The 460,321-nt window shown below is 65.8% G+C and carries 391 protein-coding genes, 5 tRNA genes, 10 pseudogenes and 1 riboswitch (2 of these 407 cut by a window edge); of the genes and pseudogenes, 198 read left to right on the top strand and 208 right to left on the bottom strand.

Annotation, left to right across the window (positions count from 1 at the left end):
- Positions 1 to 519, top strand: partial view of an IS21-like element helper ATPase IstB gene (gene istB / locus BVH73_RS09215; RefSeq protein WP_079415568.1) — the 3' portion only. It extends 273 nt beyond the left edge of the window; 519 of the gene's 792 nt are visible here — the last part of the coding sequence; its start codon lies off the left edge, out of view; its stop codon occupies positions 517 to 519.
- A gap of 51 nt (positions 520 to 570) precedes the next feature.
- Here istB (BVH73_RS09215) and BVH73_RS09210 read toward each other — a convergent pair whose 3' ends face one another.
- The 20 genes from BVH73_RS09210 to glnE form a co-directional block, all read right to left on the bottom strand.
- On the bottom strand, positions 571 to 786 hold the full coding sequence (locus tag BVH73_RS09210; RefSeq protein WP_079418026.1) for a hypothetical protein: 216 nt from the start codon (positions 784 to 786) through the stop codon (positions 571 to 573).
- A gap of 63 nt (positions 787 to 849) precedes the next feature.
- Entirely contained in the window at positions 850 to 1,767 is a 918-nt protein-coding gene (locus tag BVH73_RS09205) for a CbbQ/NirQ/NorQ/GpvN family protein (protein ID WP_079418024.1), read from the bottom strand.
- A gap of 92 nt (positions 1,768 to 1,859) precedes the next feature.
- Complete coding sequence (locus BVH73_RS09200) at positions 1,860 to 2,099, bottom strand: hypothetical protein (RefSeq protein WP_079418022.1); 240 nt, start codon at positions 2,097 to 2,099, stop codon at positions 1,860 to 1,862.
- Complete coding sequence (gene parA / locus BVH73_RS09195; protein ID WP_079418021.1) at positions 2,096 to 2,734, bottom strand: ParA family partition ATPase; 639 nt, start codon at positions 2,732 to 2,734, stop codon at positions 2,096 to 2,098. Before parA ends, BVH73_RS09200 begins: the two co-directional genes overlap by 4 nt.
- Positions 2,735 to 2,737: 3 nt before the next feature.
- The gene (locus tag BVH73_RS09190; protein ID WP_079418019.1) at positions 2,738 to 3,004 is read right to left on the bottom strand and encodes a 4a-hydroxytetrahydrobiopterin dehydratase; all 267 of its coding nucleotides are present in this window, start codon (positions 3,002 to 3,004) and stop codon (positions 2,738 to 2,740) included.
- Positions 2,997 to 3,428 carry a ferritin-like domain-containing protein gene (locus tag BVH73_RS09185; protein WP_079418018.1) on the bottom strand — a complete coding sequence of 144 codons (432 nt, stop codon included), beginning with the start codon at positions 3,426 to 3,428 and terminating at the stop codon, positions 2,997 to 2,999. Before BVH73_RS09185 ends, BVH73_RS09190 begins: the two co-directional genes overlap by 8 nt.
- Before the next feature lie 14 nt (positions 3,429 to 3,442).
- On the bottom strand, positions 3,443 to 3,781 hold the full coding sequence (gene csoS1 / locus BVH73_RS09180) for an alpha-carboxysome major shell protein CsoS1 (protein ID WP_079418017.1): 339 nt from the start codon (positions 3,779 to 3,781) through the stop codon (positions 3,443 to 3,445).
- An 87-nt stretch (positions 3,782 to 3,868) separates the two neighbouring features.
- A complete protein-coding gene (gene csoS1, locus BVH73_RS09175; RefSeq protein ID WP_079418015.1) occupies positions 3,869 to 4,165 on the bottom strand; it encodes an alpha-carboxysome major shell protein CsoS1 in 297 nt (98 codons plus the stop codon).
- Between the two features lie 69 nt (positions 4,166 to 4,234).
- Positions 4,235 to 4,531, bottom strand: coding sequence for an alpha-carboxysome major shell protein CsoS1 (gene csoS1, locus BVH73_RS09170; RefSeq protein ID WP_079418014.1), 297 nt, complete (start codon positions 4,529 to 4,531; stop codon positions 4,235 to 4,237).
- Positions 4,532 to 4,633: 102 nt separating this feature from the next.
- The gene (locus BVH73_RS09165; protein WP_079418012.1) at positions 4,634 to 4,879 is read right to left on the bottom strand and encodes a carboxysome peptide B; all 246 of its coding nucleotides are present in this window, start codon (positions 4,877 to 4,879) and stop codon (positions 4,634 to 4,636) included.
- A complete protein-coding gene (gene csoS4 / locus BVH73_RS09160) occupies positions 4,879 to 5,133 on the bottom strand; it encodes an alpha-carboxysome shell vertex protein CsoS4 (protein WP_079418011.1) in 255 nt (84 codons plus the stop codon). The genes BVH73_RS09165 and csoS4 overlap by 1 nt, the downstream gene beginning before the upstream one ends.
- 10 nt (positions 5,134 to 5,143) lie before the next feature.
- Positions 5,144 to 6,706, bottom strand: coding sequence for a carboxysome shell carbonic anhydrase (locus tag BVH73_RS09155; RefSeq protein ID WP_079418010.1), 1,563 nt, complete (start codon positions 6,704 to 6,706; stop codon positions 5,144 to 5,146).
- A gap of 16 nt (positions 6,707 to 6,722) precedes the next feature.
- A complete protein-coding gene (locus BVH73_RS09150; protein ID WP_079418008.1) occupies positions 6,723 to 9,452 on the bottom strand; it encodes an alpha-carboxysome scaffolding protein CsoS2 in 2,730 nt (909 codons plus the stop codon).
- Between the two features lie 115 nt (positions 9,453 to 9,567).
- Positions 9,568 to 9,897 carry a ribulose bisphosphate carboxylase small subunit gene (locus BVH73_RS09145; protein WP_079418007.1) on the bottom strand — a complete coding sequence of 110 codons (330 nt, stop codon included), beginning with the start codon at positions 9,895 to 9,897 and terminating at the stop codon, positions 9,568 to 9,570.
- A gap of 71 nt (positions 9,898 to 9,968) precedes the next feature.
- A complete protein-coding gene (locus BVH73_RS09140) occupies positions 9,969 to 11,390 on the bottom strand; it encodes a form I ribulose bisphosphate carboxylase large subunit (protein ID WP_079418005.1) in 1,422 nt (473 codons plus the stop codon).
- Between the two features lie 305 nt (positions 11,391 to 11,695).
- Positions 11,696 to 12,022 carry a P-II family nitrogen regulator gene (locus tag BVH73_RS09135; protein ID WP_079418004.1) on the bottom strand — a complete coding sequence of 109 codons (327 nt, stop codon included), beginning with the start codon at positions 12,020 to 12,022 and terminating at the stop codon, positions 11,696 to 11,698.
- Positions 12,019 to 15,132 carry a DUF2309 domain-containing protein gene (locus BVH73_RS09130; RefSeq protein ID WP_079418002.1) on the bottom strand — a complete coding sequence of 1,038 codons (3,114 nt, stop codon included), beginning with the start codon at positions 15,130 to 15,132 and terminating at the stop codon, positions 12,019 to 12,021. The genes BVH73_RS09135 and BVH73_RS09130 overlap by 4 nt, the downstream gene beginning before the upstream one ends.
- Positions 15,117 to 15,881 (bottom strand): hypothetical protein, encoded by a 765-nt coding sequence (locus tag BVH73_RS09125; RefSeq protein ID WP_079420486.1) that lies wholly within the window; start codon positions 15,879 to 15,881, stop codon positions 15,117 to 15,119. Before BVH73_RS09125 ends, BVH73_RS09130 begins: the two co-directional genes overlap by 16 nt.
- Positions 15,882 to 15,891: 10 nt before the next feature.
- On the bottom strand, positions 15,892 to 17,586 hold the full coding sequence (locus tag BVH73_RS09120; protein ID WP_079418001.1) for a proton-conducting transporter transmembrane domain-containing protein: 1,695 nt from the start codon (positions 17,584 to 17,586) through the stop codon (positions 15,892 to 15,894).
- Positions 17,587 to 18,319: 733 nt separating this feature from the next.
- Entirely contained in the window at positions 18,320 to 21,043 is a 2,724-nt protein-coding gene (glnE, locus tag BVH73_RS09110; RefSeq protein ID WP_079417998.1) for a bifunctional [glutamate--ammonia ligase]-adenylyl-L-tyrosine phosphorylase/[glutamate--ammonia-ligase] adenylyltransferase, read from the bottom strand.
- A 204-nt stretch (positions 21,044 to 21,247) separates the two neighbouring features.
- On the opposite strand from glnE, the gene BVH73_RS09105 reads away from it, so the two are divergent.
- Positions 21,248 to 25,546, top strand: coding sequence for a YhdP family protein (locus BVH73_RS09105; protein WP_079417996.1), 4,299 nt, complete (start codon positions 21,248 to 21,250; stop codon positions 25,544 to 25,546).
- A 39-nt stretch (positions 25,547 to 25,585) separates the two neighbouring features.
- Positions 25,586 to 26,389 carry a carbon-nitrogen hydrolase family protein gene (locus BVH73_RS09100; RefSeq protein ID WP_079417995.1) on the top strand — a complete coding sequence of 268 codons (804 nt, stop codon included), beginning with the start codon at positions 25,586 to 25,588 and terminating at the stop codon, positions 26,387 to 26,389.
- Positions 26,390 to 26,429: 40 nt separating this feature from the next.
- Here BVH73_RS09100 and BVH73_RS09095 read toward each other — a convergent pair whose 3' ends face one another.
- Both BVH73_RS09095 and BVH73_RS15775 read right to left on the bottom strand, forming a co-directional pair.
- Positions 26,430 to 28,442: a right-handed parallel beta-helix repeat-containing protein gene (locus BVH73_RS09095; RefSeq protein WP_169836769.1), complete on the bottom strand. Its 2,013-nt coding sequence runs from the start codon at positions 28,440 to 28,442 to the stop codon at positions 26,430 to 26,432.
- Between the two features lie 461 nt (positions 28,443 to 28,903).
- Positions 28,904 to 29,935, bottom strand: a complete 1,032-nt coding sequence (locus BVH73_RS15775; RefSeq protein ID WP_154048461.1) for a hypothetical protein — start codon at positions 29,933 to 29,935, stop codon at positions 28,904 to 28,906.
- Positions 29,936 to 30,152: 217 nt separating this feature from the next.
- Between BVH73_RS15775 and tam the strand changes: the two genes are divergently transcribed.
- Positions 30,153 to 30,917, top strand: coding sequence for a trans-aconitate 2-methyltransferase (tam, locus tag BVH73_RS09085; protein WP_079417991.1), 765 nt, complete (start codon positions 30,153 to 30,155; stop codon positions 30,915 to 30,917).
- A gap of 8 nt (positions 30,918 to 30,925) precedes the next feature.
- Here the strand turns inward: tam and BVH73_RS09080 are convergent, their stop codons facing one another.
- The 5 genes from BVH73_RS09080 to BVH73_RS09060 form a co-directional block, all read right to left on the bottom strand.
- Complete coding sequence (locus BVH73_RS09080; RefSeq protein WP_079417989.1) at positions 30,926 to 31,132, bottom strand: hypothetical protein; 207 nt, start codon at positions 31,130 to 31,132, stop codon at positions 30,926 to 30,928.
- 2 nt (positions 31,133 to 31,134) lie between these two features.
- The gene (locus BVH73_RS09075; protein WP_079417988.1) at positions 31,135 to 31,449 is read right to left on the bottom strand and encodes a plasmid mobilization protein; all 315 of its coding nucleotides are present in this window, start codon (positions 31,447 to 31,449) and stop codon (positions 31,135 to 31,137) included.
- Between the two features lie 93 nt (positions 31,450 to 31,542).
- Positions 31,543 to 32,946, bottom strand: coding sequence for an aminopeptidase P N-terminal domain-containing protein (locus BVH73_RS09070; RefSeq protein WP_079417986.1), 1,404 nt, complete (start codon positions 32,944 to 32,946; stop codon positions 31,543 to 31,545).
- 76 nt (positions 32,947 to 33,022) lie between these two features.
- The gene (murU, locus tag BVH73_RS09065) at positions 33,023 to 33,763 is read right to left on the bottom strand and encodes an N-acetylmuramate alpha-1-phosphate uridylyltransferase MurU (protein ID WP_281250809.1); all 741 of its coding nucleotides are present in this window, start codon (positions 33,761 to 33,763) and stop codon (positions 33,023 to 33,025) included.
- A gap of 1 nt (position 33,764) precedes the next feature.
- Positions 33,765 to 34,793: an aminoglycoside phosphotransferase family protein gene (locus BVH73_RS09060; RefSeq protein WP_079417985.1), complete on the bottom strand. Its 1,029-nt coding sequence runs from the start codon at positions 34,791 to 34,793 to the stop codon at positions 33,765 to 33,767.
- 196 nt (positions 34,794 to 34,989) lie between these two features.
- On the opposite strand from BVH73_RS09060, the gene BVH73_RS09055 reads away from it, so the two are divergent.
- The 3 genes from BVH73_RS09055 to rsmA are packed head-to-tail and all read left to right on the top strand — an operon-like array spanning position 34,990 to position 39,499.
- The gene (locus BVH73_RS09055; RefSeq protein ID WP_245800306.1) at positions 34,990 to 37,248 is read left to right on the top strand and encodes an LPS-assembly protein LptD; all 2,259 of its coding nucleotides are present in this window, start codon (positions 34,990 to 34,992) and stop codon (positions 37,246 to 37,248) included.
- Positions 37,241 to 38,656 carry a peptidylprolyl isomerase gene (locus tag BVH73_RS09050; protein WP_079417982.1) on the top strand — a complete coding sequence of 472 codons (1,416 nt, stop codon included), beginning with the start codon at positions 37,241 to 37,243 and terminating at the stop codon, positions 38,654 to 38,656. Before BVH73_RS09055 ends, BVH73_RS09050 begins: the two co-directional genes overlap by 8 nt.
- 36 nt (positions 38,657 to 38,692) lie before the next feature.
- Complete coding sequence (gene rsmA, locus BVH73_RS09045; RefSeq protein ID WP_079417981.1) at positions 38,693 to 39,499, top strand: 16S rRNA (adenine(1518)-N(6)/adenine(1519)-N(6))-dimethyltransferase RsmA; 807 nt, start codon at positions 38,693 to 38,695, stop codon at positions 39,497 to 39,499.
- A 263-nt stretch (positions 39,500 to 39,762) separates the two neighbouring features.
- On the opposite strand, the pseudogene BVH73_RS09040 reads toward rsmA, so the two are convergent.
- From BVH73_RS09040 to BVH73_RS09030, 3 genes and pseudogenes are all read right to left on the bottom strand, one after another.
- Positions 39,763 to 40,155: pseudogene (locus BVH73_RS09040) on the bottom strand (barstar family protein); the annotation flags it as partial.
- Between the two features lie 16 nt (positions 40,156 to 40,171).
- Entirely contained in the window at positions 40,172 to 40,609 is a 438-nt protein-coding gene (locus BVH73_RS09035; protein WP_079417979.1) for a guanyl-specific ribonuclease, read from the bottom strand.
- Between the two features lie 225 nt (positions 40,610 to 40,834).
- Positions 40,835 to 43,123 carry an NADP-dependent malic enzyme gene (locus tag BVH73_RS09030; protein WP_079417977.1) on the bottom strand — a complete coding sequence of 763 codons (2,289 nt, stop codon included), beginning with the start codon at positions 43,121 to 43,123 and terminating at the stop codon, positions 40,835 to 40,837.
- 129 nt (positions 43,124 to 43,252) lie between these two features.
- Here BVH73_RS09030 and thiL point away from each other — a divergent pair, with 129 nt between their 5' ends.
- The 3 genes from thiL to BVH73_RS09015 are packed head-to-tail and all read left to right on the top strand — an operon-like array spanning position 43,253 to position 45,270.
- Positions 43,253 to 44,236, top strand: coding sequence for a thiamine-phosphate kinase (gene thiL / locus BVH73_RS09025; RefSeq protein ID WP_079417976.1), 984 nt, complete (start codon positions 43,253 to 43,255; stop codon positions 44,234 to 44,236).
- Positions 44,233 to 44,754: a phosphatidylglycerophosphatase A family protein gene (locus BVH73_RS09020; protein WP_079417975.1), complete on the top strand. Its 522-nt coding sequence runs from the start codon at positions 44,233 to 44,235 to the stop codon at positions 44,752 to 44,754. Before thiL ends, BVH73_RS09020 begins: the two co-directional genes overlap by 4 nt.
- A gap of 3 nt (positions 44,755 to 44,757) precedes the next feature.
- Positions 44,758 to 45,270 (top strand): CinA family protein, encoded by a 513-nt coding sequence (locus tag BVH73_RS09015; protein ID WP_079417974.1) that lies wholly within the window; start codon positions 44,758 to 44,760, stop codon positions 45,268 to 45,270.
- Here BVH73_RS09015 and BVH73_RS09010 read toward each other — a convergent pair whose 3' ends face one another.
- A complete protein-coding gene (locus tag BVH73_RS09010) occupies positions 45,271 to 45,891 on the bottom strand; it encodes a glutathione S-transferase N-terminal domain-containing protein (RefSeq protein ID WP_079417972.1) in 621 nt (206 codons plus the stop codon).
- Positions 45,892 to 46,018: 127 nt separating this feature from the next.
- Here BVH73_RS09010 and purB point away from each other — a divergent pair, with 127 nt between their 5' ends.
- Together purB and BVH73_RS09000 are read left to right on the top strand one after the other, a co-directional pair.
- Positions 46,019 to 47,422 (top strand): adenylosuccinate lyase, encoded by a 1,404-nt coding sequence (gene purB / locus BVH73_RS09005; RefSeq protein WP_079417971.1) that lies wholly within the window; start codon positions 46,019 to 46,021, stop codon positions 47,420 to 47,422.
- A 17-nt stretch (positions 47,423 to 47,439) separates the two neighbouring features.
- The gene (locus tag BVH73_RS09000; protein WP_079417970.1) at positions 47,440 to 47,802 is read left to right on the top strand and encodes a phage holin family protein; all 363 of its coding nucleotides are present in this window, start codon (positions 47,440 to 47,442) and stop codon (positions 47,800 to 47,802) included.
- Positions 47,803 to 47,871: 69 nt separating this feature from the next.
- On the opposite strand, the gene htpX is transcribed toward BVH73_RS09000, so the two are convergent.
- The 3 genes from htpX to def all read right to left on the bottom strand — a co-directional run bounded on the left by htpX (position 47,872) and on the right by def (position 50,331).
- The gene (gene htpX, locus BVH73_RS08995; protein WP_079417969.1) at positions 47,872 to 48,741 is read right to left on the bottom strand and encodes a zinc metalloprotease HtpX; all 870 of its coding nucleotides are present in this window, start codon (positions 48,739 to 48,741) and stop codon (positions 47,872 to 47,874) included.
- An 88-nt stretch (positions 48,742 to 48,829) separates the two neighbouring features.
- Positions 48,830 to 49,789, bottom strand: coding sequence for a methionyl-tRNA formyltransferase (fmt, locus tag BVH73_RS08990; protein ID WP_079420482.1), 960 nt, complete (start codon positions 49,787 to 49,789; stop codon positions 48,830 to 48,832).
- A gap of 35 nt (positions 49,790 to 49,824) precedes the next feature.
- Positions 49,825 to 50,331 (bottom strand): peptide deformylase, encoded by a 507-nt coding sequence (gene def, locus BVH73_RS08985; RefSeq protein ID WP_218919027.1) that lies wholly within the window; start codon positions 50,329 to 50,331, stop codon positions 49,825 to 49,827.
- A 294-nt stretch (positions 50,332 to 50,625) separates the two neighbouring features.
- On the opposite strand from def, the gene BVH73_RS08980 reads away from it, so the two are divergent.
- From BVH73_RS08980 to BVH73_RS08965, 4 genes are all read left to right on the top strand, one after another.
- On the top strand, positions 50,626 to 51,834 hold the full coding sequence (locus BVH73_RS08980; protein WP_245800304.1) for a LysM peptidoglycan-binding domain-containing protein: 1,209 nt from the start codon (positions 50,626 to 50,628) through the stop codon (positions 51,832 to 51,834).
- Between the two features lie 30 nt (positions 51,835 to 51,864).
- A complete protein-coding gene (gene dprA, locus BVH73_RS08975; RefSeq protein WP_079417966.1) occupies positions 51,865 to 53,004 on the top strand; it encodes a DNA-processing protein DprA in 1,140 nt (379 codons plus the stop codon).
- Between the two features lie 78 nt (positions 53,005 to 53,082).
- Positions 53,083 to 53,541: a Smg family protein gene (locus BVH73_RS08970; RefSeq protein WP_079417965.1), complete on the top strand. Its 459-nt coding sequence runs from the start codon at positions 53,083 to 53,085 to the stop codon at positions 53,539 to 53,541.
- Positions 53,542 to 53,624: 83 nt separating this feature from the next.
- Entirely contained in the window at positions 53,625 to 54,452 is an 828-nt protein-coding gene (locus tag BVH73_RS08965) for a hypothetical protein (RefSeq protein WP_079417963.1), read from the top strand.
- 61 nt (positions 54,453 to 54,513) lie between these two features.
- On the opposite strand, the gene secF is transcribed toward BVH73_RS08965, so the two are convergent.
- The 3 genes from secF to yajC form a co-directional block, all read right to left on the bottom strand.
- The gene (secF, locus tag BVH73_RS08960; protein ID WP_079417961.1) at positions 54,514 to 55,467 is read right to left on the bottom strand and encodes a protein translocase subunit SecF; all 954 of its coding nucleotides are present in this window, start codon (positions 55,465 to 55,467) and stop codon (positions 54,514 to 54,516) included.
- Positions 55,468 to 55,506: 39 nt separating this feature from the next.
- On the bottom strand, positions 55,507 to 57,477 hold the full coding sequence (gene secD / locus BVH73_RS08955; protein ID WP_079417960.1) for a protein translocase subunit SecD: 1,971 nt from the start codon (positions 57,475 to 57,477) through the stop codon (positions 55,507 to 55,509).
- 109 nt (positions 57,478 to 57,586) lie between these two features.
- The gene (yajC, locus tag BVH73_RS08950) at positions 57,587 to 57,922 is read right to left on the bottom strand and encodes a preprotein translocase subunit YajC (RefSeq protein ID WP_079417959.1); all 336 of its coding nucleotides are present in this window, start codon (positions 57,920 to 57,922) and stop codon (positions 57,587 to 57,589) included.
- A 180-nt stretch (positions 57,923 to 58,102) separates the two neighbouring features.
- On the opposite strand from yajC, the gene argC reads away from it, so the two are divergent.
- Complete coding sequence (gene argC / locus BVH73_RS08945) at positions 58,103 to 59,161, top strand: N-acetyl-gamma-glutamyl-phosphate reductase (RefSeq protein ID WP_079417957.1); 1,059 nt, start codon at positions 58,103 to 58,105, stop codon at positions 59,159 to 59,161.
- A gap of 73 nt (positions 59,162 to 59,234) precedes the next feature.
- On the top strand, positions 59,235 to 59,612 hold the full coding sequence (gene erpA, locus BVH73_RS08940; protein ID WP_079417956.1) for an iron-sulfur cluster insertion protein ErpA: 378 nt from the start codon (positions 59,235 to 59,237) through the stop codon (positions 59,610 to 59,612).
- Positions 59,613 to 59,668: 56 nt separating this feature from the next.
- Here the strand turns inward: erpA and BVH73_RS08935 are convergent, their stop codons facing one another.
- From BVH73_RS08935 to BVH73_RS08925, 3 genes are read right to left on the bottom strand one after another with little or no spacing between them, the layout of a single operon-like run.
- Positions 59,669 to 60,748 carry an anhydro-N-acetylmuramic acid kinase gene (locus tag BVH73_RS08935; protein WP_245800491.1) on the bottom strand — a complete coding sequence of 360 codons (1,080 nt, stop codon included), beginning with the start codon at positions 60,746 to 60,748 and terminating at the stop codon, positions 59,669 to 59,671.
- 22 nt (positions 60,749 to 60,770) lie between these two features.
- Positions 60,771 to 62,171 (bottom strand): M23 family metallopeptidase, encoded by a 1,401-nt coding sequence (locus tag BVH73_RS08930; protein ID WP_079417953.1) that lies wholly within the window; start codon positions 62,169 to 62,171, stop codon positions 60,771 to 60,773.
- Complete coding sequence (locus tag BVH73_RS08925) at positions 62,164 to 63,594, bottom strand: M23 family metallopeptidase (RefSeq protein ID WP_079417952.1); 1,431 nt, start codon at positions 63,592 to 63,594, stop codon at positions 62,164 to 62,166. Before BVH73_RS08925 ends, BVH73_RS08930 begins: the two co-directional genes overlap by 8 nt.
- A gap of 290 nt (positions 63,595 to 63,884) precedes the next feature.
- On the opposite strand from BVH73_RS08925, the gene tyrS reads away from it, so the two are divergent.
- The gene (gene tyrS, locus BVH73_RS08920; RefSeq protein WP_079417950.1) at positions 63,885 to 65,120 is read left to right on the top strand and encodes a tyrosine--tRNA ligase; all 1,236 of its coding nucleotides are present in this window, start codon (positions 63,885 to 63,887) and stop codon (positions 65,118 to 65,120) included.
- 78 nt (positions 65,121 to 65,198) lie between these two features.
- Here the strand turns inward: tyrS and BVH73_RS08915 are convergent, their stop codons facing one another.
- Together BVH73_RS08915 and uvrA are read right to left on the bottom strand one after the other, a co-directional pair.
- The gene (locus tag BVH73_RS08915) at positions 65,199 to 65,444 is read right to left on the bottom strand and encodes a GlsB/YeaQ/YmgE family stress response membrane protein (RefSeq protein WP_079417949.1); all 246 of its coding nucleotides are present in this window, start codon (positions 65,442 to 65,444) and stop codon (positions 65,199 to 65,201) included.
- Between the two features lie 61 nt (positions 65,445 to 65,505).
- Positions 65,506 to 68,391: an excinuclease ABC subunit UvrA gene (uvrA, locus tag BVH73_RS08910; protein ID WP_079417948.1), complete on the bottom strand. Its 2,886-nt coding sequence runs from the start codon at positions 68,389 to 68,391 to the stop codon at positions 65,506 to 65,508.
- Between the two features lie 439 nt (positions 68,392 to 68,830).
- Between uvrA and BVH73_RS08905 the strand changes: the two genes are divergently transcribed.
- From BVH73_RS08905 to BVH73_RS08870, 8 genes are all read left to right on the top strand, one after another.
- Positions 68,831 to 70,093 carry an MFS transporter gene (locus BVH73_RS08905; protein WP_245800303.1) on the top strand — a complete coding sequence of 421 codons (1,263 nt, stop codon included), beginning with the start codon at positions 68,831 to 68,833 and terminating at the stop codon, positions 70,091 to 70,093.
- A 98-nt stretch (positions 70,094 to 70,191) separates the two neighbouring features.
- Positions 70,192 to 70,692 (top strand): single-stranded DNA-binding protein, encoded by a 501-nt coding sequence (ssb, locus tag BVH73_RS08900; protein WP_079420478.1) that lies wholly within the window; start codon positions 70,192 to 70,194, stop codon positions 70,690 to 70,692.
- A 38-nt stretch (positions 70,693 to 70,730) separates the two neighbouring features.
- Entirely contained in the window at positions 70,731 to 73,538 is a 2,808-nt protein-coding gene (locus BVH73_RS08895) for a type I restriction endonuclease subunit R (RefSeq protein ID WP_079417945.1), read from the top strand.
- Entirely contained in the window at positions 73,535 to 74,905 is a 1,371-nt protein-coding gene (locus BVH73_RS08890) for a restriction endonuclease subunit S (protein WP_079417944.1), read from the top strand. Before BVH73_RS08895 ends, BVH73_RS08890 begins: the two co-directional genes overlap by 4 nt.
- Before the next feature lie 119 nt (positions 74,906 to 75,024).
- Entirely contained in the window at positions 75,025 to 75,561 is a 537-nt protein-coding gene (locus tag BVH73_RS08885; RefSeq protein ID WP_079417942.1) for a hypothetical protein, read from the top strand.
- The gene (locus BVH73_RS08880; RefSeq protein ID WP_079417941.1) at positions 75,558 to 76,262 is read left to right on the top strand and encodes a hypothetical protein; all 705 of its coding nucleotides are present in this window, start codon (positions 75,558 to 75,560) and stop codon (positions 76,260 to 76,262) included. The genes BVH73_RS08885 and BVH73_RS08880 overlap by 4 nt, the downstream gene beginning before the upstream one ends.
- On the top strand, positions 76,252 to 76,488 hold the full coding sequence (locus BVH73_RS08875) for a hypothetical protein (protein WP_218919026.1): 237 nt from the start codon (positions 76,252 to 76,254) through the stop codon (positions 76,486 to 76,488). Before BVH73_RS08880 ends, BVH73_RS08875 begins: the two co-directional genes overlap by 11 nt.
- Positions 76,489 to 76,578: 90 nt before the next feature.
- Complete coding sequence (locus BVH73_RS08870) at positions 76,579 to 78,105, top strand: class I SAM-dependent DNA methyltransferase (protein WP_079417940.1); 1,527 nt, start codon at positions 76,579 to 76,581, stop codon at positions 78,103 to 78,105.
- A 137-nt stretch (positions 78,106 to 78,242) separates the two neighbouring features.
- Here the strand turns inward: BVH73_RS08870 and BVH73_RS08865 are convergent, their stop codons facing one another.
- The 8 genes from BVH73_RS08865 to BVH73_RS08820 form a co-directional block, all read right to left on the bottom strand.
- Positions 78,243 to 78,938 carry a response regulator gene (locus BVH73_RS08865; RefSeq protein ID WP_079417938.1) on the bottom strand — a complete coding sequence of 232 codons (696 nt, stop codon included), beginning with the start codon at positions 78,936 to 78,938 and terminating at the stop codon, positions 78,243 to 78,245.
- Between the two features lie 10 nt (positions 78,939 to 78,948).
- Positions 78,949 to 81,765, bottom strand: a complete 2,817-nt coding sequence (locus BVH73_RS08860; RefSeq protein ID WP_079417936.1) for a DUF4118 domain-containing protein — start codon at positions 81,763 to 81,765, stop codon at positions 78,949 to 78,951.
- A gap of 10 nt (positions 81,766 to 81,775) precedes the next feature.
- Entirely contained in the window at positions 81,776 to 82,363 is a 588-nt protein-coding gene (gene kdpC / locus BVH73_RS08855; RefSeq protein WP_079420476.1) for a potassium-transporting ATPase subunit KdpC, read from the bottom strand.
- 40 nt (positions 82,364 to 82,403) lie between these two features.
- Positions 82,404 to 84,491 (bottom strand): potassium-transporting ATPase subunit KdpB, encoded by a 2,088-nt coding sequence (gene kdpB / locus BVH73_RS08850; protein WP_079417934.1) that lies wholly within the window; start codon positions 84,489 to 84,491, stop codon positions 82,404 to 82,406.
- Positions 84,492 to 84,498: 7 nt separating this feature from the next.
- Positions 84,499 to 86,292 (bottom strand): potassium-transporting ATPase subunit KdpA, encoded by a 1,794-nt coding sequence (kdpA, locus tag BVH73_RS08845; RefSeq protein ID WP_079417933.1) that lies wholly within the window; start codon positions 86,290 to 86,292, stop codon positions 84,499 to 84,501.
- On the bottom strand, positions 86,292 to 86,381 hold the full coding sequence (gene kdpF / locus BVH73_RS08840; RefSeq protein WP_154048460.1) for a K(+)-transporting ATPase subunit F: 90 nt from the start codon (positions 86,379 to 86,381) through the stop codon (positions 86,292 to 86,294). Before kdpF ends, kdpA begins: the two co-directional genes overlap by 1 nt.
- 257 nt (positions 86,382 to 86,638) lie before the next feature.
- Complete coding sequence (locus BVH73_RS08835) at positions 86,639 to 86,941, bottom strand: hypothetical protein (RefSeq protein WP_245800505.1); 303 nt, start codon at positions 86,939 to 86,941, stop codon at positions 86,639 to 86,641.
- 939 nt (positions 86,942 to 87,880) lie between these two features.
- The gene (locus tag BVH73_RS08820; RefSeq protein WP_079417930.1) at positions 87,881 to 88,330 is read right to left on the bottom strand and encodes an OsmC family protein; all 450 of its coding nucleotides are present in this window, start codon (positions 88,328 to 88,330) and stop codon (positions 87,881 to 87,883) included.
- A gap of 153 nt (positions 88,331 to 88,483) precedes the next feature.
- On the opposite strand from BVH73_RS08820, the gene cydD reads away from it, so the two are divergent.
- Entirely contained in the window at positions 88,484 to 90,238 is a 1,755-nt protein-coding gene (cydD, locus tag BVH73_RS08815) for a thiol reductant ABC exporter subunit CydD (protein ID WP_079417928.1), read from the top strand.
- Positions 90,239 to 90,246: 8 nt separating this feature from the next.
- On the top strand, positions 90,247 to 92,034 hold the full coding sequence (cydC, locus tag BVH73_RS08810) for a thiol reductant ABC exporter subunit CydC (protein WP_079417926.1): 1,788 nt from the start codon (positions 90,247 to 90,249) through the stop codon (positions 92,032 to 92,034).
- Positions 92,035 to 92,087: 53 nt separating this feature from the next.
- Here cydC and ubiM read toward each other — a convergent pair whose 3' ends face one another.
- From ubiM to BVH73_RS08790, 4 genes are all read right to left on the bottom strand, one after another.
- Positions 92,088 to 93,344 (bottom strand): 5-demethoxyubiquinol-8 5-hydroxylase UbiM, encoded by a 1,257-nt coding sequence (gene ubiM, locus BVH73_RS08805; RefSeq protein WP_079417924.1) that lies wholly within the window; start codon positions 93,342 to 93,344, stop codon positions 92,088 to 92,090.
- Positions 93,345 to 93,390: 46 nt separating this feature from the next.
- Complete coding sequence (locus BVH73_RS08800; protein ID WP_079417922.1) at positions 93,391 to 94,794, bottom strand: dihydrolipoyl dehydrogenase; 1,404 nt, start codon at positions 94,792 to 94,794, stop codon at positions 93,391 to 93,393.
- 118 nt (positions 94,795 to 94,912) lie between these two features.
- Positions 94,913 to 95,245, bottom strand: coding sequence for a YegP family protein (locus BVH73_RS08795; protein ID WP_079417920.1), 333 nt, complete (start codon positions 95,243 to 95,245; stop codon positions 94,913 to 94,915).
- Between the two features lie 197 nt (positions 95,246 to 95,442).
- Positions 95,443 to 96,288 (bottom strand): 23S rRNA (adenine(2030)-N(6))-methyltransferase RlmJ, encoded by an 846-nt coding sequence (locus BVH73_RS08790; RefSeq protein WP_079417918.1) that lies wholly within the window; start codon positions 96,286 to 96,288, stop codon positions 95,443 to 95,445.
- Between the two features lie 327 nt (positions 96,289 to 96,615).
- Between BVH73_RS08790 and pyrE the strand changes: the two genes are divergently transcribed.
- From pyrE to BVH73_RS08755, 7 genes are all read left to right on the top strand, one after another.
- Positions 96,616 to 97,302, top strand: coding sequence for an orotate phosphoribosyltransferase (gene pyrE, locus BVH73_RS08785; RefSeq protein ID WP_079420474.1), 687 nt, complete (start codon positions 96,616 to 96,618; stop codon positions 97,300 to 97,302).
- Between the two features lie 17 nt (positions 97,303 to 97,319).
- Positions 97,320 to 98,846, top strand: coding sequence for a sensor histidine kinase (locus BVH73_RS08780; protein ID WP_245800302.1), 1,527 nt, complete (start codon positions 97,320 to 97,322; stop codon positions 98,844 to 98,846).
- A gap of 2 nt (positions 98,847 to 98,848) precedes the next feature.
- The gene (locus tag BVH73_RS08775; RefSeq protein ID WP_245800301.1) at positions 98,849 to 99,370 is read left to right on the top strand and encodes a hypothetical protein; all 522 of its coding nucleotides are present in this window, start codon (positions 98,849 to 98,851) and stop codon (positions 99,368 to 99,370) included.
- Positions 99,371 to 99,379: 9 nt separating this feature from the next.
- Positions 99,380 to 100,744, top strand: a complete 1,365-nt coding sequence (locus BVH73_RS08770; protein WP_079417914.1) for a sigma 54-interacting transcriptional regulator — start codon at positions 99,380 to 99,382, stop codon at positions 100,742 to 100,744.
- A gap of 225 nt (positions 100,745 to 100,969) precedes the next feature.
- Positions 100,970 to 101,179 carry a hypothetical protein gene (locus BVH73_RS08765; RefSeq protein WP_079417912.1) on the top strand — a complete coding sequence of 70 codons (210 nt, stop codon included), beginning with the start codon at positions 100,970 to 100,972 and terminating at the stop codon, positions 101,177 to 101,179.
- 18 nt (positions 101,180 to 101,197) lie between these two features.
- Complete coding sequence (locus BVH73_RS08760) at positions 101,198 to 101,395, top strand: hypothetical protein (protein ID WP_079417910.1); 198 nt, start codon at positions 101,198 to 101,200, stop codon at positions 101,393 to 101,395.
- A 59-nt stretch (positions 101,396 to 101,454) separates the two neighbouring features.
- Complete coding sequence (locus BVH73_RS08755; protein WP_245800300.1) at positions 101,455 to 101,766, top strand: BON domain-containing protein; 312 nt, start codon at positions 101,455 to 101,457, stop codon at positions 101,764 to 101,766.
- Between the two features lie 120 nt (positions 101,767 to 101,886).
- On the opposite strand, the gene BVH73_RS08750 is transcribed toward BVH73_RS08755, so the two are convergent.
- Positions 101,887 to 102,525 carry an MBL fold metallo-hydrolase gene (locus tag BVH73_RS08750; RefSeq protein ID WP_079417906.1) on the bottom strand — a complete coding sequence of 213 codons (639 nt, stop codon included), beginning with the start codon at positions 102,523 to 102,525 and terminating at the stop codon, positions 101,887 to 101,889.
- A 265-nt stretch (positions 102,526 to 102,790) separates the two neighbouring features.
- Positions 102,791 to 103,492 (bottom strand): hypothetical protein, encoded by a 702-nt coding sequence (locus BVH73_RS08745; protein ID WP_154048459.1) that lies wholly within the window; start codon positions 103,490 to 103,492, stop codon positions 102,791 to 102,793.
- A 1,178-nt stretch (positions 103,493 to 104,670) separates the two neighbouring features.
- Here BVH73_RS08745 and BVH73_RS08740 point away from each other — a divergent pair.
- The 3 genes from BVH73_RS08740 to BVH73_RS08730 are packed head-to-tail and all read left to right on the top strand — an operon-like array spanning position 104,671 to position 107,791.
- Positions 104,671 to 105,630: a ketopantoate reductase family protein gene (locus BVH73_RS08740; protein WP_245800299.1), complete on the top strand. Its 960-nt coding sequence runs from the start codon at positions 104,671 to 104,673 to the stop codon at positions 105,628 to 105,630.
- Complete coding sequence (locus tag BVH73_RS08735; RefSeq protein ID WP_079417902.1) at positions 105,627 to 107,219, top strand: MFS transporter; 1,593 nt, start codon at positions 105,627 to 105,629, stop codon at positions 107,217 to 107,219. Before BVH73_RS08740 ends, BVH73_RS08735 begins: the two co-directional genes overlap by 4 nt.
- Entirely contained in the window at positions 107,216 to 107,791 is a 576-nt protein-coding gene (locus BVH73_RS08730) for a TetR/AcrR family transcriptional regulator (RefSeq protein WP_079417900.1), read from the top strand. The genes BVH73_RS08735 and BVH73_RS08730 overlap by 4 nt, the downstream gene beginning before the upstream one ends.
- Here the strand turns inward: BVH73_RS08730 and BVH73_RS08725 are convergent.
- Positions 107,771 to 108,418: a TniQ family protein gene (locus BVH73_RS08725; protein WP_079417898.1), complete on the bottom strand. Its 648-nt coding sequence runs from the start codon at positions 108,416 to 108,418 to the stop codon at positions 107,771 to 107,773. The genes BVH73_RS08730 and BVH73_RS08725 overlap by 21 nt on opposite strands.
- A gap of 71 nt (positions 108,419 to 108,489) precedes the next feature.
- Positions 108,490 to 108,714 (bottom strand): hypothetical protein, encoded by a 225-nt coding sequence (locus tag BVH73_RS08720; protein WP_079417896.1) that lies wholly within the window; start codon positions 108,712 to 108,714, stop codon positions 108,490 to 108,492.
- Between the two features lie 856 nt (positions 108,715 to 109,570).
- On the opposite strand from BVH73_RS08720, the gene BVH73_RS08715 reads away from it, so the two are divergent.
- The 3 genes from BVH73_RS08715 to BVH73_RS08705 all read left to right on the top strand — a co-directional run bounded on the left by BVH73_RS08715 (position 109,571) and on the right by BVH73_RS08705 (position 114,758).
- Positions 109,571 to 112,366 carry a putative bifunctional diguanylate cyclase/phosphodiesterase gene (locus BVH73_RS08715; RefSeq protein ID WP_169836768.1) on the top strand — a complete coding sequence of 932 codons (2,796 nt, stop codon included), beginning with the start codon at positions 109,571 to 109,573 and terminating at the stop codon, positions 112,364 to 112,366.
- Positions 112,367 to 112,488: 122 nt separating this feature from the next.
- A complete protein-coding gene (locus BVH73_RS08710) occupies positions 112,489 to 114,294 on the top strand; it encodes a diguanylate cyclase (RefSeq protein ID WP_245800298.1) in 1,806 nt (601 codons plus the stop codon).
- A 95-nt stretch (positions 114,295 to 114,389) separates the two neighbouring features.
- A complete protein-coding gene (locus BVH73_RS08705; protein ID WP_079417891.1) occupies positions 114,390 to 114,758 on the top strand; it encodes a c-type cytochrome in 369 nt (122 codons plus the stop codon).
- An 8-nt stretch (positions 114,759 to 114,766) separates the two neighbouring features.
- On the opposite strand, the gene BVH73_RS08700 is transcribed toward BVH73_RS08705, so the two are convergent.
- From BVH73_RS08700 to BVH73_RS08685, 4 genes are all read right to left on the bottom strand, one after another.
- Positions 114,767 to 115,207, bottom strand: coding sequence for an ExbD/TolR family protein (locus BVH73_RS08700; protein ID WP_079417889.1), 441 nt, complete (start codon positions 115,205 to 115,207; stop codon positions 114,767 to 114,769).
- Positions 115,208 to 115,219: 12 nt separating this feature from the next.
- Entirely contained in the window at positions 115,220 to 115,873 is a 654-nt protein-coding gene (locus BVH73_RS08695; protein ID WP_079417888.1) for a MotA/TolQ/ExbB proton channel family protein, read from the bottom strand.
- 160 nt (positions 115,874 to 116,033) lie between these two features.
- Positions 116,034 to 116,867 (bottom strand): 4-hydroxy-tetrahydrodipicolinate reductase, encoded by an 834-nt coding sequence (dapB, locus tag BVH73_RS08690; RefSeq protein ID WP_079417887.1) that lies wholly within the window; start codon positions 116,865 to 116,867, stop codon positions 116,034 to 116,036.
- Between the two features lie 16 nt (positions 116,868 to 116,883).
- Positions 116,884 to 117,576: an outer membrane protein assembly factor BamE gene (locus BVH73_RS08685; protein WP_079417885.1), complete on the bottom strand. Its 693-nt coding sequence runs from the start codon at positions 117,574 to 117,576 to the stop codon at positions 116,884 to 116,886.
- Positions 117,577 to 117,651: 75 nt separating this feature from the next.
- Between BVH73_RS08685 and fur the strand changes: the two genes are divergently transcribed.
- Positions 117,652 to 118,125, top strand: a complete 474-nt coding sequence (fur, locus tag BVH73_RS08680) for a ferric iron uptake transcriptional regulator (RefSeq protein WP_079417884.1) — start codon at positions 117,652 to 117,654, stop codon at positions 118,123 to 118,125.
- Between the two features lie 52 nt (positions 118,126 to 118,177).
- Here the strand turns inward: fur and hprK are convergent, their stop codons facing one another.
- From hprK to BVH73_RS08600, 16 genes are all read right to left on the bottom strand, one after another.
- Entirely contained in the window at positions 118,178 to 119,131 is a 954-nt protein-coding gene (hprK, locus tag BVH73_RS08675) for an HPr(Ser) kinase/phosphatase (RefSeq protein WP_079417883.1), read from the bottom strand.
- Positions 119,132 to 119,198: 67 nt separating this feature from the next.
- Positions 119,199 to 119,669: a PTS sugar transporter subunit IIA gene (locus tag BVH73_RS08670; protein ID WP_079417882.1), complete on the bottom strand. Its 471-nt coding sequence runs from the start codon at positions 119,667 to 119,669 to the stop codon at positions 119,199 to 119,201.
- 128 nt (positions 119,670 to 119,797) lie between these two features.
- Positions 119,798 to 120,130 carry a ribosome hibernation-promoting factor, HPF/YfiA family gene (gene hpf / locus BVH73_RS08665; RefSeq protein WP_079417880.1) on the bottom strand — a complete coding sequence of 111 codons (333 nt, stop codon included), beginning with the start codon at positions 120,128 to 120,130 and terminating at the stop codon, positions 119,798 to 119,800.
- 341 nt (positions 120,131 to 120,471) lie between these two features.
- Complete coding sequence (locus BVH73_RS08660; protein ID WP_079417878.1) at positions 120,472 to 121,494, bottom strand: substrate-binding domain-containing protein; 1,023 nt, start codon at positions 121,492 to 121,494, stop codon at positions 120,472 to 120,474.
- Between the two features lie 34 nt (positions 121,495 to 121,528).
- Positions 121,529 to 122,317 carry a thiosulfate dehydrogenase gene (gene tetH / locus BVH73_RS08655; protein WP_079417876.1) on the bottom strand — a complete coding sequence of 263 codons (789 nt, stop codon included), beginning with the start codon at positions 122,315 to 122,317 and terminating at the stop codon, positions 121,529 to 121,531.
- Between the two features lie 132 nt (positions 122,318 to 122,449).
- Complete coding sequence (locus BVH73_RS08650; RefSeq protein WP_079417874.1) at positions 122,450 to 122,782, bottom strand: DMT family transporter; 333 nt, start codon at positions 122,780 to 122,782, stop codon at positions 122,450 to 122,452.
- Positions 122,783 to 122,832: 50 nt separating this feature from the next.
- On the bottom strand, positions 122,833 to 123,222 hold the full coding sequence (gene gloA / locus BVH73_RS08645; protein ID WP_079420468.1) for a lactoylglutathione lyase: 390 nt from the start codon (positions 123,220 to 123,222) through the stop codon (positions 122,833 to 122,835).
- Between the two features lie 120 nt (positions 123,223 to 123,342).
- Entirely contained in the window at positions 123,343 to 124,767 is a 1,425-nt protein-coding gene (gene cls / locus BVH73_RS08640; RefSeq protein WP_079417872.1) for a cardiolipin synthase, read from the bottom strand.
- A gap of 21 nt (positions 124,768 to 124,788) precedes the next feature.
- Positions 124,789 to 125,667: a M48 family metallopeptidase gene (locus tag BVH73_RS08635; protein WP_079417870.1), complete on the bottom strand. Its 879-nt coding sequence runs from the start codon at positions 125,665 to 125,667 to the stop codon at positions 124,789 to 124,791.
- Positions 125,654 to 126,391, bottom strand: a complete 738-nt coding sequence (locus BVH73_RS08630; protein WP_079417868.1) for a lysophospholipid acyltransferase family protein — start codon at positions 126,389 to 126,391, stop codon at positions 125,654 to 125,656. The genes BVH73_RS08635 and BVH73_RS08630 overlap by 14 nt, the downstream gene beginning before the upstream one ends.
- A gap of 10 nt (positions 126,392 to 126,401) precedes the next feature.
- Positions 126,402 to 126,962: a D-glycero-beta-D-manno-heptose 1,7-bisphosphate 7-phosphatase gene (gmhB, locus tag BVH73_RS08625; protein ID WP_079417866.1), complete on the bottom strand. Its 561-nt coding sequence runs from the start codon at positions 126,960 to 126,962 to the stop codon at positions 126,402 to 126,404.
- 22 nt (positions 126,963 to 126,984) lie between these two features.
- Entirely contained in the window at positions 126,985 to 129,102 is a 2,118-nt protein-coding gene (gene glyS / locus BVH73_RS08620; RefSeq protein ID WP_079417864.1) for a glycine--tRNA ligase subunit beta, read from the bottom strand.
- Between the two features lie 62 nt (positions 129,103 to 129,164).
- Positions 129,165 to 130,109 carry a glycine--tRNA ligase subunit alpha gene (gene glyQ, locus BVH73_RS08615; RefSeq protein WP_079420466.1) on the bottom strand — a complete coding sequence of 315 codons (945 nt, stop codon included), beginning with the start codon at positions 130,107 to 130,109 and terminating at the stop codon, positions 129,165 to 129,167.
- Between the two features lie 69 nt (positions 130,110 to 130,178).
- Positions 130,179 to 132,746 carry a penicillin-binding protein 1A gene (locus BVH73_RS08610; protein ID WP_079417862.1) on the bottom strand — a complete coding sequence of 856 codons (2,568 nt, stop codon included), beginning with the start codon at positions 132,744 to 132,746 and terminating at the stop codon, positions 130,179 to 130,181.
- Positions 132,747 to 132,856: 110 nt separating this feature from the next.
- A complete protein-coding gene (locus tag BVH73_RS08605; protein ID WP_079417860.1) occupies positions 132,857 to 133,399 on the bottom strand; it encodes a hypothetical protein in 543 nt (180 codons plus the stop codon).
- 49 nt (positions 133,400 to 133,448) lie between these two features.
- Positions 133,449 to 133,802 carry a hypothetical protein gene (locus BVH73_RS08600; RefSeq protein WP_245800297.1) on the bottom strand — a complete coding sequence of 118 codons (354 nt, stop codon included), beginning with the start codon at positions 133,800 to 133,802 and terminating at the stop codon, positions 133,449 to 133,451.
- A gap of 288 nt (positions 133,803 to 134,090) precedes the next feature.
- Between BVH73_RS08600 and BVH73_RS08595 the strand changes: the two genes are divergently transcribed.
- Both BVH73_RS08595 and BVH73_RS08590 read left to right on the top strand, forming a co-directional pair.
- A complete protein-coding gene (locus BVH73_RS08595; protein WP_079417856.1) occupies positions 134,091 to 135,140 on the top strand; it encodes a YncE family protein in 1,050 nt (349 codons plus the stop codon).
- A 19-nt stretch (positions 135,141 to 135,159) separates the two neighbouring features.
- On the top strand, positions 135,160 to 136,209 hold the full coding sequence (locus BVH73_RS08590) for a sterol desaturase family protein (RefSeq protein ID WP_079417854.1): 1,050 nt from the start codon (positions 135,160 to 135,162) through the stop codon (positions 136,207 to 136,209).
- On the opposite strand, the gene BVH73_RS08585 is transcribed toward BVH73_RS08590, so the two are convergent.
- The gene (locus BVH73_RS08585; protein WP_079417852.1) at positions 136,197 to 137,135 is read right to left on the bottom strand and encodes a cation diffusion facilitator family transporter; all 939 of its coding nucleotides are present in this window, start codon (positions 137,133 to 137,135) and stop codon (positions 136,197 to 136,199) included. The genes BVH73_RS08590 and BVH73_RS08585 overlap by 13 nt on opposite strands.
- Positions 137,136 to 137,142: 7 nt before the next feature.
- On the bottom strand, positions 137,143 to 137,499 hold the full coding sequence (locus tag BVH73_RS08580; RefSeq protein WP_342746327.1) for a DUF1840 domain-containing protein: 357 nt from the start codon (positions 137,497 to 137,499) through the stop codon (positions 137,143 to 137,145).
- Between the two features lie 338 nt (positions 137,500 to 137,837).
- Here BVH73_RS08580 and BVH73_RS08575 point away from each other — a divergent pair, with 338 nt between their 5' ends.
- From BVH73_RS08575 to BVH73_RS08560, 4 genes are all read left to right on the top strand, one after another.
- Positions 137,838 to 139,466 carry a cytochrome ubiquinol oxidase subunit I gene (locus BVH73_RS08575; RefSeq protein WP_079417850.1) on the top strand — a complete coding sequence of 543 codons (1,629 nt, stop codon included), beginning with the start codon at positions 137,838 to 137,840 and terminating at the stop codon, positions 139,464 to 139,466.
- A gap of 6 nt (positions 139,467 to 139,472) precedes the next feature.
- Positions 139,473 to 140,606, top strand: a complete 1,134-nt coding sequence (gene cydB / locus BVH73_RS08570) for a cytochrome d ubiquinol oxidase subunit II (protein ID WP_079417848.1) — start codon at positions 139,473 to 139,475, stop codon at positions 140,604 to 140,606.
- Between the two features lie 89 nt (positions 140,607 to 140,695).
- Positions 140,696 to 140,905, top strand: coding sequence for a hypothetical protein (locus BVH73_RS08565; protein ID WP_079417846.1), 210 nt, complete (start codon positions 140,696 to 140,698; stop codon positions 140,903 to 140,905).
- An 87-nt stretch (positions 140,906 to 140,992) separates the two neighbouring features.
- On the top strand, positions 140,993 to 141,196 hold the full coding sequence (locus BVH73_RS08560; RefSeq protein WP_079420462.1) for a hypothetical protein: 204 nt from the start codon (positions 140,993 to 140,995) through the stop codon (positions 141,194 to 141,196).
- A 12-nt stretch (positions 141,197 to 141,208) separates the two neighbouring features.
- Here BVH73_RS08560 and BVH73_RS16085 read toward each other — a convergent pair whose 3' ends face one another.
- The 11 genes and pseudogenes from BVH73_RS16085 to edd form a co-directional block, all read right to left on the bottom strand.
- Positions 141,209 to 141,511: a Dabb family protein gene (locus tag BVH73_RS16085; protein ID WP_245800490.1), complete on the bottom strand. Its 303-nt coding sequence runs from the start codon at positions 141,509 to 141,511 to the stop codon at positions 141,209 to 141,211.
- 24 nt (positions 141,512 to 141,535) lie between these two features.
- Positions 141,536 to 142,774, bottom strand: a pseudogene (locus BVH73_RS08555) (AGE family epimerase/isomerase); the annotation flags it as partial.
- Positions 142,771 to 143,778, bottom strand: a complete 1,008-nt coding sequence (locus BVH73_RS08550) for a Gfo/Idh/MocA family protein (RefSeq protein ID WP_079417844.1) — start codon at positions 143,776 to 143,778, stop codon at positions 142,771 to 142,773. The pseudogene BVH73_RS08555 and the gene BVH73_RS08550, both read right to left, overlap by 4 nt.
- Before the next feature lie 43 nt (positions 143,779 to 143,821).
- A complete protein-coding gene (locus tag BVH73_RS08545; protein ID WP_079417842.1) occupies positions 143,822 to 144,940 on the bottom strand; it encodes an ABC transporter ATP-binding protein in 1,119 nt (372 codons plus the stop codon).
- Positions 144,941 to 144,946: 6 nt separating this feature from the next.
- On the bottom strand, positions 144,947 to 145,840 hold the full coding sequence (locus BVH73_RS08540; RefSeq protein ID WP_079417840.1) for a carbohydrate ABC transporter permease: 894 nt from the start codon (positions 145,838 to 145,840) through the stop codon (positions 144,947 to 144,949).
- Positions 145,833 to 146,699 (bottom strand): carbohydrate ABC transporter permease, encoded by an 867-nt coding sequence (locus BVH73_RS08535; protein ID WP_079417838.1) that lies wholly within the window; start codon positions 146,697 to 146,699, stop codon positions 145,833 to 145,835. The genes BVH73_RS08540 and BVH73_RS08535 overlap by 8 nt, the downstream gene beginning before the upstream one ends.
- 71 nt (positions 146,700 to 146,770) lie before the next feature.
- On the bottom strand, positions 146,771 to 148,024 hold the full coding sequence (locus tag BVH73_RS08530) for an ABC transporter substrate-binding protein (RefSeq protein ID WP_079417836.1): 1,254 nt from the start codon (positions 148,022 to 148,024) through the stop codon (positions 146,771 to 146,773).
- Positions 148,025 to 148,298: 274 nt separating this feature from the next.
- Positions 148,299 to 149,270, bottom strand: coding sequence for a carbohydrate kinase family protein (locus tag BVH73_RS08525; RefSeq protein WP_079417834.1), 972 nt, complete (start codon positions 149,268 to 149,270; stop codon positions 148,299 to 148,301).
- A gap of 29 nt (positions 149,271 to 149,299) precedes the next feature.
- Positions 149,300 to 149,992: an HAD family hydrolase gene (locus tag BVH73_RS08520; protein WP_079417832.1), complete on the bottom strand. Its 693-nt coding sequence runs from the start codon at positions 149,990 to 149,992 to the stop codon at positions 149,300 to 149,302.
- A 24-nt stretch (positions 149,993 to 150,016) separates the two neighbouring features.
- Positions 150,017 to 150,640, bottom strand: a complete 624-nt coding sequence (locus BVH73_RS08515; protein WP_079417830.1) for a bifunctional 4-hydroxy-2-oxoglutarate aldolase/2-dehydro-3-deoxy-phosphogluconate aldolase — start codon at positions 150,638 to 150,640, stop codon at positions 150,017 to 150,019.
- Positions 150,637 to 152,520, bottom strand: coding sequence for a phosphogluconate dehydratase (gene edd / locus BVH73_RS08510; protein WP_079417828.1), 1,884 nt, complete (start codon positions 152,518 to 152,520; stop codon positions 150,637 to 150,639). Before edd ends, BVH73_RS08515 begins: the two co-directional genes overlap by 4 nt.
- A 276-nt stretch (positions 152,521 to 152,796) precedes the next feature.
- Between edd and zwf the strand changes: the two genes are divergently transcribed.
- Genes zwf through pgi form a run of 4 tightly spaced genes read left to right on the top strand, consistent with a single transcriptional unit; the run spans position 152,797 to position 157,802 of the window.
- Positions 152,797 to 154,257 carry a glucose-6-phosphate dehydrogenase gene (gene zwf, locus BVH73_RS08505; RefSeq protein WP_079417826.1) on the top strand — a complete coding sequence of 487 codons (1,461 nt, stop codon included), beginning with the start codon at positions 152,797 to 152,799 and terminating at the stop codon, positions 154,255 to 154,257.
- 3 nt (positions 154,258 to 154,260) lie between these two features.
- On the top strand, positions 154,261 to 155,265 hold the full coding sequence (locus tag BVH73_RS08500; protein ID WP_079417824.1) for a glucokinase: 1,005 nt from the start codon (positions 154,261 to 154,263) through the stop codon (positions 155,263 to 155,265).
- Positions 155,252 to 156,100, top strand: a complete 849-nt coding sequence (locus BVH73_RS08495; RefSeq protein WP_342746326.1) for an SIS domain-containing protein — start codon at positions 155,252 to 155,254, stop codon at positions 156,098 to 156,100. The genes BVH73_RS08500 and BVH73_RS08495 overlap by 14 nt, the downstream gene beginning before the upstream one ends.
- Positions 156,101 to 156,122: 22 nt before the next feature.
- Positions 156,123 to 157,802: a glucose-6-phosphate isomerase gene (gene pgi / locus BVH73_RS08490; protein WP_079417822.1), complete on the top strand. Its 1,680-nt coding sequence runs from the start codon at positions 156,123 to 156,125 to the stop codon at positions 157,800 to 157,802.
- Between the two features lie 31 nt (positions 157,803 to 157,833).
- On the opposite strand, the gene BVH73_RS08485 is transcribed toward pgi, so the two are convergent.
- The 12 genes from BVH73_RS08485 to BVH73_RS08435 form a co-directional block, all read right to left on the bottom strand.
- Positions 157,834 to 158,061 carry a formate dehydrogenase subunit delta gene (locus BVH73_RS08485; RefSeq protein WP_079417820.1) on the bottom strand — a complete coding sequence of 76 codons (228 nt, stop codon included), beginning with the start codon at positions 158,059 to 158,061 and terminating at the stop codon, positions 157,834 to 157,836.
- A 53-nt stretch (positions 158,062 to 158,114) separates the two neighbouring features.
- Positions 158,115 to 158,969 carry a formate dehydrogenase accessory sulfurtransferase FdhD gene (gene fdhD, locus BVH73_RS08480; protein WP_079417818.1) on the bottom strand — a complete coding sequence of 285 codons (855 nt, stop codon included), beginning with the start codon at positions 158,967 to 158,969 and terminating at the stop codon, positions 158,115 to 158,117.
- Positions 158,970 to 159,150: 181 nt separating this feature from the next.
- Entirely contained in the window at positions 159,151 to 162,018 is a 2,868-nt protein-coding gene (gene fdhF, locus BVH73_RS08475; RefSeq protein ID WP_079417816.1) for a formate dehydrogenase subunit alpha, read from the bottom strand.
- 9 nt (positions 162,019 to 162,027) lie between these two features.
- Positions 162,028 to 163,593, bottom strand: coding sequence for a formate dehydrogenase beta subunit (locus tag BVH73_RS08470; RefSeq protein ID WP_079417814.1), 1,566 nt, complete (start codon positions 163,591 to 163,593; stop codon positions 162,028 to 162,030).
- Positions 163,590 to 164,114 (bottom strand): formate dehydrogenase subunit gamma, encoded by a 525-nt coding sequence (locus tag BVH73_RS08465; protein WP_079417812.1) that lies wholly within the window; start codon positions 164,112 to 164,114, stop codon positions 163,590 to 163,592. Before BVH73_RS08465 ends, BVH73_RS08470 begins: the two co-directional genes overlap by 4 nt.
- Before the next feature lie 162 nt (positions 164,115 to 164,276).
- Positions 164,277 to 165,173: a LysR family transcriptional regulator gene (locus BVH73_RS08460; RefSeq protein ID WP_079417810.1), complete on the bottom strand. Its 897-nt coding sequence runs from the start codon at positions 165,171 to 165,173 to the stop codon at positions 164,277 to 164,279.
- A 41-nt stretch (positions 165,174 to 165,214) separates the two neighbouring features.
- Entirely contained in the window at positions 165,215 to 165,940 is a 726-nt protein-coding gene (locus BVH73_RS08455) for a GntR family transcriptional regulator (RefSeq protein WP_079417808.1), read from the bottom strand.
- Between the two features lie 11 nt (positions 165,941 to 165,951).
- A complete protein-coding gene (locus BVH73_RS15770) occupies positions 165,952 to 166,128 on the bottom strand; it encodes a hypothetical protein (protein ID WP_154048458.1) in 177 nt (58 codons plus the stop codon).
- Between the two features lie 410 nt (positions 166,129 to 166,538).
- The gene (oxlT, locus tag BVH73_RS08450; protein ID WP_079417806.1) at positions 166,539 to 167,876 is read right to left on the bottom strand and encodes an oxalate/formate MFS antiporter; all 1,338 of its coding nucleotides are present in this window, start codon (positions 167,874 to 167,876) and stop codon (positions 166,539 to 166,541) included.
- A gap of 178 nt (positions 167,877 to 168,054) precedes the next feature.
- Positions 168,055 to 169,053: an NAD(P)H-quinone oxidoreductase gene (locus BVH73_RS08445; protein ID WP_079420458.1), complete on the bottom strand. Its 999-nt coding sequence runs from the start codon at positions 169,051 to 169,053 to the stop codon at positions 168,055 to 168,057.
- A gap of 186 nt (positions 169,054 to 169,239) precedes the next feature.
- Complete coding sequence (frc, locus tag BVH73_RS08440) at positions 169,240 to 170,487, bottom strand: formyl-CoA transferase (protein WP_079417804.1); 1,248 nt, start codon at positions 170,485 to 170,487, stop codon at positions 169,240 to 169,242.
- Complete coding sequence (locus tag BVH73_RS08435; RefSeq protein WP_079417802.1) at positions 170,484 to 170,957, bottom strand: PAS domain-containing protein; 474 nt, start codon at positions 170,955 to 170,957, stop codon at positions 170,484 to 170,486. Before BVH73_RS08435 ends, frc (BVH73_RS08440) begins: the two co-directional genes overlap by 4 nt.
- A gap of 47 nt (positions 170,958 to 171,004) precedes the next feature.
- Here BVH73_RS08435 and BVH73_RS08430 point away from each other — a divergent pair, with 47 nt between their 5' ends.
- Positions 171,005 to 172,360 carry an IS1182 family transposase gene (locus BVH73_RS08430; RefSeq protein ID WP_031403876.1) on the top strand — a complete coding sequence of 452 codons (1,356 nt, stop codon included), beginning with the start codon at positions 171,005 to 171,007 and terminating at the stop codon, positions 172,358 to 172,360.
- A 251-nt stretch (positions 172,361 to 172,611) separates the two neighbouring features.
- Here BVH73_RS08430 and frc (BVH73_RS08425) read toward each other — a convergent pair whose 3' ends face one another.
- On the bottom strand, positions 172,612 to 173,886 hold the full coding sequence (gene frc / locus BVH73_RS08425; RefSeq protein WP_079417800.1) for a formyl-CoA transferase: 1,275 nt from the start codon (positions 173,884 to 173,886) through the stop codon (positions 172,612 to 172,614).
- Positions 173,887 to 173,940: 54 nt separating this feature from the next.
- On the bottom strand, positions 173,941 to 175,617 hold the full coding sequence (gene oxc / locus BVH73_RS08420; RefSeq protein ID WP_245800487.1) for an oxalyl-CoA decarboxylase: 1,677 nt from the start codon (positions 175,615 to 175,617) through the stop codon (positions 173,941 to 173,943).
- A 698-nt stretch (positions 175,618 to 176,315) separates the two neighbouring features.
- On the opposite strand from oxc, the gene BVH73_RS08415 reads away from it, so the two are divergent.
- From BVH73_RS08415 to cynS, 9 genes are all read left to right on the top strand, one after another.
- Complete coding sequence (locus BVH73_RS08415; RefSeq protein ID WP_425444120.1) at positions 176,316 to 176,798, top strand: nitroreductase family protein; 483 nt, start codon at positions 176,316 to 176,318, stop codon at positions 176,796 to 176,798.
- A 195-nt stretch (positions 176,799 to 176,993) separates the two neighbouring features.
- Positions 176,994 to 177,097: riboswitch (guanidine-I (ykkC/yxkD leader) on the top strand.
- Positions 177,098 to 177,146: 49 nt separating this feature from the next.
- The gene (locus BVH73_RS08410) at positions 177,147 to 178,136 is read left to right on the top strand and encodes an ABC transporter substrate-binding protein (RefSeq protein ID WP_079417794.1); all 990 of its coding nucleotides are present in this window, start codon (positions 177,147 to 177,149) and stop codon (positions 178,134 to 178,136) included.
- 47 nt (positions 178,137 to 178,183) lie between these two features.
- On the top strand, positions 178,184 to 179,038 hold the full coding sequence (locus BVH73_RS08405; RefSeq protein ID WP_079417792.1) for an ABC transporter permease: 855 nt from the start codon (positions 178,184 to 178,186) through the stop codon (positions 179,036 to 179,038).
- Positions 179,039 to 179,050: 12 nt separating this feature from the next.
- Positions 179,051 to 179,932 carry an ABC transporter ATP-binding protein gene (locus BVH73_RS08400; protein ID WP_079417790.1) on the top strand — a complete coding sequence of 294 codons (882 nt, stop codon included), beginning with the start codon at positions 179,051 to 179,053 and terminating at the stop codon, positions 179,930 to 179,932.
- Entirely contained in the window at positions 179,929 to 180,666 is a 738-nt protein-coding gene (locus BVH73_RS08395; RefSeq protein ID WP_079417788.1) for an urea amidolyase associated protein UAAP1, read from the top strand. The genes BVH73_RS08400 and BVH73_RS08395 overlap by 4 nt, the downstream gene beginning before the upstream one ends.
- Positions 180,667 to 180,671: 5 nt before the next feature.
- The gene (locus tag BVH73_RS08390) at positions 180,672 to 181,346 is read left to right on the top strand and encodes an urea amidolyase associated protein UAAP2 (RefSeq protein WP_079417786.1); all 675 of its coding nucleotides are present in this window, start codon (positions 180,672 to 180,674) and stop codon (positions 181,344 to 181,346) included.
- 70 nt (positions 181,347 to 181,416) lie between these two features.
- Entirely contained in the window at positions 181,417 to 185,097 is a 3,681-nt protein-coding gene (gene uca / locus BVH73_RS08385; RefSeq protein WP_079417784.1) for an urea carboxylase, read from the top strand.
- Positions 185,098 to 186,897 carry an allophanate hydrolase gene (atzF, locus tag BVH73_RS08380; RefSeq protein WP_079417782.1) on the top strand — a complete coding sequence of 600 codons (1,800 nt, stop codon included), beginning with the start codon at positions 185,098 to 185,100 and terminating at the stop codon, positions 186,895 to 186,897.
- 44 nt (positions 186,898 to 186,941) lie between these two features.
- Positions 186,942 to 187,385, top strand: coding sequence for a cyanase (gene cynS, locus BVH73_RS08375; protein ID WP_079417780.1), 444 nt, complete (start codon positions 186,942 to 186,944; stop codon positions 187,383 to 187,385).
- A 94-nt stretch (positions 187,386 to 187,479) separates the two neighbouring features.
- On the opposite strand, the gene BVH73_RS08370 is transcribed toward cynS, so the two are convergent.
- The 7 genes from BVH73_RS08370 to BVH73_RS08340 form a co-directional block, all read right to left on the bottom strand.
- Positions 187,480 to 188,322, bottom strand: coding sequence for an ABC transporter ATP-binding protein (locus BVH73_RS08370; protein WP_079417778.1), 843 nt, complete (start codon positions 188,320 to 188,322; stop codon positions 187,480 to 187,482).
- Positions 188,319 to 189,077, bottom strand: a complete 759-nt coding sequence (locus BVH73_RS08365) for an ABC transporter permease (RefSeq protein WP_079417776.1) — start codon at positions 189,075 to 189,077, stop codon at positions 188,319 to 188,321. The genes BVH73_RS08370 and BVH73_RS08365 overlap by 4 nt, the downstream gene beginning before the upstream one ends.
- A complete protein-coding gene (locus BVH73_RS08360; protein ID WP_079417770.1) occupies positions 189,074 to 190,075 on the bottom strand; it encodes an ABC transporter substrate-binding protein in 1,002 nt (333 codons plus the stop codon). Before BVH73_RS08360 ends, BVH73_RS08365 begins: the two co-directional genes overlap by 4 nt.
- A 160-nt stretch (positions 190,076 to 190,235) precedes the next feature.
- Positions 190,236 to 190,982, bottom strand: coding sequence for a GntR family transcriptional regulator (locus tag BVH73_RS08355; RefSeq protein ID WP_079417763.1), 747 nt, complete (start codon positions 190,980 to 190,982; stop codon positions 190,236 to 190,238).
- Positions 190,979 to 191,374: an oxalurate catabolism protein HpxZ gene (gene hpxZ / locus BVH73_RS08350; protein ID WP_079417761.1), complete on the bottom strand. Its 396-nt coding sequence runs from the start codon at positions 191,372 to 191,374 to the stop codon at positions 190,979 to 190,981. The genes BVH73_RS08355 and hpxZ overlap by 4 nt, the downstream gene beginning before the upstream one ends.
- Before the next feature lie 79 nt (positions 191,375 to 191,453).
- Positions 191,454 to 192,848: an AtzE family amidohydrolase gene (locus BVH73_RS08345; RefSeq protein ID WP_079417759.1), complete on the bottom strand. Its 1,395-nt coding sequence runs from the start codon at positions 192,846 to 192,848 to the stop codon at positions 191,454 to 191,456.
- Positions 192,845 to 193,069, bottom strand: a complete 225-nt coding sequence (locus BVH73_RS08340; RefSeq protein ID WP_079417757.1) for an AtzG-like protein — start codon at positions 193,067 to 193,069, stop codon at positions 192,845 to 192,847. The genes BVH73_RS08345 and BVH73_RS08340 overlap by 4 nt, the downstream gene beginning before the upstream one ends.
- 337 nt (positions 193,070 to 193,406) lie before the next feature.
- Between BVH73_RS08340 and BVH73_RS08335 the strand changes: the two genes are divergently transcribed.
- Genes BVH73_RS08335 through BVH73_RS08310 form a run of 6 tightly spaced genes read left to right on the top strand, consistent with a single transcriptional unit; the run spans position 193,407 to position 199,361 of the window.
- A complete protein-coding gene (locus tag BVH73_RS08335) occupies positions 193,407 to 194,891 on the top strand; it encodes an ABC transporter ATP-binding protein (RefSeq protein WP_079417755.1) in 1,485 nt (494 codons plus the stop codon).
- Positions 194,888 to 195,937 (top strand): ABC transporter permease, encoded by a 1,050-nt coding sequence (locus BVH73_RS08330; protein ID WP_079417753.1) that lies wholly within the window; start codon positions 194,888 to 194,890, stop codon positions 195,935 to 195,937. Before BVH73_RS08335 ends, BVH73_RS08330 begins: the two co-directional genes overlap by 4 nt.
- A complete protein-coding gene (locus tag BVH73_RS08325) occupies positions 195,934 to 196,857 on the top strand; it encodes an ABC transporter permease (RefSeq protein WP_079417751.1) in 924 nt (307 codons plus the stop codon). Before BVH73_RS08330 ends, BVH73_RS08325 begins: the two co-directional genes overlap by 4 nt.
- Before the next feature lie 31 nt (positions 196,858 to 196,888).
- Positions 196,889 to 197,959: a BMP family ABC transporter substrate-binding protein gene (locus BVH73_RS08320; protein WP_079417749.1), complete on the top strand. Its 1,071-nt coding sequence runs from the start codon at positions 196,889 to 196,891 to the stop codon at positions 197,957 to 197,959.
- An 11-nt stretch (positions 197,960 to 197,970) separates the two neighbouring features.
- On the top strand, positions 197,971 to 198,684 hold the full coding sequence (biuH, locus tag BVH73_RS08315) for a biuret amidohydrolase (RefSeq protein ID WP_079417747.1): 714 nt from the start codon (positions 197,971 to 197,973) through the stop codon (positions 198,682 to 198,684).
- Entirely contained in the window at positions 198,681 to 199,361 is a 681-nt protein-coding gene (locus tag BVH73_RS08310) for a cysteine hydrolase family protein (RefSeq protein ID WP_079417745.1), read from the top strand. The genes biuH and BVH73_RS08310 overlap by 4 nt, the downstream gene beginning before the upstream one ends.
- Before the next feature lie 85 nt (positions 199,362 to 199,446).
- Here BVH73_RS08310 and BVH73_RS08305 read toward each other — a convergent pair whose 3' ends face one another.
- Both BVH73_RS08305 and BVH73_RS08300 read right to left on the bottom strand, forming a co-directional pair.
- Positions 199,447 to 202,602, bottom strand: a complete 3,156-nt coding sequence (locus tag BVH73_RS08305) for a type I restriction endonuclease subunit R (protein ID WP_079417743.1) — start codon at positions 202,600 to 202,602, stop codon at positions 199,447 to 199,449.
- A 96-nt stretch (positions 202,603 to 202,698) separates the two neighbouring features.
- Entirely contained in the window at positions 202,699 to 204,345 is a 1,647-nt protein-coding gene (locus BVH73_RS08300; RefSeq protein WP_154048456.1) for an ATP-binding protein, read from the bottom strand.
- A gap of 99 nt (positions 204,346 to 204,444) precedes the next feature.
- Between BVH73_RS08300 and BVH73_RS08295 the strand changes: the two genes are divergently transcribed.
- The 3 genes from BVH73_RS08295 to BVH73_RS15765 are packed head-to-tail and all read left to right on the top strand — an operon-like array spanning position 204,445 to position 206,258.
- Entirely contained in the window at positions 204,445 to 205,584 is a 1,140-nt protein-coding gene (locus BVH73_RS08295; protein WP_013105975.1) for an IS630-like element ISThsp15 family transposase, read from the top strand.
- Positions 205,550 to 205,846: a hypothetical protein gene (locus BVH73_RS08290; protein WP_013105976.1), complete on the top strand. Its 297-nt coding sequence runs from the start codon at positions 205,550 to 205,552 to the stop codon at positions 205,844 to 205,846. Before BVH73_RS08295 ends, BVH73_RS08290 begins: the two co-directional genes overlap by 35 nt.
- A 58-nt stretch (positions 205,847 to 205,904) precedes the next feature.
- Positions 205,905 to 206,258, top strand: a complete 354-nt coding sequence (locus BVH73_RS15765; RefSeq protein ID WP_154048455.1) for a hypothetical protein — start codon at positions 205,905 to 205,907, stop codon at positions 206,256 to 206,258.
- On the opposite strand, the gene BVH73_RS08280 is transcribed toward BVH73_RS15765, so the two are convergent.
- The 5 genes from BVH73_RS08280 to dnaA all read right to left on the bottom strand — a co-directional run bounded on the left by BVH73_RS08280 (position 206,222) and on the right by dnaA (position 214,762).
- On the bottom strand, positions 206,222 to 207,532 hold the full coding sequence (locus BVH73_RS08280; protein ID WP_079417739.1) for a restriction endonuclease subunit S: 1,311 nt from the start codon (positions 207,530 to 207,532) through the stop codon (positions 206,222 to 206,224). The two genes, BVH73_RS15765 and BVH73_RS08280, sit on opposite strands and share 37 nt — an antisense overlap.
- Entirely contained in the window at positions 207,522 to 209,273 is a 1,752-nt protein-coding gene (locus BVH73_RS08275; RefSeq protein ID WP_079417737.1) for a class I SAM-dependent DNA methyltransferase, read from the bottom strand. Before BVH73_RS08275 ends, BVH73_RS08280 begins: the two co-directional genes overlap by 11 nt.
- Before the next feature lie 101 nt (positions 209,274 to 209,374).
- Entirely contained in the window at positions 209,375 to 211,858 is a 2,484-nt protein-coding gene (gene gyrB, locus BVH73_RS08270; protein WP_079417735.1) for a DNA topoisomerase (ATP-hydrolyzing) subunit B, read from the bottom strand.
- Positions 211,859 to 211,942: 84 nt separating this feature from the next.
- Entirely contained in the window at positions 211,943 to 213,058 is a 1,116-nt protein-coding gene (gene dnaN, locus BVH73_RS08265; protein ID WP_079417733.1) for a DNA polymerase III subunit beta, read from the bottom strand.
- 255 nt (positions 213,059 to 213,313) lie between these two features.
- Complete coding sequence (dnaA, locus tag BVH73_RS08260) at positions 213,314 to 214,762, bottom strand: chromosomal replication initiator protein DnaA (RefSeq protein WP_079417731.1); 1,449 nt, start codon at positions 214,760 to 214,762, stop codon at positions 213,314 to 213,316.
- A 419-nt stretch (positions 214,763 to 215,181) separates the two neighbouring features.
- Between dnaA and rpmH the strand changes: the two genes are divergently transcribed.
- The 5 genes and pseudogenes from rpmH (at position 215,182) to mnmE (ending at position 219,458) form a co-directional block, all read left to right on the top strand.
- Positions 215,182 to 215,316, top strand: a complete 135-nt coding sequence (gene rpmH / locus BVH73_RS08255) for a 50S ribosomal protein L34 (protein WP_055451706.1) — start codon at positions 215,182 to 215,184, stop codon at positions 215,314 to 215,316.
- A 118-nt stretch (positions 215,317 to 215,434) separates the two neighbouring features.
- Positions 215,435 to 215,854, top strand: a complete 420-nt coding sequence (locus tag BVH73_RS08250) for a ribonuclease P protein component (protein ID WP_079417729.1) — start codon at positions 215,435 to 215,437, stop codon at positions 215,852 to 215,854.
- Positions 215,851 to 216,057, top strand: a pseudogene (yidD, locus tag BVH73_RS16080) (membrane protein insertion efficiency factor YidD); the annotation flags it as partial. The gene BVH73_RS08250 and the pseudogene yidD, both read left to right, overlap by 4 nt.
- Positions 216,058 to 216,305: 248 nt before the next feature.
- On the top strand, positions 216,306 to 218,009 hold the full coding sequence (gene yidC / locus BVH73_RS08240) for a membrane protein insertase YidC (RefSeq protein ID WP_079417725.1): 1,704 nt from the start codon (positions 216,306 to 216,308) through the stop codon (positions 218,007 to 218,009).
- Between the two features lie 30 nt (positions 218,010 to 218,039).
- Positions 218,040 to 219,458, top strand: a complete 1,419-nt coding sequence (gene mnmE, locus BVH73_RS08235) for a tRNA uridine-5-carboxymethylaminomethyl(34) synthesis GTPase MnmE (protein ID WP_079417723.1) — start codon at positions 218,040 to 218,042, stop codon at positions 219,456 to 219,458.
- 15 nt (positions 219,459 to 219,473) lie between these two features.
- Here mnmE and BVH73_RS08230 read toward each other — a convergent pair whose 3' ends face one another.
- Positions 219,474 to 220,484: a D-2-hydroxyacid dehydrogenase family protein gene (locus tag BVH73_RS08230; protein WP_079417721.1), complete on the bottom strand. Its 1,011-nt coding sequence runs from the start codon at positions 220,482 to 220,484 to the stop codon at positions 219,474 to 219,476.
- 234 nt (positions 220,485 to 220,718) lie between these two features.
- On the opposite strand from BVH73_RS08230, the gene BVH73_RS08225 reads away from it, so the two are divergent.
- Positions 220,719 to 221,288, top strand: coding sequence for an SRPBCC family protein (locus BVH73_RS08225; RefSeq protein ID WP_079417719.1), 570 nt, complete (start codon positions 220,719 to 220,721; stop codon positions 221,286 to 221,288).
- Positions 221,289 to 221,345: 57 nt separating this feature from the next.
- Here BVH73_RS08225 and BVH73_RS08220 read toward each other — a convergent pair whose 3' ends face one another.
- On the bottom strand, positions 221,346 to 221,696 hold the full coding sequence (locus BVH73_RS08220; RefSeq protein WP_079417717.1) for an ArsR/SmtB family transcription factor: 351 nt from the start codon (positions 221,694 to 221,696) through the stop codon (positions 221,346 to 221,348).
- A 177-nt stretch (positions 221,697 to 221,873) separates the two neighbouring features.
- Here BVH73_RS08220 and BVH73_RS08215 point away from each other — a divergent pair, with 177 nt between their 5' ends.
- Complete coding sequence (locus tag BVH73_RS08215; protein WP_079417715.1) at positions 221,874 to 223,166, top strand: MFS transporter; 1,293 nt, start codon at positions 221,874 to 221,876, stop codon at positions 223,164 to 223,166.
- Between the two features lie 21 nt (positions 223,167 to 223,187).
- On the opposite strand, the gene BVH73_RS08210 is transcribed toward BVH73_RS08215, so the two are convergent.
- Positions 223,188 to 223,469, bottom strand: coding sequence for a BTH_I0359 family protein (locus tag BVH73_RS08210; protein ID WP_079417713.1), 282 nt, complete (start codon positions 223,467 to 223,469; stop codon positions 223,188 to 223,190).
- A 373-nt stretch (positions 223,470 to 223,842) separates the two neighbouring features.
- Here BVH73_RS08210 and BVH73_RS08205 point away from each other — a divergent pair, with 373 nt between their 5' ends.
- Positions 223,843 to 225,450: an L-lactate permease gene (locus BVH73_RS08205; protein WP_079417711.1), complete on the top strand. Its 1,608-nt coding sequence runs from the start codon at positions 223,843 to 223,845 to the stop codon at positions 225,448 to 225,450.
- Between the two features lie 47 nt (positions 225,451 to 225,497).
- Here BVH73_RS08205 and BVH73_RS08200 read toward each other — a convergent pair whose 3' ends face one another.
- Positions 225,498 to 226,760, bottom strand: coding sequence for a DUF3108 domain-containing protein (locus tag BVH73_RS08200; protein WP_079417709.1), 1,263 nt, complete (start codon positions 226,758 to 226,760; stop codon positions 225,498 to 225,500).
- 114 nt (positions 226,761 to 226,874) lie between these two features.
- Here BVH73_RS08200 and BVH73_RS08195 point away from each other — a divergent pair, with 114 nt between their 5' ends.
- A complete protein-coding gene (locus tag BVH73_RS08195; RefSeq protein ID WP_079417706.1) occupies positions 226,875 to 227,528 on the top strand; it encodes a PhaM family polyhydroxyalkanoate granule multifunctional regulatory protein in 654 nt (217 codons plus the stop codon).
- Positions 227,529 to 227,717: 189 nt separating this feature from the next.
- Here the strand turns inward: BVH73_RS08195 and trxC are convergent, their stop codons facing one another.
- Positions 227,718 to 228,134, bottom strand: coding sequence for a thioredoxin TrxC (gene trxC, locus BVH73_RS08190; RefSeq protein ID WP_079417704.1), 417 nt, complete (start codon positions 228,132 to 228,134; stop codon positions 227,718 to 227,720).
- Positions 228,135 to 228,173: 39 nt separating this feature from the next.
- Here trxC and BVH73_RS08185 point away from each other — a divergent pair, with 39 nt between their 5' ends.
- Both BVH73_RS08185 and BVH73_RS08180 read left to right on the top strand, forming a co-directional pair.
- Positions 228,174 to 228,833, top strand: coding sequence for a carboxymuconolactone decarboxylase family protein (locus BVH73_RS08185; protein WP_245800295.1), 660 nt, complete (start codon positions 228,174 to 228,176; stop codon positions 228,831 to 228,833).
- Between the two features lie 37 nt (positions 228,834 to 228,870).
- Positions 228,871 to 229,350: a DUF6790 family protein gene (locus BVH73_RS08180; RefSeq protein WP_079417702.1), complete on the top strand. Its 480-nt coding sequence runs from the start codon at positions 228,871 to 228,873 to the stop codon at positions 229,348 to 229,350.
- A 29-nt stretch (positions 229,351 to 229,379) separates the two neighbouring features.
- Here the strand turns inward: BVH73_RS08180 and BVH73_RS08175 are convergent, their stop codons facing one another.
- Both BVH73_RS08175 and BVH73_RS08170 read right to left on the bottom strand, forming a co-directional pair.
- On the bottom strand, positions 229,380 to 230,222 hold the full coding sequence (locus BVH73_RS08175; RefSeq protein ID WP_079420453.1) for a helical backbone metal receptor: 843 nt from the start codon (positions 230,220 to 230,222) through the stop codon (positions 229,380 to 229,382).
- Between the two features lie 13 nt (positions 230,223 to 230,235).
- The gene (locus BVH73_RS08170; protein WP_245800294.1) at positions 230,236 to 236,541 is read right to left on the bottom strand and encodes a non-ribosomal peptide synthetase; all 6,306 of its coding nucleotides are present in this window, start codon (positions 236,539 to 236,541) and stop codon (positions 230,236 to 230,238) included.
- A 300-nt stretch (positions 236,542 to 236,841) separates the two neighbouring features.
- On the opposite strand from BVH73_RS08170, the gene BVH73_RS08165 reads away from it, so the two are divergent.
- Both BVH73_RS08165 and hemP read left to right on the top strand, forming a co-directional pair.
- Positions 236,842 to 238,413 carry a sensor domain-containing diguanylate cyclase gene (locus BVH73_RS08165; protein ID WP_079417700.1) on the top strand — a complete coding sequence of 524 codons (1,572 nt, stop codon included), beginning with the start codon at positions 236,842 to 236,844 and terminating at the stop codon, positions 238,411 to 238,413.
- Positions 238,414 to 238,632: 219 nt separating this feature from the next.
- A complete protein-coding gene (gene hemP / locus BVH73_RS08160) occupies positions 238,633 to 238,827 on the top strand; it encodes a hemin uptake protein HemP (protein WP_079417698.1) in 195 nt (64 codons plus the stop codon).
- Between the two features lie 169 nt (positions 238,828 to 238,996).
- On the opposite strand, the gene BVH73_RS08155 is transcribed toward hemP, so the two are convergent.
- From BVH73_RS08155 to mnmG, 5 genes are all read right to left on the bottom strand, one after another.
- The gene (locus BVH73_RS08155) at positions 238,997 to 239,896 is read right to left on the bottom strand and encodes a ParB/RepB/Spo0J family partition protein (protein WP_079417696.1); all 900 of its coding nucleotides are present in this window, start codon (positions 239,894 to 239,896) and stop codon (positions 238,997 to 238,999) included.
- A 25-nt stretch (positions 239,897 to 239,921) separates the two neighbouring features.
- Positions 239,922 to 240,494, bottom strand: coding sequence for an RBBP9/YdeN family alpha/beta hydrolase (locus BVH73_RS08150; RefSeq protein WP_079420449.1), 573 nt, complete (start codon positions 240,492 to 240,494; stop codon positions 239,922 to 239,924).
- A gap of 11 nt (positions 240,495 to 240,505) precedes the next feature.
- Positions 240,506 to 241,279 (bottom strand): ParA family protein, encoded by a 774-nt coding sequence (locus BVH73_RS08145; RefSeq protein WP_079417694.1) that lies wholly within the window; start codon positions 241,277 to 241,279, stop codon positions 240,506 to 240,508.
- Between the two features lie 91 nt (positions 241,280 to 241,370).
- Complete coding sequence (rsmG, locus tag BVH73_RS08140; protein ID WP_079417692.1) at positions 241,371 to 242,039, bottom strand: 16S rRNA (guanine(527)-N(7))-methyltransferase RsmG; 669 nt, start codon at positions 242,037 to 242,039, stop codon at positions 241,371 to 241,373.
- Complete coding sequence (mnmG, locus tag BVH73_RS08135; protein ID WP_079417690.1) at positions 242,036 to 243,970, bottom strand: tRNA uridine-5-carboxymethylaminomethyl(34) synthesis enzyme MnmG; 1,935 nt, start codon at positions 243,968 to 243,970, stop codon at positions 242,036 to 242,038. The genes rsmG and mnmG overlap by 4 nt, the downstream gene beginning before the upstream one ends.
- A gap of 123 nt (positions 243,971 to 244,093) precedes the next feature.
- Between mnmG and BVH73_RS08130 the strand changes: the two genes are divergently transcribed.
- A complete protein-coding gene (locus tag BVH73_RS08130) occupies positions 244,094 to 244,765 on the top strand; it encodes a Crp/Fnr family transcriptional regulator (protein ID WP_079417688.1) in 672 nt (223 codons plus the stop codon).
- A 95-nt stretch (positions 244,766 to 244,860) separates the two neighbouring features.
- Positions 244,861 to 245,052, top strand: a complete 192-nt coding sequence (locus BVH73_RS08125) for a YgaP family membrane protein (protein WP_079420447.1) — start codon at positions 244,861 to 244,863, stop codon at positions 245,050 to 245,052.
- Between the two features lie 103 nt (positions 245,053 to 245,155).
- On the opposite strand, the gene BVH73_RS08120 is transcribed toward BVH73_RS08125, so the two are convergent.
- The 3 genes from BVH73_RS08120 to hemN all read right to left on the bottom strand — a co-directional run bounded on the left by BVH73_RS08120 (position 245,156) and on the right by hemN (position 248,298).
- Positions 245,156 to 245,911, bottom strand: coding sequence for a sulfite exporter TauE/SafE family protein (locus BVH73_RS08120; protein WP_079417686.1), 756 nt, complete (start codon positions 245,909 to 245,911; stop codon positions 245,156 to 245,158).
- Positions 245,912 to 246,177: 266 nt separating this feature from the next.
- Entirely contained in the window at positions 246,178 to 246,801 is a 624-nt protein-coding gene (locus BVH73_RS08115) for a MarC family protein (RefSeq protein WP_079417684.1), read from the bottom strand.
- Between the two features lie 93 nt (positions 246,802 to 246,894).
- A complete protein-coding gene (gene hemN, locus BVH73_RS08110) occupies positions 246,895 to 248,298 on the bottom strand; it encodes an oxygen-independent coproporphyrinogen III oxidase (RefSeq protein ID WP_079417682.1) in 1,404 nt (467 codons plus the stop codon).
- Positions 248,299 to 248,498: 200 nt separating this feature from the next.
- On the opposite strand from hemN, the gene BVH73_RS08105 reads away from it, so the two are divergent.
- Positions 248,499 to 250,394: a potassium transporter Kup gene (locus tag BVH73_RS08105; protein ID WP_169836767.1), complete on the top strand. Its 1,896-nt coding sequence runs from the start codon at positions 248,499 to 248,501 to the stop codon at positions 250,392 to 250,394.
- Between the two features lie 181 nt (positions 250,395 to 250,575).
- The gene (locus tag BVH73_RS08100; protein WP_079417680.1) at positions 250,576 to 251,535 is read left to right on the top strand and encodes an AAA family ATPase; all 960 of its coding nucleotides are present in this window, start codon (positions 250,576 to 250,578) and stop codon (positions 251,533 to 251,535) included.
- Positions 251,536 to 251,612: 77 nt separating this feature from the next.
- On the opposite strand, the gene BVH73_RS08095 is transcribed toward BVH73_RS08100, so the two are convergent.
- From BVH73_RS08095 to BVH73_RS08080, 4 genes are all read right to left on the bottom strand, one after another.
- On the bottom strand, positions 251,613 to 252,125 hold the full coding sequence (locus tag BVH73_RS08095; RefSeq protein WP_079417678.1) for a copper chaperone PCu(A)C: 513 nt from the start codon (positions 252,123 to 252,125) through the stop codon (positions 251,613 to 251,615).
- Positions 252,126 to 252,140: 15 nt separating this feature from the next.
- Positions 252,141 to 253,991 carry an HvfB family MNIO-type RiPP peptide maturase gene (locus BVH73_RS15930; protein WP_169836766.1) on the bottom strand — a complete coding sequence of 617 codons (1,851 nt, stop codon included), beginning with the start codon at positions 253,989 to 253,991 and terminating at the stop codon, positions 252,141 to 252,143.
- A gap of 11 nt (positions 253,992 to 254,002) precedes the next feature.
- Complete coding sequence (locus tag BVH73_RS08085) at positions 254,003 to 254,302, bottom strand: hypothetical protein (RefSeq protein WP_154048454.1); 300 nt, start codon at positions 254,300 to 254,302, stop codon at positions 254,003 to 254,005.
- A 73-nt stretch (positions 254,303 to 254,375) separates the two neighbouring features.
- Complete coding sequence (locus BVH73_RS08080; RefSeq protein WP_079417674.1) at positions 254,376 to 254,783, bottom strand: hypothetical protein; 408 nt, start codon at positions 254,781 to 254,783, stop codon at positions 254,376 to 254,378.
- Between the two features lie 92 nt (positions 254,784 to 254,875).
- On the opposite strand from BVH73_RS08080, the gene BVH73_RS08075 reads away from it, so the two are divergent.
- Entirely contained in the window at positions 254,876 to 255,940 is a 1,065-nt protein-coding gene (locus tag BVH73_RS08075) for a homocysteine S-methyltransferase family protein (protein WP_079417672.1), read from the top strand.
- A 98-nt stretch (positions 255,941 to 256,038) separates the two neighbouring features.
- Positions 256,039 to 256,620: a hypothetical protein gene (locus BVH73_RS08070; protein ID WP_079417670.1), complete on the top strand. Its 582-nt coding sequence runs from the start codon at positions 256,039 to 256,041 to the stop codon at positions 256,618 to 256,620.
- Here BVH73_RS08070 and BVH73_RS08065 read toward each other — a convergent pair.
- The gene (locus BVH73_RS08065) at positions 256,601 to 257,386 is read right to left on the bottom strand and encodes a phytanoyl-CoA dioxygenase family protein (RefSeq protein WP_169836765.1); all 786 of its coding nucleotides are present in this window, start codon (positions 257,384 to 257,386) and stop codon (positions 256,601 to 256,603) included. The genes BVH73_RS08070 and BVH73_RS08065 overlap by 20 nt on opposite strands.
- 452 nt (positions 257,387 to 257,838) lie before the next feature.
- Here BVH73_RS08065 and BVH73_RS08060 point away from each other — a divergent pair, with 452 nt between their 5' ends.
- The 19 genes from BVH73_RS08060 (at position 257,839) to BVH73_RS15760 (ending at position 279,108) form a co-directional block, all read left to right on the top strand.
- Positions 257,839 to 259,233 carry an undecaprenyl-phosphate glucose phosphotransferase gene (locus BVH73_RS08060; protein WP_079417666.1) on the top strand — a complete coding sequence of 465 codons (1,395 nt, stop codon included), beginning with the start codon at positions 257,839 to 257,841 and terminating at the stop codon, positions 259,231 to 259,233.
- A 12-nt stretch (positions 259,234 to 259,245) separates the two neighbouring features.
- On the top strand, positions 259,246 to 260,319 hold the full coding sequence (locus BVH73_RS08055) for a glycosyltransferase family 2 protein (RefSeq protein WP_079417664.1): 1,074 nt from the start codon (positions 259,246 to 259,248) through the stop codon (positions 260,317 to 260,319).
- Positions 260,320 to 260,355: 36 nt separating this feature from the next.
- A complete protein-coding gene (locus tag BVH73_RS08050; protein WP_079417662.1) occupies positions 260,356 to 261,321 on the top strand; it encodes a beta-1,6-N-acetylglucosaminyltransferase in 966 nt (321 codons plus the stop codon).
- A gap of 26 nt (positions 261,322 to 261,347) precedes the next feature.
- On the top strand, positions 261,348 to 262,250 hold the full coding sequence (locus tag BVH73_RS08045) for a glycosyltransferase family protein (protein WP_079417660.1): 903 nt from the start codon (positions 261,348 to 261,350) through the stop codon (positions 262,248 to 262,250).
- A 39-nt stretch (positions 262,251 to 262,289) separates the two neighbouring features.
- Positions 262,290 to 263,228 (top strand): glycosyltransferase family 2 protein, encoded by a 939-nt coding sequence (locus BVH73_RS08040; RefSeq protein ID WP_079417658.1) that lies wholly within the window; start codon positions 262,290 to 262,292, stop codon positions 263,226 to 263,228.
- Complete coding sequence (locus tag BVH73_RS08035) at positions 263,225 to 264,703, top strand: MOP flippase family protein (protein ID WP_079417656.1); 1,479 nt, start codon at positions 263,225 to 263,227, stop codon at positions 264,701 to 264,703. Before BVH73_RS08040 ends, BVH73_RS08035 begins: the two co-directional genes overlap by 4 nt.
- Entirely contained in the window at positions 264,700 to 265,953 is a 1,254-nt protein-coding gene (locus tag BVH73_RS08030) for an outer membrane beta-barrel protein (protein ID WP_079417654.1), read from the top strand. The genes BVH73_RS08035 and BVH73_RS08030 overlap by 4 nt, the downstream gene beginning before the upstream one ends.
- Positions 265,954 to 265,976: 23 nt before the next feature.
- A complete protein-coding gene (locus tag BVH73_RS08025; RefSeq protein WP_079417652.1) occupies positions 265,977 to 266,792 on the top strand; it encodes an SLBB domain-containing protein in 816 nt (271 codons plus the stop codon).
- A gap of 8 nt (positions 266,793 to 266,800) precedes the next feature.
- Positions 266,801 to 268,159, top strand: coding sequence for a Wzz/FepE/Etk N-terminal domain-containing protein (locus tag BVH73_RS08020; RefSeq protein ID WP_079417650.1), 1,359 nt, complete (start codon positions 266,801 to 266,803; stop codon positions 268,157 to 268,159).
- Positions 268,160 to 268,170: 11 nt separating this feature from the next.
- A complete protein-coding gene (locus BVH73_RS08015) occupies positions 268,171 to 269,127 on the top strand; it encodes a cyclic di-GMP-binding domain-containing protein, MshE-related (protein WP_245800292.1) in 957 nt (318 codons plus the stop codon).
- Between the two features lie 16 nt (positions 269,128 to 269,143).
- Positions 269,144 to 270,616 carry an O-antigen ligase family protein gene (locus BVH73_RS08010; RefSeq protein WP_079417646.1) on the top strand — a complete coding sequence of 491 codons (1,473 nt, stop codon included), beginning with the start codon at positions 269,144 to 269,146 and terminating at the stop codon, positions 270,614 to 270,616.
- A complete protein-coding gene (locus tag BVH73_RS08005; protein ID WP_079417644.1) occupies positions 270,613 to 271,638 on the top strand; it encodes an acyltransferase family protein in 1,026 nt (341 codons plus the stop codon). Before BVH73_RS08010 ends, BVH73_RS08005 begins: the two co-directional genes overlap by 4 nt.
- Before the next feature lie 15 nt (positions 271,639 to 271,653).
- A complete protein-coding gene (locus BVH73_RS08000; RefSeq protein ID WP_079417642.1) occupies positions 271,654 to 272,196 on the top strand; it encodes a serine acetyltransferase in 543 nt (180 codons plus the stop codon).
- A 20-nt stretch (positions 272,197 to 272,216) separates the two neighbouring features.
- Positions 272,217 to 273,434 (top strand): glycosyltransferase, encoded by a 1,218-nt coding sequence (locus BVH73_RS07995; protein WP_079417640.1) that lies wholly within the window; start codon positions 272,217 to 272,219, stop codon positions 273,432 to 273,434.
- The gene (locus BVH73_RS07990; protein WP_079417638.1) at positions 273,431 to 274,627 is read left to right on the top strand and encodes a glycosyltransferase family 2 protein; all 1,197 of its coding nucleotides are present in this window, start codon (positions 273,431 to 273,433) and stop codon (positions 274,625 to 274,627) included. The genes BVH73_RS07995 and BVH73_RS07990 overlap by 4 nt, the downstream gene beginning before the upstream one ends.
- Before the next feature lie 12 nt (positions 274,628 to 274,639).
- Positions 274,640 to 275,455, top strand: a complete 816-nt coding sequence (locus tag BVH73_RS07985; RefSeq protein ID WP_079417636.1) for a WecB/TagA/CpsF family glycosyltransferase — start codon at positions 274,640 to 274,642, stop codon at positions 275,453 to 275,455.
- Positions 275,452 to 276,918, top strand: a complete 1,467-nt coding sequence (locus BVH73_RS07980) for a mannose-1-phosphate guanylyltransferase/mannose-6-phosphate isomerase (protein ID WP_079417634.1) — start codon at positions 275,452 to 275,454, stop codon at positions 276,916 to 276,918. The genes BVH73_RS07985 and BVH73_RS07980 overlap by 4 nt, the downstream gene beginning before the upstream one ends.
- Positions 276,919 to 277,229: 311 nt before the next feature.
- Complete coding sequence (locus tag BVH73_RS07975) at positions 277,230 to 278,387, top strand: DUF4124 domain-containing protein (RefSeq protein ID WP_079420443.1); 1,158 nt, start codon at positions 277,230 to 277,232, stop codon at positions 278,385 to 278,387.
- A gap of 94 nt (positions 278,388 to 278,481) precedes the next feature.
- Positions 278,482 to 279,108 (top strand): phosphatase PAP2 family protein, encoded by a 627-nt coding sequence (locus BVH73_RS15760; RefSeq protein WP_154048453.1) that lies wholly within the window; start codon positions 278,482 to 278,484, stop codon positions 279,106 to 279,108.
- On the opposite strand, the gene BVH73_RS07965 is transcribed toward BVH73_RS15760, so the two are convergent.
- The 6 genes from BVH73_RS07965 to BVH73_RS07940 all read right to left on the bottom strand — a co-directional run bounded on the left by BVH73_RS07965 (position 279,109) and on the right by BVH73_RS07940 (position 291,326).
- Positions 279,109 to 280,041 carry a transglutaminase family protein gene (locus tag BVH73_RS07965; RefSeq protein WP_079417630.1) on the bottom strand — a complete coding sequence of 311 codons (933 nt, stop codon included), beginning with the start codon at positions 280,039 to 280,041 and terminating at the stop codon, positions 279,109 to 279,111.
- Positions 280,042 to 280,052: 11 nt separating this feature from the next.
- Positions 280,053 to 282,692, bottom strand: coding sequence for a circularly permuted type 2 ATP-grasp protein (locus tag BVH73_RS07960; RefSeq protein ID WP_079417628.1), 2,640 nt, complete (start codon positions 282,690 to 282,692; stop codon positions 280,053 to 280,055).
- A gap of 60 nt (positions 282,693 to 282,752) precedes the next feature.
- Positions 282,753 to 286,208: a transglutaminase family protein gene (locus BVH73_RS07955; protein WP_079417626.1), complete on the bottom strand. Its 3,456-nt coding sequence runs from the start codon at positions 286,206 to 286,208 to the stop codon at positions 282,753 to 282,755.
- 85 nt (positions 286,209 to 286,293) lie between these two features.
- On the bottom strand, positions 286,294 to 287,244 hold the full coding sequence (locus tag BVH73_RS07950; RefSeq protein WP_079417624.1) for an alpha-E domain-containing protein: 951 nt from the start codon (positions 287,242 to 287,244) through the stop codon (positions 286,294 to 286,296).
- A gap of 39 nt (positions 287,245 to 287,283) precedes the next feature.
- Entirely contained in the window at positions 287,284 to 288,705 is a 1,422-nt protein-coding gene (locus BVH73_RS07945) for a circularly permuted type 2 ATP-grasp protein (RefSeq protein WP_079417622.1), read from the bottom strand.
- A gap of 80 nt (positions 288,706 to 288,785) precedes the next feature.
- The gene (locus BVH73_RS07940) at positions 288,786 to 291,326 is read right to left on the bottom strand and encodes a DNA internalization-related competence protein ComEC/Rec2 (protein ID WP_245800291.1); all 2,541 of its coding nucleotides are present in this window, start codon (positions 291,324 to 291,326) and stop codon (positions 288,786 to 288,788) included.
- Between the two features lie 226 nt (positions 291,327 to 291,552).
- Between BVH73_RS07940 and BVH73_RS07935 the strand changes: the two genes are divergently transcribed.
- From BVH73_RS07935 to BVH73_RS07900, 8 genes are all read left to right on the top strand, one after another.
- Complete coding sequence (locus BVH73_RS07935; protein WP_079417618.1) at positions 291,553 to 292,155, top strand: MliC family protein; 603 nt, start codon at positions 291,553 to 291,555, stop codon at positions 292,153 to 292,155.
- Between the two features lie 283 nt (positions 292,156 to 292,438).
- Positions 292,439 to 293,998: a hypothetical protein gene (locus BVH73_RS07930; protein ID WP_154048452.1), complete on the top strand. Its 1,560-nt coding sequence runs from the start codon at positions 292,439 to 292,441 to the stop codon at positions 293,996 to 293,998.
- A gap of 214 nt (positions 293,999 to 294,212) precedes the next feature.
- The gene (locus tag BVH73_RS07925; RefSeq protein ID WP_079417614.1) at positions 294,213 to 297,839 is read left to right on the top strand and encodes an indolepyruvate ferredoxin oxidoreductase family protein; all 3,627 of its coding nucleotides are present in this window, start codon (positions 294,213 to 294,215) and stop codon (positions 297,837 to 297,839) included.
- Positions 297,840 to 297,882: 43 nt separating this feature from the next.
- A complete protein-coding gene (locus BVH73_RS07920) occupies positions 297,883 to 298,224 on the top strand; it encodes a GlpM family protein (RefSeq protein ID WP_079417612.1) in 342 nt (113 codons plus the stop codon).
- Between the two features lie 163 nt (positions 298,225 to 298,387).
- Entirely contained in the window at positions 298,388 to 299,257 is an 870-nt protein-coding gene (gene ypfJ / locus BVH73_RS07915) for a KPN_02809 family neutral zinc metallopeptidase (RefSeq protein WP_079417610.1), read from the top strand.
- Positions 299,258 to 299,260: 3 nt separating this feature from the next.
- Positions 299,261 to 299,593 (top strand): chemotaxis protein, encoded by a 333-nt coding sequence (locus tag BVH73_RS07910; protein ID WP_079417608.1) that lies wholly within the window; start codon positions 299,261 to 299,263, stop codon positions 299,591 to 299,593.
- Between the two features lie 180 nt (positions 299,594 to 299,773).
- Positions 299,774 to 301,021 (top strand): c-type cytochrome, encoded by a 1,248-nt coding sequence (locus tag BVH73_RS07905; RefSeq protein WP_079417606.1) that lies wholly within the window; start codon positions 299,774 to 299,776, stop codon positions 301,019 to 301,021.
- Between the two features lie 351 nt (positions 301,022 to 301,372).
- Complete coding sequence (locus BVH73_RS07900; RefSeq protein ID WP_079417604.1) at positions 301,373 to 302,557, top strand: multidrug effflux MFS transporter; 1,185 nt, start codon at positions 301,373 to 301,375, stop codon at positions 302,555 to 302,557.
- Here the strand turns inward: BVH73_RS07900 and BVH73_RS07895 are convergent, their stop codons facing one another.
- The 5 genes from BVH73_RS07895 to BVH73_RS07875 form a co-directional block, all read right to left on the bottom strand.
- Positions 302,558 to 303,145, bottom strand: a complete 588-nt coding sequence (locus tag BVH73_RS07895) for a CBS domain-containing protein (RefSeq protein ID WP_079417602.1) — start codon at positions 303,143 to 303,145, stop codon at positions 302,558 to 302,560.
- Between the two features lie 167 nt (positions 303,146 to 303,312).
- A complete protein-coding gene (locus BVH73_RS07890; protein ID WP_079417600.1) occupies positions 303,313 to 305,571 on the bottom strand; it encodes a primosomal protein N' in 2,259 nt (752 codons plus the stop codon).
- A 383-nt stretch (positions 305,572 to 305,954) separates the two neighbouring features.
- A complete protein-coding gene (gene hemE / locus BVH73_RS07885) occupies positions 305,955 to 307,049 on the bottom strand; it encodes a uroporphyrinogen decarboxylase (RefSeq protein WP_079417598.1) in 1,095 nt (364 codons plus the stop codon).
- Between the two features lie 55 nt (positions 307,050 to 307,104).
- A complete protein-coding gene (locus BVH73_RS07880) occupies positions 307,105 to 308,373 on the bottom strand; it encodes an ABC transporter substrate-binding protein (protein WP_079417596.1) in 1,269 nt (422 codons plus the stop codon).
- 150 nt (positions 308,374 to 308,523) lie between these two features.
- On the bottom strand, positions 308,524 to 308,910 hold the full coding sequence (locus BVH73_RS07875) for a CZB domain-containing protein (protein ID WP_079417594.1): 387 nt from the start codon (positions 308,908 to 308,910) through the stop codon (positions 308,524 to 308,526).
- Between the two features lie 72 nt (positions 308,911 to 308,982).
- Between BVH73_RS07875 and BVH73_RS07870 the strand changes: the two genes are divergently transcribed.
- Positions 308,983 to 309,225, top strand: a complete 243-nt coding sequence (locus BVH73_RS07870; protein WP_245800290.1) for a hypothetical protein — start codon at positions 308,983 to 308,985, stop codon at positions 309,223 to 309,225.
- 36 nt (positions 309,226 to 309,261) lie between these two features.
- Here BVH73_RS07870 and BVH73_RS07865 read toward each other — a convergent pair whose 3' ends face one another.
- Complete coding sequence (locus BVH73_RS07865) at positions 309,262 to 310,017, bottom strand: sulfite exporter TauE/SafE family protein (RefSeq protein ID WP_079417592.1); 756 nt, start codon at positions 310,015 to 310,017, stop codon at positions 309,262 to 309,264.
- Between the two features lie 113 nt (positions 310,018 to 310,130).
- Here BVH73_RS07865 and BVH73_RS07860 point away from each other — a divergent pair, with 113 nt between their 5' ends.
- Positions 310,131 to 311,045, top strand: a complete 915-nt coding sequence (locus tag BVH73_RS07860) for a DUF808 domain-containing protein (RefSeq protein WP_079420439.1) — start codon at positions 310,131 to 310,133, stop codon at positions 311,043 to 311,045.
- Positions 311,046 to 311,050: 5 nt separating this feature from the next.
- Here the strand turns inward: BVH73_RS07860 and BVH73_RS07855 are convergent, their stop codons facing one another.
- The 4 genes from BVH73_RS07855 to apaG all read right to left on the bottom strand — a co-directional run bounded on the left by BVH73_RS07855 (position 311,051) and on the right by apaG (position 315,124).
- A complete protein-coding gene (locus tag BVH73_RS07855) occupies positions 311,051 to 311,287 on the bottom strand; it encodes an HP1242/YdcH family protein (RefSeq protein ID WP_079417590.1) in 237 nt (78 codons plus the stop codon).
- 86 nt (positions 311,288 to 311,373) lie between these two features.
- Positions 311,374 to 312,621 (bottom strand): murein transglycosylase A, encoded by a 1,248-nt coding sequence (gene mltA, locus BVH73_RS07850; RefSeq protein WP_079417588.1) that lies wholly within the window; start codon positions 312,619 to 312,621, stop codon positions 311,374 to 311,376.
- Positions 312,618 to 314,750: a site-specific recombinase gene (locus tag BVH73_RS07845; RefSeq protein ID WP_079417586.1), complete on the bottom strand. Its 2,133-nt coding sequence runs from the start codon at positions 314,748 to 314,750 to the stop codon at positions 312,618 to 312,620. Before BVH73_RS07845 ends, mltA begins: the two co-directional genes overlap by 4 nt.
- Positions 314,750 to 315,124, bottom strand: a complete 375-nt coding sequence (gene apaG / locus BVH73_RS07840; RefSeq protein ID WP_079417584.1) for a Co2+/Mg2+ efflux protein ApaG — start codon at positions 315,122 to 315,124, stop codon at positions 314,750 to 314,752. Before apaG ends, BVH73_RS07845 begins: the two co-directional genes overlap by 1 nt.
- A 174-nt stretch (positions 315,125 to 315,298) precedes the next feature.
- On the opposite strand from apaG, the gene rpe reads away from it, so the two are divergent.
- Positions 315,299 to 315,997 carry a ribulose-phosphate 3-epimerase gene (rpe, locus tag BVH73_RS07835; protein WP_079417582.1) on the top strand — a complete coding sequence of 233 codons (699 nt, stop codon included), beginning with the start codon at positions 315,299 to 315,301 and terminating at the stop codon, positions 315,995 to 315,997.
- On the top strand, positions 315,997 to 316,698 hold the full coding sequence (gph, locus tag BVH73_RS07830; RefSeq protein ID WP_079417580.1) for a phosphoglycolate phosphatase: 702 nt from the start codon (positions 315,997 to 315,999) through the stop codon (positions 316,696 to 316,698). The genes rpe and gph overlap by 1 nt, the downstream gene beginning before the upstream one ends.
- 65 nt (positions 316,699 to 316,763) lie before the next feature.
- Here gph and BVH73_RS07825 read toward each other — a convergent pair whose 3' ends face one another.
- Together BVH73_RS07825 and BVH73_RS07820 are read right to left on the bottom strand one after the other, a co-directional pair.
- Positions 316,764 to 317,336: a chalcone isomerase family protein gene (locus tag BVH73_RS07825; protein ID WP_079417578.1), complete on the bottom strand. Its 573-nt coding sequence runs from the start codon at positions 317,334 to 317,336 to the stop codon at positions 316,764 to 316,766.
- A gap of 139 nt (positions 317,337 to 317,475) precedes the next feature.
- Complete coding sequence (locus tag BVH73_RS07820; RefSeq protein ID WP_079417576.1) at positions 317,476 to 318,099, bottom strand: chalcone isomerase family protein; 624 nt, start codon at positions 318,097 to 318,099, stop codon at positions 317,476 to 317,478.
- Between the two features lie 116 nt (positions 318,100 to 318,215).
- Between BVH73_RS07820 and BVH73_RS07815 the strand changes: the two genes are divergently transcribed.
- The 19 genes from BVH73_RS07815 (at position 318,216) to BVH73_RS07720 (ending at position 337,096) form a co-directional block, all read left to right on the top strand.
- Positions 318,216 to 318,680: a PaaI family thioesterase gene (locus tag BVH73_RS07815; protein WP_079417574.1), complete on the top strand. Its 465-nt coding sequence runs from the start codon at positions 318,216 to 318,218 to the stop codon at positions 318,678 to 318,680.
- A 290-nt stretch (positions 318,681 to 318,970) separates the two neighbouring features.
- The gene (gene trpE, locus BVH73_RS07810) at positions 318,971 to 320,470 is read left to right on the top strand and encodes an anthranilate synthase component I (RefSeq protein ID WP_079420437.1); all 1,500 of its coding nucleotides are present in this window, start codon (positions 318,971 to 318,973) and stop codon (positions 320,468 to 320,470) included.
- 41 nt (positions 320,471 to 320,511) lie between these two features.
- Positions 320,512 to 321,102, top strand: coding sequence for an anthranilate synthase component II (locus tag BVH73_RS07805; protein ID WP_079417572.1), 591 nt, complete (start codon positions 320,512 to 320,514; stop codon positions 321,100 to 321,102).
- On the top strand, positions 321,089 to 322,132 hold the full coding sequence (gene trpD / locus BVH73_RS07800; RefSeq protein ID WP_079417570.1) for an anthranilate phosphoribosyltransferase: 1,044 nt from the start codon (positions 321,089 to 321,091) through the stop codon (positions 322,130 to 322,132). Before BVH73_RS07805 ends, trpD begins: the two co-directional genes overlap by 14 nt.
- Positions 322,129 to 322,917, top strand: a complete 789-nt coding sequence (trpC, locus tag BVH73_RS07795) for an indole-3-glycerol phosphate synthase TrpC (protein ID WP_079417568.1) — start codon at positions 322,129 to 322,131, stop codon at positions 322,915 to 322,917. Before trpD ends, trpC begins: the two co-directional genes overlap by 4 nt.
- 64 nt (positions 322,918 to 322,981) lie before the next feature.
- Positions 322,982 to 323,067: transfer RNA gene (locus BVH73_RS07790), tRNA-Tyr, on the top strand.
- Between the two features lie 107 nt (positions 323,068 to 323,174).
- Positions 323,175 to 323,248: transfer RNA gene (locus tag BVH73_RS07785), tRNA-Gly, on the top strand.
- Positions 323,249 to 323,303: 55 nt separating this feature from the next.
- A tRNA-Thr gene (locus tag BVH73_RS07780) sits at positions 323,304 to 323,378 on the top strand.
- Positions 323,379 to 323,427: 49 nt separating this feature from the next.
- Positions 323,428 to 324,618: an elongation factor Tu gene (tuf, locus tag BVH73_RS07775; protein WP_079417354.1), complete on the top strand. Its 1,191-nt coding sequence runs from the start codon at positions 323,428 to 323,430 to the stop codon at positions 324,616 to 324,618.
- Between the two features lie 145 nt (positions 324,619 to 324,763).
- Positions 324,764 to 324,839 (top strand) — tRNA-Trp (locus tag BVH73_RS07770).
- 38 nt (positions 324,840 to 324,877) lie between these two features.
- Positions 324,878 to 325,261, top strand: a complete 384-nt coding sequence (secE, locus tag BVH73_RS07765; protein WP_079417566.1) for a preprotein translocase subunit SecE — start codon at positions 324,878 to 324,880, stop codon at positions 325,259 to 325,261.
- Positions 325,262 to 325,271: 10 nt separating this feature from the next.
- Positions 325,272 to 325,835 carry a transcription termination/antitermination protein NusG gene (gene nusG, locus BVH73_RS07760; protein WP_079417564.1) on the top strand — a complete coding sequence of 188 codons (564 nt, stop codon included), beginning with the start codon at positions 325,272 to 325,274 and terminating at the stop codon, positions 325,833 to 325,835.
- A 164-nt stretch (positions 325,836 to 325,999) separates the two neighbouring features.
- Positions 326,000 to 326,431, top strand: a complete 432-nt coding sequence (gene rplK, locus BVH73_RS07755; protein ID WP_013107509.1) for a 50S ribosomal protein L11 — start codon at positions 326,000 to 326,002, stop codon at positions 326,429 to 326,431.
- Complete coding sequence (rplA, locus tag BVH73_RS07750; RefSeq protein ID WP_079417562.1) at positions 326,432 to 327,142, top strand: 50S ribosomal protein L1; 711 nt, start codon at positions 326,432 to 326,434, stop codon at positions 327,140 to 327,142.
- Between the two features lie 286 nt (positions 327,143 to 327,428).
- Positions 327,429 to 327,926, top strand: a complete 498-nt coding sequence (gene rplJ, locus BVH73_RS07740; RefSeq protein WP_079417558.1) for a 50S ribosomal protein L10 — start codon at positions 327,429 to 327,431, stop codon at positions 327,924 to 327,926.
- 54 nt (positions 327,927 to 327,980) lie between these two features.
- On the top strand, positions 327,981 to 328,358 hold the full coding sequence (gene rplL, locus BVH73_RS07735; RefSeq protein WP_079417556.1) for a 50S ribosomal protein L7/L12: 378 nt from the start codon (positions 327,981 to 327,983) through the stop codon (positions 328,356 to 328,358).
- 176 nt (positions 328,359 to 328,534) lie between these two features.
- Positions 328,535 to 332,638 (top strand): DNA-directed RNA polymerase subunit beta, encoded by a 4,104-nt coding sequence (rpoB, locus tag BVH73_RS07730; protein ID WP_079417554.1) that lies wholly within the window; start codon positions 328,535 to 328,537, stop codon positions 332,636 to 332,638.
- Between the two features lie 62 nt (positions 332,639 to 332,700).
- The gene (rpoC, locus tag BVH73_RS07725; protein ID WP_079417552.1) at positions 332,701 to 336,921 is read left to right on the top strand and encodes a DNA-directed RNA polymerase subunit beta'; all 4,221 of its coding nucleotides are present in this window, start codon (positions 332,701 to 332,703) and stop codon (positions 336,919 to 336,921) included.
- Positions 336,922 to 337,019: 98 nt separating this feature from the next.
- Positions 337,020 to 337,096 (top strand) — tRNA-Met (locus tag BVH73_RS07720).
- 129 nt (positions 337,097 to 337,225) lie between these two features.
- Here the strand turns inward: BVH73_RS07720 and BVH73_RS07715 are convergent.
- Positions 337,226 to 337,426 carry a ribbon-helix-helix domain-containing protein gene (locus tag BVH73_RS07715; protein ID WP_079417550.1) on the bottom strand — a complete coding sequence of 67 codons (201 nt, stop codon included), beginning with the start codon at positions 337,424 to 337,426 and terminating at the stop codon, positions 337,226 to 337,228.
- 124 nt (positions 337,427 to 337,550) lie between these two features.
- Between BVH73_RS07715 and BVH73_RS07710 the strand changes: the two genes are divergently transcribed.
- The 6 genes from BVH73_RS07710 (at position 337,551) to BVH73_RS07690 (ending at position 343,086) form a co-directional block, all read left to right on the top strand.
- A complete protein-coding gene (locus tag BVH73_RS07710) occupies positions 337,551 to 337,778 on the top strand; it encodes a hypothetical protein (protein WP_031407420.1) in 228 nt (75 codons plus the stop codon).
- Positions 337,756 to 339,033: a site-specific integrase gene (locus BVH73_RS07705; protein WP_245800466.1), complete on the top strand. Its 1,278-nt coding sequence runs from the start codon at positions 337,756 to 337,758 to the stop codon at positions 339,031 to 339,033. The genes BVH73_RS07710 and BVH73_RS07705 overlap by 23 nt, the downstream gene beginning before the upstream one ends.
- Entirely contained in the window at positions 339,026 to 339,994 is a 969-nt protein-coding gene (locus tag BVH73_RS07700) for an HD domain-containing protein (RefSeq protein WP_031407424.1), read from the top strand. Before BVH73_RS07705 ends, BVH73_RS07700 begins: the two co-directional genes overlap by 8 nt.
- A gap of 60 nt (positions 339,995 to 340,054) precedes the next feature.
- On the top strand, positions 340,055 to 340,213 hold the full coding sequence (locus tag BVH73_RS15755; protein WP_154048451.1) for a hypothetical protein: 159 nt from the start codon (positions 340,055 to 340,057) through the stop codon (positions 340,211 to 340,213).
- Positions 340,214 to 340,304: 91 nt separating this feature from the next.
- On the top strand, positions 340,305 to 341,660 hold the full coding sequence (locus tag BVH73_RS07695; protein ID WP_031403876.1) for an IS1182 family transposase: 1,356 nt from the start codon (positions 340,305 to 340,307) through the stop codon (positions 341,658 to 341,660).
- A 475-nt stretch (positions 341,661 to 342,135) separates the two neighbouring features.
- On the top strand, positions 342,136 to 343,086 hold the full coding sequence (locus BVH73_RS07690) for an IS110 family RNA-guided transposase (RefSeq protein WP_425444139.1): 951 nt from the start codon (positions 342,136 to 342,138) through the stop codon (positions 343,084 to 343,086).
- 73 nt (positions 343,087 to 343,159) lie between these two features.
- Here the strand turns inward: BVH73_RS07690 and BVH73_RS16075 are convergent.
- Positions 343,160 to 343,428, bottom strand: a pseudogene (locus BVH73_RS16075) (IS1380 family transposase); the annotation flags it as partial.
- Between BVH73_RS16075 and BVH73_RS15750 the strand changes: the two are divergent.
- Positions 343,381 to 343,536 carry a hypothetical protein gene (locus BVH73_RS15750; RefSeq protein ID WP_154048450.1) on the top strand — a complete coding sequence of 52 codons (156 nt, stop codon included), beginning with the start codon at positions 343,381 to 343,383 and terminating at the stop codon, positions 343,534 to 343,536. The pseudogene BVH73_RS16075 and the gene BVH73_RS15750 overlap by 48 nt on opposite strands.
- A gap of 26 nt (positions 343,537 to 343,562) precedes the next feature.
- Here the strand turns inward: BVH73_RS15750 and BVH73_RS07680 are convergent, their stop codons facing one another.
- Both BVH73_RS07680 and BVH73_RS07675 read right to left on the bottom strand, forming a co-directional pair.
- Entirely contained in the window at positions 343,563 to 345,071 is a 1,509-nt protein-coding gene (locus BVH73_RS07680; RefSeq protein ID WP_245800465.1) for a heavy metal sensor histidine kinase, read from the bottom strand.
- A 118-nt stretch (positions 345,072 to 345,189) separates the two neighbouring features.
- Positions 345,190 to 345,867: a heavy metal response regulator transcription factor gene (locus BVH73_RS07675; protein ID WP_031407516.1), complete on the bottom strand. Its 678-nt coding sequence runs from the start codon at positions 345,865 to 345,867 to the stop codon at positions 345,190 to 345,192.
- A gap of 110 nt (positions 345,868 to 345,977) precedes the next feature.
- Here BVH73_RS07675 and BVH73_RS07670 point away from each other — a divergent pair, with 110 nt between their 5' ends.
- The 7 genes from BVH73_RS07670 (at position 345,978) to BVH73_RS07645 (ending at position 354,543) form a co-directional block, all read left to right on the top strand.
- A complete protein-coding gene (locus BVH73_RS07670) occupies positions 345,978 to 347,492 on the top strand; it encodes a TolC family protein (RefSeq protein WP_245800464.1) in 1,515 nt (504 codons plus the stop codon).
- A 73-nt stretch (positions 347,493 to 347,565) separates the two neighbouring features.
- Positions 347,566 to 348,600 carry an efflux RND transporter periplasmic adaptor subunit gene (locus tag BVH73_RS07665; protein ID WP_079417538.1) on the top strand — a complete coding sequence of 345 codons (1,035 nt, stop codon included), beginning with the start codon at positions 347,566 to 347,568 and terminating at the stop codon, positions 348,598 to 348,600.
- Positions 348,600 to 351,848, top strand: coding sequence for an efflux RND transporter permease subunit (locus tag BVH73_RS07660; protein ID WP_079417536.1), 3,249 nt, complete (start codon positions 348,600 to 348,602; stop codon positions 351,846 to 351,848). Before BVH73_RS07665 ends, BVH73_RS07660 begins: the two co-directional genes overlap by 1 nt.
- A 167-nt stretch (positions 351,849 to 352,015) precedes the next feature.
- Positions 352,016 to 352,165 carry a hypothetical protein gene (locus tag BVH73_RS15745; RefSeq protein WP_154048449.1) on the top strand — a complete coding sequence of 50 codons (150 nt, stop codon included), beginning with the start codon at positions 352,016 to 352,018 and terminating at the stop codon, positions 352,163 to 352,165.
- A 188-nt stretch (positions 352,166 to 352,353) separates the two neighbouring features.
- Positions 352,354 to 352,854, top strand: coding sequence for a TlpA family protein disulfide reductase (locus BVH73_RS07655; RefSeq protein ID WP_031407528.1), 501 nt, complete (start codon positions 352,354 to 352,356; stop codon positions 352,852 to 352,854).
- Between the two features lie 14 nt (positions 352,855 to 352,868).
- Positions 352,869 to 354,041 carry a protein-disulfide reductase DsbD family protein gene (locus BVH73_RS07650; protein WP_079417534.1) on the top strand — a complete coding sequence of 391 codons (1,173 nt, stop codon included), beginning with the start codon at positions 352,869 to 352,871 and terminating at the stop codon, positions 354,039 to 354,041.
- 7 nt (positions 354,042 to 354,048) lie between these two features.
- On the top strand, positions 354,049 to 354,543 hold the full coding sequence (locus BVH73_RS07645) for a protein-disulfide reductase DsbD domain-containing protein (protein WP_031407532.1): 495 nt from the start codon (positions 354,049 to 354,051) through the stop codon (positions 354,541 to 354,543).
- A 150-nt stretch (positions 354,544 to 354,693) separates the two neighbouring features.
- Here the strand turns inward: BVH73_RS07645 and BVH73_RS07640 are convergent, their stop codons facing one another.
- The 5 genes from BVH73_RS07640 to BVH73_RS07620 all read right to left on the bottom strand — a co-directional run bounded on the left by BVH73_RS07640 (position 354,694) and on the right by BVH73_RS07620 (position 359,068).
- Positions 354,694 to 355,284 carry a hypothetical protein gene (locus BVH73_RS07640; protein ID WP_031407535.1) on the bottom strand — a complete coding sequence of 197 codons (591 nt, stop codon included), beginning with the start codon at positions 355,282 to 355,284 and terminating at the stop codon, positions 354,694 to 354,696.
- A gap of 10 nt (positions 355,285 to 355,294) precedes the next feature.
- On the bottom strand, positions 355,295 to 355,546 hold the full coding sequence (locus BVH73_RS07635; protein ID WP_031407537.1) for an SHOCT domain-containing protein: 252 nt from the start codon (positions 355,544 to 355,546) through the stop codon (positions 355,295 to 355,297).
- A 90-nt stretch (positions 355,547 to 355,636) separates the two neighbouring features.
- Positions 355,637 to 356,032 (bottom strand): DUF302 domain-containing protein, encoded by a 396-nt coding sequence (locus tag BVH73_RS07630; protein WP_031407539.1) that lies wholly within the window; start codon positions 356,030 to 356,032, stop codon positions 355,637 to 355,639.
- A gap of 99 nt (positions 356,033 to 356,131) precedes the next feature.
- Positions 356,132 to 358,432, bottom strand: a complete 2,301-nt coding sequence (locus BVH73_RS07625) for a heavy metal translocating P-type ATPase (protein WP_079417532.1) — start codon at positions 358,430 to 358,432, stop codon at positions 356,132 to 356,134.
- A gap of 165 nt (positions 358,433 to 358,597) precedes the next feature.
- Positions 358,598 to 359,068 carry a Cd(II)/Pb(II)-responsive transcriptional regulator gene (locus BVH73_RS07620; protein WP_038167813.1) on the bottom strand — a complete coding sequence of 157 codons (471 nt, stop codon included), beginning with the start codon at positions 359,066 to 359,068 and terminating at the stop codon, positions 358,598 to 358,600.
- A gap of 88 nt (positions 359,069 to 359,156) precedes the next feature.
- Here BVH73_RS07620 and BVH73_RS07615 point away from each other — a divergent pair, with 88 nt between their 5' ends.
- Entirely contained in the window at positions 359,157 to 361,442 is a 2,286-nt protein-coding gene (locus BVH73_RS07615) for a heavy metal translocating P-type ATPase (RefSeq protein ID WP_038167815.1), read from the top strand.
- Between the two features lie 94 nt (positions 361,443 to 361,536).
- Here BVH73_RS07615 and BVH73_RS15740 read toward each other — a convergent pair.
- A protein-coding gene (locus BVH73_RS15740) for an IS5 family transposase (protein WP_154048448.1) occupies positions 361,537 to 362,299 on the bottom strand; the annotation gives its coding sequence in 2 pieces (ribosomal slippage) (positions 361,537 to 361,981 and positions 361,980 to 362,299; 765 coding nt in all).
- A gap of 643 nt (positions 362,300 to 362,942) precedes the next feature.
- On the opposite strand from BVH73_RS15740, the gene BVH73_RS07600 reads away from it, so the two are divergent.
- Genes BVH73_RS07600 through BVH73_RS07590 form a run of 3 tightly spaced genes read left to right on the top strand, consistent with a single transcriptional unit; the run spans position 362,943 to position 369,000 of the window.
- Positions 362,943 to 364,250 carry a TolC family protein gene (locus tag BVH73_RS07600; protein WP_031407551.1) on the top strand — a complete coding sequence of 436 codons (1,308 nt, stop codon included), beginning with the start codon at positions 362,943 to 362,945 and terminating at the stop codon, positions 364,248 to 364,250.
- Positions 364,247 to 365,866, top strand: a complete 1,620-nt coding sequence (locus tag BVH73_RS07595; RefSeq protein ID WP_031407553.1) for an efflux RND transporter periplasmic adaptor subunit — start codon at positions 364,247 to 364,249, stop codon at positions 365,864 to 365,866. The genes BVH73_RS07600 and BVH73_RS07595 overlap by 4 nt, the downstream gene beginning before the upstream one ends.
- A complete protein-coding gene (locus BVH73_RS07590; protein WP_031407555.1) occupies positions 365,863 to 369,000 on the top strand; it encodes an efflux RND transporter permease subunit in 3,138 nt (1,045 codons plus the stop codon). Before BVH73_RS07595 ends, BVH73_RS07590 begins: the two co-directional genes overlap by 4 nt.
- 183 nt (positions 369,001 to 369,183) lie before the next feature.
- Here the strand turns inward: BVH73_RS07590 and BVH73_RS16115 are convergent, their stop codons facing one another.
- Positions 369,184 to 369,315: a hypothetical protein gene (locus BVH73_RS16115; RefSeq protein ID WP_255333622.1), complete on the bottom strand. Its 132-nt coding sequence runs from the start codon at positions 369,313 to 369,315 to the stop codon at positions 369,184 to 369,186.
- A 104-nt stretch (positions 369,316 to 369,419) separates the two neighbouring features.
- On the opposite strand from BVH73_RS16115, the gene BVH73_RS07585 reads away from it, so the two are divergent.
- The 3 genes from BVH73_RS07585 to BVH73_RS07575 all read left to right on the top strand — a co-directional run bounded on the left by BVH73_RS07585 (position 369,420) and on the right by BVH73_RS07575 (position 371,239).
- Positions 369,420 to 369,911, top strand: coding sequence for a hypothetical protein (locus tag BVH73_RS07585; protein WP_038168338.1), 492 nt, complete (start codon positions 369,420 to 369,422; stop codon positions 369,909 to 369,911).
- 214 nt (positions 369,912 to 370,125) lie between these two features.
- Positions 370,126 to 370,695 (top strand): hypothetical protein, encoded by a 570-nt coding sequence (locus BVH73_RS07580; protein WP_079417530.1) that lies wholly within the window; start codon positions 370,126 to 370,128, stop codon positions 370,693 to 370,695.
- Entirely contained in the window at positions 370,634 to 371,239 is a 606-nt protein-coding gene (locus tag BVH73_RS07575) for a TlpA family protein disulfide reductase (protein ID WP_245800463.1), read from the top strand. The genes BVH73_RS07580 and BVH73_RS07575 overlap by 62 nt, the downstream gene beginning before the upstream one ends.
- Before the next feature lie 246 nt (positions 371,240 to 371,485).
- Here the strand turns inward: BVH73_RS07575 and BVH73_RS15735 are convergent, their stop codons facing one another.
- Positions 371,486 to 371,650 (bottom strand): cupredoxin domain-containing protein, encoded by a 165-nt coding sequence (locus BVH73_RS15735; protein ID WP_154048447.1) that lies wholly within the window; start codon positions 371,648 to 371,650, stop codon positions 371,486 to 371,488.
- Here BVH73_RS15735 and BVH73_RS07570 point away from each other — a divergent pair.
- Both BVH73_RS07570 and BVH73_RS16070 read left to right on the top strand, forming a co-directional pair.
- Complete coding sequence (locus BVH73_RS07570; RefSeq protein WP_031407563.1) at positions 371,649 to 372,701, top strand: IS630 family transposase; 1,053 nt, start codon at positions 371,649 to 371,651, stop codon at positions 372,699 to 372,701. The genes BVH73_RS15735 and BVH73_RS07570 overlap by 2 nt on opposite strands.
- A gap of 358 nt (positions 372,702 to 373,059) precedes the next feature.
- Positions 373,060 to 373,530 (top strand): chorismate--pyruvate lyase family protein, encoded by a 471-nt coding sequence (locus tag BVH73_RS16070; protein WP_245800462.1) that lies wholly within the window; start codon positions 373,060 to 373,062, stop codon positions 373,528 to 373,530.
- 103 nt (positions 373,531 to 373,633) lie between these two features.
- Here the strand turns inward: BVH73_RS16070 and BVH73_RS16160 are convergent.
- A pseudogene (locus BVH73_RS16160) lies at positions 373,634 to 373,747 on the bottom strand (helix-turn-helix domain-containing protein); the annotation flags it as partial.
- 455 nt (positions 373,748 to 374,202) lie between these two features.
- Between BVH73_RS16160 and istA the strand changes: the two are divergent.
- The 4 genes and pseudogenes from istA to BVH73_RS07540 form a co-directional block, all read left to right on the top strand.
- The gene (gene istA, locus BVH73_RS07555) at positions 374,203 to 375,747 is read left to right on the top strand and encodes an IS21 family transposase (protein ID WP_079420231.1); all 1,545 of its coding nucleotides are present in this window, start codon (positions 374,203 to 374,205) and stop codon (positions 375,745 to 375,747) included.
- A 22-nt stretch (positions 375,748 to 375,769) separates the two neighbouring features.
- Complete coding sequence (gene istB / locus BVH73_RS07550) at positions 375,770 to 376,561, top strand: IS21-like element helper ATPase IstB (RefSeq protein WP_079415568.1); 792 nt, start codon at positions 375,770 to 375,772, stop codon at positions 376,559 to 376,561.
- A 97-nt stretch (positions 376,562 to 376,658) separates the two neighbouring features.
- Positions 376,659 to 377,003 (top strand): annotated as a pseudogene (locus BVH73_RS07545) (IS1634 family transposase); the annotation flags it as partial.
- A gap of 66 nt (positions 377,004 to 377,069) precedes the next feature.
- A pseudogene (locus BVH73_RS07540) lies at positions 377,070 to 377,549 on the top strand (transposase); the annotation flags it as partial.
- Positions 377,550 to 377,834: 285 nt separating this feature from the next.
- Here BVH73_RS07540 and BVH73_RS07535 read toward each other — a convergent pair.
- The 7 genes from BVH73_RS07535 to BVH73_RS07505 form a co-directional block, all read right to left on the bottom strand.
- Complete coding sequence (locus BVH73_RS07535; RefSeq protein ID WP_154048446.1) at positions 377,835 to 381,029, bottom strand: DNA breaking-rejoining enzyme, catalytic core; 3,195 nt, start codon at positions 381,027 to 381,029, stop codon at positions 377,835 to 377,837.
- Positions 381,026 to 383,542 carry a site-specific integrase gene (locus tag BVH73_RS07530; RefSeq protein ID WP_079417520.1) on the bottom strand — a complete coding sequence of 839 codons (2,517 nt, stop codon included), beginning with the start codon at positions 383,540 to 383,542 and terminating at the stop codon, positions 381,026 to 381,028. Before BVH73_RS07530 ends, BVH73_RS07535 begins: the two co-directional genes overlap by 4 nt.
- Positions 383,526 to 384,242, bottom strand: a complete 717-nt coding sequence (locus BVH73_RS07525) for a hypothetical protein (protein ID WP_051849179.1) — start codon at positions 384,240 to 384,242, stop codon at positions 383,526 to 383,528. The genes BVH73_RS07530 and BVH73_RS07525 overlap by 17 nt, the downstream gene beginning before the upstream one ends.
- Before the next feature lie 27 nt (positions 384,243 to 384,269).
- Positions 384,270 to 384,566, bottom strand: a complete 297-nt coding sequence (locus tag BVH73_RS07520) for a hypothetical protein (RefSeq protein WP_013105976.1) — start codon at positions 384,564 to 384,566, stop codon at positions 384,270 to 384,272.
- On the bottom strand, positions 384,532 to 385,671 hold the full coding sequence (locus BVH73_RS07515; RefSeq protein ID WP_013105975.1) for an IS630-like element ISThsp15 family transposase: 1,140 nt from the start codon (positions 385,669 to 385,671) through the stop codon (positions 384,532 to 384,534). Before BVH73_RS07515 ends, BVH73_RS07520 begins: the two co-directional genes overlap by 35 nt.
- A 105-nt stretch (positions 385,672 to 385,776) precedes the next feature.
- A complete protein-coding gene (locus tag BVH73_RS07510) occupies positions 385,777 to 386,940 on the bottom strand; it encodes a Fic family protein (RefSeq protein WP_079417518.1) in 1,164 nt (387 codons plus the stop codon).
- 376 nt (positions 386,941 to 387,316) lie between these two features.
- A complete protein-coding gene (locus tag BVH73_RS07505) occupies positions 387,317 to 388,906 on the bottom strand; it encodes a recombinase family protein (RefSeq protein ID WP_079417516.1) in 1,590 nt (529 codons plus the stop codon).
- A gap of 1,024 nt (positions 388,907 to 389,930) precedes the next feature.
- On the opposite strand from BVH73_RS07505, the pseudogene BVH73_RS07500 reads away from it, so the two are divergent.
- From BVH73_RS07500 to BVH73_RS07470, 7 genes and pseudogenes are all read left to right on the top strand, one after another.
- A pseudogene (locus BVH73_RS07500) lies at positions 389,931 to 390,422 on the top strand (OB-fold nucleic acid binding domain-containing protein); the annotation flags it as partial.
- 300 nt (positions 390,423 to 390,722) lie between these two features.
- Positions 390,723 to 393,179 carry a type I restriction-modification system subunit M gene (locus BVH73_RS07495; RefSeq protein WP_079417514.1) on the top strand — a complete coding sequence of 819 codons (2,457 nt, stop codon included), beginning with the start codon at positions 390,723 to 390,725 and terminating at the stop codon, positions 393,177 to 393,179.
- Entirely contained in the window at positions 393,170 to 394,438 is a 1,269-nt protein-coding gene (locus BVH73_RS07490; RefSeq protein WP_079417512.1) for a restriction endonuclease subunit S, read from the top strand. Before BVH73_RS07495 ends, BVH73_RS07490 begins: the two co-directional genes overlap by 10 nt.
- Positions 394,439 to 394,454: 16 nt before the next feature.
- Positions 394,455 to 395,792, top strand: coding sequence for an AAA family ATPase (locus BVH73_RS07485; RefSeq protein ID WP_079417510.1), 1,338 nt, complete (start codon positions 394,455 to 394,457; stop codon positions 395,790 to 395,792).
- Positions 395,793 to 395,917: 125 nt separating this feature from the next.
- The gene (locus BVH73_RS07480; RefSeq protein WP_218919055.1) at positions 395,918 to 396,460 is read left to right on the top strand and encodes an HNH endonuclease; all 543 of its coding nucleotides are present in this window, start codon (positions 395,918 to 395,920) and stop codon (positions 396,458 to 396,460) included.
- 229 nt (positions 396,461 to 396,689) lie between these two features.
- The gene (locus BVH73_RS07475; protein WP_079417506.1) at positions 396,690 to 399,809 is read left to right on the top strand and encodes a type I restriction endonuclease subunit R; all 3,120 of its coding nucleotides are present in this window, start codon (positions 396,690 to 396,692) and stop codon (positions 399,807 to 399,809) included.
- Positions 399,809 to 400,525 carry a M48 family metallopeptidase gene (locus tag BVH73_RS07470; RefSeq protein WP_079417503.1) on the top strand — a complete coding sequence of 239 codons (717 nt, stop codon included), beginning with the start codon at positions 399,809 to 399,811 and terminating at the stop codon, positions 400,523 to 400,525. Before BVH73_RS07475 ends, BVH73_RS07470 begins: the two co-directional genes overlap by 1 nt.
- Before the next feature lie 711 nt (positions 400,526 to 401,236).
- Here the strand turns inward: BVH73_RS07470 and BVH73_RS07465 are convergent.
- The 15 genes and pseudogenes from BVH73_RS07465 to urtA all read right to left on the bottom strand — a co-directional run bounded on the left by BVH73_RS07465 (position 401,237) and on the right by urtA (position 417,328).
- Positions 401,237 to 402,154, bottom strand: a complete 918-nt coding sequence (locus BVH73_RS07465; protein WP_079417501.1) for a response regulator transcription factor — start codon at positions 402,152 to 402,154, stop codon at positions 401,237 to 401,239.
- Positions 402,147 to 404,228, bottom strand: coding sequence for an ATP-binding protein (locus BVH73_RS07460; RefSeq protein ID WP_245800461.1), 2,082 nt, complete (start codon positions 404,226 to 404,228; stop codon positions 402,147 to 402,149). Before BVH73_RS07460 ends, BVH73_RS07465 begins: the two co-directional genes overlap by 8 nt.
- A gap of 114 nt (positions 404,229 to 404,342) precedes the next feature.
- Positions 404,343 to 404,639 (bottom strand): hypothetical protein, encoded by a 297-nt coding sequence (locus BVH73_RS07455; protein ID WP_013105976.1) that lies wholly within the window; start codon positions 404,637 to 404,639, stop codon positions 404,343 to 404,345.
- Positions 404,605 to 405,744, bottom strand: a complete 1,140-nt coding sequence (locus tag BVH73_RS07450; RefSeq protein WP_013105975.1) for an IS630-like element ISThsp15 family transposase — start codon at positions 405,742 to 405,744, stop codon at positions 404,605 to 404,607. The genes BVH73_RS07455 and BVH73_RS07450 overlap by 35 nt, the downstream gene beginning before the upstream one ends.
- A 55-nt stretch (positions 405,745 to 405,799) precedes the next feature.
- Positions 405,800 to 406,945, bottom strand: a pseudogene (locus BVH73_RS07445) (purine-cytosine permease family protein); the annotation flags it as partial.
- A 210-nt stretch (positions 406,946 to 407,155) separates the two neighbouring features.
- Positions 407,156 to 408,607, bottom strand: a complete 1,452-nt coding sequence (locus tag BVH73_RS07440) for a nitric oxide reductase activation protein NorD (RefSeq protein ID WP_169836764.1) — start codon at positions 408,605 to 408,607, stop codon at positions 407,156 to 407,158.
- 176 nt (positions 408,608 to 408,783) lie between these two features.
- Positions 408,784 to 409,587: a CbbQ/NirQ/NorQ/GpvN family protein gene (locus BVH73_RS07435; protein ID WP_079417495.1), complete on the bottom strand. Its 804-nt coding sequence runs from the start codon at positions 409,585 to 409,587 to the stop codon at positions 408,784 to 408,786.
- A 43-nt stretch (positions 409,588 to 409,630) separates the two neighbouring features.
- Positions 409,631 to 410,671 carry an aliphatic amidase gene (locus BVH73_RS07430; protein WP_079417493.1) on the bottom strand — a complete coding sequence of 347 codons (1,041 nt, stop codon included), beginning with the start codon at positions 410,669 to 410,671 and terminating at the stop codon, positions 409,631 to 409,633.
- Positions 410,672 to 410,701: 30 nt separating this feature from the next.
- The gene (locus BVH73_RS07425; protein ID WP_079417491.1) at positions 410,702 to 411,043 is read right to left on the bottom strand and encodes an FmdB family zinc ribbon protein; all 342 of its coding nucleotides are present in this window, start codon (positions 411,041 to 411,043) and stop codon (positions 410,702 to 410,704) included.
- Positions 411,044 to 411,096: 53 nt separating this feature from the next.
- On the bottom strand, positions 411,097 to 412,323 hold the full coding sequence (gene fmdA, locus BVH73_RS07420; protein WP_079417489.1) for a formamidase: 1,227 nt from the start codon (positions 412,321 to 412,323) through the stop codon (positions 411,097 to 411,099).
- Positions 412,324 to 412,397: 74 nt separating this feature from the next.
- Positions 412,398 to 413,087 (bottom strand): urea ABC transporter ATP-binding subunit UrtE, encoded by a 690-nt coding sequence (urtE, locus tag BVH73_RS07415; protein ID WP_079417487.1) that lies wholly within the window; start codon positions 413,085 to 413,087, stop codon positions 412,398 to 412,400.
- A 23-nt stretch (positions 413,088 to 413,110) separates the two neighbouring features.
- The gene (gene urtD, locus BVH73_RS07410) at positions 413,111 to 413,857 is read right to left on the bottom strand and encodes an urea ABC transporter ATP-binding protein UrtD (protein WP_079417485.1); all 747 of its coding nucleotides are present in this window, start codon (positions 413,855 to 413,857) and stop codon (positions 413,111 to 413,113) included.
- A 29-nt stretch (positions 413,858 to 413,886) separates the two neighbouring features.
- On the bottom strand, positions 413,887 to 415,008 hold the full coding sequence (gene urtC, locus BVH73_RS07405; RefSeq protein ID WP_079417483.1) for an urea ABC transporter permease subunit UrtC: 1,122 nt from the start codon (positions 415,006 to 415,008) through the stop codon (positions 413,887 to 413,889).
- Between the two features lie 16 nt (positions 415,009 to 415,024).
- Positions 415,025 to 415,948, bottom strand: a complete 924-nt coding sequence (gene urtB / locus BVH73_RS07400; protein ID WP_079417481.1) for an urea ABC transporter permease subunit UrtB — start codon at positions 415,946 to 415,948, stop codon at positions 415,025 to 415,027.
- Positions 415,949 to 416,038: 90 nt separating this feature from the next.
- Positions 416,039 to 417,328, bottom strand: coding sequence for an urea ABC transporter substrate-binding protein (gene urtA, locus BVH73_RS07395; protein WP_218919054.1), 1,290 nt, complete (start codon positions 417,326 to 417,328; stop codon positions 416,039 to 416,041).
- Positions 417,329 to 417,678: 350 nt separating this feature from the next.
- On the opposite strand from urtA, the gene BVH73_RS07390 reads away from it, so the two are divergent.
- Complete coding sequence (locus tag BVH73_RS07390) at positions 417,679 to 418,647, top strand: IS481 family transposase (RefSeq protein WP_079417477.1); 969 nt, start codon at positions 417,679 to 417,681, stop codon at positions 418,645 to 418,647.
- 367 nt (positions 418,648 to 419,014) lie between these two features.
- On the opposite strand, the gene BVH73_RS07385 is transcribed toward BVH73_RS07390, so the two are convergent.
- The 4 genes from BVH73_RS07385 to BVH73_RS07370 are packed head-to-tail and all read right to left on the bottom strand — an operon-like array spanning position 419,015 to position 424,059.
- Entirely contained in the window at positions 419,015 to 420,658 is a 1,644-nt protein-coding gene (locus BVH73_RS07385) for an ABC transporter permease (protein WP_079417475.1), read from the bottom strand.
- Positions 420,659 to 421,645, bottom strand: coding sequence for an ABC transporter substrate-binding protein (locus BVH73_RS07380; RefSeq protein WP_079417473.1), 987 nt, complete (start codon positions 421,643 to 421,645; stop codon positions 420,659 to 420,661).
- Positions 421,646 to 421,668: 23 nt separating this feature from the next.
- Complete coding sequence (locus BVH73_RS07375) at positions 421,669 to 422,727, bottom strand: ABC transporter ATP-binding protein (RefSeq protein ID WP_079417471.1); 1,059 nt, start codon at positions 422,725 to 422,727, stop codon at positions 421,669 to 421,671.
- 12 nt (positions 422,728 to 422,739) lie between these two features.
- The gene (locus BVH73_RS07370; protein WP_169836763.1) at positions 422,740 to 424,059 is read right to left on the bottom strand and encodes an OprD family outer membrane porin; all 1,320 of its coding nucleotides are present in this window, start codon (positions 424,057 to 424,059) and stop codon (positions 422,740 to 422,742) included.
- 504 nt (positions 424,060 to 424,563) lie between these two features.
- On the opposite strand from BVH73_RS07370, the gene BVH73_RS07360 reads away from it, so the two are divergent.
- The 5 genes and pseudogenes from BVH73_RS07360 to BVH73_RS07340 all read left to right on the top strand — a co-directional run bounded on the left by BVH73_RS07360 (position 424,564) and on the right by BVH73_RS07340 (position 426,483).
- A complete protein-coding gene (locus BVH73_RS07360) occupies positions 424,564 to 424,824 on the top strand; it encodes an AbrB/MazE/SpoVT family DNA-binding domain-containing protein (RefSeq protein ID WP_245800460.1) in 261 nt (86 codons plus the stop codon).
- The gene (locus BVH73_RS07355; RefSeq protein WP_218919053.1) at positions 424,811 to 425,185 is read left to right on the top strand and encodes a type II toxin-antitoxin system PemK/MazF family toxin; all 375 of its coding nucleotides are present in this window, start codon (positions 424,811 to 424,813) and stop codon (positions 425,183 to 425,185) included. Before BVH73_RS07360 ends, BVH73_RS07355 begins: the two co-directional genes overlap by 14 nt.
- A 2-nt stretch (positions 425,186 to 425,187) precedes the next feature.
- Positions 425,188 to 425,368, top strand: a pseudogene (locus tag BVH73_RS16060) (ATP-binding protein); the annotation flags it as partial.
- A 327-nt stretch (positions 425,369 to 425,695) separates the two neighbouring features.
- Positions 425,696 to 425,983, top strand: a complete 288-nt coding sequence (locus tag BVH73_RS07345; RefSeq protein ID WP_079417465.1) for a type II toxin-antitoxin system TacA family antitoxin — start codon at positions 425,696 to 425,698, stop codon at positions 425,981 to 425,983.
- Complete coding sequence (locus tag BVH73_RS07340) at positions 425,980 to 426,483, top strand: GNAT family N-acetyltransferase (RefSeq protein ID WP_079417463.1); 504 nt, start codon at positions 425,980 to 425,982, stop codon at positions 426,481 to 426,483. Before BVH73_RS07345 ends, BVH73_RS07340 begins: the two co-directional genes overlap by 4 nt.
- Before the next feature lie 408 nt (positions 426,484 to 426,891).
- On the opposite strand, the gene BVH73_RS07335 is transcribed toward BVH73_RS07340, so the two are convergent.
- From BVH73_RS07335 to BVH73_RS07325, 3 genes are all read right to left on the bottom strand, one after another.
- Positions 426,892 to 427,263, bottom strand: coding sequence for a hypothetical protein (locus BVH73_RS07335; RefSeq protein WP_218919052.1), 372 nt, complete (start codon positions 427,261 to 427,263; stop codon positions 426,892 to 426,894).
- A 186-nt stretch (positions 427,264 to 427,449) separates the two neighbouring features.
- Positions 427,450 to 427,740, bottom strand: a complete 291-nt coding sequence (locus BVH73_RS07330; RefSeq protein ID WP_079417459.1) for an antibiotic biosynthesis monooxygenase family protein — start codon at positions 427,738 to 427,740, stop codon at positions 427,450 to 427,452.
- 31 nt (positions 427,741 to 427,771) lie between these two features.
- Positions 427,772 to 428,536 (bottom strand): SDR family oxidoreductase, encoded by a 765-nt coding sequence (locus BVH73_RS07325; RefSeq protein WP_079417457.1) that lies wholly within the window; start codon positions 428,534 to 428,536, stop codon positions 427,772 to 427,774.
- A gap of 151 nt (positions 428,537 to 428,687) precedes the next feature.
- On the opposite strand from BVH73_RS07325, the gene BVH73_RS07320 reads away from it, so the two are divergent.
- The 7 genes from BVH73_RS07320 (at position 428,688) to gstA (ending at position 435,930) form a co-directional block, all read left to right on the top strand.
- The gene (locus tag BVH73_RS07320) at positions 428,688 to 430,148 is read left to right on the top strand and encodes a tetratricopeptide repeat protein (protein ID WP_245800459.1); all 1,461 of its coding nucleotides are present in this window, start codon (positions 428,688 to 428,690) and stop codon (positions 430,146 to 430,148) included.
- Positions 430,149 to 430,161: 13 nt separating this feature from the next.
- A complete protein-coding gene (locus tag BVH73_RS07315; protein WP_079420429.1) occupies positions 430,162 to 431,562 on the top strand; it encodes an MBL fold metallo-hydrolase in 1,401 nt (466 codons plus the stop codon).
- Between the two features lie 83 nt (positions 431,563 to 431,645).
- Entirely contained in the window at positions 431,646 to 432,626 is a 981-nt protein-coding gene (locus BVH73_RS07310; RefSeq protein WP_079417453.1) for an aldo/keto reductase, read from the top strand.
- A complete protein-coding gene (locus tag BVH73_RS07305; RefSeq protein WP_079417451.1) occupies positions 432,626 to 432,946 on the top strand; it encodes an ATPase with chaperone activity in 321 nt (106 codons plus the stop codon). Before BVH73_RS07310 ends, BVH73_RS07305 begins: the two co-directional genes overlap by 1 nt.
- 150 nt (positions 432,947 to 433,096) lie before the next feature.
- Positions 433,097 to 434,446, top strand: coding sequence for an MFS transporter (locus BVH73_RS07300; protein WP_079417449.1), 1,350 nt, complete (start codon positions 433,097 to 433,099; stop codon positions 434,444 to 434,446).
- A gap of 48 nt (positions 434,447 to 434,494) precedes the next feature.
- Positions 434,495 to 435,226 carry a HugZ family pyridoxamine 5'-phosphate oxidase gene (locus BVH73_RS07295; RefSeq protein ID WP_079417447.1) on the top strand — a complete coding sequence of 244 codons (732 nt, stop codon included), beginning with the start codon at positions 434,495 to 434,497 and terminating at the stop codon, positions 435,224 to 435,226.
- A gap of 89 nt (positions 435,227 to 435,315) precedes the next feature.
- Positions 435,316 to 435,930, top strand: a complete 615-nt coding sequence (gstA, locus tag BVH73_RS07290) for a glutathione transferase GstA (RefSeq protein ID WP_079417445.1) — start codon at positions 435,316 to 435,318, stop codon at positions 435,928 to 435,930.
- Between the two features lie 19 nt (positions 435,931 to 435,949).
- Here gstA and BVH73_RS07285 read toward each other — a convergent pair whose 3' ends face one another.
- On the bottom strand, positions 435,950 to 436,423 hold the full coding sequence (locus tag BVH73_RS07285; protein ID WP_079417443.1) for a hypothetical protein: 474 nt from the start codon (positions 436,421 to 436,423) through the stop codon (positions 435,950 to 435,952).
- 153 nt (positions 436,424 to 436,576) lie between these two features.
- Here BVH73_RS07285 and BVH73_RS07280 point away from each other — a divergent pair, with 153 nt between their 5' ends.
- The gene (locus tag BVH73_RS07280) at positions 436,577 to 437,356 is read left to right on the top strand and encodes a hypothetical protein (protein ID WP_245800458.1); all 780 of its coding nucleotides are present in this window, start codon (positions 436,577 to 436,579) and stop codon (positions 437,354 to 437,356) included.
- On the opposite strand, the gene BVH73_RS07275 is transcribed toward BVH73_RS07280, so the two are convergent.
- Positions 437,288 to 437,731, bottom strand: a complete 444-nt coding sequence (locus BVH73_RS07275; protein ID WP_079417441.1) for a methyltransferase family protein — start codon at positions 437,729 to 437,731, stop codon at positions 437,288 to 437,290. The two genes, BVH73_RS07280 and BVH73_RS07275, sit on opposite strands and share 69 nt — an antisense overlap.
- Before the next feature lie 303 nt (positions 437,732 to 438,034).
- On the opposite strand from BVH73_RS07275, the gene BVH73_RS07270 reads away from it, so the two are divergent.
- Complete coding sequence (locus BVH73_RS07270; protein WP_079417439.1) at positions 438,035 to 439,048, top strand: cytochrome-c peroxidase; 1,014 nt, start codon at positions 438,035 to 438,037, stop codon at positions 439,046 to 439,048.
- A 39-nt stretch (positions 439,049 to 439,087) separates the two neighbouring features.
- Here BVH73_RS07270 and BVH73_RS07265 read toward each other — a convergent pair whose 3' ends face one another.
- Positions 439,088 to 440,464, bottom strand: a complete 1,377-nt coding sequence (locus BVH73_RS07265) for a sensor histidine kinase (RefSeq protein WP_079417437.1) — start codon at positions 440,462 to 440,464, stop codon at positions 439,088 to 439,090.
- Complete coding sequence (locus BVH73_RS07260) at positions 440,461 to 441,135, bottom strand: response regulator (protein WP_079417435.1); 675 nt, start codon at positions 441,133 to 441,135, stop codon at positions 440,461 to 440,463. The genes BVH73_RS07265 and BVH73_RS07260 overlap by 4 nt, the downstream gene beginning before the upstream one ends.
- 186 nt (positions 441,136 to 441,321) lie before the next feature.
- Between BVH73_RS07260 and BVH73_RS07255 the strand changes: the two genes are divergently transcribed.
- The 3 genes from BVH73_RS07255 to BVH73_RS07245 all read left to right on the top strand — a co-directional run bounded on the left by BVH73_RS07255 (position 441,322) and on the right by BVH73_RS07245 (position 444,118).
- Positions 441,322 to 442,332 carry an ABC transporter substrate-binding protein gene (locus tag BVH73_RS07255; protein ID WP_079417433.1) on the top strand — a complete coding sequence of 337 codons (1,011 nt, stop codon included), beginning with the start codon at positions 441,322 to 441,324 and terminating at the stop codon, positions 442,330 to 442,332.
- Positions 442,333 to 442,414: 82 nt separating this feature from the next.
- Positions 442,415 to 443,206, top strand: coding sequence for an ABC transporter ATP-binding protein (locus tag BVH73_RS07250; protein ID WP_079417431.1), 792 nt, complete (start codon positions 442,415 to 442,417; stop codon positions 443,204 to 443,206).
- A 129-nt stretch (positions 443,207 to 443,335) separates the two neighbouring features.
- On the top strand, positions 443,336 to 444,118 hold the full coding sequence (locus BVH73_RS07245; protein ID WP_245800485.1) for an ABC transporter permease: 783 nt from the start codon (positions 443,336 to 443,338) through the stop codon (positions 444,116 to 444,118).
- 183 nt (positions 444,119 to 444,301) lie between these two features.
- On the opposite strand, the gene BVH73_RS07240 is transcribed toward BVH73_RS07245, so the two are convergent.
- The 3 genes from BVH73_RS07240 to BVH73_RS07230 all read right to left on the bottom strand — a co-directional run bounded on the left by BVH73_RS07240 (position 444,302) and on the right by BVH73_RS07230 (position 450,979).
- A complete protein-coding gene (locus tag BVH73_RS07240; RefSeq protein ID WP_079417427.1) occupies positions 444,302 to 445,093 on the bottom strand; it encodes a gamma-glutamyl-gamma-aminobutyrate hydrolase family protein in 792 nt (263 codons plus the stop codon).
- A gap of 85 nt (positions 445,094 to 445,178) precedes the next feature.
- Positions 445,179 to 449,378 carry a translocation/assembly module TamB domain-containing protein gene (locus BVH73_RS07235; protein ID WP_079417426.1) on the bottom strand — a complete coding sequence of 1,400 codons (4,200 nt, stop codon included), beginning with the start codon at positions 449,376 to 449,378 and terminating at the stop codon, positions 445,179 to 445,181.
- Entirely contained in the window at positions 449,378 to 450,979 is a 1,602-nt protein-coding gene (locus tag BVH73_RS07230) for an autotransporter assembly complex protein TamA (RefSeq protein ID WP_245800457.1), read from the bottom strand. Before BVH73_RS07230 ends, BVH73_RS07235 begins: the two co-directional genes overlap by 1 nt.
- Positions 450,980 to 451,526: 547 nt before the next feature.
- Between BVH73_RS07230 and BVH73_RS07225 the strand changes: the two genes are divergently transcribed.
- The 3 genes from BVH73_RS07225 (at position 451,527) to BVH73_RS07215 (ending at position 456,093) form a co-directional block, all read left to right on the top strand.
- Positions 451,527 to 452,276 (top strand): response regulator transcription factor, encoded by a 750-nt coding sequence (locus BVH73_RS07225; protein WP_245800456.1) that lies wholly within the window; start codon positions 451,527 to 451,529, stop codon positions 452,274 to 452,276.
- An 88-nt stretch (positions 452,277 to 452,364) separates the two neighbouring features.
- The gene (locus BVH73_RS07220) at positions 452,365 to 454,038 is read left to right on the top strand and encodes a FecR domain-containing protein (RefSeq protein ID WP_245800455.1); all 1,674 of its coding nucleotides are present in this window, start codon (positions 452,365 to 452,367) and stop codon (positions 454,036 to 454,038) included.
- Between the two features lie 12 nt (positions 454,039 to 454,050).
- The gene (locus tag BVH73_RS07215; RefSeq protein WP_245800454.1) at positions 454,051 to 456,093 is read left to right on the top strand and encodes a CHASE2 and HATPase_c domain-containing protein; all 2,043 of its coding nucleotides are present in this window, start codon (positions 454,051 to 454,053) and stop codon (positions 456,091 to 456,093) included.
- Positions 456,094 to 456,142: 49 nt separating this feature from the next.
- On the opposite strand, the gene mscL is transcribed toward BVH73_RS07215, so the two are convergent.
- On the bottom strand, positions 456,143 to 456,565 hold the full coding sequence (mscL, locus tag BVH73_RS07210) for a large conductance mechanosensitive channel protein MscL (RefSeq protein WP_079417416.1): 423 nt from the start codon (positions 456,563 to 456,565) through the stop codon (positions 456,143 to 456,145).
- 584 nt (positions 456,566 to 457,149) lie between these two features.
- On the opposite strand from mscL, the gene BVH73_RS07205 reads away from it, so the two are divergent.
- Both BVH73_RS07205 and BVH73_RS07200 read left to right on the top strand, forming a co-directional pair.
- Positions 457,150 to 458,121, top strand: coding sequence for a sulfurtransferase (locus BVH73_RS07205; RefSeq protein WP_079417414.1), 972 nt, complete (start codon positions 457,150 to 457,152; stop codon positions 458,119 to 458,121).
- 351 nt (positions 458,122 to 458,472) lie between these two features.
- On the top strand, positions 458,473 to 460,134 hold the full coding sequence (locus BVH73_RS07200; protein ID WP_079417412.1) for an MFS transporter: 1,662 nt from the start codon (positions 458,473 to 458,475) through the stop codon (positions 460,132 to 460,134).
- Between the two features lie 159 nt (positions 460,135 to 460,293).
- Here BVH73_RS07200 and BVH73_RS07195 read toward each other — a convergent pair whose 3' ends face one another.
- Positions 460,294 to 460,321 carry the end of a chloride channel protein gene (locus BVH73_RS07195; protein ID WP_245800453.1) on the bottom strand. The gene runs 1,955 nt beyond the window's last position, so only the last 28 of its 1,983 coding nucleotides appear in the window; its start codon lies off the right edge, out of view; it ends in the stop codon at positions 460,294 to 460,296.

Raw genomic sequence — 460,321 nt, 5'->3', positions numbered from 1 at the left:
GCCACCGGACGCTATTTGCGGGAATGCTCACCTGTGTTGATCGTCGGACCCAGTGGAACTGGCAAAAGCCACCTGGCACAGGCCTTGGGCCACTGCGCCATCCGCCAAGGCGTTGATGTGCTCTTCACCAGTTGCTCGGCCCTCACGCAGTCCCTGCACGCCGCGCGTGCGACCAATGCCTACGAACGCAAACTGCAGGCGCTCAGCCGTATTCCCCTGCTCATCATCGATGACTTCGGACTCAAGCCCCTGCGCGCACCGGCCGACGAGGATCTGCATGAACTCATCGCCGAGCGCTACGAACGAACGACCACCATCGTCACCAGCAATTTGGACTTCACCGAGTGGGATCAGGCCTTCCCAGGCAACCCCTTGTTGGCCTCCGCCACGCTCGACCGCCTGCGCCACAACGCCTATTGCCTCGTGCTCGATGGCCAGTCTTACCGCACGCCACGCCAGATGCCCAACGCAATGCCAACCAAAACCCAGAGATCCAATCAACCAAAAGACATCAAATAAAGGCAAAATCCACAACCGAATGATGCCCGTTTGAGACCCTCCGGCTGGTCTCTATGTGCCGAAAATGGCTGGCTCCTTTATGCCGAAAAGTGACAGCTCCTCGCCACGGCCGAGCTGATGCAGTGCCACCGCGCCCTTGAGGAAGTTGTCCAGCCCGCGCGAGGAGAACGCCCGCGCGGCCTCGTTCCAGGAGGCGCGCAGCACGTCCTGCGCGCCGCTGGGCAGCTCGTCGACGAGTTCCTGGAATTCTTCGAGGTGGATGGCCATGTTGGGCTCACTGCGCGCAGCCCGCCGCCCGAGGCGACCTGGCGGCTGCGGTGCCAGCGGACGTCAGAAGTAGGTGGTCACCGCCGCGTCCAGCGCATCGCGCATGTCCGGGTCGTCGGTGATGGGTCGCACCAGCGCCATCTGGCAGGCGCCCAGAGGCGCCACGCCCTGGGCGATGAGCGAGCCCGCGTAGATCAGCATCCGGGTGGACAGGCCTTCGTCGAGGCCGTGGCCCTTGAGGTTGCGCGAACGCTCGGCAATGTGCACCAGATTCTTCGCCACATCCAGCCCGACGCCCGATTCGTGCGCCACGATCTCGGCTTCGATCTCGTGCTGGGGATAGTTGAAATCGAGCGCGGCGAAACGCTGCTTGGTGGACTGCTTCAGATCCTTCATCAGGCTTTGATAGCCCGGGTTGTAGGAAATGACGAGCTGGAAATCGGGATGCGCCTGGAGGATCTCGCCCTTTTTCTCAAGCGGCAGGATGCGCCGGGCGTCGGTGAGCGGGTGGATCGCGACGGTGGTGTCTTGCCGGGCCTCGACCACTTCGTCGAGATAGCAGATCGCGCCCAGCCGCGCGGCCATGGCCAGCGGGCCGTCCTGCCAGCGGGTGCCGTTGGCATCGAGCAGGTAACGGCCCACCAGGTCGGAGGCGGTCATGTCCTCGTTGCAGGCCACGGTGATCAGGGGCCTACCCAGCCTCCAGGCCATGTATTCGACGAAGCGGGTCTTGCCGCATCCCGTCGGGCCTTTGAGCATCACCGGCAGGCGCACGGAGTAGGCGGCCTCGTAGAGGTCGACCTCGTCGCCGACCGCGCGGTAATAGGGCTCGCTGGGCACACGATAGGCCTCCAGGCCACCAGCCGGGGTCGCGCTGAGATCGGCCGCAGGCCGATGGCTGGCCGGCATGACGGAGCCGACCCGCGCCGGGCGTGCATCCTGGCGCGGCGCATAAGTGCGAACAAATTCGTCGTGACGCATGGCAATCTTTCTCAACTAGACGCTGCGGGGCTCCACGGCCATACAGCGCAAACGAGCGCAAACAGCGTTCAATCGGGCGTTCAGCCGGGCACTCAATCAGGCCAGACGCGCTGGGGGAAGAGCGTGGTGGCCGACGAGGCGGGCTCTGACGCCAGACGGGAGGCCGCAGCCTTGGGGGCCGGCCGCGTCGCGGCTTTGGGCGCCGGTGCAGACTTGACGGCCGGTGCAGACTTTTCTGCGGTCTTGCGCGCCGCAGTACCGGCGGTCTTGACGGGCTGCGAGGAACGGGCCTGACGCACGCTCTGGGTCAACTTGTCCTTGATGCTGCTCATGATGGGTAAACCTCCTTGAGTATGGCCTCGATCTCGTCCGCTGCGCCCTGACCGCGGGCGCCCATCTGATAGACCGACAGGCCGTCCAGCGCCGCGGCGCGGTAAATGGCTCGGCGTCGCAGGGCCGCGCGCAGCACGGGCAGGCCGAATTCAGCGAGCGCGTCCTGCATCGCAGCCGACAGCGCGCTGCGTTGTTCAATCTGGTTGAGTACCAGGAAGGCCCGCAGGCCAGGATTCTGGAGACGCGCCGCTTCGACTTCCTGCGGCAGGCGCAGACTGGCCCACAGATCCACGGGCGACGGCAGCACGGGGATGAGCGCGACATCGCTCGAACGCAGCGCCTGGCTGGACGCATGGCTGTCCAGCGAGGGCGGGCAGTCGAGCACGATGTGCTGATAGGCCTTGTAGGTCTGGCGCAGCGCGGCGCCGTCCCAGCGCCCCGAAATCTGTTTGACCGTCGCCGGATAGGGTTGGGCTCCCGCGCCGCCCCACTGCAGGGCGGAACCTTGCGGATCCAGATCGACGACCACCGTCGAGCCGCGTTTGGCCAGGCCCGCGGCGAGATTCATGGCCAGCGTGGTCTTGCCTGCGCCGCCCTTCTGGTTGATGACGGCCAGCACCTTGGCGGCAGCCATGGCTCAGCCCTGGCCTGCCGCCAGGGCGTCGATGCGCGCGGCGAAGGCGTGCTCGGCCGCCCCCATCGTCTTGCCATCCTCGGCATCGAGGGTGATGTTGACGTAAGTGGTGCCGAAATTGATGTTTTGCGGATGCTGACCGGCTTCCTCGGCCAGCGCGGCCAGGGCGTCGAGAAAATCGCGCGTCTGTCCATAGCTGCCGAAAGCAAAACGCTTGAACAGCGTCGGCGGTTTGCCTTGCTCGCGCCAGCCGGTCTGGGTTTCAGCCATGCGTGGCTCCTTCGGTTTGCTGCACCCGCTGCAGATGCTGCGATTCTTCGTCGAGCAGACGCGCGAAGAGCGCGGCCGACTCGCCATCACGAACCCGCTGCGCATGGCGCAGGGCGTCCGCGTAGAGATGCACGGCCGAGGCCTCGAGCTGGGCGTCGTGCGCCTGCAGCTCGGCCGCGCCACGTCCGAGACGTGCGGGCGGCAGGCTGCCGGCCGAGGGCGCGACGCCGTGCAGAATGAGTTGCTCCATCAGCAGGGCCGCATGGTCGAGTTCCTCCAGGGCCTCCTGGCGCAGTTCTGCGGCCAAGGCCGCATCGCCCCAAAGCCGGGCCAGCACGCTCTGGGCAAGATACTGCTGCACCGCGGTCATTTCATGACCGAGCGCGCGCGTCATCCAGCCCAGGGTGCGGGAGTCGACTGCCATGCAGAACCTCTCAATCAGCTGCGGGTCGAGGTGATTTCGGCGTCGCGGCCGCCACCATCGGCATCGGGCTCGGTCGGCAGAATGCCTTCGACTTCACCATGCACGCGGGCGATGATGTGCGCGGCCACCAGGCCGTCACCCACACGCTCGCAGGCGTCGGCGCCCGCACGAACCGCCGCGTTCACCGCGCCGGTCTCGCCGCGCACCAGCACGGTCACGTAGCCGCCACCCACAAACTGGCGACCGATCAGTCGCACTTCCGCCGCCTTGCACATCGCGTCGGCCGCTTCGATTGCAGGCACCAAACCGCGCGTCTCGATCATGCCCAGGGCAATGCCCGTCACACTTGCCATTGCTCAATCTCCATCAGGTTTCACCATGTCCGCCGAGAGGCCCACGGGCCGTGTCGGCAGATCCGGTGCGTTCATGCCGATCGCCGTTCAGGCGCTCGGTGCGGAAGGCAGAATGCCTTCGACTTCACCATGCACGCGGGCGATGATGTGCGCAGCCACCAGGCCGTCACCCACACGCTCGCACGCGTCGGCGCCCGCACGAACCGCCGCGTTCACCGCGCCGGTCTCGCCGCGCACCAGCACGGTCACGTAGCCGCCACCCACAAACTGGCGACCGATCAGTCGCACTTCCGCCGCCTTGCACATCGCGTCGGCCGCTTCGATTGCAGGCACCAAACCGCGCGTCTCGATCATGCCCAGGGCAATTCCATTCACATTCGCCATTTTTCGCTCCTCAAAGGGTTGCAATTACGCCAAGATCAAACCAATACCAAACCGAGGCTCGCCGCCGGCTCAAGCCGTCGGCGCTTCGGGCAGAATGCCCTCGACCTCACCATGCACGCGGGCGATGATGTGCGCAGCCACCAGGCCGTCACCCACACGCTCGCAGGCGTCGGCGCCCGCACGAACCGCCGCGTTCACCGCGCCGGTCTCGCCGCGCACCAGCACGGTCACGTAGCCGCCACCCACAAACTGGCGACCGATCAGTCGCACTTCCGCCGCCTTGCACATCGCGTCGGCCGCTTCGATTGCAGGCACCAAACCGCGCGTCTCGATCATGCCCAGGGCAATGCCCATACGTTCAGCCATTTGTCACTCCTTGTCTAAAAGTCGACTGCTCACCAAATTGCACCGAGCCGGCGCCCGACGTGCTCCCTTGCTCACGACTGCGTGGAAAACCCGCTGACGGGTTCATTCCTCCCAGCCCTCGATGATTCCGCAGATGGTCAGATCCGTGGTCACGGTCGGATCGGGCATGGCCAGCCTTGCCGCACTGCCCAGGCTGGTGAACACCCATTTGCCCACCGGCGCGCCCACCGGATCGGTGGCCACCTCGATATTGCCCTTCAAACCCTGCAACACGCGCAACGACGCCGCCTGCAGCCCGGGCGCTCGCCGGGAGCAGACCAGTTCGTCCTTGACGCGCCAGATCTCCATCAGCCCTCCGCCCCCCAGTGGTCGATGATGCCGACGATCGTGAGATCGGAGGGAAAATCCTTGCTGCCCGCAGCTTCGCGCGCCGCCGATGAACCGACGCAGATCACCCAGTCTCCGGGCACGCAGCCCACGGCGTCGACCGCCACGCTGCGCGTGCCGCCCTGCTTGTCCTGGACGACGAGCAGCGGACGGTGGCCGAACGAATCGATCCGATTCGTCGATACCAGCGTCTTTTCCACTCGCATGATGCGCATCTGTCTGTCCTCAATGTCCTGCGTCCGCGACCGCTTCGTCGACGAACACGCAGCGTTCGGTGTCGAAACGATCGGACAATGCCATACGGCAGATCAGCAGATCCCGCGCAACCAGCGCCGGATACCTTGACTCGATCGCCGCCTTGACCCGTTTGGCGCGCTTGAGCGCGCGTTCGCGCGAACCGGGCACGCGCGACGAGTAGTAGAAGTGCACCAGCACCGGAACCGGCAGCCCATGGCGCACGTTCAAACCCGTGAAAATCTTGATGCCGACGTCCATGTCGGCCGCGCCTTCCTCGACCGTGTCGAGGTGGGCGTAGTAATACTTGTTGCGCATCTGCACATAGTGCGTCGCTTCACCGGCGCAGATGAATTCTTCGTCGTGGCCCAGCACCGAGTAACGACCCTGGTGATGGTGAATCACGAACTCGATCTGCGACAGATTGGCCTCGGCCAGCGCCAGCACCAGGCTGCGCATACCGGCATCCATGACGCCCCGGCCCTGAGCCCAGCCGTCCATGTGCTGCGTCTCGTCCACCCGTTGTGCGATGTGGGCACGCGCGGTTTCGGCCGCCAGTCCGACGGTCTCGCGGTACAGCTCGGCAGTATCGACGTAGCGATAGGGATTCACGTCGCCATCGGCGTCCGGCAGGTGGATGCGCAGGGCATCGAGATCGGTATCGAGGCCGACCAGCAGCACGGCGGGCGCGGCGCCCACGCCATAGGTGCGCTCAATGGCCACGCGCAGTTCGTCGAGACGCTGCTTGGCCGATTCCACGGCCTGCTTGTCGTTGCTGGCATGGAAGGCGCAGCCCTGATCGTGCGAATGAGAACTGCTGAAGTGATAGACGGCGATCTTCAGATAATTCTGCGACTCGCCCCCGGGAATGCCACCGGTCAGGCGCTCGAGTTCGCGGTGCGCCCAGTCGGCCATGTCGGCTTCGACGTCGAACATCGCCCCGGCGTAGGCCTTGACGTAGACGTTGCGGTTGGGCGCCATACGGAACACGAACGGCACCAGGCCTTGCAGCCGACCGTCGGCGCAGGGTGTGATGTCCACCGTGTGAAAGCCACAAGCCGCGAGAAACTCGGGCGTGAGCGCCATGCGGGTCAGCCATGGCGCCTGATCGGCATCGGTGTGGTCGATGCAGCTTTTGAAACTCTGGAAGATGCAATGGGTGTGCAGCGCCTTCATGTCCAGGCCGGACACCCAGGCGTCGTCGAGCAGTTCCTGCGGCAGCGCATAGCCCAGACGGGTCTGCGCCAGGCCTTGGGCGCGCTGGGCGAAATCTGTCTCGTGCTGCAGCGCTGAGATGTCTTTGAGCGTATCGACGATGCCGCTGAAACGTCCGCGCACGCTGCGCTCGTAGTCGGACAGGCGCCGATTGAGCTCCGGGTCGACCAGACCATGCTCGCAGCGCTGACCCGGCCCGATGACACAGGCCGGATTGTCGCTATCGGCCTGGGCATGAAACGCCGGCCGCACGGCATGCAGGTGCGCAGCGGGAGCGTCCTGCGAAGGCAGGTAAGCGCCGCTGGCCCTCAAGGCCGCCATGCGTTTGTGCGTATTCATGCCTGGACGCTCCGGTTCAGCCGCGCGCGCCGCCTGAGACGGTCACGGCAGCGCCGCGCTCGGTGTTGCCGGAAGAACCGGTCACACGAGACGACGGAATCTCGGGACGCTCCACTTCACGGAACGTGGCGGCATTCGATCCCATGCCGCGCGGCTGACCGCGCATCGATGGGTTGCGAGCGAGGCTGGATGCACCTTCGGTTCCGGTCACGCGAGACTGCTCCAGCCAGACGTCGCCCGAAATCCGGGTGCCTTGCTGGCTGCCTTCGCCAGTCAGGCGCTGTGCCGCACGCTGCACGGTTTCCTGCTGGTCCTGCTGCTGCGACTGGAAGCGCTGCATGTCCTGCTTGCGGAACTCGGGCGTGCCGGTGATCAGGCCTTCGGCCTTGTTGATCGAGCCGGTGAGGCGGTCGGTACCCAGACCATTGCCCGTCACATCCATGCCACGCTCGCGGCCGAGCGAAGCATGGCCGGGCGTGAGGATGCTGAAAATGAAGGGCGCAGCGTCGCGAGCCGGCGCTTCGGCAGGACGCGCACGCGACACGAAGCGGCCGCTGGTGGCGCATTGCCCCGGCATGGTGTCCAGGCCGAGATAGGGCGTTCCGGTGACAGAGCCGCAGGCCCCGCGTTCATCGCCCGTCATCACCGAGCCACCGGCACCCGGACGGTCGCCGCTGATGGCCCGCAGCGACACGGTGGCGCTGTCGCGCTGCACATTGCGTTGCTGCTGCAGCGCAGGCGCCTCGCAGAACGTCTGGAACTGACCTTGGCCGATGTAGCTGTTGCCACTGATGGGCGCGCAGGCGCCCGCCTCGTTGCCGGTGACCCGCGAAGCGCGGCCAGGGTTGCTGCCGGTGATTCTCTGACCATTCCAGGTCTGATCGACCGCGACCTTGGTGATCGGGGCAATCGCTTCAGGTGCTTCACATACGGCGCCGAGCTGCTGGGCGCCGATGTAATCGATACCGGTGACGGGTTTGCACCCGAACGACTCGTCACCGGACAATTTTGGGCTGGGCGCGACCTCGGAACCGGTCACGGAACGTCCACCCAGCGTCTGCATGACGCTGACCTTGGCCGGGGCCGACGCGGTGGCGCCACCGAAATCCTTGGCGTTGAAATACTGGTTGCCCGAGACCGCGCGGGACGAGCCGGTCTCGTTGCCGGTGACGTGTGTGCTGCGACCCACATCGGTGCCGGTCACGCTCTGGCCGTCGCGGCTCGACATCACGCTGATCTTGCGTGGCTGTGTCGGGGCGCTGGTCTGGCAGAGCTGGCTGAACTGCTCGGAGGACAGGTACTGAGTGCCGGTCACGGGACGGCAGGCACCGGCCTCATCGCCGGTCATGCTCTTGCGCGCACCCACGCCGGTACCGGTCACGGTCTTGCCGCTGGCCGTCGTGGAAACCTCGACCTTGTTCGGGGCCGTATCGGCACTGGCGGTGCTGTAACGGGTGCCGGTGAGGGCGCGGTCCGCCCCCTGCTCGCCACCCGTCACCTTGACCTGGCGGTCGACCAGCGTCCCCGTGAAACGCTGACCCATCTCGGTAGTGCCGCGGCCGACCTTCTCGGCGCTGGCCTGGGGACGGGTTTCGCAGAACTCCTGATAGCGCTCGGCGCTGAGGTAGTCGGAGCCGGTGATGGCGCGGCAGGCGCCGGGCTCATCGCCTGTGACCTTGGTGGACCGACCGACCTCGGTGCCCGTCACACGCTGTTCGCGCAGGGTGGTGCTCACGCCGACTTTGGGCGCATTGGGCGCCGGGCGGGTCTTGCACAGCGCATCGAACTGTTCGGTGCCGATGTATTCGGTTCCGGTAATGGCGCGACAGGAGCCGGGCTCGTTGCCGCTGACCCGCTGGCTGCGCTCGACCTGGGTGCCGGTCACGCGCTGGCCCGAAAGGGTATGACCCTCCTCGACCTTCACGGGCACGGCAGCCCGGGTATCGCGAGCCTTCATGCGTCCGCTGTGGCGCGAGGCATCGGCAGTCGCACCGGCGCGCCCGACGAGGGACTGCACATGGCGGCGCTGCATGGCTACCTGACGGGCGGTAGCGCCTTTGCTCATGGCGGTCTGCCAATCCTGTCCCGGCAACGCTGCGGCAATCTTGGTGGCCTGGGCCACGCGGCGCAGGCCGGCTTTGCCATCCTGAGCCAGCGCGGCGCGGCGTGCCTGCGCCAGGGCGCGACCACCGGCCATGGGCACGGCGCGAACCGCCGCGCTCACGTCAGCGGCCGGAGCGGTCATCGCACTCTGGGTGGACAGCGCCGGGGAGGACGCGGTGTCGGCGCAACCGCAGCCGCAGGACTTCTCCGCGACGCAACCGCAGGAGGCAGACGCCTCGCGGACGGACGCGGCGGGCACTGCAGCCGTAGGACGCAGATGGGCGCTTGGGCGACTCGGGCCGCCGTTGACAGCCTGCTTGACCGCGGGCTTGCCCTGCTGCGACATCGCCTGACGGCGCGCACGGGCAGGGCTGAGCTGCGCCTGAGGCGGACTCAGCGACGCGGATGCCGAGGTCGCACGCACCACGGGTGCTGCCGACGTAGCGGAGGCAGGACGCGACTGCGGCGACTGCGAAGAGGCAGCAGTCAGCGCGGCCGCCATCTCCGGCCTTTGACGCACGGAGGCGGCGGCAGGCTTGGCCGAACCGGCCTTGCCATGCAGCGCCATGGCCTGGCGCCGCTTGAGTGCCAGCTCGCGACCCGAGAGGGTCGCCTGCGCATGGCGATCGGCAGGGTATGTCATGGTGGACCTCGATGCAGAGAAGTCGTGAATTCAGAAAACTCGTTGTCTGGGCCCAGGGCACGCAGCCCCGGACACCCGGCGCGACGGCAACCTGGCCGTCACGCCCGAACTGCGATCAGCGGTAGACGACGAACGCGAGACCCTGGCTCTGGGCGTAGTTGTCATAAGCGACGAAACGCACCATGTGGTCAGGGAATTCGCGGTGGCAGGCTTCGAGTTCGCCCAGCACCGCGTCGACGGACTGCTCGCCGAACAACGGCAGCTTCCACATGTACCAGAAGCTCACGCGGGCCGAGGTGCCCTTTTCGGTGTGTTCCACCGCGGGGTTCCAGCCCTGGGCGATGGCGTAGGCGATCTGGCGACGCACCTGATCGGGCGTCATTTGCGGCAGGTAGGAAAAGGTCTCAAACTTCTTGGTGGCTTTATAGGCTTGCACGGTGGCCATGATGAATTCCTTTTAGAGCAAACGGTGTCAGACAGCGGCGGCGCGCTTCGCGCCAGCCGCACCGGGAACGATCACTTGTTGGCGACGTCCAGCTTGTCGACGGTGTCGAACTCGAACTTGATTTCCTTCCAGGTTTCCATGGCGATCTTCAGTTCGGGCGAGTTCGCGGCCGCGGCGGTGAGAATCTCGCGGCCTTCCTTTTCGACCTGACGGCCTTCGTTACGGGCCTGCACGCAAGCCTCAAGCGCCACGCGGTTGGCCGCGGCACCAGCCGCGTTGCCCCAGGGGTGGCCCAGGGTGCCGCCGCCGAACTGCAGCACGGAGTCGTCTCCGAAGATGTTGACCAGCGCGGGCATGTGCCACACGTGAATGCCGCCAGAGGCCACGGCGAAGGCGCCGGGCATGGAGCCCCAGTCCTGATCGAAGAACAGGCCGCGGCTGCGGTCTTCCGGCACATACGATTCACGCAGCAGGTCGATCCAGCCCAGCGTGGAGGCGCGGTCGCCTTCGAGCTTGCCCACCACGGTGCCGGTGTGCAGGTGATCGCCGCCCGACAGGCGCAGGATCTTGGTCAGCACGCGGAAGTGGATGCCGTGGTGCGGGTTGCGGTCGAGCACCGCGTGCATGGCGCGGTGGATGTGCAGCAGCATGCCGTTGTCCTGACACCATTGGGCCAGGCCGGTGTTGGCGCAGAAGCCGCCGGTGATGTAGTCGTGCATGATGATGGGTGCGCCGATTTCCTTGGCGTACTCCGCACGCTTGAACATTTCGTCCGGGGTCGGCGCGGTCACGTTCAGATAGTGACCCTTGCGCTCACCCGTTTCCTGCTCGGCCTTGAGCGTGGCTTCCTGCACGAAGTCGAAACGCTGCTTCCAGCGCATGAACGGCTGGGAGTTGATGTTTTCGTCGTCCTTGGTGAAGTCGAGGCCGCCGCGCAGGCACTCGTACACGGCGCGGCCGTAGTTCTTGCCCGACAGGCCCAGTTTCGGCTTGATGGTGCAACCCAGCAGCGGGCGGCCATACTTGTTCATCACGTCGCGCTCGACCTGGATGCCGTTGGGCGGCCCGTTGCAGGTCTTGACGTAGGCGATCGGGAAGCGGATGTCTTCCAGCCGCAGGGCGCGAATCGCCTTGAAGCCGAACACGTTGCCCACCAGCGAGGTGAACACGTTGACGACCGAACCCTCTTCGAACAGGTCGATGGGGTAGGCGATGAAGGCGTAGAAGCAGGTGTCGTCGCCCGGCACGTCTTCGATGCGATAGGCACGGCCCTTGTAGTAGTCCATGTCGGTCAACAGATCGGTCCAGACGGTCGTCCAGGTTCCGGTCGAAGACTCGGCGGCCACGGCGGCAGCTGCTTCCTCACGATCGACGCCCGCCTGCGGGGTGATCTTGAAGCAGGCCAGAAGGTCGGTGTCCAGAGGGGTGTACTCCGGCATCCAATAGGTTTGCCGGTACTCCTTAACGCCGGCCTGATAGGTCTTAACTGCCATATCGATCACTCCTTAGCGATGAAACGCGACAAAAACTGCGATAAAAATTCAATGTTCTGGCCAACAGGCTCATGCGGCCAACCAATCACTGCTTAACCGCAGCTCCGCACAAGCCGCCGGAGCGGTCTGCCTTGCTGCGCTGCCTGGGATTTAACGCGGCCGAGCAGGCCAGAAAGCCCGGACACAAGCCACACATCCTTGAAAGCGGACTGAAGGATACTGCCCCGCACTCATAAGAATCAATTTATATCGGCAACACATTCGTTAAATTTATCTGAACAGAAAGCACCCTTCGGCACCGCTGCTCAGTTCCTGAACTTGACCGGCCGCCCCACCTGAATGTCGGAGACGAAAACCACGCCCGAATGCGCTTCGAAGAACGGTTGAAAGCCTTCGAGCAGCGGGCCGACCAGCTCCTCGGGAACGGCAGCGATGATCATAATCAGCGCATCGTCCTCATTGAACATGAGGTGGCCTTCGTACATGCCGTGACTGCCTTTGCCCGACAGGTTGCCGACGATGGTGTAACCCTTCACACCGGCACGGTCGAGCAGGTCGGTGGCGAATTCCTTGTGCGCCCCTTCCAGAATGATTTCCAGCTTTTTCAGCGGATGCAGCTTGATGGCGTTCATGCGACGAGATCCTCCTGAGTCTGGGGCACGAGCGGCGCGCGCTCTTCCCATTGCCCATGGTTGTAGACGAAAGGCTTGTAGCCCTGGGTGGGGTCGATGACGATGGCGCGAATCCAGCCGCCGAGCACCAGGTTCTTCACCTTGACCACGCTTTGCAGCGCGCGCCCGGCAAAGTCGAGCGGCGCCTCGATGAGGGCGATCAGCCGCATCGGCTCGTGGTAGGGCTGTCCCTCGCGCATCACGGTCTGCATCGGCAGGCCGGTGCGCAGATCGCTCAGATTGCCGGTCATCACGCCAAAGCGCCCAGCGACGTTGTGATAGGCCTTGCTGCCGCTGCCCAGGTGGGCATTGTCCACGGTGGAAAAGAAATGCTCCAGATTGATCCATTCCCCCACCACCACCGGCGCGGCGAGCAGGTTTTCGAGCAGTCGGCCCTTGGGATCGCAGCGCCAGTCATACGACAGCAGGAAGGGACGTCCCTCGAGATCCGCCGCCTGGGTGAGGCTGCGACGCCCGACGATGCCGTAGACGTTCTTCGACAGCCCCCATTCGGGCCGCGTCTGCGCCCAGTCGACCGACAGACGCTGCGCCGTGCGATAGGCCTGCGCGGGATCGAGCTCGCGCTTGTGCGGCAGCAGTTTGGGCATGCGCTCGGCCGCCGCCAGCCGCGAGGCCGCCCGCAGACCGTTGCGCAGACGCTCCAGATACACCAGATGTCGCGGCGGCAGCAGGTCGAGGTCGAGCAGCTCGATGGCGTCGGTCGTGGTGGTGTGCAGCGCCGGCAGGAACCAGCTGTCTTCGGGAATGGTGATGCCCATGGTCGCCAGACGCTCGCGCACGGCGGTCTTGTTGGCCATCTGCGCCAGCACGCGGGCGTTGACCAGGCCGCTGCCGCCGCCGCAGGCGCCACAGTCCAGCGCCGACTCGTAGGGGTTATTCTCGGTCTTCCCGGCGTGGCCGACGATGAGCACGAAGCGCGAGAAGTTGCCCGTCAGCCCGATCATGGTCAGGGCGGTGTGAACGTAGTTGACCTGTTCGTCGAGCGAATAGCCGATGCGGCCCAGGCGCACGAGCTGATAGTTGGCGTAGTCGGCGTCGACGCGGTAGTCCTCGCGCAGCTTGTCGATGAAATCGGCCTCCTGCTTGTCGGGCACGCCGAAGGCCGTGCGCAGTCGCGTCGGGCCGTCGCGGTGGCGCAGCGCGGTTTCGCGCAGTTCGCGGATCATGTCGTCGTCCACGCGCTCGCGCTCGATGTGCAGTTCGGCGTGCAAGGCCTTGACGATCATCGCGCGCTGCAGGGTGCGGATGATGGAATCGGCCTGTTCGCGGGTGAGCTTGTCGACCAGCAGGCGGGTGACCGGCTTCTCCGCGTCGATGCGGCTGCGCCAGTGGCTGTAGCCCAGCGGCGCGAGGGTCTTGCCGAACAGATCCAGTCCGAACAGCATGCCCACCGCCTCCACGGTGACGTAGGGCGAGAGCACCGAACTCTTGAGGTCGTGCAGCACATGGCCGAGGGTGCTGACGAAGTCTTCGTCGTTGGGGTCGAGCGCGGCCGGCAGTTCCAGCACGAGGTTCTTGGGCGTGACCACCGCCGGACAGAAATGACTCTCGCTGCCCTTGCCGTAGCCGAGAAAGCCCACGGGCACGCCGAAGAAGCCGGCGATGCCGAAGGTCTGGTAATCGCCCACACGTTCGAGATGGCGCCGGATGGGCTCGGACCGCACATCGATGCAGAACCAGGCCTGGGCGAACGGCCGCTTGCCCGCGGGCAGATCCTGCGGCACCTGAACCCGGGCGAGCAGATGGTCGATGGACTGTGCCTCCATCCCCAGCGTCCACACCATGCCTTCCTGCGGGGCGAAGGCCTGCAGGCCCTCCAGCAGTCCTGCAATGCCCTCGGGCGTCAGCGCCTCGAGCGCCGCCGTGGCCTGCGCGGCGGCGGCCAGTTCGCGGAGTTCGGCCGCCTGTTCATGCCCGAGCTGGGCCTGCCAGAGCGGCCAGTAGCGCTGCAGCAGATCGTCACATCGGGCGCAGTTGCCGCGCGACAGCGCGTCGTCGATGCGCTGGGCCCAGCCCGGCAGCACCTGGCCGCCATGAAAGGCTTCGCGCAGCAGACATTCGGCGCTGCGTTCGCGCAACAGGGCATCCAACTGATCGCGGCGTACCGGGGTGCGGCGCTGGCGCGAGCTTTCCTGCAGCAGCGCCAACCCCACCACGAGACGAATGGCCAGCAGATCGACGACGTCGGCGGGGTAGCGTTGCGCCCAGTAGTAATGCTTGGCGGACGAACGCCAGCGCACGAAGCCCGTCCAGCCGTGCAGCCGGGTGAGCTCGTGGGTGAAATAGGCCGGCCATTCGTCGGTATCGATGCCCATTTCTTCCATGACGTGCACCACGGCATTCTCGGCATCCTGCACCTGATCGAGGATGCGCCGCACATGCAGCCCCCGCAGGAACAGGCGCGCATTGCGCCGCGCGATCTCGCTCCAGGCGGCAAACAGGCCGCGCTCGCGCCCAGGCATGCGCCAGGACGACTGGTCTTCGTCGAAGAAATCGAGACAGCTCTTGATCACCAGCTCGTCGAGCTCGTCGGCCATCCGGGTACCCCACAGCGCATCCACCGCCGCAGGCAGGGTGCGGTCGTGCAGACGCTGCCGCAGACCGGGAAGCAGGCCGGTCACATCCACCGCCTGGGGCGAAGCCTGCTGGCCATGCAGCGCGGCGTGAACGTCCTGCGCCTGCACCCCAGGCACCACGCCATCGCGGTCATGCGCCGACTGCATCAGGCCCATCAGCCAGCGGGGCCAGTCGATGCCCGGCACCGCGGGCAGGGCCTGCGAGCGCCGCGCAATTTCGTCGACCAGCGTGGCCTGCCGGACCTTGCCTTCACCCTGCCAGTGCCGATAGTTGCTGCGCGGCAGGAACATGCGCGCATGAAACAGCTCAGCGCCACGGCGCACCGCCTGCTCGAACGGCATGTCCTCCAGACCGTAGAGCGGGTTGTGATGAATGAAGGTGCGCATCGGCCAGAAAAACGGAACCGGCTCCCCCGCCACGTAGGCGGTCGAGCGCACGCGCAGGCGCTTGCCCAGATTCAGCGCATCCACCATGCCCAACTCCCCATGAGACCCAGAGACACCGCGATCAGCGCCAGCAGCACCCAGACCGCGCCCGCGGAAACCGACAGATCCGATGTCCCCACGGGCCGCGGCCAGGGGTCACCGAACAAACCATGCTGCCACAACAATGCCGCCGCCCAGCTCCAGAGAATCCAGACGCCCAGCACCGTGAACACGCAGACCGCGGGCATTGCGAATAGCACCGCCAGAAGGGCGAAGAAGCCAGGAAACGGCGGCGCCGCCAGGGCGGCCAGCAGGGCCACCACCAAGGCGCCGGTCAGTCGCGGATAGGCCGGCCCCAGTCGCCCGCGCAGACCCAGATACGCGCCCCCCAGACGGCGGCGCAGCGCGCAGGCCAGCAGGGTGAGCACCGCGGCAGGCAGGCTCAAGCCCAGCGCCACGGCGATGAGGCGATCATCCGGCATGCCGTACAGCCAGGCCAGCCAGACCAAGGGCCAGGACGAGCTGGCCTGCAACCGCGCCCAGACAAAGAGTTCGCGCACCGCCAACAGCCGCCACGCGTAGAGCAGGGCCGTGACTGCGGCGAGCACCTGAATGACCCGGGCCAGCGGCCCCACAGGCACGGCCACGCCGCCCAGGACATAGGCGCCGGCCACGGGAAGAGCGACCAGCAGCAGGGCGCGCAGCCAGGCCGGCAAGGCCTGCAGCACCGCGTTGACGCCCAGGCTGAACGGCAGCAGAGGCAGCAGCACGACGGCACACACGAGCAGTTCGATCATCATGCGCTCCTCAGACCCAACGCAGCCAGACATTCACCCGCTTGGCCGCGGCCACCGCGCCGCGCGACATCTGGGTGTAGACATCAGAGACGTAGAACTCGCGCGAGATCAGGGTGTAGAGATTGAGATAGATGGCGTTCCAAAGCGTGCCCGGCCGCCCCTCGAGATCGAGCGACTGGGCATAGAACGTCACCAGCCAGGCCCCCACCAGCGCCAGGGTGAGGAAAATGATCATCAGGTCGAAGGCCAGCAGATTGATGCCCGCCGCGGCATAGGTCGCATCGCGCAGCACCGGATCGGGATAGAGGAAGGCCTCGAACACATGCGCGATCAGCGTGTAACCCACCACCACGATCAGGAACGACAGGAAGATCATGGTCAGCGAGCGCCACGGGTTCTCGCTCGGCAGCTTGTGGATCGAGAAGAACACCTGCGCGCCCGTCACCCAGCCGAAGAACAGCAGCACCACCGCGCCCTGCTTGTGGAAAAAGTCCGCCGCCACCAGCCAGTGCGACAACCCCAGCACCACCGCAGGCACCAGCACGGTGATCAGCGCGGCCAGCAGCCAGGGCACCTTCACCGCGCGCAGCGGCCGACGTTCGACCACGAAGGTGTAGATGTCGTCGGCGGGTACGCCGTCGTCGCGCCGGGTGTCGCCGATCACATTGCCCGAACTGAGGAACAGCGTGGCCTTGAACAGTCCGTGGGCGATGAGGTGATAGACCGCCAGCGAGAACGCTCCCAGCCCGCACTCCATGATCATGAAGCCCATCTGCCCCATGGTCGAATAGCCCAGCGATTTCTTGATGTCGTTCTGGGTGAGCATCAGCGCCGAACCGAGCAGCGCCGTCACCAGGCCCACGACGAAGGCCAGGTGCAGCACATCCGGCGCGTGAATGAGCAGCGGCGCGAAACGGTTGAACAGAAAGCCACCGGCATTGACGATGCCTGCGTGCATCAGCGCCGACACCGGCGTGGGGCCATCCATGGTGTAAGGCAGCCAGATGTGCAGCGGAAACTGAGCCGAGCGGGCGAACGCCGCCAGGGCCACCAGCAGCCCGGCCAGCGGCACCACCGCCACGCCACCGAGCTGCACATGCGGATCGGCCGCCACACGGGCGAACAGGCTGGGCAGATCCCACACGCCATAGGCCTTGACCAGCAACAGCGCCGCGCCGACCAGGGGCAGATCGCCCAGGCGGTAGGTGATGAAGGTCCAGAAGGCGTAGCGGCCCGCCGCCTCGCGTTCGGTGTTGTGGCCCAACAGGAAATAGAGCAGCTGCCCCACCGCAAACCAGGCGGCCAGCAGTGTGAGCAGATCCCCGGCGCTCACCATCAGCAGAATGGACGCCGTCATCAGATCGAGCAGGGAGAAGAAGCGCACATAGCCCGGCTCATCGGCCATGTAGTTCAGCGAATACACATGCACGATCAGGCTGATGCCCGCCACGAGGACCGACATGGCCAGGCTGAGCGGGTCGAGCAGCAGACCGATCTGGGCCACACCGACGAACAAGGGCTCCCCTTCCGCACTGCGCAGGTGGTGAACCAACAGCACCAGCGCCAGCAGGACCGTCAGGGTCGTGAACAGAATGCTCCAGCGGGCGGCACGCCGACGTCTCTGCCCACATAACAAGGGCAGCAGCGCGGCGGACAACAAGGGCAGGGCCGGAAGGGCCAGCACAGCGACATCGATCCAGTTCATCGGGCTTGGGGCTCTGTGAGCGAAAGTCTGCAGAACAGATTGAACGGAACAGGCGGCTTGAAAACGTCTCGAACCGCCCCGGCAGCATGGCCATCAGCCCCGAGGCCGATGACAGGGGCACATCCTATTCGCCCCCCTAGGTAAGGAAAATTTATAAATTCTGTCTCTCAGTTCATCAAATCTAAACTTATGGATCGCCTCCACCGTGTTGCCTCGGGAGGCTGTCCGGCCGACGGCCCGTGACGAAAAACGAGAAGAGAAATCGGCAGGGCTCCCCGAGGGCCAGGCTCCGGCCAATAGCGGTCACCATGGGGGCCTGGAAACCCGGCCGGCCCAGCGCGCCTTGAACGACGCCTATATCTATATTGATCCGGACTGGAACAGGATGAAGGGTTCATGGGCCATGCCGTACAACGCACTCCCCCTCCCAACCTCCCCCACAAGGTGGGGGAGGCGTAAAAGGCGCTGCGCGTGATCTGCGTAAGCCCCTCCCAACCTCCCCGCGAGATGGGAGAGGCGTAAAAGGCGCTGCGCGTGGTCTGCGTAAGCCCCTCCCAACCTCCCCTCGAGATGGAAGAGGCGTAAAAGGCGCTGCGCGTGGTCTGCGTAAACCCCTCCCAATCTCCCCGCAAGGCGAGGGAGGCGTGTTTGCTCCGTCTCCACTTGCGGGGAGGACAGGGTGAGGAGGCGCCGTCTCAAACTGCAATGTGGCGCATCAAGAGGTCGGCAGGGCCTACGGCTGCGAGCCTTCCGCGCCAAACACGGCACGGGTGAGCGCATGGACGGCGGCGCGTTCGGGCTGCAGGCTGTCGGCTGCCACGCGGGCTGCATCGGCGCCGGCCAGCCGCTCCCGGTGCTGGATGCGTCGCAGCTCGCGGTAGGCGTCGGCCGAAGGTCGGCCCACGCCGGCGGGCAGCAGGCCCAGGGTCTCGGCCATGCCGAGCAGGGCGATGTTGCCCAGATCGGCGGTGAGCTGCGGATAGTCGGCAGCGTGGGCCAGCACCAGGAACTGGACCGCGAATTCCACATCGACCATGCCTCCGGGATCGTGCTTCACATCGAACTGCGCGCTGCGATTGGGATGGCCGTCGGCCACTTTCTGCCGCATGGCCAGGATTTCGGTGCGCAGGGCCTGCACCTCACGCGGGGTCGTGAGCACCGCGGTGCGGATGGCCTCGAAGCGCACGCCGATGGCCAGGTCGCCCGCGCAGCACCGCGCCCGGGTAAGGGCCTGATGCTCCCAGGTCCAGGCCGTATTGCTGCCGCGCCCGCGCTGGTAGGCATCGAAGGCCTCCAGGCTGGTCACCAGCAAACCCGCGTTGCCATTGGGGCGCAGCCGGGTGTCGATCTCGAACAGGCGGCCCGCCGCGGTATGCGCGGTCAGCCACCACACCAGCTTGCGGGCGAAGGCGGCGTAGATGTCCTGGGCTTCGTCGGCCTTGTCGTCGTATAGAAAGACAATGTCGAGATCGCTGCCGTAGCCCAACTCCTTGCCACCGAGCTTGCCGTAGGCGATGACGGCGAATGCCGGCTGTTCGCGGTGTTTTTGCGGCAATTCCCTCCAGCACCACTCCAGCGCCAGTTGCACGGTGGCATCGGCCAGGGCGGAGAGTTCATCGGCCACCTGCTCGACCTTGATGAGCCCGGCCAGATCTCGCGACAGGGTACGGAACATCTCGGCGTGAAAGCCTTGCCGCAGCAGATCCATGCCCTCGCCGGCATCCCAGCGGGCCGATTCGAGCGCGCGAACCTGCTGCTGCAACAGGCCCTGCCGATACTCCTGGGCGTTGAAGCGCTCGCTGGGCGGCGCGATGAGCTCGTCGACCACGGCCGGATGGCGCTTGATGTAATCGGTGGCCCAGGCCGAGGTTTCCAGCACCGCGCACAGCCGGGCGAGCGCGGCGGGCTGCTCGGCAAAAAAGGCCAGATAGGTTTCGCGCCGCCCGATGGCTTCGAGCAGGTCGATGACCCGGCTCAGGCAGATCTCCGCACTGGGGCGCTCGGCCGCCATGCCGATGGCGCGATCGAGCACGCGCAGCAGCCGCAGCCGTCCCATATCGCTCAGCGCGGTGTAGCGTGGCGAGGTCTCGAGCGCCTTCAGCCGCGCCACGATGGCGTCCTGCGCCAACCCTGCCTTGGCCAGCCGGTGCCGCACCGCGTCCAGGTTTTCCGGCGGTTTGCTGCAGCCGGTGCATTGCGGGCCGTTGTGCAGCAGCGCGTCGAACTCGCTGGCCACGAACTCGCGCACGCTGTCGAGCTCGCGCAGCAGCTTGCAGCCCTTGGGACAGGCGCCGCGGCGCTGCGCGTCGTCGTCCACAAAACCCATGGCCCAGGCCAGGGCGTGCAGGTCGGCATCGTCGGCGGGCAGGCTGTGCGTCTGGGCATCGTCGAGATACTGGATGCGGTGCTCCAGCCGACGCAAAAACCGATAGCTCGACGCCAGCCGCTCGGCCGCGTCGGCCTGCAGCAATCCCTGCGCCACCAGCAGCTGCAGGGCCGGCAGGGTGGCACGCTCGCGGATCTGCGGCATGCGCCCGCCACGCACCACCTGCAAGAGCTGCACCGTGAATTCGATCTCGCGGATGCCGCCACGCCCCAGCTTCACATCATTGGCCTTGTCGGGGCGGGCCGCGGCGCGCTTGGTGGCCTCGGCGCGGATCTGCCGGTGCAGGGCGCGCAGGGCTTCAAGCATGCCGAAGTCGAGATAGCGGCGCCAGACGAAAGGTTCGACCACCGCCGCCAGACTCTGCGCGGCCTGCAGGGCCGCCGGGGTCTGCAGCGGCGACACCACGCGCGACTTGAGCCAGGCAAACCGCTCCCATTCGCGCCCCTGCACCAGGAAATACTCTTCCAGCATCGCCAGGCTGACGACGGGCGGGCCGCTGTCGCCGTTGGGACGCAGCCGGGTGTCGACCCGGAACACGAAGCCGTCGCCGGTGACGTCGGACAGCAGCGGCACGAAGGCGCGCACCACGCGACCGAAATACTCTTGATTGCTCAGGCTGACGGCGCCGTCGGTCTCGCCATCGTCGTCGTACACGAAGACCAGATCGATGTCGGACGAGACATTGAGCTCGCGTCCGCCGAGCTTGCCCATGCCCACCACCAGAAACTGCGCCTCGTCGCCTGTGGCGGTACGCGGCACGCCGAAGCGCGCCTGCAGCTCGGCATGCGCCGCACCCAGCCCCGCCGCCACCACGCTTTCGGCCAGGTCGCTGATGCCGATGCAGACCGCCTCCAGCGGCGCCCCGGCCAGATCGGCCTCGATCAGCCGCAGCATCAAGGCATTGCGCACCCGGCGCAGCGCGGCGGGCAGCGCAGCGCCTTGCCGCATCAGCGTGGCGATCGACGCATCGAGTTCCCGCCGTGTCGGAATGTCGGGCGGCCAGCAGGCCAGCACATCGTCGAACCGGCCGACATGGCGACGATAAAAGCGGGAAAACTGCGACAACTCCATCGGGCGGGTCCGGCAACTTCAATGAGGGCGGAGCATATTCCAGCCACCGCAATGCTGCACCGGGCCTGAGGAACGCCCCACCGAGGGAGTCAAGGAAACGACTGGAGGGCTCAACCCGCCCAGGCGGCGGGCTATTCAGGGCTTTGCGAAGGCGCCGATTCACTACCATCGACCCGTCGATCGACCCGCCTGACGCCGCATCCCTTGTCTCTGCTCCATCTCTCGCTGCGCGCCGCCACCCGGATCTGGGAAGCGGCTGTTCTGCTCGTGCTCACGGTGTATTTCGTGCTGGGCGCGGGTCTGCTGACGCTGCGCTACGCCGTGCTGCCGAATGCGCAGCAGTTCCGCCCCTGGGTCGAGCAGGCCAGCAGCCGGGCCCTGGGGCTGCCCGTGCACATCGGCGCGATCCAGACCCAGTGGCACGGCCTGATGCCGCAGTTTGCCCTGCACGATGTGCGCATCGACGGCCCGCAGGGCCAGCCCGCGCTGCAGTTCGCCGAGGTGGACGCCGCGCCCTCGTGGAAAAGCCTCTCCCGCCTCGCCCTCACGTTCGACCAGTTGGTGATCCGCGGCGCCAATCTCACGGTGACGCGAACCGACGCCGACCATCTGGAGGTCGGCGGCATCCGTTTCGCGGTCTCCGGGTCGGGCAAGAACGAGGCTGCGCAGCAGTTCGCCGACTGGCTGTTCAGCCAGAACGAAATCCTGATTCTCGACAGCCGCCTCACCTGGGTGAACGCCGCGCAGCACGCACCGCCCCTGCCGCTCACGCAGGTCAACCTCCTGCTGCGCAACGCCCTGGTGACGCACCGCGCCGCGCTCACCGCGATGCCGCCCGCGGGTTTCGGCGGCCGCATCGATCTGCGCGCCAGTTTCCGCCAGCCGTTCTTCCTGCGTCACACCGCCGACTTCGCGCGCTGGAAGGGCACGCTGTACGGCGAGGTTGCCGACGTCGATCTGGCGGCCCTGCAACCCCAGCTCCCCCTGACCCTGCCCGCCCAGACCCAGACCGGCCGCGGCTCGGTGCGCGCCTGGACGCAGTTCGACCAGGGCGCCCCGACCGCCTTCACCGCCGATCTGGCGCTGCGCGGCATCGCCGTTCAACTCCCCCCCCACGACGCCCCCGACGCGCTGAGCACGCCCCCGGGGCTGCCCCCCATCGCGCTCGACACCCTCTCCACCCGCATGACCTGGGCTCCGCTGCCCGGCGGCGAGAAGGCCAGCGTGCAGCATCTGCAATTCCGCACGGCCCAGGGCCAGTCTCTGGCCCCCGTCAGCGTGGACTGGCAATGGCAGCACCCCCCGGGTGAGGCCGCCCAGGGCCGACTGCAGACCGGCGCGCTCGATCTCGGCGCCCTGGCCGCCGTGGCGCAACGCCTGCCGCTGCCCGCGCTCTGGCAGGCTCGCCTGGCCGCGCTGCAGCCGCAGGGCCGCATCGACCGCTTCGAGGCGCAGGCCCGCTGGCCCCAGGGCGTGGCGCTCAGCAGCCCGCCGCCGACTTATGACGTCCAGGCCGATTTCACCGCGTTGCGCTGGAACAGCCCCGCCGGTGCGGGCGAGGGCACGCCGCCCGCCGATACCCGTCCCCTGATCGAGCGCGGCAAGGCCGCGGCCCTGGCCCTGCATCTACCGGCCGACCTGCCGGGCGTCGACGGCCTGTCGGGCACGCTCAAGGCCTCGCAGGACGGCGGCCAGGCGCAGCTCCGGCTGACCCGAGGCGGGCTGGACCTGCCCTTGATCTACGCCCCGGCCAGGCTGGGTTTCGACAGCCTGCGCGCCGATCTCGACTGGACCCGCGACACCGCCGGGCAGTGGCAGGTCAGCACCCGCCGCTTCGACTTCGCCAATGCCGACGCGGCCGGCCGCGCCACGCTGACCTGGCGCGCCGCGGCGCACGGCCTGGGCAGCATGGATCTGCAGGGCCAGCTCACCCGCGCCGACGCCCGGGCGGTATGGCGCTATCTGCCCATCGACATACCCCTGCACACCCGCGACTATCTGCGCAGCGCCGTTGCGGCAGGCAGCGCGCGCAAGGTCGACTTCTCGGTTCGTGGCCAGCTCGAAGACTTCCCCTTCGACACCCCCGCCCGGGGCGGCACCTTCGAGGTGAATGCGCAGATCGAGAACGGGGTGTTCAACTACGCCCCGCGAAACCTGCTGCCGCCCGGGCAGACCGCCCGCGCCGACAGCGTGCACGCCAACGCCGAGTGGCCCGAGTTCACCCAGGTCAACGGCGATCTGCGGGTGACCTCGCACAGCCTGGAGGTGCGCAACGCCTCGGCGCGGGCGTTGGGTGCGCGCATCAGCGGGGTCAACGGCAGCCTGCCGAGCTTCGACCAGGGCGTGCTCAGCATCAGCGGCAAGGCCCAGGCGCCCGCGAGCGACGCCTTGCGCTACCTCGTCGACAGCCCGATCAACCGGCAGCTCGGCGGCGTGTTCGACGACGTGCAGGCCCAGGGCCCGGTGGCGCTCGACCTCGCCCTCACCCTGCCCCTCGACCATCTCGACGGCACCACCCTCAAAGGGCTGGCCACTCTGCAGGGCGTGGACGTGTCGTGGAGCCGCGATCTGCCGCGCTTCACCAAGGTGCGCGGCACGGTGGCGTTCAACCACGGCGGGTTCAACCTCGCGCTCAACGCGCCTGACGTGCTCGGCGGCCCCCTCACCCTGCGCGGCGGCCAGCAGGCGGGCGGGCCGCTGCAGTTGCAGGCCAGCGGCAGTTTCAGCAGCAGCGGACTGCGCGGCGCTCAGGCCGAATGGATGCAGACCCTCGGCAAGGTGCTGCAGGGGCAGGCGCCCTACACCCTGGGCATCACCCAAGCGCGCGGCAGCGACGACGCGACGCTGGAGCTGCGCAGCAATCTGGTGGGCGCCGCCATCGATCTGCCGCCGCCGCTGGGCAAGCCGGCCAGCGCGCCCGAATCGCTGCTCTACACCCGCGCCCCACTGCCCGCGGCCGCTGACGGCAGCCGCCGCCACGCGGTGCAGATCGATCTGGGCGGTCTGGCACGCGCGCGATACGTGCTGGAAGATTCCCCGGCCACGACCGGTACCGGCGCCGATTTTCGCGTCGTCAGCGGTGGGCTGGCCATCGGCCCCCAGGCCGCGCTGCCGCAGCCCGAACACTCGGTGCAGGCGAACGTCAAGCTGCCGGTGCTCGATCTCGACGCCTGGGACGCCGCCCTCAAGCCCCTGCTCGGCAGCGAGACGACAGTCCCCCCGGCGCCCCCCGTTCTGGCCGCCGCTGCGGAGACCCGCGGACTGGCCGCCCTTCTGCCCACCACCGCCGCGTTCGACATCGGCCGCCTCACGCTGATGAGCCGCGTGATCAATCAGGTCGTGGTCGGCGGCCATCGCAGCGGCGATCTGCTGCAGGCCAACGTGAACTCGCGCCAGATGTCGGGCTACATCGGCTGGCAGATCGGCCAGGGCAACAGCCCTGGCACGCTCAGCGCGCGTCTGGCCCGGCTGGAGCTGCCCAAGTCGAGCGATTCAGACGTCGAGCACCTCCTCAACGAGCAGCCCAGAAGCATTCCGGCCCTGGACATCGTGGCCGACAACGTCGATCTGCAAGGACACCGCTTCACGCATCTGGAGGTGCAGGCGGTCAACCGCGGGCGCGTGGACGGCAGCAAGCAGTGGCAGCTCACCCATTTCGAGCTCGCCACCCCCGACAACGTGCTCACGGGCAGCGGCACCTGGTCCACCCTGGGCACGCAGCTCGCCGTGCCCGGCAGCGCCGACGCCGCAACGCCGGCCCGCCGCACGACCATGCAGTTCAAGCTTGCCGTCGGCGATGCCGGCGGCCTGCTCGCCACCCTGGGCAAGCCCGGCCTGCTCAAGGGGGGCAAAGGCGAGATCACCGGCAATCTGGCGTGGCTGGGTTCGCCCCTCAATCTCGATTTCCCCAGCCTGAACGGGCAGTTCAAGCTGCAGCTCGGCAGCGGCCAGTTCCTCAAGGCCGATCCCGGCATCGCCAAGCTGCTGGGCGTGCTCAGCCTGCAAAGCCTGCCGCGCCGCCTGACCCTGGATTTCCGCGACCTGTTCTCGTCGGGATTCGCCTTCGACAAGGTCGATGCCGACGTCGGCGTGGACAGCGGCATCGCCAGCACGCGCGACTTCCGCATGAGCGGCGTCTCGGCCACGGTGCGCATCGAAGGCCAGACCAACCTCTCCACCGAGACCCAGAACCTGCGCGTGGTCGTAGTGCCCAACATCAACGCGGGCGCCGCATCGCTCGCCTACGCCCTGGTGAACCCCGTCGTCGGCCTGGGCACTTTCCTGGCGCAATACATCGCCCGCGAACCCCTCGCGCGGGCCTTCACCCATGTGTACGACATCACCGGCACCTGGGTCACCCCCATCGTCAACGAGGTTTCGCTCGGCAGCCCTGGCCCCGGCGCAGGGCCGCCCCAAGGCGGGGGCAGCCCCCTGGGTGGGGCAGCGAGCGCAAGCGAGCGTGGGGGCCATTCAGCCGCAGACGCCACGCCCGCGGCGCCCTGACGTAAGCTGAATGAACCGACAGCCTCACCGCACGCCACCATGAAAATCGCAGCCCTCCAGATGGTCTCCGGCACGTCCGCCGCCGCCAACCTGCAACGCGCCGAGGGTCTGCTCGCCCAGGCCGCAGCCCAAGGCGTGCGGCTGGCCGTGCTGCCCGAATACTTCTGCCTCATGGGTCGGTCCGACACCGACAAAGTCCGCCTGCGCGAAAAGCCCGGCAGCGGCCCCATTCAAGACTTTCTGGCCGATGCGGCCCGCCGCCACGGACTGTGGATCGTCGGCGGCACCCTGCCGCTGGAAAGCCCCGACCCCGACCGCGTGCTCAACACCACGCTGGTGTTCAACCCCGCGGGCGAACAGGCGGCCCGCTACGACAAGATGCACCTGTTCGCCTTCCAGCGCGGCACCGAGCGCTACGCCGAAGCCGACAGCATCACGCCCGGCACCCAGGCCGTGGCCTTCGACTGCGAAGGTCTGCGCATCGGCCTGACCATCTGCTACGACCTGCGCTTTCCCGAGCTGTTCCGGGCGCTGTCCAACCCCGCGCCCTGCGACCTCTACCTCCTGCCCGCCGCTTTCACCCACACCACCGGCGAGAAACATTGGGAAGTGCTGCTGCGCGCCCGCGCCATCGAGAACTTGGCCTATGTGCTCGGCAGCGCGCAGGGCGGCGTGCACGAAAACGGCCGCCGCACCTGGGGGCACAGCATGATCGTCGACCCCTGGGGCGAGGTGCTCGCGATGCAGGCCGAGGGCGAAGCCGTGGTCACCGCAACCCTCGATCGCGACCGCATCGCCAGACACCGCGAAAGCCTGCCCGCCCTGCGGCACCGGGTGGTGTGACCTCGCCGCCGCCCGCGCGGCGAAACGCTGAGTCTGATGACTATCTTGGCCCCGCGCGCTGCACGATGGCGATCACATCGGGCACCGACATCGATGTGATGGCGATGTTCTGCATGACCAGGTTCGGCGTCGAGGTCGGCACGTAAGGAGCGTTCTGGCAGATGTCGAAGAAGGTCGAGGGATTGGCCAGATAGTTGTTGGTGAAGCGCAGATTGCCCGCAGGCAGGCAGCCCCCCATGTCGGCCCCATAGGGCACGATCGCGGTGAGCAGGCAGAGATCCTGCGAGAGCGCGGCGCCCTCGAACGAGGTCGGATAGCCGCAGGGACCGAAATCGATCGTTCCGACCGGATCGTTGAACGCCACGTTCTGATTGATCGTGATGAACTGCGAGCCTCCATCGGTGTAAAAGATGTTGCCCCCGGCGCTGGACCGCTTGCCTTCGGCAACATTGCCCTGGATCAGCAAGCCGTTGGCGAAACTCGTGCCCTGGGCCCCATTGGTGTAGATGGCCCCGCCGTCCCACAGTTTTTCGAGGAAGTTGCTGATCACGTTGTTGGTGATCTGGTTGTCGCTCGACACCGTGGGCGTGTCGAAGCTGCCCCACATGGCTGGCGTCGCGCCTGGCAGTCCCGGAAAGCCCGAAGGATCGAGCAAGCCCCAGCCCCAGCCGATCGCGATTCCGCTCCAGGGCACGTTGTCGATCGAATTGTGGGAAATCTGGGTGCCCCGGGTGAAGCCCACATAGATCGCCGCCGTGTCGTAATAGTCCTGGCCGGTGGCTTCGATCACGTTGTCGAGAATCTGATTGCCGCTGTTGGCCGACGAAGCATCGGGGCGCATGTCCTGCGGGCTGATGCCTCCCACGATCAGCGCCGAAGATGCGATGTCGACGAAGTGATTCTGTTGAATCAGGTTGTTCTGGCATCCCGTTCCCAGCGACAGCGCCGCCCCGCCCAAATGCTTGAAGGTGTTGCCGACGAAAGCCACGTCGCGCGCATACGTCAGGGCGATATGGCCCGGGGTCGGATAGGTCGTTTGCTGATGCCCGATGAGGTTCGTCGCGTAATTGCTCCCGATCAGCAGGTTGCCGCTCTGGTCGGAGACATAGCCATTGGCCGAGTTGGGCAGAAGCCAGGTCGCGTATTCAAACTGAAGATTGCGGAACTGCAGCCCCGTCACCGGTGCCGACGGCCGCCCCTGAATCTGCAGCAAAGACTCCAGAATCGGCAGATAGGCGCTTTGCGGCGGCGTGGATGCGCCCATGAGATAGGTGACCGTCTTCGCATACGGATCGAGGTACCACATATGGGGGTCCGTCAGAAACTCCGGCGCGTTCTCCAGCCAGCTAAGCTGGTAAAAACTCCACTCCTTCGGAAAGGTATTGGCGTTGTTCCAGCACGGATTCACCATGCTCAGAACGCCTCCCGCGTTGGCGCCCACCGGGCAACGCATCATCTTCCATTGCGTGGTCGTGACGGCCTCGACCAGCTCCGGGTGCGTCAAGGCCAGCGGCGTGCCCACGGCCTGATAACCGTTGCTCACCCATCGGTAATCCGGGTTGATCGGCGTGGCCGTATTCGACCGTGCCCGAAGGGCACGCTGATCATCCACATAGAACTGACGCGGCATCACGCCCGAGGGAAGATCAGGCACCGGCGCCACGCAGCGGCCGCCGTTGCACTGAAACCCGCTCACCGGCAGCCCGCCGGAAAGAACGACCGGCTGGTTGTTGCCGGGCGCCGCCTGGTAGACCACTTCGCGCCCCGGCGCGCCCGAGTCCTGCGGATCGAAAACGAGGGGCGCCTTCAAGGCATACACCCCGCCCATGATGTTCACGTCGATCTTGCAGACGCCCCGCCTGGGATCGCCGCGCACGGCCAGCCTGGCCCGATCGACCGTGGCGAACGGCTGCCCCATGCCGCCGTCGCCCGTGGCATCGTTGCCCGCGGTCGACACCCAGTAGGTGGCGCAGGCATCGCCCGGGGCGCTCGGCCCGGACCCGCCACCACAGCCCTGGAGGCCCAGAGCCGTGCCGATCAGGAGGCAACCCATGGCCCCTTGCACCGCCCAACGCGGCATGCATCGCAACATGGTCTTTCTTTCAATCGGCAGAGGGAAAGGCTGGCGTGCGCGCCGATGCTGGAGATGGCGGGATTAAGGGGTCCGCCTGCCGCACCGCGGCGTCCATCGGCTTGCATGCCAGGAATGAGATATTTCCTCATTCTGCCCGACTCCTCCGGCTGTCATCGCGAACTATGATCGCCAGAAGGGTCGCCCCGTCCACATGCATGAAAACGATGGTTGAGCCGGGTCGCGACTTGGTCATCGATCCTTGGGCAAAGTCTGTCCATGAGCAAAGCGAATGCCTAGTCAGCCTGTCCAGCAGAAGGTTTTGACGAGACATGCCGCGATACCTTCGAGCCCTTGACATCGGCCGTGCGTGAAGGCGCGCTTGGGGTCGGACACCTTGTACGGGCCAACCCCATCGCAACAGCGCCGCGGATCAAGCCGGATCAATTCAAGCAGATGAGCGCAAAGACAGAACTACTTGGCACGGTCTGTGAGGCGTCAACAGCGTTGTCACCATTCGCGTCGATCTGCAATTGCGTCTGATTGCCCGACATCGCCGTCACCACTTCGCTTGACTTGCTGCCGGTAATGGTTGCTGATCCGCTCGAAGGGTATGCGCACCCCGCGCCCGCAAATTTCTGGGTCGTTTGAACACTGAACACCTGTCCGTTGTTGTTCACGGCTTCATCCTGAGAGAACCACCAGGTTCCATTGGTGAGGTTGTTGAACAGGGTGTAGTTCAGACCCAGGATCGACAGCGATCCGTAATTGGAACTCGTGAGCGTCATCTGAGGACTTGTGAGATTCACCTGCTCGGACTGTGCGACGTTGTTGCTCGCCACGATCTGGACCGATATCGACAGGGAGCCATTCAAAGACGCGCCGGAGTTAGCAGTGGCCACACTGAAATTACTGGCGTTCATGGTCATGCTGGCGCTGCCGCCGGTACCGTCCGAGCTCTGATTCAGGCCGGTGAGCGTGAGTGCGAACGAGCCGTTGATCGTTTCAGTGCCGTCGTTGCAGTTGCTGAAAGTTGCCGTGAGGGTATTGCCTACGGCTGCCTGCCCGCTGTCCGACACATTTCCGGTCACCACATAGGAGCCTCCTCCCGAACAGGTGGTCGTCTCATTCACCGCCTTGGCAGCGATTGGTGCGACAACACTTGACCTCGCCCCGATCGTCGACTGGGCTTGCTGAGCGGCGAAGTTGGCCAAATAACCAAGAACACTGCTCTGACCCGTCATCGTGGCGCCAGTCGCCTTCAGGCTGGCGGCGGCGGCGGCGCCTTGTGAAAGGGTTCCAGTTCCAGAGAACGCCTGAGCCGCGACCTGTTGTCCGTTGTCTGCCGTGATTGCCATGGTCGGCGTTGCCGACTGCGCGGTTGAAGCCCCGCCACCGCCGCCACCACACCCCGCAAGACTACCGCCCAGCGCGATCATGGCCACGGCGAGACCCAGACGTGAAATATTTTGCATATAACCTCCAAATTTTCGACTTATTGAATGAAACTTATTGAATGTCAGCAATAAATGACAGACTAGTAACATATTTCTTCAAACAACTTTGCATGTCAAGGTGCCCACGCCCGCGCACATAACGACACTTGCCTCCTTTTCGTTCGACCTGCTGAGCAATGATTTCTTCGGGCCAACATGATCTTTCCAATTCAAAATCCAAAAGAAAGGAACACCGATGTCTTGGTCAGCGCAGCAATACACCTTGTTCGAACGAGAGCGCACACGGCCCGTACGCGACCTGGTCGCCGCGATTCCGAACGAGGCGGCGCGACGGGCGGTCGATCTGGGTTGCGGCCCCGGCAACTCGACGGAGGTGCTGCTGCAGCGGTTCCCGCTTGCGCACATCAGCGGCACCGACAACGCCGAGGACATGCTGGAGGCGGCCCGGCGTAGGCTTCCGGCCGTGACGTTCGAGCGATCCGATATTGCCACCTGGAACCCGGACTCTCGCTATGACGTGATCCTCGCCAATGCCTCGCTGCAGTGGCTGCCCGACCATGCCAGTCTCTACCCGCATCTGGTCAGCAAGCTGACCGAGGGCGGCACGCTGGCCGTGCAGACTCCGGACAATCTGGAGGAGCCGGCGCACCGGCTTGCGCGCGACGTGGCGGCCCGTGGCCCGTGGCAGGCCAAGATCGGCGCGGTTCAACATCCGCAACGGCACGATGCCCGTTTCTATTTCTCGCTGCTGCAGCCGCTCTGCCGCCAGGTGGATCTGTGGCGCACGACCTATTTTCATGTGCTCCAGGGCGGCCCCTCGGCCATCGTGGCGTGGTTCAAGAGCACGGCGCTGCGGCCCTTCCTCGGACCGCTCAGCGAGGACGAGCAGAGCGCCTTTCTTCGGGTCTACACGGAGGCTATCGCGCAGGCCTATCCGGCCGAGGCCGACGGCACCGTGCTTCTGCCCTTTCCGCGTCTGTTCCTGGTGGCGACGCGGTAGGGCCGCCTTCACTCACGGGTTTTGTGCTCGATGCGCCGCGGGCCGCTGCGTGTGGCCAGGGCGATTTCGAGCGCGGTTTCCAGGCGGATGACGCGCTCGGTGAGCTGTTCGATCTTTTGCTGTTGGCTGACCACGGTGCCGGCGAGGCGTTCGATCTTGTCGTTCATCTTGATCACGGTGGTGAGCGCGTCCCAGAGCTTTTCGGTCACGCCCATGATCAGGCTCCTGCGGCGCGGCGCTTGCGCGCGGAGGCCGCCGCCGGATGCGACGGATCGAGCCGGGCCAGACGCTGCTCGGAGGCGGCGACGGCCTGCAGCGCGGCGTCGAGGGCGCGGCTGGCGCGTTCGGCGCTGAGCCGGATCTGCTCGGCCACCGCGTCGAACGCGTCAGCGTCCTGCGTGGGGTCATAGGCGGCTGCGGCACGGCGCAGGTACTCGCCCATGGACAGCCCCGCGGCTTCGGCGGCGCGGGCGATCCGTGCCTTCTGCTCTGCGGTCACGAGGATGGGGATGCGTTCGGTGACGATGGCCATGATGCTCCTTGCGCCGCACCTCGCGGGCGGCCTGAAGGCATCATAGGCCGCCGTGACTTCGGCCAACGCTGAACAAGTCCTTCGCGCGTCGCCTCAGCGCATCACCGCTTCGATGTCGGCGACGGTCTTGGGGGCCGCGGCGGTGAGCACCTCGCAAGGCTGGCCACCGCCGCGCACGGCGATGTCGTCTTCGATGCGGATGCCGATGCCGTGGAACGCCGCGGGCAGGTCGTCGGCCGCGCGCACATACAGCCCGGGCTCGATGGTGAGCACCATGGCCTCGCGCAGGATGCGCGCGGGGCGCTTGCGGCTGCCGTCGGGCTGGATGTCGAGCGCGGCGCCGGGCTCGGCGTAGTCGCCGCAATCGTGAACGTCCATGCCCATCCAGTGGCTGGTGCGGTGCATGTAAAAGCGCTTGTAGGCGCCGGTGGCGATGACGGCGTCTGCATCGGGCGCGGCGTCGCGCGGGATCAGGCCGTGATCGAGCAGGCCCTGCGCCAGAATGCGCAGGGCCGCGTCGTGCGGATCGGTGAAGCGCGCGCCTTCGACGCTGGCCTCGAGCGCCGCCGCTTGCGCAGCCAGCACCACGTCGTAGAGCGCGCGTTGCGGGCCGGTGAAGCGGCCGTCGGCCGGGAAGGTGCGGGTGATGTCGCTGGCGTAGCCGTCGAGCTCGCAGGCGGCGTCGATCAGCACCAGGTCGCCCGCACGCACGGGGGCGTCGCTGGCGCGATAGTGCAGCACGCAGGCATTGGCGCCAGCGGCCACGATGGAGCCATAAGCCGGGGCTTGCGATCCGCCCTGGCGAAAGGTGTGGAGCAGCTCGGCTTCGAGGTGATATTCGCGCAGCCCCTGCTGGGGCGGCTGCCGCAGACCGCGGCTGCTGGCCTGCATGGCGCGAATGTGGCCCTGCGCGGAAATGGCCGAGGCGCGGCGGATCACGTCGAGCTCGTACGCGTCTTTGAACAGCCGCATCTCATCGAGGATGGCGCACAGATCGTGCTGGGTGCGCGGCGCGGTGACCCCGGCGCGAACCTGGGCGCGCACGGCCGCCAGCCAGCGCTCCACCTGGGTCTCCAGCCCCGCCTGCAGGGCAAAGGGCCACCACACGGCGGGCTGGTCGGCCAGCAGCCTGGGCAGTTCGGCATCGAGGCTGTTGATGGACAGGGCTGCGTCGAAGCCGAAGGCCTCGCGCGCGGCCTCGGGCCCCCAGCGGAAGCCGTCCCAGATCTCGCGTTCCACGTCCTTGTCGCGGCAGAACAGCACGCTGCGGCTGCTGCCGTCGGCCCCCACCTGCAGCGCCAGCAGGCTGTGGGGCTCGGCAAAGCCGGTGAGGTAGTAGAAATAGCTGTCGTGACGATAGGGATAGTCGGCGTCGCGGTTGCGCATGGCCTCCGGCGCGGTGGGCAGCAGGGCCACACCGCCGCCTGCGGCAGCGAGTTGGCGCACGACTTCAGCGCGGCGCGTGGCGCAGCGGACAAGCAGATTGGAATCGGGCATGGGAAGGTGCAGGAAGGATGTGTGGGCGAAAGTCTAGGGCCTGTTCACGCGGTTTGTGCACCCGCGCTAACTGGCCCTAATCCACCGCGCGCGATTGCGCATCCAGCGCGGCCAGTTGCTCGGGGGTGCCGACGTTGTGCCAGAGGCCGCTGAACACTTCCCCGCTCACCCGCCCGGCCTCGACCGCGCCATAAAGCCAGGGAAAGAGCTTCCACGCCCGCGCCCGGGGCTGCCCCGCGAACAGGGCGGGATGGAACACGCCGATATTGCCGTAGTTCAGCCGATCGCCCTCGCGCCGGATGCGGCCCTGGGCGTCCAGAGCCATGTCGCCGCCCAAGTTGTGCTCGGGGTTGGGCGTGAGCACGAGATGCGCCGCGGTGTGCTGCGGATCGGCAGCGATGGCCCGCGCCACCGCTTGCAGCCGGGCGTAGTCGAAGGTGGTGTAGATGTCGCCGCTGACCACCAGAAAAGGGGCCTGCTCCAGAAGGGGCTGGGCGGTGGCAATGCCGCCGCCCGTCTCATAGGCCTGCGCCGGCTCCATGGAGTAGCGCAGACGCACGCCCCAGCGCGCGCCATCGCCCAGCGCGGCGGGAATCTGCTCGCCCAGCCAGCCGGTGTTGATGACGATGTCGCGCCAGCCGCCCGCGGCCAGCCGTTCGATCTGCCAAACGATCAGCGGTTTGCCGCCCACGGGCAGAAGGGGCTTGGGGCAAGCGTCGGTGAGGGGGCGCATGCGCTCACCTCGACCGGCTGCAAGAATCATGGCCCGCATGGTTTGGTCGCGCACGTCCGGGTTCGACTCGCCGGAGCGTTTCATCCTAGAAGGTGTAGCCGACCAGCGGACTGCGCTGCTCGATCTGGTCGAGCAGTTGCAGCAGCGGCTTGAAGGCGCCGTAACGCGCCGCCACCAGCCGGGTGTGCTGAAGCACCAAGGGCAGATCGCCCAGGTACTGCGCCTTGCCGTCGCGGTGGTGCAGCCGGGCGAAGATGCCCAGCACCTTGAGCGCGCGCTGCAGCCCCATCCAGTCGAGGTCGCGATAGAAGTCGGCGGCGTCGGCCGCCACCGGCAGCCCGGCCTTGCGGGCTCGCTCCCAGTAACGGATAGCCCAGTCGAGCTGCTGCTCTTCGGGCCAGGCGATGTAGGCGTCGCGCAGCAGCGAGACCAGGTCGTAGGTGATGGGGCCGATCACCGCATCCTGAAAGTCGAGCACGCCGGGATTGCGCTGGGGCGTCACCATCAGATTGCGGCTATGCCAGTCGCGGTGGACCAGCACCTGCGGCTGCGCCAGGTTGTTGGCGATCAGCGCCGCGAAGAGGCCCTGGAGCGCGGCGCTTTGCGCGTCGGTGAGGGCATGGCCGTGGTGTTTCAGCACGAACCATTCCGGAAAAAGATCGAGCTCACGCCGCAGCAGCGCCGCGTCATAGGCCGGCACCACACCGGCGCCGTCGATGCCCTGGAGCGTGACCAGCGCGCCCAGCGCGTCGCGCATCAGGCCGTCGGCGCGATCGGGCCGGGCGGTGAGCGCCTGCAGATACGTGGTCTGGCCCAGGTCGGTGAGCAAGAGAAAACCCTGCGCCACGTCCTGTTCCAGCACCTGGGGCACCTGCACCCCGCCGGCGGCGAGCAGACTGGCGATGCGCACGAAGGGCCGCACGTTTTCCATCGGCGGCGGCGCATCCATGACGATCAGAGAACCCTGGTCGGCCTGGACGCGGAAGTAACGGCGGAAGCTGGCGTCGCTCGATGCGGGCTGCAGCGTTTCGGGCTGCAGATGGTGCGCCGGGGCGACGCCCTGCAGCCAATGTTGCAGAGCCTGGGCGCGGTCGTTGGGATCGTGGGCGGACATGGAGTGGGCGAGCGGGAAGGGAAGGAAGGGCTCCCTATAATCCGCAGGCATTTTAGGCACCGCAGCACACGCAGCACGAAGCGCTGCGATGCGCCCGCCATCCGAATGGAGCCCCTTGGTGTCCTGTGTTGGGGCGGCCCTGCGTTTTCTTGAGAGTCCCGTGCCTTTGCCCTTGCCGTTTCGCCCTCCGCCTCGCTTGAACCCGCTCGTGTTGGCGCTGGCGCTCGCACTGGGATGGAACGCCACAGCGCACGCGCAGGACGCCACCTCCGTCACCTCCGCGCCGTTGCAGCTCACACCCAGCCTGGACCTGCTGCCACATCTCCCGGCCGAGGCGCAGGCGTTCGAACCGGTGTTCGTCATCGCCGACAAGATCACGGGCCAGAACAATGTCTACGTGCATGCCACGGGCGGCGTGCAATTGCGCAAGCACAGCGTGGTGATCAAGTCCGACCGCCTGCGCTATTACTTTGTCGAGAACGAAGCCGTGGCCAACGGCGACGTGCGGGTGCTGCGCGACGGCAATCTGTTCACCGGACCGGCGATGCGCATGCAGCTCGACACCTACCGCGGCCAGATGCCCGACGCCGACTACTACTTCCGCGTCACCCAGGGGCACGGTCACGCCGACAACATCGACTTTCTCGGACGCGATCACCTCCAGGCCGACAACGCCACCTACACCACCTGCACCGCCAGCCCGGTGGACTGGTTCGTCAAGGCCACCCATCTCGACCTCGACCTCGCGGACAACACCGGCGTGGCGCGCGATGCGCGGGTGGTGTTCAAGGGCGCCACCATCCTGCCGCTGCCCTACGCCAGCTTTCCGCTGAGCGATGCGCGCAAGTCCGGCTGGCTGCCGCCCACGCTCGGCGTGGACAGCCGCAACGGCATCGACCTCGCGGTGCCGTACTACTGGAACATTGCGCCCAATTACGACGCCACCCTCACGCCCCGGGTCATTCTGCGTCGCGGCTTCATGGGCAGCGTCGCGACGCGCTGGCTGCAACCGTCCTATTCGGGCAGCAGCCAGTTCGACCTGCTGCCCTCCGACAGCAGCGACGACGGCAGCAGCCGCTGGGCTGGGTATGTGCAGCAGAACGGCGGGCTGGGTCACGGGCTGAGCTATGCCTTGAACTACCAGCAGGTGTCCGACGACAACTGGTGGCAGGACTTCGGCGGCGTCAACCCGGTCATCGGCTCCAACCGCACCTTGCCTCAGCAAGGCAGCCTCACCTACAGCCTGCCGCTGGGCTATATGCAGCTCAGTGTGAACCGCTGGCAGACCCTGCAAAACGCCGATGCGCCCATCGGCGTGCCGTACAACCAGCAGCCGCAGCTCTACACCCATCTTCAAAGCGCGAATTACAGCGGCCTGATCTGGCAGTTCGACTCGGCGCTGACGCGCTTCACCAACCCCACGGCGATTTCGGGCGACCGGTTCTATCTCAATCCGCAGCTCAGCTATCCGCTGGTGCGTCCCGGCGGGTTCGTGACGCCCAAGCTGTCTTTCAACGTCAGCCGTTACGTCACCGACACCCCGATGACGGGCGGCGCCACCACCGCCGACCGCGCCGTGCCGACCTTCAGCCTCGACAGCGGCCTGGTGTTCGAGCGTCCCACTTCGCTGTTCGGCCGCGCGCTCACGCAGACGCTGGAGCCGCGGCTTTATTACGTCTACACGCCTTATCGCAACCAGCAGAACCTGCCGAACTTCGACAGCGCCGACCTCGACCTGAACCTGTCGACCATCTACACCGACAACGTCTTCTCGGGCAACGACCGCATCGCCGACGCCAACAACCTGACCGGCGGCGTCACCTCGCGCCTGCTCGATCCGCAGACCGGCGTCGAACTCGGACGGCTCACACTGGCGCAACGCGTGCTCTTCACCCCACAGCGCGTCACGCTCAGCGGCGGACCGATTCCCGCTGGACTGAACGACACCTTCGCGCTGGCCAGCGCCAACCTCACCAAGCACTGGAGCGCCAATGCCGCGCTGCAATACAACATGCGTCTGCGCCAAAGCCAGCAAATCGCTGCAGGCGCGCGCTGGTCTGCCGCGCCTTACAAAACGGTCAGCACGAGCTATCTGTATCAAAGCGCCGCGTCGGGCCAGATTCCGCTGCGCTACATCAACACGGCCTGGCAGTGGCAGCTCAGCCCACGTTGGTATTCGGTCGGACAGGCGAACTACAGCATTCTCGACAAGCGCCTGAACGACGGCCTGCTGGGTTTCGAGTACGACGGCGGCTGCTGGATCGGCCGCATCGTGCTGCAACGCAATTCGCTTACCCAGGCCTCGGCCTATACCCGCATCCTTTTCCAGCTCGAACTCGTCGGTTTTTCCAGACTGGGCAACAATCCGCTGTCGGCGCTCAAGCAGAATATCCCCGGCTACCAGATCCTCAAGCAATCCAACGGCCCCCCAAGCCGCTTCTCGAACTATGAATAAGACCCTTCTGGTCATGATGCTGGCCTCCCTGTCCGTCTGTGCGCAGGCGCAGGGTTTGCGTTTGCCTCCCGGCGGGGGAGCTGGGGACGGTTTGGCGGCCCCGGCTCCCATAACGAGCACCGTCACCGTACCGCCGATCGCCGTGCCGACCACGCCCTCCGCCACTTTCGGCAGCGCACGCACCCACGACGGCATTGCCGCCATCGTCGGCAATCAGGTCATCACCGACTACGACCTTCAACTGCGGGTCGACGCCACGCGGCAGCAGGCCCAGGCGGCGGGTGCCACGCTGCCGCCGCAAGCCCAGTTCCGCAGCCAGGTGCTCAATCAGATGATCGACGAGATCGCGCTGGCGCAGTACGCCGAGCAGACGGGCATGGGCGTGAACGCCGACACGATCGATCGGGCCCTGGCCCAGGTCGCGAGCAACAACAAGATGACCGTGCCTGAATTGCGCAGCGCCATCGAGAAGGAGGGCATGGGCTGGACCACCTATCGCGATCAGCTCAAACGCGAAATTCTCATCAGCCGGGTGCGCGAGCGCTCCATGGCACAGCTGCCCACGATTTCCGAGAGCCAGATCGACGAATTCCTATCCAAACAGGATGCCGCGTCGGCCAACCCGCAGGCCGCCTATGAGATCGCGCAGATCTTCCTGCCCGTGGCGCAGGATGCGAGCGCCGAGCAGGTGGCCGCGGTCAAGCAGAAAATGGAGGCCATCGAAACCCAGCTCAAAGACGGGGCCGATTTCGCCAAGCTCGCCACGCAGGATTCGCAGGGCGAGGGCGCCAAGCAGGGCGGCAATCTGGGCATGCGCCCGGCAGACCGTCTGCCCGCCCTGTTCGTCGACACCGTACGCTCTCTGCAGCCTGGGCAGATCAGCCCCGTCATCCGCAGTGCCGCGGGGTTTCACATCCTCAAGCTGCTCCAGGCCAGCGGCGAAGGCGCCGCACCCGCCACGGCGATGCAGAGCGAAGTGCGCGAGATCGTGCTGAGCGCGCCCACCGACGCGCAGCGTCTGCGAGCCAAGGCCGAGCTGGGCAATATCGCGCAGGCCGTGCAGGCGGGCAAGGTGCAGTTCAGCGAGAAGGCCAGAGAGCTGTCGCAGGATCCGGCCACCGCATCGAAGGGCGGCGATCTGGGGTGGGTGCTGGCCGGCCAGCTCGACCCGGTGCTCGACGCAGCCCTGCAACACCTCAACCCTGGCGACGTCTCCGAGCCCATCGTCATGGGCAACAAGGTCGTGCTGCTGCAATTGGTCGACCGCGCGGTGCGCCCGCTCGCGCAGTCGCAAAAGCGTGCGCTGGCGCGCGAAATTCTGCAACGCCAGAAGGCCACCCAGGACTTCGACGAACTGGTGCGCGACGTCCGGGCCCGCACCTATGTGCACATTCCCGAGAATGACTGAAGACGTGGTCCGGCCCGGCATCCCAGGCGGGTCGATATGAAACGGCCTTCAGCCCGGCCGCGCGGTGCGGCCCAGACCACCCATGTCGCACGCAAGCGATTCGGCCAGCATTTTCTGATCGACCCGCAGATCATCCACGGCATCGTCGGCTGCATCGACCCGCAGCCCGCCGATCGGCTGGTGGAGATCGGGCCGGGTCTGGGCGCCTTGACCTGGGCGCTGCTGGAGCGCCTTCCCCGCCTGGCCGCCGTGGAGATCGACCGCGACCTTGCTGCGCGCTGGCGCCAGCAAGCGCCCGACCGCGTGGAGCTGATCGAGGCCGACGCGCTCGCCTTCGACTTTGCCAGCCTGGGTAGCGAGCTGCGCCTGGTCGGCAATCTGCCCTACAACATCTCCACGCCGCTGCTGTTTCATCTGATGGACGTGGCCGAACGGGTGCGCGATCAGCACTTCATGCTGCAAAAGGAAGTGATCGATCGCATGGTGGCCTCACCCGGCGGGCGCGATTTCGGGCGTCTGTCGGTCATGCTGCAGTGGCGCTACGACATGGTCAATCTGCTCGACGTGCCGCCGGAATCCTTCGATCCGCCACCTAAGGTCGATTCCGCCGTGGTTCGCATGACGCCGCGCCCGGCGTCGGCGCTGGATGAGGTCGATCGTGGCAGGCTGTCCGCCCTGGTGACCGCCGCCTTTTCCCAGCGCCGCAAGCTGCTGCGGCACAGCCTGGGGCCCTGGCTCGACTCCCAGGGATACGGCGGCCATTTCGACCTGCAGCGCCGCGCCGAGGAAGTCGGCACGGCTGAGTATGTGGCTTTGGCCCAGACGCTTCCGCAAAGGCCATGAAAAACGGCGCAGGGCCGCTGGGTCTTGCGCCGCGTTGGGTCTTGCGCCGTTTTGGGCGTCTTCAGGAAGACCTGGCACAACGACGCGACAGGCCTGGAACGATCGTCTCTATCAGACCACCGAGTCAGGCCAGGGAGTCAGGCCACCAATTCACACCACCAATTGCGCCCACGCCCCTTCCCATGGCGTGCAGACCTTCACGGTCTTGACTCTGGGCTCCGGTACCGCTTCGCCCCGCATCTCCTCCCGGCCAGGAGAGCGGGTCACAGAAAAGAATAGAAGACCCTGAAGGCAATGCCACGCTCCGCCCAGAAATCAGCGGCGTCGCGGAATACGTCGAGCAGGGTTTCGCGCGCCTCCTTGTCGAAGCGCTGGGTCGCCGGGAGCTGCTCCAGCACGACGACAAACCCCGGTTGCGGCCCACCGCCATGCACCACGTCGGTCAGGCAATCGTGCAGTGCGTCGAGGTTTTTGCCGAAATGCTTCGGAAACAGAAAGGAGCGCGCAATCGTCTCCAACACTTCCTGCTTGGTCGTCGCTTCGGAGAGGTTGGCATAAAGGAAATGCTGGCCGGTCGTCTCGGCTGCATCCTGCAACTGCGCGACACGGTAAGCCCGGATCGACTGCACGATATTCGGCCGTACCGACTTGAGCAGCACGGCGGGATCGGCATCATGGAGCGATGCGTCGGAAACTGGCATAGTGATCATGGGTGTAGTAACAAACTTCCGGATGGTGCTTGGCCCCACCGCAAACGATGCGGCGCGCCCCCCGGTTGTGGGCGCCTGGAGTCGGAACGGTGTATTCGCGATAAAAACCACGACGATTTGAGGGCAAAAGCCGCTCATAGTTTCCAAAAATGACCCCGTCCTTGTATCCCTCGAACGGGCCGCCTTGTTCAATCCGCTTCAAGAGATCGCGCGCCTGCACAGGCAGATCGGCCACTGCGATGACCGGGATGGCCGAGGCCGCCGCCTGGTGCGGCGTTTCGCGGGCCTGCGCACTGGGCCATGCCCCCACCCCGCCCGGCGCCGCGAACGAGCAAGCGACGAGCAGGAGTCCGGTCAGGACCAGGGAGCGCAGCGTTGAGCGAATGCACCGGCGATTCATGCTGCAGCGCGTATTTCCGCGCGATTAGAGGCAAATGGACGCAAATGCGTTAAAAATGCAAGCAATTACCGTGCGACTGGCGCGCTGAAGGCTTGCTGCTGGCTTATTCAATAAGGCAGCAATCGTAGCGAAAGCGCCACGAAAACACAAGGATTCGCCCAATTTTTAGGCAGGTTTTGCCGCGCGCCCGGCTTGCCCGCCGACTCGGGCGGGCAAGCCCCACTCTCAGAGGTTGGCTTCGGCGACCGTCAGCGCGGTCATGTTGACGATGCGACGCACCGTGCTGGAAGCGGTCAGGATGTGCACTGGCTTGGCCGCCCCCAGCAGAATGGGGCCGATGGCGATGTTGTTCCCTGCGGTGGCTTTGAGCAGGTTGTAGGCAATATTGGCGGCGTCCAGATCCGGAAATACCAGCAGATTGGCCTCGCCGCTCAGGGTCGACTCGGCCAGCAGGCTGGCGCGAAGGACGGGGTCGACGGCGGTATCTCCCTGCATTTCCCCATCAACCTCCAGACCGGGCTCGCGCTGGTGCAACAGCGCGAGTGCTTCGCGCATCTTCACCGCACTGGGTGCCGTGGACGAACCGAAGTTGGAATGCGAGAGCAGCGCCGCCTTGGGAACGATGCCAAAGCGGCGCAGCTCCTGAGCCGCCATGCTGGTGATCTCGGCGACTTCGGCGGCGGTGGGGTCGATGTTGACGTGCGTATCGACCAGGGCCACCTGGCGCCCGGGCAGCACCAGCACATTCATCGCCGCATAGACATTGGCGCTGGAGCGACGGCCGATCACCTGATCGATGTAGTGCAGGTGGATGTGCGTCTGCCCCCAGGTGCCGCAGAGCATGCCATCGGCCTCGCCCTTGTGCAGCATCATGGCGCTGATGAGGGTGAGGCGGCGGCGCATTTCGATCTTGGCCATCGCGGGCGTGACACCTTTTCGTCCCGCGAGCTGGTGGTAGCTCTGCCAGAAATCGCGATAGCGTTCGTCGTTGTCGGTGTTGACCACATCGAAGTCGCGCCCTTGCTCCAGCCTGAGCCCGAAGCGCTCGATGCGCTTGGCGATGACCGCGGGACGACCGACCAGGATGGGCCGCGCCAGATGCTCGTCGACCACCACACGCACCGCTCGCAGCACCCGTTCGTCCTCGCCCTCGGCGTAGACGATGCGCTTCTTTGCGGCCTTCTTGGCCACGCTGAACATCGGACGCATCAACGCACCCGACTGGTAGACGAACTGCTGCAGGCTGTCGCGGTAGGCGTCCATGTCGGCGATGGGCCGACGCGCCACGCCGCTCTTCGCCGCCGCCTCGGCGACCGCCGGCGCAATCTTGATCATCAGCCGCGGGTCGAAGGGCTTGGGAATGAGATAGTCGGGACCGAAACGCAGCGGTTCACCGACATAGGTGGCTGCCACCACGTCGCTCTGTTCGGCCTGCGCCAGTTCGGCAATGGCATGCACCGCAGCCACCTCCATTTCCGCCGTGATGGTGGTGGCGCCGCTGTCGAGCGCGCCACGGAAAATGTAGGGGAAGCACAGGACGTTGTTGACCTGGTTGGGATAGTCCGATCGGCCCGTGGCAATGATGGCGTCGGGACGCACCGCACGGGCGGTTTCCGGCAGGATTTCCGGATTGGGATTGGCCAGCGCCAGGATGATGGGCTTGTCCGCCATGCGCTGGGCGTACTCCGGTTTGAGCACGCCACCGGCCGACAACCCGAGAAACACGTCGGCACCCTCAATGATCTCGGCCAGGGTGCGGGCCGTGGTTTCCTGGGCGAAGCGACATTTGTCGTCGTCCATCAGTTCGGTCCGGCCCGCGTACACCACGCCGGCCAGATCGCTGACCCAGATGTTTTCGCGCGGCATACCCAGATCGACCAGCAGGCTCAGGCAGGCCAGTGCCGCCGCGCCCGCACCGGAGCACACCAGCTTGACCTGGGCGATATCTTTGCCCACCACCTTCAGGCCATTGAGAATGGCCGCGCCGACGATGATGGCGGTGCCATGCTGGTCGTCGTGGAACACCGGGATGCCCATGCGGGTGCGCAGCTTGCGCTCAACCTCGAAACACTCCGGGGCCTTGATGTCTTCGAGATTGATCCCGCCGAACGTGGGCTCCAGCGCGGCGATGATTTCAACCAGCTTCGCCGGGTCTTTTTCGTTCACTTCGATGTCGAATACATCGATGCCCGCGAACTTCTTGAACAGCACCGCCTTGCCTTCCATCACGGGCTTGGCCGCCAGCGGACCGATATCGCCCAGACCCAGCACCGCCGTGCCGTTGGTGATGACCGCCACGAGGTTGCCGCGCCCGGTGTAGCGGAACGCATCGTCGGGGTGGGCGTGGATTTCCTCGCAGGCCGACGCCACGCCGGGCGAATACGCCAGCGCAAGGTCGCGCTGGTTGGACAACTGCTTGGTGGCGACGACGGCCAGTTTGCCGGGGCGTGGAAACTCGTGATACTCGAGCGCGGCCTGGCGGAGCTTGGCCTTGGTGTCTTCTGAGCTGGACATGACTGTCTCCTCCTCACGCGGCCGTCGTGAACGTTTCGCATCTTGTCGCCGCGCGGGAAAACGTCATTGTAGGAGCCTGTCGGCGCGCCGATATGCGAACATGGCACGCCCCATCCAGCTTGACCCACCATGACCGCGCCCCTCGGCGAATTCGATCTCATCGCCCGCTACTTCACCCGTCCTCCGCGCCGCGCCGTGCTCGGTGTGGGCGACGATTGCGCCTTGCTGGCCGCACCGGCCCCGAATGAACGATTGGCCATTTCCAGCGACATGCTGGTCGAGGGGCGACACTTCTTCGCCGACGCCGACCCCGAAGCGCTGGGGCACAAGACCCTTGCCGTCAACCTGTCCGATCTGGCCGCCATCGGCGCCAAGCCGCTGGCCTTCACCCTGGCCATGGCTTTGCCCGAGGCCGATGCCCGGTGGCTGGCAGGGTTTTCGCGCGGCCTTCTAGACCTGGCCGACCGCCACGACATCGAGCTGATCGGAGGCGACACCACCCGCGGCCCGCGCAACCTCTGCGTCACCGTGCTGGGCACCGTACCCCAGGGCCTGGCTCTGCTGCGCAGTGGCGCCAGGCCAGGCGACGATCTCTGGGTGTCGGGAACCGTGGGCGACGCCCGCCTGGCGCTCGGTCATCGCCTTGGCGAATGGGCGCTGGATGCGCATGACCAGACCGCGACCCTGAGGCGCATGGACCGCCCCGAACCCCGCATCGCGCTCGGACTGGCGCTGCGCGGCCTGGCCCATGCCGCGCTCGACGTGTCCGACGGCCTGCTGGCCGACCTCGGCCACATCCTGCGCGCCAGCGCCGTGGGCGCCACGGTCGAGGCCGATGCCCTCCCGGCCAGCGAAGCCCTGCGTGCGCTGACGCCCTCACGGCGGCGTCTGTGCCAACTCGCAGGCGGCGACGATTACGAGCTCCTGTTCACCGCACCGGCGACCGCGTGCCGCGCGGTCGAGGCTGCCGCGGCGCGAGCCGCCACGCCGATCACCCGCATCGGCCACATCGATGTCGAGCCGGGGCTGCGGCTCATCGACGCCCAGGGACGGGTGTTGGACAATGCCTACGCGGGATTCGATCATTTCCGCCCTTCTTCCTCGCCTCCATGACCGCATCCACCCCCATCCCAGCCGCAGCCCAAGGCGCCTCCTGGCGCTTCATGTGGCGCAACCCCCTGCATGTCCTGGCGCTGGGTTTTGGCAGCGGCCTCTCCCCGATTGCGCCCGGCACGGCGGGCACCCTGTTCGCCTGGGCCAGCTACGACCTGCTCGCCCTATGGCTGGGACCGCTGGACTGGGCGGTGGTCATCGGCGTGGGCACACTGATCGGCGTCTGGGCCTGCGGCCACACCTCACGGGCCCTCGGCCTCGAAGACGCCTCGCCGGTGGTGTGGGACGAAATCATTGCCTTCTGGCTCATTCTGCTGCTCGTCACCCCGGCGGGCTGGGCCGAGCAGCTCGCGGCCTTTCTGCTGTTTCGCGCCTTCGATGCCGGCAAGTGGCTGGCGGTCGGCTGGGCGGATCGGCATGTGAAAGGTGGCTTCGGCATCATGCTCGACGACCTGATCGCTGCCGCGTTCACGCTGCTGGTGATGGCTTTGGGCATCCGCCTTTACGCCTGGATCTGAACCTTGCCTTCCCCGGACTTCGCAGACCTCTGTACCCTCGCGGCCGAGTTGGGCCCGGCGCTGGAGCGACGGCGCCTGCATCTGGCCACGGCCGAATCCTGCACCGGGGGATTGATCGCCGCCGCAGTCACCAGCGCGGCCGGATCGAGCGCCTGGTTCGAGCGCGGCGTCGTGACCTACGCCAACACCGCGAAGACCGATCTGCTCGGGGTGGACGCAGACTTGTTCGAGCAGGTCGGCGCGGTCAGCCCCGAAGTCGCGCGGGCCATGGCCCGCGGCGCGCTCCTGAGCGCCCGCGCCGATCTGGCCGTGGCCGTCACCGGCATTGCCGGCCCCAGCGGTGGCAGTGAGGCAAAACCGGTCGGCACGGTTTGGTTCGGCCTCGCCACGGGACAGGGGCTTGCGGCGAGCCTGGAAGCACGCCACGCCCTGTTCGCGGGTGATCGCAGCGCGGTCCGTCTGCAGGCGGCACGGTTCGCCCTGCTGTGGGCGCTTGAAGCCGCGCGGAATCTTTGATCAGCCTTGCGGCGGCGCCGTGTCGCGGAACGACGGGCGCTGCATCAGCTTGTCGTAGAGCTTGGCCAGATTGGGGTACTGCTGCTGCCAGCCCATGTCGGGGAAACGAAACACCACATAGCCCAGCGAGGCGCCGACGGCGATGTCGGCCAGCGACAAGTGGTTGCCGCAGCAAAACGGCTTGTCGCCCAGGCCGTGCGACATGGCCTTGACCCCGGCCTCCACCTTGTCCATCTGCCGCTCGATCCACGCCGGGCTGCGCTGGGCTTCGGCGCGCCCCGGCCACGTCTGCTCCAGTCGCGCGGTGGCGGCCGCGTCCATCACGCCGTCAGCCAGAGCCTCCCAGGTGCGCACTTCGGCGCGTTCGCGCCCACCTGCTGGAATGAGCTTGCCCACGGGCGTGAGGGTATCGAGATACTCCACGATGACCCGCGAGTCGAAAATCGCCTCGCCGTCGTCGAGCACCAGGCACGGCACTTTGCCCAGGGGGTTGGAGCGACCGATCTGGGTCGCCTCCGACCAGACGTTCTCTTCCTCCCATTTGGCGTCGATTTTTTTCTCGGCCAGTGTGATGCGCACCTTGCGCACGTAAGGACTGGTCAGGGAGCCGATGAGTTTCATGTTCTGTGCAGCGAAAAGAGGTCGATTCAGTATATCAACGGCCCCTCGGGACGACGCGGCCCCACCCGGGTTCCCGTATCGCACTGCCGGAGCTCTCGGGCGGCGCGCGCCTTTCTACAATGGCGGCATGAGCACGAACCCCTCCCCGCATTCCGCAGCGTGGTCCACTCTGGACGCGCTTTCTCCCCTGGATGGGCGCTATGCCGCCAAGGTCGACGCCCTGCGCGCGCATCTGTCCGAGGCCGGATTGATGCGCAGCCGCGTCCAGGTCGAAGTGGCCTGGTTCATCGGCCTGTCCGACCTGGGCCTTGCCGAGTTTCCCGCCTTGCCGCCATCGGCCCGCGACGCACTCAACCGCCTGGTGGCCGGGTTCGGCAGCGCCCAGGCCGCCGAAATCAAGGCCATCGAGCGCACCACCAACCACGACGTCAAGGCCGTGGAGTACTGGCTCAAGGCGCAGACGGCCGAACGCGCCGACATTCAGGGCCATGCCGAGTTCTTCCACTTCGCCTGCACCTCGGAAGACATCAACAACACCGCGCACGGTCTGATGCTTGCCGGCGCACGCCGCGAAGTCGTCATGCCCTTGCTGCAGCGCGTGCTGCGGCGGCTGCTCGACCTCACCGCCGATCTGGCCGAACAGCCCATGCTGTCGCGCACCCACGGCCAGACGGCCAGCCCCACCACACTGGGCAAGGAGTTTGCCAACGTCGCGCATCGCCTGAAGCGCGCCATGGCGGCCATCGAGTCGGTCGAGCTGACCGCCAAGATGAATGGCGCGGTCGGCAACTACAACGCGCACCTGGCGGCCTACCCCGACGTGGACTGGGAGGCCTTCTCGCGCAAGGTGGTCGAGTCGCTGGGGCTGAGCTTCAACCCCTACACCATCCAGATCGAGCCGCACGATGCCATGGCCGAGCTGTTCGATGCCGTGGCCCGCACGAACACCCTGCTCATCGATCTCAGCCGCGACATCTGGGGCTATATCTCCTGGGGCTATTTCAAGCAGAAGACCAAGGCGGGAGAGATCGGCTCGTCCACCATGCCGCACAAGGTCAACCCGATCGACTTCGAGAACGCCGAGGGCAATCTGGGCATCGCCAACGCACTGCTGCGCCACCTGAGCGACAAGCTGCCCATTTCGCGTTTCCAGCGCGATCTGACCGACTCGACCGTCTTGCGCAATATGGGCGTGGCGCTGGGTCACAGCGTGCTCGCCTGGGATGCCTTGCTGCGCGGGCTCGACAAGCTGCTGGTCCATCCTCAGCGCCTCGATGAAGATCTCGACAACGCCTGGGAAGTGTTGGCCGAACCAGTACAGACCGTCATGCGGCGGCACGGCCTGCCCAACCCCTACGAGCAACTTAAGGAGCTGACCCGCGGCAAGGCCATCACCGAAGACTCGATGCGCGCCTTCATCGCCGGGCTGAATCTGCCCGAGGACGACCGCCAGCGCCTGCTCGCCATGACGCCGACCAGCTACACCGGGCTTGCCGTCGAACTGGCAAAACGTCTGGCCGCAGACCGCTGAACCCTGGGAGACCCGCGATGCTCAAACTCTTGCTGAAGTGGCTTCTATCCGCCTGCGCCCTGCTGGCCGTGGCCTACCTCTACAGCGGCGTGCAGGTCTCGGGCTTCGGGGCCGCCATGTGGGCCGCGTTTTTCATCGGCCTGCTCAACGCGCTGGTCCGGCCCATTCTGTTCATCCTCACTCTGCCGATCACCATTCTGACCCTCGGGCTGTTTTTCTTTGTGCTCAACGCGGCCATGTTCTACGCCGCATCGGGCGTGATCGAGGGCTTTGCAGTGCGCAGCTTCGGCGCGGCGCTGCTCGGATCGATTCTGTACAGCATCGCCGGCGTCATCATCGACAGCGCCCTGGAAGGGGTGCAGTTCGGAAGGCGTCGGTAATCAGCTTCCAGCAAAAAGCCCGGCGGGCCGAGAGGCCCGCCGGGCTTTGCTTTGTGATGACGCCGCGGTTCAGCCTTGCCAGGCCTGCGCTGGTCCGGTCTGCGCCATCTGCATCAGCCGGGCCACGCGCTCCTCGGTGGCCGGGTGCGTGCTGAACAGCTTGGCGATGCCGCCCCCATGCAAAGGGTTGAGAATCATCATCTGCGCCGTGGCCGGATGCGCCTCGGCGGCCTGAAACGGCACGCCGCGCGCGTAAGCCTCGATCTTCTGCAAGGCCGCGGCCAGCGCTGCGGGATCACCCGAAATCTCGGCGCCGCCCCGGTCCGCCTCGAATTCGCGGGCGCGGGAGATCGCCATCTGGATCAAGCTCGCGGCCAGGGGTGCCAGGATTGCCACGGCAATGCTGGCGATCGGGTTCGCCGGGCGCCCTTCGGAATCGCGTCCGCCAAAGAACATCGCGAAATTGGCCAGCGCCGAAATGGCACCGGCCATCGTGGCCGAAATGGTGGAAATCAGAATGTCGCGGTGCTTCACATGCGCGAGCTCGTGGGCCATCACGCCGCGCAGTTCGCGGGCGCTGAGCACGCGTAGGATGCCCGTGGTGGCCGCGACCGCCGCGTGCTCCGGATTGCGCCCAGTGGCAAAAGCATTGGGCGCGTCTTCCTGGATGAGATAGACCCGCGGCATGGGCAGCCCGGCGCGCTGGGCGAGTTCCTGCACCATCGCATAGAACTGCGGCGCGCTGCTGGCGTCGACCTCTTGCGCGTTGTACATCTTCAGCACCATCTTGTCGCTGAACCAGTAGCTGAAGAAATTCATGCCCAAAGCGAACAACAGCGCCAGCATCATGCCCTGCTTGCCACCCAGCAGCGAGCCGATCACCACGAAGAGCGCGGTGATCGCAGCCATCAGGATGGCGGTTTTCATGACGTTGAACATGCTTTACTCCGATACGTTTGGATACAACACCGCTAGATTGTGCAGCGAAACCAAAGTTCAAGCCTGCAATGGGGTCAAGTTGTGCGACTCAAGACAGCATCAGCCCCGTGAGATCGGGCCCGGGCTGCCGCCATTGCGCCGCATGCTGCATGGTGCCGCCGGGTCTTTGCAGCCGGGTGATGCGCAGCACCCCTTCGCCGCAGCACACATCCAGCCCCTCGGCGCTCGACTGCAGAACCTGACCGGGCAGACCGGCGGGCGAGGTCGCCTGCAAGGCCTCGGCCGCGCCAACCTTGACCAGGGCCCCGTCGGGAAGATGGAACTGCGTCCCCGGCCAGGGCGTGAACGCCCGCACTTTTCGCGCGAGCTGATCGGCGGACAGCGTCCACTGCATCCGGGCTTCGTCTTTCGCAATCTTTGCGGCATACGTCACCCCGACTTCGGGCTGACGGCGAGGATGCAAGTCGCCGCGCTCCAGGGCGTCCAGGCCCTGAACCACCAGGGCCGCCCCGAGGTCGGCCAATTTATCGTGCAGTGTGGCGGCCGTGTCGGCAGGGTCGATCGCAAGCGCCTGCTCCAACAACATGTCGCCAGTGTCGAGTCCGGCATCCATCTGCATCAGGGTGATGCCCGTCTGCGCATCCCCCGCCTCGATGGCACGCTGGATCGGCGCCGCACCGCGCCAGCGCGGCAGCAGGGAGCCGTGAATATTCAGACAACCGTATCGCGGCAGGGTCAGCACCGACGTGGGCAGAATCAAACCGTAGGCGGCCACGACCAGCACGTCCGCCTGGGCGGCGCGCAGCGCCGCGTGGGCTTGCGCGGCCTGGTCGCCGTACCGCCCGTCCAGCCGCAGGCCTTGAGGCTGCAGGACGGCCAGTTGCGCATCGGCGGCAATCAGCTTGACCGGACTGGCCTGCAGCTTCATACCCCGGCCAGCCGGCCGGTCGGGCTGGGTCAGGACCAGCGGCACCGCATAGCCCGCGTCCAGAAGGGCGCGCAGCGCCTGCGCGGCAAATTCGGGCGTACCGGCAAAGGCGACACGCAGGCGTCGCGCGGCCAGGGGCGTGGACAGGGCCTCGATCAAGCGGCCTGCCTCTGACGCTTGATCATCTTGGTCTTGATGCGATTGCGCTTGAGCACCGAGAGGTAATCGACGAACACCTTGCCCAGCAGATGGTCCATCTCATGCTGGATGCAGACCGCGGTCAGGCCGTCGGCGTCCATCTCGAAAGACTGGCCTTGCGCGTCCAGCGCGCGGACCCGGACCGTGGCCGGCCGCGTGACCTTGTCGTAGATACCGGGAACGGACAGGCAGCCCTCCTCCCATTCCTTCTCCTCCGCGCTGTGCCGGACGATTTCCGGATTGATCAGCACGACCGGGCGGTTGCGCTCTTCCGAGGTGTCCATCACGATGATGCGCTCATGCACATCCACCTGAGTGGCGGCCAGCCCGACGCCGTTGGAGGCGTACATGGTTTCCAGCATGGCGGAGGTCAGCGCCCGCACCCTGTCGTCGACGACCGCAACCGGTTTGGCCACGGTGTAGAGACGCGGATCGGGATATTGAAGAATGGTCAAAGTGTCCATGGATTCGATTTTAGTTATTTCCGATGAAATGGGCCTTTCCCATTGCCAAAACAGGGCGGCTCATTCCGACCGCACCGCCACGTGGCACAGGGCTCGCAACATTCTTGCAACTGCGAACCCTCCCAAACGGCGCCCGCGCCGTGATTTGATTGCCGCATCAAGGTGTTGCGTGCACAATGTGCTCAACAATCTTGAGATATGGGCCCTGGAATCGCAAATTTCCACGGGGGGCAGATTCACAATAAACCACACCGCGCAGGATGTGGTCGTCGTTTTGATCTGGGGACTTGCGCCATGCTGAAACCGGCTTTCCACCACCCGTTGTTCAACCGGGTTTCACACCGCGGCTTGCGACACCACGCACTGGCGGCCGTCTTGTTGCTGGCGGGCTCCGCGCCGTGGGCGGCCTACGCGGCCGACCCCGCCACACCCGCGCCCTCGCTGCACGGCCTGCCCAACTATCCCGTCGCGCCGACACAGCGCGCGCAGGCCGAGCTGACCGCCCAGACCGGCGTCCCGGTCAGCGAGCTGGCCGCCAATGCTCCCTCTTCCTATACCGTCAAGCGTGGCGACACCCTTTGGGCGATTGCCGGCATGTATCTGCGCAAACCCTGGAACTGGCCCAAGCTGTGGGGCATGAATCTGCAGCAGATCCGTAATCCGCACTGGATTTTTCCGGGCCAGACGCTCTATCTCGACATCTCCAACGGACGCGCCCGCCTCAGTATGGGCAGTGGCGATCAGGGCATGCCTACGGTGAAGCTCAACCCGCAGGTGGAATCGAGCCTGCTGCCTCCCGAAGGCATTCCCACCATCTCGCCGGAACTCATCGCACCCTTCCTCACCCAGCCCCTCATCGTCGAGCCCGACACCCTGGAAGCCTCGCCGCGCATCGTGGCGCTGCCCAAGGGGCACACCATGGCCTCGCCGGGCACGCAGGTCTATGTGCGCGGCGATGTGAGCAAGGCCACGCGCTATCAGATTTACCGGCCCGCCAAGCCGCTGGTCGATCCGGCCACCAAGAAGGTCATCGCCTACCAGGCCGAGTACCTTGGCACCACCAGCCTTGCAGAGGCGCCGTCGGGGCCGGATGCGGTGTCGGTGTTCCGGGTCGATGGCATCGAGCGCGAAGTCGGCGTGGGTGACCGCCTGGTCATCGCGCCGCCGCGCGAATACATGAATTACACCCCGCATGCCCCGGCCAAGCCGATCAGCGGCGACATCGTCTCCATCTACGGCGATCTGAGCATGGCGGCCAAGAACAGCGTGGTCGCGCTCAACCGCGGCGCAGCCGACGGCCTGGAGCGCGGTGACGTGCTGGCGCTGTGGCACAACAGCCGCATGGTCAAAGACACCACGACCCCCGGCAAGCCCGAGATCGAGCTGCCCGACCGTCGCGTCGGCGTCATGATGGTGTTCCGCACCTTCAAGCACGTGGCCTACGCGCTCATTCTGTCGGCCGACGAACCGGTTGAAGTCGCCGACCGCTTCACCCAGCCCTGATCGCCACCACGGTCTTCGGCACGGCCTGGCATGACAGCGCCTGAAGACCTCGCCGACTGGGTGCAGCTCATGCAGACGCCGGGCGTCGGCGCGCTCACCGCGCGCCAACTGCTGTCCGCATTCGGCCCGCCGCAACAGGTTTTCCAGGCCCCCCACGCTGCGCTCACCCGGGTGGTGAGCAGCACGGTGGCGGCGGCACTGCTGAGCGAGCCCGACGGCCCGACACGCGACCTGATCGAGCGCACCCTGCACTGGGCCGCCCAGCCTGGGCAAACTTGCCTCACCCTGGACGACCCTGCCTATCCGCAGAGCCTGCTCGACACCGCCGATCCACCTCCCTTGCTCTACGCCCTGGGCAACGCCGCACTGCTCGATGCCCCGCGGCGACTGGCGATGGTCGGTGCCCGCACCCCCACCGCGCAGGGCGAACGCGACGCCCATGCTTTCGCCCTGGCGTTCAGCGAAGCCGGAGTCACCATCGTGTCGGGCTTCGCCCTGGGCATCGACGCCGCCGCGCATCGCGGCGCGCTGGCCGCGACAGGCGAACAGACTGGCTCGACCATCGCCGTCCTCGGCACCGGCTGTGACCGCGTCTATCCGCCGCGCCACAAAGAGCTGGCGCATCTCGTGGCGCATCACGGGCTGCTGCTGTCCGAATTTGCCCTGGGCACCTCGCCGTCGAAGGGCAATTTTCCGCGCCGCAACCGGCTCATCAGCGGTCTGTCGCGCGGGGTGCTGGTGGTGGAAGCCGCCACGCACTCCGGCTCCCTCATCACTGCCCGCCTGGCAGGCGAGCAGGGCCGCGAAGTCTTCGCCATGCCCGGCTCGATTCACAACCCTTTGGCGCACGGTTGCCACCGTCTGATCCGCGAGGGTGCCAAGCTCGTCGAAACCGCCCAAGACGTGCTTGAGGAATTTGGCTGGGACGCCCCACGGGCCGCGCGGCCCGCCGAGACGAGCGCGGCGAAAGACGCATCGCCCGCAGCGGACGATCCGCCCGAGTGCGACATCCTGCACGCCCTCGGCTTTGAGATCCGCGATTTCGACGATCTGTCGGCCCGCACCGGCTGGCCTTCCGACCGGCTTGCCGCGCGTCTGCTCGACCTTGAGCTGCAAGGCCGTGTCGCGCGCCTGCCCGGCGGCCGTTTCCAGCGCATCGCGCGCGGCTGAGTTCCGTCGCTGCGTCGGCCATCGGAAGCCGAAAGTCCGAGAAACAATCCGTCATTGCGCCGTGCATAGAATGGGCTCATGTTCGACATCCTCATGTATCTCTACGAGTCCTACTGGCACCCGGAAGCCTGCCCCGAGTTCGGTCAGCTCACGCGCAAACTCAGTGCCGCCGGGTTCGAGAACGACGAAATCCATGAAGCCCTGGACTGGCTTCGCGGCCTCGACAGCGCCGTCGGCGGTCTGAAGACGCAGCAGGCGCAGAGCCCTCACGCCATCCGTCTGTACGCCCAGCAGGAGCTCGATTGCCTGGGGATTGAAGCCATCGGCTACCTCAATTTTCTTGAAAGCGCCGGCGTGCTCAAGCCGCATCTGCGCGAGCTCACCATCGAGCGAGCGCTGGCCACGGGCATGCAGCCGCTCCCGCTGGAGCACCTCAAAACCATCGTGCTGATGATTTTCTGGCGCCTCGACGAAGAGCCCGACGCGCTCATCCTCGACGAGCTTTTCGTCGAAGCCGACGACCGCGTGGTGCACTGAACAGACTTCTGCAGGTCGGCTCCAGCCCAACCCGCCTCGCCATCTGCCACAACTCGATTTTCTCAATCCCTGAAAGAATTCCGATGCAACTCTCCCGACTCCGCATCAGCCTGGGCACCGCCCTGCTCGGCAGCCTGGTCCTCGCTGGCTGTGGCGGCGGCTCGACGAACACCAACTATTCCGGTTCGACTGTCGTCGGGCAGGTGCTCATGGGCGCCAACAGCCCGGTCAACGGCAATGGCACGCTCAACGTGTGTGCGTATGCCGTCGTCAACGGACAGGGCAATCCACTGATCACGACCGTGCTCCCCTACACCAATACCGGCACCCTGCTCAGTTGCGTTCCGTCGGGTTCGGATGGCAGCTTCAGTATGGACCTCACCAGTTTCTATGGCCCGGTCCTGCTGCAAGTCGTGGGAGGCACCTACACTTACAAGAGTGCGTCGCCGGCGCTCAACAGTCTGACCTCGACAGCACTGAATCTGGCTGCCAGCGATGCCAACGCGGCGCTTGCGACCAATGCCAGCCTGCAGGCCATGGTCAATGTGGGTGGTGGCAACACCGTCACCGCCAATATCACGCCGCTCACCACCGTGGCCGTTGCCCGCCTCACACCAAGCAGCGGCCTGACTCTCGCGAACTACTCTGCCTCGCTGCAGAACATCGCAGGACAGTTCGGCCTTGGCAGTCTCGCGCTGGCGACAGCAGTTCCCGCGAGTGGCGACGCCTACGACAAGGCGCTGATGGGAGTGGAGCAGTATTTGGCGACCATGACGCCCAATGGCAGCAACACGGACGATCCCTACGGGGCCCATTTCCTGAACTGGACCAACCTTGCCACGGTGTCGGCCGACTACTCTTCGGCCTACAGCACCGCCAACGGCACGAGCCAGACCTTCAACTTCAACTGAGATTCTGCTCCGCCCACAAAAAAGCCAGCTCACGCTGGCTTTTTTGTGGCTTGGTTGCGCCTCAGACCACCGCGCCCGCATTCGGATCGTTGCTGTTACTGGGCTTGTTGCCGCCCGGCTTGATCAGGTCTTCGCGCTTCACGCCGAACCACATGGCCAGGGCCGCCGCGACGAATACCGAGCTGTAAATGCTCATCGAAATACCGATGATCAGCGCCAGCGCGAAGTAATGCAGCGCCGGGCCGCCGAAGAAGAACATGGAGAACGCCATGGCCAGCGTGGAGCCGTGGGTGATGACGGTGCGGCTGATGGTGTTGGTGATGGCGCTGTCGATCACCTGCACGGTACTGTACTTGCGGTAGCGGCGGAAGTTTTCGCGCACCCGGTCGAAGATCACCACGGATTCGTTCACCGAATAGCCCAGCACCGCGAGCACGGCCGCCAGCACCGGCAGAGAGAATTCCCACTGGAACAGGGCAAAGAAACCGAGCACGATGATGACATCGTGCAGGTTGGCGAGAATGGCCGCCACCGAGAACTTCCACTCGAAACGCACGGCCAGATAGGCGACGATACCGAAGATCACCAGGGCCAACGCCTTGAGTCCATCGGTGGCCAGCTCAGACCCGACCTGCGGCCCGACGAACTCCGTGCGCCGCTGCTGCGCCTGCGGGTCGGCGGCCAGCAGCCCCGCCATGACCTTGGTGCTCTGCTCGGCGCTGGTCTCGCCCTTGTGCAGCGGCAGGCGGATGACCACGTCGTTGGCGTTGCCGTAGGCCTGCACCTGGGCATCGGCATAGCCGAGCTTGTTGAGGGTGGAGCGGATGCCGTCGATATTGGCGCCCTGGCTGTAGCCGACTTCCATGACCGTGCCACCGGTGAATTCGATCGACAGATTGAGCCCGCGGGTGAAAAGGAAGAACACCGCGGCGGCGAACAGCAGAACCGAGATGATGTTGAAGGTCAGCGCCGACCGCATGAACGGAATGTCGCGCTTGATTCTGAAAAATTCCATGGTCTGGCCTTGAAGAAAGGGAAGGAAGCCGTCGCCGGATCAATGCACCTTGCGGCGCGGTTTGGTGGTGCGAGGCGTCGGCGCATCCAGCGATTTGCCCGATTTGACGGCCCCGGCCGCCGCCTCGGACGACAGCGCGCCTGCCGTGGCGGCGGCCGCTTCCGGCTTCCAGATCTGGCCGATGGAGATGCTGTGTAGACGGCGCTTGCGGCCGTACCAGAGGTTGATCAGCCCGCGCGAGAAGAACACGGCCGAGAACATCGACGTGAGAATGCCGAGCACGTGCACCACGGCGAACCCGCGCACGGCGCCGGAGCCGAAGATGAGCAGCGCCACACCGGCAATCAAGGTGGTGACGTTGGAATCGAAAATCGTGGCCCACGCGCGCTCGTAGCCGTGGAAGATGGCGTTCTGCGGGCTGGCGCCATTGCGCAGTTCTTCGCGCACGCGCTCGTTGATCAGCACGTTGGAGTCGATGGCCATGCCCAGCGCCAGGGCCATGGCCGCGATGCCGGGGAGGGTGAGCGTGGCCTGCAGCATGGAGAGCACCGCCACCAGCAGCAACAGGTTGACGGCCAGCGCGATGGAGGACACCACGCCGAAGAACATGTAGTAGATCGACATGAAGATGACGATGGCCACGAAGCCCCAGGTCACCGAATGGAAGCCCTGGCTGATGTTCTGCTGACCCAGGCTGGGGCCGACGGTGCGCTCCTCGATGATGGTCATCGGTGCAGCCAGGGCCCCAGCGCGCAGCAGCAGCGCGGTGTCGTTGGCTTCCTGCACGGTCATGTGGCCGGAAATCTGCACCCGCCCCCCGGCGATCTCGCTGCGGATCACTGGCGCGGTGATGATCTCGCCACGGCCGCGGTCGAACAGAATCATGGCGGTGCGCTTGCCGACGTTGTCGCGCGTCACCTGCTGGAAGATGCGCGCGCCCTTGGAGTCGAGGGTGAGGAACACGGCCGGCTCGTTGGTCTGCTGGTCGAAGCCAGGCTGGGCGTCGGTGAGGTTGTCACCGGTCAGCAGCACGTCGCGCTTGACCGCCAGTTTGCCGCCGTCGCGGTCGGGGAAAATCTGATCTCCCGCGGGCAGCGGGCCCTGGCCGAGCACGGCGGCCTGGCCGGCGGCGCTGTCGTCCACCATGCGCACTTCGAGACTGGCGGTACGGCCGAGGATGTCCTTGGCGCGAGCCACGTCCTGAATGCCCGGCAACTCGACCACCACGCGGTCGCGGCCCTGCTGCTGAATGATGGGCTCGGCCACGCCGAGTTCGTTGATGCGGTTGTGCAGCGTCTGGATGTTCTGCTTGAGGGCGTAGTCTTCTTCCTGCGTCACCGCGGCAGGCGTCAGACTGGCGCTGAAGCTGTTGGGCCCCGCAGGAGCCTGGGCCGACAGTTGCAGGTCAGGATGCTGCCGGGCGATGAGTTCCTTGGCGGCACCCAGCGCACGGGCGTCGACGAACACGCCCTGGACCGTGTCTCCCACGCGCTCCAGCTTGGTGTAGCGAGCGTCCTTGTCGCGCAGGCTGCTGCGCAGCTCGCCGGCGATCGAATCGAGCTTTTTCTGCACTGCCGCCTGCATGTCGACCTGCAGCAGAAAGTGCACGCCGCCGCGCAGATCCAGGCCGAGATACATCGGGTTGGCGTTGAGCGCCGTCAGCCAGGCGGGCGAGCGCGACAGCAGGTTGACCGCGACCACAAACTGCGGGTTGTCGGCATCGGGATTGAGCGCCTTGGCCAGCACATCGCGCGCCTTGAGCTGCACATTGGTATTGCTGAAGCGGTAGTTCGCCGTGGCACCGTTGAAATCGGCTGAGTCGGGCTTCAGGCCCGCAGCGTCGAGAATCTGCTCGCCCTTGACCAGCAAGGCGTTGTCCACCTTGCCGCCGTTGGTGCTGGAGATCTGCACGGATGGCGATTCGCCATACAGATTGGGCAGCGCGTACACCGCGCCCACCACCAGGACGACGACCATGATGAGGTATTTCCACCAGGGATAGCGATTCATGACGACAACCTCGATTCACCCGCACATCCACGCGGGTTCAAACAATGAGACCGCGCAAGCTCTTGGCTCGCGCGGCGGGGCCGCATGTCTGCGGACCGAAAATTGGCGATCAGACGCCGCTCTTGATCGTGCCCTTGGGCAGCACCATGGTCACGGCGCTGCGTTGCACCTGCAACTCGACATTCGCCGCGATCTCCAGGCCGATGTAGGTTTCGCTGACCTTGGTGATCTTGCCTACGACACCGCCTGAGGTGACGACTTCGTCCCCCTTGGCGAGGGCGGCGAGCATGGCGCGCAGTTCCTTCTGCTTCTTCATCTGCGGACGCAGCATGACGAAGTACAGGATGACGAACATCACGATGATGGGCAACAGGCTCATCAACGTGGAACCGGCGCTGGGCGCAGGGGCTGCAGCTTGGGCGTGGGCGACAGAAATGAAGTTCATGGGGGTTTCAAAACGGTGGAAATCATCGGCATCCTGGCAGACGGCCAGGGTCGGTCAACCGCCTATTGTCGCAAAGCTGGGGGCGGGTGCCCGCATTTTCCCCGAATCCCTCACGCGCGGGGCCACGCCCGTGTCGCGCAAAGCCCATAAGATGTCCGCTTTCATAGAAGGCATCGCACCATGAAACGTCTGCGCATCGGCATTGTTGGAGGCACTGGCTACACCGGCGTTGAGCTGCTGCGTCTGCTGGCGCGCCACCCTCAGGCCGACATCGCCGCCATCACCTCCCGCAAAGAGGCCGGCACGGCCGTGTCCGAGATGTTCCCCAGCTTGCGCGGCCAGGTCGATCTGGCCTTTTCCACGCCGGAGGACGCTCCTCTGCACACCTGCGACATCGTGTTCTTCGCCACCCCGCACGGTGTCGCGATGGCCCAGGCGCGGCGTCTGCTCGACGCCGGGGTGCGCCTCATCGATCTGGCGGCCGACTTCCGGCTGCAGAGTCTGGCCGAGTTCACCCAGTGGTACGGCATGGATCACGCCTGCCCGGACCTGCTGAAAGAAGCCGTTTACGGCCTGCCCGAACTGCACCGCCAAGCCATCGCCAAGGCGCGCATCGTGGCCAACCCGGGCTGCTATCCCACCACGGTGCAATTGGGCTTCGCGCCGCTGCTGCGCACGCCAGGCCTGGTCGATGCCAGCCACCTCATGGCCAACTGCGCCTCGGGGGTTTCGGGGGCGGGCCGCAAGGCAGAGATCGGCCTGCTGTTCAGCGAAGCCTCCGACAATTTCAAGGCTTACGGCGTCAAGGGTCATCGGCACGGCCCGGAGATCAACGAACAACTGCGCCGCATTGCCGGAGCCGCCCCCGGCAGCGACGCGGTCGACTGCCTGTTCGTGCCCCACCTCACCCCCATGATCCGAGGCATGCACGCCACGCTCCACGCCCGGCTCACGCCAGCGGGACAGGCCCTCGACCTGCAGAACCTTTACGAAGACTTTTATGCCCAGGAGCCCTTCGTCGATGTGCTGCCCGCCGCAAGTGCCCCCGAAACCCGTTCGGTGCGAGGCGCCAACACCCTGCGGCTCGCCGTACACAAGCCGCGGCCGGACACCGCCATGATCCTGGTCGTGCAGGACAACCTCACCAAGGGCGCCTCGGGCCAGGCGGTGCAGAACATGAATGTCATGTTCGGCCTGCCCGAAGCCATGGGACTCGACGGACTGGCCGTCCTGCCCTGAGCCCCGCAAATCCGCTATCTGACGTAAGGTCTTGCACGGCCCTAAAATGGGCACAACTTCAAGGAGTCCCCCCATGAGCGCCCAGCTTGCTACCGCCCCCACCGCCGACATGGCCGCCCCTCCCGCGCCCCTGCTGTTCACCGACAGCGCGGCGGCCAAGGTCAAGGAGCTGATCGACGAGGAGGGCAACACCGATCTGAAACTGCGCGTGTTCGTGCAGGGCGGCGGCTGCTCAGGCTTTCAGTACGGCTTCACTTTCGACGAAGCGGTGAACGAAGACGACACCCAGATGGTGAAGAACGGCGTCACGCTCCTGATCGACGCCATGAGCCTGCAATACCTCACCGGTGCCGAGATCGACTACAAGGACGGCCTCGAAGGCGCCCAGTTCGTCATCAAGAACCCGAACGCCACCACGACCTGCGGTTGTGGTTCGTCGTTCTCGACCTGACGCGGCCGACGCGCCATCAAACCGCACGATGCCGTGCGGTTTTTTTTCGCCCGTGCTCAGGCAGGGTAGATCGCGCCGAGCACTCTTGGCCCTGTCGCGCCGGTGACGGCGGGCAGGTTGCCGGGAAGGCCCAATAGCGTCTGCTGCGCCAGCCAGGCGAAGGCTGCGGCTTCGACCTGCTCGGCGGGAATGCCGCGGTCATCGCTGAGCCCGACCGAGACGCTGGGCAGCGCCTGTTGCAGACGGCGGAGCAGGTCGGTGTTGCGCGCACCGCCGCCGCATACGATCAAAGCCGAGACGCCGGGCATGGCACGCCACAACGCCTCGGCCACGCTTTGCGCGGTGAGCGCGGCCAGGGTCGCTTGCACGTCCCGGGGCGCGAGGCGCCCGCCGTGCGACGACAACTGGCGATCAAGCCACGCCGGATGGAAGTCATCGCGTCCGGTGCTCTTGGGCGCGGCGCGGGAGAAGTAGGGATCGGCGAGCAGGCACGCGAGCAGATCGGTCTGCACCGCCCCTGCGGCGGCCCATTGGCCCCCGGCGTCGTAAGCCTGTCCGATGTGGCGCTGCGCCCAATGGTCGAGCAAGGCGTTGCCGGGACCGGTGTCGAAGCCGAGGGTGCGGCCATTGGCAAACAGCAGGCTGAGATTGGCAAACCCGCCGAGATTGAGTACGGCCACATCGGCCCCAGGCACGGCGAACACGGCGCGATGAAAGGCGGGCACCAGCGGCGCGCCCTGTCCGCCGGCCGCCACATCGCGGCTGCGAAAATCGGCCACCACGGTGATGCCGCAACGCTCGGCCAGGAGCGCAGGGGCGTTGAGCTGCACGGTGTAGCCGAAGTCGGGACGATGGCGTACCGTCTGCCCGTGCGCACCGACCGCGCGCACCGCTGAGGCTTTCAGGCCGAGTTCACGCAACAGGCCGGCAACCACATCAGCGTAGAGCTCGGCCAGTTGCCTGGAGGCCATCGCACCACGATGCAGTTCGTCTTCGCCCGCTGCGTTCAGGGCGAGAAACGCGGCCCGCAATGCGGCGGGAAAGGCGCGGGCCGCATGGGCCCGCACCGTGGGACGCGTGTCAGGCGAGGACGCCAGCACCACGCCGTCCACGCCGTCGAGCGAGGTGCCCGACATCAAGCCAATGAACAGGGTCTGCTCAGTCGACACGCGCCAACCGAACGGCGTCGTCGCCGCCCGCCGCCTGCGCGAGCTGGGTGCGCATCACCGCCGTGGCGGCAAAAAAGGCCGCCTTCTCGCCGAGGGGCAAGGGCTTGCCCTGGGGCACATAGCTCGCCATGCGCACCGGATCGACCAGACGCCCGGCCGCGTGAAACTCGAAATGCAGATGCGGTCCGGTCGACAGGCCGGAATTGCCGGTCTTGCCGATGCGCTGGCCTTCGCTGACGCTCTGCCCCGGTTTGACGGCGATGCTGCTCAGGTGGGCATACACCGTCTCGAAACCGCCGGGATGGCCGATCTTGATGACCTGACCGTAGCCCGTTTGCGTGCCGGCGAACTTCACCCGGCCCTCGGCCACGCTGGGAACCGGCGTGCCGATGGGCGCGGCAAAGTCCACGCCTTCGTGCATTTCGCGGGAGCCCTTCAGCGGATGCCGCCGCATGCCGAAGGGCGAGGTGATCTTGGCGCCAGGCAGCGGCGAAGCGGCCCAGGTTTTTTCCAGACCCTGACCCGCCGGGGTGTAATAGCCGCCCTGGGCATCACCCCGCGCTGCGAACCACACCGCCTGGCGCACCACGCCGCGGCTGCGGATTTCCGCCGCCAGCAGCCGCCCCGGCCGCAACTCACGGCCGTCGAGCACCTGCATGTCGTAGACCAACGCCACCTGGTCGCCCCTGCGCAGACTGCGACGCAGATCCAGCTGCGGGGCGAACACCTTGACCAATTGCGCCCCGACGGCCGCGGGCACACCCGCCTGGCCCAGCGCCGTGGTCAAGGCCCCGCGCACCGGGACACTGGCGAGGCGCGTACGGGTTTCGAGCCGTCGCTCGCTCGTCGAAACCTCGAGCGCCCCGGCGGGCCCCGGACGCACCTGCAGCTCGCGCCACGTCGGAGTGTCATACGGATTCGTCCCGCTGGGCAGGGGCAAGACAGCGGCCAGCTGCAACAGTTCGCCCTGGGCATTCACCTGGGCGCGCACAGGCTCCGGCCCGGCGCCAGCCGCGACCAGGGCCCGAAAGCGCGGCTCCTGGCCGAGCTGGGTGATGGCGGCAGGATCGGTCACCCCCAGGCGCCGCAGCAACTGCTGCACCGTGTCCTGGCGTCGCACCGAGGTGCTGGAGGCGTAGGCCATGTCGGCTGCGGCAAGGGCGTCGCTCTGGCTCCGCACCCCATTGTCGAGTGCGGTGGCGATCGTCGAGCGAGGCGGCAAAGGCGGCTGTGCCTCGACCAGCGCATAGGCTCCGGCGCTGCTCAGCAGCAGCGCCCCGCCCACGCCCGCCGCGAGACGCCGGGGATGCGCGCGCAGCGCGCTCGCTGTGCTCAGCGCCTGGTGCGACACCCAACGCACCGCGCGCTGACCCGGAAACGGCTTAACCATGCCGCGCGTCCTTGGGGGCGGCAGCGGCAGCGTCCACCACCGGGCTGTTGCCGTCGATCACCGCGAGCAGGCGGCGCGGCGCGGCCGTCTGCGCCAGAAATTCCGACCGCAGCCCTGTCGGCACCGGCGTGCCCTTGGGCGCGTAATGCGCCAGGTCGAGCGGATTGACCGGCGTACCGTGCACGAAGAACTGGAAGTACAGGTGCGGCCCGGTGGACCAGCCGGTATTGCCCGACAGCGCCACCACCTCGCCCTGCTTGACCTGCTCGCCCACATGCACCTTGAACGCGCTCAGGTGCGAATAAATCGTGGCAAAGCCGCCGGGATGCTCGACCTTGACGTACTTGCCGTAGCCCGTGCCCCAGCCGGCGTACACCACGCGGCCATCGGCGATGGTCTTGACCGGCGTGCCCACGGGAATGGCCAGGTCGATGCCTTTGTGGAACTCATGGAAGTGCATCACCGGGTTTTCGCGCCAGCCCCAGCCCGAGGTGATGCGGTCGTAGGGCAGCGGCGACAGCAGGAAGGCCCGGCTCAGACTATCGCCGTTCGGTGCGTAATAGCCCGAAGCCTTGGCGTCGCCCTTGGCATCGAACCAGACGGCCTTGTAATCGTGGCCCTGATTGACGAACTCCGCCGACACCAGGCGGCCGTCGGCCAGCGTCTGGCCCTGTGCCTGGTACACCCGATACACCACGTTGAAGCGGTCGCCCGGACGCAGATTGCGGCGGAAATTGATCTGGGTGTCGAACACGTCAATCAGCTGCGAGGCGACGCTGTGCGGCATCCCGGCCTCGTCGGCTGCGGCGAAAAAGGTGGATTTCACCGTGCCGCTGGCCACGCGCAAGGCCGCCTGCACAGTGCGCGACTCCGTCTGCACGTCCCAGCCCTGTGGCGTGGCCTTCACGCTGAGCTCGCGCCACTGGCGCGCGTCCTTCGGCCCCTCGGCCACTGGCTTGAGGCCGGGCAGACGGCCCTGCAGGGCCTGAAGCTCGCCCAGATTGCTCACCTGGGCGCTCACCACGCGGCCAGGATCGCCGGTCACCAGCGACCGCAGATCGGCCTGGGCGCTGAGCTGGCGCAACTGCTGAGGATCGGTCACCTGCAGACGGCGCAGCAACGATTCGACCGTATCGCTCGCCCGCACATGCGCGGTGGTGTAGACCACCTGATCGGCGTTGGAGAGCTGGTCGGCCTGCTGTGGCGCGGTGCTCGCCACCGCCACGGTGACCCAGGTCGGGGCCGGCGGGTGCGCCTGCGGCCCTTCGTAAGCCAGCGCGAAGGCGGCGGCACTGGTCAGCAGCAAACCGCCCCCCACGCCCGCCAGCACCCGCTTGTGATGTTGATGCAACCAGACCGTCAGATCACGGCCCCAAGCCTGCGCGCCCTGCGCCGCGGCTTGTCTGAATTCGACCAAAGACATTCCCACTCCTCACACCTCAGGCCAGAGCGCGAACGCCGATCCCGACAATGGAAAGTGGCGCCGGAAGACCAACTTCCGACACCGTGGTGGTGCCACCGACTACGGGCTGCGAGGCGAACCAGGCACCTTCGAGCACACCCTGGGCGCGGCTGGAACCCTCTCGGCTGCGCGCCGGGCTCCAACAATCACGCTGTGGCACCGAATACACTGCACCCTTTGTTGAAGCCGGGTGCAGCACGGATAAAGGCGCGAGTCTAGCAGCCCGTTTCGCCCTCTTTTTGATTACCCCCATGATGGACTCAAACTCCCCCGCAGACCTGCCGGACGGCGTGCGCCAGGCACTCGACATCACCAAGCGCGGCTGCGCCGAATTGCTGGTGGAGGCCGACTGGATCACCAAACTGACCCGCAGCGCCCGAACCGGCCAGCCCCTGCGCATCAAACTCGGCCTCGACCCCACCGCCCCCGACATTCATATCGGCCACACGGTGGTGCTCAACAAGCTTCGACAGTTGCAAGATCTGGGCCATACGGTGATTTTTCTGATTGGCGACTTCACCTCGCGCATCGGCGACCCGTCCGGGCGCAACGCCACCCGCCCGCCGCTGACGATCGAGCAGATCAAGACCAACGCGCAAACCTATTACGCCCAGGCCAGTCTGGTGCTCGATCCGCAGAAGACCGAGATTCGCTACAACTCCGAATGGAGCGAGCCGCTGGGCGCCGACGGCATGATCCGCCTGGCCGCCAAATACACCCTGGCCCGGCTGCTGGAGCGCGACGATTTCACCAAGCGCTTCAAGGAAGGCGTGCCCATCGCCATGCACGAGCTGCTCTACCCGCTGATGCAGGGCTACGACTCGGTGGCGCTCAAGAGCGACCTCGAACTCGGCGGCACCGATCAGAAATTCAACCTGCTGGTCGGGCGCGAGCTGCAGCGCGAATACGGCCAGGAGCCGCAGTGCATTCTCACCATGCCGCTGCTCGAAGGGCTGGACGGCGTGGAAAAAATGTCCAAGTCCAAGGGCAATTACATCGGCATCCAGGAAGCACCGGCGACCATGTTCGCCAAGCTGCTCTCCATCAGCGACACTCTGATGTGGCGCTACTTCGAGCTGCTGTCGTTTCGCCCGATGAGCGAAATCGCCGAGTTGAAGGCGCAAATCGAGGGTGGCCGCAACCCGAAAGACGCCAAGGTGATGCTGGCGCGCGAAATCGTCACCCGCTTCCACTCGGCCGCAGCGGCCGACGCGGCCGAGGCTGACTTCGCCCTGCGCGCCAGCGGCGGCATTCCCGACGACATTCCCGAAGTGCGGCTCGCGCTGCCCGAAGGCGGGCTAGCCCTGCCGCAGGCGCTCAAGCAGGCCGGGCTGGTGCCCTCCACCGCCGAAGGCGTGCGCATGATCGAACAGCGCGGCGTGCGCATCGACGGCACGGTGGCCGAAGACCGCGCCCTCAAGCTGGCTGCGGGCACCGTGGTGCTGCAGGTGGGCAAACGCAAGTTCGCCCGGGTGACGCTGGGCTGAACGCGGCGCAAGCCCCGGCGCCGCGCGTCAATGCACGGCGCTGGCTGACGTTTTTCGTCGCCGAACCTGCAAAAGTTGTCAGGCTCTTTTCACCAGCCGGATCAGGAACAGCAGGATGATGGCGCCGATCGTAGCCACGATCAGGCTGGGCAGAATGCCCGCGCCGGGAAACAGCCCCAGCGCGTTGAACACGAAGCCGCCGATGAAGGCGCCCACCACCCCCACGACCATATCGCCCAGCAGGCCGAAGCCGCCGCCGCGCATGATCTTGCCCGCCAGCCAACCGGCGATCAGGCCGATGATCAGAAATCCGATGAGTCCCATCTCGCGCTCCTTGCGGCTGTTGACGAGGGTTCGAAGGTAGCAGGAATGCGTCGGAATCGTCCTACACGCCGTGCGCTCCACGCAGCACCCGTCCCAGATACGGTCCGGTGACGCTGTCGGGATGCGCGGCGAGCGCTTCGGGCGTGCCTTCAGCGATCAGGCGCCCGCCTCCTGCGCCCCCCTGGGGGCCGAGTTCGACGATCCAGTCGGCGCTGGCGATCACGTCGAGGTTGTGTTCGATGATGACGATGGTGTTCCCGGCCTCGCGCAGCTGGAACAGCACGCCCAGCAGCAGCTCGATGTCGGCGAAGTGCAGCCCGGTCGTGGGCTCATCGAGGATGTAGAGCGTGCGTCCGGTGTCGCGCTTGGAGAGTTCGAGCGCCAGCTTCACCCGCTGCGCCTCGCCGCCCGACAGGGTGATGGCCGACTGGCCGAGGCGGATGTAGCCCAGCCCCACATCCTTGAGCGTCTGCAGCTTGCGGGCGATGGCGGGCACGGCCGAGAAGGTCTCCAGCGCCTGCTCCACCGTCAGCTCCAGCGCCTGCGCGATGCTCAGGCCGCGGTAGGTGACTTCGAGGGTTTCGCGGTTGTAACGCTGGCCGCCGCACACATCGCAGGGCACGTAGAGGTCGGGCATGAAGTGCATTTCCACCTTCACCGCGCCGTCGCCCTGGCAGGCCTCGCAGCGGCCGCCCTTCACATTGAAGGAGAAGCGTCCGGCGTCGTAGCCGCGCTCGCGCGCCACCGGGGTCTGCGCGTAAAGCTCGCGGATGGGGGTGAACAGCCCGGTGTAGGTGGCCGGATTGCTGCGCGGCGTGCGGCCGATGGGCGACTGATCGACCGCGATCACCTTATCGAGCTGATCGAGTCCGTCGAGGGCCGCATAGGGCGCGGCCTCCAGCCCGGCGCGGTTGAGCTCGCGCGCGCAGGCCGCGTAGAGCGTGTCGTTGATCAGGGTCGATTTGCCCGACCCCGAAACCCCCGCCACACAGGTGATGCGCCCCAGCGGGAAGCGTGCGGTGACGTCGTGCAGATTGTTGCCGCAGGCGCCCCTCAGCGTGAGCCACTGCTCGGGGGCGGCGCTCTGCCGCGGCTTGCCGCGAAACACGCTGCGCTGGCCGCTCAGAAAAGCACCGGTGATCGAGTTCGGATCGACCATGACCTGCTGCGGCGTGCCCTGGGCAATGACCTGCCCGCCGTGCTCGCCCGCGCCGGGCCCCATGTCCACCACATAGTCGGCGCAGAGAATGGCGTCGCTGTCGTGCTCCACCACCAGCACGCTGTTGCCCAGATCGCGCAGCCTCTTGAGGGTGGCGATCAGCCGGTCGTTGTCGCGCTGGTGCAGGCCGATGGACGGCTCGTCGAGCACGTACATCACCCCGGTCAGGCCCGAGCCGATCTGGCTGGCCAGGCGAATGCGCTGCGCCTCGCCGCCCGACAGGGTATCGGCGCTGCGGTCGAGGGTGAGATAGTCGAGCCCGACGTCGATGAGAAAGCGCAGGCGGCTGCCGATCTCGATCACCAGGCGCGCCGCCACTTCGGCGCGCTGGCCTTCGTGCTGCAGCGTGGCGAACCAATCGTGCAGCTCGCGCAAGGGGCGATGCGCCAGCGCCTGCAGACGCTCGCCGCCCACGGTGACATGGCGCGCCACCGGCCCGAGCCGCGCGCCCAGACAGTCGGGACAGGTCTGCACGGTGCGCATGCGCGCCAGCTCTTCGCGCACCGCCGGGCTGTCGGTTTCGACCCAGCGACGTTCGAGATTGGGCACGATGCCCTCGAACGGATGGGTCTTGATCGTGGGCTTGTTGCGGTCGTTCAGATAGGTGAAGGCGATGGCCTCCGCCCCGCTGCCGTGCAGCAGCACCTGACGCACCGCCTGCGGCAACTGCTCGTAGGGCGTGTCGAGATCGAAGCCGTAATGCGCGCCCAGCGCCTGCAACATCTGGAAATAGAAGGCGTTGCGCCGGTCCCAGCCGCGAATCGCGCCGCTCGCCAGGCTGAGCTCGGGGTGGGCCACCACACGCACCGGATCGAAACGTTCGACCTGCCCCAGGCCGTCGCAGGTGGGGCAGGCCCCCGCCGGATTGTTGAAGGAGAACAGCTTGGGTTCGAGCAACGGCGCCGTCGTGCCGCAGATCGGACAGGTGGGGCGGCTATGAAACGTGGTCAGCTCGCCGCTGTCGGCGTCGAGCGCGCCCACCGCGCCTTCGGAGAGGCGCAGCGCCGTCTCCAGGCTCTCGGCCAGGCGCTGCCGCAGATCGGGGCCGGTCTTGATGCGGTCCACCACCACCTCGATGCGCTGCGGCGGCGGCGCGTCCGCGTCGGGCAGGCTCTGCGCATCGACCACCACGCCGTCGAGCCGGAAGCGCACGAAGCCCTGCGCCCGCAGCGCCGCCAGCCGTCCACCGGCCGAAGCCCCGGCCTGGCCCTCGGGCAAGGGCGCGAGAATGAGCAGACGGCGCCCCTCGGGCCAGGCGACGAGGGCATCGACCATCTGCGAAATCGTCTGCGCCTGCAAGGGCTCGTCGGGATGATTCGGGCAATGCGGCGTGCCCGCGCGGGCGTACAGCAGCCGCAGGTAATCGTGAATCTCGGTGACCGTGCCCACGGTGGAGCGCGGGTTGTGGCTGGTTGCCTTCTGCTCGATGGCAATGGCCGGGGCCAGCCCTTCGATCAGATCGACATCGGGCTTTTCCATCAACTGCAGAAACTGCCGCGCATAGGCCGACAGACTCTCCACATAGCGCCGCTGACCCTCCGCGTACAGCGTGTCGAACGCCAGCGACGACTTGCCCGAACCCGACAGCCCGGTGATGACCACCAGCTTGTTGCGCGGCAGATCGAGCGAGATGTTCTTCAGATTGTGCGTGCGCGCCCCGCGCACGCGAATCAACGCCTCGGCCTGGGTGCTGGCCAGCGGTTCAAACGAGGATGAGGCGTCATTCATGGGCGGCGATGAAAAAAAGCGAACCCGACACTATAAAGCGCACGCCTCCATCGAGCATGCCCGATTTGTTCAAGAGGCGTGGCGGGCGAGGCGCCCGTCCCTCCCCACCCCAGCCCTCCCCACGCGTGGGGAGGGAGAAAACACGCCTTCCTCGACGCGAGGAAGGTTGGGAGCTTGAGATGCCCACCCCGGCTCCCCGCGCGTGGGCAGGAGGTGACTTTCACCTCCCCCACACCGTGGGGGAGGCCGGGAGGGGGAGTCCCATGATGAAACGGCATGTAATCACGGGCACTTCCTGTCCGATTTGGTGACGAAACCAGATCTCATTTGGGCGAAAATGCGATTTTTCGCCGATAGCCCAACCGCCCAGGTTCGCCCTCGACCGACATCCAGCTCCCCGTTTTCAGGCCCACCGCGCGGCCCCACCGAGTTCTTCACCATGGCCTCCAAATCCTCCCGACGACCGCCCTCCACCGCCGAAAACGCCATGACCCCGGCCGAGCGCCGCGCCAGCAGCACCCTGGCCTCGATCTACGGCCTGCGCATGCTCGGGCTGTTTTTCATCCTGCCGGTGTTCTCGGTCTACGCGCAGCACCTGCCGCACGGCCAGGACAAGTTTCTCGTCGGCCTCGCGCTGGGCATCTACGGCCTCACCCAGGCCATCATGCAAATTCCCTTCGGCCTCGCCAGCGACCGGCTGGGGCGCAAGCCGGTGATGGTGTTCGGGCTGGTGCTGTTCGCCATCGGCTCCTTCGTCGCCGGGGCGAGCGACAACCTCTACCTCATCATCATCGGCCGCGCCATTCAGGGCTCGGGCGCCATTTCGGCCGCGATCTCCGCCATGATCGCCGACTCCACCCGCGAGCAGCACCGCACCCGGGCCATGGCCACGGTGGGCATGACCATCGGCTTTGCCTTCATCCTCTCGCTCGTGGCCGGCCCGCCCATCTATCACGCCATCTCGGTGCCCGGCATGTTCGACCTCACCGGCATCCTCGCCGTACTGGCCATCGTCGTGGTCATCTGGGTCGTGCCGCCCGCACCCCTGACCACGCATTCCGAGGAGGTCGAAGGCCATTGGGCCGGCGCCGTGTTCACCCCCGCGCTGCTCAAGCTCGACTTCTCGATCTTCGTCGTCAACTTCCTGCAGGTGAGCATGTTCGTGGTCGTGCCCGTGGCGCTGGTGCAGTACGCCGGCATTCCCCTGCTGCACCACTGGATGGTCTATCTGCCCGTCACGCTGATCTCGTTCGCCCTGGCCATCCCCGGCATCATCTGGGCCGAGAAGTACGGCTATATGAAGCCCGTCTTCGTCGGCAGCGTGGCCCTGCTGGTGCTCACCATGCTGGGCTTCGCCGCGGGTTACAAACACCCGGTGGCGCTCGTCGCCGCGCTGTTCTTCTTCTTCCTCGCATTCAATGTGATGGAGGCGCTGCTGCCTTCGCTGGTGTCGCGCACCGCGCCGCCCAACCGCAAGGGTCTCGCGCTGGGCATCTACAACACCGGGCAGTCGCTCGGCCTGTTCGCCGGGGGCGCCGTGGGCGGCCTGCTGGCCCAATACACCACCAAGGAAGGCGTGTTCCTGGTCGCCGCCGCGCTGGCGGCGCTGTGGCTCATCGTGGCCGCGACCATTCAGCCGCCGCCCAAACGGCACAAACCCGCCGACGCCGACGCCTCCGCCGCGCAGGCCCAGAACGCCTGACCTGGCCGGGCGCCGGGGTGCGCGTCGGCGCCGTGGCTGGCGCTATGCTTGCCGCCATCGTGCCGCAGCCCGCGGGACGCCGCAATCCAGGACACCTCATGGCCTCCGTCAACAAAGTCATTCTCGTCGGCAATCTCGGCCGCGACCCCGAAACCCGCTTCGCCCCCAGCGGCGCCGCCATCTGCAACATCACCATCGCCACATCGCGCAACTGGAAAGACAAGGCCAGCGGCGAAAAGCGCGAGGAAACCGAGTGGCACCGCGTGGTGTTCTACGACAAGCTCGCCGAAATCGCCGGGGAATACCTCAAGAAAGGCCGCCCCGTGTATGTGGAAGGCCGCCTGAAAACCCGCAAGTGGACCGACAAGGACGGCATCGAGAAATACACCACCGAGATCATCGCCGAAGAGATGCAACTGCTCGGCGGCCGTGAAGGCGGTGGCGGTGGTGGCGGCGCAGACGACGACGGCTACAGCCGCAGCCGCGAGGCCGAATCAGGCCGCGCGCCCAGCCGCCCCGCCCCCAGCCGCGCCCCCGCCCCGGCCGCCAGCAAACCGGCGAGCGACTTCAGCGACATGGACGACGACATTCCGTTCTGAGGCTGACGGCCCGCCACGAATCCACCTCCCCGCCGCGCATGGATGCCCCCGAGCAGCAGGCCCGCCGTGCCATCGATGACCTCCTCACCACTGCGGGCTGGGCGGTGCAGGATGTGGCCGCGGCCGACATCCGCGCGGCGCGCGGGGTGGCGATCCGCGAGTTTCCGCTGAAAGCCGGCCACGGCTTTGCCGATTACCTGCTGTACGTGGACGGCAAGGCGGCGGGCGTCATCGAAGCCAAGAAGGAAGGCTTCGCGCTCACCGGCGTCGAAACCCAATCCTCCAAATACACCCAGGGCCTGCCCGACGGCCTGCCGCGCTGGCGCAACCCGCTACCGTTTGCCTTTCAATCCACTGGCGTCGAAACCCGTTTCACCAACGGGCTGGACCCCGAACCGCGCTCCCGCCCGGTGTTCGCCTTTCACAAGCCGGACATGTTGGCCGATTGGCTCAAGCTCCTTCCAGCGGGTTCGACTCTCCACACCGGCACCGGAACGCCGGCCCACGCCGTTGAACAACCCGCCGAAACTTTCTTGCAACGGCTACGCCACATGCCGCCGCTGCAGGACGACCGCCTTTGGCCCGCTCAGCGCCAGGCCGTGCAGAGCCTGGAGCACTCGCTGCGCGACAACCGCCCGCGTGCGCTCATTCAAATGGCCACCGGCAGCGGCAAAACCTTCACCGCCATCAGCTTCCTCTACCGGCTCATCAAGCACGCTGGCGCGCGGCGCGTGCTGTTCCTCGTGGACCGCGGCAACCTCGCCGACCAGACGCTGAAGGAATTCCAGCAATACCAGTCGCCGGACAACAACTTCAAGTTCACCGAAGAGTTCATCGTCCAGCGCCTGGCCGGCAACACGCTCGACACCACCGCACGCGTCTGCATCGCCACCATCCAGCGCGTTTACGCCATGCTCCGGGGCCGCGAGCTGCCCGAGGACCTGGAGGAAGAATCGCTCGATCAGGTGGGCGGCCTGTTCAAGCAGCCCGACCCCATCGACTACAACCCCGCCTTCCCGATCGAGACGTTCGACATCATCGTCACCGATGAATGCCACCGCTCCATCTACAACCTCTGGGCGCAGGTGCTGGAGTACTTCGACGCCTACCTCGTCGGCCTCACCGCCACGCCCGGCAAGCAGACCTTCGGCTTCTTTCACCAGAATCTGGTGATGGAATACAACCACGAAATGGCCGTGGCCGACGGCGTCAACGTCAACTACGACGTCTACCGCATCCGCACCGCCATTACCGAGCAAGGCAGCAAGGTCGAGGCCGGCTACAGCGTGCAGATTCAGGAGCGCGAAACCCGCAAGAAGCGTTGGGAACAACTCGACGACGACTTCGCCTACGACCCCGCGCAGCTTGACCGCGCCGTGGTCGCGCCTGATCAGATCCGCACCGTCATCCGAGCCTTCAAAGACAAGCTGTTCACCGACATCTTTCCCGGCCGCACCTGGGTGCCCAAGACGCTGATCTTCGCCAAGGACGACGCCCACGCCGAGAACATCGTCGAGATCGTGCGCGAGGAATTCGGCAAGGGCAACGACTTCGCCCAGAAGATCACCTACCGCACCACAGGCGCCAAGCCGAAAGACCTCATCAACGCCTTCCGCACCAGCCCCATGCCCCGCGTGGCGGTCACGGTGGACATGATCGCCACCGGCACCGACATCAAATCGGTGGAAATCGTCATGTTCATGCGCGCGGTGAAATCCCGCGCCTTCTTCGAGCAGATGAAAGGCCGCGGCGTGCGCGTCATCAACGCCGACGATCTGCAAAGCGTCACCCCCGATGCCAAGGCCAAGGACCACTTCGTCATCGTCGACGCCGTGGGCGTGTGCGAGCAGGACAAGACCGACTCGCGCCCCATGGAAAGCAAGCCCACCGTCGGCTTCGAGAAGCTCATGCAGGCCGTCGCCTTCGGCAACACCGAGGACGACGTGCTCACCTCACTTGCCGGGCGGCTGGCGCGCATGGAACACCGCATTCAACCGGCCGACGACGAACGCGTGCGCGAGGCCACGGGCGGCTACGGTCTGCGCGAACTGGCCCACGGCATCATCGCCGCCCTCAACCCCGACGCCCACCCCTCGCCGGACGCACACCGCCAGGCCATCGAAACCGCGGTGCGCCCGCTGCACGACCCCAAGGTGCGCGAGTTGCTGGCTGATCTCAAGCGCCGCGACGACTTGGTCATCGACACCGTCAGCGCCGACGAAGTGCTCGAAGCCGGCTTCAGCGCCGACGCGCTCGACCGTGCCCGCGGCATGGTGCAGAACTTCGAGCAATTCATCGCCGACAACAAAGACGAAATCACCGCCCTGCAAGTGCTCTACAGCAAACCCTACAAACACCGCCTCACCTTCGAGGCCGTGAAAGAACTCGCCGACGCCATCGAAAAGCCGCCCTACCTGTGGAACGAGTCCCAACTGTGGAACGCCTACGCCGCGCTGGAAAAGAGCAAGGTCAAAGGCGCCTCTGGCCGCCGCATCCTCACCGACCTCGTCTCGCTCGTGCGCTTCGCCATCCACCAGGACAACGAACTCATTCCCTTCCCCGAGCGCGTCAACGCCAACTTCAGGGCGTGGCTGGCGAGCCAACAAAAAACCCCCTCTCCCCTCGCGGGAGAGGGCAGGGGTGAGGGGGCAAGCCGCTTCACCACCGAACAAATGAAATGGCTCGAAATGATCCGCGACCACATCGCCGCGAACCTGGGCATTGAGCCGGACGATTTCGAGTACGCACCGTTCTCGCAGCACGGCGGCCTCGGGAAGGTGCATCAACTGTTTGGCGACAAGCTGAATGCAATGATTGAAGAATTGAACGAGACGTTGGCGGCATGAAGAGCGAATACATGGAGCTTCCACCAGGTTGGGAGTGGACGACGATGGGCGAAATCGCCAACGTTTTGGGAGGCGGCACGCCAAAAACCAATGACCCCAGCAATTACGAGAGCGGCACGATTCCTTGGTTGACCCCTGCCGATCTCTCCGGCTACACGGCGAAAACCATTGGTCATGGCGGCAGACACATAACGCAGAAGGGACTCGACACTTCCTCAGCCAAGATGATGCCTGCTGGTGCGGTTCTGTTTACCTCCCGCGCACCGATTGGCTATGTCGCCATCGCGACAAATCCGGTCTGCACAAATCAAGGCTTCAAGAGCTTCGTACTTAAGGACGGGGTTTTCCCGGACTACGTGTACTGGTGGCTAAAGGGGAGCAAGGACTTAGCCGAGAGCATGGCAAGTGGCACAACGTTTCTTGAGCTATCCGGGGCCAAGGCCAAACAATTGCCGATACCGCTTGCACCCCTCGACCAACAAAAACGCATCGTCGCGGAAATCGAAAAACAATTCTCCCGCCTCGACGAAGCCGTCGCCAACCTCAAGCGCGTCAAGGCCAACCTCAAGCGCTACAAAGCCGCCGTCCTCAAAGCCGCCGTAGAAGGCCGCCTCGTCGAAACCGAAGCCGAACTCGCCCGCCGCGAAGGCCGCAGCATTGAGACCGGCGAACAACTCCTGCAACGCATCCTCGAAACCCGCCGCAGCCAGTGGCAAGGCAAGGGCAAATACAAAGAACCCGCCGCCCCCGATACCGCCGCCCTGCCCGAATTGCCGGAGGGGTGGGTGTGGGCGTCTACCGAGCAGGTTTGTGGGAGTGTTCGAGATGGAACACATGACACTCCAGCTTATGTTGATGGCGGCGTGCCACTAATCACATCGAAGAATCTTACGGAGCGCGGCATCGACTTCGAGAACATTAAATTTATCTCCGAGCAGGATCACGCTGAGATTTCACGCCGATCAGGAGTTGAAAATGGGGATGTGCTATTTGCGATGATTGGAACGGTAGGCAACCCTTGTGAGATCAAGACAGATGCCAGATTCAGCATCAAGAATGTCGGCTTGTTGAAGCGCAATCCAGACCATCTCAATTCTGCATATCTGTGCTCCTGGCTAGATTCGCCCCTGCTGAATAAGTGGTTAGAGCCACGTCTTAAAGGCACGACGCAAAAGTTTGCGCCGCTCGGATTGTTGCGAGAAATGCCTGTCCCTTACATGGCACTAGCCGAACAACACCGCATCGTCGCCGAAGTCGACCGCCGCTTTTCCCTCCTGCGCGAAACCGGGGCCCAGGTGGACGCCAACCTCCAGCGGGCCGAGCGCCTGCGCCAGTCCATCCTGAGCCGGGCCTTTGTCGGCAGGTGAGGCGGGCCCCAGTCCGGCGGCGCGCCTTTTTTCTCATTTCTTGAAATGAGAATATTGCCTCTATCACATGCATGGCGCTAGTATTCAGGCATTTTTTTCTCATTTCTTGAAACAGGAAAATGGCTAAGATCAGTCATCGGCAGCCGGTTTTCAAACCGCAGGATTTGTTCGTGCTGCTGGCCTTGCTCAGCCGGGGCGACGAGGCGGCGGGCTATGCGGAGCTGGCGGCGCAGACCGGGTTGGCCATTTCCGCCGTGCATGCGTCGCTGAAACGGGCGGTGGCGGCACGGCTGTTGGTGTTTCAGGAACGTCGCCCGGTGGTGCTGAAAACCCAGTTGCTCGAATTTCTGCTGCACGGCGCCAAGTACGCCTTCCCGCCGGTTTGGGGTTCGCTGACGCGGGGTGTGCCAACGGGTTACGCCACCGCGCCGCTCAACAGTGTCATCGCGCCTTCCAGCGACCCCGCGCCGGTGTGGGCGTATGCGCTGGGTAGCGCGCGGGGGCTGAGTCTGACGCCGTTGTATCCCACGGTGCCCGAGGCGGCGCTCCGCAATGAGCAGCTGTATGCCTTGCTGTCGTTGTTCGATGCCATCCGGGCAGGGCAGGCGCGGGAGAGGAACGAGGCCGCGCGCTTCCTGGAGGAAGCTCTGAAATGATTCGCACGGATCCGAATATGGCCATGGTGGAGTTGATCGCGCAGGCTTTGGGTCCTCTGCGCGAGCAACTGGTCTTCGTCGGCGGTTGCGCGGCGGGCTTGCTGCTGACCGACCCGGCCGCCGGGCTGACCCGGGTGACCTATGACGTGGACCTGTTGGCCGAGGTGACGGCCTTGCCCGGCTACCACCGCCTGGAATCGGAGTTTTCCCGGCTCGGCTTCAAGCGCGATATGGCCAAGGATGCGCCGATTTGCCGCTGGCGTTTCGGCGAGGTCGAGGTGGATTTGATGCCCACCGAGGACAGCGTGCTGGGGTTTGCCAATCGCTGGTATCCGCTGGTTGCGCGGACGTGCGGGGAAAGGGTCTTGCCCAGCGGCATGACGATCAGGTTGATCTCGGCGCCGGCTTTCGTGGCGACCAAATTCGAGGCGTTTTCCGATCGCGGGCAGAACGATTTTTTGTCCAGCCATGATCTGGAGGACATCATCAATGTTCTGGATGGCCGACCCGAGTTGGTGGATGAAGTAGGGCACGCGCCTGATGACCTGCGCGGTTATCTTGCGGATCGATGCGGGGCTTTGCTGGCGCAATCCGCTTTTCATGATGCGTTGCCCGGATTGATTTTCCCCGACGAGTCGCATGCCTCCCGCACGAAGATTCTGATTGAGCGCCTGAGGCGCTTAACTACACATGAAATTTGAAACCTTCAAGGCGGGTGCGTGGAAGCAGCGCTACCAGTACAAGAGCTTCGAGCCGGTGCCGGTAAACCACGAATGGGTTTGGGAAGAGGCCACCATCAACGCTTTGCTGGAATCCGCCAACCGGGCGCTGGGCGAGCTCAACGCGTTTTCGCTGATCGTGCCTGATATCGACGCGCTTATGCGTTTGATCGTTACCTCCGGTTGTTTGTTAGTTAATGGAAATTAATTTCCGTTAACTAACAGGATGGGCAAGTTAAGGGGGACAGCAACGACTTACGACTGTCCCGCCCGCGAAAAAATAAAAGAAGGTCATGCCATGAACACCGCCACCATCGTCCAGAAGCTCTGGAATTACTGCAACGTCCTGCGCGACGACGGCATGTCGTACGGCGACTACGTTGAGCAGCTCACCTATCTGCTGTTCCTCAAAATGGCCGACGAGCGCAGCCGCCCGCCCTATAGCCAACCCAGCCCGGTGCCCGATTTCTACGCCTGGCCCAGCCTGCTGGAAAAGGACGGCGACGTGCTGTTCGATCATTACCGCCACGCGCTGGAAAACCTGGGCAGCCGCCCGGGCCTGCTCGGGCTGATCTTCGGCAAGGCGCAGAACAAATTCCAGGACCCGGCCAAGCTGCGGCGGCTGGTGGTCGATCTCATCGGCAAGGAACAGTGGGTGTCGATGAGCGCCGACGTGAAAGGCGATGCCTACGAGGGCCTGCTGGAAAAGAACGCCCAGGACACCAAGTCCGGCGCGGGCCAATACTTCACCCCGCGCCCGCTGATCCAGGCGATCGTGGATGTGATGGCGCCGAAGCCGGGCGAGACCGTGAGCGACCCGGCGTGCGGCACCGGCGGCTTTCTGCTCGCGGCGCACGACTATGTGGTGAAGCACAACCCCAGCCTCACCAAGCCGCAAAAGACCAAACTCAAGGAGGAGACCTTCAAGGGCTGGGAGCTGGTGCAGGCCACGGCGCGGCTGTGCGCCATGAACATGCTGCTGCACGGCATCGGCAGCCAGGAGTTCGAGCCCATCGTGGTGAATGACTCGCTGGCGGCCGACCCAGGCGACCGCTTCGATGTGATTCTGACCAATCCGCCCTTCGGCAAGAAGAGCAGCACCACCATCGTGGGCGAGGAGGGCAAGGTCAGCAAGGAGCGCGACGTGGTGGAGCGCGGCGACTTCTGGACCACCACCTCGAACAAACAGCTCAACTTCGTGCAGCACGTCAAAACGCTGCTCAAACAGAACGGACGCGCAGCGGTGGTGGTGCCGGACAACGTGCTGTTCGAGGGTGGTGCGGGTGAGACCATCCGCCGCAAGCTATTGGCCGAATGCGATGTCCACACCCTGCTGCGTCTGCCGACCGGATTGTTTTATGCGCAGGGCGTGAAGGCGAACGTGCTGTTCTTCGACAAGAAGCCCGCCGCCGAAACGCCGTGGACCCGAAAGCTGTGGATCTACGACCTGCGCACCAATATGCACTTCACGCTCAAGACCAACCCGCTGCAGCGGGAGGACTTGGATGAGTTTGTGCAGGGCTACAACCCGGCGAATCGGCATGACCGCAAGGCGACGTGGTTTGATGAAAACCTCCCTCACCCTAGCCCTCTCCCAGAGGGAGAGGGGATGGGTCGTACTGGCCGCTGGCGGGCCTATGCCTACGAAGAACTCATCGCCCGCGACAAGGCCAGCCTGGACATCTTCTGGCTCAAGGACGACTCGCTTTCCGATTCCGACAACCTGCCCGCGCCGGAAGTGATCGCCGCCGAGATCGTGGACGATCTGGAAGCGGCGCTGGAGCAGTTCCGCCTGATTGCCGCCGAAGCCGAAGCTCGGCTTTGACCGAGTTGAGGCGACGGAACGGGTGCTTCAACCCAGATTGCCGGTAGGCAGCACGGCGCACCTTGTCGCGTGCTGACGGGCGGTTTGGGGGCCAGGCCGCCGCTCCATCGCGCAGCACCCCTTGAAACCCCCGGGTTTCAATCCGCCATGAAGCGATAACCCACGCCCAGCTCGGTGATCAGGTGTTGCGGGCGGGCGGGGTCGTCTTCGAGTTTGTGGCGCAGGCGGCCCATGTAGATGCGCAGGTAGTGGCCGTGCTCCACGGCGCCGGGGCCCCAGACTTCGCGCAACAGTTGCCGGTGGGTGAGCACCTGGCCGGGGCGGCTGGCCAGGGCGCAGAGCAGGCGGTATTCGACGGCGGTGAGGCGCAGGTCTTCGCCGTCACGCCGCACGAGGCGGCGCACGCGGTCGAGTTCGACGCGGCCGAAGCGCAGCGGCGCCGCGGGCGCGGCGTCGCTCACGGGCGGGCGGCGCAGCGCGGCGCGCACCCGCGCCAGCAGTTCGGCCACGCCGAAGGGCTTGCCGAGAAAGTCGTCGGCGCCCTGGTCGAGGGCGCTGACCTTGACGGCCTCGGCCGAACGGGCCGAGAGCACGAGCAGCGGCGCCCCGCTCCAGCCGCGGAACTGGCGGATGAAATCGAGCCCGTCGCCGTCGGGCAGGCCCAGATCGAGGATGACGAGGTCGGGCTTGCGCGAGGCGGCGTCGATCAGTCCGCGCGCCATGCTGTCGGCCTCGCACACGCGCCAGCCCTCGGCTTCGAGCGCCGCGCGCACGACATGGCGGATCTCCGCCTCGTCTTCGATCACCAGAATGAGGCTGGCGGGTGTGGTCATGGGACGGCCCTCAGCCTCCTGTGGCTGCCCCTGCGGAGTCGGCGCCCGGCTCGGTGCCGAGTTCGGCGGCGACATCGAGGGGCGGCATGTCGTGCAGGGGCAGGCGCACGCTGAACGCCGCCCCGCCCTCGGGGGCGTTGGCCGCCGCGATGTGGCCGCCGTGCGCCTCGACGATGGCGCGGCAGATGGCCAGGCCCAGCCCCACCCCCGGGATGGGCGACTCGGGATCGCCGCGGGTGAAGGTCGCGAACACGGCCTGCTCGCGGCCCGGCGGCAGGCCCGGCCCGCGGTCCCAGACGGTGAGCTCGACCTCGGCTCCATGCACGCGGGCGCGCACGCCCAGAGGGGTGCCGGGCGGGGTGAACTTCAGCGCGTTGTCGAGCAGGTTGACCAGCACGCGTTCGAGCAGCACGGCGTCGGCGCGCACCAGCGGAAAGTCGGCCGGCAGGTCGATGTGCAGCGGATGCTGCGCCAGCGCTGCCGCATCGACGGCGCGCAGCGCGCTGCCCACCAGCTCTTCGACCGATTGCCAGTCTTGCCGCAGCGTGACCTGGCCGGACTGCAGGCGGGCCATGTCGAGCAGATCGTCCACCATGCGGGCCAGCCGCCGCGACTGCTGCAGCAGGCTGAGGGCCTGGCCGTGCATCGCACCCGCCTCAACCGCCAACCCGCCTGCCGCGAGGCTTGGGGACTCCGGGGGCGCCCCGGCGTTGGCCTGGGCCAGCCCCGCCAGCCGGGTGGACAGCACCTCGGCCATGCCCACCAGGGCGGTCAGCGGGGTGCGCAGATCGTGCGACAGCGCCGACAGCAGCGAGTTGCGCAGGCGCTCGGCCTGCATGGCCAGCAGGGTGTCCTGCGCCACGCTGACGAAGTGGATGCGTTCGAGCGCAATGGCAATCTGCGTGGCGCAGGTTTCCAGCAGGCGGCGCAGCTCGGGAATGGTGGACAGCCGGGTGTCGCCGGGATCGACGACGAGCACGCCGCGCACCCGCATCGGCGCCTTCAGCGGCAGGTAGAACAGCGGCGCGCCGGGCAGGGTGTCGGTGCCCTGGCCGGCGGGCGCGCCGCGCTGCAGGCACCAGCGCGCCAGCTCGGCGTCGAAAGGCAGGAGGGCCTCGGCGGCAACGTCGGCCGCGGGCAGCAGGCGTTCGTCCAGGCCGAGCACCAGCAGGGTGGCGCGGCAGCGGAAGCTGGCCTGCACCACGCGGGCGCCGATCTCGGCCACCTGATCGACGGTGAGCGCGCCCGAAAGCTCGCGCGAGAGTTCGTAGAGATCGTGGGTGCGGCGCTCGCGCTGGCCCGCAACCCTGGCCTGGACATGCAGGTGCGAGGTCAGGTGACCGATGAGCAGGCCCACGCCCAGCATCACGCTGAAGGTGAAGACGTATTGCACGTCGCTCACGGCGAACGAAAAGCGCGGCGGCACATAAAAGAAATCGAAGGCCAGCACGTTGACCACGGCCGCCAGCGCCGCGGGCCCGCGGCCAAAGCGCAGCGCCACGGCAACCACGCCGAGCATGAACAGCATGACGGTGTTCGACAGGTCGAAATAGCTGCGCAAGGGGCTGGCCAGCAGGGTGATGGCGCCGGAGATCAGCAGCGCGGGCAGGTAGCGGCGCACCAGCGCCCCGGCCGAGGGCCAAACGGGGTGCAGCCCGGCCAGGGCCGGGCGCGGCGCGCGTGCGTCGCGGGTGATGAGGATGAGGTCGAGTTCGGGCGCCTGCCGCGCCAGCACCGCCGTGGTCGAGCGCCCCAGCACGCGGCGCCACCAGGGCCAGCGCGGGGCGCGGCCGAGCATGACGCGGTTGAGGTTGTGGGTTCGGGCATAGGCCAGCGCGGCCTCGGCGGCGTTGGGGCCGGCGAGCATGGCGGTCTGCGCGCCCAGGTCGCGGGCGCGCTGCAGCAGGGCGATGACCGCGTCGCGCTGCGCGTCGTGCGCGCCCTGCAGCGTGGGCGTCTCCACGGTGATGACGTGCCAGCGCGCATGCAGCGCGTCGGCCAGGCGGGCGGCGGCGCGTATCAGGCCGATGTCGTCGCGCGGGCCCGCGCACACCAGCAGGGCCTCGGCGGCGTCCCACACGGCGCCGCCCACGCGGGTGCTGCGGTAGTCGCGCATCTCGCCTTCGACCTGCTCGGCGGTGAGCCGCAGCGCGAGCTGGCGCAGCGCCAGCAGATTGCCCTTGCGAAAGAAGTTGCGCACGGCGCGCGCGGCCTGTTCGGGGAGATAGACCTTGCCGTCCTTGAGGCGCTGCAGCAGGTCGTCGGGCGGCAGATCGACCAGCACCACTTCGCCGGCCCGCTCGAAGATGCGGTCGGGCAGCGTCTCGCGCACCTGCACCCCGGTGATGCCGCCGACGATGTCGCTCACGCTCTCAAGGTGCTGGACGTTCAGCGTGGTGTAGACGTCGATGCCGGCGTCCAGCAGTTCCTCCACGTCCTGCCAGCGTTTGGGGTGGCGGCTGCCCGGGGCATTGCTGTGCGCCAGTTCGTCGACCAGCAGCACGGCGGGGCGACGCGCCAGCGCCGCGGCCGGATCGAACTCGCGCAGCAGATGCGCGCCGTGACGCACTTCGCGCAGCGCAATCTGTTCCAGCCCTTCGAGCAACCGGGCCGTTTCGGCGCGGCCGTGGGTTTCGACCAGGCCGACGCAGACGTCCACGCCCTCGTCGCGCAGGCGGCGCGCGGCCATGAGCATGGCGTAGGTCTTGCCGACGCCGGGCGAGGCGCCGAAAAAGAGCTTGAGCCGACCGCGCTGCGCCTGATCGGCGTCCTGCTGGACCTGGGCCAGCAGCGCATCGGGGGAGGGGCGGAGGTCGGGGTCGGTCAAGGTGTCGGGGTCACTCGACGCGTGGCGGCGCGGTGCCGTCGAGGGCCAGGTTCAATTCCAGCACATTCACCCGCGGCGCGCCAAACAGACCGAGCCAGCGGTGGCGCGCCTGCGCGTCGATCAGGGCCTGCACCCGGGCCAGCGGCAGATGCCGCGCCCGCGCCACGCGGGGCGCCTGGTAGCGGGCCGCGGCCAGCGAGATGTCGGGGTCGAGTCCGCTGGCCGACGCGGTGACCAGATCGACCGGCACCGGCGCGGTGTTGCCCGGATCGGCGGCGCGCAGCGCGGCGATGCGGGCCTTCACCGCGTCGAGCAGCGCCGGGTTGGTCGGACCGAGGTTGGAGCCGCCGGACGCCAGACCGTTGTAGGGGTAGGTCGCCGTGGCCGAGGGGCGGCCCCAGAAGTCACACGGGGCGGTGAAGTTCTGCCCGATCAGCGCCGAGCCGACGGCATGGCCGTCCCGCGTCAGCACCGAGCCGTTGGCCTGCCAGGGAAAGAAGAGCTGGGCCAGGCCGGTGACGGCCAGCGGATAGAGCAGGCCGGTGACCAGGGTGAGCAGGATCAGCAGGCTGAGTGCGGGGCGCAGGAGAGATTTCATGGCGGTCATGGCAAGGAAACGAGAGCGGGCGCGGCGGCCGTCAGACCCAGCCCATCAGGCGCAGCAGCATGTCGATGAGCTTGATGCCGACAAAGGGCGCGACGATGCCGCCGAGGCCGTAGATCAGCAGATTGCGGCGCAGCAGCACGGCCGCGCCCAGGGCGCGGTAGCGCACGCCCTTGAGCGCCAGCGGAATGAGGGCGACGATGATCAGCGCGTTGAAGATCACCGCCGAGAGGATGGCCGAATCCGGCGAGGCCAGATGCATGAGGTTGAGCGCGCCGAGCTGCGGATAGGTGGTGACGAACGCCGCCGGAAGGATGGCGAAGTATTTGGCGATGTCGTTGGCGATGCTGAAGGTGGTGAGCGCGCCGCGGGTCATCAGCATCTGCTTGCCGATCTCGACCACCTCGATCAGCTTGGTCGGGTTGGAGTCGAGATCCACCATATTGCCGGCCTCCTTGGCGGCCTGCGTGCCGCTGTGCATGGCCACGGCCACGTCGGCCTGGGCCAGCGCCGGGGCGTCGTTGGTGCCGTCGCCGGTCATGGCCACCAGACGGCCCTCGGCCTGGGTCTTGCGGATGAGGGCGAGCTTGTTCTCCGGCGTGGCCTCGGCGAGGAAATCGTCCACCCCGGCCTCGGCGGCGATGGCCGCCGCGGTGAGCCGGTTGTCGCCAGTGATCATCACCGTGCGGATGCCCATGCGACGCAGCTGGGCGAAGCGTTCCTTGATGCCGCTCTTGACGATGTCCTTGAGCTCCACGACGCCGAGCACTCGGGCGGGCGCCCCCTCGTCGCCGGAGGCGCGCTCGGCCACGACCAGCGGCGTGCTGCCGCGCCGCGCCACCGCCTCGACATGGCGCACGACCGCCTCGGGCCAGGGGCTGCCGCGCTCGTCGACCCAGCGCTTGAGCGCGTCGGCGGCGCCCTTGCGGATGATGCGGCCCGGCAGATCCACCCCGCTCATGCGGGTCTGGGCCGAGAAGGCGACGAAGCTGGCGGCCGGATCGGCGGCGGGTTCAAGGGCCGTGCCATCCTGCCGCGCCAGGGTCACGATGCTGCGGCCTTCGGGCGTCTCGTCGGCCAGCGAGGCCAGGCGCGCGGCGTCGGCCAGTTCGGCCACGCTCACGCCGGGCGCGGGCAGGAACGCGCTGGCCTGGCGGTTGCCAAGGGTGATGGTGCCGGTCTTGTCGAGCAGCAGCACGTCGACATCGCCCGCCGCTTCGATGGCGCGCCCCGAGGTGGCCACGACATTGGCCAGCAACATGCGCCCCATGCCGGCCACGCCGATGGCCGACAGCAGGCCGCCGATGGTGGTCGGGATGAGGCAGACCAGCAGCGCGATCAGCACCGTGAGGGTGACCGACGTGCCGGCGTGGCGGGCCTGCACCGCATAGACGGAGAACGGCAGCAGCGTGACGGTGACCAGCAGGAACACCAGGGTCAGGGCCACCAGCAGAATGGTCAGCGCGATCTCGTTGGGCGTCTTGCGCCGCTTGGCGCCTTCGACCAGGCCGATCATGCGGTCGAGGAAGGACTCGCCCGGATCGGCCGTGCAGCGCACCACGATCCAGTCCGACAGCACCTTGGTGCCGCCGGTCACCGCCGAGAAATCGCCGCCCGACTCGCGGATCACCGGGGCGGATTCGCCGGTGATGGCGCTCTCGTCCACCGCCGCCACGCCTTCGATCACCTCGCCGTCGCAAGGCAGCAGATCACCGGCCTCCACCAGCACGACGTCGCCGCGGCGCAGGCTCTCGCCGGGCACCTGCGTCCAGGCGGCGTCCTGGCGTGGCTCGGACAACTTCTTGGCGACCACGGTCTTTTTCATGCCGCGCAGCGAAGCCGCCTGCGCCCGGGCGCGCCCTTCGGCCAGGGCCTCGGCCAAGTTGGCGAACAGCACCGTGAACCACAGCCACAGCGTGACCGCGCCGATGAACCAGGCCGGGGCCTCGCCCTGCCCGGCCAGCGCCTGCACCCACAGCGCGCTGGTGAACAGGCTGCCCACATACACCACGGCCATCACCGGGTTGCGCCATTGCACGCGGGGGTCGAGCTTGGTGAACGCATCCACCAGGGCCAGACGCAGCAGGGCGGCATCGACCAAAGGACGGGATTTGCGGGTCATGCGGATCTCACTTCCAGAGCTGCAACTGCTCGACGATGGGGCCCAGGCCCCAGGCCGGGAAGAAGTTCAGCGCGCCCACCAGCAGCAGCACGCCGATGAGCAGGCTGATGAACAGCGGCCCCTGCGTGGGCAGGGTGCCGCCGCTGGCGGGAATGCGCTTTTTCGCCGCCAGCGAACCGGCCAGCGCCAGGGTGGGCACGATGACGGCGAAGCGGCCCAGCAACATCGCCACGCCGAGCCAGCCGTTGTAGAACGGCGTGTTCGCCGACAGCCCGGCAAAGGCGCTGCCGTTGTTGTTCGCGGCCGAGGTGAAGGCGTAGAAAATTTCGGAGAAGCCGTGTGTGCCCGGGTTGGCCAGGCCCGCCAGTCCGGCCGGCACCACGACGGCCAGCGCCGTGCCGAGCAGCACCAGCGCGGGCATGAGCAGCACGGCGATGGACACCATCTTCATGTCGAAGGCCTCGACCTTCTTGCCGACGTATTCGGGTGTGCGGCCGATCATCAGCCCGCCGACGAACACCGCCACCAGCGCGAAGACCAGCATGCCCGTCAGCCCCGTGCCGACGCCGCCGAACACCACTTCGCCGAGCTGGATGAGCGCCATCGGCACCAGCCCGCCCAGCGGCGTGAACGAGTCGATCATGGCATTCACCGCGCCGCAGGAGGTGGTGGTGGTCACGGCATCGAACAGGGCCGAGGCGGCGATGCCGAAGCGCGTCTCCTTGCCTTCCATATTGCCGCCGGACTGCAGCGCGCCGTGCGCCTGATCGACGCCGAGCGCGGCGATGGCGGGGTTGCCCTGCTGTTCGGCCGCGGCCAGGCCGGTGACGGCCACCGCGAACACCAGCGTCATCGCGGCCAGCAGGGCCCAGCCCTGGCGGGTGTCGCCCACGGCCAGACCGAAGGTGTAGACCAGCGCGGCGGGAATCAGCAGCACCGCGATCATCTCGAGGAAGTTGCTCAGCGCGTTCGGGTTTTCATACGGGTGGGCGGAATTGGCGTTGAAGAAGCCGCCGCCATTGGTGCCCAGCTCCTTGATCGCCTCCTGCGACGCCACCGGGCCCATGGGCAGGGTCTGCTGGGTGACGGTCACGGTCTGCTGCACCGCCTGCCCGGCGGCATCGCGCAGCGGCTGGCCCGCGGCGTCCAGCCTGGGCGCGGTGTAGGGGGTGGCCTGCAGCGTGGCGACCGGGGTGTTGGCCGAGAAGGTCTGGATGACGCCCTGGCTGACCAGCGCCACCGCCAGCAGCAGCGACAGCGGCAGCAGGCCGTACATCGTGATGCGGTAGAGATCGACCCAGAAGTTGCCGATCCCCTGCGCGCTGTGCCGCGCGAATCCGCGGATCAGGGCGAAGGCCACGGCGATGCCCGAAGCCGCCGAGACGAAGTTCTGCACCGCCAGCCCCAGCATCTGCGTGAGGTTGCTCATCGTGGATTCGCCCGCATAGCCCTGCCAGTTGGTGTTGGTGACAAAGCTGATGGCGGTGTTGAAGCTGGAGTCGGGGCTGACCGCGCCGAACTGCTGCGGATTGAGCGGCAGCAGCCCTTGCAGACGCTGCAGCGCGTACACCAGCAGCGTGCCCAGCAGGCTGAACACCAGCAAGGCCACGGCATAGCGTGTCCAGCGCATCTCGGCGGCATCGACGCCGCACAGCCGCAACAGCGCCGTCTCCAGCCGGGCCAGCGGCCGCCAGGCGGGGCGGCCGTCCATGATCCAGGCGAAGTAACGCCCCAGGGGCCGCGCCGCGCCGAGCACCGCCAGAAGCAGAACCGCCAGCAGGGCGAAGAATTCGGGCGTCATCAGAAGTCCTCCGCGCGAAACAGCGCCACCAGCAGGTAAATCAGGAGCGCCAGCGCGGCGACCGCGCCGATCCAGATGAATGGACTCACCTCAGCTCCTTTGCAGCAGGCGGTCACAGAACGCCACCAGGGCGAAGACCGCGGCGAACAGCGCCAGCGTCAGAGCAATCCAGAACAGATCCATGCGGTTCGACGCTGCCGCGCCGCCTCGTGCCATTGATGATTCGAAAGCGTAGGCAGACGCGCGTAAACCGCGCGTAAAAAATGCGGCGCGCGGGCAGAGTCGGCCGGCCCGGCTGAGATCTGTTGCGGCTGGAGCCGTGCCCGGGTGCGCCCGGGCCGGGCGATCAGCGCGGCTTGCGCGCCACGGCGTCGATCAGCGCCGAGCGTCCGGCGTGACCGGCGCCTTCCTGCAGCGTGGCCTCGTGCTCGCGCAGCACCAGCCATTCGGCCTCGGGCAGCAGCGAACGCAGCAGCTCCGGGGTGTAGAGATGATCGAGCCGCCCGGGGCCGCCGGTGCGGTAGTCGAGCTGCTTGGGGGTGTAGCCCTGCACGCAGAGCAGGCCGCCGGGCTGCAGGGTGCGCCACATGCCGTCGAACAGACGCTGGCGCAGCGCGGGGTCGGCGAATTGCACGAAGATGGCGACCACGGCATCGAACCGGTCGGGCGCCCAATCCCAGTCGTCGACGCCTGCAACGTGAAACGCGACTGAGAGCCCCCTGGGCCGGCTCGCCGACCCGCCCCCCCGTGGGGGATGAGGCCCGCGGCTCCAAGCTGCCCTGCGGCAGCTTGGACGGAGCTGAATCCGAGCGGCTTGCAAGGCGCGAGGTGGACAAGGAAACTTGGGGCGGCCCGGCGTTTCCTTGAGAGGCGACGCGCTCGGCAGCCCAGCGCCGGGCCTTGTCCACCGCGATGGGCGAGAGGTCGAACGCGGTGACGGCGTGGCCCTGCTCGGCCAGCCACAGGCTGTTGCGGCCCTCGCCGTCGGCCACGCTGAGCACCCGGCTGGCCGGGGCGAGGCGCGCGGCCTCGCGCACGAGAAAGGCGTTCGGCTCAGCGCCGAAGAGCAGGCCGGGCTGGGCGAAGCGTGCGTCCCAGGTGGCGCGGGCGTCGGTGAATCCGGGCGCGGAGGGCGGGGTCGTGGCAGAAGAAGTCATGGCGCGAGCGGCAAACGCAAAGCGCCATTGTGCGGAGTTATGGCGACGCTGAACAAGTTTTCGTGAGAGCGCGCGCCTGGCCGCGGGAGGGGATGCAAGGCGCAACCCACGGCCCTGGCCCAATCGATTGATCTGGTCTGGAGAAGTAGGAATGGGTGATGGGCCTCGCCATGCAGGCGTCTCCCCCTCCCAACCTCCCCCACGTCGTGGGGGAGGAGAAAACTGCGCTGCGCGTGATCTGCGTAAGCCCCTCCCATCCTCCCCTACGCCGCGGGGGAGGCGTGTTGGCCCCCTCTCCACTTGTGGGGAGGGTTGGGGTGGGGTGCCGTTTCAGACGTCAACGCACCGGATCAACAGGGCAAGGACTGGCAACGCCGCAGACCGCCCTCGGACAAGATGCGCGACGCGCGACGGACTTGTTCAGCGTTGCCTTATTTGAGTTTCTGCCCGGTGCCGTCGAACACCGAAACCGTCACCGGAATGCCCTGGCGCACGCTCTCGCCCACGGTGCAGAACTGCTCGAACTGCATCAGCACGCGGTCGAGCCGTTCCATGCCCTGGGCGGCGGCGCCCATGCGGATGTCCACGGCGATGGCCAGCACGCGCAGGCGGCCGGCCTCGTTGCGACCGATCTCGCCCGACGCGGTGGTGGTCAGGCCCTTGGGGTCGAGCTTGAACTTGGTCAGCGCGAAGTACAGGCTGGAACTCATGCAGTTGCCCACGGCGGCGAGCAGGAGGTGCGCGGGCGACGGCCCCGCGCCTTCGCCCAGGGGCGGCGGCTCGTCGGACAGCAGCGCGGGCCGGTCCGGCGCGTAATGGATGTCGAACTGATAGTCCTTGATCTGCGTGAGGGTGACGCTGGGGGGCTGCTTGTCGTCCATGGGGGCTCCTGAAGGCTTGCTGCGATGCTGCATTGTCGGCCGCGGCGCGCGGCCTCACCGGGATTCCGGTCAATGTCGGCGCGCCGTGCGCCCCAATAAGATGTTGGTCTGGTCGCTACGTCGCGGCCGAGTGCACCCCCTCCCACCCCGATCTTGGCAACTCCCGAAGAACTCTGGCTGAAGGCCCGCAAGAAGGACATCCGCCCCGCGCTGAACCGCGCCGTGGGGCTGGGGCTGTTCGCGGGCTGGCTGATCATCGTGCAGGCCTGGCTGCTGGCGCGGGTGGTCTCGGGGGTCATCATCGAACACCAGACTCTGGGAGCGTTGTGGGGCTATCTGGCGGCGATGCTGCCCATCTTCGCGCTGCGCTTCGTGCTGATGCGCGCCTCGGAGAACGTGGCCTTCGAGGCGGCGGCGCAAGTGCGCCGCGATCTGCGCGAGCGTCTATACGGCCATCTGCAGGCGCTGGGTCCGCTGTGGCTGACGCGCCAGTCGAGCGGCGAACTCGCCAACTCCGTGGTGAGCGGCATCGACGCGCTGGAGGCGTATTACGCCCGCTACCTGCCCAATATGTCGCTGACGGCGCTGGTGCCGCTGTCCATCCTCGTGTTCGTGCTGCCGCAGGACTGGATCAGCGGCCTGGTGCTGCTGGGCACGGCGCCGCTGATCCCGATCTTCATGATGCTGATCGGCAAGGGCACGGAGTCGCTCAATCAGCAGCAGTGGCAATTGCTGGCCCGCATGAGTGCGCGCTTTCTCGATTCGCTGCAGGGGCTGACCACGCTCAAGCTGTTTGGCGTGAGCCGCAACGAGGCCGAGGTCGTTGCCGCGCTGACCGAGGACTATCGCATCGGCACGATGAAGGTGCTGCGGATGGCGTTCCTGTCGTCGGTGGTGCTGGAGTTTCTCTCGACCCTGAGCATCGCCATGGTGGCGGTGTTCATCGGCTTTCGGCTGTTCTACGGCGAGATGGCGTTCTTCAACGGCTTTTTCGTGCTGCTGCTCGCCCCGGAGTTCTACCTGCCGCTGCGCAATATGGGCACCTACTACCACGCCCGCATGGAGGCCATCGGCGCGGCGCAGAACCTGCTGCGCCTGCTCGACACCCCGGTGCCGCCGCACGCCCGCGCCACCGGCGGCACGCGGTGCCTCGACGGCGACGCGGTGCAGATCCGGTTCGATGCGGTGACCGTGCGCCACGCCGACGACCTGCCGCCGGCCCTGGACGGCGTGAGCTTCGCCACCCCGCCGCGCGGTCTCACCGCGCTGGTCGGCGCCAGCGGCGCGGGCAAGAGCACCGCGCTGCACGCGCTGATGGCCCTGGTGCAGCCGCAGGCCGGGCAGATTCTGGTCAACGACGTCCCGCTGGACACGCTGGATCTGGCCGACTGGCTGCGGCAGGTGGCCTGGGTGCCGCAGCGGCCGCATGTATTTGAAGGCACGGTGCGCGACAACATCGCCCTCGGCCAGCCGCAGACGCCGCAAGACGCGGTGGAGCGTGCCGCGCGCGCGGCCCAGGCGCATGACTTCATCGCCGCCTTGCCGCAGGGCTACGACACGCCGCTGGGCGAACGCGGCCTCGGGCTGTCGGGCGGGCAGGTGCAGCGATTGGCGCTGGCGCGGGCGCTGCTCAAACCCGCCAGGCTGGTGCTGCTCGACGAAGCCACCGCGCAGCTCGACGCCACCACCCAGGCCGCGGTGAGCGAGGCCATTCTGGCGCTGGCGCGCGAGCGCTGCGTGCTCCTGGCCGCGCACCGGCTGAGCACGGTGCTGCGCGCCGACCACGTCGTCGTGCTCGACGCCGGACGGGTGGTGGAACAGGGCGCCCCCGCCGCGCTGCTGGCCCGCGGCGGCGCCTTCGCGGCACTGGTGTGCGCGCACGAACCTGCAGCCGCCGAAGCGGTGTGAGAGTGGCGATGAACTGGAATCCGCTGCCGCCCGACTTCGATCTGCCCCAGGCCAGGGCCGATCTGCGGCGTCTCGTCGCCCTGTTCCGGCCGTATCGCGCCTGGATGCTGGGGGGCGCCCTCGCCGCGCTGCTCACCCTGCTGGCCAATGTGGCGCTGATGGCGACTTCGGGCTGGTTCATCGCCCAGATGGCGCTGGTCGGGCTGGTGGGCGCGGCCATGGATTACTTCACCCCGGCCGCCTTCATCCGCGGCATGGCCATCGCCCGCACCGCCGGGCGCTACATCGAGCGCCTGGTCACCCACGAGGCCACCTTCCGGCTGCTGCAGGCGCTGCGCGTGTGGTTCTACCGGCGGCTCGAACCGCTGGCGCCAGCCCGGCTGCAGGAGCTGCGCAGCGCCGATCTGAGCAGCCGCATCCTCAACGACATCGACGCGCTCAACCACCTCTACCTGCGGGTGCTGGTGCCGGTGGGCGTGGCGCTGATCGGCGGCGGGCTCATTCTGGCGATGATGGCGCTTTTCAGCCCGCGGGTGGCCGCGTCCACGCTGATCTTCCTGCTGCTGGCCGGCGTCGCGGTGCCGCTGCTCACCTTCCGCCTGGGACATGGCCCGGGCCGACGGCTGGTGGAGCAGCGCGCCGAGCTGCGCAGCGCCGTGGTCGACGGCCTGCAGGGCCTGGGCGAGCTGCGGCTGTATGGCGGCACGGCGCAACAGGCGCAGCGCATCGGCGCGGTGACCGACGCCATGATCGCCGAACAGCGCCAGCTCAGCCGCGCCACCGGCCTGTCGCAGGGGCTGCTCGGCCTGGCGGCGAATCTGGCGATGTTGTGCACCCTGCTGCTGGCCATTCCGCTGGTGAGCGCCAGCCACCTCGCCCCGGCGCAGCTGCCCATGCTGGCGCTGTTCGTCCTCGCCAGCTTCGAGGCGGTGATGCCGCTGCCGCTGGCGCTGCAGATGCTGGGCGAGACGCTGGCCGCCGCGCGGCGGGTGTTCGTCGTTCTCGACGCCAGACCGCAGATCGAGGAGCCTGCCGATCTGACCGCCCCGTCCTGGGCCGGCGCCGATCTCGAAGTCGACGGCCTGCGCCTTCGCTATCCCGGCGCCGCGTCCGATGCGGCCTGGGCGCTCGACGGCCTGAGCCTGCGGCTGCGGCCGGGCGAGCGCGTCGCCCTGGTCGGCCCCAGCGGCGCGGGCAAGAGCACGCTGGTGCAGGCGCTGCTGCGCTTCTGGGACTATCAGGAAGGCCGCGTGAGCATCGGCGGTCATGATCTGCGCGCATGGCCCGGCGACGCGCTGCGCGCCCACATCGCCGTGGTGTCGCAGGACACCTATCTGTTCAACACCACCCTGCGCGACAACCTCATGCTGGCCAGGCCCGACGCCACGCCCGACGAGATCATCGCCGCCTGCAAGGCCGCGCAACTGCACGACTTCATCACCGCGCTGCCCGAGGGCTACGAGACCTGGGTGGGCGAGGCCGGCATGCGCCTGTCGGGCGGACAGGCCCGGCGCGTGGCCATTGCTCGCGCGCTGCTGCGCAACGCGCCGCTGCTCATCCTCGACGAGCCGACCGAAGGCCTGGACGCGCTGACCGAACGCGATCTGCTGCGCGACATCGCCTCCTTGATGGCGGGGCGCACCGTGCTGCTCATCACCCATCGCCTCGCCGCGCTGCCCGCGGCCGTCGACCGGGTGCTGGTGATGGAGGCAGGGCGCGTGGTCGAAGCGGGCACCCCGGCCGAACTGCTGGCGCAGCCCCGGGGCGCTTTCCGCGCCCTGCACGACGCGCTGTAGGCGGCGGATTTGCAGCGGCGCGCGCGGCGCCGTCCGGGCTCAGGTTTTGAGGATCAACCCAGCCGGGGCAGCAGACCGCGCAGGCTGAGCCCGTCTTCGCTCAGGGCCGTGGCGATGGCCAGGCGCAAGGGGCCGATGCGGCTGGAGGCATCGAGCACCAGTCGGCGCACCAGACGGGCGGGGCCGCGATCGTCGGTGTAGAGCGTGGCGATGGCCTGGGTGGCCAGGTAGAGCGGGCGCGTGGCACGCCGGTGCGCGGCCTCGAATCGGTGCAGGCGCTCGGGCGCGGCGATGTCGGTGCCCGCGCGCGTGGCCGCCAGAATCTCCCGCGACAGCAGATCGACGCCGTGCAGGCCGAAGTTGAAACCGTGCGCGGTGACCGGGTGCATGCCCACCGCGGCGTCGCCGATCAGGGCGAAACGCGGGGCGACGAAGCGCTGCGCATAGACCCCGATCAGCGGATAGGCGTGACGGCTGCCCGCGCGCGTCATCGTGCCCAGCCGCCCCTGATAGCGGCGGGTAATGTCGTGCTCGAAATCGGCATCCGACAAGGCCAGCAAGGCCTGCATCTCGTGCGGCGGCAGCGTCAGCACCACCGACGAAAGGTGTTCGGACAAGGGCAGCAGCGCCACGGTCTGGCCGAAGCCGAACCATTCCCATGCGGTGTGATGATGCGGCTGCTCATGGTGCATGCGGCACACCAGCATGGTCTTGCCGAAGTCGTGCGAGTCGGCGCCGATGCCCATCTTGCGGCGGGTTTCGGAGAACCGGCTGTCGGCGGCGATCAGCATGCGGGCGCGCAGCGACAGCGGCGCGATGTCGGCGCCGCCGCCCGCGGGCTGCCCCGGCGTCGCGGCATCGGCCACCGGCAGCAGCTCGACCTCCACGCCCTGGGCATCGGTCTGGATGGCCCCCACGCGGTTGCGGTCGAACAGCGTCAGCCCCTGCTGCCCCTGCACCGCGTCCCACAGGGCACGGCGGATCTGCTGGTTGGGCACCAGTGCGCCCAGCGCCTGCTTGCCGCGCAGCGGCGAGACGCGCATGGGCCGCGGATCGTTGCCGTTGAGCACCACGGCGTGTTCGAGCGGGAAGACCTGATCCGTCGGCACGTGGTCGAACACCCCCGAGGCGCGCAAGGTGCTCAGGGTGCGCAGGCTCAGCGCGATTTCCCGCCCGTCGAAGGGTGGATCGGCCAGCGCGGCCGCGCCTTGCTGCTCGATGAGGGCGATGCGCAGGCCGCTGCCGGCCAGCGCCCGGGCCATGGACAGACCGGCCGGGCCGGCACCGATGATGGCGAGATCGAACGTCATGTCTGGGTTCCGTACACATTGAACAAACCGGGGAAGGGCCCGCTCATCACAGCCGGGCCATTTCCAGCGGAGCCTCACCATACACCGCGCGCGCCAGCACCCGCAGCGCGGCGCGCAAACCCTCTTCGAGCACCGGGTGGTAGAAGGGCAGGGTGAGCAGTTCGGCCACGGTCATGCCGCGTTGCAGGGCCAGCGCCAGCAGATGCCCCAGATGCTCGGCACCGGGCACGCACATCTCCGCGCCGAGCAGACGCCCGCTGCCGGGCTCGGCATACACATGCAGTTGGCCCGCCGCCCGCAGCATGGCCATGGCCCGGGCCTGCTGCGCGAAGTTGAACCCCCCGGTGGCGAACGATCTGCCCTGCAAGGCTTGCCAGGATTGCCCGACCACGGCGATCTGCGGATCGGTGAAGGCGATGGCCAGCGGCACACGGCGCTGAAAGCGCGCGGGGCCGTGCAGGGCGTTGAAGGCCGCGATGAAGCCTTCGTCGGAGGCTTCGTGCAGCACCTGCAATTCGCCGTTCACATCGCCGGTGAAATAGACCGGCAGGTCGCCGATCTGCAGGGTGTTGCGATCGAAGGCGGGCAGGCCGCGCGGGTCGAGCGGCACGCCCAGGGTGTCCAGCCCGAGACCGTCGGTGTTGGGGCGCCGTCCCATGGCCGCCAGCACCGCGTCGACCTCGATTTGCGTGCCGCCATGGTCGACTGTCAGCGCACCTCCCGGGCCTTCGCGCAGTTCGACGGCGCGCCCCAGGTGCAGCGGCAATTCGGCGCCGATGCGGCGCTGCGCCTCGGCCTGCACCGCGGGATCGGTCAAGGGGCCGAGGCTTTCGCGCAGCTCGAAGCCCTGGACCTCGAGCCCCAGCCGCGCCAGCGCCTGCCCCAGTTCGAGACCGATGACGCCCAGCCCGACCACGGCGATGCGGCGCGGCAGATCGGCGCGCTCGAACAAGTCGTCCGTGGTGAGGATGCGATCACCGAACGCCCGCCACGCCGCGGGCACGACCGGCCGCGTGCCCGTGGCGATGAGGACGCGGTCGGCCGTGACGACCTCCTCGCGGCCGTCGGCATGGGTGACGATCACGCGGCCCGGCCCCTCCAGCCGGGCGCGGCCAGCGATGTTCTGCGCGGGCTGCAGGCTGCTGGTGGAGCCGAGCACCCCGGCCACCCGGGCATCGCGATAGTCGCGCACCCGCTGCAGCACGGCGGGCAGATCGACCCGCAGGCCCTCGCCGCCCCGGATGCCCAGGGTGGCGAGCTGGCTGCCGCGGTGAAAGTCGTCGGCCGCCTGGATCAGCGCCTTGGACGGCATGCAGCCCACGCGCGCGCAGGTCGTGCCGTAGGGGCCGTGGTTGATGATGACGAAATCGTCGGTGTGCTTGCGCACCTGCGACAGCGCGGTCAGGCCGGCTGTGCCTGCGCCCAGAATGGCAATACGAACATGACGCACGGAAGAACTCCGGTGAAGGACAACTCGTGCAAGTCTATCGACGGCCCTCCACGCCGGGTTTGGGCAGGGTCAAGCCCGGCTCTTTCGACCGGACGGAGCGGCCCGGCCCTCGCGGGACTCAGGTGTGGTCGTGCACCACCGCATGCTCGGCTTCCGCATGGACCAGGCCGAGCGCGGCGTCGCGCTTGTCGGCGGTTCCGAACATGGGGCTGGTGCCCACGATCTGATGATTGGCCGCCTTCAGCGTGAAGTACGCCCGCCCATCGCTGGCGACCTGCTTGTCGAAGCGCTCGGGCAGCACGCTGTTCTTCTTCACCGAGGCGATGCCGTTCTCGGCGGACGCCTTGCTCTCGTACTGCTCGCTGCCGAGCAAGGTGGAACCGTCTGCATTCTTGAGCGAGAAGTGGAACTGGCCTTTTTCGCTTTTGCGCAATTCGAAGCTGACTGCCATGGAAGACTCCTGAAGAAGGTCGAACGATGCGGAGCGATGTTCCGCACGCCAAAGAGGGACAGGTGAAAGCGAAGATGCCCACACGCTCCGAATGGTCGGCGGGTTCTGGGGCAAATGCAAGATTCCCCGGCCTGCTTTTGACAATAGTTGACAGATCGGGGCCCCGTTCGCCCCCCCATTGGGGGGCTGAGCGGGGCTTATGCGGCCTGTTGCTCCAGGGAGAAATGCGCGCCCTTGAACTGGCCGAGCATCCCGGTGAGCCAGGGCAGCACCTCGCGCAGGGTGTCGTGCAGCGTCCAGGGCGGGTTGACGAGAAACATGCCACTGCCCAGCAGACCGAAGCCGCTGGCGTCGGGTTCGCACACCTGCATGCGCACGTCGAGCCAGTCGGCCTGGCCCGCGATGCGGCGCAGCTGCTGCGGCAGCAGATGCGACTCGCGCCGCTGCAGCACCGGGTACCACACCGCATAGGTGCCCACGGCGAAGCGCTGCAGCGCATCGCTCAGGGTGTTGCGCAGCGCGGCGTAGTCGGTCTTCAGCTCGTAGGACGGGTCGAGCAGCACGACGGCGCGACGATCCTGGGGCGGCAGCAGACTCTTGAGCGCGACAAAGCCATCGGCGCACCGCACCTGCACGCCCGGCTGGCTGCCGAACGTGGCGTCGAGCACGCGATGATCGCTGGGGTGCAGCTCGAACAGGCGCAGCTTGTCCTGTTCGCGCATGAGCTGGTGGGCGATGGCCGGGGAGCCGGGGTAATAGAGCAGAGCACCGCTGGTATTGAAGGCGCGGATCTGCGCCAGGTAGTCGGCAACCGCTTCTGGAGGATTTTCGCAGCGCCACAATCGCTCGATGCCGTTGGCATATTCGGCATTTTTCTGCGCCGCCACCTCGTGCAGGGCATAGCCGCCGGCGCCGGCGTGGGTGTCGATCACCCAATAGGGCTTGTCTTTGCGGTTCATGTGCCGAAGCACCTGCACCAGCACCAGATGTTTGAGCACGTCGGCATGGTTGCCGGCATGAAAGGCGTGTCGGTAGGCGAGCATGGCTGCACTGTAGCCGCTGCCGCGCCCTGGGAGTCGGTCGGGCGCCAATCGCCGATCGATCCGCCATGGAGAAGGAGGAACGGGGCATGGGCCGCGCTGCATGCCTGCGCCCCCTCCCAACCTCCCCCACGCCGTGGGGGAGGAGAAAACTGCGCTGCGCGCGATCTGCGTAAGCCCCTCGCAGCCCCCCACGCCGTGGAGGAGGCTCTGTTTTGCACCCTCCCCACGCGTGGGGAGGGCTGGGGTGGGGAGGGCCTGCGGCACAATGCCGACCTGAAACGGCAGCGCCCCGTGCCACGCCGCCCCACCTTGTGCCGCCATCCCATCATGTCCTCCAGCACCCCCTCCTCAGCCGCCGCGCAGAACGCGCTCGACTTCATCCGCTTCGCCGTTGACAGCGGCGTGATCGCCTTCGGCGACTTCACCACCAAGGCGGGGCGGCAATCGCCCTATTTCTTCAACGCCGGGCTGTTCAACGATGGCGCCATGCTGGCGCGGCTGGCGCAGTTCTACGCCCGCGCCCTGCTCGACAGCGGCGTGGCGTTCGACATACTGTTCGGCCCGGCCTACAAGGGCATTCCGCTGGGCGCCGTGGTCGCGGTGGAGCTGGCGCGGCTGGGGCGCAGTGTGGGCTTCGCCTATAACCGCAAGGAGGCCAAAGATCACGGCGAAGGCGGCACCACCGTGGGCGCGCCCATCCGCGGGCGGGTGGTCATCGTCGATGACGTGATTTCCGCAGGCACCGCCACGGGCGAATCGGTCCGGCTGATCCGCGCGGCCGGGGCCGAACCCGCCGCCGTGCTCATCGCGCTCGACCGCCAGGAGAAGGCCGCGATTCAGGGCCGCACGCTCGACGTCTCCGCCGTGCAGCATGTCAGCCAGGCGTACGGCCTGCCGGTCATTTCCATCGCCAATCTCGACAGTCTGCTCGCCTATCTGGCCGACAGCGGCCACGCCGAACTGGCGCGCTGGCGGCCTGCGGTGCAGCAGTACCGCGACACCTACGGGGTCTGAACCCGACGGGTCCGGTCATGGCCCTTGAGCGCCCCCAGGGTCGACTCGCCGACCCGCCCCGCAGCGGCAGGTCCGTGGGCATGTTCAACCTGCGCGCGCGGTTCGGCATCTCCTTTTCGGCGCTGCTGCTATGGAGCTTCGCGCTGGTGGGGCTGCCGCTGGTGATCGGGCTGTCGGTCACGGCCTATCTGTTCGACCATGTGGCCACGCAGGCGCGTCATTCGGTGGCGGTGGCGGTGCAGCTCACGCGCAATTCGCGCCAGCTCGCGCAGGACATCGACAATCTGCAACGGGCCAGCGGCCAGTGTCTGGTGCTGCAGGACGCTGCGCTGTGCCGCGGCGTGGAGCAGGCGCACGAAGCCTTTGCGCACGATGCCGAGCAGTTGCAGGCCATGCCCCTGCCGCCCGAGCAGCTGCACACGCTGCAGATCCTGGGCCGGCTGGAAGCGTCGCTGTATGCCGGTGTGATGGCGCCGGGCCGGGGCCAGGACGGCACCAAGGTGTTCAACGCGCTGAACCCGCAGTTCGACGCCATGCGCCACGCCGCCGACAGCCTGATCGGACACAGCAACGATCTGGTCGATCAGCAGGAAGAGCGTCTGCGGCAGGTCTCCGGCCGCTTGTGGTCGGTGCTCGGGTGGCTGACGCTCGCCAGCGTGAGTCTGTCGGTGTGCCTGGCGCTGCTGTTTTCGTGGCTGCTCGGTCGTCCGCTGCGACAGATCAAGTACGCCATTCAACGCCTGGGCGAAGGCCAGCTCGGCCCGGCGCCGGGCGTCTCGGGGCCGCGCGACCTGGTCGATCTGGGCGTGCAGCTCGACTGGCTGCGCCGCAGGCTGGCCGATCTGGAGGCGCAGAAAGCCCAGTTGCTGCGGCATGTCTCGCACGAGCTCAAGACCCCGCTGGCCTCGATGAAGGAGGGCGTGGATCTGCTGGCCGAAGGCGTGTGCGGACCGCTCAACGCCGAGCAGCAGTCGATCGCCCGCATCATGCGCGGCAATGTGCGCGACCTGCACCAGCGCATCGACAGCCTCATCCATTACGACAGTGCCCTGCATCACCCCGAGCCGCTGCAGATCACCACGGTGAAGCTGCGCCGACTGCTCGCCGGGCTGCTCCGCCGCAATCACCTGGCCCTGCGGGCGCGCGCCGTGCAGGTGAGCTGCGGCGGCTCGACGCTGCAGCTTCAGGGCGACCGTGCCAAACTGGAGAGTCTGTTCGAGAATCTGCTCATCAACGCCATCCGTTTCAGTCCGCAGGGCGGCCAGATCGGGTTTGAGGCGGCGCCTGTGCCCGGCGGCATCGAGATCCGCGTCTGCGACCAGGGGCCCGGCGTGGCGCCGGAAGATCACGCCCGCTTGTTTCAGCCGTTCTTTCAGGGCCGCAACCAGCCGGCCAGCGCGCTGCGCGGCACCGGGCTGGGCCTGGCCCTGGCCCGGCAGTACGCGCAGATGCATGGCGGCACCCTCGAACTTCAGCCCCGATCGGGCCCTGGCGCGGTTTTCCGCGTCTTTCTACCCGACCGACCCACCTCTTTTTCCACATGATCGTGTCTCGCCTCATCCTGTCCCGCCATGTCCGCCTCGTTCCGGCGGTGCTGTGTCTCGCGCTGCCGCTGGCGCTGTCGTCGTGCGCCGACCTGCCGCCTATCGCCTCGCCGCCCGCAGTGCCCGCTGCCCCGGCCAGCGCGCCGCAGACCGACCGTCTCGACGAGGCCGCCGTGAATCGGCTGTTGCGCGACACCCCGCAGACCGCGGGCCCGGCGCTCCAGAGCCAGGCCGCGCGCTTGCTCGCGCTGGGCAAACGCCGCGCACCGACCGAGCAGGTTCAGCTCGCCATGCTGCTGCTGGCGCGCGGCGAGGCGGGCGACGCCGAACTTGCACAGAATTTGCTTGAAGGTCTGCAGGCGCGCGCCTCCGATGTCCAGGCGCGCCACTTCATCGCCCTGCTGCAACGCAGCTGCGCCCAGCAGCTCGCCTTGCAGCAGGCGCAGAAGAGCGCCCAGACGCTGCAAAAGCAGATCGATCAGATCAAATCGCTGGAGACCCAGCTGCAGAACCGCACCCGCTAGCGCGACCCCATGCCCGCCACCATTCTTCTGGTCGATGACGACCCCGATCTGCGCCAGCTTCTGGCCATCCGCCTGCGGTCGGCCGGCTACACGCCGCTGCTGGCCGCCAGCGGCGCCGAGGCGCTGGGCGCGCTGGCGGCCAGCCGCCCCGCCGCCGTCATCACCGATCTGCGCATGGACGGCATGGACGGTCTGTCGCTGTTCGAGCACATCCGCGCGAAAGACCCCGCGCTGCCCGTCATCATCCTCACCGCGCACGGCACCATTCCCGACGCGGTGGACGCGACGCAGCGCGGCGTGTTCGGCTTTCTCACCAAGCCCTTCGAGGCGCGCGAGCTGCTTGACCTGCTGGCGCGCGCCGTCGCGCTGCAGCCGTCGCAGACCGCCAAACCCTCGCCCAAGGACGAAGCCTGGCGGGCCGACATCCTCACCGCCAGCCCGCGCATGCACGCGCTGCTGTCCGAGGCGGGGCTGGTGGCTCGCAGCGAGGCCAGCGTGCTCATCCGCGGCGAATCGGGCACCGGCAAGGAAATGCTGGCCCGTGCCGTGCACCGCGCCAGCCCCAGGCAGGGCGGGCCGTTCGTCGCCATCAACTGCGCGGCCATCCCCGAGACCCTGCTCGAATCGGAGCTGTTCGGCCACGCCAAGGGCTCCTTCACCGGCGCCAGCCAGGCGCAGACCGGTCTGTTCCAGCAGGCCCACGGCGGCTCGCTGTTTCTCGACGAGATCGGCGATATGCCGCTGCCCTTGCAGGTCAAGCTGCTGCGCGTGCTGCAGGAGCGCCAGGTCCGCCCGCTCGGCGCGGCGCAGGCCGTGGACGTGGACGTGCGCGTCATTTCCGCAACCCACCGCGATCTGGATGCCGCCATCGTCGAGGGGCAATTCCGCGACGATCTGTACTACCGCCTCAACGTCGTCAGCCTGCACCTGCCGCCCCTGCGCGAACGCCGCGAAGACATCGCCATGTTGGCGCGGCACGCGCTGCAGACGCTCACGCCGCGACTGCACCGCCGCATCACCGGCTTCACGCCCGACGCGCTCGACCTGCTGCAACAACAAGACTGGCCCGGCAATGTGCGCCAGCTCATGAACGTGGTCGAACAATGCTGCGCCCTGAGCACCACCAGCCGCATACCGGCCAGTTCGGTGGCCCGGGCGCTGCGCCTCAAACCCACCACCCTGCTGCCCTTCGCCGAAGCGCGGGAGCAGTTCGAGCGAGACTATCTGGCCCAGTTGCTCAAGATGAGCCAGGGCAATGTGGCGCAGGCCGCGCGGCTGGCGCAGCGCAACCGCACCGAGTTCTACCGCCTGCTCGGCAAACACCATCTCGACCCAGCCGTCTTCAAGGCCGCCGCCGAAGACACGCCACCTTAAGGGCGTCGCCGCGCGGCGACAAAAAAGCGCCGTGAAATCAGGCGTCCGCGATGCGTCGGCAGAATCCGTCGCCAGGGCCCGACAGTTTTGCCCCGAACCGAAGCTCTGGATCGCCGTCGAAGCTGCTTCTGCGCTCGTTCTCCGTGGGCGCGGACGGCGTGGCACGCGCATTGCAATGGATGACGGGCCGATGGCCGTCGCGGTCGGCACCGACTGGAGAACCCCATGCCCCCTACGCCGCCTACCGCCGCCTTCCACCCCGAGCAACGCATGGCGCAGCTTCTGGCCATGCAGCATCAACTGCACGTTCTCGCCGCGCAACTGCGGCCGCCGGAGCCGCCATCACCGCAGCGCCGCGCGGGCGAAGGCACGGGGCAGCCGTTCGATGACCAGGCGGCGCTGCCGCTGACGCTACCGCGCCTGACCGCACACTGAAATCCGCAGGCGTCCGAGATGTTTCGCGTCGACTGGCCCGCCATGCTCTGCGCATGCTCTGTGGACCGCTGCCTACCGATCATCGCAGCAAGCTGCGCACGGGCCTGGACCGGCCGCAAGCGGGTGCAGACCAGCCGCCCGGGCGGCCGCGCCCTCGGCGATGCGTTCGCCACCGGCCTTCTGACCGCGGTAACCCTGCACACCCTGCTGCATTGAGCCGAACGCCTCGCCAGAGGCCGCCTTTTCCCCATGCCCAGCACAACACGATCATGCCGATGCCTTCATCCCCACCCGACACGACGCCCCGCGCTGCCGCCCCAAACCCGCAGGAGGCCGACCGGCGGCTGCACGCCCAGGTCATGGAGCGCCTGAGCCAGACCTCGCTGCGCTGGCTGGACATCCAGATTCATGTGCAGCACGGCCTGGTCCGCCTCTGTGGCTCGCTGCGCGATGCGCGGCTGCGGGCGCACGCGGAATGGCTGGTATTCACCACCGACGGCGTACACGCGGTGTGCAGCGACTGGCGCAGTTGCCATGCGCAAAGGGCGGCAACGCCCTCGCACACCTCGCAGGCAAGGCCTCACTGATACAGCCGTCCCCTCGCGCCGATCCGCGCTCCTCGCACTCCCAGCCTTGTCCCCCGATGGGTTCGGGAGGGTGTTTCGCCGCAGCCCTCGGGCTGCGGCGCTTTTCTTCGGCGGGTTCGGTCAGGTGCCGCCCACGAAGGGATTGGTGCGCCGCTCTTCGCCGAAGGTCGACTCCGGGCCGTGACCGGGTATGAACACCGTGTCGTCTCCCATGGGCCATAACTTGCCGGTGATGCTGTCAATGAGCTGCTGATGATTGCCGCCGGGAAAGTCGGTGCGGCCGATGGACCCGGCAAAGAGCACGTCCCCCACCCAGCAACGCCTCGCCTCAGGCTGGTGAAACACCACATGGCCCGGCGTGTGGCCGGGACAGTGGCGCACGGTGAAGGCCAGCGAGCCGAGCTGCAAGGTGTCGCCATCGGCCAGCCAGCGGTCAGGGGTGAACGACCGCGCGGGCGGAAAGCCGAACCTCTGTGCCTGTTGCGGCAAGGCGTCAATCCAATACTGATCGGCCGGATGCGGCCCGACGATGGGCACGCCCGCGCTCTGGGCCAACTCGGCCGCGGCCCCGGCGTGATCGATATGGGCGTGGGTGAGCCAGATCTCGCGCAGCGTCACCCCTGCGTCGCGTACCGCCTGCATCAACCGATCGGGCTCGCCGCCCGGATCGGTCAAGACCGCCTCATGGGTGGCGTCATCCCACAACAGGCAAGCGTTTTGCGCAAAGGCGGTGACCGGGAGGATGCGGTAGTGGAGCATGAGGAACTCGAGAGGGACTGGAAAACAAAGTCTCAAAAGACTAAACAAACTTTCAAAATTCAGAGCGAGACGATATCGAAACTGGGAAACATAGTCTCAAAATGCAGTCAATCGCTCAATAAAAAAATCAAAGCACTTGAAGGACTTTTGCTCGAGCGTTCCATCCGTTATCCATACCGAGCCCGGCGTCAGCATTTCGGCCAAAGCGCGGTTAGCTGCCCCCTAGCGGCGGCCGCAATGCTCAAGGCAGAGGTCGTCAAGCTCATCAGTGCCCGGATGCGTGGCTCTGAGCACCCTCGATTTGCTGTTCCCAGTTAAGATAGACTTGAGCGCCCGCCCAGAGGGCTTGGCGCCATTCCGAGTCTTTCCCGGGCAAGGGCTTCACCAGATCTTCCGGGTACCACTTGCCTTGAGCGTGTTTCGCGACGTCGGGAATGAACATCTTGCCGGCCTCCAGCTGCTGGAGCTGGGTCAGCGGTATATCGATGCCAAAAACCGACACGCCCAATGAACCGTCGACCGCAATCACCGCAAGCAGGTTTTCAAGGCAGGGTGTGTGCTCAAGAATCCAGTGATCGGACAACAACCAGTAGCGGGAGAACTCCGCACCGTCCAGGCCGTCCGCAACCTCCTCGTAGATCACACAGAACGGCCCGTGGCCACTTGGGATGTCCTGCCCCCAAGTTTTCCAGACATTGAGATGGCGAGACACATCGGGCGCCGCTTCAAGCCGTTTGGCGAGCCAGTCGCGGTAGCGCGCGGGAGCCTTGTAGTGGTTTGCCATCAGGTGGGGCATGTCATCCACACCGTCGAGCCACGACCGGCTGATCGCCAGATAATCTGCGGCCCAGTCCAACAGCTCGGGCGTGACCTTGTCTTTCAGCTTGTCGGGCGTCGAGAACGTAGCGTTGGGCAGCTTAAGCTCGGGCGGTAGAAGGCGGGGAATCTGCTGGCGGGCAGCTGTCACGCGCCATCTCGGCATCGCATCTGTTGAGCTTCAGCACAGGCAAGAGTCCGGTGAAGCCGGGCTTGGCGCGGTTGGTATCGAACTCGGTAGGTCAAGGCCAATGTCGCGTGCCAACGCGGCGCTGCTAGGTTGCGTAAACAAGCAACTGTGGTGTTGACGCCGACCGAAAACTGACCAGGGTGTATCGCGCGACTGCTGAATGTTTTGGCAGGGACAAACGAGATGATCACTATGGACATGATTGGCAAGGTCAGGCGCATGAAGATGCGCGATAGGGCCTCGATCAGCGAGATCTCGAGAATGCGGGTTTGTCGAGGAACACCGTCAAGAAGTGGCTGAAGGCGCTGGCGGCGGTTGATCTGCGGTATGAGCGGGCATAGCAGGTGGGCAAGCTCTCGGCGCTCGAGGAGACGCTGGTGGCGACGCTCAAGACGGATGCCTGGAGATGCAGTTAAAGGCTGTCCCGCCCGAGGACTCGTGGGACGCGGGGGTCCGCAGATCTGGAAGTTCAAGGGGGGACTGCGTGAGAAGTCTCGGGGGCTGCTCTTCCAGACGTGGTCCCCAACCGTTGGCAACCGCGCCAGGACAGACAGGGCCACTTCCCCTCGCGGGGGGAGCTAGCGGCCCAGAAGCGCCGAAGGACGGTTGGCGTCAGCTCGTCGGCCAGAACAGCCAATGGGCATGGTTTGCGGCCACGACCGCTCCGCTGCCGCCAGCGGTCGCACGCGGCCTCAACGTCCCGGGCGTCAGCTTTCTGCGTCCGCGAACAGGCGCTCTCGACGCACTGCAGCCGCTCGGTTTCGCGAAGGTCCGATGACTGATGTGTGGGTAAACCAGTCGCTCAATGCCGACCCCGGACACCGACAACTCGGACAAAGCGGACATCGAGCGCCGTCTGCCAGCAAGGACCTGAATCCTGGCGGGGACGCGGTCCCCTACGTCAATGCCCTTCGGCGCACGGGCCTTGTGATCATTCGCAAGGCCGTGCACACGATCCGTGACGGCTACACCCACTAGCGGATTTGGGCCTGGCGTTGACTCCACAAGCTGGTCGACTGCCTGTTTGGTGCTGCCAGCAAAAACCTTCAAACACGAAGTTTCGATCTTTTATATGATGTTAATAATATAACAAGCCACGCCTTGCACTTGATGCAAGCGTGGATCTCACAAAGGCAAACATGGACACGATGCGACTTCTGGTGGTGGGCGCGGGATCCACGGGCGGTTACGTGGGGGCGCGCCTGGTCGGGATCGGACGCGACGTCAGCTTCCTGGTGCGGCCCGGGCGTGCCGGGCAACTCCGGCAGCGCGGCTTGCGCATCGTCAGCCCGCATGGCGACACCGTGATCGAGCCCAGACTGGTCGGGCCGGACACACTGGCCGGGCCCTTCGACGCAGTGTTGCTAGCCATCAAAGGCTACCAACTCGAGGCTGCGCTCGACGACATGGCGCCAGCCGTCGGACCTGACACGATGATCCTGCCGGTGCTCAATGGCATGCAGCACGTTGAGCGCATCGGCGTGCGCTTCGGCGCCGACAAGGTTGTGGGCTGCACCCTCAGGGTGGCGACCATGCTGAGCGACGAGGGAGACATCGTCCAGTTGACCCCTCTGCAGGAAATGGCCTATGGCGAACTCGAAGGTGGCGAATCGCAGCGCATTCGCCAACTGCATGCCTTCCTCCAGGGAACCGGTATCGTGTCTCGCGTGGCCACGGACATTCGCCGCGAGATGTGGGAGAAATGGATACTTCTGGCCAGCCTCGGCGGGGTCACCTGCCTGATGCGTGGACCGATCGGCGAGGTCGTCGCCTGCCCGGGCGGCAAGGACTTCGCCGAAGGACTATTCGATGAAGTCACCGCGGTGGTCCGCGCGGTTGGCGATGCTCCCTCCGAGTCGTTCCTGCAGGCCACGCGTGAAGTACTGACAGCCGCAGGATCGGCACTGACCTCATCGATGTACCGAGACCTGCAGCAGGAGCGCCCAGTGGAGGTCGAGAACATCCTCGGCGACCTGCATCGTCATGCACAGCGCGCCGGCCTGGTCGCCCCTCTGCTGCGCGCCGCGTACGTGCATCTGCGGCGCTACCAGAACGCGCTGGACGCAGCGCCGCAGGCTCAGACGGAGACGACGCCATGAACGAAGAGACGAAAGCTCCCGCGGCGAGGGCGTTAGCGGACCAGCGCTGGGTGGGCGGACGTGCGGCGCGGGTACTGCTGTGCGTGTCGGGCGTCTCCTTCATGATCATGCTGGACGCCAACGTTGTCGCCGTGTCTCTGCCGGCGATCGCGCGTGGCCTGGGCAGTTCCTTCGCCGACATCGAGTGGGTGGTCAGCTCCTACCTCCTGGCCTTCGCGGCGTGCTTGATGCCCATGGGCGCGCTGGCTGATCGCTTCGGAAGGCGCCGGTTGCTGCTGCTCGGGCTCGCGCTGTTCACGTTCGCGTCCCTACTGTGCGGCATGGCTCCGAACGCCGATGCGTTGAACGCGGCACGCGCGTTGCAAGGCGTCGGCGCGGCGCTGCAGCTCAGCGCCGCGCTGGCGGTGCTTGGCCACGAATTCCGCGGCGCCAACCGCGCGAGGGCCTTCGCCTTCTGGGGAACGGTGATCGGCGTGGCAGTGGCCGTCGGTCCGCTGGTGGGCGGTGCCATCACCGCGAGCGCGGGCTGGCGCTGGGTGTTTTTCATCAACGTTCCGATCGGCGCGGGCCTGCTGGCGCTCGGCGTGTCGGCGGTCGAGGAGTCGAGCGACCCCGACGCCCAGCGCATGGACCTGGCCGGAATGGTGCTGTTCGGCAGCGGCCTGTTCTCGCTGATCTGGGGCATGATCGACGCAAACGTCGACGGCTGGGGCGGGCATGCGACCCTTTCGCGCCTCGCCCTTGGCGCCGCGCTGCTCGTCGCCTACGTGGTGGCGGAACTCGTCCAGGTCCGCCCCATGGTCGACTTCGCGCTGTTCCGCCAGCGCACCTTCCTGGGCAGCAGCATCGCCATGCTGGGCTTCGCGGCTTCTGCGCAGGTCATGCTGACCTACCTCCCGCTGTACTTGCAGAATGCCTTCGGCTTCGGCGCCGCCGCGGCCGGGCTGCGCATGATGCCCTTCGCGCTACCGCTGTTCATCTTCCCTCGCGTGGCCGCCGCGCTGGCCACGCGCGTTTCCGGGCGCGGGCTGCTCACGGCCGGGCTGCTAGTGACGGCCGCCGGCAATGCCGTCACGGCCTGGCTGGTCCTCGACCACGCGGGATACCTCGCGGTGGCCGCCGGCATGGCGCTGACCGGCTGCGGCGCGGGCCTGCTCAACGGCGAGACCGCGAAGGTGTCGATGAGCGTGATTCCGCCCGAGCGCGCAGGCATGGCGTCTGGCATCGGCGCAACGCTTCGCTTCACCGGGCTTGTCACCGGGATCACCGCGCTGGGTGCCGTGCTGATCGACCAGACGCGGCAGCAATTCGCCGCCGGAATCGCCGCTGCGGGCACGGGCGTGCCGCGCCCGCACGCGATGGTGTCGCACATTGTCGCCGGCGATATGGCCCCCATGTTGACTGGGCTGGCACCGTCGGCGGCGCAGACCCTGCAGCGCATCGCCCGCGACAGCTTCGCAGGCGGCTTCTCCACGGTGCTGGCCGGCGCCGCCGGCATCGCCCTGGTCGCGGCGTTGGCCAGTTGGGCCTTGATCAGCGCGGTGGACACGTCGCCCCACACCCATCACCACCCCGGGAGCAACTCATGAAAGTCAGCAGGGAACAGGCCGAGCGCAACCGGTGCGCGGTGGTCGCCAGTGCAGCGCGTCTGTTTCGCGAGCGCGGGTTCGACGGCGTCGGGCTTGGCGAGGTCATGCGCGCCGCCGGGCTTACCCACGGAGGCTTCTACAAGCAATTCGGCTCCAAGGAGGACCTGGTACGCGAATCCATGGCCAGCGCGCTGGCGCGGGGTCAGTCGAAGTGGCGCGAGCGTGTGACCGCAACCGACGCAGACCCGCTGGCGACCTTCGTCAACGGCTATCTCGCGCCCGACCACCGCGACCATCCGGCCGACGGTTGCGCCTTCGTCGCCGTCGGTGCCGAGGCCGCACGCCGCGACGATCCGGATCTGCGGCGCATTTTCGAGACGGAGGCGCGCGGCTACCTGGAACTCATCGAGGGCATGCTGAGCGACGCTCCCGGCAGAGCCGGTCGCGACCAAGCGCTCGCGACCTTGTCCACCCTTGTCGGCGCACTGCTCATGTCGCGCGTGGTGCGCGACCCCGAGCTTTCGGCCGACTTTCTTCGAGCCGCGGGCGAGTCAGTGCGGCGTTCGAGCTGAACCCCGACTAGCACAAGGGGCCTGCGCGCGGGCGCCGGGGCTATCTTTCACTTTGCGCATTGCGGCGGACTGTGTTCCACCGCAATGCGTGCAGGCCATCGACGGCAATTGACCTTGCCCACCAGATGGATAGGTGCTTGCGCATTCGACGCAGTGATCATGCAAGACGTTGCCGTGGCCATTGCACACGAGGACCGAAGGCAACTGGTGCTGGACTCGCCAGTAGGCGATGCCGAACGCCTCGCGGTCCGCCTCAACGCAGGCTGGGCAACAGCGCGGAGCACCCGCGAACACGTCGTCGTGAACGATGGCCGGAAAGTAACGCGCCCATGCGCCCGGTCGGCCCTCCAACTGCGCGGCTTTCCATAGATGCTTAGATTCATCTGCGAGCAGGCTCGCGTAGATCGGAAACGCCGTATGGCATTCGATCAGATCCGAGCCCGTTACCGCCCCATCCAAGGCGTTCTGCGCAAACAACTCCGCCAGGAGGCCAAACTTGTTCTCCGGGACGACCCGGATCCCGTAAATCGTGGCGCGAGAGCTGTCGAGCGATTTGAAGCGCCCCAGAGCCACCAACGCGGTCTGGATGGATGCGATGGTCGCACCATCGGGAAAACTAGGAATCATGACTGTTACGCCTTCTCGCCTGCTTCTGTGTGTCGACAGCGTAATCAGCCCCCTGGTGAAGCGTCCGGGTATCAGGTGTTGACGATGGTCATCGAGCCCAGGCTGTAGCGGTCGGTGAGCATGCCGAAACAGGGGGCGAAGAAGGTCTTGCCCAGCGGCATCGCCGGCGGCTCGGGGCTTTCGCGGTAGCGCAGCAGCATGCCGGGCACGGCATCGAAGGCGTGCGGGTATAGCGGGTATAGCGCGAAGGCCTCGGCGCAGCGGCCGTTGAAGAAAACATAGGACTGGACTTTCATGGAGGGCTCCAGATCAGCGCCAGCATGGCGTCGTCGAGCGCGGCGTCCACCGCTTCGGCGAAGTCAGCCTCGTGGATGGCATGCTGCAGATCGGCCTCGGCGCATAGCCGCGCCCGCAGCGGCGTGGCGGTGGCCGTGTGGCGCAGGCGGTCCAGCGTCTGGCTGCGCGCAGTCTTCAGCCAGCGCCACGTCGCGGGTGAGGCGCAACCTGCGCGACGATCTTTGCCGACTCGATAGGCGCGTCAACGCCTGGGATTGTGCCGCGCCCTGCTCTGGCTGCATATCGGCTCATGCCAGCTCCTGGCAGCGAGCCGTCCTGCGGGCCTGCTGCATACCATACCCAGGTCGGCATCGCCGCGACCCGTCTTCGCAGGCACAGCAAAGAAGCATGGACAAATTTCTCAACGCCGACGCAGTCATTTGAAACCTTGTTTCCCGACGAAATTCAGCGTGCCGTACCCCTTTGAGGGAGTTTTTGAGACTTTGGCGGACGACTTGATCGCGTGTTGACTGCGACTTCTCCTCTGGGGCATTTTTGAGACTTTGTTCCCCGCTCCCTCTCGGCAGATGAGGCGGCACGGGAACACTTGCGCCGCGCGCCAATTGAAGCACGGCGCGGGGTTGACTGAACCCTTTGTGTCTTTACATTTACCATGCTCTCAATGTGGCGTACAAAGGATCGTCGTGACACCAGACCGACGTTTGTCATGTCGCTTGTTTTGCGATGGCTCCAGGAGGCAGGATGACGTTTCGCCCCAATGGCTTCTCCCGCGTGCGGTGCGCGCAGCCGGGCCCAGGCCCCCGCAGCGCCGCGCGCGCCTGAGGCGGCTGAGCCGTCCGCACGACCTCCATGACCTTGGAAACGCTCCCTCCCCTTCTGGCCCAGGCGCTCGAGACGGACAACAGCCAGTCCGAGCGCACCCATCTGCAAAGGCTGCAGCGGCTGTTCTCGATCAGCTATGCGGTGGTCATTCTCGTCACGCTGGCGCTGTTCGGCCTGTACGCCCTCCAGCACTGGCGCAATGAGCGGCAGAAGCTGAACCACCGCCTGGCTTTCAACGCGCAGCTGCTGGCGGGCGCCACGGACGGACGGCTGCAGCAATACGCAGTCCTGTCGGACAGTCTGGCGATGAGCATCCGGCGCAACCCGCGCTTGCTGAATGATGCGTCGGCCCTGCAACTCCGCCTGCGTCAGGCCCAGGCGGCGCTTGAGGGCATCACGGTCATCCGCGTGGTCGACGCCGACGGGCAGATCCTGGGATCGACGGCCCCGCTCGGCCCCAGCTTCGAGCTGCGCAACAACCCGCTGATCTGGACCCAGCTGCTCAACGCGCAACAAAGCGGCCACATGGTGGTGGGGCCGCTCGTGCGTCTGCCCACGATGAACCGGCGGGTCTTGCCCCAGCTTCAGTTCTACCCGGCAAGCGGCGAAACCCCGGCCTTCTGGATCGGCATCGGCATCGAGCGCATGGCGTTCAACCGTCTCTGGGTCAGTCTGGCCCGCCAGAATCAGCGGGACGATGCCTTGCGCGAAGCCGAGGGATTTCTGCTGGTGCGGCAGGATGGCTATGTGCTGGCGCGCTGGCCGGACGTGCCGCGCGACCGCATCGACGCGTTCTACGGGCACCCGCAGACCGGCGCGCTGGTGCGCTCGCTGCAGGATCATCCGGACAAGGCGGAGATGTCCTTCGCCGGCGTGGTGCACTCGGTAAACCAGAGGCGCGTGGGCTATTGGATCCGCATCCAGCCGAACGCGCCCGATCTGGCCGTGGCGGTTTCGCTGCCCTACGCGACCCTGGTCGCAGCCTACTGGACGTCGTTGATCCCCACCCTGGTGGCAGCCCTCGCGCTGCTGACCATCCTGGCCCTGACCTATCTATTCCTGCTCGGACGGATGCGGGCCGAGTCGCTGGCCATCGACGAGCGCCACGAAACCCTGCTGTCCTACAACGAACACCTGCGGCAGCTGGCCGAGCGCGACTATCTCACCAAGCTGCCCAACCGCCGCTACCTGATGGCCCAGCTGGGCCGCCTGAGCGACGCCGCCCAGCGTGAACGCGGCCAGCGGTTTGCGGTGGGCATTCTCGACCTCGACGATTTCAAGCGGGTGAATGACACCTACGGCCACCATGAGGGCGACCAGTTTCTCAAGATCCTGGCCTCCAAGCTGCAGAACGTGCTGCGCGACGACGACACCCTGGTCCGCCTGGGGGGCGACGAGTTCGCCGTCATCCTGCACCACATCGCCCAGGAGCGCGACGCCCTGAACGCCTGCCAGCGTCTGCTCGACAGCGCGCGCACCCTGATCGAACTCAGCAACCAGAACGCCATTCAGGTCACCGCCAGTCTGGGCCTGGCCATCTGGCCCGACGACGGCATGGCGCCCGATGCCCTGCTACGCCACGCCGATCAGGCGATGTATGCCGCCAAGCAGGCGGGCAAGAATGTGCTGCAGCGCTACCAGCCCGACATGGAAGCCCAGGCCCAGGCCCGACAAAATGCCTACGACCTGCTGGAACAGGCGCTGAGCCAGCAGTGGCTCAGCCTGCACTACCAGCCCATTCTGTGCATCAGCGGCGCCGAGGCCGGGCGCATCACCGGGGTGGAGGCGCTGCTGCGCATCCGCCACCCCGAACAAGGCGTGCTCGCGGCGCAGACCTTCATCAGCGCGCTCGATGCGCCGCATCTGGCCCGCCCCGTCGGCCGCTGGGTGCTGCAGCAGGCCATGGGCCAGGCGCAATACTGGAATGCGCAGGGCCTCAACCTGGGCATGATGGTCAATATCAGCGCGGTGCATTTTCTTTCGCCAGACTGGCTGAGCGACCTCAGCGAAGCGCTTACCGCCCATCCCGGCCTGCAACCCGCGCAGGTCAAGATCGAGATCACCGAATCCGGCGCCCTGCGCGATCTCGATGTGGCCGCACGGGTGATGATGAACAGCACCCATGCCGGGGTGCGCATCGCGCTCGACGATTTCGGCCAGGGCGAAACCACGCTGCGCTATCTGCAGCGCCTGCCCGCGCACACCATCAAGATCGACCAGAGTTTCGTGCGCGACATGATCGACGATCCGCACGACTACGCCATCGTCGTCGGCCTGCTCGACATGGCCTCCCTCATGGGCCTGATCACGGTAGCCGAGGGCGTCGAAGGCGATGGCGCCATGCAGCTTCTGGCTTCGCTGGGCTGCACCCATGCGCAGGGCTACGGCATCGCCCGCCCCATGCCCGCCGAGGCGTTGCCCGGCTGGATTGCACAGTGGCAGCCCCCCACCTTTCCCAAGCCCATCATGCGGGTCATGCCCAATCTGCCCGAAATCCAGCGGCAGCGGTTCTTGCGACTGCGCGCCGCAGCACAGGGCGATGGCGAGTTCCCGCAGAACGTGATGATGCGCGATGCCGAGCGCTACTGCCACCTCGGCCAATGGCTGAACGGATCGGGGCAGTTCTTCTATGGCGCCGACCCGCGCTATGCCGATTTCCACCGCCGCCATGCCTTGATCCACGAGCTGGCGCGCCGCGCCCGCGCGGCGGCCGACGCGGGCGATCACAAGCTGGCCCTGCAGCTCGTCCTCAACGCGCAGGCGATCAACGACGCGCTTCTGCAGGATCTTCAAACCTTGGCCACCACGACACCGCCGAGCGGGGCCTGAAGACTTGTGCCGCCCTGACGGCGACCCCATCCCCCTGCTGAGAGGGATTGAAGCGCCCGGATCCGCCCCATAGACTGGCCCGGATCCGTTTCGTCCGTCGGCCCCGTTCGTCCATGCCCGCCATGTCCCGCCTGTCACAGCGCCCCGATCGACGCGAGACAAGCCGCGCTATGGTGCTGCTGCTCGGCGCGATGCTCATGCTGTGGCTGAGCGCGTGCACCCGGGCCGCCGCCGTGGGCGACGATGAGCCGCTGGTCGTTCTGGTGCCGTCCGACCTCACGCACCAGGATCTGCGGGCAGCCTTGCTGGCTTACCCCGAATCCGGACGGCGGCTGGAACCGGGCGCCGTCGCCGCCGTGCCCGATGCCCAGTTCCAGGTGGTCAACGGCAGCAATCTGGGCATCAGCGAAAACGCACTCTGGGTGCGGGTGCGGCTGTTCCGCAGCGCCCAGGCGCCAGACCAACTGGTGCTGCAGCTCGGACGCCCGGTCTGGCGCGAGGCCGACGCCTATCTGCTGCCGACCGATCTGGCCAACGCCAGCGGCGAACGTCCGCCCGGCATCGGGCAGCTCCGCGCCTTGCATTCGCGTTACACCGCCTATGCCTTCGAACTGCCCGAAGGGTCGAGCACCCTGTTGATCCGCGTGGCGCAATACGGCGCGCTCACGCCGGAATTTCAGCTCTGGGACGCAACGACCTTCCGCCACCATGCGGTGGACGACGCGCTGCTTCAGGGCCTGTTCTACGGCATGGTGGTGGCGCTGCTGATCTACAACGCCTTTCTGTTTCTCAGCACCCGTGACCGGGCCTACTTCGCCTACATCCTGTGGCAGTCGGCCACCCTGTTCTACATGCTGGCGATTTCCGGCGTGGGCCAGCACCAGCTCTGGCCGGGCACGCCCGTCTGGAACGGCATCGGGCTGGTGGGCGGACTGTCGCTGATGTGCGCCGGAGGCCTGTATTTCATCCGCGCCTACCTGCTGCTGCCGCGCTACGCACCGCGAACCGATCTGGCCCTGCAGATCGTGCAGTGGCTGGCCATCACCCTCGCGGTGGCGGTGCTGCTGCCCAACAGCGGCTGGATGCTCATTCCCGCGCAGGCCGTCGCCGCAGCCGCCCTCGTCTTGATCGCGTGGGCGGCGGTCGTGCGCTGGAAGCAACGCTTCATGCCCGCCATCATCCTGCTGGTCAGCCTGCTGCCCCTGTTGATCGTCGGCTTCGCCAACATCGGCCGCACCCTGGGCTGGCTGCCCGAGACCTTTCTCACGTCCGACGCGCTGCAATGGGTCTCGGTCCTGCTGGCGCTGGTGTTGACCTACGGCCTTTCGGTGCGCGTGGCGCAATTGCGCGAGCGCGCCACCAAGCTGCAGGACCTGCTGCTCAAAGATCCGCTCACCGGCCTGCTCAACCGCAACGGCCTGTTCGACAGCGGCCAGCGCCAGCTCGACCGCACACACGACAGCCAGGCTTTTGCCGCGGTGCTGTGGATCGATCTCGACGGCCTCAAACGCATCAACGATCAGTTCGGTCATGCCGCAGGCGACGCCTTGATCCAGGCGACCTCGGCCCGGTTGCGCGAGGCCTTCGGCCCGGACGCGGTGTGCGCGCGACTGGGGGGCGACGAGTTCGCCATCGTGCTGCCCAACCTGCCCTCGCCGCGACTGGCCGAGGAGCTTGCGGCGCACGCACTCGAAAGGCTGCGCGCGCCCTACGCCCTGTCGGGCAAGGAGTTCCGCGCCTCGGGCAGCATCGGCGTGGCGCTGTACCCCACGCACGCCCTGACCCTGGAGGATCTGCTGCGCCAGGCCGACGTGGCCATGTATCACGCCAAGGGCCGCGGACGCGATACCTATGTGGTGTGGGCCTCGGAGATGGAGGCAGACGTGCAGACCTCGCTGTTCCAGTTCACCCGCCCCGGCCGACCTTGAGCCGGCAGCGCCGAACCCCTTCACCCCGCAGGGCTGTTATGGACAAGCGCCGCGGCGCCCCGCACACTGCCTGCAAACAACCCAGGGAGACCACGATGTTCCGATCGATCTGCCTCGCACCGCGAACCCTCGGCCTGTGCGGCGTCTTCGCGTTCGCTGTGTGGCATCCGGCACAGGCCGCCGACGCCGCCGCGCCGCATGCCGTGCCCCCGATCTTCGTCGGCGCCAATGTGGCGCAGGGACAGAAGTACTACACCGACCTCAAGTGCGCCGCCTGTCACGCCGAGCGCATGATGGGCTCGACCTCGGCGATGTACACCCGCCCGGACCGCAAGGTGCACAACCCCAAACAACTGATGGCGTTCACCCAGATGTGCGTCACCCAGCTCAACCACGACCTGTTTCCGGAAGAGGTGAAGGACATCGCCGCCTACCTCAACCAGACGTATTACAAGTTCAAGTAGCCGGGGCCTCAGCGCGCGACGGCAGAGGCCGTGCCCGCGGGCTGCTGGGTAATGAGACCGATGCGGCTCAGGCCCGCGTTCTGCGCCGCACCCATCACCTGCGCCACGTCGCCGTAGGGCACGGCGGCATCGGCACTGAGGTGAACCTCGGTCTTGGGCGACTGCTTTGCCGCGGCGGCAAAGCGCGCCTTGAGCCGATCGAACGTGATCGCCTTGTCGGCGAGATAGAGCTGACCGTCCTTGCGCAGCCCGACATTGAGCATCGTGGGCACCTGCTGCGCCGCCGGGGCCTCGACCTTGGGCAGATCGAGCTTCAGGCTGCCGGTGAGCAAGGGTGCGGTGATGATGAAGATCACCAACAACACGAGCATGACGTCGATCAGCGGCGTCATGTTGATGTCGCTCATCGCCTCGGCCTCATCACCCTGATCAAAACGGCCGAAGCTCATGACGCGCGGCCCTCAGAGAACGGGGCTGGCCGCAAGAAGCCGCTGCAGATCGTGGGCAAAGCCCTCGAGCGCACCCTGCACGCGACGGGCGCGCTTGCTCAGGGCGTTGTAGGCCAGCACGGCGGGAATGGCCACGGCCAGACCGGCCGCGGTCATGATGAGCGTTTCCCCCACGGGCCCCGCCACCTTGTCGACGCTGATCTGCCCGCTCGCGGCGATCGCCGTCAGCGCGTGGTAGATCCCCCAGACCGTACCGAACAGGCCGACGAAGGGCGCCGTGCTGCCCACGCTGGCCAGCAGCACATGGCCTGCCTGCAGGCGTCGCTGCGCCGCCTGCAGGGCATCGCGCAATTCACGGGTGACGCGATCTTCGTGCGATTGCCAGCGATGCGCGGTATCGGGCCGCGCCAGCCGCGACGCAGTCTCGGCCATAAGGCTGGACAGGCCCTCGGGGTCGGCCGCCTGCGTGGCCCCCACCCCCTGCAGCGCGGAGGGCGCGCCCCAGTAGGCAGCAATGCCGGCCGGTACCCGCCGCACGGCACGCCCGAGCAGCGCCGCCTTCCACAGAATGACAAACCAACTCGCCACCGACATGGCGAGCAAGAGTAGCGCCACGAGGTGACTGAGCGCGTCGCCCTGCTGCCAGAATTGTGCAAGCCCTCCCATGCGCGGCGTCAGACGGCGTGAACAGATTCGGCGTGGCCGAGCAGCGCATGCTGCGGGTTCCAGACAAGGCGCAAAGCACAGCCGTGCCCGTTGGCACAGCGCACCTTTGCAACGCCGAATGAGGCTCGCAGGGCGCGATGAGCGGTCGCGGCGGATCTGTTCACGCCTTCTCGCCCTTGAAGCCCAGCACGTCCTGCATGTCGAACAGGCCGTGGGTTTGGGTGGAGAGATAGCGCACAGCGCGCAGACTGCCCTGCGCATAGGTGGCGCGGCTGCTCGAGCGGTGGGTGATTTCGATGCGCTCGCCGGTGCCCGCGAACAGCACGGTGTGATCGCCCACGATGTCGCCGCCGCGCACGGTGGCGAAACCGATGGTGGACGGATCGCGCTCGCCGGTCACCCCTTCGCGGCCATAGACGGCGCATTGCTTGAGATCACGTCCCAGCGCGCCCGCCACGACTTCGCCCATTTTCAGCGCGGTGCCCGAAGGTGCATCGACCTTGTGGCGGTGATGGGCTTCGATGATCTCAATGTCATAGCCCTGCGCCAACGCACGCGCCGCCTGCTCCAGCAGCTTGAACACCACGTTCACGCCGATGCTCATATTGGGCGCCATGACGATGGCGATGCGCTGCGACGCGGCGCGGATGCGGGCGAGCTGCGCATCGTCGAATCCTGTGGTGCCGATGACCATGGCCACGCCCGCCGCCTCGCATGCGGCCAGGTGGGCCATGGTGCCTTCGGGCCGGGTGAAGTCGATGAAGTAGCGCGCATGCTGCAACGCTGCATGCAGATCGGAACGGATGGCCACGCCCGTGTGCACCCCGGCGAAGGCCCCGGCGTCCTGCCCCAAGGCCGGACTGCCGGGCATGTCGAGCGCCGCGCTGACGCTGCAATCGGGCGCGGCCAGCACGGCCTCGATGAGCGTGCGGCCCATGCGCCCACTGGCGCCGGCAATGGCGATGCGATGCGGTGCGGTGAGAGGCGTACTCATACGGCGGCGCCTAGGCTCACTGAGCGCCCGGCGCGGATGCGGCCGCGCTCGCGGCCGGCGCCACCAGGGGCGCGGCGTTCTGCAGCGCGGCGATTTCGGACTGCGGCGCATACACGGTCAGGTTGCCAGGCTGCGATGCCGTGGCCTGCGGCCGCTTGGTTTGCGCGAACTTCTTGTCGGCCGCGGCGATCTCGGCCTGCAATTGCGCTTCGGTCAGCGATTTGGGTTTGCGACCCCCATCGCGAAGCGCATTGATCTGGGCGACAAACTCTTCCTCGGAAGGCAGCGGATCGCCATCGGCGCGAACCATCTTGCCGTCCTTGTCGAAAGAGACCGTGAACCGTCGCACGACCGGCTCCTGATACCCCTGTCGCAGGCTGAACACATACTCCCATCGATTCTGATTGAAGATGGTGCCCAACAGCGGTGTGCCCATGATGGCCTGCACCTGCGCCTTGGTCATGCCGGGTTTGAGTTCCTCGGCCATTTCGCGCGAGACGAAGTTGCCCTGAATGACATCGGCGCGATAGGGTTTGAACATCGAGGTCATGTCGCGCTGGGTGGCCGTGCTGCCGCAGCCGCCCAGCAAGGCCGTTGCGCTCACCGCCAAAGCCAGGGCCGCAAACGCCGCGCCCCGCCGACCACCAGACGGCTGGCGCCGGTTCGGATCATGGGGTTCGGGGGTACGAAAAAGGGAATGAAACCGCATCGGGACTCTCGCGTGGTCAACGCGGCCGGGGTCGTTTAACATCGGCGCATTCTACTGAATACGGTCTCGTTTCCCATGGCTCAGAGCAATGCACAGGGTTTGCGCAACACCGGCCTGAAAGTGACTCAGCCGCGCCTGCGCATCCTGGAAATCTTCCAGAAGGGCACGCAGCGCCACATGACGGCGGAGGACGTGTACCGTGTGCTGCTCGACGAGCAGCAGGACATCGGCCTGGCCACGGTTTACCGCGTGCTGACCCAGTTCGAGCAGGCCGGCATCTTGCTGCGCAGCAACTTCGAGTCGGGCAAGTCGGTGTTCGAAATCAACGAAGGCAAACACCACGATCATCTGGTCTGCCTGGACTGCGGCCGGGTGGTGGAGTTCTTCGATCCCGAGATCGAGCGGCGGCAGAAAAAGATCGCCAGCGAACAGGGCTTCGAGCTGCAGGAGCACTCGCTGTCGCTCTACGCCAGCTGCGCCAAGAAGCCCGAATGTCCGCATTACAGCAAGGCGGATCACGCCCCGCTGGCTGCGCGCCCGCACGAGTAAGTGCCCGGGTGGGCAAAACCCGCGGCGGCATCCCCGCCTCAGCCGCTACCGCTCAATCATCGCCGTCCTGCATGGCCTGGCGCTGGCGCTCCTGAAACTCGCGCAGCGTGTCGATGCCCCGCAGCTGCAGGATGGTGTTGCGCACCGCCGACTCGACCAACACGCCGAGATTGCGCCCGGCTTCCACCGGAATCATCACCTTGCGGATCGGCACGCCCAGCACGTCCTCATCCAGATTGCCCGCGGGCAAGCGGTCGAAGGTGCGATCGAGCACCTCGCGGCGGATCAGGTGGCAGATGAGCTTGAGCCGCATCTTGCGGCGCACCGCCGTCTCGCCGAAGATCGTCTTGATGTCGAGCAGGCCGATGCCCCGCACTTCCAGCAGGTTCTGCAGCAGCGGCGGACAACGGCCCTCGATGGTGTTCTGCGCCACGCGCAGCAGATCGACGCAGTCGTCGGCCACCAGGCCGTGACCGCGGGTGATGAGGTCCAGCCCCAGCTCGCTCTTGCCCAGGCCGGACTCGCCGGTGATGAGCACGCCCAGGCCGAGAATGTCCATGAACACGCCGTGCTGGGTGATGCGGTTGGCGAAATGCTTGGACAGATAGGCGCGCAGCACGTCGATGGTGAAGGCCGCCGTCTCGGCGGTGCGAAACAACGGCACCTGCGCCGCATTGCACTCGTCGATCAGGCAGGGCGGCGGCTCCTTGCCGTCTGCCAGCACCAGCGCGGGCGGCTCCAGCCCGATGATGCGGCGGATGCGGCGCAGCCGGTCTTCCTGATGGGAGTTGTTGAGGTAGTCGACCTCGCGCCAGTCCAGGATCTGCACCCGAAACGGGTGGATGTAATTCAGATAGCCGACCAGGTCCGCTCCCGACGTGGCGCCCTCGACGGCGGCCATGTCGAAGCGGCGCTCGGGATTACTCTGCCCCGCGATCCACTGCCACATGAGTTGTGCTGCATTGGCCTCGAACAGGCGTTCGGCGGCGAGGGTGGAGGCTTTCAACTCAGAGGATCAGATTCAGAGGCTGGCCAACGCGGCACGCCGGACGGCAACAGGCCCGACATGGCGCTCAGGCCGCCGTCTGCAAGGGTGCCCAGACGCTGATGCGATGATGCAGCGCGGCAGCGTCGGCTTCGCTCAGAAGCTGTTCGCGCAGATCGGTATCGGAGAGCATTTCGGCAATGGTGGAGAGCAATTCCAGATGCTTGGCGTTGGCGCTCTCAGGCACCAGCAACACGACGAGCAAGGCCACCGGCAGATTGTCCGGCGCCTCGAAGGCGATGGGCTGATGCAGGCGGATGACGGCCGCGCTCGGCTGTTTGAGCCCCTTGATCCGCCCATGGGGAATCGCCACGCCCTGGCCCAGCCCGGTGGAGCCCAGCCGCTCGCGGGCGAACAGATTGTCGGTGATCAGCGCCCGGTTGAGGCCAAGACTGTTTTCGAACAACAGGCCGGCATACTCGAACGCGCGCTTCTTGCTGCTGACATCCACATCGAGTTGAACGTGGGTCGGCGGCAGAATCTGGGCAAGACGGTTCATGGGATCGTGCTTGTGCCAATGAGGACAGCGAGTGTAAACGTGTTTTGAGGCAGTCCGTCACCACCCCGAAGCCGGTCGGCGCAGGGCGCCTCCCGGTTTCGGGGCCAGCTCAGAAAGGCTGGGCAGGATCAACTCGCGAGGTGTTTGCCCGCCGTGGCCTGATGGTCACGCAGACGGTTCTTGTGCTCCACCACCTGTCGGTCGAGTTTGTCGACCAGGGTGTCAATGGCTGCGTAGAGGTCTTCATGCTGACTTTCGCAAAAAATCGATTTGCCCTTGACCATCAGATTGCATTCGGCATGCTGGCGCTTTTCCTTCTCCTTGAGTTTTTCCACGCTGAGTAGCACGTTCACATTCACCACTTGATCGAAGTGTCGCACCACGCGATCGAGCTTGGTCTCGACATACGTGCGCAGCGAGGGGGTGACATCCAAATGGTGGCCGCTGATGGTCAGATTCATAGTGAGGCTCCTGATTTCGGAAAGGAAAAAACGGCAGGGCAAAAAACCTTGCCAGGACGCTGTCTGTGGTGGAAGGACCTCCTCTTTGGTGCACGCCGGGACATGCCGAACGCGCGTTATGTGGTGGATCTGTTGGTTTCAGTGTGCTACCGCCCCCCGCCAAAATCAAGCCCCGACCCGGCGCCGTCAACGGGTTTTTGATGACAGGCTCCAAAACGTGCAAAGGTTCACACTTTGCCCCGCGCCAAGGCGTCGCAACGGATGAAAAAAAGGACAAAAAAATCGCTCCGGCCTCACGGCGGGAGCGAAGGAAGAACCAAACTGCGTGTAATCGCTACAAATCAAGCCGGTTTCGGGGGGGACACCGGTTTGAATCCGTAGCCTTCGAAGATCTTCAACGCAGCAGGCGAACGCAGGAACTCGGCCCACATCAGACCGGCCTGGGGATGGGCCGCACCCTTGACCACGGCCGCGGCATAGATTGCGGTGGTGTTCTGATCGGCAGGAATCGGCACATGGCTGATGGCATGACCCACCTTCTCCTGGAAAATCGCTTCGGACTTCCAGGTCACACCCGCCTGCGCCACGCCCTGCATCAGAAAGAGCGGCGTCTGCCGATGGTGGATATGGGTGAGCACCGTCTCGCCATTCTTCACCTTGGTGTCGTAAACCATCTGCTCCAGCGCATCGCCACCGGCCTTTTTGAGCGACGCCTCGATCTGGCGCGCCACCCCTTCCCAGGCCGGATTGGGCATGGACAGCGTGACCCCCGGCTTGCCCAGATCGGCCAGACCGGTGATGTGCGCCGGATTGTCCTTGGGCACCATGATCGTGAGATCGTTGCTCACATAGGGAATGGCCTCGCCGGTGAGCATGCCATCCTGAATGCCCGCCTTGACCTTCTTCAACCCTGCGGCATACACATCGGGCTTGACCGTCCAGGTCATATTGCCCACGGTCACCGTGCCGCCGGCCTTCATCTGCTTGAGCAGGATGCCAGGGGGCAGGGTTTCGTAGAACACGCGCCCCTTGAGCTCCGGATGCTCCTTCTCAAAAGCCTGGACCAGCGGCGCCATCGCAAAGTAATAGTTGCCCGCCACGAAAATCACCAGCTTGGGATGATCGAGATTGCCGTGAAAGTCGGGCAGGTCGTTGATCTCGGGAACGGTGAATTCCAGACCCTTGTTCAGCGCCGGATTGTTGGCACCATGCTGCCAGGGCGGAAAGACCGTTTCCTTGTACTGCGGGGCATGCACCTTGCCGTGCCAGAGCGGGTCGGCCTGCTGCGCGTGGGCGAACACCGGCAAGGCCAGCAAGAGTGCGGCCAGAAGTGGCTTGCGTGAAGGGGAAGGGGTGAGGCGCATCTTGGTCTCCTTTGTGTGTTTTTGGGATCGGACCTCAGGCGTAGCGATAGCCTGCGTCCTCAAGCTCCACCAGGGTGGCTACGATCCCTGGCGTGAGCACCACGCCCGGAGCCAGGTGGTTGGTGAACTCGGCCGCCATCTGTTCGTGCGAAACCTTGTCGGGATTGTTGCCGGTGGCCTGCAGATGGCCGGTGAATTCCCAGATGGCGTTGTGGCAGGCCAGGAACACGGCGCCGCGTTGCTGCAGCACGGTGATGCTGTTGTCGGCCGGCGAATACACGCCTTTGGGGTCTTCGATGGCCCCCGGATCGGCGACGGCCGCGAGCGGTGTCTTGAGCCAGGTATTGGTCTTGTCCTTGCCTTTGGTCATGGCACCCAGCTGGTACTTTTCCCAGATCGCATCGTCGAACAGAGCGATGTGCGCGGCGCCGTGCGTGGCCGACACCGCGAGAAAATCGGGATGCTTGAACGACCAGACCTGAGCGTTCATCGCATTGCGCATCAGGTTCAGCCAGGGGCCTTCGAGCTGGGTGTTGTTCCAGACCTGCTTGGGCCGGCCGGCGTAGGCGAGCACCAGATCCAGCGCCTCGCTGTCCCATTCGTCGCGGTTCTGCAGAATCATCTGCGTGGTCTTGAAATCGCGGCGGCGCGGCGCGGCCGCGAGCTTCTTGCCCAGCTCGGCCAAGGTGGAGGCGCCTTTCGGCATGAAACGCTCCTGAGCCGCTGCGGCCTGGGCCGTTTTCGAGCCAAGCGTGGCCAGTCCAAGGCCGGTGACAAACGTGGATTGCAGCGCCAGGCGGCGCGAAGTGGGGGAGGATGCCATGGGAAGTGCTCCAGAAAGATGGCGCGTCAGCTGCGCGCTTCAACAGCCCGACAAGATAGGGCCATGCCTTCCTCAAGACCAACGGATATTTATGCTGACATCAACCTGCGGGATCGATGAATCCGACGTGGCTCAGTGCGCGACAGACTTGGAAAACAGATGGATCACCAGCACGCCGGCCAGAATCAGCCCCAGGCCGATGAGCGCCGCCAGATCGAGCGACTGACGGTAGACCACATAGCCGATCAGGGTGATGAGCACGATGCCCACGCCCGACCACACCGCATACGAAATGCTCATGGGGATGGTCTGCATGGTGCGCGACAGCAGATAGAAGGCCAGCGCATAGGCCACTACGACCACGAGCGACGGCGCCAGCCGCGTGAAGCCGTGGGTTGCCTTGAGCGCGGTGGTGCCGATGACCTCGGCCGCAATGGCGCCGAACAGAAAGAACCAGGATTGCATGACGGCAGCATACCCCGCCGCGGCAGGCGGGGGTCTCGGTCAGCCTGTCCTTAAAGCGTGCCGTGCTGGATCAGTTCGATCTTGTAGCCGTCGGGGTCTTGCACGAAGGCGATGATGGTGCTGCCGCCGGCCACGGGCCCGGCCTCGCGCGTGACCTTGCCGCCCGCCGCCTTGATGCGCGCGCAGGCCGCGGCGGCATCGTCCACGCCCAGGGCGACGTGGCCGTAGGCCGTGCCGAGGTCGTAGTGATCAACGCCGTAGTTGTAGGTCAGCTCCAGCTCGGCCTGCGCCGGGTTGGGTTCGAAGCCCAGAAAGGCCAGGCTGTATTTCTGCTCGGGGCGGTCGGTGGTGCGCAGCAGCTTCATGCCGATCACCTCGGTGTAGAAATCGACGGAGCGCTGCAGGTCGCCGACGCGCAGCATGGTGTGCAACAGACGCATGATGAATCCTGTGAGTTCGGGAATGGGTCGCAAGCGTAGCGCGCCGTTGGTCTTGGCGTTGGGCGCGGGGCGAATGGACATACACCGTTCGGATTCGCCGCGAATCGACCCTGCAGGGCCCTACAGAATGGGGCCGACGATGGCCAGGGCGTTCTGCCACAGCCGCCTTCCAGCCCGCCAGGCAAGCACGTCATCCAGGGTGATGCGACGGCTGCTGGCGAGGTAATGCGCCTGGCGCGCGTGCAGCGCCGCCGTGAGCGCCTCGTCGCGCACGAGGAGGTTGTTCTCGTAGTTCAGATCGAAGCTGCGCCGGTCCATATTGGCCGAGCCGATGAGGGTGAGACGTCCGTCGATGGTGAGGGTCTTGGCATGCAGCAGCCCGGGGCCGAACTCGTGCAGCTGCACGCCGGCCTCGAGCAGCGCTCGGTAATGGCTGCGGGAGGTCGCGCCCACGGCGAAATCGTCGTTGCGGGCCGGCAGGATCAGCGTGGTGGACACGCCGCGATTGGCCGCGGCGCACAGCGCGGCCTGCAGGGCGGGCCCGGGCACGTAATAGGGTGTGGTGATGACCAGCTCGCGCCGCGCGGCAAAGATCAGCGACTCGAACAGCTCGGGCATGGCTGCGGCCCGGTCGGTCGGTCCGGTGGCAATGACCTGCGCGGCAAAGCCTCGGCTTGCGGGCGGCATCGGCTCGGTCAGCATGGCCGTCAGATCGTCTCCGCCATGCCCCATCCAGTCGGTGGCGAAGAGGTGCTGGTTCTGCCGCGCCACAGGACCTTCGAACCGCAGGAACACGTCCACCCAGGGACCGTACTTCGCCTTCGGCAGGAAGGCCGGATCGGCGCAGTTCTGGCTGCCGCAGTAGGTCAGTCGGTTGTCGATCACCACGAGCTTGCGGTGGTTGCGCAGATCGATGCGTCCCCGCAGCGCCCGCAACAGCGGATTGCCCACGGGCAACGCCCGCCGCACGCGCACGCCCGCGTCCGCCAGAGCAGGCCACTGCGCGCTGCGGATGAAGCTCCGCGAGCCGAGATCGTCCACCAGCGCGCGGCAGGCCACACCGCGCCCGGCCGCGCGGCGCAGGGCCTCGGCCACGCGGCGGCCATTGCGATCGTCCAGCCAGATGTAGAAGATGAGATGCACGCTGTGCCTGGCCGCGTCGATGTCGGCCACGAGGTGGTCGATCGCCGCGTCCGAATCGGCCATCAGCTCGGCGCGGTTGCCGCCGACGGCCGGGTAGCCGCTGATCGACATGCCCAGGCGGAACAGCGGCGCGTCGTCGGCATCCGCCAGCGCCTCCCCCATCGGCCAGCCAGGCGCCGTCTCGGGCCGAGGCAGGGCGCGGGCGATGGCGCTCAGCCGCGCCGCGCGCCGACGACCGATATTGGTGGTGCCCAGCAGCAGATAGGCCAGCACGCCCAGGTAGGGAAAGGCCACCAGCATCAACAGCCAGGCAGCGCGTGATTCGGGTTGGCGATGCGGCCGCAGCAGCACATGCGCAGCGCAGGTCAACGTCAGCACCAGATGCGACAGAAAGAAGAGCATGGCTAAAAGAGGCTCAACCTCTTAGTCCCAGGGCGGCAAGGTGGTCTGCCGCAAGTGCTGACGCGCCTCGCGAAACTCGGGATAGAGCCATCCCACATGGGCCCAGAATCGCGGGCTGTGGTTCATCTCGCGCAGGTGCGCCACCTCGTGCGCCACGACATAGTCCACCAGTCGCGGGCTGAAGTGCAGCAGACGCCAATGCAGGCGGATGCTGCCGTCACTGGTGGCGCTGCCCCAGCGGGTGGTGGCCTGGCTGAGCCCGACCCGGCGCACCTGCACGCCCAGCTGCTGGGCAAAGTGCGCGGTGCGGGCGGTGAACAGCGCCAGCGCTTGCCGCTGCATCCAGGCCGCCACGCTGTCGCGCACACGGTCGGCCGCGCTGCCGTGCGGCAGCGGCAGATGCAGCTCGCCGGTGTCGGGCGTGTGGCGCAGCACCGTATCGCCGCGCACGCGCAGCAGCAGCGTGCCGCCGAGGTAGGGCAGGCGCCCGCCGTCGGACCAGTCGATGCGCGCAGCCCCGAGGGCCTGCAGGCGGGCGGCGCGCTGCTGCAGCTTGCGGACCACCCACGCCGCATGGCCGGCGACGAAGGCTTTGACAACCGTCAGCGTGGCGCTGCGCGGCGCCATCACCCGCACGCCGCGGTCGTCCACGCGCAGCGCCAGCGTGCGGCGGGCCGCCCGGTGCAGCGACCAGTCGAAGCGATGGATGCCGTCGTCATGGCGCTGCAACGGCGCCGTCTGGACGGGCTGCTGGGGCGGCGGCGTGGGCACCGGGGGCGGAGGGACGGCCACGGGGAGGGCCGCCGCCATCGGCACAGGCTCGGGCTCGGCCCAATCGAACAGGCCGAGCTGCGCCGCGCCCGCCACGGGCGCATGGCCGGGGCTTTCAGTGCGAGGCATGCGCGTAGGCCTGCGGGTCGAGACGGCGCATCTCGGCCTCGATCCATTGCTCGACTTCGGCCATCAGCTCGGCCGGCTGACGACCTTCGGGCGATAAGGGCTTGCCGATGGAGACATCGACTACGCCCGGCGTCTTGATGAACGCCTGCCGTGGCCAGCACCGCGCCGACGTCACGGCGATGGGCACCACCCACGCACCGGTGGCGATAGCCAGCCGCGCACCGCCCGATCTGTATTCACCCTTCATGCCGCGCGCGGTCCGGGTGCCTTCCGGGAACATGATGATCCAGTTGCCCTGTTCGAGAATGCGCTTGCCCTGGCGCTCCACGCGGCGGAAAGCTTCGGCACGCTTGCTGCGATCGATATGCACCATGTCCAGACGGCCCAAGGCCCAGCCGAAGAAGGGCACGTAGAGCAGCTCGCGCTTGAACACATAGGCCAGCGGACGCGGCATGATCAGCGGGAAAGCCAGGGTCTCCCAGGCCGACTGGTGCTTGGCCAGCAGGATGACCGGGCCGTCGGGCAGATTCTCCATGCCCGTGATGCGGCTGCGAATGCCGCAGAGATGGCGCGCACCCCACACCGACAGATGCACCCATCCCAGCGTGAAGCGGTACAGCCGCGTGCCGCGCAGCACCAGCGACAGCGTCACCACCAGCACCGCGTAAGGCACCACGGTGACGATCAGCCAGATCATGTAGAGCAGGGAGCGGAGGAAGCGCATGGCGGCTCGATCAGGCCTTCTCGGACGTCCGGGTCTGCAGCATCAGCCCGTCGGCGAACGCGGCCAGATCGTCGTGCACCCGCGTGCCCGCAGGCAGATTGCCCAGGTCGGCGATGCGCTCGCCCTTGCCGGTGCGCACCAGATTCAGGCCGCAGCCCAGCGGCTGCGCGGCCTGAAGGTCGCGCACACTGTCGCCCACAGACGGCACGCCGTCGAGGTTTTCGAGTTCAAAGCGCCGGGCAATGTCGTGGAACAGACCGGGCTTGGGTTTGCGGCAGCTGCAATGATCTTCCGGCGCATGCGGGCAGAAAAACACGGCATCGATGCGCCCCCCCACAGCGGCCAGCGCCTTGTGCATCTTGCGGTGGATGGCGTTGAGCGTGGTCATGTCGAACAGGCCCCGGCCGATGCCCGACTGATTGCTCGCCACCACCACATGCCAGCCCTCGTGGTTCAGCCGTGCGATCGCCTCCAGGCTGCCGGGAATGGGCACCCACTCGTCGGGCGACTTGATGAAGTCGTCGCTGTCTTCGTTGATGACGCCGTCGCGGTCGAGGATGAGCAGTTTCATGCCGTGATTGTCCAGCAGTTCATCAAGTCGCGAGACGCGACAGATCGGCGACCTGGTTCATCGCGCGCTGCAGCCGCGCCAGCAGGGCCAGGCGGTTGGCGCGCAGCGCGGGGTCTTCGGCGTTGACCATCACCTGCTCGAAGAAGGTATCCACCGGGATTTTCAGCGCGGCCAGCGCCTTGAGCGCGGCGGTGTAGTCGCCTGCGGCATAGAGCTGCTGCGCCTGAGGCGCCACGGCGTCCAAGGCTTGCGACAAGGCGATTTCGGCGGGCTCGACCAGCAGCTCTGCGTCGAAACCGCTGCCGTCCTTCACACCCTCGGATTTGCGCAGAATATTGCCCACCCGCTTGTTGGCCGCGGCCAGTGCGGTGGCTTCGGGCAAGGCGTCGAAGGCTCGCACCGCCTCCAGGCGGCGCGGCACCTCGGCCAGGATCTCGGGCCCCTGCGCCAGCACCGCATCGACTTCCTGCGCCGTCCAGCCCTGCTCGCGCATCAGGTTGGCGAGACGGTCGTAGAGAAAGGTCTGCACATCGGCGCTGGGGTCGGCGAACCCGGCCACTGGTCCGAACACCGGCACCGCATCGCGCAGAAAGCGCGACAGCTCGATGCCCGTGCCGCGCTCCATCAACATGCGGAGGATGCCCAGCGCATGGCGGCGCAGCGCGAACGGGTCCTTGTCGCCTGTCGGGCGTTCGCCGATGCCGAACAGGCCCACCAGGGTTTCGGTCTTGTCGGCCAGCGCCAACGCGAAACCCACGTCGCTGCGCGGCAGTTCGTCGCCGGAGAAACGCGGCTTGTAATGGTCTTCGATGGCCTCGGCCACCAACGGATCTTCGCCATCGTGCACGGCGTAGTAACGCCCCATGATGCCCTGCAGTTCGGGAAACTCGCCGACCATGTCGGTCAGCAGATCGGTCTTGGCCAGCAGCGCAGCACGCTCGGCGAGGCCGACCGGAAACGACGGTGGAATCTGCGCGGCGATGATGCTCGCCATCGTCTGCACCCGCCGCATGCGCTCGCCCAGCGAGCCCAGCCTGGCGTGGTAGACGACCTTGTCGAGTCCCGGCACGCGGTCTTCCAGACGCTTCTTGCGGTCCTGCTCGAAGAAGAACTGCGCGTCGGCCAGGCGCGGACGCACCACGCGCTCGTTGCCTTGGACGACCGCGCTGGGGTCGGCCGGCGAGATATTGCTGACCACCAGGAACCGGTGAGTCAGCTTGCCCGCCGCGTCGAGCAGGGGAAAGTATTTCTGGTTGGCCTTCATCGTGAGAATGAGGCATTCCTGCGGCACGGCGAGGAAGGCGGGATCGAACTCGCACAGCAGCACGTTCGGGCGTTCGACCAGGGCGGTGACTTCGTCGAGCAGCGCGGCGGCGTCGATGGGGCGCAGTCCATCTCCCGCAGTCGCGGCAGCCGCCTGCAGCTGCGCGGCAATCTCGGCGCGCCGCGCGTCGAAACTGGCGATCACGGCGCCTTGCTCGCGCAGGGTGTCGGCATAGGCATCGGCGTGCGACACGTGAATGGGGTCGTACTGAGCCTCGAAGCGATGGCCGTGGGTCTGCCGTCCTGCGGCGAGCCCCAGCGCCTGCACCGGCACGAGGTCGGCGCCATGCAGGGCCACCAGACCATGCGCGGGCCGCACGAACTTCACCGTGGTCCAGCCGTCGGCCAGTTGGTAGGCCATGACCTTCGGAATGGGCAGCTTGGCGATGGCCTCGGCCAGCGCCCTCTGCAGGCCCTCGGCCAGCGAGGCGCCGGGCGCCACGGTGTCGATGAACAGGGTTTCGGCCTTGCCCTCGCCTTCGCGTCGCAGGCGAGGGGCGGCGTCGGCATCCAGCCCCAGGGCGCCGAGCTTCTTCAGCAAGGCCGGGGTGGGCTTGCCGTCGGCATCCAGCCCCACGGCCACGGGCATGAGCTTCTGCGCCACGGCCTTGTCGGCCGCCCTGGCGGCGACGGCGGTCAGATGAGCCGCCAATCGGCGCGGACTGGCATAGGGCGTGACCGCGCCATCGGCTGCGGCTAGGCCCTGGGCCTGCAGGCTCGCGGCCAGGGTGCGGGCAAAGGACTCGCCCAGCACGGGCAGGGCCTTGGGCGGCAGTTCTTCGACGAAGAGTTCGACAAGCAGATTCTGTGTGTTCATGTGCGGACTTTGCGGGCCGCCGTCGGCCCGCGACAGGGCGCGGGCACGGCGTGCGGCTGACGTCAGGCGGCTTTCTTCTGGGCGAGTTGGGCAGAGACTTCGTCGGCCCAGTCTTTCGGTGCCAGCGGGAAGCCCAGGCGGGCGCGGCTGTCGAGGTATTCCTGCGCCACCCCGCGCGCGAGATTGCGGATGCGACCGATGTAGGCGGCGCGCTCGGTGACGGAGATCGCCCCCCGGGCGTCGAGCAGGTTGAAGCTGTGGGCGCACTTGAGCACCTGCTCGTAGGCGGGCAGCGCGAGTTGCGCGGCCATCAAATGCTTGGCCTGCTTTTCGTGCGCGGCAAAGGCTGTGAGCAGAAAGTCCACATCGCTGTGCTCGAAGTTGTAGGTGCTCTGCTCGACTTCATTCTGGTGGAACACGTCGCCGTATTTGAGCCGCATTTTTTGTTGGGCGACCTCGGTGTCGGTCCACACCAGGTCGTACACGCTCTGCACGCCCTGCAGGTACATGGCCAGGCGCTCCAGACCGTAGGTGATCTCGCCGGTGAGCGGCTTGCAGTCGATGCCGCCGACCTGCTGGAAATAGGTGAACTGGGTGACTTCCATGCCGTTGAGCCAGACTTCCCAGCCCAGGCCCCAGGCGCCGAGCGTGGGGTTCTCCCAGTCGTCCTCGACAAAGCGGATGTCGTTGGTCTTCAGGTCGAAACCCAGCGCTTCCAGACTGCCCAGATAAAGATCGAGGATGTTCCCGGGCGCGGGTTTGAGCACGACCTGGAACTGGTAGTAATGCTGGAGCCGGTTGGGGTTGTCACCGTAGCGGCCGTCCTTCGGGCGGCGGCTGGGCTGGACATAAGCGGCCTTCCACGGCTCGGGGCCGAGGGCGCGCAGAAAGGTGGCGGTGTGGCTGGTGCCGGCGCCGACTTCCATGTCGTAGGGCTGAAGAAGGGCGCAGCCCTGACGGGCCCAATAGGTTTGCAGCGTGAGAATGAGGTCTTGAAAGGAGCGCATGGAATCGGCCTTGAACAAGCCGCCATTGTAGAAACCGGCGGGCCTTCGCCCCGGCACACGGCCCAAGGCTCAGTGATTGCCGCCCAGCGAGGGCAGGATGGCGCCCGGCTGCAAGGACGGCGGGTTCTGCACCGGTTGCGCGACGGCGGCCGGATGGGTGCCCGGCCCCTGACCGCGCACACTGACGGTGGAGGTCCCCACCGGCACCCCGCCCGGCCCGACCAGCGCACCGCCGCTGCCGGTGCTCACGGCCCCTGCGGGCGCCGACGCCGTGGCCGACAGCGGGATCTGCGCGTCGATGGCCTGCGGCGGGAAGTTCTGCAGGAAATAGCCGCTCACCGCACTGGGAGAGCCCGAGGCGAAGCCCGTGGCCGGGTTGACCTGCGCCATGATGACGCCCTGCGGCACTGGCCAGGGCGCATCGGGCTTGCCCTGCAGCGCGGTACGCATGTAGTCCATCCAGATCGGCAGGGCCGCCTTGGCGCCCTGTTCGCCGCGGTACAGGTCGCGCTGGTTGTTGTAGCCCATCCAGGTGACGGCCACGAGGTCGGGGTTGAAGCCATCGAACCAGGCGTCGTGGAAGTTCTGCGAGGTGCCGGTCTTGCCCGCCAGATCGACACGGCCGAGCGACAGCGCCGCGCCTCCGGTGCCATGCTGGATCACCGCCTGCATCATCTGGGTCGTCAGGAAGGCGTTGGCCGCGCTGATGATGCGTGGCGCGTTCTGCCCCGCGATCTCCGGCTTGTGGGCATAGACCTCGGCGCCGTGGGCGTCGATGACGCGCTTGATCAGATAGGGCTGCACCAGCGAGCCGCCGTTAGCGAACACGGCGTAGGCCGTGGCCATCTGCAGGGGCGTGAAGCTGCCAGCGCCCAGCACCATGGTGGGATAGGGCGGAATCTGGTCGAGCGGCAGACCGAAGCGCGAGGCGAACTGGCGCGCGTAGGGGATGCCCACAGCCAGCAGCACCTTGACCGCGCACACATTGTCGGAATGCGCCAGCGCCAGCGAGGCGGAGACGGCGCCGAGCTGCTCGTTGTCGTAGTTGTGCGGGGTCCACAGCGGTTGTCCCGGACCGGGATTGATGGTGATCGGGGAGTCGTCGATGAGGGTCGTGGGCGCCAGGCCCTCATCGACCGCGGCCGAATAGATGAAAGGCTTGAAGCTCGAACCCGGCTGTCGGAAGGCCTGATTCACATGGTCGAACTTCTCATGGTCGTAGTCGAAGCCGCCCACCCAGGCGCGCACCGCGCCGTCCTTCGGATCGACCGACACCAGGGCCGACTGCACATCGGGCATCTGGGCCAGGCGCCAGCCCTTGGCCAGCTTCTGCAGCCAGACCACGGCGCCGCGATCGATGCGCTGTTTGTCGGTGGCCTTCGGCGACAGGCCCGCCGCTGCGAAGCGCAGGGCGTCGCCGCTGAGTTCCACCGTATTGCCCGAGGCCAGCACCGCCTCGACCAGCTTGGAACTGGCATGCAGCACCACGGCCGGATGCAGGCTGCCGGCCGCGTCATAGGTCTTGAGCGCCTGGGCCGCCACCGACAGGGCATCGGCATCGTGGGCCGGCAGCGCGATCTGCGCCTGCGGACCGCGCCACCCGTGGCGCTGATCGTAGGCCAGCACCCCGGCACGCACGGCGTCCACGCCAGCAACCTGATCGCGGTCGTGCAAGGTGGTGTAGACCTTGTAGCCGTCGGTGTAGGCCGATTCGCCGAACCGCGCCACCATGACCTCGCGCACCTGTTCGGCGGCGTAGTCGGCATCCACCTTGTAGCGCAGCAGCCCCTGTCCGGCCACCACGTCGAGCGGCGCCTGCATGGCGGCGTCGTAGTCGGCGCGGGTGATGTCGCCCAGCGCCAGCATGCGGCCGAGCACGTAATGCTGGCGTATCAGCGCCGCCTTGATATTGGTCTGGGGGTTGAAGGCCGAAGGCGCCTTGGGCAATCCCGCGAGCACGGCCATCTGCGCCAGGCTGAGCTGGTCGAGCGGCTTGCCGTAATACACCTGCGAGGCGGCGGCCACACCATAGGCGCGCTGGCCGAGATAGACCTGATTCAGATAGCGTTCGAGGATCTGGTCCTTGCTCAGCTCATGCTCGATCTTGTAAGCCATCAGCGCTTCGGTGAACTTGCGCAGCGGGGTCTTTTGCGGGCTGAGATAGAAGTCGCGCGCCACCTGCATGGTAATGGTCGAGGCGCCCTGCACGGCGGCACCGTGCATCAGATCGGCCAGCGCGGCCCGGAACACGCCGGACCAGTCGACCGCGCCGTGCTCGTAGAACTGCGAGTCTTCCGCGGCGAGAAAGGCCTCGCGCACCTGCAGGGGAATCTTGTCGAAAGGCACGACGGTGCGGCGCTGCACGCCGAACTCGCCAATCAGCGTGCCCTCGCTGGAATACACCCGAAGCGGCAGATCTGGACGGTAGTCGGTGAGTTCGCTCAACGCGGGCAAGCGCGGATAGAGCATGACCACCGCAAACACCAGCGCCAGCAATGCGGCCGCCCCCAGCAGCACAGCCCCCAGCAGAAGTTGCAGCCAGAGAGGGCGGGAAGAAGATGCGCGCTTGGGCCGCTTGCCGCGGCCCGAGGACGGTGGGGTCGAGCCCGCGGGCGTGGTGTCAGCAGTGGTACTCATGGTCGCGGGGCATGATAGCCGCCGCATCCGTCAAAACACCCGCCATCCTGTGACCAGTTGTGACTCTGGGTAACGGTCTGCGCCGCGCCGCCCTGCTTTGCCACGGTGCATCACTGCGCCGCGGGATAGGCCGGCTGGTAGCTGGGCTGCTGAGGCGCAGGCTGGTAGGACGGTTGCGCCGGATAGGCCGGCGGGGGCGGCGGCGCCACATAGTGCGGCGCGGCATAGCCCGGCACCTGGGCGCCCCGCGAGTACATGCACTGTTGATACGCAATGTTGTAAGCGCGCTGGGCGCTGCCCTGGGTATCGCCATAAGACCCGGCGCCGCCCGCGCTGCCCGCGAGCAGCCCGATGCCAGCCCCCACACCAGCGCCCGTACTGTTGCCGCCGATCAGCGCGCCGGCCGCGGCGCCGATGCCGGTGGCCAAAGCCGCCGAGGTGACGCCGGAATTGCTTGCCCCGGTCTGATACTGGGCCGATTGCTGCTGCGCGAACTGGCGGCAGCTGGCGTCGATCGCCTGGAACTGTTCAAAGGGCATGCCGGGCGCGGGCATGACGGCCACCGTCGGGCCGAGAGGGGCCGTGGCGCAGCCCCCGAGCAGCAGGGCGCCCATGGCGGCGGGAAGGAGAAAAAACGGGCGGGAGAGTCGCATGATGCGTCCTGAAAAAGGGTCCGTAGATTGTTTGAGGAAAACCAAGGTCTTATCTGTCGGGCGGCGGCGGCGCGGGTGTGGCGGGAACGGGCGTCCACCCTCCCGGGCAGGCCGAAACATAAGGGTAGTAGCCCGCTGGGTTCTGGCAGTAATACCAGAGCGATTGCGGCGCCGGGCCCGGCGGCAGCGATTGCACCACCACGGGTTGCCGCTCCACCACGACTGGCGGGCTCCAGGTGGACCAGCCGCCATAGACCGGATACGGCGCATACCAGCCGCCGCCCCAGCCCGGTCCCCAGCCGGGACCGTAATAACCCGGCACGCCAATGCCGATGCTCCAGTGCACGCGGGCCTCGGCCAGTCCGGGCATGGCCATCGCCACCGACGCGACGGCGATCAACATCAGGCTCTTGATTCGGGATAGCGCTCGCATAACAGTCCTTTGACATTTGGAACCGGCCCGCCGGGCCAAGTTCCGTGAAGGGCCTGCGGCCCTGCCTCCATGAACTGTAACGAGAACCCGGCCGAAAGAGGTGACACGCTCGCCCGCGTCGATGTGCAAAATTTTGTGTTCAATCCATGAACTGCCCTCGGTCAACAGATCGACCTTGGCGCGCGTTACAGTGGCGGCCGCAGCGCTGACATCCGCTGCGCGCAATCGGGCCTCGTGGTGCTTTTTCCTGGTGAATTGATGCGTAAATTCCTGTTTATTTTCATGGCTCTGCTGGCGCAGACCGGTCTGGCGCAGGCCAAGGACGACGTGGTGGTCGTGCTCGATTCGGGCGATGCGCGCGTCACCTTGATCAATCAGGATACGCGCCAGCCCATCGGCAGCTTCGCCACAGGCAAGGAGCCGCACCACCTCATGGCCACGCCGGACAACCGCGACCTGATCGTCGCCAATGCGGTGGGCAATGACCTCATGTTGCTCGATCCGCAGACGGGCAGGCCCATCGGCAGCGTGCCCAACATCCCCGACCCCTATCAGATCGGGTTTTCGCCGGATCACCGCTGGTTCGTGGTGAACTGCCTGCGGCTGAACCGCACCGACATCTACAGCTACGACCAGGGCCGGTTTCAGCTCGCCAAACGCATTCCCCTCAAGGCCCTGCCCAGCCACATGGCCTTCACCGCCGACAGCAAGACGGTGTACATCAGCCTGCAGGAAACCAATTCAGTGGCCGCGATCGATCTGCCCACGCAGACCGTGATGTGGACGATGAGGGTGGGCGAAACCCCGGCCGGCCTGTGGCTCACGCCGGGCGACAAGACCCTGCTGGTCGCCCTCACGGGCAGCGATGCCGTGGTGGCGGTCGATCCGGCCACGCGCACCATCATCAAGCGCATCGTCACGGGCGAGGCGGCGCACAACTTCCGCTCCATGGCCGATGGGCGTCATGTGCTGGTGAGCAACCGCGTCTCCAACACCATCAGCATTCTCGACATGGATACGCTCACCAAAGTGGGCGACATCACCGGCCTGCGGCCCGGGCCCGACGACATGGAACTCTCCGCCGACCGCCGCTGGCTTTGGGTGACCTTCCGCTTTGCCCGCTCGGTCGGGGTGATCGACATGCAGACCCGCAAGCTGGTGGATGTGATCCGTGTGGGCAAGTCGCCGCACGGCATCTATTTCTACAACCGCGCGCCGTTCTACGACAACCTGCCGCCGCTCTCCCGTCTGGCGCGCCCGCAGGCCGTGTCGCTGCGCCTGGCCCCCGCCATGCCCGCCGCGCGCTGAAACGGGCGCTGCCCACGCCATGCTCCATCTCCTCGACTGGATCAGCCACACCACCAGCCTTTGGGTGGGCGAGGTGCAGACCTGGGTCTTCGTCACCCTGGTGCAGCCCGTGCTCTACCACTTCCATCTGATGGTGGATGACGACTTCGCCTATGACGGCGTGCTGTGGTTTCTGGCGGGGCTGCTGCAGATCGCGGTCGTCTATGCGGTGTTGCGACCGCTCGAAGCGCTGCGGCCGCTGGAAATCTGGCCCGATCGCCGCGCCTTGCGGGTGGACGTGCTCTATACCTTGATCAATCGCCTGGGGCTGATCAACCTGGTGCTGTTTTTCACCCTGCAACCCGCTTTCGACAACCTGCAGGAATGGTTCCGGCTGCGCGGCATCGACAACCTCAATCTCGACGCGCTGTGGCCCGGCATCACCGACCGGCCGCTGGTGAGCTTCCTGATCTATTTCATCGTGCTCGATTTCGCCGGCTACGGGTATCACCGCGCGCAGCACCAGATCCAGTGGTGGTGGGAGCTGCACGCCGTGCACCACAGCCAGCGCCAGCTCAGCCTGTGGGCCGACGACCGCAATCATGTGCTCGACAACGTGCTGATGGCGGCCTTCTTCGCCGCGCTGGCGCTGATCATCGGCGTGCCGCCGTCGCAGTTCGTCGCGCTTTCGCTGGTCTCGGGTGCGCTGCAGAGCCTGCAGCATGCCAACACCCGCCTGTCCTTTGGCTGGCTGGGCGAACGTCTGCTGGTCAGCCCGCGGTTTCACCGGCTGCACCACGCCGTGGGCTACGGCCACGAACTCGGTCACCAGAACAACGCTCGGCTTTACGGCTGCAATTTCGGCGTGCTGCTCCCATGGTGGGATGTGCTGTTCCGCTCGGCCGACTTCACCACCGCGCTACAGCCCACCGGCGTACGCGCCCAGCTACCACCGCCTGCGGGGCAGGGCGAAGATTACGGCCGGGGATTCTGGGCGCAGCAGTGGCGCGGGCTGGTCCGCATGGCACGGCATCTGCCTGGCATGCGTCGGCCACCGCCCCCGAACCAGACCCCGGCTCAGACCGTCTGACAGGGGGCGTGCCCGGCGCTCACACAGGCGCCGGATTCCATCTGCACCGTGGCGTGTTCCACGCCCAGGCCGTCATGCAACTGACGGTGAATGGCCTGCAAGGTCGCCTCCGCCGCAGCGCCCGATTCGAGGCGCGCGTGCAAGGTCACCATGGGCTGCGCACCGTCAAGCGACCACACATGCACATGATGAACCTCGGCCACACCGGCGACCGTGCCCAGACATTGCCTGACCTGCGCCGGCCCCACGGCTGACGGCGCCCCTTCGAGCAGCACCTGCGCGCTGTCGCGGGTGAGCCGCCAGCCCGATCGCAGAATCAGCACGCACACCAGCAACGACAGCAGCGGATCAGCGATCCACCAATCGCGCCAAAGAATGAGCAAAGCCGCCACGACCGCCGCCACGGAGCCCAGGAGATCCGACAGCACATGCAGCCGCGCGCCGCGTTCGTTCAAGCCACTGGCCCCTTCGAGGGCGAAAAGCGCGCCGACATTGGCCAGACCGCCGATGACGGCGATGACCAGCATCCAGCCTCCTTCCACGACCTCGGGGTGCAGCAGACGGCGCCATGACTCCACCATCAGCGCGGCGGTCAGCGCCAGCAGCAACAGACCGTTGACGAAGGCGGCCAGCGTCGGCCAGCGGCCGTGGCCGTAGGTGAGCGCGGCGCTGGGCGGGCGCTGGCTCAGACGCGCCGCCACCAGGGCGAAGGCCAAGGCCGCACTGTCGGTCAGCATGTGGGCAGCGTCGGACAACAGCGCCAGCGAATTCACCCACCAGCCCCCAGCGGCTTCGACGATGGTGAACACGCCCAGAATGAGCAGCGCGAGACTCAGTCGGCGCACGCTGGCGTCGGCCCCATGGTGCGCGTGGCCGTGGCCGTGGTCGTGCGCACCCGGCCCGTGATGATGATGCGACGCTCCCATGCCCGCCTCAGACGCCCCAGACGACGGGCACATCCGCCTGCTGGCAACGCTTGAGCATCTGGATGAAGGGCCAGGCGCGCTGCTTGAGACCGATGGGCTGTGCGGACGGGACCACCTGCCCGTCGGCCGCCGCCGATTCGAGCGACCCCTCGCGCGCCTGCTCCTCCTCATTCACCGCAGCTTCGAGCGCGGCGATGGCCGCCGGTATTTCTGCGGGCTCGATGATGCCCTTGGGCCCCGCGTCCTTGCCGATGATGGACAGAATGCGCTCTGCCGGCCCCACGTTCATGAACAGATCGCTATCGGCCTTGGATTGGAATTTGTAGATCATGGGATGCGTCCTCTTGAGGGGAGACGCCGACATGCCGTCTCTCCTGCGCATTGTGCCCGCCGCCTGGGGGGCTGTCATGGCGGCGATGCACCCTCTTCGATGGCCCGCCTGCCACGCGACGCCCGGCCCGACCCATGCATCACACCCCAGCCATGTCGGCCAAGTCCCTGTGCGTGCGACGTTTTGTCGCAAATTGGCATGACACCCGAGCCGTCACCGACTAGGGAATTCCCTGACCTTGCGCCAAATCAAAAAATTGAGATACATCGACGCCTATCCTTGCACAGCGTTCTTCGCGGCATGGGCCATATGGCGGGTTTCACACCCGATGACGCGAAAGACCAACGGATCGACACAACAGGAGCGCCAAAATGATCGACACCCTCGTCGTGGACTTATCGCGGTGGCAATTCGCCGCCACCGCGCTATACCACTTCCTCTTCGTCCCCCTCACCCTGGGCATCAGCTTCATGATCGCCGCCATGGAGACGGTCTATGTCACCACCGGCAAGACGATCTACCGCGACATGACCCAGTTCTGGGGCAAGCTGTTTCTCATCAACTTCGCACTGGGCGTGGCCACCGGCCTGACCATGGAGTTCGAGTTCGGCACCAACTGGTCGTTCTACTCCAGTTTCGTCGGTGACATCTTTGGCGCTCCGCTGGCCATCGAGGGTCTGATGGCGTTCTTCATGGAATCCACCTTCATCGGCATGATGATTTTCGGCTGGAAGCGCCTCTCCAAGGGCCAGCACCTGCTGGTGACCTATCTGGTGGCGATCGGCTCCAACCTGTCGGCGCTCTGGATTCTGGTGGCCAACGGCTTCATGCAAGACCCGCAGGGCGCGGCGTTCAACCCCGTGACCATGCGCATGGAGCTGACCGACTTTGGCGCCCTGATCTTCAGTCATGACGCCCAGGCCAAGTTCGTGCACACCAGCATTGCCGGCTACGTCACCGCGGCGGTGTTCGTTGCCGGCGTGAGCGCCTGGTACATGCTGCGCAACCGCCATCTCGAAATCGCCCGCCGCTCCTTCCGCATGGCGGCGCTGTTCGGCGTACTGTCCACCGCGGGCGTCATCACCCTGGGCGATGCGCTGGGTTTCGTCGGGGCACACGCCCAGCCGACCAAGCTGGCCGCCATGGAAGCCATGTGGCAGACCGAGGAAGCCCCGGCGCCGTTCAACATCGTGGCCTGGCCTTCGCAAAACGAGCAGCGCAACGTCTGGTCGATTCAGGTGCCTTACGTGCTCACCCCGCTGTTGACACACACCCTGACCAAGGTTGTCCCCGGGGTCGATCAGCTCGAAGCCAGTGCGGTGGAACGCATCAAGAACGGCATTCCCGCCGTGGAAGCACTCAAGGCCTTGAGCAAGAACCCGAACGACGCGGCCGCCATGGCGCAGTTCCGGGCTCACGAGAAGGATCTGGGTTACGGCTTCCTGGTCACGCGCTACGCCCCGGATCAGGATGTCTCCAAGGCCACCGAGGCCGATATCGCCCGCGCCGCCAAGGACACCATCCCCCAGGTATCGGCCATTTTCTGGACCTTCCGCATCATGGTCGGACTGGGTCTGCTGATGCTGGCCTACTTCGTTTACGCGGCCATGCTGACCATCAGCGGCAAGCTCGAAGCGCCGCAGAACCGCTGGTTCCTGAAGCTGGCGCCGTGGATGATTCCCGTTCCGTTCATCGCCTGCGAAATGGGCTGGCTCGTGGCCGAGATCGGCCGTCAACCGTGGACGGTGTTCGGCGTGCTGCCGACCTGGATGTCCGCATCCAGCCACAGCGTGGGCTACATGATCTTCTCGCTGGTGGGCTTCGTCTCGCTCTACTCCATCTTCATCGCTGTCGAGATGTATCTGATGGTCAAGGCGATCAAACAAGGCCCGGAGGAGCACGGCACGCCGTCCACCCCCGCCAGCCACAAACCGCAACCGTCGTTCGGCGGTGGCTTCGCCCCCAACCCGGCCGCTCCCATGAGCGCGCATAAGGAGTAAACAGTCATGGACTTGTATCTCATCCTTCAAGTCTTGTGGTGGGCCCTGCTCGGCGTGCTCTTCGTCGGTCTGGGCACCATGGTCGGCATGGACATGGGCGTGGGCACGCTGCTGCGCTTCATCGGCAAGACGGACCTCGAGCGTCGCGTGATGCTCAACGCCATCGGCCCGCACTGGGACGGCAATCAGGTCTGGTTCATTCTCGGCGGTGGCGCGATCTTCGCGGCGTTCCCGCTGATCTACGCCACGTCCTTCTCGGGCCTGTACGTGGTCATCCTGCTGCTGTTGTGGAGCATGATCGTGCGGCCACTGGGCTTCGAGTACCGCAGCAAGATCGCCTCCCCTGCCTGGCGCAACGCCTGGGACTGGACGCTGCTGCTCAGCGGCGCCCTGCCGATGATCATCTTCGGCGCCGCCATGGGCAATATGCTGATGGGCGTGCCCTTCCAGTTCGAGTGGAATCTGCGCTCGGTCTACACCGGCAGCTTCATCTTCCTGTTCAACCCGTTCTCGGTACTGGCCGGGCTGCTGTCGCTGTCCCTGTCCATCTACATGGGCGGCGTGATGATGATGGGCCGCGCACCGGCCCCGATCTCGGGCCGGGCGCGCACGGCGGCGAGCTATGCCGCGCTGGCCGCCATCGTGCTGTTCGCCGTCCTGGGCGTGTGGGTCAGCATGGTCAACGGCTACAAGATCGTGAGCTTCCCTGGCGCCGGCGTGCCGCAGACGCCGCTGCAGCAAACCGTCGAACTGGTGCCGGGCGGCTGGCTGGCCAACTACAAGAGCTATCCCATCCTGTGGGTCATTCCCCTGCTGGGCTTTGCCGGATTGCTCCTCGGATGGTTGAGCGTGCGTGGCAACAAGCACACCCTGGCCTGGTGGCTGGGCGCGCTATCGTGGATCGGCGTGATCGGCACCATCGGCGTGGCCATGTTCCCCTTCCTCATGCCGTCGAGCTCCAACCCGTCGCAGAGCCTGACGCTGTGGAACGCCATTTCCAGCGAGACGACCCTGCTGTGGATGACCGGCTGGACCGTCGTCTTCGTGCCCATCATCTTCTGGTACACCAGCTGGGCGTTTTATGTCATGCGCGGCAAGGTCGATCCGAAGGAAGTCGAAGCCGACCCCCACGCCTATTGATGCCCCCGGGCCGAGCCGCTCCCGGTTTTTCCCTCAGGGGACAGGCCACTCGGGGCGGCCCGGCATTTACTTGAGAGCAAGGACTCATCATGAAAAACTTTCTCTACTTCGTGCTCTTCATGGTCATCGCGCTGGTGGCGATCGTCATCGGCGTGATCATCGGCGACTACGCCTCGTGGTACTTCGCCTGGATCGTGGGAACCGCGATGATCGTGCTGGTTTCGGCCGCTTCGGGCGCCTTCTTCGACGCCCAGGAAGAAGATCGCCGCAACGGTGGCACACACCAGGGCAGGCATTGAGCCGACGCCCTATTGAAGACCCTCGCTGCAGGCGAGGTCTCGCCTCGGGGCCAGGGCAACCTGGCCCTTTTTCGTGACATGGACCTCATGAAAAAACTTCTCTCCCTCGCGCTGTTCTTCCTCGCCGCCGCCGCCGTGATCGGCCTGGGCATCCTGGTGGGCAGCAACGCCTCGTGGTATTTCGCCTGGATTTTTGGCACCGCCTTCTTTGTCCTGCTGCTGGCGGGCGCCGTCATATGGTTCGAACGTCTGGATGAACCGCGATCCTCGGAGCCGGAACGGCAGGTTTGAGTCTTGCCGGCCTCAGGCTGCGAAGGGTGCGCTGGCGTCCAGAAAGTCGACAACCAGCACCTCGGCGGCGGCATCCTGAAGCCTGCGCGCAAAGGCCTGGTGGGCGGGATGGCTCAGGTAGAGGTCGCGGTCGCCCGCATCGACGAATTGCAGCAGCACGGCGTGGGTAAAGCCCTTGTCCAGACCTTCCGGGCTGATGTTTTCTCCGGACTCGACCCCGGCCACCCCACTGATCGACGTGGCCAGCGCCGCAAAGTCGCGCAGCAGTGCAGCCGCGCGCGCGGGCTCGACCTCCGGCCTGAAGCGCAGTAGCACCACATGCCGCAGTGGCGCGTGGGCCGCGGCGAGTGCGCGGAGCACGTCGTGGCAGGCCCCCATGGTGTGATAGTCGGTCTTGCCAGCGGGGCTCTTCTCGTCGGTCAGCTTGGTGTTGTCCGGCGCCAGAATGCGGTACCAGGCCCCATGGTCATGATCGACGAAGTGGCGCCAGGCGTAGGCCCAGATCCGTTCGTACCACGCCCAATAGTGCGGTGACTTAAGGTGCAGCGCCAGGTGCGCGGCGGCGGCCAGGCTTTCGGCCTGCACCCAGAAATACTTGTCGGCATCGCACACGGCGCCTTCGGGGTCGAAGCCGTAGACCAGACCGCCATGCCGCTCGTCCCAACCGTGCTGCATGGCGGTATCGAAGAAATGCCGGGCTCGCCCGACCAGCCCCGCCGACCGCTCGGCTTCGGGCAAGCGCGCTTCGAGCTGCAGCAACAGCTTGGCCCACTCGGTCAGATGCCCGGTCTGGAACCCCCAGGGACGAAAGATATTGGTCTTGTCGTGGCGGTTGTAATCCCAGTCCACCCGCCAGTCGGCGTGGTAGTGCTCCCAGACCAAGCCACCGGCAAGCCCCGCCAGGCGCCGGGTGACGGAGTCTGCCAGGCATGAAGCACGCTCGAGATAGCGCGCTTCGCCGGTCGCATCGAAGGCCGCGAGCATGGCCTCGCAGGCGTGCATATTGGCGTTTTGTCCGCGGTAGGGCTTGAGCTGCCAATCGGGCGTCGCTTCGTCGGCATAGAGACCCTGCTCGGGCTGCCAGAAGTGTTGCTCCATGAGCGCCCAGGTCTGCTGCAACCCGGCTCGCGCCTGTTCCACACCGGCCATCAGCGCATGGGCTTGGGCCAGAAGCACGAAGGCCAGGCCATAGGCATGCTGGGTGCCATCGCGCACGGTGACACGACCTTCGCACCAGTCGATCTCCCAGGCGTAGCCGCCCTGAGGCTGGGCATGGCCGCGCTGGAGAAAGTCCAGCGCGTGACGGGTACGACGCAGATCTTCGGGATCGCCGAATCGGCGGTAGGCCGCGGCGTGGTTGAACACGAAGCGCGCGCTGCTGACCAGATGGCGCGTGCGCGCGTCATAGACCTCGCCGTCGTCCTTGTAGTAGTGATAGAAACCGCCGCTGGCATCGAGACTGTGGGGGGCGTAGAACGCCAGGGTGTCTCGAATGTGCCTGCGCAGGAAGATCGGCGTGCGGAATTCCGGCATGGGCAATGTCTCCGAACCGGATTGGGCCTCGACGGGCTGGGTCATGGGCAGGTGACGGGATCGTGCAGGGCCTGCCGCCTGCCGCTGGCGGCCGCTTCGAGCGCGGCCAGGGCCACGGCCAACGCACGCGCACCGTCTTCGCCGGTGGCCAGCGGCGCGCCCTGGCCAGCGCAGGCCGCCACGAAGGCACGCACCGAGGCGGCGTGCAGGTCGTTCGGCTCCACCGGAATGGCCTGAGCACCGTGCGCGTTGCGCAGCGTGAGCTCAGGCACGCCCGAGGCGGTGAGCGACTGGACGCAGCTCAGCATGCCCTCGGTGCCGAGCACATCCAGCCGAGTGGGCGCGTGGGGCGCGACGAAGGATTGATGCAGATGCGCCAGAGTGCCGTCAGCAAAGGTGACCATGCTCATGGCACCATCTTCGAGCCCTCCCTGGGTGAGACCGTTGTGCTGCGCCACGGTCTGGATGGCTTGCGGTTCGACCTGCAGGAGGTAGCGCAGCAGGTCGATGTCGTGGGTGAGGATGTCGAGCACGACGCCGCCCCCAGCCTCGGGCTGATTCAAGCGCCAGCCATGCAGTACCTGGGGCAAATTCACCGCATGCGACACCTGCACGGCGTGAACGCGGCCGACCGCACCTTCGGCGATCAGGCCGCGCAGGCGCTGGTGCGCCCGCGAAGCGCGCAAATGGTGGTTGGTGGCCAGAACGCGATGACACGAGCGGGCCCGCTGCACCATCTGCACGGCATCGTCCAAACGCATGGCCAGCGGCTTCTCGCACAGAACGTGACAGCCCGCCTCAAGCGCCGTGAGGGTTTGGGCCGCATGCAGTTCATTGGTGGAGCTGACGTAGACGGCGTCGGGCCTGCACTGCGCCAGCATGGTCTCCAGATCGGTATAACTCTGTGCCACCCCTTGCGCTGCTGCGAACGCGCGGCCACGCTCCTCGCTGCGCGAATACACGCCGACCAGAGACTGGTCGCCGATGTCGCGAAGCGCGCGGCAGACCCTCTCGGCAATGCGGCTCGCGCCGATCAGTCCCCAACGCATGTCCTGTCCTTGTGTGGTGGTTGACAGCCCTCTCGGGGTGCCTTCAGGCGCCGATGCGCGCCTCGGTCTTCGGATCGAAGCAGACCAGTTTGCTCAGGTCCAGATAGACCTCGGTTTCCATGCCGACATGCAGCTGGGCATCGGGCTCGAGCCGCGCGGTGAATTCGTAGCCGCCGATCTGCAGCACGGCCAGCGTGTCCGAACCAGTGGGCTCGATCACATCCACTCGTGCCCGTGCCAGTCGGCGCAGGGGGCTGACGCCGCCGTGGTCGCGGGCCAGGCAGATGGCCTCGGCGCGCAAGCCCATGAGCACCTCCTGGCCCACATACGCCGACAGATCGGCCTGTGTCTGAGGCATATCGATGGTCTCCGACCGGTCGCCCGCGCCGCGCAGGACCAGTTGCCACCCAGCATCGGCGCGCGCAACGGTGGCTTTCACCAGATTCATGCGCGGCGAGCCCATAAAGCCCGCGACGAAAGTGTTGGCAGGCTTGTTGTAGACCTCGTAGGGCGTACCCAACTGCTGAATCACGCCGCCCTTCATCACGGCAATACGGCTGGCCAGCGTCATGGCTTCGATCTGATCGTGCGTGACATAGACGATGGTGGCACGCAGGCGCTGATGCAGCTTCTTCAGCTCGGTACGCATGTCCAGACGCAGTTGCGCGTCGAGGTTGGACAAGGGTTCGTCGAACAGATAGAGCTTGGGTTCACGCGCCAGCGCCCGCCCAATGGCCACGCGCTGGCGCTGACCGCCCGAGAGCGCGCGCGGCTTGCGATCGAGCAGATGCTCGATCTGCAACAAGGCCGCCACACTGCGCACCCGTTCGGCACGCTGCGCCTTGGGCACCTTGCGCATCGCCAGCGGAAACTCGATGTTCTTGGCCACGCTCATATTGGGGTAGAGCGCATACGACTGGAACACCATGGAGATGTTGCGATCCGCCGGAGCCAGCCGGGTGATGTCCTGCGTGTCGAGATGCAGGGCGCCGCCGGTGGGTTCTTCCAGCCCGGCAATGATGTTCATCAGCGTGCTCTTGCCGCAGCCCGAAGGGCCCACCAGCACGAGGAACTCGCCGTCGGCCATCTGGATGGTGACGTCGTGCAGCACCTTGACGGCGCCGAAGCTCTTGTTGATACCGAGGATGTCGAGGGTTGCCATCAGGTTTCAGCCCTTGACGGAGCCCGCCATGAGGCCCCGTACGAAATACTTGCCGGAAAGGAGGTAGACGATCAGCGTGGGCACGGCCGCGATGATGGCCGCGGCGAAATACACGTTGTATTCCTTGACGCCCATGGAACTGTTGACCAGATTGTTCAGCGCCACGGTCAGCGGCGACGAGGAATAGCTGCTGAAGGTCGAACCGAAGAGGAACTCGTTCCAGATATTGGTGAACTGCCAGATCACCGTGACCACGATGATGGGCGCGCTGTTGGGCAGCAGAATGCGCCACAGCACCCCGAAAAACCCCGCGCCGTCCATGCGCGCCGAGCGCACCAACTCATGCGGAAATGCCGCGTAATAGTTGCGGAAGAACAGGGTGACGAAGCCGATGCCATAGACCACGTTGACGAAGATCAGCCCTTTGATGGTGCCCGACAGATCCATCATGCCAAGCAGGCGCGCCATGGGAATGAGCACAATCTGAAAGGGAATGAACACGGCGAACAGCAGCGCGGCATAGACCAGATTCGCCCCCCGGAACTTGTACTGCGTGAGGATGTAGCCATTGAGCGCGCCGATGAGCGTGGAGATGATCACCGCAGGAATGGCGATCAGGAAAGAGTTGAGAAAGTAGGGCTTCAGACCATGCGCCGACACGCCGATCTGCGCCGTGCCCCAGGCCGTCAGCCAGGGCTGCAGGGTCCAGTGCGAGGGCAGGGTGATGAGGTTGCCGGTCTCGATCTCGCTCAATGGCTTGAACGCATTGACCAGCATGACGTAGAGCGGGATCAGAAACAGCAGCGCCATGAACCCCAGCACCGCATACAGCGCCACACGTCCCACCCGCAGCCCGGCGGAGACGTGTGTGCCCTGGCTCGGCAAGGCGACATCAGCCATATTTCACCCTCCGCACTTCACTCAACAGATAAGGCAGCACGAACAGCCCCACGGCGAGCAACATCAAGACGGAGCTGGCCGAGCCCACACCCATTTCGCTGCGAGTGAAGGTGTATTGATACATGAAGACCGACGGCAGCCAGCTGCCGTTGGCCGGTCCGCCGCTGGTCAGCGCCACGACCAGGTCATACGACTTGATCGCCATGGTCACCAGCACCACGAAGGCTGAAGCGAACACGGGCGCGAGCTGGGGAATGATGACGTGCACATAGATCTGCCAGGTCCGCGCGCCATCGATGCGCGCGGCGTTGACAGGCTCGGCATCGATGCCGCGCAGCCCGGCAAGAAACATGGCCATGACGAAACCCGTGGTCTGCCAGATGGCCGCAACCACGATGCAGTAGATCGCCAGGTGACTTTCCGTCACCCAACGCAGACTGAAGCTGGTGAACCCCAGTTGGCGGATCACATGCTCGAACCCCACGCCAGGATCGAAAAGCCACTTCCAAGCCGTGCCCACCACGATGAAGGACAGCGCCATGGGGTAGAGAAAAATCGATCGCACCACCGATTCAGCGCGAATTTTCTGGTCGATCAGAATGGCCAGAAACAGGCCCAGCCCCATGGAGATCACGATGTAGAGCAGCGCGAAGATCCAGAGGTTGTTCACCGAAATCCACCAGTTCTGCAAACCCAGCAGGATCTTGTAATTGGTCAGTCCTACCCACTCGTAGTTGGGCAACATCTGGGATGCTGTGAACGACAGGTAGACGGTGTAGGCGATAAAGCCATACACGCAGGCCAGCACCAGCAGCACGCTGGGGCTGAGCAGGAGTTTGGGCAGGAATCCGGCCTTCATGGGTCGCTTCTTCCAGAGTCACCTGCGGCAGGGTGCGCCCTCAAACGGCGCGCCCTGTCGCAGGTGCGGCGTCAATATTGCGCCTTGGCCGCTGCGGCGAGTTGCTTGACGGCTTCCTGTGGCGTGATCTGGCCATTGAATTCGCGCGAAATCACGTCATAGAAAGCGTTCTGGATCTGTGGCGGCACGGCGTAGCCCTGCGACATCGAACCCAGCAAGGTGTTGTGCTTGTCGGCATAGGCCAACTGGGCGATGGCCTTCTTGCCGCAAGCGTTGAAGTCAGCGTCCGACGTACCCAGTACAGCCGGCGCCGAGCCCTTGAGCACGTTGAAGCCCACTTGCACCTTGGGCGACATCACGTCCTCGGCCATCAGATCCTGTGCCGCCTTCTCGGACGCGCCCACCTTGAAGAAGGCGAACACGTCGGAGTTGTAGATCACCGAACCCTGCGTGCCCGGAACGTTGAAGCACAGGTAATCTTTCTCGGGCACCTTGTTGGCGTGGTTGAATTCGCCCAGCGCCCAGTTGCCCATGATCTGGAAACCCGCCTTGCCGTTGATCACCATGCCGGTGGCCACGTTCCAGTCGCGGTTGGCGAAATTGGGATCGACATATTTGCGCAGCTCGCTCATGCGCTGAAAAGCCTTGAGCATCAGCGGCGAGCTCAGCGCCGCTTGATCGCGGTCGATGAAGGCCTTGCGATAGAAATCCGGTCCGCCAGTCGACAACACGACGCCGTCAAACATCGTGGCCTCCTGCCAGGATTGACCGCCCAGCGCCAGACCGATGAACCCGGCCTTCTTGACCTTCTCCAGATCGGCGATGAAGTCATCCCAGGTCTTGGGTTCGGTCGTCACGCCAGCCTTCTCCAGCACCGCCTTGTTGGCCCAGACCCAGTTGGTGGAATGCACATCGATCGGTGCGGCGATCCACTTGCCCTTGTAAACGTCGAACTGCTGCAGCGCCTTGGGCACCTTCTGCGCCCAGTTGCCCTTCACCGCCAGCGGCGTGAGGTCTTGCAGCACACCCTGCTTGGCCCAGTCGGTGATGGTGAAACCCAGCATCTGCGAAGCGGTCGGAGGATCGCCGGCCAGCAGCCGCGCCCGCAAAGTGGTCATGGCCTGGGCCCCGCCGCCACCCGCGATGGGCACGTCCTTCCAGGTCACGCCCTGCGAGGCGAGATCGTTCTTCAGTACGCCCAGCGCCGCAGCTTCACCGCCCGATGTCCACCAGTGAATCACCTGGACGCTTTTGTCTGCGGCATGCGCCGGCACGGAAAGCACCGCAGCCGCGGTCATGGCAAGGCACAACAAGGTTTTTTTCATGCTCGTCTCCTGGGAATGCTGGGCTCAGACAACCGCTGCCTGGCCTTGTTCTGTGGATGAATCCGCTTGCACGCGGCGTCTGTTGACTGGGTCTGATACGCGCATGGCAAACAAGAAATGTAACAATCCTACTATGCCGCTTATTCAGTGTTAACCCTGAATGCCACCCATCAAATGAAACAATTTCTTGCGCGTTCCACGATGTTTTTTGGCCCGCGTTGTAAAAATACATTCTGGCTAGTCGCTTACTCGTCCTCAACGGCAGCGGGCGACGCTATGGGCGCGTCGTGGCGAAGTCAAGACGTGCTTGAGTCTGCAACGCATCGCGCCGCGGCAGATCGGCTCCGCGTCGGCCGCAGGTGAGCGCCGCGGCACGGTTGGCGAAGTCCAGCATGGCGTGCAGGGCACCCGCGTCCAATGCGGTCATGGCGGTCGCCGTCAACGCGCCGCCTTCGGCCAGCGCGGTCAACAGCGCGGCTTGAAAAGTGTCTCCCGCGCCCACGGTGTCCACCAGCGCCACCGGCATGGCCTCAACCCTGGCCTGCGCACCCGATGTCCAGCCTCTCGCCCCAGCACCGCCCTCGGTGAGCACGACCAGGCGCACGCCGAGCGACAGACAGTGCGCAGCAAAGCGCTCGCCAGTCCAGCCGGGATGCAGCAAGGCAAGATCTTCCGCGCTGATCTTCACCAGATGCGCGCGCGCCAGCATCCAGTCCACGCCGTCGCGCCAGACATCGAGCCGAGGTTCGACATTGAGCCGCAAGTTCGGGTCATACGCCACCACGGCCGTCTCGCGCCATTCGTCGACCAGCGCGCGCAGGGTGGCCGCCACCGGCTGGACCATCATGGCATACGAACCCACATGCAGCGCGGTGATCCGCGGCAACAGTGCCCGCACGGCAGCGCGTGCGGCATCCGGCACCTGCCGGTCGGCGCAACCCTCGCCGTAGAAGGCGTAGCTGGGCACGCCCGCTGCATCCAACCCCACGATGCTGAGTGTCGTTGGCGCGGCGCTGCGATGCACCGCTCGAAGGTCCACGCCCTCAGCCGACAAGGCCGAGCGCAGACGTTCGCCCAGAAAGTCGGTGGAAAGCCCGCCGAAATACGCAACGGGCTGCCGCAAACGGGCCAGGCCAATGGCGACATTGAAGGGCGACCCGCCCACCCGCGCATCCAGCGCCATGCCGGCCGGCGTGGCGTGGCCGCCGAAAACATCCATCAAGGCTTCGCCGCAAACAAGGTGCATGATTTTCTTTCGGTCTCCTGCCTGCTCCTTCACAGCGGCCGAAGACCTTTCGCACCAGCCCCCGCCTGGAAGGCCGCGAAGACGGCATCGACATCCAGCGCATTCAGATGATGAAGCCGCACGTCCGCCAGCGCGAGGGCCTCGGGGGCGGGCGGGAAGACGGGGTCGATCAGAGCGATGGCGGCCAGGCCGGCGGCGTGCAGGGCGCGCAGGCCGTTGGCCGAGTCTTCGACGCCCACGGCCTGCGCGGGCTTGACGCTCAGTGCGTCAACGGCTTTCAGATAGATATCGGGCGATGGCTTGCCCTGTGCCACGTCGTCGCCATAGACGCGGACCGCAAAGCTGTCGAGCAGGCCGAGTCGGCGCAGCGCGGGCTCGGCCAGGGATGCGGGCGAGCCTGTGGCCAGACCAAGGCGAAACCGGGCTGCCAGGCGGCGCACCGCGTCGACCGCTCCGGCGCAGGCCGGGAGTTGCTCGGCATAGCCCCGCCGCATGCGGTCGAGCAGGTCCTGCGCCACCTGCTCGGGACTGAGCTTCAGGCGCAGGCGCTCGACCATGATGCGGGATCCGCCTTCAAGGTTGCTGCCCATGCTCGCGGCATGATCGGCGTCGGTCCAGACGCGGTCCAGGCTTTGGGCATAGTCGCGCCGGGCCTGCAGCCACGCACCCTCGGAATCGAGAAGCACCCCGTCCATGTCGAACACGACTGCGCGAACCGGCATGTCAACAGCCCTCCGGCGCACGCCTCAACCGCGCAGTGAGGCCGCCTGCCGCGCCAGCTCGGTGATGGCTTGCCAGTTGCGGGCGGCCAGGGCCGCTTCGGGCGCCAGCCAGGAGCCGCCCACGCAGCCCACGTTGGGCAGGGCCAGATAGGCTGCGGCGTTGTTGGGATGGATACCGCCAGTGGGGCAGAAGAGCAGCTGCGGCAGCGGGCCGTGGAGCGACTTGAGCAGGGCCTGCCCGCCCACGGCCTCGGCAGGAAACAGCTTCAGCGCGGTGAAGCCCGCGTCCATCGCCGTCATGGCCTCGCTGGCGGTGGACACGCCGGGCACGAAGGGCAGCGTGCTGCGGCGGGTCGCCTCCAGCAGCGCAGGGGTCAGACCGGGGCTGATGCCGAATTGCGCGCCTGCCTCTTGCGCCCGCAGCCAGTCGGCCGGGCTCAGCACCGTGCCGGCGCCGACCAGGGCGCCGGGCACGTGCTGGCGGATCTGGGCGATGGCCTCAAGCGCGGCCGGGGTGCGCAGCGTGACTTCCAGGGCGCGCAGGCCGCCGGCGATCAGCGCGTGCGCGAGGTCGACGGCCAAGCCTGCATCGTGAATCACCAGCACCGGCATGACCGGTGCGGCGCGCAGCAAGTCGTGAGGGGTCATCGCAGGGCTCCGGTTTCGACTTCCGCGCCCATGGGGGCGGCCGCCTCATCAAAATGGCCAAAGCTGGCCGCGCCCTGCTCGGCTCCGTCCACGTGCTGGCGGAAGGCGGCGAATAACTCGCGTCCCAGGCCGGTCTGGTTGCGTGCGAGGTCGATGCGTTCGGCGGCGCGTGCGGCCCAGGCCTCGGCCGGCACTTCGGCATTGACGGTGCCTTTGCTGCCGTCCAGGGTGATGGCATCGCCGTTGCGCACCTTGGCCAGCGGTCCGCCATGGGCGGCCTCGGGGGTCATGTGGATGGCCGAAGGCACCTTGCCGGAAGCGCCCGACATGCGGCCGTCGGTCACCAGCGCCACCTTGAAGCCTCGGCTCTGCAGCACGCCCAGCGTGGGCATGAGTTTGTGCAGCTCGGGCATGCCGTTGGCCGCCGGGCCCTGGAAGCGGATGACGGCGACGAAGTCGCGTTCGAGTTCGCCGCGCTTGAAGGCGGCCAGAAGGTCGTCCTGATCATCGAAAACGATGGCCGGCGCGGTGACGACCTGATGTTCGGGCTTGACCGCGGAGATCTTGATGATGCCGCGCCCCAGATTGCCGGTCATGAGCTTGAGCCCGCCATCGGGCGCGAAGGGCTCGGCCGCCGGGCGCAGGATGGCCGCGTCGAGCGAGCGCTTAGTGCCCTCTCGCCACACCAGCCGTCCGTCGTCCAGCCCCGGTTCCTGCGTGTAGCGGGCCAGGCCGGGGCCGGCCACGGTCTGCACATCGGGGTGCAGCAGCCCGGCGCCCAGCAGCTCGCGGATGACAAAGGCCATGCCACCCGCCGCATGAAACTGGTTCACGTCGGCCTGACCGTTGGGGTAGAGCTTGGTGAGCGTGGGCACCGCCTTGGAGAGATCGTCGAAATCGGTCCAGTTGATGTCGATGCCCGCCGCGCGGGCGATGGCCACCAGATGCAGGGTGTGGTTGGTCGAGCCGCCCGTGCACAGCAGGCCGACGAGCCCGTTGACGATGACCCGCACATCGACCACCTCGCCAATGGGCGTGTACTCCGGCCCTTCGGCCGAGATCGCCACCGCGCGGGTGGCGGCCGCCCGGGTGAGCGCTTCGCGCAGCGGGGTGCCGGGGTTGACGAAAGCCGAGCCGGGCAGGTGCAGGCCCATGATCTCCATGAGCATCTGGTTGGAGTTGGCGGTGCCGTAGAAGGTGCAGGTGCCCGCGCCGTGATACGACTGCATTTCGGCCTCGAGCAGCTCGGCGCGGCCGATCTTGCCTTCGGCATGCAGCGCGCGGATGCGGGCCTTCTCGTCATTGGGCATGCCGCTGGTCATGGGGCCGCCGGGCACGAAAATGCCCGGCAGATGGCCAAACGCCAGCGCGCCGATGAGCAGGCCGGGCACGATCTTGTCGCACACGCCCAGGTACAGCCCGGCGTCGAACATCTGATGGCTCAAGGCCACGGCGGTGGCCATGGCGATGACGTCGCGCGAGAACAGCGACAGCTCCATGCCTGTCTGGCCCTGGGTGATGCCGTCGCACATCGCGGGCACGCCGCCGGCGAACTGGGCGGTGGCGCCCACGGCCAGCGCCGCCTCCTTGATCCAGGCCGGAAACGCCCCCAGCGGCTGGTGCGCCGAAAGCATGTCGTTGTAGGCGGAAACGATGGCCAGATTGGGCCGGGACTGAGCGCCAACGTCCTTGAGCAGCACCTTGGCCGCCACGGGCGCCGCGGCGATCGCGTGCGCCAGATTGGTGCAGGAGAGCTGGCTGCGCTCGACCTTGCTGCCCCGGGCGCCGCGCACCCGCGACAGGTAGGCCGCGCGCCGCGCCGCGCTGCGCGCCTCGATGCGTTGCGTCACGGCGGTCAGGACAGGATGCAAAGAAGGCATGATAGGGCTCGCTTTGTAATTAAGCTACAGACGTCCGATGCTACTGCGCACGGCCCGCTGATACAAGCAAAACCTTTGCCACCGACCGACGCGCTCCTGGGCTGCCGCGCGAAGCAAATGCCACGCCCTCGCACAAAGCCCACGGCAGTTGCCGCGCCCGCAACGGTGCATGTTCAGACTGATGCGCGTCCCGAGCCTTCGCGGGCATTGACCAGGGTAATTAAGCTACATACCATCCCGGTGAGACGCACATGGGTGCGCAGATGACTCCCTGATATGACTTCGACCCCTGTTTTCGACATGGTGTTGTTCGGCGGCACTGGCGATCTGGTGATGCGCAAGCTCCTGCCCGCGCTCTACCAGGCCCACCGCGCCGGGCAATTGCATCCCCAAGGGCGGATTCTGGCGCTCGGCCGAAGAGACGCCGACCGCGCCGCCTACCTCGCCCAGATGGACCAAGAGGCCAGGGTGCACGTGCAGGCCGATTTCGACGCCCCCGCGTGGAGCGGTTTTATCGAGCGCATCGAGTACGCCAAGCTTGATGCGTCGCACCCCGAAGACTTTGACGCCCTGGCCGCGCGGCTGGGCACGGACGGCGAGCGCGTCACCGTCTGCTACCTCGCCACCGCCCCCGCCCTGTTCGCCCAGATCTGCGCCGAGCTCGCCCGCGTTGGGCTCAACCACCCCGGCGTGCGCGTCGTGCTGGAGAAGCCCCTGGGCCACGACCTGGCCTCCTCCGACGCCATCAACGCCGCCGTGGCCCCGTCCTTCGCCGAGCACCAGCTCTACCGCATCGACCACTACCTGGGCAAGGAATCGGTGCAGAACCTCATGGCCATGCGCTTTGGCAACGTGCTGTTCGAGCCGCTGTGGCGCCGCGAGTGGGTGGACAACGTGCAGATCACCATCGCCGAGGATCTGGGCGTGGGCGGCCGCGGCGAGTTCTACGACAAGACCGGCGCGCTGCGCGACATGGTGCAGAACCACCTGCTGCAACTGCTGTGCATGGTGGCCATGGAGCCCCCGGCCAGCCTGCAGGCCGACGCCATCCGCGACGAGAAGCTCAAGGTGCTGCAGGCGCTCAAGCCCTTTGCCGAGGCCGATGTGGCCGCGCGCACCGTGCGCGGGCAGTACCGCGCGGGCGCCATCGACGGCCAGCCGGTGGGGGGCTATCTGCAGGAAGCCGACATCGAGGCGGCCAGCCGCACCGAGACCTTCGTGGCGCTCAAGGCCGAGGTGGTGAACTGGCGCTGGGCGGGGGTGCCGTTCTTCCTGCGCACGGGCAAGCGCATGGCCGAGCGGCTGGCGGAGATCGTCATCAGCTTTCGGGCCGTGCCGCTGCACCTGTTCGGCGGCGTGACCGCGCTGCAGGGGGCCAACCGGCTGGTGATCCGGCTGCAGCCCGAGGAGAGCATCAGCCTGCACTTTCTGGCCAAGGAGCCCGGCGACGGCATGCGGCTGCATCCCACGCAGCTCGATCTGGACTTCGAGGCCACGGCGCAAAAGCGCCGGGCCGATGCCTACGAGCGGCTGCTGCTTGATGTGATCCGCGGCCAGCTCGGGCTGTTCATGCGCCGCGACGAGCTCACCGCCGCCTGGCGCTGGGTGGAGCCTATCCTGGAGGGCTGGGCGCGCAACGCCGAGGCGCCCAAAACCTACACCGCAGGCACCTGGGGACCAGCCGCCTCCAGCGCCCTGCTCTCGCGCGACGGCGCATCATGGCATGAGGAACTGTGAACGATGCCCGCTGCTGACCGTCAGCCTCCCGCAACCCGACTCGTGGGCGACGTAGGCGGCACCAATGCCCGCTTCGCCCTGCTGGGCGCGCAAGGGCTGAGCGACATCCGCGTGCTGGCCTGCGCCGACCACGCCACCTTCGCCGACGCGCTGCGCAGCTATCTGGCCGCCGTCGGTGCGGACGGGGTGCGGCATGTGGCCATCGGCATCGCCAACCCGGTGTACGGCGACCACATCCGCATGACCAACCATCACTGGGCCTTTTCCATCGCGCAAACCCGCGCCGAACTCGGCCTGGAAACCTTTCTGGTGCTCAACGACTTCGCCGTGCTCGCGCGCGCGCTGCCCGAGCTGCCCGCGAACGAGCTGGTTCAAGTGGGTGGCGGCAGCGCCGTGGCCGGGGCGCCGCTCGGGCTGCTGGGGGCGGGCACGGGCCTGGGCGTTTCGGGCCTGATTCCCACGGCCGGGGGCGGCTGGATGCCGCTGGCGGGCGAGGGCGGCCATGTGAGCTTCGCGCCGTATGACGAGCGCGAGGTCGAGGTCTGGCGGCTGGCGCACGCGCGTTTCGGCCATGTCTCGGCCGAGCGTCTGCTGAACGGCGCCGGCATGGCCTTCCTGCATCACGCGCTCGGACAGATCGCCGGCCACACGACGACGCCCGAACGCAGCGCCGCCGACATCACCCGCCTGGCGCTGGACGGCGGCGACGCGCTCTGTCACGACACGGTGACGCTGTTCTGCACCCTGCTGGGCACGGTGGCGGCCGATCTGGCCATCACCCTGGGCGCGCGGGGCGGGGTGTATATCGGCGGCGGCATCGTGCCGAAGCTGGGCGAGTTCTTCGTGCGCTCGCCCTTCCGCCAGCGTTTCGAGGACAAGGGGCGCACCTCGCCCTATCTGCGCGACATTCCCGTCTGGGTCATTCACAGCCCGTGGCCCGCGCTGCTCGGCGCGGCCGCCGCGCTGGGCCAGGCCTTGCAGGCCTCGCCACGCCATGGACATGCTTGAACGCATCCGCGCCCAGGCGCCGCAGCTCTCGGCCGCCGAGCGGCGCGTGGCACAGGCGCTGCTCGACCGGCCCAACGACTTCATCCAGGCCGCGGTGGCCGACATCGCCCAGTCGGTGGGCGTGAGCCAGCCCACGGTCATCCGCTTCGCCCGCTCGGTGGGTTGCACCGGCCTGCAGGACCTCAAGCTCAAGCTCGCGGGCAGCCTGGTGGGCGGCGTGCCCTATGTGCACGCCAGCGTCGGCCCGCAAGACCCGCCGGCCGAGCTTGCCGCCAAGGTGTTCGACAACGCCATCTCGGCCTTGCTGCGGTGTCGCAACGCCATCAGCCCGGCGGCGCTCGACCAGGCCATCGGCCTGCTTGCCCAGGCCAGCCGCATGGAGTTCTACGGCCTGGGCAACTCCGGCATCATCGCCGCGGATGCGCAGCACAAGTTCTTCCGCCTCGGCACCCCGGCCATCGCCTATGCCGATCCGCACATCCAGGCCATGGCCGCCACGCTGCTGGGGCCGCGCGACGTGCTGGTGGCGATCTCCAATTCCGGGCGGACCAACGAACTGCTCGACGCCGTGGACATCGCCCTGCGCAACGGCTGCAAGGTGGTGGCCATCACCTCCACCGGCTCGCCGCTGGCACGCATGGCCCATGTGGCCCTGCTGGCCGACGCACAGGAGGACGCCGAGCTCTACAGCCCCATGCTGACCCGGCTGCTGCACCTCACCCTCATCGACGTGCTGGCCGTGGGCGTGGCCCTGCGCCGTGGCCCCGAGCTGGCCGCCCAGCTCGAAAAAGCCAAGCGCAGCCTGAAAAACCACCGGCGCCGCGTCGACCCCTGAACCCGCACCCGGTCATCACGCCATGCCCATCCTGACGCAACTCCCTGCCTGGCGCGCGCTGTGGCAGCATTTCTCCCGCGCGCGTGACTGGTCGATGCGCGAGCTGTTCGACACCGACCCGCAGCGCGCCGAGCGCTACTGGCTGGAGCAGGACGGCCTCATCCTCGACTATTCGAAAAACCGCATCACCGACCAGACCCTCACCCTGCTGTTGCAGCTCGCCCGCGAGGCCGAGGCGCCCGAGCGCATCGCCGCCATGTTCCGCGGCGAGCCGATCAACACCACCGAGCACCGCGCCGTGCTGCACGTGGCCCTGCGCAGCCCGCCCGACGCGCCCATCCGCGTCGGCGGCGAAGATGTCATGCCCAAGGTCACCCGAGTGCTCGACCGCATGGCGCGCTTCGCCCACGCGGTGCGCTCGGGCGACTGGCTGGGTTACACGCATCAGCCCATCACCGACATCGTGAGCATCGGCATCGGCGGCTCCGATCTCGGCCCGCTGATGGTGTGCGAGGCGCTCAAGGCCTACGCCCACCCGCGCCTGACCATGCACTTCGTCTCCAACGTCGACAGCTCGCTGCTGAAAGAGACGCTCAAGCGCGTGCACGCCGAGACCACGCTGTTCATCATCGAGTCCAAGACCTTCACCACCAGCGAAACCCTGACCAACGCCCACACCGCGCGCGAATGGTTCCTGAGCCGCGCGGGCGATGCCGGCGCGGTGGCGCGGCACTTCGTCGCCGTCTCGACCAACCCAAAGGCCGTGGCCGATTTCGGCATCGACCCGGCGCACATGTTCGAGTTCTGGGACTGGGTGGGCGGCCGCTACAGCCTGTGGTCGGCCATCGGCCTGCCCATCATGCTCTGCCTGGGCGAAGAGAATTTCCGCGCCCTGCTCGCCGGCGCGCACAGCATGGACACGCACTTTCGCACCGCGCCGCTGGAAGCCAACATGCCGGTGCTGCTCGCGCTCGTGGGCATCTGGTACATCAACTTCTTCGGCGGCGGCAGCCATGTCATCGCGCCCTACGACCAGTATCTGCACCGCTTTCCCGCCTTCATCCAGCAGCTCGACATGGAGTCCAACGGCAAGCAGCGCACGCGCGACGGCCGCCTGGTGGACTACGAGACCGCCCCCATCATCTGGGGCGGCACCGGCATCAACGGCCAGCACGCCTTCTTTCAGCTGTTGCACCAGGGCACGCACATCGCGCCCATCGACCTCATCGCCTCGCTCGACGGGCGCGGCTCGCTGCCGGGGCACCACGAAATCCTGCTCGGCAATATGTTCGCGCAGGCCGAGGCCTTTCTGCGCGGCAAGACGCTCGACGAGGCCCGCGCCGAACTGCGCGCCGCGGGGCTGGACGAGCCCGCCGTGCAGGCGCTCGCGCCCTTCAAGGTGTTCGACGGCAACCGTCCGACCAACACCCTGCTGCTGCAGCGGCTCGATCCGCGCTGCCTGGGCGCGCTCATCGCGCTCTACGAACACAAGATCTTCGTTCAGGGCGCCATCTGGCAGATCAACTCTTTCGACCAATGGGGCGTGGAGCTGGGCAAGCAGCTCGCCCACACCATCGTCGGCGAACTCGAAGGCAGCGCCGAGACTGCGGCGCACGACAGCTCGACCGCCCGGCTGATCGCGCTTTACCGGCGCATGAATCAGGAAAAGACGACGAAGGGGCGCGGCAAGACCGCGCTTTAGGCCGTCATCGCACGGCGGGGCTGGGGTCGTCCTACGCCGTGGCGGCCGGTTGTTGCAGCCGCAGCACGGCCCGCGCCACCAGGGGCTGCAGCCCCGCGCCGCCCTGCGCCACATGGTCTCGCAACGTGGCGCGCATGTCCGGAGTCCAGAACCGTTGCAGGTGCGCCGCGATCTCCTGCTCGGTCTCCGGCGTGTCGGGATAGACGGCGAAGAATTGGCCGATGTCGTTGGCCATCTTGACCAGATAGTCGATGTGCATGGCAGGGCTCGGAAGAGGTGAATGAATCGGGCGTGGCCAGGACGCGGGTTTGGTCATGCCTTGTCAGATGATGGGATGTCGCGCACCCCGTGCGGGTTGGCATACAGCGTCAGGCGGCCCTCGCGGGCGAAACCGGCCAGGGTCATGCCGCAGGCGGTCGCCAGGGTCACGGCATGCGCCGTCGGTGCAGAAACCGCCACCAGCCATCCGGCGCCGAACAGCGCGGCCTTCTGCACCATCTCGTAGCTGGCCCGGCTGGTGACGACGAGAAAGCCGTCGTCCGCCGACGCGCCGGTGCGCATGAGGTGGCCGATCAGCTTGTCGAGCGCGTTGTGCCGCCCGACATCTTCGCGTACCGCCCGCACCTCGCCCTCGCGGCTGCACCACGCCGCCGCATGCGCCGCGCCGGTGGCGGCGAACAGGGGTTGATGCGCGGGCAGACTGTGCAAGGCCCTGGCCACGGCCGAGGCGGCGAGCGGATCGCGCCGCGGCAACGCGGGCAGGTCGCGCGCCACAGCCGCCAGGCTGTCCACCCCGCACAAGCCGCAGCCGGTGCGGCCCGCCAGGGTGCGCCGCCGTTCCTTGAGCCCGGCGAAGCGTTGCGCGGCGATCTCCACCTCCACGGCCATGCCCTGCGGCTGCTCGATCACCTCGCAGCCATAGACCTCGCCCGGCGCCTGGACGATGCCCTCGGTCAGCGCAAAGCCATGGGCCAGATCGTCGAGGTCGGCCGGCGTGGCCATCATCACCGCGTGCGACACGCCGTTAAATACCAGCGCCACCGGCACCTCCTGCACCACCACGTCCTGTCCGGCCACGGGTGGCTCGCCCGGCGCCAGGCGCTGCACGGCGCAGGTCGCCACGGTGGTCGCGGCCACCCTCGGCACGGCGAGATCGTTGGGATTCATGGCGGGTGCGCCTGCGCGTTCAGAGCTTGTGAATTTTTCGGCCACGGCCGAAAGGCGCGTCAAAACGCACCCGATCGAGGCGCAAAGCACAGCCATAGCCCGAGCTATGGCGAGCATTTGCAACGTAGAGCAGGCGCGTTTTGGCGTGCAAGGCGGGCATGGCTGAAATGTTCACAGGCTCTCAACCCCGGGTGCCGACCTCGGCCTTGTGCGGAAGCAGCGCCACCTGACGGCGGCTGAACTGCACATGACGCTGCTGCCAGCTCGACGGCTGCTCCACCCGCACGATCTCCACCGCGGTCACCTTGTATTCGGGACAATTGGTCGCCCAGTCGGAGTTGTCGGTGGTGATCACGTTCGCCCCAGACTCGGGGAAGTGGAACGTGGTGTAGATGACGCCGGGCTGCACCCGCTCGGTGATGCGGGCGCGCAGCACGGTCTCGCCGGAGCGGCTGGCGATGCCCACCCAGTCGCCCTCGGCAATGCCGCGCTCCTGGGCATCGTGCGGATGGATCTCGACGCGGTCTTCGTCGTGCCACTGGCTGTTGGCGGTGCGGCGGGTCTGCGCGCCGACGTTGTACTGGCTGAGGATGCGGCCGGTGGTGAGCAGCAGCGGAAACCGCGCGTTGGCGCGTTCGCTCGTGGGCACATAGCCGGTGAGCATGAAGCGGCCCTTGCCGCGCACGAAGGTGTCGGCATGCATCACCGGCGTGCCCTCGGGATGCTCGGCATTGCAGGGCCATTGCACGCTGCCGAGCACATTGAGCTTGGCGTAGCTCACGCCCGAGAAGGTGGGCGTGAGGCGCGCGATCTCGGCCATGATCTGCGACGGATGGGTGTAATCCATCGCGTAGCCCAGCGCCCGCGCCAGATCGACGGTGACCTGCCAGTCTTCCTTGCCCGCCAGCGGCGGCATGACCTTGCGCACGCGCGAGATGCGGCGCTCGGCGTTGGTGAAGGTGCCGTCCTTCTCCAGGAACGAGGCGCCCGGCAGGAACACATGAGCGTATTTGGCGGTTTCGTTGAGAAACAGGTCCTGCACCACCACGCACTCCATCGCCCTCAGCGCGGCTTCGACGTGCTGGGTGTTGGGGTCGGACTGCACGATGTCTTCGCCCTGCACATACAGGCCGCGGAAGGCGCCGTCGAGCGCCGCCTCGAACATATTGGGAATGCGCAGGCCCGGTTCGTCGTCGAGGGTCACGCCCCAGCTCTGCTCGAACAGGCCGCGCGTGGTCGCGTCCGACACATGACGATAGCCGGGCAGCTCGTGCGGGAAGGAACCCATGTCGCACGAGCCCTGCACGTTGTTCTGCCCCCGCAGCGGGTTCACGCCCACGCCTTCGCGGCCGATGTTGCCGGTGGCCATGGCCAGGTTGGCAATGCCCATCACCGCGGTCGAACCCTGGGCATGTTCGGTCACGCCCAGGCCGTAGTAGATGGCGGCGTTGCCGCCGGTGGCGTAGAGCCGCGCCGCGCCGCGCAGCAAGGCGGCGGGCACGCCGGTCTCGTCCTGCAGGGCCTCGGGCGACTGCTCGGGCCGCGCCACGAACGCGCGCCACCGCTCGAAGGCCTCGGCCTCGCAGCGCTCGCGCACGAAGGCCTCGTTCACCAGGCCCTCGGTGACGATCACGTGCGCCAGCGCATTGAGCACCGCCACGTTGGTGCCCGGACGCAGCTTCAGATGGAAGGCGGCGCGCACATGGGGAGAGTCGACCAGATCGATGCGGCGCGGGTCGATGACGATGAGCTTGGCGCCCTCGCGCAGCCGCCGCTTCATCGCCGAGGCGAACACCGGGTGGGCGTCGGTGGGGTTGGCGCCGATGACCAGGATGACGTCGGCTTCGCGCACGGAGTCGAAGTCCTGCGTGCCGGCCGACTCGCCCAGGGTCTGCTTCAGGCCGTAGCCAGTGGGCGAATGGCAGACCCGCGCGCAGGTGTCGGTGTTGTTGTTGCCGAAGGCCGCGCGCACCAGCTTCTGCACCAGATAGGTCTCTTCGTTGGTGCAGCGCGAGGAGGTGATGCCGCCGATGGCCTTGCGGCCGTGCTGGGACTGGATGCGGCGGAATTCGCTGGCCGCGTGAGCGATGGCTTCCTCCCAGCTCACCGGCTGCCACGGATCGGCAATGCTCTTGCGGATCATCGGCGTGGTGATGCGGTCGGGGTGGGTGGCATAGCCCCAGGCGAAGCGGCCCTTCACGCAGGAGTGGCCGTGATTGGCATGGCCGTCGGCATGGGGCACCATGCGCACCACGCGGCTGCCCTGCATCTCGGCGCGGAACGAACAGCCCACACCGCAGTAGGCGCAGGTGGTCACCACGCTGCGGTCGGCCTGGCCGTGTTCGACCAGGGACTTCTCGGTGAGCGTGGCCGTGGGACAGGCCTGCACGCAGGCACCGCAGGACACGCAGTCGGACGCCATGAACGACTCGCCCTGGCCCGCCGCCACGCGCGAGGCGAAGCCGTTGCCCTCGATGGTGAGGGCGAAAGTGCCCTGCACCTCGTCGCAGGCCCGCACGCAGCGCGAGCAGACGATGCACTTGGACGCGTCGTAGTTGAAATAGGGGTTGGAGATGTCGACCGGCGCGGCGCTGGCGGCATCGAAATGATTGGCGCCGTGCTGGCCGTAGCGCACCTCGCGCAGGCCCACGGCACCCGCCATGTCCTGCAATTCGCAATGGCCGTTGGCGCTGCAGGTGAGACAGTCGAGCGGGTGATCGGAGATGTAAAGCTCCATCACCCCGCGCCGCCGCGCGGCCAGGCGGCCGGACTGGGTGTGCACCTTCATGCCCGCCTCAACCGGCGTGGTGCACGAGGCGGGCAACCCTTTGCGGCCGTCGATCTCCACGAGGCACAGACGGCACGAGCCGAAGGCCTGGAGCGATTCGGTGGCGCAGAGCTTGGGGATGGCGATGCCCGCCTCATGCGCGGCGCGAAGCACCGAGGTGCCCGCGGGAACGCGCACGGGCAGTCCGTCGATTTCCAGGTCCACCAGGGCCTCGGCGGTGCTCGCCGGGGTGCCGCGGTCTACAAATGCCATCGAGTCCATGCGATCTCCTCACGCCGCACGCCGGGGCGCGGCGGCAAAGTCTTCGGGAAACAAGTCGAGGGCGCTGCGCACGGGAAAGGGCGCCATGCCCCCCAGCGCGCACAGCGAGCCTTCGACCATGGTGTCGCAGAGATCGCGCAGCAAGGCGATGTTGTGCTGCGGCTGATCGCCGGCGCGGATGCGGTCGATGACTTCCACGCCGCGCGTCGAGCCGATGCGGCAGGGCGTGCACTTGCCGCACGATTCGTGCGCGCAGAACGCCATGGCGAAGCGGGCCTGCTCGCCCATGTCCACCGTGTCGTCGAACACCACGATGCCGCCATGCCCCAGCATGGCCTGCATCGCGGCCAGGGCCTCGTAGTCCACCGGCACATCGAGCTGGTCGGCCCGCAGATAGGCGCCGAGCGGCCCGCCCACCTGCACGGCGCGCACCGGGCGGCCGCTGGCGGTGCCGCCGCCCCAGTCCTCGATGACCTCGCGCAGCGACACGCCGAATGCCACTTCGTACAAACCGCCCCGTTTCACGTTGCCTGCCAACTGCAGGGCGATGGTGCCGCGCGAACGGCCCATGCCGAAGCCGGCGTAATGCGTCGCGCCGTCGGCCAGGATGTGGGGCACGGCCGCAAGAGTCAGCACATTGTTGATGACGGTCGGCGCGCCGAACAGCCCAGAAATGGCCGGCAGCGGGGGCTTGAACCGCACCTGCCCGCGCTTGCCTTCGAGGCTGTCGAGCAGCGAGGTCTCCTCGCCGCAGATGTAGGAGCCCGCGCCCCGGCGCAGCGTGATGTCGAACGCCTTGCCGCTGCCGCGAACGCTGTCCCCGAGCACCCCCGCCTCATGCGCCGCGCGCAAGGCCTGCGCGAAAGTGCGGTGCGCCTGCGGATACTCGCTGCGCAGATAGACGTAGCCCTGCGTCGCGCCCACCGCCAGACCGGCGATGATCATGCCTTCGATCAGCGCGAACGGATCGCCCTCGATCAGCAGGCGGTCGGCGAACGTGCCCGAGTCGCCCTCGTCGGCGTTGCAGACCACATACTTCTGCGGCGCCGCCGTCTGCAGGCAGGTGCGCCACTTGATGCCCGCGGGAAAGGCCGCCCCTCCGCGGCCCCGCAGCCCCGAGGCGGTGACCGCCTCGACCATCGCCTCGGGCGCCAGCCCCAGGGCGGCGTCCAGCCCGCGCCAACCGCCCGTGGCGGCATAGGCCCGCAGGTCCAGCGGATCGATCTCGCCGCAGCGGGCAAAGGTGAGGCGCTGCTGGTGCCGCAGGGCCGGCAACTCCGCCACGGGCCCCAACGCCAGCGCGTGCTCGGTGCCGGCGCCCTGTCCGAGTCCGGCATCGAAAAGGGCAGGCACATCCGCGGCCTGCACCGGGCCATAGGCCATGCGCCCGGCCGGAGTCTGCACTTCGAGCAGCGGCTCGAGCCAGAACAGACCGCGCGAACCGGTGCGCACTAGCTCGACCGGCTCGCCGCGCCGCGCCGACTCGGCCAGCAGCGCCTGCGCCACCGCGTCGGCGCCGAGCGCCCGTGCCGTGGCCTCGGCCGGCAGATAGAACGTGCGGGGCGCGCGACTCATGCTTCGCCTCCCCGGGCCTGCCGCATCAGCGCGTCGAACCGCGAAGGACTGACGCGCGCATGCAGCGTCTCGTCGATGAGCAGCGACGGCCCGCAGGCACAGTTACCCAGGCAGTAAGCGGCTTCGAGCGTCACCGAGCCATCGGTCGTGGTGCCGTGGAAATCCACCCCCAACGCCCGCCTGGCATGAGCTTCGAGCGCCCGCGCCCCCACCGCCTGGCAGGCCTCGGCGCGGCACAGCCGCACCACATGCCGCCCAGGCGGCGTCTGCCGGAAGTCGGGATAGAACGTGAGCACGCCGTGCACTTCGGCACGGCTCAGATTCAGCGCCCGCGCCACGACGGCCACCGCCGCTGGCGGCACATGACCCAGACGCTGCTGCACCGCATGCAGCACCTCCAGCAGGGCGCCGGGCTCGGCGGCAAAGGCATCAAGCGCGGCGGCCACGGCGGCCATCTGCTCGGGCGGCAGGATGCTGGTCAGTGGATCGTGTTCCCTGGTTTCAGGGAGGGATGGCTCCATGGTGTCTCCTAGTCTTAGTCTAGGCAAGGCGATGAATCCGTCTTGTGCGGATCGGCGCTTGTTTACCTGCACCTTGCAGAGTCAACATTAGGGCCGTCCCTCACAGAATGCCAGCGACATTTTCCGAACGGGCATCCGGTTCGTCCGAAATGGGCCGCTACTTCAACCCCTATTCGCCCCTGTGACCCGCTCAGCACTGCGCCGCAACGCCTCGGTCGCCACCGAGAGTGGCCGCAACGCAAGGGTCACCAGGCCGGTTTCCCAAACCACTTCCGGAGCTGTCAATTGGACGACATGAGTGCCTCGGGGCTGGCCTATTCGCTCAATGACGCTGCGCGGAGCTATCGTGCACCATGGCCCTGTACTCACATGCGCCAGAAGGCTGGAGATGGAATTGGTCTCGATCACAGGTAGGGGATGCAGACCGAGCGCGTCAAACACACCGTCGATCGTCCTCCGGTTCTGCATGTCGGGTGTCAGCAGACAAAGTGGCAATCGACCTGCCGCGGCCCAGGTCATGCTGCTTACGGCAGTGGCGCTCAGACCGTCATTGGCAAGCAGGACATGCTTTTCCCGCCAAAGTGGCGAAAAGTGCAGATCCTCATGCTCTGCCGAATCGGCATAGACAATGCCACCCTCGATGTCGAACGCTCGCAGACGACGCAGAATTTGGTCGGTTGCCAGCGACTGCACCACGATCTGCGCATGGGCATTTTCCGCAGCCAAGTCTGCCGATAGCTCGGCTACGAGGGTGAGCGCCGTTGGAATCACTCCTAACCGCACCTGGCCGTGCAAACCATTGCGCATCCCGCCAAGTCGCTGTCGCAAATCATCTTGCGCAGCGGCCATGCGTTGCGCATAGCCGAGTACGCACTGGCCTTCTGCGGTCAGGCCAAAGTAGGACTGGCCGCGCTCAACGATGGAGATGCCGAGTTCGACCTCCAGATCGCGGATTGCCGCCGACAGCGTCGAGGCCGAGACATGGCATTGTTGCGCGGCACGACCGAAATGCTTCTCTCGCGCCAAGGCGAGCAGATAGGTGTATTTCCTGGCCAGCATGGGCGGACAAAACAACGACGGTGACTAAGCGAAAGTGGGCCTCACTCGAGGAAATCGCCGTGCAACTCGACAAACTTCGCCAAGCCGAGAGAATGATCACGCACCAAGGTTTCGGCCAGTTCGGTATCGCGCCGCTCCAGTGACTCGATGATCCGCATGTGGTCTTCAATGGAGCGGGCCGCCCGATCCGCCTGGGAAATGGTGATCTTCCGGATCGCGCGTACGTGCATGAAGATGTTGCGGATCGTGTCGATGATGATCTGCGACTTCGACAGATCGACGATCGCCTGGTGAAAGGCGATATTCGCATCCGAATACTCTTGGATGTGCTCGGTCGGAGTGCTGTCGCGAAAATCATCGAACATGTGGCGAAGGCGACTGATCTCTTCATCTGTCGCGATCTGGGTGGCGAGGCGCGCCGCCATGCTCTCGAGCGCCGCCCACATCTGGATCATCTCGACGATCTCGCGCTTGGATTTGCGGACGATGTAGATGCCGCGGCGCGGCACCATGCGCAGAAAGCCCTCTTGTTCGAGCAAGGTCATCGCCTCGCGGATGGGGGTGCGGCTCACACCCAGCGCCTCGCTGAGTACACGCTCATCCAGACGGACATCTTCCTTGGTCTGGTAGATATCGGCGTCCGCGATGGCCTGCCGCAGCGTGGCATACGCCTGGTCGCGCAGACTCAGTCCCGCGTTGATCGGCTGAAGCGAAGTCAGCCATGTGCCTCCGCGAGATGCGGTGAGCGTAGAGGATTGCGCGGACATATTGGTGCTCGTCAGGTGCTGATTTGCTCGGGACACCCCGCAGGCGGTTGAACAACCTCCCGGACTGTCGTCGAACCGCTATAGACGTCGTCGGCTATGACGGGAAGGCTGTCCGCGATCAAGAAAGTAGCTGCGGCACCCGCCGCAATCAACTCGATGGACCAGATCAGCAACGAAAACGCATTCATGAAAACTCCTGAACATCGGCCAACCTCTCGACCGATACAAGTCTTCATATTACGCCGCGATACAGCATTGTTCAACGTATTCTTTGTTTGATATACAAAAAACAACGTGGATTGCAACCACGATCTCTTGTCCACTTATTCCCTATTGCGGCCAGGGCGCCTGGGTTCGACATGGGCTGCAAGGGGATTGCCGCCCATGTCCCTCTCAAGTCACTCACGCTAAGTAGTTAATTAACAATGAATTTTTTGAGTGCCTTTCGGGCGACTTGCGGCCCCGGCCCGATTACTACGCTAACCATGCGTGGGCAAAAAGCCAGGGACGCAGATCGCCCGAAACCAGAACACAGTCCGCGCAAGCGATTTTGAACACCGTCCCGAGCTCTCAGAACGGCGTCCCGAACGGTCTTGATTCATTTACTGGGCGTCTGCACCGGCATGTCGCCCATGCGGGGCACGGGGGAGCTTTCGTTGGCGCCCTGGTTTTTGACCCAATTGCGGCGCATCGGGCACATCACCAGACGCGCCAGCAGACCGGCCGCAATACAGGCCCCGGCGGTCAGACCGAACACGGAACCCCACCCTGACGTCGCCGCAAGCACACTGGCCAATGGCACCAGCAGCGACCCCGTGCCCTTGGCGGTATAGAGGATGCCCGCATTCGTCGTGGCATATTTCGAGCCGAAAGTGTCACCTGCCAGAGCCGGGAAAATCGAGAAAATCTCGCCCCAGAACAGGAAAACCAAGGGTGCGAAGATCACGAAGCCGAGCGGCTGGTGACCGTACTCCCTCAACCCCAGAATGGCCAGACCCTCGCCAATGAATACGACCAACATCACGTTTTCGCGTCCCAGCCAGTCGGAGAGAAAACCCGTGAGCGGACGTGTGAATCCGTTGGCCAGATTGTCGATGGTGAGTGTCATGGTCAACAACGGAAGCGATGCCCCTAGCACAGTGAGGGAATGGTTTGCGAGACCATAGCTGTGTGCGATGGGTCCGATCTGCGCCGTCACGATCAGCCCGCCTGCAGCAACTGCCACGAAACAGACGTACATCAGCCAGAAGACCGGGGTGCGCACCATCTGCGCCGGAGTCGAATCACGCTTCGCCAACATGTTTCCCTTGGGCGCGGCAAACCCGACCGGAGGACGCGGACGCAGCAACATGAGCGACAGCAGGAAGATCAGTCCTCCCTGGAGTATGCCGAAGACGAAGAAGGCATGCTCGTACCCCGAGTTGTGGATCATCGCTGCGATCGGACCGACTGTGACCGCCGCCCCTACACCAAAACCCGCTGCGGCAAGCCCCGCGGCCAGACCCCGTCGCTCGGGGAACCACTTCAGGGCAATGCCCACGCTGGTGCCATAGACACACCCCACCCCCACACCGGAAACCACCCCGGCGAAGTAAAGCAACGGCAGCGTGGACGCAAACGAGTTGAGCACCCATGCCAAGGCGACACAGATCCCGCCAAACAGCACAACAGGGCGGGGGCCGAAACGATCGACCAGCCACCCCTCCAGCGGCACCAACCAAGTCTCGGTCAGAATGAAAATCGAAAATGCGACCTGAATGTCCGCGACGCTCCACTGGTGCTTCAGGTGCATTGGCGTGACAAACAGGGTCCATGCGTATTGCACATTGGCGACGAGGCCCATGCACAGGATCGCGATGACGAGTTGTAGCCATCGGTTTCCGAAAAACCCACCGTCACCATGGGCCCTTTGATGCTCCGTTGCTGATTCCTTCATCTCAAGTCTCCTCGTTGTGTGTCCGCGTCCGGGCACGGACCGTCATCGGCGTTCAGCCAACCTTGTCTCAAACCACAATTCGTCATCTCTGCGTCGCGCCCAAAATGGGCGAACCCTGCCTTTCGGCTCGACCCGCGCAACACGTATTGGCTCGCTGGGCCCGCTGGCGGCTGCACGGTCATGCTGCTTCGCCTCGATCGCAAGCATTGAGCACGATCTTGCCAATGTGATCACCTCGCTCCATCAGCGCATGTGCTGCACCGGCTTGATCAAGGGGAAATACCTGCTGCACCACGGGACGAATTTCCCCGCATTCCAGGCGCGGCCAGACCTCGCGCAACAGGGCTGCAGCAATCGAGGCCTTCACGGCCACGGGCCGCGCGCGCAAGGTGGAGCCCGTGATGGTGAGTCGCTTGACCATGACGTCGCGCAGATTTAACGTCGCGCGGCTTCCGCCCATGGCGTTGATGTGAACGAGGCGCGCGTCTTCCGCCAATACCGACACGTTCCGCTGAAGGTAGTCGCCCCCCACCATGTCAAGGATGACATCAACCCCACGCCCCTGCGTGTGGCGCAAGACCTCTGCGACAAAATCATCGGTGCTGTAGGCAATCGCAAGCTCTGCCCCCAAACGCAGACAGGCTGCACATTTCTCTTGGCTGCCTGCGGTGACCAATACCCTGCCGCCAAACGCCCGTGCCATCTGAATTGCCATCACACCAATGCCGCTGGAGCCACCATGCACCAGGATGGTTTCGCCCGAACGCAGCGCCGCCCGGTCGAACACATTGCTCCACACGGTGAAACTGGTCTCGGGCAGAGAAGCGGCCTGCACCGCAGTGAGTCCCTGCGGAATGGGGAGACAGAGCGCGGCTTCGGCTACACAGTATTCGGCGTATCCGCCCCCAGAAAGCAAGGCACAGACCCCTTGTCCGACACTTGGTGTCGCAACGCCCAGGCCCCGCTCGACCACAACCCCGGCAACTTCCAGGCCAGGCAGTGGCGATGCGCCAGGGGGAGGTGGATAGATACCCTTGCGCTGCATCACATCGGGCCGATTGACCCCCGCCGCAAACACACGGATCAAGACCTCTCCATGTCCTGGAATCGGACGCGGGCAGCGGGTCATCTGAAGCACTTCGGGTCCGCCATGCCCCGCCAGCACGATGGCACGCATCGTGTCATCGCGCTGCTTTGCGATCGGGAGGGAAAGAGGCACAGCCTGACCCATTTGTTCACCTTGATTGAGCAGCGCTACAAGGCTCTGCGCAGACTTCGGCAAACCCTGCAAACCGACGATGCGAAGGAGAAAGCATGAAATTCCCTTCCGTTCGAAAAGTGATAAGGCGCCGCCTTTTCCGGCTCATATCGCCTGCGCCGCGCGCAACGCGACGATGTCATCGGCCCCATACCCTAAGAGCGCCAACACCTGCTCGGTGTGCTCCCCCAGCAAGGGCGCGCGCGTCACCGTAGTCGGGCTCGCGGACAGCTTGATCGGATTGCCAACACTCAGATAGCTTCCCCGCACAGGATGCTCGACTTCAACAATGGTGCCGCTCTCTCGAAGAGCGGGGTCTTCTGCAATTTCTTTCATCGACAAGACCGGCCCACAGGGAATGTCGTGCCGATTGAGAATCTCCATGGCTTCGAATTTCGTCAGCGTCATGGTCCATCTCTCGATGCGATCGAAGATCGGCTTGAGATGGAGCAGCCGCATCGCGGGTGTGGCGTAGGCCTCTTCATCGATCCAGCCCTCCTCGCCGATGACCCGGCAGATCGCAGGCCATGCTGAAGCCTGAGTAATGAAATAGATATAGGCGTTTGGATCGGCCTCCCATCCCTTGCAGCGCAAAATGGAGCCGGGCTGGCCTCCGCCACTGGCATTACCAGCGCGCGGCACGGCATCGCCAAACTTGCCATCCGGGTACTGTGGATACTCATGCATCGTCCCGGTACGTTCGAGACGCTGCTGATCACGCAGCTTGACTCGGCAAAGGTTTAGCACCGCATCCTGCATGGGAGCCAGCACCTTCTGCCCACGGCCCGAATGAGTGCGCTGGTAAAGCGCGGCAACGATCCCCAGCGCCAAATGCAACCCGGTTCCACTATCTCCGATCTGCGCACCACTGATCATGGGAGGACCATCATCGAATCCGGTGGTTGAAGCACTCCCTCCCGCGCACTGCGCCACGTTCTCGTAGACCTTGCAATGCGCATACTGACCCTGGCCGAAACCTTTGACTGACGCGACAATCATGCGCGGATTGATGGCCTGCACATGCTCCCAGGTGATGCCCATGCGATCCAGCGCACCTGGCGCGAAGTTCTCGACCAGTACGTCACAGATTGAGATCAGGCGGTCCAAGACTTCACGACCTTGTGGTTTCTTCGTATCCAAGGTGACCGAACGCTTGTTGTGATTGAGCATGGTGAAGTACAGGCTGTCCGCGCCAGGTATGTCGCTCAGCTGGCCCCTCGTGGCATCCCCCACCCCCGGTCGTTCGACCTTGATCACATCGGCCCCGAACCAGGCCAGCAGCTGGGTACAGGTCGGCCCGGACTGCACATGGGTGAAGTCAAGGATGCGGACCCCTTCCAACGCCTTGCTCATGGTGCCCCCGCACTATCGACAGCGGTAACCCGCTGTTCGAGGGCAACCAGGCGCGCCCGCAGCTTGCGCTCCTCGGCGAACCGTGCGGTCTCGTCGCGAACGATGGCAACGATGGCGCTTACCTGACCATCAGCGCGCTTCAACAACGACACGGTAAAGGCGATGGATAACGTATGTCCATCCTTGTGCTGCGCCGGCACACGCAGCAATTCGGCACCGTACTTGGTCATCCCCGTCGCCATCGTCTTGTGATACCCCTCCCAGTGGCGCCCACGCTGGCGCTCGGGGATGATCAGATCGAGCGACTGGCCGAGCGCACCGGCCGCATCGTGCCCGAAGAGTCGTTCGGCGGAGGCGTTCCAAAGCACGATGGCTCCCTGTGGATCGCAGACGATGATGGCATCGGCCGCACCTGATACCAACGCGTTGAAATCTAGGAGGCTGTCGGACTTTCCAGGCTTTCGCCTGATGGTTCGATCCGAGACAATGGCGACAGTCCATTGAGGAGTTCCTCGCGATGAGTCGCTTTGTTTGTGTTGATCGAGACACGGCCTACCTTCTGCCGCCGTCGGTGGACGAGTGGTTGCCCAGTGATCACCTCGCGCGCTTTGTTGTCGAAGTGATTGATCGGCTCGATCTGGACGATTTGGTCAAGCAGTACGCGGGCCGGGGTTCGGCCGCGCATCACCCTGCGGTGCTGCTGGGACTGCTGATCTACGGGTATGCCAACGGGGTGCATTCGAGCCGCAAGATCGAACGCGCGACCTACGACTCGGTGGCGTTCCGCTTTGTGGCGGCCAATACGCATCCGGACCACGATACGCTGGCCGCGTTCCGGCGGCGCTTTCTGAAGGAGATCGAGGCGCTGTTCGTGCAGGTGCTGGTGCTGGCGCGCGAGATGAAGTTGCTCAAGCTCGGGCACATTGCGCTGGACGGCACCAAGATCCGAGCCAGCGCGAGCAAGCACAAGGCGCTGTCGTGGGGGCATGCCAACAAGATCGAGGCGCAGTTGCGCCAGGAAGTCCAGGACCTGTTGGCGCGGGCGGAGAAGGATGATCGCTCCAGCGCGCCCGATGGCATGGATGTGCCCGCCGAGATCGCGCGCCGCGAGGACCGCCTGAGCGCCATCGCGCAGGCCAAGGCCAAGATTGCGCAACGCGCCGCCGAACGATTCAAAGCGGAGCAGCAGGAGTTCGAGACCAAAGAGGCCAAGCGCCGGGCCCAGCGCGAGGCCGGGAAGAAGCCGCGCGGGCGGGACCCTGAGCCGCCCCAGGCCGGACCCCAGGACAGCGACCAGGTCAACCTGACGGACGAGGAGTCGCGCATCATGCCGGTGTCCGGCGGCGGCTTCGAGCAGAGCTACAACGCCCAGGCCGGCGTGGACATCGAGACGATGATGGTGGTCACCGCGCACGTCACGCAGGCCTGCAATGACAAGCGCGAAGTGGTGTCCACGCTCGAGCAGATTGCGGCGTTGCCCGGGGCGCTTGGCAACGTGCAGACCCTCGTTGCCGACAACGGTTTTTGCAGCCAGGCGAACGTGCTCGCCTGCGTGCAGGCGGGAATCGAGCCGCTGCTGGCGATGAAGCGCGAGTCGCATCACGTGCCCCTGGCCGAACGGTTTGGGCCCGACCCCGACGCGCCGCGAACTGCGGAGCCGGTCGCCAACATGGCCCACCGCCTGTGCACACAGGCAGGCCGGGCGCTGTACAAACTGCGCAAGCAGACCGTCGAGCCCGTGTTCGGCATCATCAAGCACGTCATGGGCTGGCGTCAGATGAGCATGCGCGGGCTGCACAAGGCGCGAGGCGAGTGGAACCTCGTGACCATGGCCTGGAACATCAAGCGCATGCATGTGCTGCGCGCCGGGTGACGAGCAAAGAGGGAAAGTGCGCCCAGATCGCGCCCCGCACGACCTGCTCTGCGCCCCAACGGGCCGCCCAGGAGCCTGTGCAAGTGATGAAGACGCTGGCGGCGTGCCTGGCCGCGCATAAACCGCGCGGCTCACCGCCGCCACCCCCGCCCCTCGGGCTCAAGTCCGACGGTCTCCTAGGTCAGAAGTCATGGCAAGTTCACTGTGTAGCGCCGTAGCGCCGTTCCCGATCCGGAAACGGCAGAAATCGATCAGACTATGCCGCCCTCGTGCAAGGCCGTGATGCGTTCCGATGGATAGCCCAGCTCTCGCAGGATGTCATCAGTGTGCTCGCCAAGCAGCGGCGAAGCTGTCACCTGGGGCGTGAGATCAGAGAATTTGATCGGGCTTCCTATGGTCCAGTAGCTCCCGCGTACCTTGTGCGGGACTTCGACGATCGATCCGCTCTTGCGCAGCGATTCGTCGCGCAGCAGTTCGTACATCGATAGCACCGGCGCACAAGGGATGTCGAACTTGCGGAAAATGTTCACGGCCTCATACTTGGTCTTGTCCTTGATGAAGTCCTCGATGGTGGCGAAGATGTCTTCGAGGTGCGGCTGGCGTGCCTTCGCCGTGGTGTAGTCGGGGTCCGTCTTCCATTCCGGTTTGCCGATGGCCTCACAGATCGGCTCCCAGGCATGCCCCTGAATGGTGAAATAGATGTAGGCATTTGGATCGGTCTCCCAACCCTTGCATTTCAAGATCCACCCCGGCTGCCCGCCTCCGCCCGCGTTCCCGCCACGCGGCGTCACCTTGTCATTGAACGCATCCATCTCGTGCGGGTACTGCGGGTACTCCTCCAGATAGCCCACACGTTCGAGCCGCTGCTGATCGCGCATCTTCACACGGCACAGATTGAGCACCGCGTCCTGCATCGACACCGCGACTTTTTGTCCTTTGCCGGTCTGCTGCCGACCGATGATTGCCGTCAGAATGCCAATGGCCAGATGCATGCCGGTATTGGAGTCACCCAATGCAGCCGCCGAGATCGTCGGCTCGGAGTTCTCGCCCTTCCACCAGCCGGTGGTGGAAGCCGCCCCGCCAGCGCACTGCGCCACGTTCTCATAGACCTTGAGATCCTCGTAGTGGTGGCCTTCGCTGAAGCCCTTGACCGAGGCGAGAATCATCTTCGGATTCAGCGACTGGATGTAGTCCCAGGTAAAGCCCATGCGATCGAGAGCTCCCGGGCCGAAGTTCTCAACCATGACGTCGGATTCGCGCACAAGCTGTTCAAGGATTTTCTTGCCCTCCGGCGTCTTGGTGTTCAAGGTCAACGAACGCTTATTGCTGTTGAGCATGGTGAAGTACAGCGCATCCGCATCGGGCATGTCGCGCAATTGACTACGGGTGACGTCACCCGCGCCAGGTCGCTCCAGCTTGATCACGTCAGCGCCAAACCAGGCCAGCATCTGGGTGCACGCCGGCCCAGCCTGAACGTGGGTGAAGTCGATGATCTTGATGCCCTTGAGGGGAAGATTGCCAGTCATGTGCTTGCTCCTTTATCGATTTTGAATGAGTGAACGGGCCGCGACGTAGAACGATCATTTCTTTGCTGCTGCCGGGTTCAGATTCGTGATGCGCCCGCTCTCCGTGCCAGCCGTTTCGTCGATCACGGCGTTGATCAGGGTCGGTCGTCCGCAAGCGATGGCCTCGCGGATGGCCTTGTCGAGCTCGCCAGGCGTGGCCGCATTCACGCCAGCGCCCCCAAAGGCCTCCATCATCTTGTCGTAGCGAGCCCCCTTGACGAACACGGTGGGGGCGACGTCGGCTCCACCGCCGAGGTTCTTGTCCGTGCCTTTGTAGACCCCGTTGTTGTTGAACACCACGACGCAAACCGGCAGGTTGTAGCGACACAGGGTCTCGACTTCCATGCCACAGAAGCCGAAGGCGCTGTCCCCCTCGATCGCCAGCACCGGCTTGCCCGTGGTCACCGCTGCGGCGACGGCGAACCCCATGCCTATCCCCATGATTCCCCAGGTCCCCACATCCAGCCGCTTGCGCGGTTGATACATGTCGACAATGCTGCGGGTGAAGTCCAGGGTGTTGGCGCCCTCGTTGACGAGTGTGATGTCCGGTCTGTCGCGGACCACATTGCGCACCACGTTGAGCGCGCTGTGGAAGTTCATTGGGAAGGGGTTGACGGCAAGCGTTGCCGCCATCTTGGCGAGATTTCGCTCTTTGCGCTCCTGGACCGCGCCTAGCCACTCCGCCGGCGGGCGAGGCCAGTCGGCACCCACCCCTTCCAGCAACGCCGCAACACACGAGCCGATGTCTCCCACAACAGGTGCCGCAATGGCAACGTTGCTGTCCATTTCGGTCGGCGCAATGTCGATCTGGATGAATCGCTTGGCCGCGCCACCCCACGTTTTCCCTTTGCCGTGCGAGAGCAGCCAGTTCAGCCGTGCGCCAATCAACATCACCACATCGGCCTCTTGCAGCACATAGGAGCGGGCAGCGGCGGCCGACTGCGCATGAGTGTCGGGCAGAAGCCCCTTGGCCATGGACATGGGGATGTACGGGATGCCCGTCGCCTCGACCAGGGCGCGCACCGCATCGTCCGCTTGGGCATATGCGGCTCCCTTGCCCAGAATGATCAGCGGGCGCCTGGCGCTTCTGAGCAGGCCCAACGCTCGATGCACCGATTCGGGCGCGGGCCACTGCGCGGGAGCTGGATCGACGACCTGGACCAAGGACTGCCTGCCAACGTGCGCGTCCAAGGTCTGAGGAAACAACTTGGCCGGTAGATCGAGGTAAACGCCCCCAGGACGGCCCGACAGTGCCGCGCGTATGGCGCGGGCTACGCCTACGCCGATGTCCTGCGCGTGAAGCACGCGGAAGGCCGCCTTGCACAAGGGCTTGGCGATCGCCAATTGATCCATCTCTTCATAGTCGCCCTGCTGCAGGTCCACGATCTCGCGCTCGGAGGACCCGCTGATGAGGATCATCGGAAAACAGTTTGTGGTCGCATTGGCCAAGGCCGTCAGCCCATTGAGAAAACCGGGCGCGGAAACAGTGAGACAAATGCCTGGCTTCTTCGTCAGGAAACCCGCCGCCGCCGCGGCATTCCCCGCGTGCTGCTCATGTCGGAAGGAAATGACGCGGAGTCCGGCTCGTTGCGCCAACCGCGTCAGATCGGTGATCGGAATGCCGGGCAGGCCGTAGATCGTGTCGAGCCCATTGAGCTTGAGTGCCTCCAAAACCAGATGGAATCCATCCATCTGAACGGTCGAGGGATCGGCCTCACGATCCTCGACCTGTTTCTTCTGCGCCGCGCCCGACTCATTCAGTGAGGGCGCCAAGGTTGCTGCCATGTCCAACTCCCGAGGTAAGTTCGTCGACTTCAGGCCGACAAATCGATCTGGAATACGCCGTCGTGCGCTTTGAGGGAGAGTCTGAATCCTGCTGTCTTGAACCGACCCCCAACCACACACCACACAACAGATACCCAACACCATATGTGATATATCATTTGATCGCAAGCAAGATTCAGGTTGTCTGGCCTAGTGATTTCCCTTAGAGAAAGTATTCGAAGTCATTTGAGATGCAGCGCGCCTGGGTTCGGTATGGGCTGCAAGGCCGATTTCGCAGCCCAAGCCATGGGTAGAGAGCCTTTGCCACAGACCGCCCGAAACCAGGGTGCGATGCGCGCAAGGCACTTTGAACACCTTCCTTGGAGCTCCCTTTCACCTCACTTGTCCCTAGCCAACCAGACAAACACGATCGCGTGCCAAGTTCAATCGCACCCCTAGGAAGGCCTCGGTCTGGCTGATCTGCGAACCTGCTGCTCCCTCGACTCCATGCCATGAGCCTTGACGAATCGTCCGTATCCGCTGCGCGGGCCTGGGATCTGATCTCCCGGCGTCAGCAAGTCTCGCCCAAATGGCTCGACCCTCCAGGGCCCTCGTCCGAGCAGGCCATGGCCCTCTGGAACGCTGCGGCGCAAGCGCCAGACCATGGATTGATCCTTCCTTGGCGCTTTGTACAGGTCAGCGATACCGGCAGGGTTCGTCTTGGCGCTGCTTTTGAGCAGACACTTCTCGAGCGCGATCCACAGGCCCGCCCGGCCCAACGGCAAGAGGCGGGCGCCAAAGCCTATCGTGCCCCCTTTCTGGCACTTGCCGTCGCGCGGTCAGGACGCGATATGCACCCCGAGATTCCTCTGGCCGAGCGCATCGCCTCTTTGGGCTGTGCGCTGCAGAACCTCCTTCTGATGGCGCAGGCGCAGGGCTTCGGTGCCGGTCTGGTCAGCGGCCAGGCCATGAATTCAACTGCCTTGCGCACCTTGTTTCAGCTCGGCAACCATGAGCAGGCCGTCTGCTTTGTCGCCGTCGGCACGGTGCGCAAATCCAAGGCAAAACGCCTCCGGCCATCGCCATCACAGTTCGTGACGTGCCTTTGAGGAGCGCCTCTTGCGGCGCCCAGCCTGAGACTGACCGAGGATTGACCGGCGAAATGTCGGAACGCCCCTGGGTGGTGCGCAGCGCGCATCAAAACCGTGCGAACGTGCCCGCCAAGATCCGTTTGGGGGGCCTTCGGCAGCGCGAAGCTTTGGCACGTTTCATGCAGATGAGAACTCGAGGCGTGCTCTGCACGCACAAAGGCAGGCTAGGGTTCCGATTGCATGCGCAATGACTGGTCCGAGAGCTCGTCGGCTCGACTCGCAGTTGAGCTCCACGGAGGGATAAAAGCCCGGGAGGACGTCCGTAACTGGCACGCCTCCGATCTATCCCACACACTGGAGCTCGCCATGAATCTGCTGAAGTCGTTGATGCACAAAGCCATCCCCGTTGCCGGTTTGCTCACCTTGGCGCTTCTCCCGAAGCCGTCGTTCGCCCAGGTGACTCTGGGCGTGTCCGACTGGCCCGGCTGGGTCGCCTGGTACGTTGCCGAGAAAGAGGGCTACTTCAAGAAGTACGGTGCCGACGTCAAGCTGGTCTGGTTCCCGGATTACATGACCTCGGTGAGCGCCCTGTCGGCGGGCAAGATCGACGCCAACTGCCAGGCGCTGATCGACACGCTGTCTCCCGCCGAGAAGAAGGTGCCCGCAAAGATCATTCTGGTCACGGACAACTCGGCCGGCAACGACGCGCTGATGGTGAGCAACGGCATCAAGAGCTTTGCCGATCTCAAGGGCAAGACGGTCGGGGTGGAGATCGGCTCGATCGAAAACTATCTCGCCGCCACCGCGCTGAAGGCCAACGGCATGACGCTGAAGGACGTGAACGTCGTCAACATGTCCACCGGCGATGCGGCGGCAGCGATGATCGCCGGGCGCGTGCCCGCCGCGGGGGTGTGGAACCCGTGGATCCAGCGCATCGAGAACGCCAAGGCAGGCCATCCGCTGTTCACCAGCAAGTCCGCACCGGGTCTGATCCCGGACGTGGTCTATGCCCGCGACGCGGCGCTGAAAACCCACCGCAAGGACTTCGTGGCGATGACCAAGGCGTGGTTCGACGCGGTGAAGTTCATCGACGCCAACCCGATGAAGGCCGCCGAGATCATGGCGCCGCACGTCGGCCTCAAGCCACAGGAATACGCCCTCAGCCTCGCCGGCACCAAGCTGTTCGGCGCCGAGCTGAATCTCAAGGCGATGAGCAAGAGCACCGACCCGGTGTCGCTCTACGTCAGCACGGCGGACACCGGCGCCTTCCTGGTCGGCCAGAAGGCCATCGCCGCGACGCCCGACCCTGCAGCGTTCATTGACGCCAGCGTGGTGAAAGAGGCCATGGGGCACTGAACCCGGCGGCCGATGAACGCCCGGCCGCAAGGCCGCAAGGAGAACCGATGAGTGCACAACCCCTGAGTGCAGCCACCGCGCTGCCACCGTCCAAGGCTGCTGCAGCCAAGAGCGGCGGCTGGCGCGCGCGCATGCGCATCCGCGCCGACATTCCGCGTTGGGTGTACATCACCCTGTCGATCAGTGGCTTCGTGGTGCCGCTGCTGGTGTGGCAAGCGGTGGCCGGCAGCGGCTGGGTGCAGCCGCTGTTCCTGCCCTCGCCGATGGACGTGGTGCACAGTTTCATCGACTGGGCGCAAAACGGACTCACAGACGACACGCTCATCAGCATCTACCGGGTGGCCATGGGCTTCCTGATCGCCGCAGCCATCGGCGTGCCGCTGGGCATTTACATCGGCACGTACAAGTGGTTCGAAGCCATCCTCCAGCCGGTGAACGACTTCGTCCGCTACATGCCGGCCTCTGCCTTCATTCCGCTGGTGCTGCTGTGGATAGGCATCGGCGAAGGCTCGAAGATCGCCATCATCTTCATCGGCGTGATCTTCCAGATCATCGTGATGGTGGCCGACACCGTGCGCCGCGTGCCCGAGAACTATCTCGAAGTGGCCTACACCATGGGCGCGCGGCAGGGCGAGGTGATGGGCCTGGTGATCTGGCGCAGCATCCTGCCGGAGCTGCTCGACATCCTGCGCATCAACATGGGCTGGGCCTGGACCTACCTGGTCGTGGCCGAGATGGTCGCGGCCAACAGCGGCCTGGGCTTCCAGATCCTGCAGAGCCAGCGCTTCCTGAACACGCCCAAGATCTTCGTCGGCATTTTCGTGATCGGCGTGATCGGCCTTCTATTTGACCTGGCCTTCCGCTGGGTGTACCGCCTCGCCTTCCCCTGGAAGCGCCGCTGAGGAAGCCCCGCCATGAGCCAATCCAATGTGCGTTTCGATGCGGTCTGCAAGAGCTTTGCGCGCCGCAACGAATCCCCCCTGCTGGTGCTCGACCATGTCAGCCTCGACGTGCATCCGGGCGAACTGCTGGTGCTGGTCGGCGCGTCGGGCTGCGGCAAGTCCACGCTGTTGCGCATCCTCGCGGGCCTGGAGTCGTTCGACAGCGGCAGCGTCCAGGTCGACGGCCAGCAGATTGCAGGCCCCGGCGCCGACCGTGCGATGGTGTTCCAGCACTACAGCCTCTACCCCTGGCTGACGGTGAAGGAAAACATCCGCTTCAGCCGCCAGCTGCGCGTGGTGCGCGACGGTCTCACCAGCAACGACGTGGAGATCGCCTCCGGCCGCTCCGATGCGCTGCTGCAACTCATGGGCCTCACCCATGCCGCGGACTATTACCCCAATCAGCTCTCGGGCGGCATGCAGCAGCGCGTGGCCATCGCCCGCGCGCTGATGAACCGGCCCAGGCTGTTGCTGATGGACGAACCCTTCGGCGCCCTCGACGCCCAGACACGCGAGGTGATGCACGACCTCATCCGCCACGTCCATCAGCTTGAAGGCACCACCATCGTCTTCGTCACCCACGATGTGGAGGAGGCGCTCTACCTCGGCGACCGGGTGGTCGTCATGGCACCGCGCCCCGGACGCATCGACAGCGTGGTGGACGTGCCCTTCGGCCGCATGCGCGACCAGGAGCTCAAGGCCACGCCCGAGTTCCTCGCCGTCAAGCGGCAGATCCTGCACCGCATCCGCGAAACCTCGGGCATGAAGACCGACATCGAACAGCTCGAGCAGCTCAGCAAGCACCTCGAATCCAGCAACGCCGCTGCCGCGCTTACCCAAGGAGACACCGCATGACGCAGAGCGTCCACCCCGTTCCGCCGGACACCTTCCTCTGGGAAGAGATGCTGCCCGGCGGTTGTCACTGGTCCGGCCTGATGCGTCGCGGCACCGCCCTGCGCATCGCGGACACCGGCGGCCGCGCCAATCTGTCGGCCCTGTTCGTGCGCGCCGACGAGAAGCTCGAGCGCTACAACATGCCCGACACCCTCAAGGCCCAGCACACCGCCATGCTCACCCGCGGGCACGCGCTGTATTCCGACATGGGTCGGGTGATGTGCTCCATCACCGCAGACACCCGCGGCTGGCACGACACCATTGGCGGCGTGTCCACCGATGCCGGCATCCTCGCCCGCCATGGCGCCGCGCCCTACCAGACCCACCGCAACACCATGCACCGCAGCGCCGAGGACGGTCTGCTGATCGAGCTAGGCAAGTACGGCTTGGGCGTACGGGACCTGATGGCCAACGTCAACTTCTTCAGCAAGGTGACCGTGGCCGGCGACGGCACGCTGCACTACGTACCCGACCACGGCGCCGCGAACGACTGGCTCGACCTGCGCTTCGACATGGACGTGATCGCCGTGTTTTCCGCTGCGCCGCATGCGCTCGATACGCGTGCCGACTACGCCCCCGGCGACGTGGTGCTCACCGCGTGGCACAGCGGCCCGGCCGATGCTGCCGACGCCTGCCGCAACGCCTGCCCCGAGAACCAGCGCGGTTTCTACCGCACCGACCTGCTGTACCGGTGAACGCCATGACCACCTTCAACCTCGTCGAAAGCAAGCTCACCCCCGACACCGCCGTCTACGACCAGGTGCTGCCCGCCGGCGAAGGCTGGCTGCACCCCATCCGCGCCGGCCAGACCTTCCGCATCCTGGATCTCGAGGGCAACCAGGCCGTGGACACGCTGTTCTACAGCGCGGACGACTTCACCGAGCGCTACAGCGCCACCGAAACCCTCAAGCAGGATGCGCTCTACCTCACCGCAGGCAGCCGCCTCGTGTCCAGCCGCGGCCGCGAGATGCTCACCATCACCGCCGACACCTGCGGCCGCCACGACACCCTCGGCGGCGCCTGCTCGGCCGAAAGCAACACCGTGCGCTACGCGCTCGACAAACGGCCCATGCACTCCTGCCGCGACACCTTCCTCAAGTGCCTCTGGCAGTACGAAGGCGGGCATGCGAGGGAACGCCGGGCCGTGGGGGCGTTCACCAAGCGCGACATTACTGCCAATATCAACTTCTTCATGAACGTACCGGTCACGCCCGAGGGCGGACTGGAGTTCGCCGACGGCGTGTCCGCGCCCGGCAAGTACGTGGAAATGCGCGCGGCCATGGACGTGCTCTGCCTCATCTCCAATTGTCCGCAGCTCAACAACCCCTGCAATGCCTACAACCCCACGCCCGTGCGGCTGCTGATCTGGGACTGACCCGCAACCCTCGCCGCCGGGACGGCCCGGCGGCATTCCCCTCCTTCGGGACGACCCGCCGCAGATCGTCATGTTCGACACCGTTCTGATCGCCAACCGCGGCGCCATCGCTTGCCGCATCATCCGCACCCTGCGGCGCATGGGCGTGCGTTCCGTGGCCGTGTATTCCGAGGCCGACCGCGACAGCGCCCACGTCCTCCTGGCCGACACGGCCGTCTGCATCGGCCCCGCACCGGCCGCGCAGAGCTATCTGCGGGCGGACGCCATCCTCGACGCCGCGCGGCAGACCGGCGCGCAGGCCGTCCACCCTGGCTACGGCTTCCTGTCCGAGAACCCGGACTTCGCCGAAGCCTGCGAAGCCGGGGGCATTGCCTTCCTCGGCCCCACCCCGGCGCAGATGCGGGCCTTCGGCCTGAAACACACCGCCCGCGAGCTTGCGCAACAGGCAGGCGTGCCGCTGCTGCCCGGCTCCGGCCTACTCGCCGACGCCGGACACGCCCTGGCCGAGGCACGCCGCATCGGCTTTCCGGTCATGCTCAAGAGCACCGCCGGCGGGGGCGGCATCGGCATGCAGCTCATCTGGAGAGAGGATGCCTTGCAGGAGGCGTTCGAACGCGTCGACCGCCTCGCCCGCGCCAACTTCAAGGAAGCCGGCATCTACCTTGAAAAATATGTGCAGGCGGCGCGGCATATCGAGGTGCAGATCTTCGGCGACGGCCGAGGCGGCGTGGTGCACTTGGGCGAGCGCGACTGTTCGCTGCAACGGCGCAACCAGAAGGTGGTGGAGGAAACCCCAGCGCCCAAGCTGCCCGAGGCCACGCGCACCGCCCTATGCGACACCGCCGTCAGCCTGATGGGCAGCGTGCAGTACCGCAACGCCGGCACGGTGGAGTTCGTGCTCGACGCCGACACCGGGGCCTTCTATTTCCTGGAGGTCAACACCCGCCTGCAGGTCGAGCACGGCGTGAGCGAGGAGGTCAGCGGCGTCGACCTGGTGGAGTGGATGGTGCGGCTGGCCGCCGGCGAAGCGCCCAGCGCCGGCTACGTGCACCGGCCGCGCGGCCACAGCATCCAGGTGCGGGTGTATGCGGAAGATCCGGCCAAGGACTTCCAGCCCGCGACCGGCCTGCTCACTGAGGTGGCGTTCCCCGCCGACGCGCGTGTCGAAACCTGGGTGGAGCCGGGCAGCGAGGTGAGCGCCTACTACGACCCCATGCTGTCCAAGCTCATCGTCCACGGCGCCGACCGCGACGACGCCCTCCGCAAGCTGCGAGAGGCGCTTGCCGCCACCCGCCTCTACGGCTTCGAAACCAACCTCGACTACCTGCGCACGGTCGCGGCCGACGCCACCTTTGCCGCAGGCCGACAGACCACGCGCTACCTTGCCGGCCTCGCCTATCACCCGCGCACCGTGGACGTACTCGAACCCGGCGTGCAGACCATGCTGCAGGACTGGCCGGGCCGTCTGGGTTACTGGGACGTGGGCGTGCCGCCCTCGGGCCCGATGGACGCCCTGGCCCACCGTGCCGCCAACCGCTTGTTGAACAACCCGGCGGACGCGGCCACGCTGGAGATCCTGCTCACCGGGCCCACGCTACGCTTCAACTCCGACGCCGTGTTTGCCATCGCCGGAGCCGAGTTGCAGGCCACGCTCGACGACGTGGCCTGCGCCAACTGGAGCAGCCATGCCGTGCGTGCCGGGCAGGTGCTGCGCTTCGCAAGCCCGCAGGGCGGCGGGTGCCGCGCCTATCTGGCCGTAGTCGGCGGCTTCGACGCGCCGCGCTACCTAGGCAGCCGCGCCACCTTCACCCTCGGCCAGTTCGGCGGCCACGCCGGCCGCACCCTGCGCACTGGCGACGTGCTGCACCTGAGCGCCCCCTGGGTCGGCTCGCCGACCCGCCCCCCGTGGGGGTCAAGGAAACTTGGGGCGGCCCTGCGTTTCCTTGAGAGAACCGGAGCAGCCGCACCTGCCAGCCGTTCCGTGCCCGAAGCCGCACGCCCCGGCTACGCCACGCAGTGGGACATCGCGGTGCGCTACGGCCCGCACGGCGCGCCAGACTTTTTCACCGAGGCCGACATCGACATGGTGTTCGGCACCGATTGGGAGGTTCACTACAACTCCAACCGCACCGGCGTGCGGCTCATCGGCCCCAAGCCGGAATGGGCCCGCAGCGACGGCGGCGAAGCGGGGCTGCATCCCTCCAACATCCACGACAACGCCTACGCCGTCGGCAGTATCGACTTCACTGGCGACATGCCCATCCTGCTCGGCCCGGACGGTCCCAGCCTGGGCGGCTTCGTCTGCCCCGGCGTGGTGGTCGCGGCAGATCTCTGGAAGCTCGGCCAGCTGCGCCCCGGCAACACCGTGCGCTTCGTGCCCATCAGCCTGGACGAGGCCGCGCGGCTAGAAGCCGCACAGGACGCCGCGCTCGCCAAGCTCGACGGCGCCCCGCTCGACCCGCCGCTGGCCGCAGGGCCCGATCGCTCATCGCCCGTCGTCGGCCGGCTGGACGTGCCCGATCACCCGGTGGGTGTGCGCTACCGCGTCGCGGGCGACAAATACCTGCTGGTCGAGTACGGCCCGCTGGTGCTCGACCTGGAACTGCGCCTGCGCGTGCACGCGCTGATGCAATGGCTGCAGGCGCAGAGGCTCGACGGCATCGTCGACCTCACACCCGGCATACGCTCGCTGCAGATCCACTACGACAACCGCGTGCTGCCCCTGCGCGACCTGATGTGGGCGCTTGCGCGGGCCGAGGACGAACTCCCGCCACCCGACGCGATGGAAGTGCCCTCGCGCATCGTCCACCTGCCGCTCAGCTGGGACGACCCGGCCACCCGGCTCGCGATCGAGAAATACATGGCCGGCGTGCGCAAGGACGCGCCCTGGTGCCCGTCCAATATCGAGTTCATCCGCCGCATCAACGGCCTGGATTCGGTGGACGACGTGCTGCGCACCGTGTTCGACGCCAGCTACCTGGTGCTCGGCCTGGGCGACGTGTATCTGGGCGCACCGGTGGCCACGCCGCTCGACCCGCGCCACCGCCTCGTCACCACCAAGTACAACCCCGCGCGCACCTGGACGCCCGAGAACGCCGTGGGCATCGGCGGCGCCTATCTGTGCGTCTACGGCATGGAAGGCCCCGGCGGCTACCAGTTCGTCGGCCGCACCCTGCAGATGTGGAACCGGTGGCGGCAGACCGCCGAGTTCACCGACGGCAAGCCCTGGCTGCTGCGCTTCTTCGACCAGGTGCGCTTCTTCCCCGTGAGTACCGGGGAGCTGCAGACCATCCGCGCCGACTTCCTGCACGGCCGCTACCGCCTGCGCATCACCGAAGACCGCTTCCGCGCGGCGGACTACCACGCTTTCCTGGCCGACAACGCCCCGTCCATCGCGGCGTTCCGCGCCAGCCAGCAGCAGGCCTTCGCCGAGGAGCGCGAGCGCTGGGCGCAGAGCGGCCAGGCCGACTGGGTCAGCGACGCCAACGTGGCCGACGTCGGCAGCGATAGCGAGCTCGACCTACCCGACGGCGCCCGCCCCATCGCCAGCCAGGTGGCCGGCAGCGTGTGGAAGATCTTGGCGCAGCCCGGCCAGTCCGTGGCTGCTGGCGAAACCCTGTGCATCCTCGAATCGATGAAGATGGAAATCAACGTGGCCGCGCCGTCCGCCGGCGTGGTCGAGCGACTGCTGTGCCGCGAAGGCGGCGCCGTGAGCGCGGGCCAGAATTTGCTCATCCTGACGGAGACTTGAATGATCGACAGCCTCACCATCCCCGCCCTGCACACCGCCTACCGCGACGGCCGGCTCACGCCGACCGCGCTGGTGGAGGCTCTGCTGGAGCGCGCCGCGCAGTACCCTGACCACGCCATCTGGATCACCCCGCCCGACGCCGCGCATCTGCGTGCCCGCGCGAAGGCGCTGGAGGCGGCAGGCATGGACGGCCTGCCGCTGTTCGGCGTGCCCTTCGCCATCAAGGACAACATCGACCTCGCCGGCGTGCCCACCACCTGCGCCTGCCCCGAGTACGCCTATATGCCGGAGCAGTCCGCCACCGTGGTGGCGCGGCTGGAAGCGGCCGGCGCCATCGCCATGGGCAAGACCAATCTCGACCAGTTCGCCACCGGGCTCAACGGTACGCGCTCGCCCTACGGCGCCTGCCGCAACGCCTTCGACCCCGATTTCATTTCCGGCGGCTCCAGTTCCGGGTCGGCCGTGGCCGTCGCGCTCGGCCTGGCGAGCTTTTCGCTGGGCACCGACACCGCCGGTTCGGGCCGCGTGCCTGCGGCGTTCAACAACCTCATCGGCCTCAAGCCCACCTGCGGCCTGCTCTCGACGACCGGCGTGGTGCCGGCCTGCCGGTCGCTGGACGTGGTGTCCATCTTCGCCCTGTCCGCGCCCGATGCGCAGCGCGTGCTCGCGGTGGCCGCCGCGGAAGACGCGGCCGATCCGTACTCACGCGCCGCCGAGCCCCACGGCTTCGACTTCGGTCGCGCCGCATCCTTCCGCTTCGGCGTGCCGATGGACAAAGACCTCGAGTTCTTCGGCGACGCCGAGTCCGAGCGCCTCTTCCGCGAAAGCGTTGCGCGGCTGGAGTCGCTCGGCGGCAAGGCCGTGCCGATCGACTTCGCGCCCTTCATCGACACGGCCAAGTTGCTGTACGGCGGCCCCTGGGTGGCCGAACGCTACGAGGCCATCCGCGCCTTCATCGACGCCCGGCCGGAGGCCCTGTTCCCAGTGACGCGCGACATCACCCTCGGCGGCGCCAAGCCGCTGGCGGCGGATGCCTTCGCCGCGCAGTACAAGCTGCGCGCCCTGCAGCGCATCTGCGCGCCGGTGTGGAACGTGGTGGACTGCGTCGTCACGCCCACGGCGGGCACCCTCTACACCCGCGCCCAGATGCTGGCCGACCCGATCCGGCTCAACACCAACCTCGGCCTCTACACCAACTTCATGAACCTGCTGGACTATGCCGCCATCGCCGTGCCCGGCGGATTCCGGCAGGACGGCCTGCCGCTGGGCGTGACCCTGTTCGCCCCCGCGCACCAGGACGTGCCTCTGCTGCATCTGGCCGGGCGCTGGCAGGACAGCCGCGCCGCGCCCTGCGGCACCGCGGAGCCCGCGCCTGCGCCTGCGCCGTCCGACACGGATGCCCCCGCGCCAGTGCCCAGCGGACAGGTGCGCGTGGCTGTCGTCGGCGCCCATCTGAGCGGCCTGCCGCTGAACCACCAGCTCACCCGCCGTGGCGGGCGGTGCGTTGCCACCACGCAGACCGCGCCGCTGTATCGCTTCTACGCCTTGCCGGACGGCAAGCGCCCCGGCCTGATCCGCGTGGCTGATGGCGGCGCCGCCATCGCCTGCGAGGTATGGGAGCTGCCTGCGGCCGAGTTCGGCTCCTTCGTTGCCGGTATTCCCGAACCGCTGGGCATCGGCACCCTGCAACTGGCCGATGGCACCCCCGTGTGCGGCTTCATCTGCGAGCCCATCGGCGTGGAAGGCGCGCGCGACATCACGGCCTTCGGCGGCTGGCGCGCTTATCTGGCGGCGCGCTGAAACCAGCCTCTTCGTTCCATCCACCGCTCAATCCGGAGCCCAACATGACCCGCAACGACGTCACCGAAACCCTCATCGCCGCGCGTATCGCCAAGGGCATCAGCTGGGCCGAAGTGGCCCAGGCCGTCGGTCAAAGCAAGGAATGGGTGACTGCCGCCTGCCTTGGCCAGATGGCCTTCACCGCGGAGCAGGCTGAGGTGGTGGGCAAGCTGTTCGAACTCGACGCCATGGAAGTCAAGCTCTTGCAGACCGTGCCCTACAAGGGCTCACTGCCCACTGTCGTACCCGCCGACCCGCTGATCTACCGCTTCTACGAACTGGTCAATGTGTATGGCACCACCTTCAAGGAACTGATCCATGAAGAGTTCGGCGACGGCATCATGAGCGCCATCGATTTCAAGATGGACCTCACCCGCGAGCCCGACCCCAAAGGCGACCGTGTGTGCATCATCATGTCGGGAAAGTTTCTGCCGTACAAGACCTATTGAGGATGACGGCAGGATAGGTTCTGCGCTGCGAGCAGCCTGGCAACGCAGGTCGTACGCCGCAGGAGATCGGCGATAGGCTCCTCCTCACGAAGATCTACCCTACTGCGACCTGCTCACGAAACAACTCCAGCGCTCGTGATTTCACCGCGACGAAGTGAGGATCGGCGACCGACTCGGCGCTGCGAGGGCGAGGCATGTCAAATTCGAGCTCGGCCGCGATACGGGTGGGTCGACGTGTGAGAAGCAGGATACGGTCGGCGAGGAACACGGCATCCTCCAGATCGTGCGAGACGATGAGGGTCGTGGTGTTTTCCTGCCGCTGGACATGCTGCAGACGGTCTCTGATGAACAAAGTCATCTCATAGTCGAGCGCGGAGAACGGCTCGTCGAGAAACAACACTTCGGGCCGCGGGGCGAGCGCGCGCATGATGGATACGAGTTGCTGCTGGCCGCCCGAGAACTCGTAGGGGTGGCGGCTCAGATCGAAGCGCACGTCGAAGGCGTCGATCAAGGCGTCGACGCGCTCCTTCACCTGCTCCGCGGCCATACCGCGTCGGCGAAGCGGGTATTCGATGTTGCCGCGCGCGCTCATCCAGGGCAGCAGGGCGTCGCGGTAGTTCTGGAACACGTAGCCGATGACCGTGTCACGGAGTGACTTGCCGTCGAACAGGATTTCGCCGGAGTCCACCGGCAGCAGCCCGGCGATCATATTGATCAGCGTCGACTTGCCGCAGCCGTTGGGGCCAAACACCGAGACGATGCGCCCGCGCGGAATGTCGAGGTCGAGATCCTGGTAGAGCGTGGCGCCATGGAAGGCCTTGCACAACCCGCGCACCGTGACGTGGGTGCCCGGCGCCGCCGGTTTGCGCACGAGCTGCGCGGCATTGGGAGATGCGGCGGCGGCATTGCCGCCGAACCAGTTTGACCATGCGCTCATTTTCCACCCCAATGCACGAATCGCCGCTCGATGAGGAAGAACAGCAGGTTGAGCAGATAGCCGAGCACCCCGGTGAGCAAGATGGCGGCGTACATGCCCTTGATGTTGAGCACCTGCTGCGCGTTGATGATGCGCTGGCCCAGGCCGTTGTCCGAGCCGATGAACATCTCGGCGACGATGACGATGACCAGCGCCATGCTCACTCCCGTGCGCAGGCCGACGAAGGTCTGCGGCAGGCTTTCCAGCAGCAGCACGTCCTTGAACACATGCCAGCGCGACACCCCCATGACCTGCACCGCCAGCACCCGGGTCTTGCGCGCATGCATCACGCCATACGCGCTGTTGAACAGGATGAGCAGCACCGCGGCGAACGCGGCGATGGCGATCTTGTTCAGGTTCGACAGACCGAACAGCAGCATGAACAAGGGGATAAGGGCGGAGGAGGGCGTCGAACGGAAGAAATCGATGAGGAATTCGACGCTGCGGTAGATCGGCGGCGAACTGCCCAGCGCCACCCCCAGCGGCACGCCGACGAAGGCCGCGATGGCGAAGGCATAGAAGGTGCGCAGCACCGTGGCCTGCAGGTCCGGCCACATGCTGCCGTCGAGCAGGCTGCCCCATAGTGCGGCCAGCGTGGCGCCTGGCGTGGGCAGCAGCACCGGATTGACCCAGTACGCCGACACGGCAGTTTGCCACAGCACCAGCAGCAACAGCGGGCCGAGCAGCGGCAGCAGCCGCATCAGGCGCGGGCTCATGCCTTGTAGAGCATGGCGCCGACGTCGACCTTACGTGTGAAGATCTTGCGCTCGGTGAACACGTCGAAAAATTTCTGGAAATAGCCCACGTCGCCGGGCGTGAACTGCGTGTAGTTGGTGAAGCCGGGCAGCGGCACAGCCTCGGCCAGCTTGGCATCGATGCTGGTGTAGCCGACGAGGTCGGGGCGCACCTTGGTCGGCTCCTTGAGCACCAAGTCGATGGCCTGCAGATAGGCGGCGATGTAGCGCTGCGCCAGGGCCGGATTGGCCTTCAGGAACTTGGCTGTCAGCGAGGCCGAACCGCCGTACCACGGAGCATCTGGATCTCCAAGCACGTACTTGGAGATCACCCCGACTTCGAGGGTGCGGGTCAGACCGCCAAGCCGTCCAACCGTGCCGGTGGGCTCGAGGGTATAGACGGCGTCGACCTGCCCTGCGGCTAGGGCCGCGACATGCTGGCCCACCGGCATTTCGATGGGCTTGCAGTCGGGGTAGCCGTTTTTCTCGAAAATGATCTTGGCCAGGACCACGTTCTGAATACCAGGACCACAGCCGATCCGTTTGCCTTTGAGTTCGCCGAGGGCCTTGACGCCGCTCTTGGCCGCGACCAGCACTTCGTCGAGCACCAGCTTGGCGTTGGACGGGTTGGAGGCGATGATCTTGCACAACCCCGGTTCGGCGATGTCGCCCAGCCCCAGCGCTGCCGACGCCGTGCCATTGGCCGAGCCGTCGATGCGTCCGGCGATCATCGCCTCCACCACCTGCTGTGCGCTGGCGAATTTCACCGCCTCGACCTGCAACCCCGCCTGCTTGAACACGCCATGGTTCACCCCGGCGTAGAGCGGAATGCCGCCGGCGATTGGCCAGAAGCCGATGCGGATCGGGGTGTCGGCACGGGCGACCCGGCTCAGCGCAGCGCCTGCGGCCAGGCACAGACCGGCGGCCACGACGCGGCGGCGGTCAGGGCGTGAAGGAACGGAGTGAAGGGTATCGGTCATGGTTGCATCCTCGCCTTGGAGTGAAAAGCGCTATGGATCGGTGCACAAACTTGTGCACAAGAACGAATGCAAGTTGCATGCCACGCGGACACATCCGGTTGCGACTACCAAGCAGGCGGACGATGGGGTGCCGCCGCGCAAAAGGCGGGGCGAAACCGGCCTACGCTGGTGCGTATTGCTTCGCCTCGGTGCGCACCGTCTGCAGCCGATGCAGGGTGATCTTGCGCGTTTCCTGGCGGCTGCGGTCGATGTGGGCGCGGATGAGCAGCTCGGCCTGATCCGGCTTGTGGCGCTGGATGGCTCGCAGAATGGCGGCGTGCTCGTCGTAGGTGGTGCTCACACGGTGGGGATAAGTGAAATCCAGACGCCGGATGATGCGGATGCGGTCGGTCACCTCGGCGTGCACGCGCAGCATCTCCTGATTGCCCGCGGCGGCCACGAGTTCGGTGTGGAACACCTCGTCGAGCCCGGACACCACGCGGGCATCGCTGAGACGCGCGCTCTTGTCGACGATCCAGTCGGCGACGAGCGCGCCAAGCCGCTGCTGGCTGGCCTCGTCGACGGCACCGCCCGCCAGCTGGCGCACGGCATGCACCTCGATCAGTTTGCGCAGCTCGTAGAGGTCGTCGAAGCGCGCGAAGTCGATGGGCACCACCTCCCAGCCGCTGCGGAAGTAGCCGCGCACCAGGCCCTCGGTCTGCAGCCGCAACAGGGCCTCGCGCACCGGGGTGCGCGAGACGCCGTAGCGTTCGGCGATTTCGGATTCGGTGAAACGCTCGCCGGGCAGCAGCCGGAACTCGAACACGTCCTCCCGCAATTGGGCGTAGAGCGCGACGGCCCGCGATGTCGGCTTGCCGCGCCCTGCGGCAAGCGCTTGTTCACGTGGACTGGGATTCGGTGGCGTCATAGGGGGTCCAACCAGCTCACGTGGGCGGCGACCACCCGCCAGCCTTCGGCCAGCCTGACCCAGGTCTGGGACTGTCGGCCGATCCGGGTCGAGCCGTCCCGGACGAACTCGATATTAGCGACCGCGAAGTCGTGACCAAACGTGGTCAGGCTGCGCCTACGAAGGGTGCGCGCCAGCCCCTGCGCGGGGCGCTGGGCCCTGAAGGCGGCTATCTCGGCGTAGCCGTAGAGGTTCTCGGTCGCGCCGTAGCGCAGGGTCGCGGCGTGGTCCCAGAACAGAAGGTCGAGCATCGCCACGTCATTGCCCACCAAGGCCGCTTCGTATTGCGCGAAGACGGCCTCCACTTCCGCCACCACCTCGGGCAGGTTCACCGCGCTGAGGGCGAGGCTCACTGGGCGACCCTCCGGTCGCCGCGCGACCGCTGCCCCGAGGGAAGGAGAGCGCCCTCTTCGGGCGCCCAGGCGTGGGCGCTCATGCGGCACCGCCCGCGGCCGTGGCCCCTGCGGCTTCCAGCATCCGCGCCGCGCGCAGCGCCACCTCCTCCCGGCCCGGCGCGGCGATCAGTTGCACGCCGATGGGCAGCTCGCCGGGCGCCACGCGCATGGGCGCCGCGACCACCGGCAGGCCGATGCAGGAGATGGGCTGGGTCAGCAGGCCCATGTTCGGGCGCGTCGGCACGGACGTACCGTTGAGATCGAAGGACTCGCTGCCCAGAGGCTGTGCCGCAACGGGCGTGGCCGGGGCGATCAGCAGGTCGAAGCGCTCGAACAATCGGCGCGCCTCGGCACGCGCCAGGGCGCGAACCCGCTGCGCCCGGATGTAGGCCGAGGCCGGCAACAGCGCCCCGGCGGCCAGACGGTCGCGCGATAGCGGCTCCATCGCGTCGTAATGGTCGCGCAGATGGTCGAGGTGCAGCTGGCCGCCTTCCGACGCGGTGATGATGAAGGCCGCAGCCCGTGCCGCGGCAGCGCTGGTGAACTCGACCTCGTCGGCCGCGCCGAGCGCGATGGCCGCGGCCCGCGCGGCGGCTCGCGCCTGCGGTCCGGCAAACTGCTGGAAGTAGCCTCCGAGCAGGGCGGCGCGCAGCGGCCCGGCCTCGCCCAACAGACCTGCGGCGGGAGCGGCGTCGCCCAGCAGGACGGCAAAGCAACGCGCCAGATCATCGGCACTGCGCGCGAAGGGCCCCAGATGATCCAGGCTGTAGACAAAGGGGTAGCTGCCCTGCCGCGGCAGACGCCCGAAGGTGGGCTTGAGGCCGAAGATGCCGCAGACGGAGGAGGGCACCCGGATGGAGCCGTTGGTGTCCGAACCCAGGCTCAGCGGCACCAGACCCGCCGCGACCGCCGCGCCGCAACCGCCCGACGAGCCCCCGGCGCTGTGGCTTAGGGCATGCGGGTTGCGCGTGGGGCCGGCGTGCGTGTTCTCCGTGGTGAAGCCGTAGGCGAATTCGTCCATATTGAGCGCACCGACCAGCACCGCACCGGCCCGTTCCATGCGGTCGACCAGCACGGCGTCGGCGCTTGCCGCGGGCGCGCTGGCCAGCACCCGCGAGCCTGCCAGCGTGGTCAGGCCCGCCACATCGAACAAATTCTTGACCGCGTAGGGCACGCCGGCCAGCGGCGGCAGGGGCTCGCCCCGCGCACGCGCCGCGTCGATGTCGCGCGCCTTGCGCCGTGCTCGATCCGCCGTCACCGAGGTGAAGGCGTTCAGACGCGGATTGACCAGGGCGATACGGTCCAGCGCGTGCTGGGTCAGCTCGGCTGCGCCGAGGGTGCCCGACGCAATGGCCCCGGCCATGTCGAGGGCCGACCGCAGCGAGGGGTCGCCGAACGGCGGCACACAGCTTGGCGCAGAGGGGCCGCTCATGGCGCGGGCTCCGCGTCGGGCACAAAGTCCGGCGCCGGTTCGTCATGCACCGTCAAGGCCACGCCATCGAGCACGGCCATCACCTGTTGCAGGCGCTCGACCTGCTGCGCAATCCGCACGCGGGCCGCGGCATCCAGCGGCAGTCCGTGCTGACGCGCACCCCAGTCGACCAGCTCAGCGGCCGGAGCGGCTGGCGTGGGAAGTCGCGTGGAATCGTTCATGCAGTCTCCTTCATCTGATCGGCTCATGCGGGATGCCGAGGCCGGAGGGGTTGGTGCACCCGCACCGTTTTCAGGCCCCCTTCGCACTGTGCCGGTGCGCTGCGAGCCTCGCTGACCGTGCCCATGGCGTTGCCACAATATGTATACAAGAGATTATGCAAGCCGCGTGCCAAAACAGTCCCTTCATCCTGAAGAAGGCCTTGATCTCAGGTCTTTCAATCATTTAGGCACGGCCGGCCTCTGCGCATCCAGCGAGGGCGAACACCATTGGCACGCCGTTTGCATAGATCGAGCATCCATCATGTATGCATGATTACCCCCGATCTGCGCCATTCCCATGCACGTCCAGCTCATCGACATCAGCAAGCGCTTCGGCCCCGTCCTGGCCAATGACGCCGTGTCGCTGGAGATCGGCGACGGCGAAGTGCTGGCCCTGCTGGGCGAGAACGGCGCCGGCAAGAGCACCCTGATGAAGGTGCTCTACGGCTACTACCGGGCCGACGGCGGACAGGTGCTGGTGGATGGGCGCGAGGTGGCCATCGACTCCCCGCGCGATGCGATGGCCCAGGGCATCGGCATGGTGTTTCAGCAGTTCAGCCTGATTCCGGCGCTGACCGTGCTGGACAACCTGCTGCTGGCCTACCCCGAGCCGCCAATCTGGCACAGCCGCCGCAACACCGAAAAGGCGGTGCGCCTGCTTGCGGAGTTCGCGCCCGGTGTGGCCGCGGACCGGCGCGTCGCCGACCTGTCGGTCGGGCAGAAGCAGCAGGTCGAACTGGTCAAGGTGCTCAACCTCGATGCGCAGCTGGTCATCCTCGACGAGCCGACCTCGGTGCTGGCCCCGGAGGAAGTGCAGCGCCTGCATGCGGTGGTGCGGCGGCTGGCCGAATCGGGCCGCAGCGTGGTGTTCATCACCCACAAACTCGAAGACGTGCGGGCCTGCGCGCACCGCGTGGCGGTGATGCGGGGCGGCCGACTGGTCGACCAGGCCGATGCGCGCGGCATCGACGCCGAGAAGCTGGTCGCGCTCATGGTGGGCAACACCCAGCTGCGCTCGGTCGCACAGACCGCGCCGCCCGACGATTCGGTGGCCCGCATCTCGATCCGCGGGCTGCGCAGCCAGGCCGACACGCTCGCGCTCGAAGGCATCGACCTCGACATTGCGCCGGGCGAAGTGCTCGGCATCGCCGGTGTATCGGGCAACGGGCAAGATCTTCTGGCCGACGCCGTGACCGGCATGGCGCCGATCAGCGCGGGCGACGTACTGCTCGACGGCGAGGTGCTGCACAGCCACGACACCGCGCGGCCGCACGACGCCCGCCAGGGCTACATCCCCGAATACCCCTTGAAGAACGCGGTGGCCGCCGACATGCGCAACAGCCTGAATCTTGCGCTTCGCCGCCTCGGCGGCATGCCGCTGTTCCCGCGCTGGGACACGCTGGAGCTGCGCGCCCGGGACCTCATGGAACAGTTCGACGTGCGCCCGCGCCAGACACGGCTGGCCTCGGGCCGGCTGTCCGGGGGCAATCTGCAGAAGCTGGTGATCGCCCGCGAGCTGTCGGAGCCGCGGCGCTTCGTCGTGGCCTGCTACCCGACCATGGGGCTGGACCTGCAGGCCACCCAGGCCGTCTACGACGCCCTGTTCCGCCAGGCCGCAGGCGGCGCCGCCGTGCTGTGGATCTCGGAAGACCTCGACGATCTGCTGCGCTATGCCCACCGCATCGCGGTGCTCTATCACGGCAAGGTCGTCGGCGTGCTGCCCGCAGCCGCGGCCGACCGCATGCAGATCGGCCACCTGATGACCCACGGAGCTACACCATGAGCACGTCCACCGCCTGGCGCACCCTGGCCGACCGGCTCACCGTTCCGGCGGGCGGCATCGGCGTGTTTCTGCTGCTCGCCGCGGCGTTCTTTTTCTTCAACGGCTACGCGCCGCTGACCATCTTCAACCAGATCGTGCAGGGCGCCTTCGGCAATGCCCTGTCGATCAACACCACCCTGACCAAGACCATCCCCATCCTGTTCTGCGCTCTGGCCACCGCGCTGCCCGCGCGCATGGGCCTGATCTCGGTGGGCGCGGAAGGGCAGCTTTACTTCGGCGCGCTGGCAGGCACCGCCATCGTGCTGCACATGACCTCGGCGCCGATCTGGCAACTCTTGCCCGCCGCGGTGCTGCTCACGCTGCTGGGCGGCGGCCTCTGGGGCGCCATTCCCGGCCTGCTGCGGGCGGTGCTGGGCGTGAACGAGACCATCGTCACCATACTGATGAACTATGTGGCCATCCAGCTCGTCCAGTACGCGGTGTATGGGCCGTGGAAGGATGCGGGCAACCTGGGCTGGCCCGCCACCATCGCCTTCCCGGAAGCCGCGAAATTCCCCTCCATCAACCTTGGCGGCCTGAGCACAGACTGGGCGCTGCCCCTTGCCGTGCTGCTGGCCGTGGCGCTCCATGTGCTGGTGGAAAAGAGCCGCTGGGGCACCGGCCTCGACCTGCTGCGCAGCAATCCGCGCGTGGCCCGCATGGCCGGGCTGTCCTACACCCGTCAGACCCTTCTGGTCATGGCGCTCGCGGGTGGGCTGGCCGGGCTGGCGGGCTATGTGCAGACCGCCAACGTGCAGACGCATCTGCAACCCGACATCTCGTCCGGCTACGGCTATGTCGGCTTTCTGGTGGCGTGGCTGGCCGGACAGAACTTCCTGCGCATCATTCCGCTGGCACTGGTCATGGGCGGCCTTCTTTCTGCGGGTGACGCGCTGCAGCTGTTTGCCCAGTTGCCCTTCGCCAACACCGTGGTGATGCAGGCCCTGCTGTTCATGAGCGTGCTCGGCGTGGGTGCCTGGCGCGCCAGGCGAAAGGCGGCGGTATGAACGGGGGACTGCTTCTCGGCCTGTTGTCCATCGCCCTGCTTACGGCCACGCCGGTGCTGCTGGCCATGCTCGGAGAAACGCTCACCGAGCGGGCCGGGGTGGTGAACCTCGGCGTGGAAGGGCAGATGCTCGTCGGCGCGGCCGCCGGGTTCGCGGCCACCCACATCACGGGCAGCCCCTGGGCGGGGCTGGCCGTGGGTGCCGCCGCGGGCGTGGCGCTGTCGTCGGTGCACGCGCTGCTCTGCCTCGGCCTGGGTGTGAACCAGATCGCCAGCGGCCTGGCCATCCTGTTTCTCGGCAACGGGCTGTCGTCGTTCTACGGCACCTCCCTGGTCGGCCAGCAGATCGAGGGCTTTCACAGCCTGCGCCACGGCTGGCTGGCCGACCTGCCGGTGGTCGGCGGCTTTCTCTCGCAACTCACGCCCACGGTCTACCTCGGGCTGGCGCTGGTGGTGGTCTGCGGCCTGTTCCTCTACCGCACGCAGTGGGGCCTGGTCTGGCGCTCGGCGGGCGAGTCGGCCGATGCGCTGCGCATGCTGGGCAAACACCCGATGCGTCTGCGCGTGACCGCGGTGCTCACGGGCGGCGCCTTCACCGGCCTGGCCGGCGCAGCCCTGTCGGTGGATTACACCCGGACCTGGGTCGAGCAGATGACCGCCGGTCGCGGCCTGCTCGCCGTGGGCCTGGTGATCGTGGCGCGCTGGAACCCCTGGCTGGCCCTGCCGGTCGCGCTGATCTACGGGCTGTCGGAGGCGCTATCGCTGCGGCTGCAGTCGATGGGCTCCGACCTCTCTCCCTATCTGCTCGGCACTCTGCCCTATCTGGTGCCGCTGATCGTGCTGTTGCTGAGCTACCGGGCCAGCCAGCGCGGCACCTCCATGCCTCAGGAGCTCGCCGGCGTGTTCCGCGGCATGTCCTGAGCGACATCCCTTCACATTCCTGGAGAACAGCATGAACCTTCGATTCCTCGCCCTGATCGCCGCCGCATCGGCCGCGGTCACCCTGGCCATGCAGCCCGCACGCGCCGACGTCATGGTGGGCTATGTCTATGTCGGCGCCAAGACCGATGGCGGCTACAACGAGGCGCAGGACGCGGGACGGCTGTACGTGCAGAAGTCCGTCCCCGGCGTGAAGACCAACTACCTGGAGAACGTGCCCGAGAGCGCCCAGGTCACGCAGGCCATGGAACGCATGATCGGCGCGGGCGACAAGATCATCTTCGCCACCAGCTACGGCTATCTGCCCTACGCGCTCGATCTGGCCAAGAAGTACCCGAAGGTCACCTTCATGCATTGCGGCGGCGCCAAGCTCGCCCCCAATCTAGGCACGTACTTCGCCGACATGTATGAGGCGATGTACCTCTCGGGCATCGCCGCGGGCAAGGCCGCGGCCAACGGCAAGATCGGCTTCGTCGCCGCGCACCCGATTCCGCAGATTCTGCAGGACGTGAACGCCATCGCGCTGGGCGCGCAGTCGGTCAACCCGAAGGCCACCGTGACCGTGGTCTACACCGGCGCGTGGAACGACCCGTCCAAGGACGTGGCGGCGGTCAACACCCTGGTGGACCAGGGCATCTCGGTGGTGGGCATGCATGTGGACTCGCCGATCCCGGTGATCGAGGCGGCCAAGAAGCGCGGCGTGAAGGTCATCGGCTATCACTTCGACGACATGCACTTCTACCCGCAGGGCTGGCTGACCGGCGGCTACTGGAACTGGGGCCCGATCATGGCCAGCGTGGTCAAGGAAGTGGAGGCGGGCACCTGGAAATCGCAGGCCATCTACGGCAATCTCAAGACCGGCGCGGCCAAGCTCGCCCCCTTCGGCCCCTCGGTGGATGCAGCCACCCGCAAGCTGATCCTGGACAAGGAGGCCGCCATCAAGGACGGCAAGCTCGACGTGTGGGCCGGCCCGATCTACGGGCAGGACGGCAAGGAACTCGTGCCGGCCGGCAGCAAGCTGCCGCGCGACAAGGTCGACGCCATGAACTTCTTCGTCAAGGGCGTGGTTGGCACCCTGAAGTGAGCCGTACGGACATGGCCGACTTCTCCAGCGATGCGGCGGCCGGCCCGGTCGCCGCCAACCCCTACCCCTGGCCCTTCGATGGCGACCTGCGGCCCGCCAACACGGCACTCATCGTCATCGACATGCAGACGGACTTCTGCGGCATCGGCGGCTATGTGGACCGCATGGGCTACGACCTGTCGCTCACCCGGGCGCCGATCGAGCCCATCGGCCGCGTGCTCGCCGCCATGCGCGCGGGCGGCTACACCATCTTCCACACCCGCGAAGGCCACCGCCCCGACCTGTCCGACCTGCCCGCCAACAAGCGCTGGCGCAGCCAGCGCATCGGCGCGGGCATCGGCGATCCCGGTCCCTGCGGCAAAATTCTGGTGCGCGGCGAGCCGGGCTGGGACATCATTCCCGAGCTGGCGCCGCGGCCCGGCGAGATCATCATCGACAAGCCAGGCAAGGGCTCGTTCTGCGCGACCGATCTGGAACTCATCCTGCATCAGCGCGGCATCCGCAACCTCGTGCTCACCGGCATCACCACCGACGTCTGCGTGCACACCACCATGCGCGAGGCCAACGACCGCGGCTTCGAGTGCCTGCTGCTGGCCGACTGCTGCGGCGCCACCGACGCCACCAACCATGCCGCCGCCCTCAAGATGGTGACCCTGCAGGGCGGCGTCTTCGGCGCGGTAGCCAACTCCGCCGAACTGCTGCGCGCGCTGGAGACGCAAGCATGAGCAGCGCCGACACCCCGCGCAGCTTCACCATCGCCGCACGGCCCGAGCCCTTCCACTGCCGCTCGGACGACACCGCGCTGGTACTCATCGACATGCAGCGCGACTTCATCGAGCCCGGCGGCTTCGGCGAAACCCTGGGCAACAACGTGTCGCTGCTCGCCGCCGCGGTCGAGCCGGCAGCCCGGCTGCTGGCCTGGGCGCGCGAGCACGGCCTGCTGGTCGTGCATACCCGCGAGTCGCACGCGCCCGACCTTTCGGACTGCCCACCCGCCAAGCGCTGCCGCGGCACACCCCGCCTGCGCATCGGCGACGCCGGGCCGATGGGGCGCATCCTGGTGCGGGGCGAACCGGGCAACGGCATCGTCGAAGCCTTGCGGCCCATTGCAGGCGAGGTCGAGATCGACAAGCCCGGCAAGGGCGCGTTCTACAACACGCCCTTGTCGCAGGTGCTGGCTGAGCGCGGCATCCGCAAGCTGATCTTCGGCGGCGTGACCACCGAAGTCTGCGTGCAGACCACCATGCGCGAAGCCAACGACCGCGGCTTCGACGGCCTGCTGGTCGAAGAAGCCACCGCCAGCTACTTCCCCGCGTTCAAGCAGGCCACGCTCGACATGATCGTGGCGCAAGGCGGCATCGTTGGCTGGGTGGCTTCGATCGAAGCCCTACGGCCGCGGTGATCCGCCGCAAGCCGCGTTTTTGCTCGGGGGAAGAAAGCAAGGACGTGACGCTGCTGTCGCCATCATGACGAGCAAGCCGCGCCCCTCAAGCGGTCCAGTCGCTCGCGAACTTCTCGGCTTGCTGGAGCACCAGTTCCACCGCCACCGGCTGCTGATCGGGCGGGTACTTCCACTTCTGCAACGTGCGGCGCACCAGGATGCGCAGACGCGCACGCACGCTTTCCCGCACCTGCCAGTCCACCGTGGTGCTGGCACGCAGTTTCTCGGTGATCTCGACGGCGATCTTCTTCAGGATGTCGTCGCCCAGCTCGCGCACCGCGCTCTCGTTGTTGGCCAGGGCGTCGTAGAACGCGATCTCGTCGGGGCTCAGGCCCAGCGCGGCCTCGCGCTCCAGCACCGCCTGGAACTCCTTGGCCATCTCGATCAGCTCTTCGATCACCTGCGCCGTCTCGATGGCCCGGTTGTGGTACTTGCGCAGGGTCTCCAGCAGGCGGTCGCCGTACTTCTTCTCTTGAACCACGTTGTTGCGCGCCCGCGCCTTGATCTCGTCGCGCAACAACTTTTCGAGCAGTTCCACGGCCAGGTTCCTGGTCTTCATCTGCCGCACGTCTTCGAGGAACTCTTCTGACAACAAGCCGATGTTGGGTTTGTCGAGCCCCGCCAGCGCAAAGATGTCGGCCACGCCATCGGCCACGATGGCGTTGTCCAGGATCTGCTTGAGCGCACTGCTTTTCTCCGCATCGCTGCGCTTCTTGTCCACCGTGGTGAACTTGTTGATGGCCGCCTTGATGGCCGCGAAGAACGCGATCTCCTGGCGCAGCGCGATGGCCTCGTCCAGCGTGCCGCAGAGCGAAAACGCCTTGCTCACCGCCGTCATGGTGTCCAGGAAGCGCGTCTTGCCGTCCTTCTGGCCCAGGATGTGTTCCGCCGCGGGCACCAGCAGCGGTACGGCGTTGGTCGTGAACGCGCTGTAGTCCAAGCCGTGCATCAGGCCGCGCACGATGTCCATCTTCTCCAGCAGCACCGCCAGCGCCTCGGCCGCGTTGTGCGCCGGGTCGCCCTTGCCCTTGGAGTCGGTGTAGTCCTTCAGCGCCGCCTTCAGCTCGTTGGCAATGCCGATGTAGTCCACCACCAGGCCGCCGGGCTTGTTCTTGAATACCCGGTTCACCCGCGCAATGGCCTGCATCAGGTTGTGGCCCTTCATGGGTTTGTCCACGTACATGGTGTGGCACGACGGCGCGTCAAAACCGGTCAGCCACATGTCGCGCACGATCACCAGCTTCAGCGAGTCCTTCGGGTCCTTGAAGCGCTTCTCCAGCCGCCTCTTCACCTGGTTCGTGTAGATGTGCGGTTGCAGGAGCGCCTTGTCGGCGGCCGATCCGGTCATCACCACCTTGATGACGCCTTGTTCCGGGTCGGTGCTGTGCCAGTCGGGTCGCAGCGCCACGATGGCGTTGTAGAGCTGCACGCAAATCTCGCGGCTCATGCAGACGATCATGGCCTTGCCGTCGATGACGCTGATACGCGCCTCGAAGTGCTGCACCAAGTCCTTGGCCACCTGCTGCAGGCGCGGCTCGGCGCCCACCAGCTTCTCCAGTGCCGCCCATTCGCTTTTGGACTTTTCGCGGACGGCCACGTCTTCTTCGTCTTCAAAGACCTCGTCCACCTGCGCATTGAGCGCGTCGATCTCGGCCTGCTTCACGTCCAGCTTGGCCAGGCGGCTTTCGTAAAAGATCGGCACCGTCGCACCGTCGTCCACCGCGTCCTGGATGTCGTAGATGCTGACGTAGTCGCCAAACACCGCGCGGGTGTCTTTGTCTTCCAGCGCGATGGGCGTACCGGTGAAGCCGATGAAGGTGGCGTTCTTCAGCGCGTCGCGCAGGTGCTTGGCGTAGCCGTAAACGTACTTACCGGTCTTGGTGTCCAGCCGGCCCTTCATGCCGTACTGGCTGCGGTGCGCCTCGTCCGACATCACCACAATGTTTGATCGACCCGACAGCAACGGGTGCGCGGCTTCACCCTCCAGCAAGGCGAACTTCTGCACCGTGGTGAAGATGATGCCGCCCGCCTCGCGCGAGGCCAGCATGTCGCGCAGCTCGTCGCGCCCGGTGGCCTGCACCGGCGTGGTTCGCAGCAGGTCGCTGGCGGCGCTGAAGGTGCCGAACAACTGGCCGTCCAGGTCGTTGCGGTCGGTCACCACCACCAGGGTGGGGTTCTTCATCTCGGGCTGCGGCAGCAGCTTGCCCGCGTAGCAGGCCATGGTGATGCTCTTGCCCGAGCCCTGCGTGTGCCACACCACGCCCGCCTTGCGCGAGCCCGGTTGCACCTCGCGGCCGTAGGTGGCGCGTTCTTCGCGCACCTCCAGCAAGCCCCTGTCGGCGTCCTGCGCGGCGATCACGGTGGCGCGCACCGCCTCGCGCACCGCGTGGAACTGGTGGTAGCCCGCGATCTTCTTGACGATGCGGTCCCCGTCCTGCTCGAACAGCACAAAGTGCCGCACGTAGTCCAGAAACAGCTCGGGCTTGAAGAAGCCGCGCACCAGCGTCTCCAGCTCCATCTGCAGGCGCGGGCGGTCGTTCTCGTTGGCAATGGTGCGCCAGGGCAGCATGCGCTCGGCATCGGCCGTGAGCGAACCCACCCGGGCGGTGAAGCCATCGCTGATCACCAGCGCCGCGTTGCCGTTGAACAGGTCGGCCGCTTCATCCTTGTAGGTCTGCAGCTGGTTGAACGCGTCCCAGATGTCGGTCTGCTCGTTGGACGGATTCTTCAGCTCGATCACCGCGAGCGGCAGCCCGTTGACGAACACCACCAGATCCGGCCGGCGCGGCTGCTTGCTGCCCGCCACGGTGAACTGGTTGACCACCAGAAACTCGTTGTTCGATGGCTGGGCAAAGTCGATCAAGCTGACCAGATCGCTGACCTTGCCCTCGCCATCGGCCTGGGCAAAGCTCACGTCCACCCCGCCCAGCAGCAGCCGGTGCACCGCCCGGTTGCGCACCACCAGCAACGGCTCGCTCACCGTCTGCAGCGTGTGCGCCGCCTGCTCCAGCGCGGCGGCCGGAATCTGCGGGTTGATGCGCGCCAGCGCCGCCAGCAGCCGCTCGCGCAGGATCACCTGCCCAAAGTCCGCCCGCTCGGGCCGGTCGCCTTCGGGCGCAATGTCTGGTCCGTGGGCGAATTGCCAGCCCGTCTGCTGGAACCAGCCGATGCACAGGTCTTCGAGTTGTTGTTCGTTCAGCATGATGGAGCACCGGAACTTTGAAAGCTTGCGTTAAAGCACATAAGTTGTTGATTTTTATTGTTTTTCCCACGCCCAGTCGGACGATTCAGGTTTGCGTTAAAGCACCTTTCCATCCTGAGCCTCCTGTGCCACCGAACTGGTCGTGCAATACGCTTGCCTTTCGTGAGTCGGGGTCGTCGGGAACGCCAAGCTCAATGTCTTCTGGCGCACCATGGGCGTCAGATACTCGTTTCTCAAGGAAGACGGCTTGCGGTTGAGGAGTTCCGCCAAGGCATTCAATGTCAGATAGTGCCCGGCGCAAACCGCCAAAACGGCTGCCTCAAAGCTTTCCCGATCCAGCTTCTTTTTTTGCCTTGGTTCGGCTGCCAGCTCTTCAAGCCTTGTCCGCAAGGATGGCGACAGTGAGTTCAAGTCGCTGATGACGGGCAACGGCAGCTGATCTGTGACCAGATAGCCATCTTCATCCCGTTGCTGGTCGGAAGTTGAGGAGCTACCCGTCAAAACTGAGGAGCTCGCGCTCAAAACTGAGGAGCTACCGTCCAAACCTGAGGAGCTGGGACCGACGGCCTGAGAAGGAGGCCCAAACACATCATCCGGAGTCGGTAAATGCTGGCCCGGCAGAAAATACACCGCCCCTCGGCCCGATCCCGTTGAATCCAGCATCCCTAGCTGGGTTAGGTGCTGCAACGTACGGGTCAACTCCACCGGGTGGGCGGAGGATACCGTGCACAGGCGTGCGTGGTTGACGGTGCCCTCACTACCCGTGAGCGCCAGGGCCACGCGCTCCTCATGTTTAAGCTGATCAAACTGAGCGCCAAAACGGGCGCGCAAATCAGCGATCACCTCGACCGGGAACAGATCGATCATCCGCAACTCCAGCAGCGTCTGGTTGTAAGGCGTAGACGACTCGTACAGCTTGGGCGGATTCCAGTGCTGCGAATTCCAGCCCTGGAGGATGCGCGGAATGCCCGTTCCGGCCTGTTCACCCACACCGACAAAGCGGAACATCTTGTGCAGGTTCCGGTTGCGGCAGTCCGGCTCCCCGCCGTGCAAAGCCACCTCCACCGGAATGCGCATCAAGCCCGGGTTGCGAAACCCGAACATGTCCGGCCGCTTGACCACCAGGACCGATGCCCGCTCGCTGTAATCGGCGTGGACCAGCACATTGGCCAACGCCTCGCGCAGCGCCACGTGCACAGGGGTCTCGTCCTGCCGCTCACCTTTCTCCAACTGAAAAGGAACTTTCAGATCGGCCGTGAGCTTCAGGTAGACCTTACGGTAGAAGTCGTACAGGTTGCCGGACCATTTGCCATCCAGCGTCAGCCTGTCCACCCACCGGCGCTCTGCCTTGGCCATTGGACGCTCCTGATAGTCCAGCACGTAGTTGGGCAACACTTCCTGGACAACGCTCATCTGACCGAACATGAGCAAACCTGCCAAGGTCAGACCAGCGTCCCCGGTTTCCCGATCCATGCGCCAACCGCCAATGCGGCGCAAAAAGGCTTGGTCGTTCTCTTCGTTCCAGGGATGACCCGGGTCGCGGTTAGCGAACACCTGGCGATAGGCCCGGAAGCTGCCCATGTCCAGGTCGTCAAAGCCAAAGTTGCGCAAAATGCGGTCATCCCGACTGTCCTCTACCTGCTCGGCCAGCATGCGCTTGACGTCTTCGTCTGCCAGCGGCCGGTCGCCCTCGTTCAAGCGCCGGTAGGTGTTGCCGCCCAAGGGGTTGGTGGTGAGGTACACCGGGCGCTGCTGCCGCCGGGCGCGCGGAATCTCCACCACTAGTACAACATCCCTGAAATACCGTTACATAGAGAGGGGCATGAAGTAGACTGTTTGGCCATGAGTCGTGAGCGCGTGGCATCAGTCATCAAGTTGTCGAGGAAGGATCAGGCGAAGCTGCGAGATACGCTGCGTCGGGGTACGGCGCCGCAGCGCGACGCGCTGCGAGCGCGGATCGCGTTGCTGCTCCACGATGGACACACGATCTCGTCGATCGCATCGACGTTGCAGGTGTCGCGGCCGACCGTGATGCGCTGGCGAGAGCGGCTTGCGCAATCGGGTGTGGAAGGCCTGCACGAGGGGCTGCGCCCGGGCCGACCTCGACAGATTGACCCGGCGCAGCGTTTGCAACTGCTGGCGCTAGCGTGCGAGACCGGCGAGGATCGCGCCGGGACGCTGCCGACGCTGGATGAGTTGTGCGTGCGCGCAGTGGAGCGAGGCGTGGTCAAGCACATCAGCCGTAGCCACTTGCAGCGCATTTTGCAGGCTGGCGACGTGCGGCCGCACCGCGTTCGGCAATGGTTGCATTCGCCCGACCCGCAATTCCGCGAGAAGGTCAACGCGATTTGCGCGCTGTACCGGCGCGCGCCCAAGGGCAGCGTGGTGCTGAGCGTCGATGAGAAGACCGGCATCCAGGCCATCGAGCGCAAGCATGCGGATCGCCACGCGCAACCCGGGCGACTGCGCCGCCACGAATTCGAATACATCCGCCACGGTACACAGGCGCTGACCGCGGCGCTGGACGTGCATACCGGCCGTGTGCTGGGGCGCTGTACCGATCGCCGCACCCAGGCCGACCTCGTGGCTTTCATGGAAGACGTCGCGCGCGCATATCCCAGCGGGCCCGTGCATGTCATCTGGGACAACCTCAATACCCATCGCGCCTGGGGCGTGTGGCAGGCGTTCAATGCCCGACACGGCGGACGCTTCGTCTTTCACTACACCCCGCTGCATGCCAGTTGGGTCAACCAGATCGAGTTGCTGTTCGGCATCTACGCCCGCCGGGTGCTGCGCCGTGCCAGCCACATCTCGGTGCACCATCTGCGCGAGCGCACCGAGGACTTCATTGCCCAGCGCAACCTCGATCCGCGACCGTTCCGCTGGACGTTTGCAGGCTTCGAGTTGCAAACTGGGGAGCCTAGGCATCACGTCCATTGCTCTCGCCATGACCGCACCCCTCGTCCCCGACCCCGCCAGTGAATTGCAGGGCTTGCTCGCCCAGTTGACCGGGCACGCCGCCGCCCGAGTGCGCCGCTATGGCAAGCATCTGCTCATCCAGATGCAGCGCGACGAATCCCTCGACACCGTCGCCCGATTGACCGAGACAGGGCGCGACCACTACGTGGCTGCCTTTCGAACCCATTCAGGGCGTTGGGAGCCACTGCCCGCCTCCGGCAACCTGCACCAAACCGCCGAGATCGTGGTCGCCATGCTGGCGCCATACCTTGATCCTGAGCTGTAACTCTATTTAAGGGATGTTGTACTAGCAAGGTCTTGCCGTCCACCACCCACTCGCGCACGTGGGCATCGGTCAACAGGTTGACGCTGACCTTCTGGCGGTTGTTGAGGTTGTTGAACAGCTCGGTTCGCACCTTCTCGGCGTTCGCTATGCCCGCTGGCTCAAAGCGCCCCTGGCGCTCGCGCAGCCCCAGCACCACCACACCGCCATCGGCGTTGGCCATGGCGCTGTAGGTGGGCCAGAAGTCGTCCGGCAAGGCGCCCTGCCCATCGCGGCCGTTGGCCAGCTTGCATTCGAGCGAAACGGATTCGCGCAGCAGCGACAAGTCTTCGAGCGATTGAAGATCGATCATGGGTTGCCCTTGTCGATGCGCGTCGCTCACGCGGTGGCTTCTGCCTCGGCGGGCTGGACTTGAAGTTCACCCGAGAGGAGCTTGGGAAGAACGGTGTCGCGCATTTCAGATAGAAGCGCAGACTCCTTTTGCCTTGCCAAGATTTCACTGAATAGCGGTTCAACAATCACACTAAATTCTTCCAGCACATTGAATGCGGGAGCGAGAACACTCACCTTCGAAAAGGTAGAGGTATTCATGTTTAACGTTGCACTGCCTCCACTAGCCAAATCGTGAAATTCCTTTTCTTTCTCCATCATCTGGAAGTATAGGTAGGCGGTGTATTGAGGATGCCTTGGAACAATGCTATTTATTTGTTGGTTTGTTTGCGATGGTTCGTGGGTTATGACCACCTTGCCAACTGTCGCGATGCAGCTCACACTAATCGAACCAGACGGAATCGTCTTCTTTGCTTGTGAGGTTGCGCCACTCATCGACAACTGTTCCGATGGGCTTACAACATACACGCTGTGGTGCATGTCCGGAATTTTTATGAATGGAATACCTTTACCAAAGAACTCGGGGTTCATTTTGGATGGGGTTTTCCCACAAACGACATCTCCGAACTGATTGATTTGATTGATTGCCCATCCCTTCGGAATCTCCCCCAGTTCCGAGTCCTCCATCTCATCCGGAAACAGCGCGGCGGTGGCGGCGAGGGGGGCGAACTGGTCGGGGGGCAGGGTGTCGAGTTCGGCGTCGGGCTTGCCGCTGATGGCGGTCATCGCGGCGCGCAGCGGGTCGCGGCCTTCGGCCTTGGCGGCGATCTTGGCTTTGACGGGGTCGAAATCGACAAACCACGATTTGAAGATGGCTTGCGCCATAGCTTCGAGGGTTTGGTTGATGCGGTGGTTGATGTCAATCTTCTGGTCAATAGAGCACACCGTGCTCACTATCGCGTCCTGGAGCGCCCTTGTGGGAACCCGTAGCGACATGCCATAGATGTAGTTTCGATTTAGCGAAGGCTGTGCGCTGCCAGAGTTGAATCTAGCGAGATCCAGCTCAGCCAGCTTGTAGTACACGAACAGTGGATTGTTTCCCTGGAAGTCCGTGACATACATACAAGTGTTGTGTGGCCAGAAGTCCTGCTCGCAGTAGTGGACCCTGCCCATTGACGCACCGCTGCGTCCGATAACGACGCCCGGGCCAACCGCCTTGTACTCATGGTGATTTCCGTTAGGCCCAGCTGACCCCATGACTGGAAATGGCCCGGGTCGTTGCTCGCTCGCAGTGAGATCGTGACCTCGCTGTAGTCGAACAAACTCACCGAGCGTCAACTCACGCCAGTCAGACTGCATATCCCAACCCCGCCAAGTTCTTCTTGATCTCGCCCTCCAGCTTCGCGCTCTCCGCGAACTGTTCCGCCAACTGCGTCGTCAGCCGCGCCATCTTGTCGGCGAAGGCTTCGGCGTCTTCGGCCTGGTCTTCAGCGCCCACGTAGCGCCCCGGGGTCAGCACGTGTTCGTGCTTGCGGATGTCGTCCAGGCTGGCTGAGTAGCAGAAGCCGGGAATGTTTTGGTAAGCCCCCTCACCCCCGCCCTCTCCCCCCTGGGGCGAGGGGGCCGATTGCTGCCAGGCGTGGAAGGTGTCGGCGATCTTCTGGATGTCGGCGTCGGTGAAGTCGCGCAGCACGCGGTCTTTCATGTAGCCCATCTGGCGGGCGTCGATGAAGAGGAACTGCTTGCGCCGGTCGCGCTTCTTTTTGCTGAGGTTGAAGCCGTTGGCCTTGTCGCGGGTGAGGAACCAGATGCAGGCGGGGATCTGCGTGTTGGTGAAGAGCTGGCCAGGCAGGGCGACCATGCACTCGACGTAGTCGTCTTCCACCAGCCGCTTGCGGATTTCGCCCTCAAAGTTGGTGTTGCTGCTCATGGAGCCGTTGGCCAGCAGCAGGGCCATGCTGCCGGTGGGCGCCAGGTGGTAGAGCATGTGCTGCAGCCAGGCGAAGTTGGCGTTGCCCTGGGGCGGGGTGCCGGCGATCCAGCGCGGGTCTTTCTCCAGCTTGGCGTTCCACCACTCCTTCATGTTGAAGGGGGGGTTGGCCATGACGTAGTCGGCCCGCAGGTCGGGGTGCAGGTCGTTCAGCAGGGTGTCGGCAGGGCCGGGGCCGAAGTTGAAGTCGATGCCGCGGATGGCCATGTTCATGGCCGCGAGCTTCCAGGTGGTGGGGTTGCTCTCTTGGCCGTAGACGCTGATCTGGCCGCTGGCCTTGTTGCCCTGGTTTTGGGCGGCCACCCCCGCGTGCTGCTCGATGAAGTCTTCGCTCTGCACAAAGAAGCCGCCGGAGCCCATGGCCGGGTCGTACACACGGCCTTTGAAGGGCTGGAGCATGTTGACGATGAGGCCGACGATGGCCTTGGGCGTGTAGTACTGGCCGCCCTTCTTGCCTTCGGCCAGCGCGAATTGGCCGAGGAAGTATTCGTACACATGGCCCAGGATGTCTTTGGCCTTGAGGTTGAGCGGCTGGCCCCGGTGTTCGGTGGCGTGGAAATTGGTGTCGGAGAACAGGGCGATGAGGTCGGCCAGCTTGGGCGACTCGATCTGCGAGTTGACGAAGGTCTTGTTGAGGACGTTCTTGAGCTTGGGGTTTTCGCGCTCGATGGCTTCCATGGCGTTGTCGATAAGCCAGCCCACGGTGCGCATTTTCTCGGGCTCGGCCTTGCCCGGCTGAGGCCACGGCAGGGCCGCGCCGGGCGGCAGCTGGGCGCAGTTCACCAGGGTTTGCCAGCGGGCTTCCAGCGGCACCCAGAAGACGTTTTTTTCGGTGTAGTAGTCGCGCACTTCCAGCTCGGCGGCGATGTGGCCGTCGTAGTCGTCGGCGTAGTCCAGCGGCGCCATGTAGTAATCATGGTCGGGGTTCTTGAATTGCCCGCGCAGCGCCTTCTGCCGTTCTTCAAACGCGTCGGACACGTACTTGATGAAGAGCAGGCCGAGCACGATGTGCTTGTAGACGGCGGCGTCCAGGCTGGGAAGCAGCTTGTTGGCGGCGGTCCAGAGCTTTTTTTCGAGGTCGTTGAAGAAGTCTTGCTCAACTGCTTGCATGATGACGTGTTGTGGGTGTGCCAGAAACGCCAATGCCCGGAAGGCCGGGCATTGGGGGGTCAGTAAAGTTGGTTCATGGTGCCGCGCGCGGGCGGGCAGACTCACACATCCAGATTCGCCGCCCGCAGGGCGTTGGTTTCGATGAAGTCGCGGCGGGGTTCGACTTCGTCGCCCATGAGCATGGTGAACACGCGGTCGGCTTCGATGGCGTCGTCGATCTGCACGCGCAGCAGGCGGCGCACGGCCGGGTCCATGGTGGTTTCCCAGAGCTGCTCGGGGTTCATTTCGCCCAGGCCTTTGTAGCGCTGGCGGCCGACGGTGTTTTCGGCCTGGCGGATGAGCCAGTCCATGGCTTCGCGGAAGCTGGCCACTGGGGCTTCCTTGGCGTTGTCGCCGTTGCCGCGGCGCACGGTGGAGCCTGCGGCGATGAGGCCGTGGAAGGTCTGTGCGGCCTGCGCCAGCACGGCGTAGTCGGCGCCGTGGACGAAGTCGGCGTGCAGCACGGTGGATTTGAGGTTGCCGTGGTGTCGGCGCACGATGCGCAGATAGGGCTTTTCGGTGCGCGGATCGACCTCGGCCAGCACCTGCGGCGCTTCGCCATGGTCGGTGTGCTGCGCCAGATAGGCGGCCAGCGCGTCGGCGCTGGACTGCGCAGCATGGTCGAGGTCGATCGCCACGCCATCGACGATGGCGCGCAATGCCTGCTCGTCCATGAACACGCCCAGACGGGCGATCACGGCCTCGGCCAGGACGTGCTGGCGGGCGAGCTGTTCGAGGGTTTCGCCCGCCAGGGGCGCGGGGGTGTCGGGGCGGTGGATGGCGGCGTCTTTGAGCGCCACGCGCAGCAGGTAGGCGTCGAGTTCGGAGCCGTCTTTCAGATACTGCTCGTCCTTGCCGTGCTTGACTTTGTAGAGCGGCGGCTGGGCGATGTAGATGTGCCCGCGTTCGACGATCTCGGGCATCTGGCGGAAGAAGAAGGTGAGCAGCAGGGTGCGGATGTGGGCGCCGTCCACGTCGGCATCGGTCATGATGATGATGCGGTGGTAGCGCAGCTTGTCGATGTTGAAATCGTCCTTGCCGATGCTGGTGCCCATCGCGGTGATGAGCGTGAGAATTTCGTTGCTGGTGAGCAGCTTTTCGAACCGTGCCTTTTCGACGTTGAGGATCTTGCCGCGCAGCGGCAGGATGGCCTGGAATTTGCGGTCGCGGCCCTGTTTGGCCGAGCCGCCGGCGGAGTCGCCCTCCACCAGGTAGAGCTCGCAAAGGGCGGGGTCTTTTTCCTGGCAGTCGGCCAGTTTGCCGGGCAGGCCCAGGCCGTCCATCACGCCTTTGCGGCGGGTCATTTCACGCGCCTTGCGCGCGGCTTCGCGGGCCCGGGCGGCGTCGATGATCTTGCCGCAGATGATCTTGGCATCAACGGGGGTTTCGAGCAGGTAGTCGGACAGGGCCTTGGCCACGAGGTCTTCGACCGGGCCGCGCACTTCGCTCGACACCAGCTTGTCCTTGGTCTGGCTGCTGAACTTGGGATCGGGCACTTTGACCGACAGCACGCAGGTGAGGCCTTCGCGCATGTCGTCGCCGCTGATCTCGACCTTGGCTTTCTTGGCCAGTTCGTTGTCGTCGATGTATTTGTTGATGACCCGGGTCATCGCCGCGCGCAGGCCGGTGAGGTGGGTGCCGCCGTCGCGCTGGGGAATGTTGTTGGTGAAGCACTGCACCGTCTCGGCGTAGCCGTCGTTCCACTGCATGGCGACTTCCACGCTGATGGTGGTGCCTACCTCGGAAGCCTTTTCAGCCTGAGCGTAAAAGATGCTGGGATGCAGCACGGTCTTGCCGCGGTTGATGTATTCGACAAAGCCTTTCACGCCGCCGGAGAAGGCGAAGTTCTCCTCCTTGCCCTGACGCTCGTCGATCAGGCGGATCTTGACGCCGTGGTTGAGAAAGGACAGCTCGCGCAGGCGCTTGGCCAGCACTTCGTAATGGAAGTCGACGGTGGTGAAAATCTCGGTATCGGGCAGGAAGTGCACTTCGGTGCCGCGCTTGTCGGTCTTGCCGGTAACAGGCGCCGCGGAAACCTGCACGCCGTCGATGTCTTGAATCTGCCGGTTCTGCAGCGCGCCGCGGGCGAATTCGAGGGTATGCACCTCGCCATCGCGGCGCACGACCAGGCGCAGCCATTGCGACAGGGCATTGACGCAGCTCACGCCCACGCCGTGCAGGCCGCCAGAGACCTTGTAGCTGTTCTGGTTGAACTTGCCGCCGGCGTGCAGCTCGGTGAGGGCGATTTCGGCCGCGCTGCGCTTGGGCTCGTGCTTGTCGTCCATCTTGACGCCGGTGGGAATGCCCCGCCCGTTGTCGGACACGCTGATGGAGTTGTCGGAGTGGATGGTGACGACGATGTCGTCACAGAACCCGGCCAGGGCTTCGTCGATGGAGTTGTCGACGACTTCGAACACCAGGTGGTGCAGACCGGTGCCGTCGGACGTGTCGCCGATGTACATGCCGGGACGTTTGCGTACCGCTTCGAGTCCTTCCAGGATTTGAATGGAGTTTTCGCTGTAGCTGTCGTTCTTCGGTTCGTTCATCAGACACTTTCAAAAACGGATTCCATGGGCCTCCATGGAAAAAATCGATACGGTGACGCCGGGTGAAGCGCGGTGGGCGCCTGGTCAGATCCGCATGGGCATGACCACGTACTTGAAATTGGGTTCGTCGGGCATGGTGAACAGGGCGCTGCTGGCCCCGTCGAGCAGTTCGAGGCGCACCTGATCGGAGGTCATATTGGCCAGGGCATCGATGAGATAGGCGATATTGAAGCCGATCTCGATGGCATCGCCGCCGTAATCGACGTCGATCTCTTCCTGCGCTTCCTCCTGCTCGGCGTTGATGGAGGTCAGCCGCAGCAGACCCGGTTCGAGGTTCACGCGCACGCCCTTGAACTTGTCGTTGGTGAGAATGGCCACGCGCTGCAGCGCCGCCTGCAGGGTGGTGCGCTCAACCTGAAGCATATTGCGGTGGCCTTTCGGCACGACGCGCTGGTAGTCGGGAAACTTGCCTTCGATGAGCTTGCTGGTGAATTCGAGGCCGTCCATGCTCAGGCGGGCCTGGTTGCTGGCCAGCGCGATGTCGATCATGGCCTCGTCGTCGTCGCCCAACAGGCGCGAGAGTTCGAGCACGGTCTTGCGCGGCAGGATGATTTCGCGACGTTCAACCGATTTTTCCAGCGGGGCGGTGGCCAGGGTCATGCGGTGTCCATCGGTGGCCACCAGATGCATCTGCTGCCCTTCAGCGACCCACAGCATACCGTTGAGGTAGTAGCGGATATCGTGCTGCGCCATGGCGAAGTGGGTGAGGCCGAGCAGTCGCTTGAGTAGTTTTTGCGGCAGTCGCAGCACATGGTCGCTGAAATCGGCCGCGGCGCGCACCAGCGGAAAGTCTTCGGCCGGCAAGGTCTGCAGGCTGAAGCGGCTCTTGGCAGCGCGAACCGTCATCTTGCCTTCAGACCATTCCAGCGTAACGTTGCCCGGACTGGCCGCGCGCAGGATGTCGAGCAGCTTGCGCATATTGACCGTGATGGCCGCATCTTCCGCACTGGTCTGAACCGCCTCACCCGCCTGGAGGCGAATCTGCACTTCCATGTCGCTGGTGATGAACTGGGTGCCATGGACGTTGTGCTGGATGAGCACATTGGCCAGGATGGGCAGGGTTTGGCGACGTTCGACGATACCTGCGCCTTGGCCGAGCAGTTTGAGCAGTTCATCACGGGAAGACGTCAATCTGTTCATTCTTTCTTTTCCTTTATTCAGAATAGGACTGATAGTAAGGGGCGCCCCGGCTTGTGGATAAGACAAAAAGCGCTGTATTCATGCGGCTTGCATCGTTACAGAGGTCTGTGGACAAACGGCCGGGAGCAAAAGGACGGTTTGGAACAACTTGCCTCAAGTTGCAGGATCTGCCGACTTATCCAGAAATTCTTCACACCCTACACAACGACTTGTTCTTTTTCGGCGCCTTGCCACCGATTCCGCGGCTGCCCGGCATCAGGCTTTGAGCGTTTGTTCCAGTACGTGGAGCTGCTGGTTGAGTTCCTGCAGCTTGGTGCGCTCCTGTCCGATCTTGCGCACGGCGTGCAAGACCGTGGTGTGATCGCGCCCCCCGAACAGTTCGCCGATCTCCGGCAGGCTCTTGTGCGTCAGCTCCTTGGCGAGATACATGGCAATCTGGCGAGGCCGGGCGATGCTGGCGGGACGTTTTTTGGAATACATGTCGGCCACCTTGATTTTGTAGAAGTCGGCCACGGTCTTTTGGATGTTCTCCACGGAGACCTGGCGATTCTGCAGTGAAAGAAGGTCCTTGAGCGCCTCCTTGGCCAGACCAATCGAGACATCTTGCCCGCTGAAGCGCGCGTAGGCCAGGATTTTTCGCAGCGCACCTTCGAGTTCGCGCACGTTGGAGCGCACATTCTTGGCGACAAAAAACGCCACTTCTTCCGGCAGACTGGTCAGTTCGGCATCGGCCTTGCGCAGCAGAATGGCCACGCGCATCTCCAGTTCGGGCGGTTCGATGGCCACCGTCAGACCGGAATCGAAGCGGGAAACCAGACGCTGATCCATCTCCCGCAATTCCTTGGGGTAGGTATCGCTGGTCAGGATGATCTGCGAGCGCTTGGTGATGAGGGCCTCGAAGGCGTAGAAGAACTCTTCCTGCGTCTTGTCCTTGCCGGCGAAGAACTGCACATCGTCGATCAAAAGCAGGTCGAGCGAGTGGTAGTAGCGCTTGAATTCCTCGAAGGCCTTGCGCTGATAGGCACGCACGACTTCGCTCACAAACTGCTCGGCCTGCAGGTAACGGATGCGGGCGCCCGGTTGTTGCGCCAGCAGGGCGTTGCCGACGGCGTGCATCAGGTGAGTTTTGCCCAGACCGACGCCGCCGTAAATGAACAGCGGGTTGTAGGAGCGCCCGGGGTTCTCCGCGACCTGGATGGCCGCGGCGCGAGCGAGCTGGTTGGCCTTGCCGGTGACCAGCGTCTCGAAGTTGAGCATCGGGTTGAGGCGGGAGCGTTCGAGCGCGTCGGCCTCGGCGGAGTCCCGGGCCGAGATGGGGGTGTCGGTGGGCGGCGCGGAAGACCCATCGGCCAGCTCTCTGACCGGCGTCCCGGGGCGGGGCGATGACGCCGCGCCGCCCTGGCCCGGCTGCAGCCCTTGGCCACCGCTGTGGTGCAGGGCCGGACGGGCCGGTACTTTCTGCACCATGAAATCGACCTGCACGGGTCGGCCCATGACGGAGCTGAGCGATTCGGTGATGCGGGCGCCATACTGCGAGCGCAGCCAGTCGAGCTTGAAGCGGTTGGGTACGTTGAGCACGGCGGTGCTGCCGTCATCGCTCCATTGGGGGGTGGACAGCGGCTTGATCCAGGCCGCGAACTGTTGATCGGGAATGACCGTGGCCAGCTGGGCGCAGCACTGCTGCCAGGATTGTTCGTGAGTCATGCAGAAAACAAGGAAAGAGGCAGGTTCCGAGGCGTCTCGTCTGTGACGATAGGGTCGGAAAACGGAGTTTTTTACGGCGGTGCGGGGAGTGGCGAAAGGGCGAATCACGGACCGTGAACGCCTTGCGCAAGCGATTGAGTTTAACTCCGCTGCACAGGTTATCCACAGACCGAGGACGCTTTTTTTCATGTCCGCCGGAGACGCCGGGATGACGGCGATGTGGCTTGGGCCGCCGAGGCCTGGGGCGTTCTGGATAGGGCGTAGAGGCATGAGAAAATGGGGTCTTGTTTGACAAACAGGGTAAAGATCAGTCCAATGGAGGGCTTTTTTTCGGAATCCCGGCCTTCGTTTGACCCGGATTCGAGCGCATTTTTCTGGACAGCATTCGTCCGGGCCGTTTTTCAATCAAGGTGAGTTTCATGAAACGTACGTATCAACCTTCGAAGACCCGCCGTCAGCGCACCCATGGCTTTTTGGTGCGCATGAAGACCAAGGGTGGCCGTGCGGTGATCAACGCCCGCCGCGCCAAGGGTCGCAAGCGTCTGGCAGTCTGAAGTCGGCAGACCGTTGGGTTTGAGCGGTCTGCGGGTTTCTGGCTTGCAGTCTGGCGGGGTCGCGCATGCGCGAGCCGAAGACGCGACGTCCGATCCTTCCACCGCACTTCCGAGTGCCATGAATATCGAAATGCTGCGGCAACCCGACGCGTTTGCCGCGCTTTTTGCTGCGCGCCACATTCAGCAGGCGGAGTTCCGACTGCATTACCGCGCGGCCTCGGCCGAGTGGCAGCAGGTGGGCGCGGCGCCGTCGCGCTGCTGGCTCGGACTGGTCATCCCGAAAAAATTCTGCAAGGCCGCTGTGCGCCGCAACCTCATCAAGCGGGTGATGCGCCAGGCGCTGCGCGAACTGCGTCTTCCGGAGGCCGCGCAGTTGCAGGCGCCGGTGCTGATGCTGCGTCTGACGCGCAAGCTTCCGGCGGATTTCCGCAGCGCCCGTTCGCCGGCCCTGCTGGCTTATGTGCAGCAGGCGGTGAACGCTTTGCTCCAGGCCTGGATCGAACGCACGGTGATCGTGACCGGGCGGAGTTCCGCATGAAGCAGATGCTGATCGGGTTGGTGCGGCTGTATCGGCTGCTGCTCAGTCCCTGGGTGGGTGGGCAGTGCCGCTTTTACCCGACATGCTCGCAGTACACCATCGACGCGCTGGAACGGCACGGCGCGGCGGCGGGAACCTATCTGGGAGCCGCGAGAATCCTGCGCTGTCAGCCGTGGTGTCGCGGCGGGCATGAGCCGGTGCCCGAGAGTTTTACCTGGGCGCCCTGGCGTCATCGCGGCGATGCCGATGCGTCGGCGGAGCCCGCGGTGTCGGAGGCGGTTCAGGAACCGTCTCCGGCCGCCATGCACAATAGCGCGTCGACGTCTGATGAATCGGTTTCGCCCGGGGTGTCTGGCACCGGCGCGAGGGCTTCGAAACCCCCAGCTTCATTCCTCTCTTCCAAGCCCTGAAGTCTTCGGGCACTTCTGCATCACTACAACAGGATTTGCGTATGGATCTCCGCCGTTCGGTTCTTTGGGTGGTATTCGCCATGTCGATGATTTTTCTGTACAACGCATGGTTGCGCTACAACGGTGAGACCGACTTGTTCGGAACCCCGCCGGCCCATCCCGCGCAGGTGGCGAGTGCGCCGACCAGCGCCGTGCCGCAGGCCGCGCCGAGTGCGGCCACGCTGCCGGGCACCACAAGCGCGGCCACTGGCGCTCCTCTGGCCGCGCCGGTCGGCGCAGCGTCATCGGCACCCGCGGCGCAGATCACTACTCTGCACACCGACTTGATGGAGGTGAAGATTTCCTCTCGCGGCGGCAATCTGGTGTACGCCAAGCTGCTCAAGTATGAGAGCCGCACCGAGCCGGGCAAGAATGTGGTGCTGTTCGACGACTCGGCGAGCAATAAATACATGGCGCAGTCCGGCCTGATCGGCGGCGATTTTCCCAACCATGAAACCGAGATGACGGTGCAGCCCGGTCCACGCGACATGGGCAACGCCAAGACCTTGCAGGTCAAGCTGGTTTCGCCCGATCTGGGCGGCATCAAACTCGAGCGCACCTACACCTTCACCCGTGACAGCTATGTGGTGGATGTGCAGAACACCATCACCAACACCGGCAGTGCCGCGGTGACGCCGCAGATGTATATGCAGCTCGTGCGCGACGGCAACACGCCTCCGGGCGACGATTCGCACTTCTATCACACCTACACCGGACCGGCGTATTACGACAACGCCAACAAGTTCCAGAAGTTCGAGTTCAAGGATCTGAAGACCAACGAGACGCCCAAGAAGGCCGACAGCGGCTGGGTCGCCATGATTCAGCACTACTTCGTCTCGGCCTGGGTGCCCGAGCCCTATGAAGGCACGCGCGATCTCTATACCCGCAAGCTGGGCGACAACCTGTACGCGGTGGGGGTGATCCAGCCCCTGGCGCAGATTGCGCCGGGCAAGAGCATCACCACGAATGCGAAGCTGTTCGTCGGCCCCGAGCTGGAGAGCACGCTGGGCGCGCTCGCCCCCGGCCTGGAGCTGGTGAAGGACTATGGCTGGGTCACCATTCTGGCCAAGCCGATTTTCTGGCTGCTGGAAGTGATTCATCGCGTGGTGCAGAACTGGGGCTGGTCCATCATCGTGCTGACCCTGTTGATCAAGCTGGCGTTCTTCCCGCTGACGGCGGCCAGCTACAAGTCGATGGCCCGCATGAAGGCGGTCGGCCCGCGCATCAACGCGCTGCGTGAGCAGTACAAGGGCGATCAGACCAAGATGAACCAGGCCATGGTCGAGCTGTACCGCAAGGAGAAGATCAACCCGCTGGGCGGCTGCCTGCCCATCGTGATCCAGATTCCGGTGTTCATCGCGCTGTATTGGGTGCTGCTGTCGAGCGTGGAGTTGCGCGGCGCGCCCTGGATTCTGTGGATTCACGACCTGTCGGCCAAAGATCCGTTCTACATCCTGCCCGCGGTCATGACCGCGACCTCCTTCCTGCAGGTCAAGCTCAATCCGACGCCGCCCGACCCGATGCAGGCGCGGCTGATGTGGATCATGCCCGCGGCGTTCTCCATCATGTTCTTCTTCTTCCCGGCAGGCCTGGTGCTGTACTGGCTGACCAACAACACGACGTCCATTGCCCAGCAGTGGTTCATCAACAAGAAGATGGGTGTCGGCGTGTTGACCGACGCCGCGGCCAGCACGCCGACCAAGTAAGGCCGACCTGAACGGCGCTGGCGCTAGGCCATGAATCTGCTGGCGCAGGACGGCGATCCGATCGTGGCGATTGCCACGGCGCCCGGGCGTGGTGCCGTGGGCATCGTGCGGGCTTCGGGCAAATCGCTCGGGGCCCTGGCCCAGGCCATCAGCGGCCGGGCGCTGGTGCCGCGCCATGCCACCTATCTGCCGTTCGGCGATGGTCAGGGCGGGGTGATCGATCAGGGGCTGGCGCTGTACTTCCCGGCGCCGCATTCCTACACCGGCGAGGATGTGCTGGAGCTGCAGATCCACGGCGGGCCGGTGGTGCTGCAGCTGCTGCTCGCCCGGCTGCTCGAACTGGGTGCGTCTTCGCGCCTGCGGGTGGCGCAGCCCGGCGAGTTCACCCGCCGCGCGTTTCTCAATGGCAAGCTCGATCTGGCGCAGGCCGAGAGCGTGGCCGATCTGATCGATGCCAGCACCGAGGCGGCCGCCCGCAGCGCCACCCGGGCGCTGGCCGGCGAGCTGTCGCGCGCCGTGGGTCAGCTCGCCGCCGAGCTGGTCGAACTGAGACTGCTGGTCGAAGCCACGCTCGATTTTCCCGAGGAAGACATTGATTTTCTGCGGCAGGCCCAGGCGCAACAGCGCTTGCAGACTTTGGAGCGGGCCTTGCAACAGGTGCAGGCCAGGACCCGGCAGGGCGCCCTGCTGCGCGAAGGGCTGCGGGTGGTTCTGGCGGGCCAGCCGAACGTGGGCAAGAGCTCTTTGCTCAACGCCCTGGCGGGCGCCGAGCTGGCCATCGTCACGCCCATCGCCGGCACCACGCGTGACAAGGTCAGCCAGACCATCCAGATCGAGGGCGTGCCGCTGCACATCGTCGACACCGCCGGACTGCGCGATAGCGCCGACGTGGTGGAGCGCATCGGTGTGGAGCGCAGCTGGCACGCGATTGCCGACGCCGACGTGGTGCTGTTCCTGCACGATCTCAGCCGCCTGCATGCTCCCGGCTACGCCCAGGCCGAGGCTGACATCGCCCGTGGTCTGCCCCGGGGCGCACCGGTGCTGCATGTGTTCAACAAGCGCGACCGGGTCGATGCGGACGCACTGGCCTTGCAACTGCCCAGGGTCTGGGCGGATTGGGGGCTGGAGGCGGGCGAGGCGGTCTGGATCTCGGCCGCCAGCGGCGAGGGCCTGCAGACCTTGCGCCACAAGCTGTTGACGTTGGCCGGAGCGCAGCAGGGCAGTGAAGGGGTGTTCATCGCGCGGCAGCGGCATGTGCAGGCGCTGGCGCAAACGCGGCAGCACCTCGATGCGGCCGTGCGTCTCATCGAGCTGGATGCTCAGGCGCCGCTCGACCTTCTGGCCGAGGAGCTGAGACTGGCGCATCAGGCGCTGATGACCATCACCGGGGAATACACCCCCGACGATCTGCTCGGCGCGATCTTCTCGAGCTTCTGTATCGGCAAGTAGCGTTGACGCGCGGGATCAAGCCCGCCGCGGGATGAGTTCTTGCGCGTTGAGCACGGCGCTCAAATCGCCCGCGGCGAACTGCTGGATGGTCTGGAACGCCTGGGCGAACATTTGTTCATAGTGCTCCTGCTCGACAAAGCCGATGTGGGGGGTGCAGATGGCGTTTTCGAGTCGCAGCAAAGGATGGCCCTGCAGGATGGGCTCGGCCTCGAACACATCCACCGCGGCCAGGCCCGGTCGCCCGCGGTTGAGCGCGGCCACCAGGGCGTCGGGCGCGAGGAGTTCGGGGCGGGCGGTGTTGACCAGCAGCGCCGTGGGCTGCATCAGCGACAGGTCGGCCAGGGTGATGAGATGACGCGTGGCGTCGTTCAGGCGCAGATGCAGGCTGAGCACATCGCTGCTGGAGAAAAAATCCTCCCGAGAACCTGCGGCCTTGAACCCGTGCGTCTCCGCGAGCGCGCGCGAGGCCTCGCTGCCCCAGACCTGCACCTGCATGTCGAAGGCCTGGCCGTATCGGGCGACGCGCTGGCCGATGCGGCCATAACCCCACAAGCCCAGCGTCTTGCCGGCCAGTCGCTGGCCCAGACCGAAATTCGGCGGCATCGACTGTGATTTCAGCCCGGCCTGCTGCCATGCACCATGCTTGAGACTGGCGACATATTGCGGCAGCCGACGCATGGCGGCCAGCACCAGCGCCCAGGTCAATTCCGCGGTGACGCCCGGATCGGTCTGTCCCTCCGCCACCGCTATACCCAGTTCGGTGCAGGCCTGCACGTCCACATGCGGGCCGATCCGCCCTGTCTGGACGATGAGTTGCAGTTTGGGACACTTCTCCAGCAATTGCCGGTTCAGCACCGAGCGTTCGCGGATCAGGACCAGCGCCTGCGTGTCGCGCAGGCGCACGCTGAGCTGGCCCACGCCTTTGACGGTGTTGTTGAAGATCTTGAGATCGTGGCCATCGAGCTGCTGCGCGCAGTCGAGTTTGCGCACGGCATCCTGATAGTCGTCGAGCACGGTGATCTGCATGGTGGTCGGTCCGGAGAAGCCGCAGAGCCGATCAGTGTAGACCCTCGCCAATGCGCTGCAGAGAGTCGCCGGACCGTAACGATCCGTAATGCCCCGATTAGGAGTTACCCGATTTTGCTGCGTTGCAGCTTGCATCTGCCATCGCCCACAGAATATAAGTAGCGCTTGATATATGCCTGTCTGCCGCCCCGTTTGAAATCGATGCGGCAACGGTCAGACGACATGGAGGCTGGAATGGATGTCAAAGGGAAATGGTTGTTGCCGACAAGCCCGCAGAAGACCTGGGAGGCGCTCAACAACCCGGAGGTGCTCAAGGCCTGCATTCCAGGCTGCGAATCGATCACGGATACCGGGTCCGGCCATTTCGAGGTCGTGCAGGTGCTGGCCGTGGGTGGCTTCAAGACCCGCTTCAGCAGCACGCTCACCCTGGAAGATCCCAACCCGCCGCACAGCTATGTGCTGCGCTTCGAAGGCAACGCGGGAAGCGCTGGGTTCGGCCTGGGGCGCGCCTTGGTGGCCCTGCAACCGACGGCTGACGGCGGTACGCAGATGAACTACCAGGCCACGGCCGAGGTGGGCGGCGCCATCGGGCAGCTGGGCAAGGGCACGGTCGACAGTACGGCGCAGAGTCTGACGGAGACGTTTTTTTCGCGCTTCGATCAGGTCATGCGCGGGCAGCTTCCGGTGGACGACGGGGCCGGCGTGCTCGACCGCGTTTGGGGCATGATGCCGCCCTGGGGGTGGGCCGTGTCCACCCTGGTGCTGGTGTTCATCGTGTACTGGGGCCTGCACGGCACTTGGTGAGTTGCCGCGGAGTTCGGGCGGGCACGCCAGACTTCCGATCGACCCCGTGGCCCGGCCTTATTCGGCGGGGCACAACGCGCGAACCACGTTGAGCACCTGCTGGCTCTTGATGTGGTAATGCACGAAGCGCCCGCGGCGGGTGGCTTCGACGATGTTCTCGGCGCGCAGCTTGGCCAGTTGCTGTGACAGGGCGGCTTGGCGCATGCCGACTTCGTGTTCGAGCTCGCGCACGCAGCGCTCGCCATCAAGCAGCAGACAGAGAATGGCCAGTCGCTCGCGGTGCGCCAGCGCCTTGAGGATGCGCACCACATCCCCGCCGGCCATGCGTTCCAGGCGTGCCAGCCGGTGCTGCGGCGTCGGCAGGATGAGATTCGGCGCGGTCGCAATGGACTGAGGGACGATATTCATAGTTTGGAGTCTATGAATATCAATTCCCAAGGTTTTGATTCAACACAATAAAAAGAATTTTCACCCTGGGTCGCGCCGGATAAGGCTCGTCCGTTGGCCCGGTGGGGCCGGCCTCGCGCGGCGCGGCGCCCGTTTGAGTAAGCTGACAGGCTTTCTCGCCATTGCCCAACGCCTTCCATGAGCCACGTTCTCCGTCATCCCCCAGTACGCCTGGCCCTGTTGTTCTGGGGCATTGGCGCTGCGGCCTATATGGTGGGGTTCTTTCTGCGGGTCACGCCGGGCGTGCTCAATGTCGATTTGATGCGGGATTTTCATCTCAATGCCGCGCAACTGGGCAATCTGGCGTCGTTCTATTTCTATTTCTACGCCGCCTCACAGATCCCGACGGGGATCGCCAACGATCGCTTTGGTCCCAAGATCCTCATCGTGGTCGGCCAGGCCATCACCGGGATCGGTGCGCTGTTGTTCGCGCTGGCCGGCAGCTTCGAATCGGCGGCGGTGGCGCGCGCCCTGATCGGCCTGGGGCATGGGGTGGCCTGGGTGTCCTTACTGGAACTTTCGGCCGCCTGGTTTGCGCCCCGGGTGTTCGGCACCATGTCGGGCTTGTCGCTGGCCTTGGGCACGCTCGGGGCGGTGCTGGCGCAGGCGCCTTTGTTGATGCTGTCGCACAGCTTCGGCTGGCGCTGGGTGCTTGGCGCGGTCGGGGTGCTGTGTCTGGGCTTGTCGCTGCTGGCATTGCTGCGCATCCGCAACCGGCCGGAGGAATTGGGCTACGAGGGATACCTGCCCACGCGCAAGGCGCCCACGCTGGCGGAGGTCGGCCGTGGTCTGGGCGAAGTCTGGCGTTACCGCAATACTGGCTTGTTGTTCATCGCGCCGGGCGGGGTGTGTGGTGCCTTCCTGACGTTCACCACGCTCTGGGGCATGCCGTTTCTGACGCAGCAGCGACACCTGCCCGCGGGCCAGGCCTCGTGGGTGGTGGCGTCGATGCTGGTGGCGTTTTCCGTCGGCGGGGTGTGGTGGGGCCGGGCTTCAGACCGTTGGCGTCGACGCAAGGCACCCTATCTGCTGGGCGGCGTGATGATGCTGGCAGGCTTTGCCCTGCTGGTGCTCTGGCCTCAGGCGCCCTGGGCCTGGTTGCTGTTTGCGCTGTTGCTGAGTTCGGTGGGGTCTGGCGGCATGGTGGTGGGGTTCGCCTGGGCCAAGGAGTCGGTGCCGCAGCGGCTTGCCGGCACGGCGTCGGGCGTGCACAACACCGGGGTGATGGTGGGGGCGCTGGTGCAGCTGCCCTTGCTGGGCTGGGTGCTCGATCTGTTCTGGAAGGGCCAGCAGTCCGGAGGCGTGCGTTTGTACGACGGGGCGGCGTTTCAGGCGGCCAACGGTGTGTTGCTGGCCTGGATTGCGGTGTCGGTGCTGTGTGTGTTGCTGGCGCGCGAGACGCATGCCACTCCGCTTGCGGCGGCGAGCTGAGAGGAGCCGACCCGCGGGCTCTCAGTGGGCCTGCAGCGATTGACGTGATAGCGCCGAATAGCGGTCGAGAAAATCGTCGATCTCTTCGCTGCTGGGCTCCTGGGCGATGAGTTGCTGCACGCTGTGGCGAAAACCCTCGGCCGCGCGGCCGCCCAGAAAAATTTCCTTGCGGGCGAATTTGTCGACGATTTCGTAACCCCCGCGCGACAGATCGGCTTCGGCGCCATCCTGCGCAGCCTGTGCGCCCGACCAGTCGAGCTGCAGGACACAGAAAGCGTCTGAGTCATAGATCATGGTTTGCATGGTGTTCCTCCGCTGGATGGTGGGGAGATAGGGCTGCCTAAGCAAATATCAAGCCGGAAGACATTTCCGCCAGCCCCGCTTATCTCGCTTAACGGCACCGGATTCGCGCGGGTTGACCCCTGCCGTTGTCAATCGGGAACAGCTCAGGGGATTCGTGCTGCAAAGCGCAGCTCTGTTTGCACTGAATGCCCGCGTTGGAAACAAGACGTAAAAATTGCCGTGTTTGTCTTGCCCGCCCAGGGCGTGGCCGATAGGCTTGCCGCGCCGTGCCAGCGAGACCCCGATCCATCGTTCACAGGCGTGCCAGGGGCCGCAGAACATTCCCTTTCGATAAGCCCGACGCCAGGCACGGTGGCCAGGGCAGGAGACTCGCATGTTTCATCAACTTCTGACACCGGTCGGGGGCGCGTTGTTGCCGTCGTTCCTGGTGGCCGCCATTCCAATCGCCGTCGTGCTGCTGATGCTGGGCGTCTTGCGGCGGCCCGCCTGGCAGGCCTCGGCCGCGGGACTGATCGCCGGACTCGTCATCGCCATCACGGTGTGGCAATTGCCGGCGGGGCTGGCGTTCAATGCCGTGGCGTTCGGCGTGGTGTTTGCGCTGCTGCCGGTGATGTGGATCGTCTATGGCGCGCTGGTGCTCTACAACGTGGCGGTGAAGTCGGGGCGGTTCGAGCTGTTCCGGCAGTGGATGCTGGAGCATCTGCCGAACGACCGGCGTCTGGTGTTGCTGGTGGTGGCGTTCTCGTTCGGCTGTCTGCTCGAGGGCATCGCCGGATTTGGCACGCCGGTGGCGATCACCAGCGCGCTGCTGATCGGTCTGGGGTTTCCCGCGCTGGAAGCTTTGACTTTCACCCTGATTTTCAACACCGCACCGGTGGCGTTCGGCGCGCTGGGCGTGCCGCTGACGGTGTTGGGCGCGGTGACGAGCATGCCGGCGGAGCCGCTGGCGGCCATGGTGGGGCGGCAGTTGCCGTTCTTTGCCTTCCTGCTGCCGTTCTATGTCATCGCGATCTACGGCGGCTGGCGCTCGATTCGCGCGCTGTGGCCCGCGTTGTTCGTGGCGGGCGGGAGCTTCGCGCTGGCGCAGTTCGTGTCGTCGAACTTCATCAGCTACCAGCTCACCGATGTGCTCGCCTCGATGTTCTCGCTGATTCTGACGGTGGCGTTCCTCAAGGTCTGGTCGCCGGCCCATGATCCGGCGTTTGCCATCGACCGGCCGGCGCGTGCGCCCGGGGTGCCGCGCGTGGGCTATGGCGGCTGGCTGCCTTGGGTGGTCATCACCGTGGTGGTGATCTTCTGGGTTTACGCCAAGGTCTTTACCGTCGGCGAAGTCAAGGTGTTGTGGCCCGGTCTGGACAAGCAGGTGTTCATCACGCTCTACAACAAGCCCTACGCCGCCCTGTGGGATTTCCAGCCTCTGGGCACGGGCACGGCGATTCTGCTGTCGGCCGTGATCACGGCGGTGATGGTGCGGCTGCCGGTGGGGCAGTTCTTCGCCGCGATGCGCGACGCCTGGGTGCAGGTGCGCATTGCCGTGCTCACGGTGTGCATGATCGTCGGACTGGCTTTGTTGCTGAACTATTCCGGCATGAGCTACACGCTGGGTCTGGGCGTGGCGGGGGTGGGCGCGCTGTTCCCGCTGGTGTCGGCCTTCCTGGGCTGGGTGGCGGTGTTCCTTTCGGGCAGCGACACTTCGGGCAATGCCCTGTTCGGCAATCTGCAGGTGGTGGCGGCGCGGCAGCTGGGTTTCGATCCGGTGCTGATGGCGGCGACCAATTCGTCCGGCGGGGTGATGGGCAAGATGATTTCGCCGCAGAACATCGCCACCGGCGTGTCGACCACCGCGCTCAAGGGCAAGGAAGGCGTGGTGTTCGCCCGCACCTTCAAGCACAGCGTGTTCCTCACTTTCCTGCTGGGCATCCTGGTGTATTTGCAGCAGCATGTGCTGAGCTGGATGATTCCGGTTCTGCCGCCGCATTGAGCGCGCTTGGCTCAACGCTGTGAACGCCGCGCGCCGCGCGGCGTTTTTCATGGGGCTGCCGAGGCTGGACTTTGGGGCGGGGCTTGCTGTTCGGCGTGATCGAGGGTGAAGAGCAGATAGCTGTCGGCGGAATGTTGCAGTCGGATCTGCACCGGCAGATTCTGCATTTGCGGCGACAGCCAGATCTGCGCGCCGAGTTGGTTGGGGTCGGCGGCGTGCCGCACGATGTGCCAGCACGACAGAGGCCCCGCCGGGGTGGCCACGGTCTCCATGCCGGCAACGGTGAAGGTCCAGCGGGTCATGCCGCTGGGCCGTGCCACGTCAAAAGTGAGTGTGGCTCCGGGGTGGAAGGCTTCGGGATGGCGGGTGAGGCGGCTGGCGAGTTGCAGGAACAGGCTGGCGCTGTCCTGCACATGGGGCGGCAGGGGCACGACGTCGGGGCTGGCGCTGAAGTGCAGGGTGTCGTCGCCGCGGTCGAAACGCACCGACTTTTCGCGGGTGAACAGACGCTCGGTGTAGTGCGAGGGGGCGAGCCAATGGCCGTCGATACGGCCGATGCTGCGGTAGGCAAAGCCGATCAGCGCATGGCCGGAGAGCGTGGCTTCGTAGTGGTCGCCGTCGACGGTCCACACCAGCGCGCCGCTGCCGTGCAGGGCGCCTCGCCAGTAGCCCGTGATGGTGTAGCTCAGCCGTGTGGACGGCGGCCAGGCGCGAGGCGGCGCGGGTGCCGCGTTGCCGAGGGGATACGAGGCGGGATGCGAGGCCGATAGAAGGGGCGCGACAGGGGGGGCCACGCTGCCGGGGGCGCGACTCGACAGGCCCGCGCCCGGCTGGCTCAGCGCGCCCGGCGAGGCCTCGTCGCCGAGGCTTGACGCCACGGCTGCGCTGGGTGCGGGCGCGGGCGGAGGCGGCGCGCGGGTCTGGGGTGCGGGGGTGGGCACGGCCTGCGCGGCGTCCGCGAGCAGGGTCTGGCGCGGAGGTGGGGGCGATGGCGTCTCGGTCTTCGGCACCGACACAGGGGCGGCCTGAGGCGGCGGCGCCACCCGCGACGGCTTGGGCGCGGGGGCGGGCCGGGGCGGCGCCGTTCGTTGCGACGGATGGGCCATGACGGGCGCGGGCTTGAGCAACCGGGTGTAGATCGGCTCGGGCAGTCGGCCTCTGGCCCAGGGTGAAAACGCCGCGCCCAGCCATGCCAGTGCCACCAGATGCAGGAACAACACGCCCAGACCGAGCAGGCCGATGGTCAGCCAGCCAGGGCGGACCCGTGCCGGTTTGGCGCGAAGCCTGGGGGGCTGGTGGCGGGCTGACATGCCCTTTATTCTGCCGTGCGCCTGTCGTTGAGCGCCGAGTTGGCACGGGTATTCGCGGCGATGTGCCGCGCGTATGCTGCGCCCTGGAACCGCAACACCCACGAGGAGTGAACCATGGCGCAGATACCGGAGTTCAAGGATTTCATGCCCGGCATGGAGTTTTTCCAGACCTTGCTCAAGGGCGCGGGCATGCCCTCGCAGTTTGCCAACTGGGTGGCGCCGACGCTAGACGTGGAAGAGCTGGAGCAGAAGATCACCGATCTCAAGGCCGTGCTGGGCTGGCTCGAAACCCACGCACGTATGACGCAAAACATGATTCAGGCGCTGGAGGTGCAGCGCATGACGGTGCAGGCGCTCAAGACCATGAACGTGGATCTGCAGGCCTTCGCCAAGGGCATGGTGGCTGAGCCCCAGGCCGCGCCCGCCGCGGCTGCGGAACAGCCTGCGGCAGAGCCCGAAGCTCCCGCGCAAAAGGAAGCGTCGGCCGCGGGCGCCGCTCCCTTGTTCGATCCGATGCAGTGGTGGAACGCCATGACCCAGCAGTTCACCGAACTGGCGAACCTGGCGCTGCAGGAGGGCGGGGCGGTGCGTGCGCAGAGCGCGACGGCCGCCGCGTCCGGCAAGCCCGCGGCCCGCCAACCCGCGGCCCGAAAGGCGGCGGCCAAGCCCCGCGCCGCCGCTGGCGCGCGCAAGACGGGCGCCCGCGCCAAGCCCGCGGCCAAGCCGACGGCCAAGTCGGCTACAAAGCGCGGCAAGGCCGCACGCTGAACCGCGCCGATTGAACCCAGCTTGTTCAATAGGACGCGGGATGATGGCGCGGTGGATTGGGGATGGATTGGGCTGCGGGCGACAAGCCCATAGCCCAAGCTATGGGCGCGAAGCACGGGGCCAAAGACGCCCCAAAACACCCGCCAGCGCCCGCGTAGGCGCAACGCGCCGCCTATTGGACAATCTGGGTTAAACGCCGACCCAGCGAACCAGTTCCTGCGCGGGCATGACGCCGGACTGGCGCTTCACCTCCTGGCCGTGCCGGTACAGCGCGAGGGTGGGAATGCTGCGGATGCGGTTGCGCACCGAGACCTGCGGATTGGCGTCGGTGTCCACCTTGGCCAGGACCGCGCGGCCCTTGAGCTGCGCGGCGGCCTGGGCGAATGGCGGCGCCATCATCTTGCAGGGCCCGCACCATTCGGCCCAGAAGTCCACCAGAACGGGCAGCTCGCTCTTGGCGATGAAGCGATCGAAGCTGGCGTCGGTGAGGGTGACGGGCGAGGCCGGGAGCAGATCCTGGCCGCATTGACCGCAGACCGGGGAATCGCCCAGGCGTTCTTCGGGGACGCGGTTGAGCGTGGCGCAATGGGGGCAGACGACGAGCATGGCGGGCGATCAAAGATCAGGAAAGCAGGAGCCACGAACATGCGGCGCGGCGCGATGATTTTCAAGGGCGGGCCGCAGGCCCAGGAGCCTTGCCCGTCCGGCGTACATTGCGGTCATCGTCAGACCTTTGTCCCGCTCATCATGCCAAGAATCGCCTATCTGCCCCAACACCACGCCGAGCCCGAGGATCTGGTGGCGGCCATACGCCGGCGGCGCGGCGGCGAGCTGCTCAATCTCGATCGCATGCTGCTGCACAGCCCCGCCTTTGCGCGCGGCTGGAACGGCCTGCTGGGCGCGGTGCGCGGCGAGCTCGAACTCGATGCCGATCTGCGCGAGCTGGCGATCTGCGTGGTGGCGCGGCTCAACGGCGCCGACTATGAATTCATGCATCACGCGCCGCTGTTTCTGGCGGCCGGCGGCGAGGCCGAACAGCTCGCCCTGTTGCACGACATTCCCGCCGCGGTGGAGAATCGGCTGGCGTTCTCCACCCGCGAGCGGGCGGTGATCGCGCTGACCTATGAGATGACGCGTCGTGTACGGGTCAGCGAAGCGCATTTCGCCGCCATTCGCGCCCTGCTGCCCGCACAGCAGGTGGTGGAGCTGGTGGGCGTGGTGGCGACGTACAACATGGTGTCGCGGTTTCTGGTGGCGCTCGACGTGGGCATCGAAGACCGGTCTGGTTCGGAGCCCGCGCATTGAGGCCGGGCGGCAGACACCGCAACGACGAGGAGAAGGCATGACGCAGTTCTGGCACCTTGCAGTGCACTACCGGACATTCACCCTGATCGTCATCGGCCTGATGCTGGCCGGACTGGCCCTGCTCACCAGCCCGCGCGCGTCGCACGATCTGCGGGTGGCGCAGGTGCTGCTGCGGTGGTTTCTGCTGTGCGTGGTCGGCGTGGGTTTCCTGGGGGTGAGTGCGCAGCACTTGCTGCCGGGCGAGTCGCCCGATCCGGTGCAGTTTCAGCTCGGTCTGGCGGCGGTTGGCGTGGCCGCGGTGGGCATCGTCGGCGCCTGGGGCGGCGTGGGCATGCGGCTGGCGGCGTTGATCGCGCCGACGGTCTGGATCGTCGGCGCGCTGGTGGGTCGGGCGATGGGGCAGCCCGGTCTGTTCGGCCCCGGCGATCTGCTGCTGCCACTGGTGGGCTTCGCGCTGCTGGCCTGGCAGTTCCGCGCGCAGCGGCACCGCAGCGTGTTTGCACGTTCGCGGCTTTGAACGCGGGCCGACGCGCGGCCGGGCGGGTTTCAGCCTGACGTCTGTGCGAGTGCGGCGAGCTGGCGCAGCCCGTCCACGGCGCGGACGCCGTACCAACTGGCCCATTCGCCGGGCATGCAGCGCACCACGGGATGCAGGCCGCGCCGGGCGAGGAGCCCGCGCACTTCGTCGGCATGGACCGCGCCGAAGCGATAGGGCTCGCTCGACAGCAGGACCGTGTCCACCCCGGCCAGCCAGTCGGCAGACCAGTCGAACGCCGGATAGCGGGTGTGGCCGGGTTGGTGCAGCCCGTCGCCGCCGCGTACTTCGGGCACGGTGTGCCAGCCCACGGCGGCGAGGCTGCGGCTGATGTAGGTGTCGCGCGCGACGGTCATCCACGGATCGCGCCAGATGAGGTAGAGCACCCGGCGCGGTGCGGCGGCGGGCGCGGGCAGGCTGTCGAGCACGGACCGCATCGCCTCGCGCAGCGTGGCGGCGCGCTCTGGCACGCCGGGCACGCGGGCGAAGGCGGCGCCGAGCAGATCGAACAGGCCGAGGTTGTCGCGCGGCGTCTGCGGGTGGGTGACGATGATCCGGGGCACGAAGTGGCGCAGAGCCTCCACGGTGTCCCGGGTGTTCTCGTCCACATTGACGAGCACATGGCTGGGCCGCAGGGCACGCAGGGCGTCGAGGTGGACGTCCTTGGTGCCGCCGACCTTGGGCACGCCAGCGACTTCGGCGCGGGGGTGGATGCAAAAGCCGGTGCGGGCAACGATCTGCGCTTGCAGGCCGAGGGCGAACAGGGTTTCCGTCAAGCTGGGCACCAGGCTGGCGATGCGCGCCTGCGGACCCGCCGCAACCACGGGCTGGCCGAGGGCGTCGCGCACGGTCATGGCGGTGGCCGCATCAGGCGGCGTCGCCGCGACCGAGGGCCGGGCGGGCAATCTGCCCCAGGCTTTCGAAGATGAGACGGCGCGGCGCGATGCGCCAGCCCAGTTGCTGCTCGATGGCGATGACCGCGCGCATGGCCAGCAGGGAATGGCCGCCGAGATCGAAGAAGTTGTCGGTGAGCAGAACCTGATCGACGCCGAGCAGCTCGTGCCAGATCTCGGCGATCTGGTGCTCTTCGGGCGTGCCGGGCTGTTCCGAACCCGTCGCCCCGGCCTTGCGGGCGGGCGCATCGGCCCGCGGCGCGGGCAAGGCAGCGCGGTCGAGTTTGCCGTTGGGCAGCAGGGGCAGGGCGTCGAGCGGCACGATGTGCTGGGGCACCATGTAATCGGGCAGGCGCAGGCGCAGCGTCTGACGCAGGTCGCCCGGAAGCGGCGCGGCGGTGCCCGGCGGGGGCACGATGTAGGCCACCAGACGCACATCGTCCGGCGTGGGGGCATAGGTGGTGAGCACGCAGCTGGCGACGCCGGCCTGCTCGCGCAGCACGGCCTCGATTTCGCCGAGCTCGATGCGAAAGCCGCGAATTTTCACCTGGTGGTCCAGACGGCCGAGGTGTTCGAGCTGGCCGTCGTGCCGCCAGCGCCCGAGGTCGCCGGTCTTGTAGAGGCGGGCGTGCGGATCGGTGCTGAAAGGGTCGGCGATGAAGCGCTCGGCGGTGAGTTCGGGGCGCTGGAAATAGCCCAGTGTCACACCGTCGCCACCGATGTGGATCTCGCCCGGCGTGCCGATGGGGCAGAGCTGGCCTTGGGGGTCGAGGATCCAGACCTGGGTGTTGGCGATGGGCCGCCCGATCACGATGGCCTGCCGGGGCTGCACCCGCCAGCAGGTCGACCAGACGGTGGTCTCGGTCGGGCCGTAGAGGTTCCAGACCTCGTCGCAGGCCTGCAGCAGACGCGGGGCCAAGTCGGCGGGCAGGGCTTCGCCGCCGATGAGGGCGCGCAGCCCGCGCTGGCCGCGCCAGCCCGCGTCGAGCAGCATGCGCCAGGTCGAGGGCGCGGCCTGGAGCGCCGTGGGCTGGCGGGCATGCAGCAGCTCACGCAGCGCAAAGGGGTCGCGCGACTGGGCCAGGTCGGCCAGGATCACGCGGGCGCCCACGGTCAGCGGCAGCAGCAGTTCGAGCACGGCGATGTCGAAGGAGAGCGTGGTGACGGCCAGCAGGACGTCTTCGCGCCGCAGCCCGGGTTCGCGCGCCATGCTGCGCAGGAAGTTGACCACGGCGCGATGCGGCACCTGCACGCCCTTGGGCCGTCCGGTCGAGCCGGAGGTGTAGATCATGTAGGCCGGATCGTCGGGGCGGGCGTCGCGGACGGGGTCGGGCGCGAGGGCGTCTTCGCAGCGCAGATGCGCCAGCGGCGCGCGGTCGAGCGCAAGCTGGGGCACGCCGGTCTCGGCCATCAGGGCCATGAGATCGGCCTGGGTGAGCAGGCAGCGCAGTTGCGCGTCGGTGGCCATATAGCGCAAGCGCTCGGGCGGAAAGCCGGGGTCGAGCGGCACATAGGCGGCCCCGGCGTGCAGCACGCCCAGCAGGGCGGCCATCATGTCCGGCTGGCGATGCAGGCAGAGGCCGACGCGATCACCGCGGCCCACGCCCATGCGGCGCAGGTGATGGGCGATGCCGAGGGCGCGGGTGTGGAGATCGCCGTAGCGCAGCGTGTGGCCCTGCGCGTCGGTGAGGGCCGGGCGGTCACGCCGGTCGGGCGCGTCGAGCTGCAGGGCGGCCGGCAGGGTCAGCGGGGCGGGCAGCGGCTGCGGCGTGGCGTTCCACTGGTCGAGCAGGGCGCGCTGCGCGGGCGTGACCAGCGCGTGGCTGGAGACCGGCCGTGCGGGTTGCGCCAGAAGCTGTTCGGTGAGGAAGACGTAGCTGTCGAGCAGACGCTGGGCGGTCTCGGCGCTGAACAGATCGGTGGCGTATTCAAGGTGGATGCGCCGGGTGAACTCGGTGTCGACGTGAATGGACAGGTCGAACTGCGCGGCGACCCGGTCGAAGTCGAAGGCCTCGTAGGTGAAGGGCACATCGGCGAGCTTGCCCGTGGGCGCGTTGAGCACGTTGAACAGCACCCGCACCAGGCCCTGCGGGTGATCGGCGCGCTGGGCCTCGAGGCGCTCGACCAGCTCGTCAAACGGCGCGTCCTGGTGGGCGTAGGCGTGCAGGGCGGTGGCGCGCACCTGTTGCACGAGCTGGTCGAAGGAGGCTTGCATCTCGACCGTGTTGCGCATCACCAGGGTGTTGACCAGCGTGCCCACGAGCTGCTCGGTCGCGGCATGGTGACGGTTGGCTATGGGCGTGCCCACCGCAATGTCAGAACAGCGGCAGATGCGGGCCAGCAGCACATTGAAGCTGGCCAGCAGCAGCATGAAGGGGGTGACGCCATGCCTGGCACCGTAGTCGCGCAGCGCCTGCTGCAACGACTCGGACATCGGCGCAAACAACGCATGACCCATGTGGCTGGGCTGCGCTGGTCGTGGAAAGTCGGTGGGCAAGGGGAGATCGCTCAGGCCTCGCAGACGGCCCAGCCAATCTTCGAGAGAGTTTTCGCGGGCGGCGGCGGGTGCGCTGCGCTGCCAGGCGGCGTAGTCTGCATATTGGATGCTCAGCGGCGCCAGGCCCATGTCGGCAGGGTCGGTCCGCCCCTGTAGCAGACCCGCGTAGAGCTGGAGCACGTCGCGGGAGAGTATGGCCATGGCCCAGTTGTCGGCGATGGCATGGTGCAGGACCCAGAGCATGATGTGCTCGTCGTCGCTCATGCGCATGAGGCAAAGACGAAACAGCGGCGCCGCCGAAAGGTCGAAGGGTTCTGCCGTGAACGTGGACGCCGCCTGCCGCGCGGCAGATTCGCGAGCCTCGGCAGGCAGGCCGCTCAGATCGCGCAGGTCGAAGCGGGGCCGCAGTTCGGGGAGGATCACTTGGCGCGGCTCGTTGCCCTGCAGGGTGAAGCAGGTGCGCAGACCTTCGTGCCGCGCCACCAGTAGCGCCAGCGCCTGCGCGAACAGCTCGATGTGGAACGGCCCCCGGAACCGCAACGACCCGCTGACGTTGTACGCAACCGATTCCGGGTGGAACTGCTGGATGACCCACATGCGGCGTTGGGACAGCGAGGCTGGCAGCGGTGCGCCTCGCGGCACGGCGGGAATGACGTCGGCGTGATCGACGGGATCCTTCTGGTCGATGTGCGCCGCCAGCTGGGCCACGGTCAGATGGCTGAACAGATCGATCAGGGGCAGCTCGATGCCGAGTTGCTGCAGGATGCGCGAACGGACCTGGGTCAGGGAGAGCGAATGGCCACCCAGCTCAAAAAAGGAGTCGAGCACCCCGAAGGCCTCAATGCCGAGGACGTCATGCCAGATGGACCACAATGTTTGCTCGGTCGGGTTTCTGGGCGGCAGGCGGGCGACGGCCGAGGACGCTTTCACTTGCGGCGTGGGCAGTCGACGCTTGTCGATCTTGCCGCTGGCGGTCAGGGGCAGGGCGGGCAGGGCCTGCCAGGCGCTGGGCACCATGTAGTGCGGCAGGCTGGCTTCCAGGGCCTGTCGCAGCTCGGTCAGCGGGGTGTCGGCATGCGCTTCGCGCAGCACGACGTAGGCGGCAAGTTGCGGGTCGTTCGCCTGCGCCATCCAGACGGCAACGGCGGCCTGGGCAACTGCGGGATGCGCAGACAGGCTGCGCTCGATCTCTCCAATTTCGATGCGAAAGCCGCGGATCTTGATCTGATCGTCGTTGCGGCCGACGAGGTGCAGTTGTCCGTCGGCTGACCAGTAGCCGAGGTCGCCGCTGCGGTACATCCGATCGCCCGGCTCGAAGGGGTCGGGCAAAAAGCGCTCGGCGGTGCGCTCGGGCTGGCCGAGATAGCCCAGGGCTACGCCCAAGCCAGCGATGCAGATCTCCCCGACGACATCAAAGGGTTGCGGGCGCAGTTGTTCGTCGAGGACATAGACGCGGGTGTTGTCGATGGGTCGCCCCACGGGCAGGTTGCCGCGCGCCTGGGTGATCAGGCCGTCGACGACGTAGAGGGTGCTGTCTTCGGTGGTTTCACTCGGGCCGTAGAAGTTCAGCAGCCGGGCGTTGGGCAGCAGGGCCTGGAAGCGTGCGGCCAGCGCAGCGTCCAGCGGCTCTCCCCCGAACTGGAGGTAGCGCAGACGGGTACACGAGGGCAGCAAGGGATCGTCCACCAAGGCGCGCGCGGTCGAGGGGGCCAGGGTGAGATGGGTGATGCCCTGATGGCGCACGGTTTGCAGCATCGCAGGAAGGTCGCGCTGCAGGCCGGGTGGGGCCAGGTAAACGGCAGCACCGCAGATCAGTGGCATGAAGATTTCGGAGATCGAGGCGTCAAAGCTCAGCGACGATTTCTGCAGCAGTCGGTCTTGGGGGCCGAACCGCACGGCGCGCACATTCCACAGTTTGTGGTTGCACAGGGCGCGGTGCGGAATGACCACGCCCTTGGGCTGGCCGGTGGAGCCCGAGGTGAAGATCACCAGGGCCGGGTCGTCGGAGCTGCAGTCGGCCGAAGGCGTGTCGCCAAGGTCGGCACTCGTGGCCGCAAGGTCGGCGTCCAAAAGCTGCAAGGGGGTACGGTCTGCGGGCGAGGCTTCGCGGAGGACGGGATGCAGACTTTCCTGCGCGAGCACGAGGCGTGCATCGGTGTCCTGCAAAATGCGGCGCAGGCGCTCGGTGGGAATATCGGTATCGAGCGGCACATAGGCGCCGCCGGCCTTGAGCACGGCGAGCAGCGCCACGACGAGCGCCGGACAGCGCTCCATCATCACGGGTACGTTGACGTCGCGTCCTACGCCGAGGCGGCGCAAGTTGAGCGCCAGGCGATCAGCGGCCTGCTCCAACGCGTGGTAGCTCAGTCGGGTTGTGCCGAATCGGACGGCGATCGCATCGGGCGTGCGCCGCGCTTGCTCTGAGACGAGATGGTGAAGGCACTGGGTGCCGGCGCGGGGTTGCGCTGTCAGGTTGAGTGCGGCCAACGCCGCCCTTTCGCGATCTGGCAGGACGTCGAGATCGCACAGACGCTGCTCCGGGCGCGCGAGCAGGTTGGACAGATGTCGATCGAGTCGATCGCTGAGGTGCTCGGTGTGCGTCATCGCGGCGGGCGCGCGCGGATCAAGGACCAGGTCGATGGGCACACTCTGCGAATCGCCATAGTCACGCACATAGGCGGCAACGGGCGCGAGTCCCGGGTGACCGCTGAACGGGGAGAACGTCATACGGGCCGAACCCAGGGCCACGTGGGGATGAAAGGGCTCGAAGGAGACCATCAAGTCGAAGGGCATGCCTGAGACCGCATGTTTCGCCGGTAGACCGGCGAGCGCGCGGTCGAGCGGGAATTGCAGGTGGCGCCAGACCTGACGGGCATCGTCTGCCAGAGCACGCATGATCGACGGCAGGTTTTGGTCACCGGTTGCCGTCAATCGCAGTGGCAGGGTGTTGGCAAAGAGGCCGAGGGTCTGTTTATCGACCGGATCCTTTCGGTTGTGCAGCGGCATGCCAATAAGCAGGTCGATCTGGCCGGTGACCCTCGCCAGATAGGTTGCGAGGAAAAAGAGAACGGCCAAAGCGGGCGTCAAGCCGTAGGAGGCTGCCGCCTGCAGGAAGGCTTCCCATTGCGCAGGGGGTGGGGTCCACCGGTGTTGAATTGGCGTGGGAAGGGCCTCAAGGTGAGGTGGCGAGAGGGCCTTTGCAGCGCCGCTGTCAGGAAAGCGCTCTCGCCAGAACGCTTGGTCTGAAGCGAAGCGGGGCGAGCGCAAGTAGGCTTGCTCTCTTTCGATAAAGCGCAGAAAGAGGGGGCCGGGTTCCTGGGTTTGCGTGGTCGAGGAGAGCAGGGCGTTATAGCGCTGGGCGATACGCTGTCCGAGCAGCATCTCCCCATAGCCATCGAGGAGTAGGTGGTTGAAGCACATCAACCAGACGTGTTGCTGCGCGTCAATTCGAAAGAGGACGCTCTTCCAGAGCCCGGTGCCATAGGGCTGGATCGGTGCGCTTTTTATCTTGGCGACGGCATGCTCGGCTTCCTGAATGGCGCGCGACGAGGATCCGAACTGCGCAAAGAGGTCGGTGTAAGCCAAGCGCCATGTCGTGAACGCGTCGAAGTGCCAGCAAGGGCCCTCTGGTGTCTGCAACACGCGTGCGCGCAGCATCGGCTCTGCGACGACGATGTCGCAAATGGCCTGCTCCAGCAGGGCCTGATCCAAAGGGCCATCTAGGGTGACAGAAACACCGATGTTGTAAATGGCGCTGCCGAACAGTTCCTGCCTCAGCAGCATGTGGTTCTGAACTTCACTCAAGGGCCAACGCATGTCGGCACCGTTCTGCGAAGCAGAACAGTCAGGCACAGGAACCGGAAGAGCGTTGGACATTCGGCGAGTGATGTTGCGCAGCGATGCAGGAAGATTCTCCTTGCGGGCGTCTATTTTGGCTTGCATTTGCTGCGTCTTGGCCCGAACACTGACCGGATCTGTGAACTATTCCTCCTTTCGGCCTCATGGGGTTCAAGACGGGTTTTCCATCGGGCTACGATGGCATGCTGTTTCCCTTACTTTGCGGGGAAGTTCTCGCGACTTTTCATGTCTGTTGCCCCAAACGCCGCGGCCCAATCTGGCCTTCCCGAGACATCTTGGCGCATCGGCCGCAATGGCCTTTTCATCGACCGCGAGCAGGACGAGGCTTTCATCCGCGCGGAATGGGGCGTGTTCGGGCCGCGGGTACGGCAGATCGGGCTCTACGGCTCAGTGGCTTTTCTTTCTGCGACGTTCACCGACCTTTCCGTCCTCGGGGCCACTGCGGTGTACTGGAGTCTGTTGGCCGCGCGGTTCATGATTCTGGGCTGGGGCCTCTGGCTCGCGCGCATGGGGAGTGCGCGCCCGGCGCCGCCGATCCGTCGGGTGGGGGCGGCGCTGCTGGGTTTCGAGCTCAGCATCATGGTGCTGTTCCTGCTGGTGGTGCTGGCGTATGGGGGCGGTGCGGACTATCACTCCATCACGGCGCTGGCGCTGATTTTCGCGGGCTATGCCTATGTGCCTGTGCTGCGCCGTGAGGCGATGTGGATTGGTGGCATTTTTACGGCTCTGTTCGCCGTGGTTGTCTGGAGTTCGCTGCGGTTCGACACCAAATACGTGAATATCGCGTTGGTGCTGTTCGGGTTCGCGAACGTGGCGGGGTGGCAGATTGCGGTCTCTCTCAGTCGGGGTCTGCGCACGGCCTGGCTGGACCGGCGTCGGCTTGAGTTCGAGGCGCAGGCGGCGCAGGACGCGCGGCAGCAGGCCGAGCAGAGTGAGGAGAATCTCGCGCGGCTGTTCGATGCCACGCCCATGCCGCTGGTGCTGGTTCGGGTGGCGGATGCCAAGGTCCTGCGCTTCAACGCGGCGGCGAAGAACCTGATCGATCCGCAGGGCAGGAAGCAGGGCGAGGTTTTCAGCACCGATTTTTACGAGGACCCTACGCTGCGTGCGCGGCTGCTCGCGCGCCTGCGGACCGAGGGGGCCGTGCGCCAGGAGGAGGTTCGACTGAAGACGGTGTCGGGCCAGGTCATCGATGTGCTGTTTTCGATGCGTCTGCTGCGGTTTGCCGGGGAGGACTGCATCGTCTCGGGCATGGTGGAGATTTCGGCGCAGAAGCGTCTGGAACATCAGTTGCGTGTCTTGGCGTTCACTGACCCGCTTACGGGTCTGCAGAGCCGGCGCGGCTTTTTTGCGATGAGCGAGCAGGCCATGCGCGCCGCGCCGCCTGGAGCGCCAGGACCTTGCGTCGTGCTGATCGACCTCGATCATTTCAAGCTGATCAATGACCGGTATGGTCATCCGGTGGGCGATGAGGTGCTGGTGGAGTTCGCGCAGGTGGTGCTGTCGCTGTTGCGCGAAGGCGATGTGATGGCGCGCATGGGGGGCGAGGAGTTCTGCCTTTTGCTTGCGCATGCGCGTGCGGCGCAGGCTCTGGAAGTGGCCGAGCGCATCCGGGAGTTCGTGGCGGCCCATCCCTTCCAGACCTCGGCCGGTGTGGTGCGCCTGAGTCTGAGTCTGGGTCTCGCGGGATGTGATGGGCCGGCGCGGAACATTGATGAGGTGCTGTCGATGGCCGATCAGGCCATGTACCGCGCCAAGCTGGGCGGGCGCAACCGGACTGAGATGCACTGCGCCTGATCGGGCGTTGACAGGCGCTAATCCCTACGCCTTCGAGGGCAATTAAGCGAATAGGAATTATTCGCAATAAGATGGTCGTCACGCGGCCAAGTAGGGGCCGTGCCGAGGCCCCAGCCTGCCGGGGCGCTAGCCCTGGAGAATGGCGATGGGATTTGCAGAACTTGGACTCAGTCTGTTGGCGGCGCTGCTGCTGACCTGGGTCGTGATGGAGTGGTCCAAATGAATCCCACGCCAGGTAAGGCGGCGCCGCTTTCGGCGATGACGGGTGCGGTTCCCGAGTCGATGACGCACCCCGGGCTGACGCTGCATTCGCGCGAGTTGTTTCGGCAGGGCGCGGTGGTGCAGATCCGTCATCAGGGACAGGTCTACCAACTGCGCCTGACCCGCCAGGACAAGCTGATTTTGACCAAGTAGGCCGTGGGCCGCCGGGTCCGCCCATGATTTCTCGCAGCTTTGCTCGCCAGCCCTTGTGTGGACCAGTCCTCCGGCACAGATGCCAGCCATGCGATTTTTGGGAGGCCCCAGCGCTGGCTCGGGCGCGGCAGGGCGCCAGCAGGCCTAAGGGGGCGAAGGGTGCGGCGCTCTAGGCATCCGCAGGATGGCCGCGCAGCAGGGCGAGCAGCCCGTCGAGTTCGTCCAGGGTGCTGAACCGGATGGCGACTTCACCGCTTTGGTGTCCTTTGCGAACCGCTTTGGCGCGGATTTCAACCGGCGCGGTGAAGTGCTCGGACAGTTCCTCTTCCAGCCGTTTCCAGTCGCGGTCTTTGGCGGCTGCGGCGGCCTTGACGGGGCGGGCGGCTTGTTCGCCCTGGTGGGTTCGCGCAACCAGTTTTTCGGCCTCGCGCACGCTCAGTCGCTTGGCCAGGATCTGCTGCGCCGCCTGAACCTGCTGCGCCTTGTCCAGCGACAGCAGGGCCCGGGCGTGTCCCATGTCGAGGTCGCCGGCCAGCAGCATGGTCTGCACCGCATCGGCTAGTTGCAGCAGGCGCAGGAGGTTGCTGGTGGCGGTGCGCGAGCGGCCGACCGCCTGCCCGGCCTGTTCATGGGTGTGGCCGAATTCATCGATCAGGCGGGCGATGCCGCGGGCTTCTTCCAGCGGATTGAGATCCTCGCGCTGAAGATTTTCGATCAGCGCCATGGACAGGGTGGACCGGTCGTCGGCTTCCTTGACCAGCGCGGGGACGGTGTCGAGCCCAGCGAGGCGGGCGGCGCGGGTGCGGCGTTCCCCGGCGATGATTTCAAAACGGCCGTCGGGCAGGGAGCGCACCAGCACGGGCTGCATCACGCCTTGCGTCTTGATGCTCTGCGCCAGCTCATAGAGGGCGCCCTCATCCATTTGCGAGCGAGGCTGGTAGCGGCCGGGCACGAGATCGTCCAGGCGCAGCTCGCGCAGGGCGGCGGCATCGGTGTCCGTCAGCTCGACGGAGGGGCCGAGCAGAACGTCGAGGCCGCGGCCTAGTCCTTTGGGTTTTTTGGTTGCCATGTGCGTGAGGCGTGTTGAAGCCGGATCAATGGGAGAGAGAGCCGCCTGGGCGCTGCCCGCGCCGGAGCAGGTCGTCGAGAAGGCTGCGGCCGTGCGGCCAGTCGCCCAGACCCGAGTCGGTGTTGACGTGGCCGCAGGCGCCGAGGTCGACGCAGGACGCGCCCCAGCGTTCGGCCAGGCGCTTTGCGGCGCCATACCGGCAGTAGGGATCATCGGTGCTGGCGGCGACCGTGGCGGGGAAGGGGAACGGTGGCTGCGCGAGGGGGCGGCGCCACGGGTGCAGGACTGCGGGGAGCTGCGAGCCATGCAGATCGGGCGGCGCGACGAGCAGGGCGCATGCGACCCGGTCGGCATGCCGCGAGCTGCTGGCCCAGGCGTCGATCAGGTGGCAGCCCAGGCTATGTCCCACGAGGGCGACGGGCCCGGTCTGCGCCAGTATCACGTCTTCCAGGCGGGCAACCCAGTCGCCGCGGCGAGGTAAGTCCCAGTCGGCCTGCTCGACCACGGTATCGCCGTAAAGCGCCGCCCAGCGCCGTTGCCAGTGTTTGTCGCCGGAGCCGAGCCAGCCTGGCAGCAGCAGAATGCGCGGTGGGATCATGGTTGGCTGTGTCATGCGGCGACCGCAAGGCGGTCCACCATTTCCTGGGCAAATTCGATGAAGGCTTTGGCGCCCCGGCTGCTGGGATCGAACACCACCCCGGGCAGCCCGTAGCTGGGGGCCTCCGCGAGCCGGACATTGCGCGGAATGACGGTGTTGAATACCTTGTCGCCGAAATGGCCCTTGATCTGCTCGCTGACCTGCTGCTGCAGGGTGATGCGGGGATCGAACATGACCCGTAGCAGACCGATGATGCGCAGATCGCGGTTGAGATTGGCGTGCACCTGTTTGATGGTGTTGACCAGGTCGGACAGCCCTTCGAGTGCGAAATACTCGCATTGCATGGGCACGATGACGCCGTGTGCGGCGCACAGTCCATTGAGCGTCAGCAGCCCAAGGGCGGGCGGGCTGTCGATGAGGATGAAGTCGTAGTCGGCTTCGACGGTGGCGAGCGCTGACTTGAGTCGGCGCTCGCGTTGAGGAAGATCGACGAGTTCGACCTCGGCACCGGCCAACTCGCGGTTGGCCCCGATCACGTCATAGCCCGCCTTGGTGCCGCGCTGCCGGGCCTGCGCAAGCTCGGTCTGGCCGATCAGCACTTCGTAGATCGAGGCTTCGAGCGTGTGTTTGTCCACGCCGGAGCCCATGGTGGCATTGCCTTGGGGGTCCATGTCGACCAGGAGGACGCGCTGGCCGATGCGAGCGAGAGCGGCGGCCAGGTTGACACTGGTGGTGGTTTTACCAACGCCACCCTTCTGATTCGCAATGCAAAAAATCTGCGTCAAGCCGACTCTCCAGAAAACGGACGTTTCACGTGAAACAGGGTTGAGGAGGTGTGAGCCTCTCTGCCTGTATTGTGCCGTAGCCCGGTGGAACTCAGCGCGTTGCTCGCCGCAGCCAGACCAGGCAACGCTGTGCTTCCAGTCCGGGTACCTGCAGGGGTTCGATGCGCGAAAGCACGGCGTCGCCCAAGGCGGCAATTTCGTCGGCGGGCGGGCGGCCCTTCATCGCGCACCACTGCCCGCCAGGTGCGAGCAGGCTCGACGTGCTGTTCACCAGAAGGGGCAGATCGCTGAAGGCGCGGCTGGTGATGCAGTCGAAACCGGCCGGATCGGTGAGGGCCTCAACCCGCGCATGATGGACCTGGACCTGCTTGAGCCTCAGGCTGCCGCTCGTCTGCTGCAAAAAAGCGCACTTCTTCTGGACGGTATCGACCAGATGAATGTCGGTATCGGGCAGCCCGATGGCGAACACGATGCCCGGGAGGCCGCCGCCCGAGCCGACGTCGAGCAGGCGCCGGGGGGCAAGGCGCTGAAGGGCGGGCAGGGCGGCCAGGCAGTCCGCCAGATGCAGGCGCGCCATGCCTTCGACATCGCGAACCGCCGTGAGATTGAAGACGCTGTTCCAGCGTTGAAGCAGTGCGGTGAAATCGAGCAACTGGCGTTGTTGGTGCTCGTCGAGTGTCAGACCGAGCGCGTCCAGGGTCTGATGGAGGAAGCGTTCGAGCGAGAAGTCGGCTGCGGTCTGCGTGCTGGCGGTGCTCACGCGACGGCATCCTTCTCCAGCTTCAGGGCCTGCTTGAGCACCCCCTTGCGCAAATGAATCAGGAGCAAGGACACCGCGGCGGGCGTCATGCCCGAGAGCCGCGAAGCCAGTCCCAAAGTTTCTGGGCGCGCCTGATTGAGCTTCTGCTGCACTTCGATCGACAGGCCGGAGACCTCGCGGTAATCGAGATCGGCGGGCAGGCGCAGCGATTCCTGTTGCGCGGCCCGATCCACTTCATCCTGCTGCCGCTCGATATAACCGGCATACTTGATGTGAATCTCGACCTGTTCGCGTTCGGTTTCGCCCAGGGGCGCATCCGGCGCAAACGCGGGATGGGGGAAGGCCGCCAACGCGTCGTACCGCAACTCGGGCCGGCGCAGCAGGTCGGCGAGGTTGTATTCGCGCTCGATGGTCTTGCCCAGCAGCGCCTGCGCCTGGTCGGGCGGCAGGCTTTGCGGGGTGACCCAGGTGGATCGCAGGCGCTGAATCTCGCGCTCGATGGCATCGCGCTTGCGGCAGAAGGCGTCCCAGCGGGCGTCGCTCACCACGCCCAGTTCGCGACCGATCTCGGTCAGGCGCAGATCGGCGTTGTCCTCGCGCAGGCTGAGGCGGTACTCGGCCCGGCTGGTGAACATGCGGTAAGGCTCGCTGACGCCCTTGGTCACCAAGTCATCGACCAGCACGCCCAGATAGGCCTGATCGCGCCGTGGGCACCAGGCCTCACGACCCTGAACCTGCAACGCCGCGTTGATGCCCGCCAGCAAGCCCTGGGCCGCAGCCTCCTCGTAGCCGGTGGTGCCGTTGATTTGCCCCGCGAAAAACAGGCCATCGATGGCCTTGGTCTCCAGCGAGGTCTTCAGCGCCATGGGGTTGAAATAGTCATACTCGATGGCGTAGCCGGGGCGCAGCAGGTGGGCATGCTCCAGCCCCGGAATCGAGTGCACCATGGCAATCTGCACATCGAAGGGCAGGCTGGTGGAGATGCCGTTGGGATAGAACTCGTTGGTCTGCAGGCCTTCCGGCTCTAGAAAAATCTGATGCGATGTTTTGTCGGCGAAGCGGTGAATCTTGTCCTCGATACTGGGGCAATACCGCGGGCCTACACCTTCGATCACCCCGGTGAACATCGGGCTGCGATCCAGCCCGGCGCGAATGATGTCGTGCGTCTGCGGTGTGGTGTGGGTGATCCAGCACGCCACTTGCGGCGGATGCTGATCGGCCGAGCCGAGAAAACTGAACACGGGCATGGGGTTGAGATCGCCCGGTTGCTCGACCAGCTTGGAGAAGTCGATGGTGCGTCCGTCGATCCGGGCCGGCGTGCCAGTCTTGAGGCGGCCCTGAGGCAGGGCGAGGGCCTTGAGGCGAGCGGACAGGCGCTGCGCCGGAGGATCACCCGCACGGCCGGCGGCGTAGTGGTCGAGGCCGATATGGATCTTGCCGTCCAGAAATGTCCCGGCGGTCAGCACCACCGTGCGGGTGCGAAAGCGGATCCCCGTCTGCGTGACCACGGCCGTGACCCGGTCGCCATGGCCGGTCGACTCCACGAGCAGATCGTCGGCCGCCTGCTGGAACAGCCAGAGATTGGGCTGATCCTCCAGCCTTCCCCGAATGGCGCGTTTGTAGAGCTGACGGTCGGCTTGCGCCCGTGTGGCGCGCACCGCAGGCCCTTTGCTGGCGTTGAGAATGCGAAACTGGATGCCAGCCTCATCGGTGGCTTCGGCCATCGCCCCGCCCAGCGCGTCCACCTCCTTGACCAAGTGGCCCTTGCCGATGCCGCCGATGGAAGGATTGCAGGACATCTGCCCCAGAGTTTCGATATTGTGGGTCAGCAGCAGCGTTGCGCAACCCATGCGCGCGGCGGCCAGCGCCGCCTCGGTGCCAGCGTGCCCGCCGCCGATGACGACGACATCAAAGTTACGCGGATAATCCACTGTGTGCCTCCTCAACCAATCTATTTTATGCGGGTTAACCCTGTGCGGTGGGTTTGAGGGGCTTTGTTTCACGTGAAACATCCCGTCCCCGCTGGCATTGTTGCGCAACCACGCCCCATCTTCATGGAAACCCTCAACGAACTACAAGAACTTTACCCGGCCCTCTCGGCCGTGCCGACCGCCGAATTGCAAGCGGAATGGGCTGGCGGCACGGCTGCGATGCAGGTGCCAAGGGGTATGCAGCTGTTTGCCCCCGGGGCGCATTGTGGCGGGTTTCCTCTGGTGCTTTCAGGCGAGGCCCGGGTGTTCCGCATGGCAGCCTCGGGGCGACAGCTGGAGATGTACCGCCTGACGCCGGGCGAGATCTGCCTGGTTTCATCGGCCAGCCTCTTTTCAGGCGAGACACTTTCGGCGCATGCGGAGATGCAGGCTGACGGGGCCTTGTGGATGATTCGCCCGTCACTGTTTGAGCAATGGATTCAGCATACCCCGGCCTTCCGCCGCTTCGTCCTGGGGCAATTTGCCACGCGCATGGCCGACCTCACCGCACTCATCGACGCCCTGGCGTTTCACCGACTGGACCAGCGCCTGGCGCAGGCGCTACTGGGTCAAGGGCCGCGCCTGCAGAGCACGCATCAACAACTTGCCGACCGTCTGGGCACCGCACGCGAGATCGTCACCCGCCTGCTCAAACGCTTCGAGGCGGCCGGCTGGGTGGCTCTTTCTCGGGAGAGGATCGACATCCTGCAGCCGGCCGTGTTGCGGCAAGTGGCGGCGGGAGACCTTTCGGGCTGACACGCTCTGGCCGCGCCGCAGCCATGTGACCGGAGTCACAGTGGTGTCGCGCCAATCGGTGTCAAATGGCGACATTCTTTTTCAAGGAGTGGGCCATGAAACTCAACGTTGGCGGCATCGACCGCATTCTTCGCATTGTTGTGGGTATTGTTCTGATCGCGCTGACGCTGATGGGCACCATCGGTGTCTGGGGCTGGATCGGCATCGTGCCGTTGGTCACGGGCCTGTTCAAGTTCTGCCCGGTGTATTCCCTGATCGGCATAAAGACCTGCTCGATGAAAAAGTAAGACAGGCCGCGCGCGGCTCGGGTCTGAAAACGGCGTCACCCTTCATGGGGACGCCGTTTTTCTTGGCCCATGAGAAGGCGCCCGGGTGGTCCTGTCCGGGGATTCAGAAGAAAGCGTCATGCGCGGTCTTGAGAATCAGCGCGGCCACCACCAGTAGAAACACCGCTCGCACAAAGTGCGTGCCGCGGCGCAAGGCCAGCCGCGTTCCCAGAAGACTTCCGGCGATATTGCACACGGCGATGAGGGCCGCGTAAGGCCACATGACATGACCCTTGCTGGCAAACACCAGCAACGCGGCCAGATTGCAGGCGACATTGACGACCTTGGCACTTGCCGAGGCGTGCAGAAAATCGAAGCCGAAGCCGCGCACAAACAGAAAGATCAGGAAGTTGCCCGTGCCCGGGCCGAAGAAGCCGTCGTAAAACCCGATGAGCAGACCACCGCCAAGAGCGAGCAGCCGCTCGGCTCTGCCGCTGAGATGGGGGGCATGATGATGGCCCAGATCCTTGCGCTTGAGGGTGTAGAGCAGCACGGCCAGCAGGATGAAGGGCAGGGCCTGGCGGAAGTCGCTTGATTTGACCTGGGTGATGAGCCAGGCGCCGCAGAGCGCACCGAAAAAGGCGGCGAGGGCGGCCGGGACGACGGTGGACCAGGGCGGTTGAACCCGCCGCACATAGGACCACATCGAGGCCGAGGTGCCCCAGATCGCGCCGCCCTTGTTGGTGCCAAAAAGCGTGGCCGGGGCGGCGTTGGGAAACGCAGCAAAGAGGGCCGGGACCAGAACCAATCCGCCCCCGCCAACGATGGCATCTACAAACCCGGCGAACAATGCGGCGAGGCCGAGCAGGATCAATTCCATGGACAAAGGGGGGATGTGATGGGCGAGAAGTAAAAAAGCACCGGAACGGGTGTTCGCGGTGCTTCGGGGTGTTGCCTGCGCTGCAATCAAGTGCAGCGCCTTTGTCATGAAACAACCTTGACTTCGGGTTGTTTGTCTCCTCAGTCCCTCTTGCTGGGGTGCGTCGGATGCATCCAATCGCAATGAAAAGTATTGTTCAAACTTTGTGCGTCGCCCGCACTAGGGGCGAACCCTGAGAGCTTCACGCTGGTGCATGCGGAGCGATTTCAGCGCCCCAGCCCTGGAAACAGCTTGAGCAGGCCATCGCTCATCATCTCCACCGCGAGTGCCGAGAGAATCAGGCCCATCAGGCGGGTCATCACGTTGATGCCGGTTTTGCCGAGGAAGCGCGCAATCGGCTCGGCCGCCATGAAGCAAAGCGCGGCCGCGACCGCAATGATGACGCCGTAACTGATCAGCACCGCATGCTGCCACCAATGATGGGTGTTGCTGGCATAGATGATGACCGTGCTGATGGTGGCCGGACCGGTCAGCAGGGGAATGGTCAGCGGCACCACCGCCACGCTGGCGCGATCGGCGGCCTCTTCCACCTCGTCGCTGGTCGATTTGGTCGCGCCGGTCTTGGCGTTGAGTATGCTGATGGCACTGATCAACAGCAGCATGCCGCCGCCCACCTGGAAGGACGCGATGGAAATGCCAAAGAAATGCAGCAGGTCGGCGCCCACCACTGTGCTGAGGGCGATGACCAGAAACGCCGAGATCGAGCTGACGAGGATGGTCCGCTTCTTCTGTTCGCGCGTGAAATTTTCGGTGAACAGGATGAAAAAGGGGATGATGCCCAGGGGGTTGACAATCGCCAGCAGGGCGATCAACGGTTTGACCAGATTCATGGGTTTGAACGGGAGCGTGCGCGGACCTCATTATCAGCGCACCGCGCGGCTCAACCCCGTTCCCGGCCCTTCTCGCACCCGCAGGCGTTGCGCTCAGATCACCCTTGAATAGCGCGGCTGCAGCAGCTGCTCGCGCGGCTGGTGCAGGTAGCCGTCGAACTGCATGGCCACGATGCGCACCAGCAGACGGCCTTGCGGCGTGACGCGAACCTGCAGGCCATGCGGCCCTTCGCGCACGACCAGTCCCGCCTCCTCCAGCGGCTTGAGGCGCTGCAGATCGAGGGCGAAGGTCGTGGCGGCCTCCACCTTGAAGGCGTCGGCAAGGGCGACGAGATCGAGGTGGAAATCGCACATCAACCGCTGGATGGCGGTGCGGCGCAGGTGGTCTTCGGGGGTGAGGTGCACGCCGCGAGCGGTCGGCAGTTTGTTGAACGCCAGCATCTCGGTGTATTCGTCGATGGTCTTGGCGTTTTGCGCGTAGCAGTTGCCGACATTGGAAATGCTCGACACGCCGAAGGCCAGCAGATCGAGTTCGGCCTGCGTGGAGTAGCCCTGGAAATTGCGGTGCAGCTTGCCCTCGCGCTGGGCGCGGGCGAGCTCGTCGTCGGGCTTGGCGAAATGATCCATACCGATGTAGACATAGCCGGCCTCTTGCAGCCGCCGGATGGCCAGGCCCAGCAGGCCGAGCTTGATGTCGGCCGAAGGCAGATCCTCGGCGTTGATGCGGCGCTGGGGTTTGAACAGATGCGGCAGATGCGCGTAGCTGTAGAGCGAAAGCCGGTCGGGCGAGAGTTCCATGACCTGATCGAGCGTGCGGGCGAACGAGTCCAGGTTCTGGAAGGGCAGGCCGTAGATCAGGTCGAGGCTGATGGAGCCGAAGCCGTGGGCGCGCGCGGCGTCGATGACCAGACGGGTCTCGTCCACGCTCTGGATGCGGTTGACCGCCTGCTGCACTTCCGGCGCGAAATCCTGCACGCCCACGCTCATGCGGTTGAAGCCCAGGCGGGCGAGGTGGGCCACGCGCCGCTCGTCCACCTTGCGCGGGTCGATCTCGATCGAGAATTCGCCGCCCGGCTGAAGGTCGAAATGGTCGCGCGTCATGGCCATGAGCCGCGCGGCCTCCTCGTCATTCAGAAAGGTCGGGGTGCCGCCGCCCCAGTGCAACTGCGTCACCGGCAGGCGAGCCTGCAGGATGCCGGCAATCAGCTTGAGCTCCTGCTCCACGCTGTCGAGGTAAGGCGCAGAGCGGCCGTGATTCTTGGTGGGGATCTTGTTGCAGCCGCAGTAGTAGCACAGGGTTTCGCAGAACGGCACATGGAAATACAGCGACACCGGCTCGTCCGGGCGCTGGGCGCGGCGCCGCAACTCCTCGGCATAGTCGCGCGGCCCGAAGCCGGCATGCATGCGGTCGGCCGTGGGGTAGGAGGTGTAACGCGGCCCGGAGATGTCGAAACGCTGGAGCAGCTCGGGCTGGAAGTCGAGAGATTGATTCATCATAATGATTGAATGTTTGCTCAAAGACGACCCTGAGGTTTTGATCTGACGCAACGGTTGGCGTGACCGCGGCACAATTGCTGCAACGCAAAAACAACAGCGGCTGCCTCGATGCAGCCCGATGCGCGCGGAAGCCAGGGTGGAATGGACTATCCTGCGACGCGCATCTTCCGGCATCGCGGGCCTGACCTCGCGCAATTCCCATGCAGACAGAAACCCCTTCCGCGGCCGAGCACAAATCCGGCATGGCGGCTCTCAGCCTTGGCGCTCTGGGCGTGGTGTACGGCGACATCGGCACCAGCCCGCTGTACGCCTTCCAGACGGCGTTCAGCCCCGATCATGGCGTGCCCTACAGCGCGGACAACATCCTCGGCGTGCTGTCGCTGATCTTCTGGGCGCTGACCCTGATCGTGCTGGTGAAGTATGTGCTGCTGGTGCTGCGTGCCGACAACGACGGCGAAGGCGGCATTCTCGCCCTCATGGCGCTGGTGATGCGCCGGTATGCCAAGGGCACGCGCGGGCGTGCGGTGGCCATTGCCCTGGGGCTGATCGGCGCGTCGATGTTCTATGGCGACAGCGTCATCACCCCGGCCATTTCGGTGCTATCGGCCATCGAGGGCCTGGGCGTGGCCACGCCGGTGTTCGACGACTGGATCGTGCCGATCACGGCGGGCATTCTCGTGGGCCTGTTCGTGGTGCAGAAACACGGCACGGCCGTGGTCGGGCGATTTTTCGGCCCGGTCATGCTGCTCTGGTTCACCGCCATCGGTCTGTTGGGGATGGCGCAGATCGTGCAGAACCCCGCGGTGCTGCTGGCCATCAATCCGTACTACGCGGCGGAGCTGTTCGTGCGCGAGCCGGGCGTGGCGCTGATTCTGCTGGGCGCGGTGTTCCTGGTGCTCACCGGCGGTGAGGCGTTGTATGCCGACATGGGACATTTCGGCCGCAAGCCTATTCAGATCGCCTGGATCGGCCTGGTCATGCCCGGCCTGGTGCTCAACTATTTCGGCCAAGGCGCGCTGGTACTGGCGCATCCCGAGGCGACCAAGAATCCCTTTTTCTATCTGGCGCCGTCGTGGGCCCTGTGGCCGCTGCTGGCGCTGGCCACCATGGCCACCATCATTGCCTCGCAAGCGGTCATCTCCGGAGCCTATTCGATCACCACGCAGGCGATCAAGCTCGGCTATCTGCCGCGCATGCGGGTGTTGTTCACCAACGAGAGCAATCAGGGGCAGATCTATGTGCCCTTCATCAACTGGCTGCTGATGATTTTCGTGCTGCTGCTGGTGCTGACCTTCAAGACGGCGGAAAACCTCGCCGCCGCCTATGGCATTGCGGTGAACATCACCATGATCGTCACCACCGCTTTCTGCTGGATGATCGCCCAGCATCGCTGGGGCTGGAGTGCGGCGCGCGCCAATGTGGTGTTCGGCCTGTTCGCGCTGATCGATCTCGCCTTCCTGTCGTCCAACGCGCTCAAGATCGATCACGGCGGCTGGTTCCCGCTGTTGTTCGGCGCGGTGGTCTACACCTTGCTGGCGACCTGGAAGCGCGGCCGCAGCCTGCTGCGCCGTCAGCTCGAGGAGCATGCGCTGAACCTGCAGGATTTCGTCGCCAGCCTGTCCACCTACCCGCCCACCCGCGTGGAGGGCACGGCCATCTACCTCACGCCCAACGCCACCACCGTGCCGCACGCGCTGCTGCACAACCTCAAGCACAACAAAGTGCTGCACGAGCGCGTGATCTTCCTCTCGGCGCAAACGATGGACGTGCCGCATGTGAGCGCCGATCAGGGCATCAAGCTCACGGCGATGGAGGAGGGCATCTATCTGCTGCACGTCGAACTCGGCTTCCAGGACGAGCCCGACATCCAGCGGCTGCTCAAGGAATGCGAACGCCTCTACGGCATGGAATTCCAGCTCATGGAAACCTCCTTCTTCCTGGCGCGACAGACCATCATTCCGTCCAAGCTGCCGGGCATGGCGGTGTGGCGCGAGGTGCTGTTTTCCTGGATGAGCCGCAATGCGCAGGAAGCATCGGATTACTTCCGCATCCCGCCCAACCGCGTGGTCGAGCTGGGCACGCAGGTGGAAATCTGATCCGCAGCGGCGAGGATGGGCCACAGCGCTGTGCGGTATTTCACGGTCTGGCCTTCGGCGTGATCCTGCCGGGGGTTGCCGCCCTTGTGCGGCGACGGCTTCGTGTCGATGATGCGGGCATGGTTGATGCTTTGTTGTCGTGACCGCACCCCCGTACACGGGGCGCCATCAGGAGGACGCCATGCTTGCCGTAGCCGCCTACAAGACCGTGTTCGATGTCAGCGCCGTGGAGCGCAAGCTCCACTGCATGGGCCCCGATGCCAATGAGCATCTGCGCGGCACCTACCAGCGCATGCTGGCCACCGGCGGAGATCGTCTGGCCATCAAGCCGCAGGACGCGCCCGAGATGTCGCAGCTCTGCGCCGAGCTGCCCAATTTCGGCGCCCCGCTGCGCGACATCCACCGCAGCCTGGCGCTGTGCGCCGACAGCCGTGATCCGGTGGAAATCATGCCCATGTTGCTGCTGGGCGACCCCGGCATCGGCAAGACCCATTTCGCCCGACGGGTCTCGGCGCTGCTGGGCACCACCTGCGCGGTGGCGCCGATGAATGCCCTCACCGCCGGATGGATTCTGTCGGGGGCCTCATCGCAATGGAAGCATTCGCGCCCCGGCAAGGTCTTCGACACCCTGGTGGGCGGCGAATATGCCAACCCGGTGCTGGTGATCGACGAGATCGACAAGGCCGCGGGCCATGCCCAATACGATCCGCTGGGTGCGCTCTACAGCCTGCTCGAGGCCGACACCGCGCGCGCCTTTACCGACGAGTTCGCCGAAGTGCCGATCGACTGCAGCAGCGTGATCTGGATCGCCACCGCCAACGACGCCAGCGGCATTCCCGAGCCCATTCTGAACCGGCTCAACGTCTACGACATCGTCGCACCCGATGCCGAAGGCACGCGCAGAATCGCGGCCAACCTCTACCGCGAGATCCGCACCGGCCACGACTGGGGCGCCACCTTCCCCGACCAGCCCGACGACGACGTGCTCGACGTGCTGCAGCAGTGCAAGCCGCGCGAGTTGCGCCGACTGCTGCTGGGCGCCTTCGGCGCGGCCAAGCTCGACGGACGCGCCGAGCTGGCCCCACGAGACGTCGACTTCGAACGGCTGCACCGCCCATCGCGCATCGGCTTCATGCACTGAGCGCCTGTGAACATTTCGGACAGGCCCGGAACATTCACAGGCGCTGAGCCGGGCGGGTGCCGTCCGGCCCTGGCGGCTCAATGTTGCATGCCCTTCATGTGTCCCATGTCCATGCCCTTCATGTCATCCGGGCCGGAGGCCGTGGGCTTGCGGACCTCGAACTCGGTCGTGACCGATTGGCCGTCCGAGAACTTGAGCGTGACGGGCACCTTCTGGCCAGGCTCGATGCCGGGCTTGGGCTGCATCAGCATGATGTGATAGTCGCCCGGGGTGAAGGCCATGCTCTTGTGCGGGGCGATGGCAATAGCGTCGACGTGCACCATGTTCGACATGCCGTTCTTGTTCACCGTCTGGTGCAGCATGACCATGCCGTACTTCGGGCTGGAGGCGCCGACGAGCTTGACCTCCTTGTCGGTATCGTTCGTGACCTTGGCATAGCCCCCGGCGGGCAGATTGGCCGGAAGCCAGCGGATCCAGGCCTCCGTGACCTGGATGCCCGCGGCGAATGCCGAGCCGAGCAGCCCCAGGCTGAGTGCGCCTGCGGCGAGGCCCTGGGCGAGACGGCGGCGAGAAAAAGCGGTGACAGACATGACGACTCCTTCAGTTCAGAGGGTAAAGCGGGGGAAAAGAGGGGAAACAGCGCTCGCGGCACGCGCGGTGACCGTGTCCGCGGCGATAACGGGCAAGGATAGGGGGGCAGCGTCGGCTGCTGCGCGGCTGCCGAGCAACACCCCGCTCAGGCGCAGGTCACGCAAAAGCGCCGCGCCGAAGTCGAGGTAAGCCGCGGCCGCCGCCGGGTCGTCGCGGCCGCCGCGCAGGGAGGCAATGGCCTGAGACCCCGTCAACTCGCCGGGGCGCAGGCGTTCGATCAATTGTGCGGTCAATGGGTTGATCTGCGCGCAGCGCACCTGATCGGCCCCGACGCGGTAAAGCGCCAGATCGGTGGCCACGGGCGCAATACGCTGCCTGGGCCGCAGGGTATGCACCGGCCAGTCGTAGTGCACGAGCCGCAGCGCCGGGTTGCAGACCGGCACGTCGTGCAGCAGATCGCCATCGGGCTGGCAGGCGACGGCTTCAGGGTCGTCGAGCATCAGAGTGCCGCGGGTCCACTCAAAATGGGCGAGCGCGCACAGGGCCTCTGAGCGCCCCCCGGGGCGGCTCGTCGGCCCGCCCCCCGCGGGGGTCAAGGCAACTTGGGGCGGCCCAGCGTCGCCTGGAGCATGATCGGCCAGGGGCAGCGAAGGGCCCTGGAGAAAGGCGACGAACTCGCCGCCCAAGTCGCGGAAGAAGGGCGTCTGGCAGCCGTGCTCGGCGACGAACCGGCGTACCAGTTGCGACCAGCGCCGCGCGGACAACAAACCGCGCAGGCGCGGAAACGCGCCGAGCAGGGCTTCGTTCACATTGGCATGGACCAGCCGCGCATAGAGATCGACCCGTCGCGCCTTCAGGCCCGCTGGACAGGGCTGGCCGCGCGGCCGGCGCAGACGCGCGGCGAACGCCGCCTGCGTGTCCTGCAAGGCCTCGGCCCGATCTGCGGTCGCGGGGGCGGCGAGGGCGATGGATGGCCGGGGCATGGCGGGCGGCACCACGCCAGTGGCGGGGCTGGCCCGGCTTTGCAGCGTGCCGATCTGCCGCACTTCCTGCATCAGCACCTCCAGCGTCGGCAGATGGTTGTCGCGTTCGAGCAGGGTGGGGCGCATGCCATGGTGGGCGTAAACCGTCTGCAGCAACTGCCACACCGGGTCGATGACGGCCGCGCCGTGGGTGTCGAGCAGCAGGCCGTCGTCCATGCGGCGGTGCCCGGCGATGTGCAGGTAGGCGATGCGTTCGCTGGGCAGCGCCCGCAGTTGCGCGGCAGGGTCGCCGCCATGATTGGCGCAGTTCACATAGAGGTTGTTCACATCCAGGTGCAGATCGCAGTCGGCCTCGGCCAGCACCGCCTGGATGAATTCGATCTCAGAAAGCGGCGCGTTCGGGTGGGCGGCGTAGTAGGAGGCGTTTTCCACCGCGATGCGCTGCCCCAGAACATCCTGGGTCTGGCGGATGCGCGCGGCAACGTGGCGCACGGCCTCCTCGGTGAAGGGCAGGGGCAGCAGCTCATAGAGTTGCCCCGAGGTGTCGGCACACCAGGCCAGATGCTCGGTGTAGAGGGCCATGCCGTGCAGATCCATGAACTGCCGGATCTGCCGCAGCAAGGCCACGTTCAACGGCCCCGGGCCGCCCAGCGAGAGCGACAGCCCGTGACAGACGAAGGGTGCGCGCTCCGTCAACGCGCGCAGCGCGCGGCCGGATTCTCCGCCCACGCCGATCCAGTTCTCGGGGGCGATCTCGAAAAAATCGAGCCCCTCGGGCAGCGCGGACTGCAACTCCGCCAGGAAGTCCTGGCGCAGCCCCAGTCCTGCGCCTTGCGGGTGGCGCGGGGCCATCCCGCCGCAAGCGGGCGTGGCGGCCGACATGGCGACGGGCCTCAGCTGGCGTGCTTGGCCGGCTTGTCCGCCATGTCCTTGGCGCCGCACTGCCCGGCCGGGGCCTTGCAGGTGTCGGAGCCGCACTTGCCCTGGGCCCGCATCTGCGGCGTGCAGTCGGGCAGGGCCTTGCCCTTGGCGTCATCGGCGCCGCAGCCCGCTTCTTTCGCGGCTGTCTTCAGCAGATGGCCGGGGGGCATCTCGGAAAAGGCAAAGGGATTGGTGGCGGCCTGAGCAGCAGAGCCCAGCGTGACCATCATAGCGGCGCCGACGGCGGCGGCCAGGGGGAGGGAACGAGACATGAAACAGCACTCCTGAAATCGAAAAGGGGCACACGCGCGGAGCGGCTCCGGCGTGTCAGCAAGCAGCGATCGATCAGGTGTGACGGGGCGGGGCGTGCGACCAGGGTCGCAGAAAGCGTTCCGGACTGCGCGGGGCCCAGGCCAGCGCAGTGGACTGGGCATAGCGCAGCCCGGTCGGGGTTGATGCGGAGGCTGCGATGTGCGGCAGCAGACCCGTTGGGGCATGATCGCCGCTACAAGCCTGCGAGGGCAGCAGCAACAGCACATACGGCGGATGGATTGGCGCGTGGTTCGCCGCCTTGCTGGCGCCCGCTGTCGATGGCGTGATCGCCGGGGTTGCGCAATAAGGCAGGGACACGGCCTGCACCTGCGCCTGCTGTGCCCACGCCAACGGCTGCAGCGCGAGGCAGGCCACGACCAGCCAGATCAGGCTGGACAGACGCCGTAGCGGCGCGAACGAAGGTCGGGCAAGGGGCAACATAGGTTTTCGCGCATGTTACGCAGAACCGTCCTGATCGTGCCGAAACAAAGTGTCACGACTGCACGGGCGGCGCTTGGCCCTACCATGACGCCATGCAGAATCTCGTCCCCTCCGAACCCAGGCCTTACACCCGCGCGGCACAACTGCCCGCCCTGCTGCAACAGCGCATCGTCATCCTCGATGGCGCCATGGGCACCATGATCCAGCGCTTCAAGCTCAGCGAGGCGCAGTACCGTGGCGAGCGCTTCAAAAACTGGCCGCGCGACGTCAAGGGCAATAACGAACTGCTCAGCCTGACCCAGCCGCAGATCATCCGCGACATTCACGAGGGCTATCTGGCCGCGGGCGCCGACCTCGTCGAGACCAACACCTTCGGCGCGACCACCGTGGCGCAGGACGACTACGGCATGGCCGAGCTGGTGGACGAGATGAACGAAGCCTCGGCGCGCCTGGCGCGTGCGGCCTGCGACAAATTCAGCACGCCGGACAAGCCGCGCTTCGTCGCGGGGGCGCTCGGGCCCACGCCCAAGACGGCGAGCATCAGCCCGGACGTGAACGATCCCGGCGCGCGCAACGTCGACTTCGAAACCCTGCGCGCCGCCTATGCGCAGCAGACGCGGGCGCTGATGCGCGGCGGCGCCGACGTCATTCTGGTCGAGACCATTTTCGACACCCTCAACGCCAAGGCCGCGCTGTTCGCCATCGACGAAGTGTTCGAGGCCACCGGCGAGCGCCTGCCCATTCTCATCAGCGGCACCGTCACCGACGCTTCGGGGCGCATCCTCTCCGGCCAGACGGTCACGGCATTCTGGTCCAGCGTGCGCCACGCCCAGCCCCTGGCCGTGGGGCTGAACTGCGCGCTCGGCGCCACGCTCATGCGGCCCTACCTGCAGGAGCTGGCCAAGGCGGCGCCCGACACCTTCATCAGCTGCTACCCCAACGCCGGGTTGCCCAATCCGATGAGCGACACCGGCTTCGACGAAACCCCCGAAGTCACCTCGCGCCTGCTGCACGAATTCGCCGCGGAAGGTCTGGTGAACATCGTGGGCGGCTGCTGCGGCACCACGCCCGACCACATCGCCGCCATCCAGGCCGCGGTGAAGAGCGAAGCGCCGCGCGCGCGCCACCGCGCTGGCTTCTACGCCGACGCGGCCTGATTCACCTTGACCATCGCGGGCTTTGCCCGGCGCGCCGCATCCATTGCGGCGGCCGGGGCAAAATCGTGATTCCGCCCCATCCTTGCAGGAGACTCAAGATGCAACTGCCCGATATCCGCGTCGGCGACCGCTGGGTGTTCGTCACGCGCACCCAGGAAGAAGCCGAGCGCGGCGAGCCCGGCCTGATCCTGGCCAGCCACGTCACGCAGATCGGCCCGCAGGGCGAGGTGCACATCGAAGTGCAGCGCACCAACAAACCCGATTCGCCTGTGCTGAAGAACATCTATTCGAAGCAGTTCGATCTGCTGTCGCGCGAAATCGTGCCGGGCGAGGCCATCGAATACAAACCGGCGTTCCCCCAGTTCGACTTTCCGCTGAGCGTGGGCAAGAACTGGAAGGACACCATCACCCAGAGCCAGCCCGAATGGGATCTGCAGACCCGCCTGGGCGTAAGCGTGAGCGTAGAGGCCGAGCAGACCATCACCGTGCCCGCCGGCACGTTTCACGCCTACCGCCTGCAGGGCCATTACACCGCGGCGCAGGCCACGGTGATGACGCATTACTGGTACGCGCCGGCGGCAGGCCGAGCGGTCAAGGGCATCGAAGACACGCTGTCGATCAACGGCGTGCGCACGAGGCTGATCTACGAGCTGCAGTCGCTCAACCGGCTGCGGGCCTGACGTTGAACCGGCGCAGGGCCTGCGTCTTCCAGCCCAGAGCGCGGTAGTAGAGCTTCTGCGGCAGGGTGCGCGGGCGGGCGAACTGGAGAATCCACGCCGTGCGCGTCTGCGGGGAGGCGTTCGGGCCGCTGGCATGCAGCAGATTCGGATGGTGCACGATGGCCCCTCCGGCCTCGATGGGCACGTCCACCGCGGCGGACGGGTCGAAGCCTGTGGCCATCACATAGTGCGTGTTCTGAGCGGTGGGAAGGGTCTCGTGCGGGTAGCGCTGACCGCCATGCGTGCCGGGCACATAGCGCATGGCGCCCCCGTGCAAGGCCACGTCGGCCATGGGAATCCAGAAATGCACCCGGTGTTTGCAGCGCCAGGGCTCCACCTTTTCGTAATAGCAGTCTTGGTGCCAGAACGTGCCCGTGCCCACGCCGCCGGGTTTGCGGATGACGTGTTCGAACACGCACTCGACGGGCGTCTCCAGAAGCTGTTCGGCATAGCGCTGACAGCGCCGATAGACCTCGGTGCTCAACAGCTGCGGCTCGCGCTCGGTGGTGCGCAGAATTTCGACGGAAACCGCCTGACCGTTGCGCAGCTGCGTCCAGTCGTCGGGCGTTGCGGCCTGATGGGCGGCGAAGAGACCATCGAGAAGCTGCCCCACCTCGGCCACCGCGTCCCGCGAGAACAGCCCGGGCAAGGCGAGATAGCCGTCTTGTTGCCAATGATGCAAATCCTGTGCGGTCGGCGCTTGAGGGATGGGGGAATCGTCAGGCATGGAACCTCCGGGAAGCATGGGTCGAAAGCGGCGTGAAGTCGGACCGGGGCTGCAGGTGCAATATCCGCGCCCGTCTGTTGGCCAGAAAACGCCGACCTTGATGAGGCCGGGACCTTATGCTGCACCGCAGCAGTGCAATGGCGCACGATGGGAGTGCCATTTGCGCGTCGATGGCACATAACGATGTAAAAAATGCATTGCAATTGATTTATTCACGAAACAGTATTCGTTGAATGGCGGGCTTTGCTCGCTGAAAGCCTTTCGCTTTCGATATGGAGGGCCTCGCGCATCTCTGGTGTCGGGCACCAGGGGCGTCTCTCGCAAGGGCAGGGCCTGGCCCGGGAATTGCTGCATAGCAGCGAGGGCTGCGAAGCCGGCAGTCCGGGTCGACCAGCCTGCGCACAAGCGCAGGCTGGTCGAATGACCATCCGGTCAGGTCAGGAGGATGCCCCATGGTGCGCGGAGCCGTGCAGTCGTCTTACGACAATGCCGAAATCGTTTTGCGTGTGGCCGATATCGCCTTCATCGCGCTGGTGCTGCACGGCAGTCTGTGGCTGGTCGGCCAGTCCACGACCGACATGGCCTTTTTCCTCACGACGACCGCGCTGCTCTACTTTCAGCTCGGTGCGCGGTTCTGGAACCTCTACGGCTCCTGGCAGTTGCTGCCCTTGCACGAAGAAGCCAGGCAACTGGTCATCGTCTGGTTCGCCGTGCTCTCCGCGCTGCTCGCCACCGGCTTTGCCCTGCATGTCACGTCCGACTACTCGCGGCTGTCTCTGGGGCTTTGGGCGCTGGCGGTGCCGGCCTGCATGCTCGGACTGCGAGCCTATCTGCGTCACCGCGTGGAGCGCAACGCCCGCCGGGGAGTGGACATCCGCATCCTCGCCTTCGTCGGGGCCAACCGCACGGCCGAGCGCATCGCGCGTCACTTCCAGAGCCGTTTGTGGTCGGGCTTGCGTGTGGCCGGGGTGTATGACGACCGCGCGGTCAAACGGCTGAATCTGCAAAGCCTCTCGCTGGTCGGCAATATCGACGGTCTCGTGCGCGACGCCCGCGAGGGCAAGGTGGACTTCGTATTCATCACCCTGCCGATCTGCGCCGAGCACCGTATCGACCAGATCGTGCGCGAGCTGGCCGATGCCACGGCCTCGGTGTTCCTCGTCCCCGATGCCTACATCTTCGAGCGCAACCATGCCAATTGGCGTGAGGTGGCCGGCCATCCCATCATCAGCGTCTACGACTCGCCTTTTTTCGGCGTCAACGGATTGCTCAAGCGCATCGAGGACGTGGTGCTGTCCAGCCTCATTCTGCTGCTCATCAGCCCGCTGCTGTTGGCCATCGCCGCCGCGGTGCGGCTCACCTCGCCAGGCCCGGCGCTCTTCAAGCAGCGCCGCTACGGCCTCAATGGCCAAGTGGTGGAGGTGTGGAAGTTTCGCAGCATGACGGTGGCGGAAAACGGCGACAGCGTGGTGCAGGCCACGCGCGGCGACCGCCGCGTCACACCGCTGGGGGCCTTTCTGCGCCGCACCTCGCTGGACGAGCTGCCGCAGTTCTTCAACGTGCTGCAGGGGCGCATGTCCATCGTCGGCCCGCGCCCGCATGCCGTCGCGCACAACGAACAGTACCGCGCGCTGATACACGGCTACATGCTGCGTCACAAGGTCAAGCCCGGCATTACTGGCTGGGCGCAGATCAACGGCTGGCGTGGCGAGACCGACAGCGTGGACAAGATGGAGCGCCGGGTGGAGTACGACATGCACTACATCCGCAACTGGTCGCTGGTGATGGATCTGCGCATCATCGCCGCCACCGCGTTCAAAGGCTTTCGCGGGCAGAACGCCTACTGAGCGGGCACGATCATGGCCTACTTCGACATCCTCCTGCCGGTGAAGAACGGCGCGGCCTATCTCGCTGAGGCGCTCGACAGCCTGCGCGTGCAGACGATCGGCGACTGGCGGCTGCTGCTGCTCGATCATGGATCCACCGACCGTACCCTCGACATCGCCGAGTCGCGCGCCCGGATCGATCCGCGCATCCGCATCCACAGTCTGCCGCAGGCGCGCGGGCTGTCGGGCCTGCTCAACGCCGGGCTCGACCTGTGCGATGCCAAATACGTCGTCCGCCACGACGCCGACGACATCGCGCTGCCTGATCGGTTGCAGCACACCCGCGATGGCTTTGCCGCCCATCCGGATGGGGTGGCGCTGGGCGGGCAGCTCACCCAATTCGACGACCAGGGCCGCACCCTTGCCCAGCATCCCCTGCCCACCGCGCCGGGTCGCATCACCGCCGCCATGCTGTTTTGCAACCCGGTGGCTCACCCCACGGTGGCTCTGAGGCTGGATCGTCTCCAGGCGCTGGGCGCGCGCTATGGCGTGGCATTCGGTCAGGGTATCCCAGCCCGGCCGATGCCTGAGTTCGAGAACCTGGTTGAAGACTATTTTCTGTTCGGACAACTCGCCCTGTGGGGCCTGGTGGCCAATCTGCCGCAACGGCTCATCCGCTACCGCATGCACTCGGGCGGCGTAGGGCGGCAGAAATTCGCGGCGCAAATGGCGGCTTCGCATGCCGTTTCGCTGCACTTGGCCGCGCGCCTGAGCGAGATGCACGGCACGCCTGCCTTCGACCCCACGCCGTTCTGCAACCACGGCGGCATGCTTTACGACCTGGGCGATCGCGGTGACTTCCGCGCCGAGTATGCCGCGCTGCGCACGGCGCTGCAGCGCACCGACATGGATCGCGCAGGCCTGCGCCGCGAACTGGCCTACCGCCGTGTGCTCAGCCAGCGCAGCCGACCCGCCATGCTGGCCCGCTATGCCCAATTTCGCAGCACCCACCGGCCGGCGATGAACGAGCAGACCACGGTCAAGCTTCACCTCATGGGCCGCAAGGGGCCCAGCGCCGTGTTGTCGCAGACGCTGGCCGCCGCCTGAGCGCCCTAGAGACAGCCACCGCCAGCCATCGCCGCCATGGACATCGCCTACCTCATCCTCGCCCACGACCAGCCATCGCATCTGCGGGCGCTGGTCAAGCGGCTGTCCACGCCCGACAGCCGGTTCTACGTGCACATCGACCGCAAGTCGCGCCTCGAAGATTTTCAGGGCATGGGCGATCTCCCCATTCGCTGGGTGCAAGACCGCGTGCGGGTGTTCTGGGGCGATTACTCGCAGGTCGAAGCCATTCTGCGGTTGATGGGCCTGGCCCTGTCGGACCCGGATTTCACTCCCGCGCGGCTGGTGCTGCTCAGCGGCGCCGACTATCCGGTGCGATGCAACGCCGAGTTGCACGCCTTCTTCCAGGCCCATGCAGATCAGGAATTCATCGATCTGGTGCCGATCCCTTCGACCGAACGCAACAAGCCTCTGGCCCTGCTGACCACCTACCATCCGAGCGATACAGCCTCGCCCTTGATCAACCGCATCAAGCGGGTGGCGCAGCGCCTCGGCCTGCTGCCGCGGCGGCGCGATCACATCCCTGCGCTCGGTGGGATGCAACCCTACGGCGGTGCCACCTGGTGGGCTCTCAGCCCGGAGGCCGCGGCGCATGTCGTCGCGTTTCTGGAAAGCCATCACGAGTACACCGAGTTTTTCAGGCACGCCGTCTGCCCCGACGAATCGTGCTTTCACACCGTCCTGGGCAATTCGCCCTATGCCGCGGCGATACGACCCAGTCTGACCTATTCCGACTGGAGCACCCAGCGCCATCGTCCCGAGCCGCTGACCCTGGCGCATGCGGAATTTCTCGCCCACGACCCCGAGCGGCAACCCAGCAAGATCTGGCCGCACACCCAGCCCTTTCTCTTCGCGCGTAAGTTCGGGCCCGAATCGCGCGATCTGCTGCGCCTGCTCGATGCCTTGCTCGACAGCGAAGCCGCGCCGCCGCCGTGCGCAAAGCCCCGGACCGAGCCCCTTCCGGTGCCCGCGCTGGCGGGCTGACGCAGACGCTCCGAAGGAATCCGCACATGGAACTCTATGTCTTTCGCGGCGCCAGTCCGAATTTCGGCGACGAGCTCAACCCTTGGCTCTGGCCGCGACTTCTCGGGGACGTGTTCGACGGAGCGGGCGATCTGTTCATCGGCATCGGCTCCACGATTCAGTCGGGCTTCAATCCGAGCCGCCGCAAAGTGGTCTTCGGCGCAGGTTATGGGGGTTACACCGCCACGCCTGTGCTCGACGCCTCCTGGGCCATCTATTTCGTGCGCGGCAAGCTCAGCGCGCGAAAGCTGGGGTTGGCCCAGGACAAAGCCCTTGGCGACGCGGCCATCCTTATCCGCAGCCTGAATATCCAGCGGCAGGCCGTGCCCGGCCGCGTCTCCTTCATGCCGCACTGGGAGAGCGTCTGGCCGGGCCGGTGGGAAGACGCATGCCGTCTTGCCGGCGTGCAGTTCATCGACCCGACGGCGCCGGTGGACACGGTCCTGGAGGCGATCACCGGTTCGGAGCTGTTGCTGACCGAGGCCATGCATGGCGCCATCGTCGCCGACGCGCTGCGCACGCCCTGGGTCGCAGCCGCCCCAGCGCAGCAGCACCGCATGAAATGGAACGACTGGGCTTCGGCGCTGGACCTACGCATCGAATGGGACACGCTGCCCCGCAGTTCCCTGCTCGAACAGGCGCTGCATTTGGCCCCGCGAGGCAGTCGGCTGGCGGGGCAACTGTCGGCCCGGCGGCGCGCCACGGCGACCCTGCGCGATCACACCCCGGGATGGTGGATCGAGCGGGCTGCGCAACACCTGCGCAGGCTGGCCGACAACGCGCGACCCAGCCTGAGCCGAGACACGGTGCTGAACAGCGTGCATGCGCGCATGCTTGATCAGCTCGAAACCTTCGTTCGCCACGAAGGCCGTGGCCGCGTTCTGGTCTGACCCGGCGGCACCCGATAGATCGAACCTGAAGGAGTCGCCATGAATCCCAACACAGCGCCCACCTTCAACGCCCGATGGCAAGCGGCCGAGCCCGTCGAAGTCAGCGTGGTCATCTGCACACGCAACCGGGCGCGGCAACTCACCGCCTGTCTCGATCGCTTTCATCATCAAGACACCGCGGTGCGCTGGGAATTGCTGATCGTCGACAACGCCTCGACCGACGACACCCGCGCCGTGGCCGACGCTTTCATCGCTGGGCTGGACGCACCAGCCTGCGTGCTGCGCGAAGGCGCCCGCGGCAACGGCGCCGGACGCAACGCGGCATTGCCATGGGCGCGGGGAACCGTCATCGGCTTTACCGATGACGACTGCTACGTCGCGGCCGATTATGTCGAGCAACTCGCGCAAACCTTCCGCAACCACCCGGTCGACTACATCGCCGGTCGCATCCTGCTCTACGACCCCGACGACGCGCCCGTGACCATCGCCGAGTCCACCGAGCCGCGCGACGTGCCGGCCCACCGGCCAGTGCCCGGCGCCTTCATCCAGGGCGCCAATATGGCCTTTCGCCGCGAACCGCTGGTGCGGCAGGGCGGGTTCGACCCGGTGTTCGGCGCCGGCGCGCGATTTGCCGGAGAAGACTGGGAAGTGGCCATGCGCGTGAGCGACGCGGGAGGCGCCGGGCGCTACGAGCCTCGTGTGCTGGTCTGGCACCATCACGGCCGCAAGGCGCCCGACGTGCCAGCCCTGTGGCGCTTCTACCTCATCGGCGAGGGCGCGCTGTACGCCAAGACGCTGCTGCACAGCCGCTTCAAGTGGGCCATCTTCGCCATGCTGCTGCGCGCGCTGCGGGCGCAATTCACCTGGCGACCGACGCGGCCCTTTTTCTTTCTCGTGCGCGGCTTTGTCCACTATCTCGCCCTGCAGACGCGGACCGCCGGTCGACCGCGTCCGTCGGCCGGGGCTGCCCCATCATGAGCAGTACGCCGCCGCCCAGTCTGAAGGCGCAGGCCTTCTCCGCCGTGCGCTGGACGGCGATCTCTGCCGCCACGGGCGCCATCGTGCAGTTGCTGCAGGTGGTGATGCTCACCCGCATCCTCACCCCGGCCGACTATGGGGTCATGGCGATCGTGGCCGCCGTGCTCACCTTTCCCTGGGTGCTCAACGGCACGGGGCTGAACAGTGCTTTCATTCACCGCCGCAACGTCACCGAGGGCGAGCGCTCCAGCCTGTTCTGGGCCGGCGTGATCTTTGCCCTGCTGCTCGGCGCGGCCGTGCTGGCGCTGGCGCCGCTGATCGCCTGGCTCTATGGCGATGCGCGCCTGCTGCCGCTGCTGGCGCTGTCGTCAGCCACCTTTCTGGTCAGTGGGGTGGGGGCGCAGTTCCGTATGAACGCCGAGAAGCATCTGCGCTTCAAACCGATGGCGGTGATCGAAACCATCGCCGCAATGGCGAGCATGCTCGTGGCCGTGCTCACCGCCTGGGTAGGCGCCGGCCCCTACACCCTGGTCTGGGCCAGTCTGACCGGCGCGCTGGTCAACAGCGGTCTTTCCTGGAGGTATCTCTCCGCCGACTGGAAGCCCGCCTGGCACCTGTCGTGGCGGGAGCTCAAGCCCTTCGTGCATTTCGGCCTGGCCGCGGTGTCCAGTGCGCTGGTGAGCAATCTCAACCGCAGCCTCGACATCATGGTGCTGGGCAAGTTCGTGCCGCCGGCCAGCCTGGGCCTCTACAGCGTGCCACGCAACTTCATGTACCAGATGCAGAACTTCGTCAACCCGATCATTTCAAGGGTGGGCTTTCCGTTGATTTCGAGCGTGCAGACGGATCGCGCGCGGGTGCGCAGCATCACCGCCTCCACGCTCAATATGGTCGGCGCGCTCAACGCGCCGGTCTATGCGGGCATGGCGCTGTTCGCCGAACCGCTGGTGCGCGTGCTGTTCGGCGGCGAGTGGCACGGCACCGGGCATCTGCTGGCCATCCTCGCCGTAGTGGGCTATGTGCGCTCGATGTTCAGCCCCATCCGCGACCTGATTCTGGGGGTGGGCCAGGCCGGGCGAGAGCTGCTGTGGAATCTGATGATTCTGGGGTTCTATCTGCCGGCGATCTTCATCGGTGCGTGGCTGGGACCATTGTGGCTGGCCATTCTGCTGGCGGGCGCGACGGCGGCACTGCTGGTACCGGCATGGGTTGGCATTTTCCGGCCGCTGGCCGACATCGGCGCGGGTGAATTTGCCTTGCTGGTGCTGCGACCGCTGTTGTTGGCCATGCTGAGCATGCTGCCCGCGCTGTTGCTGGCGCGGGAGTGGTCGCAGCCGCTCATGCAGCTGGTGGTTGCCGCAGCCGTCGCGGCGCCGCTCTATCTGTTGCTCAATCTGTTCGCGAACCGGTTTTTTGTCGATGCTCTGCTGCGTCTGCTGCTGTTTCGTCGGGCCGCGGCGAATGCCCCGACATGACGCAACTTCGAGCCGCGAAACCTTGCGGGGGCAGCGTCACGCGGCCTGCCGCCGTGTTGGTCGTGGCCATGGCGCTGCTGGACGGGGGCGGCGCGCAGGCTGCGACTTTTCCGCCCTCGCTGGAAACGCTTCCGGTGGTCCAGTTCCCGGGGCTGCACCCGGTGGTGCAGCTTCAGCACTCCTGCTCCGGCAATCTGTTCGGGCTGAGCAGCGGCGCGGCTGCGCAAGCGGCCTTCGGTGACGACCAACTGTCCGACTGTTGGACCACTGCGCAGGCCGGGCTGCGCTACGACGACGGCGGTGCCGTCGGCCGCCTGCACGGCCATGCGCTGCTGGATCGCACCGTCTATCAGCATTACCGCGCGCTCGACGACACCGGGCACGACGTGTCTCTGGGCTACGACCTCAATCATGCGCCGCAGTGGAACCTCTACCTCGGCGCCAGCGACACCTCGACCCAGCAGGATCTCACCATGCTGCAGGCGCCGCTGCGCGACAGGGTGCGCCAACAGGTGCTCAGCGCAGGCGGCGCGCATGCGCTTGTCGGCCGGGTCGACGCCACGGCGGACGCGGCGTGGATCCGCATTCGCAACGACGCGCCGAGCCAGCGTCCGTACGACATGAACATCGCCCAGTTGCGCGCCGGTCCGCGCTACACCAGTGCGGCCGGCAACACCCTCGCCTTCTCGCTGGGTGCGCAACAGGGCCGCTATCCGAATGCCTCGCAGCAGGTGGGCGGCACGCCCCCGGTCGGCTATCGGCAGATCGACGGCGCGGCCCGCTTCGCCTGGACGGACGATGCGTTCTGGAGGCTCGGCGGCGCGTTCGGCTATCTGCGCTATCGCGCCGATGGCTCGGGCGTCGGCCACTTCAGCGGCCTGGTGGCCGATCTCGCCGCCAGGCGGGCGCTCACAGCGGCCACGGCGCTGCAAGGGTCGGTCTACCGCAAGCTCGTGCCCTACAACACCCTCACCACCCGCTACCAGGTGCTCACTGGCGGGCAGATCGGCCTGTCGTGGCAGCTCAGTGCCGCAGTTCATCTGCAGGCCGATTACAGCCTCGGGCATGCCGACTATCCCGGCACGTCCAGACGCGACCGCCTCCAGCGCGCGGAGTTCGTCGCGGCCTACCAGCCGAGACCGGGCACGCAACTTGCACTGCGTTACGCACATAGCGAGCGACGGTCCAACGCGCTCAACAGCAGCTATGCCCACCACGACGTCAGCCTGTTGTTGAGGCAGGCTTTCTGAACCGCTCAGGAGACCTTGCTGCCATGCGCCATCGCCTTTCCTTCCCGCCCGCGCTTGTTCTGGTCGGTTTCGGCCTCGCCCTGATCCTCGCGTTGCTTTCGGGCCGCGCCCAGGCTGGCGAGTATCTGCTCGGGCCAGGAGACATCGTTGGCGTGACCGTCTACGGGCATCCCGAACTGCAGGCACCCGCCGTCCAGGTGGACGCGCAGGGGCAGGTGGTGTTGCCGCTGCTCGGCTATGTGCCGGTAGGCGGTTTGAGTGCCACGGCGGCGGGCAAGGCTATTGCCGCGCGCCTCAAGGAAGGCGGTTTTCTGCTCAAACCCTACGTCAACGTGCTGGTTGACAAGTACTACAGCCAGCAGGCCGTGGTGCTGGGCGCGGTGAACAAGCCGGGCAAATACGTGCTCGACAGCGGCAGCCGTGTCACCGATCTGCTGGCGCTGGCCGGTGGCGTGAGCCCGGCCGGTGCGGACACCGTGATTCTGCAGCGCACGCAGGGCGGCAAGCAGGTGGACACGCCCATTCGCCTCGATGCGCTCTTTTCCGGGCGCGCCGTGGCCGATCCCGCGGTGACCTCGGGCGATGTGCTCTATGTGCCACAGGCCCCGGTGTTCTACATCGAGGGTGAAGTGAACAAGCCGGGCGCCTATCGTCTCGCTCCGGGCATGACGCTGCTGCAGGCCGTCGCCCTGGGCGGTGGGCTCACGCGGCGCGGCACTCTGGGAGGCGCTTCCATTCACCGCGACGTCGCCGACGGCAAGCCGACGATAGAGCGCGCGGGTGCCGATACGCCCATTCGCCCCGACGATGTCATCGACATCGGCCAAAGCCTGTTCTAGGAGCCGCCATGGACCTTCAGGGATTGCTGCTCACCCTTCGCGCTCGCTGGCTGACCATCGCCGCCTTCGCCTTCATCGTGGCGGCCGTGGCCGGCGTCACCACCAAGCTGCTGCCCAAACATTACATCGCGACCGCGCAGGTGGTGGTCAACAGCCAGTACGTCAACCCCGTCACCGGGGTGCAGATGCAGGGCATGTTGATCCCGGCCTACCTCAACACCCAGAGCATGATTCTGACCAACCGCACCACCGCGCTGAAGGTGGTCGACGCGCTGCATTTGGCCGACGATCCGGCCTGGCAGGCGCAGTACGCCGCCCTTGCCGACAAGCTCACGCCTGGTGCGGGCAGTCTGCGCGAGTGGATCGCGCAGAGCCTGCTGTCCAAGTTCAAGGTGGGCGCCTCCGATCGCGACAACATCATCTCCATGAGTTACACCGCGGGTCGGCCCGATCAGGCGGCGCGCGTGGCCAATGCCTTCCTCGACGCCTATCTGCAGGCCAACCTCGCCTTGCGCACCCAGCCGGCCGAGCGCACCGCCCAGTGGTATGCAGCGCAGCTCAAGGTGCAGCAGGCCGATGCCGAGCGGGCGCAGGCCCGGCTGGTCGCCTATCAGAAGGAGCACGGCGTCATCCTCACCGATCAAGACCCGCAGGCCGCTGCACCCTTGCAGGCCCTGGCCGCGCAACAGGCCGCCGCCGCTGCCATCAACTATGCCGACACGTCGCGCGCCCAGGTCGCGGCCGACCACAGCGCCGACGTCATGCGCGACCCGGTGGTGCAGTCGCTCAAGACCAGCCTGGCGCAGGCGCAGGCCCGTCTCAGTCAGCTGGCCAAGACCGAAGGCCCCAACAACCCGCAGTACCTCGCCGCCCAGGCCGAGGCCGACAGCCTGCAGATCAAGCTCGGCCAGCAGATCGCCACCGTGCAGCGCGCCGTGCAGAGCACCGCGCAGGTGTCGCGCCAGAGCATGGCCGACATGCAGGCTGCGGTGCGCGCGCAGCAGCAACGCTTCGTTGCCGACAACACCCTCAAGGCCGAGGGTCAGTTCCTGGTGCAGCAGGCCGCCAATGCGCAAAAGCTCTACGGCGCCACGCTGCGCGCCTATCAGGAAAGCCAGATGCTGTCCAAATCCGACCAGACCGACATCACCGTGCTCAGCCGGGCGGTGCCCCCGCTCACGCCCACCGGCCCGCGCACCCTCATCAGCGTGGCCGTGGGTGGGCTGCTCGGTCTGGTTCTGGGCATGTCGGTGGCGCTGGCGCTCGAACAACTGCGGCGCAAGGTGCGCTCGGTGCAGGAGGTCATCGATCTGACCGGCGCCCCGTTGTTGGGGACGGTGCAGCTGCGCCCCCTGTTGCTGCGTTGATGGAGATGCCCATGGACATTCCCGCGTCTGCCGATCCCATACCCGTGCGTCTGGCCCAGCGCTTCGGCACCCACGCCCAGGGGCCGCTGTTGAGGTCGGCCTTTCCGCCGGGACCCGGCCCGACCCTGGCCGCCGATACCGGGCGCGACCTCAAGCTCGGGCAGTTGCTGCTCGATTCCGGCAAGCTGAGCGCGGCCGATGCCGAGCGCGTGCTGCGGCTGCAGAAGGCCGAAAACCTGCGCTTCGGCGACGCCGCACTGCGACTGGGGCTGGTCAGCGAGCAGGACGTGCTGCTCGCGCTGGCGCGGCAGTTCGACTACCCCGTCCTCGCGCCGGGGGCCCATGGCTTCAGCGACGAGCTGCTTGCCGTCTACCAGCCCTTCACCCCGCAGGTCGAGCAGTTGAGGGCGCTACGCAGCCAGCTCGTCCTGCGCTGGTTCGGCTCGGGGCGCCGTTGCCTGGCCCTGGTCGGCACGGCGGCAACCGGCAGCATGAGCAACCTCGCGGCCAATCTGGGGGTGGTGTTTTCGCAGCTCGGCGAGCGCACCTTGCTGATCGATGCCGACCTGCGGCGACCGCTGCTTCACGGCCTGTTCAATCTGCCCGCGCGGTACGGTCTGGCCGACGTGCTGATCGGCCGCGCCGGGCTGGATGCCGCGGTGCGTCTCGAGCCATTGCCCGGCCTCACCGTCCTGGGGGCCGGCACCCTGCCGCCCAATCCCGCCGAGCTGTTGGCCCGGCCAGCCTTTGCCGAGTTGTTGATGCACGCGGCAGACGCCTTCGACGTCGTGCTTGTGAACACCGCTCCCGGCCATCTCGCCGAGATCCTGCCGGTCTGCGCAGCCACTCAGGGCGCGCTGCTGCTGGCCGACCAGCACCTGAGCCCCGCGGCGGAATTGCGCAGCATCGCCGCAGCCATCCAGCAGTCCGGCGCCGCGCTGGTGGGCAGCGTGCTGAACCAGCGTTGAGGCCTGAAGGCACGCCATGCCGTTCCCGGCTCTGCGAGTGCAATGGCGTGACCATGCGGTCGCCTCCATGGTCGTCGTCACGGGGCTGGTGCTCGCGTTGCTGGGGGGCTGGGGCGCCGGTCATCTGATGATCGACGGCCGTCATCTGCTGATTCTGATGGTGGCTGTGGCCGCCAGCTTCGTGCTCGGTCTGCTGTTCTTGTATGCCCGCGAAACGCTGCTGCTCCTCATCATCCTGTTTCGCTCCAACCTCGACCCCATTCTGGGCATGACCAAGATTGGCGGCGGCAGCGCCGGCATAAGCCTGGGCGGGCTGTTCAACGCCCTGATCCTCGGCCTGCTCGTCATGGAACTGCTGGGCCGTCGGCGCGTGCCCATCGCGCGGCTGCTGGTGCGAACCTGGCTACCCTTGCTCACCGTCATGGTGATCACGCTGGCGTATACCCCGCGGCTGGTGGCCGGCATCAAGAACGACCTCGCGCTGATGTCGTATGCCGCCATCTTTCTCCTGGCCTTCGTCTATGTACGCGACAGGCCCAGCCATGACTTCTGGCTGCGCGCCGTGCTGCTTTCCAGTGTGGGCCCGGCGCTGTTCGGCTTGTATCAGGCGCTGACCCATACCGGATTTCAGGCCCCCGCCTACGAAGGCGACGGACTGCGCATCGACAGCACCTTCACCCATCCCAACATCTTTGCTTTCTACCTGGTGTTGATGGTGTCCATGTTGTTCGTGGCGTGGCGCGGCGGCCTGATCGAGGTGAGCGCGAAGGTGAGACGGCTGTTGCCGATCTACATCCTGCTGCTGCTGTTTCTGCTCATGGGCACGAAGACGCGCAGTGCCTGGGGCGCCATGGCGTTTTTCTTTCTGGCCTATGCCTTGTTCATGGAGCGCAAGTTGCTGCCGCTGTTGCTTCTGGCGGGCTTTGCCTCCCTGCTGCTGCCCGATGTGCGCGAACGCATCAGCGAACTCACCACCGGCAACAGCGGCATGTACTACCAGCCGCTGAACTCGTTTGCCTGGCGCAAGGAAATGTGGGCTGCCGCGCTGCGCTTCATGGAGCCCGTGCATTTCCTCTACGGCTATGGCAAGGAGTCGTTCGAGTATTACTCGCGCCAGTTCTTCCCCATGTTCGACGGAGGAGGGCCCCCGGCACACAACGTCTACATGCAGGTGTTCTTCGACGGCGGCCTGCTGGGCCTGGGCGGTTTTCTGTGGCTGTTGCTGAGCACCGGGGCGCTGGTGGCGCAGGTGCGCAAGACGGATCGTCTGGAGGGCTTTCTGTGGATCACCCTGGTGCTCGAATTCGCCATGGTGTCCGTCTCCGACAACATGCTCGACTACCTCGTGTTCCAGTGGTATTTCTGGTTCGTTCTGGGGGTCGGACTGAGCCTGCACGAGGTACGGCTGGCCCAGCGCACGCGGCCGCAGGGGCAGGCCGTGACGTCCGGCCCTGAGATCGTGCGGCCTGGCCTGCGGGGCCTCGCATGACCACCCAGGCGCAGACGGCGCGCACCGACTGGGTGGACGCTGCGAAGGGCATCGGCATCGTCCTGGTGGTTTATGGCCATGTGGCGAGAGGGCTGCATACGGCGGGGCTGTATCCCGACGATCGGGCGTTTGCGCTCGTCGACGACGTGATCTACAGCTTTCACATGCCCTTGTTCTTTCTGCTGTCGGGGCTGTTCTTTCAGCCATCGCTCGACCGCTACGGCGCACGGCGTCTGATCGGCAACAAGGTCGACACGCTGCTCTACCCCTACTTCCTGTGGTCACTGATCCAGGGCGGTATCCAGATGATGCTCAGGGGCAGTACCAGCACGTCCATCACTTTTGGCGAACTCGTGCGCATACCGTGGCAGCCTCTGGATCAGTTCTGGTTTCTTTACGCGCTGTTTTTCATCGTCGTTCTATTCGGGGTTTCGCTTTCATGGGGGCCGCGCGGCCCCGTGGCCTGGGGTCTGATGGCGCTGCTGCTGATCGCTTACATCACCGGGCTGAACCCGCCCGTACCGGCTCTGTCCTACATCGCGCATTACGGCGTGTTCTTTGCGGCAGGGGTCCTGCTGGCGCCGCACCTGCGGTGGCTCGCGCGTCTGCACGGCCATGCAGGGGCCGCGCTGGCGGCGGCAGGGCTTTTCCTGGGCCTGCAGGCGACGTTCCACGTCGTGGCGCCCTGGATGGGCCTGGGCAGAGGGCTGGCGGCCTTCCTGCTTGCGATGGGGTCCATCTTTTGCGTGATGCTGCTCGCGCAGGCGGTCAAGCCCGCGCCGTTAGGCGGGCTGCAGGCGCTGGGCCGCCATTCGCTGGGCATCTATCTCATGCACATCCTCTTCGCCAGCGGCACGCGCATCATGCTGAGCCGCGTCTTCGGCGTGCACGACTTTTGGGTGCAATTGCTTGGCGGGGTCGCCGTCGGCCTGCTGGGGCCTTTGCTGCTGTCGGTCGCGCTCGATCGACTGCGGTGGAATGGGCTGCTGACCGCACCGCCGAAGCTGCGGTTTTCCCGTTGAGCACAAGGTCGACCCATGCGCGCCCGAGACGACCCTGATTGGCAAGCCGATCTGCGCCGCGTGAATCAGCCGCGGCCGCTGTTCAAGGAGCAGTCTTTGTGGGCCCTTGGCGTGTATCGCTATGGCCGCAGGGTGGACGTCCGCCCCGATGGCCTGCGCAAACGCCTGGCAACCCGCTGGTACTGGTTGCTGTTTCGTCTCGTCGAGACCGCCACGGGTATCAGCCTTCCCAAGAGTGCCGAGATCGGGGGCGGGCTGCGCATCTTTCATTTCGGCGGCATCTTCGTCCATCCTCAGACCCGCATCGGGCGCAACTGCACGTTGCGCCAGGGGGTGACGCTGGGCAACAAGACCGAGGGCGGCCCGGTGCCGGTGCTGGGCGACGAGGTTGAACTGGGCGCGTATGCCCAGGTTCTGGGCGGGGTGGTGCTGGGCCGCGGCTGCCGCGTCGGTGCCCTGTCAGTCGTCACGCGCGACGTGCCGCCGGGCGCGACGGTTGCCGGAGTTCCGGCACGGCCCTTGCATGGGGAAAGCGTCGGCAGTCTGCCGTCGCCCTGATCGCGGTTTGGGAGCGTCTGATGCAGGTCGCCTATTTCGTCAACCAGTATCCCAAGGTCAGCCATACCTTCATTCGGCGCGAGATTCTGGCCCTGGAGCAGCAGGGATTCGCGGTGCAGCGCATCGCGCTGCGCGGCTGGGATGCCGACGTGGTGGACCCCGCCGACCGCGCCGAGCGCGAGCGCACGCAATATGTGCTGCGACACGGTCTGCGCGGTCTGGCCGCGGCGGTGCTGCGCGCGGCGTGGCGTCGGCCCGCGAGGCTGTTGAGGTCGCTGCGCTGGGCCGTTCGCCTGTCGCGGCACAACGAGCGCGGGCTGCCCTATCACCTGATCTATGTGGCCGAGGCCTGCCGCGTCGTCGAATGGGCCGAAGCGGGTGGCGCGACGCATCTGCACGCCCATTTCGGCACCAATTCGGCCGAGGTGGCGCTGTTGGCGCGGGTGCTGGGCGGCCCGACCTACAGCTTCACGGTGCACGGGCCGGAGGAGTTCGACAAACCGCAGGGCATCCACCTGAGCGAGAAGATCGCCCAAAGCAGCTTCGTGGTGGCGATCAGCTCGTTCTGTCGCAGCCAGCTGTATCGCTGGGCCCAGCCCGCGCAGTGGAACAAGATCCAGGTCGTGCGCTGCGGCGTCGAAGCCGAGTTCCACGCCGAGGCGCAGACCGCCGCCAACACCTCAAGGCAACTGGTGTGCGTGGGGCGTCTGAGCGAGCAGAAGGGCCATCTGCTGCTCATCGAAGCGGCCCACATTCTGGCCCTGGAGGGTGAAGCCTTCAGTCTGGTGCTGGCGGGCGACGGCGAGTTGCGAGCGGCGCTTGAGGCGGAAATCAACCGCCGCGGGCTGCAGCCCTTCGTCACCATCACGGGCTGGATCGACAGCGCGCAGGTGCGCCGCTTCATGCTGGCCTCGCGCGCCCTGGTCGTCTCCAGTTTCGCCGAGGGGCTGCCCGTCGTCGTGATGGAGGCGATGACGCTGCGCCGCCCGGTGATCGGCACCCTGATTGCGGGCATTCCGGAATTGGTCGAAGACGGCCGCAGCGGCTGGCTTTGCGCTGCGGGCGACGCCGTGGCGCTGGCCTCGGCGATGCGGCGCTGCCTTGCCGCCGACGAGGCCGATCTGGTCCGCATGGGCGAGCAGGCGCGCGCCGCCGTACTGGAGCGGCACGACGTCCGCCACGAAGCGGCCAGGCTCGGGGCACTGTTCCGTGATGCCGCCGCCGGAGCCAGGCCATGATGCCGGTGCTGGAGGCGCTGCTGTTCGCCCTGATGATCGGCGTGGCGGCGCCCGCAGGGCTGTTGCTGTTGCAGGTGCTGCTGGCCTGGCGCGCCGCTCGCGTGCAGAGCCCGGCCGACACACTGCCGTTTGCCGGACGCCTTGCCGTGCTCATGCCGGCGCATGACGAGTCCCAGGGCATCGCCGCCATCATCGCGGCGTTGCGTCCCCAGTTGCGTGCGCAGGACTGGCTGTTGGTTGTGGCCGACAACTGCAGCGACGACACCGCCCAGCGGGCCCGCGAGGCCGGTGCCGCCGTGGTCGAACGGTGCGATGCGCAGCATCGCGGCAAGGGCTACGCCCTGGCCTTCGGCATGGCCCGGCTCGCCGACGATCCGCCCGACGTGGTGATCGTGGTCGATGCCGACTGCCTGGTACAGCCCGGGGCCCTGCTGCGCCTCGCCTCGCAGGCGCAGCAGCGGCAGTGCCCCATTCAGGCGCACTACCGCATGGATGCGCCACCAGACGCCGGTCTGATGTCCCGCGTTTCTGCGCTGGCGTGGCGGGTGAAGACTTACGTGCGTCCGCTGGGCTGGCGCGCGCTGGGCCTGCCCTGTCCGCTGATGGGCAGCGGCATGGCGTTTCCCTGGACGCTGCTGGTGCGCTTCGAACTGGGCTCCGCCCATCTGGTCGAAGACCTGCAGCTAGGGCTCGACCTCACTCGCGCCGGTGCCGCGCCGCGCTTCGAGCCGACTTGCGAAGTGCGCAGCGCCCTGCCCGCCAGCGCCCGCGGCTCACGCTCCCAGCGCACCCGCTGGGAGCATGGACACCTCGGCGTGTTGCTCCACACGGCACCGCGTCTGCTGTGGCAGGCCGCAGGACAGCGCAGCGGCGCGCTGCTGGCGGTGGCAGCCGACCTGTGCGTGCCGCCGCTGGCCCTGCTGGCCTTGCTGCTGGCCGCCGCCGTCGCGGGGTCGCTGGGGGCCTGGCTGCTGCTGGGCTGGATGGCCCCGCTCGTACTGGCCCTCGTGGCCTGCGCGAGTTTCGCCTCGGCCGTACTGATCGCCTGGGCGCGCTTCGGCCGTGACACCCTCAGCGCGCGCGAGCTGGCCTCGGCACCGCTCTACGTGCTGTGGAAGATTCCCGTGTATCTCGGCTTCGTGCTGCACCGCCAGCGGGCCTGGGTGCGCACCGAGCGCGAGCCGCCCCGCTGATCGAGGCCTGCCATGAGCCTGTTGTCCCCATCTCCGTCGGAAAGCGCCCAGGTTTCCACCGTCGCGTTGTTCGGCCTGGAATTTCAGCCCCTGGCTTTCGATGCAGCCGTCGAGGCCATCGCCGCAGCGGCCCAGCAACGCGAGCGTGCACTGGTCATCACGCCCAATGTGGACCACATCGTCACCGTGCAGCAGCGCCCGGAGGTGCGGCAGATCTATCGCAGCGCGCGCTTTGTGTTCGCCGACGGCATGCCGGTGATCTGGGCGAGCCGCTTCATCCGCGGCAAGGCGCTGCCCGGCCGCGTCACTGGGGCCGATCTGCTGCCCGCGCTTTGCGCGCGCGCCGCCGTGCGCGGCCTGAGCGTGGCCTTCGTCGGCGGGCAGCCGGGCATCGCGCAGCGTGCGGCCGAGGTCATGTGCGTTCGCCATCCCGCGCTGAAGGTGGTGGGAGTCCATTGCCCGCCCTTCGGCTTCGAGGCCGACCCGCGGCAAACCCAGGAGATCATCGACCTCTGCCGCGCGACCCGGCCCGATCTGCTGTTCTTCGGCGTCGGCGCTCCCAAGCAGGAAATCTGGAGCCATACCCACCTCAGCCAGCTCGACGTGGGGGTGGTGCTGTGCATCGGCGCCGCACTCGACTTTGCGGCGGGCACGCTGCAGCGGGCGCCGCGGTGGATGCAGCGCAGCGGGCTTGAATGGCTATGGCGCATGGCGCAAGACCCCAGGCGTCTGCTCAAGCGCTATCTGGTGCGCGATACGGCCTTTCTCGGCATCGCCATGCGCGAAATCCTCGCCGGGTTGCGGCCCACGCCGCAGCGCAAGCCATGAACGCGGCGCTGCCTCAGCAGGCCCGGCCGGCCGGGGTTGACACCGCGGCAACGCTGCTCCCCGTCATCCTCTGCGGCGGCGCGGGCACGCGGCTGTGGCCGGTTTCCCGGGAGCAGCATCCCAAGCCCTTCATGCAGCTGGCCGACGGCCAGAGCCTGCTGCAGAAGGCGTTTGCGCGTGCCGCGGCGCTGCCCGGGGTCGATCAGGTTCTCACGGTTACCAACCGTGACCTGCTGTTCAAGACCAAGGACGAATATGCACGGGTGAACCCCGAAGGCAAGGCGACGGCCTTCATCCTCGAACCCTATGGACGCAACACCGCCCCGGCTCTGGCGGCGGCCGCGCTCTGGGCCGAGCAGCACGTCGGGCCCGAGGTCACGCTGCTGGTGCTGGCGGCGGACCATCTCATCGGCGATCAGGCGGCGTTCGCCGAAGCGGTGGCACGGGCCCGCGAGCTGGCGGCCGAAGGCCGCATGGTGACTTTCGGCATCCGCCCCACGGCACCGGAGACGGGTTACGGCTACATCGAGGCCGAGGGGCATGCGGTGCTGCGCTTCGTGGAAAAGCCGCAGCTGGAGCAGGCGGCGGAGTTTGTCGCCAGCGGGCGCTACCTCTGGAACAGCGGCATGTTCTGCCTGCGGGTGGATACCGCGCTGCGCGAATTCGCCACCCACGCGCCCAGCGTGCTGGAAAGCCTGCATGACTGCATGGGCGTGTCCACGCAGGTGGCGGGCGGCGGGGTGCATCAGATCGAACTGCAGGCCGAGACCTTTCGCTATGCGCCCGACATTTCCATCGACTACGCGCTGATGGAAAACTCGCACCATGTGGCCGTGGTGCCCTGCGACATCGGCTGGAGCGACATCGGTTCGTGGACGGCGCTGAGCGAGCTGCAATCCGCCGATGCCCAGGGCAACCGCGTGCAGGGCGAGGCGCTGCTGCACGAGTCGAGCAACTGCTATGTGCAAAGCCCGCAGCGTGTGGTCGGCCTGGTGGGCGTGCAAGACCTCATCGTCGTCGATACGCCCGATGCCGTTCTCGTGGCCGACAGACGGCGCGCGCAGGACGTCAAGCAGATTGCCGCCCAGCTCAAGGCCAGAGGCCACGAGGCCTACCGACTGCACCGCGAAGTCCATCGACCCTGGGGGACCTACACGGTGCTCGAAGAGGGGGAGCACTTCAAGATCAAGCGCATCGTGGTCAAGCCCAAGCGGGCGCTGTCGCTGCAGATGCATCACCACCGCAGCGAGCACTGGATCGTCGTGTCGGGCACGGCGCGGGTGGTCAACGGCGAGCAGTCCATGCTCGTGCGCACCAACGAATCCACCTACATACCGGCGGGTATTCGCCACCGTCTGGAGAACCCGGGCATCCTTGATCTGGTCATGATCGAGGTGCAGAGCGGCGCCTACCTCGGCGAAGATGACATCGTGCGGTTCGAGGACGCCTACGGCCGGGCTTGAACGGGCGCCTGCCCTCCGCAGGGAAAGGGGCGAATGCACGAAATAAGGGCGAACGCGGCATGAAATGCACGTCGATGGTGCATTTATGGCGCTTGCCTTTGTTTTTTTCGCATTTTGTAGGAAACCCCTGAGGGCAATACCATCCACGTCCTACGCGGGCCGGCTTCGCGTCGGCCGTAAGATTCCATCAGTTCTGGAGCTCGCCCGACGCGCGATGGAAACATCCACTCGAGATGAGCGGCCATCGGCTCGGTCGCGAGGATTGAGAGAAAGAGGCGTCCGCATCCCAGGCGGACGCGATGGGGGGCATCATGCATCAGGTTTACACAGCATCGGTCATCGCCGTACTGGCCTTGACTTTGGGCGGCTGCGGCGGGGGAGGCGGCACGATCGCCGCCGCCAGTAGCGGCCAAGACGCCACCGCGACAACCGCCGTGACGACAACATCTTCCGCCACGACCCAAGGCACTTCGGTCCATGCCGCCGCGACGTCAAGTGCAGATTCGGTCACCCGGGTTTTCTCGCCGACGAGCTTCTGGTATCAGCCCATTCCTGCCAATGCGACGCTGAACACGAACTCGGCCGCCTATGCCCAGAACCTGGTCAATCAGATCAAGACCTACTACGGCACCGTCAACCTCAACACCAACGACTATGCCGCGCCGATCTATTTCGTGCGCACATCGGGCGGGAGCAAGGCGGTCACCGTGCAAGACGGCATGCCCGTCTATCCCGTGGCCAAGACGGTCAATGTCGGCTTCAACGATTGCCAGAACAAGGGCTGGACCGATCCCAATCTCATCGCGCAGTGGCAGAACGTGCCCATGCCCGCAGGCGCCGTTCCCGCAGGGGGGACGGACCAGGAAATGTCGATCTATGACCTCAGCACCCAGACGCTCTGGGAGTTCTGGGTGACCAGCCAGGTAAACGGCCAATGGCAGGCCTGCTGGGGCGGGCGCATCCAGAACACGGCCAACAACGCCGGCCTGTTCGCCAACCCCTATGGCACCACCGCCACGGGGCTGCCTTTCATCGGCGGAGAGATTTCGGCGCAGGAGCTGGCCAGCGGCCAGATCAATCATGTCATGGGCATTTCGCTGGTCGATGTGGCGGCCTGGAACATTTTTTCCTGGCCGGCGACGCGCTCGGACGGCTACAACCCCAACAATGCGGCCAACCGCATTCCCGAGGGCACGCGCATGCGGCTCGACCCCGGCGTGAACGTCGACGCGCTCAACCTCACGCCCGTGGGCAAAATCATCGCCCGCGCGGCGCAGAAGTACGGCTTCGTCGTCTGGGACAAGGCGGGCTCCGTATCGCTGCGCATGGTCAATCCCGCCACCTACACCCAGGCCGGTCAGTCCGATCCTTACCCGGCACTGTTCGGCGGCCTGGCTTCCTGGCAGGTCATGCAGAACTTCCCCTGGGACAAGATGCAGTTCATGCCCAACAACTACGGCAAGTCTTGAAGCGCACGGCTTCGGCCGTGACTCGCCGCCCGGCGCATCGGGCATGTTTCGTGCACCGCAGGGCCCAAGTCGGCCTCGGTCGTTTTCCTCCTGCATGCACTCACACCCCCTCTGGATTGCCATCACCGACTTCGGCGACAGCGCCGTGCTCGTGCCGCTCGCCGCCGTGCTGTTGACCTGGATGGCCTGGCGTCATCGCGGTGCCGCAGTCCTGTGGGCCGTGTTGTTGCTGATCAACATCGCCGGCGTGGCCCTGACCAAGATTGCCTACATGGGCTGGGGACTGCATCCGCCGGGCTGGAATTTCATCGGCCTGAGCGGCCACAGCGCCCTGTCGATGCTGGTGTGGCCCACGGTGGGGGCGCTGATGGCGTCCGGGCGAAGTCGTCTCTGGCGCTGGACGTTGCCCGCAGCGGGTCTGGTGCTGTCCGCCGCCATTGTCGTGTCGCGCCTCACCACCGATGCGCACACGCCGATCGAAGCAGCGCTGGGTGCGGCGTGGGGCGCTGTTTTTGCGGCGGTGTTTCTGTGGCGTCTGCGCGGTCTTGCGCCACGGCGGCAGAGCGCTCCGGCCTGGTTGCTGCCCGCTGTGCTGCTGGTGCCGCTGGTGCTGACCTATGGCCGCATCTTCCCCACCAACAGCGTGCTTGAGCAAGTGGCCTGTGCGTTGAGCGGCAGGGCGCAGGCCTTCACCCGGGCCGATCTCGAACCCAGCGGGTGATCAGCCGGCCACGGGGCTGACGCGCACGCCGACATCGAGGGTGTGTTCTCCGCCGCCGCGGATGACGCCGCGCAATGGCGACACGTCGGCAAAATCGCGGCCTATGGCGATGCGCACATAGTCGGCGGCGGGCTGGCGGTTGTTGGTCGGGTCGAACTCCACCCAGCCGTTGACCGGGCACCACACCGACACCCAGGCGTGCGAGGCATCGGCGCCCACGAGCTGCTCCTCGCCGGGCTTGGGGTGAGAGCGCAGATAGCCGCTGACGTAGCGCGCGGCCAGCCCCAGGCTGCGCAGCGCGGAGATCATCACATGCGCGTAGTCCTGGCAGACCCCGGCGCGCAGTTCGAGCGCCTGCGGGGCGCGGGTCTGGACTTCGGTGCTCTCGGGGTTGTAGGTGAAGTCGGCGTGGATGCGCTGCATCAGATCACGCGCGCCTTTGAGCAGGGGGCGATCCGGAGCGAAGCTGGGGGCGGCGTAGGCGGCGGCCGCCGTGAAGACTGGGGCGAAATGGGTGCCGAAGGTGAACTCCGCCTCGGCCACGTAGGGCTTGCCCGCACGGTAGAGCAGTTGTTCGCGCACGGGCTCCCAGGCAGGGCTGGCGGCCCAGTCGGGGGCTTCGGGCGCGCGCACTCGCACCAGACTGACGGCACGCACGGTCAGGGTGTCGTGCGGGCTGTAGTAGGCGAAGAACTCACGGGCGTTGCCGAACACGTCGATCTCGCTGCGGCGGTGGCCGGGCTCGGGGTGGATGTCGCACACATGGTCGACCCGTTCCTGCACGGCGGTATCGATCGGACAGAGGTGGGCCAGATGGTGCGCCAGCTCGACCGGGGTGGCATAGGTGTAGGCGGTTTCGTGCACCACGCGGTAGAGCACGGCCCCGGCCGTGTCGGCCGGGCGGGGTTGCGGGGTCGGGGCGTCTGGCATCATGCGTTCGGCTTTCAGTACCCACCCAGGGTGCGGTCGGGGGCGTTGGCGTGGGCGAAATAGCGGCGGCTGATCTCGTCGGACAGGCGCCAGGCACTGTCGATGTTCTGGGCCAGGGTGAGCTCCAGCCAGGTGTAGTGCTGTTCCTGGGTATGGGTGCACAGTTCGGGCAGATGCCAGTCGTCCGGATCGGGCGCCAGCGCGAGGAGGGCTTGCTTGTCGGCCGAAAGGGGGCCGCTGGTCGCGGCGGGGCGCGGCTCGGGCGGCGGCGAAGCTTCGGTAAGGCCGACCCAGGTGTCGGGCAGCTTGGCCATGCGCGCGCGCAGGGTCTGGGCCACCCAGCCCAGCGCGCGGGGGTTCTCGCGGTCGAGCATGAGCAGATCGAGCAGGGCCGGTACTTCCAGCCGCTTCTGATACAGGGCGCGGTAGGTGATGGTGCTGTCGAACAGGGCCAGCAGCAGGTTGAAGCCGCTGTCGCTGTGCACCGCGCGGGTCTGGAAGGCCAGGCTCAGCGCCTCGCCGAGCAAGGTGAGGCGCTCGATGTGACGGCCGATGCTCAGCAGCCGCCAGCCGTCGTCTCGCGTCATGCGGTCGGTCTGTGCGCCGGTGATGGCGCTGAGCACTTCGGTGAGTTGTTCGAGGCCGCGCATCGCCTGCGTGGTCTGCAGTTCCTCCCGGCGGGCTTGGGCGGGCAGCAGTTCGAGCGCGGTGGCCGAGGCGATCCACTGCCGGTGATCGCCGCCAAGGCGCTCGCGCACCTGCGCGGCGGCGTGTCCCAGGGCCTGGATGCTTTGCACCAGCCCGCCGGCGTGCGGGCCGGGCATGAGGCCGCGCACGAGGCTGCGCTCAAAGGCCTGGGGATGTTCACTGAGTGCCTGGGCCTCGGGGTCGATCAGGCCGGACTGGCGGCACCACTGGTCGAGCATGTCGCGCACCGCGGGGCCGAGGTCGTCGTCGCCCGAGAGCGCGCGCAACGCGATGCGCATCAGCCGGGCGCCGTGTTCGGCGCGTTCGCTGTAGCGGCCCAGCCAGAACAGGTTTTCGGCCGCCCGGCTCGTCACCACCCGGTGCCGGTTGACCAGATCCTGCGGCCGCATCGGCGGGGGCAGCAGCGTGGAGTCGTCCACCGCGTCGCCGGTGATGACCCAGGCGTCCTGGCTGCTGCCGCCGCGCTGCATCGACACCGTGTTGCCGCCGCGCGGTGCGGTGCGCACCAAGCCGCCGGGCAGCACCCGCCAGCCGCCTTGGCCGTCGGCCAGCGCGTAGACCCGCAGCATGGCCGCGCGGGCGGCGAGGCGGTCGTCGCTCCAGACCGGCACATGCGGCAGCGGCTGATATTGCTGCAGCGTGACCTGGGCTGGCGCCGAGTGCACCCGCTCGCGCCAGGGGGGGAGCTGGCCGTAGTCGAGACTGGCCATGACCGTGGCCTCGAACCCGCACTCCGCGTGCACGGGCTTGATCACCCAGGAGCGCAGATCGTCCAGCGGCGCGTCGCACACCCCCGGTTCGCCGCACCACCAGGTGGGCAGCGACGGCAGGATGAGCGGCTCGCCCAGCAGGGTTTCGCACAGCTTGGGCAAAAAGCCCTGCACCGCGGGCGATTCGAGAAAGCCGGCCCCCAGCGCATTGGCCACGAGCACATGACCGGCGCGCACGGCCTGCAGCAGCCCGGCGACGCCCAGCATCGAGTCGGGGCGCAACTCCAACGGATCGCAGAAGCTGTCGTCGAGCCGCCGCAGCACCACGTGCACCGGCTCCAGGCCGCGCAGGGTCTTGAGGTAGAGCCGGTCTTCGCGCACGGTCAGATCGCTGCCCTCGGCCAGGGTGATGCCCAGATAGCGCGCCAGATACACCTGCTCGAAATAGGTTTCGCTGTACGGTCCGGGCGTGAGCAGCACCACGCGGCTGCCCACGCCGCCGGGCGACTGCCGCAGCAGCGTATCCATCAGCAGCCGATAGCTCGCGGCCAGGCGCTGCACCTTGAGCTGGCTGAACGCGTCCGGGAACAGGCGGGAGATCAGGATGCGGTTTTCCAGCAGATAGCCCAGGCCCGACGGGGCCTGCACCCGCTGGTTGACCACGCGCCACACGCCGTCGGGCCCGCGCGCCAGATCGAAGGCGGCGATGTGCAGCCAGACGTTGCCGGGCGGCGTATGGCCGTGCAGGGCGCGCAGATAGCCGGGATGCCCCTGAACCAGGGCGGGCGGCAGCAGCCCCTCCTTGAGCGTGCGCTGCGGGCCGGTGTAGAGGTCGGCAAGCACCGTGTTGAGCAGCGCGGCGCGCTGCGCGGCGCCGGTGGAGATCTGCTTCCACGAGCTGGCGTCGATCAGCAGCGGGAACAGATCGACCGACCATGCGCGGGCGGCCTGGGCGGCATCGGCGTGAACGTTGTAGGTGACGCCGTCGTCGTGGATCTGCTGCAGCAGCTGTTGCTGGCGGGCGCCCAGGGCGTCGAATCCGCCGGGGCCGAGCAGCCGGAAGAAATTGTTCCACAGCGGAGCGAGCGCAGCGCCCGACTCGCCGTCGGAGACTTTGCCGCGCAGCTCATCCCAATGGCCCGGGATGACGGCGGACGCCAGATCGCGGGCGAGCGCCGCGCATTCGTCGCCCGGCGCGGCGCGGCCCTGGGCGGTGGATTGAAACAGACTAGCCATATGGCATTGTGGCATGACGGGTTGGCCGACAACACTGGCCACCCCCGAGACGGGGCAGGATCAGGTCAGCGTGCGCAAGTCGAGCGTCAAGGGGAATTCCTGGCTGGGGTGCGCCGGCGTGACCCGCATGCGCCCCGGCGTGTGACCCATGCGGAAAAAGCGCGACAGGCGCCGACTCTCGGCCTCGTAGGAGTTGATCGGGAACGTGGAAGGATTGCTGCCGCCCGGATGCTCGACGTGGTACTGGCAGCCGCCGAGCGAGCGCTGCATCCAGGTGTCCACCAGATCGAAGGTGAGCGGGGCATGCACGCCGATGCCCGGGTGCAGTGCCGAAGGCGGCCGCCAGGCGCGGTAGCGCACGCCGCAGACGAATTCGCCGCTGCGCCCGGTCGGCTGCAGCGGCACCGCCTGCCCGTTCACGGTCAGCACATGGCGGCTGTCGGTCAGCCCGCTGATCTTCACTTCCACCCGCTCCAGCGACGAATCGACGTAGCGCACCGTGCCGCCCGCCGCGCCTTCTTCGCCCATGACGTGCCAGGGCTCCAGCGCCATGCGCAGCTCCAGCTTCATGCCGCGCGCCGCAAAGTCGCCCAGCAGCGGGAAGCGGAAGGTGTGGTGGGGCGCGAACCACTGCGGGTCGAAGTCGAATCCGGCCTCGCGCAGTTCGGTGAGCACGTCCTCGAAGTCGAGGGCGATGAAGGTGGGCAGCAGGAAGCGGTCGTGCAGCGCCGTGCCCCAGCGCTGCAGGCCCTGGGTGTAAGGGGCCTGCCAGAAGCGGGCGATCAGCGCGCGCAACAGTAGTTGCTGCACCACGCTCATGCGGGCGTGCGGCGGCATCTCGAAGGCGCGCAGCTCCAGCAGGCCGAGGCGGCCGGTGGCGCCGTCGGGGCTGTAGAGCTTGTCGATGCAGAACTCGGCGCGGTGGGTGTTGCCGGTGACGTCGATCAGGATGTTGCGCAGGGTGCGGTCGACAAACCAGGGAGGCAGATAGGCACCCCCAGGCTCGCGGCGTTCGCCGCCCCCCGAGGAGGCGCGCAGCGCCGCGAGGGCGATTTCGAGTTCGTAGACCTGGTCGTCGCGCGCTTCGTCCACCCGCGGCGCCTGGCTGGTCGGGCCAATGAACAGGCCGGAAAACAGATAGCTCAGGCTGGGGTGGTTGTGCCAGTAGGCGATCAGGCTGGCCAGCAGATCGGGGCGGCGCAGGAAGGGGCTGTCGGCAGGCGTCGCCCCGCCGAGCACGATGTGGTTGCCGCCGCCGGTGCCGGTGTGGCGTCCGTCGAGCATGAATTTCTCGGCACCCAGCCGGGTCTCGAACGCGGCCTGGTAGAGGAATTCGGTGTGGTCGACCAGCTCGGCCCAGTTGTGCGCCGGGTGGATGTTCACCTCGATGACACCTGGGTCGGGCGTAACCTGCAGCAGGTTCAGGCGCGGGTCGCGCGGCGGCGGGTAACCCTCGAGCACGAGCTTGACCCGCAGGCGCTGCGCCGTGGTCTCGATGGCGGCGAGCAGATCGAGATAGTCGTCCGCCGAGGTGAGCGGCGGCATGAAGACGTACAGCATGCCGCCGCGCGCCTCCACGCACAGCGCGGTGCGCAAGGTCCAGCCGCCTGACTCGAAGCGATCGGGCTGGCGACCGTCGCCGGGCCGCATGCGCTGGCCGTCGCCGCTGGACAGCGCCGCGGAGGCGCGGCCCGCATCCTTGCCCCACAGTGGTGCGGCGACGTCCTGGTTTTGCACGCCCACGGTGCCGCCCTCGGCATAGCCGCCCCCAATCCGGTGCATCGGGCCGTACTGCCGTCGCAGGCCGACGGCGTCGGGCAGGCCGCTGCGCGGGGCGAAGGGGTCTTGCGGCCAGTCGGAGGCGCGCTCCCCCTCGGTGGCCCAGGGCAGCGAGTCGAGCGGCAGGCGCCAGCCCATGGCCGAATCGCCAGGAAACAGATACATGCGCTCGTCGCGGAAGAACCACGGCCCGGAGATCCAGCGCGGGCCGCTGAGCTGAGCAGATCCCGGTTCACGCCGGATCGGCAGGGCGTAGCCGGTGGGCGTCTTCAGGCCCTGGTCGAACACCTTGCGCAGGCGGGCGCGCTCGAGCTCGTCGTCGATCCGCGAGTCGAAGGGATCGACGTTGACCGGCAGCCGACGCTCGCGCCACAGGTAATACCAGGTGTCCTCGAAGCCGGTCTGCACATGGGCGGGGTCGACCCCGAGGGTATCGACCAGGGCCAGCATGAAGGTGTGGGCGTCGAGGGCGGTGGCGGTGCCGCCCTGGCGCTCGTCGGCGAACAGGGCGGGATCGTGCCAGCACGGCTGGCCATCGCGGCGCCAGATGGCCGACAGCGCCCAGCGCGGCAGTTGTTCGCCGGGGTACCACTTGCCCTGGCCGAAATGCAGAAATCCGCCCGGGCCGTAGCGATGGATGAGCTTGTCGATGAGTTCCCCGGCATAGCCGCGCTTGGTCGGGCCTTGGGCGTCCGTGTTCCATTCGGGCGCGTCGCGGTCGGTGGTGGCGACGAAGGTGGGCTCGCCGCCCTGGGTGAGGCGCACGTCGCCGTTCTTTAGTTGCTGATCGACGACTTCGCCCAGGGTGAGCACGGCCTGCCACTGGGCATCGGTGTAGGGCTTGGTGACGCGGGGCGATTCGTAGATGCGGGCCACGGCCATGTGATGGCTGAACGCCACCTCGCATTCGTCGATCATGCCCTCGACCGGCGCCGCGCCCGAGGGCTGCGGCGTGCAGGCCAGCGGAATGTGGCCTTCGCCTGCGAGCAGACCCGAGGTGGGATCGAGGCCGATCCATCCGGCGCCGGGAAGAAAGACTTCGCACCAGGCGTGCAAGTCGGTGAAATCGGTCTCGGCTCCGCTGGGGCCGTCGAGCGCCTTGACGTCCGGTGCGAGCTGGATCAGGTAGCCGGAGACGAAGCGCGCGGCCAGCCCGAGGTGACGCAATACCTGCACCATGAGCCAGCCGGTGTCGCGGCAGGAGCCGCAGGCGCGTTCGAGCGTCTGCTCGGGCGTCTGCACGCCGGGCTCCATGCGGATGGTGTAGCCGATGTCGTGCTGCAGTCGCTGGTTGACGTCCACCAGAAAGTCGATGGTGCGGCGCGGGGTGAGGTCGAGGCTTTTGAGCAGGGCGGTCAGGCGCGGGGTGCGCGCGTCGGCGGCCAGGTAGGGGGCGAGTTCGGCCTTGAGATCGGGCGCGTAGGTGAAGGGGAAGCGCTCGGCCTCGGGTTCGAGAAAGAAGTCGAAAGGGTTGTAGACCGACATTTCGGCCACGAGATCGACCGTGATCTGCAGCAGCGTGGTCTTCTCGGGAAAGGTCAGGCGCGCGAGGTAGTTGGAGAACGGATCCTGCTGCCAGTTGATGAAATGCTGGCCCGGCTCGACGCGCTGGCTGTACGACAGCACGGGCGTGCGGCAATGCGGCGCCGGACGCAGGCGCACGACGTGCGGGGAAAGTCCTACCGGGCGATCGAAGCGGTAGGTGGTGGTGTGCGTGAGCGCGACGTGGATGGACATCCGGGCACCTGCGAAAGGGAGGGGAAATCGGCGGTAATGGGGGGGTGCAATACGGGTGGCAATAGGGGCTGCAGGCGCGTGGGCATCAGGCGGCGAGAAAATCCTGGCTGATGCCCACGCCCAGATCGTTGATGCGCTCCAGGAAGTGGGTGAGATAGGCATGCAGCCCGGTGGCCATGATGTCGTCGAGCCGGCCGAACTGCAGCTGGGCGTTGAGCAGCCCGGCGCGGCGCAGCGTCTCGCGCGACTGCGGGTTGGCCACGGCCTGCAGGTGGTTGTTCACCGCCGTCATGCAGGCGGTCAGTGAGCGCGGCATGTCGGGCCGCAGGATGAGCAGCCCGGCCACGCGCTCGGGGGTGATGACGTCGCGGTACACCTTGCGATAGACCTCGAAACCGGAGACCGAGCGCAGCACGCCCGACCAGTGATAGAAGTCGTGCTCCTGCAGGCGCCCGCCCGACGAGCCGTAGAAGTCGGACTGCAGGGCGTGGAATTTCACGTCGAGCAGGCGGGCGGTGTTGTCCGCGCGCTCCAGAAAGGTGCCGATGCGCAGGAAGTGATAGGCCTCGTCCTGCAGCATGGTGCCCGAGGTCACCCCGCGCGAGAGGTGCGAGCGGTACTTCACCCACTCGAAAAACTGCGCCGGATCCTGTCCGCACAATCCCTTGGTCAGCAGACGCTGCGATTCGAGCCAGGTCTGGTTGACCGTCTCCCACACCTCGGTGGTGATGGCGCCGCGCACCGCGCGGGCGTTTTCGCGCGCGGCCCGAAGGCAACTCTGGATCGAGGACGGGTTGCTGGTGTCGCACACCATGAAGTCGAGCACCTTGTCGGCGTCGATGGCGCCAAAGCGCTCGGTATAGGCCGAGGTCAGCTCGGAGATGCCCAGCAGGCCGCGCCAGCCCAGTTGCATGGCCTCGGCACCCTGCGGCAGCAGGGCCGACTGCACATGCACGTCGAGCATGCGGGCGGTGTTTTCGGCGCGTTCGGTGTAGCGTGCCATCCAGAACAGGTGGTCGGCGGTGCGGCTGAGCATGGGAGTTCCTTGCCGGGTGGGTGCGAATGGGGGGAGGGTCTACTTTTCCAGCACCCAGGTGTCTTTGGTGCCGCCGCCCTGAGAGGAATTGACGACCAGCGAGCCTTCGGCCAGCGCCACCCGGGTGAGTCCGCCGGGCACGATGGACACGGTCTTGCCCGACAGCACGAAGGGCCGCAGATCGAGGTGGCGCGGCGCGATGCCCGACTCGACATAGGTGGGACAGGTGGACAGGGCCAGCGTGGGCTGGGCGATGTAGTGATGGGGGTTGGCCTTGATCTTCTCGGCGAACGCGGCGATCTCGGCCTGGGTGGAGGCCGGGCCGACCAGCATGCCGTAGCCCCCGGCGCCGTGCACCTCCTTGACCACCAGTTCGGGCAGGTGCTCCAGCACATAGGCCAGGCTTTCGGGCTCGCGGCACATGCGGGTGGGCACGTTGTGCAGCAGCGGCGTCTCGCCCAGGTAGAACTCGATCATGCGCGGCACATAGGGGTAGATCGACTTGTCGTCGGCCACCCCGGTGCCGATGGCGTTGGCCAGATTGACGTTGCCCGCGCGGTAGGCGCTCATCAGCCCGGCGCAGCCCAGCGAGGAGTCGGCGCGGAACACCTTGGGGTCGAGGAAGTCGTCGTCGACGCGGCGGTAGATCACGTCCACCCGCTGCGGGCCCTGGGTGGTGCGCATGTAGACGAAGTCGTCCTTGACGAACAGGTCTTGGCCTTCGACCAGCTCCACGCCCATCTGCTGGGCGAGGAAGGCGTGTTCGAAGTATGCCGAGTTGTACATGCCCGGCGTGAGCACGACCACGGTGGGTTCGCTCACGCTGGACGGGGCCACGGCGCGCAGCTTTTCCAGCAGCAGATCGGGATAGTGCGCCACCGGGGCGATGCCGTGGCGGGCGAACAGCTCGGGGAACAGACGCATCATCATGCGGCGGTTCTCCAGCATATAACTTACCCCGGAGGGCACGCGCAGATTGTCTTCGAGCACGAAGTATTCACCTTCACCCTGGGCGTTTTCGGCGCGCACGATGTCGATGCCGGCAATCTGCGCGTAGACGTGATGCGGCAGATCGATGCCCATCATTTCGGGGCGGAACTGGGCGTTGCCATAGACCTGTTCGGTCGGCACGATGCCGGCCTTGAGGATTTCCTGGTCGTGATAGACGTCGTGGATGAAGCGGTTGAGCGCGGTGACGCGCTGCTTCAGCCCGGCTTCGAGATGCTTCCATTCGGCCGCGGGAATGATGCGCGGAATCAGGTCGAAGGGAATGAGCCGCTCGGTGCCCGCCTGGTCGCCGTAGACGGCAAAGGTGATGCCCACCCGCCGGAAGATGACTTCGGCCTCCTCGCGCTTAGCGCGGATGGTGTCGGGCGGTTGCTGCGCCAGCCACTGGGCATACTGCGCGTAATGCGGGCGCACGCCGCCGCCTTCGGGGGTCATTTCATCGTAAAAGCGCATCTTCGTCTCTCGAATGGGCTGTCTGGGCCACCTGTGATGGCAGTTTTAGCAAGATACAGGCCAGCGGTGTCTCGGGGGTGTCAAGGCTTGGCGTGGGGGTCGCGTGGGGGCGGGGGCTCTCTCCAGTAGTTCGGCCGGGCCTCGCGCCAGGCGGCGAAGGTGTCTGGCGCGCGGTCGCGCCATAGCAGAGCACCCTGCAGATCGGTGCGCCAGAGGGGGATGCCCCGATCCGTGTAACGTGCCGCTACATCCGGGTGGGGATGGCCGTGGGGATTGCGGTAGCCCGCTTGCACCACGGCGGCCCGCGGCATGACCGTGTCGAGCAGGGCGTCGCTCGACGAGGTCTTGCTGCCGTGGTGCGGCACCAGCAGCACATCGGCATAGGGCAGCCGTCCGGCCTGCTGCAGCAGGCGCTCCTGCGTCTGGTCGATGTCGCCGGTGAGCAGCACCGAGGCGCCGCCCGCGATCACGTGCAGCACGCAGGAGCGGGCGTTGTCGTTGCGGGCCGACGCTTCGGGCAGGGGACTGACGACCTGGAAGTCGACGCCGTCCCACGTCCAGCGCTGACCGGCCGCGCAGGGCTGCGGGGCGCCCAGCCCATAGTCCGCGGCGGCCTGCGGCTCGGCCGAGGTGAGCAGGTCGGCCTCGGGGTGGGCGCGGGCGATCGAGGCTGCGCCGCCCGCGTGGTCGCTGTCATCGTGGCTCACCACCACGCGGTCGAGATGGCGCACGCCCAGGCTGTGGAGCAGGGGCAGCAGCACGCGGCTGCCCGAGTCCACACCGGGCGCCTGCTGCGGTCCGGTGTCATACAGCAGGGTGTGCCGCGCCGTGCGCACGACCACCGCCATGCCCTGGCCGACATCGGCGAACCACAGCTCCATCTCGCCGGTTCCGGGCGCGGTGCCGGGGTTGCTGGCCAGGGGGAGGAGGAGAAGCAGCCCGGGCGTGCGCAGCCGCCATCCCCACGGCAGCGCCAGCGCCAGCACGCCCAGCGCGGCCAGGCCCAGGGTGACGGCGTCGGGCGCGGCGGCATGCCATTGCGCCAGGGGCCAGTCGGCCAGATGACGCAGCGCGACATCCAGTCCTTGCTGCACCCAGGCGGCGAACCGCCAGACCCAGGCATCCAGCGGGGAGGGCAGCAGCAGGCCGCCCACCGCCAGGGGCGCCACGCCCAGGGTGACGACGGGAATGGCCAGGGCATTAGCCAGCGGCGAGAGCACCGCGATCTGCTGGAAGAACAGCAGCGTGAGCGGCAGCAGCGCCAGGGTGGCCACCCACTGCGTACGGCTGGCCTCGCGCACATGCGTCCAGCCCCGCTGCAGCCAGGACGGCCGGTCGCCCTTGGCCGTCACGAGCTCGGGGTGCCTGCGGTCGGCGGCGACAAACAGCATGCCCACCGCGACGAAGGACAGCCAGAACCCGGCCTGCCGCACCGCCCACGGGTCCCACAGCAGCACGACCGTCAGCGCCAGCGCCATCACGTCGCGCCAGTCCGCGCGCAGCCCGCGCTGGCGCAGGACCAGCACCACCGCGAGCATGAGCAGGGTGCGCTGCGCGGGCACGCCCCAGCCGGCGATCAGGGCATAGGCCGTGGCCACGCCCAGCGCACCCCAGGCCGCCACGGTGGGCGCGGGCAGGACGAGCGTCCACGGGCGGCGCAGGCGGGCCGTTTGGCGCCAGAGACCGTCGATCAGCCGCAGCGCCAGCCACGCCAGCAGCGTGATGTGCAGACCCGAGATGCTCATCAGATGGGCGACCCCGGTGACGCGGTAAGTGGCCCAGTCGCGGGCGGTGATGGAGGCCTGGTCGCCCAGCGCCAGCGCGATCACGGTGCCTGCGGACGGTGTTGCCCCCACGCTCCCTGACGTTCGCTGTCCTCCGAGGGGGCCGCTCCCGCCTTGGGGCGGCCCTGCGGTGGGGGCGGGGGGTTGCTGCAGTGCGGCTGTCATGCGCTGGCGAAGGTGGTCGCGCAGTTGCGCGATCCAGTTGGCGGGGGTGCGGCGCTGGCCGAGCAACTGCGGGGGCGCGCCCATCCGGCTGACCGTGCCGGTGGCGCCGATACCCTCTCGGAACAGGGTCAGTTCGGCATCGTTGCCGCCCGGGTTGGCATAGCCGTGCGGGCGCTTCAGGCGCACGGAGAACTGCCAGATCTGGCCCGGATGCACGCGGGGCGGCGCCTCGGCGGGGCCGCTGCGCGTCTGCCTGGCATACCAGCTCAGCGACAGCCTGCCCGGCACGCCGGGTGGGGCCTGGGTGACGTCGAGGACGAAGCGCGTGGCCTCCGGATAGAGCACGGGCAGGCCGGTGACCACGCCGCGCACCTGCACGACCTGAGACTCCAGCGACGGGTCCAGCCTGTCGGCCAACAGGGGGTGGGCGCGCCACCCCGCCGCCCCGAAGGCCAGCAGAGCCCCGCTGAGAGCGAGGGCGGCTTGCGCCAGGAGCCGCATGAAGCGCCGCCGCTGCGGCCGACCTTCGCGGCGGCTCAGCCAACCCAGCAGACCAAGGGCTCCCGTGGCTCCGGCAACCAGCAGCGCGGTGTAAATCGGCCGCGGCCAGAGCGAGGCCTGCGCGGTCTGCAGCGCACAGCCCAGCAGGACGGCAAGGGCAAAGGTCGGCAAGACGGTCTCCTTCAGGCCGCGGGTCGGGGCGTCGGTCGGGACCGCACGCCGGGAGTCATCATAGAAAGCCGCAGGCGCACCGGGTGGCCGCTGTCCTCACAAGTGCGGTCTTGGCACCTGGGCATGATCCCCGTTTTACAAGTCCCTACAGTTGCGCAACGTCACACGGCGGGGCGGGGCGCGTTTGTATGGTTCAATTTCCGTCAAAGTCTCCGGGAGCCCGTGCATGAACCGCCACAACCCATCGTCTGTCGTCCATCCTTCCCTGCGCCTCGGTGCGGCGCTCGTAGCGCTGGGTGCCCTGGCCCTGGCGGGATGTGCGACACCGGTCAATCTCAACCAGCCCGTGCCGGTGCAGCAGCTCAACCCGCCCACTCCTCGCGAGACGGCGCCGCCCTCGACCTACGCGCCCGTGACGCCGCAGACGACCCAGCCGCCGCAAAGCGAAGCGCAGCCCCTGGCGCCCAGTTCGCCCATCACCGTGCAGCCGCTCGGGCCTTCGGGCGTGGCGCCCGCCGCCAGTGCGCCGGGCGCTGCCGCAGCACCGTCTTCGCCTGCGCAGGCCGAGTCGGCGCCGCCATCGAGCGCTTCGACCCTGCCGCCCGGAGCCGTGCGATTCAACTGCCAGGACGGCAGTTCTTTCATCGCCACCTTCGGCGATGTGTCCGTCACCCTGCAGACGGCGCTGGGCAACCTGACCCTGGATCAGACGGTCTCCGCCGACGGCGCGCGCTACCGCAACAGCGCCTTCCAGGTCTGGTTCAAGGGACGCCAGGCCACCGTGACCAACTTCCTGCAAAACACCAATACGGTGTGCCAGCAGCAGTAAGCGTGGCGGCGCGTCGGCATGTTTCGATGAGACATGGATTTTGCAAACGGATACACGCCCTCGGTCGGCCGCCCCCTTAAACTGGGGATAAGGTTGCGCATCGACCTTGGGTGTCAAGCATCGCGTGCCTTATCTGGTTTGAGTGGTTCTGTCGTTCGAGCTGGTTGCCGTGGATTGACCCGACAGTCCGGGTGTCACAGGGCGGGTCGATGATGGCGCCTGTTTGAGCCTTGTCGTGCCGCCGCCGCCCTGGCTGGCCGCCCAGATCCCGGAGTCAACCGCCATGCAGCATTCCCGCCGTCGTTTCATCCAGAAATCCCTGCTCTCAGTGCCTGCGCTGGGATCGTTGGCAGCCTGCGGAGGCGGGGGCGGCGGGGGCGATGCGGCCATGACGAATTCCGCAACCACCGGGGGGCAGGGGGCAGGAAGTTCCTCCGTTCCTTACACGCTGTCGAGTGCAGATCCGTCAAGCGGTTTGACCCAACAGGGCACCACATTGATTTCCTACAGCGAACTGGCCAAGCCAGCCAAACTGCAGACGATCAACGATCCGGATTTCAAGACGACCAAGATCACCCGAATCACGGACGTAAAGTCGGATTGGAATTCGCAGTTTGCCATTCCCGCCTATCCAACGACGCAGGCCTGGAACTGCGACGAAACCCTCCTGATTCTCTACGTTTCCGGTTCGCTGGGGGCAGGAGGACATGACGGGGATTTCGCGTTGTTTGATGGCAAACACTACAACTTCATCACGTTCCTGGACATCAATCCGGCGGATGTGGAGCAGTTCTATTGGTCGACGACCGACCCGACGGCGCTGTTCTATGTGGACAACAATCAGCGTAGTGGGACGCAGGCGAACGCTCTGACGAAGGCCAACATCACAGCCACGTCGACGAACGCCAGCGGCGCGATCAGCGCCGTCAACATGACGACCACGGTGCTGCACGATTTTGCCGCCGACTTCGCCAGCGGCGGCGCTCTCTATAGCGCGGTCAAGGGCTATGGCACGATTACGACGGTGTCGGGCGGGGAAGATCCCTTCGCCATGAGCCTGACGAACGATCTCATCGGGCTGGGCGCCTATCTCAACAAGAACGGCCCTGGTGGTTCTGCGGCCTATGCCGCCTTCAGCTATCGCATTTCCACCAACACAGTCGGCCAGCCGTTTACTGTCGAAGCGGACGTGCCGCAGGCGCTGCCCTCGGGAGCGGGCACCTACTTCTACAAGAACGAAAGCAATGTCTATGTGATGGATGCGGTGACCGACGCCATCAAGTACACCATTGCCTACGATGGCACGCAGCACAGTGACATGCTTCGCAATGCTGCAGGTGACGATGTCATTGCGGGTCCGCAGTTCGATGGCCCGGGCACGAATGCCACCCTCATGACGGTCAACTTGACCCAAGGCGGGACGCCCAAGGTGCTGATTTCGGATTACCCGCCATCAGGCACATTGCTGAGCGGACGTGCCTACAAGGCACCGGGCTGGGTGGGCATGGCCATGATCGGCTGCCCGTCGGGAACGAATGGCAACTGCCAAGGACCGCAGCCCAAGGCCGTGGGCACGCCCATGACCTATCTGGACCAGGAGGTGCTGATCGCGAACGTGGATTCCGGGGCGGTTTATCGCGTGGCGCATCATCGCAGCACAGGGAACTACGGCAACGCGTCCCAAAGCAACTATTGGGCACAGCCCAACGTGACCATGAGTCCCAGCGGCACGCGCATTCTGTTCCAGAGCGATTGGGGGGCTGAAAACCCGAGCAGTCCGGTGGTTGATCCCAACGCCATGATCGACACCTACGTCATCGAACTCCCCGCCTACTCCGCCTGAGTCTCCCGGGCGGCATGCCTCGGGCCGTCCCTCTGTTCACGTCCCTCCAGTCGCACTAGCATCGACTTGCCGGCATAAAGCCGGTCGCCGTTCACAAGACGGCGTGCGGGCCACAGAAAAGTGGCACCGCAATGCCCGGCCAGCCTGATCGGCGGCCGATCGGTGACCCCCGGCGCCGCCCACGGAAGGTGCGCGCCCTACAAGGAGACAGGCGATGAACGCTCCCCTACCCGAGCCCATCCGTCGTGCGCTGGCGACCCTTTCGCTGGACGACAAATACACCCAAGGTTCCGGCCGCGCCTTCATGAGCGGTATCCAGGCGCTGGTGCGTCTGCCGATGTTGCAGCGTCAGCGCGATGCCGCCGCCGGGCTCAACACCGCGGGCTTCGTTTCGGGCTATCGTGGCTCGCCGCTGGGCGGCTATGACCAGGCGCTGTGGAAGGCCCGGAAGATTCTCGAAGCCAATCAGGTGGTGTTCAAGCCCGGGGTCAACGAGGAGCTGGCGGCCACGGCCGTCTGGGGCACGCAGCAGCTCGACCTGTTTCCCGACAAAAACAAGTTCGACGGGGTGTTCGGCATCTGGTACGGCAAGGGCCCTGGCGTGGATCGTTGCTCGGACGTGTTCAAACACGCCAACAGCGCGGGCACCGCGCGCCATGGCGGCGTGATTGCCGTGGCGGGGGATGACCATGTGGCCAAATCGTCCACCCTGGCGCACCAGAGCGACCATATTTTCAAGGCCTGCGGGCTGCCGGTGTTTTTTCCCACCTCGGTCCAGGACATTCTGGATCTGGGCGTGCACGCCTTCGCCCTGAGCCGCTACGCCGGGGTCTGGTCGGGCATGAAGACCATCCAGGAAATCGTGGAGTCTTCCGCCGCCGTCGATGTGGACGCCGACCGCGTGCGCATCCTGTTGCCCGAGGATTTCACCCTGCCCGAGGACGGCGTGCACATCCGCATGCCCGACACGCCGCTGGCCCAGGAGGCGCGGCTGATGGATGTGAAGTGGTATGCGGCGCTGGCCTATATCCGCGCCAATCGCCTGAACCACACCGTCATCGACAGCCCGCACGCGCGCTTGGGGCTGATGGCTTCGGGCAAGGCCTACAACGATACCCGGCAAGCCTTGAACGACCTCGGGCTGGACGCCGAGACCTGCGCGCAGCTTGGTTTGCGACTTCACAAGGTCGCCGTGGTCTGGCCGCTGGAGGCGAGCATCACGCGCGAATTCGCCACAGGGCTGCAGGAAATTCTGGTGGTCGAGGAAAAGCGCCAGGTCATCGAATATCAGCTTAAGGAAGAGCTCTACAACTGGCGCGAAGATGTGCGGCCCAACGTCATCGGAAAATTTGACGAACTGCCGGGCGACACGACCGGCGGCGAATGGAGCCAGCCCAATCCCGGCGGCAACTGGCTGCTGCCGGCCAAGGCCGATCTGTCGCCCGCGGTCATCGCCCGCGCCATCGCCGCGCGTCTGGAGCGGCTGGGCATCCTGCGCGACGCCGGGGTGGATGTGCGGCGCCGTATCAGCGAACGGCTGGCGGTGATCGACGCGCGCGAGCGCAGCCTGCAGGCGCCCGGCGCCAGTGCGCAGCGGCCGCCCTGGTTTTGCTCGGGCTGTCCGCACAACACCTCCACCCGCGTGCCTGAAGGCTCGCGGGGCTTGGCCGGCATCGGCTGCCATTACATGGTGGTGTGGATGGACCGCGCCACGCAGACCTTCAGCCAGATGGGCGGCGAGGGGGTGGCCTGGGTGGGCCAGGCACCGTTCACCACCGACAAGCATGTGTTCGTCAATCTGGGCGACGGCACTTACTACCACTCGGGCTTGCTCGCCATCCGCCAGGCCATCTCGGCGGGGGTGAATGCCACCTACAAGATTCTGTTCAACGATGCCGTGGCGATGACGGGTGGGCAGCCGGTGGAGGGCGGCCTGACGGTGCCGCAGATCAGCCGCGAGCTGGACGCCGAAGGCGTGCGCCGCATCGTGGTGGTGACCGACGATCTGCAAAAGTACGACAGCGCCGTCGGCCTTGCGTCGGGAGCCACGGTGCGCCACCGCGACGATCTCGACGCCATCCAGCGCGAGCTGCGCGAAGAGGTCGGCATCACCGTCATCATCTACGACCAGACCTGCGCCACCGAGAAGCGCCGCCGCCGCAAGCGCGGGCAGATGGTCGATCCGGCGCGGCGCGTGGTCATCAACCCCCTGGTCTGCGAAGGCTGCGGTGACTGTTCCGAACAGAGCAACTGCCTGTCGGTCGAGCCGCTGGAGACCGAATTCGGCCGCAAGCGCACCATCAATCAGAGCAGCTGCAACAAGGATTTTTCCTGCCTCAAGGGCTTCTGCCCGAGCTTTGTGACGGTGGAGGGCGGCACGCTGCGCAAACCCCGGGCGCAGCCGGGTGCGGATCTGTCGGCCCTGCCGACGCTGCCCCTGCCCGAAGTGCCCGATCCCGTGCGCGATGACGTGGCGGGAGGCGGCTGCTACGGCATCGTCGTCGCCGGCGTTGGCGGCACCGGCGTCATCACCATCGGTCAGTTGCTGGGCATGGCCGCGCACATCGAGGGCAAGGGCGTGGTCACGCAGGATGCCGCAGGCCTGGCGCAGAAGGGCGGCGCGACCTGGAGCCACGTGCTCATCGCCAACGACCCCGAGCAGATCGTCACCACCCGGGTGGGCACGGCCGAGGCCGAGCTGATCCTCGGCTGCGATCCCATCGTCACTGCCGATCGCGAGACGCTGGCGCGTGTGCGCGAGGGCCGCACGCACATCGCGCTCGATACCCACAGCACGCCTACCGCGGCCTTCGTCCACAACCCCGACTGGCAATACCCCGACGCCGCCTGCCACAAGGCCATCGAGCAGGCCGCTGGCGCCAGCATGGTGGCGGGGTTCGACTGCGTGCGCGCCGCCGAGAAGCTGCTGGGCGACGCCATCTACGCCAACCCCATGCTGCTGGGTTTCGCCTGGCAGAAGGGCTGGGTGCCCCTGGGCTTTGACGCGTTGATGCGCGCCATCGAACTCAACGCCGTGCAGGTCGAGAAGAACAAGGCGGCTTTCGAATGGGGCCGCCATGCGGCGCACGACGGGCAGGCGGTTGCCGCGCTTACCACGGCCGGGCAGGTGATCGAGCTGGTGAAGCGGCCGAGCCTGGACGAGCTCATCCAGCGCCGGGTGGCGTTTCTCACCGACTACCAGAATGCCGCTTATGCGCGGCACTTTGCCGATGTCGTCGCCCAGGTGCGGGCGGCCGAGGCGCCGCTCAAATCCACCGCGCTGACCGAGGCCGTGGCGCGCAACCTGTTCAAGCTCATGGCCTACAAAGACGAATATGAGGTGGCGCGGCTGCAGTCCGATCCGGCGTTTGCCAAGCAGTTGCAACAGCAGTTCGAGGGCGATTTCAAGCGGCACTATCACCTGGCGCCGCCGCTGTGGAGCAGACGCAATGCCAAGGGCGAGTTGATCAAGCGTGAGTTCGGGGCGTGGATGGGTGTGGCCTTTAGGCTGCTGGCGCCGCTCAAGGTGCTGCGGGGCACCGCGCTCGACCCTTTCGGGCACACCGCAGAGCGCAAGCAGGAGCGGGCGCTGATCGCCCGCTATCGCGATACGGTGAGCGAATTGATGCGCGGCCTGAATGCCGACGCCACGGCGGCGCGCCGCCAGCTCGCCGTGCAGATCGCGCGCCTGCCCGACGGCATCCGCGGCTATGGCCACGTCAAGCAGCGTCATCTGCAGCAGGTTCTGCCGCAGTGGGATGGCCTGATGCGGCAGTGGCGCGAGCCGCCGGAGGAGGCCCAGGAGAAGCCCGCCCCAGCGATGGCCGGAGCGACGGTGTGAGCGCGGTTGCGCGGCGCGGCCGGCGTCGAAGGGCCACGGCTTGATGGCGCTGGTGTTCAAGGCCCTGCTGGGCGCAGCGGCCGCCCTGCTCATCGCGGTGCTGGCGGCCAGCCGCAACTATGTGATCGCAGGGCTGGTGCCGCTGTTTCCCACCTTCGCCCTCATCGCCCATGTGCTGGTGGGCCGTGAGCGCGGGCCGCAGGCGCTCAAGGCCACGGTGGTCTTCGGGCTCTGGGCCATGCTGCCCTATGCGGCCTACTTGCTGACGGTCTACGTTCTGGCCGATCGGCTGCCGCTCTGGGGCACCCTGGCCGGGGCCACGCTGCTCTGGCTGCTCGCCGCGGGCGTGCTGATCCTGGCCTGGTCGCGCTGGCACGGCGGCTGAACCGGCCAGCGAGTCGGCATAATCGGCGCCATTCGAGTGCCCCCAGGGTCGGCTCGCCGACCCGCCCCCCATGGGGGTCAAGGAAACTTGGGGCGGCCCGGCGTTTCCTTGAGAGTGCCCCCAGGGGCGGCTCGGCGTTTCCTTGAAGGGGAGGGCGATCATCATGCTCTGGAAAAACGGCAGACGCAGCGACAACATCGACGATCAGCGCGGCTCCGGCCCCCGCCCAGGCGGGCGGGGCGGTTTGGTGGGGGGCGGCATCGGCACGTTGATCCTGGTGTTGGTGGCACTGTATTTCGGCGTCGATCCGAGCGTGGTGATGCAGCAGGTCGCGCAGCCGTCGACCCAGCAGATCTCGCCCCAGGCCACCGCAGCCTTGTCGGCGCAGGATGAGCAAGACAAGGCTTTCCTGTCCGTCGTGCTCGCCGATACCGAAGACACCTGGGGGGCGCTGTTCCAACAGGCCGGGCGGCAGTATGTCGATCCCCGGCTGGTGCTTTTTTCAGGCGCGGTGCAATCGGCCTGCGGCTACGCGCATGCCGCCACCGGACCGTTCTACTGCCCCTCAGACCAGAAGCTCTATCTCGACACCCAGTTCTTCCAGGAGCTGCAGCAACGCCTGGGCGCCAAGGGCGACTTTGCCCAGGCCTATGTGATCGCGCATGAGGTCGGCCACCATGTGCAGAACCTCCTGGGCGTGGAGGCCAAGGTGCGCGAGGCCATGCAGCGCAGCAGCCCGCAGCGGGCCAACGCGCTGCTGGTACGACTGGAACTGCAGGCCGACTGCTACGCCGGGGTCTGGGCCTATCACGCGCAGCACGAGCGCCAGGTGCTGGAGCCGGGTGATGTGGAAGAGGCCATCAACGCCGCGCAGGCCGTGGGGGACGACCGGCTGCAGCAGCAGGCCCAGGGCTATGTGGTGCCCGATTCGTTCACACACGGCACCTCGGCCCAACGGGCGCGATGGTTCGAAACCGGCTTCGCCAGCGGTCGCCCGCAGGTCTGTGACACCTTCAATGCAACCCAGCTCTGAAACATGCCCGCAACCTGGATGACGGCCATCGGTGCCGCGCTGCCCTACATCGAGTCGGTGGCCAAGCTCGCGCTGCCGGTGTTCAAGCAGCGCAAGTCGGACAAGGAAGCCGCCGAGTCGCAGCAACGGCAGATCGAAGAACTGCAGACCGCGGTAACGCACAACGCCGAGCACGTTCGTGCCTTGGCGCAGCAATTGCAGACCACCATGACCGCCTTGGAGCAGGCGGGGATGCAGCTTGCTCATGCCCAGCGGCGGGTGCAACGCTGGGCGCTGCTCGCGCTGGCCCTGGGCGTTGGCGCGCTGGTCGTGTCCGCGGTCGCCCTGCTGCGTTGAGCCGCATCCGGGCTTGCGTTTCGATGGGTGCGGCCCCCACGCAACAAACCCACGCCGGCTGCGACACCACGTCGCAGCACCTTGGCCTGCATCAACCCTGACGAGGTTCGTGCCCCGTAACCTGATTACAAAGAGTTGCACTCTCCCTTGCGAGGGTGCAACGTCGTCAAGGAACGGGTGATGAACAACATGAAGAGATGGCGGACTGCCCTGGCAGTCGGCCTGATGGCGCAGGGTGGCTTTGCGGCGGCGGCGGCGTTTTCCGATCAGGAGGTGCAACGCGGCGCGTATCTGGCGCGGGCGGGCGATTGCGTCGCCTGCCATACGGCACCGGGCGGAAAGCCTTTTGTCGGCGGACTGAAGATGGACATGCCCATCGGCGCGATCTACTCCACCAATATCACGCCGGACAAGACGCACGGCATCGGCAACTACAGCTTCGAGCAGTTCGACCGCGCGGTGCGGCACGGTGTGGCGCCGGGGGGCAAGCACCTCTATCCCGCCATGCCCTATCCCTCCTATGTGCGGGTGAACCAGGCCGACATGAAGGCGCTCTATGCCTATTTCATGCAGGGCGTGCCGCCCGATGCGACCCCCAATCGCAAGGCCGACATGGTGTGGCCCATGACGATCCGCTGGCCCCTGGTCATCTGGAACGTGCTGTTCGTGCGCGACACCACCTTCGCCCCCGATCCCAAGCAGAGCGCGCAATGGAATCGCGGCGCCTATCTGGTCGAAGGACTGGGGCACTGCGGCTCCTGCCATACGCCGCGCGGCCTGTTCTTCCAGGAAAAGGCGCTGAGTTCGCGCGGCCCCAAGGGTGACGTCTATCTCACCGGGTCGCAGGTGGAGCATTGGTTCGCCACCAATCTGCGCGGCAACTGCATGCAGAAATGGACGGCGGGCGAAATCGCCGAACTGCTGCAGACGGGCAAGACGGCCAACTTCACCGCACTGGGCAGCATGACCGAGGTCATCTCGCACAGTACCCAGCACCTCAAGCCCGAAGACCTGCAGGCGATGGCGGTCTATATCAAATCGCTCAAACCGTCCCTGACCCAGCAGACCCCTGCCAGCACGGATTCGGCCACCGTGCAGCGCGGTGGGGCGATCTACAACCAGCACTGCGTCGCCTGTCATCAGGCCAACGGGCAGGGCTTGGCGCAGGTCTTCCCGGGGCTGTCGAAGAACGCCACGGTGCAATGCTCCGATCCGAACAACAGCATTCGCGTGGTGCTGGCTGGCGGCAGCACGGTGGTGACCGAGAAGGCGCCGACGTCCATGGTCATGCCGCCCTTCGCCCAGTCGCTCAACGACCAGCAGGTCGCCGATGTCGTCACCTACATCCGCGCCACCTGGGGCAATGGCGCTTCGGCCGCCACGCCCGAGCAGGTCAAGGCGCTGCGCCAGGCGATCATCAAGGACTGACTCAGCCGCCAGGCCAGCGTGGCCTGGCCGCAGGCAGCATCCCATCAGGTAGAGCCAGGCGGCGCGACGGTTTCCGGGGTGGGCCCAGAAACTCGCCGGGCCGTCCCAAGAGTTTCAGCCCCTTGAGGGGAGAACCGAGCGCAGCGACGGTTTTCGGGGTGGGCCCAGAAACTCGCCGGGCCGCCCCAAGAGTTTCAGCCCCTTGAGGGGAGAACCGAGCGCAGCGACGGTTTTCGGGGTGGGCCCAGAAACTCGCCGGGCCGCCCCAAGAGTTTCAGCCCCTTGAGGGGAGAACCGAGCGCAGCGACGGTTTTCGGGGTGGGCCTATTCCCTGCGGCGACAATGTGCCGGATGACCCGTACCAGCGCCTTGCAGCGCATCCTCACCCTGGGGGCGTTGACCGCCTTCGCCCCGATGTCCATCGACATGTACCTGCCGGGCTTCACCGCCCTGCAGCATGATCTGCGCACCACGCCCGAGGCGGTGCAGCGAACCCTAGTGGTGTTTTTTATCGGGCTGGCGCTGGGCCAGGCCTTCTGGGGGCCGGTTTCCGACCGGTTCGGGCGCAAGCGGCCGCTGCTTGCCGGCATCGTGCTCTACGTTCTGGCCTCGCTGGGCTGCGCCATGGCGACCTCCATCGACGCCCTCATGGCATGGCGGCTGCTACAGGCCCTGGGCGGGTGCGCGGGCATCGTGATCGCGCGCAGCATGGTGCGCGACCTATACGAGCCGGTCGACGCGGCGCGGGTGTTCTCCCGGCTGACCCTGGTGCTCGGGGCGGCGCCCATCCTGGCGCCGCTGGCGGGCGCCGCCCTGGTGCAGGCCTGGAGCTGGCGCGCGATCTTTCTCGTGCTGGTGGTGTTTGGCATCGTCTGTCTGCTAGCCGCGCTGGCGCTGCCGGAATCGCTGGCGCCCCAGGCTCGCAGCAGTGCCCAGCAGCATCCGGTTCGCAACGCCCTGCGCACTTACGGTGATTTGCTGCGGGATCGCCGCTTCATCGGCTTTGCGCTCAGCGGTGCGCTGGGGCAGTCGGCCATGTTTGCCTACATTGCCGGAGCGCCGTTCGCGCTCATGCAGGTCTATGGACTGAGTCCGGCGCTGTTCGGCTGGGTGTTCGGCGCCAACGCGCTGGGCTTGATCGCGGCGTCGCAGCTCAACCACGCCCTTCTGGCCCGCGTGGCCAGTGTCGCGCTGCTGCGGCGCGCGCTGCTCAGCCTGGCCGCTTGGGCGGCGCTGATGCTGACGCTGGTCGCCCTGGGCGTGGGCGGCCTATGGGGGGTGGTCGTGCCGCTGTTTTTCGCCCTGGCCAGTCTGGGATTTTCGTTTCCTAACGCGACCGCACTGGCGCTTGCGCACCAGTCGGGCCGCGTAGGCAGCGCGGCTGCCTTGATCGGCAGCATACAGTTCACGCTCGCGGCGGCGAGCGGTTCGGCCGTTGGCCTGTCCAGCGCACGCAGCGCGCTGCCGATGGTCGGGGTGTTCTGTGCCTTTGCGGCACTGGCGCTGTGGGCCAACCGGCGCCTCGCGCCGCGTTGATCAGATCGCCGCGATCGCCTGCTCCAGTTCGGCAAAGCTCTGCATCTGGCCGCTGGCCTGCAGGTCCACGCCCAGTTGCCGACCGACGCGCACGGCCGAAAAGATGCCGCGTACGACGGGGCGGCCATCGCTTTCCAGCACAAGCGCGTGTTGACGGCCGGAATGGCGCAGGGTGAGCACGATCTCGGCCACGGTGGAGCGCAGCACCTCGGCGTAGTCGAGCACCTCGATGTGCTGCTGCGGCACCATGCACTGGGCCACGGTGACCGCGTCGCGCGGGATCTGATTCTCGGTGGCGGCGCGTACCGGCTTCTCGCCCATCAGATCGCGCGCCGTGATCAGGCCGACAACATGCCGCGAGGCGTTGGTGACCAGCAGCAGGCGCACACCGGCGTGCATCATTTTTTGCAGCGCATGATTGGCGGGGGCATCGGCCTCGGTGGTGAAGGCGGGGGTGTGGCGCAGATCGGTCATCACATCGGTGGCCGGGGAATCCGGGGTGACGCTGCCGGGGCGGCCGTGGTCGAACTCGATCACCGGAGTGCCCGCCGGAAGGGGATGATGATGCAGAGGGCGTTGTGTGGACATGAGGATGATCTCCCAGAAAAGTGAGGCGATTGCTGCAATGCAATAGGCCTTTGATGCACCCAATTTAGTCCGTGCTGCGCCGCACGGTTGTATCGAAATGTCGTCGCTGCCACCGGCCGCGACTCCGCGCTCGGCCCGCGCCGGGTGAGACCCGATGGCGGGTGGGGTCAGAAGTCGAGCGGGTCCACGTCCACGGCCCAGCGCACGCGGGAACGCTGGGCGGCAAGGGCGCTGCGCCATGAAGTCAGCAGGTTCTGCAAGGCGCCGCGATGGGGGCCTTCGAGCAGCATCTGCATGCGATGCATGTCGGCCACGCGCGCCAGCGCGGCGGGAATCGGGGGGTAAAGCGTCACGCCCAGCGCGTGCGCCAGGGGGGCGGCCAGTTGTTGCGCCAGGGCGAGGAAATCGACGATGGCGTCGATCTGCCGGTGCTCGGCGCGCAACAGGGCCTGATAGGTGAACGGCGGCATGCCGCCCCGCTCGCGTTCGATGAGTTCGGCCTGGGCGAAGCCGGGATAGTCGTGGGCAACCAGCGCGCGGTACAACGGGTGCTCAGGGTGCGCGGTCTGCACCAGCATCTCGGGTTTGGACGCGTCGGCACCGCCAGGGGCCGAAACCGCCCGGCCCGCGCGTCCGGCGGCCTGCATGAGCTGGGCGAAGAGGCGTTCGGGACCGCGCGGATCGTGGGTGAACAGCCCCGCATCGGGGTTGAGCGCAGCCACCAGCGTGACGCGCTGGAAGTCGTGCCCTTTGGTCACCATCTGCGTGCCGACCAGAATGTCCACTTCGCCGGCGTGGACGCTGTCGAAGCGGCTCGCCGCCGCGCCTTTGCGGCGGGTGCTGTCGGCGTCGATGCGGGCGATGCGGGCCTGGGGGTATTTCTCGGCCAGGGCTTCTTCCACCCGCTGCGTGCCTTTGCCCACGGGCTGCAGATCGAGACTGCCGCAGCCCGGACAGGCTCGCGGTACGGCGGCCTGGTAGCCGCAGTGATGGCAGCGCAGGGTGCGGTCGGTGCGGTGGAAGACGAGGTGCGCGTCGCAGTGCGGACAGTCCGACATCCAGCCGCAGTCCGGGCAGCTCAGCACCGGGGCGTAGCCGCGGCGGTTGAGAAACAGCAGGCTTTGCTCGCCGCGTTCGAGCCGCTGGCGCAGCGCGGCGTCGAGCGTCTGGCCGATCAGGGCACCGCTGGTCCGCAACGTCGCGTCGCGCCGGGTGTCGGCAAGGCGCACGCTGGGCAGCACGCCTGTGGCGCGCTGGGTCAGGGTAAGCAGCGCGTAGCGTCCGGTCTGCGCCGCGCGCCAGCTCTCCAGCGACGGTGTGGCCGAACCCAGGACGACGGCAATGCCGAGCTGCTGCCCTCGCCACAGGGCCAGGTCGCGCGCCGAGTAACGGGCTCCTTCCTGTTGCTTGTAGGAGGCATCGTGTTCCTCGTCGACCACGATGAGCCGCAAGGCCGGCATCGACGCCAGGGCGGCCAGGCGGGTGCCGAGTACGATCCGCGCCTGCCCGGTGTGGGCCGCCAGCCAATGCCGCAGGCGCTGGCCCTCAGACAGCCCGCTGTGCAAGACCGCCAGCCGCGCCGCGCCGAAGCGCTGCTCGAAACGTCCGACCAGCTGCGGCGTGAGGTTGATTTCGGGCGTGAGGATCAGCACCTGCGCGCCGGGTTCGCGCTGCAGCACCTGAGCCGCGGCGTGCAGATAGACCTCGGTCTTGCCGCTGCCCGTCACCCCGAACAGCAGGAAGGGCGCAAATCCGTCGCGCGCGGCGATGGCCTGGAGCGCCTGGGCCTGTTCGGGATGAAGCTCGGGTGCGGGCGTCAAGCCGTCAGCCGGGGCGGAATCGACGACCTCCACCCAGCCGGCTTGCGCCCAGCCGGACAACACCTGCCGGGCCTGCGGATGCAGCCCGCGCGCTTCGCTCAGGGCGAGGGCGGGCGGGGCGGACGGTGCGGGCGACGCCTCGGGGCCGTGCACCCCTAACGCTTGCGCGAGCCGCCAGAGCGCCACACTGCGCGAGGCAAGGGTTCCGGGCAGCGCGGAAAGACCATGCTCGGTACATTGGTAGACGAGGTCTTGGGGCGGAGGCGCCGCCGCGAGGTCGGCCGGCTTGCGGTTGCGCAGCTGCGCGGGCAGTGCCGCGCCGATGACCTCGCCCGGGGCGCGCTGGTAATAGCGGGCCACGAATTGCAGCAGTTCGCGCCATTGATCGTCGAGCGGGGGCAGGGCGTCGAACACCGCCTCGATGGGACGCAACGCAATCGAACGCGCCGCGTCGTCCAGCGGGGAGCAAGTCATCACCACGCCGCTGACCGTCTGGCGGCCCAGCGGTACCCGCACCAGGGTGCCTGGGGCGAGAGGCGCCTCAGCTCTGTAATCCAGCAATTGAAGGCCCGGCGCGTCAACGGCGACCTGAAGAACGAGGCACATGGGCTGAGCGCGGGTGATGGAAGTCAGGGTGTGAAACCGGCGCTAAGTCGGCGTGAAGTCAGGGTTTATTTTGACGTGGGGCGGGGTGTGGATAACTCTGTGCATCAATCCTGTGCCCGTTGGGGTTCAAGCTGTGGATAAGCCTGTGCAGAACCATTTGCCAAATTGTGAAATATAGAAAAATCTAATAAAAATCAATAACTTGAGTTGGAAAATTTCAAGTCAAGTCTGTGATCAACTTGCTGCGCTGCAGAGGAACCAAAAATGTGCATAAGCTGATTGAAGACCCTTGACAAAGCGAAAATTCTTTACTCGCCCTATGAGGCGGGCCCGGTAAGCCTGGGGCGCCTGCGCAGCGGCCCTGGCCAGGGCCGCGCTCGCACTTAGCGGGCCGGACGGTGCAAGGGGCGACTGTGGGTGTGGACCGCTTCGACCAGGGCCGAGACATGCTCGGGGGGCGTGAACTGCGAAATGCCATGCCCCAGGTTGAACACATGCCCCACGCCGCTCTCGACCGGGCCGAAGCTGTCGAGCAGCCGACGGGCCTCGGCGGCAATGGCCTCGGGCGGTGCGAACAGCGCGGTGGGGTCGAGATTGCCCTGCAGCGCCACTTTGTGACCCACGCGGGCGCGGGCGCGGCCCAGATCGGTGGTCCAGTCCAGCCCCAGGGCGTCGGCCCCGGTGTCGGCCATGGCCTCCAGCCACTGGCCGCCACCCTTGGTGAACAGGATGATCGGCACATCGGCCGCGTCGGCGCGGGCCTTGAGCGCGGCGATCACCCGCTGGCTGTAGGCGAGCGAAAACTCCTGGAAGGCGCCATCGGCCAGAACGCCGCCCCAGGAGTCGAAAATCATCACCGCCTGCGCACCAGCGTCGATCTGCGCCGCCAGGTATTGCGCCACCGCCTCGGCGTTGATCGAGAGAATGCGGTGCATCAGATCGGGGCGGCTGTACAGCAGGGTCTTGACGGTGCGGTAGTCGTCGCTGCCGCCGCCTTCGACCATGTAGCAGGCCAGCGTCCACGGGCTGCCGGAAAAGCCGATGAGCGGCACGCGCTGGGTGCCGTTCTGCACCAGGGCGCGGCGGATTTGCGCCACCGCGTCGAACACGTAGCGCAGCTTGTCCATGTCGGGCACGGCCAGGGCGGCGACATCGGCCTCGGTGCGCAGCGGGCGGTCGAACTTCGGGCCTTCCCCGGCCGCGAAGCGCAGCCCCAGTCCCATCGCATCCGGCACGGTGAGAATGTCGGAGAACAGAATGGCGGCGTCCAGCGCGTAGCGGTCCAGGGGCTGCAGCGTCACCTCGGTGGCGAAGTCGGGGTTTTGCGCCAGGCCGAGAAAGCTGCCCGCGCGTGCGCGGGTGGCGTTGTACTCGGGGAGATAGCGCCCGGCCTGGCGCATGAGCCAGAGCGGGGTGTAGTCGGTGGGCTGGCGGCGCAGGGCGCGCAGGAAGGTATCGTTGGCAAGAGGGGCGGTCATGGGCGGTATTGTCGCAAACCGCAGACCGCCAGCAGGCAGACGCGCCCGGCCCGCTTTACTGCTTGGTCTGGATGATCACAGCGCCTTTCGCATCCGCCGCCTTGGCGAAGCCGACCCGCCCATCCGCCACCTCGCCCATGACCAGCATATTGGCCGTGACGGCGGCATGGTCCTGGGCGCTGAAAGGTCGGTCGTAATTGGTCACCACGCCGTAATAGACGCGGTCGAGATTTTCCAGCGCGGCCTTGACGCCGGCGCCGCTGATCGGCTTGCCGGGCGGGGTCTGCAGGATGGCGTAGGTCAGCAGATAGACGGCGTCATAAGCCTGCGCCGCGGCCATGGGCACGGGAATGCGGCGGGTCTTGTAGGCGCGCTCGTAGGCCAGGAGGAACGCGGTGCGCCGGGGCGTCGTGGGCTCGGCGATGAAGTCTTGCGCCATGGTCACGCCTTCGGCCGCGGAACCGGCTTTCTGGATGAAGTTGGGGAAGGACAGGGTCCAGGGGCCCGTCATGGGGACCGACCACTTCAAGGCCTTGCGGGCCAGGGCGAGCGACCCGTTCTCCGGGCCGACGGTGTAGGGCAGCAGCACGTCGGCGCCCGCCTCGCGCGCCTTGGTGAGTTCCGCCTGTGCCTGCTCGGGCGTCAGTCCCAGGGGAAAGCGACCGACGTAGACGGGCGCCAGTCCCTTGGCCTTGAGGGCTTTCACCACATCGGCCAGTCCTGCCTCGCCGTAGGGCGTGGTGTCGGCCAGGATGGCGAACCGGCGTGCGCCAGCGGCGTAGGCCTCGCCCACGATGAAAGGCGCCTGAATGGTGTCGCGCGGAGAGGTCTGGAAAATGAAACTCTGCGCCGCAGGGGCCTGCTGCAGAATGGGCGAGCCCGTGGCGCAGGGCACGATCAGCGGCACGCCCGCCTTCTGCAGCGCCGGAATGCCGGCCAAGGCCACACCGGTATTGCAAAAGCCGAGCGCGGCGACGACCTGATCTTTGTGCGCCAATTCGTCGGCCATGCGGGCACCCACCGGCGGCTGACCCTGGTCGTTCTTCACCACCAGCACGATCTTGCGGCCGAGATAGCCGCCCACAGCGTTGATTTCCTGCACCGCGAGTTGCGCGCCATTGACCATGCTCTGGCCGAAGTCGGCCGAGCCGCCACTCATCGGGCCGACCAGCCCGATACGGATCGGGGTAGCGTCCTGCGCCCGGGCAACGACGGGCAGGGTGCTGGCCACCAGAACGCCCAGGACAAGGCCGAGAAGGGAACGACGGGAAGGCCGTGCGGGGCGGCGGGCGAGGGCGGAACGGGAGGGCGGGCGTCGGAACATGGCGGACTGAGAGGCGCTATGGGTGATCGGGGATGGTCGGGCCACGATTACAAAGGGCATCGATCTGTCACGCAAGGTTGCCATTGGCGCTGCTGCGTTTGTGTGGCCGAATCGGCACGCCGACACCCGCAAGTCGGCGCGGCTTGACTTTCAGTCCATCCCGAATTCGCGGCGCTTGAGATAGAGCTCACCCAGTGTGCCGATGACCTGATTCGAGATGCGGGCATAGTCGCCACCAGCCTGCAATTGCTGCAGCGCCTCTTTTTGTTGATGGGTCATGGCCTGCTGCACCACGCCAGCGGCCACCCGATGAAAAGCGGCGTGCTCGTCGAACAGACGGGTGAACAGTTGGCTGGTGTCGGTACTCAGCGCAGGGCGACTGTCGCGGATGCCGTAGAGCCACTTGCCGAGATCGCAGCGGTTGTCCAGCGCGATCACGGCGGGGTCGAGGGTGTTGCCGGAGCCGCTGACGCAATCGTGCAGCCGTTTTTTCCAAGCCTTGTGCGCATTGGTGGCCGAAAAGAAATTCAGGTCCATCGTGGGGAGGGCTTCGAAGTGGGCGGAAGATCGTGAAATTTAAAGGATAAATTCTGAATTTACAATTATTCGATGCCGCGCGATGCGACTTACGATGCCCGCCATGTCATCGAACCTTCCGGAGGATTTGTGCCGCAAGAACCCAAACATGGACCGCGCTTCTGGCTCGGCAACGGCCTGCTGGCGCTGGCGGCCGTGTTTCTGCTGTTTCTCGATCAGGCCGCGCAATGGCTGGGTACGGGGGCCGTGGCGATCTGGATGGGCTTGGTGGCCATTGGGGTCTATTTCATCGTGAGAGACGGCGGCCGACCCTGAACACACGGGCGCGGCCCCATCGGCCGTCGTCTCGGGTCAACGAAAGAACAGCGCGCTCATCACCAGCCCGATGACCACGATGCTCCAGCGCATCACGTCACGGGGAATGCGCCGTGCGGCGCGCGCGCCCACATAGCCGCCCAGCAGTACGGCGGGCAGCATCACCGCCACCCAGCGCCACTGCACGGTGCCCGCTGCAGCGTAAATGCCCACGGCGAACAGGGTCAGCACGGCGGAGATCGCATTTTTCAGCGCATTCATCCGGTTCAGATGGACTTCGCCGATGAGGGTCAGCAGCGCCAGCAGCAGCACGCCCAGACCGCCGTTGAAGTAGCCGCCGTACACGCTCACCGCGAACAACCCGGCCAGCGCCTGCAGCCGCGGCGCGTGCTGCTCCGGGTGGCGGCCGATCCATCGCAGCAGAACCGGCCCGAAGGCGAACAAGGCCGTGGCGAACAGCAGCAGCCACGGCACCAGCGCCCGAAACGCGTGATTGCTGGTGGTGATCAACAACCCCGCGCCCAGGCCGCCGCCCACCAGGCAGGTGGCCAGAAGCGCCGTCATGCCGACGGCTCGCGGCGGCCCCAGATCCTCGCGGAACCCCCAGGTGCTGGCGAAATAGCCCGGGAGCAGGGCTGTGGTGCCGGTGGCGTTGGCGGCCACGGGCGGAACCCCGGCGTAGATCAGAGCAGGAAGGGTCAGGAAACTGCCGCCACCTGCGGCGGCATTGAGCGCGGCGCCCAGAAAAGCGGCCAATGCGACCAGGGCCAGGGTGAATCCATCGTGGGGCATGAGACTGTCACGCAAAAGGAACAAGCATACGCATAACAGCAGGTTTGCCCGGCGCCGGGCGCGCCGTTTGTAGTCCAATGCCGGTTTCCTTCGGTCACATTTTCAGCCCGCACATGGCCACCAGTCTGCTCGCCCTTCTCGATGACATCACCACCGTGCTGGATGATGTCGCCCTGCTCACCAAGCTATCGGCGAAGAAGACCGCGGGCGTGCTGGGCGACGATCTCGCGCTCAACGCCCAGCAGGTCACCGGCGTGCAGAGCAACCGCGAGATTCCGGTCGTGCTGGCCGTGGCCAAGGGATCGCTGATCAACAAATCCATCCTCGTGCCGCTGGCCCTGGCCATCAGCGCCTTCGCGCCCTGGGCCATCACACCCCTGCTGATGGTGGGTGGCCTGTACCTGTGTTTCGAAGGCGCGGAGAAACTGGCGCACAAATTCTTCCACCGCGGCGCGGAGGATGAGGCGCATCACGACAAGCTGACCGAAGCGTTGATGCACCCCGAGGTGGACCTGCTGGCGCTGGAGCGCGACAAGGTCAAGGGCGCGGTGCGTACCGATTTCGTCCTTTCGGCCGAAATCATCGCCATCACCCTGGGGGCCGTGGCCCAGGCGAGCTTCAGCACCCAGGTGGCCGTGCTCGTGGGCATTTCCGTGCTGATGACGGTCGGGGTCTATGGCCTGGTGGCCGGCATCGTCAAGCTCGACGATGCCGGGCTTTACCTGAGCCGGCAGACTTCGGCGGCGGCGCAGCGGCTCGGGCGCGGCATCCTGGCCTTCGCGCCCTGGCTGATGAAGGGGCTGAGTGTGATTGGCACCGCGGCCATGTTTCTGGTGGGCGGCGGCATCATCGCCCACGGATGGCCCTGGCTGCATCACGCCAGCGGGATGTTGGCGCAACGCGCTGGCGCGACGCTGGGCTGGCTGACGCCGCTGTTGTTCGATGCCGTTACCGGCATCGTTGCGGGCATCGCCGCACTGCTCGTCTGGGAGGCGGCGCAGAAGCTGCGTTCAACGCGCGGTCGTTGAGCGCCTTATGCGGCAAGCATGGCCGCGATCTGATCCTTGAGCTGCAGCCGCTCTTTTTTCAGAGTTTCCAGATAGGCGTCGTCTGTGACGCGCACGCCTTCTTCGATCTGCACCGTTTCCTTGTTGATCTCTTCGTACCGCTCGGCCAGCTTGTGGAAATGCGCGTTGCCGGTCTTCAGGTTGTGAATCTTGTCGGCAAGCGCGGGAAATTCATGGGCGAGATCGTGCGGGTCCAGGGTCATGGAAAGTCCTCTCAAAGCTGTGGTTGAGCCCAAACCATAAGACGATTTGCCCTGGGCCGCCACCGTCTCGCTCAAAGTCGGCATGCTCAGGGCTTGACGGGCAACAAGACCCACATCCGGCCGGGCCACTGCATTCGTCCGGCGAGTTCGCCAGCATGGTCGCCGGTGCCGGTGAACAGATCGGCCCGCACGGTGCCGGTGATGGCCGAGCCCACGTCCTGGGCGAAAACCAGGCGATTGAGCGGCTGCGGCGGGGTGGGGGTGCCGTCATAAGGCTGCGAGGTGGACAGCCATACCGGCAGACCCAGCGCGATGGATCGCTTGTCCACGGCGATGCTGCGCATGGCCGTCAGTGGCACGCCGAGCGCGCCGCTCGGCCCGCGTTGCGGGTCGGTGTCGAGCGCGGCGCTGAAAAACACCACGCGAGGGTTGGAGGCCAGCATCTCGGGCACTTCGTCCGGGTGCACCTGGGCCCAGGCGCGGATGATGGACATGGTGACCGTGCCTTTGACGCGCCCGGTGTCGAGCAGCCATCGCCCCACGGACTTGTAGGGCCAGCCGTTGGTGCCTGCGTAGCTCAGCCGCAGGGTCTGGCCGTCGGGCAGACGCACCAGGCCGGAGCCTTGCACCTGAAGAAACAGAGCATCCACGGCGCTGTCGAGCCAGACCACCGCCTTGCGGTCGAGCACGGCCTGAACCGCCGGATCGGCCTGGATCTGCGCCCGGCTCCAGTAGGGCAAGACGCGCTGCTGACCATCGACCCAGCTCACGCGGCCGCCGCTGATGCCGTCGCCGCCCGGCGCGCGCGGCACCAGGTCTGCAGGCAATCCCCAGACCGGCACGACATAGGGCCAGGCGCGGGTGAGCGAGCCGTGAAGCACCGGCTCGTAGTAGCCGGTGATCAGCCCGGCATCCTTGCCGCCCGGCGCCTGGACCTGCCAGGGCGCGAACTGCGCCTGGATGAAAACCCGCTGTGCTTGCGTGTCGTCCGCCGGCACCGAGGCGGCCCTGGCGCAGACCTTGGCGAGGGCCTCGGGCAATCGCGCCGCGCAATCGCGGCGGAACGCCTGCCAGACGCCGGAGAAGCCGTCTTGCGACCAGCCGGGCAGGTCGCTCCATGATGCAGCCGTCAAGGTCACCCCGGCCCCCGTCAGTGCGGTCGCCGTACCCGGCGGGGTGAGCGGCCAGGCCGGTGCGGGTGTGGCGGCAGGCGGCGCGGCTGCGGTCGGCGGCGCCTGCGGCGTGGCGCACGAGGCCAGCAGCCCGGCCAGGAGGCACAGCAGCACGGCCCGGGCGCCGCGCCCAAGGGCACTGCGGAGCGGCGGGCGTGTCATGCGGATTCTTGGGGCGCGGCGCGGCGCGGCGGCAGGATGAAGGTCCAGGGCCGACGCAGCAACCGGCGCGCGATGCTGGCGTAGATGGCGCGGCGTTCCTTGACCTGGATGCCCCGGGCGCGCAAGGCCAGACGGTAGGCCAGATAGAAACTCACGCCGACGTTGAGCACGCCGTTGACGGCAATGCCCGCCAGTGCCCACCAGAACGCCGGATCGTTCACGACCGCAGGCCCCAGGCTGGCGCAGGCCGCGCCGAACAGGCCCGAGGACAGGGTGACGTGCCGCACCTGAAGATCGATGCCGAAAATACGGAAGAATTCTGGCGTCAGCCCCAGCAACAGGCCGAGCGAGACGTTGCCTGCCATCACGCCGATATTGCGCCGCCACCAGGCGGCCCACCGCGCGGCGCGCTGCGGGCCGAGGCGGCGGCGGATGCGCGGGTTCCAGGCCAGGGCGCTGTCGAGCCGGTGCAAGACAAAGGCGTTTTCTGCCCAACCGGCGATCACGCTGGAGAGGAACAACAGCACCCCGGTCAACGCGGCGAACAGCGGCGTGGGCCCGAGCAGGGACAGTGATTCCAGCTCATGTTCGGCCTTGGGCACGGGCATGAACTGGGGGCCGAACCAGGCCAGGCCGGCCAGGCCGATGAGCAGCGCCACGGGCATGACCAGCAGCACATTGCCGAACACTCCCGCCGACTGCGAGCGCGTGAGGTTGGCGACCTCGTCGACGAATCGCTCCACGCCGCCGGGCTTGGACAGCTCGCCGAGCTTGTCGGCCATGGCGGGCGCCGTCATGGCCGGCTGCTTGGTGGCGATGGTCCAGTGCAGCAATTGCACGATGACAAAGCTCGCGGCGTAGTTCAGTCCGGCGAGCAGGCCGGTCCAGAACAAGGCGGTCTGCAGGCCGAGAATGCCGATCTTGACCCAGGTCGTGAACCCCATGATCAGCCCGCCGCCCATGGCCGCGCCCAGCATGCCTCGGTATTCGCGGCGGTCGCGGGTGATGTAGTGCTCGCCCGACTCGGCGTGGCGCTCGGCCATTTTTTTCGCCAGCAGGGCGGTGTTGTGCCGCCAAAGCGCGCGCAGGCTGCGGCGTTGCGCGTTCAGGCGCGCGAGGGTGGCGAACAGGTGGGCGGTGTCGCGCGCCGGGGTGTCGCCCACGAGGCAGTTCAGCAGCGTCTCGGCGCGATCGATGCGCTGGTGCAGCTGATGCAGCACATAGACCAGGCTGACGGACGTGCCATAGTCTTCCAGGTGGCCGTTGACCGAATCGGCCTGCTGACGACAGGCGCCCAGTCCGGCGCGCAGCAGGGCCAGCGACTGGCGCAGCGTGGCGGGTCCTTCCGGCGTGTCCTGCGTCAACAGCGTCTTCACCCTCTCGTACTGCGCGGCCAGATGCTTGAAGGGGGCCTCGACATCCATTTCCAGCGGACCGTTGCGCTGCATGCGCGAGCGCAGGTCGGGCGAGAAGCCAGTGGCGCGGATCTGGCTGACGGTGTAGGTCAGCGCGTCGAGCAGGGCGGTGCGCCATAGCGATGCGGCGGCAGGCGCATCTTCGGCGTCCTCGGCGACGGCTGGCAACGCGAGCAGGGCGCGCAGCCGGTCCAGTGTGGGGGCGTCCAGCGACTCCAGCCAGGTTGCGTCGTGCGCGTGCGGGAAGAACAGGGAGAACAGAACGGCCAGATCGCGGGTTTCCGGCGATTGGGGCAACCATTTGTTGCCCAGTCGCTCGCTGAATTCGCTGAAGAAAGAGGGGCGCGGGCTGAAGCCGAAATCCGCGAGCAGCAAAGTGGCATCGGTGTGGCGCAACAGGCCGTTGAGGATGGCGGCGATGGCCGCGCGGCGCTCGGGCTGTCCATCGAGCAGGTCGAGCAGCACGTTCAGCCGCTCGATCTCTTCGGGCGCGGGGGCGTCGCCGCGGTCTGGCGGGCCCCCTGTGGGCGCAAGCCTCAACCCTTCGCGCAGCATTGTGGGCGCGGGCCCGTGGCGCAGCCAGTCCAGCGCCTCGATGATCCAAAGCCACTGCTCCACCGGCGGCGACTGGGGGTTGGCCGCGGCCATCAGCGCCAGCAGACCCTCCGCCGCGCGTGCAGCGGCCTTGCGCGATCGTCGCGCCGCAAATCCCATCAGTGCAGGCTCCGCGGCTGAACCAGTGCGAATTCGGGGATGACGGCCTCGAAGCGCTCTCCGTCTTCCGCCACGCAGAAATAGCTGCCGCGCATGCTGCCCATCGGCGTGCTCAATTGCGACCAACTGGTGTATTCGAACGCCTCGCCCGGTTTGAGCAAGGGTTGCTGGCCCACCACGCCCAGGCCGCGGACTTCCTCCACCTTGCCCGAGCCGTCGGTGATGATCCAGTGGCGTGAGATGAGCTGCGCGGTCACGCCGCCAGTGTTGATCACGGTGACGGTGTAGCTGTAGGCGTAGACCCCGTGCTCCGTATCGGACTGCTCCGGGAGATATTGCGGGATGACCGAAACGGAAAATTGGTAGGTAGGCATCGGGCGGATTCTAGGGAGGGAGTTCAACGCTGTGGCGATGCCGCGCGCCTTGCGCCTTGCGCGGGGGGGCGGGCCGCTGGCGGACGGCCGACCTTCAGGGGAATTGCGCACCGTCACGCAAGCGAGGGCAAAACCCCATCGAAAGCGTCGGGTATCCCTCTAAAATGCGCAGCCATGAAAACCTACCGCATCGCCCCCAGCATTCTTTCGGCCGACTTTGCCCGTCTGGGCGAGGAGGTGCGCAACGTCATCGACGCCGGCGCTGATTTCATCCACTTCGACGTGATGGACAACCATTACGTGCCCAATCTCACCATCGGTCCCTTGGTGGCCGAGGCCATCAAGCCCTATTGCAAGAAGGCCGACGGCACGCCCATCACGCTCGATGTGCATCTGATGGTCGAGCCGGTGGATGCCATCGCCCAGTCCTTCGTCAAGGCGGGCGCCAACATCGTCAGCTTCCACCCCGAGGCCAGCAAACATGTGGACCGCACGCTGCAGATGATCCGCGACGGCGGCGCCAAGGCGGGCCTGGTGTTCAATCCCGCCACCCCGCTGGACGTGCTCGACTACGTCATGGACAAGGTCGACCTCGTCCTGCTGATGAGCGTGAACCCCGGCTTCGGTGGCCAGAGTTTCATCGAGAGCAGCCTGCCGAAGGCCAGGCAGGTACGCGCCAAGCTCGACGCCTACAAGGCGCAAAGCGGGCGCGAGATCCTGCTGGAGATCGACGGCGGCATCAAGCCCGACAACATCGCCGCCGCCGCCGCGGCCGGCGTGGACACCTTCGTGGCCGGCAGCGCCATTTTCGGCAAGCCCGACTACAAGGCCGTGATCGACGCCATGCGCGCCAACCTCGCGAAGGTGGCCTGATGGATGCGAGCACAGCCGCGGTGCCTGCCGTGACCCTGGCGGGCCATGCCGTTCAGGCCGCCATCATCGATCTGGATGGCACCATGATCGACACCCTGGGCGATTTTCACGCCGCGCTGTCGCGTCTGATGGACGAACTCGGCCTGCCGGGCGTCAGTCGCGAACAGGTTGAACACCGCATCGGCAAGGGCTCCGAGTATCTCGTGCTGCAGACGCTGCGCATCCACCTCGCGGACGATCAGGCCGAGGCGCTCTACCCGCGCGCCATCGAGGTCTACCAGCGCATCTACGGCACCATCAACGGGCAGTACTCACATCCCTTCCCCGGGGTGCCCGAAGGGTTGGCGGCGTTGAAGGCGGCCGGGCTGCGGCTGGCCTGCATCACCAACAAGCCCACGGTGTATGCCCGCGAACTGCTGGGCATCAAAGGGTTGCTCGACCATTTCGAGGTGGTCAACGGGGGCGATGCCTTCCCGCGCAAAAAGCCCGACCCCATGCCGCTGGTCGAAACCTGCAAGCAGATCGGCTTGCCCACGGCCGTGGTGCTGATGATCGGAGACTCCCAGAACGACGCACTCGCGGCCCGCGCTGCGGGCTGCCCGGTAGCGCTGGTGACCTATGGCTACAACCACGGCGAACCGGTGCGCGCGGTCGATGCCGACGGCTTTGCCGACCGCATCGGCGATCTGCTTCCCGCCTGAGTCGAAGCAGACCGAAAAAAAGGCGCCCGGTCCGGGCGCCTTTTTTCTGTGCGGCTGCTTCGCGATCAGCTGATGTTCTGCTTCTGGATCGCGGTGCTCGATACCACGCCGGGCGGCAGCATGCGCAGCATGGCCTGATACAGCTCGGCATTGCCCGTGCCCGGGATGATGTGTGCGCCTGGGCCCATCAGCACGATGCCGTTGGAGGGCTCGAACAGCAGTTCGACGGTCTCACCCTTGGGGATCTGCTTCACGCTGGCGAGCTGCTTGGCGAAGGCATCCATGGCGGGCTTGAACGAGGCGTACTGCGCCGAGGACACGCCCTTCTTGACGCCGGTATCCAGCGCTTTGGCCAGTGCGTCGGCCGACATATTGGCCAAAGCCGTCAGGCGGATCGACTTGGCGCCCGGCATGGTCATGATGCTGCTGGCCGAGGTGCTGTTCTGCGGCAGATACACCGCGGCGGCCATCTTGCCGCCCAGATTGACCACGCCGGCGCCGTTGATCAGCAGCGGCACGCCGTTGGCTGGGGCGGTTTGCATGAGGGGCATGCCGTCGACTTTGACGGCGGCTTGGGCACTGGCAGCACTGAAGGTGGCGGCCAGCGCAATGGCGGTCGCGGCCCAGACTTGTTTCATTGGTGACTCCTCGGGTGGTCGAATATCAGCGAAATCTTATTTTAGGAACCCGGTCTTTGCGTGTCCGGGTTTTCACCGAAACGCCGTGTTTGAGTGGTCACCAAACATGACGGTGCGCAAGCCTCGGTGCCCGAAGGGCTCACTTGCCATCGGCGGCATGGCCCAGCAGCGCCTGCTTGAGACGGTCTTCGGCAGGATCTTTGCCCAGCCAGATCTTCAACATGGAGTTGAAAAACTGGGGCTCGGTGAACTGGCCTCCCGATGGCATGCCGTCGATGGCGATCGTGCTTCCCTTGCCGGGAATCTCCTGAATGGTGACCGTTTCGCCAGTCTTGATCTGATTTTTCTGCGCGAACAGGCCGCCCAACTGCACCAGGCTGGGGATGAAGGCGCTGAACTCCTGGGGGCTCAGATTGTTCTTGATGCCTTCATTGAGTTTGTCGCCGAGCTCCTTGCCGCTGACATCGCGCAGCATGGTGAGCTTCAGTTCCTTGGGCCCGGCCATGGTGTAGATCGCCTGCGGCTGCGTGCTCTTCTGGGGCAGATACAGGGCAGCGGTGTAGACCTTGAACAAGAAGACATAGCGGGTCCCCGCGCCGTTGAGTGTCAGCGTCTTGCCGCCGACCTCCACCTGGGGCGGAATGTCCACCCCGTGCAGGGTCAGTGCCTGGGCGCTCGGTGTGGCGAGCCCTGCGGTCAGCGAAGCGAGCAGGGCGGCGGTGGCCCCGAGTTTGCGCAGCGAGGGTTTGGCGGGGTGATCCATGTCGTCTCCTGTAAGCGAACGGTCGTTCATTTTTCGCAAAACGCCGCGCTTTGACAAGTGAATTCATGGCATGGGGCGATTAAGATGCTTCAGTCTCGACCCATCAAGGAGATCTCGTGCCCAAGGCCTTTCAGGACTGCTACCCGGATCCGCTCGCGCACTGCTACGGCTGCGGCCGTCTCAACGCGCAAGGCCATCAGATCAAGACGGTCTGGGATGGCGACGAGACGGTGACGCGGTTCACGCCCCAGCCTTATCACACCGCCATTCCGGGGTTCGTCTATGGCGGCCTGATCGCGTCCCTGATCGATTGCCACAGCACCGGCACGGCGGCCGCGGCGATGTACCGGTCCGAAGGTCGGGCGATGGACTCGCAGCCGCCATTCCGCTTCGTCACGGGCGCGCTGCATGTCGACTATCTCAAGCCGACCCGCCTGGGCGGCGAGCTGGAAATCCGCGGTCGCGTCAAGGAAATCAAGGGGCGCAAGGTCGTGGTGACGTCCATCGTGTTGGCGGATGGCGTGGCGACGGCTCGCGGCGAGGTGGTTGCGGTGCAGATGCCAGACGGTTTCGGCGCCTGAAGGGTCGGTGGGTGATTGGCGGGGTTGGGTTCCGGGAATTTGCTACATTCGCTCACTCGCATTCCTCTGCACGGCTCACACTTTCATGTTCATCCATCGGCGACACGCATCGGGTTCAGGAGACCGGGGGGCTTGGCCCTGGCGGTCCTGCGTGATCGTGTCCGCCGCCGCGCTCTGAGACGGCACGCGTGCTGCGCCTCTCGTTGCGCAAGCTTCGCCTGCCTCCTCAGGCAGCGCCCCCGTGATGACCGCCGCCCGCGTATGCCGGGCAGCCGACCCTCGAGATGAACATGACTGAACTCGAATTCAAGGAACTGGCCCGCCAGGGCTACAACCGCATTGCGCTCGTATCCGAAGCGCTGGCGGATCTGGAAACACCGCTCTCGCTCTACCTCAAACTGGGGCATGGCACCGACGGTGGCCGCAACACCTTTCTGCTCGAATCCGTGGTCGGAGGCGAGCGTTTCGGCCGCTACTCCTTCATCGGCCTGGCCGCGCGCACCCAGGTGCGGGTGAAGAACGGCCTCACCGAAGTGCTGCGAGACGGCGCCGTGGTGGAAACCTCGGATCAGCCGCCGCTGGATTTCATCGAGGCGTTCCACGCGCGATTCAAAGTGGCGCTGCCCGCCGGGATGCCCCGTTTCTGTGGCGGCCTGGCGGGGTATTTCGGCTATGACGCCGTGCGCTACATCGAGCCGCGCCTGATGGCGTCGGCCGCCAAGCATCCCAAGCCGGATCCGCTGGGCATGCCCGACATCCTGCTGATGCTGTGCGAGGAACTGGCGGTCATCGACAATCTGTCGGGGCGGCTGTATCTCATCGTCTACGCCGACCCGGCCCAGCCCGAGGCCTATACCAAGGCCCGCTCGCGGCTGCGCGGCCTGCGCGAGCAGTTGCGCTATTCGGTGTCGGCGCCGCCCATGCAGCGCAGCAGCGTGACGCCGATCGAGCGCGAGTTCGACAAGGTCGACTATCTGAAAGCGGTCGAGCAGGCGAAGGACTACATCGCCGCGGGCGACTTCATGCAGGTGCAGGTGGGGCAGCGGCTGCGCAAGCGGTACAGCGATTCACCGCTCTCGCTCTACCGCGCGCTGCGCTCGCTGAACCCGTCGCCCTACATGATTTACTTCAACTTCGGCGATTTTCAGATTGCGGCCTCGTCGCCCGAAATCCTGGTCCGCGAAGAGGCGGTGCCTGAGGGGCGCAAGGTCACCATCCGCCCTCTGGCGGGAACGCGTCCGCGTGGGGCCACGCCCGAGGCCGATCAGCGCAACGAGGTCGAGCTGCTGGCCGATCCGAAAGAGCGCGCCGAGCATCTGATGCTCATCGACCTGGCTCGCAATGATCTGGGCCGCATCGCGCAGACGGGCAGCGTCAAGGTGACCGAGGCGTTTGCCGTCGAGCGCTATTCGCATGTGATGCACATCGTGAGCAATGTCGAGGGCATGCTGCAGCCGGACCATTCCGCCATGGATGTGCTGCGCGCCACCTTTCCGGCGGGCACGCTGTCGGGCGCACCCAAGATCCGGGCGATGGAGGTCATCGACGAACTCGAGCCCACGCGGCGCGGGCTGTACGGCGGGGCGATGGGCTACTGGAGTTTTGCCGGCGACATGGATCTGGCGATCGCCATCCGCACGGGCATCGTCAAGGACAACTGGCTGTACGTGCAGGCGGCCGCCGGGGTCGTGGCCGACTCCGTGCCCGAGATGGAATGGCGGGAAACCGAGGCCAAGGCGCGTGCCGTACTGCGCGCCGCCGAACAGGTGCAGGAAGGGCTGGACGGCTGAACGCCGCCCCGCCGCCTCTCGCTAGACCCACGGAGTCCACCATGCTGCTGATGATCGACAACTACGACAGTTTTACCTACAACCTGGTGCAATATCTCGGCGAACTCGGCCAGGACGTGCACACCGTGCGCAACGATGAGCTCGATCTCGAAGCCATCGCGGCGCTGAATCCCGAACGCATCGTCATTTCTCCCGGGCCATGCTCGCCCAGCGAGGCGGGCATCTCCGTGCCGGTGCTGCAGTACTTCGCCGGACGACTGCCGATTCTGGGCGTCTGTCTGGGCCATCAGGCCATCGGTGCGGCTTTCGGCGGCAAGATCGTGCGGGCCCAGAAAATCATGCACGGCAAGACCAGCCCCATCACCCACGATGGCCGTGGCGTTTTCGCCGATTTGCCCAGCCCTTACACCGTGGTGCGCTATCACTCGCTGGCGATCGAGCGCGACAGTCTGCCCGCCGCGCTGGACATCACGGCGCAGACCGAGGATGGGGAAATCATGGGAGTGCGCCATCGCCATTTCGCCATCGAGGGCGTGCAGTTCCATCCGGAGTCCATCGAGACCGAGCATGGGCACCGGCTGCTGCAGAATTTTCTGGCGTTGAAGGAGGGCCACTTCCATGACCATCAGTAATCACGAGGCGCTGGTTCGAGTCATCGATCACCGCGAGATCTTTCACGATGAAATGATCGCGCTGATGCGACGCATCATGACCGGCGAGATGCCGCCGGTCATGATGGCGGCGCTCATCACCGGGCTGAGGGTGAAGAAGGAAACCATCGGCGAAATCACCGCCGCCGCGATGGTGATGCGCGAATTCGCCACGCCGGTCGATGTGGCGGACAAGAAGCGGCTGGTCGACATTGTCGGCACGGGTGGCGATTCGGCCCGAACCTTCAATATCTCCACGGCGAGCATGTTCGTCGCCGCGGCCGCCGGGGCGCAGGTGGCCAAGCATGGGGGGCGCAGCGTGAGCTCTTCGTCCGGCTCGGCCGATGCGCTCGATGCGCTGGGCGCCAATATCCAGCTCACGCCGCCGCAGGTGGCGCAAAGTCTGGCCGAATGCGGTATCGGCTTCATGTTCGCGCCCAATCACCATCCGGCGATGAAGCACGCGGCGCCCGTGCGCAAGGAACTGGGGGTACGCACCCTGTTCAACATCCTCGGGCCGTTGACCAATCCGGCCGGGGCTCCCAACCAGTTGCTCGGCGTGTTCCATCCCGATCTGGTGGGCATTCTGGTTCGCGTCTTGCAGCGTCTGGGCAGCGAGCATGCCGTGGTGGTTCATGGGCTGGATGGTCTCGATGAGGTGTCGTTGTCGGGCGAGACGCTGATTGGCGAACTCAAAAATGGCCAGATCAGCGAATACGCCATTCACCCCGGCGATCTTGGATTGAAGTCCGCGCCTTTGGAGGCGCTGCGCGTGGAAGGGCCGGCGCAGTCCATCGAACTCGTGCATGAGGCGCTCAATGATGTGGACGGCGCGCCCCGCGACATCGTGGCGCTCAACGCCGGCGTGGCGCTCTACGCCGCCAATGTCGCTCCGGCGCTGATCGATGGTGTGCAGATGGCCCGCGAGGCCATTTCCAGCGGTGCGGCCAGAGACAAGATGCAGGCTTTCATTCGTGTGACGCGCGCCATGCGTGCGCCGGAGGTGGCATGAGCGACATCTTGCAGCGCATTCTGGTGACCAAGGCTGAAGAGGTTGCGGCAGCCCGTTCGCGAGTGCCCTTGTCCGCCCTGCGCGAGCAGGCTGCGGCCCGTTCCGCCTCGCGCGGCTTTGCGGCCGCCCTGAAGGCCAAGGTCGCGGCCGGCGGGCCTGCCGTCATCGCCGAAGTCAAGAAAGCGAGTCCGTCGCGCGGCATCCTCCGTGCCAACTTCGATCCGGCCGCCATTGCCCGCAGTTACGCGGCCGGGGGCGCCACCTGCCTTTCGGTGCTGACCGATGCCAAGTACTTTCAGGGGGATGCCGCCTATCTGCAGCAGGCGCGGGCCGCCTGCGACCTGCCGGTCCTGCGCAAGGACTTCATGGTCGATGCCTACCAGATCGCCGAAGCGGCTGCGATGCAGGCCGACTGCGTGCTGCTGATCGCCGCCGCGTTGCCGAGGGCGCAGCTGATCGATCTGGAGGCCGAGGCGATGAGCTACGGTCTCGATGTGCTGGTCGAAGTGCATAACGTGGCCGAGCTGGAGTCGGCCCTGGCGTTGCGCACGCCTTTGGTGGGCATCAACAACCGCGATTTGCGCACTTTCGATACCCGGCTCGAAACCACGCTGGATCTGCTCCCGCGCATCCCGCCTGATCGCCTCGTTGTGACGGAGAGCGGCATTCTTGCGCAAGAGGACGTCGGGCGCATGCGCGCGGCCGGCGTTCAGGCTTTTCTCGTCGGCGAAGCCTTCATGCGCGCTGACGACCCCGGCCTGGCGTTGCAGGCCCTCTTTGGGTGATCGGGTATAAAGTCCTGGAATTTGACATTGCCGGAAAAATCGCTAAGAATCTGCGGTTCGCCTCGGAGAGGTGGCCGAGTGGTTAATGGCAGCAGACTGTAAATCTGCCCTCTTACGAGTACGCTGGTTCGAATCCAGCCCTCTCCACCAGGCGCGAAATTCTCATGTTTTGCTGCGTTTGCGCGGCGAGCAGGTAAGTTGTGGCGGTTGACAGAGTGGCGGCCTTGATCGCGCCCAAGCATCGAAAGCGTGGCAAGGCGGGAGTAGTTCAATGGTAGAACCTTAGCCTTCCAAGCTAATGGCGCGGGTTCGATTCCCGTCTCCCGCTCCAGTTCTTGTCTTGCCTCGCAGTACATCGTTTTTGCATTGAGCGCGCAGGCGTTCATGCCCATGTGGCTCAGTGGTAGAGCACTCCCTTGGTAAGGGAGAGGTCGCGGGTCCGATTCCCGCCATGGGCACCAGTTGATTTTCTTGATTTGTCGATCTTTGTTGGCTTGAGGAGTTTGAATCATGGCGAAGGAAAAGTTTGAGCGGACCAAGCCGCACGTGAACGTGGGCACGATTGGTCACGTGGACCACGGCAAGACCACGCTGACGGCGGCCATCACCACCGTGCTGTCGGCCAAGTTTGGCGGATCGGCCAAGAAGTACGACGAGATTGACGCGGCGCCCGAAGAGAAAGCGCGCGGCATCACCATCAACACCGCGCACGTCGAATACGAGACCGAAAGCCGTCACTACGCCCACGTCGACTGCCCCGGCCACGCCGACTACGTCAAGAACATGATCACCGGAGCCGCCCAGATGGACGGCGCCATTCTGGTCGTGTCCGCTGCCGACGGCCCCATGCCCCAGACCCGCGAGCACATCCTGCTCGCCCGCCAGGTCGGCGTGCCCTACATCGTCGTCTTCCTCAACAAATGCGACATGGTCGACGACGCCGAGCTGCTCGAACTCGTCGAGATGGAAGTGCGCGAACTTCTCTCCAAGTACGACTTCCCCGGTGACGACACCCCCATCATCAAAGGTTCGGCCAAGCTCGCCCTCGAAGGCGACAAAGGCGACCTGGGTGAGAAGGCCATCTTCAGCCTGGCCGACGCCCTCGACAGCTACATCCCCACGCCCGAGCGCGCCGTGGACGGCGCCTTCCTGATGCCCGTCGAAGACGTGTTCTCCATCTCCGGGCGCGGCACCGTCGTGACCGGCCGGATCGAGCGCGGCATCGTCAAAGTCGGCGAAGAAATTGAAATCGTCGGCATCCGCCCCACCCAGAAGACCACCTGCACCGGCGTGGAAATGTTCCGCAAGCTGCTCGACCAAGGTCAGGCCGGCGACAACGTGGGCATTCTGCTGCGCGGCACCAAGCGTGAAGACGTCGAGCGCGGCCAAGTGCTGTGCAAGCCCGGCTCGGTCAAGCCCCACACCCACTTCACCGCCGAGATCTACGTGCTCAGCAAAGACGAAGGCGGCCGCCACACCCCCTTCTTCAACAACTACCGTCCCCAGTTCTACTTCCGCACCACCGACGTCACCGGCGCGGTCGAGCTGCCCAAGGACAAGGAAATGGTCATGCCTGGCGACAACGTCAGCATCACCGTCAAGCTGATCGCCCCCATCGCCATGGAAGAAGGCCTGCGCTTCGCCATCCGTGAAGGCGGTCGCACCGTCGGCGCCGGCGTCGTGGCCAAGATCATCGAGTAAAGGCAAGGCGGGTGAATTTTGGGCGCAAGCCCGTGATTCACCCGGATAAAGGTTTTAGGGATGCGCTCTGCGGGGTGCGCCCAGATCTGTTTGAATTGCGGCCGTTGCCTGTTTCGCAGACAACGGCCTTGGTGCTAGAAGGTACAGGGGCATAGCTCAATTGGCAGAGCGTCGGTCTCCAAAACCGAAGGTTGGGGGTTCGATTCCCTCTGCCCCTGCCACTCCGAACCGTTTCGGGGTTGAACGCGCGTAAATCCATATGGCGAATCCGTCTGTCGAAACCGTCTCCACTGGGGCGGACAAAGCGAAGTTGGGGGCGGCGGCAATTCTGCTGATTGCTGCGCTCGGCCTGTTCTATGGCTTGGGCGGCCAGCCTTTGTGGGTGCGCGTCGTCACGCTGTTGGTCTTGCTGGCGGGAGCGGTGGTGGTGTTTTTCCTCTCCGAGCCGGGGCGTGCGCTCATCGCCTACGGGCAGGATGCCGTGCGCGAGACCAAGAAAGTGGTCTGGCCTTCGCGCAAGGAGGCGATGCAGATGACCGGCATCGTGTTTGCCTTCGTTATTTTGATGGCTATTTTTCTCTGGCTGACCGACAAATCGCTGGAATATGTGCTCTACGACCTGATCCTCGGTTGGAAGCGCTAGGAGCATGAGTATGGCTGAGGCACAAACGATGGCGGCGCAGGCCGGCAAGCAGTGGTATGTCGTCCATGCCTATTCGGGTATGGAGAAGGCGGTGCAGCGCAACCTCGCCGAGCGCATCGAGCGTGCGGGGATGCAGGCCAAATTCGGCCGCATTCTGGTGCCGACCGAAGAGGTTGTCGAAATCAAGAACGGCCACAAGAGCATTACCGAGCGCCGTTTCTTTCCGGGCTATGTGCTCGTCGAAATGGAAATGGATGATGCGACCTGGCACCTGGTCAAGCACACCAGCAAAGTGACCGGTTTCGTGGGCGGCGCCAAGAATCGCCCCGTTCCGATCAGCGAGGCTGATGTCAACAAGATCATGAGTCAGATGCAGGAAGGTGCCGACAAGCCGCGCCCCAAGGTGCAGTTCGAGGTGGGGGAAATGGTCCGCATCAAGGAGGGGCCGTTCACCGATTTCAATGGCAACGTCGAGGAAGTGAACTACGAGAAATCGCGCCTTCGCGTCTCGGTCACCATCTTCGGCCGTGCTACTCCGGTGGAGTTGGAGTTCCAGCAGATCGAGCGTCTCTGACGATCGCAAGTCACCGGATATCGAGCATGCGGGCGGGCCTCTGGGGGTCTGCTCCGAGAAAATCAACTGCGGCCCATCCCGCCCGGGCTGCAGTGTCCATGCAAAGGGGCGGGTTTCGGGGAGCCGCGTGAGAGCGACGGCGCTCGTACCCATACGGAGTCACTATGGCAAAGAAAATTGTCGGCTTCATCAAGCTGCAAGTGCCAGCTGGTAAAGCCAATCCCTCGCCGCCGATCGGCCCGGCGCTCGGTCAGCGCGGCCTCAACATCATGGAATTCTGCAAGGCGTTCAACGCGCAGACCCAGGGTGTCGAGCCGGGTCTGGCGCTGCCGGTGGTCATCACCGCTTTCGCGGACAAGTCTTTCACCTTCATCATCAAGACGCCGCCCGCCGGCGTGCTGATCAAGAAGGCCATCAAGCTCGACAAGGGCTCGGCCAAGCCGCATACCGACAAGGTTGGCAAGATCACCCGTGCTCAGCTCGAAGAGATTGCCAACACCAAGATGAAAGACCTGACCGCCGCCGATCTGGATGCGGCTGTTCGCACTATCGCGGGCACGGCCCGTTCGATGGGCGTTACTGTGGAGGGCGTGTAAATGGCCAAGATGCCCAAACGTTATGCCGCCTTGCGCGCCAAGGTCGATTCCAACAAGCTCTACGCGCTCGATGATGCGCTGGCCCTGGTCAAGGAGTGCGCGGTCGCCAAGTTCGACGAGTCCATCGATGTGGCCGTAAGCCTCGGCGTGGATACGCGCAAGTCCGATCAGGTCGTGCGTGGCTCCGTGGTGCTGCCCGCGGGGACCGGCAAGATCAAGCGCGTGGCCGTGTTCGCGCAGGGTGCCAAGGCCGAAGAGGCCAAGGCTGCAGGGGCCGATATCGTTGGCTTCGAAGATCTGGCCGAACAGGTCAAGGCCGGCAACCTCAATTTCGACATCGTCATCGCCTCGCCTGACGCCATGCGCGTGGTCGGTGCGCTGGGCCAGATTCTCGGCCCGCGTGGCATGATGCCAAACCCCAAGGTCGGTACGGTGACGCCGGACGTGGCCGGTGCGGTGAAGAACGCGAAAGCCGGTCAGGTGCAGTTCCGCGCTGACAAGGCGGGCATCGTGCACGGCACGATTGGTCGTGCTTCGTTCGGCCCGGACGCGCTGCGCAACAACCTCGCTGCGCTGATCGAGGCCTTGCAAAAGGCCCGTCCCGCAGCCGCCAAGGGCATCTACCTGAAAAAGGTGGCCGTTTCGTCCACCATGGGGATCGGCGTGCGCGTCGATACCGCCACGGTGAACGCGGCTGTTGCCGGGCAGTAAGTGTTTGAAATGGTCTCGCCTTGACGCAAGAGTCGGGCGGGGCTGTGCAGGAATTGGTGGGCCGATGCGGTGATGTTCTGCCGCCTCGGGCGATCCAAGACCGCAGGCGCGAGGCCATGGTCTCGCTTAATTCGACATCAGCCTTGGGTGTCGGGTCTGCGCAGATGGCGAACCCGCTGGACGAGAGAATGGGCGAGATGCGAGTCTTGCCTGTGGTCACTCCAGAGGACGCTTGTTTAGGCGCCGCGAACCGCAGGGTTCAAGGCAATATCTTCAGGAGTCAATCTTGAGTCTCAACCGCTCTGAAAAGCAAGCTTCAGTCGAGGAAATCTCGGCGCTGGCAGCCAAGGCGCAATCCCTGGTTCTGGCCGAGTACCGCGGCATTGCAGTCGAGCAGATGACCAAGCTGCGCAAGCAGGCTCGCGAAAACGGGGTGCATCTCCAGGTGTTCAAGAACACGCTGGCCCGGCGCGCCGTCACGGGTACCCCGTGCGAGGTTCTTGCCGGTGAAATGGCCGGTCCGCTGATCTACGGTTTTTCCGAAGACGCAGTGGCCGCCGCGCGGGTCATCAACGACTTTGCAAAAACCAACGACAAGCTGGTCATCCGCTCGGGTGTCGTCAACGGCAAGGCGCTGGACGCTGCCGGGGTCAAGACCCTTGCCAGCATTCCGTCACGCGAAGTTTTGCTGGCGCGCCTGCTGGGTGTCATGCAGGCCCCTGTGTCCGGCTTTGCCGTGGCGCTGGGTCAGCTGGCGAAAAAGCGCGAAACCGAAGCAGCCTGATCTGGCTGAAGCTTTCAACATTCTCTTTTCAAACATTTATCTCGGAGTCAACAAATGGCAATGAACCAACAAGACATCCTCGACGCCGTCGGTGGCATGACCGTTCTGGAACTCAACGACCTGGTCAAGGCGTTCGAAGAGAAGTTCGGCGTGTCCGCTGCCGCCATGGCCGTGGCCGCTCCTGGCGCGGGCGGCGGTGCTGCTGCCCCGGCTGAAGAGCAGACCGAATTCAACGTGATGCTGCTCGAAACCGGCGCCAACAAGGTCAGCGTGATCAAGGCCGTGCGCGAACTGACGGGTCTGGGCCTGAAGGAAGCCAAGGACCTGGTGGATGGTGCGCCCAAGGCCGTCAAGGAAGGCATCGCCAAGGCGGACGCCGAAGCTGCCAAGAAGAAGCTCGAAGAAGCTGGCGCCAAGGCCGAAATCAAGTAAGCCTCGGTTATGGCGTGGGCCCGGAAGGTCGATTGGCCTTCCGGGCTTTCGCGCCTTCTGTCGGTTCAAACCGGCGAGGTGTTTAGGTTGTCACTGCGTGAGCAGTTATCGCATGGTCTGGGGTGTTCCCGGGGTATGCGATAACTGATTTTGTCCCTGTGGAGCGGAGCGTATCCATGTCCTACTCGTTCACTGAGAAAAAGCGCATTCGGAAAAGTTTTGGCAGCCGCCAAAGTGTTCTGGATGTTCCCTATCTGCTGGCTACGCAGATCAACTCCTACGAGGCCTTTCTGCAGAAAGACCTTCCCTTGGCGCAGCGCAAGGACGAAGGACTGGAAGCGGCGTTCCGCGCCATTTTCCCCATCGTGTCGCACAACCAGAACGTGCGCATGGAATACAACGGCTACACCCTGGCGCGTCCCGTCTTCGACGTCCGCGAATGCCAGCAGCGCGGCCTGACCTTCGCGTCGGCGCTGCGGGCCAAGGTGCGCCTGATCGTGATGGACCGCGAAGCGGCCAAACCCACGGTCAAGGAGGTGAAGGAGCAGGAGGTCTATATGGGCGAGATTCCGCTCATGACCGACAAGGGTTCCTTCATCATCAACGGCACCGAGCGCGTCATCGTGAGCCAGCTGCACCGTTCTCCCGGCGTGTTTTTCGAGCACGACAAGGGCAAGACCCACAGCTCGGGCAAACTGCTGTTCAGCGCCCGCATCATTCCTTACCGCGGCTCGTGGCTCGACTTCGAATTCGACGCCAAGGACATCCTGTATTTCCGTGTCGACCGTCGCCGCAAGATGCCGGTCACCATTCTGCTCAAGGCCCTGGGACTGAATCCCGAGCAGATCCTGGCGCACTTCTTCGCCTTCGACCACATGCAGTTGATGGACGACGGCGCCCTGCTCGAATTCGTGCCCGACCACTTCAAGGGCGAGGTGGCGCGCTTCGACCTGATCGACCAGAACGGCAAGGTCGTCGTGGCCAAGGACAAGCGCATCAACACCCGCCACTTGCGCGACCTCGAAACCAGCGGCACGCAGCGTTTGTCGGTGCCTGAGGATTTCCTGCTGGGCAAGGTGCTGGCCCGCAATCTGGTGTCGCAGGACACCGGCGAGATCGTGGCTCGCGCCAACGACGAGCTGACCGAGCCGCTGCTGAAGAAGATCCGCGAGGCGGGTATCCAGCAAATCCAGACGCTCTACGTCAACGACCTCGATCAGGGCGCCTTCATCTCGCAGACCCTGCGCATCGATGAGGTGGCCGATCAGCTCGGCGCCAAGGTGGCGATCTACCGCATGATGCGGCCCGGCGAGCCGCCGACCGAAGACGCGGTGGAGGCTCTGTTCAACCGCCTGTTCTTCGATGCCGATGCCTACGACCTGTCGCGCGTGGGCCGCATGAAGTTCAATCGCCGGCTCGGTCGCGAGGAGATCGAAGGCGAGATGGTGCTGTCGCATGAAGACATCATGGCGGTCATCAAGCTGCTGGTCGAACTGCGCAACGGCCGCGGCGAAGTCGATGACATCGACCACCTCGGCAACCGCAGGGTGCGCTGCGTGGGCGAGCTGGCCGAGAACCAGTTCCGCGCCGGGCTTTCGCGCATCGAGCGCGCGGTCAAGGAGCGTCTGGGCCAGGCCGAGACCGAAAACCTGATGCCGCACGACTTCATCAATTCCAAGCCCATCTCGGCGGCGATCAAGGAGTTCTTCGGCTCCAGCCAGCTGTCGCAGTTCATGGACCAGACCAACCCGCTGTCGGAAATCACGCACAAGCGCCGCGTCTCGGCCCTGGGCCCGGGCGGTCTGACCCGCGAGCGTGCCGGCTTCGAGGTGCGCGACGTGCATCCGACGCACTACGGCCGCGTGTGCCCGATCGAAACGCCTGAAGGCCCGAACATCGGCCTGATCAACTCTCTGGCCCTGTTTGCGCGCCTGAACGAGTACGGCTTCATCGAGACGCCCTATCGCCGCGTGATCGACCGCAAGGTCACCGACCAGATCGATTACCTCTCGGCCATCGAGGAAGGCAAGTACGTGATCGCCCAGGCCAACGCCGGCATGGACGAGAACGGCCTGCTCAACGACGAGTTGGTGTCGGCCCGCGAAACCGGCGAATCCATCCTGGTGTCGCCCGAGCGCGTGCAGTACATGGACGTGTCGCCCAGCCAGATCGTGTCGGCCGCGGCCTCGCTCGTGCCCTTCCTGGAGCACGACGATGCCAACCGCGCGCTGATGGGCGCCAACATGCAGCGCCAGGCCGTGCCCGTGCTGCGCCCTGAAAAGCCGCTGGTGGGTACCGGCGTCGAGCGCGTGACCGCGGTCGACTCGGGCACCGTGGTCACCGCCTTGCGCGGCGGCGTGGTGGACTACGTGGACAGCGCCCGTATCGTGGTGCGCGTCAACGACGAGGAAACCCAGGCCGGCGAAGTCGGCGTGGACATCTACAACCTCATCAAGTATCAGCGTTCCAACCAGAACACCAACATCCATCAGCGCCCGCTGGTCAAGCGCGGCGACAGGCTCGCCAAGGGCGATGTGGTGGCCGATGGTGCCTCGACCGACATCGGCGAGCTGGCTCTCGGCCAGAACATGCTGGTGGCCTTCATGCCCTGGAACGGCTACAACTACGAAGACTCGATCCTGCTGTCCGAGCGCGTGGTGGCCGAAGATCGCTTCACCTCGATCCACATCGAAGAGCTGAACGTGCCGGCCCGCGATACCAAGCTGGGCTCCGAAGAAATCACCCGCGACATTCCCAACCTGTCCGAGCATCAGCTCGCGCGGCTGGACGAGTCGGGCATCATCTATGTGGGAGCCGAAGTGGAGGCGGGCGACGTGCTCGTCGGCAAGGTCACGCCCAAGGGCGAGACCCAGCTCACGCCTGAAGAGAAGCTGCTGCGCGCCATCTTCGGCGAGAAGGCTTCCGACGTGAAGGACACTTCGCTGCGCGTGCCCTCGGGCATGTACGGCACCGTCATCGACGTGCAGGTCTTCACGCGCGAAGGCATTCCGCGCGACAAACGCGCCCAGCAGATCATCGACGATGAGCTCAAGCGTTACCGTCTGGACCTGAACGACCAGATGCGTATCGTCGAGGCCGACACCTTCGATCGTCTGGGCAAGCTGCTCACGGGCAAGACCGCCAACGGCGGGCCGAACAAGCTCTCCAAGGGTGCGGCCATCACCGCAGACTATCTGGGTGAGACCGACCGCTACAACTGGTTCGACATCCGCCCGGCCGACGAGGCTCTGGCGCAGCAGATGGAACAGCTCAAGGATTCGCTGGAGAAGCGTCGCCACGAGTTCGACCTGATGTTTGAAGAAAAGCGCCGCAAGCTCACCCAGGGCGATGAGCTGCCCACCGGTGTGCTCAAGATGGTCAAGGTCTACCTGGCCGTCAAGCGCCGCCTGCAGCCTGGCGACAAGATGGCCGGCCGTCACGGCAACAAGGGCGTGGTCTCCAAGATCGTTCCGGTCGAGGACATGCCGCACATGCCCGATGGCACCACCGTGGACATCGTGCTCAATCCGCTGGGCGTGCCCTCGCGGATGAACATCGGCCAGATTCTCGAAACCCACCTGGGCTGGGCCTCGATCGGCATCGGCAAGCGCGTCAACGACATGTTGCAGTCGCACGCCAAGGCGACCGAGCTGCGCAAATTCCTGGGCACGCTGTACAACTTCAGCGGCAAACAGGAAGCACTCGACAAGCTCAGCGATGCCGAGGTGCTGGAACTGGCCCACAACCTCAAGGCCGGCCTGCCGATCGCCAGCCCGGTGTTCGACGGCGCCAGCGAGGCCGAAATCGGTCAGATGCTCGACCTCGCCTATCCCGACGGCATCGCCGAGAAGCTGCAGCTCACCGCGGCGAAGAAGCAGGTCATGCTCACCGACGGCCGCACCGGCGAACTGTTCGAGCGCCCGGTGACCGTGGGCATCATGCACATGCTCAAGCTGCATCACCTGGTCGACGACAAGATGCACGCCCGCTCCACCGGCCCGTACTCGCTCGTCACCCAGCAGCCGCTGGGCGGCAAGGCGCAGTTTGGTGGCCAGCGTTTCGGGGAGATGGAAGTCTGGGCGCTCGAGGCCTACGGCGCGTCTTACGTGCTGCAGGAGATGCTCACCGTCAAGTCCGACGATACGCAAGGCCGCACCAAGATGTACGAGAGCATCGTCAAGGGCGATCACATCATCGAGGCCGGGATGCCCGAGTCGTTCAACGTGCTGATCAAGGAAATCCGTTCCCTGGGTCTGGACATCGAACTCGAACGCAATTGAGATTTGTGCCGTGTCCGGCGCGTGCTGCGCGCGCCGGATTTCGCATCTGAAGGAGTGAAAGCATGAAAGCGCTACTCGACCTGTTCAAGCAGTTTCATCAGGATGAGCATTTCGACGCCATTCGCATCGGCCTGGCGTCGCCGGAGAAAATCCGTTCCTGGTCGTTCGGTGAGGTGAAAAAGCCCGAGACCATCAACTACCGCACGTTCAAGCCCGAGCGCGACGGCCTGTTCTGCGCCAAGATCTTCGGCCCGATCAAAGACTACGAGTGCCTGTGCGGCAAGTACAAGCGCCTGAAGCACCGCGGCGTGATCTGCGAGAAGTGCGGCGTCGAAGTCACCCAGAGCAAGGTGCGCCGCGAGCGCATGGGTCATATCGACATGGCCAGCCCGGTGGCGCACATCTGGTTCCTCAAGAGCCTGCCATCCCGTCTGGGCATCGTGCTCGACATGGCGTTGCGCGACATCGAGCGCGTGCTGTATTTCGAGGCCTACGTGGTCACCGACCCCGGCATGACACCGCTCAAGGTCGGCCAGGTGCTTTCCGAAGACGAGTTCGCCGCCAAGCGCACCGAGTTTGGCGAAGAGTTCGTGGCTTTCATGGGCGCTGAAGGCGTGCATGCCCTGCTGCACAACATGGATCTCGACCTGGAGATCGAGAAGCTGCGCGGCGACATGACCGGCTCCGACACCAAGGTCAAGAAGAACGTCAAGCGCCTCAAGGTGATGCAGGCGTTCAAAGACTCCGGCACCAAGCCCGAGTGGATGGTCATGACGGTGCTGCCCGTGCTGCCGCCGGATCTGCGTCCGCTCGTTCCCCTGGACGGCGGCCGCTTCGCGACCTCCGACCTGAACGATCTGTACCGTCGCGTCATCAACCGCAACAACCGCCTGCGCCGTCTGCTGGAGCTGTCCGCGCCTGAAATCATCGTGCGCAACGAAAAGCGCATGTTGCAGGAAGCGGTGGATTCGCTGATGGACAACGGCCGTCGCGGCAAGGCGATGGTGGGCCAGAACAAGCGCCCGCTGAAGTCGCTCGCCGACATGATCAAGGGCAAGAGCGGCCGCTTCCGCCAGAATCTGTTGGGCAAGCGTGTCGACTACTCGGGCCGTTCGGTCATCACCGTGGGCCCGACGCTCAAGCTGCATCAGTGCGGCCTGCCCAAGCTGATGGCCCTGGAGCTGTTCAAGCCCTTCATCTTCCACAAGCTCGAAACCATGGGCGTGGCCACCACCATCAAGGCGGCCAAGAAGGAAGTTGAATCGCAGACCCCCATCGTCTGGGACATTCTCGAAGACGTGATCCGCGAGCATCCCGTGATGCTCAATCGCGCGCCCACGCTGCACCGCCTGGGCATTCAGGCCTTCGAGCCGATGCTGATCGAAGGCAAGGCCATCCAGCTTCACCCGCTGGTCTGCGCCGCGTTCAACGCCGACTTCGACGGCGACCAGATGGCCGTGCACGTGCCGCTGTCGCTCGAGGCGCAGGTGGAAGCCCGCGCCCTCATGCTGGCTTCGAACAACATCCTGTTCCCGGCCAACGGCGAACCCTCCATCGTGCCGTCGCAGGATATGGTGCTGGGCCTGTACTACGCCACCCGTGAGCGCATCAACGGTCGCGGCGAAGGCATCGTGTTTGCCGACGTGTCCGAAGTGCATCGCGCCCTCGACGCCAAACAGGTCGAAATCACCAGCCGCATCAGCGTTCGCCTGACCGAGTACGAGAAGGACAAGGCCACGGGCAGCTTCACGCCCAAGACCGCCGTGGTGGAAACCACCGTCGGCCGCGCACTGCTGTCCGAGATTCTGCCCAAGGGCCTGCCGTTCAGCATCATGAACAAGGCGCTGAAGAAGAAGGAAATCTCGCGCCTGATCAATGCCTCGTTCCGCCGCTGCGGGCTGCGCGAAACCGCGATCTTCGCCGACAAGCTGCTGCAGTCGGGCTTCTCGCTGGCGACCAAGGCCGGCATCTCGATCAGCATCGACGACATGCTGATCCCGGAAGAGAAGTACAAGGTCATCGCCCGTGCCGAGAAGGAAGTCAAGGAGATCGAGCAGCAGTACTCCTCCGGCCTGGTGACGCAAGGCGAGCGCTACAACAAGGTCGTGGACATCTGGGGCCGCGCCGGCGACGAAGTCGGCAAGGCGCTGATGAGCCACCTCTCCAACCAGACGGTCAAAGACCGTCACGGCAAGGACGTCCGTCAGGAATCGTTCAACTCGATCTACATGATGGCCGACTCGGGGGCCCGCGGTTCCGCAGCCCAGATCCGCCAGCTGGCCGGCATGCGTGGCCTGATGGCCAAGCCTGACGGCTCCATCATCGAGACCCCCATCACGGCCAACTTCCGTGAAGGTCTGAACGTGCTGCAGTACTTCATCTCCACGCACGGCGCCCGTAAGGGTCTGGCCGACACGGCGCTGAAGACCGCGAACTCCGGCTACCTGACCCGCCGTCTGGTGGACGTGACCCAGGATCTGGTCGTCACCGAGAACGACTGCGGCACGGCCAATGGCACGAATATGCGCGCCCTCGTCGAAGGCGGTGAAGTCATCGAATCGCTGCGCGACCGCGTGCTCGGCCGCGTCGCGGCGGTGGACGTCGTCAATCCCGAAACGCAGGACGTCATCGTGCCCGCGGGCGAGATGCTCGACGAGGACATGCTCGACCTGGTCGAGGCCGCGGGCATCGACGAGATCAAGGTGCGCACCGCGCTGACCTGCGAAACCCGCTACGGCATCTGCGCCAAGTGCTACGGCCGCGATCTCGGCCGCGGCACGCTGGTCACCAACGGCGAAGCGGTCGGCGTGATCGCCGCGCAGTCCATCGGCGAACCCGGCACCCAGCTGACCATGCGCACCTTCCACATCGGTGGTGCGGCGTCGCGTGCGGCCGTCGTGTCCAGCGTGGAGGCCAAGAGCGCCGGTACCGTGCGCTTCACCGCCACCATGCGCTATGTCACCAACACCAAGGGCGAGCAGGTGGTCATCACCCGCTCCGGCGAAGTGCTGGTCACCGACGACCACGGCCGCGAGCGCGAGCGCCACAAGGTGCCCTATGGCGCGACCCTGTTCGTCAAGGACGGCATGGTCATCAAGGCCGGCACCTTGGTGGCCAACTGGGATCCGCTGACCCGCCCCATCATCACCGAGTACGCCGGCCAGATCAAGTTCGAGAACGTCGAAGAAGGCGTTACCGTGGCCAAGCAGGTCGACGAAGTCACCGGCCTGTCCACCCTCGTCGTGATCGACCCGAAACGCCGCGGCTCTGCCAAGGTGGTGCGTCCGCAGGTCAAGCTGCTCAACGAGCAAGGCCACGAGGTCAAGATTCCAGGCACCGATCACGCCGTGACCATCGGCTTCACCGTGGGTGCGCTGATCCAGGTGCGCGACGGCCAGGACGTGGGCCCCGGCGAGGTGCTGGCGCGTATCCCGATGGAAGGCCAGAAGACCCGCGACATCACGGGGGGTCTGCCTCGCGTGGCCGAGCTGTTCGAAGCCCGTTCACCCAAGGATGCCGGCATGCTGGCCGAGACCACCGGCACCGTCTCCTTCGGCAAGGAAACCAAAGGCAAGGTCCGTCTGGTCATCACCGACCTCGACGGCAACTCCAGCGAGTTCCTCATCCCGAAGGAAAAGAACGTGCTGGTGCACGAAGGCCAAGTGGTCAACAAAGGTGAGCTCATCGTCGACGGCCCGGCCGAGCCGCAGGACATCCTGCGCCTGCTGGGCGTGGAAGCCCTGGCGCGCTACATCGTCGATGAAGTGCAGGACGTCTACCGTCTGCAGGGCGTGAAGATCAACGACAAGCACATCGAGGTGATCGTGCGCCAGATGCTGCGCCGCGTTGAAATCAAAGACCCGGGCGACAGCGACTACATCGCGGGTGAGCAGGTCGAACGTTCGCAGGTTCTGGCGACGAACGATCAGCTTCTCCACGACGGCAAACTGCCGGCGACCTTCAACAACCTGCTGCTGGGTATCACCAAGGCCAGCTTGTCCACCGACAGCTTCATCTCCGCCGCGTCCTTCCAGGAAACCACGCGCGTGCTGACCGAAGCCGCCATCATGGGCAAGCGCGACGAGTTGCGTGGCCTGAAAGAGAACGTCATCGTTGGCCGTCTCATCCCCGCAGGCACCGGTCTGGCCTTCCACCAGGCGCGCAAGGCCAAGGATGCGATGGACCAGGCCGATCGTGCCGCCCAGGCCGCAGCCGAACTGCAGGCGCTCGAAGACAGCACCCTGCACTCGGCCGAGTCCGACGGCGCGTCAGACGAGGCTTGAGGCCAGCATCTCACCCAACTCGCGTGGCCAGGACACGGCTTCGAGAGTTGGGTGCCTTGCATGGCAGCCACGTTTGCAGTATGATTTACAGCTTCCGACGCGGGGTGGAGCAGCTCGGTAGCTCGTCGGGCTCATAACCCGAAGGTCGCAAGTTCAAATCTTGCCCCCGCAACCAAGATTTCTTGAATAAAGCCAAGCACTTAGCGGTGCTTGGCTTTTTTGTTGCCCGCTGCTTTTTGGGCCATGGCCCATCGTTGGCCCAAACTTGGCCCGACTCTAGCCCACTGCTTGTTCGATCAACCGATCAAGATGACCTTCGCTTCGCCGAAGGCTTTGGCCCATCAGCCGCAGGAGCTGATGCTTCTAGGTAGGCCTCCAAGGCGAGCCGCACGACATCCGAGCGCGACGGGATTTTTCCCATCTCCGGCAGCAGATCAATACGTTTCTTGTCCAACAGCTCCATCAGGTCCGGAGGCAATCGCACATTGATCTGCAGTCTGTCCATTTGATCTCTTCTCACAAGTGTGGCGAAAGCATAACAGCGTCTACACAAAAGACATTGACATGCCACGCTACTTGTCTACACTGTAGTCATTCGCACTTCGCGATGTAAAGACAGGAGGATCACCATGAGCTTGACTTATTTAACAACGGACGAACTCTCAGGGCGTATCAAGTATGACGCCCGAACGATTCGCGAGCGCCTGAAAGATGCTGTACTTCTGGAGGGGACCCATTACATCCGTCCATTTGGCGGGCGCAAGATCCTTTACATCTGGGAGCGAATCGAAAGCGACATGCGATCGAATTCGACCCTCGAAATCCCGATGGCAAATGGCGGTGTGTGCCATGGGTAGCATCCGAAAGCTACAGGCGACCGGGAAGCTTTTTCTCGACTTCCGCTATCACGGAGGTCGGTGCAGGGAATACACCGTTCTCGACGACACGGCCAACAACCGCAAGAAGCTCGAGCGCCTACTCGAACGCATCGAGCGCGACATCCAACTCGGCCGCTTCGAATACGCGGCCTATTTCCCCAATAGCCGGGCATTGACGGCAACACCCAAGCCTCCGGCTTCGCTGGCAGCAGGAGTGGCCCGCGCTTTGGCCTCTGTGGAGCCGGTCGCAGCACGCCACGCACCCACCCCCACGTTTGCCGATTTCGCCCAGCAATGGATGCAGGAAAATGCCGTGCAATGGCGCCGCTCCTATCAGCGCACGGTGGCCGACATCGTCGCCGTGCACCTTGCTCCGCCTTTTCAGGAGCGGGAGGTCGGAAGCCTCTCGCGCGAAGAACTTCTTGCCTTTCGGTCGAAACTCGCCAAAGTACCCGGCCGAACCAAGCAAACCCTCTCACCACGCCGGATCAACGCCATCATGAATGTGATGCACGCCATCCTGAACGAAGCCTCCGACCGTTATAAGTTTACGTCGCCCTACTACAACATCAAACCCCTGAAGATCGGCAAGAGCGATGTGCAGCCCTTCACCCTGGAGGAAGTGCGCTCGCTTATCCAGAGCGTGCGCGAGGACTTCCGCGACTACTACACCGTGCGTTTTTTCACAGGGCTGCGCACTGGCGAGATCGACGGACTGAAGTGGAAGTACGTGGACTTTTCCCGCCGGCTGATCCTGGTGCGCGAGACCATCGTGGCCGGTGAACCCGACGAAGCCACCAAAACGATTGAGTCCAACCGCGAGGTGCAGATGAGCCAAGTGGTGTTCGACGCCCTGCAGCGGCAATTTCAGCGCACGGGGCCGCTCAAGCTCTGGGTCTTCTGCAATAGCGAAGGCCAGCCACTCGACCACAACAACGTGACCAAGCGGGTCTGGTATCCAATCCTGCGCTTTCTTGGCTTGGATCCCAGGCGACCGTACCAATCACGGCATACGGCGGCCACGCTGTGGCTAGCGGCCGGCGAGAACCCGGAATGGATCGCCCGGCAGATGGGACATACCTCGACCGAAATGCTGTTCAAGGTCTACAGCCGCTATGTGCCCAACCTCACCCGGCGCGATGGCTCGGCCTTCGAGCGGCTGCTGGCTTCAACGCTCGGGACGCACCCCGCCACACAGCCAAACCCCAATACCGAGGAGGCCGACCATGTCTGATTCCACACTGCCCCACCCTCTGGGTCTGTCCATGCTGCCGCAGATCTTCCGCCTCACCAGCCTGCAGACCCGCGTTGACAATCGTGGGGAGGCCACGCTCACCGCACATCTGTTTCACGAGCGCGCCCAACTCAAGGTGCGTTGGACGGCACGCACGGTTGATGCGCGGCTGCAAGCCGGCCTGCTCGTGGGTCCCCGCTGGACAGGGCCTGCCAGCAGCCTCGATGGTTGCCTGCGCATTGCGCGGCTAGCCATCCTGGATCGACCTGTCGCGACGCTGTCCCTTTTTGACACCGTTCCCCCTGGCTGGGTGCGCGAACGCAGCCTGGTCCAGCGTGCGGCTGCCCTGATTGCCGAATTGCCGGCGTCGTACCAACGCTTGTTCCATGCCGTACTCTGGGAGGAGAATCGATTTTGGGGTTTCTGTACTGGGCCGTCCTCCATGCATGGTCACCACAACGGCACGAGCGGCAATTTGCGGCACACGGTGGAAGTCGCCGAGCAGGTACGCGCGCTGTGTGCTGAGCGCCTGTATGTGCACCGCGACCTCGCGGTGCTGTCGGCGTTGCTACATGATTGTGGCAAAGCGGTGGAATACCGGCTCAAGCCTGATGGGAGCTGGGGGCTGTCCGATCGTGGGCGGCTGCTCGGCCACCGGGTCACGGCCATCGAGTGGATTGCGGCGGCCATGGCCCGCTGGGCGATTCGACTGCCTCACGGCCATGCGCAGGTGTTGCTGCACAACCTGAGTGCCGTGGCCCATGCCCCCAGATGGATGGGGTTGCGCGAGCCGCAGACGCCGGAGGCGGAAATCCTGTCTTTGGCCGATCGCCTCTCGGGCACGGACGATCTGATGCAGCGCTGCCTGCCTGATGCAGGAGGCTGGGGGCACTATCACCGTCATCTGGGACGGCAGCCGTTTCGGGTAGCGGCCACCCAGGCCGCTGCTGAAATGTCTTGACCCATGGTCTCAGGCTGCGCCTCTTTCCCTTTTTTCCTCTTTCCGGCAATCGGAGGGCCTATGCATTGGACGTTGATCGTCGTTTTCCTGTTGGTGATGGCTGCGATCCTGGCGCTGGTGGGTCGCGATGCTCGCCAAACGATCTGGCGTGAGATCTGGGCCACGGCCTTGCACGATTGGCATGCCTTCCTGCGCCTGTTCGGGCGCGGGCGTAACTAGCCCGCTGCTAGGAGGCTGTCGGACTTTCCAGGCTTTCGCCTGATGGTTCGATCCGAGACAATGGCGACAGTCCATTGAGGAGTTCCTCGCGATGAGTCGCTTTGTTTGTGTTGATCGAGACACGGCCTACCTTCTGCCGCCGTCGGTGGACGAGTGGTTGCCCAGTGATCACCTCGCGCGCTTTGTTGTCGAAGTGATTGATCGGCTCGATCTGGACGATTTGGTCAAGCAGTACGCGGGCCGGGGTTCGGCCGCGCATCACCCTGCGGTGCTGCTGGGACTGCTGATCTACGGGTATGCCAACGGGGTGCATTCGAGCCGCAAGATCGAACGCGCGACCTACGACTCGGTGGCGTTCCGCTTTGTGGCGGCCAATACGCATCCGGACCACGATACGCTGGCCGCGTTCCGGCGGCGCTTTCTGAAGGAGATCGAGGCGCTGTTCGTGCAGGTGCTGGTGCTGGCGCGCGAGATGAAGTTGCTCAAGCTCGGGCACATTGCGCTGGACGGCACCAAGATCCGAGCCAGCGCGAGCAAGCACAAGGCGCTGTCGTGGGGGCATGCCAACAAGATCGAGGCGCAGTTGCGCCAGGAAGTCCAGGACCTGTTGGCGCGGGCGGAGAAGGATGATCGCTCCAGCGCGCCCGATGGCATGGATGTGCCCGCCGAGATCGCGCGCCGCGAGGACCGCCTGAGCGCCATCGCGCAGGCCAAGGCCAAGATTGCGCAACGCGCCGCCGAACGATTCAAAGCGGAGCAGCAGGAGTTCGAGACCAAAGAGGCCAAGCGCCGGGCCCAGCGCGAGGCCGGGAAGAAGCCGCGCGGGCGGGACCCTGAGCCGCCCCAGGCCGGACCCCAGGACAGCGACCAGGTCAACCTGACGGACGAGGAGTCGCGCATCATGCCGGTGTCCGGCGGCGGCTTCGAGCAGAGCTACAACGCCCAGGCCGGCGTGGACATCGAGACGATGATGGTGGTCACCGCGCACGTCACGCAGGCCTGCAATGACAAGCGCGAAGTGGTGTCCACGCTCGAGCAGATTGCGGCGTTGCCCGGGGCGCTTGGCAACGTGCAGACCCTCGTTGCCGACAACGGTTTTTGCAGCCAGGCGAACGTGCTCGCCTGCGTGCAGGCGGGAATCGAGCCGCTGCTGGCGATGAAGCGCGAGTCGCATCACGTGCCCCTGGCCGAACGGTTTGGGCCCGACCCCGACGCGCCGCGAACTGCGGAGCCGGTCGCCAACATGGCCCACCGCCTGTGCACACAGGCAGGCCGGGCGCTGTACAAACTGCGCAAGCAGACCGTCGAGCCCGTGTTCGGCATCATCAAGCACGTCATGGGCTGGCGTCAGATGAGCATGCGCGGGCTGCACAAGGCGCGAGGCGAGTGGAACCTCGTGACCATGGCCTGGAACATCAAGCGCATGCATGTGCTGCGCGCCGGGTGACGAGCAAAGAGGGAAAGTGCGCCCAGATCGCGCCCCGCACGACCTGCTCTGCGCCCCAACGGGCCGCCCAGGAGCCTGTGCAAGTGATGAAGACGCTGGCGGCGTGCCTGGCCGCGCATAAACCGCGCGGCTCACCGCCGCCACCCCCGCCCCTCGGGCTCAAGTCCGACGGTCTCCTAGAGCTTCCACTTTGGTACTCTGATGCCGTTTCTGCGAGGCCCCCACTGAATGGATGGTCTTGTATGTTTAAACCAGATCAGCGCGGTGCAGTCTAATCACCGTTGAGGTGACCGGACCGGATCGTGCAGCCTGAAACGCCCTGGAGTCGGCGAGCGTGCTCGCCAGCTCGTGGCTGAGTCGATTGCGCACGGAACCCGTGCTGGTCTTCCTGACGCCCGAACGGTTAGTTGAGCGGCGTTTCGCCTGCTCGCATGCACAAGGAAGGGATATGAAGACCATGTCTGGATCATCCGTGATGGTGGGCATCGACGTTGCCAGTGCGCATGTCGATGTGGCTTGCCTGGGAGCAGTCTTGCCATCGGAGCTGGCTCATGTCAGCAACGATGCCGAGGGGCATTCCGCTCTGGCCGACGCCCTGGTGAAGCTGCAGCCGGGGCTGGTGCTGATGGAAGCCACCGGTGGCTATGAGGCGGCGCTGGCGTGCGCGTTGCAGGCGGCGGGTCTGCGTGTGGCGGTGATCAACCCGCGCATGGCACGCGACTTCGCCCGAGCGATGCAGCGCCTGGCCAAGACCGATCGCATCGACGCGGCCACCCTGGCCGAGTTCGCTGCCGTGCTGGCCCAGCGCCCCGACTGCGAGCGCTTCGTGCGCCCGCTGAGCGAGCCCGAGCAGCAGGATCTCGCAGCCCTGGTCACCCGCAGGCGTCAGCTCGTGGCCATGCAGTTGTCCGAGCGCCAGCGCTTGCGCCTGGCCCGCCCGGTGACGCGCCCGAGTATCGATGCCCTGCTCGAGGCGATTGCCCGCCAGCTCGACGACGTCGATGCCGAAATGGTCCGCCATGTCGAACAGCATCACGCCGTGATGGCCAAGCTGTTGCAAAGCGTGGCCGGGATCGGCCGCATCGCTGCCGCAACCTTGATCGCTGAACTGCCTGAACTGGGGCGGCTCAACCGCCGCCAGATCTGCGCCTTGGTCGGCGTGGCACCCTACGCCAAGGACTCCGGGTCCAGCCGAGGCCGACGACGCATCACCGGCGGGCGCTTCGAGGTGCGACGTGCCCTGTACATGGCCACGCTCACCGCCACACGATTCAACCCCGCCATTCGCGCCTTCTACGAGCGTCTGCTGGCCGCAGGCAAGCTCAAGAAGGTGGCCTTGATCGCCTGCATGCGCAAGCTGATCACCCACCTCAACGCCATCACCCGGGACCATCTGAACGCTCACAATCAGTCTTTCACTGCTTGACTTTCAACACGGTTACTCACTTCAGCGGCCGCGCTGTAGGTGGGCGGACCATGCCATCTCCGGGGCGGTTCAGCAAGTAGCAGTAGCGGTCGTAGCAGCCGTGGAAGAATCGCTGCTCGTTCTGGCAGTACAGCGGGTTGTTGGTGCCGTCGAAGTCCAGCACCAACTCCTTCGGCGGGCTCTGGATGTAGCCTTGCCAGCCCATTTCTCGAGCCAGAACTGGGTAGGGGCGCTGGCAATTTCACGGTCCACGCCCACGGCGGTCTGCGTGGGCACGCCCTGAGGCAGCGCACCGTGGTCGCCCAGGTTTTCCCAGCCCAGCGCCAGACCGTAGACGCGCTGGCCAACTACTGCCCGGCCAATCTCAACGAACTCAACACCACAGCTCGCGCCAAGCCCAAGAGCGGCCAGCGGGGTGGTGTCGCGGCGCAGACCGTGGCGACGCCTTAAGGGGGACCAAGGGGCCAAAGGGGCGCTCAACCCTGCGGCGCGCTCTCCCAGGCGGGCCAGTCGAGCCACACCCGCGTGCCCTGCCCCATGCTGCTGGCGGCGCCCACCCCGCCGCCATGCAGGCGAACAATGTTGCGCACCAGCGCCAGGCCCAGCCCCAGGCCACCGCGACTGCGGCTGCGCGCCGGATCGGCGCGGTAGAAGCGGTCGAACAGATAGGGCAGGTGCTCGGCGGCGATGCCGCAGCCGGTGTCGGCCACTTCAAGGTGCAGACACGCGCCTTGGGCCTGGGTGGACAGCGCAGCGCATGGCTGGGCGGACAGCGTCACCACGCCGCCTGCAGGCGTGTGCGCCAGCGCGTTGCCGATGAGGTTGACCAAGGCGCGCTGCAGCAACATGCGGTCGGCGCGCAGCGCCAGCCCGGACGCCGCCTGCACCTGCAGGCGCACCCCGGCCTCGGCTGCGGCGGCATCGAAGAACTCGGCCAGGGCGTTCAGTTCATACGCCGCATCCAGACGCTCCAAGCGCAGCGCGGCGTCAGGCTGCTCGGTCTGCGCCAGGAACAACAAGGCCTGGATCATGTTCGACAAGCGCGCGCATTCCTCCACCGCCGACTCAAGCGCCTCGCGGTATTGCCCCGGCTCGCGCGGGCGGCCCAGCGCCACTTCCAGCTCGCCCCAGAGGTTGGAAATAGGTGTGCGCAACTCGTGGGCAATGTCGGCGGAGAACTGCGAAATGCGGCCGAACGATTCCTCCAGTCGCTGCAGCGTGGCGTTGAACGACAGCGCCAGGGTGTGCAGCTCATCCGGCAGATGCTGGGTGTCCAGGCGCCGGTGCAGATCTTGCGCGCCGATGTCGCGCGCGGCGTCGGCCATGTGGCGCAAGGGGCGCAGGCCGCGCCAGGCGATGACGTAACCCGCGGCTGCGGCCACCAGAATGGCGGTGAGCAGGACCACCGTCAGGCGCAGGCGGTAGTCGGCCAGGATGTGCGACTCGGTGCTGCGGTTCAGCGCCACCTCGATGCGCATGGGCTGCAGCGGCGCGCCGGCGGAAAGCCGCCCCATCACGGGCAGCATAGCGGTGAGGAAATGCAGATCGTGATGCAGCTGCACTTTGCGCAGGCTTGGCGCGCCATTGGCCTGCAGCGCATCGAAACGCGCCGCGTCGAGCGCCGCGTTGAAGCCGGGGGTCTGCAACAGCACCCGGCCATCGGCAGCGCGCAGCCGCAGGAACAGATCGCGCGGCGCGTCTGGCGGCAGCGGCAGGTAAGCCTCCTGGCGCAGTTCGTCGCTGTCGGCGGCGTGGCTGCGCAGCACCGCCACCGCGGTATCGAGCTTGCGCAGCACCGATTCGCGGTCTTCCTGCATCATCCGCGCGTTCAAACCCCAGTACACCCAGGTGCTGGCGGCCAGCAGGATGAGCGCCAGGGTGAGCGCAAACGCCGCTGCCATGCGCGCCGCGAGCGAACGCGGCGGCAGGCCGTATTGGCGCAGGCGGCGCAGCGCAAACCCTCCCCACCAGTGAGGAGGAGACAAGCCACCGCCCGTGTCTCGCGACGGTGCAGGCAAGAAGCGGCCTGTCCTTCGCGCCGCGCCGTTTTCACCTCTCCCACCCTGCGGGGGAGGCAGGGTGGGAGAGGCGGCCTCGCCGGACTCACCGCGCATCGCGCGCCTCCAGCACATAGCCCACGCCGCGCACGGTATGCAGCAGCGGCGTGGGATAGGGGTCGTCGAGCTTGCTGCGCAGGCGACGGATGTGCACGTCCACCACATTGGTGTCGCTGGCGAAATTCATGTCCCACACCTGCTCGGCAATCAGCGTGCGCGACAGCACCTCGCCCGCGCGCCGCGCCAGCAGCGCCAGCAGGGCGAACTCCTTGGGTGTGAGCGCCAGCCGCTGGCCGCCGCGCTCGGCGCGCTGGCGATGCAGATCGACGCTGAGATCAGCCACCTCCACCACTTCGGGCATGCGCGCCGGCCCGCGCCGCAGCACGCTACGCACCCGCGCCAGCAACTCGGAAAACGCGAAGGGCTTGACCAGGTAATCGTCCGCCCCCAGTTCCAGCCCGCGCACGCGGTCGGCCACGCCGTCCCGTGCGGTCAGCATCAGCACCGGAGTGGCCAGCTTGCGCCGCAACTCGCGCAGCACGCTCCAGCCGTCGCGACCCGGCAGCATGGCGTCGAGCACGACGAGGTCGTAAGGCTCGGTGAGGGCCAGATGCAGGCCATCGGTGCCGTCCGCGGCGACGTCGGCGACAAAGCCATTCTCGCCCAAACCACGTTTGAGATAGGCCGCGGTCTTGGCCTCGTCTTCCACGATCAGGATGCGCATGCCCGAATTGTCAACCCGCGCCGGGCTTTGTCGCGTGTCCGTCTGCAACATGACCAAATCGTCATGTTGTCGTCATGTTGGCGCCAGTGGTTGCGCCGCAACATCCAGCCATGCGAACTGCCCTCATGCCGCCCCGCGTATCCAGCAAGCCCTTGCTGGCTGGCCTGCTCGCCGCCTTGCTCGCCGGCTGTGCCAGCATGCCACCTCCTGCGCCCGGCGTCACGCCGCAGGCCAGCGCGCAGGCGCTGGTGCGGCGCAGCTTGTTCGACCTTGGTTTGCAACGTTTCATCACTTTGCAAATGAACGCACCGCAGCCTGCCGATCAAGCCTGGACGCTGCAACGCTTGAGTCTTGCCGCGCTGTACTTTCATCCCGCCCTGCGGGTGGACCGTGCCGGCGTGCAATTGGCCGAGGCTGATTTACAGATCGCCAAGCAATGGCCCAACCCCAGCCTGCAGCTCGGCCTGAAATACGGCAGTGCGGCGGCGCTGATGGCGCCGAGCCCGTGGACCGTCGGCGCGGCCATCGGCCTGCTGCTGGAGTCGCACGCGCAGCGCCAGGCTCAGGCCGCGCAGGCCGCGGCCGGTGTGCGTGCGGCACGCTTGCTGTTGCGCGGCGCAAGCTGGAAAGTGCGCTCGCGCGTGCAGCAGGCTTATGTCGCGCTGTGGGCGGCGCAGCAGCAGACCCAGTTGCAACAGCAGGTGCTGGACGTCGCCCTGGAACTGCAAGGCCGCACCACCGCCCGCGCCCAAGGTGGCTGGGACTCGCCACTGGCCGCCGCGCTGGCTCAAGCCGCCGCGCAAACCGCAGCCCTGCAACGCAGCCGCGACCTGGGGCTGGAACAGGTCGCACATGCTGCGCTGGCCGCCGCGCTGGGCGTGCCCGACGCCGCCTTGCGCGCAGTGCACATTGACTTCTCCGCGTTGGCCGCCGCCCCGCCACAGCCCGACGCCGCACGCCTGACACAGCTGCGCGGCATCGCCCTGGCGCACCGCGACGACGTGCGCGCCGCCTGGCAACAGGAACAGGCCGCGCAAGCCGCGCTGCAACTGGCGCAGGCGCTGCGCGACGGCGGGCCGCCGATGATTGCGCCCGGCGCCGAACGCGACCAGGGGGTGAACCGCCTGACCCTCAGCGCCCGCGTGCCGCTGCCGCTGTTCAACCAGCACCAGGGACAAATTGCCGCCGCCCGCGCCCGTTTGTCACAGACCCGGGCGGTGCTGCAGCAGGTGCAGGGGCAGGTGCTTGAGCGCATCGAACAGGCCGAGGCCGCGTTGCAGGCCGCGCAAGACGAAACCCGCCGCTCCGACAGCCTGCGCGCGGAGAACCTGGAACTGCTGCAAGCCGACGAGGCCGCCCAGAACCAGGGCCTGATCGGCCCGGTGCAAGTGCTGCGCGCGAAGCTGCGCGCCCTCGCCACGGAACACGCCGCGCTGCAGGCCCGCACCGCGCAATGGCAGGCGCTGGGCGCGCTGCAAGCGGTTTTGCAGCATGAGCTGAAGCCACCGGATGCGCAGATGCGAAAAACCGCGGCACCCGCCGCTGCTCCCTTGGCGCCGCAGCTCAAGACCTCACCACATCTTTCCGCCGTGGGGTGGCACTCCCAATTTTCAGAAGCGCGATGAGCGCCGCGCCTGTGGCGTGCCGCCGCCAGCGATCAACGCCCAACGCTCTCGCACAAACATCGATGAAGCCATCATGCCAACACCTCTAAATCCGCCGTCATTGCCACGCTTTTTCACGCTGGCCGTGGCCGCCGCACTGACCCTCGGCACCACGCCGGCCCACGCCGCGCTGCCACAGGCGGTTCAGTGGAGCCAGGCGCAAATCGTCAGCGCCGACCTGCAGATCCAGCACCTCGCGCCAGGCGCGTATCGCCGGACGTTTCAGGCCAGCGCCACGGTGCAAAGCCCGGCCGCGCTCTTGCGCGACCTGAGCGCGCTGGACATGGCTCGCGCGCAACTCGCGGCGGCGCGTAGCAGTTTGCGACTCGCGCAATTGCAGGCGCAGCGGGCGCAGGGCTTGTTCCAGGCCGGGCAGAACATTGCGCTGGCCGAAGTGCAACAGGCGCAGACCGCGGCGCAAACGGCCCAGGCGCAGGGGGCTGTGGCGCAAGCCACGCTGCAGGCGGCGCAAGCCGAACTCACGGCCAGCCTCGGCCCGGCACTGGCGGCGCGGCTGCAAACGACACCCGCGCTGCGCAGCGCCATCGCCAGCGGGCGCGAACTCATCGTCGATCTCACCCTGCCACCAGGCACCAATCTGCCTGCGGTAGCACAGGTGCGGCTGTATGTCCCCGGGGGCTCGGGCGAGCTGCGCGATGGCTGGCTTCCCGCCACCGTCATCGGCCCGGCGGCGGCGGCTTCGGCCCATGTGCAGGGGCTGCGCTTTGTCGTCACCAGCCCGGCCGCGAGTGGCCTGATGCCGGGGCTGCAATTGCTGGCGCAGGTGCAGTCCGGCCAGGCGCAACAAGGCGTGCTGCTGCCTGCCGGCGCCGTGGTGTGGTCGGACGGCCAGGCGCTGGTGTTCACGTCCACGCCCGCAGCCAACAATGCACGCCGGTTCACTGCCCACGCGTTGTCCACCGCCTGGCCGCTGAAAGCCGGTTACATGCAGCCCGGCTGGGCTGCCCTGGATGTGGTGACGCACGGCGCAGCCCTGCTGCTCACGCCGCCGCCCAAGACACAAGCCAAGCCCGCCGCGCATGACACAACCGCCGGGGACGACGACTGATGGCCCGCGCCCGTGGTCTGCAGGCGGCGCTGATAGGCGCCAGCATTCATCGCCGTGGCGTGGTGCTGACGCTGGCCGTGCTGTTGGCGGCGCTGGCGGTCAATTTCGCGCGCCAGGCCAGTACCGATGTATTTCCCGAATTCGCCGCCAAGATGGTGAAGGTGCAGACCGAAGCTCCCGGCCTGTCGCCCGAGCAGGTTGAATTGCTCGTCACCGACCCGCTGGAGGCGGCGTCCAGCGGCATGCTTGGCGTCAAGCAGGTAACGTCGAAAAGCCTCCCGGGCCTCTCCATCCTGAAGCTGTATTTCGAGTCGGGCACCAAGCTTCAGGACGACCGCTGGCGCGTGGCGCAGCACCTTGCCACCGTGCACCTGCCCACAGGCGTCGGTGCGCCGCAGTTGATTCCGCTGACCTCCAGCACCGGCACGGTGCTGATGGCTGGGCTCACATCGCAACGCCACAGTCTGATGGATCTGCAGTCCATTGCGCAATGGCGCATCCGGCCGCAACTCATGGCGGTGCCGGGTGTGGACAACGTCCTGATCTTCAGCCAGCAGACACGTGCGCTGCAGGTGCTGGTGAATCCGCAGACGCTGCAGCGTTTTCAGCTCGATCTGCAGGAGGTGCTGGCCGCCACGCAACACGCCAGCGGTTTGCTGGGCGGCGGCTTCATGGCCACGCCCGAGCAGCGCGTGCTGCTGGTCAGCCACGGCCTCGCGCCCACGCCGCAGGCGCTGGCCGCCACGGTGTTGCGCGCCACGCCACAAGGGGTGGTGACGCTAGGCGACGTGGCGCGGGTGGGCTACGCCTCGCTGCCCGCGATCGGCGGGGGCAGCGTCAGCGGCGAGCCGGCGGTGATCATCAAGATTCAGGAGTCTTACGGCGCCAACACCATGCAGGTGACGCGCGCGGTGCAGGCCGTGCTGCAGCAGCATCGCGCAGGTCTGCAAGCGCAAGGCATCACCCTGCACGGCACGCTGTTCAGGCCCGCCGACTTCATCACCATCGCCATGCACAACGTGCGTGACTCGCTCTTGCTGGGCGCTGCTCTGGTGGTGCTGGTCATCGCCCTCACGCTGCTGGACTGGCGCGCCGCGCTCATCTCCTCGCTCGCCATTCCGCTGTCGCTGCTGGCCGCCCTCACGGTGCTGGTGTGGATGGGCGTGACACTGAACGTGATGACCCTCGGCGGCCTGGCCATCGCCATCGGCGTGGTGGTGGACGACGCGGTGATCGACGTCGAGAACATCCTGAGGCGGCTGCGCGACAACGCCGTGGCCGAACAGCCGCAGCAGCCGCTGCGCGTCATCCTTGCCGCCTGCCTGGAAGTGCGCGGCGCGGTGGTGTACGCGACCGCCGCCGTGCTGCTGGTGGTGGTGCCGGTGCTGCTGCTGCCGGGGTTGTCCGGGCGGCTGTTCGCACCGCTGGCGCAGGCCTATGCGCTGGCGGTGCTGGCCTCGCTGTTGGTGGCGCTCACCGTCACCCCGGCGCTGGCCGCGCTGCTGCTGGCGCGGCGCGGCCAGCACCGCGCCATGCCGGACGGCACCAAGCCGCAGCACGGCACGTCCACGTCAATGTCCGCAGCAGCACGCACTTCAACGCCCCTGCACACCCCCGCCCCGGTGCGTGTGGCCCAGCGCGGCTACACCGCCTTGCTGCGGCTGCTGCTGCCGTACTGGCTGCCGGCTTCCATCATCATGCTCTTGCTCGTCATCGGCGCGGCGCTGCTGGCGCGGGGCATGGGCGGCAGCTTTCTGCCGCCGCTGCAGGAAGGGCAGTACATCGTGCACATGCGGCTGGCGCCGGGCGCGTCCATTCAGGCCTCGCTGGACGAAGGCGCCCGCGTGGTGAAAGCGCTGGAGCAGTTACCCGAAGTGCGCCTGGTCGCCCAGCACACGGGGCGCGCCGCGTTGTCGCCCGACGCCTCCGGCACACAGAGCAGCTCGCTCGACGTCAACCTCAAGCCGGGGGCCGATTCGGCGCAGGCGCTCACCGCCATTCGACACGTGGTCGACGGCTTTGCCGGCGCCAGCTTCCGCATCAACAGCTTTCTCACCGAGCGCTTGGACAATACCGTGGCCGGCGGCGGCGGCGCCCCGCTGGTGGTACAGGTGCTGGGCACCCATCTGCCGGCGATTGACGCAGTGGCCAAGCGGGTTGCGGCGGTCCTGGCCGCGCTGCCCACCGCCACCGGCGTGCAACTGCAAACCCCGCCCGGCGTGCCGCAGCTCGACATCGCGCTCAAGCCCCAGGCGCTGCGCGCCTGGGGCCTGCAGCCGCTGCCGGTGCTGCAGGCCATCCACACCGCCTTTGCCGGCAGCAGCGCAGGCACGGTGTTCCACGGTTCCGTTCCGGTGCCGGTACGCGTGGTGCTGACGCGCAGTGCACGCAACAACCCGCAGGCGCTGGGCGACTTGCTCATCCACACCCCGTCGCTGGGCTTCGTTCCGCTGGCCCAGCTGGCCAGCATCAGCGCCGCCAGTGGCCCGTCGGACATTCGCCACCTCGGCGAGCAGCGGGTGCAAACGGTGCTGGCATCGACCACCTCGGCCGACATCACCAGCTTCGTGCAGCGCGCCCAGACCGCCATCCACGCGCAGGTTCAAGTGCCGCCCGGCGTCAGCCTGCAGTTCCAGGGCGATGCGGCGCAGCGCAACGCCACGCTGCAGCGGCTGGGGGTGGACGTGCTCGGGGTGTTCGCCGGGCTGATGCTGTTGTTGTCCATGGCACTGGGGCGCAATGCCACCACCGCCGCTGGCGATGCGGCGGCGATCACACCACGCCAGGCCGCATCGACCACCACGCGGCAAGTGCTGCTGGTGCTGCTGTCCGTGCCCGCGGCCTGGGCTGGCGGGGTGTTTGCCGCCTGGCTGGTGGGCGGCGTGTTGTCGCTGGGCGCAGTCATCGGCCTGCTGGCGCTGATGGGCATCAGCCTGCGCAACGCCATTCTCATCTTCGCCCACGTCGGCCAGTTGCAGCGCGAACATGGGCTGGCATGGAACGCCGACACCCTGCTGCGCGCCGTGGCCGACCGCCTCGCCGCGATCGTCATGACCTCGCTGGTCACGGCCCTCGGCGTGCTGCCGCTGGCGCTGGGCCTGCATGCGCCAGGCCGCGAAATTGAAGGCCCCATGGCCGTGGCCCTCCTCGGCGGTCTGCTCACCAGCCTGCTGTACAACCTGTTCGTGCTGCCGCAACTGGCGCTGCGCTTCGGCGTGGCGCCGGCGCAGCGCGAAAGCCGTGCATGAATGCCGCGCATGAAACCCGGCAGACAAAACCCCATCAAACCAACTCAGCATGGCCACTTGGCCTGCCAACCAAGCCTGGCAGGAATGCCGCCTTTTCGCCCCCAACTGACGCGCCGCGATGGGCGCTGCCGTCCTTCCCCTTCGATCCCCTCGCCAAGGAGACTGCCATGACCAACACCACCATCGCATCCCGCTCCCTGCGCGCCGCCGGACGACTGCTGTCGGCCGTTCCACCGCTCCTCGCCGGCGCCCTGTTCGCCCCGCTTAGCCAGGCGGCCACGGCGCCGGACATCCCTTATCACCCGCCCAGGGTCTGATCACCCCTCAAAGCTGGCATTCGCCCGGCCTCAGCGCTGCGGCAGCAGGTCAATCTGCGAGGTCGCTTTCTGTCCCTGGCTCATCCAAGCGACCAGCCTCCGGACCCGGTCCGGGAGCATCGTTCCGCGATGAAGCTGGGGGAGCCGATCGCCACAGTCTTCTTGAAAACATCGATCGAGGTGAAATCATGCGTGTGCGTTTCACAATTGCTGCCATCGTGGTGTTCGTCATGGCCGGCATGACCTATTTTGTCCTGGCTAGGAGGCGGGCTGTCCCGCAGGCGACGTTTGTGCTGCTGTCTGGAAGAACGCTTTCAACCTCTTCCCTGCGAGGCCAGGTCTATCTGGTGAATTTCTGGGCCACGAGCTGCGCCACCTGTATCAAGGAAATGCCCAAAATGGGCAAGACGTACGAGCGATTCAAGGGAAGGGATTTCGAGTTCATTGCGGTGGATATGCGCTATGACCCGCTGCCCTATGTCACCGATTACACCTCGACCCGGCATTTGCCGTTCGGTGTTGCCAAAGACGTGGGCGGCGGTCTGGCTCGCGAGTTTTACGACGTGCGCCTGACTCCGACCACGTTTCTGGTCGATAAGCAAGGGAACATCGTCAAGAGGATTCTCGGCGAGCCAGACCTTTCTGAACTCGATCGGCTGATCCAACACGAACTGGCTAAAAACGCTTGAAAGGACCAAGCCCCATGGACAGCTCACTCATCCTCGAAGTCATGCTCGCGCTCGGCGCAGGCATGCTCCTCAACCTGACGCCATGCGTGCTGCCGGTCATTCCAATCAAGGTTCGCACCATCCTGCGCGAAGCGGGAGAAAAACCGGCAACCCGTGCCCTGTCTGCCAGCCTGTTCGCTGCAGGCTCCCTCTTGTTTTTCACCCCCCTGGGGCTGGCCACAGCGCTGCTGCATCTTCAATGGGGTGTGCTGTTCCAATCACAGGCCGTGCTGATCGGCTTGGTTATCGTCCTTCTCGCGATGGCGGTGATGAATTTCACGGGGCGCGGATTGCCCATTCCTCCGGTCATCGCCAGAATGGGAGGCGATCGTTTTGCCGAGCCACTGATCTCCGGCCTGGTCAGTGCCCTTTTGTCCTCTCCCTGCACCGGCCCCTTGCTGGGTGGGATCCTCGTGTTTGCTCTCACCCGGCCAGCGACAGAGATTGTGATCATTTTCATGGCCATCGGCCTCGGTCTGGCTCTGCCCTACGCCATTCTGCTTCTGAAGCCCGGGCTGCTGGATCGACTGCCGCGAGGGGGGGCTTGGACCGACGTAGTGCGTCAAAGCTTCGGCTGGCTGCTTGCCGGTGCCGCAGTCTTTTTCGCGCAAAGCCTGGTTCCAGCCATGCTCGACAAAGCGCTATGGTTCAGCTTGGTTGTCGGGATCATGCTGTGGATCTTCGCAACGAGCATTCGCGCCGCAGATCGCGCCTCCCGCTGGGCCGCGCCACTATCGAGCCTTCCTTCACTGGCTTTGGTCTACCTGAGTGCGGGGATCTGGCCCGCCCCATCGCAGGGCATCCCCTGGCAGCCGCTCAAGGCAGCTCAGATCACCGAGATTGCCAGTCTGCATCGACCTGCGCTGGTCGAGTTCACCGCGCAGTGGTGCCTGAATTGCAGGTTTCTGGAGAAAACCGTCTACCGCGACTCGCGCGTTGTGCAAGTTCTGCGCGCCGGCCGTGACGTCCCACTGCAAGTCGACTTGACACGCCCCAACCCAGAACTGCAACAGCTGCTTGCCGCGTACGGCGGAGATGGTCTGCCGTTCGTGGCGATCCTGGATCGACATGGGAGGGAGATCGATCATCTTTCAGGATTGTTCACGGCCGACGCGCTTCTCGGCGATTTGAATGCCATCCACCGATAGAGAACTCATGATGAATCCAAGAACCCTACGCATTGCCATCGCCTCGTTCATCGTTCTTGCCCTTGTGCTTGCTGCCATGTTGCTGATCCGGGCCACCCACCCTCCTGGCTTCGGCGCGAGCATCCCCGCCAACCTCGTCGACTCCTCCATGAAGGTTCGCGCTGGCGCCGCGGTCGATGGCCGCGATGCTGTGGTGACGTTGCACATCCAGCCGGGCTGGCATGTTTACGCAAATCCGCCGTCGGCTCCTTACTTGATCCCTGTCACGATCGTCGTGCAACGTGGCGGCCACGTGCTGGATCTCCAGCCGAGCTACCCACCTGGTCAGGACATTGGCCTACGGGTCGACGGCAAGATCATCCGGGTCTACGAAAATGGCACACGCATCGCACTACCCGGTCTGTCCAGCCTGCGCAGTGTCCACCTACAGGTGCGGGTCCAAGCCTGTGCTGACAAGGGGCTATGTCTTCCACCCGCAACGCTTATCGCTTCGTCGCGATGAACGCGACATCCATGCGTGCTCGAGGGATACCGCCGGCGGCGTCCACGAAACTCGGCATGGCCCAGCGGCCCCAGGGCTCAGATTCAGCGGGCTAATGTTGCCTCGCCGTAGTGGCCCGCCCTGCATCCCAGAACCCACCCGTCGCACAGGTCAGGAGCCGGGCGCTGACGATGTCGCTGTCGGCTGCGGCGGGGCGCTCAACGCAACCTGGATTTGCTGCTCCGCCCGAAGGCGTATTTGGACGATTTGCCGCAGGATTTGGGCAACCGCGGCGCCGGCCTTGGCCTGTGCCGCCGGATCGGGCGTGGCCACGGAGTTGACCGCCAGCAGGTTGGCCCGAGCGGCGTAGAGCTGCGCCTGCAAGGCGCCTTCCTGACGCAAGGCCTCGGCCTGGATCTGCCCAATGCGCACACGCTGCTGCGGCGTGAACGTTTCCTGCCAAGTGCCCCTGGCCGCCGGCCAGATGCCCCCGCCCATCATGCCGTAGCCATAACCGCCGTCGTCACCATAGCCGTGATCGCCCTGAACGCCGAGCGCACCCCAGTCCCTGACCGGGCCGTTCATCATGCCGTATCCGAATCGTGGTCCCCACCAGCCGACCCTTTCACGCCAGGGGGGCGGTGCGCCCGCTTCCCATCGCTGACCCCAGAAGGGGACAGCGCCGAATTCGGGGATTAAGAGCAGGTAAAAAGCGAACAGCACGATCGCCAGCGCGAGCAACCACTTCGGTAGCGGTTTCATGATCCGGACCTCAGCTTTCCAGCTCGCGCCGCATGCGGTCGTAGGTGTCGCGGTCGATGTCCCCGCGGGCGTAGCGCTCCTTCAGAATGTCCAAGTGCCTTTTGCTGTCGGATCGCGCCCCGGAATCGCCCGAATGGCCCGTGAACAGCCATCGGATCAAACCCACAAGCACGGCGAGAATCAAACCCCACCACACCAGCATGAAGAGCCAGCCCAAACCGAAGCCGCCCCATCCGCCCATCATTCCATATCCATAGCCCATGACCATGCTCCCTTTGAATGTTCACAATAACCAGGCACCGACCGGCTGGACCGAATCAGCGCCTTGATGATGACGGCTCCGACCCAGCCCTCAGGCGCGCAGGGCCTCGGCGACGTGCTTGAGCTTGTCGCGCACTTCGCCGCCGAGTTTGTCCACCTCGGGGCGCTTGACCATGCCGAGCACGGCCGCTGGATCCATGAACACTACGCTGACCCTGCCGTCCGCCTCTTCCCGCACGACGACATTGCAGGGCAGCAGCGCGCCAATATCCGGCTCGGCTTGCAAGGCCTGATGGGCATAGTGCGGATTGCAGGCTCCGAGGATGAGGTAGGGACGTTCCTTGATGCCGAGTTTGGCCTTAAGCGTGGCGGCCACATCGATGGTGGTCAGTACGCCGAAGCCCTCCTGTTGCAATGCCTCGGTCGCCGCTTGCACGGTGGCCTCGAAGCCTTTGGGGCTGGTCACGGTAAAGACGTAGTCACTCATGGGTAACTCTCCGAGTTTTGGAAAGGAATGAACGGGTTGAAGATGGTGGTGCACGGTCCTTGATGGGATCGTATGGCGCATGGCTCTGTCCACTGCATGTCACGCCTGCGCTGTTGCTACCTGCGGCCCAGCCACGGCGCTCGTGGCCGGGCCGATGTGAATGCCGGTCAACCGGGTGCGCTTGAGCATCAGGGCATTGACTGCCACCAGCGCCGAGCTGCCCGACATGGCGAGCGCCGCCACTTCCGGGCTGATGGTGAAGGGGTAGAACACTCCTGCAGCCACTGGAAACGCAATGACGTTGTAGGCCACTGCCCACCATAGGTTCTGATGCATCTTGCGCAGCGTAGCGCGCGACAGCACAATCGCGCCGACGACATCTAACGGATCGCTTTTCATCAGAACCACGTCGGCGCTTTCGATCGCCACATCGGTTCCGGCGCCGATGGCGAAGCCGACGTCGGCCTGCGTCAGCGCCGGTGCATCGTTGATGCCGTCGCCCACCATGCCGACTCGCTTTCCCTGCGCCTGCAACTCCTTGACCTTTGCTGCCTTGTCACCGGGCAGCACGTCGGCCAACACGATGTCGATGCCGATCTCGCGGGCGATGCGCTCCGCCGTCGCCCGGTTGTCGCCGGTCAGCATGGCCACCTGCACGCCCCTTGCGTGGAGCGCCGTTACGGTGGGTGCTGAGGTCGGGCGCACGGCGTCGGCAATGGCGACGAGGCCGAGCAGCCGCCCTGCGCGCGCGACGTGCACCACCGTGCGCCCCCGTCCCTGCAGGCGCTGCGATGCGGCCTCGAGGCCGTTCATGTCCACCGTGTCGAGCGCCATCAACTTGGCGTTGCCCAGCAGCACAGTGTCGCCGCCCAGTTCTGCCCGGGCACCCATGCCGTCGACATTGGTGAACGCGCCGGCGGGTTCCAGTGCAAGGCCCCGGGCGCGCTTGAGGATTGCTAGCGCCAGCGGATGCTCGGAGAATTTCTCCACGGCCGCGGCGGTCTTCAGCAGGTCGTCTTCCGCTGTTCCGGCAGCCAACGCCAACTCGACCACTTCCGGCTGTCCCAGGGTCAGCGTACCGGTCTTGTCGAAAACCACCACGTTCAATCGGGTCGCGTCCTCCAGTGCGGAAGCGTTCTTGAACAAGATGCCGTTCATCGCGCCGAGCCCCGTCCCCACCATCACAGCCATCGGAGTGGCGAGGCCGAGCGCGTCAGGGCAGGCGATGACGAACACGGTGATGGTGAGTGCCAGCGCCAGCAGAAGCGGCTGTCCGAGGACGACGTACCAGGACACGAAGGTCGCCACGCCGATCAGGACGGCGATCACCACCAGCCATTGCGATGCGCGGTCGGCCAGCAATTGCGCCGGCGCCTTGGAGTTCTGCGCCTCCTGCACCAGCTTGACGATCTGCGCCAGCGCGGTGTCGGCGCCCACCTTGGTGGCGCGGTAGCGGAAGCTGCCGCTCTTGTTGATGGTCGCCCCGATCACCGCGTCGCCGGGTTTTTTCCCCACCGGCATCGACTCGCCGGTCAGCATCGACTCGTCGACCTGCGAGGCGCCTTCCAGCACCTCGCCATCCACCGGAATCTTGTCACCGGGGCGGATGAGCACCACGTCGCCCGGCAGCACCTCGGAGGTTGCCACCGTGAATTCTGCACCATCGCGCAGCACCGTCGCCTTGGGCGGCGCCAGGCTCATCAGCGCGCGGATCGCCTCGGAAGCGCCGGCGCGGGCGCGCATTTCGAGCCAGTGCCCCAGCAGGATGAACACCAGCAGCACCGACACGGCCTCGTAGAACTGCGCACCCTCGAAGAAAAAAGTCGTGCCGACGCTGAACAGATAGCCTGTGCCGACGGAGAGCGCGACCAGCACGGCCATGTTGAGCACACCGTTGCGCAATGCGCGTCCCGCCGCGACGAAGAAAGGCCAGGCCGGATAGATCACCGCGGCGCTGGCCAGGCCGAACAGCCAGTACTTGAGCCCGACACCGAAGGGCGGCGCCGGGGGCGCGAACAGGCCGCCCATGGGCGAGTACACGAACAGCGGGACCGTGAACAACAGGCACACCCAGAACCGGTTGCGCATGTCCCGTGCCATGGCGTGCGCATCCATGCCGGCGCCGTGACCCATGTCGTGCGCCATGGCGTCCTTCGCGTGCGGCTCGCACAGGTGGTCGGGAACCGACTCGCCACGGCAGTGATAGCCGCACCGCGCGACGTGCGCCTGCAGTGCGGCCACGTTTGTCAACGCCGCGTCGTGCACGACCGTGGCGCTGCCCCCGACGTAGTTGACCTGCACGTCGCTGACACCGGGCAGGCGCCGGAGCTGCTTTTCGACCCCGCGGGCGGAGAGACTCGACACCAGCCCGGAGACATCGATGACGCTGGTGGTGTTCATGGGGACCGTCTTGTTCCTGAATCGGATGGCTGCGCCGGCGGAGCGGACTATCAATCCGCTCCGCCGTATGGAAACCGGCTTGTTTCCACCTTAGCGCCGCAACGCTGTCCCGTTCATGACAGGGACATTAAAACTCTGTCATCTTTCGCCGACCCACGCCTACGCTCACGCCGACCCGCCACCTCGAGGATCCGCTCCGGGCCGATCGACCGGCTCCGCATGGCATTCGCATGGCCCGCTGGCCGCGGCCTGTTGCAGGTTCTGCATGATGCCGCAGTCGCTCGCCGTCCGGTTGGCCTGGCAGGTCTCGCGCAACGCGTGCAACTGCTTCTCCAGCAGGCGCAGTGATTCGACCTGATGGTGGATGCGCGCGATCTGCTGGTCGATCAACTGATTGATGGCGTCGCACGCAGATTCAGGATGTTCCTGAAAGCCGCGCAACACGCGCACGTCCGGCAATCCCATGCCAAGAGAGCGGCAGTGACGAATGAAGTTGAGTTGCACCAGATGGCCGCTGGTGTAGTTGCGATAACCGTTGCCGTCGCGGGCGGGCGCGTCGAGCAAGCCCTCGCGTTCGTAAAAACGCACCGTCTCCACGTCGCAGTGGCCACGCTGCGCCAATTCCCCGATTCGCATGATGCATTCCCCTCTCGTGCAAAAGCACTTGACCCTGTAGCAGGTACAGGCTGTTCAATGATCGCACTGTTCACCGAGATCCGCCTTCATGAGCCAGCACGACCACACCAGCACAGCGTTACGCCTGCCTGTCCAGGCGCAAGACCATGGACCCGCCTGTGACCACGATCACCACACGCACGCGGCGGCCGATGCCTGCTGCGCTCCGGCGACACAGACCGACTGTCTGACGGGGGTTTGCAAGTCCAATCCGGCACCCGAAGGAACCAGTCGGGTGCGCTACCGCATCGACAAGATGGACTGCCCGACCGAGGAGCGCCTGATCCGCAACAAGCTGGAGGGGATGCCCGGGGTTGTCCAGCTCGACTTCAACCTCCTGAATCGGGAACTCACGGTGTATCACCGTTTGGACCAGCCCCGGGAGATTGCCGCAGCGCTGGAGAGGCTGGACATGGCGCCACGCCTGCTTGAAGCCAACGCGCCAGCGTCCGTGCTTCCCCCTGCCCTCAGTCCACGGCAAAAAGGTCTGCTCGCCGTGGCTGGCGTCGCCGCGGTCGCGGCCGAGATCATCGCCTGGTCGACCGGGCGAGAGACCTCATGGATGGTGATGGCGCTTGCCGCTGTGTCCATCGTGAGCGCCGGCCTGCCCACCCTCAAAAAGGGCTGGATCGCGCTCAGCAACCTGACCCTCAACATCTACTTCCTGATGTCCATCGCCGTGGTCGGGGCCGTGGCTCTCGGCAAGTGGCCGGAAGCGGCGATGGTGGTGTTCCTGTTCGCAGTGGCCGAGGCGATCGAGGCGCTGTCGCTGGAGCGTGCCAGGAACGCGATCAAGGCGCTCACGGCAATCGCACCGGAAACCGCCGAGGTCAAGATCGGCGAAGCCTGGGAGGCCAAGCCCGTGGCCGAGGTGGCCGTCGGCCGCCGCATTCGGGTACGCGCCGGCGCGCGGGTGCCGCTGGACGCACGCGTCGAGTTCGGCCGTGCTGCGCTGAACCAGGCGCCGATCACCGGGGAGAGCCTGCCCGTGGACAAACAAGCGGGTGACCTGCTGTATGCCGGCAGCATCGTTGCCGATGGCGTGGTGGAAGCCACCGTCACGGCCTCGGCAGGTGACAGCACCCTGGCCCGCATCGCCCTGGCCATCCAGAGCGCGCAGTCACAGCGCGCGCCGACCCAGCGTTTCGTCGATCGATTCGCGCGGTATTACACCCCTGCGGTGGTGGTCTTCGCCATCACCGTGGCCATCCTCGGCCCACTGCTGACCGGCGGAAGCTGGAGTTCCTGGCTGTACGAGGCCCTGGTCATGCTGGTCATCGCCTGCCCCTGCGCCTTGGTGGTCTCCACCCCGGTGACGGTGGTCAGCGGTCTTGCGGCGGCGGCCAGGCATGGCATCCTGGTCAAGGGCGGGGCCTTTCTCGAAGGCGGCCGGCTGCTCAAAGCCCTGGCGCTCGACAAGACTGGCACGCTGACCCGCGGCAAGCCCGCGCTGACCGATGCAATCCCGCTTGGCGACATGCCGATCGCGCAAGCCTTGCGGATCGCCGCCAGCCTCGATGACCACAGCACGCATCCGGTCGCCCAGGCGCTGGTTGCCGGTTGGCGGGAGCAGCAGCCAGGTGCCGCACTCCTGCCCGTCGACGATTTCGGCGTGCTCCAGGGGCGCGGCGTCACAGGCCGTATTGCCGGTCAGGATTGGCATCTGGGCAATCACCGTCTGGTCGAAGAGATCGGGGGGTGTTCGGCGGCACTGGAGGCGCGGCTTGCTGTCCTGGAAAATGCCGGCAAAACCGCCATCGTTCTGTGTGACGCGGCCGATCCGGTGGCCGTGTTTGGCGTTGCCGACACCCTGAGGCCGGAGAGCGCGCGGGCCGTTGCGTCCCTCAAGTCGCTGCATGTCGAACCGGTCATGTTGACCGGCGACAACCCGGCCACGGCACGGGCGATTGCCGTTCAGCTCGGCATCAAGGATGCACGCGGCAATCTGCTGCCGCAGGACAAGCAAGCCGCTGTCGCGGAGCTTCTTGGGCGCTACGGGTCGGTCGGCATGGTCGGCGACGGAGTGAACGATGCGCCGGCGCTGGCGCGTGCGACGATCGGCTTCGCCATGGGGGCGGCCGGCACCGCCACGGCGCTGGAGACCGCCGATGTGGCCATCATGGACGACGACCCGCGCAAGATTGCCGACTTCATCAGCTTGAGTCGGCGCACGGCCATGCTTCTCAAGCAGAACATCGCACTCGCGCTTGGCATCAAGGCCGTGTTCTTCGTGCTGGCCCTGAGCGGAGTGGCGACCCTGTGGATGGCGGTGTTCGCCGACACGGGGGCCAGCCTTCTGGTGGTGTTCAACGGGATGCGACTGCTGCGCCGGTGAGTACGGGATGACTTGGTACGATTTGATCGCCGCATTGACGGTATCGACCCTGCCCGCCAGGGTCTTCCCGGGCATTCCTGGGCCCTAGGCCGTGTTAACACAACCGGAGGCCGTCGGCGATCAGCGCGAAACCGATGAAGCCGACGAACATGACATCAAGCTTCTCGAACCGCGAGAAGATGCGACGAAAGCCCTTGAGTCGCCGAAACAATCGCTCGACTTCATTGCGGCGCTTGTCCATTGCTCGGTCGTACTCCCACGGCTCGACCCGAGTCTTCAGGGGCGGGACCGCAGGGATGAAGCCGAGTTCGAGGGCAAGCTGCCGCGTCTCGTTGCCCTCGTAGGCCCGATCCATGAGCAGATGCAGCGGCCTGTTTGGCGCACCCAGGCGACTGAGCAGTGCCCGTCCAGCCGGCGCGTCGTGCGCCTGGCCAGGTGACAAGGAGAACGCTATGGCCGTGCGAACATCCGCGGCAACCATATGAATCCTGGTGTTCCATCCGCCTCGAGATTTGCCGATGGATTGGGTGCCGTTTTTTTAGCGCCCCGGTGCCATCCGGATGCACCTTGATGCTGGTGCTGTCCAGTGAAACCGTTTCGATCTTGATGCGCACAACCTGCGATCGCTGCAGCTCCTCGAACACTCGGTCCATGACGCCCGACTTGGACCACCGATTCATCCGCGTATAGATCGTGTGCCAGTTGCCGAACCGCCTGGGCAAGCCGCGCCATTTGCAGCCATGCTCGGCCACGTACAGAATCGCATTCAACACATCCAGGTTTGACAAGCTGACATTGCCTCGCTGCGTCGGCAAGCAGTGCTCGATTTGGGCGAACTGCGCAGGCGTGATTTCCATGCACGCATTTTCTCGCAGCTAGATGCCTAAGTCAATTAGTGTTAACAAGACATAATTGACAAGCTCAGAGCTTTGGCTATGATGCCTGCACACAAATCGCTGTACATCCTGTACATCCCTCACATTCAAACTCATGCGCTCCTTTCGAACCTTCTCCCGCTATTGGGCGTTCGTCTGCGCATTGGTTCTCTTGCCCTGGATGCAAGCCACGGCAGCCCCGATACGGGTCGTGCCAGCCTCATGCTGCACAGGCATGGCGGCTATGCCGATGGTAGGTGCCGGCCATCAAGCGAATCTCGCTGGTCATGACGATTCGCGAGTCGAGCGTGCGTTTTGCCAAGCTGCCTGCAATGACCTGGGCGCGGCTGCCGTTTCCAGCACGTCCAACGCCGCATCATTTCCTCACGCAGCATTGATCCAACGCTTGGTGCTCGTCCTCCAAGCTCAGCCTGAGCAGGCTGCCTTGCCCATCGGGCGCTTCGATCCGCCGCCTCCCTCCAAGCCGCCTTTCCTCGCGGCTCGCCTCCAAGTTTGACCCCTTCGGCAGCACCCGTCCCGGTGAACCTTCACCGGGCGATGTTCGTGTTCGCCTTGCGATCAACGCTGCGGCCTTGCAGCGTTCCATCCGCCGAAGAGGAAAGCGATGTCCCTCATCCTGCAGTGCCGCCGTGCGCAAGCCCGGCGGTTGTCATCCGTCTGGTCTGAACGCCCGGCGGCCATCCCCGTTCTCGTCACGCTTCTACTGCTCGCCGGCCTGGCCGCACCCGCCCAAGCCGCGCCCCTGACCCTCGGTGCCGCCGAGGCGCAACTGGCGCGGAGCAATCCCAGTCTGGCCGCAGCCGCGCAGCGCATCCGCGCCATCCAGCACCAGGCCGCGGCGGCCACGCAGTTGCCCGACCCGCATGTGTCGTTCGACGCGGTCAACCTGCCCACCAACAGCTTCTCGCTGACGCAGCAGAGCATGACCATGCTCAGCGTCGGCGTCAGCCAGAGTTTTCCGCCGATCGGCAAGCTGGCCCTCGAAGGCGACAAGCTGCAGGCGCAAGCCTCGGAGCAGCACTTCAGCCGCGAAGCCAAACGCGCGCAGCTGGTTCTCGCCTTGCGACGCGCCTGGCTTGCAGCGGTGTACGCGCGCCAGGCCATGGCGACGGTGCAGCGGCAGCAGACGCTGGCGCGTGAGAACGTCGACGCGGCCATGGCCAGCTACCGGGCAGGCAACGGACCGCAGAGCGATGTGTTGCGCGCCCGTCTCGCCGAGGACGAACTGCGCAACGACCAAAGCGCGCTCGCCGCGGATGAAGCGGCGTCCCTGGCCGACATTGCCCAGGCACTCGGCAGCGATCAAACGCCGCAGATCGATCCTGACTGGCCGAGCTTGTCGCCAGGCGCGACGGCTCCCGAGCAAGCGCCCCCGACCCAGCCGCTGCTGCGCATGGCCCAGGCCAAGGTGCAGATCGCCCAGGCTGGCGTGCAGGTGGCCAAGAAGGATTTCCTGCCGGAGATCACGGTTGGCGCCTCCTACGGCAAGAGCTTTTTTCCGGGCTCTCCCAACTTTTTCTCCGCCGGGGTTTCGATGAACTTGCCGATCTTCTCCAGCCATCGGCTGGATCAGGAACTCGACAGCGCCCGCGCCCAGGTGCTGGAAGCCCGCTACGACGAGCAGGACCAGCGGTTGGCCTTGCAGCAGCAGATCCGCACCGCCACGGCGCGCATGCGCAGCCAGCAGGAGAAGTGGCAGCGCATGCGCGCGCACATGCTGCCGCTGGCGCATGCGGCGTACGACTCCACCCTCACCACCTACAGCAACGGCCGCGCCAGCATGAGCGACGTGCTGAAGGCGCAGCAAGCCGTTTTTGCCCTTGAACTCCAGACCCTGCAACAGCGCCGGGATCTGCTGGCCACCCAGGCCGAACTCGACTACCTGACAACGCCTTCGGAGCAGCAGCCATGAATTTGCGAACCTTCACTCTCGGCCTCGGCCTGTTGCTGGTCGGCATCGGCGCGGGCCTCTGGACCAGTCGCTGGCTGCCGCACGGCGCCTCGGACCCCAAGACGCCGAACGCCGCGGCGGCCCCGGCTTCCGCAACAGCTTCCGCAGCAGCGCCGGCAAGCCGCCGGGTGCTGTACTGGGCCAACCCGATGAACGCCGCCATCCACTCCGACCACCCGATGAAAGACAACATGGGGATGGACTATGTCCCGGTCTACGCCCCGGCTGCGGCGCCGCAGCGCCGGGTGCTGTACTGGGTCAGCCCGATGAATCCGGCGATCCATTCGGACCGTCCGATGAAGGACAACATGGGCATGGATTACGTGCCGGTCTACGCCCCGGCCGAAGCCGGCGCCAACGACAGCGGGCTGCGCATCGACCCGCGCCTGACGCAAAACCTGGGCGTGCGCCTGACGACCGCACAGATGCGTCCCATGGGCCAGGCGATCCAGACCGTGGGCACCGTGGCCGTGGACCAGAACCGCGTCACCACCGTCACCCCGCGCTTCTCCGGCTGGGTCGTGCATCTCAAGGTGCGTGCCGTGGGCGACCCGGTGGCGCGCGGTCAGGTGCTGGCGGAGATTTACTCGCCCGAGCTGTACAGCGCGCAGCAGGAATACAGCATTGCGCGCCAGCAAGCCGGCGCGGCCGACGGTCATGCCGACAGCCAGGGCTTGCTGGCCGCGGCCAAACAGCGCCTGCTGCTGCTGGGCCTGCCCGGGGCTGCGCTCAAGCAGTTGGAGGCCTCGGGCCAGCCGATGCGCAACGTTCCCATCCTGGCGCCCGAGAGCGGGGTGGTGACGGCGCTCAATATTCGCCAGGGCAGCTATGTCTCGTCGCAGAATAGCCTGTTCGAGATCGCCAATCTGGATCGGGTCTGGGTCAATGTGGCGCTGTACGACTACCAGATGCCGTGGGTGCGCCTGGGCGACGGCGTGCAGCTCCAGCTTCCGGCCTACCCCGGCAGGAATTGGGATGGGCGCCTGAACTTTCTCTACCCCACGCTGGACCCGCAAACCCGCACCATCACCGCGCGCCTGAGCTTCGCCAACCCCGGCGGCATTCTGCGCCCGGGCATGTATGCCAACGCCACGGTGCAGGCCCAGGCGCAAACCGCGCTGGCGCTGCCGAGCAGCGCGGTGCTGCGCACGCAGGATGGCGATTACGCCATGCTGGCGCAGGCGGGCGGCCACTTCCTGCCGGTGCAAGTTGCGCTTGGGCCCGAGGCGAACGGCTGGGTGGTCATCGCCCGGGGGCTCAAGGCGGGTGACCAGGTGGTGGAAAGCGCCCAGTTCCTGCTGTACTCTGAATCGCAGTTCCAGTCGGTCAAGGCGCGCATGCTCGGTGGTCATGCCGGCACGAGCGGCGCGAGTGGCATACCCGCCACGGGAGCGATGCCAGGCATGCCGCCAGCGAGCGCCCCGCAAGCTGGCTCTGCTGGGCCAATGACCTCGCGAACGGTCGCACCAATAGCCCCACCAACGGGCGCACCACCCGCCACGCCGGCAGCCGCGCCCCCACCCGCCGCCGGGTCGATAGCCGGGATGAACATGGCTCCTGACCGGAGCGCCCCATGATCCGGCGGCTCATGGAGTGGTGCTTCGAGAACCGCAGCCTGACGGTGATCGGCGCGCTGATGGTGCTGGCCGCGGGCATCCTGGCGGTGCGCAACACGCCGCTGGAGGCCATCCCCGACATCTCCCCCACCCAGGTCATCATCAAGACCTCCTACCCCGGGCAGGCGCCGCAGGTGGTTCAGGACCAGGTGACCTATCCGCTGGAGACCACCCTGCAGTCGGTGCCCGGCGCGCGCGCGGTGCGCGGCTATTCGATGTTCGGCGACTCCTTTGTCTACGTCATCTTCAAGGATGGCACCAACATCTATCAAGCGCGCAACCTGGTGCTTCAGTATCTCAGCCAGGTGCAATCCAAACTGCCGCCTGGAGTGACGCCGGCGCTGGGGCCTGACAGTTCGGGGGTGGACTGGGTTTACATGTACGCCCTGACCGATACCGGCGGCACGCAGGACCTGAGCCAGCTCACCACCCTGCAGAACTGGTTCCTCAAATACCAATTGCAGGGCATTCCGGGGGTGGCCGAGGTCGCCACGGTCGGCGGCATGGTGAAGGAATACCAGGTGGTTGTGAACCCGCAGGCCCTGCTGGCCTACAACCTCACCCTGCCGCAGGTGGAAGATGCCATCCGCGCCGCCAACGGCGAGACCAGCGGCTCGGTGGTCGATCTCGGCGAGGCCAGCTATATGGTGCGCACCACCGGCTATATCCGCTCCTTGCGGGATCTGGAGAACGCGCCGCTGGCGGCGCGTGGCGGGGTGCCGCTGACGCTCAAGGATGTCGCCCGCGTCCAATTCGGCCCGGAACTGCCCAACAGCGCCGCCGACCTCAACGGCGAGGGCGCGGTGGTGGGGGGCATCGTGATGATGAACCAGGGCTCGAACGCCGATGCCATCATCCGCCGAGTCGAGGACAAAATCCGCAGCATCCAGCCCTCGCTGCCGCCCGGGGTGAAGATCGTCACCACCTACAGTCAGGCGCCGCTGATCCAGCGCGCCATCCACACCCTGACCGAGAAGCTGCTGGAGGAGTCGCTGATCGTCGCCCTGGTGTCATTCCTGTTCCTGCTGCGCGCGCGCTCGGCGCTGGTGGCCATCGTGTCGCTGCCGCTGGGCATCCTCGCCGCCTTCCTGGTGATGTGGGCGCAGGGCATTCCGGCCAACATCATGTCCCTAGGGGGCATCGCCATCGCCATCGGCGCGATGACCGACGCTGCGATCGTGATGATCGAGAACATGCACAAGCATATGGAGCAGGATCCCGGCGCCGATCCCTGGATGAAGGCCAGGGTGGCGGCATCGGAAGTCGGGCCGGCGCTGTTTTTTTCGCTGCTGATCATCGCGGTGTCGTTCCTGCCGGTGTTCGCGCTCGGCGGCGAGGAGGGCAAGCTGTTTCGGCCCCTGGCCTTCACCAAGACCTATGCCATGGCCGCGGCCGCCATCCTGTCCATCAGCCTGGTGCCGCTGCTGATGGCCTGGTTCATCCGCGGGCATATCCGCCCGGAGGGGAAGAACCCCCTGAACCAGATGCTGATCTGGCTCTACCGCCCCTTGATCCACGGCGTGCTGCGGGCACCATGGCTGGTCATCGTGCTGGCCCTCGTCGCCGTGGCCAGCCTGTATTTCCCCTGGAAGCACCTCGGCTCGGAGTTCATGCCGCCCTTGAACGAAGGCACCCTGCTGTACATGCCGGTGTCGCAGGATCCGTCGATCTCCATCGGCCAATCCGCCGCGATCCTGCAGCAGAGCGACCGCATCATCAAGACCTTCCCCGAAGTGGAGAGCGTGTTCGGCAAGGCGGGCCGGGCGCAGACCGCGACCGACCCGACGCCGATCTCGATGTTCATGACAGTCGTGAACCTGAAGGACCGCAGCACCTGGCCGGCCAGCATGACCACCGCCAAGCTGATCGAGAAGATGAATCAGGCGCTGCAGATTCCTGGCGTATCGAACACCTGGACCCAGCCGATCAAGGGCCAGGTGGACATGCTGACCACCGGCCTGCAAACGCCGCTCGGCATCAAGGTCACCGGCAGCAATCTCGACACCCTGAACCGGCTGGGGCAGGAGATCCAGGCGGCGCTGCAAACGGTCCCGGGCACCCAGAACGCCTATGCGGCGCGGGCCACCGGCGGGCGCTACATCGTGGTCGACACCAACCGGCTGGCAGCCGCGCGCTACGGCCTTTCGGTGGCGGATGTGAACCGCCTGGTCGAGACCGCCATCGGTGGACAGATGCTGTCCACCGCCGTCAACGGCCTGGAGCGCTTCCCCATCAGCCTGCGCTACCCGCGCGAACTGCGCCAGTCGCTGTCCACGCTGATGGAAAGCCGCATCGCCACGCCCGAGGGCAGCCAGATTCCGCTGGCGCAGGTGGCCACGCTGCGCATCGAGGGCGGCCCGCCCATGCTCACCAGCGACAACAGCCGCCTGAATTCCTGGGTGTACATCGACCTCAAACCCGGCACCAGCATCGGCAGCTACGTGGCCGCGGCGCAAGCGGCCCTGGCACAGAAGGTTCATCTGCAGCCCGGTTTCACGCTCGACTGGGTTGGGCAGTACCAGGCGCTGGAGCAGGCCGTGCAGCGTCTGAAGATCGTCGTGCCGGCGGTGATCGGCCTGATCGCGCTCCTGCTGTATTTCAACTTCAAGAACATCACCGAGGTCGCCATCATCCTGCTGACCTTGCCGCTGTCGCTGGTGGGCGGATTCTGGTACGTCGACTGGCTGGGCTACAAGCTCTCGGTTGCGGTGGGCGTGGGCTTCATCGCCACCGCCGGGGTGGCCTCCGAGTTCGGCGTGGTCATGCTGCTGTATCTCGACGCGGCGCTGGAGCGGCGCAAGATTCACGACCGCCTCAACACCTGGGGCGACCTCAAGCAAACGGTGGTCGAGGGCACCTTGCTGCGGCTGCGCCCCATGGCGATGACCCTCACCATGGTGGTCGGCGGCCTGCTGCCCATCATGTTCAGCGAAGGCGCTGGTGCCGACGTGATGAAGCGCATCGCCGCGCCCATGGTTGGCGGCATGCTGACGGCTGCTTTGCTGGCGCTACTGGTGATTCCGGCGGTTTACGCCCTGTGGCAGAAGCGGCGCCTGGGGCTGGGCGAGAGTCCCAGGCTGGAGGTGGCTTCATGAGCACTATCAATCAGCCGCAATCAGGCCCTCACAAAGGCCTCAAGGACGTTCGGAAGCGGCCCAGTATGTCCGTCCTTGATCCATGTCAAATCGTGTTGCTGCAGGATTCGGCTGCTCTCAGAACCCTGTCGTGCCACGCAAGTCTCAGCGTGCAGGGCGCACGTATTTCAGGAGCCTGTTGCGTCAAAGCCGGGGGCTGGAGAAGATGTATTTGATCAGCGCCATCACGCCGAGCGCGATTAAAGCCAGCACCAGCCGTCCGAACAACCCCATGAGGGCCATGCCGCCCCCCGACATGCAGACAGAAGTCATCATGATCAGCTTCCTTTCGTCGTTTGTTCCTTGTGTGTTGTAACCAGGAAATCGTTATGCAACGTCGTTCATTTGTGACTGCCCTTGTGGGTTTTGTTGGAACCGTCGTGGGCTATTTAACCGGACACGGCGCACCCTCCGCCAAGGCCCAGGGCACGATGGGTGGAGGGATGATGGGTGGCAGCATGGGCGGCATGATGTCGCCCGAGAACATGAACGGCCCCATGCGCACCGGCATGGAGCTGTTCAAGGTTCACCAGCAGATCCAGCGCAAGGTGACCGAGCTGCCCAATGGGGTGCATGACGTGACCACCTCGGCCGACCCCACGACGGCAGCGCTCATCCAGAAGCATGTGGTGGAGATGTATGCACGGCTCGATCAGAACCGCCCCTTCCCCTACCCCATGAGTAATAGCGTGCCGCAGATGTTCGCCAACCCGACCAAGTACCAGCGCAAGCTCGACATCCTGCCCGATGGCGTGGCCGTGACCGAGACCTCCTCCGACCCGGAGATGGTCGCCGTGATCAAAGCCCACTCCCGCGAACTCGACCGCTTCGCCAAGGAGGGCATGCCGGCCATAATGCGCGTGATGATGTGATGCGTGATTCGCGGCGCTGTGCAGAGATGTCCGGAACGGTCTGCATGGCGATCCCGGCGAGGCGAAGTCTTCCATGTGGGGTTGCCACAGCAGCCAACCCCATGTCTTGGCTGCTGTGTCAGCGCTGCTGCATTCCAATCATCTGGAGAAACTGCCATGAAAAAACTGTTGATCACGCAGTCGCTCATTGGCGTTTTTCTTAAGGAGTTGAACGATGGATGGTCGTGTTTTCCCGTGGCTCGTCGCACTCGTTTGTGCCGGACTATCACCAAGTATTTGGGCTGTGCAGACCACGCAGGTGGCAACTGCAGGTGCGGCGACCCAACCGTCATGGACGAATGCCAAGCATGCGTTTACCGTGCAGTTGATCCAGCTCAGCCCCGACAATGTGCGCGCCTTCTACGAGAACATGGGTTATCCACCCAAGGCCATCGATGCCATTGCCCAGGTCTGCGTGTTCGGGACCTCGATCCGGAACAACGCCAAAGCCCCCATCACCTATGACGTGGCCGACTGGAAGGCCGTGACGGAGGATGGCAAACGGCACCCATTGATTACCAAGACCCAGTGGCTGCAACGCTGGCAGCCGCTGGGCGTGAGTTCGGATTGGTCGATCCTGCCGGCGCAGCAAACCCTGCAGGTTGGGGATTGGGGCCAAGGCTTCACCACCGTGGATTTACCGCGTGATGCGCGGTTCAAACTTGTTTATTTCTGGAGTGAACATGGAACGCAACACCAAGCCACATTGGCAGGCCCACAATGCGCGGCAGCCTCGCATGGCTAACCCTGAGCGCCGCCAAGTGCTGTCCTGGCTCGGTGGCGCCGGATTGCTGGCGGCAGCCAGAGCTCGCACCGCGTTTGCCGCCAGCCCAGTGCAAGATCAAGCGCTCGCGGTGGTGCAGCCACCGCGCCCAGCGCCGGCCTTCAGCCTGCTGAACATCGACGGCAAAGCACACCGTCTGGCTGACTACCGCGGCAAGGTGGTGCTGGTGAATTTCTGGGCAACCTGGTGCCCGCCATGCCGGCAGGAGATGCCGTCCATCGAAAGGCTTTACCTGTCGATGAAAGGTCGCCCCTTTGAGGTGTTGGCGCTGGACCAGGGCGAGAGCCTGAACAACGTCTTCGCCTACATGGGGGAACTCAATCCCTCGCCCACATTTCCGGTGTTGCTGGACCAGCATAGTCAGGTGGCGCATGCTTTCGGCGTGATGGGGATTCCGACAACCTATCTGATCGACAAGCGGGGTCTGATCGTCCGGCAGGCCGTCGGCGGGCGCGATTACAACACCCCGCAGATTCGGCAAACCATCGAGGCCCTGATGCGCTGAAAGCGTCCCGGACCCGGGGCACTCAGGCCACGGTGAACTGGCCCATCATGCCTTGCTGGCTGAAGTGCCGGACGGACGGGTCCTGCCCGCGACGTCGGGAGGGAGGCGATTTTCGCGGGCAAACGGTCCCGCTTTGCGGCGGGAGGCGCGGCACGAAACAGTAGAAGGCGACAGTCAAGCAAGATTTTTGAGAACGTCAAGCCCCGCAGTTGCCGAGCGCCACCCCCGCTACCTCATGTGGAGCGCTCACTCCACCAGAATCTTGCCAACCATGCCAGCTTCCAGATGCCCGAGCATCGCCCAGGCGAAATTGACGGTTCCGGGTTTGTAGAAGCGCCAGATCAGATCACCCTTACCGCTAGCCCAATGCGTCATTGAAAACGCACCCCATTGATGGTGAAATGGGGGCATGGGCAAGATGAATCTGAGTGCAGCAGAGCGAGATCAACTGGAGGCGATCGTGCGCAGTCGAACGATGCGCGCGGCCGATGTGCGCAGGTCGAAGTTGATCCTCATGCTTGAGGACGGTGAATCGCGTGAAACGATCATGCGCAGGCTCGAATGTGATTCGCGATTTCTCTCACGCTGGTCGAGCCGCTTTCTGAGCGAGAGGTTGGCCGGTATGTACGCGAGGCACCCCGGGCGGGCGCCGAAGCAGCCGGTGGCCAAGCTTGAGGCGCGGGTTCTCAATCGCACGCTCAGACACAAACCGTCGGACGGTTCGACGCACTGGAGCAGCTACAAGTTGGCCGCCGAACTCGGGGACGTGTCGGTGTCGACCGTGCAGCGTATCTGGCGCAAGCACAACATTCGTCCGCACAGGCTCGAGTGCCACATGATCTCCAACGACCGGGCGTTCGAGACCAAGGCCGCCGATGTCATTGGGCTGTACTTGAACCCACCTGCGCACGCGGCGGTGTTCTGCGTGGACGAGAAGACCGCGATTCAGGCGCTGGATCGCAAGGACCGCATGCTGCCGCTGTCGCGCGGGCGCGCCGAGAGCCATTCGTTCGAATACAAGCGCAACGGCACGCTGAGCCTGTTTGCGGCGCTGAACACAGCCACCGGCGAAGTCCTGGGCAAGACCGCACCGCGCCACACCAGCGAGCAGTTCGTCGCCTTCCTCACCGACATCGTGGCCAGCCAACCTGCGCACCAGGACATTCATGTGATCTGCGACAACGTCAGCAGCCACAAGACCGAGCGGGTCGCGGAGTTCCTGGCTGAGCATGGCCATGTGCGCGTTCACTACACGCCCACGTATTCGTCGTGGCTGAACCAGGTGGAGAACTGGTTCTCCCGCATCCAGCGCGACGTGATCAGTCGTGGCATCTTCACCTCCGTGAAGGATCTGGATCGCAAATTGATGCGCTACATCCGCGCGCACAACAAGAATCCCAAACCCGTGAAGTGGAAGTACGACGATCCATCGCGCCGAATCCACCCGGTGCCATCTCAATGACGCAGTGGACTAGGCGCCGACTTGGACATTGCCGCTGCTCAAAAGCGCCCGCACCGGCTATGCTTTGGAGTTGGAAATGCTGCGTTGATCAACGTTACCGCGTTTGAATTGAACCATCATGAGAGTCCGTTCCCTGTTCATTGTCGCGGCCAGCGGTTGCGTGTTGGTGACTGGCGCAGTCGAGTCCGGTGACCTCAGCGCCGCGCTGGGCAGCAAGTAACTCGGGCATCGCATGCGAGGGCGCGGCAAGTACGCTTCCGGGGCTAGCGTTGATCACGCTTGGCGGCCGCTATACCCCTGCGGCGGGCGCAGTGGCATCGCCGCCTGGCTGGCCGAGCGCGGCTCGTTGACATCGCGGTTGCGCGCACACTGCGGTGCCTTCAGCCTGCTGCGACTGCATCAGGGCCTGGCGCGGCCGCGGCGCGACGAGGCGCCGCTGCTGGCGCAGCCGCTGGGCCGGCGAGCGTGGTCGCGCGAGGTGGTGCTGTTTGCTGACGGTGTGCCTGTGGTGTATGGGCAGAGCGTAGCGCGTCGCGACGTGCTGCGCCGCAACTGGCGGCTGCTGGTGGCGCTGGGCAGTCAACCGGTCGGCGAAGCCGTGTTCGCGCGCGCGATGACGCGCCGCGGCGAGATCCGGGTGCGACGCTTGCCGCCCCGCGACGCCTTGCGGCGCGCCGCCTGCGCATACGCAGGACTGCCTACGGCGACGCCGTTGTGGGCGCGGCGATCCGCCTTCGTGCATCGTGGCCAGGCGCTTTGGGTGACCGAGGTCTTCCTGCCGGCTGTGGCCGCGCTGCGCGGCCACAGCCGGCCGTTAGCTCGCGCATAGCGCCACGAATCTCGGCTACCGGCACCCCGATTCCGCTTGCACTTGCCCTCAAGCGCTGAATGCCCGGGATATGGATGACGCGCTTTTCGACGCGGATGAGCCCAGCCTCGCTGAGTTGGTGCAGGACTCGCGAGAAGTGCTCTTCGGTGAGATTCAGCCTGGATGCTATTGTGCCCTTGCTACTGGGAAGGCGCAGCGACACCGGGCCGGCTCTCATGGATGCGCTCAAGTGTTGTCGCCAACGCGAGATGGAGCAGACAAAGCAGCATGTTCCGCTCGGGCCGTTACCAGCCTTGATTGCCATAACCCATTCATCTGGCGAGTTATTCACGGCGGCCGCGTATTCACGGCTTCGCTCAGCAGCGCGGTTAGAGCAACGTCAGTGGCAACATCTTCTGGTGACAAATGTGCCCGATCTGACCCCCGCCGATGTCGTCGGGCGCTACAAGTGTCACTTTTCACCACATATAGGCCAATCGGTTTTCGGCACATAGGAGCCACCGCGTTTTCGGCGTATACGAGCCAGTGCGTTTTCGGCACATACAGGCCAGTTGATTTTCGGCCTATAGGAGCCAGCCAAGGGGTTTGACGGGCATCTCGAACGCGTCACAAGCGCCGTTACCTTCTGAGCTTTTTGCTCAGGGGCAACGGATGGGGCGCAGAAAGATCGAGATGCATGAATACCGAAACGTTTTAATTCGACTGCGTGCGGGTGATGGCGACCGCGAGATAGCGCGCCTGGGGCTCATGGGCCGCGTCAAGGTGGCCAACTTTCGCCAGCACGCTCAGAGCCTGGGCTGGCTGGATCCGGATCGGCCGCCGCCTGACGCCCAAACGATTGCGCAGAGTCTGAGCGCGGTGGCCAGGCGCCCCGTCAGCACGATCTCCAAAGCCCAGCCCTGGCGTGAGCTCATTGCGCGCTGGATGGACGCGGGCGTTGAGGGCGTGGCCATCCATGCCGCGCTGGTACGCGATCACCAATTCAAGGGCAGCTACTCCTCCGTCTACCGCCTCATGCGCGACATCAGCCGGGCGCAGCCGCGCACGGATGTCACCGTGCGGCTGAACTTCAAACCCGGCGAGGCTGCTCAGGTCGACTTCGGTGCTGGCCCGTTTCTGCTGCACCCGGATGGCCTTCGCCGGCGCACATGGGCCTTTGTCATGACCCTGTGCCACAGCCGCCACCAGTATGTGGAATTCGTCTGGGACCAGACAGTGGCGACGTGGCTGGGCTGCCACCGCCGCGCCTTTGAGTGGTTTGCCGGCGTGCCCGAGCGCGTCATCATCGACAACGCCAAGTGCGCCATCATCAAGGCCTGTCGGTTTGATCCCCACGTGCAACGCTCCTATGCAGAGTGCGCTGAAGGGTATGACTTCAAGATTGACCCCTGTCCGCCACACGACCCGCAGAAGAAAGGGATCGTGGAGTCAGGCGTCAAATACGTCAAACGCAACTTCCTGCCCACCCGCGAATTCCGTGATCTGGCCGACCTCAATGCCCAAGTACGGGCCTGGGTATTACAGGAAGCCGGGCAGCGCATTCACGGCACCACCCGCCAACAACCCCTGGATTTGTTTGCGCTGGAGCGAGCCCTGCTCAAGCCATTGCCCGCCCAGGCCCCGGACTTGGGCGTGTGGCAGCGGGTGACGCTGCACCGCGATTGCCACGTCAAGTTTGACAACGCCCTGTATTCCGCGCCCTTTGGGCTGGTGGGCAAGCAGTTGTGGCTGCGTGCCAACGATGGTTGTGTTGCCCTCTATGAAGACTACCGATTGGTGGCCACCCACCCGCGCGGGACGCGTCCTGGCCAACGCGTCACGACGCCAGACCACTTGCCACCCAAGGCGCAACTGTTCTTCGCGCGCGACCGCCAATGGCTCCATGAGCAAGCGCTGCAAATCGGGCCGTACTGCCAGCAGATCATTGACTGCCTGCTGGGCGACCGGATTGTGGAGCGGCTGCGTGCAGCACAGGGCGTTGTTGGCCTGGCCAGGACCTACGGCGCCCAACGTCTGGAGCTTGCCTGCCAGCGTGCCATGGCCCACAACAGCCCGTATTACCGCACCGTCAAGACCATCCTGAGCAGCAATGCCGACCGTCTGCCGATGCCCGAGATCAGTGTCGCGCCCGCCTATGCCAAGGCCCGGTTCGTACGCGATGCCGCCAGCCTATTCACCCCCAATGCCCACAACCCGCAGCAGGACCTCCTGCATTAACCCCCCAAGGAGCAACTCACCCATGATCCCCATTCCCGAACTGGTTCCACACCTCAAGCAATTGCGCTTGTCCGGCATCCTGGATTCTCTGGAGGCCAGGAACCGCCAAGCCATTGAATCCAAACTCGCCTATACGGAATTCCTGGCCCTGCTGATGGGCGATGAAGTGGCCCGCCGCGACCAGAACCGCTTCAGCACCCGCATCCGCCGGGCTCAGTTTCGGTCGAGCAAGACCCTGGAGCAGTTTGATTTCGAGCGGCTCCCCCAACTCAACCGCGCACTGGTGCACGACCTGGCCACCGGACGCTATTTGCGGGAATGCTCACCTGTGTTGATCGTCGGACCCAGTGGAACTGGCAAAAGCCACCTGGCACAGGCCTTGGGCCACTGCGCCATCCGCCAAGGCGTTGATGTGCTCTTCACCAGTTGCTCGGCCCTCACGCAGTCCCTGCACGCCGCGCGTGCGACCAATGCCTACGAACGCAAACTGCAGGCGCTCAGCCGTATTCCCCTGCTCATCATCGATGACTTCGGACTCAAGCCCCTGCGCGCACCGGCCGACGAGGATCTGCATGAACTCATCGCCGAGCGCTACGAACGAACGACCACCATCGTCACCAGCAATTTGGACTTCACCGAGTGGGATCAGGCCTTCCCAGGCAACCCCTTGTTGGCCTCCGCCACGCTCGACCGCCTGCGCCACAACGCCTATTGCCTCGTGCTCGATGGCCAGTCTTACCGCACGCCACGCCAGATGCCCAACGCAATGCCAACCAAAACCCAGAGATCCAATCAACCAAAAGACATCAAATAAAGGCAAAATCCACAACCGAATGATGCCCGTTTGAGACCCTCCGGCTGGTCTCTATGTGCCGAAAATGGCTGGCTCCTTTATGCCGAAAAGTGACAACAAGTCTCTGGCCGACATCGAGCGGGGCTTTCGGGCCCTCAAGTCGGAGATCGAGATCGGCCCGATGTTCCACCGCTTGCCTGAGCGCATTCGCGCCCATGCCGCCATCTGCTTCATGGCCTTAATGCTGCACCGCGTCATGCGCACGCGACTGCAGGCCAGCGCCACCCGCCTGTCCCCCGAGTGCGCCTTGGACAATCTGCGCCGCATTCAACATCACCAGGTCACGCTCGGTGTCGCGCAACCCGCTGCGGGCCTGTTCACGATCCGCCAGGAGCACACCGACATCTTGTCGGCACTCACCATCAAAAAACCGACACTCAACACTCAACTGACCCTCTTGTAGTGGAGCGATTCCAAATTCACACATGAGAAATCAATCATTTGCGCCGCGAACTGTTGAACCCGGGCCTACGACGGCCACACCCTGAGCGAGCAACTGGAGCGGGCCACGATCCTGATGCAGGACAGCAGGTCAAAGCCGGCGACCGCGTTCGTTGACCTGGGCTATCGGGGCGTGGATGCTGGCAACCCGGATGTGCATATCGTGCACCGGGGCAAATCCAAACGCATCAGCAGCAAGGACAGAAATCAACTCAAGCGGCGCCAGGCCATCGAGCCCATCATCGGCCACCTCAAGAGCGATCACCGCATGGACCGTTGTCCCCTCAAGGGTGAGCAGGGCGACCGGTTGCACGCCGTGCTGTGCGCGGCAGGCTACAACATCAAATGGCTGCTGCGCATGATCGCCAGGAAGGGGGTGCCCTTTGTGAGTCGGCTTTATTTGCGCCTGTGTCAGGCTGCGCACTTACGCCCGAACTGGCATCCGATGCTGCGCGAACTCGCCTGCTATGCGCTCAACGGCCCAGCGCTGCGACTGGCCGCCCCTTGAAGATGAATAAATCAGGGCCGACACCTTAAAGTTCACGGATAATTCGTGCCGTGTCTATAGGTAGAGAAGCGGTCTCAACTGGTAGATCGACACCACCCAGATCAAGGCCGATAGCCCGGCGATCTCGGCGAGATCAGCGACCTGCAGGGGTCGCCTTTGCGATGCGAAGGACCACAGCAAAAGCGTGCACCTCAGGATTTCTGCGATCGCTAGAAACATGAGAATTGCCCACAGGGCTCCCTGAACGGAGGTGCCTTCGCTCCCTCGGCCCTTGGCGTACCTACTTTAGGTGACTTGACCCAACGAGGCGCGAATCAAGATTGACAATGTCATAACGTAGGAGGCGGCATCAAGCGCCTGAAGCATCCCCCCGGAGTGCCCGCGCTGATTGCCGTCACCCGCACGCAATGCTCCCGCCGCGGGGACTGGTTTGGCGCGTGCAAAGCTGCGCGGCGCCGCATTGGTCACCGTCACCCAGTCCATTTGAAGTTCCTTCAACCACGCGTTGCGCTGGATGATCGCGCTGCCGGCGCCACGAGCGTTGGGCGTGTGATGCCACTGCAGCGCATCAAGCAGCAACGGAGCGCCCAAAGAATGCAAACGGCCTACCGCGCTCAGCCATAGCTGAGCTTCTTCGATGTCGGTGAAGACGATTGCGTGGTCGTCTGTGTCATGCCTTGCCCAGTGCACGGTCAGCACCCTCTCGACCGCCACCGGCTCCTCACTGTGCCATGCGCGCCAGGCAGCCAGGAATGACTGCGCATCGCGCTCCAACGCCCTGGGCTTAAGCAGTCGATGTTTTCGAGGCCGATCCAGCGCCAGGGCCCCGACGCGGATCGTCCCGTCGACGTAGCCCGATGTCGCCCGCCTCGCAGGGCTCGGGCCGCGCAAGGATGACCAGCGTCGAGTTTGCTCTGCGATGGCCCGACACACGGTCGGTCCGGCAAAGCGAAGGGCCTCGGGCGCTTTCGGATTATTCCGCAACGCGTGGATCAGGCGCAGTGCCTCGACAATGTTGCCCAAGCGCTTGGACGCTGCGTTCTCCGCCGCCACCGCTGACCGGCGGCCAGCCTTCTGGAGTGACTCGACTGGCCACGGACACGACAGCGGGAAACGCTGCGAGAGCTTGGGCACGAGGCGCGCGATCAACACCGACGCGAGCGTTTGAGGTGTAGCGCTGCCTGCGGCGGATTTGAGGCTGTGGCGCAGCACATCAATGCTGGACGGCCTAGTCTTCCCCAGCCAGGCCAGCGTCATTGAGGGGATACGCAGAGCCATGGCTTCCCGGCGTGTTGCATGGCCGAGCAACATGTCCAGAACGTGCACATAGCTGCCGAGCGTGGTTTGGGGTGTGACATGCCCCAGAAGGGCACTGGTCGCCCAAACCAGCGGTCTCAGCGATTGCCCGGCTCCGACAAGAGCGCGGTGACGCAAAGATGCGATGTCTCGACTCAGCCCTTCTGGGTCGAGCAGATGCGATGCCCGCGGGACAGCCGCCTCGATCAAGTCACAAAGCGTGCGGTTCGCGGCGCTGTGCCGGAGGTGATGAAATCGAATCGCGCCTTCTCCGCATATCTGTCGCAACACATCCTGGACCGGACCAAGCAACGACTCTTCGGGCAGGCGTGCCGCCGGATCGCTGGCCTGAGGAAGCAGCAGGACCAGGTCGCGCGCAATGGGCGAGGCTTGCGCCATGCGCTCGCTGGCGTCGGCTTGCGCGTACAGCAGCCCGAGCTCATCCTCGGTACAAAGGCTTTTGAGCTGCAGCACGCGACGGCCGCTATCGCGTTTGAGCGCGCGTCCCGCATGGCTGCGCACGAATAGCAAAGGCTCCACGCGACCCTGAAAGTCGATCAGGCGCAGGCCTCGAATTTCCGTGCGCCGCAGCCCGCATCGGTAGCCGAGGATTGCGGCGACTTCACATTCGCGGGATACAGCCTGCGCTCGCAACTCCTGCATCACATCTTGAAACTCCCGTTCGGTCACAACTTGGGCATCGACAACGCTACCCTCATCCCTGCCGAGGTCAGCCTCGGGATGCTCCCAGCACCGCACGCTGCGCACATGGGCGTCGAGCATAGCCAGCGCGGTGCGGATGTTGCCGCGGCTGCTCTGCGGTGCACACTGAATGATGGCCTCGATCGAATCGTTCCAGATCGATGGATCGTCGGGAAGAGTCGAGCCCAGCACGGCGTCAAGCCTACGGTCAACTCGGGTAAGCAACTCGCGCGCGGAACTCAGGCGATTGCCTGTTCGACCACTCGGGCGCATCAGCGCAATCATCCAGTCGCACAGGATCCAGTCGAGTTTTCGGGAGTCGCTTAATTGTTTCCGATAGCGCCTCAGAGCGGCGAGGACAACGCCCGCACGCCGGTTGTCGCCAAGCATCAGTGCGCGGACTTCGCCGTTGCGTCCGGCCGGCTGCGCGCGAGCACCTTGGCCTGGGGCACGTCCTCGTTTGCCCTTGCCATCTGCGACGAAGCTGGCGGGCGATTCTTCGCCATCCTCGGCACGTTCGGCTGGTTGCGGTGCGAGCCTCTTTCCAAGAAGCACCCGCCAGCACGCATGTGGAGGCAGTGATGCGGTACTGATCTTCCCATGCGCGTAGTGCGCCAGAGCCGGCGGCAAGACGTAGTGCCATTTGGCCTGCGCCGCGCCTAGGAAGTCCGACCAACAGCGCACGCCAAACGCCTCACTGCCGAGCCTCGCTCTCAGGGTGCGCCAGACCCTGAGCGACAACCTAAGCGAGGGAGACTCTCGATCTTTTGGCGTTGCCTCCACAGAGTTGTCGGGCCCGCTGACGCGATCGTCCAACCAACGCAAGATCAAAAGGGTCGTGTATGGATCGAACACATGGCGCTGCCAGTTGCCTGGTGCGTCCTGCCATTCCACCCAGGCCCACTGCCCGTCAGCAGTGACACGCACGGACCCCGCACGCAACTGTTCGTCGACAGCGTTGATGCGCTTTCGATCAATCAGCGCCGAATGCCAGATCGCACTAATAATGATCATCTCCTGCGTCGCCGGGGCCGCAGACTGCGCGCATTGGCCCCAGGACGCGAGGATGGCCTGCTCAATGTCAGTTGACTTTGTCAGCCCGACGAAGGTGTCTGCGTTGAGCTGAGGCGACGGCAATCGCAACGTGAGAACGTGCGGGGGCACCTTCACATGCCAGCCGCACTGCAGCCGCCCACGTTCGAGGCCTCGGACAAGATAGTTCGTCGCCCATCGCCTATCTGACCCCCTATAGACCAGGTCAATCTTCGCGCGCAGCGCCTTGACATGTTGCGCGTCTACGGTAAGGCCCATCTGCCCCTCGAGCCAGGAACGATGTCCCCCATCTTCGATCCATGCACGCACCGTGCTTTGCACGTCAACGCGCCGGGTTTCGCTGGCCTCTCGCCGGCGCCGAATGTCTGAGGCTGCCCCTGAAACAGCAATGGGATCGATGTCGAAACCACCCCAAGCGGACCCTGTCATGCCCAGCCTCTTAGCGCGCTGAAACCCGCCTCGCACACGAGTTTTTCCAACGTTGGGCGCAAGGTCTCGGTCACCACCCGCGCAGGCAGAGCGCTATACCGTCCCCACGGCTCAGCGCCTCGCTGCCAGTGCCCCATGAAAGCTTCGATCATCTCGCCTGGCACGCCCTCCTGTGCGAGGCGCGTCCGCAGCCAGTGGCGACTTGAATTCAGCGGCAGACCGTAGCCCGTTAGAAGCTTGAATTGCTGCCGCATCTCCGCAGTGGGGCGCTCGATCACCTGGACATGCGAGCCCTTGCGCAAAAGGTAGAACAACACCGGAGGCAGGCTATCGCATGAGTGTGAGAGCAACTTCGCCCAAGTCGCGCGCCAGTGCTTCGCGTAAAGCTGGAGCTGCCGGGAAAGGGTGGGGCAAAGCGGCGCGATTCGTGTGGCCGTGCTGGCCACATCATCCTTGTCGCTCAGCAGCACGACCATGTTCTTCGTGTCGATGCGCTCCCAATTGGGCAACGGTTGTCCCACGTCACGCATCCCAAGGGCAAAACGAAGCATCGCATGCACATACTGCGTGTAGGCGTTGTGCAATTTCAAGCGGGCATCGCTGGCCATCGGCATGCCCCGTTGCAAATCCAGTTCCTTCCGCAGTGACCGAACCATGCGATGGATCACTTCGAGTCGGGGCACAACCCGTGCACCAACGACTGTGGTCACCGCTTTACCGATCTGCGCCCGGATTTCTCTGTCCTCGGCGATGGCATAGGGAATGGGGAGCGCCGCCCGACTCAATTCGGCCAACCTCTGCCGCTGTTCAGCGCGAAGCCATTGCGCGGCCTCGTCTGCACTGACGCAGAGGTAATGCAAACCGGTGTCGGCAAGTTGATGCGGCCTCCCCGTCAACAAACTGGCGAGTGCATGGTCGCGACGGTGCTCAACGATGCATCTGAACATCCACGTCTCGACCATCGCCAAGGTGAGGCGACCGTGCTCCTGCTTTGCGTGCTCGCGTACCCAACTCCGCGATGCTTCGATCAAGGTCTTCGTCGGCGTGGCGAACGCCATGGCCGCTCGAACCCGCTCAGACGAAGCCAGGGAAGCCGCATTGGGCAAGACGACGAGAAAGTCACCGAGGAGCTCATCCACATCGAGCGTGATACGGTCAACGGTTGGCAAGGCCTGGCCAAGGTCGATGCCGCGATGCTTGGGTTGGCCGACTGGACGCAGCACCGAGGCGGCCAGATCGCGGGTATCGATGGCCCACATCAACAGGCCTGCCGACCACTGCTCGGGCGCCTTTTCACGCCGGTTGATGATCTGCATCCTTGCGACCTCCTGAACCGGCCTGCCCGTCCACAATGTCACGGCCAGCAGTGCTCTGATTTCCCGTTCCTGATCGTCAGGGCTTGCTGTCGGCCGAAGCTTCAGAGTCGCCCACAGCGCTGCGATCTCAACGTCAGCCGGGCGTATCCAGTCGCAGGCGAGCAGCTGGGCGGCCCGTTCGCGCCGCCCAATCAGACTCCGGGCTCGAATGACCTGCTCCGCGAGACTCCGCTCCAATGGCTCTAACTCGATCCCTGCAGGGCTCGCCTCGGCATCCCAGTCCTCCCCATACTCAGTCCACTCGATGTACTCCTCCGCCGTGTCGAACTCACCCGGGGTCAGCCCATCCCGTTCGAGATCGTCCTTGGTGCTGGTGTGGAGGCGGAGCTCCCGCTGCACGTCAATGCGATCCGTCGGCAGCGCCTGCTGCAGCTCGATGACGACGACGTGGTCTTCGGGCGCGCCATTGGGAGGCCGCTCGGCGATCAGGCCGCGAGCTCTTAGAACTGGCTCGACCAGGCGTCGCAGTTCTGCATGGCGTACACCCTCGTCCGCGACACTGCGGTACTGTGCTTCGCTCCCGCGAATGCCGTCAATCAGGCCAGATAACGACATGCTCCACGATTCGGGGATCGCTGCACTTTCGAGCATTTGCCGTGCAGCCTTGGCTCCGGCATACAGGGGAGTCGCGCCATCGTCAGCCCCGTGCTGCATGACACTGCGCACCTTCGCAAACAAGACAATGGCAGCCAGGGCGGGCCGCATGGTCTTGGCTTTGGCATCGCGTGCTTCAAAATGCCGCCATGTCCCGATCAGGGTATACAAGGGATACCCTGACATCACCCCGCGGAACGGTTGCTTGGGGCGCCGAGGCGATGGACGGACTTCAGCCAGTTCCAGCTCTGCTGGGAGGTTGCGAAGGACAGGGGCAATTTCTTCGAGGCCACTTCTCAGCGCATCGAATTTCGCGTTGTCAACAACGTCGAACAAGTCCGGCTTGTCCGCTGCAAGATCGCGCATGACTGGCAACAGATCGCGCAGGCCCTCGAGGACCAGTGGCAACGCTTGTGCCGATGCGGGCGGCTCAATCCATTCCAGCAATGCATTGACGTCCGCATCGTGGCCACACAACCGGGACAACCGCTCGATCGCGCCCGTGGCTCGGCTCGCGGGTTCTGTCTCAGGCGTCTGCACCATCGTCGCTGCTGTCTACATCGCTGCGCTGTTTCCGTAGGCCCTGGGTCGTCACACCCAATACGCGGGCCAATGCCGTAAAAGTCCGCAGCTGCGGTGTGAGTTCGTCGATAAGGCCCAGTGTCTTTGCTTGCCCATGAAGAGCGGTCAATTCACGGCCGATCCTCCGCTTGGGTGCAACACTGGCGGCCAAGAGCCATCGCTCGGCGAGGGCCAACCGAGCGATGTCATCGTCGTCGAGTTTGCTGGATATGACGAGCGCCGGAACTTCTTCGATGAGCGGTTCGAGCACGGAACAAGCGGCGCGTGATCGATCTTTGCCCGCGTTGGGTGTAGAAATCTGCTGGGTGGCGACGCACTCTTGATCACTGAGGCGGCTGGACTCGATCGACTCAAGCCGCATCCTGGCCGCATGCCACGGCTGAAGGGCTTGCCACGTGTTCAACCCACCAATGACAACGAAGCCCTTGCTCACCCTCTTTCCGGCCTGCTGCAAGATCAGGGGATGCAGATGCAATAGAAGGCTGATTCCATCTGTGGTCAATGCCAGCACATCATCCTCTGTACCAGGATAGCCGGCGGCCACGTCGTTTGGAATCGCCTGGTGGAGACCCCGAATTGCGCTGAGTCTGACGATCTCCCATCGAAAGCGACGCGCGCCGAGTTTGATCGCACTGCCTCTTTCGTGGCTTTGCGGTTGCATGACTAGTACAACATCCCTTAAATAGAGTTACAGCTCAGGATCAAGGTATGGCGCCAGCATGGCGACCACGATCTCGGCGGTTTGGTGCAGGTTGCCGGAGGCGGGCAGTGGCTCCCAACGCCCTGAATGGGTTCGAAAGGCAGCCACGTAGTGGTCGCGCCCTGTCTCGGTCAATCGGGCGACGGTGTCGAGGGATTCGTCGCGCTGCATCTGGATGAGCAGATGCTTGCCATAGCGGCGCACTCGGGCGGCGGCGTGCCCGGTCAACTGGGCGAGCAAGCCCTGCAATTCACTGGCGGGGTCGGGGACGAGGGGTGCGGTCATGGCGAGAGCAATGGACGTGATGCCTAGGCTCCCCAGTTTGCAACTCGAAGCCTGCAAACGTCCAGCGGAACGGTCGCGGATCGAGGTTGCGCTGGGCAATGAAGTCCTCGGTGCGCTCGCGCAGATGGTGCACCGAGATGTGGCTGGCACGGCGCAGCACCCGGCGGGCGTAGATGCCGAACAGCAACTCGATCTGGTTGACCCAACTGGCATGCAGCGGGGTGTAGTGAAAGACGAAGCGTCCGCCGTGTCGGGCATTGAACGCCTGCCACACGCCCCAGGCGCGATGGGTATTGAGGTTGTCCCAGATGACATGCACGGGCCCGCTGGGATATGCGCGCGCGACGTCTTCCATGAAAGCCACGAGGTCGGCCTGGGTGCGGCGATCGGTACAGCGCCCCAGCACACGGCCGGTATGCACGTCCAGCGCCGCGGTCAGCGCCTGTGTACCGTGGCGGATGTATTCGAATTCGTGGCGGCGCAGTCGCCCGGGTTGCGCGTGGCGATCCGCATGCTTGCGCTCGATGGCCTGGATGCCGGTCTTCTCATCGACGCTCAGCACCACGCTGCCCTTGGGCGCGCGCCGGTACAGCGCGCAAATCGCGTTGACCTTCTCGCGGAATTGCGGGTCGGGCGAATGCAACCATTGCCGAACGCGGTGCGGCCGCACGTCGCCAGCCTGCAAAATGCGCTGCAAGTGGCTACGGCTGATGTGCTTGACCACGCCTCGCTCCACTGCGCGCACGCACAACTCATCCAGCGTCGGCAGCGTCCCGGCGCGATCCTCGCCGGTCTCGCACGCTAGCGCCAGCAGTTGCAAACGCTGCGCCGGGTCAATCTGTCGAGGTCGGCCCGGGCGCAGCCCCTCGTGCAGGCCTTCCACACCCGATTGCGCAAGCCGCTCTCGCCAGCGCATCACGGTCGGCCGCGACACCTGCAACGTCGATGCGATCGACGAGATCGTGTGTCCATCGTGGAGCAGCAACGCGATCCGCGCTCGCAGCGCGTCGCGCTGCGGCGCCGTACCCCGACGCAGCGTATCTCGCAGCTTCGCCTGATCCTTCCTCGACAACTTGATGACTGATGCCACGCGCTCACGACTCATGGCCAAACAGTCTACTTCATGCCCCTCTCTATGTAACGGTATTTCAGGGATGTTGTACTAGGAGCCGAGAGTGAAGGTCATCGGAGATGTGACGGCGCTAGAACATCACAAGGGTTCAGCGCCTTCGTTGAGGATGTCCAGATAGTGCGTGTAGCCGAACACGCGCTCGCGCTTGCGACCAGTCACTTCGCGAACGATGCCAAGAGTTTCAAGGGACTCAACGGCCCGAGCGACGGTGGGATAGGCCGCACCCGTGCGCTCGACGATGGTGCCGATGCTGCTCAGGGGTCGTGCACGCAACGCGTCGAACACACGTAACGCGCTCGCAGCGGCCCGACCGAGGTCCTGCACACGAGCAGCATCGTCTCGGAACAGAGCCAGCAGCCGGTGCGCGGTCTCGACGGCTTGGCCAGCGGTCTGTGCCACCCCATCCAGGAAGAAGTCGAGCCACGACTCCCAGTCGCCGGACGTGCGTACGAGGCCCAGCAAGCGGTAATACTCCTCGCGATGCTGCTTGAAAAACAGCGACAGGTACAGCAGCGGCTGTCGCAGGACGTTCGACTCGAACAGAATCAAGGCGATCAGCAGACGTCCAACCCGCCCGTTGCCGTCGAGAAAGGGGTGGATGGTTTCGAACTGCACATGCGCCAATGCCGCCCGTACCAGCGTAGGCAAGCCGTCGTCCTCGGCGTGCAGGAAGGCCTCGAGCTGGGCCATGCATGCTTCGACGAAGTTGGGTGGCGGGGGCACAAACAGCGCATTGCCTGGCCGGGTCCCGCCGATCCAGTTCTGGCTGCGACGGAATTCGCCGGGCTGCTTATCCGCCCCTCGGCCGCGCGCCAGCAGTTTCTCATGCACCTCGCGGATCAACCGATTGGACAGCGGAAAGCCACCGCGAAGGCGCGTCAGGCCATGCTCGAGTGCAGCGACATAGTTGGAAACCTCGACCACGTCGTCCAGAGGGACACCCGGCACATCCTCCAGCTCGAACAGCAGCAGGTCGGACAGCGACGACTGTGTTCCTTCGATCTGGCTGGAGAGCACGGCCTCGCGGCGCACATAGGTGTATAGGAAGAGGTCCGGATCAGGCAACATCGCCGCGATGCCGTCAAGCCGGCCGCAGGCCAGCAGCGAGGCTTCGAGTCGCTTCTGTCGCTGCCCGGTCAGATCCAGCGGCGGGACCGGCGGCAACGGTGTCGGGATGAAGGCGTGTACGACCTCGCCCGCGGTGCTTGCGACCTCAAATTGTCCCGTCTCTCCGCGCTGCATGGTTATTCTCACGAGTGAACATAGCCACGTCCACTATTAACGTTTGGCCACGATAGTGATGATAAAGCTCTGCGCACAGTGAAGCCCTCAGCGCCGGACCATCGGCTGTATCTCTTCCAGGAATCAGGCGTAAAGCCCTGCCATATATCGAAGACCACAGCACTGGCAGGCTCCGCGTCGACAACGACACCGAAGGTCAAACATGTGAACTTTTGATTTATGCTAATCTTAACCAAATAGCGGCATTGATCGGCATAATGCACCGCAGTGCGGCGTCAAGGACGCCCATGCAGCGCAGCAGAGACTTCACTAACCTATTGTTTATAGACGATTTATGCCGAAAAACGCCAAATGCACGCACCCGGCATCATCACTCTCATAACCCGAAGGTCGTAGGTTCAAATCCTGCCCCCGCAACCAAAGTTAGTTCACAAACGCCGGCCAGCCCGGCGTTTGTCATTTCTGCGATCAGCTCGTCGCCATCCGGGACCAGCCGAATTTCGCCAACGATGGCGCGAATGGCCTCTCTGGCGGCAGCGACGTCGTCAATCTGTTCGAGCTTGGAAACCATCTCGTGATGGATTTCCCGAGCCCGCGGAATCATCTCGACAGGCTCCATCCTCTCGGCCTCCTGCTGGCGAGCCTTGGCGGCATTCACCTTGGCCTCGGCGTCTCGCAGGGCTGTGAGCGTCGTCGGCGTTACGACACCCTGCCTGATCGCGTTCATGATGTTCTCGACCTCTCTCGAGGCGCGTGCGATGTCGCGCTCGAAGTCACGAGCCTCTGGCTGTCCTTCAGCCAGAAGGCGACGGACTCCATCCTCGAAGACCTTGAACGCCTCATCGGAAAGCAGGTCTTGCTTAATGCCTTGTAGGAGTAGTTTCTCCACACGCTCCCGGGGTACTTTGAGCGCATTCGAGCAGGCCGCACGCCCCCGATCACGATGCATCGCGCATCCGTAGCGGTATCGATCGACGACGATGTAGGCGCCACCGCAGCTTCCGCAGCGCATCAAACCGGAAAACAGGTACCTCGGACCGCGTCCGCCGCTACCCTTGCCGCCGTTCGCAGTTCGCTGCGTTTTCGTGCGCGCCCTTACGGCGTGAATTCGCTTCTCTACCGCCCACCAGAGCTCGTCGCTCACGATCTGAAGGTCCGGTGAAGCCACGGTGATCCATTCGTTTTCGGGGCGGGCCCTCCTGCGGCGGCGACCAGTTGCCGGGTCTTTGACCCACTTGGTTCTATTCCAGATGGGCTTGCCGACATAGATGGGGTTACCGAGGATGCCAACGCCCTTGGCGTCGGGGTAGATCGCGTTGGGCGCCCACTTTCCATTCTTGCGCGGGGAAGGGACGACAAGACGATTGAGTTCAGCGGCTATGGTCCGCGAACTGTCGCCTGAAGCATAGCGCTCGAATATCCACCGTACCCATTCGGCCTGTTCGGCGTTGACCACGCGACGCTTGCCGTCGGTCGCCGCGACTGAGCTGTAGCCGTAAGGCAGCCCCCCGGTGTTGTAGCCGTCAAGTGCTTGTCCCGTCAGACCCCGGTGGGTCTTCTTGGCGAGATCGACCAAGTAGACGTGATTCAGGACACCACGGATACCAGTATCGAGGATCGATCCCTCCCGGGACGTGTCGACACCATCGGTTACGCCGATGAGACGGACTTCGTAGTAGGCAAGCTCCTGTACCAGCCGAGCCGACTCGGCGATGTCACGTGTCAGACGTGAGTAGTCGTCGACGAGGAGGACATTGAAGTGCCCTGCGGATGCAGCTTGAAGCATGGCTCGGTATCCGGCGCGATCCAGCCTTGCGCCGCTGACCGCCTCGTCTTTGAAGACGATGGGGGCAGGCCAACTCATTCGCCGACAGTAGTCCTCAACATTCCGAATCTGGTCACGGATGGAGGCGGCGCGTTGTGCGTCGCTGGAATAGCGCGCGTAGATAGCGGTTCGAATTTCCATGGTCGATTTAAGGGTACAGCGTCAAGATGGCATTAGGAGTAACACGGTTGAACCGGCGGGCCTGGCCGCGTACCGGGGGCGTCAATTGTCCCGTCGCCGCCCGGCCGGCGAGCAGACGCATGAACTGGACGTTCGACGGACGGTCGCTGGCCGGACCAGGCGTAAGTGCCGACGTGAGTTGCTGCCTTCATGCGGGAGGCGTAACGGCTGACGTCAAGTAATTGCGCACAGCCCGGGCTGCGAGCGCTTTCAAGAGATCGATGTGCGCTGCAGACAGTTGTCGGACGGCCCTCCCGTCGGCTTCTGCAGAATCGAGAACCCGCGGCTTAGGGTCGGCGCATTGCGGCGCGGTGTTTGAGGTCGTGGTTGCATCCATGACCCCCACAGTTCACGGGAGCATTTCAATTCAAAATGGCCTCTTCCGCCCATGCCGGCCCCTCACTGTTCATCGCAGCGCTAGAACAGCCCTGGTGAGGATGTCGGCAGCCCAGCGGCCCGCCCAGCACCCGTCCTGTCGGCCGACCAGGAACGAGGCGGGGCGCTGCTGCCGCAGCGCGGACGCACGCCCCCCACCGCTGCCGCGCCGGGGTTCCCGGCCTCGAGCGCTGTCGCTGTGGCCCCAGGTGGACCATCTCGGGACGCTATGTGCGCTGCACGCGGCAAAGAGCCCCAGCGTTAGCGCTCGCGACCCTGCGCGGGTTGTTCAAACCCGATCCGAACCGCTCAGTTGTTCACGCGACTTGCACGGGGCGTGCAGCACCGGCGAAAAACGCCAGAGCCGATAAAGAATTACGCCGGGGCCGACCTCCCCCTATTTGGACGGGCCGAGATCGCGACATTTTTTGACGCCAGAGAATAGAGCACTATTTTCTGGACGCATCTCGACCAAGTCGACCCACCAGTCGGCGCCAAGGCGGGGCTCTGCTGCAGCAGTGCCCCGCCGGTCAAGCCAGAGGCCGGGCTTTTTTTTCGCCTTGAAAAAGGTTGGCTTCGGAGGCACAGTGGCCGACCACTCGCACATGGTGCGGCGGTGGAACGCCCGCCGGGTTTGCTTGACGCCGCACCCAGGGAGGACTGGCTCGACCTTCCCGCCCCGCCCGAGGGCGAGGACATCGTGTTCGATTACGCCGCGACCGGGATGACGCTGCGGCGGCATCCGCTGGCCTTGCTGCGACCCATGCTCAGCGCGCGGCGGCTGCAGACGGCGGAAGAACTGACGCGAGCACCCCACGGCCGCATCGTGCGCGCCTGCGGCATCGTGACCTTGCGGCAACAGCCGGAAACGGCCAAGGGCACGGCCTTCGTGTCGATGGAGGACGAGACCGGGGTGGTGCAGGTGATTTGCTGGAAGGGCCTGCGGCAGCGGCAGCGCACGGTGCTGCTGAGAGCGAGACTGCTGGCGGTAGCGGGCACCTGGCAGCGCGAAGGCGACACGGCCAGCCTCATCGCCGGGCATCTGGAGGACCTGACGCCGTTGCTCGGACGGCTGGTGACACGGGGGCGGGAATTCCATTGAGCGGGTCGGGCCACTTGAATGCTGTATGCCTGGATGGGCTATCCATGTCGATCCACGGCTCCAGCAAACCAGAAGGCGGCCGGTTCCGAGTGCACGTTGTCGCGAATGTTGGCGCAGGCAATTCCCACCTCGTGCCCTTCGGCAAACAACCCAGTTATCGACGGCGCTGCGTGCTGACAGCGTCACGCCTACATGGGTTTCGCCCCCCCGATTTACGATGTGCCCGCCGCCGCCAATGTGGACCTCTGACGATCCATTGAGCGCAGTCCCAGAAAAATCGAACCCGCACAACCGCAACACATGGCCATCAAGAAGTCCGATCTCTATTCCAAACTCTGGGCCTCGTGCGACGAACTGCGCGGGGGCATGGATGCCAGCCAGTACAAGGACTACGTGCTGGTGATGCTGTTCATCAAATACATCAGCGACAAATACGCCGACCAGCCCTTCGCGCCGATTCAGATCCCCGCGGGCGCGAGCTTCGCCGACATGGTGGCGCTCAAAGGCCGCAGCGACATCGGCGACCAGATCAACAAAAAAATCATCCGCCCGCTGGAAGACGCCAACCGCCTGCGCATCAAGGCCGACTTCAATGACGACGCCTTGCTCGGGCAAGGCAAGGAGAAAGTCGACAAGCTAGGCAACCTGATCGGCATCTTCGAGTCCAAGGACCTGGACTTCAGCCGCCACCGCGCCGACGGTGACGACATCCTGGGCGATGCGTACGAATACCTGATGCGCCACTTCGCCACCGAAAGTGGAAAGAGCAAGGGCCAGTTCTACACACCCGCCGAAGTCAGCCGCGTCATGGCCCAGGTGCTGGGCATTGCCAGCGCCAAGACCAGCCCCGACACCACCGTGTACGACCCCACCTGTGGCTCCGGCTCGCTGCTGCTCAAGGTGGCCGAGGCGGCGCCCACCGCCGTCAGCGTCTACGGCCAGGAAAAGGAAGAAGTCACCAGCGGCCTGGCCCGCATGAACATGATCCTGCACCACAACCCCGGTGCGGTCATCGAACAGGGCAACACCCTGGCCGACCCCAAATTCCTCGATGGCGACCAGCTCAAGACCTTCGACTACGTGGTGGCCAACCCGCCGTTCTCCGACAAGCGCTGGAGCACCGGCCTGGGCGGCGACCGGTTCAAGCGCTTTGAAGGCTTCGGCACCCCGCCCGACAAACAGGGCGACTACGCCTACCTGCTGCACATCGTGCGCTCGCTCAAACCCACCGGCCGGGGCGCCTGCATCCTGCCGCACGGCGTGCTGTTCCGCGGCAATGCCGAGGCCGAGATCCGCAAGAGCCTGGTGCGGCGCGGGCTCATCCAGGCCATCATCGGCCTGCCGGCCAACCTGTTCTACGGCACCGGCATCCCGGCCTGCATCCTCGTCATCGACAAAGCCGGTGCCGCTGCGCGCAAGGGCATCTTCATGATCGACGCCGCCCAGGGCTTCATGAAAGACGGCCCCAAGAACCGCCTGCGCGAGCGCGACCTCCACCGCATCGTCGACACCTTCACCCGGCTGGACGGCAGCGACCCGCGCTATGCCCGCATGGTGGGCCTTCATGAAATCGAGAAGAACGACTTCAACCTCAACCTGCCGCGCTACATCGACAGCAGCACGCCCGAAGACGCGCAGGACATCGACGCGCACCTGAACGGCGGCATCCCCGAGGCCGACGTGCTGGCCCCCGACACGCTGGGCCACACCCTGGGCCGTTATTGGGCCGTCTGCCCGCAGCTCAAAGACGCGCTGTTCCAGCCGCGCCGCCCCGGTTACCTGGCCCTGACCGTGCCCCCCGCCGGCGTCAAGGCCGCCATCCACCAGCACCCCGAGTTCGTGGCCTTCACCCAGACCATGGCCGCCCACTTCGCCGCCTGGCGGGCCGAGGTCACGCCCTACCTCAAAGACCTGGAGCCTGACTTCCACCCCAAGGCATTGATCGCCGAAGTGGCCGAGGGCTTGCTCGACCACTACGAACACCCGCCCAAGGGGTGCCACCTCATCGACCCCTACGCCGCCTACCAGCACCTGATGGACTACTGGGCGCAGACGATGCAGGACGACGCCTACCTGATCAGCGAAGACGGCTGGAAGGCCGAGCCCACCCGCGTGCTGGAGACCAAGAAGAACAAGGACGGCACCCCCGGCAAAACCGTGGACAAAGGCTGGGCCTGCGACCTGGTGCCCAAAGCCCTGCTGGTGCAGCACCACTTTGCCGCCGAACAGGCCGAGCTGGACCGGCTGGCCGCCGAGCTGGAAACCGCCCAGGCCACCATGACCGAGCTGGAAGAAGAACACAGCGGTGACGATGCCGTGTTCAGCGGCTTTGAGAAGATCAACGACAAGGAAGTGAAGGCGCGCATCAAGGAGATCGGCCAGGACGCCGCTGAAGATCCGAACTCTGCCGACGAGCTGGCCGTGCTCAAGCAATGGCTGGCTCTGTCCGAACAGGCCAGCGGCCTGAAGAAGCGCATCAAGGCGCTGGACGCCGCACTCGATGCCCAGGCCCTGGCGCGCTACCCCACGCTGACACCCGACGAGGTGAAGACCCTGGTGGTGGACCACAAGTGGATGGCGGCGCTGGACGCCGCCGTGCACGGCGAGCTGGACCGCGTGAGCCAGGCCCTCACCGGGCGGGTGAAGGAACTGGCCGAGCGCTACGGGCGGACCATGCCGGAACTGGCGCAGCAGGTGGACGACCTGGAGACGCGGGTGGCGGGGCATCTGGCGAAGATGGGGTTTGTATGGAAGTGAGGGAGCCCAGTGCCAAGTACCTGGTGTCGCAGTGCAAGCGAACCGAGGCCGGAGACATCCCGTTTGACTGGATCGACATGCCGATTGGTGCGATAGCCGAAGTGACCTCTGGTGGAACGCCGAGTCGGAAAGTCGCTGCCTTCTGGGATGGCGACATTCCCTGGGTCACAACGGCAGAGCTGGACGGTGGGCAAATCACTGCGGCCTCACAGCACATCACCGCAGCAGGCCTCCAGAACTCGGCTGCGAAATGGTTGGCGCCCGGCACGCTACTGATCGCGCTCTACGGTCAAGGGAAAACTCGCGGAAAGTGCGCTGTCCTGAGAATCGCGGCAACCACCAATCAAGCATGCGCAGCGATAACGCTTGCCAAAGAAGTGGACAGCGACTTTGTTCGCCACAACCTGACTCACCGCTACGAGTACATCCGCAGCCTCAGCAATGGCGGCAGTCAAGAGAACCTCAGTGGACTTATCGTCAAGCAAATTCGCGTTGGGTTGCCCCCGACGCGCACAGAGCAGCACAGTATCGCCAGCGCTCTCACCGACGCCGACGCCCTGATCGACTCGCTGGAGCAACTGCTGACCAAGAAGCGCCAGATCAAGCAAGGCGCCATGCAGGAACTGCTCACCGGCAAGCGGCGGTTGCCGGGGTTCGACCGACCTTGGAAAGAATCAAAGCTGTGCCAACTGGGCACTTTCTTGAAGGGATCGGGCGTTAGGCGCGACGAAGCGCTCAGTGGCGATTTGCCTTGTGTGCGCTACGGCGAGATTTACACCACCCATTCGGACCACATTCGTAGCTTTAGCTCGTGGATTTCGCCTGTGGTGGCTGCCACATCGACTGTGCTGCGCCGAGGCGATCTGCTGTTTGCAGGCTCCGGTGAGACGAAGGAGGAAATCGGTAAGTGCGTGGCCTTCCTCTACAACGAGCCAGCGTACGCAGGCGGCGACATCGTGATCCTTCGCCCGACGGTGGAGGCTGATTCGATGTTCCTGGGCTATCTGCTCAACATGCCTTTTGTGGTGCGCCAGAAAGCCAGCAGAGGTCAGGGAGATGCCGTAGTGCACATCAGCGCCAATGCCCTAGGCGAAATCGAAGTTGAGTTACCGGAGGTGCCAGAGCAAACGACCATCGCCCAAGTCCTCTCCGACATGGACACCGAACTCACCGCCCTCGAATCCCGCCTCACCAAAGCCCGCGCCCTCAAGCAGGCCATGGCCCAGGCCCTGCTGACGGGCAAAATCCGACTGAACTGAAGTAGGCTGTCGAATCATGAAAATCCATCACATCTCGCTACAGAACTTCCGGCGTTACGAGCGGGCTGGTTTTCAGTTTCACCCGCAGTTCACCGTCATGATCGGCAACAACGGTGCGGGCAAGACCACCGTGCTGGACGCCTTGGCCATGCTGCTGAATACCTACTTTCAGGGTGCCAGACTGCCCACCGGTGGCGGGACGATCAAGCCTGCGGACGCCCGGGCGGTGTTCACCCAAAAGGAAGGGCAAGTCTTCAGGGAGCAGATGGATGACGTGGCGCTCGAAGCCACTGTGAAAATCGCCACAGGACCCTTGACTTGGCGCAGGGAGATTGGGGACCGCGGGGGGAAAGCCAAGAATCTGGTGCAACTGGGCGCACAGGGCCGAGCGCTGTTGAAGGCGGGGGAGAGTCCGGATTTGCCTTTGCTGCTGTACTACGGTGCTGGCCGGTTGTGGACGCTGCATGACAACGTGGAGACCAGCCAACCCTCGTCGCAGCTGGATGCCTACCGATATTGCCTGGACCCCAAGTCAGACCAGAAAGCATTTGAGAAGTGGTTCAAGAAGCTGACTTTCACCGCTCTGCAGAAAGGGGAAGCCAGCCCCGCGATCCAGGTGGTCAGAAATGCTGTGTTGGCGTGTATTCCGGGGGCTCAGGACTTCTTCCACGACACGGAGTACGACGAAATCACCATCCGCCTAGAAAAGGAAGGATTGGTCCAATTCAACAGCCTGAGTGACGGATACCGGAACATGGTGGCCATGGTGGCCGATATTGCGCACCGGGCTTCCCGCCTCAATCCGCAACATGGCGAGAACGCCGCGCTGAAGACGCAGGGTGTGGTGCTGATCGACGAGATCGATCTGCATCTGCACCCCAAGTGGCAACGCCACGTGGTGAAAGACCTCCAGCGGGCGTTTCCAGCACTGCAGTTCATTGCCACCACGCACTCCCCGTTCATCTTGCAATCGCTGAACCCGGGTGAAGTGATCGACCTGGATCAGCCCTTGCAGGACATTTCCGACGCTTCGGTGCCTGACGGTGTCGCAGCCCCCGGCCCAGGGGCAGCCTTCAGCAATCGGTCTATTGAGGACATTGTCGAGGGCGTCATGGGCATCAAGATGCCGCAACGAAGCGAGCGTCTGAAAGAAATGCATGAAGCCGCGAAGGCGTATTACGCGGAACTGAACGGACCACGCCCCACAGACGACCAGGCGCTCGAAGCGTTGAAGGTTCGACTGGATGAACTGTCGGCGCCCTTCAGCGAAGAGGTTGCCTATCACGCGTTTCTTGAGATGGAACGTCTGGCTGCTGGTTTGGGGCCGTCACGACCGCTGAAGGGCGACAAGTAATGCGGCCGGTTTTGAGGGGTACGTGCCCGCAGGATCAGAACGGGCAGGAGATCAAATTCAGCGCATACCAGCAAGCCCGTCGCGAGCTGATACAGCGTATGGGGGAGTACTGTTCTTACTGCGAGATGCAGCTGGATGCTTCGCTCGCCGTCGAACATGTCCAACCCAAGAAACCGCCCGGTGCCGCGGCAGCGATCCCAGAGCGAGAGCTTGATTGGGACAACTTCCTGCTGGCCTGTACCAACTGCAATTCCACCAAGGGCGATACAGATGTGGTGCTGAACGACTACCTGTGGCCGGACAGGGACGACACATTCCACGCCTTGCGCTACAGCGAAGGCGGCGTGGTGGAAAGCGTTCCAGGCGCCCTGCAGGTTCGATCTGATCGACTCATCAAGCTGGTCGGGCTGCATGTCCGACCAGATACCTTAGAAGCATCGGACCGGCGCTGGTTAAATCGGCGGGAGGCATGGGATATGGCCGTTCGTGCAAAAGATCGGCTGGCTCGCTGCCCCTTGGACGCTACGCAAGTCATGCGCGCGCAAATCATTGAGACCGCGCAGGCGAAGGGCTTCTGGAGCGTGTGGATGACGGTTTTTGCCGACGATCCAGCGATGCGGGATCTGTTGCTCCAAGCCTTGCCAGGTACGAACACCGGGCTCTTCTAGCTGCCACCTGTCGTGATTTGGCTCAGATGCCGGGATATCTCCCCAGGTTGCGCCATATTTCTGCGCCAAACGGGTGTGGTCGCTCTCTAGGTTGTTGTCTGCATTGAAGATTTTTTGCTTGGATGGTCAATGACTGAGCCAAAACAGCGCCCGCCCGCGCCAGGACTGCCCAAGAATTAAGCAATTATCTTTTTCAAGATAGTTTTGGATAAAAGCCAGGGACGGCCACATGAGCAGCATCAACAAACCCGAACGCGCCACCCAGAACCGGGTGATCGCGCTCTTCACCCAGCAGCTGGGTTACCGCTACCTGGGCGACTGGTCGGACCGGGCGGGCAACCACTGTGTGGAAGAGGGCCTGCTGTCGGCGCACCTGGCGGGGCGCGGCTACAGCCCCGCACACATCAGCGCCGCGCTGCACAAGCTGCGCTCTGAAGCGCTGCTGCACGGGCGCACGCTGTATGCCGCCAACCAGGCCGTGTACCAGCTGCTGCGCTACGGCGTGTCGGTGCGGGTGGAGGCCGGTGCGGACACGGAGACGGTGCACCTGGTGAACTGGGACCAGCCGGCCGACAACGACTTTGCCATTGCCGAGGAGGTGACGCTCAAGGGTGGGCATGAGCGCCGGCCCGACATCGTGCTGTACCTCAACGGCATCGCGGTGGGCGTGCTGGAGCTGAAGAACAGCCGCGTGGGCCTGGGCGAAGGCATCCGCCAGTGCCTGTCGAACCAGCAGCCGGAATTCAACGACTGGTTCTTCAGCACCGTCCAGCTGGTGATGGCGGGCAACGATTCGGAGGGGCTGCGCTACGGCAGCATCGAAACGCAGGAGAAGTACTTCCTGACCTGGAAGGAAGACGTGGCCGACAACGCTGGCTACAAGCTCGACAAGTACCTGGCCAAGCTGTGCAGCAAGGCCCGGCTGCTGGAGCTGATTCACGACTTCGTGCTGTTCGACGGCGGCGTCAAGAAGCTGCCGCGGGTGCACCAGTACTTCGGCATCAAGGCGGCGCAGGCGCATGTGCAGCAACGGCGTGGCGGCATCATCTGGCACACCCAGGGGGCGGGCAAGAGCATCCTGATGGTGCTGCTGGCGCGCTGGATTCTGGAGAACCAGCCGGCGGCGCGCGTGGCCATCATCACCGACCGCGAAGAGCTGGATGAGCAAATTGACCGGGTGTTCAAGGATGCAGGGCAGGCCATCCAGCGCAGCCAGAGTGGCCGCGACCTGATGGCGCAACTGGCACAGCCCAATCCGCGTCTGTTGTGTTCGCTGGTGCACAAGTTCGGGCGGCGCGGAGTGGGCGACACGGAAGAGGACTTCGCCACCTACCTGCGCGAACTGGCCGCACAGCCCAGCCAGACGCAGGGTGAGATTTATGTGTTCGTGGACGAGTGCCACCGCACCCAGGGCGGCAAGCTGCACAAGCTGATGAAGGCGCTGATGCCGAACGCGGTGTTCATCGGTTTCACGGGCACGCCGCTGCTCAAGCAAGATGCGCAGACCAGCCTGGAGGTGTTCGGCGGCTACATCCACACCTACAAGTTCGCCGAGGCGGTGGAAGACGGCGTGGTGCTGGACCTGGTGTACGAGGCGCGCGACATCGACCAGAAGCTGGGCAGCAACGAACAGATCGACCAGTGGTTCGAGGCCAAGACCAAGGGCCTGAACGAATGGCAGAAGGACGAGCTGAAGAAGCAGTGGGGCACCATGCAGCATGTGCTCAGCTCGCGCGCCCGCATGGACCGGGTGGTGGCCGACATCGTGTTCGACTTCGCGGTCAAGCCGCGGCTGTCCAGTGAGCGAGGCAACGCCATCCTGGTGGCGTCGAGCATCTACGAGGCCTGCAAGTACTTCGCCTTGTTCGGCAAGACGGTGTTCAAGGGCCGCTGCGCGGTGGTCACCTCGTACGACCCGCAAGCCTCGGACGTCAGCAAGGAGGAAACCGGCGCCAACACCGAGAGCGACAAGCAGTTCATCTACAACACCTACACCGACTTGCTCAAGGACGTGGTGGCCCGGCCGGGGATGACCCGGACGGAAACCTACGAGCAGGAGGTGAAGAAGCGCTTCATCCGCGAACCGGCGCAGATGAAACTGCTGATCGTGGTCGACAAGCTGCTGACCGGATTCGACGCGCCGCCCTGTACCTATCTCTACATCGACAAGTCGATGCAGGACCACGGCCTGTTCCAGGCCATCTGCCGGACCAACCGGCTTGACGGCGATGACAAGGACTTCGGCCACATCGTCGACTACAAGGACCTGTTCAAAAAGGTGGAGAAGGCGATCGCGGTCTACACCTCGGAGCTGGACCACAGCGCCGGGGGTGCCGACCCCGAGATCATGATCAAAGACCGTCTGGAGGTGGGCCGCGTGCGTCTGGACGATGCGATCGAGGCCCTGGCCCTGCTGTGTGAACCGGTGCAGCCGCCCAAGGGCGACCTGCAGTACATCCACTACTTCTGCGGCAACACCGAGATTCCCGACGACTTGAAGTCGCGCGAACCGCATCGCGTGGCGCTCTACAAAGCCGTGGTGGCCCTGGTGCGCGCTTTTGCCAACCTGGCCGACGAGATGGAGGCCGCTGGCTACACGCCCGAGCAGATCGATCGCAGCAAGGCCCTGGTGAAACACTACCTGAACCTGCGCGAAATCATCCGCAAGGCCGCTGGCGAGACACTCGACCTGAAACCCTACGAGGCGGACATGCGCCACCTCATCGACACTTACATCGAAGCACAGGCGCCGCGCAAGATCTCTCCTTTCGACGGGGTGGGTTTGCTGGATCTGATCGTGAAGACCGGCATCGCCGACGCGATTGCCGAGCGCCTGGGCGAGATGAAGGGCAACCAGGAATCCATCGCCGAGACCATCGAGAACAACGTCCGCAGCAGGATCCTCAAGGAGCAGCTCACCGACCCGGCCTACTTCGCCAAGATGTCCGCGCTGCTCGATGAAATCATCCGCCTGCGCAAGGAGCGAGCCGTCGAGTACGAGGACTACCTGGCCCGGATCGCCGACATCGCCAAGCAGGTCAGCGCCGGCAAGTCCGAGGACACGCCGCCGCAGCTGAAAACCCAGGGCCAGCTGGCCCTGTACAACAACCTGAAGGGCCACGTGGTCGTGGATGCCGTGCAGGAGCCCGAAGCTCCCTACGGCGCGTGGGACCGGGCGCTGGACACGGCACTGCACCTGGACCGGGCCATCAAGTCCAAGCGGCCGGACGCTTGGCGCGGGGTGGTCGCGCGCGAGCAGATGGTCAAACAGGCGATGTACGAGGTGCTGCAGAACTTCGACGAAGTGCAGCGGCTGTTCCCCATCGTGTTCGCGCAGAAGGAGTACTGATGCGCGACACCCTCGACCTGGGCGGGCTGCGGGCCGAGGTGACCCGAAAAGCGATCAAGCACGTCCACCTGAGCGTGCTGCCGCCCGCAGGCAGGGTCCGGGTCGCGGCCCCCGAGGCCATGCCGCTGGACACGATCCGCCTGTTCGTCGTCTCCAAGCTGGGGTGGATCCGTTCCCAGCAACGCAAGCTGCAGGCGCAGGATCGGGAGGCGCCCCATGAGTTCCTGAACAAGGAAAGTCATTTTCTGTGGGGCAAGCGCTATCTCCTTGAGATCAGCTTTGCCGAGTCGCCGCCGGCCGTGAGCATCTCGCCGCGCAAGCTCCAGCTGCAAGTGCGACCCGGCACCGATCCGGCCAAGTGCGGGCAGATTCTCGAGGGCTGGTACCGGCAGCAGGTTCGCAATGCTCTGCCGCAACTGCTGGCCCAGTGGGAACCCCTGCTGCAAGTGAAGGCCGCGCGCGTGTTCGTGCAGCGCATGAAAACCAAATGGGGCAGCTGCAACCCCGCCCTGGGCTCCATCCGGCTCAACACCGATCTCGCCAAAAAGCCGCCCGAGTGCCTCGAGTACATCGTGGTCCATGAGCTGGTGCACCTGGTAGAGCCAACGCACAACGCCCGGTTTTCGGATCTCATGGACCAGCACCTCCCGCACTGGCAGCACCTGCGCAAACAGCTCAACAGGCTGCCGGTCAGGCACGAGGATTGGGGGTATTAGCAGAGGTGGTGCGACAGATGGCCGCGAGCTTGGTCGCAGTCCTGCTGCTGCGGGTTGCCGAGTACCTACCGGCAGATGCCCGGTCTGAGCAGGCATCGGACATGGCACGGGTACCGGCCGCTGCGCCGTAGCCGACGTTCGCCGCAGGAATCAACCTTGTCGGCCGGGTCTGCCCAGCAGCCGCGCCGATCGGGCTTCCGTGGGGGCGGTGACGCGAGGCCGTTAATGCGCGGGGCGTTGCGGAATCTTCATTTTGCTGGTGGTTTCATTTCAAGCGGATGATTTGAAAATGTTTATTTCGGGTGGGGATTGGTTGCTAATTATATTATTAAGCTGAGGGTCAGAAAATCCTGAACACTTGCAACTCCTGGTCGGAATAACGTAATGTGTCGTTGAAAGCAGAAGTCTTGTGCTTGAGTGATCGGAACAGGTATGCCCTTTCTGCGAGGCCCCCATTGGAGGGATGGTCTCACTTCAGCGGCGGCGCTGTAGGTGGGCGGACCATGCCATCTCCGGGCGGCTCATAAAGCCCCATAGAAAACGCCATGCCTTTGACTAATAGCGTGCTTTATCCTGACGTAGCCACGAAATAAGTACGCCCTCTCAATCCTCCTCAACTAGTACATCAGCGGCAGGAAATCTTGAGTTGCTCGCCACACAAGACGAAGCACATGAGGGCATTCGGCAGGGTCACAGCGTCCCAGCACGTTGTCATAGCTTGACACAGGAATCCAGACCTGCGCTGGCCAGCGCAGCAGCGGCGGACCGGGTTTCTACCCCAAGCTTTCTGAAAATATGTTCTAGGTGTTTGTTCACCGTGCGGTGGCTCAATCCAAGGATGTCGCCTATGTCCCGGTTAGTCTTGCCTTTGGAGAGCCAGGAGAGCACCTCTGCTTCACGTGGCGTGAGCGCGGCATGCGCCAGCCGGGACGAGGCGCCACTCGCAGCCGTCTGCCGCTCAACCAGCAACATGGTTTCGCCCACGCCAGTGCGCCCCAGATTCTTGACGATATAAGCCTGCTCGCCAACGCCGCGCAGGAAATACCCATCTGGGCTGGATTGTGCTGTAAGCACCGGCGTCAGCGACGGCGGGAGCCTATCGATCTGGCCGTGTGGCGACAGATCCTGCAGCCAGGCGATGGCCTTGGGGGAGCGCCAAGCGATCCGCCCCTGTGTATCCACCAGCACAACCCCCAGAGTGGCGATGTCTACCGCGTCGCGCGCAAGCCGCGCTATGCGAGCGTTGCGCGTGTGGGTATGAAGTCGCGCCAGCACTTCGGGTGCGCGCACAGGCTTGACCACATAGTCCACTCCGCCACTGTCGAATCCCTGGAGCACTGAGTCGGTGTCGGACAGGCCGGTCATGAAAATGACGGGAATATGCGTTAGGCCGGGGTCCGCCTTGATCAATCGACAGGTGTCGAAACCCGACATACCGGGCATCATCGCATCCAGCAGGATTGCATCTGGCACCACCAGGCGAAGTCGCTCCAGCGCCATCTCACCGTCACTGGCCACGAGCACGGTATATCCCGCGTCTTCGAGCATGCGGCACAACAAAGCTAGGCTGCTGGGCGCATCGTCCACGACCAGCACCACCAGCCGTTCGCGCGCCATGTCCTCACTCATGTTCCGCCTCTGCTAAGGCTCTTCCAAGACCGGACAGGTCGAAGCGCCCCAGCAGCCGACCCAAACGTTCGCAGTCCGCAGCCAGTTCGGGGTGCCTGTGGCGCACGTCTTCCAGAATCCGTGCCAGCCCATTCACATGGCCTATGCGCAACTCGCGCAAGGCCCGCTCGTGGAAATCGCCAGGCAGCTTAACGCGCTCATATGCCGCAAGAACCACCCCATTGGTGATGCGCGGCGGTTCTGCAGCCAGCCATTCCAAGCCTAGACACTTCTGCAGGGTCTGCATCAGTTCCGCCTCGATCACTGGTTTGCCGACGAATGCCTGGCAGCCCGCCGCGCGCATCAATGGTTGCTGGTTCTCAAACACGCTGGCTGACACAAGGATGATGGGCATGGCGTGGCCGGCCTCGCGGATGCGGCGGGTCGTTTCCCATCCGTCCATATCGTCCATGTTGATATCGAGCAAGACGGCGTCCGGCTTGCTCGATGTAGCAAGGATTTCCATACATTCCGTGCCACTGGCGGCCTCGATAAGCTCGAATCCCATCGGCACCAACATGCCCGCCAGCATCTGGCGCTGCACTGGCTGGTCGTCGACAACCAGCAGGCAGCGGCGCGGGCTTAGGTAACCCGCCGCGCGCACCGGCACATCAGCCTGCCGCTGCCCTCCAGGATCAGCCATCTCGCGAAGATACAGGCGTACCCGAAAAAGGCTGCCTGACTTGGACGTACGTACCAGGGCTAGTTCGCCCCCCATCAGCGACGCCAGCAACGCCGAAATAGTTAGTCCCAGTCCTGTACCACCCTCGGCACGTTGTCGGCCAGTGGCGCCTCGCTCAAACGGCGAGAAGATGCGCTGTACGTCTTGGGGCGCGACTCCGACACCCGTGTCCTCCACGTCGAAAATCAGCACCTCGTGCCTGCAATCTACGTGCAACGAAACCCGCCCCACGTCTGTGAAGCGGGCTGCGTTGCTCAGTAGGTTGATGAGAATCTGCCGCAGGTACTTTGCGTCGGCCAGTACCCAGGCTGGCATTGGGCCGCTGTGGGTGTAGGCGAACTCCAGACCCTTGCTCTCAATCTGCGGCCTCACCATGGCATCCAATTCATCCATAAAGACTGGCAAGGCCAGAGGCGCCTGATCAAGACGCAGCCTTCCCGCCTCGATGCGGGCAAGGTCCAGTAGCCCGTCGACCAAGGCCAGCATATGCTCTGCGCTGCGGTGGATGGTGCGCACCCCGTCCTTGGCCGTTGGCGCCAGGGGCTCGTTCTTGAGCAGGATCTGCGAATATCCGAGGATGCTGTTAAGCGGCGTACGCAGTTCATGCGTCATGCCCGCCACGTAGCGCGTCTTGGCCAAGTTAGCCGCCTCGGCCAATTCCTTGGCCTCTTGTAAGGCCACGTCAGTACGCCTGTGCGCCTCGATTTCCTGCGTCAGCAGCAGGTTTTGGCGATTGGACTCATCCTGCGCCATGCGCCGACTCTCACTGGACAGAACCACCCACCAGCTACACACTGCAATGATGAGCAGCAACACCGCAAAGACCTTGAAGAACGCCGTCTCCAGAAACGGCCCCAGCATATCGGCACCAGGCGCGGCGGCTTCTTGAAGATAGACCACCCCCATCACCGTGAAAAGCAGCAGCGTTAGCGAGAAGAACACTACGAAGTAGTGCGCGACGCGTACGTTGACCTTGTGCGCGATTGCCCGCGGCAGCAAGATCGTCAGCATTTCCTCAGCCTGCTCGGCTGCCCGCGACCCAGTCTTGCAGCGGTCATGGCAGCGCGATTCCAGCGAGCAGCACAGCGAGCAGATCGGGGCGTCATAAGCCGGGCAATGTGACATGTCCTCTGATTCGAAGACGTTATCGCAGACACTGCAGCGCACCGCCGCGCCGGGGCGAAACCCGGAGTCGTTCGGGCGCGCAATGTAGTAACGCCCACAGGTCAGCCAGGCAATCAATGGTGACGTGACAAGGGATACAACCAATGCAATCAGCGGAGCCAACGCCTGCGCCGTCGTGCCCATCAAGCCGGCATGGGCCACAATCGACATAACCGCCGCGAGCAACATCGCGCCGATGCCAACCGGATTGACGTCGTACAGATGCCCTCGCTTGAATTCGATGCCTTTAGGGCTCAGCCCGAGCGGCTTATTGATTACTAGTACAACATCCCTTAAATAGAGTTACAGCTCAGGATCAAGGTATGGCGCCAGCATGGCGACCACGATCTCGGCGGTTTGGTGCAGGTTGCCGGAGGCGGGCAGTGGCTCCCAACGCCCTGAATGGGTTCGAAAGGCAGCCACGTAGTGGTCGCGCCCTGTCTCGGTCAATCGGGCGACGGTGTCGAGGGATTCGTCGCGCTGCATCTGGATGAGCAGATGCTTGCCATAGCGGCGCACTCGGGCGGCGGCGTGCCCGGTCAACTGGGCGAGCAAGCCCTGCAATTCACTGGCGGGGTCGGGGACGAGGGGTGCGGTCATGGCGAGAGCAATGGACGTGATGCCTAGGCTCCCCAGTTTGCAACTCGAAGCCTGCAAACGTCCAGCGGAACGGTCGCGGATCGAGGTTGCGCTGGGCAATGAAGTCCTCGGTGCGCTCGCGCAGATGGTGCACCGAGATGTGGCTGGCACGGCGCAGCACCCGGCGGGCGTAGATGCCGAACAGCAACTCGATCTGGTTGACCCAACTGGCATGCAGCGGGGTGTAGTGAAAGACGAAGCGTCCGCCGTGTCGGGCATTGAACGCCTGCCACACGCCCCAGGCGCGATGGGTATTGAGGTTGTCCCAGATGACATGCACGGGCCCGCTGGGATATGCGCGCGCGACGTCTTCCATGAAAGCCACGAGGTCGGCCTGGGTGCGGCGATCGGTACAGCGCCCCAGCACACGGCCGGTATGCACGTCCAGCGCCGCGGTCAGCGCCTGTGTACCGTGGCGGATGTATTCGAATTCGTGGCGGCGCAGTCGCCCGGGTTGCGCGTGGCGATCCGCATGCTTGCGCTCGATGGCCTGGATGCCGGTCTTCTCATCGACGCTCAGCACCACGCTGCCCTTGGGCGCGCGCCGGTACAGCGCGCAAATCGCGTTGACCTTCTCGCGGAATTGCGGGTCGGGCGAATGCAACCATTGCCGAACGCGGTGCGGCCGCACGTCGCCAGCCTGCAAAATGCGCTGCAAGTGGCTACGGCTGATGTGCTTGACCACGCCTCGCTCCACTGCGCGCACGCACAACTCATCCAGCGTCGGCAGCGTCCCGGCGCGATCCTCGCCGGTCTCGCACGCTAGCGCCAGCAGTTGCAAACGCTGCGCCGGGTCAATCTGTCGAGGTCGGCCCGGGCGCAGCCCCTCGTGCAGGCCTTCCACACCCGATTGCGCAAGCCGCTCTCGCCAGCGCATCACGGTCGGCCGCGACACCTGCAACGTCGATGCGATCGACGAGATCGTGTGTCCATCGTGGAGCAGCAACGCGATCCGCGCTCGCAGCGCGTCGCGCTGCGGCGCCGTACCCCGACGCAGCGTATCTCGCAGCTTCGCCTGATCCTTCCTCGACAACTTGATGACTGATGCCACGCGCTCACGACTCATGGCCAAACAGTCTACTTCATGCCCCTCTCTATGTAACGGTATTTCAGGGATGTTGTACTAGATCGGCCACTAACGCCCCAACCCAGGCAATGGCAATATTGCTGTAAAGGCCGAGCACTCCTTCAATGGCGTGGAACACATCCATCACCATAAGCATCAAAGCAATCACCACGTTGAATACCAGCCACACTACGCGACCGGGATGGCTGTGGGTCAGCCGCGCAAAGAAATTTGACCAGGCTAGCGAACCGGCATAAGCGTTGGTTACGTTGATCTTCACCTGCGACACTATGACGAACAGCGTGGTCACGCCGATCGCGAGCGTCGGCGAACTGAATACATACGAATATCCGGTGAGATACATCTGCGTGGGCTCCACCGCGTGCGACGCGCCAACGCCGTGTTGCACAGCTAGATAGGCCAGGAAGGCGCCCCCGATCATCTTGAGCATGCCCGGGATAATCCACCCCGGTCCGGCCACCAGCACCGCAGCCCACCAGCGCACACGATTCTCATGCGTGCGTTCAGGCAGGAAGCGCAGAAAGTCCACCTGTTCGCCGATCTGCACGATGAGAGAAAAAGCCACCGTCGCCGAGGCGCCGAACATCACCAGTTCGAAGCCGCTGCTGCCCGAAATACGGCCCGCGAAATGGGTGAACTCGGCAAACGCCCCCGGACGCTCCCAGGCCACCGCCAGGAACGGCAGCACCAGCAGGAACATCCAGAGCGGCTGCGTCCACGTCTGCAGCTTCGAGATCAGCGTGATCCCCCGCATCGCCAGCGGAATGATGAGCAGCGAGCTCAGCAAATAGCACCAGATCAGCCCGATGCCCAACCACATCTGCAGCGCTAGCGCCATGATGGCCGCTTCGAGCGCAAAAAAGATGAAGGTGAAGCTCGCGTAGATCAGCGAAGTGATGGTGGAGCCGAGATAGCCGAACCCCGCGCCGCGGGTGAGCAGGTCCATGTCCACGCCGTAGCGGGCGGCGTAGTAGCTGATGGGCAGGCCTGTGAGGAAAGTGATGAGTCCGACGAGCAGGATGGCCATCACCGCGTTGGTGAAACCGTAGTTCAGCGCGATGGTGGCGCCGATGGCCTCCATCGCCAGGAACGACACCGCGCCGAAGGCCGTGTTGGCCACGCGCAGCTCCGACCACTTGCGAAATTTGCGCGGTGTGTAACGCAGCGCATAGTCCTCCATGGTCTCGTCGGCCACCCAGGCGTTGTAGCTACGCCGGATGCGAAAGATCTTCTGAGTTGCGGCGGCCACAGAGCGCTGGATGTCGGGGGCTCGGACGGCCCGATGTCAATGTCGACAATGCTATTCCATTCTGACAATTTGCTACTCCGTCATTTGACGTACGCGCCGCACCTGTTTGCGCGCCCCCCAAACGCATGTCTCCCCAGGATTTCAGGGCCGGAGCGCAGCCGGGTCGATAGATAGAACGGCGATGCCGAGCCGCTCCGCCTCCAGGCGCGCGCGGCGGAAGTCCTCCCGCAGGTAGCGGGGATCGTGGCAGTCCACGTCGTGCGGCTGCCCGTCGGTCAGCAGGATGATGCGGCGCCCGTCGGCCACGGGCACCTCGGCGAGCAGCGCCGACGCACCGCGCACCGCCGCCCCCATGCGGGTCGACCAGCCGGGCGACAGCCGAGCCAGCCGCTCCGAGAGCGGCCCAGCCGCAGGAGGGTCGGCGAAGTCGCGCAGGCGCTGAAACCGCACCTGCGAGCGGGTGTTCGACGCAAAGGCCAGCACGGCGCACCGCCCGCCGGAGCGCAACACGCCCTCCGCCAGCGCAAGGGCGAGCCAACGCATGCGCTCCAGCACCGTGTGCCCGCAGCCTCTCGGCAGTGTCTCAGAGGTCGAGGCGGACACATCGAGCACGATGGCGACCACCTCGCCGCGCGTGCGGGTGGTCCGCTCGCGGTACAGGCGCGGGTCCACCGGCTCGCGCCGACGCTGCGCCGCGCGGGCGTCCACCACGGCGGGGAGGTCGAAGACCGGCCCACGCACCGAACGCCGCCGCTTCGGCGACCGATGCGCCGGGGCGAGCACGCGACGGGCGAGCAGGCGGTCGCTCAGCGGAGCGGACTCGCCGGGCACGCTTTCGCTCTCCACCGCAACCGGTGCCTCCACCTGCACAGTGCACCAGGCGTGGCGGTAGCGGCGAATGCGGTAGTCCCATTCCGGCGTGGCGAGTTCGCGCACCACCTGTCCGTCGAGGCCTTCGCTGGCCGCGACGTTCTCCATCGCGGGCCGGGCATCGGCCTCGGTAGGCGGGGCACTCGGTGGCGTAGTCGCGCCGCCTGGCGGCGGGGCATCGGCCGGGTTCTGCTCGACCGGCCGGGCGGACCGCGGCAATGGCATGCCTTCGTCCTCCGGTGGGGTCGTCCAGAGATGGGCGTTGTCGTCGCGATAGGCCGGCTGGATCTCAAACACGCCGGCATTCAGGCGCAGACGCAGCTGACCCAGATCGTTCCCCAGGATGGAGGCGACGCGGCGCAGCGCCGTGGGCGACGGCGGCCGCCAGTCGCGCCGCCCCTCGCCGTGACCCGTGAAGAACAGCCTGCGCCCCTTGAGCACCCAGGGATGGGGGTCACGGGCCGCAGGGTCGAACAGGGCGCGGGCTAGGCGGGCGAACAGCACCTCAAGGGTGGGAGTAAGGGCGACATCGGCAACGTGGAAAGGTACCCACAGCGCGCGCAGGCCAGGAAGATCCTCCATGGCCAGCCATTCCACCCGCGCGTCCTCCAGCAGGCCCACGAGGATCTGCTGCACCACGCGCAGGCCGCCGCGCGGCATCGGCGCCATGCCGAAGCGCCGGTGCGCCGCAGCATGGGCAAGCGTCGCAATGTCTAGGAGCACCCGCTCGTCCGTGGGTAGCCCGACGGGGAGGTACCAGTCGTCGGCGTCGATGCGCGCGCGCTGCGGGCTCACGTCGGCCGGCAGGACGTGCAACGACGGCATGTTGCCCCACAGCATGCGCACATACACCGGCAGCTGCCGGTATGTCGCGATGGTGCGCGCCTGCATGGCCGGGTTCAGAAGGCCGCGTCCACCGCGGCAGCCAGCGCGGCGGCGAGGTCGGCGTCGTCGGTCAAGGCGGCCACTACCGCGAGGCGGCAGGCTTCGCCCGGCGGTAGCCCCTGGGTCACCAACCCACCGGCATGCACGAGCATGCGGGTGGAGGCCCCCTCCTCCAGCCCGGCGTCCCGCAGGATGCGCGTCTTGCGGCCAAGGGCGACGAGGCGGCCCGCCAGCTCGGCGTCCACGCCGGATTCATGCGCCACGATGGCTGCCTCCACATCAGCTGCCGGATATGTGAAGTCCAGGGCACAGAACCGCTGGCGGGTGGAGGTCTTGAGTGCTTTGCCGAGCCCCTGGTAGCCGGGGTTGAACGACGCGACCAGCAGAAAGTCGGGATGCGCGCGCACCAGTTCGTGCCGCGCCTCAATGGGCAGGGCCCGCCGCGTGTCGGTGAGGGGGTGGATGATAACGGTAGTGTCGGGCCGCGCCTCGACTACTTCGTCCAGGTAGCAAATCGCCCCATGGCGGGCGGCAAAGGTCAGCGGGCCGTCGTGCCAGCGGGTGCCGTCGGCGTCGAGCAGCCAGCGCCCGACTAGATCGGCGGTGGTGGTGTCCTCGTTGCACGCGATGGTGACTAATGCTCGGCCAAGCCGCCAGGCCATGTGCTCGACGAAGCGCGTCTTGCCGCAGCCCGTCGGCCCCTTCAGCAGCAGCGGCATACGCAGGGCAGCGGCCGCCTCGAAGGCCGCGACCTCGCGGCCGACCCGCGCGTAATAGGGCTCGGCCCCGATCCGCCAGGAGGCCAGCGGATCGGACATCAGACCCTCCTCCCCGGTGCGGCGCTGGTCACGGCACGGCCGGTCACTTGTGGCCGACCGATTCCGGGTTGGGAATGCCTGGCACCGGACATTCCTCGGTGCCGACCATCGGGCGGGTGAACGACTCGACCATCTTCTGCGTGCCTTCGGGGTCGTTGACCCATTTGGCGTAGAAATCGTACGGGCAGGTGGCGACACCCTTGTCACCTTCCTGCGAGTTGATCTTGCCGGTGTAGCCGCGGTGCAGCAGCTTGAACAGGTGGTTCTCGGACTGGCCGTTCTTGCGGGCGTCGCGGATCAGACTGGTGCTGAGCGCGGCGTACTGGATGCCGTACTCCTCTTCGCCGCATTCGCCCAGCGTTCGGCCGTCGAAGCCGACGATGGCCGAATGCCCGAAGTAGGAATACACCCCGTCGAAGCCGGCGGCGTTCGCCACCGCGACGTACACGTTGTTGGCCCAGGCCATGGCCTGAGCCATGAGCACCTGCTGATCCTTGGCGGGGTACATGTAGCCCTGGCAGCGCACGATGAGCTCGGCGCCCTTCATGGCGCAGTCGCGCCAGATCTCGGGGTAGTTGCCGTCGTCGCAGATGATCAGGCTGACCTTCAGGCCCTTCGGCCCCTCGGACACATAGGTGCAGTTGCCCGGATACCAGCCCTCGATGGGCACCCAGGGCATGATCTTGCGGTATTTCTGCACCACCTCGCCCTGATCGTTCATCAGGATGAGGGTGTTGTAGGGCGCCTTGTGCGGGTGCTCCTCGTGCTGCTCGCCGGTGAGCGAGAACACGCCCCACACCTTGGCCTTGCGGCAGGCCTCGGCAAAGATCTCCGTCTCCGCGCCGGGCACGGTGGAGGCGGTGTCGTACATCTCCTGCGCGTCGTACATGATGCCGTGGGTGCTGTACTCGGGGAAGACCACGAGATCCAGGCCGGGCAGGCCAACCTTCATGCCCTCGATCATCGCGGCGATCTTGCGCGCATTGTCGAGCACCTCGGCACGGGCGTGCAGGCGCGGCATCTTGTAGTTCACCACGGCCACACCGACCGTGTCCTTGCTGCTGGAAATATCTCCGTGAAGCATGGCGTGTCCTCTGTCTCTAGTTGATGGCGCTCAGTGGCTGATCATCCATGGGCGCTTGGTGGGAAAGCCCTTGGCGCCGTCGGCCGCGCGCACGGTGGCCTTGGAGCCGGTGCTGCTGCAGCAGCCGCAGCCTGGTGGATGCTTGTAGGCGCGGTATTCGCCGCTGGTCATGGGCGCGTGGGAGGCGCGCTCATTGGTCGCATGGGCTTTGCGCGCGGTGGCCGATATGGCGGACAAAGCGGGCGCCGAGGCAATGACGCGGTGGGCCTCGCGGCAGCAGATCGGGCAGTTGCAGCTGGCGTCGCGCTGCGCAATGGGGCGCAGCAGGTCGAAAGTGCCGCAGCTGTCGCACTGATATTCGTAGGTCGGCATGGCGTGCTCGGATCAGATTTGGCCGGAGCCGCGAGGCTCCGGCCCGGTTGCCCTCAATCCTCGGACAGCGGCAGATCGACCCCGCCGGTGATGTGCTTGATCGGCCCGGCTGCGCTCGGGTTGATGTCGAACTCGAAGATCTCGGTCGGTAGCCACAGGGTGGCGCAGGCGTTGGGAATGTCCACCACGCCACTGATATGTCCCTGCACCGGCGCGGTGCCCAGAATGGAGTAGGCCTGGGCCCCGGAATAGCCGAACTTCTTGAGGTACTCGATGGCGTTCAGACAGGCCTGGCGATAGGCCACGTGCACGTCGAGGTAGTGCTGCTGGCCCTGCTCGTCGACAGAGATGCCTTCAAAGATCACATAGTCCTTGTAAGTCGGGGTGATGGGACTGGGCTTGAAGATGGGGTTCTTGATGCCGTACTTGGCCATGCCGCCCTTGATCAGGTTCACGCGCATGTGCACCCAGCCGGCCATCTCGATGGCGCCGCAGAAAGTGATCTCGCCGTCGCCCTGGCTGAAGTGCAGATCGCCAACCGACAGGCCGGCGCCGTCCACGTAAACGGGGAAGAAGACCTTGGAGCCGCGCGACAGATCTTTGATGTCGCAGTTGCCGCCATGCTCGCGAGGCGGCACGGTGCGCGCGCCCTCGGCGGCCGCCTTGTCACGAGCCTCGCCCTTGAGTTTGCCCATGTGAGCAGTCTTGGCGAACGGCGGGTTGGCCAGCGGCGGCACGCGTTCCGGATTGGTGGCGATGAAGTCCACCTCGCGCTCGTTCCACATGTCGAGCATCTTCTGGTCGGGCAGGCAACCGATAAGGCCAGGGTGGATCAGGCCGGCGAAATTCACGCCGGGAATGTGGCGCGAACTGGTGAACATACCGTGGAAGTCCCAGATGGACTTCTGCGCCTTAGGGAAGTGCTCGGTGAGGAAGCCGCCGCCGTTCTTCTTACTGAAGAAGCCGTTGAAGCCCCACAGGCTGTCGGGCTTGGCGCCGATGTCGAGCAGGTCCACCACCAGCAGATCGCCGGGCTCGGCGCCCTTCACTCCTACGGGACCAGATAGGAAGTGCACCGTGCTGAGATCAATGTCGCGCACATCGTCCGCGCTGTCGTTGTTTTTGATGTAGCCGCCCGTCCAGTCGTAGGTCTCCAGGATGAAGTCGTCGCCGGGCTTCACCCAAGTGGCCATCGGAATGTCAGGATGCCAGCGGTTGTGGACCCGTTCGTTGTTGTACGGGGACTGCGCGAGATCGACTTTGATGAGGGTGTCGGCCATCATGAACTCCTTGGTAGAACAGTAGAAACAACCATCTGCCGCTCCTGCATTTGCAGGCGATGCGGCAGGACTAACTAGATCGACAGGTAGCGGCTGATGGTCTGCTCGTCCACGTTGGCCCGCAGGTCTTCATAGACGAAGCGCCCCTTGTCGATGACAAAAAAGCGGTCGGCAATGTCGAGCGTGAAACTGAGCACCTGTTCGGACACGACGATGGTCAGCTTGCGCATGTCGCGAATCTCTCGCAGACTCTTGGCGATGTCTTTGATGATCGACGGCTGAATACCCTCAGTTGGTTCGTCAAGCAGCAGCACCTTGGGGTTGGTCGCCAGGGCACGTGCAATGGCGAGCTGCTGCTGTTGACCTCCGGAAAGATTGCCGCCCTTGCGTCCGCGCATGTCGAACAGAACCGGGAACAGCGCATACAGCTCTTCCGGCACCACACCCTTGGCGCTGGGCGGCAGGCCCGTCTGGATGTTCTCCAGTACGGTCATGTGAGAGAAAATCATTCGCCCCTGCGGAACATAGGCAATGCCCTGCGCAACGCGCTGATACGGTTCCAACCGATCGAGCGACTGACCGTCCACGGCCACGTCGCCACGGAAGGCGGGCAGGATGCCCATCAGGGTGCGGAACAGCGTGGACTTGCCCATGCCGTTGCGGCCCATGATGGCCACGATTTCCTGCTGGCCGATGTTGAAGTCCAGATCGTGAATGACTTCGCTTTGTCCGTAACCGGACGAGAGACCCTTGACGCTGAACATGGATGCTGACATCACTGGCTCCCTCAATGGCCCAAATAGACTTCGATGACCTTCGGGTCGTTCTGCACGGCATCCATGTTTCCTTCGGCCAGCAGCTTGCCCTGGTGCAGCACGGTCACCTTGTGCGCGATGCGCTTGACGAACTCCATATCGTGTTCGATCACGATCACCGAGCGTCCCTGCGAAATACGGCTGAGCAGATCGGCGGTCTTCTCGCGCTCAGACACACTCATGCCCGCCACGGGCTCGTCAAGCATCAGCAGCTCTGGGTCCTGGATGATCAGCATGCCGATCTCCAGCCACTGCTTCTGCCCGTGGCTGAGCAGCCCGGCCTGGGTGTGCAGGTGCTCCGACAGGAAGATGGTTTCGAGCACCTCGTGGATGCGCTCGACCACGTCGGCGGTGCGCTCGAACACGAGCGAACCCAGCACGCCGCGTCCCCGCGGGAACGAGATCTCCAGGTTTTCCAGCACCGAGAGGTTCTCGTAGATGGACGGGTTTTGGAACTTGCGGCCCACGCCGGCCTGCACGATCTTGTGCTCGGGCAGCTTGGTCAGCTCAACGCCCTTGAACTGGATGGTTCCGGCGGTGGCCTTGGTCTTGCCGCAGATCAGGTCGAGCACGGTGGTCTTGCCAGCGCCGTTGGGGCCGATCACCGCCCGCAACTCGTTCTTCTCCACGTAGAGGTTCAGGCCGTCCACCGCCTTGAACCCGTCGAACGACACGGTCAGGTCCTCAATGGCGAGGGCGATTTCATGGGATTGGCTCATGGCTCAGCGTCCGTTGATGGGGAGATCGACTAGGCCTGCTGACCGACGGGCTTGCGGCTGAACATGGCGCCGAGCTTGCTGACGTACCCCTTGAGATAGGTGTCGTACAGACCGGCCAGGCCGTTGGGGAAGAACATCACCACGCCGATAAACATGGCACCCATGAGCAGCAGCCACAGCGAGGGGAAGCTCTCGGAGAACGCGGTCTTACCGTAGTTCACGAGCAGGGTGCCGTACACCGCGCCCACCAGTGACATGCGTCCGCCGATGGCCGCGAAGATCACCATCTCGATCGAAGGCACGATGCCGATGAACGACGGCGACATGAAACCGACCTGCAGGGTGAACATCGCCCCGCCGATGGCCGAGATCACCGCGCCCAGGCAGAAGGTGAAGATCTTGAAGCTCGCCACGTCGTAGCCGGAGAAGCGCACCCGGTCCTCGCGGTCGCGCATGGCCAGCAGCAGACGGCCCAGCTTGGAGGCGAGCACGTAGCGGCACAGCATGATGGTGGCGATCAGCAACACCCCGTTGACGTAGTACAGGATGTACTTGGCCGAGTTGGTGTTGATGTTCCAGCCGTGCAGGGTCTTGAGATCGGTGATCCCGTTGATGCCTCCCGTCCACCCCTGTTGGCCGACCACCAGAATGGTCAGAATGGCCGCGATCGCCTGGGTGATGATGGAGAAGTACACCCCGCCCACGCGCCGCTTGAACATAGTCACGCCGATGATGTAGGCGAATACCGTCGGCACCACGAACACCGCGATGATGGTGAACGTTAAACTGTGGAACGGCACCCAGAAGAGGGGCAGATGCGTCACCTGGTTCCAGTCCATGAAGTCGGGGATGCCGGGGGTGGTCTGGCGGGCGGTGCTCACCGGGTCGGAAGCCTCAAGCTTCAGGAACATGGCCATGCAGTAGCCACCCAGCCCGAAGAACACTCCCTGCCCCAGGCTCAACACGCCACCGTAGCCCCACACCATCACCAGACTCACCGCAGCGAAGGCGTAGGTCAGGTATTTGCCCACCAGGTTCAGCCGGAAAATATCCAGGGTCGCCGGGAGCAGCAGGAAAATCAGCGCCGAGAGAATCAGCAGTTCGATCGCACCCGATTTGCCGCCAAGAAATTTGTTGAAGATGGCCTGCATGGTTTTCTCCTTCGACTTATTTCCGGACCTTGGCCGCGAACAGGCCTTCGGGGCGGAGCATCAGGATGACGATAATGGTGAGCAGCGTGACCACCTTGCCCATGGCATTGGTCATGAAGAAGGTGAGAATCGACTGCGCCTGGGCGATGGAGAAGGCCGAGGCCACGGTACCCAACAGGCTTGCCGCTCCGCCGAAAACCACCACCAGGAATGTATCGACGATATACAGCGAGCCGCTTGTCGGCCCGGTGGAGGCGATGGTGGTAAATGCAGCGCCGGCAATTCCAGCAATGCCACAACCGACCGCAAATGTCACCCGATCCACCTTTTTAGTATTGATGCCCACCGAGCCCGCCATCATTCGATTTTGCGTTGTGGCACGCACATGCAAACCCCAACTCGAGCGGTAGAGAAATAGCATGACGGCACCAGTCACGATCACAGACACCAACATTACGAACAGGCCGTTAAGCGGAATATCAATAGTGTCCGTCGGTTTCCACGCCCCCATCAGCCAGTTTGGGAGGGTGGCGCTGACCTCACGCGCACCGAAAACAGACCGGAATATCTGCTGCATGATGAGACTTAATCCCCAAGTTGCAAGCAGAGTGTCAAGTGGCCTTTTGTATAAATGCCGTATTAACAGGAATTCGACGACATACCCCACACCGAATGCAACAATAAATGCCGCCGCAATAGCCAGCACGAAGTAATAAGGCATCAGCGACGGAAAATAATTTGTCGCAATCTTCGAAAACACGTAGATGGTGTAGGCCCCGATGGTCATGAATTCGCCATGCGCCATATTGATCACACCCATCTGACCAAAAATGATCGCCAAGCCCAAAGCCATTAGCAAGAGCACGCTAAACAGGCTCAACCCGGAAAATCCCTGCATGACAAGGATCGACCACAAATCGGAAAGCGAATAGCCGTCCATGGAAACTCTCCAGTACAGATTGAACCCGCGCGTTGAACCGGGAGGATCCCGCAGCAGCGCGCTGGCTGCAACGGGACCCCCGATACCCGATCAGTAGCCCTTAGGGAAGGGGTTGGGCATGATGTAGTCGGACGTGTAGACGATGTCTGCCTGTCCGTCATTGCGCCACTTACCGATGCGCAAACGGGTCTTCAGGTGATGGTTCGGCTCGAGGTAGACCATGCCTTCCGGCGCGTCGTAGCTGATCTTGCCGCTTTCCTCGGCCTTCACCACCTTGTCAGTGTCGAAGCTGCCGGCCATCTCCACCGCGGCCTTCCAGAGCCACGGGCCCTCGTAGGCGGCCTGGGTCACGTCGCCGATCGGCGCGGTGGCGCCCCACTTGGCCTTGAACTGCTTGACGAACTCCTTGTTGCGCGGCGTGTCGAGCGACTGGAAGTACTTCATCGCCGAATAGAAGCCGGCCAGGTTTTCACCACCGATACCCTTGGCCTCGTCTTCCGTCACCGACAGGGTCAGGAGAGTCTGGTTCTGGCCGTTGATGCCCGCGGCCTTCAACTGCTTGAACCACGACACATTCGAGCCACCCACCACCGCAGCGTAGATCACGTCCGGCTTTTTGAGACGGATTTTGTTGATGGTGGAACCGAAATCCGTACTGCCAAGCGCAGCATATTCCTCACCCACCACTTTGCCGTGAAGAACGGTCTCGATGTATTTGCGTGCCAACTTCATGGTGGTGCGGGGCCAGATGTAATCTGATCCGATCAGGTAGAAGGTTTTCGCTTTCTTTTCTTTGGCAACCCAATCGAGTCCGGCAAACACCTGCTGAGTAGCTTCCTGGCCGGTGTATACGACATTCTTCGACTGCTCCAAACCTTCGTAGAAAGTAGGGTAATACAGAAGACCGTTATCTCTCTCCAGAACCGGCAGTACGGCCTTACGTGATGCCGATGTCCAGCAACCAAAAATTGCTGCAACGTGATTTTCTTCCAGGAGTTTCTTGGCCTTCTCTGCAAAAGTTGGCCAATCCGATGCACCGTCCTCCTGTATAACCTTTATCTTCCGACCCAATACACCGCCTGTGGCATTGATTTGGTCGATAGCCAGTTTTTCTGCCTGGATCGCACCGGTTTCAGAAATTGCCATCGTGCCGGTCGCAGAATGCAGAATTCCGACCGTCACTTCTGTATCTGTTACGGCGAGCTTGGTGGTATTAATCTTGGCAGTCGGCGGATTCGCGGCGAGAACCAAACCGCTTGCGGAAATCAGGGGAATTCCGGCGATCGCGGTAACCAACTTGCGGCGTAGCGGGGAGCTCGGATGTCCTGCGCCCACCTCACTTTGAAAAGCTGTGCCTTGAGGCATTTCTTTCTTAGACATAGTAATTACTCCCGGCAAATAGATGTTAGGCAACAGAAACCCATCAGGTCACCAACAATTGCGGCAACCACGGGCCAGAGAATATTTTTAGGGCGCGTACGTGCAAATACGTCGTTTGACAGACGTGCCAACTACATACCCGCTTCTTTTCGTCTCATGAGGAACGAAGGTGGTCGGCGCCCGTGGAAGAAACAAAGTCGAGAGTCAATTCAATTGAGAGTAGGTGTCGCATCCCGGCTGATTGCACACATAGACCCCAGGAGATATCCGTTGCTGGCCGCACGCGAGGCGATGCGCCAGTTGGTGGAGGATCTGCTGGGCCGTTCAATCCTTGTTCCGGGAGCCCTCTGATGATGATCGCGCTGCACAAGAACGCCCGGACCACGCCGGCGATCCGGGCCGAGCTTGCCTCTAGCTCGGACAGCGCCGCAGCCCTGGCCCAGCGCTATGGCATCACCGAAGCGACGGTTTACAAGTGGAAGAAGCGCACCAGCGTGCACGACGCTTCCCATACCCCGCACCGGCTGCAAACCACCCTCACGCCCGCGCAGGAACGAGGGGTGGTGGAACTGCGTCGTACCCTGCTGCTGCCCCTGGATGACCTGTTGGCGGTCACCCGTGAATTCATCTGCCCCAAGGCCACCCGCTCGGGCTTGGACCGCTGCCTGCGCCGTTATGGTGTGGGCAATCTGGGCGAGCTCAAACCCGCGCAACCTGCACCGGCGAGCAAGACGTTCAAAGCCTACGAGCCGGGGTACCTGCACATGGACCTGAAGTACCTGCCGCAGATGCAGGATGAGAGCAGCAGGCGCTATCTGTTCGTGGCCATCGACCGTGCCACGCTCTGGGTGTTCGTGCAGATCAAGAAGAACAAGACGGCGGCCAGTGCCAAGGCGTTCCTGAACGCGGTGCACAAGGCCTGCCCGATGCGCATCCAGAAGGTGCTCACCGACAACGGCAAGGAGTTCACAGATCGGTTCTTCGCCACACGGGCCAGACAGCCCACCGGGGAGCACGAATTCGATCAGCTCTGCGCCAGCCTGGGCATTGAACACCGGCTGACCAAGCCCAGAACCCCGCGCACCAATGGCATGGTCGAACGCTTCAATGGGCGCATTGCCGATGTGCTGCGAAGCCACCGCTTCCAAAGTGGACTGGACCTGGAGCAGACGCTGCTGCGATACGTGGCCTTGTACAACCACCAATTGCCCCAGTCAGCGTTGAAGTCCAGAACGCCCATTCAGGCCATGAAGGACTGGTACGCTGAGCGGCCTGATTTGTTTGTCAAGCGTCCCTACGATCATCCGGGATGCTATTGAGTAGAAGCGCTAAGGAAGGTCTGCACAACCCACGGTACAACGCGAGGTGATGCGTTGTTTTTCATATAGCGGGAGTGGCATGAAAAATCGAGCGGATTTCTCATGCGTTTTGGCCTGAATGGGCCCGTTTTGTGGCCTTTTCGCGGATGGCGGGGGGCAGGTCAAATTCATTCCCCGTCAGGTTCCGGCGGATTGATTTCTCATTTCATCAGCGGTAGGCCACGCCGGATGCCGCCACTGGTGCTGGTAAGTCGATCACGGGGCCTCAACTTTTTGGCTATCCGGATTTGGCTGTGTTTCCCCACAACAAAAGTACTTTCATCATCAGGGGTGCCGGCCACCTGACTGCATTTGAGTTAGTCTGAAATCACCCCGATAGGCGCTGCAGCACACTGCCAGATACACGAGCGATCACCAAAACAGCCAAGGTCAAGGCGAAGCCGACCACTGCCAGGGCCATGCCATCGTTGACGTTGCCTTGGTCGAACTGGGCATAGATGTAGGTTGAAATCACCTGCACGCCAGGCGGCTGCAGCAAGATGGACGACGCCAGTTCGCGCATCGAGAACGCAAACAGCACGGCGGCTCCAGCAACGATATGGGGCCAGGCCAAGGGCAGGGTGATGCGGGCGAGGATGCGAGGCATACGGGCCCCATGCACGCTCGCCGCCTGCGTCATGCTCTCCGGAATTTGTTGCAGACCACTCGCGGCGTAGCGCAGGGCATACGGCAATGTCAGCGCGAGATAAGCGATCGCGATGATGGAGATATGGCCGTAGATCGGCAGCGGGTTGCCCGGCGCGTTCCAGAACAGAATCAACCCGGTGGCCATGACCACACCGGGGACCGCCTGCGGGGCATAGCCAGCGGCTTCCAGGGCACGTCCCAGTCGGCGGGGTGCGCGTTGCAGTGCCAACAAGCCGATGACCGCGAACGCCATGCCGACGATGCTCGTGAAGACGGCCAAGCCTGTGCTGGCCATCAGCGCGGAGAGGCCCCCATCGCCAAGGCGCAAGACCCGCGCAAAATGTGACCCGGTCCAGTTGCCGGACGCCAGACCGTTGGTGACCGCCTTCTGCAACGCGGTGATGGCGATGGCAGCGAGTGGCAAGCCGGTGGCGATCAAGGCGAACAACAGCGGCGGCACACCGCTCCAGCGGTGCGTTCGAGCTGGGCGCCGTTGCGCAGTTCCTGCGTTCGCCCGCGTCAATGGGAAGGCGAGGAGCCAGATCACCAGCGAGATCGCTCCCAGCAGCAAGCCGATGGCGGAGGCGCGCGGAAGATTCGTCGGCCAGACGTCCATGGCTTGTTCCACGGCGACGCTGAGGACTTGCACGCCCGCGAGATTGCCCAGCACCTTGGGCACGCCAAACTCTTCGGCACTGGCCAGGAAAACCAACAAGGTTGCGGCCAGAAGGGCCGGGATGACTCCAGGCCGATAGCCCATCCAGCGGGCGTGCCATGGGGGTGCGCCATGTACCTGCGCGGCTTCGCGCAGGCTATGGTCGACCCCACGCAACGCCGCGCTTGCCATGACGTAGACCAGCGGCGTCAAGTGCAGGGCCATGACGATGGCCATGCCGGGGAGCGAGTACAGCGCCTTCGCCAGCCAGGCCCCGCCATGCCCGAAGAGCTGATTCCATAGACCGACAGGCCCGGCAATCAGCGTCCAGGCCACCGCCGTCAAGTAGGGCGGGATGAGAAACGAGCCCAGCAGCAGAGGTTCGACCCAGCGCAGCCCGCGCGGCGGAACGGCATCGAGCAGTCCTGCCAGGAAGGCCCCTGCCATCAGCGCGACCCCGGCAGTCCATGTCGCCAGCTGCAAGGTGGCTTTCAGGTTACCGAAGGTGTCCCGTCCGAGCAGGGACGACACGGACAACAGGGACTGCCCGGAGCGCACGGGCTGGATCGCCTCGAAAACCAGCGCAGCCAGGGGCGCCAGGACCAGCAGCGCGAACAGTATGAGCAGCAAGGCCTCGCTGGTGCGGCGTGGCCAGGATCCCGCCCTCATTCAACGTCCGAGGATTTGATGGGTGAAGCGGGCCAGAACGCTGGCGCGCTGTTGCGCCAATGCGGCCCAGTCGACCGGGAGAACCTGCATCGAGTTCGGGTCTTGCCAGACGGGCGCGGGCTTGACAGATGCCACGGCAGGCAGGAGCAGCGATTTGGCGACATCGGCTTGACCCGCTGGGGACAGCGCATAGTCGACGAAATGGTCTGCCGCGGCCTGCTGGCGGCTGCTCTTCAGAACGATGATGGGGCGCGGGATGAGCAGCACGCCACTGCGTGGAATGACGAGGTCGAGACTGTTTCCGGCGAGCTTGGCCTTGAGCGCCGTATGCCCGACGCCGGCCACCATGATGCTGCGCTCACCCATTTCGACCGGGCGCAGCGCGCTGGCGTTCGGTCCGGGCCAGATGCAGCCGTTGGCCTTGAGTTGCTTGAACCAGTCCCAGCCCTCCTGTCCTTCATGGGCGATGTAGGCTATTACGAAATCGGAGGCGGTGCCCGACAGCGTGGGATCGGGCATGGTGAGCCGCCCCTTCCATTGCGCATGGGCCAGATCGGCCCAATCACGCGGCGCTTGGCCAGCGCTCACCAGATGGGTGTTGGTGACGATGCCCACCACGTCGGCGCCGACGGGCAGGAATGGGCCCGGGGCATTGACTTGCGGCCGCAGCTTGTCGACGAGGGCTTGGGGTCGATACGGCTGCACCAGGCCTTGATCGGCGAGGGCGAGTCCAGCAGTCCAGTCCGCCAAGATGACGACATCGGCATGCGGATGCTCGGCCTCGGCGGCCAGACGCGCCATGATTTTGCCGGTACTGGCGGCGTAAAGGTCGACCTGCTGTCCGGTCTGCTTGGCATAGCCCGCGGCCAGAGCCTTGGCCAACGAGGCAGGCGCACTGCTGTATACCACCAGATCGGCGGCGACGGCCGCGCGCACGCTCAGCGCGGTCAGAATCAAGGCAAGGGAGAGCAGCTTTTTGAATGACATGGTGTGCAGTTCGTTAGACGAGTTCAGACGGTGCGCTGACCGGCCGGGAGCAGCCAGCAGTGTTCGGGAATCAGGTCGATGGCCACGGCATCGTGCGCGGGATTCTGGGGGCAAAGGCCATGGATCTGGTTTCCGCCCGGGTGTTCGACTTCGATGTGAAAAACCCCCGCATCGAAGCGCCGCTTGTGCACGCGCCACGCACCGGTCTCCGGCCGGATGCGCACAGCCTGTGGCCGCAATAGCAGCCGGGCGGGGCCGCGACGGACGCTGGCATGTGCGGGTGCGGCCCAGGCGCGGCCATCAAATTCGAAATGCGCCTGACCCCCGCCATGCTGTTCGACATGAACCGGAACGCTCCGATAACTTCCGGTCAGTCCGGCGACTGTTTCGCTGTCTGGCTGGCGGTAGATCTCGACGGGCGTGCTGCATTGCGCCATGCGGCCCTGATCCAGCACGGCCACACGATGGCCCAGTGCGAAAGCCTCGGCCGGATCATGGGTGACATGCAGCGCGGTGGTGCCGGTTTCGGCAAACAAGGTTTGCAGGTAAGCCCGCAATTCCTCGCGGGTCGGCCCGTCGACGGCCGATAGCGGTTCGTCGAGCAGCACAAGGCCGGGTTTGGCCGACAGGGCGCGGCAGATGGCCACCCGCTGACGCTGGCCACCGGACAGCGACGCAGGCTTGCGTTTGCCCAGCCCGGTGAGCCCGACACGATCCAGCAGTTCTTCTGCCCAACGAGCATCTGCATGTAGCCTTCGGCTGCGTAGGGGAAACAGAATGTTGTCCGTCACGCTCAGGTGAGGCCACAGATTGGCCTCCTGAAACACCATGCCCAATCCGCGCTGGTGGGGCGAGCGATCGAGACCCGTTGGCGCGTCATGGACCGTTTCCGCGCCGATCACGATCTGACCCGCGGATGGCCTGATGAACCCAGCAACCGCGGCAAGCAAGGTGCTTTTGCCCGAGCCTGAACGCCCCAGAAGGCAGGCATAATCACCTGCTGCCAGTTTGAGCCCGATGTCTTCCAGCACGGGCTGCTCACCATACCGCACACCGAGCCCCTGAATGCATAACGCCGCCATGGCAATGCTCGATCAGAAGGCGTATTGCAACATCAAGCGGTTGTAGGCCAGGGAGCGGTACGCGGCCGATGGCGCTCCATTGCTCACCGCCAAACGGTCACGCAGGGTCAGGCCTTTGAGTTTGCCGGTGAAGGCGTAAGTGGCATCGAGATAGAAGGCATGCGGGTTGCCGCTGTAGGTGGTGTGGAACTTCAAGGCGGCGACCTTGAGCTTGATCTGGTGATCCAGGAAGCTGCGGCTGTAGGCCAGTTCAGTGGCGTCACCCGGGCCATAGGCCAGAAGGTTGGCCGTCATCACTGCGGCATACATCGCGGTGTAGTCGCCATAGGGCGAGACGATGGCGCCGCCGCCGAAGGCGTTGGCATGGTCTTCCAGCTTGTTGTAGGCCAGGGAAACATTGTTGCCGGAGAACTTCACGCCGCCGCGCAGACCCCACAAGGTGGAGTTGACCGCGCCGCCTTTGCCGAACAGGGTGGCCTTGAACTGCTGAAACATCGAGCCGCCCGTCTGATGCATGAACTGCGCGTCGACATAAGGTGCGACCGCGGCATGCGGAGCCCCAAAGGCGTAGCCGCCGTTCAGATAGAGGCTCCGCGCAAAGTCGTTGTAGTCGTAGTACCAGGCTTCGGCATGCGCAGACACGGCGTGATAGCGCGCTCCCACGACACTCGTGCCGTTTGCTTCGGGCAGCACGGCTTTCTTGGGAAAGACGGCGGTCGTGCCATAGAGCTGATCGCCCTCGTACCCGTTCGGGTAATAGAGATTGTCATGGGTGAAGGCGTCCGATGTCCGACTTTTGAAGGCATTGATGCGCGTAGCCATCAATTCCAGGCCGTGCATCGGCACGAGTGACGCCCACACCCCCTGGAAGGTTTGCGGAATCATCCGCGAGTCTCGCGCGCCCATCCACGGCGTATTGATGATCTGGCGCCCGGCGCGGATCAAGGCGCCATCGCGTGCAAACTGGACATAGGCTTGCCCCACCGTGGTCAGCGACGACTTGCTTCCCATCAGAGTGGTTTCCCGCGCCTTGTCTCCCGCCGGGAAGGTTTCGAGGGCGCTGGCGTGGTACAGGCTCAGTCCCAGGCCGAATCCACCAAGAAACGGATCGGTGGTGATGTTCAATCCCCCACCGATGGCGGAGGAGCGTTGATCCTGTTGGGTCGGCGCGCCGTAGTTCTTGTTGAAGTTGTAAAGCCGCAAGTCCCCCGAGACGTGGAACAGGCTGGCAGGTGAAGCGGCCAGCGATGGCGATGCTGCACCAAGGGAGAAGGCCGCGCCGAGGGCGAGCGCAAGCAAGGGCTTGCGAAGGGCGAGTCGAGTTGTGGTCATTTCAGGGTGTATCGGTCTTATGGGGCGTCGTGCAGTGCGCGCGATGCAGCGATAGTCCCTAAGCGACATGACGAAATGATTAAAGATTTAATGGGTTACCAAGTATTGCAATTAGTAGCGTATGGGGCGGTAGGCGTTGTCCCGTGCGCTGTTGAACCGCGACCGTCCATGGAGAGTTTGGCGCCAGAGTTCTGCACCGCGCAGGCGAAGTCCTGCGCGGTGCACTGGCTGCCCTGCTCGGTGTTCAATCTTTGGGGTGCCGTAACGCGCCAGCGCTTCCTGGATCGCCTCCTCCGCGTTCTTCGCCTCCAGGGGGTGGCCACCGGTGCGCAAAGCTGCGTCGACTGAACACCTCCACCACGGCGGTGAGATGCACAACGCGGTTTGGCGCATCGCCGAGAGCCGCAGCCCTTGCGCCAACTTTGATCTCCTATGGCGTATCAACGAATGTTGACACGTTCCCGCCATGTTGATACCATCGTGTCAACTTATCGGAGATTGCACATGAGCATTTCAGCAGCACAGATCAGCGCATGGGGCAACGGTCTCGCGCTGCGGCTCACGAAGCCAATGGCGAAGACCGCCGGCGTGGCCGAGGGTTCGCCTGTGCGTGTCACGGTCAAGCCTGGCCGAATCGTCATCGAGACCGAAACCGAGCCGACACTGGACCAGATGCTGGCCGCCTTCGATCCGAAAAAGCACGGCGGTGAAGTGATGGCTGGTGGTGCCGCGGGTGTGGAGGCGTTTGCCCATGGCGACACGTAAATCCGCGCTCTGGGTGCCCGAGCGGGCCGAGATCATTTTCATCCAGTACAACCCGGCGGTCGGTGAAGAGATGCCTGATGACCATCCGATGCTGGTGATCTCGGCCAAGGCCTTTGCCGAGCGCACGGGCATCGTCGTGGGCTTCCCAATGACGCACGCCCAGCGACATGCCGACAACCCTTTTGCCATCGCAGCGCCAGGCGCCAAGGGTGAGCCCGGCTACCTGCTGACCCATCAGCCCAAGTCCTTCGACTGGCGCGAGCGCCATGCACGGCCGCATCCCTGGGGAACAGGCCACACCAAGCTGCTCGCCGCGGCCCTCAAGCGCTTCGATACCGTGTTCGGCATCTGCAACCACTGAACACGGTCAACGCCCAGGAGCAGGAGCAGGCCCAAGGCAAGGCCGGTCGCATCGCCACCAGCCATGCTGCGCATGGGCCTGGTCATCCTTGATGAGCTGGGCTATCTGCCGTTCTGTCAGGCTGGAGGGGCGTTGCTGTTCCACCTGTTCTCCAGGCTGTACGAGCACACCAGCGTGATGATCGCAGCGGCGCCGGTAGTGAACTCCTTTTCGACAGAGGAGGCACCGAACCGCGACACCCGTAAAAGCATGGGGTGTCGTGAGGGGTATCTAAAACCCGAAAACAGCCATGCTCCCTCTGAAAAGCGCGGCGCGCTTAGTTCCCGCCCCCGAAGATACTGAGTACCCATTGACAGCAGGTCACCGACTTTCAGCACGATTGCGCCGTGCCACCTTTACGCCACGGGCATTCCGGCAAATTCAGGCAGCCGCCCGACAGCAGGCATTGGGCGGACGGTCGGCGTCATTCGTACTAACATTGAGTCTCTTGTATGCCCAAGGAGGCTCATCATGACCGCAGCCACTTCCACAGCGCGCACCGCTCGACTCGGGCTGCGCGCGACCCCTGAACAGGAAACCGTGCTGCGCCGCGCCGCTGAAGTCGCGCACAAGTCGCTGACGGATTTCGTGCTCGACGCGGCCTACCAGGCCGCAGAACAGACCTTGCTCGACCAGCGATTGTTCATGGTTTCCGGTAGCCAGTACCAGGCGATCCTCGATATGCTGGATCGGCCGGAATCCGACAACCCTGGTTTGGCCGATCTGTTCTCCCGACGCCCGGTCTGGGCCACTAAATGAGCCTGTCCGCACCGCAGCCGCTTGACGCGCATCATCGGGTGGAAGCGTTTGACTGCGGGAAACCTGCGCTCACCGATTGGCTGCTACGCCATGCCCGCCAGGCCCACGGCAGTGGCTCGGCCCGAACCTTTGTCCTGTGCGACGGGGAGCGGGTGGCTGGCTACTACAGTCTGACCGTCGGCCAGATCGACACGCTCGAGGCGCCCGAGCGGATTCGTCGTGGCATGGGGCAGTATCCGATCCCGCTGGTCATCCTGGCGAGGCTTGCTGTTGATCTCGACTACCAGGGGCGCGGCCTCGGTTTCAGTCTGCTGCAGGATGCCATCCGGCGCACCCTCGCGATTGCCGAACAGGCGGGAATCCGAGCGCTGCTGACGCACCCCATCGACGCCAGTGCCGAGGCGTTCTATCGTCGCTTCGGCTTCGAGCCCATGCCAGAGAACGAGCGGCAACTGATCTTGCTGCTCAAGGATGCGCGGCGTCACGCGGGGCAGCTATGAGCAATACGCGCGGCCGTCGTCCTCGATGGAGGTGATGTTCGCCGCCAGGCCGCGTGAAACGGTCGGATTCCAGAGGGGCATGCCCCGACGCGGAGGTGCTGTCAGGTGGCCGCGGGGTGCGTGGCAGTTGAAAATCGATGGATCGCCCGTAGGGGTACGATCTCAACCATGATCCGATCAATCAAGGCCTTCTTCCTTGGCTTTAAGCAAGGCATGCACGAGACGCCGAAGGGGTTCTTCGCCCCCCTCCTGTGGTTCGTTCGGCAGTGCCGCATCCGATGCCGCCACTGAGCCGATGGGTCCAGCGCCACGTTCCAGTTCGCGCCATCGCTCCGCAGGCCGCGGCGTCAAGCACGCCACGCCCCGACCACTCCGAGATCGCGGCGCCGTCCCACTACGCATCAACGATCAGCGCTGTGTGAGACGAATTCTCACAGGAGTCAACCAGCGCTCAAATCCTGCCCCCGCAACCAACGCCATTTGACAAACGCCGGCCAGTCCGGCGTTTGTCATTTCTGCGCTTAGTTCGCCGCCATCCGGGACCAGCCGAATTTCGCCAACGATGGCGCGAATGGCCTCTCTGGCGGCAGCGACGTCGTCAATCTGTTCGAGTTTGGAAACCATCTCTTGATGGATTTCCCGAGCCCGCGGGATCATCTCGACAGGCGCCATCCTCGCGGTTTCGTGCTGGCGTGCCTTGGCGGCGTTCACCTTAGCCTCGGCGTCTTGGAGAGCTTTGAGCGTCGTCGACGTTACGACGCCCTGCCTGATCGCGTTCATGATGTTCTCGACCTCTCTCGTGTCGCGCTCGAAGTCACGAGCCTCTGGCTGTCCTGCAGCCATAAGGCGACGGACTTCAGCCTCGAAGACCTTGAACGCCTCATCGGAAAGCAGGTCTTGCTTACGCCGCCGGGCCGTTTGCCGGGCGTCAGTTCGCCGGTTTTGTGCTCGAAGCCTCTGTCCTTCTTACAGGGTCGTGAAGTGCAGAACCACCGGGGGCTGGGCGAAGTAGGGGCCGACTATCGCCCGCCATTGCGCGAAGGCCTCGGACTGGCGGAAGCCCACGGTGTGGTCTTCCAGTGTGGTCCAGCGAATCATCAGCAGGTAGCGCTCGGGGGCCTCGATCCCCTTGCGGATCTCGTAGCCTTCGAAGCCTTGGGCTTGTGCGATGACGGTGTTCACGCCATGAGCGATGGCGGCTTCGAACTCGGCCTGGGTGCCGGGCCGGATCTGAATATCGGCGAGTTCATGAATCATGGTTTGCAGTCTCCTGGGCTGTGGAACGGTTTCAGCGTTCCTGGTCGGTGGGGCGCATCAAGATTTCGTTGATGTTCACATGCGCGGGCTGGCCGGCACAGAACACGATGGCGCGGGCGATGTCTGCGCTCTGCAACTGGCGCATGCTGTCGGCCCAACTGTTGAGGGCCGTCTGCGTGGGCGCGTGAGCGATATGGTCGCGCAGCTCGGTCTGGGCCACGCCCGGCTCGATCACGGTGACGCGGATGTTGTCTTTGTAGGCCTCGCGCCGCAGCGATTCGCTGAAGCCGACGACGCCCCATTTCGACGCCGAATAGCCGCCGCCGTTGGGGTTGGCCTGGCGCCCCGCCGTGGAGGCCATGTTGAAGATGTGGCCGTCCTTTCTGGCGCGCATGCCGGGCAGGGCGGCCTGGCAACTGGCGATGAGTCCGAGCAGGTTCAGCTGGATCATGTGCTGCCAGCGGGCCATGTCCGCGCTGTCGATGGGCTCCAAGTACATGACCCCGGCGTTGTTGACCAGAATGTCGAGTCGGCCGAAATGCGCTTCCGTATCGTGCACGATGGCTTGCGCGGCGCCGATGTCGGCCAGGTCGGCGGGAAGAACCAGTACCTCGGAGCCCAACGCGCTGAGGCGCGCGGCCAGGGCGTCCAGCCGGTCGCCCCGGCGTGCGCTCAGCGCCAGGCGCGCACCGGCCTGGGCGAACAGTTCGGCGGTTGCCTCGCCGAAGCCGGAGGACGCGCCCGTGATGAGGACCACACGATCCTTCAGCGAAGCAGGAGCGAGATTCAGGGTCATATTTTCTCCTTGGGCAAAGCCGGAGACTTTACGCGCGCGGCGTGTTTCCTGCAGGCGCGTCAGCGACGAAACCGTGCCGCCGAGCTATGCTCAAGTCCCACTCGACGGGGTGGCGTTCTGCGCCACCCGGGCACCTTCAACGGGACTCCATTTGAAGCTCTTATCCGCTTCGTCGGAACATCCAGCCGCGCTCTCGGGGGGCGATGGGGCGCAGCCGTTTGAAGAAGGCACCCGTCTGCTGCAACAGGGCCGCCTCTCCGAGGCGGTCAACGCTCTGTGCGCGGCGGTGCTGTTGCAGCCCCACCGGCCCGAAGGCCATGCCAACCTGGCGCTGGCGCTGGATTTGAGCCGTCTCGATGAAGAAGCCGAGAGCCACTACCGCCGGGCACTCGCGCTTGCGCCACAGCGGGCTCAGATCTGGATCAACCTCGGCGCCTTGCTGGAGCGGCGCAAACGCTACGACGAAGCCGAGCAGACCTACCGCGAAGCCTTGCGCATCGAGCCCGACAGCGCTGCCGCCTGGACCAGCCTGGGCGTGCTACACGAGCAACAGCGGCGCCACCACGACGCCGAACAGGCGCACCGCCGTGCGCTGGCCCTGGCGCCCGGCTGGCCTCACGCCTCGGTCAATCTGGCCATGCTGTTGCTTCGTCTGGGGAGGCTGGAGGAGGGCTGGCGCTACCTGGAGGCGCGCGACTGGTATGCGCAGGTGCAGGCGCGCATTGGCCTTGCGCGCTGGCGCGGCGAGCCGCTGCGGGGACGCGCCGTGCTGCTCGGGGTGGAGGCCGGACACGGGGACATGATCCAGTTCTGCCGCTATGCGCCCTGGCTCAAGCGGCTGGGCGCCTCGCGTGTCGGCGTGCTGTGTCATCCCGGTTTGCAGCCGCTGCTCGAACACGCCGACGGCATCGATCAGGCCATTGCCGTCGGCGTGCCCGCCGCCGAACAAGGCGCCGATCTGCCGTGGGATCTGTGGTGCCCCATGCTCAGCCTGCCGGGGCTTTGCGGAACGCGGCTCGACACGATGCCCGATCGCCTGCCCTATCTGAAGGCCGATCCTGCCCGGCTCGCACGCTGGTCGCCGCGGCTGCGGGAGCCGCGGGCCAGTGAGCTTTCGCACCTCCTGCGGGTGGGCCTGGTCTGGAAGGGCAACCCCGGCTTCGTCAACGACCGCGAGCGTTCGCTGGCGTCGCTGCACGCGCTGGCGCCTCTGGGGCGGGTCGCCAGGGTGCGCTTTGTCAGCCTGCAGAAGGGCGAGGGCGAGGCGGAGGCGCTGCCCGGTCGCGCCCCTTTTCCGATCATCCCGCTTGGGGCCGAGATCGGCGACTTTGCCGACACCGCGGCGGTGCTGTCCCAGCTTGATCTGCTCATCTCCGTGGACACCGCCGTGGCCCATCTGGCGGGTGCGCTGGCGTGTCCCTGCTGGGTTTTGCTGCCCCATCACAAGACCGATTGGCGCTGGCTCGACGACCGCACCGACTCGCCCTGGTATCCCGGCGTGATGCGGCTGTACCGCCAGCAGGCCGGGGAAGACTGGGCGCGCGTCATTCTTGAGGTGGCGCGCGATCTGGCCTGCCTCGTGGAGGCGCGGGGTTCGTCCGCGATCTGTTGAAAGGAGCATGCGCATGATTCACCTGTCCTGCCACGGTGCTGCAAGGCAAGTCACCGGCTCCTGTCATCTGATCGAGACCGGCCGAGCCCGCGTGCTGGTCGATTGCGGGCTGTTCCAGGGCAGCCGCGAGCTGGCCGAGGACAACGCCGAGGCCTTTGGCTTCGATCCATCGCGCATCGACGCCCTGGTGCTGACTCACGCCCACCTCGACCATTGCGGCCGCATTCCCCTGCTGGTGAAGCGGTGCTTTCGCGGCCGCATTTTTTCGACCGCGCCGACACGCGAGCTGGCCCGCCTGGTGCTGATCGACGCCGCAGGCCTGCAGGAAGAAGAGGCCCGCCGCGCGGCGCGCCATGCCGCGCGGCGCAAAGAGCGTGCGCCTTGGCCGCTCTACACCCTGGCCGAGGCCTTTCACAGCCTGGATTTCTTCGACGGCACGGCGTCCTACGGCGAGGGTATCGAGGTGGCCGACGGCGTGCGGGCCACGTTCATGAATGCTGGTCACATCCTCGGGTCGGCCTCGGTGCTGCTGGAGCTCGAAGACCAGGGCGGCGCGCGCACGATCTATGTTTCCGGCGACATCGGCAGCTGCGGCCGCCCGCTGCTCGACGATCCTCAGGCGCCGCCCGTGCCGCCCGACTACGTGGTGATGGAGACGACCTACGGCGACCGCGATCACCGTGCCTGGAGCGCCTCGATCGATGAGCTGATCGAGGCCGTGGCCGCCACCCAGGCGCGGGGCGGCAATGTGATCATTCCCACCTTCGCGCTCGAGCGCGCGCAGGACGTGCTTTACGCCTTGTCCGTGGGCCTTGCGCAGGGTCGTCTGCCGAAGCATCTGGCCGTGTTCCTCGATTCCCCCATGGCCATTTCCGCCACCGAGATCTTTGCGCGCTACCCACAGGCCATGCGCACGGACGTCCACGCCCGACTGCGGGCTCACGACCCTTTCGCGCTGCCCGGTCTGCGCATGACGCGGGAAACGGCCGACTCGATGGCCATCAACGCCATCCGCGGCGGCGCGGTCATCCTGGCGGGTTCGGGCATGGCCACGGGCGGGCGCGTGCGCCATCACCTGCGCCACAACCTGGGCGTGGCCCATGCCAGCATTCTGTTCGTCGGCTACGCCGCGAATGGCACGCTGGCGCGGCGCATCATCGACGGCGCCCGGCAGGTGCGCCTGTTCGACGAAGACATCACGGTGCGGGCCCAGATCCACACCATCAACGGGTTCTCCGCCCATGCCGGGCAGACCGAGTTGCTGGACTGGCTGTCGCGCTGCGGCACGCCGCGCGGGGTTTTTCTGGTGCACGGCGACGAGGATCGCGGCATGCGCGCCTTCGGCGAACAACTGCAACGGCGCCGACAGCCCTGGCACATGCCCTCGGCCGGAGAAACCATCGCGCTACCTTGAGCCGTGGCAACGGGTTGTGCACCGTCGCCCGTCTCGTGCTGCAATGACGCTTTGCGCGGCCGAGGCCGCCCAAGGAGATCTGCATGGAAACCATCCGTCTGGGCCGCACGGGCCTGGAAGTCTCGCGTCTTTGTCTGGGCTGCATGACGTATGGCGTGCCCGACCGCGGCAATCACCCCTGGACGCTCGATGAAGCCGCCAGCCGCCCCCTGATCCGGCAGGCGGTGGAACTGGGCATCCAGTTCTTCGATACCGCCAATTCGTATTCGGACGGCACGTCCGAGGAGATCCTGGGCCGTGTGCTGCCCGAGTTCACCCGCCGCGAAGACATCGTGGTGGCGACCAAGGTGCGCTTTCCGTCGCGGCAGGCGCCCAATATCGGCGGACTGTCGCGCAAGGCGATTCTGTTCGAGGTCGATGCCAGCCTGAAACGCCTGCGCATGGACTACGTCGACCTCTACCAGATCCACCGCTGGGATCCGCACACCCCCATCGAAGAAACCATGGAGGCCCTGCACGACGTGGTCAAGGCGGGCAAGGCCCGCTACATCGGCGCGTCGAGCATGTACGCCTGGCAGTTCGCCAAAGCCCAGCAGGTCGCGCAGCAACACGGCTGGACGCGCTTCGTCAGCATGCAGCCCGAGCTCAGTCTGCTCTACCGCGAGGAAGAGCGCGAGATGCTGCCGCTGTGCCGCGACCTGGGCGTGGGCGTGCTGCCGTGGAGCCCGCTGGCGCGCGGCCGCCTGGCGCGGCCCTGGGGCGAGGAAACCCCGCGCATCGCCAGCGATGTCTTTGGCGCCAAGCTGTTCGAGCGCACGCAGCACAACGACCGCGAGGTGGCGCAGGCCCTGGCCGAAGTGGCGGCACGCCGCGGCGTGCCGCGGGCGCAGATCGCGCTGGCCTGGCTGCTGGGCACACCCGGCGTGACGGCGCCCATCGTCGGCGCGTCCAGGCCACAGCATCTGCTCGACGCCGTGGCCGCCTTGTCGATCGTGCTCAGCGCCGATGAACGCGCGGCGCTGGAGGCGCCGTATCAACCGCATCCCGTGGTCGGGTTCGAGTGATGGCCGACGACTCCCAGCTCGTCATTCCGCCCTCGTTCCTCGCGCTCTACCTGGTGCCGCACCGCACCCGCCCCAGCGCGCCGCGCGAGGTCATCACCGCGCGCTACGAGTTTTGCGAAGACCTCGCCACGATGCTGACCGAGCACGCCGCCGAGATCAAGTCCAGCCTGCACGTCACCGACGACGATGTGTTGTCGCGGGTATGGCGCGGGCTGTGCACGCCCGACTCCGGCGTGAACGCGGCGGAAGCGCAGTGGGTGGTCAGCCGGCTGGCGGAGTTGCTGGGCTGGCCACTGCCGACCGTGCGCCCCCATGCCTGACACATTCGCGTCAGGCCCCCCGAGGGGGATGAGAAAACTTGGGACGGCCCGGCGTTTTCTCATGAGATGACGCAGGGTTGATCGGCGGGCTGGTTATCCTGCGCCCTGGTCCCTTGCCTGCCTCGCCCGATGTCCACTCCCGCAGAATCCATGAACGACACGCCGCCCGCCGTCTCGGCCTGGGCGGTCTTCGGCAACCGCCGCATCGCCGCCATTCTGCTGCTCGGGTTTTCGTCGGGCCTGCCGCTGGCGCTGACCGCGGGCACCTTGCAGGCCTGGCTGACGGTGGAGGGCCTGAGTCTGAAGGCCATCGGCTTTGCCACCCTGGTCGGTCAGGCCTATGTGTTCAAGTTCCTCTGGTCGCCCGCGATGGATCGTTTCGCGGTGCCGTTCTGGGGGCGCTGGCTGGGGCGCCGTCGCGGCTGGCTGCTGCTCGCGCAACTGCTGCTCGCGGCCACGCTGGGCCTGATGGCGTTCGTCGGCGTACCCGGCCCCGATCAGGCGGCGGCCTGGCCGGGCCTGGTGCATGCGGCGCAGGCGCTGGGGGTGGACGCGGCCAGCGCGCGTGCGGTGCCGCTGCTGCTTCTGGCCGTGGGCGTGGCCTTCTTCTCCGCCTCGCAAGACATCGTGATCGATGCTTATCGCACCGATATGCTGCCCGCGGCCGAGCGCAGCGCCGGGGCCGCGGTGCTGGTCCTGGGCTACCGGCTGGCGATGATCGTCTCTGGCGGACTGGCGCTGTGGCTCGCAACCGATGTGACGGGTTGGCGCGGCATCTACGCCCTCATGGCGGCCCTCATGCTGGGGCTGACCCTGGTCACGCTGTGGGCGCCGCGCCCGCCGGTGCATGTCCAGCCGCCGCGCACCTTGCGCCAGGCCGTGGTCGAACCGCTGCAGGAATTTTTCAGCCGCAAGGGGGCCTGGGTCTTGCTGCTGGCCATCGTGTTCTACAAGCTGGGCGATGCGTTCGCCGGGGCGCTGTCCACCACCTTTCTGATCCGCGGCGTGGGATTCAGCCCCGCCGACGTGGGCCTGATGAACAAGAGCATGGGGCTGGCGGCGACCATCGTCGGCGCCCTCCTGGGCGGGGCCTTGCAGGCGCGGCTGGGGCTGTGGCGGGCGCTGCTGCTGTTCGGCGTGTTGCAGGGCGTGTCGAATCTGGCCTACTGGGTGCTGGCGGTGTCGCCGCAGAGCCTGCTGCTCATGGGGCTGGCGGTGGGGGTGGAGAACTTCACCGGCGGCATGGGCACGGCGGCGTTCGTCGCGCTGTTGTCGGCGCTGTGCGATGTGCGTTTCTCCGCCACGCAGTTCGCGCTGCTGTCGGCGCTGTCGGCGGTAGGGCGGGTCTATGTCGGCCCGGCCACGGGCTATCTGGTGGAGGCGCTGGGCTGGCCGCACTTCTATTTGTTCACCGTGGCGGCGGCGGTGCCGGGCGTGGTGCTGATCTACGGGCTGCGCGACACCATTCAGGCCCGCGACGTGCAGAACCCGCACGGTTGAACCCTGCGGCGTCGCGCGGCTCCAACGATTCATTTCGAGGCGATCATCATGGCGGATACCGAACACGCGCTTGCCCTGGGCCAGGAGGCCCGACTGTTTGTGCGCCAGCATCAGAACGGCGTGCTGTCCACGCTGTCGAAGCGGCTGGGCGGTTTTCCCTTCGGCTCGGTGTCGCCCTATGTGCTCGATCACGAGGGTCATCCTGTCATTCTCATCTCCACCCTGGCCGAGCACACCAAGAACATCGTGGCCGATCCGCGGGTGAGCCTGATCGTGCACCCCTGCACCGAAGACATGCAGGCCGCTGGCCGCGTCACCCTGGTGGCGCGGGCCGAGCCATTGCCCGACAAGACCGCATTCGGCGCACGTTATCTGCGCTACCTGCCACAGGCCGAGGGCTATTTCGCCATGCACGACTTTCATTTCTATCGCTTGCGGGTGGAAGACGTGCGCTTCATCGGCGGCTTCGGCAAGATCCACTGGATCCGCCCCGAGCGCTACGCCCCGCCCGCCGCGCCCGCGCTGGCCGAGGCCGAAGACGGCATCCTCGCGCACATGAATGCCGACCACGCGCACAACCTGCGCGAATACTGCCGCCATGTGCATGGCGTGGAGGTTCTCGACGCGGCCATGATCGGGATCGACTGCGACGGCTTCGACGTGCGCGCCGACGGCCATGTGCTGCGCTTCACCTTTGCCGAGGCCGTGCTCGACGCGCCCTCTGCCCGCGCCGCCCTGGTCGATCTGGCCAGGCAGGCCCGCGCGACGGCGCCGGCCTGAAATCCAGCGCCTGCAGAAATCAGGGGCGCGAATTACGATGAGTCGACACAAGCCGCGGTCCGCGTGGCGAACTCTCTGGAGACCCATCGATGAAGCTCTACTTCAGCCCCGGCGCCTGTTCGCTGTCGCCGCACATCGTCCTGCATGAACTCGGCCTGCCGCACGACGGCGTCAAGGTCGATCTCAAGTCCAAGCAGACCAGCGACGGCCGCGACTTCCGCGCCATCAACCCCAAGGGCTATGTGCCCACCCTGGAACTCGACGACGGCACCATCCTCACCGAAGGCCCGGCCATCGTGCAATACCTGGCCGACCGCAAGCCCGAGCTGAACCTCGCCCCGGCCAACGGCACGCTGGCACGCTACCAGCTGCAGGAATGGCTGAACTTCATCTCGACCGAACTCCACAAGCAGTTCAGCCCACTGTTCAACCCCGCCAGCAGCGCCGATCTGGTGGCCGCGCAGAAGGCCAAGCTCGCAGACCGCTTCGCCCTGATCGCGCAGACATTGGACAAGCAGGACTACCTGATGCCGACCGGCTTCAGCGTGGCCGACCCCTACCTCTACACCGTGATGAGCTGGGCCGGCTATGTGGGCGTGGATTTGTCGCCCTGGCCGGCACTCGTGCGCTACAAGGCCCGTATGGAAGCCCGGCCCGGCGTGGCCGCCACGCTGGCCGCCGAGCGCGAAGCCAAGAAGGCCTGATCGGCTTCGGTACGCCGACTCAGAACGGCGCGCCGAAGGTGGCCCACACACCCGACAGCAAGGTGGGCACGGCCAGCACGATGTTGACCGTCGAGAGCCAGCCGATCTGCCCGGCCTGAACGCAGGCGGCGTCCCACTGGCCGCGCAGCACCGCGGCCCGCATGCGCAGGAAGGGCACGAAAAAGATGTACAGCGCCAGCCCTACCATGGCGCTGCCCAGCCCCACCATGACCCATTGCGCCGGTCCGAGCGCGCCAAAGCCGCCGCGCAGAAACACCATGCCGTAGCCCGTGACCACCAGGGTCGAGCCCGCGCCCCACACCGCGGCGAAGAAGTTGCGGAACAGCCCGTAAAGCAGCCGCGCGCGCGGCTCGGCCTGAGCGATGGCGCGACGCAGCGCGGGCGCCAGAAACCCATCCATGAAAACAATGCCGCCGATCCACAGGATCACGGCGATCAGGTGCAGGAATTGCGCAAAAAAAGTCCAGTTCATGGCAGGCGGCCCGGCGGCAGGAGTGGTTTGTATTGCAGCAGACTCCGGGCGGCGGCAGATTGACGTGTCTCACAAGGAAGCGCCAGGCCCGGGCGATCGGGCTGCCGACTTGCCGTGTTCACCCCGGCGGGATGTTCAGCCACAATGCGCGGCATGGCTTTCCTTGCTGCGCGCGATGTGTTGAGGCTCCGATCGCTGGGCCTGCTGGTCTGTGCCCTGCTGTGCTGGCTGCTGCAGTACGGCAGCGTGCAGTATGCGGCGCCGCAGGTGGCGGCCCTGTTCCAGGCGGCCATTGCCGTGGCCTGGTCGATGCTGCTGCTGTGGCTGTGGACGCGGTGGCGCGGTCTGGCGCTGTTTGCGCAGGGCGCCTCGCTGTGGCCGGCGCTTTGGGGCGGCATGTTGTTCACCGTGCAATGGGCCTGCCTGTATCTGGCCGTGGACCAGATGCCGCTGTGGCGCGTGGCGGTGGTCTTCGCGCTGCTGTTGGGGCTGTTCCTGGCTTTGCTGACATGGCGCGGGCGGCGCCGTGCGTGGGGGCGGCGGCTGCTGATCGGCGCGGGCGGCGCGGCGCTGCTTGGTGGCTGGTCCTGGTTCGACGGGCACGGGGGCGCGGGCCTGCTCGCGGCAGTGGCCGCATGGGCGTTCGCGCTGGGGTTTCAGCAGATGCGTTGCGCCCAGATGCGGCCGCAGGAACTCATGCGCTGGCGCTTCTATCAACTCTGCGTTGCTGCGCTGCTGCTGCCCCTGGCTGCGGTGGCCTTCAGTCCGAGCTGGAATTTCCTGCCTGGCGCGGACGGGTTGGGCGCGATCTTCGTGCAGACCCTCTGCGGCGGGCTGGCGTTTCCGTTTCTTCTCGCGGCCGCCTCACCACACGCCCGGAATGAAGCGCCGGGTGACACGCTGATACCCGGCGTACTCGGGCCAGACACCTGAGAGCAGGCGCTCTTCCATGGCGGCCTTGAAGTTGAGCACGACGCACAGGGCCAGCCACAAGGCCCATTGCACCGGGCTGTGCGCCGCGGCGGCAACACCGGCCATGAACAGCAGCAGCGCCACGTACATGGGATGACGCACCCAGCGGTACGGGCCCGTCGTCACCAGATGCGCGCCCTGGCGAGGCTCGGGCACGATGTTGAAATTGCCCGGCCGGTTGTGCCAGAACACCCACAGCACCAGGGCGGCGCCCGCGGCCAGCAGCAGGTAGGACATCCAGCCCCGGCTCCCATGCGGCGCAGGCCAGAAGACCATCAGGCCGATGAGCCCGAACTGGGCGGCCACCCAGAGGCGGGAGAGGGTATGGGTCGGCATGGGCGGGTTCAGTCGAGGGCGTGCTGCGGAGGAGGCGAGGGTGGTCTGGATGGATCAGCCATCACAGGGGGCGGCCGAGCGTTTTGCAGTGCGGGAGACCGTGCATAGGCTGTGGGCATCATAGGGGCGTGGCCCGCGCCAGCCCGACCACGCCTGGGCAGGCGGGCCCGCAAAACCTTGTTGTGGCGCAAAGGATGCAAGGGTTTACCCGCATAAGCTGACCCTATCGGTTACTCAATGTCACACAAGAACCCATCACGTGACAGGCCTGGCCGATCCGAGGATTCATTCAAGGGAAACATCATGCAAGCCACAACTCGTCGTCATTCATGGACTTTACGCGCCGTTGCCGCTGCCGCCCTGCTGGTCGGAGGGGCGGCCTTCGCTCAAGACAAAGAGCCGATCCAGCCGATCGAGCCTTTCAAGGTCATCAACCCCGCCCTGGTGGAACTGGGCAAGAAGCTCTACTTCGATCCGCGCCTGTCGAAGTCGGGCGTGCTGTCGTGCAATACCTGCCACAACCTCAGCATGGGCGGCACCGACAACATCAAGACCTCCGTGGGCCACAAATGGCACCAGGGCCCAATCAATGCGCCCACGGTGCTGAACTCGGGCATGAACCTGGCCCAATTCTGGGACGGCCGCGCCAAGGATCTCAAGGAGCAGGCCGGCGGGCCCATCGCCAATCCGGGCGAAATGGGCTTCACGCATGATCTGGCCACCGATGTGGTGGCCTCGATTCCCGCGTACCGCGCCGAGTTCAAGGCGGCGTTCGGCAGCGACCAGGTGAGCATCGGCGCGATCACCACCGCCATCGCCGCGTTCGAGGACACGCTGGTCACGCCCAACTCGCGCTTCGACCAATGGCTCAAGGGCGACAAAAAGGCCATGAACGCCCAGGAGCTCGCGGGCTACAAGCTGTTCAAGGAGAGCGGCTGCATCGCCTGCCATTACGGCACCATCATGGGCGGCACCTCGTTCCAGAAAATGGGCGTGCAGGAGCCGTACAAGACCGCCAACAAGGAGGTGGGCCGTGCGGCCGTCACCGGCAAGGATGCCGACCGCTTCAACTTCAAAGTGCCCACGCTGCGCAATGTCGAGCTGACCTATCCCTACTTCCACGACGGGCAGGCCGATACCCTGAAGGAAGCGGTCGACATCATGGGCCGTCTGCAACTGGGACGCAAATACTCCGCCCAGGAGAACGCCGACATCGTGGCCTTCCTCAAGACCTTGACGGGCGAGCAGCCGCAAATTCTGCTGCCTCTGCTGCCGCCCTCGGCCGACAGCACCAAGCGGCCGACGCCCTTCGACTGAAGGCTGTCCCCGCCGGCCGCGCTGTGAAGCGCTGGCGGTTCAGACGTCGGCCCGCGGGAACCGCACGCGGGCCGAAAGCCCTGCTGAATCGGGCCGGTTGTCCAGCGTGACCTCGGCACCGAAGGCCAGCGCCGACTCGCGCACGATGGCCAGCCCGAGCCCGGTCCCCGAGGTGTCGGCGCTGTTGCCGCGGTAGAACCGCTCGAACACATGGGGGCGCAACTCCGCCGGAATGCCCGGCCCGGTGTCGTCTACCTGCAGCCAGGCGCGGCCCTCGTCGAGCCCGACCTGCACGGTGACACTGCCGCCCCGCGGGGTGTAGCGCACCGCGTTGTCCACCAGATTGAAGAGCAGGGCGTGCGCCAGCGCGGGATAGGCCTGCACCTCGGCCTGCGTGCACGCGGGGAGAAAGCCGAGGTCGATGCCCCGGGCATCGGCCAGCGCGGCCAGCTCGATGACCACCTCGCGCGCCAGGTCGACCAGATCGACCGCCTGCGTGGGCCGCACGCCGCCGCGCGAGGCCTCGGCCTGCGACAGACTCAGCAGCTGATGGATGAGTTGCGCGAGCTGCCGCGACCCGTTTCCCAGCGCTGCGAGCGTGTGCTGCAACTCCGCGCTGGCGGGCTGGCGGCTGGCGTAGTCGAGCTGGGTGGCGATCAGGGCCACCGGGGTGCGCAGCTGATGGGCGGCGTCGGCGATGAAGCGCTTCTGCAGCTCGATCTGCCGCGTGAGCTGGGCGGCATGCTGGTTGAGGGTTTCCACGATGGGCCGCAGCTCGCGCTGCAGGGCCACGGTGCGCAGGGGTGACAGGTCGCTGCTGTCGCGCGCGCGCAGCGCCGCGCGCAGCCGCAGCAGCGGCCGCAGCTCCAGGGTCAGGCCCAGCAGCATCAGCGCCAGCGCCAAGATGAGAAGGGCCGACTCGTGCAGCAGCGTGGGCCACCACAGACTGGCCGCGAGCCGGTCGAAGGCGCGGCGGGTTTCGGCCACACTGATCAAGACCTGGGTCGTCTGGTCGTTGCGGTACAGCGCCCGTGACAGCGTGACCTGGCGCACCGTGTCGCCCTGAAACCGGGCATCGTCATAGCGCGCCGCGGCACCGCCGGGCAGCGCGGGCACCGTCAGCCCGGGCCAGCCTGCGAGCAGCCGCCCCTGCGCGGTGCGAACCTGGAAATACACGCGGTCCTGCGCCGGGGAGGCGAAGATCTCCAGCGCGGCCGGTGGAGTCTGGGCGGTGAGCTGTCCGTCCTGCCAGCTCACCTGGCCCGCCATCATCTGCGCCGACGCGAGCAGCTGCCGGTCCTGGACGAGCCGCGCCACATCGCGCGCATTGCTCCACGACAGACGGGCGGTGAGGGCCAGCGCCAGCGTCATGGGGAGCAGCACCCAGAGCAGCAGCCGCAAACGCAGACTGGTCATGGCGCGTCGGCGTCGCGCAGCAGATAGCCCAGACCGCGCAGGGTGACGATGCGCGCCTGGGTGGAGTCGAGTTTGCGGCGCAGCCGGTGCACATAGATCTCGATGGCGTCTTCGCCGACCGCGTCCTCGGGCGCGAACACCGCCTGCGCGAGCTGTGTCTTGCTCACGGTCTTGCCCATGCGCAGGAGCAGCGTTTCGAGGACCCGGTGTTCACGCGGCGTGAGCGTCAAGGGCGCGCCCGCGGCCTGGAAGGCCCGCGTGTCCAGGTCGTAGAGCAGGTCGCCGCAGCGCAGCTGGGACTGGCCGCTGCGGCTCTGGCGCCTAATCAGCGCCTTGATGCGCGCCACCAGCTCGCGGATCTCGAAGGGCTTGACCAGATAGTCGTCGGCGCCAAGCTCCAGGCTGTCGACCTTGATGTCGAGCGAGGCGCTGGCGGTGAGGATGAGCACGGGCAGGTCGTTGCGCTGACGTCGCAGCCGGCGCAGCACGCTGCGGCCGTCGAGCCCGGGCAGCTTGAGGTCGAGCAGCAGCAGGTCGTAGGGCGTCTGCTCCAGCCGCGCGATGGCGGCCTCGCCGTCATGCACCGTGTCGACGTCGAACTGCTCTTCGCGCAGAACCTTGCCCAGCCAGAGGGCGAGATCGTGGTTGTCTTCGACGAGCAGCAATTTCATGGCATCAGATCCGGGGGCGAAGGGAGGCACTGTCGCCGTGGGCAGGCGCCGCGGCATCCGGGAAAGTCCCGAGATTCGCGCGGTGCGCCTGAAAGCGGATTGAAGGCTGGGCCTGCCTAGCATTCCGTTCACGGCGCACCGCATCGGCGTCGCCGCCACGACAACAGGTTTCACAGGAGACAAACCATGCACACATTCAAGCGTATCGCAGGCGCCACGGCGGTGGCTCTGGCCTGCACGGCCCTGGCCGCGTCGGCGCAGGCCGCAGAGAAGATCAGCATCATGGTGGGCGGCATCAACAAGATCATCTACCTGCCGGCCAAGCTCACCGAGCAACTGGGCTACTTCAAGCAGGAAGGGCTGGACGTGCAATTGCTGTCCGAACCCGCCGGGGTCAACGCTGAAAACGAAATGATCGCCGGCGCCGTGCAAGGTGTGGTCGGCTTCTACGACCACTCCATCGACCTGCAGAGCAAGGGCAAGGAGATCGAGTCGGTGGTGCAGTTCGCCAAGGTGCCGGGCGAGGTGGAACTGGTGTCGACCAAGGAGGCCGGTGCCATCAAGTCGCCCGCCGATTTCAAGGGCAAGACGCTGGGGGTGACCGGACTGGGCTCGTCCACCGACTTTCTCACGCAGTACATGGCGGCCAAGAGCGGGCTCAAGCAGGGCGACTATTCGCTGCTGGGCGTTGGCGCGGGCAATACCTTCATCGCGGCCATGCAGCAGGGCCGCATCGACGCGGGCATGACCTCCGATCCGACGGCGGCGCAGATGCTGTCCACCGGCCAGGCCAAGGTGCTGGTCGATCTGCGCACCGAGCAGGGCACGCGCGCCGCGCTGGGCGGTGTGTATCCGGCGGCCTGCCTGTACATGCCCAATGCCTGGGTCAACAGCCATAAGGAGGAGGTGACCAAGCTCGCCCGGGCCTTCGTCAAGACGCTGCAGTACATCCACACCCACACGGCCGAACAGGTGGCCGACCAGATGCCCGCGGACTACTACGGCGGCAACAAGGCGCTGTATGTGCAGGCGCTGAAGGCGTCGCTGCCCATGTTTACCGCAGACGGCCGCATGCCCGAGGGCGGCCCGCAGACCGTGCTGCAGGTTCTTTCCACCTTCAAGCCCGCGGTGAAGGCCGCGCACATCGACCTCTCCAAGACCTACACGACCGCGTTCGTGACGGCCGCGGCGAAGTAAGCATCGCATCTGCAGACGCCTCCGGTCCGGCGCGGCATGCCGGGCGGGCCGGGCGCGCCTGCTCCTCGTTCCAGGAGGCGCCATGGCGTTTCAACCCCCCAGCGTGCCAGCCATCGAGCTGGACAACGTGACCCTGAGATTCCTGTCGCCCGATGGCAAGGCCACGGTGGCGCTGCAGGATTTCAGCATGACGGTGCAGCGCGGCGAGTTCTGCGCCATCGTCGGCCCGACCGGCTGCGGCAAATCGACCACGCTCAGTCTCATCACCGGGCTGCTGCAGCCGACGACCGGCAAGGTTCGGGTGATGGGCGAGGCGGTGCAGGGCATCGACCCGCGCATCGGCTTCGTCTTCCAGAGTGATGCGGTGTTTCCCTGGCGCACGGTGCTCGACAACGTGGCGGCGGGGCCGATGTTTCGCGGCCAGAGCAAGGCGCAGGCGCGCGAGCTGGCGGAGCAGTGGTTGCGGCGTGTCGGGCTGGTGGGTTTTGAAAAGCACTACCCGCACCAGCTCTCGGGCGGCATGCGCAAGCGCGTGGCGCTGGCGCAGACCTTCATCAACAAGCCCGAAATCCTGCTGATGGACGAGCCCTTCGGCGCGCTCGACATGCAGACCCGCACCTTGATGCAGGATGAGCTGTTGCAGCTTTGGTCGGCCAGCGGCGGCTCCGTGGTGTTCGTCACCCACGATCTGGAAGAGGCCGTGGCACTGGCGGACAAGGTGCTGGTGCTGACCTCGCGCCCGGCCACGGTCAAGCAGGTCTACACCATCGATCTGCCGCGGCCGCGCGTGATGTCGCAGATCCGTTACGAGCCGCGTTTCATGGATTACGCCCGCGAGATCTGGAACGATCTGCGCGAGGAAGTCCACATCTGAGCTGGAGACCGAGAGATGGCAAGCACCGTGCAATTCGAGGGTTCGCAGTCTGATGCGGCCCCCACGTCCCCGGGCCGCAGCGCCCAGGCCGCCGCGCAGGCCGAGGCCGAGGCGGCCGCGCAGCGGCTGATGCGCCGCCGCGCGCGGCTGGTGACCTTCTGGCGCATCGCCGTGCTGGTGATCATCCTGGGCGGATGGGAGCTGGCGGCGCGGCTGCACTGGATCGATCCCTTCTTCTATTCGATGCCCACGCTGATCGTGGCGCAGATCTACACCTGGATCGTGCACGGCACCTCTCAGGGGCCGTTGTGGCAGCAGGTGCTGGTCACGCTCGAAGAAACCGTGCTGGGCTTTCTGATCGGCGCGGCGGGCGGCATCGTCTGCGGCATCCTGCTGGGCCGCAACAAGCTGCTGGCCGACATCTTCAGCGTCTATATCAAGGTGGCCAATTCCATCCCTCGCGTGGTGCTGGGCTCGATCTTTGTCATCGCCCTCGGGCTGGGCATGGCGTCGAAAGTGGCCCTGGCCGTGGTCATGGTGTTTTTCGTCGTCTTCGGCAACGCCTTCCAGGGCGTGCGCGAGGCCGACCGCTACATGATCGCCAACGCCCAGATCCTGGGCGCGTCGCCGCGGCAGGTGACGATGAGCGTGGTCGTGCCCTCGGCGCTGAGCTGGATTCTGGCCAGCCTGCACGTGAGTTTCGGCTTCGCGCTGGTGGGCGCCGTGGTGGGCGAGTTTCTCGGCGCGCGCCAGGGCATCGGGCTGCTGATCTCGACGGCGCAGGGCGCGTTCAATGCCAGTGGCGTATTCGGCGCCATGATCGTGCTGGCCGTCGTCGCCCTGATGGCCGAGGGGCTCATCACCCTGCTCGAAAACCGCCTGCTCAAATGGCGGCCAGCGCAGTTCGGCTGAACCCCGCGGCCTGAGAGGTTGTGAACAAATCCGCCATGACCGCTCATCGCGCCCCAAAGGCCCCACTCGGCGTTGCAAATGCTCGCCGTGCCTCGGGGCACGGCTGTGCTTTGCGCCTTGATTGGAACCTTTGGGGTGCGCTGCTCGGCCACGCCGGATTCATTCACAACCTCTGAGCCGTGCTCACCAGCGGCGCTTGCGCACGTTGCGCAGGAACTCGTCGAGGATGGGCGTGCAGTCGAGCAGCTCGGGGTTGGACGGGTGGTGGAATTCCGGGTGCCACTGCAGGCCCAGCAGAAAGTTGCGGCCGGTGCCGCGTATGGCTTCGGGCAGGCCATCTTCGGGGCTGATCGCGTCCACCACCAGATCGCGGCCCAGGGTACGCACGGCCTGGTGATGCACGGACACGATGTTCAGGCTGCCGGGGTCGACTTCGGGATAGAGGCGGGCAAGCAGACCGCCTTCGGTGAATCGCACCGGGTGGTAATGCCGGTCGTAGGTATCGCTGAGGTGTTGGGTCTGGCTGGCGGTGAATTGCGAGGGCAGATCCTGATAGAGCGTGCCGCCCATGGCGACGTTGATGAGCTGCGCCCCGCGGCAGATGCCCAGCACGGGCTTGCGCACCTCGATGAATTCGTGCAGCAGTTCCATTTCATAGCCGTCGCGCACCGGGTCGCCCGCCCACTCGGGCTTCAGAGGATCTTCGCCGTAGCTGTTCGGGCTCATGTCGGCGCCGCCTTGCAGGATGAGCCCGTCGAGCGCGTCGGCGTAGTCGCCCAGGCGGATATTGCTGCGCACCAGTCCGCTGCCCGTGGCCACGGTGGGCACCATGAAGACCAGCACATCGCGCGACATGGCCCAGTGCGCGACGGACTGCTCCAGGTACTGCAGGGTTTTGCTGCGCAAACCGGCCTGGCCCGGCTGGGGGTGGTCGATGCGCGCTGAAATGCCGATTTTCAGGGGTTTGGTCGCCATGGGGGATCTCGCTGTGGCAGGAAGGGTTTCATCTTAGGACGCCGACGCGCCAGAAGCGTTCCCTTGGGCGGCATTCGGCGTCGCCTCAGCGGAACTCGAAGGTGTAGAACAGATCCACCGCGTTCTCGGTGCCGGTCTGGGCCTGGACCGACAGGCGGCGGGTGAGCTGGTACTGGATGTTGAAGATGTTCGACACGCCGTTGAGCCCGCGCGAGAACGTCACCAGCGTGTTCGACGACAGGCGTTTGCTCAGCGTCAGCACGGTGCTGGGCAGACCGTTCGTGCTGGTCGTCGAGGTGCCGGTGGCGTTGCTCGTACCCAGGGGGTCGGTGCTGCTGGCGCTTTGCACGCTGATGCTGTCCAGCCCGACGGCATGGGCCAGTCGGGTCTGCAGCGGCTGGCCGTCACTCGGGCCCAGCAGGGCCGCGGCGGCGGTCTGCAGCAGGCCGATGTCTGAGGCGCCGACTTGGCTGAGCGGCTGCCCGAGCACCAGCCACGACAGGATTTCGGTGTCGGGCATCGCGGGCGTCGAGCTGAGCTTGATCAGCGGCCGCCGCGCGGTGCCGCCGATGTTCACGCCGACCTCGATGCCCGTGGGCAGGTTGGGCCGGGTCGCGGTGATGTTCAGTCCTGGGTTGTCCACCGGCCCGGCGAAATTGACGCGCCCTTGTGTCACCTGAAGCTGCTGGCCGTAGGCGGTGTATTCGCCCTGAACCACTTCGATGCTGCCCGTGGCCGTGGGCGTGGCGCCATTGTCGGCGCGCACGCGCACGCTGCCACCCAGCATCGCGTCCAGTCCCTGGCCATAGAGGTGGAAGTTGGAGCCGAGGTTGAACGTGCCATCGAAACGCACGGCGTTGGGCATGGCGGCGGGAGGCTTGCTCGCCGCGGGCGTCTGGCCCTTGATGACCACGTCGCTGCTCAGTGTGGGACCGCTGGCGCGCGGCAGGGCGATGTCGGCACGATCGGCAGTGAGATTCGTGGTGAGTGCCAGCACCTTGTCGGCGAGCTGGGCCTGGGCGGTGCCGCTGAGCACGAGCTGCCGATCGGGGCGGCTGAGCAGTTGGAGCTTGTCGGCCTTGAGGTCGAGGGTCGCGCGGGGCAGGCCATTCTGCAGCCGTGCGTCGCCAGTGGCCGTGAGTTGTCCCTTGCCACCCTGGAGCTGCAACTGGTCGAGCTGGAGCCGGTCGCCGGTGAAGTGGGCGCGCAGCACGCCGTTCTTGAGATCGAGCCCCTGGGCAGGCCAGGCCAGCCGCAGCGCCCGTCCTTCGAGCGAGCCGCTGAACTGCGGTGCGGCCAGCGTGCCGCGGCCTTGCACGGCCAGTTGCAGTCGGCCTTCGGCGCGGTAGTCGTAGCCGATCAGCGGCGCGGCCCAGGCCAGGCTGGGCATGTCGGCACCGGCGTCGAGCTGCAGCGGCGCGTCGGCCGCGACGCCCCAGAGATCGCCGCGCCGACTGAGCTGAACATGGCCGCTGGCCTGGACGGTGCCCATGCCGGTCTGCAACACGCCCTGCGCTTGCAGGCGGCCTTCGTGCGCGGTGAGGTCGAGCACGAGCTGGCCGATGTCCAGCGGCATGAAGCCGTCGCGCGACGCAGCCGGGCCGAACGTGGCGTCGCAGGTGGGGCCGAGCTTCACCGTGCCCACGCGCTTGGCCGGTGGCGCGGCGACCTGCAGGGCGATGTCGCCGCTGTCGCGCTGCAGATGCACATGGCCCTCGACGCTCGCGCCCGCGTCGATCTTCCAGTCGCCCGAGAGCACGAGGGTGTCGCGCAGCCGGGCGGGGGCGATGCCAGCGAGTCTCAGCAGATCGGCGGTCTGCACGGCGCTCATGCGCCCATCGGTGCGCAGCAGGCCCGGCGCCAGTTGAAGGTTGTTCAGATCGATGTGTCCGGCCTGAAGCTGAAGGGCCGCATGCTGGAGCTGCAGACGCAAGGGCGCGAAGGCCAGGTCGAGTGCGGCCGGGGCCTGGAGCTTGAATGCCAGCGGGCCGCTGTTGTCGAGCGCGGTGATCTGGCCGCGCCAGCCCTGTGGCGCACCCAGCCAGCCACCTTGCGCGCGCAGATGCAGATCCACCGGCAGCGGCTGCTGGGCTGCTGTGCTGGCGCCCGTAGGGGGCGTACTTTCTGCGCCGCCCAGGGGAAGCTGGCCCTGAGCGTCCAGCGCGAGGCTGTGCTGGGCGCGGGTGCCCGTGACATCGAGCGAGGCGGTGCTCAAGGTGGTGTCGTGTTGCGGCTTGCCCAGCCCGGCGAGCCGTAGCTGCTGCAACCGTACTTTCAGGTCGAGCTGGCCCTTCAATCCGGCCGTGGTCTGGGCCTGGGTCTGCAGACTGTGAAGTTGCACGGTCTGGCCGTCCTGATGCCAGTCGAGGCCGTCGAGATCGACCTGGAGCGAGCCCGCGAGGCGGTCGAGCAGGGTGTCGAGGGAGGTCGCCGTGGCAGGGCTCGCCCGGGCGGTGCTGAAGCTGCTGCGGGCGCTGAGGTGATGCAGCGCCAGCGCTTTGCCCCATCGCACGCCGTCGGCCTGCAGGGTGAGCTTGCCCGCGGGCGCCTGCAGACCGCCGCGCAGCTGGCCCTGGGCCTCGGCGCTGCCTTGAAGCGTGTCGTCGATCTGCGCGAGTTGCGGTGCGGTCAGCGTCCATTGCAGCGCATCGTCGGGCCGGCCGAAGGCGCCTTTCGCCTGAAGCTGGTTGGCGCCGAGGGCCAGCGCGGCATCGACGTCCCAAAGGCGCTGCCTGTCGAGCGCCAGGCGGGCGTGGCCGGTGAAGGTGTGGCCGCGCCAGACACTGGGCGCGAGCTGCAGCGCAAGTCTGGCCTGCCGCTGCGCAAGGGTGCCGCGGGCGGTGAGGTCGGCGCTGAGCCGGGCCTGCGGATAGGCGCCGAACTGCGCCGGATCGAACTGACGCAGACTGGCGCGCAGATCGAAGGGCTGCGCGCCGCCCGTCGACAGGGTGCCGCTGGCGTCGAGCCGGCCGCCGGGCGCCGCCAGCCGCAGGCGCTGCAATTGCACCGCGTCGCCGCGTCGCTGCGCCTCCATGCGCAAGTCCCAGCCGGGCTGGGCCAGGGCGATCTGCGCGCTTTGCTGCTGCGCCGAGGCGTCGATCGCGACCGGGCCGGACAGACGGGTGGCGGCCAGTTTGCCGTCGAGTGCGCGGGCGTTGAGCTGCGCGACCTGCAACCGGGCCTGCAGCGTGGGCCGGGTCCAGGTCAGCGTGCCGTGGATCTGCCCGCCGGGGCCGAGGTCGATGCGCAGATCGCGCGCGGCGGCCTGCTGGCCGTCACCGGCCAGCGTGGCGCTGAGGCTGCGCAGGGGCAGGCGCCGCTGATCGATCGGGCCGGGCAGGGCGTTGCGCACCTGCAGCTCCCCTGAAAGCCGTTGCGCGCTCGACGGCCCGAGGTCGAATTGCACGTCGAGCGCGGCGCGGGGCAGCGCGGCGCTGAAGGCTGCCGGGTCGAGCGCGCGGGCGGTGAGGCGAGCGCTGCGCAGCGGCGTGGCGTCGAACGGCGTGAGGTGGGCCTGCAGACGGGCGTGGGCGGCGTCCATCTGCAGGGTGCCGTTCAGGCTGAGGTCGCGCAGCGTGCCCTGGGCGCGAAGATCGGCGGCGTTGCCCGCGGCGGCATGCCCCGCCAGGCCGATGTGCGTGGCGTTGAGCGTGGCCTGCAAGGCGTAGGGGGCGCTGTCGCCCAGTTGCGCCTGAAGCTGGGCCTGGGCCCAGGGGGTGACGGCGTTGAGCCGGGCGCGGTAGCGGCCCTGGCCGTAGTGCAGCTCGCCGGTGAAGCGGCCATAGGGCTGCAGCACGCCGGGCGGGCCGATCTGCAGCGCGCCGAGGTCGAACCGGTCGAGGTCGATGCGCAACGGCAGCCGCAGGCTGGCGGGCAGCTCCAGCGGGCCTTTCGCGGGGGCGGCATGGGTTTGCGCGATATCGAGGCGTTGCGCGCTGAAGCTCTGGATGTGCAGCGTGCGGTGCCAGAGCTCGGCGGGCGTCCAGTGCAGGCGGGCCTGGTACAGGGTCGTGGTGGAGTCGGCGGTGACGAGCTGCAACTGCCCGATGCGCACCGAGCGCCACAGACTGCCTTGCACGTCTTTCAGCGTGATTTGCTTCGTACCCAGGCGCAGCGGCGTGCGTGCGGCCAGCCACTGCAGACCGCTTTCGCTGCCCAGCCAGGCGAGAGCGCCCGCGGCAATCAGCACGAGGGTGCCCGCCGCGCCCAAAACCCAGGCAGCCCGGCGCAGGCCCCGGCGGGGGCGGGCGCGCGCGGGGGGCGAGGGCGTCGGGTCTTCGGCCATCAGAACGACAACCCTGCGGTGAAGTTCACCCGATACTCATGCACCGCCTGTCCATAGGCCAGATCCACCGCGATCAGCCCGACCGGGCTGCGCCAGCGCACGCCTGCGCCATAGCCGCGCACGGGCTTGAGGGCGCCCCAGCTGTCGGCCGCGTTGCCGAGGTCGTAGAACAACGCACCGCCCCATTGGCGGGTGAACCAGTGATCGAACTCGGCGCTGGTGGTGAACAGATAGCGCCCGCCGACGATGGCATCGCCCTGGGTCAGGCCCAGGCTTTGATAGGCATAGCCGCGCACCGAATTGGCGCCGCCGGCACGGAACAGGAAGTTCTGCGGTATGCCGCTGGCGCCGTTGGCCAGCACCGCACCGGCTTCGGCGCGGAAGACCAGCTGGTTGTTGCGGTCGATGGGCAGATAGCCCAGCCCGCGCGCGTACAGCCGCACGAAGTTGGCGCTCGACAGCAGCGCCTTGCTCGCGCCGCCGAGCTGCAGATTGATCACGGTGCCGCGGCTGGGGTAGAGCACGCTGTTGATGTCGCGCCGCGTCCAGCTGTAGTTCACGCTGAGGGCGTGCACCTCGCTGGAGGCGGCGCCCGCGGGCTCCAGGCTCTCGGCCTGGTACTGCAGCGCCAGCGCGGTGTCGATGTGGCCGCGCGTGCGTTCGCGCTGCGCGCCGATGCTGGAATTGCGCGTGACCAGGCCGGAGATGTCGGTACGGTCCTGCGACAGCGTGACGCTGTCGTCGTAGCCGATGGCGGTTCGCGGAAAGGCCAGCTTGAGGCTTCCGCTCTGTTCGCGCGTTTGCAGTTTGATGTCGCTCGACAGCCGCCAGGCCCGCCCCAGAAAGTCGAGATCGTGCCAGCCCATCTGCACGCGCTTGCCGGTGTCGCTGCTCACGCCGACGCCGAAACCGAGTTTCTGCGATCGGTTCTCCGTCAGCTGCACGTCCACCGGCACGACATCGCCTTGCGCCTGGCTCAGATCGGCGTCGACCACGGCGTTGCGGTAATACGGGCTGTTCTGCAGGGCCGCCTGATAGTCGAGCAGGGCGCCCTGCGAATAGGGCGCGCCCGGCTGCATCGGCGCCAGGCGCTCGGCAATGCTCAGCGGGTAGCGCTGCTGTCCGGTGATGTGCAGGCCGCCGAAGACGTAGGCTGCGCCAGTCTGCAGGCGTAGTTGCAGGCGCGCCTCGTGCGTCTGCGGATCGACCGTGGCCCGGCTCTCGGTCAGGCGCGCCGCGGGCCATCGCCCGGACAGCAGGGCCGACAGGGCCTTGGACTTGGCCGCCTCCCAGTCGGCATCGCGGAAGATAGCGCCGGGCTTGAGCGCCCAGAACCGGGTGAGCCGGGCGCTCAACGCGGCGTCGGGTTTGCCGTCTGGGCCATCCACCTGCACATCGACCGACTGCACCAGCGTGGGGCTGCCCGGCTGGACCGAAAGCACGACGTCGATGGGGCCGGATTCGGGGCAATCGACCCGCACGGTGATCTGCGGCGAGAAAAAGCCCTGCGTTTCAAGCAGCCGCTGCACCTGCGCGGGCGCATCATCGGCCAGCCGCTGCACCTGGGCGCGCTGCAAGTCGGGAAAGTCGCGCCAGCGCAACAGATCTAAATTATTAGATAAGAGGGGCTGCAAATCCTTCGGCACATCCAACTGAACGTCATAGAGCGGCTGCGCCGCTTGCGCACGAGACGCTGCCGGAGCCGGTGGAGCCACAGGAGCCGACACTTCGGCCGCCGCACTCAGGGGACTGGCCAGCGCGAGCAGCAGCGCAAGACGGCTTCGACGGCCCCAACGTCGTGGCGGCGCGAGCGGACCTCGTGCGCCTTGGTGCCTGGCAGTCGTCTCTTGGGCCGGTTTTTGATGCATACGCACATTATTCATGCGGATCCGTGGGGCCATGCCCGGGGCGCCGCGAGCGGCGGCGAGGCCAGGTTTGCGCGGCGTCTGCCCTCGGAGCTGCTTTGTAAAGCGCGACTGACAGTGCTTGCTTGTAACAGCGCGGAGTGTGAACATATTCACGGTTTTCACATAAGTTGTCGCGTTTGTTCGTCGCCCGCCTGTTTCGGGTTTTCGAAAATCGGTACGGACGGCATCGTTTGTATCTGCCTCATCTCTGCCTCGTCGCATGACATTTTTCAGTTCAACCGTGCCTCCCGTCACAGCCCTGCGTATTGCTTATCTGGAAGACGATCCGATCACCGCGCTCGAAGTGACGGAATGGCTGACCCAGGCCGGGTATGTGGTTCAGCACTTCACTGATGGGCAGGAATTTGCACGCACCGTCGAGCGCGGCGGCGCGGACGCCTGCCTGCTCGACTGGATGCTGCCTGGCCTGAGCGGGCCCGATGTGTTGTGCCGCCTGCGTCTGCAACTCGGCGCCAGCGTGCCGCCGGTGATTTTCCTGACCGGCCGCAACGCCGAATCGGATGTGGTGCAGGCGCTGGAATCGGGTGCCGACGACTATCTGGTCAAGCCGCTCTCGCGCCCTGTGCTGCTGGCGCGGCTGCAGGCTGTGCTGCGGCGATCGGGCTCGGTCATGCCGGCCGCCCGGCTGCGGCTGGGCGAGATCGAGGCCGATTGCGCCCGGCGGCAGATTTTCGTCCAAGGCCTGCGCGTGGACCTGACCGACCGCGAAACCGATCTGGCGCTGCATTTCCTGCAAAACGTCAACCGCCTGCTCACGCGCGACTTTCTCATCCAGACCATCTGGGGCCTGCGCCCCGAGGTCGAAACCCGCACGGTGGACGTGCACGTCAGCGCGCTGCGGCGCAAGCTGCGGCTGCAGCCCGAGTCCGGCTGGCGCCTGGTGTCGGTGTATGGACGAGGCTACCGACTCGAACGCGCGCGCAGCGCCGACGAGGGCCCGCTGACCGTGCCTCCTGAACTCGACGATTGATTCCGCTCGGGTCGACAATGCGGCTTGGGCGCCGCGCAGCGAGTGCGGCCTGGCCGACCGATGGAACCCGATGCGATTTTCGAGACTGATGCCCCCGCGCCGCCTGGCGCAAGCCTTGAGCCTGTTTCTGGTGGCGTTTTCGCCCGCGCTGGCACAGGCGCAGACCCTGTCGCTCCCGGCCGCCGCGGCCGAAGCTCACGGCCCAGTGTGGCAATACACCGTGCGGCCCGGCGACACCCTCATCGGCCTGGGACGGCAATATCTGCGCGACCCGGCGCAGTGGCCGCTGATCCAGCGCGACAACCACATCGCCCACGCCCGGCAAATTCCGCCAGGCACGGTGCTGCGCATTCCCGCCGATCTGTTGCGGCAGCAGCCGTCGTCGGCGCGACTGGCGCAGGTGTTCGGCCAGGTGCTTTGGCGTGCGCAGGCGCAGAGCGCCTGGCAACCGGCCGAGGCGGGACAAATGCTTGCGGCCGGCTCGCAGGTGCAGGCGCCCGAGGAAGGCAGCGCCGTCATCGAACTGGCCAACGGCACCCGGCTGACGCTGCAGCCGGGCAGCGAGCTCGCGCTGGACACCCTCAGTCTCTATGCCGACGGGCTGATGGCCGACACCCGGCTGCGCCTGCAGCACGGCCAGGTGGAGATTCGCGACAACCCGCGTCGTCTGCCCAACCAGAACCTGCGCATCCTCACGCCCTCGGCGCAGGCGGTGGTGCGGGGCACGCAGTTCCGCGTCGGGGTGGAGGCGCAGATCACCCGCGAAGAAACCCTGGGCGGCGCCGTCGAGCTGCAGGCGGCCGGCGCGCAGGTTCGGGTCGATGGCGGGCAGGGCTCGCTGGCGCGCCAGGGTCAGCCGCCGTTGCCGCCGGTGACGCTGCTGGCCGCGCCCGATGTTTCGTCGTTGCCAAGCGTGTTCGAGCAGCTTCCGCTGCGCTTCACGCTGCCGGGGCAGGCCGGTGCGGCGGCGTGGTTCGGGCAGATCGCGCCCGAAGCCGCTCCGGTGCAAGTGCTGGTGCAGAAATTCAGCGTGGGCAAGGCGCTTAACATCGGCGACCTGCCCGATGGCCGCTATGTCCTGCGCGTTCGCGCGGTCGATGCCAACGGGCTGCAGGGGCTGGATGCGAGCCATGCGTTCACCGTTTTCGCACGTCCCTTCTTCCCCATGCTGACGGCCCCTGGCGCGGGGGCGACCGTGCGCGTGCCACGGCCCACGCTGCGCTGGTCCCAGGTCGTGGATGTGACGCGGACCCATCTTCAGGTCGCCGCGGGGGCCGATTTCGCGCAACCCCTGTTCGACGTCGTCCTACCGGGTGAGGCGTGGGCGCCGTCGGCCGATCTGCCCGCGGGCGAGCTGCGATGGCGCGCGGCCAGCCTCGATGCCCAGGGGCGGCAAGGGCCGTGGAGCGCGGCGCAGACGTTCCGCTACCTGCCCGGCCCAGGGCCTGCCGATCTGGCGAAAGCCGCCGTGCGTTTCGACCGCGACCATCTGCTGCTCGACCTGCCCCCCGCGCCCGCCGGACAACATTACGCCCTGACCTTGTCCGATCACGTCGGCCTGCAACCGGCGCTGGCGCAGACGCAGACATCGGGGGGCGCGGTCTCGCTGCCGCGCCCGGCTTCGGGCAAGCGCTATCTGGGCGCGCGCCTGGTGGACGACAGCGACGGCACGCAGGGGCCGCCCGTGGTGCAGGTCATCGACGTGCCGCCGCGCTATCCCTATCTCTGGCTGCTTCTGATTCCGCTGCTGCCGGCGCTTTGAGGCACCGACGCCGTGGGGTTCTTTCCGAGTTTCCGCAAGGCGGCTTCACGGCGCCGGGGTTCGCGCTCAGGCCGGGGTGAGCAGGCTGCGGCATCGGCCAGGGCGGTGCGTCCCTGGCGCCCCGGGCTGGAGATGTTGCGAGTCGGCGCGCTGCTGCTGATTCTGGCCATCGGCTTGAGCCTGGGCGGCTGGCTGCAGCGCATCGATCATCTGGTGTTCGACCTGGGGCAGCAGCTGCAGCCCGTGGCGACGCCGCAGGGCGTGGTCATCGTCGCCATCGATCAGCAAAGCCTCGAACGTCTCGGGGCCTGGCCCTGGCCGCGCGCCACCGATGCCCGCCTCGTGGACGCGGTCTGCCACGCCGGCGCTGCGGCCGTCGGTCTCGACATCGCCTTCACCGAGGCCGGCGCCGACCCGGCGGGCAATGCCGCGCTGGCGCAGGCCTTGAGACGCTGTGGCCGCGTGGCGTTGCCCGTGGTGATCGACAGTCTGCGCAGCGGCGGGCAGTTCGTCGAAGGCCTGCCGATTCCGGTGCTGGCTTCGGCCGCGGCGGGCCTGGGCCGCGTGGGCGTGCGGCTGGATGCCGATGGCGTGGCGCGCAGCGTCGATCTATGGGAGGGGGTGGGCGCCCCGGTCTGGCCGCTGATGGCGCAGACCCTGCTCGGCCTCGCCCACGCGCCGGTGCGCGGCAGCACGCCGCGCCCGGCCATGGCCGCCGTGCCTCGCCATCCCTACGCCCTGGCCGCCGCGGACCGGCGCCTGCTGCGCTTTGTCGGGCCGAGCGGCACGGTGCCCCGGCTCTCGGCCAGCGCGGTGCTCGACGGGGCCCTGCCGCCCGGCGCTCTGCGGGGCAAGGTGGTGCTGATCGGTGCAACGGCCGTGGGCCTGGGCGATTTTCTCGCCACGCCGGTGACCTCGCAGGGCGCCCCCATGCCGGGCGTCGAGGTCTTGGCCAACACGCTGCTCGCCCTGCGCGACGGCACGCTGATCCGCCCCGTCAACGCGGGCTGGAGCCTGCTGATCACCGCTTTGCTCGCGCTCGCCCCGCTGCTCTGGCTGCCACGGCTGATGCCGCTGGGCGGTCTGCTGGCAAGTGTCGCCTGGGTCGTGGGGCTGGTGGCGGCGGCTGCCGCGTTGCCGCTGTGGTCGGGCTGGTGGTTCGCGCCTCAAGGGGCATTGATCGCCGCGCTTTCGGCCTATCCGCTGTGGGGTTGGCGGCGGCTGGAAGCGGCCCGGCGGCATTTCGATGGGGAGCTGCGCCAGTTGCGTCAGGCCGGTCGCGATTCGGGCGCGGAAGAGGCCGCGCCCGCGCACCGTCGGCTGGGGTTTGAGGGTCGCATCCTGGAAGTGCAGGCGGCGCAGCGGCGTCTGCGCGATCTGCAGTCCCGGCGCGATGATGCGCTGGCGTTCATCAGTCACGACGTACGCGCGCCCTTGGCCGGGGCGGTGCAGCAATTGCAGGCTGGCGCCCTCGACGATGCGGCGCGGCACAGGCTGCTTGGCCAATTGCGGCGGGCGCTCGATCTGGCCCAGGGCTTTCTCAATCTGTCGAGCGCGCAGTCGCTTGAGCCCTCTGAACTGGTCGAACTCGATCTGGGCGCAGTGCTGCACCAGGCCGCCGATTTCGCCTATGACGAGGCGCTGGCCCGGGGTGTGCGTTTCGAGCGCGCCTTGCCCGACGAGCCGATCTGGGTGCGGGGCGATTTTGGCGCCCTGGAGCGTCTGGCCACCAATCTGCTGCGCAACGCCGTGCAGCACAGCCCGACCGAGGCCGTGGTCACGATAGGCGCGGCGCCGACGCCGCGCGCCGTGCGCTTCTGGGTCAGGGATCAGGGGCCCGGCTTGAGCCAGGCGCAAGCCGAGCGCCTGTTCCAGCGCTTCAGCCGGGGCAACGACGACGGCGATCGCTCCCTGTCCGGCAGTACCGGTCTGGGCCTTTACTACGTGCGGCTGGTGGCGGAGAAGCACGGCGGCAGCGCCGGGGTGCAGTCTTCTCCTGGTCAGGGCGCCACCTTCTGGGTGGAACTGCCCAGGCTCGATTCAGGGCAAGGCTGAACAAGTCCTTCGCGCGTCGCGCATCCAGGCTGCAGGCGGTTTGCGGCGCTTATTTCTTCAGCGCGTCGCGGATTTCGCGCAGCAGCACGGTGTCTTCCGGCGTCGGGGCGGGCGGCGCTGGCGGCTCGGCATGCTTGAGCTTGGAAATCATGCGCACCATCATGAAGATGATGAAAGCCAGAATGAGGAAGTTCACGGCCACGGTGATGAAGCTGCCATAGGCCAGCACCGGCACGCCGGCCTTTTTCACCGCCGCCAGCGTCATTTCCGTTCCGTCGGGTACTTTGCCCAGCACGAGGAAGAGGTTGGAGAAGTCGAGCTTGCCCACCAGCGCGCCGACGATGGGCATGATGATGTCGTTCACCAAGGACTCGACGATCTTGCCGAACGCGCCACCGATGATCACGGCGACAGCCAGATCGACGACATTGCCCTTCATGGCAAACGCTTTGAAATCTTGCATCAGAGACATGGGAAAACTCCTCATCGGGTGTGGGAAGACGCGAAAACCTCACGCGCTACCCGGATTTTGCGGGATGCAGCCGGAAATCCCTAGCGGCCTTTCCTTGATGCGCAGGTTTTTTACAGTCATCCCGATCGATGCCTGCGGACCTGGCGCCAAGCGGGTTGTGATTCAAGTCTTGGCGCGGCACCTCGTGGCGCGATACGCCAGGTCACAGTTGATACATACTGGCCCTAGTTTCCGCTCGCTCATCTGCCTACAGTGCCCTCATCCAGGTTTTGCTCCTCGTTGCTGTGAAGCTTGGTCAGGCGTGGTTCGGTTGTACCCCGGATGACGCCGCCCCGATGAGCAGGGAGTGCGCCGCAGCACTGCGTTCGCAGGCTGGAGCGCTGATGACAAGAAGAATCGATGTGGAGACTTCGGGCAGCGGGTATCGCTGCAGGGTGAAACAGATCATCCGCCCAATGTCGTACCGGTCGCACCCGCCAGGATGCGGCCGGGGCATGCAGTGCCAACGGCCCGACCGGGCCGATCGGCGCGAATCCATCGCTGACCGCAGAGATCGGCGAAGACCTAACCTCGTGAGGAGCCAAATGAAAATTGCCAAAACCCTGATTGCTGCCGCCATCGGCATGGGCGCCGCCCACGCCGCATTCGCCATGAACGTGCCCGGTCCGCTGGTCACACCCCAGTGGCTCAAGGCGCATCAAAGTGAAGTCACCATCGTCACCATCGGCGACAACCCCGCCAAAATGTTCACCGCCCAGCCGCAGATGGGCAAGAACAACGCCGTGATGAAGGTCGGCGGCCATGTGCCCGGCTCGATCCTGGTCGATTTCGGCGACATCCGCCAGGCCCGCGTGGAAGACGGCGTCAAGCTCAAGGCGCTGATGCCGACGGCGGAGTTCTTCACCTCGGCCATGGACAAGGCCGGCATGAACAGCGGCAAGCCCATCGTCATCGTCCCCGAGGGCGAAGGCCTGGCGCCGATGGACATGGGCACGCGCCTGTACTTCCAGCTGCGCTATTTCGGTGAGGCGGCCGACCAGGTGGCGATTCTCAACGGCGGCACCGCCGCCTGGCTGAATGCCGGCTACAAGGTCAGCACCGATGCGGCGCCCACGGCCATGGGCAACTGGAAGGCGGGTGCCGAAGATCACGCCATCCTGGCGTCGATCGACGAGGTCAAGGCGGGCCTGAAGGGGGGCTCCGAGCAGTTCATCGACGCTCGCCCGACCCCGCAATACCTCGGCATCGCCAAGAAGCCCATCGACAAGTCGGCCGGTCATCTGCCCGGGGCCAAGTCCTTCCCGACCGATGCCATCGTCCAGAGCAAGGATGGCGTCACCCGCTTCATGACCGCCGCCGATTACAAGCACATCTTCGGCGCTTACAACATCATGGACAGCGCGCCCACCACCACCTACTGCAACACCGGCCACCTGGCTTCGGGCGCATGGTTCGTGGTGCATGAGATCGTGGGCAACAAGAACAGCAAGCTGTACGCCAACTCGATGAACGAGTGGACCAACCTGGGCAACCCCACCGTCGGCCTTCCCGGCTGAACGGCAGTTCGAGCATGAAGGAAGCCGGCCTTGTGCCGGCTTTTTTCATGGGTGCGCTGCCTGCGGGAATTTGGTGCGTTGCAACATTTCTCCACAGTGACAGGTTTTGGCCGGGCAATATTCTCTGGCGTGGTCACGGAGGCAAATTGCTGCAGCGCAGCTCAGTGAATTCCCTAGATTTTGCGCGGTGCCTATGTCAGCGCGCGGTCAGCTAGCCTGAAAACAATCCGTCATCCCAGTGACGTACAGTAACAATTGCCGCGAGGCTGGGTTGATGCGTTGCGTTGCGGGCCTCGGGCATCAGACCCAGCAGCGACGCCACGCCCATGTCCACATACAGGAGACTTGAGCATGGCTTCCATTGCAATGGGCGCAAAAGCGCGCCCCATGACGGCGGGCGAGAAGAAGGTGATCTTTGCCTCATCCCTCGGCACGGTATTCGAGTGGTACGACTTCTACCTCTACGGTTCGCTGGCGGCCATCATCGCCAAGCAGTTCTTCGCTGGTCTGGATGCCGGATCGGCGTTCATCTTCGCGCTGCTGGCATTTGCAGCAGGTTTCATCGTGCGACCCTTCGGTGCTCTGCTGTTCGGTCGGCTGGGCGACATGATCGGCCGCAAATACACCTTCCTGGTGACGATTTTGATCATGGGTCTGTCGACGTTTATCGTCGGCGTGCTGCCCAACTATGCGGCCATCGGCGCGGCGGCACCCGTCATCCTCATCGCTTTGCGTCTGCTGCAAGGCCTGGCGCTCGGCGGGGAATATGGCGGCGCCGCCACCTATGTGGCCGAGCACGCGCCGCATGGCAAGCGCGGAGCCTACACCTCGTGGATCCAGACCACCGCCACGCTGGGCCTGTTCCTGTCGCTGCTGGTGATTCTGGGCACGCGCACGCTGCTGGGCGAGGATGTGTTCAACGACTGGGGCTGGCGCATTCCCTTCCTCGTGTCCATTTTGCTGCTGGGCATTTCGGTGTGGATTCGTCTCAAGCTCAACGAGTCTCCGGCCTTCATCAAGATGAAGGCCGACGGCAAGGCGTCCAAGGCGCCGCTGACCGAGGCGTTTGCGCGCTGGGGCAACCTGAAATACGTCATTCTGGCCCTGCTGGGCTTGGTCGCCGGTCAGGCGGTGGTCTGGTATACAGGCCAGTTCTACGCCTTGTTCTTCCTGACGCAGACGCTCAAGGTCGATGCGGTGACGGCTAACTTGCTCATTGCCGCCGCGCTGCTCATCGGTACACCGTTCTTTGTCGTGTTCGGCTCCCTGTCAGACAAAATTGGCCGCAAGCCCATCATCCTGGCTGGCTGTGCGATTGCTGCGCTGACCTACTTCCCGCTGTTCCAGGCGCTCACTCACTACGCCAACCCAGCGCTGTATCAAGCGGTGCAAAACTCGCCGGTCACGCTCACGGTCGATCAATCGCAGTGCACGTTCCAGTTCAACCCTACTGGCACGGCGAAGTTCACCTCCTCCTGCGACATCGCCAAGCAGATGCTGGCGGCCAACTCGGCCAACTACAACACGGTGTCTGGTACCGGCCCGGCGGTCATTCAGATTGGCGACAAGACCATCACCGTGCTGGGCGCCAAAGATCTTCCGTCCGATGAGTTCAAGGCCAAGGAGGCCGCGCTGAAGAAAGAGATCGGTGCCGCACTCAAGGCGGCGGGCTACCCGGCCAAGGCGGACCCGGCGCAGATGAACACGCCGATGGTGATCGCCATCCTGGCGCTGCTGGTGATTTTCGTCACCATGGTGTATGGCCCGATTGCGGCGGCGCTGGTCGAACTGTTCCCGACCCGCATCCGCTACACCTCGATGAGCCTGCCGTATCACATCGGCAACGGCTGGTTCGGCGGTCTGCTGCCCACCATCGCCTTCGCTCTGGTGGCGCAGAACGGCAACATCTATTACGGCCTGTGGTACCCGGTGATCATTGCTGCGGCCACCTTTGTCATTGGCCTGTTCTTCTTGCCTGAGACTAAAGACCGCGACATTTACGCCGAGGATTGAGGGGCACAGCGCTTTGTGCGTTGAAACTCAGGCAGCAAATAGAGGAGCGCCGCCAGCCTATGGCGGCGCGTTGCGCCAACACCGGTCAACCAGGATAAGTGACTTGATCCAAGTGTCTCGGAGCTGCAACGAATCCGTCGAGCTCTACTCGGCCACGGCTCAACGTCCTCGTTGAAACTGGTCAAGA

The organism is Thiomonas intermedia, assembly GCF_002028405.1.
Taxonomy (GTDB): domain Bacteria; phylum Pseudomonadota; class Gammaproteobacteria; order Burkholderiales; family Burkholderiaceae_C; genus Thiomonas; species Thiomonas intermedia.
Note: the sequence above shows the minus strand (reverse complement) of the source record. Positions and strands in the feature narration are given on the sequence as shown.

Coding starts and splice junctions, on each gene's coding strand:
- BVH73_RS09210 (WP_079418026.1), bottom strand. CDS start 786: ATGGCCATCCACCTCGAAGAATTCCAGGAACTCGTCGACGAGCTGCCC.
- BVH73_RS09205 (WP_079418024.1), bottom strand. CDS start 1,767: ATGCGTCACGACGAATTTGTTCGCACTTATGCGCCGCGCCAGGATGCA.
- BVH73_RS09200 (WP_079418022.1), bottom strand. CDS start 2,099: ATGAGCAGCATCAAGGACAAGTTGACCCAGAGCGTGCGTCAGGCCCGT.
- parA (WP_079418021.1), bottom strand. CDS start 2,734: ATGGCTGCCGCCAAGGTGCTGGCCGTCATCAACCAGAAGGGCGGCGCA.
- BVH73_RS09190 (WP_079418019.1), bottom strand. CDS start 3,004: ATGGCTGAAACCCAGACCGGCTGGCGCGAGCAAGGCAAACCGCCGACG.
- BVH73_RS09185 (WP_079418018.1), bottom strand. CDS start 3,428: ATGGCAGTCGACTCCCGCACCCTGGGCTGGATGACGCGCGCGCTCGGT.
- csoS1 (WP_079418017.1), bottom strand. CDS start 3,781: ATGGCAAGTGTGACGGGCATTGCCCTGGGCATGATCGAGACGCGCGGT.
- csoS1 (WP_079418015.1), bottom strand. CDS start 4,165: ATGGCGAATGTGAATGGAATTGCCCTGGGCATGATCGAGACGCGCGGT.
- csoS1 (WP_079418014.1), bottom strand. CDS start 4,531: ATGGCTGAACGTATGGGCATTGCCCTGGGCATGATCGAGACGCGCGGT.
- BVH73_RS09165 (WP_079418012.1), bottom strand. CDS start 4,879: ATGGAGATCTGGCGCGTCAAGGACGAACTGGTCTGCTCCCGGCGAGCG.
- csoS4 (WP_079418011.1), bottom strand. CDS start 5,133: ATGCGCATCATGCGAGTGGAAAAGACGCTGGTATCGACGAATCGGATC.
- BVH73_RS09155 (WP_079418010.1), bottom strand. CDS start 6,706: ATGAATACGCACAAACGCATGGCGGCCTTGAGGGCCAGCGGCGCTTAC.
- BVH73_RS09150 (WP_079418008.1), bottom strand. CDS start 9,452: ATGACATACCCTGCCGATCGCCATGCGCAGGCGACCCTCTCGGGTCGC.
- BVH73_RS09145 (WP_079418007.1), bottom strand. CDS start 9,897: ATGGCCACCGTGCAAGCCTATAAAGCCACCAAGAAGTTTGAGACCTTT.
- BVH73_RS09140 (WP_079418005.1), bottom strand. CDS start 11,390: ATGGCAGTTAAGACCTATCAGGCCGGCGTTAAGGAGTACCGGCAAACC.
- BVH73_RS09135 (WP_079418004.1), bottom strand. CDS start 12,022: ATGAACGCCATCAAGCTGCATCCGCTGAAAAAGCTGGAAATCATTCTG.
- BVH73_RS09130 (WP_079418002.1), bottom strand. CDS start 15,132: ATGGTGGATGCGCTGAATCTGGGCAAGCGCCTGCGCGTGCGCTCGACC.
- BVH73_RS09125 (WP_079420486.1), bottom strand. CDS start 15,881: ATGATCGAACTGCTCGTGTGTGCCGTCGTGCTGCTGCCTCTGCTGCCG.
- BVH73_RS09120 (WP_079418001.1), bottom strand. CDS start 17,586: ATGAACTGGATCGATGTCGCTGTGCTGGCCCTTCCGGCCCTGCCCTTG.
- glnE (WP_079417998.1), bottom strand. CDS start 21,043: ATGGAGTTGTCGCAGTTTTCCCGCTTTTATCGTCGCCATGTCGGCCGG.
- BVH73_RS09100 (WP_079417995.1), top strand. CDS start 25,586: ATGAAAATCGCAGCCCTCCAGATGGTCTCCGGCACGTCCGCCGCCGCC.
- BVH73_RS09095 (WP_169836769.1), bottom strand. CDS start 28,442: ATGGGTTGCCTCCTGATCGGCACGGCTCTGGGCCTCCAGGGCTGTGGT.
- BVH73_RS15775 (WP_154048461.1), bottom strand. CDS start 29,935: ATGCAAAATATTTCACGTCTGGGTCTCGCCGTGGCCATGATCGCGCTG.
- tam (WP_079417991.1), top strand. CDS start 30,153: ATGTCTTGGTCAGCGCAGCAATACACCTTGTTCGAACGAGAGCGCACA.
- BVH73_RS09080 (WP_079417989.1), bottom strand. CDS start 31,132: ATGGGCGTGACCGAAAAGCTCTGGGACGCGCTCACCACCGTGATCAAG.
- BVH73_RS09075 (WP_079417988.1), bottom strand. CDS start 31,449: ATGGCCATCGTCACCGAACGCATCCCCATCCTCGTGACCGCAGAGCAG.
- BVH73_RS09070 (WP_079417986.1), bottom strand. CDS start 32,946: ATGCCCGATTCCAATCTGCTTGTCCGCTGCGCCACGCGCCGCGCTGAA.
- murU (WP_281250809.1), bottom strand. CDS start 33,763: ATGAAACGCTCCGGCGAGTCGAACCCGGACGTGCGCGACCAAACCATG.
- BVH73_RS09060 (WP_079417985.1), bottom strand. CDS start 34,793: ATGTCCGCCCACGATCCCAACGACCGCGCCCAGGCTCTGCAACATTGG.
- BVH73_RS09050 (WP_079417982.1), top strand. CDS start 37,241: ATGAATAAGACCCTTCTGGTCATGATGCTGGCCTCCCTGTCCGTCTGT.
- rsmA (WP_079417981.1), top strand. CDS start 38,693: ATGAAACGGCCTTCAGCCCGGCCGCGCGGTGCGGCCCAGACCACCCAT.
- BVH73_RS09035 (WP_079417979.1), bottom strand. CDS start 40,609: ATGAATCGCCGGTGCATTCGCTCAACGCTGCGCTCCCTGGTCCTGACC.
- BVH73_RS09030 (WP_079417977.1), bottom strand. CDS start 43,123: ATGTCCAGCTCAGAAGACACCAAGGCCAAGCTCCGCCAGGCCGCGCTC.
- thiL (WP_079417976.1), top strand. CDS start 43,253: ATGACCGCGCCCCTCGGCGAATTCGATCTCATCGCCCGCTACTTCACC.
- BVH73_RS09020 (WP_079417975.1), top strand. CDS start 44,233: ATGACCGCATCCACCCCCATCCCAGCCGCAGCCCAAGGCGCCTCCTGG.
- BVH73_RS09010 (WP_079417972.1), bottom strand. CDS start 45,891: ATGAAACTCATCGGCTCCCTGACCAGTCCTTACGTGCGCAAGGTGCGC.
- purB (WP_079417971.1), top strand. CDS start 46,019: ATGAGCACGAACCCCTCCCCGCATTCCGCAGCGTGGTCCACTCTGGAC.
- BVH73_RS09000 (WP_079417970.1), top strand. CDS start 47,440: ATGCTCAAACTCTTGCTGAAGTGGCTTCTATCCGCCTGCGCCCTGCTG.
- htpX (WP_079417969.1), bottom strand. CDS start 48,741: ATGTTCAACGTCATGAAAACCGCCATCCTGATGGCTGCGATCACCGCG.
- def (WP_218919027.1), bottom strand. CDS start 50,331: ATGGACACTTTGACCATTCTTCAATATCCCGATCCGCGTCTCTACACC.
- BVH73_RS08980 (WP_245800304.1), top strand. CDS start 50,626: ATGCTGAAACCGGCTTTCCACCACCCGTTGTTCAACCGGGTTTCACAC.
- dprA (WP_079417966.1), top strand. CDS start 51,865: ATGACAGCGCCTGAAGACCTCGCCGACTGGGTGCAGCTCATGCAGACG.
- BVH73_RS08970 (WP_079417965.1), top strand. CDS start 53,083: ATGTTCGACATCCTCATGTATCTCTACGAGTCCTACTGGCACCCGGAA.
- BVH73_RS08965 (WP_079417963.1), top strand. CDS start 53,625: ATGCAACTCTCCCGACTCCGCATCAGCCTGGGCACCGCCCTGCTCGGC.
- secF (WP_079417961.1), bottom strand. CDS start 55,467: ATGGAATTTTTCAGAATCAAGCGCGACATTCCGTTCATGCGGTCGGCG.
- secD (WP_079417960.1), bottom strand. CDS start 57,477: ATGAATCGCTATCCCTGGTGGAAATACCTCATCATGGTCGTCGTCCTG.
- yajC (WP_079417959.1), bottom strand. CDS start 57,922: ATGAACTTCATTTCTGTCGCCCACGCCCAAGCTGCAGCCCCTGCGCCC.
- argC (WP_079417957.1), top strand. CDS start 58,103: ATGAAACGTCTGCGCATCGGCATTGTTGGAGGCACTGGCTACACCGGC.
- erpA (WP_079417956.1), top strand. CDS start 59,235: ATGAGCGCCCAGCTTGCTACCGCCCCCACCGCCGACATGGCCGCCCCT.
- BVH73_RS08935 (WP_245800491.1), bottom strand. CDS start 60,748: ATGTCGGGCACCTCGCTCGACGGCGTGGACGGCGTGGTGCTGGCGTCC.
- BVH73_RS08930 (WP_079417953.1), bottom strand. CDS start 62,171: ATGGTTAAGCCGTTTCCGGGTCAGCGCGCGGTGCGTTGGGTGTCGCAC.
- BVH73_RS08925 (WP_079417952.1), bottom strand. CDS start 63,594: ATGTCTTTGGTCGAATTCAGACAAGCCGCGGCGCAGGGCGCGCAGGCT.
- tyrS (WP_079417950.1), top strand. CDS start 63,885: ATGATGGACTCAAACTCCCCCGCAGACCTGCCGGACGGCGTGCGCCAG.
- BVH73_RS08915 (WP_079417949.1), bottom strand. CDS start 65,444: ATGGGACTCATCGGATTTCTGATCATCGGCCTGATCGCCGGTTGGCTG.
- uvrA (WP_079417948.1), bottom strand. CDS start 68,391: ATGAATGACGCCTCATCCTCGTTTGAACCGCTGGCCAGCACCCAGGCC.
- BVH73_RS08905 (WP_245800303.1), top strand. CDS start 68,831: ATGGCCTCCAAATCCTCCCGACGACCGCCCTCCACCGCCGAAAACGCC.
- ssb (WP_079420478.1), top strand. CDS start 70,192: ATGGCCTCCGTCAACAAAGTCATTCTCGTCGGCAATCTCGGCCGCGAC.
- BVH73_RS08895 (WP_079417945.1), top strand. CDS start 70,731: ATGGATGCCCCCGAGCAGCAGGCCCGCCGTGCCATCGATGACCTCCTC.
- BVH73_RS08890 (WP_079417944.1), top strand. CDS start 73,535: ATGAAGAGCGAATACATGGAGCTTCCACCAGGTTGGGAGTGGACGACG.
- BVH73_RS08885 (WP_079417942.1), top strand. CDS start 75,025: ATGGCTAAGATCAGTCATCGGCAGCCGGTTTTCAAACCGCAGGATTTG.
- BVH73_RS08880 (WP_079417941.1), top strand. CDS start 75,558: ATGATTCGCACGGATCCGAATATGGCCATGGTGGAGTTGATCGCGCAG.
- BVH73_RS08875 (WP_218919026.1), top strand. CDS start 76,252: ATGAAATTTGAAACCTTCAAGGCGGGTGCGTGGAAGCAGCGCTACCAG.
- BVH73_RS08870 (WP_079417940.1), top strand. CDS start 76,579: ATGAACACCGCCACCATCGTCCAGAAGCTCTGGAATTACTGCAACGTC.
- BVH73_RS08865 (WP_079417938.1), bottom strand. CDS start 78,938: ATGACCACACCCGCCAGCCTCATTCTGGTGATCGAAGACGAGGCGGAG.
- kdpC (WP_079420476.1), bottom strand. CDS start 82,363: ATGAAATCTCTCCTGCGCCCCGCACTCAGCCTGCTGATCCTGCTCACC.
- kdpB (WP_079417934.1), bottom strand. CDS start 84,491: ATGACCCGCAAATCCCGTCCTTTGGTCGATGCCGCCCTGCTGCGTCTG.
- kdpA (WP_079417933.1), bottom strand. CDS start 86,292: ATGACGCCCGAATTCTTCGCCCTGCTGGCGGTTCTGCTTCTGGCGGTG.
- BVH73_RS08820 (WP_079417930.1), bottom strand. CDS start 88,330: ATGGACGACAAGCAGCCCCCCAGCGTCACCCTCACGCAGATCAAGGAC.
- cydC (WP_079417926.1), top strand. CDS start 90,247: ATGAACTGGAATCCGCTGCCGCCCGACTTCGATCTGCCCCAGGCCAGG.
- ubiM (WP_079417924.1), bottom strand. CDS start 93,344: ATGACGTTCGATCTCGCCATCATCGGTGCCGGCCCGGCCGGTCTGTCC.
- BVH73_RS08795 (WP_079417920.1), bottom strand. CDS start 95,245: ATGGCAGTCAGCTTCGAATTGCGCAAAAGCGAAAAAGGCCAGTTCCAC.
- BVH73_RS08790 (WP_079417918.1), bottom strand. CDS start 96,288: ATGCTCGCCTACCGACACGCCTTTCATGCCGGCAACCATGCCGACGTG.
- pyrE (WP_079420474.1), top strand. CDS start 96,616: ATGTCCTCCAGCACCCCCTCCTCAGCCGCCGCGCAGAACGCGCTCGAC.
- BVH73_RS08780 (WP_245800302.1), top strand. CDS start 97,320: ATGGCCCTTGAGCGCCCCCAGGGTCGACTCGCCGACCCGCCCCGCAGC.
- BVH73_RS08770 (WP_079417914.1), top strand. CDS start 99,380: ATGCCCGCCACCATTCTTCTGGTCGATGACGACCCCGATCTGCGCCAG.
- BVH73_RS08765 (WP_079417912.1), top strand. CDS start 100,970: ATGCCCCCTACGCCGCCTACCGCCGCCTTCCACCCCGAGCAACGCATG.
- BVH73_RS08760 (WP_079417910.1), top strand. CDS start 101,198: ATGTTTCGCGTCGACTGGCCCGCCATGCTCTGCGCATGCTCTGTGGAC.
- BVH73_RS08755 (WP_245800300.1), top strand. CDS start 101,455: ATGCCTTCATCCCCACCCGACACGACGCCCCGCGCTGCCGCCCCAAAC.
- BVH73_RS08750 (WP_079417906.1), bottom strand. CDS start 102,525: ATGCTCCACTACCGCATCCTCCCGGTCACCGCCTTTGCGCAAAACGCT.
- BVH73_RS08740 (WP_245800299.1), top strand. CDS start 104,671: ATGGACACGATGCGACTTCTGGTGGTGGGCGCGGGATCCACGGGCGGT.
- BVH73_RS08735 (WP_079417902.1), top strand. CDS start 105,627: ATGAACGAAGAGACGAAAGCTCCCGCGGCGAGGGCGTTAGCGGACCAG.
- BVH73_RS08730 (WP_079417900.1), top strand. CDS start 107,216: ATGAAAGTCAGCAGGGAACAGGCCGAGCGCAACCGGTGCGCGGTGGTC.
- BVH73_RS08725 (WP_079417898.1), bottom strand. CDS start 108,418: ATGATTCCTAGTTTTCCCGATGGTGCGACCATCGCATCCATCCAGACC.
- BVH73_RS08720 (WP_079417896.1), bottom strand. CDS start 108,714: ATGAAAGTCCAGTCCTATGTTTTCTTCAACGGCCGCTGCGCCGAGGCC.
- BVH73_RS08710 (WP_245800298.1), top strand. CDS start 112,489: ATGTCCCGCCTGTCACAGCGCCCCGATCGACGCGAGACAAGCCGCGCT.
- BVH73_RS08705 (WP_079417891.1), top strand. CDS start 114,390: ATGTTCCGATCGATCTGCCTCGCACCGCGAACCCTCGGCCTGTGCGGC.
- BVH73_RS08700 (WP_079417889.1), bottom strand. CDS start 115,207: ATGAGCTTCGGCCGTTTTGATCAGGGTGATGAGGCCGAGGCGATGAGC.
- BVH73_RS08695 (WP_079417888.1), bottom strand. CDS start 115,873: ATGGGAGGGCTTGCACAATTCTGGCAGCAGGGCGACGCGCTCAGTCAC.
- dapB (WP_079417887.1), bottom strand. CDS start 116,867: ATGAGTACGCCTCTCACCGCACCGCATCGCATCGCCATTGCCGGCGCC.
- BVH73_RS08685 (WP_079417885.1), bottom strand. CDS start 117,576: ATGCGGTTTCATTCCCTTTTTCGTACCCCCGAACCCCATGATCCGAAC.
- fur (WP_079417884.1), top strand. CDS start 117,652: ATGGCTCAGAGCAATGCACAGGGTTTGCGCAACACCGGCCTGAAAGTG.
- BVH73_RS08670 (WP_079417882.1), bottom strand. CDS start 119,669: ATGAACCGTCTTGCCCAGATTCTGCCGCCGACCCACGTTCAACTCGAT.
- hpf (WP_079417880.1), bottom strand. CDS start 120,130: ATGAATCTGACCATCAGCGGCCACCATTTGGATGTCACCCCCTCGCTG.
- BVH73_RS08660 (WP_079417878.1), bottom strand. CDS start 121,494: ATGCGCCTCACCCCTTCCCCTTCACGCAAGCCACTTCTGGCCGCACTC.
- tetH (WP_079417876.1), bottom strand. CDS start 122,317: ATGGCATCCTCCCCCACTTCGCGCCGCCTGGCGCTGCAATCCACGTTT.
- BVH73_RS08650 (WP_079417874.1), bottom strand. CDS start 122,782: ATGCAATCCTGGTTCTTTCTGTTCGGCGCCATTGCGGCCGAGGTCATC.
- gloA (WP_079420468.1), bottom strand. CDS start 123,222: ATGCGTCTGTTGCACACCATGCTGCGCGTCGGCGACCTGCAGCGCTCC.
- cls (WP_079417872.1), bottom strand. CDS start 124,767: ATGCTCTTCTTTCTGTCGCATCTGGTGCTGACGTTGACCTGCGCTGCG.
- BVH73_RS08635 (WP_079417870.1), bottom strand. CDS start 125,667: ATGCCTCGCACTGAAAGCCCCGGCCATGCGCCCGTGGCGGGCGCGGCG.
- BVH73_RS08630 (WP_079417868.1), bottom strand. CDS start 126,391: ATGCGCTTCCTCCGCTCCCTGCTCTACATGATCTGGCTGATCGTCACC.
- gmhB (WP_079417866.1), bottom strand. CDS start 126,962: ATGAAACTGCTCATCCTCGACCGCGACGGCGTCATCAACGAAGACAGC.
- glyS (WP_079417864.1), bottom strand. CDS start 129,102: ATGAACACACAGAATCTGCTTGTCGAACTCTTCGTCGAAGAACTGCCG.
- glyQ (WP_079420466.1), bottom strand. CDS start 130,109: ATGCGCTCCTTTCAAGACCTCATTCTCACGCTGCAAACCTATTGGGCC.
- BVH73_RS08610 (WP_079417862.1), bottom strand. CDS start 132,746: ATGAGTACCACTGCTGACACCACGCCCGCGGGCTCGACCCCACCGTCC.
- BVH73_RS08605 (WP_079417860.1), bottom strand. CDS start 133,399: ATGCGACTCTCCCGCCCGTTTTTTCTCCTTCCCGCCGCCATGGGCGCC.
- BVH73_RS08600 (WP_245800297.1), bottom strand. CDS start 133,802: ATGTTGATCGCCGTCGCGTCGGTGGCGATGGCCATGCCCGGACTGGCC.
- BVH73_RS08595 (WP_079417856.1), top strand. CDS start 134,091: ATGCGTAAATTCCTGTTTATTTTCATGGCTCTGCTGGCGCAGACCGGT.
- BVH73_RS08590 (WP_079417854.1), top strand. CDS start 135,160: ATGCTCCATCTCCTCGACTGGATCAGCCACACCACCAGCCTTTGGGTG.
- BVH73_RS08585 (WP_079417852.1), bottom strand. CDS start 137,135: ATGGGAGCGTCGCATCATCATCACGGGCCGGGTGCGCACGACCACGGC.
- BVH73_RS08580 (WP_342746327.1), bottom strand. CDS start 137,499: ATGTCGGCGTCTCCCCTCAAGAGGACGCATCCCATGATCTACAAATTC.
- BVH73_RS08575 (WP_079417850.1), top strand. CDS start 137,838: ATGATCGACACCCTCGTCGTGGACTTATCGCGGTGGCAATTCGCCGCC.
- cydB (WP_079417848.1), top strand. CDS start 139,473: ATGGACTTGTATCTCATCCTTCAAGTCTTGTGGTGGGCCCTGCTCGGC.
- BVH73_RS08565 (WP_079417846.1), top strand. CDS start 140,696: ATGAAAAACTTTCTCTACTTCGTGCTCTTCATGGTCATCGCGCTGGTG.
- BVH73_RS08560 (WP_079420462.1), top strand. CDS start 140,993: ATGAAAAAACTTCTCTCCCTCGCGCTGTTCTTCCTCGCCGCCGCCGCC.
- BVH73_RS08550 (WP_079417844.1), bottom strand. CDS start 143,778: ATGCGTTGGGGACTGATCGGCGCGAGCCGCATTGCCGAGAGGGTCTGC.
- BVH73_RS08545 (WP_079417842.1), bottom strand. CDS start 144,940: ATGGCAACCCTCGACATCCTCGGTATCAACAAGAGCTTCGGCGCCGTC.
- BVH73_RS08540 (WP_079417840.1), bottom strand. CDS start 145,840: ATGGCTGATGTCGCCTTGCCGAGCCAGGGCACACACGTCTCCGCCGGG.
- BVH73_RS08535 (WP_079417838.1), bottom strand. CDS start 146,699: ATGAAGGCCGGATTCCTGCCCAAACTCCTGCTCAGCCCCAGCGTGCTG.
- BVH73_RS08530 (WP_079417836.1), bottom strand. CDS start 148,024: ATGAAAAAAACCTTGTTGTGCCTTGCCATGACCGCGGCTGCGGTGCTT.
- BVH73_RS08525 (WP_079417834.1), bottom strand. CDS start 149,270: ATGCACCTTGTTTGCGGCGAAGCCTTGATGGATGTTTTCGGCGGCCAC.
- BVH73_RS08520 (WP_079417832.1), bottom strand. CDS start 149,992: ATGCCGGTTCGCGCAGTCGTGTTCGACATGGACGGGGTGCTTCTCGAT.
- BVH73_RS08515 (WP_079417830.1), bottom strand. CDS start 150,640: ATGACCCCTCACGACTTGCTGCGCGCCGCACCGGTCATGCCGGTGCTG.
- edd (WP_079417828.1), bottom strand. CDS start 152,520: ATGCCTTCTTTGCATCCTGTCCTGACCGCCGTGACGCAACGCATCGAG.
- zwf (WP_079417826.1), top strand. CDS start 152,797: ATGACTTCGACCCCTGTTTTCGACATGGTGTTGTTCGGCGGCACTGGC.
- BVH73_RS08500 (WP_079417824.1), top strand. CDS start 154,261: ATGCCCGCTGCTGACCGTCAGCCTCCCGCAACCCGACTCGTGGGCGAC.
- BVH73_RS08495 (WP_342746326.1), top strand. CDS start 155,252: ATGGACATGCTTGAACGCATCCGCGCCCAGGCGCCGCAGCTCTCGGCC.
- pgi (WP_079417822.1), top strand. CDS start 156,123: ATGCCCATCCTGACGCAACTCCCTGCCTGGCGCGCGCTGTGGCAGCAT.
- BVH73_RS08485 (WP_079417820.1), bottom strand. CDS start 158,061: ATGCACATCGACTATCTGGTCAAGATGGCCAACGACATCGGCCAATTC.
- fdhD (WP_079417818.1), bottom strand. CDS start 158,969: ATGAATCCCAACGATCTCGCCGTGCCGAGGGTGGCCGCGACCACCGTG.
- fdhF (WP_079417816.1), bottom strand. CDS start 162,018: ATGGACTCGATGGCATTTGTAGACCGCGGCACCCCGGCGAGCACCGCC.
- BVH73_RS08470 (WP_079417814.1), bottom strand. CDS start 163,593: ATGAGTCGCGCGCCCCGCACGTTCTATCTGCCGGCCGAGGCCACGGCA.
- BVH73_RS08465 (WP_079417812.1), bottom strand. CDS start 164,114: ATGGAGCCATCCCTCCCTGAAACCAGGGAACACGATCCACTGACCAGC.
- BVH73_RS08460 (WP_079417810.1), bottom strand. CDS start 165,173: ATGCTGGCCAGGAAATACACCTATCTGCTCGCCTTGGCGCGAGAGAAG.
- BVH73_RS08455 (WP_079417808.1), bottom strand. CDS start 165,940: ATGTCCGCGCAATCCTCTACGCTCACCGCATCTCGCGGAGGCACATGG.
- BVH73_RS15770 (WP_154048458.1), bottom strand. CDS start 166,128: ATGAATGCGTTTTCGTTGCTGATCTGGTCCATCGAGTTGATTGCGGCG.
- oxlT (WP_079417806.1), bottom strand. CDS start 167,876: ATGAAGGAATCAGCAACGGAGCATCAAAGGGCCCATGGTGACGGTGGG.
- BVH73_RS08445 (WP_079420458.1), bottom strand. CDS start 169,053: ATGCGTGCCATCGTGCTGGCGGGGCATGGCGGACCCGAAGTGCTTCAG.
- frc (WP_079417804.1), bottom strand. CDS start 170,487: ATGAGCAAGGCGTTGGAAGGGGTCCGCATCCTTGACTTCACCCATGTG.
- BVH73_RS08430 (WP_031403876.1), top strand. CDS start 171,005: ATGAGTCGCTTTGTTTGTGTTGATCGAGACACGGCCTACCTTCTGCCG.
- frc (WP_079417800.1), bottom strand. CDS start 173,886: ATGACTGGCAATCTTCCCCTCAAGGGCATCAAGATCATCGACTTCACC.
- oxc (WP_245800487.1), bottom strand. CDS start 175,617: ATGGATGGATTCCATCTGGTTTTGGAGGCACTCAAGCTCAATGGGCTC.
- BVH73_RS08415 (WP_425444120.1), top strand. CDS start 176,316: ATGGCCCTCTGGAACGCTGCGGCGCAAGCGCCAGACCATGGATTGATC.
- BVH73_RS08410 (WP_079417794.1), top strand. CDS start 177,147: ATGAATCTGCTGAAGTCGTTGATGCACAAAGCCATCCCCGTTGCCGGT.
- BVH73_RS08405 (WP_079417792.1), top strand. CDS start 178,184: ATGAGTGCACAACCCCTGAGTGCAGCCACCGCGCTGCCACCGTCCAAG.
- BVH73_RS08400 (WP_079417790.1), top strand. CDS start 179,051: ATGAGCCAATCCAATGTGCGTTTCGATGCGGTCTGCAAGAGCTTTGCG.
- BVH73_RS08395 (WP_079417788.1), top strand. CDS start 179,929: ATGACGCAGAGCGTCCACCCCGTTCCGCCGGACACCTTCCTCTGGGAA.
- BVH73_RS08390 (WP_079417786.1), top strand. CDS start 180,672: ATGACCACCTTCAACCTCGTCGAAAGCAAGCTCACCCCCGACACCGCC.
- uca (WP_079417784.1), top strand. CDS start 181,417: ATGTTCGACACCGTTCTGATCGCCAACCGCGGCGCCATCGCTTGCCGC.
- atzF (WP_079417782.1), top strand. CDS start 185,098: ATGATCGACAGCCTCACCATCCCCGCCCTGCACACCGCCTACCGCGAC.
- cynS (WP_079417780.1), top strand. CDS start 186,942: ATGACCCGCAACGACGTCACCGAAACCCTCATCGCCGCGCGTATCGCC.
- BVH73_RS08370 (WP_079417778.1), bottom strand. CDS start 188,322: ATGAGCGCATGGTCAAACTGGTTCGGCGGCAATGCCGCCGCCGCATCT.
- BVH73_RS08365 (WP_079417776.1), bottom strand. CDS start 189,077: ATGAGCCCGCGCCTGATGCGGCTGCTGCCGCTGCTCGGCCCGCTGTTG.
- BVH73_RS08360 (WP_079417770.1), bottom strand. CDS start 190,075: ATGACCGATACCCTTCACTCCGTTCCTTCACGCCCTGACCGCCGCCGC.
- BVH73_RS08355 (WP_079417763.1), bottom strand. CDS start 190,982: ATGACGCCACCGAATCCCAGTCCACGTGAACAAGCGCTTGCCGCAGGG.
- BVH73_RS08345 (WP_079417759.1), bottom strand. CDS start 192,848: ATGAGCGGCCCCTCTGCGCCAAGCTGTGTGCCGCCGTTCGGCGACCCC.
- BVH73_RS08340 (WP_079417757.1), bottom strand. CDS start 193,069: ATGAACGATTCCACGCGACTTCCCACGCCAGCCGCTCCGGCCGCTGAG.
- BVH73_RS08335 (WP_079417755.1), top strand. CDS start 193,407: ATGCACGTCCAGCTCATCGACATCAGCAAGCGCTTCGGCCCCGTCCTG.
- BVH73_RS08330 (WP_079417753.1), top strand. CDS start 194,888: ATGAGCACGTCCACCGCCTGGCGCACCCTGGCCGACCGGCTCACCGTT.
- BVH73_RS08325 (WP_079417751.1), top strand. CDS start 195,934: ATGAACGGGGGACTGCTTCTCGGCCTGTTGTCCATCGCCCTGCTTACG.
- BVH73_RS08320 (WP_079417749.1), top strand. CDS start 196,889: ATGAACCTTCGATTCCTCGCCCTGATCGCCGCCGCATCGGCCGCGGTC.
- biuH (WP_079417747.1), top strand. CDS start 197,971: ATGGCCGACTTCTCCAGCGATGCGGCGGCCGGCCCGGTCGCCGCCAAC.
- BVH73_RS08310 (WP_079417745.1), top strand. CDS start 198,681: ATGAGCAGCGCCGACACCCCGCGCAGCTTCACCATCGCCGCACGGCCC.
- BVH73_RS08305 (WP_079417743.1), bottom strand. CDS start 202,602: ATGCTGAACGAACAACAACTCGAAGACCTGTGCATCGGCTGGTTCCAG.
- BVH73_RS08295 (WP_013105975.1), top strand. CDS start 204,445: ATGAGTCGTGAGCGCGTGGCATCAGTCATCAAGTTGTCGAGGAAGGAT.
- BVH73_RS08290 (WP_013105976.1), top strand. CDS start 205,550: ATGACCGCACCCCTCGTCCCCGACCCCGCCAGTGAATTGCAGGGCTTG.
- BVH73_RS08280 (WP_079417739.1), bottom strand. CDS start 207,532: ATGCAGTCTGACTGGCGTGAGTTGACGCTCGGTGAGTTTGTTCGACTA.
- BVH73_RS08275 (WP_079417737.1), bottom strand. CDS start 209,273: ATGCAAGCAGTTGAGCAAGACTTCTTCAACGACCTCGAAAAAAAGCTC.
- gyrB (WP_079417735.1), bottom strand. CDS start 211,858: ATGAACGAACCGAAGAACGACAGCTACAGCGAAAACTCCATTCAAATC.
- dnaN (WP_079417733.1), bottom strand. CDS start 213,058: ATGAACAGATTGACGTCTTCCCGTGATGAACTGCTCAAACTGCTCGGC.
- dnaA (WP_079417731.1), bottom strand. CDS start 214,762: ATGACTCACGAACAATCCTGGCAGCAGTGCTGCGCCCAGCTGGCCACG.
- rpmH (WP_055451706.1), top strand. CDS start 215,182: ATGAAACGTACGTATCAACCTTCGAAGACCCGCCGTCAGCGCACCCAT.
- BVH73_RS08250 (WP_079417729.1), top strand. CDS start 215,435: ATGAATATCGAAATGCTGCGGCAACCCGACGCGTTTGCCGCGCTTTTT.
- yidC (WP_079417725.1), top strand. CDS start 216,306: ATGGATCTCCGCCGTTCGGTTCTTTGGGTGGTATTCGCCATGTCGATG.
- mnmE (WP_079417723.1), top strand. CDS start 218,040: ATGAATCTGCTGGCGCAGGACGGCGATCCGATCGTGGCGATTGCCACG.
- BVH73_RS08230 (WP_079417721.1), bottom strand. CDS start 220,484: ATGCAGATCACCGTGCTCGACGACTATCAGGATGCCGTGCGCAAACTC.
- BVH73_RS08225 (WP_079417719.1), top strand. CDS start 220,719: ATGGATGTCAAAGGGAAATGGTTGTTGCCGACAAGCCCGCAGAAGACC.
- BVH73_RS08220 (WP_079417717.1), bottom strand. CDS start 221,696: ATGAATATCGTCCCTCAGTCCATTGCGACCGCGCCGAATCTCATCCTG.
- BVH73_RS08215 (WP_079417715.1), top strand. CDS start 221,874: ATGAGCCACGTTCTCCGTCATCCCCCAGTACGCCTGGCCCTGTTGTTC.
- BVH73_RS08210 (WP_079417713.1), bottom strand. CDS start 223,469: ATGCAAACCATGATCTATGACTCAGACGCTTTCTGTGTCCTGCAGCTC.
- BVH73_RS08205 (WP_079417711.1), top strand. CDS start 223,843: ATGTTTCATCAACTTCTGACACCGGTCGGGGGCGCGTTGTTGCCGTCG.
- BVH73_RS08200 (WP_079417709.1), bottom strand. CDS start 226,760: ATGTCAGCCCGCCACCAGCCCCCCAGGCTTCGCGCCAAACCGGCACGG.
- BVH73_RS08195 (WP_079417706.1), top strand. CDS start 226,875: ATGGCGCAGATACCGGAGTTCAAGGATTTCATGCCCGGCATGGAGTTT.
- trxC (WP_079417704.1), bottom strand. CDS start 228,134: ATGCTCGTCGTCTGCCCCCATTGCGCCACGCTCAACCGCGTCCCCGAA.
- BVH73_RS08185 (WP_245800295.1), top strand. CDS start 228,174: ATGCGGCGCGGCGCGATGATTTTCAAGGGCGGGCCGCAGGCCCAGGAG.
- BVH73_RS08180 (WP_079417702.1), top strand. CDS start 228,871: ATGACGCAGTTCTGGCACCTTGCAGTGCACTACCGGACATTCACCCTG.
- BVH73_RS08175 (WP_079420453.1), bottom strand. CDS start 230,222: ATGACCGTGCGCGACGCCCTCGGCCAGCCCGTGGTTGCGGCGGGTCCG.
- BVH73_RS08170 (WP_245800294.1), bottom strand. CDS start 236,541: ATGCTGCTGAGGCAGGAACTGTTCGGCAGCGCCATTTACAACATCGGT.
- BVH73_RS08165 (WP_079417700.1), top strand. CDS start 236,842: ATGTCTGTTGCCCCAAACGCCGCGGCCCAATCTGGCCTTCCCGAGACA.
- hemP (WP_079417698.1), top strand. CDS start 238,633: ATGAATCCCACGCCAGGTAAGGCGGCGCCGCTTTCGGCGATGACGGGT.
- BVH73_RS08155 (WP_079417696.1), bottom strand. CDS start 239,896: ATGGCAACCAAAAAACCCAAAGGACTAGGCCGCGGCCTCGACGTTCTG.
- BVH73_RS08150 (WP_079420449.1), bottom strand. CDS start 240,494: ATGATCCCACCGCGCATTCTGCTGCTGCCAGGCTGGCTCGGCTCCGGC.
- BVH73_RS08130 (WP_079417688.1), top strand. CDS start 244,094: ATGGAAACCCTCAACGAACTACAAGAACTTTACCCGGCCCTCTCGGCC.
- BVH73_RS08125 (WP_079420447.1), top strand. CDS start 244,861: ATGAAACTCAACGTTGGCGGCATCGACCGCATTCTTCGCATTGTTGTG.
- BVH73_RS08120 (WP_079417686.1), bottom strand. CDS start 245,911: ATGGAATTGATCCTGCTCGGCCTCGCCGCATTGTTCGCCGGGTTTGTA.
- BVH73_RS08115 (WP_079417684.1), bottom strand. CDS start 246,801: ATGAATCTGGTCAAACCGTTGATCGCCCTGCTGGCGATTGTCAACCCC.
- hemN (WP_079417682.1), bottom strand. CDS start 248,298: ATGATGAATCAATCTCTCGACTTCCAGCCCGAGCTGCTCCAGCGTTTC.
- BVH73_RS08105 (WP_169836767.1), top strand. CDS start 248,499: ATGCAGACAGAAACCCCTTCCGCGGCCGAGCACAAATCCGGCATGGCG.
- BVH73_RS08100 (WP_079417680.1), top strand. CDS start 250,576: ATGCTTGCCGTAGCCGCCTACAAGACCGTGTTCGATGTCAGCGCCGTG.
- BVH73_RS08095 (WP_079417678.1), bottom strand. CDS start 252,125: ATGTCTGTCACCGCTTTTTCTCGCCGCCGTCTCGCCCAGGGCCTCGCC.
- BVH73_RS15930 (WP_169836766.1), bottom strand. CDS start 253,991: ATGTCGGCCGCCACGCCCGCTTGCGGCGGGATGGCCCCGCGCCACCCG.
- BVH73_RS08085 (WP_154048454.1), bottom strand. CDS start 254,302: ATGTCTCGTTCCCTCCCCCTGGCCGCCGCCGTCGGCGCCGCTATGATG.
- BVH73_RS08080 (WP_079417674.1), bottom strand. CDS start 254,783: ATGTTGCCCCTTGCCCGACCTTCGTTCGCGCCGCTACGGCGTCTGTCC.
- BVH73_RS08075 (WP_079417672.1), top strand. CDS start 254,876: ATGCAGAATCTCGTCCCCTCCGAACCCAGGCCTTACACCCGCGCGGCA.
- BVH73_RS08070 (WP_079417670.1), top strand. CDS start 256,039: ATGCAACTGCCCGATATCCGCGTCGGCGACCGCTGGGTGTTCGTCACG.
- BVH73_RS08065 (WP_169836765.1), bottom strand. CDS start 257,386: ATGCCTGACGATTCCCCCATCCCTCAAGCGCCGACCGCACAGGATTTG.
- BVH73_RS08060 (WP_079417666.1), top strand. CDS start 257,839: ATGGTGCGCGGAGCCGTGCAGTCGTCTTACGACAATGCCGAAATCGTT.
- BVH73_RS08055 (WP_079417664.1), top strand. CDS start 259,246: ATGGCCTACTTCGACATCCTCCTGCCGGTGAAGAACGGCGCGGCCTAT.
- BVH73_RS08050 (WP_079417662.1), top strand. CDS start 260,356: ATGGACATCGCCTACCTCATCCTCGCCCACGACCAGCCATCGCATCTG.
- BVH73_RS08045 (WP_079417660.1), top strand. CDS start 261,348: ATGGAACTCTATGTCTTTCGCGGCGCCAGTCCGAATTTCGGCGACGAG.
- BVH73_RS08040 (WP_079417658.1), top strand. CDS start 262,290: ATGAATCCCAACACAGCGCCCACCTTCAACGCCCGATGGCAAGCGGCC.
- BVH73_RS08035 (WP_079417656.1), top strand. CDS start 263,225: ATGAGCAGTACGCCGCCGCCCAGTCTGAAGGCGCAGGCCTTCTCCGCC.
- BVH73_RS08030 (WP_079417654.1), top strand. CDS start 264,700: ATGACGCAACTTCGAGCCGCGAAACCTTGCGGGGGCAGCGTCACGCGG.
- BVH73_RS08025 (WP_079417652.1), top strand. CDS start 265,977: ATGCGCCATCGCCTTTCCTTCCCGCCCGCGCTTGTTCTGGTCGGTTTC.
- BVH73_RS08020 (WP_079417650.1), top strand. CDS start 266,801: ATGGACCTTCAGGGATTGCTGCTCACCCTTCGCGCTCGCTGGCTGACC.
- BVH73_RS08015 (WP_245800292.1), top strand. CDS start 268,171: ATGGACATTCCCGCGTCTGCCGATCCCATACCCGTGCGTCTGGCCCAG.
- BVH73_RS08010 (WP_079417646.1), top strand. CDS start 269,144: ATGCCGTTCCCGGCTCTGCGAGTGCAATGGCGTGACCATGCGGTCGCC.
- BVH73_RS08005 (WP_079417644.1), top strand. CDS start 270,613: ATGACCACCCAGGCGCAGACGGCGCGCACCGACTGGGTGGACGCTGCG.
- BVH73_RS08000 (WP_079417642.1), top strand. CDS start 271,654: ATGCGCGCCCGAGACGACCCTGATTGGCAAGCCGATCTGCGCCGCGTG.
- BVH73_RS07995 (WP_079417640.1), top strand. CDS start 272,217: ATGCAGGTCGCCTATTTCGTCAACCAGTATCCCAAGGTCAGCCATACC.
- BVH73_RS07990 (WP_079417638.1), top strand. CDS start 273,431: ATGATGCCGGTGCTGGAGGCGCTGCTGTTCGCCCTGATGATCGGCGTG.
- BVH73_RS07985 (WP_079417636.1), top strand. CDS start 274,640: ATGAGCCTGTTGTCCCCATCTCCGTCGGAAAGCGCCCAGGTTTCCACC.
- BVH73_RS07980 (WP_079417634.1), top strand. CDS start 275,452: ATGAACGCGGCGCTGCCTCAGCAGGCCCGGCCGGCCGGGGTTGACACC.
- BVH73_RS07975 (WP_079420443.1), top strand. CDS start 277,230: ATGCATCAGGTTTACACAGCATCGGTCATCGCCGTACTGGCCTTGACT.
- BVH73_RS15760 (WP_154048453.1), top strand. CDS start 278,482: ATGCACTCACACCCCCTCTGGATTGCCATCACCGACTTCGGCGACAGC.
- BVH73_RS07965 (WP_079417630.1), bottom strand. CDS start 280,041: ATGATGCCAGACGCCCCGACCCCGCAACCCCGCCCGGCCGACACGGCC.
- BVH73_RS07960 (WP_079417628.1), bottom strand. CDS start 282,692: ATGGCTAGTCTGTTTCAATCCACCGCCCAGGGCCGCGCCGCGCCGGGC.
- BVH73_RS07955 (WP_079417626.1), bottom strand. CDS start 286,208: ATGTCCATCCACGTCGCGCTCACGCACACCACCACCTACCGCTTCGAT.
- BVH73_RS07950 (WP_079417624.1), bottom strand. CDS start 287,244: ATGCTCAGCCGCACCGCCGACCACCTGTTCTGGATGGCACGCTACACC.
- BVH73_RS07945 (WP_079417622.1), bottom strand. CDS start 288,705: ATGCGCTTTTACGATGAAATGACCCCCGAAGGCGGCGGCGTGCGCCCG.
- BVH73_RS07935 (WP_079417618.1), top strand. CDS start 291,553: ATGAACCGCCACAACCCATCGTCTGTCGTCCATCCTTCCCTGCGCCTC.
- BVH73_RS07930 (WP_154048452.1), top strand. CDS start 292,439: ATGCAGCATTCCCGCCGTCGTTTCATCCAGAAATCCCTGCTCTCAGTG.
- BVH73_RS07925 (WP_079417614.1), top strand. CDS start 294,213: ATGAACGCTCCCCTACCCGAGCCCATCCGTCGTGCGCTGGCGACCCTT.
- BVH73_RS07920 (WP_079417612.1), top strand. CDS start 297,883: ATGGCGCTGGTGTTCAAGGCCCTGCTGGGCGCAGCGGCCGCCCTGCTC.
- ypfJ (WP_079417610.1), top strand. CDS start 298,388: ATGCTCTGGAAAAACGGCAGACGCAGCGACAACATCGACGATCAGCGC.
- BVH73_RS07910 (WP_079417608.1), top strand. CDS start 299,261: ATGCCCGCAACCTGGATGACGGCCATCGGTGCCGCGCTGCCCTACATC.
- BVH73_RS07905 (WP_079417606.1), top strand. CDS start 299,774: ATGAACAACATGAAGAGATGGCGGACTGCCCTGGCAGTCGGCCTGATG.
- BVH73_RS07900 (WP_079417604.1), top strand. CDS start 301,373: ATGACCCGTACCAGCGCCTTGCAGCGCATCCTCACCCTGGGGGCGTTG.
- BVH73_RS07895 (WP_079417602.1), bottom strand. CDS start 303,145: ATGTCCACACAACGCCCTCTGCATCATCATCCCCTTCCGGCGGGCACT.
- BVH73_RS07890 (WP_079417600.1), bottom strand. CDS start 305,571: ATGTGCCTCGTTCTTCAGGTCGCCGTTGACGCGCCGGGCCTTCAATTG.
- hemE (WP_079417598.1), bottom strand. CDS start 307,049: ATGACCGCCCCTCTTGCCAACGATACCTTCCTGCGCGCCCTGCGCCGC.
- BVH73_RS07880 (WP_079417596.1), bottom strand. CDS start 308,373: ATGTTCCGACGCCCGCCCTCCCGTTCCGCCCTCGCCCGCCGCCCCGCA.
- BVH73_RS07875 (WP_079417594.1), bottom strand. CDS start 308,910: ATGGACCTGAATTTCTTTTCGGCCACCAATGCGCACAAGGCTTGGAAA.
- BVH73_RS07870 (WP_245800290.1), top strand. CDS start 308,983: ATGCCGCGCGATGCGACTTACGATGCCCGCCATGTCATCGAACCTTCC.
- BVH73_RS07865 (WP_079417592.1), bottom strand. CDS start 310,017: ATGCCCCACGATGGATTCACCCTGGCCCTGGTCGCATTGGCCGCTTTT.
- BVH73_RS07860 (WP_079420439.1), top strand. CDS start 310,131: ATGGCCACCAGTCTGCTCGCCCTTCTCGATGACATCACCACCGTGCTG.
- BVH73_RS07855 (WP_079417590.1), bottom strand. CDS start 311,287: ATGACCCTGGACCCGCACGATCTCGCCCATGAATTTCCCGCGCTTGCC.
- mltA (WP_079417588.1), bottom strand. CDS start 312,621: ATGACACGCCCGCCGCTCCGCAGTGCCCTTGGGCGCGGCGCCCGGGCC.
- BVH73_RS07845 (WP_079417586.1), bottom strand. CDS start 314,750: ATGGGATTTGCGGCGCGACGATCGCGCAAGGCCGCTGCACGCGCGGCG.
- apaG (WP_079417584.1), bottom strand. CDS start 315,124: ATGCCTACCTACCAATTTTCCGTTTCGGTCATCCCGCAATATCTCCCG.
- rpe (WP_079417582.1), top strand. CDS start 315,299: ATGAAAACCTACCGCATCGCCCCCAGCATTCTTTCGGCCGACTTTGCC.
- gph (WP_079417580.1), top strand. CDS start 315,997: ATGGATGCGAGCACAGCCGCGGTGCCTGCCGTGACCCTGGCGGGCCAT.
- BVH73_RS07825 (WP_079417578.1), bottom strand. CDS start 317,336: ATGAAACAAGTCTGGGCCGCGACCGCCATTGCGCTGGCCGCCACCTTC.
- BVH73_RS07820 (WP_079417576.1), bottom strand. CDS start 318,099: ATGGATCACCCCGCCAAACCCTCGCTGCGCAAACTCGGGGCCACCGCC.
- trpE (WP_079420437.1), top strand. CDS start 318,971: ATGACTGAACTCGAATTCAAGGAACTGGCCCGCCAGGGCTACAACCGC.
- BVH73_RS07805 (WP_079417572.1), top strand. CDS start 320,512: ATGCTGCTGATGATCGACAACTACGACAGTTTTACCTACAACCTGGTG.
- trpD (WP_079417570.1), top strand. CDS start 321,089: ATGACCATCAGTAATCACGAGGCGCTGGTTCGAGTCATCGATCACCGC.
- trpC (WP_079417568.1), top strand. CDS start 322,129: ATGAGCGACATCTTGCAGCGCATTCTGGTGACCAAGGCTGAAGAGGTT.
- tuf (WP_079417354.1), top strand. CDS start 323,428: ATGGCGAAGGAAAAGTTTGAGCGGACCAAGCCGCACGTGAACGTGGGC.
- secE (WP_079417566.1), top strand. CDS start 324,878: ATGGCGAATCCGTCTGTCGAAACCGTCTCCACTGGGGCGGACAAAGCG.
- nusG (WP_079417564.1), top strand. CDS start 325,272: ATGGCTGAGGCACAAACGATGGCGGCGCAGGCCGGCAAGCAGTGGTAT.
- rplK (WP_013107509.1), top strand. CDS start 326,000: ATGGCAAAGAAAATTGTCGGCTTCATCAAGCTGCAAGTGCCAGCTGGT.
- rplA (WP_079417562.1), top strand. CDS start 326,432: ATGGCCAAGATGCCCAAACGTTATGCCGCCTTGCGCGCCAAGGTCGAT.
- rplL (WP_079417556.1), top strand. CDS start 327,981: ATGGCAATGAACCAACAAGACATCCTCGACGCCGTCGGTGGCATGACC.
- rpoB (WP_079417554.1), top strand. CDS start 328,535: ATGTCCTACTCGTTCACTGAGAAAAAGCGCATTCGGAAAAGTTTTGGC.
- rpoC (WP_079417552.1), top strand. CDS start 332,701: ATGAAAGCGCTACTCGACCTGTTCAAGCAGTTTCATCAGGATGAGCAT.
- BVH73_RS07715 (WP_079417550.1), bottom strand. CDS start 337,426: ATGGACAGACTGCAGATCAATGTGCGATTGCCTCCGGACCTGATGGAG.
- BVH73_RS07710 (WP_031407420.1), top strand. CDS start 337,551: ATGAGCTTGACTTATTTAACAACGGACGAACTCTCAGGGCGTATCAAG.
- BVH73_RS07705 (WP_245800466.1), top strand. CDS start 337,756: ATGGCGGTGTGTGCCATGGGTAGCATCCGAAAGCTACAGGCGACCGGG.
- BVH73_RS07700 (WP_031407424.1), top strand. CDS start 339,026: ATGTCTGATTCCACACTGCCCCACCCTCTGGGTCTGTCCATGCTGCCG.
- BVH73_RS15755 (WP_154048451.1), top strand. CDS start 340,055: ATGCATTGGACGTTGATCGTCGTTTTCCTGTTGGTGATGGCTGCGATC.
- BVH73_RS07695 (WP_031403876.1), top strand. CDS start 340,305: ATGAGTCGCTTTGTTTGTGTTGATCGAGACACGGCCTACCTTCTGCCG.
- BVH73_RS07690 (WP_425444139.1), top strand. CDS start 342,136: ATGGTGGGCATCGACGTTGCCAGTGCGCATGTCGATGTGGCTTGCCTG.
- BVH73_RS07675 (WP_031407516.1), bottom strand. CDS start 345,867: ATGCGCATCCTGATCGTGGAAGACGAGGCCAAGACCGCGGCCTATCTC.
- BVH73_RS07670 (WP_245800464.1), top strand. CDS start 345,978: ATGCGAACTGCCCTCATGCCGCCCCGCGTATCCAGCAAGCCCTTGCTG.
- BVH73_RS07665 (WP_079417538.1), top strand. CDS start 347,566: ATGCCAACACCTCTAAATCCGCCGTCATTGCCACGCTTTTTCACGCTG.
- BVH73_RS07660 (WP_079417536.1), top strand. CDS start 348,600: ATGGCCCGCGCCCGTGGTCTGCAGGCGGCGCTGATAGGCGCCAGCATT.
- BVH73_RS15745 (WP_154048449.1), top strand. CDS start 352,016: ATGACCAACACCACCATCGCATCCCGCTCCCTGCGCGCCGCCGGACGA.
- BVH73_RS07655 (WP_031407528.1), top strand. CDS start 352,354: ATGCGTGTGCGTTTCACAATTGCTGCCATCGTGGTGTTCGTCATGGCC.
- BVH73_RS07650 (WP_079417534.1), top strand. CDS start 352,869: ATGGACAGCTCACTCATCCTCGAAGTCATGCTCGCGCTCGGCGCAGGC.
- BVH73_RS07645 (WP_031407532.1), top strand. CDS start 354,049: ATGATGAATCCAAGAACCCTACGCATTGCCATCGCCTCGTTCATCGTT.
- BVH73_RS07640 (WP_031407535.1), bottom strand. CDS start 355,284: ATGAAACCGCTACCGAAGTGGTTGCTCGCGCTGGCGATCGTGCTGTTC.
- BVH73_RS07635 (WP_031407537.1), bottom strand. CDS start 355,546: ATGGGCTATGGATATGGAATGATGGGCGGATGGGGCGGCTTCGGTTTG.
- BVH73_RS07630 (WP_031407539.1), bottom strand. CDS start 356,032: ATGAGTGACTACGTCTTTACCGTGACCAGCCCCAAAGGCTTCGAGGCC.
- BVH73_RS07625 (WP_079417532.1), bottom strand. CDS start 358,432: ATGAACACCACCAGCGTCATCGATGTCTCCGGGCTGGTGTCGAGTCTC.
- BVH73_RS07620 (WP_038167813.1), bottom strand. CDS start 359,068: ATGCGAATCGGGGAATTGGCGCAGCGTGGCCACTGCGACGTGGAGACG.
- BVH73_RS07615 (WP_038167815.1), top strand. CDS start 359,157: ATGAGCCAGCACGACCACACCAGCACAGCGTTACGCCTGCCTGTCCAG.
- BVH73_RS07600 (WP_031407551.1), top strand. CDS start 362,943: ATGTCCCTCATCCTGCAGTGCCGCCGTGCGCAAGCCCGGCGGTTGTCA.
- BVH73_RS07595 (WP_031407553.1), top strand. CDS start 364,247: ATGAATTTGCGAACCTTCACTCTCGGCCTCGGCCTGTTGCTGGTCGGC.
- BVH73_RS07590 (WP_031407555.1), top strand. CDS start 365,863: ATGATCCGGCGGCTCATGGAGTGGTGCTTCGAGAACCGCAGCCTGACG.
- BVH73_RS16115 (WP_255333622.1), bottom strand. CDS start 369,315: ATGATGACTTCTGTCTGCATGTCGGGGGGCGGCATGGCCCTCATGGGG.
- BVH73_RS07580 (WP_079417530.1), top strand. CDS start 370,126: ATGGATGGTCGTGTTTTCCCGTGGCTCGTCGCACTCGTTTGTGCCGGA.
- BVH73_RS07575 (WP_245800463.1), top strand. CDS start 370,634: ATGGAACGCAACACCAAGCCACATTGGCAGGCCCACAATGCGCGGCAG.
- BVH73_RS07570 (WP_031407563.1), top strand. CDS start 371,649: ATGGGCAAGATGAATCTGAGTGCAGCAGAGCGAGATCAACTGGAGGCG.
- BVH73_RS15735 (WP_154048447.1), bottom strand. CDS start 371,650: ATGCCCCCATTTCACCATCAATGGGGTGCGTTTTCAATGACGCATTGG.
- istA (WP_079420231.1), top strand. CDS start 374,203: ATGCATGAATACCGAAACGTTTTAATTCGACTGCGTGCGGGTGATGGC.
- istB (WP_079415568.1), top strand. CDS start 375,770: ATGATCCCCATTCCCGAACTGGTTCCACACCTCAAGCAATTGCGCTTG.
- BVH73_RS07535 (WP_154048446.1), bottom strand. CDS start 381,029: ATGACAGGGTCCGCTTGGGGTGGTTTCGACATCGATCCCATTGCTGTT.
- BVH73_RS07530 (WP_079417520.1), bottom strand. CDS start 383,542: ATGGTGCAGACGCCTGAGACAGAACCCGCGAGCCGAGCCACGGGCGCG.
- BVH73_RS07525 (WP_051849179.1), bottom strand. CDS start 384,242: ATGCAACCGCAAAGCCACGAAAGAGGCAGTGCGATCAAACTCGGCGCG.
- BVH73_RS07520 (WP_013105976.1), bottom strand. CDS start 384,566: ATGACCGCACCCCTCGTCCCCGACCCCGCCAGTGAATTGCAGGGCTTG.
- BVH73_RS07515 (WP_013105975.1), bottom strand. CDS start 385,671: ATGAGTCGTGAGCGCGTGGCATCAGTCATCAAGTTGTCGAGGAAGGAT.
- BVH73_RS07510 (WP_079417518.1), bottom strand. CDS start 386,940: ATGCAGCGCGGAGAGACGGGACAATTTGAGGTCGCAAGCACCGCGGGC.
- BVH73_RS07505 (WP_079417516.1), bottom strand. CDS start 388,906: ATGGAAATTCGAACCGCTATCTACGCGCGCTATTCCAGCGACGCACAA.
- BVH73_RS07495 (WP_079417514.1), top strand. CDS start 390,723: ATGGCCATCAAGAAGTCCGATCTCTATTCCAAACTCTGGGCCTCGTGC.
- BVH73_RS07490 (WP_079417512.1), top strand. CDS start 393,170: ATGGAAGTGAGGGAGCCCAGTGCCAAGTACCTGGTGTCGCAGTGCAAG.
- BVH73_RS07485 (WP_079417510.1), top strand. CDS start 394,455: ATGAAAATCCATCACATCTCGCTACAGAACTTCCGGCGTTACGAGCGG.
- BVH73_RS07480 (WP_218919055.1), top strand. CDS start 395,918: ATGCAGCTGGATGCTTCGCTCGCCGTCGAACATGTCCAACCCAAGAAA.
- BVH73_RS07475 (WP_079417506.1), top strand. CDS start 396,690: ATGAGCAGCATCAACAAACCCGAACGCGCCACCCAGAACCGGGTGATC.
- BVH73_RS07470 (WP_079417503.1), top strand. CDS start 399,809: ATGCGCGACACCCTCGACCTGGGCGGGCTGCGGGCCGAGGTGACCCGA.
- BVH73_RS07465 (WP_079417501.1), bottom strand. CDS start 402,154: ATGAGTGAGGACATGGCGCGCGAACGGCTGGTGGTGCTGGTCGTGGAC.
- BVH73_RS07460 (WP_245800461.1), bottom strand. CDS start 404,228: ATGTTGCTCGCGGCGGTTATGTCGATTGTGGCCCATGCCGGCTTGATG.
- BVH73_RS07455 (WP_013105976.1), bottom strand. CDS start 404,639: ATGACCGCACCCCTCGTCCCCGACCCCGCCAGTGAATTGCAGGGCTTG.
- BVH73_RS07450 (WP_013105975.1), bottom strand. CDS start 405,744: ATGAGTCGTGAGCGCGTGGCATCAGTCATCAAGTTGTCGAGGAAGGAT.
- BVH73_RS07435 (WP_079417495.1), bottom strand. CDS start 409,587: ATGTCCGATCCGCTGGCCTCCTGGCGGATCGGGGCCGAGCCCTATTAC.
- BVH73_RS07430 (WP_079417493.1), bottom strand. CDS start 410,671: ATGCTTCACGGAGATATTTCCAGCAGCAAGGACACGGTCGGTGTGGCC.
- BVH73_RS07425 (WP_079417491.1), bottom strand. CDS start 411,043: ATGCCGACCTACGAATATCAGTGCGACAGCTGCGGCACTTTCGACCTG.
- fmdA (WP_079417489.1), bottom strand. CDS start 412,323: ATGGCCGACACCCTCATCAAAGTCGATCTCGCGCAGTCCCCGTACAAC.
- urtE (WP_079417487.1), bottom strand. CDS start 413,087: ATGTTCAGCGTCAAGGGTCTCTCGTCCGGTTACGGACAAAGCGAAGTC.
- urtD (WP_079417485.1), bottom strand. CDS start 413,857: ATGAGCCAATCCCATGAAATCGCCCTCGCCATTGAGGACCTGACCGTG.
- urtC (WP_079417483.1), bottom strand. CDS start 415,008: ATGCAGGCCATCTTCAACAAATTTCTTGGCGGCAAATCGGGTGCGATC.
- urtB (WP_079417481.1), bottom strand. CDS start 415,948: ATGGACGGCTATTCGCTTTCCGATTTGTGGTCGATCCTTGTCATGCAG.
- urtA (WP_218919054.1), bottom strand. CDS start 417,328: ATGTCTAAGAAAGAAATGCCTCAAGGCACAGCTTTTCAAAGTGAGGTG.
- BVH73_RS07390 (WP_079417477.1), top strand. CDS start 417,679: ATGATGATCGCGCTGCACAAGAACGCCCGGACCACGCCGGCGATCCGG.
- BVH73_RS07385 (WP_079417475.1), bottom strand. CDS start 420,658: ATGAGGGCGGGATCCTGGCCACGCCGCACCAGCGAGGCCTTGCTGCTC.
- BVH73_RS07380 (WP_079417473.1), bottom strand. CDS start 421,645: ATGTCATTCAAAAAGCTGCTCTCCCTTGCCTTGATTCTGACCGCGCTG.
- BVH73_RS07375 (WP_079417471.1), bottom strand. CDS start 422,727: ATGGCGGCGTTATGCATTCAGGGGCTCGGTGTGCGGTATGGTGAGCAG.
- BVH73_RS07370 (WP_169836763.1), bottom strand. CDS start 424,059: ATGACCACAACTCGACTCGCCCTTCGCAAGCCCTTGCTTGCGCTCGCC.
- BVH73_RS07360 (WP_245800460.1), top strand. CDS start 424,564: ATGAGCATTTCAGCAGCACAGATCAGCGCATGGGGCAACGGTCTCGCG.
- BVH73_RS07355 (WP_218919053.1), top strand. CDS start 424,811: ATGGCGACACGTAAATCCGCGCTCTGGGTGCCCGAGCGGGCCGAGATC.
- BVH73_RS07345 (WP_079417465.1), top strand. CDS start 425,696: ATGACCGCAGCCACTTCCACAGCGCGCACCGCTCGACTCGGGCTGCGC.
- BVH73_RS07340 (WP_079417463.1), top strand. CDS start 425,980: ATGAGCCTGTCCGCACCGCAGCCGCTTGACGCGCATCATCGGGTGGAA.
- BVH73_RS07335 (WP_218919052.1), bottom strand. CDS start 427,263: ATGAACGCGATCAGGCAGGGCGTCGTAACGTCGACGACGCTCAAAGCT.
- BVH73_RS07330 (WP_079417459.1), bottom strand. CDS start 427,740: ATGATTCATGAACTCGCCGATATTCAGATCCGGCCCGGCACCCAGGCC.
- BVH73_RS07325 (WP_079417457.1), bottom strand. CDS start 428,536: ATGACCCTGAATCTCGCTCCTGCTTCGCTGAAGGATCGTGTGGTCCTC.
- BVH73_RS07315 (WP_079420429.1), top strand. CDS start 430,162: ATGATTCACCTGTCCTGCCACGGTGCTGCAAGGCAAGTCACCGGCTCC.
- BVH73_RS07310 (WP_079417453.1), top strand. CDS start 431,646: ATGGAAACCATCCGTCTGGGCCGCACGGGCCTGGAAGTCTCGCGTCTT.
- BVH73_RS07305 (WP_079417451.1), top strand. CDS start 432,626: ATGGCCGACGACTCCCAGCTCGTCATTCCGCCCTCGTTCCTCGCGCTC.
- BVH73_RS07300 (WP_079417449.1), top strand. CDS start 433,097: ATGAACGACACGCCGCCCGCCGTCTCGGCCTGGGCGGTCTTCGGCAAC.
- BVH73_RS07295 (WP_079417447.1), top strand. CDS start 434,495: ATGGCGGATACCGAACACGCGCTTGCCCTGGGCCAGGAGGCCCGACTG.
- gstA (WP_079417445.1), top strand. CDS start 435,316: ATGAAGCTCTACTTCAGCCCCGGCGCCTGTTCGCTGTCGCCGCACATC.
- BVH73_RS07285 (WP_079417443.1), bottom strand. CDS start 436,423: ATGAACTGGACTTTTTTTGCGCAATTCCTGCACCTGATCGCCGTGATC.
- BVH73_RS07280 (WP_245800458.1), top strand. CDS start 436,577: ATGGCTTTCCTTGCTGCGCGCGATGTGTTGAGGCTCCGATCGCTGGGC.
- BVH73_RS07275 (WP_079417441.1), bottom strand. CDS start 437,731: ATGCCGACCCATACCCTCTCCCGCCTCTGGGTGGCCGCCCAGTTCGGG.
- BVH73_RS07270 (WP_079417439.1), top strand. CDS start 438,035: ATGCAAGCCACAACTCGTCGTCATTCATGGACTTTACGCGCCGTTGCC.
- BVH73_RS07265 (WP_079417437.1), bottom strand. CDS start 440,464: ATGACCAGTCTGCGTTTGCGGCTGCTGCTCTGGGTGCTGCTCCCCATG.
- BVH73_RS07260 (WP_079417435.1), bottom strand. CDS start 441,135: ATGAAATTGCTGCTCGTCGAAGACAACCACGATCTCGCCCTCTGGCTG.
- BVH73_RS07255 (WP_079417433.1), top strand. CDS start 441,322: ATGCACACATTCAAGCGTATCGCAGGCGCCACGGCGGTGGCTCTGGCC.
- BVH73_RS07250 (WP_079417431.1), top strand. CDS start 442,415: ATGGCGTTTCAACCCCCCAGCGTGCCAGCCATCGAGCTGGACAACGTG.
- BVH73_RS07245 (WP_245800485.1), top strand. CDS start 443,336: ATGCGCCGCCGCGCGCGGCTGGTGACCTTCTGGCGCATCGCCGTGCTG.
- BVH73_RS07240 (WP_079417427.1), bottom strand. CDS start 445,093: ATGGCGACCAAACCCCTGAAAATCGGCATTTCAGCGCGCATCGACCAC.
- BVH73_RS07235 (WP_079417426.1), bottom strand. CDS start 449,378: ATGGCCGAAGACCCGACGCCCTCGCCCCCCGCGCGCGCCCGCCCCCGC.
- BVH73_RS07220 (WP_245800455.1), top strand. CDS start 452,365: ATGCCCCCGCGCCGCCTGGCGCAAGCCTTGAGCCTGTTTCTGGTGGCG.
- mscL (WP_079417416.1), bottom strand. CDS start 456,565: ATGTCTCTGATGCAAGATTTCAAAGCGTTTGCCATGAAGGGCAATGTC.
- BVH73_RS07205 (WP_079417414.1), top strand. CDS start 457,150: ATGAAAATTGCCAAAACCCTGATTGCTGCCGCCATCGGCATGGGCGCC.
- BVH73_RS07200 (WP_079417412.1), top strand. CDS start 458,473: ATGGCTTCCATTGCAATGGGCGCAAAAGCGCGCCCCATGACGGCGGGC.